This window comes from Flavobacterium sp. HBTb2-11-1, assembly GCF_009826975.1.
Taxonomy (GTDB): Bacteria; Bacteroidota; Bacteroidia; order Flavobacteriales; family Flavobacteriaceae; genus Flavobacterium.
This window is the reverse complement of sequence record NZ_WUMO01000001.1, coordinates 634,385-1,095,757: the sequence shown is the minus strand read 5'-3', so window position 1 is coordinate 1,095,757 and position 461,373 is coordinate 634,385. Positions and strand designations below refer to the sequence as shown.

Annotated in this window: 410 protein-coding genes, 14 tRNA genes and 1 riboswitch (2 of these 425 only partly in view); of the genes, 181 read left to right on the top strand and 243 right to left on the bottom strand. The window is 34.0% G+C overall.

Annotation, left to right across the window (positions count from 1 at the left end; translation table 11 throughout):
* Both GR162_RS04875 and GR162_RS04870 read right to left on the bottom strand, forming a co-directional pair.
* On the bottom strand, positions 1–900 hold the 5' portion of the coding sequence (locus GR162_RS04875) for a MoxR family ATPase (RefSeq protein ID WP_160781180.1). Its footprint begins 54 nt before the window's first position; only the first 900 of its 954 coding nucleotides appear in the window; the start codon lies at positions 898–900; the stop codon falls past the left edge of the window.
* A 78-nt stretch (positions 901–978) separates the two neighbouring features.
* Entirely contained in the window at positions 979–2,409 is a 1,431-nt protein-coding gene (locus tag GR162_RS04870) for a peptidylprolyl isomerase (protein WP_160781179.1), read from the bottom strand.
* A gap of 491 nt (positions 2,410–2,900) precedes the next feature.
* Between GR162_RS04870 and GR162_RS04865 the strand changes: the two genes are divergently transcribed.
* On the top strand, positions 2,901–4,343 hold the full coding sequence (locus tag GR162_RS04865) for an alpha-amylase (RefSeq protein ID WP_160781178.1): 1,443 nt from the start codon (positions 2,901–2,903) through the stop codon (positions 4,341–4,343).
* 146 nt (positions 4,344–4,489) lie between these two features.
* Positions 4,490–6,082, top strand: coding sequence for a peptide chain release factor 3 (locus GR162_RS04860; RefSeq protein WP_160781177.1), 1,593 nt, complete (start codon positions 4,490–4,492; stop codon positions 6,080–6,082).
* 88 nt (positions 6,083–6,170) lie between these two features.
* Here the strand turns inward: GR162_RS04860 and GR162_RS04855 are convergent, their stop codons facing one another.
* The 20 genes from GR162_RS04855 to GR162_RS04760 all read right to left on the bottom strand — a co-directional run bounded on the left by GR162_RS04855 (position 6,171) and on the right by GR162_RS04760 (position 24,827).
* Positions 6,171–6,908, bottom strand: a complete 738-nt coding sequence (locus GR162_RS04855) for a hypothetical protein (RefSeq protein ID WP_160781176.1) — start codon at positions 6,906–6,908, stop codon at positions 6,171–6,173.
* Positions 6,909–7,230: 322 nt separating this feature from the next.
* Entirely contained in the window at positions 7,231–7,542 is a 312-nt protein-coding gene (locus GR162_RS04850; protein WP_008466913.1) for a DUF3467 domain-containing protein, read from the bottom strand.
* 10 nt (positions 7,543–7,552) lie between these two features.
* Complete coding sequence (gene rpoC, locus GR162_RS04845; RefSeq protein WP_160781175.1) at positions 7,553–11,860, bottom strand: DNA-directed RNA polymerase subunit beta'; 4,308 nt, start codon at positions 11,858–11,860, stop codon at positions 7,553–7,555.
* A gap of 287 nt (positions 11,861–12,147) precedes the next feature.
* Complete coding sequence (gene rpoB, locus GR162_RS04840) at positions 12,148–15,960, bottom strand: DNA-directed RNA polymerase subunit beta (protein WP_008466915.1); 3,813 nt, start codon at positions 15,958–15,960, stop codon at positions 12,148–12,150.
* Between the two features lie 268 nt (positions 15,961–16,228).
* Positions 16,229–16,600, bottom strand: a complete 372-nt coding sequence (gene rplL / locus GR162_RS04835) for a 50S ribosomal protein L7/L12 (RefSeq protein ID WP_008466917.1) — start codon at positions 16,598–16,600, stop codon at positions 16,229–16,231.
* 91 nt (positions 16,601–16,691) lie between these two features.
* Positions 16,692–17,192: a 50S ribosomal protein L10 gene (gene rplJ, locus GR162_RS04830; protein WP_008466919.1), complete on the bottom strand. Its 501-nt coding sequence runs from the start codon at positions 17,190–17,192 to the stop codon at positions 16,692–16,694.
* A 22-nt stretch (positions 17,193–17,214) separates the two neighbouring features.
* The gene (rplA, locus tag GR162_RS04825) at positions 17,215–17,904 is read right to left on the bottom strand and encodes a 50S ribosomal protein L1 (RefSeq protein WP_008466920.1); all 690 of its coding nucleotides are present in this window, start codon (positions 17,902–17,904) and stop codon (positions 17,215–17,217) included.
* Positions 17,905–17,917: 13 nt separating this feature from the next.
* The gene (gene rplK / locus GR162_RS04820; RefSeq protein WP_008466923.1) at positions 17,918–18,355 is read right to left on the bottom strand and encodes a 50S ribosomal protein L11; all 438 of its coding nucleotides are present in this window, start codon (positions 18,353–18,355) and stop codon (positions 17,918–17,920) included.
* 67 nt (positions 18,356–18,422) lie between these two features.
* Positions 18,423–18,974: a transcription termination/antitermination protein NusG gene (gene nusG / locus GR162_RS04815; protein ID WP_008466925.1), complete on the bottom strand. Its 552-nt coding sequence runs from the start codon at positions 18,972–18,974 to the stop codon at positions 18,423–18,425.
* Between the two features lie 10 nt (positions 18,975–18,984).
* A complete protein-coding gene (gene secE / locus GR162_RS04810; protein ID WP_008466927.1) occupies positions 18,985–19,182 on the bottom strand; it encodes a preprotein translocase subunit SecE in 198 nt (65 codons plus the stop codon).
* Between the two features lie 18 nt (positions 19,183–19,200).
* A tRNA-Trp gene (locus GR162_RS04805) sits at positions 19,201–19,271 on the bottom strand.
* Between the two features lie 55 nt (positions 19,272–19,326).
* Positions 19,327–20,514: an elongation factor Tu gene (gene tuf / locus GR162_RS04800; RefSeq protein WP_008466928.1), complete on the bottom strand. Its 1,188-nt coding sequence runs from the start codon at positions 20,512–20,514 to the stop codon at positions 19,327–19,329.
* A gap of 55 nt (positions 20,515–20,569) precedes the next feature.
* Positions 20,570–20,641 (bottom strand) — tRNA-Thr (locus tag GR162_RS04795).
* A gap of 83 nt (positions 20,642–20,724) precedes the next feature.
* A tRNA-Tyr gene (locus GR162_RS04790) sits at positions 20,725–20,805 on the bottom strand.
* A 58-nt stretch (positions 20,806–20,863) separates the two neighbouring features.
* Positions 20,864–20,937 (bottom strand) — tRNA-Thr (locus tag GR162_RS04785).
* A 90-nt stretch (positions 20,938–21,027) separates the two neighbouring features.
* Positions 21,028–21,330 (bottom strand): ribosome hibernation-promoting factor, HPF/YfiA family, encoded by a 303-nt coding sequence (gene hpf, locus GR162_RS04780; protein WP_008466930.1) that lies wholly within the window; start codon positions 21,328–21,330, stop codon positions 21,028–21,030.
* Between the two features lie 32 nt (positions 21,331–21,362).
* Positions 21,363–22,256 carry a tyrosine-type recombinase/integrase gene (locus GR162_RS04775; protein ID WP_160781174.1) on the bottom strand — a complete coding sequence of 298 codons (894 nt, stop codon included), beginning with the start codon at positions 22,254–22,256 and terminating at the stop codon, positions 21,363–21,365.
* 89 nt (positions 22,257–22,345) lie between these two features.
* A complete protein-coding gene (gene rpsU, locus GR162_RS04770; protein WP_008466933.1) occupies positions 22,346–22,540 on the bottom strand; it encodes a 30S ribosomal protein S21 in 195 nt (64 codons plus the stop codon).
* 246 nt (positions 22,541–22,786) lie between these two features.
* Positions 22,787–23,926 (bottom strand): acyl-CoA dehydrogenase family protein, encoded by a 1,140-nt coding sequence (locus GR162_RS04765; protein ID WP_119789461.1) that lies wholly within the window; start codon positions 23,924–23,926, stop codon positions 22,787–22,789.
* 13 nt (positions 23,927–23,939) lie between these two features.
* On the bottom strand, positions 23,940–24,827 hold the full coding sequence (locus GR162_RS04760) for a helix-hairpin-helix domain-containing protein (RefSeq protein ID WP_160781173.1): 888 nt from the start codon (positions 24,825–24,827) through the stop codon (positions 23,940–23,942).
* A gap of 263 nt (positions 24,828–25,090) precedes the next feature.
* On the opposite strand from GR162_RS04760, the gene GR162_RS04755 reads away from it, so the two are divergent.
* The gene (locus GR162_RS04755) at positions 25,091–26,557 is read left to right on the top strand and encodes an APC family permease (RefSeq protein ID WP_066032589.1); all 1,467 of its coding nucleotides are present in this window, start codon (positions 25,091–25,093) and stop codon (positions 26,555–26,557) included.
* 48 nt (positions 26,558–26,605) lie between these two features.
* Here GR162_RS04755 and GR162_RS04750 read toward each other — a convergent pair whose 3' ends face one another.
* The 7 genes from GR162_RS04750 to GR162_RS04720 all read right to left on the bottom strand — a co-directional run bounded on the left by GR162_RS04750 (position 26,606) and on the right by GR162_RS04720 (position 37,260).
* The gene (locus tag GR162_RS04750; RefSeq protein WP_008466940.1) at positions 26,606–26,833 is read right to left on the bottom strand and encodes a PspC family transcriptional regulator; all 228 of its coding nucleotides are present in this window, start codon (positions 26,831–26,833) and stop codon (positions 26,606–26,608) included.
* Between the two features lie 66 nt (positions 26,834–26,899).
* A complete protein-coding gene (locus GR162_RS04745) occupies positions 26,900–28,171 on the bottom strand; it encodes a DUF2851 family protein (RefSeq protein ID WP_160781172.1) in 1,272 nt (423 codons plus the stop codon).
* A 77-nt stretch (positions 28,172–28,248) separates the two neighbouring features.
* A complete protein-coding gene (locus GR162_RS04740) occupies positions 28,249–28,731 on the bottom strand; it encodes a 3'-5' exonuclease (RefSeq protein ID WP_160781171.1) in 483 nt (160 codons plus the stop codon).
* Between the two features lie 78 nt (positions 28,732–28,809).
* Positions 28,810–30,171, bottom strand: a complete 1,362-nt coding sequence (locus GR162_RS04735; protein ID WP_160781170.1) for a pyridoxal-phosphate dependent enzyme — start codon at positions 30,169–30,171, stop codon at positions 28,810–28,812.
* Positions 30,172–30,218: 47 nt separating this feature from the next.
* A complete protein-coding gene (locus GR162_RS04730) occupies positions 30,219–32,204 on the bottom strand; it encodes a putative porin (protein ID WP_160781169.1) in 1,986 nt (661 codons plus the stop codon).
* 253 nt (positions 32,205–32,457) lie between these two features.
* A complete protein-coding gene (locus tag GR162_RS04725; protein ID WP_202393894.1) occupies positions 32,458–33,972 on the bottom strand; it encodes a SusD/RagB family nutrient-binding outer membrane lipoprotein in 1,515 nt (504 codons plus the stop codon).
* A gap of 3 nt (positions 33,973–33,975) precedes the next feature.
* Positions 33,976–37,260 carry a SusC/RagA family TonB-linked outer membrane protein gene (locus GR162_RS04720; RefSeq protein WP_160781168.1) on the bottom strand — a complete coding sequence of 1,095 codons (3,285 nt, stop codon included), beginning with the start codon at positions 37,258–37,260 and terminating at the stop codon, positions 33,976–33,978.
* Between the two features lie 655 nt (positions 37,261–37,915).
* On the opposite strand from GR162_RS04720, the gene GR162_RS04715 reads away from it, so the two are divergent.
* Positions 37,916–38,581 carry a ribonuclease HII gene (locus GR162_RS04715; protein WP_091136116.1) on the top strand — a complete coding sequence of 222 codons (666 nt, stop codon included), beginning with the start codon at positions 37,916–37,918 and terminating at the stop codon, positions 38,579–38,581.
* Positions 38,582–38,610: 29 nt separating this feature from the next.
* Here GR162_RS04715 and GR162_RS04710 read toward each other — a convergent pair whose 3' ends face one another.
* From GR162_RS04710 to GR162_RS04685, 6 genes are all read right to left on the bottom strand, one after another.
* Complete coding sequence (locus GR162_RS04710) at positions 38,611–39,462, bottom strand: nuclear transport factor 2 family protein (protein WP_160781167.1); 852 nt, start codon at positions 39,460–39,462, stop codon at positions 38,611–38,613.
* Positions 39,463–39,728: 266 nt separating this feature from the next.
* A complete protein-coding gene (locus GR162_RS04705) occupies positions 39,729–40,466 on the bottom strand; it encodes an SDR family oxidoreductase (RefSeq protein ID WP_160781166.1) in 738 nt (245 codons plus the stop codon).
* Between the two features lie 64 nt (positions 40,467–40,530).
* Positions 40,531–41,106: a Crp/Fnr family transcriptional regulator gene (locus GR162_RS04700; protein ID WP_160781165.1), complete on the bottom strand. Its 576-nt coding sequence runs from the start codon at positions 41,104–41,106 to the stop codon at positions 40,531–40,533.
* Between the two features lie 21 nt (positions 41,107–41,127).
* On the bottom strand, positions 41,128–41,826 hold the full coding sequence (gene lipB, locus GR162_RS04695; protein ID WP_091136102.1) for a lipoyl(octanoyl) transferase LipB: 699 nt from the start codon (positions 41,824–41,826) through the stop codon (positions 41,128–41,130).
* A gap of 5 nt (positions 41,827–41,831) precedes the next feature.
* Positions 41,832–42,584 carry a hypothetical protein gene (locus GR162_RS04690; RefSeq protein WP_008466956.1) on the bottom strand — a complete coding sequence of 251 codons (753 nt, stop codon included), beginning with the start codon at positions 42,582–42,584 and terminating at the stop codon, positions 41,832–41,834.
* A gap of 69 nt (positions 42,585–42,653) precedes the next feature.
* Entirely contained in the window at positions 42,654–43,454 is an 801-nt protein-coding gene (locus GR162_RS04685) for a hypothetical protein (protein ID WP_160781164.1), read from the bottom strand.
* A 295-nt stretch (positions 43,455–43,749) separates the two neighbouring features.
* Between GR162_RS04685 and lysS the strand changes: the two genes are divergently transcribed.
* A complete protein-coding gene (gene lysS / locus GR162_RS04680) occupies positions 43,750–45,453 on the top strand; it encodes a lysine--tRNA ligase (RefSeq protein WP_160781163.1) in 1,704 nt (567 codons plus the stop codon).
* A 92-nt stretch (positions 45,454–45,545) separates the two neighbouring features.
* Here the strand turns inward: lysS and GR162_RS04675 are convergent, their stop codons facing one another.
* Together GR162_RS04675 and GR162_RS04670 are read right to left on the bottom strand one after the other, a co-directional pair.
* On the bottom strand, positions 45,546–46,139 hold the full coding sequence (locus tag GR162_RS04675; RefSeq protein WP_119793651.1) for a hypothetical protein: 594 nt from the start codon (positions 46,137–46,139) through the stop codon (positions 45,546–45,548).
* Positions 46,140–46,166: 27 nt separating this feature from the next.
* Entirely contained in the window at positions 46,167–47,168 is a 1,002-nt protein-coding gene (locus tag GR162_RS04670) for a 2-hydroxyacid dehydrogenase (RefSeq protein WP_160781162.1), read from the bottom strand.
* A 190-nt stretch (positions 47,169–47,358) separates the two neighbouring features.
* Here GR162_RS04670 and GR162_RS04665 point away from each other — a divergent pair, with 190 nt between their 5' ends.
* Positions 47,359–47,799 carry a hypothetical protein gene (locus tag GR162_RS04665; RefSeq protein ID WP_160781161.1) on the top strand — a complete coding sequence of 147 codons (441 nt, stop codon included), beginning with the start codon at positions 47,359–47,361 and terminating at the stop codon, positions 47,797–47,799.
* Positions 47,800–47,843: 44 nt separating this feature from the next.
* Here GR162_RS04665 and hemL read toward each other — a convergent pair whose 3' ends face one another.
* From hemL to GR162_RS04645, 4 genes are all read right to left on the bottom strand, one after another.
* Positions 47,844–49,130 (bottom strand): glutamate-1-semialdehyde 2,1-aminomutase, encoded by a 1,287-nt coding sequence (gene hemL, locus GR162_RS04660; RefSeq protein WP_066032604.1) that lies wholly within the window; start codon positions 49,128–49,130, stop codon positions 47,844–47,846.
* A gap of 71 nt (positions 49,131–49,201) precedes the next feature.
* Complete coding sequence (locus tag GR162_RS04655; protein ID WP_160781160.1) at positions 49,202–50,104, bottom strand: glucosaminidase domain-containing protein; 903 nt, start codon at positions 50,102–50,104, stop codon at positions 49,202–49,204.
* A complete protein-coding gene (locus GR162_RS04650) occupies positions 50,097–51,005 on the bottom strand; it encodes a 1-aminocyclopropane-1-carboxylate deaminase/D-cysteine desulfhydrase (protein WP_160781159.1) in 909 nt (302 codons plus the stop codon). Before GR162_RS04650 ends, GR162_RS04655 begins: the two co-directional genes overlap by 8 nt.
* On the bottom strand, positions 51,002–51,337 hold the full coding sequence (locus GR162_RS04645) for a hypothetical protein (protein ID WP_160781158.1): 336 nt from the start codon (positions 51,335–51,337) through the stop codon (positions 51,002–51,004). The genes GR162_RS04650 and GR162_RS04645 overlap by 4 nt, the downstream gene beginning before the upstream one ends.
* A gap of 114 nt (positions 51,338–51,451) precedes the next feature.
* On the opposite strand from GR162_RS04645, the gene GR162_RS04640 reads away from it, so the two are divergent.
* The 4 genes from GR162_RS04640 (at position 51,452) to ilvA (ending at position 56,221) form a co-directional block, all read left to right on the top strand.
* A complete protein-coding gene (locus GR162_RS04640) occupies positions 51,452–51,631 on the top strand; it encodes a DUF5522 domain-containing protein (protein ID WP_066032608.1) in 180 nt (59 codons plus the stop codon).
* Between the two features lie 530 nt (positions 51,632–52,161).
* Entirely contained in the window at positions 52,162–54,138 is a 1,977-nt protein-coding gene (locus GR162_RS04635) for a urocanate hydratase (protein WP_160781157.1), read from the top strand.
* 29 nt (positions 54,139–54,167) lie between these two features.
* On the top strand, positions 54,168–54,704 hold the full coding sequence (locus GR162_RS04630; RefSeq protein ID WP_160781156.1) for a DUF4136 domain-containing protein: 537 nt from the start codon (positions 54,168–54,170) through the stop codon (positions 54,702–54,704).
* A gap of 272 nt (positions 54,705–54,976) precedes the next feature.
* Entirely contained in the window at positions 54,977–56,221 is a 1,245-nt protein-coding gene (gene ilvA / locus GR162_RS04625) for a threonine ammonia-lyase IlvA (RefSeq protein ID WP_160781155.1), read from the top strand.
* A 79-nt stretch (positions 56,222–56,300) separates the two neighbouring features.
* Here the strand turns inward: ilvA and GR162_RS04620 are convergent, their stop codons facing one another.
* Positions 56,301–58,466: an RICIN domain-containing protein gene (locus GR162_RS04620; RefSeq protein ID WP_160781154.1), complete on the bottom strand. Its 2,166-nt coding sequence runs from the start codon at positions 58,464–58,466 to the stop codon at positions 56,301–56,303.
* 375 nt (positions 58,467–58,841) lie between these two features.
* Here GR162_RS04620 and GR162_RS04615 point away from each other — a divergent pair, with 375 nt between their 5' ends.
* The 3 genes from GR162_RS04615 (at position 58,842) to GR162_RS04605 (ending at position 61,666) form a co-directional block, all read left to right on the top strand.
* Positions 58,842–59,252, top strand: a complete 411-nt coding sequence (locus GR162_RS04615) for a group III truncated hemoglobin (RefSeq protein WP_008466991.1) — start codon at positions 58,842–58,844, stop codon at positions 59,250–59,252.
* A gap of 66 nt (positions 59,253–59,318) precedes the next feature.
* Positions 59,319–59,765 carry a hypothetical protein gene (locus GR162_RS04610; protein ID WP_008466993.1) on the top strand — a complete coding sequence of 149 codons (447 nt, stop codon included), beginning with the start codon at positions 59,319–59,321 and terminating at the stop codon, positions 59,763–59,765.
* A 137-nt stretch (positions 59,766–59,902) separates the two neighbouring features.
* Positions 59,903–61,666: an aromatic amino acid hydroxylase gene (locus GR162_RS04605; protein WP_160781153.1), complete on the top strand. Its 1,764-nt coding sequence runs from the start codon at positions 59,903–59,905 to the stop codon at positions 61,664–61,666.
* A gap of 262 nt (positions 61,667–61,928) precedes the next feature.
* On the opposite strand, the gene GR162_RS04600 is transcribed toward GR162_RS04605, so the two are convergent.
* The 6 genes from GR162_RS04600 to GR162_RS04575 form a co-directional block, all read right to left on the bottom strand.
* Positions 61,929–62,564 carry a DUF4230 domain-containing protein gene (locus tag GR162_RS04600; RefSeq protein WP_160781152.1) on the bottom strand — a complete coding sequence of 212 codons (636 nt, stop codon included), beginning with the start codon at positions 62,562–62,564 and terminating at the stop codon, positions 61,929–61,931.
* A gap of 180 nt (positions 62,565–62,744) precedes the next feature.
* Positions 62,745–65,057, bottom strand: coding sequence for a BamA/TamA family outer membrane protein (locus tag GR162_RS04595; protein WP_160781151.1), 2,313 nt, complete (start codon positions 65,055–65,057; stop codon positions 62,745–62,747).
* Positions 65,041–70,152: a translocation/assembly module TamB gene (locus GR162_RS04590; protein WP_160781150.1), complete on the bottom strand. Its 5,112-nt coding sequence runs from the start codon at positions 70,150–70,152 to the stop codon at positions 65,041–65,043. Before GR162_RS04590 ends, GR162_RS04595 begins: the two co-directional genes overlap by 17 nt.
* A 205-nt stretch (positions 70,153–70,357) precedes the next feature.
* Entirely contained in the window at positions 70,358–71,317 is a 960-nt protein-coding gene (locus GR162_RS04585; RefSeq protein ID WP_160781149.1) for a GSCFA domain-containing protein, read from the bottom strand.
* 98 nt (positions 71,318–71,415) lie between these two features.
* Positions 71,416–72,210 (bottom strand): hypothetical protein, encoded by a 795-nt coding sequence (locus GR162_RS04580; protein ID WP_160781148.1) that lies wholly within the window; start codon positions 72,208–72,210, stop codon positions 71,416–71,418.
* Positions 72,211–72,299: 89 nt separating this feature from the next.
* A complete protein-coding gene (locus GR162_RS04575) occupies positions 72,300–73,049 on the bottom strand; it encodes a hypothetical protein (protein ID WP_119789434.1) in 750 nt (249 codons plus the stop codon).
* 354 nt (positions 73,050–73,403) lie between these two features.
* On the opposite strand from GR162_RS04575, the gene GR162_RS04570 reads away from it, so the two are divergent.
* Positions 73,404–75,149: an ABC transporter ATP-binding protein gene (locus tag GR162_RS04570; RefSeq protein ID WP_160781147.1), complete on the top strand. Its 1,746-nt coding sequence runs from the start codon at positions 73,404–73,406 to the stop codon at positions 75,147–75,149.
* 283 nt (positions 75,150–75,432) lie between these two features.
* On the opposite strand, the gene alaS is transcribed toward GR162_RS04570, so the two are convergent.
* Entirely contained in the window at positions 75,433–78,072 is a 2,640-nt protein-coding gene (alaS, locus tag GR162_RS04565; RefSeq protein ID WP_160781146.1) for an alanine--tRNA ligase, read from the bottom strand.
* Between the two features lie 277 nt (positions 78,073–78,349).
* Here alaS and GR162_RS04560 point away from each other — a divergent pair, with 277 nt between their 5' ends.
* From GR162_RS04560 to GR162_RS04525, 8 genes are all read left to right on the top strand, one after another.
* Complete coding sequence (locus GR162_RS04560) at positions 78,350–79,327, top strand: M23 family metallopeptidase (RefSeq protein ID WP_066032623.1); 978 nt, start codon at positions 78,350–78,352, stop codon at positions 79,325–79,327.
* A gap of 46 nt (positions 79,328–79,373) precedes the next feature.
* Positions 79,374–79,706, top strand: coding sequence for a MerR family transcriptional regulator (locus tag GR162_RS04555; RefSeq protein WP_008467004.1), 333 nt, complete (start codon positions 79,374–79,376; stop codon positions 79,704–79,706).
* A 34-nt stretch (positions 79,707–79,740) separates the two neighbouring features.
* Positions 79,741–80,325, top strand: a complete 585-nt coding sequence (locus GR162_RS04550) for a LemA family protein (protein ID WP_008467005.1) — start codon at positions 79,741–79,743, stop codon at positions 80,323–80,325.
* A 78-nt stretch (positions 80,326–80,403) separates the two neighbouring features.
* Entirely contained in the window at positions 80,404–80,841 is a 438-nt protein-coding gene (locus GR162_RS04545; protein WP_008467007.1) for a TPM domain-containing protein, read from the top strand.
* Positions 80,842–80,844: 3 nt separating this feature from the next.
* Entirely contained in the window at positions 80,845–81,672 is an 828-nt protein-coding gene (locus tag GR162_RS04540; RefSeq protein ID WP_160781145.1) for a YgcG family protein, read from the top strand.
* 92 nt (positions 81,673–81,764) lie between these two features.
* Positions 81,765–82,178, top strand: coding sequence for an Rrf2 family transcriptional regulator (locus GR162_RS04535; RefSeq protein WP_008467009.1), 414 nt, complete (start codon positions 81,765–81,767; stop codon positions 82,176–82,178).
* Positions 82,179–82,426: 248 nt separating this feature from the next.
* Positions 82,427–84,988, top strand: a complete 2,562-nt coding sequence (locus GR162_RS04530) for a TonB-dependent receptor (protein WP_160781144.1) — start codon at positions 82,427–82,429, stop codon at positions 84,986–84,988.
* A 145-nt stretch (positions 84,989–85,133) separates the two neighbouring features.
* The gene (locus tag GR162_RS04525) at positions 85,134–85,877 is read left to right on the top strand and encodes a DUF2490 domain-containing protein (RefSeq protein WP_202393893.1); all 744 of its coding nucleotides are present in this window, start codon (positions 85,134–85,136) and stop codon (positions 85,875–85,877) included.
* A gap of 140 nt (positions 85,878–86,017) precedes the next feature.
* Here the strand turns inward: GR162_RS04525 and GR162_RS04520 are convergent, their stop codons facing one another.
* The 3 genes from GR162_RS04520 to era form a co-directional block, all read right to left on the bottom strand.
* The gene (locus GR162_RS04520) at positions 86,018–88,771 is read right to left on the bottom strand and encodes an outer membrane beta-barrel protein (RefSeq protein ID WP_160781143.1); all 2,754 of its coding nucleotides are present in this window, start codon (positions 88,769–88,771) and stop codon (positions 86,018–86,020) included.
* Between the two features lie 156 nt (positions 88,772–88,927).
* On the bottom strand, positions 88,928–90,241 hold the full coding sequence (der, locus tag GR162_RS04515; RefSeq protein WP_160781142.1) for a ribosome biogenesis GTPase Der: 1,314 nt from the start codon (positions 90,239–90,241) through the stop codon (positions 88,928–88,930).
* A 219-nt stretch (positions 90,242–90,460) separates the two neighbouring features.
* Positions 90,461–91,342: a GTPase Era gene (era, locus tag GR162_RS04510; protein ID WP_008467016.1), complete on the bottom strand. Its 882-nt coding sequence runs from the start codon at positions 91,340–91,342 to the stop codon at positions 90,461–90,463.
* 117 nt (positions 91,343–91,459) lie between these two features.
* On the opposite strand from era, the gene GR162_RS04505 reads away from it, so the two are divergent.
* Both GR162_RS04505 and GR162_RS04500 read left to right on the top strand, forming a co-directional pair.
* Positions 91,460–91,532, top strand: a tRNA-Met gene (locus GR162_RS04505).
* A 210-nt stretch (positions 91,533–91,742) separates the two neighbouring features.
* Positions 91,743–96,593, top strand: a complete 4,851-nt coding sequence (locus tag GR162_RS04500; protein WP_160781141.1) for a RecQ family ATP-dependent DNA helicase — start codon at positions 91,743–91,745, stop codon at positions 96,591–96,593.
* Positions 96,594–96,695: 102 nt separating this feature from the next.
* Here the strand turns inward: GR162_RS04500 and GR162_RS04495 are convergent, their stop codons facing one another.
* From GR162_RS04495 to GR162_RS04485, 3 genes are all read right to left on the bottom strand, one after another.
* Entirely contained in the window at positions 96,696–97,208 is a 513-nt protein-coding gene (locus GR162_RS04495; protein WP_160781140.1) for a DUF1772 domain-containing protein, read from the bottom strand.
* 1 nt (position 97,209) lies between these two features.
* Positions 97,210–97,836, bottom strand: coding sequence for an NAD(P)-dependent oxidoreductase (locus GR162_RS04490; protein ID WP_160781139.1), 627 nt, complete (start codon positions 97,834–97,836; stop codon positions 97,210–97,212).
* Between the two features lie 80 nt (positions 97,837–97,916).
* Complete coding sequence (locus GR162_RS04485; protein ID WP_160781138.1) at positions 97,917–98,687, bottom strand: helix-turn-helix domain-containing protein; 771 nt, start codon at positions 98,685–98,687, stop codon at positions 97,917–97,919.
* A 236-nt stretch (positions 98,688–98,923) separates the two neighbouring features.
* Between GR162_RS04485 and GR162_RS04480 the strand changes: the two genes are divergently transcribed.
* Complete coding sequence (locus GR162_RS04480; RefSeq protein WP_160781137.1) at positions 98,924–99,685, top strand: ThuA domain-containing protein; 762 nt, start codon at positions 98,924–98,926, stop codon at positions 99,683–99,685.
* An 87-nt stretch (positions 99,686–99,772) separates the two neighbouring features.
* On the opposite strand, the gene GR162_RS22385 is transcribed toward GR162_RS04480, so the two are convergent.
* From GR162_RS22385 to GR162_RS04460, 4 genes are all read right to left on the bottom strand, one after another.
* Positions 99,773–100,072 carry a CPBP family intramembrane glutamic endopeptidase gene (locus GR162_RS22385; protein WP_160781231.1) on the bottom strand — a complete coding sequence of 100 codons (300 nt, stop codon included), beginning with the start codon at positions 100,070–100,072 and terminating at the stop codon, positions 99,773–99,775.
* 202 nt (positions 100,073–100,274) lie between these two features.
* Positions 100,275–100,427 carry a hypothetical protein gene (locus GR162_RS04470; RefSeq protein ID WP_160781136.1) on the bottom strand — a complete coding sequence of 51 codons (153 nt, stop codon included), beginning with the start codon at positions 100,425–100,427 and terminating at the stop codon, positions 100,275–100,277.
* 446 nt (positions 100,428–100,873) lie between these two features.
* Complete coding sequence (locus tag GR162_RS04465) at positions 100,874–101,029, bottom strand: hypothetical protein (protein ID WP_160781135.1); 156 nt, start codon at positions 101,027–101,029, stop codon at positions 100,874–100,876.
* Positions 101,030–101,438: 409 nt separating this feature from the next.
* Positions 101,439–102,770, bottom strand: a complete 1,332-nt coding sequence (locus GR162_RS04460) for a DUF6734 family protein (RefSeq protein WP_160781134.1) — start codon at positions 102,768–102,770, stop codon at positions 101,439–101,441.
* A gap of 353 nt (positions 102,771–103,123) precedes the next feature.
* On the opposite strand from GR162_RS04460, the gene GR162_RS04455 reads away from it, so the two are divergent.
* The 6 genes from GR162_RS04455 (at position 103,124) to GR162_RS04430 (ending at position 108,504) form a co-directional block, all read left to right on the top strand.
* A complete protein-coding gene (locus GR162_RS04455) occupies positions 103,124–104,221 on the top strand; it encodes an exopolyphosphatase (RefSeq protein ID WP_160781133.1) in 1,098 nt (365 codons plus the stop codon).
* Positions 104,222–104,419: 198 nt separating this feature from the next.
* Complete coding sequence (locus tag GR162_RS04450) at positions 104,420–105,820, top strand: DUF1254 domain-containing protein (protein WP_160781132.1); 1,401 nt, start codon at positions 104,420–104,422, stop codon at positions 105,818–105,820.
* Between the two features lie 57 nt (positions 105,821–105,877).
* The gene (locus GR162_RS04445; protein ID WP_160781131.1) at positions 105,878–106,972 is read left to right on the top strand and encodes a DUF1254 domain-containing protein; all 1,095 of its coding nucleotides are present in this window, start codon (positions 105,878–105,880) and stop codon (positions 106,970–106,972) included.
* A gap of 125 nt (positions 106,973–107,097) precedes the next feature.
* Complete coding sequence (locus GR162_RS04440) at positions 107,098–107,424, top strand: helix-turn-helix transcriptional regulator (RefSeq protein WP_111362835.1); 327 nt, start codon at positions 107,098–107,100, stop codon at positions 107,422–107,424.
* A gap of 57 nt (positions 107,425–107,481) precedes the next feature.
* Entirely contained in the window at positions 107,482–107,955 is a 474-nt protein-coding gene (locus tag GR162_RS04435; protein ID WP_160781130.1) for a DUF6428 family protein, read from the top strand.
* A gap of 129 nt (positions 107,956–108,084) precedes the next feature.
* Positions 108,085–108,504, top strand: a complete 420-nt coding sequence (locus GR162_RS04430; RefSeq protein WP_160781129.1) for an arsenate reductase ArsC — start codon at positions 108,085–108,087, stop codon at positions 108,502–108,504.
* 224 nt (positions 108,505–108,728) lie between these two features.
* Here the strand turns inward: GR162_RS04430 and GR162_RS04425 are convergent, their stop codons facing one another.
* From GR162_RS04425 to GR162_RS04385, 9 genes are all read right to left on the bottom strand, one after another.
* Positions 108,729–109,043, bottom strand: coding sequence for a hypothetical protein (locus tag GR162_RS04425; RefSeq protein WP_160781128.1), 315 nt, complete (start codon positions 109,041–109,043; stop codon positions 108,729–108,731).
* Positions 109,044–109,227: 184 nt separating this feature from the next.
* The gene (locus tag GR162_RS04420) at positions 109,228–109,818 is read right to left on the bottom strand and encodes an outer membrane beta-barrel protein (protein ID WP_160781127.1); all 591 of its coding nucleotides are present in this window, start codon (positions 109,816–109,818) and stop codon (positions 109,228–109,230) included.
* Between the two features lie 2 nt (positions 109,819–109,820).
* Complete coding sequence (locus GR162_RS04415; protein WP_237421283.1) at positions 109,821–110,441, bottom strand: DUF4136 domain-containing protein; 621 nt, start codon at positions 110,439–110,441, stop codon at positions 109,821–109,823.
* A gap of 102 nt (positions 110,442–110,543) precedes the next feature.
* The gene (locus GR162_RS04410; protein ID WP_237421282.1) at positions 110,544–111,599 is read right to left on the bottom strand and encodes a hypothetical protein; all 1,056 of its coding nucleotides are present in this window, start codon (positions 111,597–111,599) and stop codon (positions 110,544–110,546) included.
* A 76-nt stretch (positions 111,600–111,675) separates the two neighbouring features.
* Positions 111,676–112,155 (bottom strand): hypothetical protein, encoded by a 480-nt coding sequence (locus tag GR162_RS04405; protein WP_160781125.1) that lies wholly within the window; start codon positions 112,153–112,155, stop codon positions 111,676–111,678.
* 55 nt (positions 112,156–112,210) lie between these two features.
* Positions 112,211–112,690 (bottom strand): DUF4440 domain-containing protein, encoded by a 480-nt coding sequence (locus tag GR162_RS04400; protein ID WP_160781124.1) that lies wholly within the window; start codon positions 112,688–112,690, stop codon positions 112,211–112,213.
* Positions 112,691–112,830: 140 nt separating this feature from the next.
* A complete protein-coding gene (locus tag GR162_RS04395) occupies positions 112,831–113,898 on the bottom strand; it encodes a type II asparaginase (protein WP_202393892.1) in 1,068 nt (355 codons plus the stop codon).
* Positions 113,899–113,921: 23 nt separating this feature from the next.
* Positions 113,922–115,370, bottom strand: coding sequence for an aspartate ammonia-lyase (locus GR162_RS04390; RefSeq protein WP_160781123.1), 1,449 nt, complete (start codon positions 115,368–115,370; stop codon positions 113,922–113,924).
* A 36-nt stretch (positions 115,371–115,406) separates the two neighbouring features.
* Positions 115,407–116,633, bottom strand: coding sequence for a DcaP family trimeric outer membrane transporter (locus tag GR162_RS04385; RefSeq protein WP_237421281.1), 1,227 nt, complete (start codon positions 116,631–116,633; stop codon positions 115,407–115,409).
* A 431-nt stretch (positions 116,634–117,064) separates the two neighbouring features.
* Here GR162_RS04385 and GR162_RS04380 point away from each other — a divergent pair, with 431 nt between their 5' ends.
* Complete coding sequence (locus tag GR162_RS04380) at positions 117,065–118,648, top strand: hypothetical protein (protein WP_160781122.1); 1,584 nt, start codon at positions 117,065–117,067, stop codon at positions 118,646–118,648.
* 26 nt (positions 118,649–118,674) lie between these two features.
* On the opposite strand, the gene GR162_RS04375 is transcribed toward GR162_RS04380, so the two are convergent.
* A complete protein-coding gene (locus GR162_RS04375; RefSeq protein WP_066032643.1) occupies positions 118,675–118,920 on the bottom strand; it encodes a hypothetical protein in 246 nt (81 codons plus the stop codon).
* 296 nt (positions 118,921–119,216) lie between these two features.
* Between GR162_RS04375 and GR162_RS04370 the strand changes: the two genes are divergently transcribed.
* Entirely contained in the window at positions 119,217–120,473 is a 1,257-nt protein-coding gene (locus GR162_RS04370; protein ID WP_160781121.1) for a putative DNA modification/repair radical SAM protein, read from the top strand.
* Positions 120,474–120,478: 5 nt separating this feature from the next.
* Complete coding sequence (locus tag GR162_RS04365; RefSeq protein ID WP_160781120.1) at positions 120,479–121,255, top strand: TIGR03915 family putative DNA repair protein; 777 nt, start codon at positions 120,479–120,481, stop codon at positions 121,253–121,255.
* Positions 121,256–121,454: 199 nt separating this feature from the next.
* Here GR162_RS04365 and GR162_RS04360 read toward each other — a convergent pair whose 3' ends face one another.
* Positions 121,455–122,921, bottom strand: a complete 1,467-nt coding sequence (locus GR162_RS04360) for a glycoside hydrolase family 130 protein (protein ID WP_160781119.1) — start codon at positions 122,919–122,921, stop codon at positions 121,455–121,457.
* 191 nt (positions 122,922–123,112) lie between these two features.
* Between GR162_RS04360 and GR162_RS04355 the strand changes: the two genes are divergently transcribed.
* Both GR162_RS04355 and GR162_RS04350 read left to right on the top strand, forming a co-directional pair.
* Complete coding sequence (locus GR162_RS04355) at positions 123,113–123,652, top strand: helix-turn-helix domain-containing protein (RefSeq protein ID WP_066032647.1); 540 nt, start codon at positions 123,113–123,115, stop codon at positions 123,650–123,652.
* An 89-nt stretch (positions 123,653–123,741) separates the two neighbouring features.
* The gene (locus GR162_RS04350; RefSeq protein ID WP_160781118.1) at positions 123,742–124,680 is read left to right on the top strand and encodes a hypothetical protein; all 939 of its coding nucleotides are present in this window, start codon (positions 123,742–123,744) and stop codon (positions 124,678–124,680) included.
* Between the two features lie 28 nt (positions 124,681–124,708).
* Here the strand turns inward: GR162_RS04350 and GR162_RS04345 are convergent, their stop codons facing one another.
* Entirely contained in the window at positions 124,709–125,053 is a 345-nt protein-coding gene (locus tag GR162_RS04345) for a hypothetical protein (protein ID WP_066032649.1), read from the bottom strand.
* Between the two features lie 270 nt (positions 125,054–125,323).
* On the opposite strand from GR162_RS04345, the gene GR162_RS04340 reads away from it, so the two are divergent.
* The gene (locus tag GR162_RS04340) at positions 125,324–125,869 is read left to right on the top strand and encodes a DUF4494 domain-containing protein (RefSeq protein ID WP_066032650.1); all 546 of its coding nucleotides are present in this window, start codon (positions 125,324–125,326) and stop codon (positions 125,867–125,869) included.
* Between the two features lie 68 nt (positions 125,870–125,937).
* On the opposite strand, the gene GR162_RS04335 is transcribed toward GR162_RS04340, so the two are convergent.
* Positions 125,938–126,357, bottom strand: a complete 420-nt coding sequence (locus tag GR162_RS04335) for a hypothetical protein (protein WP_091135946.1) — start codon at positions 126,355–126,357, stop codon at positions 125,938–125,940.
* A 228-nt stretch (positions 126,358–126,585) separates the two neighbouring features.
* Here GR162_RS04335 and GR162_RS04330 point away from each other — a divergent pair, with 228 nt between their 5' ends.
* The 3 genes from GR162_RS04330 to GR162_RS04320 all read left to right on the top strand — a co-directional run bounded on the left by GR162_RS04330 (position 126,586) and on the right by GR162_RS04320 (position 128,799).
* Positions 126,586–128,118 carry a glycosyltransferase family 39 protein gene (locus GR162_RS04330; RefSeq protein ID WP_160781117.1) on the top strand — a complete coding sequence of 511 codons (1,533 nt, stop codon included), beginning with the start codon at positions 126,586–126,588 and terminating at the stop codon, positions 128,116–128,118.
* Positions 128,111–128,635, top strand: a complete 525-nt coding sequence (locus GR162_RS04325) for a DUF4269 domain-containing protein (RefSeq protein ID WP_160781116.1) — start codon at positions 128,111–128,113, stop codon at positions 128,633–128,635. Before GR162_RS04330 ends, GR162_RS04325 begins: the two co-directional genes overlap by 8 nt.
* Before the next feature lie 91 nt (positions 128,636–128,726).
* Positions 128,727–128,799, top strand: a tRNA-Met gene (locus GR162_RS04320).
* Here GR162_RS04320 and GR162_RS04315 read toward each other — a convergent pair.
* The 5 genes from GR162_RS04315 to GR162_RS04295 all read right to left on the bottom strand — a co-directional run bounded on the left by GR162_RS04315 (position 128,759) and on the right by GR162_RS04295 (position 132,318).
* Entirely contained in the window at positions 128,759–130,315 is a 1,557-nt protein-coding gene (locus GR162_RS04315; RefSeq protein WP_160781227.1) for a recombinase family protein, read from the bottom strand. The two genes, GR162_RS04320 and GR162_RS04315, sit on opposite strands and share 41 nt — an antisense overlap.
* Complete coding sequence (locus GR162_RS04310) at positions 130,272–130,544, bottom strand: hypothetical protein (protein ID WP_160781115.1); 273 nt, start codon at positions 130,542–130,544, stop codon at positions 130,272–130,274. Before GR162_RS04310 ends, GR162_RS04315 begins: the two co-directional genes overlap by 44 nt.
* 219 nt (positions 130,545–130,763) lie before the next feature.
* Entirely contained in the window at positions 130,764–131,081 is a 318-nt protein-coding gene (locus GR162_RS04305) for a hypothetical protein (protein WP_160781114.1), read from the bottom strand.
* 20 nt (positions 131,082–131,101) lie between these two features.
* The gene (locus tag GR162_RS04300; protein ID WP_160781113.1) at positions 131,102–131,449 is read right to left on the bottom strand and encodes a hypothetical protein; all 348 of its coding nucleotides are present in this window, start codon (positions 131,447–131,449) and stop codon (positions 131,102–131,104) included.
* 11 nt (positions 131,450–131,460) lie between these two features.
* Positions 131,461–132,318 (bottom strand): hypothetical protein, encoded by an 858-nt coding sequence (locus GR162_RS04295; RefSeq protein ID WP_237421280.1) that lies wholly within the window; start codon positions 132,316–132,318, stop codon positions 131,461–131,463.
* A 173-nt stretch (positions 132,319–132,491) separates the two neighbouring features.
* Here GR162_RS04295 and GR162_RS04290 point away from each other — a divergent pair, with 173 nt between their 5' ends.
* Positions 132,492–132,899: a helix-turn-helix domain-containing protein gene (locus tag GR162_RS04290; protein WP_160781111.1), complete on the top strand. Its 408-nt coding sequence runs from the start codon at positions 132,492–132,494 to the stop codon at positions 132,897–132,899.
* A 100-nt stretch (positions 132,900–132,999) separates the two neighbouring features.
* Here the strand turns inward: GR162_RS04290 and GR162_RS04285 are convergent, their stop codons facing one another.
* Both GR162_RS04285 and GR162_RS04280 read right to left on the bottom strand, forming a co-directional pair.
* Entirely contained in the window at positions 133,000–133,446 is a 447-nt protein-coding gene (locus tag GR162_RS04285; protein ID WP_160781110.1) for an ASCH domain-containing protein, read from the bottom strand.
* A gap of 3 nt (positions 133,447–133,449) precedes the next feature.
* Positions 133,450–135,522, bottom strand: coding sequence for a GNAT family N-acetyltransferase (locus tag GR162_RS04280; RefSeq protein ID WP_160781109.1), 2,073 nt, complete (start codon positions 135,520–135,522; stop codon positions 133,450–133,452).
* Between the two features lie 575 nt (positions 135,523–136,097).
* On the opposite strand from GR162_RS04280, the gene mobC reads away from it, so the two are divergent.
* Together mobC and GR162_RS04270 are read left to right on the top strand one after the other, a co-directional pair.
* On the top strand, positions 136,098–136,490 hold the full coding sequence (gene mobC / locus GR162_RS04275) for a plasmid mobilization relaxosome protein MobC (protein ID WP_370516225.1): 393 nt from the start codon (positions 136,098–136,100) through the stop codon (positions 136,488–136,490).
* The gene (locus tag GR162_RS04270) at positions 136,478–137,722 is read left to right on the top strand and encodes a relaxase/mobilization nuclease domain-containing protein (protein ID WP_160781108.1); all 1,245 of its coding nucleotides are present in this window, start codon (positions 136,478–136,480) and stop codon (positions 137,720–137,722) included. The genes mobC and GR162_RS04270 overlap by 13 nt, the downstream gene beginning before the upstream one ends.
* A 396-nt stretch (positions 137,723–138,118) precedes the next feature.
* On the opposite strand, the gene GR162_RS04265 is transcribed toward GR162_RS04270, so the two are convergent.
* The 9 genes from GR162_RS04265 to GR162_RS04225 all read right to left on the bottom strand — a co-directional run bounded on the left by GR162_RS04265 (position 138,119) and on the right by GR162_RS04225 (position 148,509).
* Positions 138,119–139,111 carry a phospholipase D-like domain-containing protein gene (locus GR162_RS04265; RefSeq protein ID WP_160781107.1) on the bottom strand — a complete coding sequence of 331 codons (993 nt, stop codon included), beginning with the start codon at positions 139,109–139,111 and terminating at the stop codon, positions 138,119–138,121.
* 150 nt (positions 139,112–139,261) lie between these two features.
* On the bottom strand, positions 139,262–141,394 hold the full coding sequence (locus GR162_RS04260; RefSeq protein WP_160781106.1) for a winged helix-turn-helix domain-containing protein: 2,133 nt from the start codon (positions 141,392–141,394) through the stop codon (positions 139,262–139,264).
* Positions 141,395–141,570: 176 nt separating this feature from the next.
* Complete coding sequence (locus tag GR162_RS04255) at positions 141,571–142,251, bottom strand: hypothetical protein (protein WP_160781105.1); 681 nt, start codon at positions 142,249–142,251, stop codon at positions 141,571–141,573.
* Between the two features lie 79 nt (positions 142,252–142,330).
* Positions 142,331–143,035 carry a hypothetical protein gene (locus GR162_RS04250; RefSeq protein ID WP_160781104.1) on the bottom strand — a complete coding sequence of 235 codons (705 nt, stop codon included), beginning with the start codon at positions 143,033–143,035 and terminating at the stop codon, positions 142,331–142,333.
* Between the two features lie 204 nt (positions 143,036–143,239).
* A complete protein-coding gene (locus GR162_RS04245) occupies positions 143,240–144,055 on the bottom strand; it encodes a zinc ribbon domain-containing protein (protein ID WP_160781103.1) in 816 nt (271 codons plus the stop codon).
* Between the two features lie 665 nt (positions 144,056–144,720).
* Positions 144,721–145,710 carry a hypothetical protein gene (locus tag GR162_RS04240; RefSeq protein WP_160781102.1) on the bottom strand — a complete coding sequence of 330 codons (990 nt, stop codon included), beginning with the start codon at positions 145,708–145,710 and terminating at the stop codon, positions 144,721–144,723.
* 149 nt (positions 145,711–145,859) lie between these two features.
* Positions 145,860–146,711: a hypothetical protein gene (locus GR162_RS04235; RefSeq protein WP_160781101.1), complete on the bottom strand. Its 852-nt coding sequence runs from the start codon at positions 146,709–146,711 to the stop codon at positions 145,860–145,862.
* A gap of 522 nt (positions 146,712–147,233) precedes the next feature.
* Complete coding sequence (locus GR162_RS04230) at positions 147,234–147,530, bottom strand: nuclear transport factor 2 family protein (protein WP_237421279.1); 297 nt, start codon at positions 147,528–147,530, stop codon at positions 147,234–147,236.
* A gap of 178 nt (positions 147,531–147,708) precedes the next feature.
* Positions 147,709–148,509 carry an SDR family oxidoreductase gene (locus tag GR162_RS04225; protein WP_160781100.1) on the bottom strand — a complete coding sequence of 267 codons (801 nt, stop codon included), beginning with the start codon at positions 148,507–148,509 and terminating at the stop codon, positions 147,709–147,711.
* A 133-nt stretch (positions 148,510–148,642) separates the two neighbouring features.
* Between GR162_RS04225 and GR162_RS04220 the strand changes: the two genes are divergently transcribed.
* On the top strand, positions 148,643–149,158 hold the full coding sequence (locus GR162_RS04220; protein ID WP_237421278.1) for a GNAT family N-acetyltransferase: 516 nt from the start codon (positions 148,643–148,645) through the stop codon (positions 149,156–149,158).
* A gap of 47 nt (positions 149,159–149,205) precedes the next feature.
* Here GR162_RS04220 and GR162_RS04215 read toward each other — a convergent pair whose 3' ends face one another.
* Entirely contained in the window at positions 149,206–149,370 is a 165-nt protein-coding gene (locus GR162_RS04215; RefSeq protein WP_160781099.1) for a hypothetical protein, read from the bottom strand.
* A gap of 414 nt (positions 149,371–149,784) precedes the next feature.
* Here GR162_RS04215 and GR162_RS04210 point away from each other — a divergent pair.
* Both GR162_RS04210 and GR162_RS04205 read left to right on the top strand, forming a co-directional pair.
* A tRNA-Glu gene (locus GR162_RS04210) sits at positions 149,785–149,856 on the top strand.
* Between the two features lie 107 nt (positions 149,857–149,963).
* Positions 149,964–151,163: a PQQ-binding-like beta-propeller repeat protein gene (locus tag GR162_RS04205; RefSeq protein ID WP_160781098.1), complete on the top strand. Its 1,200-nt coding sequence runs from the start codon at positions 149,964–149,966 to the stop codon at positions 151,161–151,163.
* Between the two features lie 70 nt (positions 151,164–151,233).
* Here the strand turns inward: GR162_RS04205 and GR162_RS04200 are convergent, their stop codons facing one another.
* Together GR162_RS04200 and GR162_RS04195 are read right to left on the bottom strand one after the other, a co-directional pair.
* A complete protein-coding gene (locus GR162_RS04200) occupies positions 151,234–151,539 on the bottom strand; it encodes a hypothetical protein (protein WP_008467067.1) in 306 nt (101 codons plus the stop codon).
* A 261-nt stretch (positions 151,540–151,800) separates the two neighbouring features.
* A complete protein-coding gene (locus GR162_RS04195) occupies positions 151,801–152,643 on the bottom strand; it encodes a Two component regulator three Y domain protein (protein ID WP_160781097.1) in 843 nt (280 codons plus the stop codon).
* 180 nt (positions 152,644–152,823) lie between these two features.
* On the opposite strand from GR162_RS04195, the gene GR162_RS04190 reads away from it, so the two are divergent.
* Together GR162_RS04190 and GR162_RS04185 are read left to right on the top strand one after the other, a co-directional pair.
* Entirely contained in the window at positions 152,824–153,312 is a 489-nt protein-coding gene (locus GR162_RS04190) for a DUF1761 domain-containing protein (RefSeq protein ID WP_008467071.1), read from the top strand.
* A 115-nt stretch (positions 153,313–153,427) separates the two neighbouring features.
* Positions 153,428–154,573 carry a GNAT family N-acetyltransferase gene (locus GR162_RS04185; protein WP_160781096.1) on the top strand — a complete coding sequence of 382 codons (1,146 nt, stop codon included), beginning with the start codon at positions 153,428–153,430 and terminating at the stop codon, positions 154,571–154,573.
* Positions 154,574–154,576: 3 nt separating this feature from the next.
* On the opposite strand, the gene GR162_RS04180 is transcribed toward GR162_RS04185, so the two are convergent.
* Positions 154,577–155,446 carry a diacylglycerol kinase family protein gene (locus GR162_RS04180; protein ID WP_160781095.1) on the bottom strand — a complete coding sequence of 290 codons (870 nt, stop codon included), beginning with the start codon at positions 155,444–155,446 and terminating at the stop codon, positions 154,577–154,579.
* A gap of 61 nt (positions 155,447–155,507) precedes the next feature.
* On the opposite strand from GR162_RS04180, the gene GR162_RS04175 reads away from it, so the two are divergent.
* Positions 155,508–156,470 carry an App1 family protein gene (locus tag GR162_RS04175; protein WP_160781094.1) on the top strand — a complete coding sequence of 321 codons (963 nt, stop codon included), beginning with the start codon at positions 155,508–155,510 and terminating at the stop codon, positions 156,468–156,470.
* Between the two features lie 257 nt (positions 156,471–156,727).
* Here GR162_RS04175 and GR162_RS04170 read toward each other — a convergent pair whose 3' ends face one another.
* Positions 156,728–158,650: an ABC-F family ATP-binding cassette domain-containing protein gene (locus GR162_RS04170; protein ID WP_160781093.1), complete on the bottom strand. Its 1,923-nt coding sequence runs from the start codon at positions 158,648–158,650 to the stop codon at positions 156,728–156,730.
* Between the two features lie 437 nt (positions 158,651–159,087).
* Here GR162_RS04170 and GR162_RS04165 point away from each other — a divergent pair, with 437 nt between their 5' ends.
* Positions 159,088–159,471, top strand: a complete 384-nt coding sequence (locus GR162_RS04165) for a DUF983 domain-containing protein (RefSeq protein WP_160781092.1) — start codon at positions 159,088–159,090, stop codon at positions 159,469–159,471.
* Here GR162_RS04165 and GR162_RS04160 read toward each other — a convergent pair.
* The 8 genes from GR162_RS04160 to topA form a co-directional block, all read right to left on the bottom strand.
* Positions 159,452–160,525 carry an FAD-binding oxidoreductase gene (locus GR162_RS04160; protein ID WP_160781091.1) on the bottom strand — a complete coding sequence of 358 codons (1,074 nt, stop codon included), beginning with the start codon at positions 160,523–160,525 and terminating at the stop codon, positions 159,452–159,454. The genes GR162_RS04165 and GR162_RS04160 overlap by 20 nt on opposite strands.
* Positions 160,526–160,600: 75 nt before the next feature.
* Positions 160,601–161,590, bottom strand: a complete 990-nt coding sequence (gldN, locus tag GR162_RS04155; RefSeq protein WP_160781224.1) for a gliding motility protein GldN — start codon at positions 161,588–161,590, stop codon at positions 160,601–160,603.
* Positions 161,591–161,768: 178 nt separating this feature from the next.
* A complete protein-coding gene (gldN, locus tag GR162_RS04150; RefSeq protein ID WP_160781090.1) occupies positions 161,769–162,758 on the bottom strand; it encodes a gliding motility protein GldN in 990 nt (329 codons plus the stop codon).
* A 44-nt stretch (positions 162,759–162,802) separates the two neighbouring features.
* Entirely contained in the window at positions 162,803–164,344 is a 1,542-nt protein-coding gene (gldM, locus tag GR162_RS04145; RefSeq protein ID WP_160781089.1) for a gliding motility protein GldM, read from the bottom strand.
* A 51-nt stretch (positions 164,345–164,395) separates the two neighbouring features.
* Entirely contained in the window at positions 164,396–165,043 is a 648-nt protein-coding gene (gene gldL / locus GR162_RS04140; protein WP_008467092.1) for a gliding motility protein GldL, read from the bottom strand.
* Positions 165,044–165,098: 55 nt separating this feature from the next.
* Positions 165,099–166,493 (bottom strand): gliding motility lipoprotein GldK, encoded by a 1,395-nt coding sequence (gldK, locus tag GR162_RS04135; protein ID WP_160781088.1) that lies wholly within the window; start codon positions 166,491–166,493, stop codon positions 165,099–165,101.
* 262 nt (positions 166,494–166,755) lie between these two features.
* On the bottom strand, positions 166,756–167,907 hold the full coding sequence (locus GR162_RS04130; protein WP_160781087.1) for a formimidoylglutamase: 1,152 nt from the start codon (positions 167,905–167,907) through the stop codon (positions 166,756–166,758).
* A gap of 8 nt (positions 167,908–167,915) precedes the next feature.
* Positions 167,916–170,444, bottom strand: a complete 2,529-nt coding sequence (topA, locus tag GR162_RS04125; protein ID WP_160781086.1) for a type I DNA topoisomerase — start codon at positions 170,442–170,444, stop codon at positions 167,916–167,918.
* A gap of 350 nt (positions 170,445–170,794) precedes the next feature.
* Between topA and miaB the strand changes: the two genes are divergently transcribed.
* From miaB to GR162_RS04075, 10 genes are all read left to right on the top strand, one after another.
* The gene (gene miaB / locus GR162_RS04120; protein ID WP_160781085.1) at positions 170,795–172,240 is read left to right on the top strand and encodes a tRNA (N6-isopentenyl adenosine(37)-C2)-methylthiotransferase MiaB; all 1,446 of its coding nucleotides are present in this window, start codon (positions 170,795–170,797) and stop codon (positions 172,238–172,240) included.
* Between the two features lie 87 nt (positions 172,241–172,327).
* A complete protein-coding gene (locus tag GR162_RS04115) occupies positions 172,328–172,699 on the top strand; it encodes a GxxExxY protein (RefSeq protein WP_160781084.1) in 372 nt (123 codons plus the stop codon).
* A gap of 112 nt (positions 172,700–172,811) precedes the next feature.
* On the top strand, positions 172,812–174,071 hold the full coding sequence (locus GR162_RS04110; RefSeq protein WP_008467100.1) for a sigma-54-dependent Fis family transcriptional regulator: 1,260 nt from the start codon (positions 172,812–172,814) through the stop codon (positions 174,069–174,071).
* A 99-nt stretch (positions 174,072–174,170) separates the two neighbouring features.
* Complete coding sequence (locus GR162_RS04105) at positions 174,171–174,689, top strand: LptE family protein (RefSeq protein WP_160781083.1); 519 nt, start codon at positions 174,171–174,173, stop codon at positions 174,687–174,689.
* Between the two features lie 106 nt (positions 174,690–174,795).
* Positions 174,796–176,517 carry a tetratricopeptide repeat protein gene (locus GR162_RS22105; RefSeq protein ID WP_202393891.1) on the top strand — a complete coding sequence of 574 codons (1,722 nt, stop codon included), beginning with the start codon at positions 174,796–174,798 and terminating at the stop codon, positions 176,515–176,517.
* A 3-nt stretch (positions 176,518–176,520) separates the two neighbouring features.
* Entirely contained in the window at positions 176,521–176,868 is a 348-nt protein-coding gene (secG, locus tag GR162_RS04095; protein WP_066032672.1) for a preprotein translocase subunit SecG, read from the top strand.
* 147 nt (positions 176,869–177,015) lie between these two features.
* Positions 177,016–177,291, top strand: coding sequence for a co-chaperone GroES (gene groES, locus GR162_RS04090; RefSeq protein ID WP_008467105.1), 276 nt, complete (start codon positions 177,016–177,018; stop codon positions 177,289–177,291).
* An 83-nt stretch (positions 177,292–177,374) separates the two neighbouring features.
* A complete protein-coding gene (locus GR162_RS04085; protein ID WP_160781082.1) occupies positions 177,375–177,725 on the top strand; it encodes a four helix bundle protein in 351 nt (116 codons plus the stop codon).
* Positions 177,726–177,812: 87 nt separating this feature from the next.
* Complete coding sequence (groL, locus tag GR162_RS04080) at positions 177,813–179,444, top strand: chaperonin GroEL (RefSeq protein WP_008467106.1); 1,632 nt, start codon at positions 177,813–177,815, stop codon at positions 179,442–179,444.
* Positions 179,445–179,840: 396 nt separating this feature from the next.
* Positions 179,841–181,040: an ectonucleotide pyrophosphatase/phosphodiesterase gene (locus GR162_RS04075; protein ID WP_160781081.1), complete on the top strand. Its 1,200-nt coding sequence runs from the start codon at positions 179,841–179,843 to the stop codon at positions 181,038–181,040.
* Between the two features lie 315 nt (positions 181,041–181,355).
* Here the strand turns inward: GR162_RS04075 and GR162_RS04070 are convergent, their stop codons facing one another.
* From GR162_RS04070 to GR162_RS04055, 4 genes are all read right to left on the bottom strand, one after another.
* A complete protein-coding gene (locus GR162_RS04070; RefSeq protein ID WP_160781080.1) occupies positions 181,356–182,195 on the bottom strand; it encodes an oxidoreductase in 840 nt (279 codons plus the stop codon).
* Between the two features lie 91 nt (positions 182,196–182,286).
* Positions 182,287–183,195 carry an AraC family transcriptional regulator gene (locus tag GR162_RS04065; RefSeq protein ID WP_160781079.1) on the bottom strand — a complete coding sequence of 303 codons (909 nt, stop codon included), beginning with the start codon at positions 183,193–183,195 and terminating at the stop codon, positions 182,287–182,289.
* Between the two features lie 217 nt (positions 183,196–183,412).
* A complete protein-coding gene (locus GR162_RS04060) occupies positions 183,413–184,942 on the bottom strand; it encodes a SulP family inorganic anion transporter (RefSeq protein ID WP_160781078.1) in 1,530 nt (509 codons plus the stop codon).
* Between the two features lie 238 nt (positions 184,943–185,180).
* Positions 185,181–185,426, bottom strand: coding sequence for a hypothetical protein (locus GR162_RS04055; protein ID WP_160781077.1), 246 nt, complete (start codon positions 185,424–185,426; stop codon positions 185,181–185,183).
* Between the two features lie 82 nt (positions 185,427–185,508).
* On the opposite strand from GR162_RS04055, the gene GR162_RS04050 reads away from it, so the two are divergent.
* The 4 genes from GR162_RS04050 (at position 185,509) to GR162_RS04035 (ending at position 188,727) form a co-directional block, all read left to right on the top strand.
* A complete protein-coding gene (locus GR162_RS04050) occupies positions 185,509–186,591 on the top strand; it encodes a sensor histidine kinase (RefSeq protein ID WP_008467116.1) in 1,083 nt (360 codons plus the stop codon).
* Positions 186,567–187,280 carry a LytTR family DNA-binding domain-containing protein gene (locus tag GR162_RS04045; protein ID WP_160781076.1) on the top strand — a complete coding sequence of 238 codons (714 nt, stop codon included), beginning with the start codon at positions 186,567–186,569 and terminating at the stop codon, positions 187,278–187,280. The genes GR162_RS04050 and GR162_RS04045 overlap by 25 nt, the downstream gene beginning before the upstream one ends.
* Positions 187,281–187,541: 261 nt before the next feature.
* Positions 187,542–188,153: a HEPN domain-containing protein gene (locus GR162_RS04040; RefSeq protein WP_160781075.1), complete on the top strand. Its 612-nt coding sequence runs from the start codon at positions 187,542–187,544 to the stop codon at positions 188,151–188,153.
* Positions 188,154–188,229: 76 nt separating this feature from the next.
* Entirely contained in the window at positions 188,230–188,727 is a 498-nt protein-coding gene (locus GR162_RS04035; RefSeq protein WP_160781074.1) for a hypothetical protein, read from the top strand.
* Positions 188,728–188,857: 130 nt separating this feature from the next.
* Here GR162_RS04035 and GR162_RS04030 read toward each other — a convergent pair whose 3' ends face one another.
* Entirely contained in the window at positions 188,858–189,280 is a 423-nt protein-coding gene (locus GR162_RS04030) for a helix-turn-helix domain-containing protein (protein ID WP_160781073.1), read from the bottom strand.
* 334 nt (positions 189,281–189,614) lie between these two features.
* On the opposite strand from GR162_RS04030, the gene GR162_RS04025 reads away from it, so the two are divergent.
* The 9 genes from GR162_RS04025 to GR162_RS03985 all read left to right on the top strand — a co-directional run bounded on the left by GR162_RS04025 (position 189,615) and on the right by GR162_RS03985 (position 195,666).
* Positions 189,615–190,079, top strand: coding sequence for a hypothetical protein (locus GR162_RS04025; RefSeq protein ID WP_160781072.1), 465 nt, complete (start codon positions 189,615–189,617; stop codon positions 190,077–190,079).
* Positions 190,080–190,155: 76 nt separating this feature from the next.
* Positions 190,156–190,671 (top strand): hypothetical protein, encoded by a 516-nt coding sequence (locus GR162_RS04020; protein WP_160781071.1) that lies wholly within the window; start codon positions 190,156–190,158, stop codon positions 190,669–190,671.
* Positions 190,672–191,146: 475 nt separating this feature from the next.
* A complete protein-coding gene (locus GR162_RS04015) occupies positions 191,147–192,394 on the top strand; it encodes a TMEM143 family protein (protein WP_160781070.1) in 1,248 nt (415 codons plus the stop codon).
* Between the two features lie 3 nt (positions 192,395–192,397).
* Positions 192,398–192,913, top strand: coding sequence for a DUF2199 domain-containing protein (locus GR162_RS04010; RefSeq protein WP_160781069.1), 516 nt, complete (start codon positions 192,398–192,400; stop codon positions 192,911–192,913).
* A gap of 46 nt (positions 192,914–192,959) precedes the next feature.
* Positions 192,960–193,424 carry a DUF962 domain-containing protein gene (locus GR162_RS04005; protein WP_160781068.1) on the top strand — a complete coding sequence of 155 codons (465 nt, stop codon included), beginning with the start codon at positions 192,960–192,962 and terminating at the stop codon, positions 193,422–193,424.
* A 106-nt stretch (positions 193,425–193,530) separates the two neighbouring features.
* Positions 193,531–194,046 carry a hypothetical protein gene (locus tag GR162_RS04000; RefSeq protein WP_160781067.1) on the top strand — a complete coding sequence of 172 codons (516 nt, stop codon included), beginning with the start codon at positions 193,531–193,533 and terminating at the stop codon, positions 194,044–194,046.
* A gap of 105 nt (positions 194,047–194,151) precedes the next feature.
* Entirely contained in the window at positions 194,152–195,012 is an 861-nt protein-coding gene (locus GR162_RS03995; protein ID WP_160781066.1) for a hypothetical protein, read from the top strand.
* A 10-nt stretch (positions 195,013–195,022) separates the two neighbouring features.
* A complete protein-coding gene (locus GR162_RS03990) occupies positions 195,023–195,457 on the top strand; it encodes a hypothetical protein (RefSeq protein ID WP_160781065.1) in 435 nt (144 codons plus the stop codon).
* Positions 195,458–195,474: 17 nt separating this feature from the next.
* Positions 195,475–195,666 (top strand): hypothetical protein, encoded by a 192-nt coding sequence (locus tag GR162_RS03985; protein ID WP_119789362.1) that lies wholly within the window; start codon positions 195,475–195,477, stop codon positions 195,664–195,666.
* An 83-nt stretch (positions 195,667–195,749) separates the two neighbouring features.
* Here GR162_RS03985 and GR162_RS03980 read toward each other — a convergent pair.
* From GR162_RS03980 to GR162_RS03910, 15 genes are all read right to left on the bottom strand, one after another.
* Positions 195,750–195,823, bottom strand: a tRNA-Arg gene (locus tag GR162_RS03980).
* 83 nt (positions 195,824–195,906) lie between these two features.
* A complete protein-coding gene (locus GR162_RS03975) occupies positions 195,907–196,356 on the bottom strand; it encodes a GatB/YqeY domain-containing protein (RefSeq protein WP_160781064.1) in 450 nt (149 codons plus the stop codon).
* A 200-nt stretch (positions 196,357–196,556) separates the two neighbouring features.
* A complete protein-coding gene (gene ftsZ / locus GR162_RS03970; protein WP_160781063.1) occupies positions 196,557–198,530 on the bottom strand; it encodes a cell division protein FtsZ in 1,974 nt (657 codons plus the stop codon).
* Positions 198,531–198,609: 79 nt separating this feature from the next.
* Positions 198,610–200,016 carry a cell division protein FtsA gene (gene ftsA, locus GR162_RS03965; protein WP_008467141.1) on the bottom strand — a complete coding sequence of 469 codons (1,407 nt, stop codon included), beginning with the start codon at positions 200,014–200,016 and terminating at the stop codon, positions 198,610–198,612.
* A gap of 6 nt (positions 200,017–200,022) precedes the next feature.
* Positions 200,023–200,745, bottom strand: a complete 723-nt coding sequence (locus GR162_RS03960; RefSeq protein ID WP_008467144.1) for a cell division protein FtsQ/DivIB — start codon at positions 200,743–200,745, stop codon at positions 200,023–200,025.
* Entirely contained in the window at positions 200,732–202,081 is a 1,350-nt protein-coding gene (gene murC, locus GR162_RS03955) for a UDP-N-acetylmuramate--L-alanine ligase (protein WP_160781062.1), read from the bottom strand. The genes GR162_RS03960 and murC overlap by 14 nt, the downstream gene beginning before the upstream one ends.
* A 51-nt stretch (positions 202,082–202,132) precedes the next feature.
* The gene (gene murG / locus GR162_RS03950) at positions 202,133–203,224 is read right to left on the bottom strand and encodes an undecaprenyldiphospho-muramoylpentapeptide beta-N-acetylglucosaminyltransferase (protein ID WP_160781061.1); all 1,092 of its coding nucleotides are present in this window, start codon (positions 203,222–203,224) and stop codon (positions 202,133–202,135) included.
* A gap of 45 nt (positions 203,225–203,269) precedes the next feature.
* Positions 203,270–204,589: an FtsW/RodA/SpoVE family cell cycle protein gene (locus GR162_RS03945; RefSeq protein ID WP_160781060.1), complete on the bottom strand. Its 1,320-nt coding sequence runs from the start codon at positions 204,587–204,589 to the stop codon at positions 203,270–203,272.
* Positions 204,590–204,679: 90 nt separating this feature from the next.
* Positions 204,680–206,011: a UDP-N-acetylmuramoyl-L-alanine--D-glutamate ligase gene (murD, locus tag GR162_RS03940; RefSeq protein WP_008467152.1), complete on the bottom strand. Its 1,332-nt coding sequence runs from the start codon at positions 206,009–206,011 to the stop codon at positions 204,680–204,682.
* Positions 206,012–207,244 (bottom strand): phospho-N-acetylmuramoyl-pentapeptide-transferase, encoded by a 1,233-nt coding sequence (gene mraY / locus GR162_RS03935; protein WP_008467153.1) that lies wholly within the window; start codon positions 207,242–207,244, stop codon positions 206,012–206,014.
* Between the two features lie 95 nt (positions 207,245–207,339).
* A complete protein-coding gene (locus GR162_RS03930; protein ID WP_160781059.1) occupies positions 207,340–208,803 on the bottom strand; it encodes a UDP-N-acetylmuramoyl-L-alanyl-D-glutamate--2,6-diaminopimelate ligase in 1,464 nt (487 codons plus the stop codon).
* A complete protein-coding gene (locus tag GR162_RS03925; RefSeq protein WP_119789359.1) occupies positions 208,800–210,806 on the bottom strand; it encodes a penicillin-binding protein in 2,007 nt (668 codons plus the stop codon). The genes GR162_RS03930 and GR162_RS03925 overlap by 4 nt, the downstream gene beginning before the upstream one ends.
* The gene (locus GR162_RS03920) at positions 210,797–211,144 is read right to left on the bottom strand and encodes an FtsL-like putative cell division protein (RefSeq protein WP_066032697.1); all 348 of its coding nucleotides are present in this window, start codon (positions 211,142–211,144) and stop codon (positions 210,797–210,799) included. The genes GR162_RS03925 and GR162_RS03920 overlap by 10 nt, the downstream gene beginning before the upstream one ends.
* A gap of 21 nt (positions 211,145–211,165) precedes the next feature.
* The gene (gene rsmH, locus GR162_RS03915; RefSeq protein ID WP_202393890.1) at positions 211,166–212,074 is read right to left on the bottom strand and encodes a 16S rRNA (cytosine(1402)-N(4))-methyltransferase RsmH; all 909 of its coding nucleotides are present in this window, start codon (positions 212,072–212,074) and stop codon (positions 211,166–211,168) included.
* Positions 212,049–212,522, bottom strand: a complete 474-nt coding sequence (locus GR162_RS03910; RefSeq protein WP_035691746.1) for a division/cell wall cluster transcriptional repressor MraZ — start codon at positions 212,520–212,522, stop codon at positions 212,049–212,051. Before GR162_RS03910 ends, rsmH begins: the two co-directional genes overlap by 26 nt.
* Before the next feature lie 377 nt (positions 212,523–212,899).
* Here GR162_RS03910 and GR162_RS03905 point away from each other — a divergent pair, with 377 nt between their 5' ends.
* Together GR162_RS03905 and yihA are read left to right on the top strand one after the other, a co-directional pair.
* Positions 212,900–213,664 (top strand): alpha/beta fold hydrolase, encoded by a 765-nt coding sequence (locus tag GR162_RS03905; protein WP_008467162.1) that lies wholly within the window; start codon positions 212,900–212,902, stop codon positions 213,662–213,664.
* 42 nt (positions 213,665–213,706) lie between these two features.
* A complete protein-coding gene (gene yihA, locus GR162_RS03900; protein ID WP_160781057.1) occupies positions 213,707–214,339 on the top strand; it encodes a ribosome biogenesis GTP-binding protein YihA/YsxC in 633 nt (210 codons plus the stop codon).
* Positions 214,340–214,425: 86 nt separating this feature from the next.
* Here yihA and gldC read toward each other — a convergent pair whose 3' ends face one another.
* Positions 214,426–214,758 (bottom strand): gliding motility protein GldC, encoded by a 333-nt coding sequence (gldC, locus tag GR162_RS03895; RefSeq protein ID WP_008467164.1) that lies wholly within the window; start codon positions 214,756–214,758, stop codon positions 214,426–214,428.
* Entirely contained in the window at positions 214,758–215,714 is a 957-nt protein-coding gene (gene gldB / locus GR162_RS03890) for a gliding motility lipoprotein GldB (protein WP_160781056.1), read from the bottom strand. The genes gldC and gldB overlap by 1 nt, the downstream gene beginning before the upstream one ends.
* A gap of 99 nt (positions 215,715–215,813) precedes the next feature.
* Between gldB and nadE the strand changes: the two genes are divergently transcribed.
* Positions 215,814–216,620 carry an NAD(+) synthase gene (gene nadE / locus GR162_RS03885; RefSeq protein ID WP_008467168.1) on the top strand — a complete coding sequence of 269 codons (807 nt, stop codon included), beginning with the start codon at positions 215,814–215,816 and terminating at the stop codon, positions 216,618–216,620.
* Between the two features lie 92 nt (positions 216,621–216,712).
* Positions 216,713–217,342 (top strand): response regulator transcription factor, encoded by a 630-nt coding sequence (locus GR162_RS03880; protein WP_008467169.1) that lies wholly within the window; start codon positions 216,713–216,715, stop codon positions 217,340–217,342.
* A 95-nt stretch (positions 217,343–217,437) separates the two neighbouring features.
* Here the strand turns inward: GR162_RS03880 and dnaG are convergent, their stop codons facing one another.
* The 5 genes from dnaG to GR162_RS03855 form a co-directional block, all read right to left on the bottom strand.
* A complete protein-coding gene (gene dnaG / locus GR162_RS03875) occupies positions 217,438–219,510 on the bottom strand; it encodes a DNA primase (RefSeq protein WP_160781055.1) in 2,073 nt (690 codons plus the stop codon).
* Between the two features lie 128 nt (positions 219,511–219,638).
* Positions 219,639–220,667: a hypothetical protein gene (locus tag GR162_RS03870; protein WP_160781054.1), complete on the bottom strand. Its 1,029-nt coding sequence runs from the start codon at positions 220,665–220,667 to the stop codon at positions 219,639–219,641.
* Between the two features lie 81 nt (positions 220,668–220,748).
* Complete coding sequence (locus GR162_RS03865) at positions 220,749–221,492, bottom strand: hypothetical protein (RefSeq protein WP_160781053.1); 744 nt, start codon at positions 221,490–221,492, stop codon at positions 220,749–220,751.
* Positions 221,479–222,039, bottom strand: a complete 561-nt coding sequence (locus GR162_RS03860) for an RNA polymerase sigma factor (protein ID WP_160781052.1) — start codon at positions 222,037–222,039, stop codon at positions 221,479–221,481. The genes GR162_RS03865 and GR162_RS03860 overlap by 14 nt, the downstream gene beginning before the upstream one ends.
* Positions 222,040–222,237: 198 nt before the next feature.
* Entirely contained in the window at positions 222,238–223,215 is a 978-nt protein-coding gene (locus GR162_RS03855) for a polyprenyl synthetase family protein (RefSeq protein WP_160781051.1), read from the bottom strand.
* Between the two features lie 159 nt (positions 223,216–223,374).
* Here GR162_RS03855 and GR162_RS03850 point away from each other — a divergent pair, with 159 nt between their 5' ends.
* Positions 223,375–224,238, top strand: coding sequence for a hypothetical protein (locus GR162_RS03850; RefSeq protein ID WP_160781050.1), 864 nt, complete (start codon positions 223,375–223,377; stop codon positions 224,236–224,238).
* Positions 224,239–224,405: 167 nt separating this feature from the next.
* On the opposite strand, the gene rlmN is transcribed toward GR162_RS03850, so the two are convergent.
* Positions 224,406–225,449: a 23S rRNA (adenine(2503)-C(2))-methyltransferase RlmN gene (rlmN, locus tag GR162_RS03845; RefSeq protein WP_160781049.1), complete on the bottom strand. Its 1,044-nt coding sequence runs from the start codon at positions 225,447–225,449 to the stop codon at positions 224,406–224,408.
* 360 nt (positions 225,450–225,809) lie between these two features.
* On the opposite strand from rlmN, the gene GR162_RS03840 reads away from it, so the two are divergent.
* The 7 genes from GR162_RS03840 to GR162_RS03810 all read left to right on the top strand — a co-directional run bounded on the left by GR162_RS03840 (position 225,810) and on the right by GR162_RS03810 (position 231,313).
* Complete coding sequence (locus GR162_RS03840) at positions 225,810–226,370, top strand: YceI family protein (protein ID WP_160781048.1); 561 nt, start codon at positions 225,810–225,812, stop codon at positions 226,368–226,370.
* Between the two features lie 292 nt (positions 226,371–226,662).
* Positions 226,663–227,232 (top strand): YceI family protein, encoded by a 570-nt coding sequence (locus GR162_RS03835; RefSeq protein ID WP_237421277.1) that lies wholly within the window; start codon positions 226,663–226,665, stop codon positions 227,230–227,232.
* A 5-nt stretch (positions 227,233–227,237) separates the two neighbouring features.
* Positions 227,238–228,689 (top strand): hypothetical protein, encoded by a 1,452-nt coding sequence (locus GR162_RS03830; protein ID WP_066032706.1) that lies wholly within the window; start codon positions 227,238–227,240, stop codon positions 228,687–228,689.
* An 11-nt stretch (positions 228,690–228,700) separates the two neighbouring features.
* Entirely contained in the window at positions 228,701–229,252 is a 552-nt protein-coding gene (locus GR162_RS03825) for a hypothetical protein (protein ID WP_066032707.1), read from the top strand.
* A gap of 178 nt (positions 229,253–229,430) precedes the next feature.
* Positions 229,431–229,796: a hypothetical protein gene (locus tag GR162_RS03820; RefSeq protein WP_008467188.1), complete on the top strand. Its 366-nt coding sequence runs from the start codon at positions 229,431–229,433 to the stop codon at positions 229,794–229,796.
* A 111-nt stretch (positions 229,797–229,907) separates the two neighbouring features.
* Positions 229,908–230,549, top strand: a complete 642-nt coding sequence (locus GR162_RS03815) for an O-methyltransferase (RefSeq protein ID WP_160781046.1) — start codon at positions 229,908–229,910, stop codon at positions 230,547–230,549.
* Positions 230,550–230,593: 44 nt separating this feature from the next.
* On the top strand, positions 230,594–231,313 hold the full coding sequence (locus GR162_RS03810) for a phytanoyl-CoA dioxygenase family protein (RefSeq protein WP_160781045.1): 720 nt from the start codon (positions 230,594–230,596) through the stop codon (positions 231,311–231,313).
* 186 nt (positions 231,314–231,499) lie between these two features.
* Here GR162_RS03810 and GR162_RS03805 read toward each other — a convergent pair whose 3' ends face one another.
* The 7 genes from GR162_RS03805 to GR162_RS03775 all read right to left on the bottom strand — a co-directional run bounded on the left by GR162_RS03805 (position 231,500) and on the right by GR162_RS03775 (position 237,601).
* Positions 231,500–232,063, bottom strand: coding sequence for a phosphatase PAP2 family protein (locus GR162_RS03805; protein WP_160781044.1), 564 nt, complete (start codon positions 232,061–232,063; stop codon positions 231,500–231,502).
* Positions 232,063–232,410, bottom strand: coding sequence for a twin-arginine translocase TatA/TatE family subunit (locus GR162_RS03800; protein ID WP_160781043.1), 348 nt, complete (start codon positions 232,408–232,410; stop codon positions 232,063–232,065). Before GR162_RS03800 ends, GR162_RS03805 begins: the two co-directional genes overlap by 1 nt.
* A 153-nt stretch (positions 232,411–232,563) precedes the next feature.
* Complete coding sequence (locus tag GR162_RS03795; protein ID WP_160781042.1) at positions 232,564–234,807, bottom strand: M1 family metallopeptidase; 2,244 nt, start codon at positions 234,805–234,807, stop codon at positions 232,564–232,566.
* Between the two features lie 66 nt (positions 234,808–234,873).
* Complete coding sequence (locus tag GR162_RS03790) at positions 234,874–235,380, bottom strand: DUF6702 family protein (RefSeq protein WP_160781041.1); 507 nt, start codon at positions 235,378–235,380, stop codon at positions 234,874–234,876.
* Complete coding sequence (locus GR162_RS03785; RefSeq protein WP_160781040.1) at positions 235,377–236,132, bottom strand: hypothetical protein; 756 nt, start codon at positions 236,130–236,132, stop codon at positions 235,377–235,379. Before GR162_RS03785 ends, GR162_RS03790 begins: the two co-directional genes overlap by 4 nt.
* Positions 236,122–236,763 (bottom strand): carboxypeptidase-like regulatory domain-containing protein, encoded by a 642-nt coding sequence (locus GR162_RS03780; RefSeq protein WP_236940417.1) that lies wholly within the window; start codon positions 236,761–236,763, stop codon positions 236,122–236,124. Before GR162_RS03780 ends, GR162_RS03785 begins: the two co-directional genes overlap by 11 nt.
* A 70-nt stretch (positions 236,764–236,833) precedes the next feature.
* Positions 236,834–237,601, bottom strand: coding sequence for a carboxypeptidase-like regulatory domain-containing protein (locus GR162_RS03775; RefSeq protein WP_160781039.1), 768 nt, complete (start codon positions 237,599–237,601; stop codon positions 236,834–236,836).
* 164 nt (positions 237,602–237,765) lie between these two features.
* Here GR162_RS03775 and pepE point away from each other — a divergent pair, with 164 nt between their 5' ends.
* Positions 237,766–238,473, top strand: coding sequence for a dipeptidase PepE (gene pepE, locus GR162_RS03770; RefSeq protein ID WP_160781038.1), 708 nt, complete (start codon positions 237,766–237,768; stop codon positions 238,471–238,473).
* 142 nt (positions 238,474–238,615) lie between these two features.
* Here the strand turns inward: pepE and GR162_RS03765 are convergent.
* Together GR162_RS03765 and GR162_RS03760 are read right to left on the bottom strand one after the other, a co-directional pair.
* A tRNA-Gly gene (locus tag GR162_RS03765) sits at positions 238,616–238,688 on the bottom strand.
* A 94-nt stretch (positions 238,689–238,782) separates the two neighbouring features.
* Positions 238,783–238,855: transfer RNA gene (locus GR162_RS03760), tRNA-Gly, on the bottom strand.
* Between the two features lie 135 nt (positions 238,856–238,990).
* Between GR162_RS03760 and GR162_RS03755 the strand changes: the two genes are divergently transcribed.
* Both GR162_RS03755 and GR162_RS03750 read left to right on the top strand, forming a co-directional pair.
* Positions 238,991–239,242: a hypothetical protein gene (locus GR162_RS03755; protein WP_160781037.1), complete on the top strand. Its 252-nt coding sequence runs from the start codon at positions 238,991–238,993 to the stop codon at positions 239,240–239,242.
* A 72-nt stretch (positions 239,243–239,314) separates the two neighbouring features.
* The gene (locus GR162_RS03750) at positions 239,315–240,898 is read left to right on the top strand and encodes a murein L,D-transpeptidase (protein ID WP_160781036.1); all 1,584 of its coding nucleotides are present in this window, start codon (positions 239,315–239,317) and stop codon (positions 240,896–240,898) included.
* Here the strand turns inward: GR162_RS03750 and GR162_RS03745 are convergent.
* Positions 240,887–241,612 carry a murein L,D-transpeptidase catalytic domain family protein gene (locus GR162_RS03745; RefSeq protein ID WP_160781035.1) on the bottom strand — a complete coding sequence of 242 codons (726 nt, stop codon included), beginning with the start codon at positions 241,610–241,612 and terminating at the stop codon, positions 240,887–240,889. The two genes, GR162_RS03750 and GR162_RS03745, sit on opposite strands and share 12 nt — an antisense overlap.
* Positions 241,613–241,913: 301 nt before the next feature.
* Here GR162_RS03745 and GR162_RS03740 point away from each other — a divergent pair, with 301 nt between their 5' ends.
* A complete protein-coding gene (locus GR162_RS03740) occupies positions 241,914–244,343 on the top strand; it encodes a DUF5916 domain-containing protein (RefSeq protein WP_160781034.1) in 2,430 nt (809 codons plus the stop codon).
* A 141-nt stretch (positions 244,344–244,484) separates the two neighbouring features.
* On the top strand, positions 244,485–246,002 hold the full coding sequence (gene gpmI / locus GR162_RS03735; RefSeq protein WP_160781033.1) for a 2,3-bisphosphoglycerate-independent phosphoglycerate mutase: 1,518 nt from the start codon (positions 244,485–244,487) through the stop codon (positions 246,000–246,002).
* A gap of 117 nt (positions 246,003–246,119) precedes the next feature.
* Here the strand turns inward: gpmI and GR162_RS03730 are convergent, their stop codons facing one another.
* The gene (locus GR162_RS03730; protein WP_160781032.1) at positions 246,120–247,373 is read right to left on the bottom strand and encodes a DUF445 domain-containing protein; all 1,254 of its coding nucleotides are present in this window, start codon (positions 247,371–247,373) and stop codon (positions 246,120–246,122) included.
* Positions 247,374–247,618: 245 nt separating this feature from the next.
* On the opposite strand from GR162_RS03730, the gene map reads away from it, so the two are divergent.
* The 7 genes from map (at position 247,619) to GR162_RS03695 (ending at position 256,940) form a co-directional block, all read left to right on the top strand.
* Complete coding sequence (map, locus tag GR162_RS03725; protein WP_008467219.1) at positions 247,619–248,437, top strand: type I methionyl aminopeptidase; 819 nt, start codon at positions 247,619–247,621, stop codon at positions 248,435–248,437.
* Positions 248,438–248,458: 21 nt separating this feature from the next.
* Positions 248,459–249,232 (top strand): class I SAM-dependent methyltransferase, encoded by a 774-nt coding sequence (locus tag GR162_RS03720; RefSeq protein WP_008467221.1) that lies wholly within the window; start codon positions 248,459–248,461, stop codon positions 249,230–249,232.
* Positions 249,233–249,357: 125 nt separating this feature from the next.
* Complete coding sequence (locus GR162_RS03715; protein ID WP_160781031.1) at positions 249,358–252,264, top strand: DEAD/DEAH box helicase; 2,907 nt, start codon at positions 249,358–249,360, stop codon at positions 252,262–252,264.
* Between the two features lie 74 nt (positions 252,265–252,338).
* A complete protein-coding gene (locus tag GR162_RS03710; protein WP_160781030.1) occupies positions 252,339–253,592 on the top strand; it encodes a DUF5103 domain-containing protein in 1,254 nt (417 codons plus the stop codon).
* A 79-nt stretch (positions 253,593–253,671) separates the two neighbouring features.
* Complete coding sequence (gene apaG / locus GR162_RS03705) at positions 253,672–254,058, top strand: Co2+/Mg2+ efflux protein ApaG (RefSeq protein ID WP_008467225.1); 387 nt, start codon at positions 253,672–253,674, stop codon at positions 254,056–254,058.
* Positions 254,059–254,210: 152 nt separating this feature from the next.
* On the top strand, positions 254,211–255,836 hold the full coding sequence (gene pruA / locus GR162_RS03700) for an L-glutamate gamma-semialdehyde dehydrogenase (protein WP_160781029.1): 1,626 nt from the start codon (positions 254,211–254,213) through the stop codon (positions 255,834–255,836).
* Between the two features lie 372 nt (positions 255,837–256,208).
* Positions 256,209–256,940: a hypothetical protein gene (locus tag GR162_RS03695; protein WP_160781028.1), complete on the top strand. Its 732-nt coding sequence runs from the start codon at positions 256,209–256,211 to the stop codon at positions 256,938–256,940.
* 64 nt (positions 256,941–257,004) lie between these two features.
* Here GR162_RS03695 and rsmG read toward each other — a convergent pair whose 3' ends face one another.
* Positions 257,005–257,634, bottom strand: a complete 630-nt coding sequence (gene rsmG, locus GR162_RS03690; RefSeq protein WP_160781027.1) for a 16S rRNA (guanine(527)-N(7))-methyltransferase RsmG — start codon at positions 257,632–257,634, stop codon at positions 257,005–257,007.
* Positions 257,635–257,741: 107 nt separating this feature from the next.
* Between rsmG and GR162_RS03685 the strand changes: the two genes are divergently transcribed.
* Positions 257,742–258,839, top strand: a complete 1,098-nt coding sequence (locus GR162_RS03685; protein WP_160781026.1) for an acyl-CoA desaturase — start codon at positions 257,742–257,744, stop codon at positions 258,837–258,839.
* A 74-nt stretch (positions 258,840–258,913) separates the two neighbouring features.
* Positions 258,914–260,104 carry a pyridoxal phosphate-dependent aminotransferase gene (locus tag GR162_RS03680; protein ID WP_160781025.1) on the top strand — a complete coding sequence of 397 codons (1,191 nt, stop codon included), beginning with the start codon at positions 258,914–258,916 and terminating at the stop codon, positions 260,102–260,104.
* Between the two features lie 117 nt (positions 260,105–260,221).
* Here the strand turns inward: GR162_RS03680 and GR162_RS03675 are convergent, their stop codons facing one another.
* The gene (locus GR162_RS03675; protein ID WP_160781024.1) at positions 260,222–261,274 is read right to left on the bottom strand and encodes a serine hydrolase; all 1,053 of its coding nucleotides are present in this window, start codon (positions 261,272–261,274) and stop codon (positions 260,222–260,224) included.
* A gap of 370 nt (positions 261,275–261,644) precedes the next feature.
* Here GR162_RS03675 and GR162_RS03670 point away from each other — a divergent pair, with 370 nt between their 5' ends.
* From GR162_RS03670 to GR162_RS03645, 6 genes are all read left to right on the top strand, one after another.
* A complete protein-coding gene (locus GR162_RS03670) occupies positions 261,645–262,100 on the top strand; it encodes a PA2169 family four-helix-bundle protein (protein WP_066032728.1) in 456 nt (151 codons plus the stop codon).
* A gap of 115 nt (positions 262,101–262,215) precedes the next feature.
* Positions 262,216–262,992, top strand: a complete 777-nt coding sequence (locus GR162_RS03665) for a hypothetical protein (RefSeq protein ID WP_160781023.1) — start codon at positions 262,216–262,218, stop codon at positions 262,990–262,992.
* Positions 262,993–263,134: 142 nt separating this feature from the next.
* A complete protein-coding gene (locus tag GR162_RS03660; protein WP_160781022.1) occupies positions 263,135–265,003 on the top strand; it encodes a U32 family peptidase in 1,869 nt (622 codons plus the stop codon).
* A 462-nt stretch (positions 265,004–265,465) separates the two neighbouring features.
* Complete coding sequence (purT, locus tag GR162_RS03655; RefSeq protein ID WP_370516228.1) at positions 265,466–266,698, top strand: formate-dependent phosphoribosylglycinamide formyltransferase; 1,233 nt, start codon at positions 265,466–265,468, stop codon at positions 266,696–266,698.
* A gap of 2 nt (positions 266,699–266,700) precedes the next feature.
* Positions 266,701–267,021, top strand: coding sequence for a DUF6370 family protein (locus GR162_RS03650; RefSeq protein ID WP_008467236.1), 321 nt, complete (start codon positions 266,701–266,703; stop codon positions 267,019–267,021).
* Positions 267,021–267,596, top strand: coding sequence for a Crp/Fnr family transcriptional regulator (locus GR162_RS03645; RefSeq protein ID WP_066032734.1), 576 nt, complete (start codon positions 267,021–267,023; stop codon positions 267,594–267,596). The genes GR162_RS03650 and GR162_RS03645 overlap by 1 nt, the downstream gene beginning before the upstream one ends.
* A gap of 202 nt (positions 267,597–267,798) precedes the next feature.
* Here GR162_RS03645 and aceA read toward each other — a convergent pair whose 3' ends face one another.
* Positions 267,799–269,079, bottom strand: a complete 1,281-nt coding sequence (gene aceA / locus GR162_RS03640) for an isocitrate lyase (protein ID WP_160781020.1) — start codon at positions 269,077–269,079, stop codon at positions 267,799–267,801.
* Positions 269,080–269,214: 135 nt separating this feature from the next.
* The gene (aceB, locus tag GR162_RS03635; protein WP_160781019.1) at positions 269,215–270,816 is read right to left on the bottom strand and encodes a malate synthase A; all 1,602 of its coding nucleotides are present in this window, start codon (positions 270,814–270,816) and stop codon (positions 269,215–269,217) included.
* Between the two features lie 210 nt (positions 270,817–271,026).
* Here aceB and GR162_RS03630 point away from each other — a divergent pair, with 210 nt between their 5' ends.
* The 5 genes from GR162_RS03630 (at position 271,027) to GR162_RS03610 (ending at position 275,095) form a co-directional block, all read left to right on the top strand.
* The gene (locus tag GR162_RS03630; RefSeq protein WP_160781018.1) at positions 271,027–272,508 is read left to right on the top strand and encodes a helix-turn-helix domain-containing protein; all 1,482 of its coding nucleotides are present in this window, start codon (positions 271,027–271,029) and stop codon (positions 272,506–272,508) included.
* 6 nt (positions 272,509–272,514) lie between these two features.
* Positions 272,515–272,874 carry a hypothetical protein gene (locus GR162_RS03625; protein WP_160781017.1) on the top strand — a complete coding sequence of 120 codons (360 nt, stop codon included), beginning with the start codon at positions 272,515–272,517 and terminating at the stop codon, positions 272,872–272,874.
* A gap of 300 nt (positions 272,875–273,174) precedes the next feature.
* A complete protein-coding gene (locus GR162_RS03620; RefSeq protein WP_160781016.1) occupies positions 273,175–273,891 on the top strand; it encodes a pirin family protein in 717 nt (238 codons plus the stop codon).
* Positions 273,892–274,055: 164 nt separating this feature from the next.
* On the top strand, positions 274,056–274,286 hold the full coding sequence (locus GR162_RS03615; RefSeq protein ID WP_160781015.1) for a (4Fe-4S)-binding protein: 231 nt from the start codon (positions 274,056–274,058) through the stop codon (positions 274,284–274,286).
* A gap of 275 nt (positions 274,287–274,561) precedes the next feature.
* Positions 274,562–275,095: a YceI family protein gene (locus GR162_RS03610; protein WP_160781014.1), complete on the top strand. Its 534-nt coding sequence runs from the start codon at positions 274,562–274,564 to the stop codon at positions 275,093–275,095.
* A 244-nt stretch (positions 275,096–275,339) separates the two neighbouring features.
* Here the strand turns inward: GR162_RS03610 and GR162_RS03605 are convergent, their stop codons facing one another.
* Positions 275,340–276,203 carry a helix-turn-helix domain-containing protein gene (locus GR162_RS03605; RefSeq protein WP_160781013.1) on the bottom strand — a complete coding sequence of 288 codons (864 nt, stop codon included), beginning with the start codon at positions 276,201–276,203 and terminating at the stop codon, positions 275,340–275,342.
* A 132-nt stretch (positions 276,204–276,335) separates the two neighbouring features.
* Between GR162_RS03605 and GR162_RS03600 the strand changes: the two genes are divergently transcribed.
* The gene (locus tag GR162_RS03600; RefSeq protein ID WP_008467253.1) at positions 276,336–276,698 is read left to right on the top strand and encodes a DUF983 domain-containing protein; all 363 of its coding nucleotides are present in this window, start codon (positions 276,336–276,338) and stop codon (positions 276,696–276,698) included.
* Positions 276,699–276,770: 72 nt separating this feature from the next.
* On the top strand, positions 276,771–277,643 hold the full coding sequence (gene fabD, locus GR162_RS03595; RefSeq protein ID WP_129746473.1) for an ACP S-malonyltransferase: 873 nt from the start codon (positions 276,771–276,773) through the stop codon (positions 277,641–277,643).
* 95 nt (positions 277,644–277,738) lie between these two features.
* Here the strand turns inward: fabD and GR162_RS03590 are convergent, their stop codons facing one another.
* From GR162_RS03590 to GR162_RS03565, 6 genes are all read right to left on the bottom strand, one after another.
* Positions 277,739–278,056: a hypothetical protein gene (locus GR162_RS03590; protein WP_160781012.1), complete on the bottom strand. Its 318-nt coding sequence runs from the start codon at positions 278,054–278,056 to the stop codon at positions 277,739–277,741.
* Complete coding sequence (locus GR162_RS03585) at positions 278,044–278,241, bottom strand: hypothetical protein (protein WP_160781011.1); 198 nt, start codon at positions 278,239–278,241, stop codon at positions 278,044–278,046. Before GR162_RS03585 ends, GR162_RS03590 begins: the two co-directional genes overlap by 13 nt.
* Positions 278,242–278,291: 50 nt before the next feature.
* Positions 278,292–279,197, bottom strand: a complete 906-nt coding sequence (locus GR162_RS03580) for a DMT family transporter (RefSeq protein ID WP_160781010.1) — start codon at positions 279,195–279,197, stop codon at positions 278,292–278,294.
* Positions 279,198–279,275: 78 nt separating this feature from the next.
* Positions 279,276–280,292 (bottom strand): UDP-glucose 4-epimerase GalE, encoded by a 1,017-nt coding sequence (gene galE / locus GR162_RS03575; protein ID WP_160781009.1) that lies wholly within the window; start codon positions 280,290–280,292, stop codon positions 279,276–279,278.
* 14 nt (positions 280,293–280,306) lie between these two features.
* Positions 280,307–280,747 carry a nuclear transport factor 2 family protein gene (locus tag GR162_RS03570; RefSeq protein WP_091136508.1) on the bottom strand — a complete coding sequence of 147 codons (441 nt, stop codon included), beginning with the start codon at positions 280,745–280,747 and terminating at the stop codon, positions 280,307–280,309.
* A 2-nt stretch (positions 280,748–280,749) separates the two neighbouring features.
* A complete protein-coding gene (locus GR162_RS03565; protein WP_008467258.1) occupies positions 280,750–281,883 on the bottom strand; it encodes a DegT/DnrJ/EryC1/StrS aminotransferase family protein in 1,134 nt (377 codons plus the stop codon).
* Positions 281,884–282,019: 136 nt separating this feature from the next.
* Between GR162_RS03565 and GR162_RS03560 the strand changes: the two genes are divergently transcribed.
* Complete coding sequence (locus tag GR162_RS03560) at positions 282,020–283,249, top strand: 3-deoxy-D-manno-octulosonic acid transferase (protein ID WP_160781008.1); 1,230 nt, start codon at positions 282,020–282,022, stop codon at positions 283,247–283,249.
* A 338-nt stretch (positions 283,250–283,587) separates the two neighbouring features.
* The gene (locus tag GR162_RS03555; RefSeq protein WP_008467260.1) at positions 283,588–283,803 is read left to right on the top strand and encodes a hypothetical protein; all 216 of its coding nucleotides are present in this window, start codon (positions 283,588–283,590) and stop codon (positions 283,801–283,803) included.
* A gap of 138 nt (positions 283,804–283,941) precedes the next feature.
* Here GR162_RS03555 and GR162_RS03550 read toward each other — a convergent pair whose 3' ends face one another.
* The 4 genes from GR162_RS03550 to mutS form a co-directional block, all read right to left on the bottom strand.
* On the bottom strand, positions 283,942–284,325 hold the full coding sequence (locus tag GR162_RS03550; protein ID WP_066032745.1) for a DUF1508 domain-containing protein: 384 nt from the start codon (positions 284,323–284,325) through the stop codon (positions 283,942–283,944).
* Positions 284,326–284,514: 189 nt separating this feature from the next.
* Positions 284,515–284,600, bottom strand: a tRNA-Leu gene (locus GR162_RS03545).
* A gap of 15 nt (positions 284,601–284,615) precedes the next feature.
* Positions 284,616–284,688 (bottom strand) — tRNA-Gly (locus GR162_RS03540).
* 162 nt (positions 284,689–284,850) lie between these two features.
* Positions 284,851–287,457 (bottom strand): DNA mismatch repair protein MutS, encoded by a 2,607-nt coding sequence (mutS, locus tag GR162_RS03535; RefSeq protein ID WP_160781007.1) that lies wholly within the window; start codon positions 287,455–287,457, stop codon positions 284,851–284,853.
* 156 nt (positions 287,458–287,613) lie between these two features.
* On the opposite strand from mutS, the gene GR162_RS03530 reads away from it, so the two are divergent.
* From GR162_RS03530 to GR162_RS03515, 4 genes are all read left to right on the top strand, one after another.
* Positions 287,614–288,045, top strand: a complete 432-nt coding sequence (locus GR162_RS03530; protein ID WP_008467274.1) for a DUF1573 domain-containing protein — start codon at positions 287,614–287,616, stop codon at positions 288,043–288,045.
* A 75-nt stretch (positions 288,046–288,120) separates the two neighbouring features.
* Positions 288,121–288,657, top strand: a complete 537-nt coding sequence (locus GR162_RS03525) for an RNA methyltransferase (RefSeq protein ID WP_160781006.1) — start codon at positions 288,121–288,123, stop codon at positions 288,655–288,657.
* A gap of 42 nt (positions 288,658–288,699) precedes the next feature.
* Positions 288,700–290,883 (top strand): T9SS type B sorting domain-containing protein, encoded by a 2,184-nt coding sequence (locus GR162_RS03520; RefSeq protein ID WP_160781005.1) that lies wholly within the window; start codon positions 288,700–288,702, stop codon positions 290,881–290,883.
* Positions 290,884–290,885: 2 nt separating this feature from the next.
* Positions 290,886–291,236, top strand: coding sequence for an MmcQ/YjbR family DNA-binding protein (locus GR162_RS03515; protein WP_008467279.1), 351 nt, complete (start codon positions 290,886–290,888; stop codon positions 291,234–291,236).
* A 2-nt stretch (positions 291,237–291,238) separates the two neighbouring features.
* Here the strand turns inward: GR162_RS03515 and folK are convergent, their stop codons facing one another.
* Positions 291,239–292,375: a 2-amino-4-hydroxy-6-hydroxymethyldihydropteridine diphosphokinase gene (gene folK, locus GR162_RS03510; RefSeq protein WP_160781004.1), complete on the bottom strand. Its 1,137-nt coding sequence runs from the start codon at positions 292,373–292,375 to the stop codon at positions 291,239–291,241.
* 138 nt (positions 292,376–292,513) lie between these two features.
* Between folK and sppA the strand changes: the two genes are divergently transcribed.
* The 3 genes from sppA to GR162_RS03495 all read left to right on the top strand — a co-directional run bounded on the left by sppA (position 292,514) and on the right by GR162_RS03495 (position 298,013).
* Positions 292,514–294,271 carry a signal peptide peptidase SppA gene (gene sppA / locus GR162_RS03505; RefSeq protein ID WP_160781003.1) on the top strand — a complete coding sequence of 586 codons (1,758 nt, stop codon included), beginning with the start codon at positions 292,514–292,516 and terminating at the stop codon, positions 294,269–294,271.
* Positions 294,272–294,283: 12 nt separating this feature from the next.
* Entirely contained in the window at positions 294,284–295,231 is a 948-nt protein-coding gene (locus GR162_RS03500) for a S9 family peptidase (protein ID WP_160781002.1), read from the top strand.
* Positions 295,232–295,406: 175 nt separating this feature from the next.
* A complete protein-coding gene (locus tag GR162_RS03495; RefSeq protein ID WP_160781001.1) occupies positions 295,407–298,013 on the top strand; it encodes an AsmA-like C-terminal region-containing protein in 2,607 nt (868 codons plus the stop codon).
* 137 nt (positions 298,014–298,150) lie between these two features.
* Here the strand turns inward: GR162_RS03495 and GR162_RS03490 are convergent, their stop codons facing one another.
* Both GR162_RS03490 and GR162_RS03485 read right to left on the bottom strand, forming a co-directional pair.
* On the bottom strand, positions 298,151–299,233 hold the full coding sequence (locus GR162_RS03490) for a glycosyltransferase family 9 protein (protein WP_160781000.1): 1,083 nt from the start codon (positions 299,231–299,233) through the stop codon (positions 298,151–298,153).
* A gap of 248 nt (positions 299,234–299,481) precedes the next feature.
* Positions 299,482–300,276 (bottom strand): DUF2797 domain-containing protein, encoded by a 795-nt coding sequence (locus tag GR162_RS03485; RefSeq protein WP_160780999.1) that lies wholly within the window; start codon positions 300,274–300,276, stop codon positions 299,482–299,484.
* Between the two features lie 239 nt (positions 300,277–300,515).
* On the opposite strand from GR162_RS03485, the gene GR162_RS03480 reads away from it, so the two are divergent.
* The 3 genes from GR162_RS03480 to GR162_RS03470 are packed head-to-tail and all read left to right on the top strand — an operon-like array spanning position 300,516 to position 302,696.
* Entirely contained in the window at positions 300,516–302,027 is a 1,512-nt protein-coding gene (locus GR162_RS03480) for a GH3 auxin-responsive promoter family protein (protein WP_160780998.1), read from the top strand.
* 13 nt (positions 302,028–302,040) lie between these two features.
* On the top strand, positions 302,041–302,283 hold the full coding sequence (locus tag GR162_RS03475; RefSeq protein ID WP_160780997.1) for a redox-active disulfide protein 2: 243 nt from the start codon (positions 302,041–302,043) through the stop codon (positions 302,281–302,283).
* 11 nt (positions 302,284–302,294) lie between these two features.
* Positions 302,295–302,696: a hypothetical protein gene (locus tag GR162_RS03470; RefSeq protein ID WP_160780996.1), complete on the top strand. Its 402-nt coding sequence runs from the start codon at positions 302,295–302,297 to the stop codon at positions 302,694–302,696.
* Between the two features lie 298 nt (positions 302,697–302,994).
* Here GR162_RS03470 and serB read toward each other — a convergent pair whose 3' ends face one another.
* From serB to GR162_RS03440, 6 genes are all read right to left on the bottom strand, one after another.
* On the bottom strand, positions 302,995–304,224 hold the full coding sequence (gene serB / locus GR162_RS03465) for a phosphoserine phosphatase SerB (RefSeq protein WP_035691791.1): 1,230 nt from the start codon (positions 304,222–304,224) through the stop codon (positions 302,995–302,997).
* Positions 304,225–304,380: 156 nt separating this feature from the next.
* Positions 304,381–304,818: a VOC family protein gene (locus tag GR162_RS03460; RefSeq protein WP_160780995.1), complete on the bottom strand. Its 438-nt coding sequence runs from the start codon at positions 304,816–304,818 to the stop codon at positions 304,381–304,383.
* Positions 304,819–304,850: 32 nt separating this feature from the next.
* Entirely contained in the window at positions 304,851–305,315 is a 465-nt protein-coding gene (locus tag GR162_RS03455) for an SRPBCC domain-containing protein (protein ID WP_160780994.1), read from the bottom strand.
* Position 305,316: 1 nt separating this feature from the next.
* On the bottom strand, positions 305,317–305,727 hold the full coding sequence (locus GR162_RS03450) for a VOC family protein (RefSeq protein ID WP_160780993.1): 411 nt from the start codon (positions 305,725–305,727) through the stop codon (positions 305,317–305,319).
* Between the two features lie 118 nt (positions 305,728–305,845).
* Positions 305,846–306,250: an SRPBCC family protein gene (locus GR162_RS03445; protein ID WP_160780992.1), complete on the bottom strand. Its 405-nt coding sequence runs from the start codon at positions 306,248–306,250 to the stop codon at positions 305,846–305,848.
* A gap of 39 nt (positions 306,251–306,289) precedes the next feature.
* The gene (locus GR162_RS03440) at positions 306,290–306,700 is read right to left on the bottom strand and encodes a VOC family protein (protein WP_129748751.1); all 411 of its coding nucleotides are present in this window, start codon (positions 306,698–306,700) and stop codon (positions 306,290–306,292) included.
* Between the two features lie 140 nt (positions 306,701–306,840).
* Between GR162_RS03440 and GR162_RS03435 the strand changes: the two genes are divergently transcribed.
* Positions 306,841–307,806: a GlxA family transcriptional regulator gene (locus GR162_RS03435; RefSeq protein WP_160780991.1), complete on the top strand. Its 966-nt coding sequence runs from the start codon at positions 306,841–306,843 to the stop codon at positions 307,804–307,806.
* 91 nt (positions 307,807–307,897) lie between these two features.
* Here GR162_RS03435 and clpX read toward each other — a convergent pair whose 3' ends face one another.
* The 5 genes from clpX to GR162_RS03410 all read right to left on the bottom strand — a co-directional run bounded on the left by clpX (position 307,898) and on the right by GR162_RS03410 (position 312,922).
* Positions 307,898–309,130: an ATP-dependent Clp protease ATP-binding subunit ClpX gene (clpX, locus tag GR162_RS03430; protein WP_008467306.1), complete on the bottom strand. Its 1,233-nt coding sequence runs from the start codon at positions 309,128–309,130 to the stop codon at positions 307,898–307,900.
* A gap of 189 nt (positions 309,131–309,319) precedes the next feature.
* Positions 309,320–309,994: an ATP-dependent Clp endopeptidase proteolytic subunit ClpP gene (gene clpP / locus GR162_RS03425; protein WP_008467307.1), complete on the bottom strand. Its 675-nt coding sequence runs from the start codon at positions 309,992–309,994 to the stop codon at positions 309,320–309,322.
* Positions 309,995–310,321: 327 nt separating this feature from the next.
* A complete protein-coding gene (locus GR162_RS03420) occupies positions 310,322–311,644 on the bottom strand; it encodes a trigger factor (protein ID WP_160780990.1) in 1,323 nt (440 codons plus the stop codon).
* 114 nt (positions 311,645–311,758) lie between these two features.
* Complete coding sequence (locus tag GR162_RS03415; protein WP_160780989.1) at positions 311,759–312,103, bottom strand: phage holin family protein; 345 nt, start codon at positions 312,101–312,103, stop codon at positions 311,759–311,761.
* A gap of 54 nt (positions 312,104–312,157) precedes the next feature.
* The gene (locus tag GR162_RS03410) at positions 312,158–312,922 is read right to left on the bottom strand and encodes an alpha/beta fold hydrolase (RefSeq protein ID WP_160780988.1); all 765 of its coding nucleotides are present in this window, start codon (positions 312,920–312,922) and stop codon (positions 312,158–312,160) included.
* A 209-nt stretch (positions 312,923–313,131) separates the two neighbouring features.
* On the opposite strand from GR162_RS03410, the gene GR162_RS03405 reads away from it, so the two are divergent.
* Positions 313,132–314,490, top strand: a complete 1,359-nt coding sequence (locus tag GR162_RS03405; protein ID WP_160780987.1) for a hypothetical protein — start codon at positions 313,132–313,134, stop codon at positions 314,488–314,490.
* Between the two features lie 36 nt (positions 314,491–314,526).
* On the opposite strand, the gene GR162_RS03400 is transcribed toward GR162_RS03405, so the two are convergent.
* From GR162_RS03400 to GR162_RS03390, 3 genes are all read right to left on the bottom strand, one after another.
* Positions 314,527–315,393 (bottom strand): DUF4249 domain-containing protein, encoded by an 867-nt coding sequence (locus GR162_RS03400; protein WP_160780986.1) that lies wholly within the window; start codon positions 315,391–315,393, stop codon positions 314,527–314,529.
* A gap of 4 nt (positions 315,394–315,397) precedes the next feature.
* Positions 315,398–317,677: a TonB-dependent siderophore receptor gene (locus tag GR162_RS03395; RefSeq protein WP_237421276.1), complete on the bottom strand. Its 2,280-nt coding sequence runs from the start codon at positions 317,675–317,677 to the stop codon at positions 315,398–315,400.
* An 82-nt stretch (positions 317,678–317,759) separates the two neighbouring features.
* Entirely contained in the window at positions 317,760–318,473 is a 714-nt protein-coding gene (locus tag GR162_RS03390) for a pyridoxine 5'-phosphate synthase (protein WP_160780985.1), read from the bottom strand.
* Between the two features lie 115 nt (positions 318,474–318,588).
* On the opposite strand from GR162_RS03390, the gene GR162_RS03385 reads away from it, so the two are divergent.
* From GR162_RS03385 to murI, 8 genes are all read left to right on the top strand, one after another.
* Positions 318,589–319,248 (top strand): CBS domain-containing protein, encoded by a 660-nt coding sequence (locus tag GR162_RS03385; RefSeq protein ID WP_008467315.1) that lies wholly within the window; start codon positions 318,589–318,591, stop codon positions 319,246–319,248.
* A gap of 99 nt (positions 319,249–319,347) precedes the next feature.
* The gene (locus GR162_RS03380) at positions 319,348–320,232 is read left to right on the top strand and encodes an NAD kinase (RefSeq protein WP_160780984.1); all 885 of its coding nucleotides are present in this window, start codon (positions 319,348–319,350) and stop codon (positions 320,230–320,232) included.
* A gap of 173 nt (positions 320,233–320,405) precedes the next feature.
* Entirely contained in the window at positions 320,406–321,098 is a 693-nt protein-coding gene (locus GR162_RS03375) for a DUF6089 family protein (RefSeq protein ID WP_160780983.1), read from the top strand.
* A 2-nt stretch (positions 321,099–321,100) separates the two neighbouring features.
* Positions 321,101–321,841 (top strand): isoprenyl transferase, encoded by a 741-nt coding sequence (locus GR162_RS03370; protein WP_160780982.1) that lies wholly within the window; start codon positions 321,101–321,103, stop codon positions 321,839–321,841.
* Positions 321,774–324,521 carry an outer membrane protein assembly factor gene (locus GR162_RS03365; protein ID WP_160780981.1) on the top strand — a complete coding sequence of 916 codons (2,748 nt, stop codon included), beginning with the start codon at positions 321,774–321,776 and terminating at the stop codon, positions 324,519–324,521. Before GR162_RS03370 ends, GR162_RS03365 begins: the two co-directional genes overlap by 68 nt.
* A gap of 42 nt (positions 324,522–324,563) precedes the next feature.
* Positions 324,564–325,595 carry an OmpH family outer membrane protein gene (locus tag GR162_RS03360; RefSeq protein WP_091136571.1) on the top strand — a complete coding sequence of 344 codons (1,032 nt, stop codon included), beginning with the start codon at positions 324,564–324,566 and terminating at the stop codon, positions 325,593–325,595.
* A 14-nt stretch (positions 325,596–325,609) separates the two neighbouring features.
* Positions 325,610–326,113 carry an OmpH family outer membrane protein gene (locus GR162_RS03355; protein ID WP_170830271.1) on the top strand — a complete coding sequence of 168 codons (504 nt, stop codon included), beginning with the start codon at positions 325,610–325,612 and terminating at the stop codon, positions 326,111–326,113.
* A 148-nt stretch (positions 326,114–326,261) separates the two neighbouring features.
* Positions 326,262–327,038 (top strand): glutamate racemase, encoded by a 777-nt coding sequence (gene murI / locus GR162_RS03350; RefSeq protein WP_008467324.1) that lies wholly within the window; start codon positions 326,262–326,264, stop codon positions 327,036–327,038.
* Positions 327,039–327,042: 4 nt separating this feature from the next.
* Here murI and GR162_RS03345 read toward each other — a convergent pair whose 3' ends face one another.
* Together GR162_RS03345 and GR162_RS03340 are read right to left on the bottom strand one after the other, a co-directional pair.
* Positions 327,043–328,278, bottom strand: a complete 1,236-nt coding sequence (locus tag GR162_RS03345; protein ID WP_160780980.1) for an aromatic hydrocarbon degradation protein — start codon at positions 328,276–328,278, stop codon at positions 327,043–327,045.
* A complete protein-coding gene (locus GR162_RS03340) occupies positions 328,279–329,607 on the bottom strand; it encodes a DUF4270 family protein (protein WP_160780979.1) in 1,329 nt (442 codons plus the stop codon).
* Between the two features lie 231 nt (positions 329,608–329,838).
* Here GR162_RS03340 and GR162_RS03335 point away from each other — a divergent pair, with 231 nt between their 5' ends.
* From GR162_RS03335 to GR162_RS03315, 5 genes are all read left to right on the top strand, one after another.
* Positions 329,839–330,681, top strand: coding sequence for a DUF6268 family outer membrane beta-barrel protein (locus GR162_RS03335; RefSeq protein WP_160780978.1), 843 nt, complete (start codon positions 329,839–329,841; stop codon positions 330,679–330,681).
* Positions 330,682–330,693: 12 nt separating this feature from the next.
* Positions 330,694–331,701 (top strand): kelch repeat-containing protein, encoded by a 1,008-nt coding sequence (locus GR162_RS03330; protein ID WP_160780977.1) that lies wholly within the window; start codon positions 330,694–330,696, stop codon positions 331,699–331,701.
* Complete coding sequence (locus tag GR162_RS03325; RefSeq protein ID WP_008467334.1) at positions 331,688–332,020, top strand: DUF4907 domain-containing protein; 333 nt, start codon at positions 331,688–331,690, stop codon at positions 332,018–332,020. Before GR162_RS03330 ends, GR162_RS03325 begins: the two co-directional genes overlap by 14 nt.
* Positions 332,021–333,136, top strand: coding sequence for a sensor histidine kinase (locus GR162_RS03320; protein ID WP_008467335.1), 1,116 nt, complete (start codon positions 332,021–332,023; stop codon positions 333,134–333,136). It begins immediately after the preceding gene.
* A 139-nt stretch (positions 333,137–333,275) separates the two neighbouring features.
* Complete coding sequence (locus tag GR162_RS03315) at positions 333,276–334,025, top strand: LytTR family DNA-binding domain-containing protein (protein WP_008467337.1); 750 nt, start codon at positions 333,276–333,278, stop codon at positions 334,023–334,025.
* A gap of 94 nt (positions 334,026–334,119) precedes the next feature.
* Here the strand turns inward: GR162_RS03315 and GR162_RS03310 are convergent, their stop codons facing one another.
* Both GR162_RS03310 and GR162_RS03305 read right to left on the bottom strand, forming a co-directional pair.
* Positions 334,120–334,638, bottom strand: a complete 519-nt coding sequence (locus GR162_RS03310) for a gamma carbonic anhydrase family protein (protein ID WP_066032770.1) — start codon at positions 334,636–334,638, stop codon at positions 334,120–334,122.
* Positions 334,639–334,649: 11 nt separating this feature from the next.
* On the bottom strand, positions 334,650–335,639 hold the full coding sequence (locus GR162_RS03305; RefSeq protein ID WP_160780976.1) for a type IX secretion system membrane protein PorP/SprF: 990 nt from the start codon (positions 335,637–335,639) through the stop codon (positions 334,650–334,652).
* Between the two features lie 143 nt (positions 335,640–335,782).
* Between GR162_RS03305 and GR162_RS03300 the strand changes: the two genes are divergently transcribed.
* From GR162_RS03300 to GR162_RS03290, 3 genes are all read left to right on the top strand, one after another.
* Positions 335,783–336,682, top strand: a complete 900-nt coding sequence (locus GR162_RS03300) for a NifU family protein (protein WP_008467344.1) — start codon at positions 335,783–335,785, stop codon at positions 336,680–336,682.
* Between the two features lie 144 nt (positions 336,683–336,826).
* Positions 336,827–337,234, top strand: coding sequence for a YtxH domain-containing protein (locus GR162_RS03295; RefSeq protein WP_160780975.1), 408 nt, complete (start codon positions 336,827–336,829; stop codon positions 337,232–337,234).
* Positions 337,235–337,319: 85 nt separating this feature from the next.
* On the top strand, positions 337,320–338,132 hold the full coding sequence (locus GR162_RS03290) for a mechanosensitive ion channel family protein (protein WP_160780974.1): 813 nt from the start codon (positions 337,320–337,322) through the stop codon (positions 338,130–338,132).
* A 188-nt stretch (positions 338,133–338,320) separates the two neighbouring features.
* Here the strand turns inward: GR162_RS03290 and tsaB are convergent, their stop codons facing one another.
* The 7 genes from tsaB to GR162_RS03255 form a co-directional block, all read right to left on the bottom strand.
* Complete coding sequence (gene tsaB / locus GR162_RS03285) at positions 338,321–338,995, bottom strand: tRNA (adenosine(37)-N6)-threonylcarbamoyltransferase complex dimerization subunit type 1 TsaB (protein ID WP_160780973.1); 675 nt, start codon at positions 338,993–338,995, stop codon at positions 338,321–338,323.
* Positions 338,996–339,027: 32 nt separating this feature from the next.
* Complete coding sequence (locus tag GR162_RS03280) at positions 339,028–340,320, bottom strand: efflux RND transporter periplasmic adaptor subunit (RefSeq protein WP_160780972.1); 1,293 nt, start codon at positions 340,318–340,320, stop codon at positions 339,028–339,030.
* 6 nt (positions 340,321–340,326) lie between these two features.
* Complete coding sequence (locus GR162_RS03275; RefSeq protein ID WP_160780971.1) at positions 340,327–341,709, bottom strand: TolC family protein; 1,383 nt, start codon at positions 341,707–341,709, stop codon at positions 340,327–340,329.
* 84 nt (positions 341,710–341,793) lie between these two features.
* Positions 341,794–342,915 carry an efflux RND transporter periplasmic adaptor subunit gene (locus GR162_RS03270; protein ID WP_066032780.1) on the bottom strand — a complete coding sequence of 374 codons (1,122 nt, stop codon included), beginning with the start codon at positions 342,913–342,915 and terminating at the stop codon, positions 341,794–341,796.
* A 37-nt stretch (positions 342,916–342,952) separates the two neighbouring features.
* Positions 342,953–344,218, bottom strand: coding sequence for an ABC transporter permease (locus GR162_RS03265; protein WP_008467355.1), 1,266 nt, complete (start codon positions 344,216–344,218; stop codon positions 342,953–342,955).
* 2 nt (positions 344,219–344,220) lie between these two features.
* Positions 344,221–345,465, bottom strand: coding sequence for an ABC transporter permease (locus tag GR162_RS03260; RefSeq protein WP_160780970.1), 1,245 nt, complete (start codon positions 345,463–345,465; stop codon positions 344,221–344,223).
* The gene (locus GR162_RS03255) at positions 345,458–346,159 is read right to left on the bottom strand and encodes an ABC transporter ATP-binding protein (RefSeq protein WP_160780969.1); all 702 of its coding nucleotides are present in this window, start codon (positions 346,157–346,159) and stop codon (positions 345,458–345,460) included. The genes GR162_RS03260 and GR162_RS03255 overlap by 8 nt, the downstream gene beginning before the upstream one ends.
* Positions 346,160–346,337: 178 nt before the next feature.
* On the opposite strand from GR162_RS03255, the gene GR162_RS03250 reads away from it, so the two are divergent.
* Positions 346,338–347,744 carry a DUF4403 family protein gene (locus GR162_RS03250; protein ID WP_160780968.1) on the top strand — a complete coding sequence of 469 codons (1,407 nt, stop codon included), beginning with the start codon at positions 346,338–346,340 and terminating at the stop codon, positions 347,742–347,744.
* 18 nt (positions 347,745–347,762) lie between these two features.
* On the opposite strand, the gene GR162_RS03245 is transcribed toward GR162_RS03250, so the two are convergent.
* From GR162_RS03245 to GR162_RS03100, 30 genes are all read right to left on the bottom strand, one after another.
* Positions 347,763–348,023, bottom strand: coding sequence for a hypothetical protein (locus GR162_RS03245; protein WP_160780967.1), 261 nt, complete (start codon positions 348,021–348,023; stop codon positions 347,763–347,765).
* Positions 348,013–348,555, bottom strand: a complete 543-nt coding sequence (locus GR162_RS03240; protein WP_160780966.1) for a DUF420 domain-containing protein — start codon at positions 348,553–348,555, stop codon at positions 348,013–348,015. Before GR162_RS03240 ends, GR162_RS03245 begins: the two co-directional genes overlap by 11 nt.
* 2 nt (positions 348,556–348,557) lie before the next feature.
* A complete protein-coding gene (locus GR162_RS03235; protein ID WP_160780965.1) occupies positions 348,558–349,244 on the bottom strand; it encodes an SCO family protein in 687 nt (228 codons plus the stop codon).
* Positions 349,245–349,255: 11 nt separating this feature from the next.
* Positions 349,256–349,897: a hypothetical protein gene (locus GR162_RS03230; RefSeq protein ID WP_160780964.1), complete on the bottom strand. Its 642-nt coding sequence runs from the start codon at positions 349,895–349,897 to the stop codon at positions 349,256–349,258.
* Positions 349,898–349,976: 79 nt separating this feature from the next.
* Positions 349,977–350,327: a cytochrome C oxidase subunit IV family protein gene (locus tag GR162_RS03225; protein ID WP_160780963.1), complete on the bottom strand. Its 351-nt coding sequence runs from the start codon at positions 350,325–350,327 to the stop codon at positions 349,977–349,979.
* 18 nt (positions 350,328–350,345) lie between these two features.
* Positions 350,346–351,329, bottom strand: a complete 984-nt coding sequence (locus GR162_RS03220; protein ID WP_066032786.1) for a cytochrome c oxidase subunit 3 — start codon at positions 351,327–351,329, stop codon at positions 350,346–350,348.
* A 42-nt stretch (positions 351,330–351,371) separates the two neighbouring features.
* Entirely contained in the window at positions 351,372–351,959 is a 588-nt protein-coding gene (locus GR162_RS03215) for a cytochrome c oxidase subunit 3 (protein ID WP_008467366.1), read from the bottom strand.
* A 2-nt stretch (positions 351,960–351,961) separates the two neighbouring features.
* Complete coding sequence (gene cyoE, locus GR162_RS03210) at positions 351,962–352,864, bottom strand: heme o synthase (RefSeq protein WP_160780962.1); 903 nt, start codon at positions 352,862–352,864, stop codon at positions 351,962–351,964.
* Between the two features lie 159 nt (positions 352,865–353,023).
* Positions 353,024–355,147 (bottom strand): energy transducer TonB, encoded by a 2,124-nt coding sequence (locus GR162_RS03205; protein WP_160780961.1) that lies wholly within the window; start codon positions 355,145–355,147, stop codon positions 353,024–353,026.
* A gap of 19 nt (positions 355,148–355,166) precedes the next feature.
* Positions 355,167–355,910: a deoxyribose-phosphate aldolase gene (gene deoC, locus GR162_RS03200; protein ID WP_160780960.1), complete on the bottom strand. Its 744-nt coding sequence runs from the start codon at positions 355,908–355,910 to the stop codon at positions 355,167–355,169.
* 114 nt (positions 355,911–356,024) lie between these two features.
* Positions 356,025–356,408: a VanZ family protein gene (locus GR162_RS03195; RefSeq protein WP_160780959.1), complete on the bottom strand. Its 384-nt coding sequence runs from the start codon at positions 356,406–356,408 to the stop codon at positions 356,025–356,027.
* The gene (gene gcvH / locus GR162_RS03190; RefSeq protein ID WP_160780958.1) at positions 356,401–356,781 is read right to left on the bottom strand and encodes a glycine cleavage system protein GcvH; all 381 of its coding nucleotides are present in this window, start codon (positions 356,779–356,781) and stop codon (positions 356,401–356,403) included. Before gcvH ends, GR162_RS03195 begins: the two co-directional genes overlap by 8 nt.
* An 86-nt stretch (positions 356,782–356,867) precedes the next feature.
* A complete protein-coding gene (sprA, locus tag GR162_RS03185; protein ID WP_160780957.1) occupies positions 356,868–364,070 on the bottom strand; it encodes a cell surface protein SprA in 7,203 nt (2,400 codons plus the stop codon).
* Positions 364,071–364,095: 25 nt separating this feature from the next.
* Positions 364,096–364,677: a Holliday junction branch migration protein RuvA gene (gene ruvA, locus GR162_RS03180; protein ID WP_160780956.1), complete on the bottom strand. Its 582-nt coding sequence runs from the start codon at positions 364,675–364,677 to the stop codon at positions 364,096–364,098.
* 79 nt (positions 364,678–364,756) lie between these two features.
* The gene (locus GR162_RS03175; RefSeq protein WP_160780955.1) at positions 364,757–367,048 is read right to left on the bottom strand and encodes an NADP-dependent malic enzyme; all 2,292 of its coding nucleotides are present in this window, start codon (positions 367,046–367,048) and stop codon (positions 364,757–364,759) included.
* Positions 367,049–367,202: 154 nt separating this feature from the next.
* Positions 367,203–367,628 carry a CBS domain-containing protein gene (locus GR162_RS03170; RefSeq protein ID WP_008467377.1) on the bottom strand — a complete coding sequence of 142 codons (426 nt, stop codon included), beginning with the start codon at positions 367,626–367,628 and terminating at the stop codon, positions 367,203–367,205.
* Between the two features lie 481 nt (positions 367,629–368,109).
* The gene (locus GR162_RS03165; RefSeq protein WP_160780954.1) at positions 368,110–370,122 is read right to left on the bottom strand and encodes an OmpA family protein; all 2,013 of its coding nucleotides are present in this window, start codon (positions 370,120–370,122) and stop codon (positions 368,110–368,112) included.
* A gap of 8 nt (positions 370,123–370,130) precedes the next feature.
* Positions 370,131–371,042 carry a type IX secretion system membrane protein PorP/SprF gene (locus tag GR162_RS03160; RefSeq protein WP_160780953.1) on the bottom strand — a complete coding sequence of 304 codons (912 nt, stop codon included), beginning with the start codon at positions 371,040–371,042 and terminating at the stop codon, positions 370,131–370,133.
* A gap of 47 nt (positions 371,043–371,089) precedes the next feature.
* Complete coding sequence (locus GR162_RS03155) at positions 371,090–382,102, bottom strand: gliding motility-associated C-terminal domain-containing protein (protein ID WP_160780952.1); 11,013 nt, start codon at positions 382,100–382,102, stop codon at positions 371,090–371,092.
* Positions 382,103–382,615: 513 nt separating this feature from the next.
* Complete coding sequence (queG, locus tag GR162_RS03150; RefSeq protein WP_111379232.1) at positions 382,616–383,539, bottom strand: tRNA epoxyqueuosine(34) reductase QueG; 924 nt, start codon at positions 383,537–383,539, stop codon at positions 382,616–382,618.
* On the bottom strand, positions 383,536–384,885 hold the full coding sequence (locus GR162_RS03145; protein WP_160780951.1) for a cytochrome P450: 1,350 nt from the start codon (positions 384,883–384,885) through the stop codon (positions 383,536–383,538). Before GR162_RS03145 ends, queG begins: the two co-directional genes overlap by 4 nt.
* Positions 384,886–384,896: 11 nt before the next feature.
* Positions 384,897–385,919, bottom strand: coding sequence for a Holliday junction branch migration DNA helicase RuvB (ruvB, locus tag GR162_RS03140; RefSeq protein WP_111379234.1), 1,023 nt, complete (start codon positions 385,917–385,919; stop codon positions 384,897–384,899).
* A 106-nt stretch (positions 385,920–386,025) separates the two neighbouring features.
* A complete protein-coding gene (locus tag GR162_RS03135) occupies positions 386,026–387,828 on the bottom strand; it encodes a cbb3-type cytochrome c oxidase subunit I (RefSeq protein WP_008466848.1) in 1,803 nt (600 codons plus the stop codon).
* A gap of 30 nt (positions 387,829–387,858) precedes the next feature.
* Positions 387,859–389,049, bottom strand: coding sequence for a cytochrome c oxidase subunit II (locus GR162_RS03130; RefSeq protein ID WP_111368032.1), 1,191 nt, complete (start codon positions 389,047–389,049; stop codon positions 387,859–387,861).
* Between the two features lie 19 nt (positions 389,050–389,068).
* Positions 389,069–390,463: a quinol:cytochrome C oxidoreductase gene (locus tag GR162_RS03125; protein WP_160780950.1), complete on the bottom strand. Its 1,395-nt coding sequence runs from the start codon at positions 390,461–390,463 to the stop codon at positions 389,069–389,071.
* A 27-nt stretch (positions 390,464–390,490) separates the two neighbouring features.
* Entirely contained in the window at positions 390,491–391,036 is a 546-nt protein-coding gene (locus GR162_RS03120) for a cytochrome c (RefSeq protein ID WP_035691680.1), read from the bottom strand.
* Positions 391,037–391,044: 8 nt separating this feature from the next.
* Complete coding sequence (locus GR162_RS03115) at positions 391,045–391,569, bottom strand: DUF3341 domain-containing protein (protein WP_160780949.1); 525 nt, start codon at positions 391,567–391,569, stop codon at positions 391,045–391,047.
* On the bottom strand, positions 391,562–392,965 hold the full coding sequence (nrfD, locus tag GR162_RS03110; RefSeq protein WP_008466839.1) for an NrfD/PsrC family molybdoenzyme membrane anchor subunit: 1,404 nt from the start codon (positions 392,963–392,965) through the stop codon (positions 391,562–391,564). Before nrfD ends, GR162_RS03115 begins: the two co-directional genes overlap by 8 nt.
* A 34-nt stretch (positions 392,966–392,999) precedes the next feature.
* On the bottom strand, positions 393,000–396,050 hold the full coding sequence (locus GR162_RS03105) for a TAT-variant-translocated molybdopterin oxidoreductase (protein ID WP_160780948.1): 3,051 nt from the start codon (positions 396,048–396,050) through the stop codon (positions 393,000–393,002).
* Between the two features lie 32 nt (positions 396,051–396,082).
* A complete protein-coding gene (locus tag GR162_RS03100) occupies positions 396,083–397,417 on the bottom strand; it encodes a c-type cytochrome (protein ID WP_160781222.1) in 1,335 nt (444 codons plus the stop codon).
* 220 nt (positions 397,418–397,637) lie between these two features.
* Here GR162_RS03100 and GR162_RS03095 point away from each other — a divergent pair, with 220 nt between their 5' ends.
* Positions 397,638–398,027, top strand: coding sequence for an SPOR domain-containing protein (locus GR162_RS03095; protein WP_111368026.1), 390 nt, complete (start codon positions 397,638–397,640; stop codon positions 398,025–398,027).
* A gap of 76 nt (positions 398,028–398,103) precedes the next feature.
* Here GR162_RS03095 and GR162_RS03090 read toward each other — a convergent pair whose 3' ends face one another.
* The 5 genes from GR162_RS03090 to rimP form a co-directional block, all read right to left on the bottom strand.
* Complete coding sequence (locus tag GR162_RS03090) at positions 398,104–398,616, bottom strand: DUF4920 domain-containing protein (RefSeq protein ID WP_160780947.1); 513 nt, start codon at positions 398,614–398,616, stop codon at positions 398,104–398,106.
* A 98-nt stretch (positions 398,617–398,714) separates the two neighbouring features.
* Positions 398,715–399,491 (bottom strand): phosphatase PAP2 family protein, encoded by a 777-nt coding sequence (locus GR162_RS03085; RefSeq protein WP_160780946.1) that lies wholly within the window; start codon positions 399,489–399,491, stop codon positions 398,715–398,717.
* Positions 399,492–399,736: 245 nt separating this feature from the next.
* Positions 399,737–402,607, bottom strand: a complete 2,871-nt coding sequence (infB, locus tag GR162_RS03080) for a translation initiation factor IF-2 (protein ID WP_160780945.1) — start codon at positions 402,605–402,607, stop codon at positions 399,737–399,739.
* A 59-nt stretch (positions 402,608–402,666) separates the two neighbouring features.
* Positions 402,667–403,920 carry a transcription termination factor NusA gene (nusA, locus tag GR162_RS03075; RefSeq protein ID WP_008466828.1) on the bottom strand — a complete coding sequence of 418 codons (1,254 nt, stop codon included), beginning with the start codon at positions 403,918–403,920 and terminating at the stop codon, positions 402,667–402,669.
* Positions 403,921–403,939: 19 nt separating this feature from the next.
* A complete protein-coding gene (gene rimP / locus GR162_RS03070) occupies positions 403,940–404,404 on the bottom strand; it encodes a ribosome assembly cofactor RimP (protein ID WP_008466827.1) in 465 nt (154 codons plus the stop codon).
* A 174-nt stretch (positions 404,405–404,578) separates the two neighbouring features.
* Here rimP and GR162_RS03065 point away from each other — a divergent pair, with 174 nt between their 5' ends.
* The 3 genes from GR162_RS03065 (at position 404,579) to GR162_RS03055 (ending at position 407,851) form a co-directional block, all read left to right on the top strand.
* Positions 404,579–405,403 (top strand): universal stress protein, encoded by an 825-nt coding sequence (locus GR162_RS03065; protein ID WP_008466826.1) that lies wholly within the window; start codon positions 404,579–404,581, stop codon positions 405,401–405,403.
* A gap of 157 nt (positions 405,404–405,560) precedes the next feature.
* A complete protein-coding gene (locus GR162_RS03060) occupies positions 405,561–406,982 on the top strand; it encodes an aldehyde dehydrogenase family protein (protein WP_160780944.1) in 1,422 nt (473 codons plus the stop codon).
* Positions 406,983–407,044: 62 nt separating this feature from the next.
* Positions 407,045–407,851 carry an AraC family transcriptional regulator gene (locus GR162_RS03055; RefSeq protein ID WP_160780943.1) on the top strand — a complete coding sequence of 269 codons (807 nt, stop codon included), beginning with the start codon at positions 407,045–407,047 and terminating at the stop codon, positions 407,849–407,851.
* A 230-nt stretch (positions 407,852–408,081) separates the two neighbouring features.
* Here the strand turns inward: GR162_RS03055 and GR162_RS03050 are convergent.
* A tRNA-Gln gene (locus tag GR162_RS03050) sits at positions 408,082–408,152 on the bottom strand.
* A 108-nt stretch (positions 408,153–408,260) separates the two neighbouring features.
* Positions 408,261–408,331 (bottom strand) — tRNA-Gln (locus GR162_RS03045).
* Between the two features lie 246 nt (positions 408,332–408,577).
* Here GR162_RS03045 and GR162_RS03040 point away from each other — a divergent pair.
* Entirely contained in the window at positions 408,578–411,856 is a 3,279-nt protein-coding gene (locus tag GR162_RS03040) for a DUF2723 domain-containing protein (protein WP_160780942.1), read from the top strand.
* Between the two features lie 101 nt (positions 411,857–411,957).
* On the top strand, positions 411,958–412,599 hold the full coding sequence (locus GR162_RS03035; protein ID WP_008466810.1) for a polysaccharide deacetylase family protein: 642 nt from the start codon (positions 411,958–411,960) through the stop codon (positions 412,597–412,599).
* A gap of 25 nt (positions 412,600–412,624) precedes the next feature.
* Here GR162_RS03035 and GR162_RS03030 read toward each other — a convergent pair whose 3' ends face one another.
* The 7 genes from GR162_RS03030 to GR162_RS03000 all read right to left on the bottom strand — a co-directional run bounded on the left by GR162_RS03030 (position 412,625) and on the right by GR162_RS03000 (position 417,324).
* On the bottom strand, positions 412,625–412,927 hold the full coding sequence (locus tag GR162_RS03030) for a co-chaperone YbbN (protein WP_008466807.1): 303 nt from the start codon (positions 412,925–412,927) through the stop codon (positions 412,625–412,627).
* Positions 412,928–412,999: 72 nt separating this feature from the next.
* The gene (locus GR162_RS03025) at positions 413,000–414,235 is read right to left on the bottom strand and encodes a metallophosphoesterase (RefSeq protein WP_160780941.1); all 1,236 of its coding nucleotides are present in this window, start codon (positions 414,233–414,235) and stop codon (positions 413,000–413,002) included.
* A 162-nt stretch (positions 414,236–414,397) separates the two neighbouring features.
* Positions 414,398–414,577 carry a hypothetical protein gene (locus GR162_RS03020; RefSeq protein ID WP_160780940.1) on the bottom strand — a complete coding sequence of 60 codons (180 nt, stop codon included), beginning with the start codon at positions 414,575–414,577 and terminating at the stop codon, positions 414,398–414,400.
* Positions 414,578–414,681: 104 nt separating this feature from the next.
* The gene (locus tag GR162_RS03015; protein WP_370516224.1) at positions 414,682–416,010 is read right to left on the bottom strand and encodes a sensor histidine kinase; all 1,329 of its coding nucleotides are present in this window, start codon (positions 416,008–416,010) and stop codon (positions 414,682–414,684) included.
* 10 nt (positions 416,011–416,020) lie between these two features.
* Positions 416,021–416,695 carry a response regulator transcription factor gene (locus GR162_RS03010; RefSeq protein ID WP_160780939.1) on the bottom strand — a complete coding sequence of 225 codons (675 nt, stop codon included), beginning with the start codon at positions 416,693–416,695 and terminating at the stop codon, positions 416,021–416,023.
* A gap of 184 nt (positions 416,696–416,879) precedes the next feature.
* Positions 416,880–417,062, bottom strand: a complete 183-nt coding sequence (locus tag GR162_RS03005) for a hypothetical protein (protein WP_160780938.1) — start codon at positions 417,060–417,062, stop codon at positions 416,880–416,882.
* 40 nt (positions 417,063–417,102) lie between these two features.
* Positions 417,103–417,324, bottom strand: coding sequence for a hypothetical protein (locus tag GR162_RS03000; protein ID WP_160780937.1), 222 nt, complete (start codon positions 417,322–417,324; stop codon positions 417,103–417,105).
* 325 nt (positions 417,325–417,649) lie between these two features.
* Between GR162_RS03000 and polA the strand changes: the two genes are divergently transcribed.
* On the top strand, positions 417,650–420,484 hold the full coding sequence (polA, locus tag GR162_RS02995) for a DNA polymerase I (protein ID WP_160780936.1): 2,835 nt from the start codon (positions 417,650–417,652) through the stop codon (positions 420,482–420,484).
* Between the two features lie 136 nt (positions 420,485–420,620).
* Here polA and GR162_RS02990 read toward each other — a convergent pair whose 3' ends face one another.
* Positions 420,621–421,646: a LacI family DNA-binding transcriptional regulator gene (locus GR162_RS02990; RefSeq protein ID WP_008466794.1), complete on the bottom strand. Its 1,026-nt coding sequence runs from the start codon at positions 421,644–421,646 to the stop codon at positions 420,621–420,623.
* A gap of 369 nt (positions 421,647–422,015) precedes the next feature.
* Here GR162_RS02990 and rplM point away from each other — a divergent pair, with 369 nt between their 5' ends.
* From rplM to tsf, 4 genes are all read left to right on the top strand, one after another.
* Positions 422,016–422,471, top strand: a complete 456-nt coding sequence (gene rplM / locus GR162_RS02985) for a 50S ribosomal protein L13 (protein WP_008466793.1) — start codon at positions 422,016–422,018, stop codon at positions 422,469–422,471.
* Positions 422,471–422,857 carry a 30S ribosomal protein S9 gene (gene rpsI / locus GR162_RS02980; protein ID WP_008466792.1) on the top strand — a complete coding sequence of 129 codons (387 nt, stop codon included), beginning with the start codon at positions 422,471–422,473 and terminating at the stop codon, positions 422,855–422,857. Before rplM ends, rpsI begins: the two co-directional genes overlap by 1 nt.
* Before the next feature lie 176 nt (positions 422,858–423,033).
* Entirely contained in the window at positions 423,034–423,804 is a 771-nt protein-coding gene (gene rpsB / locus GR162_RS02975) for a 30S ribosomal protein S2 (protein ID WP_008466790.1), read from the top strand.
* Positions 423,805–423,945: 141 nt separating this feature from the next.
* The gene (tsf, locus tag GR162_RS02970) at positions 423,946–424,908 is read left to right on the top strand and encodes a translation elongation factor Ts (protein WP_008466788.1); all 963 of its coding nucleotides are present in this window, start codon (positions 423,946–423,948) and stop codon (positions 424,906–424,908) included.
* A gap of 67 nt (positions 424,909–424,975) precedes the next feature.
* On the opposite strand, the gene GR162_RS02965 is transcribed toward tsf, so the two are convergent.
* A complete protein-coding gene (locus GR162_RS02965; protein WP_160780935.1) occupies positions 424,976–427,039 on the bottom strand; it encodes a M3 family metallopeptidase in 2,064 nt (687 codons plus the stop codon).
* A gap of 271 nt (positions 427,040–427,310) precedes the next feature.
* Between GR162_RS02965 and GR162_RS02960 the strand changes: the two genes are divergently transcribed.
* From GR162_RS02960 to GR162_RS02910, 11 genes are all read left to right on the top strand, one after another.
* Positions 427,311–427,973 (top strand): queuosine precursor transporter, encoded by a 663-nt coding sequence (locus tag GR162_RS02960; RefSeq protein WP_160780934.1) that lies wholly within the window; start codon positions 427,311–427,313, stop codon positions 427,971–427,973.
* A gap of 15 nt (positions 427,974–427,988) precedes the next feature.
* On the top strand, positions 427,989–428,669 hold the full coding sequence (locus tag GR162_RS02955) for a hypothetical protein (protein WP_160780933.1): 681 nt from the start codon (positions 427,989–427,991) through the stop codon (positions 428,667–428,669).
* Between the two features lie 14 nt (positions 428,670–428,683).
* Positions 428,684–429,244 carry a DNA-3-methyladenine glycosylase I gene (locus GR162_RS02950; protein WP_066032813.1) on the top strand — a complete coding sequence of 187 codons (561 nt, stop codon included), beginning with the start codon at positions 428,684–428,686 and terminating at the stop codon, positions 429,242–429,244.
* A 122-nt stretch (positions 429,245–429,366) separates the two neighbouring features.
* Positions 429,367–429,463, top strand: a riboswitch (TPP riboswitch).
* 66 nt (positions 429,464–429,529) lie between these two features.
* Entirely contained in the window at positions 429,530–429,736 is a 207-nt protein-coding gene (gene thiS / locus GR162_RS02945; RefSeq protein WP_160780932.1) for a sulfur carrier protein ThiS, read from the top strand.
* 134 nt (positions 429,737–429,870) lie between these two features.
* Positions 429,871–431,694 carry a phosphomethylpyrimidine synthase ThiC gene (gene thiC, locus GR162_RS02940; protein WP_160780931.1) on the top strand — a complete coding sequence of 608 codons (1,824 nt, stop codon included), beginning with the start codon at positions 429,871–429,873 and terminating at the stop codon, positions 431,692–431,694.
* A gap of 89 nt (positions 431,695–431,783) precedes the next feature.
* A complete protein-coding gene (locus tag GR162_RS02935) occupies positions 431,784–432,395 on the top strand; it encodes a thiamine phosphate synthase (protein ID WP_160780930.1) in 612 nt (203 codons plus the stop codon).
* Positions 432,353–433,105 carry a hydroxymethylpyrimidine/phosphomethylpyrimidine kinase gene (locus tag GR162_RS02930; RefSeq protein WP_160780929.1) on the top strand — a complete coding sequence of 251 codons (753 nt, stop codon included), beginning with the start codon at positions 432,353–432,355 and terminating at the stop codon, positions 433,103–433,105. Before GR162_RS02935 ends, GR162_RS02930 begins: the two co-directional genes overlap by 43 nt.
* Entirely contained in the window at positions 433,098–433,736 is a 639-nt protein-coding gene (locus GR162_RS02925; RefSeq protein WP_160780928.1) for a thiamine phosphate synthase, read from the top strand. Before GR162_RS02930 ends, GR162_RS02925 begins: the two co-directional genes overlap by 8 nt.
* Entirely contained in the window at positions 433,717–434,493 is a 777-nt protein-coding gene (locus GR162_RS02920) for a thiazole synthase (RefSeq protein ID WP_160780927.1), read from the top strand. The genes GR162_RS02925 and GR162_RS02920 overlap by 20 nt, the downstream gene beginning before the upstream one ends.
* 152 nt (positions 434,494–434,645) lie before the next feature.
* The gene (thiH, locus tag GR162_RS02915) at positions 434,646–435,758 is read left to right on the top strand and encodes a 2-iminoacetate synthase ThiH (protein WP_160780926.1); all 1,113 of its coding nucleotides are present in this window, start codon (positions 434,646–434,648) and stop codon (positions 435,756–435,758) included.
* A 98-nt stretch (positions 435,759–435,856) separates the two neighbouring features.
* The gene (locus GR162_RS02910) at positions 435,857–436,567 is read left to right on the top strand and encodes a HesA/MoeB/ThiF family protein (RefSeq protein ID WP_160780925.1); all 711 of its coding nucleotides are present in this window, start codon (positions 435,857–435,859) and stop codon (positions 436,565–436,567) included.
* On the opposite strand, the gene GR162_RS02905 is transcribed toward GR162_RS02910, so the two are convergent.
* The 4 genes from GR162_RS02905 to GR162_RS02890 all read right to left on the bottom strand — a co-directional run bounded on the left by GR162_RS02905 (position 436,564) and on the right by GR162_RS02890 (position 439,449).
* Entirely contained in the window at positions 436,564–437,358 is a 795-nt protein-coding gene (locus GR162_RS02905; RefSeq protein WP_160780924.1) for an MOSC domain-containing protein, read from the bottom strand. The two genes, GR162_RS02910 and GR162_RS02905, sit on opposite strands and share 4 nt — an antisense overlap.
* Positions 437,359–437,361: 3 nt before the next feature.
* Entirely contained in the window at positions 437,362–438,006 is a 645-nt protein-coding gene (aat, locus tag GR162_RS02900) for a leucyl/phenylalanyl-tRNA--protein transferase (RefSeq protein WP_160780923.1), read from the bottom strand.
* A 162-nt stretch (positions 438,007–438,168) separates the two neighbouring features.
* Complete coding sequence (locus GR162_RS02895; RefSeq protein WP_008466752.1) at positions 438,169–438,540, bottom strand: DUF3127 domain-containing protein; 372 nt, start codon at positions 438,538–438,540, stop codon at positions 438,169–438,171.
* 33 nt (positions 438,541–438,573) lie between these two features.
* Positions 438,574–439,449 (bottom strand): flavin reductase family protein, encoded by an 876-nt coding sequence (locus tag GR162_RS02890; RefSeq protein WP_160780922.1) that lies wholly within the window; start codon positions 439,447–439,449, stop codon positions 438,574–438,576.
* Positions 439,450–439,609: 160 nt separating this feature from the next.
* Between GR162_RS02890 and GR162_RS02885 the strand changes: the two genes are divergently transcribed.
* Positions 439,610–440,761 (top strand): PAS domain-containing sensor histidine kinase, encoded by a 1,152-nt coding sequence (locus tag GR162_RS02885; RefSeq protein WP_160780921.1) that lies wholly within the window; start codon positions 439,610–439,612, stop codon positions 440,759–440,761.
* A gap of 56 nt (positions 440,762–440,817) precedes the next feature.
* Here GR162_RS02885 and GR162_RS02880 read toward each other — a convergent pair whose 3' ends face one another.
* Positions 440,818–441,207, bottom strand: a complete 390-nt coding sequence (locus GR162_RS02880) for an HIT family protein (RefSeq protein WP_160780920.1) — start codon at positions 441,205–441,207, stop codon at positions 440,818–440,820.
* Between the two features lie 61 nt (positions 441,208–441,268).
* Positions 441,269–441,745 (bottom strand): transcription elongation factor GreA, encoded by a 477-nt coding sequence (gene greA, locus GR162_RS02875; RefSeq protein ID WP_008466743.1) that lies wholly within the window; start codon positions 441,743–441,745, stop codon positions 441,269–441,271.
* Between the two features lie 157 nt (positions 441,746–441,902).
* On the opposite strand from greA, the gene GR162_RS02870 reads away from it, so the two are divergent.
* Complete coding sequence (locus GR162_RS02870; RefSeq protein WP_160780919.1) at positions 441,903–442,319, top strand: hypothetical protein; 417 nt, start codon at positions 441,903–441,905, stop codon at positions 442,317–442,319.
* A 53-nt stretch (positions 442,320–442,372) separates the two neighbouring features.
* Here the strand turns inward: GR162_RS02870 and GR162_RS02865 are convergent, their stop codons facing one another.
* The 5 genes from GR162_RS02865 to GR162_RS02845 all read right to left on the bottom strand — a co-directional run bounded on the left by GR162_RS02865 (position 442,373) and on the right by GR162_RS02845 (position 448,706).
* Positions 442,373–444,535, bottom strand: a complete 2,163-nt coding sequence (locus GR162_RS02865; RefSeq protein ID WP_160780918.1) for a TonB-dependent receptor — start codon at positions 444,533–444,535, stop codon at positions 442,373–442,375.
* Positions 444,536–444,852: 317 nt separating this feature from the next.
* A complete protein-coding gene (gene arfB, locus GR162_RS02860; protein ID WP_160780917.1) occupies positions 444,853–445,257 on the bottom strand; it encodes an alternative ribosome rescue aminoacyl-tRNA hydrolase ArfB in 405 nt (134 codons plus the stop codon).
* A 1-nt stretch (position 445,258) separates the two neighbouring features.
* Entirely contained in the window at positions 445,259–447,373 is a 2,115-nt protein-coding gene (locus GR162_RS02855; protein WP_160780916.1) for a DUF4301 family protein, read from the bottom strand.
* Positions 447,334–447,957 carry a nicotinamide riboside transporter PnuC gene (pnuC, locus tag GR162_RS02850; protein ID WP_160780915.1) on the bottom strand — a complete coding sequence of 208 codons (624 nt, stop codon included), beginning with the start codon at positions 447,955–447,957 and terminating at the stop codon, positions 447,334–447,336. Before pnuC ends, GR162_RS02855 begins: the two co-directional genes overlap by 40 nt.
* 20 nt (positions 447,958–447,977) lie before the next feature.
* Positions 447,978–448,706, bottom strand: a complete 729-nt coding sequence (locus tag GR162_RS02845) for a geranylgeranylglyceryl/heptaprenylglyceryl phosphate synthase (RefSeq protein WP_160780914.1) — start codon at positions 448,704–448,706, stop codon at positions 447,978–447,980.
* A 94-nt stretch (positions 448,707–448,800) separates the two neighbouring features.
* Between GR162_RS02845 and GR162_RS02840 the strand changes: the two genes are divergently transcribed.
* The 3 genes from GR162_RS02840 (at position 448,801) to GR162_RS02830 (ending at position 450,162) form a co-directional block, all read left to right on the top strand.
* Positions 448,801–449,397: a Crp/Fnr family transcriptional regulator gene (locus GR162_RS02840; protein ID WP_160780913.1), complete on the top strand. Its 597-nt coding sequence runs from the start codon at positions 448,801–448,803 to the stop codon at positions 449,395–449,397.
* An 82-nt stretch (positions 449,398–449,479) separates the two neighbouring features.
* Complete coding sequence (locus GR162_RS02835) at positions 449,480–449,767, top strand: hypothetical protein (protein WP_008466731.1); 288 nt, start codon at positions 449,480–449,482, stop codon at positions 449,765–449,767.
* A complete protein-coding gene (locus GR162_RS02830; protein ID WP_160780912.1) occupies positions 449,764–450,162 on the top strand; it encodes a group III truncated hemoglobin in 399 nt (132 codons plus the stop codon). The genes GR162_RS02835 and GR162_RS02830 overlap by 4 nt, the downstream gene beginning before the upstream one ends.
* 27 nt (positions 450,163–450,189) lie before the next feature.
* Here GR162_RS02830 and GR162_RS02825 read toward each other — a convergent pair whose 3' ends face one another.
* Positions 450,190–450,840: a 4'-phosphopantetheinyl transferase superfamily protein gene (locus tag GR162_RS02825; RefSeq protein WP_160780911.1), complete on the bottom strand. Its 651-nt coding sequence runs from the start codon at positions 450,838–450,840 to the stop codon at positions 450,190–450,192.
* Between the two features lie 295 nt (positions 450,841–451,135).
* Here GR162_RS02825 and ahcY point away from each other — a divergent pair, with 295 nt between their 5' ends.
* The 10 genes from ahcY to GR162_RS02775 all read left to right on the top strand — a co-directional run bounded on the left by ahcY (position 451,136) and on the right by GR162_RS02775 (position 459,959).
* Positions 451,136–452,452, top strand: a complete 1,317-nt coding sequence (gene ahcY, locus GR162_RS02820; RefSeq protein WP_008466725.1) for an adenosylhomocysteinase — start codon at positions 451,136–451,138, stop codon at positions 452,450–452,452.
* 198 nt (positions 452,453–452,650) lie between these two features.
* Positions 452,651–454,969 (top strand): patatin-like phospholipase family protein, encoded by a 2,319-nt coding sequence (locus tag GR162_RS02815; protein WP_160780910.1) that lies wholly within the window; start codon positions 452,651–452,653, stop codon positions 454,967–454,969.
* Between the two features lie 69 nt (positions 454,970–455,038).
* Positions 455,039–455,323: a hypothetical protein gene (locus GR162_RS02810; protein WP_160780909.1), complete on the top strand. Its 285-nt coding sequence runs from the start codon at positions 455,039–455,041 to the stop codon at positions 455,321–455,323.
* Between the two features lie 52 nt (positions 455,324–455,375).
* Positions 455,376–455,708 (top strand): multidrug efflux SMR transporter, encoded by a 333-nt coding sequence (locus GR162_RS02805; RefSeq protein WP_160780908.1) that lies wholly within the window; start codon positions 455,376–455,378, stop codon positions 455,706–455,708.
* A gap of 4 nt (positions 455,709–455,712) precedes the next feature.
* Positions 455,713–456,174 (top strand): GNAT family N-acetyltransferase, encoded by a 462-nt coding sequence (locus GR162_RS02800; RefSeq protein WP_160780907.1) that lies wholly within the window; start codon positions 455,713–455,715, stop codon positions 456,172–456,174.
* A 269-nt stretch (positions 456,175–456,443) separates the two neighbouring features.
* Positions 456,444–457,286 carry a methylated-DNA--[protein]-cysteine S-methyltransferase gene (locus tag GR162_RS02795; protein ID WP_160780906.1) on the top strand — a complete coding sequence of 281 codons (843 nt, stop codon included), beginning with the start codon at positions 456,444–456,446 and terminating at the stop codon, positions 457,284–457,286.
* Positions 457,287–457,485: 199 nt separating this feature from the next.
* Complete coding sequence (locus GR162_RS02790) at positions 457,486–458,241, top strand: SDR family oxidoreductase (protein WP_160780905.1); 756 nt, start codon at positions 457,486–457,488, stop codon at positions 458,239–458,241.
* Positions 458,238–458,942 carry a 2OG-Fe(II) oxygenase gene (locus GR162_RS02785; RefSeq protein WP_160780904.1) on the top strand — a complete coding sequence of 235 codons (705 nt, stop codon included), beginning with the start codon at positions 458,238–458,240 and terminating at the stop codon, positions 458,940–458,942. Before GR162_RS02790 ends, GR162_RS02785 begins: the two co-directional genes overlap by 4 nt.
* Before the next feature lie 176 nt (positions 458,943–459,118).
* Positions 459,119–459,364, top strand: coding sequence for an Ada metal-binding domain-containing protein (locus GR162_RS02780; protein WP_160780903.1), 246 nt, complete (start codon positions 459,119–459,121; stop codon positions 459,362–459,364).
* Positions 459,351–459,959 (top strand): alpha-ketoglutarate-dependent dioxygenase AlkB, encoded by a 609-nt coding sequence (locus GR162_RS02775; RefSeq protein ID WP_160780902.1) that lies wholly within the window; start codon positions 459,351–459,353, stop codon positions 459,957–459,959. Before GR162_RS02780 ends, GR162_RS02775 begins: the two co-directional genes overlap by 14 nt.
* Before the next feature lie 4 nt (positions 459,960–459,963).
* Here the strand turns inward: GR162_RS02775 and GR162_RS02770 are convergent, their stop codons facing one another.
* Positions 459,964–460,284, bottom strand: coding sequence for an MmcQ/YjbR family DNA-binding protein (locus tag GR162_RS02770; protein ID WP_160780901.1), 321 nt, complete (start codon positions 460,282–460,284; stop codon positions 459,964–459,966).
* Between the two features lie 61 nt (positions 460,285–460,345).
* Entirely contained in the window at positions 460,346–461,101 is a 756-nt protein-coding gene (locus GR162_RS02765) for an NUDIX hydrolase (protein WP_160780900.1), read from the bottom strand.
* 261 nt (positions 461,102–461,362) lie between these two features.
* Between GR162_RS02765 and GR162_RS02760 the strand changes: the two genes are divergently transcribed.
* On the top strand, positions 461,363–461,373 hold the 5' end (the start) of the coding sequence (locus GR162_RS02760) for a hypothetical protein (protein ID WP_008466716.1). 247 nt of this gene lie beyond the right edge of the window; only the first 11 of its 258 coding nucleotides appear in the window; the start codon lies at positions 461,363–461,365; its stop codon lies beyond the right edge, outside the window.

The window sequence follows — 461,373 nt, the reverse complement described above, 5'->3', positions numbered from 1 at the left end:
ATAGTTTTTAATAATTCTGTGTCTTAGTATCCCTGTTGCCACCGCCTGAACATCTTCAATATCTGGTGAAAATTTTCCGTTGAAAGCCGCATGTGCTTTTGCTGCTAAAATTAAATTCTGCGAAGCTCTTGGCCCTGCTCCCCAATCTAAATAATTCTTCACAAAATCATTTGTCAAAGAATTGTCTGGACGAGTTTTGCTTACCAGAGTTACTGCATATTCTATAACGTTGTCTGCGACTGGAATTCTGCGTATTAAATGTTGGAAATCAATAATTTCCTGCGCATTAAACAACGGATTAATTTCTGTTTTAACATCAGAAGTTGTTCGCTTCACAACTTGAACTTCTTCTTCAAAAGTTGGGTATTCTAATTTAATAGCAAACATGAAACGGTCTAACTGAGCTTCCGGCAAAGGATAAGTTCCTTCTTGCTCAATTGGGTTTTGAGTTGCCAAAACAAAATAAGGCAAATCTAATTTATGATGCTGCCCAGCAATAGTTACCGATCTCTCTTGCATCGCTTCTAACAACGCTGCCTGAGTTTTTGGCGGCGTTCTATTGATCTCATCTGCCAAAATAATATTAGAGAAAATTGGCCCTTTAATGAATTTGAAGTTTCTATTTTCATCCAAAATTTCACTTCCTAAAATATCAGAAGGCATCAAATCTGGCGTAAACTGAATTCTTTTAAAATCTAGCCCTAAAGCCTGAGACAAAGTATTTATCATTAAGGTTTTTGCTAAACCAGGAACTCCAATTAAAAGCGCATGCCCCCCAGAAAATATACAAAGTAAAATTTGATCTACAACGGCGTCCTGCCCTACAATGATTTTCGCTATTTCTTTTTTTAATTCGTTTCTTTTTTGAACTAAATTGTGAATTGCTGTTACGTCAGACATTTATGAATGTATTTAAAATTAAAAAGAGTTAATTCTATGAAATCATAAAACTAACTCTTTTTATTTATTTATTAAAACTTATTTTTTTAACCAATTGTTTGCAAAAGTACAATCTTTGTATTCTCCGATAATTTTGATATAGGTATCTTTAATTTTAGTATCAAACCATTTTGCAATGGCATTAATCTGCTTTTCTTTAAGTGCTAATTCTTTAATCTTAGTATAATCTTTAGCATAATCAGCAGTGTGCTCATCAATTCTATTGGTAACAGTAATAATTTTATAAGTCTTTTTTTCTTTCTCATCAGTATTTAAAAGTGGTTGAGAAATCTCATCCCCTTTTAGATTTGAAACCTGGCTGTACAATTGTGGATCCATTTTAGTTAGCTCAAATCGAGTATCTTGTGTTGTTGGATTTACTAATGTCCCTCCGTTTGCTCTAGTTTCTTTTTCATCCGATTCTGTTCTTGCCGCTTCAGCGAAAGTTATCTCTTTATTGATAATTTTATTCCTAATATTGGTAATTCGCTCTTTAGCTTCTTTCATAGCAGCTTCTGAAACTGTTGGAGACAATAAAATATGACGAAGTTCGACCTCTTGCCCTTTTATTTTTTCTACCATAATAATATGAAATCCAAAAGTAGTTTCAAACGGCTGAGAAATCTCGCCCGCCTGCAAACTAAACGCAACATCTTTAAATTCTTTCACAAAAGGAGTTTTACGTGTTATCTTATAAAATCCTCCAGATGGAACAGACGCTTTGTCTTGAGAATACAAAACGGCTTTTGTAGCAAAACTGGAACCTTCAAGAACATCTTTTCTTATAGCGTTTAATCTATCAATTACTTTTTGTTTGTCTTCTTTAGAAATTTTAGGCTCCACAACAATTTGTGCTACTTCCATTTCAGCTCCAAAAGTTGGCAATTCGTCTTTTGGGATTTTCTTAAAGAAATTACGAACTTCCTCTGGAGTAATCTCAACATCTTTAATGATTTTATCTCTCATTTCAGAAGCCAATTTCTGCTCCTTTAAGATATCAGCAAAATAGGTTTTAAATTCTTCTACAGAGCTCTTTTTATAGTATTCAACTACTTTATTAATGTCACCTACTTGCTGTGTCATATAGTTAAGACGCTCTTCCATCATACTTCTAACTTCGGCATCACTCACAATAATACTATCTTGAATGGCTTGGTGAGCGTATAATTTGTCTTCTAAAAGTTTACCAAGCATCTGGCATCTTGTAATATCTTTTATAGATCCGCCTTGAGCAGTAATTTCTAAAAATCCTTTATCAATATCAGAATCTAAAACAATATAATCTCCTACTGTCGCAATAATTCCATCGATTTTCAATTTTCCGCCAGAAGGAGTTTCCACTGGTTTCTGAGCAACAACATCCGGAATAACTTCTTGCGCTGTAATTATTGGAGTTAAAAAAAGAAAAAAACAAATTGTTAGTGCAAACCTGAAATCAATTGTTTTTAGCTGTAATTTTTTTAATAACATTATTTTAATTTTTATTTGAATGTAAAGCCTGTTTTTAGATAATCCTTCTAAAATTAAATATGTTCAACTTAAACATAAATAATTAAAGTATAGTTCTTTCGTAACTTATAACGAACAAAAATAACAATTCAATTACATAATCCAACTATCCGATATACTATTAACAAAAAATTATAGGATAGTTCTATAACAGTATTCCAAATTGGTTATTTCAATTTTCTTAATGCAACAACAGGCACCATTATAAATCGTTCCATAATTTGAATTTTAAGAGCAAACAAATGCTTAATTATAAGAGCTCTAAAAAAAGTTCTCAACACTACAACGTTTTCGTGAAGAGCTATTTTCTTATAAATTAAAATTAAATCAAAAAAAAATTACTTTAGATGCGTATTTGTCATTTTAAAGCTTTAAAAAATGAAAATATCTGCTTTTTTAAAGCTTGATTTTGACAATTACAAAACTCACTATTTAACTTAACCACATCTATTATGAAAAAACCTATTTTAAAATTATGCGTTATTACGGCATTTACCGGACTGCTATTTTCGTGTTCGCAGAACGAAATGAGTGAAGCTGATTCAAAAGCTGAAAGCCAAAATTTCAAAATTATTGATGTTACGCATCATGACGGAAAACCTTTTAGCACAGGAATTTCCGGTTCTTCTTCAACAGGAAAATATGTTGACAATCCAGGTGGAGGTGTTATGATGCAAGCTTTCTACTGGGACGTTCCTTCTGGGGGAACTTGGTGGAATACCGTAAGCAGCAAAGTAACCGCATGGGGTAACGCTGGAATTGGCTCTATTTGGCTTCCGCCTGCTTCAAAAGCACAAAACGGAGCTTTTTCTATGGGATATGATCCAACAGATTACTTTGATTTTGGAGATTACAATCAGAACGGAAGCATTGAAACCAGATTTGGATCAAAAACTGAATTAGTAAATTTAATTACGGCTGCTCACAACGAAAATATCAAAGTTTACGCAGATATCGTAATCAACCATAACAGTGGCGGGCAATCTGAGGCAAATCCATTTACAGGAACAAATACGTGGACCAATTTTACAGGTGTTGCTTCGGGTAAATTTCCTCGTAACTATAATGATTTTTATAAAAACAGCTACGGAAATAATGACGAAGGATCTTTTGGTGGGTTCCCAGATTTATGCCATGCTGCACCAAATGTTCAGAACTGGTTGTGGCTACGCACTGACGGAGTTGGTAAATATTATAAAAATACAATGAAATTTGATGGTTGGAGATTCGACTACGTAAAAGGTTTTGGTGCATGGGTTGTAAATTCATGGAATGCCAATGTTGGCGGATTTTCTGTTGGAGAATTGTGGGATTCAAATGTAAATGTCTTGAATGATTGGGCAAACGCCGCCAATAGTTCTGTATTTGATTTTGCTTGCTATTACAAAATGAATGATGCTTTTGATGGAAACAATCTTGCTCTTTTGAATGATGATATGATGTGGAAACGCAATCCGTACAAAGCGGTGACTTTTGTAACCAATCATGATACTGACGAAATCTGGAGCAAAATGTTAGCTTACTCCTACATATTAACTCACGAAGGTTATCCAACCATTTTCTATAGAGATTATGAAGAATGGCTAGACAAAAACAAACTGAACAATCTAATCTGGATTCACAATAATAAAGCAACTGGAACAACTTCTATCTTATATTCTGATAATGACGAATATGTGGCAAGAAGAAACGGTTACAACGGAAATCCTGGATTGGTAGTTTATATCAATAACTCAGACGTATGGCAAGAAAGATGGATTCAAACGAATTGGGCTAATACTCAAATTAAAGATTTCACAGGAAATTCATCTTGGTATCCGACAACTCAAGCAGACAAATGGGTAAAAATACAATGTCCTCCAAAAGGATATTCAATTTGGTCAATTAATCAGTAATTTAAAATGACTATTTAAGGCTGTTGCAAAACAGCCTTATTTTTTTCTAAAAAAACCTTCTAATAATAAAGACTTCCAAATTTACGAACTGAATATTTTCATAAAGCCGTATTTAATAGTACTTTTGCAACCTATTTATACAAAATATGAGCTTTTTAAAAGAAATACAACGCAGAAGAACATTTGGAATTATCTCGCACCCTGATGCCGGTAAAACAACTTTAACTGAAAAATTACTGTTGTTTGGAGGTGCTATTCAGGAAGCTGGAGCGGTAAAAAACAATAAAATTAAAAAAGGAGCAACGAGTGACTTTATGGAAATCGAGCGTCAGAGAGGTATCTCGGTTTCGACTTCTGTGCTTGCTTTTAATTATAAAGATAAAAAAATCAATATCCTTGATACTCCTGGACACAAGGATTTTGCCGAAGACACCTTTAGAACTTTAACCGCTGTTGATAGTGTAATTGTTGTAATTGACGTTGCAAAAGGGGTTGAGGAGCAAACAGAAAAATTGGTTGCTGTTTGTAGAATGCGTAACATTCCAATGATTGTTTTCATCAATAAATTAGACCGTGAAGGTAAAGATGCTTTCGATCTAATGGATGAGGTTGAACAAAAATTAGGATTGAAAGTAACACCTTTAAGTTTCCCAATCGGAATGGGTTATGATTTCCAAGGAATTTATAATTTATGGGAAGAAAACATTAACCTTTTCAGCGGAGATAGCCGTAAAAATATCGAAGAAACAATTGCTTTTTCTGATGTACAGAACAATCCTGAATTGGATAAAATTGTGGGAGAAAAAGCTGCTAATAAGCTTCGAGAAGAATTAGAACTAATTGATGAGGTTTACCCAAAATTTGAACGCCAAGATTATTTAGATGGAAAAATCCAACCAGTATTCTTTGGTTCTGCTTTGAATAACTTTGGAGTTCGCGAACTATTAGACTGTTTCATTACAATTGCTCCTTCTCCAAGAGCAAAAGATTCTGAAACTCGTACAGTTGAACCTACAGAAGAGAAGATGACTGGATTTGTTTTCAAAATCCACGCTAACATGGATCCAAAACACCGTGACCGTTTAGCATTTATCAAAATCGTTTCTGGAACTTTCGAAAGAAATAAACCTTACTACCACGTTCGCCAAAAGAAAAATCTAAAATTTTCTAGTCCGAATGCATTTTTTGCTGAGAAAAAAGAAATTGTAGATATTTCTTATCCTGGTGATATTGTGGGTTTACACGATACTGGAAACTTTAAAATTGGTGATACTTTAACTGAAGGCGAAATCATGAGTTTTAAAGGTATTCCAAGTTTCTCTCCTGAGCATTTTAGATACATCAATAATGCTGATCCAATGAAAGCGAAACAATTGGAAAAAGGAGTTGACCAATTAATGGATGAAGGAGTTGCTCAGTTGTTTACTTTAGAAATGAACAATCGTAAAGTTATCGGAACGGTTGGAGCGCTTCAATATGAGGTTATTCAATATCGTCTAGAACACGAATACGGAGCTAAATGTACTTACGAAAACTTCCCAGTGCATAAAGCTTGCTGGGTTAAACCTGATGACGCTAAAAATGAGGAATTTAAAGAGTTTAAACGTATTAAACAAAAATTCTTGGCTCATGATAAATACGGACAATTAGTATTCTTAGCTGATTCTGATTTTACTATTCAAATGACGCAAAGTAAATATCCATCCGTGAAATTATACTTTACCTCTGAGTTTGATTAATTTACTTTAGATTAAAAATATAAGAAAGGCTGTCAATTTATTTAGACAGCCCTTTTCATTTACATTCCCCAATATGTAATTTTGATGATTATTTTGTGTAGTTAATTCCTAATCCGCCCGCGATATAAATTTTGTTAAGCTCATTAGAAGCAATAATTATATTTTTTATCAAAACGTTATTTTTAGCAGACTGTACATCAAAGGCTATTTCTTTTGACAAATAATAATCATTTGCTGTAATTGTTACCATTAGTGTTTTACTATTCTTCAAAACCTTGGCCGTTATAGAAAATTCACCTGTTTTAGGATTTACTTTCACCGGATTTTGTGCACCGTCAACCGCAAGCATCAAATTAGGATAGATTTCTCTATTAAAAGGTTTGTTTGTTTTTGATTCCAACAATTTTCCTTTTATAATTATAGAAATTTCAGCATTTGAAGCGTGATTATAATCTACTTTGCCTACTTTATAAGTATTGTTGGGCTTCAGACAGTTTATTTCTGTTTTAACAGTTTCTTTTTCTTGCGCTGAAACATTTGATGCCAATAATACAGATGCAGCAACTGCAGCATATTTCAAAGTATTGATTTTAGAAGTTTCATTGTATTCAAACTGTTCTTCCAACTGTGTTGTTTTCAGCCTTGCACAAATAGATTTATCTTTATTTTCAGTAATGAATTTAGCAACTTCTGAATTCGTTTTCTTGCTCAAATCAATTACATTCTTCATACATGAATTACAAAATGAGCCCTCTGAATTTGGAATCATTTTATCAAAATTTTCAGAACAAGGATTTGCTATTTCTAAGGTGAATTTCTTTTTCATCATGTCTCTTTTTAAGTTAAAATCTTTCACAGACTATTTACTTATATAGAGTACATTTTGCATCGAAAGGTTGGGAAGAATAGAAAAAAAAATCAGAATAAAAAAAGCGCTAATATTAAATTAGCGCTTTTTTATAATTTGAATTAAACTAACCTTTACTAAGTCATTATATTTCAAAATTCAATCTTTTTAGGTTATAGAAAGTTAAAACAATATTCATTAGAGATGAAACTTAGTCGACTAAAATAAATTAAATCCGATGAACTGCACTTTTTATCCATTAACCATAAAAAAAGCCCCTTAAAAAAGGGGCTTTTAAAATTTATGCTTGTCCAGCTGGACCAAAATTAAGCGGAATTGGTGCTTGTTCCGTTTCTTTGATTTCGCCATGAGCGGCCTCAAATCTGTGGATGTTTTCACCTATAGCTCTCAATAATCTTTTAGCATGTTGTGGTGTCAAGACAATTCTTGACTTTACCTTGGCCTTAGGAATACCTGGCATAATGCTCACAAAATCTAAAACAAACTCAGATGATGAGTGATTAATAATCGCAAGATTAGAATAAATTCCTTCTGCGACAGTTTCGTCTAGCTCAATATTAATTTGCTCTTGTTGTTGTTTCGGATTACTCATAGTTTCCTAATTAATAAATGTATTCTTCTTTATTAGCCATCATTTCATTGTAATCATCTTTAGATCCTACGATTGTGTTATCGTATTCTCTCATACCAGTTCCGGCAGGGATTCTGTGTCCAACAATTACGTTTTCTTTTAATCCTTCTAGATCATCTACTTTACCAGCTACTGCAGCTTCGTTAAGTACTTTCGTTGTCTCCTGGAATGAAGCCGCAGAAATGAATGATTTAGTTTGTAACGAAGCTCTTGTAATACCTTGTAGAACTGGCGTTGCAGTTGCAGTAATTACATCTCTTGCTACAACAAGATTTTTATCTGTACGTTTCAATAATGAATTTTCATCACGTAACTCACGAGGCGTAATGATCTGACCTGGTTTTAATACTGAAGAATCTCCAGCATCTTCAACCACTTTCATACCATATAATTTATCATTTTGAAGGATAAAGTCTTTAGTGTGGATCAATTGATCTTCTAAGAATAGAGTATCTCCTGGATCTTCAACTTTAACTTTACGCATCATTTGACGAATTACAACCTCGAAGTGTTTGTCATTGATTTTTACCCCTTGTAAACGGTAAACCTCTTGAATTTCATTTACCAAGTACTGTTGAACAGCAGCCGGACCTTGAATTCTTAAGATATCATCTGGCGTAATTGCACCATCAGACAATGGAACTCCCGCTCTTACGAAGTCATTTTCTTGTACTAAGATTTGGCTTGAAAGTTTCACTAGATACTTTTTAACCTCACCGAATTTAGACTCGATAACGATCTCACGGTTACCTCTCTTAATTTTACCGAATGATACAACACCGTCAATTTCAGATACAACTGCTGGGTTTGAAGGGTTACGAGCCTCAAGAAGCTCAGTAATTCTTGGTAAACCTCCCGTAATATCGCCCGCTTTAGAAGAACGACGTGGGATTTTTACTAATACTTTACCTGCTTTAATTTTCTCACCATTCTCAACCATTAAGTGTGCACCTACTGGTAAGTTGTATGAACGTATCAATTCACCTTCTTTACCATAAACTAATAAAGTTGGGATTAATTTTTTGTTTCTAGCCTCAGAAATTACTTTTTCTTGGAAACCAGTCTGCTCATCGATTTCAACCATGTATGATTGTCCTTGTTCTAAGTCTTCGTAAGCAATCTTACCTGTAAACTCAGAAACAATTACACCATTATATGGATCCCACTTACAGATTACAGTTCCTTTAGTAACTACATCTCCATCATTTACAAAAATACTAGATCCGTAAGGAATGTTATGTGTATTTAAAACAATTCCGGTTCCTTCGTCAATTAATTTCAACTCTGTAGAACGTGATACAACGATATCAACTTCGTTACCTTCACTATCTTCACCTTTAACTGTTTTTAAATCTTCGATTTCAAGTCTACCGTTGAATCTTGTAACAATACTAGACTCTTCAGAGATACCTCCAGCAACCCCTCCAACGTGGAACGTACGAAGTGTCAACTGTGTACCTGGCTCTCCAATAGACTGAGCTGCAATAACTCCGACAGCTTCACCTCTTTGTGTCATCTTACCAGTAGCTAAGTTTCTACCGTAACATTTAGCACAAATACCTTTTAAAGCTTCACAAGTTAATGGAGATCTAACTTCAACTTTCTCAATTGGAGACGCTTCGATAGTCTTAACAATTGATTCTGTAATTTGTTCTCCAGATCTAACCATAATCTCGTTAGTAAGAGGATTGATAACGTCTTGTAAAGCAACACGTCCTAAAATTCTCTCACCTAAAGATTCAACGATTTCCTCATTTTTCTTCAAGGCAGCAACTTCAACACCTCTTAAAGTTCCACAATCCTCGATGTTAACAATAACATCTTGAGAAACGTCATGAAGCCTTCTTGTTAAGTAACCAGCATCGGCTGTTTTAAGAGCCGTATCCGCAAGACCTTTACGAGCACCGTGAGTAGAAATGAAGTATTCAAGGATCGAAAGACCTTCCTTAAAGTTAGAAAGAATCGGGTTTTCAATAATCTCACCACCACCAGCAGTAGATTTTTTAGGCTTAGCCATCAAACCACGCATACCAGTTAACTGACGAATCTGCTCCTTAGACCCCCTCGCCCCAGAGTCAAGCATCATATATACAGAGTTGAAACCTTGTTGGTCTTCTCTAATATTTTTCATTGCTAACTCTGTCAACTGAGCATTTGCTGAAGTCCATACGTCAATAACTTGGTTGTAACGCTCGTTATTTGTGATAAGACCCATGTTATAGTTAGTTGAGATACCTTCAACTTGCTCTCTGGCATCTGCAATTAACTTTGTTTTTTGTTCTGGAATTCTAATATCACCTAAAGAGAATGATAAACCTCCTCTAAATGCGAATTTATACCCCATATCTTTCATATTATCCAAGAAAGCTGCCGTTGTAGGTACATCAGTCACACTTAAAATGTGTCCGATAATATCTCTAAGGTTTTTCTTAGTCAATACGTCATTGATATATCCAGCTGCTTCTGGTACTACTTCGTTAAATAATACACGTCCTGCAGTTGTCTGGATGATTTTGTACACTAACTCTCCGTTCTCATTAAAATCTTTTGCTCTAATTTTCACACGAGCATTCAATTCTAATCTTCCTTCGTTTAATGCAATGTTTACTTCTTCAGCAGAATAGAAAGTTAAATCTTGTCCGATAATTTTGTGATCTTCTGTAGAAATACGTTCTTTGGTCATATAGTATAGACCCAAGACCATGTCCTGAGAAGGTACAGTAATTGGAGCACCATTTGCAGGGTTCAAGATATTGTGAGAAGCCAACATTAATAATTGTGCCTCTAAAATAGCCTCTGGCCCTAATGGTAAGTGTACCGCCATCTGGTCACCATCGAAATCGGCGTTGAATGCCGTACATACTAATGGGTGTAACTGGATTGCTTTTCCTTCAATTAATTTTGGCTGGAAAGCCTGAATACCAAGTCTGTGCAAAGTAGGAGCACGGTTCAGTAATACTGGGTGTCCTTTAATTACGTTTTCAAGGATATCCCAAACTACAGGCTCTTTCTTATCAATGATTTTCTTAGCAGATTTTACTGTTTTTACAATACCTCTTTCGATCAATTTACGGATAACGAATGGTTTGTACAACTCAGAAGCCATATCTTTTGGCAATCCGCACTCATATAATTTTAACTCTGGACCAACGACGATTACCGAACGAGCAGAATAATCCACACGTTTTCCTAAAAGGTTTTGACGGAAACGTCCTTGTTTACCTTTTAAAGAGTCAGATAATGATTTTAATGGTCTGTTTGATTCTGTTTTAACAGCAGAAGCTTTACGTGTGTTATCGAATAATGAATCTACAGATTCTTGCAACATACGCTTCTCGTTTCTTAAGATCACTTCTGGAGCTTTAATCTCCATTAATCTTTTCAAACGGTTGTTACGGATGATTACACGACGATATAAATCGTTCAAATCTGAAGTTGCAAAACGACCTCCATCAAGTGGAACAAGCGGACGTAATTCTGGTGGGATAACTGGAACCACTTTCATGATCATCCATTCTGGACGGTTTTCGCGGTTTTCGTTAGACTCACGGAAAGACTCAACAACTTGCAATCTTTTTAAAGCTTCAGTTTTTCTTTGTTTAGAAGTCTCGTTGTTAGCACTGTGTCTTAATTCATAAGATAAAGCATCTAGGTCAATACGAGCTAATAAATCCATAATACACTCTGCTCCCATTTTGGCAACAAATTTATTAGGATCTAAATCGTCTAAATATTGGTTTTCTTGCGGAAGAGTATCTAAAATATTTAAGTATTCTTCTTCAGTTAAGAAATCTAATCTTTGTAATGATTCTCCATCTGCATTTTTAGCAATACCTGGCTGAATTACTACGTATCTTTCGTAGTAAATGATCATATCTAATTTCTTAGATGGAAGACCAAGGATATAACCAATTTTGTTTGGAAGAGATCTGAAGTACCAGATGTGAGCAATTGGCACAACAAGGTTGATGTGTCCTACTCTATCACGACGTACTTTTTTCTCAGTAACTTCAACACCACAACGGTCACAGATGATACCTTTGTAACGAATTCTTTTATACTTACCACAAGCACATTCAAAATCTTTTACTGGTCCGAAGATTCTTTCGCAGAAAAGTCCGTCACGCTCTGGTTTGTGAGTTCTATAGTTGATTGTTTCTGGCTTTAAAACCTCTCCTCTTGATTCTTTCAAGATAGATTCTGGTGAAGCCAATCCAATAGAGATTTTGTTAAATCTTTTTACTGGATTCTTATCTTTATTGTTTCTATTATTCATCATAGTTTTTACTATTGATTTACTGCTGTTAAAAATTGATTTTAGATTTCATAATCTCCATCTTTCAAAAATTGCTTTCAAAAGAGTTAAATCATCGCGCTTACCTCGGTTTACTTCTCTAAACCTCAAACTCTTATTTGAAGTGCTAGTTATAAAATGCCCTGCATTATTATAAAAAATCGGAACGGGTTACGGGTATAAATCTTAAAAACTTTAATATTATTAGTAATAGTCAGCAGTCTCAGTTTTCAGTGTTAACTGAATACTGAAACTGTGACTCAAAACTTTTATTATTCTTCCAAACGAAGATCTAATCCTAGACCTTTCAATTCGTGCATTAATACATTGAATGATTCTGGTAAACCTGGTTCTGGCATAGTTTCACCCTTAACGATAGCCTCGTAAGTTTTAGCTCTACCAATAACGTCATCAGACTTAACAGTTAAGATCTCACGTAGTGTACTAGAAGCTCCATAAGCCTCAAGTGCCCAAACCTCCATCTCTCCAAAACGCTGACCTCCAAATTGAGCTTTACCTCCAAGTGGCTGTTGCGTAATCAATGAGTATGGTCCAATAGAACGTGCGTGCATCTTATCATCAACCATGTGTCCTAATTTAAGCATGTAAATTACACCCACAGTCGCTTTTTGTGCAAAACGCTCTCCAGTACCACCATCATATAGGTAAGTATGTCCGAAACGCGGTACTCCAGCTTCATCAGTCAAAGCATTGATTTCGTCAAGAGAAGCTCCGTCGAAGATTGGAGTAGCAAATTTTCTACCCAAGTTCATACCAGCCCATCCTAATACTGTTTCATAAATTTGACCAATGTTCATACGTGAAGGTACCCCAAGTGGATTCAATACGATATCTACTGGTGTTCCATCTTCTAAGAAAGGCATATCTTCATGACGAACGATTCTAGCAACAATACCTTTGTTACCGTGACGACCCGCCATTTTATCACCCACTTTTAACTTACGTTTTTTAGCAATGTAAATCTTAGCTAATTTCAAAATTCCAGATGGTAATTCATCTCCAACTGTAATAGTGAATTTCTCTCTTCTTAAAGCTCCTTGTAAGTCGTTCAGCTTAATTTTATAGTTATGAATCAAATCATTAACCATTTTATTTGTAGCGTCATCAGCAACCCACTGACCTTTGCTTAAGTGAGCAAAATCCTCTACTGCGTAAAGCATTTTTTGAGTATATTTTTTACCTTTTGGTAAAACTTCTTCACCCAAATCATTCATTACACCTTGAGATGTTTTTCCGTTAACGATCAAGAATAATTTCTCTACTAATCTGTCTTTTAATTCAACAAATTTAGTTTCGAATTCCATTTCTAAAGCGCCTAAAGCATCTTTATCTTGAGTACGTTTACGTTTATCTTTTACGGCTCTTGCAAATAATTTTTTGTCAAGAACTACACCATGTAAAGATGGAGAAGCTTTTAATGAAGCATCTTTCACATCACCAGCTTTATCCCCGAAGATTGCACGAAGCAATTTCTCCTCTGGAGTTGGATCTGATTCTCCTTTTGGTGTAATTTTTCCGATCAAAATGTCGCCAGGCTTAACCTCTGCTCCAATTCTGATCATACCGTTTTCATCTAAATCTTTAGTAGCTTCTTCAGAAACGTTAGGAATATCGTTTGTCAACTCTTCATTTCCTAACTTAGTATCTCTAACCTCTAATGAATAATCATCAACGTGGATAGAAGTAAAAATATCATCACGAACTACTTTTTCAGAAATTACAATCGCATCCTCGAAGTTGTACCCTTTCCATGGCATGAACGCAACTTTTAAGTTTCTACCTAAAGCTAATTCTCCATTTTGAGTAGCATATCCTTCAGACAATACCTGACCAGGAACAACTCTATCACCTCTTCTTACGATTGGTTTCAAGTTGATACTTGTACCTTGATTGGTTTTTCTAAATTTAATTAAGTTGTACGTTTTCTCATCAGCATCAAAACTTACCATTCTCTCGTCTTCTGTACGATCGTATTTAATAGTAATGATATTAGCATCTACGTATTCAACAGTACCATGCCCTTCAGCATTGATCAAAACTCTTGAATCCGAAGCTACCTGACGCTCTAAACCTGTACCAACAATCGGTGCTTCAGGACGGATCAAAGGAACTGCCTGACGCATCATGTTTGATCCCATCAACGCACGGTTCGCATCATCATGCTCCAAGAATGGAATCAAAGATGCAGAAATCGAAGCGATCTGGTTAGGAGCAACGTCTGTATAATGTACTGAACTTGGTTCAACAACCGGGAAGTCACCCTCTTCACGAGCAATAACATTACTAGCTGTAATTTTACCTGAAGCATCCATCTCAATGTTTGCCTGAGCAATCATTTTTCCTTCTTCTTCTTCAGCACTTAAATAGATAGGTGCGCTTTCTAAATCAACAACACCATCTGTAACTTTACGGTATGGAGTTTCAATGAATCCCATTCCGTTAACTTTCGCATATACACCAAGAGATGAAATCAAACCAATGTTTGGCCCCTCAGGAGTTTCAATCGGACATAAACGACCATAGTGAGTATAGTGAACGTCACGAACCTCGAAACCAGCTCTTTCTCTCGAAAGTCCACCTGGCCCAAGTGCAGAAAGTCTTCTTTTGTGTGTAATCTCAGCTAATGGATTGGTTTGATCCATAAATTGAGATAACTGGTTAGTACCAAAGAAAGAGTTGATAACTGATGATAATGTTTTAGCATTAATCAAATCAATTGGTGTAAACACCTCGTTATCTCTAACGTTCATTCTCTCACGAATAGTTCTAGCCATACGTGCTAAACCAACACCGAATTGTTGAGACAATTGTTCACCAACTGTTCTAACACGACGGTTTGATAAGTGATCAATATCATCAATCTCTGCTTTAGAGTTGATCAACTCGATCAAATATTTAACGATTGTAATGATATCCTCTTTAGTAAGCACTTGCTTATCCATAGGGATATCTAAATCTAATTTTTTGTTCATTCTGTAACGACCAACTTCACCTAAGTTATAACGTTGGTCAGAGAAGAACAATTTATCTATAATACCACGAGCAGTTTCTTCATCAGGCGGTTCAGCGTTACGCAACTGACGGTAGATGTGCTCTACAGCTTCTTTTTCAGAGTTAGTTGGATCTTTTTGTAACGTGTTGTGGATAATAGCATAATCTGCTTGATTGTTATCCTCTTTATGTAACAAAATAGATTTTACATTAGAATCGATGATCTCTTCAACATTATCTTTGTCGATAATAGTATCACGATCAAGGATGATTTCGTTACGCTCGATAGAAACTACCTCTCCAGTATCCTCATCTACGAAATCCTCGTGCCATGTGTTCAAAACACGCGCAGCAAGTCTTCTTCCAATATATTTCTTAATTCCTGTTTTAGAAACTTTAATTTCTTCTGCTAAGTCGAAAATCTCTAAGATATCCTTATCTCTCTCGAAACCGATAGCACGGAATAAAGTTGTTACAGGTAATTTTTTCTTTCTATCGATATACGCGTACATTACGCTGTTAATATCAGTAGAGAATTCTATCCAAGATCCTTTAAAAGGAATTACTCTCGCAGAATAAAGTTTAGTTCCATTTGCGTGGAATGACTGTCCAAAGAAAACCCCTGGAGAACGGTGTAATTGAGATACTACAACACGCTCGGCACCATTAATAACAAAAGTACCACTAGGAGTCATGTAAGGAATTGTTCCAAGATAAACGTCTTGTACAATTGTTTCAAAATCTTCGTGTTCTGGATCTGTACAATATAGTTTTAACCTAGCTTTCAAAGGCACACTATAAGTAAGACCTCTCTCTATACATTCTTGAATTGTATAACGTGGCGGATCAACAAAATAATCTAGGAATTCCAATACAAAGTTATTTCTTGTATCTGTAATTGGGAAGTTTTCCATGAAGGTATTGTATAACCCTTCGTTGCCTCTTTCGTCAGATTTCGTTTCTAATTGAAAGAAATCTTTAAAAGATTTAACCTGAACATCCAAGAAGTCCGGATAGTCAGGGATATTTTTTGTAGAGGCAAAATTCAATCTTTCAGTCTGATTTGTTATCATCAATGGACAAAATTTTGATTAAAAAAAAGTAATTTATTTTTGTGTAAATACACATTGTTTAATCTATACTTTCTTATTATAATCAATACATCTTTAAAAATAGGACCGCAAAAATGGGCTCAATTTTCTTTCTTCGTATTGATCAAAAACTTTTTCGTATTTTAAACTATGGGATAATAAAATTTGATAATATTTTATTATACGAAAAATGGTTTAGGCCTTTGAGTGTTAACTCAAGACCTAAACCTAGTTCTTAAACTGAGTTTAATTATTTAAGCTCAACAGTAGCTCCAGCCTCTTCTAAAGATTTTTTAAGACCTTCAGCCTCTTCTTTAGAAACACCTTCTTTAACGTTGCTTGGTGCACCGTCTACTACATCTTTAGCTTCTTTAAGACCTAAACCAGTTAATTCTTTAACTAATTTTACAACAGCTAATTTAGAAGCTCCTGCATCTTTCAATACAACTGTAAATTCAGTTTGTGCTTCTTCAGCAGCACCGTCTCCTCCACCAGCAGCAACTACTACAGCAGCAGCAGCAGGCTCGATTCCGTACTCATCTTTTAATATTGTTGCTAATTCGTTAACTTCTTTAACTGTTAAGTTAACTAATTGTTCTGCGAATTGTTTCAAATCTGCCATTTTTTCTATCGTTTAAAATGATTTGTGTAAAAATATAATTTAATTATTGTGCGCTAATTAAGCAGCAAGGAAGCAAGCCTCCCTACATTTATTACTCTGCTCCTTCTTCGCTTCCAGCGAATTTGTTTTGTAAAGCAGAAATAATTCTTTGAGCTGGAGATTGTAATAATCCAATGATTTCTCCAATAAGCTCTTCCTTAGATTTAATTGTAGCTAATGTATCTAATTGGTTATCCCCAATATATACTTCAGAATTGATGTAAGCTCCTTTTAAAACTGGTTTATCAGATTTCTTACGGAAATCTTTGATAATTTTTCCAGGTGCATTAGCAACATCAGAAATGAAGATAGCACTATTACCTGATAAAACTGTAGGTAAATCACCATAATCATTAGAAGAAGCTTCCATTGCTTTTGCAAGCAAAGTGTTTTTTACAACCTCTAATTTGATACCTGCTTTGAAACAAGCTCTACGTAAGCTTGAAGTTGTCTCTGCGTTTAAACCAGAAATATCAGAAATGTAAATGATATTTGTACCAGCTAACTGCGCAGTTAAATTTTCAATCGCGATTGATTTTTCTTCTCTAGTCATACTAAAAATTTTTAACTACCAATTATACTGCTTTTGGGTCTAATGCGATAGCAGGACTCATTGTGCTTGTAAGGTGAATACCTTTAATGTATGTACCTTTAGCAGCAGTTGGTTTAAGTTTTATTAATGTTTGAATAATTTCGTGTGCGTTCTCAACGATTTGCTCAGCTCCGAAAGAAACTTTACCAATACCAGCGTGAACGATACCAGTTTTATCAACTTTAAAGTCAATTTTACCAGCTTTAACTTCTTGAACAGCTTTAGCAACATCCATAGTTACAGTACCTGTTTTAGGGTTTGGCATTAAACCTCTAGGTCCTAAAATACGACCTAATGGACCTAATTTACCCATAACAGCAGGCATAGTAATGATCACATCAACATCTGTCCAACCGTCTTTAATTTTTTGTAAGTAATCGTCAAGACCAACGTGATCTGCTCCAGCTTCTCTTGCTTCAGCTTCTTTATCTGGAGTAACCAATGCTAATACTTTAACGTCTTTTCCTGTTCCGTGAGGTAAAGTAACTACACCTCTAACCATTTGATTCGCTTTTCTTGGATCAACACCCAAACGAACTGCGATATCAACAGACTCATCAAATTTTGCAGAAGCAACAACTTTAATTAATGCAGCAGCATCTTTTAAAGAGTATAATTTGTTCTTTTCAATTTTTGAAGCAGCCTCTTTTTGCTTTTTTGTTAATTTTGCCATTTCTTTTTCTTAATTAAAAAGGAGCATCTCCTGATACAGTTATACCCATAGATCTAGCTGTCCCAGCAACCATACTCATAGCTTTCTCGATTGTGAAAGCGTTTAAGTCTGGCATTTTGTCTTCAGCAATAGTTCTAATTTGTTCCCAAGTAACGCTAGCTACTTTTTTACGATTAGGCTCACCAGAACCAGATTTTAGCTTCGCAGCTTCCATTAACTGAACTGCTGCTGGAGGAGTCTTAACAACAAAATCAAATGATTTGTCTTTGTACACAGTGATTTGCACTGGACAAATTTTGCCAGGTTTATCTTGAGTTCTAGCATTAAATTGCTTACAAAACTCCATGATGTTAACCCCAGCAGCTCCTAAAGCAGGTCCAACCGGTGGCGACGGGTTCGCAGCACCTCCCTTAACTTGTAGTTTAACTACCTTACTAATTTCTTTAGCCATTTTTAAAAAATTTAACACTGTAATCTATGGAAGCGATTACAATGGTTTATTATAGTGTAACAAAAAATTATACTTTTTCTACTTGCATAAAGCTTAATTCTAATGGAGTTTTTCTTCCGAAAATCTTAACCATTACTTCAAGCTTACGCTTCTCTTCATTGATTTTTTCAACAGATCCATTAAATCCATTGAAAGGTCCATCAATAACCTTAACCGTTTCACCAACACTAAATGGAATAGAACGGGTATCTGTATTAACAGCCAATTCATCCACTTTCCCTAACATACGGTTTACTTCAGAAAGCCTCAAAGGAACTGGTTCCCCGCCTTTAGTCTCTCCCAAAAATCCAATAACACTAGTAATTGACTTAATAATATGAGGAATCTCACCAACCAAGTTAGCTTCGATCATAACATATCCAGGAAAATATACTTTATCCTTAGATGATTTTTTCCCATCTTTTACAGTAACTACTTTTTCAGTAGGAACTAAAACTTGAGAAACATAATCCTCCATACCTAATCTCGCAATCTCAGTCTCGATATAAGCTTTCACTTTATTTTCTTGACCACTAACCGCTCTAACTACGTACCATTTTTTCACATTATTATCTGCCATCACAAAAAAATTATCCTTTTAACCAGTTAAAAAATCCAGCCAAAGCTTTTGCAAAAAATTCGTCTACTCCCCAAGTTGCCAAAGCGAATAAAATCGAAAATACAGCCACAACAATTGTCAATTTTTGTACTTCAGCCCAAGCTGGCCAAGTAACATTTGACTTTAACTCTTCGAAAGCCTCTGATAAATAATTAGTAACTTTTGTCATTTGATATATTTTTTATTGCACGGGCGGAGGGATTCGAACCCCCATCAACGGTTTTGGAGACCGCTATTCTACCCTTGAACTACGCCCGTAATTAAAGCCAGTGATTAAAAAATAATCACTGGCTTTTTATTTATTTTAATAGAATTACTCTACGATTTCAGTAACTTGACCAGCACCAACTGTTCTACCACCTTCACGGATAGCGAAACGTAAACCTACGTTCATAGCGATTGGGCTTAATAAAGCAACTTCAATAGTTAAGTTATCACCTGGCATTACCATCTCTACACCTGCTGGTAAAGTAATAACTCCTGTTACGTCAGTTGTACGTACGTAGAACTGTGGACGGTAGTTATTGTGGAATGGAGTGTGACGTCCACCTTCTTCTTTTTTCAAGATATAAACCTCAGCTTTGAATTTAGAGTGTGGTTTTACTGAACCTGGCTTAATGATAACCATACCTCTTTTGATGTCTGATTTATCAATACCTCTTAACAATAAACCTACGTTATCTCCAGCCTCACCTCTATCAAGGATTTTACGGAACATCTCAACTCCTGTAATAGTAGAAGTTAATTTTTCAGCTCCCATACCAATGATTTCAACAGGATCTCCAGTGTTAGCAACTCCAGTTTCGATACGACCTGTAGCAACAGTTCCACGACCTGTAATTGTAAATACATCCTCAACTGGCATCAAGAATGGTTTAGCTACGTCACGTACTGGCTCTTCGATCCAGTTGTCAACAGCCTCCATTAATTCGATAATTTTAGGTACCCAGTTTGGATCATTGTTTAATCCTCCTAAAGCAGAACCTTGAACTACAGGACCATTATCTCCATCATATTCGTAGAAAGATAATAAATCTCTAATTTCCATTTCAACAAGCTCTAACAACTCAGCATCATCAACCATATCCACTTTGTTCATGAAAACAACGATTCTTGGAATACCAACCTGACGTCCTAAAAGGATGTGCTCACGAGTTTGTGGCATTGGACCATCTGTAGCAGCAACTACTAAGATAGCTCCGTCCATTTGAGCAGCTCCAGTAACCATGTTCTTTACGTAATCCGCGTGACCTGGACAGTCAACGTGAGCGTAGTGACGGTTAGCTGTTTCATACTCTACGTGAGATGTATTGATAGTAATACCTCTTTCTTTCTCCTCTGGAGCGTTATCGATTTGATCAAACGATTTTGCTTGACAGTAACCAGCATCTGACAATACTTTTGTAATTGCAGCAGTTAATGTAGTTTTTCCGTGATCTACGTGTCCAATTGTACCTATGTTTAAGTGCGGTTTGGAACGATTAAAATTCTCCTTTGCCATTTTACTTAATTTTTAATCTTAGTTATATATTAATTTTCAATTTCCTACTTACTTGAGCCAATGTCGGGATTTGAACCCGAGACCTCTTCCTTACCAAGGAAGCACTCTACCCCTGAGCTACACCGGCAGAGAGTTCTGATTTTAGATTTTTGAATTTAGATTTTAGATTTTTAAAAATCTAAAACCCAAAACCTTAACCTCTTTTTTTTGTGGGGAGAGCAGGATTCGAACCTGCGAAGTTTTCACAGCAGATTTACAGTCTGCCCTCGTTGGCCGCTTGAGTATCTCCCCTAGTTTTTAAAATTCCAATATTTTAAAGAACCAATCCAAATCGCATTTGAATTTATTGAGCCGATAGAGGGACTCGAACCCACGACCTGCTGATTACAAATCAGCTGCTCTAGCCAGCTGAGCTACATCGGCGAATACATTAAAAAAGTCCGCTATTTCTAACGGACTGCAAATGTAGCTATTTTATCTTTTAATCAAAACATTTTTCGAAAAAAATTTCAATTAAATGTGCGCTCTTATTTTTTCCTTCCTTTTTACAAGCAAACGTTCTAATGACTCTGCAGAAAGCTCAACCGCTTCTTCAAATGTTTTACACTGTTTTTTCACCAAAAAATCATCACCAGGAACATTAATCTTTATCTCCACCACCTTATTCTCTTTATCACTTGTTCTTTCTACTTTTAAAAAAACATCTGATGAAACCACTCGATCGTAGTATTTCTCTAGCTTACCCATTCTTTCTTGGATAAAATCGACCAATTTTCTGTCGACAGTAAAATTAACTGCATGAACATCTACCTTCATAATAAAAATTTTAGGATTAACATTTAGAACTGCTATTTACTTCTTGGATGTGCACCTTTATATACTTTTTTAAGTTCCGCAAGACTATTATGAGTATAAACTTGTGTAGATGCCAAACTAGAATGCCCCAGCAATTCCTTAACTGAATTCAAATCTGCCCCATTATTTAAAAGGTGTGTTGCAAAAGTATGGCGAAGCACATGCGGACTTTTTTTTACCTTTTCTGAGACCCTACTAAAGTATGAATTTATTAAACGATAAACAAAAGATTCGCTCAATTTTAACCCTTTTTTCGAAACAAAAAAATAGTCCGAATCAACCAAACTTCCTAAACCATCCCTTTCCTTTATATATAAATCAATTTGACCGCCAATAATCGGCAAGATAGGAATAATGCGTTCTTTATTTCTTTTCCCTAAAACTTTAATTGTATTACTTGAACGATCAACATTTCTAACCATTAAATGAATCAATTCAGCCCGACGCATTCCTGTAACATAAAACATCTCTACAATAAGCCTATCCCGAATCTCTTCAAAACCGACAGGAGCTTCCATTACATCCAGCAAATCCTTTAATTCTTTTTCCGAAAAAGGAATCTGAACTACTTTTGGAGTTTTCAAAGACTTATGCTTCAGCATCGGATTAACCTCAATCTGCTTTGACTTTAAAAGAAACTTATAAAAAGCCTTCAAGGAAGCCATTTTTCTATTTATAGAAACGTTTGAAATATTTTGATCCACTAAAAAAACGATCCAGCTTCTCACCTGACTATAATTTACCAAATCAATACTTTCCTGCTCAAAAGATTCTTTTACAAAAGACTCAAAAGAAACTATATCATTCAAATAAGCACCAACAGTATGCGGAGAATATTTTTTTTCCAACAAAAGATAATCCGAAAAAGCCTCTTTATTTGTTTTCATAAAATCTTAAATTTAAGCATAAAAAAACCGTTAGCATCAAAATTAAAACATTTTGACCACTAACGGTGATTATTTTCGAAAAGCTGATATTAACTTTCTAAACTGTCTTTCAAGCTTTGAATGTAAGCCGCTTTTTGGATTTGAGCTCTTTTGATAACAGAAGGCTTAATAAAAGCAGTACGTGCTCTTAATTGACGAACAGTTCCTGTTTTATCAAATTTTCTTTTATAGCGCTTTAATGCTCTATCGATATTTTCTCCGTCTTTAATTGGTATAATTAACATAATATAGACACCTCCTTTCGTTAAGGCTGCAAATGTATGTATTAATTATTAATTATGAATTATAAATTTTGAATTATTTTCAAAAATTTCTTATTTTGTGTATGCGTGAGGGATTGCAATGGAAATCCTTTTTGTTTTTTCTTTAAAAACAAAAAGATTGGAATGAAAAGCCCGACCCTAAAAACAAAAGCCTCTCTGCGCTTGCTAAATGGCTTTTGTTTTTAGGGGCACGCCCAAAATAAGCTACTATTTTAATAAGTTTCTAGAAATAACGAGCTTTTGGATTTCTGTTGTTCCCTCTCCTATAGTACATAATTTAGAATCTCTATAGAATTTTTCTACTGGAAAATCTTTAGTGTAGCCATAACCGCCATGAATCTGAACGGCATCATTTGCAATTTTAACACATGCTTCTGATGCATACATTTTTGCCATTGCACCTAATGTTGTTACAGGTTTATGTTGTTGCTTTAAATAGGCGGCTTTATGCAAAAGCAATTCTGACGCTTCAATTTCTGTTGCCATATCTGCTAACTTAAAGGAGATTCCTTGAAAATTACTGATTGGCTGTCCAAATTGATGTCTTTCTTTTGAATATTTCAATGCCGCTTCATACGCCCCTTTTGCAATTCCTAAAGACAGTGCTCCAATAGAAATTCTTCCTCCGTCAAGAATTTTCATAGCCTGCACGAAACCTTGTCCGACTTCCCCCAATCTATTTGCATCAGGAACACGACAGCTATCAAAAACCAATTCAGCTGTTTCACTAGCTCTCATTCCTAATTTATTTTCTTTTTTACCAGACGAGAACCCTTTCATGCCTTTCTCAAAGACAAAAGCCGTCATTCCTTTAGAATCGCCTTTTTCTCCGGTACGAACAATCACAACGGCAATGTCTCCAGATATACCATGAGTAATAAAGTTTTTCGCACCATTGACAATCCAATGATCGCCATCTTTTACAGCGGTTGTATTCATTCCTCCAGCATCAGAACCTGTATTATGCTCTGTCAATCCCCATGCTCCTATATATTCTGCTGTAGCCAATTTTGGCAACCATTTTTTCTTTTGCTCTTCGTTTCCGAAAGTTAAGATATGATTCGTACATAAAGAATTATGCGCCGCAACAGATAATCCAATTGAAGGGTCTACTTTTGAAATTTCTTCAATTACTGTGACATATTCATGATAACCCAAACCTGATCCTCCGTATTCTTCAGGAACCAAAACTCCCATGAAGCCCATTTCTCCAAGTTTTTTAAATAAAGGAATCGGGAAAATTTGTTCTTCGTCCCATTCCATTATATAAGGTCTAATATTTTTTTCTGCAAAGTCTTTTATAGACTGTGCAATCATTATCTGCGTTTCGTTGTAATCAAAGTTCATGAGTTAGTTTCTTTTAGAACTCCAAATATAAACTAATTATTTTTGCTTTTTCAACAGGAAAATCTTTAATTTTTGCTAAATCCTCAATATTATTAAAATTTCCATTCATGCTTCTATACGTTACGATTTGCTTTGCGAGTCCATATTTAAAATATGAAAATTGAGCTAATTCTTTTAATGACGCCTCGTTTACGTTTATTTTCTTCATAGTTGGCGGAATCACAACCTTAAAATGGTTATTCAACTCATTTATAACTTCAGGCGAAAGTCCCCAAATATCTTTCATCTGATCCATAGAAACAAAGGAGCCTAGAATTTCTTTTTGCTTAAGTATTCTGGACGACAACCCTTCTCCTATTCCATAAATTTTCATTAAATCTTCCTGAGTAGCCTGATTAATATCTAAAATTGTAATCTTTTCTTTTTTTGGAAAACTTTTTATGCTGAAATCTTTTTTCTCACTACTATAAATAGGTTTATTCTGTTTCCAATCTGGAAATTTAAACAAAGGAGAAATTTTATTTAGTAGAGAATCTGAAATCCCAGTAACTTTTTGAAACTCTTCTGCAGAATTTACATATTTATTCTCCTTTCTAAATGCCACTAAACGATCAATTTCTTCAACCGACATCCCTAGTTTATATCCTTTATAATCAGAAATAAAATTAGGATTAAAAAGATAATTAGATGGTTTTGCATTTTTATCTATCAATTTCTTCTGATCAATTTCTGATTGAAGTGCAAGCCACTGTTCTTTTTCTGTATTCTTAATTTCTAAAATATTAAAATCAGATAATAAATAAAACATCTGTAATCCTATCATAATAATAAAGAGAATAAAAATACCAATGCGTTGCTGTTTTGTAAAATAAAAATACTTGTTTAGAGGCTTAAAATTCATGTTTAAAAATACTTTTTAAGAATAAGTTAAGAAAAATCTCTCAAATTTATTAAGAAAATTAGTAAGAAAAGTAGTTTTCAAAAAATTATCGAATCTTTTGTAAAAGGCCAATTAATTTAATGAATGTCAATACTTAAAGAATCTTTCTTACGACAACTGTAAAAAAAACAAAGATTTTATAACTTAAAACATGATAATTGTTTTTATTTTTTACAAAAAACAATACATTTGGCACTTAATAACAAATAAACCAATAAAATAATATGTCAATTTGGAGAGTTAAACCTATATCAGCCTTTGAGGCCGATATGAAAAAAAGTGATTTAAAAAGAGTCCTAGGAAAATGGAGTCTTACTGCGATTGGTGTTGGTGCCATTATCGGCGGTGGAATTTTTGTACTTACAGGTACTGGGGCTTATTATCATGCCGGTCCAGCATTAGCAATTTCGTTTATCATCGCAGGTATTGCGTGTGTTTTTGCGGCTCTTTGCTATTCTGAATTTGCTTCTATTTTACCTGTTGAAGGATCTGCTTATGCGTATGCTTATGGTACTATAGGAGAAATTTTTGCCTGGATAATTGGGTGGGGATTAATTCTCGAATATGCAATGGGGTCTATGACGGTAGCAGTTTCCTGGTCTGGATACTTTAATAAATTACTGAAATTATTTCATATAAAACTCCCTGAATGGCTTACAACAGATCCTGCAAGTTATACTGGCGAAGGTTTCTCAATGAATCTTCCTGCTTTCTTAATCGTTATCTTAGTTATCTCATTACTTATTAAAGGAACAAAAAGTGCCGCAAAAGCAAACAATGCTATTGTTATCCTTAAAGTTTCTGCAGTAATCTTTGTAATTGTTGCTGGTCTTTTCTTCATCAATACTGCAAACTGGAGCCCATTTATTCCTGAAGCAACTCAGATCGTTGAAAAAGAAACTACGCACAATGCTTACGGAATTGGAGGTATCATTTCTGGAGCCGCTGCAATTTTCTTTGCTTATGTTGGTTTTGATGCCGTTTCTACACAAGCTGGAGAGGCTATTAATCCTAAAAAAGACGTTCCGTTTGCAATTATTGCTTCATTATTGATTTGTACAACTTTATATATTCTTGTTTCTTTAGTATTAACAGGAATGATGAACTACCAAGATTTTAACCCGCTAGGAAAATATCCTGAAGCTATTAAAGCTCCTGTTGCTTATGCTTTTGATATCGCTGGACAGGGTTGGGCTGGCTTTATTATTACTGTTGCAGCTACTATTGGTTTAGTTTCGGTATTAATGGTAATGATTATGGGACAATCTAGAATTTTCTTAGGAATGTCTAAAGACGGTTTAATTCCACAAGTTTTCTCTAAAGTAAACCCTATTTCTGGAACTCCAAAAACAAACTTAATGATTCTTGGAGCTATTATTGCAACGGTTGCTGCTTTTACTCCAATCAATAAATTAGCTGATATGACAAGTTTTGGTACTTTATTCGCCTTTACAATGGTTTGTATCGCTGTTTGGATTTTAAGAGTAAAACAACCTGGATTAAACAGGACTTTTAAAGTTCCTGCTTTACCAATTATTGCGGTATTAGGAATTGCAATTAATAGCTACTTAATTTTCAATTTGAGTAAAGATGCTCAATTATTATCTCTTGGATGGCTTGTTCTTGGAATAGTTGTATATTTTGGATACAGCAAAAAGAGATCAAGACTTAATGATGGTACTGAAGAATAATAAAATATCACTTCATAAAAAAGCTCCAAATTTAATTTGGAGTTTTTTTTATAAATCAAATACTGATGTTCTTTTTGAACGGATTAAATCTTTCAGTCTAATCCAAAAAGCAAGTGTTAAATAGACTCCAAAGCCTAAACCTGCTGTAACAAAAGAAATGTAGATAAAAAACAGTCTTACACTTGTTACGCGCATTCCGAGTTTATCTGCTAATCTTGAAGAAACATGAAAACCATATTTTTCAAAAAAGAATTTAAGTTTTAAAATTGCTGACATCTCTTTTAGATTTATGACTTTAGATTTTAGATTCTGATTGTTCGCGATTACAAAAGTACAAATTATCTAATTATTTTTGAGTAGTTCTAATCCGATAGCACATTTTAAGCATGCTTTACGCTCACAGTATTCATTTTTAAGTTCGAGCAAGGCTTGACTTTCAAATGCGGATTGAGACTTTATTCCAAACGAATTAAACTTGTCAATAATCGCGTTTTTCTCTGAGTCAACTTCATTTATAAAGTCAATCAAATCTTCGGCAATTGATTCGCCCCTTATATTAGAATAAGCAAATTGAAGCGGGATTATAGTATTAATTACCACTAAATCTATAAATGGCTTAGAAAGCATTTTAGATTTATTTGGACTTTCTTTATCAAATTGATAATGGTTTTGCCAATATGAACTTGCAGAAATATTCAGCAAACGATACACTTCGCCAATAGATTTCAAATCAATTATTTTTGAAAATAAGTTTTGATGCCTATGATATAAAGATGCTAACTGAGAAAGTCTAATAGTAGGGAAATTATCTGGACGAAGCTTAAAAAATTGAAGAGGATCTGCATAAATCTTTTCTATTTGATATTTATGCAATAAATAGAAGTAGCGAAACTTTAAATCTTTATAATAAACATCTTCTTTCTCTGTTTCCAATAATCCTGAAGTTCCAAAAAGGAGCGCTTCAAGATTTTCGACTTCAAAACTTTCTTTTCTAATTACTGAAAAAGGAATTGCTTTTGATATCTGCAAAAAGGAATTTCCGTTGGTATTTAAACCAAAATTTTTCGCTAGAAGACAAAACAAGACAGCTTCCCAATCTTGATTCGTTTCTTCTAATAATTGATCTATAAACTTTGATTTTCGCTCTAAACGTTCAAAAAATAATCTTTCCTGCCAATTCTTAAACACAAACCTGTCAATTTCTTTTAATTGCCTTTCACAAGAAATCCATGTTTTTGGAGAAACCAAAGCATTATAATTATCAATAATTTCTTTTGAAACATAATCTTTAAGCACTAGAACGGGTATCTCTGTATTGTCTTCTCTAAAAATGGCCGTATCATTTTCCCACACAACATGAAGAATCACATTTTTATAAGCGGCATCTTTTTCATGATTATGCAAATACCAGTCTGAAGATTTTAAATGAATCTCTACATTACCAGCCCACTTCTGATTTCCGATTTCTATATGAGCATTAAAAAAATCAGGCCCAGCAAGCTCCAAATAATCGCCTGTTTTAATGATGGTTATTTCTTCTCCTTGAACAGATTTTAAATTCAAGCCATCAAACTTCTTGAATTTCCAGAGATAATGAAGGAAGTCTTCTTTCATTTTAGATTTTTATAGTGTAATTACAAAATCTAAAAGTAATTAAATTTTAATACTATTCTTACAAATATTTGAATTATTTAGCGAAGCATATATAATTTAGCACAGGCTCTTGCATCTGACAATGCCTCATGGTGATTGAGATGAATATTCATTTCGCGGCAGCAATCACTCAATTTGGTTGGCTTTATTCCTTTTGCTTTGTAGATTTTAACCGTGCATTCCCATTTTGCAGCAATGTTTAAATCATCATAATTTAGGCCATGAAGCAACATGGTTTTCATCAAAACATTCCGGTCAAAACTTTCATTATGCGCTACTACAACTCTGTTTTTTAACCTCTTTTCAATTTCAGGATAGATTTGGAAGAAAGATTTTGCATTAATGGTATCTTTCGGGTAAATTCCGTGAACACGAATTGTAAAAGGATTGTATTCGTTGTTTGGCGGTTTAATTAATGATACATACTCGTCTACAATAACTCCATTTTCGACCGTAACAATTCCTACCGAACACGGATGATAGCCAGTTGCCGTTTCAAAATCAATAGCAGTAAAATTCATATTCTATTTTTAAAAGACAAATCCATAAACCTTATCGTAAAACAATTAGGCTTATGGATTGTCATTATTTATAAAGGCTTATTTTATTGAACCAATAATATCATATTTAGTAATAATGTGATGATGTCCGTTTCCTAAATCAACTAAAACAGCATCATTTTCTTTTGTAAAAAGTTTTGAAACCTCTTCGATCGGAGTTCCTAATTTTACAATCGGAAAAGGTTTACCCATTACTTCTTTAATTGGTTTTTCGGCAACATTTTTATCAGCAACATAACTTCTAAATAAATCTGTTTCATCTACAGAACCAACAAAGCCGTTAATGTCAACAACCGGAATCTGCGAAATTTTATATTTACGCATACGCTCAATGGCGTGTGAAACTAATTCCTCAGTACGCACTACAATCAGTTCCTTATCAATATGATCTTTGATAACGTCTTCTGCTTTTGTTACATTTTCTTCTAAGAATCCTCGCTCACGCATCCAATCATCGTTGAACATTTTACCAACATAACGGCTTCCAGAATCGTGAAATAATACCACAACAACATCATCTGGTTTGAAATGCTCTTTCAATTGCAATAAACCTTTTATACAAGCTCCTGCAGAGTTTCCAACAAAGATACCTTCCTCAAGTGCAATCTTTCTAGTATAAACAGCAGCATCTTTGTCGGTTACTTTTGTAAAACCATCAATTAGAGAGAAGTCAACATTTTTAGGAAGAATATCTTCTCCAATACCTTCTGTAATGTAAGAGTAGATTTCGTTTTCATCGAAGATTCCAGTTTCGTGGTACTTTTTGAAAACCGAACCATATGTATCGATTCCCCAAATTTTAATATTTGGATTTTGCTCTTTCAAGTATTTTCCAACTCCAGAGATAGTTCCTCCCGTTCCAACTCCCACAACAAAATGCGTGATTTTCCCATCTGTCTGTTTCCATATTTCAGGTCCGGTCTGTTCATAATGTGCCAACGAATTTGACATATTATCGTATTGATTTACATACCAAGAATTCGGGGTTTCTTCTGCTAAACGCTTTGAAACCGAATAGTAAGAACGCGGATCTGTAGGCTCAACATCAGTAGGACAAACGACAACTTTTGCTCCAACAGCGCGAAGAATATCCATTTTTTCTTTAGACTGTTTATCTGAGATTACACAAATTAATTTGTATCCCTTTACAATTGCAACAAGTGCAAGTCCCATTCCTGTATTTCCTGAAGTCCCTTCAATGATAGTTCCTCCAGGTTTTAGTCTGCCATCTGCCTCTGCATCTTCAATCATTTTTACGGCCATTCTATCTTTTACAGAATTACCAGGATTAAAGGTTTCGACTTTTGCCAATACTAACGCATCAATTTCAGCAACAATTTTGTTGAGTTTTACCAATGGTGTATTACCAATTGTTTCTAAAATATTATTTGAAAAGTCCATTTTTATTTAAGTTTATTAGTGGTTCTAAATAAAAAGTAAGCCAGTTTTTATTGGAAGAAATTCCAAACCAGACCAAAACGCAGCACAAAATCACGATACGGATTATGAGGCGCTGCATAATAGTTGCTTTGTGTAAATAAAGCATTAAAATGTTCCGCTTTTAAATAAAAACGAGTCTGGCGTATTCTGGCATTCACAAAGAAATCGAATGTTGCAAAACCTCCGATTTTTTTATCCTGCTGCACAAAAAATTCTGCAATTACAGGGTTATAATCATCTCCATAGTATTTAGTCATATAATTAAATACAAGCCCTGTTTGCATAAACAATGCTTTTTTAAAGAAATGATTTGAATAATAGAATGTATTTCTAGTTACAAAATCAGGCACATTCAAAACTAAATCTGACTGATCTACTTTCTGATATAAAAGTGTATTATCTAGCGCAAAAGGACCAAATTTAAACTCTCGGCTTGCTTTTATTTCTAAATAATTAATCACATTTCCGTATTGCATTGGTTTCACAATCTGCTGACTTGCCGCTTTTTCTGCATCTGTAGCCATATCAGTAAAATACAAATGATCTTTTAGTACTGTATACTGAACTTGCCCTGTCAACCAAGGAGTCGTAATCTCTGCACTTAACGAATTAATTTTTTCGTTTTTAAAATTATTCGACCAATTGTACGAAATCCAACTGCTTTGGTACAAATTATAATTATTGTTCGGCAATTTATTAATGTTGCGATATCTGAAATCAAATTTGATTTTTTCGCTCATATCATATCGAAGTTTAGCATCCAAATCTGAAAGAGATTCGTTGGTTATTGATCTTGAATATAAGAATCTACCATTCCATTTATTCTTTTGATATTCATACTGAGCACCGAAATTATTAAACTGCAAATACAGATTATCTGGAACTGCATTTCCGTCAGCATCAACAATAATTCGGTTATATTTATAATTGGATCTATAGTCGTCGATAAAAAATATAAATTTTCCTAAAAGCGAATTCTCGTAAGCTGCTCCTACTTTATTATACAACCTTTCATATTTTGTCTGATCGTTAATGTTACTTGCCGCATACGAATCTCCAAATCGCTGTATACGCGTAGTTGATCCATCATTGGCAGTTAAAGTCGACATTACAGTTGGCTGCTTATATTCATAGCCCTTATATTCATAATTAAACTGATGCGTTATGTATAAATTATTACTTCCATCAGTTGGATTTACCCTAAAAGCATGATCAAAAAACAATCTTCTTCCTTTCAAAAAGGATTCTGCGTCGGTTAAATAAACCTGTAATCTTTGTCGGTTTTTATAATCTTGATTATCACTTTCAAAATCTGCATCGTTTGTAATACCGCCATTTTCCTCATTCAATATATCCTGATTTGTAAAATGTGCATTTATTGCATAACGCTTATTGGTTGTAGCATAACTAGTTGTAATTCTTAAATTTCCAGCACTAACCAATTGATTATTATAATCTCCCTCAGATCTCAGTCCTTTATAAGCAATAGAGAAATTAAGATTTTTAGAAGCATTTAATGTGATAAAAGAATCCACATTCTGACCTTTTTTTATTGTTGTATTAAAAAACAATTCTGTAAAAGGTGTTGCGACAGAATAATATCTAATTTGATCTGCTTGCATATAAAGAGAATGTTTTCCGCTAAAACCAATCTCTGGATAAGGAGAAAAACTCGTCAAACTATATTGCAGCATATTTATTGGCTGTCCAATATTAGACAACTCCTGTAGTCCGAAAAGATCTTTTCTAAGATGATTCTGTCTATAAGCACTTTTAATAGTTAGCGAAGTATCTGCGTAAATCGTATCGTGTTCTAAAGTCACAATTTTATACTGATCTATCGTCGCTATTTTTTGTTTTTTCTTTTTTACGGAATCCGTTATACTTGAATATTCCGTATTCATATCTAAATTATTTTTAGGAGCAGTTTTTTTTTCTTGCGAAAACAATAAAGTTGGTACAAGTAATAGATATAGAAAAATGAATATTCTCATTTGATGGCTTTATATAAATTTATTTTGTCAAAATTTTGCTAAGCAAAGGTAAGATAAAAAGGTATAAACGAAAAAACATAATATATAATATGAAACCGGGATGGTTTCACTCTTTTTTGGAAACGAAAACCCCGTATACAAAAGTATACGGGGCTCTCAAAAAAAATCAAAATATTTATTTTTCTTATTCCCAAACTGGGTATAATTTACTTTGAATCATCAACTTAATTGATATAGATATATATTCTAAAGACTAGAATTTATCCCAGAACAATTTAGTATTTAATAAATCTCCACCAATATCAGCAGAAGCTTTAGTTACATTTGCCGTATTGATATTTACTTCTGCAGCTGGATAGGTATATCTAACTGGCACCGTAAAAATAAGCTTGTTTATAGCTGCTTGTGGCGCTTTTAATACAGGGAAATCCAATCTTCTGTAAGATGTCCATGCTTCGTATCCTCTGTTGTAAAGGGCAAACCATGCTTGAGTACCAATTTTTTCTTTATACGTTGCTCCACTTAACGGATTGTTGTAATCTACTTTTGGACTAGCAATATAAGCATCAATAGCAGCAGTATTAGTTACTCCCCAGTCTGCCATAGAAGCTCTAATACCAGCATCATAGTATACTTTTGCTTGAGCAGAACCACCTGGAATTAAATTTTTCTCAGCAGCTTCTGCTAATAAGAAATTCAACTCAGCGAAATCAAAGATAGTTCCAGGGAAAACTGGATTGTTTAATGTCGATGTTATTTGTGAATAAGATGTATAAACGTTTCCTGCACCATACGTTCCTCCTACAAATGTTCTTCCTGCAGGAATAACTGGTGCTGGAGAAGTTAGGTTAGTAAAATATTTAGGCATCCTTGGGTCACCACCAGGAACAATAGCGTCCATAGCAGAAACAAAAGGCTCAGCTGGAATAAAATCAAATCTCTGACTTGTTACTAAATCAGCGTACAATGGATTTTGATTTCCTGATGTAGTTAAATAAGTCAATTTTGTATTATCATTATTATTAGCCAAAGCACCAGAAGCAAGAGCCGCCTGAACTTGAGTAGTTGCATACGCTGGATCAATATCAGACATATTAACTGCCATTCTAATTATTAATGAGTTAGCAAATTTTGCCCATTTTGCATTACTTGCAGCAGTACCTTGATAGATAATATCTGCAGCACCAAAGTTAGCTACTGTACTATTCGCTTTCAAAACAGCAACATCAGCAGTTAATCTTTTAATAAGATCTTGATAGATAGTTTTTGCATCATCATAAGCTGGTAAAGGATATTTATTAATATCAATTGCTTGTGTATAAGGAACGTTTCCAAAAGTATCTACCAATACACTATAAGCATACGCTTCCAAAACATCTATAAGCGCTAATTTATTTTGCTTAATGGCCTCGTCTGCAGGAGTTGCAGGAGTTGTTGCTTCAATCATAACTCTTGAATCATGAAAATCGGCTAGAACATCTCTGTACAAAACTAAAAAGTGAGTATCAGGAATTTTTCTGTTTGTAATGTTATACTGGCTTTCATCAGGATAAGTTGTTTCTGTCCATTGCTGTGCAAATAATCTAAAAACATTATTATTCACACTAGTACTAACCATTTGATCGACTAATTTTTTCTCAGCATTTGTAAACAAATATTCCGCTTTGGTGGTTGTTGGCCTTTTCGGATCAACATTCATATCTGTAATGTCCTGGCTGCACGAAACCATCATACCAACCACAGACATTAATAAAAGTACTTTTTTCATGATTTAAAATTTTAATGTTAGGTTACAACCAATATTTCTTGTTGTCGGAAGTGAACCTCCTGAATAACCTGATGATAAGTTACCTGAACTTATACCACTTTCTGGATCTGCATCTGGAAGATTTTTACTAATGATCCATAAATTAGAACCTACTAAAGAAAGACGTAAATCATTCAAACCTGCTTTAGCTATAAGTTGTCTAGGGAAACTATAAGTAATGCTTACCTCTCTTAATTTCACATAACTTGCGTCGTAAACAAATGCTTTTTGTGGATTATTATTGTAACCATAGATACTTCCTGCAACTTCAGGGTTTGGTGTTCTTGTAGTATTAGGAGTTCCATCTTCGTTTACTCCAGGTAAAATAACACCTCCGCCATTAGCTAATGTATTTCTCACAGGATTTCCAAGTTCGTTGTTTCCTGCTGTTGAAGTATATAAACCAGAGCTTTGTCCATAATATTGATCAAGAGAGAAAATATCTCCTCCTTTTTGAACATCAATTAAGAAACCTAGAGACACTTGTTTGTAAGTAAATTTGTTACGGAAGCCACCAATCCAATCTGGAGTAACATTACCAATTACATTATTAGTAGTTGCAGTTTGTAAATACACACCATTTTTAGTTACCCTTTGCCCGTCTTTATAAATATAATCTTTCCCAAGAATATCTCCATAAGCATGTCCTTTTGTTCCTACGATACTAACTCCTCCTTGGAATGTACCAATTGTTAAAACAGGAACGCCTGGCGCTAACTCTACAACTGTATTCTCATTTTTAGACCAGTTTACGCCTAAATCCCATTGAAAATCTTTTGTTTTAACCGGAACCGCATTGAATATCAACTCAACACCTTTATTTTCAACTGATCCCGCGTTTACGTATCTTGAAGAGTTACCAGTTGCTGTAGAATAATCTACCGCAAAAATTTGATCTTCACTTAAACTTTTATAAACACTTACCTCAAAACCTACCCTTCTGTCAAGGAATTGCATCTCTAAACCAAGCTCTTGAGATTTAGTTTTTACAGGATGCAAATCTGGATTATTAGCCGTGTTTGGTCTTGAATAAAGTTGGTTTGACCCAAATGGATTAAATTTAGTAAATACATCTTGCAATGCATAAGGATCAATACTTCCTTGTGGATTTTCAGCATAACTCGCTCTTAATTTACCAAAAGTTAACCATGGCGCATTAATATGTTTTGTGAAAACATAACTTGCAGAAGCAGAGTATGTATTAACATCATTGTCGTCTTGTGGCAACATCGAGAATGCATCATTACGTACTGTTCCTTCTACATAAAGGAAATCTCTGAATCCTAATGAAGCAGATGCATAAACACTGTTTACCGCTGAATTATCTTCAACCTCAACCGGGAATGGAGAAGGATTTACTGAATTTGATAATGCATAGATTCCCGGAATAATAAGTCCTCCATCTGTAGAAGCCAATGTAGATGTACGTCTAGTTCTTAAAGCATTGTATCCAACTAAACCTGTCAATGAAAAATCATCAGTAAGTTTTTTATTGAAGTTTAAGGTAACCTGATAGTTTTGTTCAGAAAACATACCTGTATATTTTTGGTATCCTGAACCAACAGCTAAACGGTTAATTCCAAATGTTGAAGCCAAAGACCCTACCGCTTTTCTTTCTTCACGTAATTCTGAATAAGAATCTGTACTTATTTTACCTGTAGCATTTAACCAATCTGTAATTTTATAATCTAACTGGCCATAACCGATGAAACGATTTCTTTCGTCTGTTTGGTAGTTTTTGTATCTTGTAAAATATGGGTTATCCCAATATTTAGGATTTGTATTTCCATTAGCAGGATCTGCCATGTTCCATGAAATATTTTGCCCTCCTGAATTATTAAAAGCTTCTTTCTGAGATTGAATATCTACGTTAGTTCCCCACCATTGACGGAATAAACCTGCGACGTTATCACCTCCGTAACCAGTAGTATTTCTACCCATTGTAGTTTGTGCTAAATAATTTGCAAAAACACTAACAGTTAATTTATCAGTTAATTTGTGGTTGAATTTAATACTTGCATTATTTTTCTTCAATTCACTATTTGGTAAAATACCATTCTCTTTATAGTTGTTGTAATTGATAACAAAGTTGCTTTTGTCTGTACCACCTTCAAAAGAGATCGAGTTATTGAATGTTTGAGCAGTTTGAAAAAATGTAATTGGACCATTTTTAGCCGCTACCCATGGAGATTTTTGTCCAAATTTTGAAGAATATGGAGAATAAGATTCCCAAGTATAAACAGAAAGATTTGGATCAAAAGCAACACCGTAAGAAGCATCATCTGTAGTACTTACCACTTGGTTACCATTTTTATCTATAACAAAGAATGCACCTGTTGGCCCAACTGGAGTCCCTTTTGGATTTCCTGCTGCATCATAAGTTGGTCCATAACCTTGTCCGTATTTATTTTGGTAAACAGGGAAAGTCTTTTTATCAACTGAACCAACTCCAAACTCACTTGATATAGTTACTCCCATACCTTTTTGAGCCTTACCTTTTTTTGTAGTAATCATAATTACACCATTACCAGCTTGAAACCCATATAAAGCAGATGCAGCAGCACCTTTCAATATATTTAGCGATTCAATATCATCAGAATTAATATCCATTCCAGCATTACCGTAGTCGTAAGTATTACGAGCTCCGGTTGTTTGTGCACCATTGCTAGAATTCACATTCGAGTTATTAATAGGCATACCATCGATAACAATAAGCATTTGGTTATTTCCCGTAAGGTTTTTAACACCTCTTGAAACCACACTTGTAGATCCTCCAAAGTTTGTATTTTTTCTAATATATACCCCAGCAGATTTACCAGAAAGATCGTTAAGGAAGTTTGCACTTGCAGTTCCACCAACCAAATCTTCTCCTTTTATTTCCTGAGTAGCATATCCAAGAGCTTTTTTCTCTCTCTTGATACCTAAGGCCGTTACAACAACACTTTCTAATTCTGTAGTATTACTAGTTAATTTTACATTTAATGCTGTAGAACTAGCTGCAACTTCTTGCGTTTTCATTCCAATGTAAGTAAAAATCAAGACTTCGCTTGACGTTGCTTTGATAGAAAATTTTCCATCAAAATCTGTTTGCGTTCCGCTTTTAGTTCCTTTAACTAATACGCTCACACCTGGAAGAGGCATTCCTGCATTATCGGAAACTACACCCGAAACAGTTCTTTCTTGCGCAAAGGTTAGTTGCGTAATCAGCGCCACCAGAAGCACTAAGAATCCATTTAACTTTAGTTTCATTTTTAAAAATTTTGAATTAGTAAGTCGCAAACATCTTAATATTTTCTTAAAACAACAATGCAATTCACTAACACTTCTTAACTTTTTTTTAATATTTCTTTAACAAAAATTTACCATGCAACACGTAATCAGCACAAAATCAAAGAAATACAAAAATTACACATATAAAAAATCGTCACTTTATAAACAAAAAAATTAACATTTAATTAACATTTAAAGCAAGAATAAACTCAAAAAAACAGCATTGACCACCCAAAAAAACAAAGATATTATCCTACAAGAATAACATAGGAATAAAACATTTTCAACTGAGAATGTTTCATTCCTGCATTTTTCTCACTAATGTTTTTTTATTTTAACATAATAAATTGTAAATCAATTCTTCAAAAGTTTGCTTTGAGCTTGTAAATTTCAATTTTTAAAACATTCACAATTAAATATTCTACAAAAAAAATCATAAAACTCAAGCATTTTCTTCTGTTTTAACTAAAATCATAAACTTATAGTCAATTTGAAAATTTACACAGTTTTCAATAGTTTTTGCGGTTTGATATTGGTGCTGTAAAAAAGCAATCCGTGATTGCATTTCTCTTTGAATTAGTAATGCGTTTTAGAAAAAAAAGTACAATCTTTGCTTTTTAAAAACCCTAAAAAAATGCTCGAAAAAAATTTCTCAGGATTTGTTTTAGAAACTGGAACTGATGAAGCTGGCCGAGGATGTCTAGCTGGGCCAGTTACTGCTGCAGCTATAATTTTACCCGAACATTTTGAGAATACAATTCTGAATGACAGTAAGCAATTGTCTGAAAAAACGAGAGCCTTATTAAGGCCAATTCTCGAAAAAGAAGCTGTATGTTTTTCTGTAACACATTTGTTTCCAGATGAAATTGACGAAATAAACATTCTAAATGCTTCGATGAAAGGAATGCAGGAATGCATTTTGAAACTAAAACATGTTCCTGAATATATTATAGTTGACGGAAATCGTTCCTTGAATGCTAAACTCGGACTTAAAAACACTTTTGGAAGGCAGTTTTCTAAAGATGAAATTGCTCTTTTAAAATCGATTCCGAACCAAAGCATTATAAAGGGCGACGGCAAATATCTTAGCATTGCAGCGGCATCTGTTTTAGCAAAAACCTATCGCGACGAATATATGGACAAAATTCACGAAGAATTTCCGATGTACAATTGGAAACAAAACAAAGGATATCCAACTAAAGAACATCGCGAAGCTATTAAGGAATTTGGAACTACAAAATATCATAGAATGAGTTTTAGACTTTTGCCAGAGCAGTTAGAACTTGATTTTTTTGAATAAAAAAAAACGACCTAAAAAGGTCGTTTTTTTTATTTTTTGCTTTTTAAGAATTCTGCAAACTGTTTTGTGTCATAATAAAAAGGTCTTACTGTTGTAATTTTTCCATCCTTCAAATCGAAATGTTCTGAAATTGGAACTGACATGGTTTTGCCTGATTTTTTAGATTTACAGCTCATTGTAAAATAAATGATCACTTCATTTTTAGAAGCATCACTAAAATAGGTTGGTTCTTTTTCAATCTGAAGATCAAAAAACTCTGTTGATTTTGTAAACATCTTTATCCATTCACTAAGACCTGTATAAGTTCCTCCATACGGCAAACCAGCAGCCTGATTGTAAACTGCACCGTCTGCAACCACAGTGGCTAAAGCATCAAAATCTCTCGTTTTAAAAAGGCTTTCGTAATATTTAGCTACTACTTTCAAATTATCAGCTTCCAGATTTTTCAAAATATCAGCTTCAGACAAAGTCGCTCCTTTATCCCAGAAACCAATAATTTTGCTCACTTGCCCTTTACCATTTAAACGTGCAAAATCACGTCCTGCCATTATTAGGTTATTTTTGGAATCCAGAACTTTCCATTCCCAGGTTACATAATTATCTTTTACAATTTTGGATCCTGATGTCAATATCGCATCTGGATTTTTCTTGTAAAATTCGTTGATTACATTATTAAATGCCGTAATTCCTTTTATAGAAGCCGAAGGATCTTCAAAAGTACTGTCTTCTAACCAAATAGATTTAATCATCTTTAATCTGATATCGCTATTTTTTTCCTGCCACACTTTTTCATAAACTGCAACTGGATATAATTTATCTTTCTTTTGGGCAAAAAGACCATTAAGCGCAAAAAGGAAATAGAATAAGTAGATTTTTCTCATAAGCAATCGGGAATAAAATGAAATTTTAATTTAATAGTATAAAATCAAATTTAGCATAAATAGCTAAGAGAATTACAAGGAGTTTAGAATTTGCCATCCCTTCAAAATCTTAACTTTTGAGAAATGGTTTTTCTGTTTTTTGAATATAAATTTAAGAAAAAAACGCTTTCTATTTAAAAATAAGGTTGCTGTTTTGGATTTTAAAAACAATGTAACTATGCATTTATTCCAAGAAAAATTGAATTTGCATTTAACAACACTCATATTTAAAGGCTATTTATTTTACGAAATGAAAATCGAGGAGCTATTCTAAAAAGAAAATAAAGCAGTTTTACTTTTGCAATTCTTATTTCTGTCCGATTTTGAGATATACTTTCAAGCATTTCTGAGACTGCATCTTGAGGTGAAATTGCAATTTTAGGAACATTTCCTTTGTGCCAAGGAGTATCTACTACTGGAAATAACACTTCTATAACCTTGATTTTTTCTTTTTTCAACTGTTCTCTTAAAACTTGAGTAAAAGAATGTAGACCCGATTTTGTGGCATTATAAAACGGGTAAATTGTTCTTGGAACATAAACCAATCCTGTGGTAATATTTATGATTTTAGGATTTTGATTTTGGATTAAAATCGGATACAAAAGCTTGATTAAACGAATTGGTGCATTTAGATTAACCGAGAATTCTTCATTCATTTTTTCTAACGAAAATCGGTCTTCTACAAAATGAGTTTTATTTACAATCGCAGCATTGTTAATTAAAACATTGACCTTAGGATAATTAATTCGAAGCCATTCTGCAAAATCTTCGCATTCTAATTCCCGAGCAATGTCACACTTGTAAATGACTAAATTGGGCAATCGCTTTTTGGCCTCTTCAAGCTTTTCCAAAGAACGTGAACAGGTTATCACGTTATTGCCCTTTTCTAGAAACTGTTGGCACATTTCAAATCCTAAACCAGAGCTTCCTCCTGTAATAACAATAGTATTATTTGAGATTTCCATAATTTCATTTTTTAAATTAGAAATCAAAAATAGTTCTCCTGCTATGGAGTTACATTGACCTATGTTAAGTCTTAATTTTTCTTTTGAGTCTGCTGAAAGATTCTGGCTGAATACCTAAATAAGAAGCTATAATTTGCTGCGAAATACGATTTTCGATATTAGGAAATTCAATAGTAAAAATTTCATATCGCTTTTCAGCATCTAAAAGAAGCAGTTCTCTTTCTCGTTTTTCTTTTATAGAAAATGCTTTTTCAAGAATTTGAAGAAGAAAGACATTCCAAAATGGATTTTTTTCTTTTATTTCGATCCAGCTTGAATAATCAATTTCCAAGATCTCGGAATCTTCTAAAGCTTCTATCGAAAAATAGGAAGGAGTATTATAAATCATAGCCGAATAAGAACTTATAAAATTCCCTTCGGCTATAATATTTTTAGTGAATTCGTTTCCGTTTTCATGAGTGTAAACATATCGAAACAAACCTTTTACCACAAAAGCCATTTTACGAGGCACTTGACCTTCACGAATAAAATAGCCTGCCTTAGCTATTTTACCATATTGTGCAATACTCAACAACTCCTGTAATTCTTTTTCTGGAAGATCTAAATGCTTCAAAAATGATTTTTTGTCTTCATTTTCCATACTCGAATTATTTTGAATCTTTTAAACAAATTCAGCTTCGAATAGTTCGGTAAAATGTTTGATGATTTTAGATTTTACTTCTTCTTCATCTACTTTCTCCACACCAAGTTCTACATTTAAAGATGTGACACCTTTTCCGCGAATACCGCATGGAATAATATTATCAAAATAACCCAAATCTACATTTACGTTTAAGGCAAATCCGTGCATGGTAACCCAACGTGAAGCGCGAACCCCCATTGCACAAATCTTACGAGCAAACGGAGTTCCTACACCTAGCCAAACTCCCGTTTCTCCTTCACTTCTACCCGATTCTAAACCATATTCGGCCAAAGTCAGAATAATAGATTCTTCTAGCAAACGAAGGTATTTATGAATATCGGTAAAGAAATTTTCTAAATCTAAAATCGGATAACCTACAATTTGCCCTGGTCCATGATAGGTAATATCACCGCCACGATTAATTTTATAAAATGTCGCTCCTTTGGCTTCTAGCTGTTTTTCGTTTAATAATAAATTTTCAAGATCACCGCTTTTCCCTAAAGTATAAACATGCGGATGCTCAACAAACAATAAATAATTTGGCGTTGGCAGATCAAGTTCTTCTCTTCTGTTCTTAATTTTTAAATCGACAATATCCTTAAAAATTTCTTCTTGATATTCCCACGTCGATTTATAATCTCTTTTGCCCAGATCCTGAAGTTGGATTTTTTTATTCATTTTAATTATTTTTCAAACTCAACATCGAAGTTCAGTTTGTCAGGATTCTCCATATAATCCGTAAAAGAGTATTGAATTGTGATTGATTTTCGATCGTCGCTAAACAATGCATTTGGATTAGAAACTTTCTTAATTTTTTTTGGAAAATGATAGTTTACAATATAGCTAGATGATGCGAACATCATTTTGGTCATATCTGCAGCCGTATCTTTAGCCTTAGATGCCTGTAGTTTCTCCTGATCGATTACTGCTTTTCTTGTAAATTTCTTTCCGTCATAAGTATAGCTTAATTTACTTTTATTATCTCCAAAACCATTTCCAAGTGGAGATGCATTTGCTCCTCCTTCTAATTTCTGAAAGGTGCTTAAAGTTTGTAAAATATCCTGAAGCTCATTGACATTTTTAAAATCTGTTCCTAAGTTCATTAAAAACTGTTTTTTTTCAGAACTCATTTTTGTTGAAACCACAAAATTCTCAAGCTTTTTAAGCTCTTTCTGAGTTTCTGGTGATAACTTAGCAATACTGTCTTTTTTTTCTTCAAATAGTTGCTTGAAAGTAAAAGTCGTATCGATATCTTTTTTAGCATCTCCCATTTGACCTGCAATCTGATCTCCAGCCATTTCCATTAAAGCAGAACCATCCATGTCTACCGAAAATTTTCCCGTTCCATTATCATTAATGTAAATGTTTTCAGTAAAAGTACAGCTAGTTAAAGTTGCTATTAAAAAAGAAAAACTAAGTAATTTATATAATTTCATCGCAGTATATTTTTATCAAAGATACAAAGACTATTTTTAAAAATACACTTTATTAAAAACCTCCAATTATTATTCAAATTCTACTTTGAAACCAAAATCCACGCTGCTTTCTTGCATATTGCCTAATGGCATTTCGGCAATAAAGCTTTTTCTATCTGCTGCTACTACTGCATTTTTGATAGAAACAGTTTTAATCCTTTTAGGAAAATGATATTCGACTGTATATTTACATTCCTTCATCATTTCTTCTATTTGTTTTGAAAATGGATCATCACTCTTTTCTTTCTTAGCTTCTTTTTTCTTTTTAGCTTTTTTATCTTCTTTAGAAGGTGTTACCGATTTAATAAAAACTTTGCCATCGTAAAAAATAGTAGTACTTGACTTTTCTTCAGATTTTGGCGCAGCGCTTAAAGCTCCTAATCTTTTTTTGTCAGTAGCCGCCAGCGCTTCTAAACTTTCAGTGGGTGTGGCAATAGTTTTAAAATCTGTTCCGGCAGGAAAATCAAATGCCATAGCATATTCGAATTGCTTTTTTTCGTCATTTACCTTTATGCTTACTTTAAAATCTTCTAGAATTTCAAGTTTCTCTTTTTCTTTCTCGAGCTGCTCAATTTTTTCCTTATCAGCATCTGACAATTTAGAAATACTGTCTTTTATTTTGGCTAGCACATCTTTGAAGGTAAAAGTAGTGTCTAAGACTTTATTAACTTTAGTCGAATCTGTTTTTTTTATACCCATTTTATACATCGGTGACATGTCAAAGCCGTAAGAAAAAGTTCCCGATCCATCTTCATTCATAACCATTTTTTCCTTAAGCGTACAGCTTGTAATACAAAGTACAATAAAAAAGCAAAATAAAATTCTTTTCATAATTGAGGTTTAAGTTGTTCAAGCGAAGATACTTTCTTTTAAGAATTATTTGAATCGTGTTTTAAAACAACTTCAAATTCGCTATTTATAATCACGTGCAAATAGTTAAAAATCAACAAATTAACACTAAGCCATGTTTTATATTTGTTAAAAACGAATTTATTCTTATAGCGATCAACGTTTGCTAAAGATGGTTGAAAGCCAATAAATTGATGTCACAAAAAATCTAAAAAGTCCATTCTAAAATCTGCATTCTTTTCTTTATCTTTGCACACTTAAAAAAATAGCACAAAAAATGGCATTATCAGAACAAGAAATCATCAGAAGAGAAAAACTTCAAAACTTACGCAATCTGGGAATCAATCCTTATCCAGCTAATCTTTTTCCTGTAGATCATACATCAAAGCAGATAAAGGAAACTTTTGAGGAAGGTAAGAAGGTTATCGTTGCAGGACGTTTGATGAGTGTTCGTGATCAAGGTAAAGCTTCTTTTGCTGAATTGCAAGACAGCGAAGGACGTATTCAATTGTACGTGAATCGTGATGTTTTGTGCGAAGGTGACGATAAAACTTTATACAACCAAGTATTCAAAAAATTAACCGATTTAGGAGATTTTATTGGTATTGAAGGTGAATTGTTTACTACACAAGTGGGGGCAAAATGTATTCGTGTAACTGGTTTTACTTTCTTGAGTAAAACATTACGTCCGTTACCATTACCAAAAGTTGATGAAGACGGAAAAGTGCACGATGCTTTCAATGACGCTGAATTACGTTATAGAATGCGTTATGTAGATTTAACTGTAAATCCGCAAGTAAAAGAAACTTTCCTTAAGAGAACTAAATTGTTCACTGCTATGAGAGAGTACTTTAACAATGCAGGATATCTTGAAGTAGATACTCCGGTTTTACAGTCAATTCCTGGTGGGGCTTCGGCAAGACCATTTATTACGCACCACAACTCGCTTGATATTCCGCTTTACATGCGTATTGCCAATGAGTTATACTTAAAAAGATTAATTGTTGGTGGATTTGAAGGTGTTTATGAGTTCTCTAGAAACTTCCGTAACGAAGGTATGGACAGAACGCATAATCCTGAATTTACTGCAATGGAAATATATGTAGCCTACAAAGACTACAATTGGATGATGGACTTTGCCGAAGGTTTATTGGAGCACTGTGCAATTGCTGTAAATGGTACGAGCGAAGTAACTTTTGGCGAGCACAAAATCAACTTCAAAGCACCTTATGCACGTGTTACCATGACAGATTCTATCAAACATTTTACAGGTTTTGATATTTCTGGAAAAACAGAACAGGAATTGTTTGAAGCAGCACGCGGAATGGGAATCGAGGTTGACGAAACAATGGGTAAAGGAAAATTAATCGATGAGATTTTCGGAGCAAAATGTGAAGGAAATTATATTCAGCCAACTTTCATTACAGATTATCCAAAAGAAATGTCTCCGCTTTGTAAAGAGCACCGCGATAATCCAGATTTGACTGAGCGTTTTGAATTAATGGTTTGCGGAAAAGAAATCGCAAATGCGTATTCTGAATTAAATGACCCAATTGACCAAAGAGAGCGTTTTGAAGATCAAATGCGTCTTTCTGAAAAAGGTGATGATGAAGCAAACGGAATTATCGACGAAGATTTCTTAAGAGCTCTTGAGTACGGTATGCCTCCAACTTCTGGAATGGGAATTGGAATGGATCGTTTGATTATGTATTTGACGAATAACGCTTCTATTCAGGAAGTTTTATTATTCCCTCAAATGCGTCCTGAGAAAAAACAAGCTCAGATCGAATTGACAGAAGAAGAAAAAGTAATCGTGACTTTATTAAAAGGAAACGAGAATAAAATGGATTTATCTCAGCTAAAAGTTTCAGCTAATCTTAGCGGTAAAAAATGGGATGCTTCTATGAAAAACTTATCTAAACACGGTTTAACTAAAGTTGTTGTGGATGGTGAGTTTAAATTTGTAGAACTAGTTGGTTAAATTCCAAAATTGAAATTCCAAATTCCAAGTTGGATTTTATAATATTTCAAACCCGACAGGTTTTAAAAACCTGTCGGGTTTATTTTTTAATTTTAAAAAGAATACTTCTCCAATTTCTCTCCTTGAATATCCAAAACTTTTGTACTCTCTTTTGGAATATCACTTATGATTTCTTGAACAGATGGATTGGAAGGATATTTTCCGTTTTTCATTTTTAGAAGATGAAATTTTCCTCCGCTTTCAAATATAAGCTCATAAAATTTTTCTGTTGATGAAGTGGTTACATAAATTGGGAAATCGGTTACCGTGAAGCGATTTATTACAGTACCGTTATTATTTAAAATATAACCCGAACAGCCTCCACTTCCGCAGAAATAAGAATTTGAAAAACCAACCAAATATTCGTTTTTCTTATCATTATTTAAGTCGAAAGCATCATAATAAAAATAGCGATCGTCTTTAGTCATTGCGGGAATATCATTCTTCAATAAAATCAATAATTGTTTGCGTATTAAGTCTACTGCTTTATCTTCTTTTGGAGTAGCTTCACTCAAATTTGCCGTTCCACCAAGTGTTTTAGACAATGTATCTTGAACAACCGTTTTTACAATATTTTTCGAATTTTCTTTATTCTGGCAAGAACTCAGTGCCAAAATTGCGATTAGAATTAAAATCTTATTTTTCATTATTTGAAATTTTAAATTCGTCATAATTTACACCAGCAATGCAGCTTTATTTTCAATATCATTTTGCGACAGCAACGATTTTATATTATTGAAAGTCACCAAAGCAATCTGCGTCAAAGCTTCATTGGTAAAAAACGCCTGATGTGCGGTTACCAAAACATTCGGAAAACTCATCAAACGCTGAATCGCATCATCTTGAATAATGTCTGCAGAAAGATCTCTAAAAAACAATTTTTCCTCCTGTTCGTAAACATCAATTCCTAAATAACCAATTTTTCCTTCTTTTAAACCTTCAATTACTGAAGACGTTTCTATCAAGCCACCACGACTTGTATTGATAATCATAACACTATCTTTCATAAAAGAAATAGAAGTGGTATTGATAACATGTTTAGTCTGTTCATTTAGTGGACAATGAAGCGAAATAATATCACTCGCTTTAAAGATTTCTTCTAAACCCACAAAAGAAACGCCATCCTTTTTCATTTCTTCATTTTCGACAATATCATAAGCCAAAACATTACAGCCAAAACCTAATACAATTTTAGAAAATGCTTTTCCTATATTTCCAGTTCCAATAATTCCAATTGTTTTTCCGAATAAATCAAAACCCAATAATCCGTTTAAAGAAAAGTTCTGCTCGCGCACTCTGTTGTAAGCTTTATGCGTTTTTCTGTTTAAAGTCAAAATCATTGCCATAGCATGCTCTGCAACTGCTTGTGGAGAATAAGCCGGAACTCGACAAACTTTTATTCCATGTCTTTTAGCCACTTCCAAATCAACATTATTAAATCCAGCACAGCGTAAAGCAATTATTTTCACCTTTTTTTCTGCTAATTGATTGATAACCGTTTCGTTTACGATGTCATTTACAAAAACACAAACAATCTCACACTCTTCAATTAAAGCTACAGTTTGCGGATTCAATTGTGTCTCAAAAAAGTCCAACTGAAAACTAAAATCTTCATTGTATTTATTAAAAAACGTTTTATCGTAGGGTTGAGTAGAGAAAAAGGCAATTTTATTCATGGTTTTTGAATTAATTCATTTCAAATTCTTTATTCCTTAAAAATAAGAAAATATTTTCAATTCACACTTAACTAAATTGCTAATCAACTACTTTTCAATTTGTTAAAAAAAATATAATTTTTCAAAGTTCATTAAACCTGTTTTATTTAAAAAAGTCTAACTCTGTATAAACAATTAAAAAACTTAACACATGAAAAAATTATTAATTGCGGCTATGTTATTTGTTGGAATAGCAAGTTTCGCACAAGACATGGATCAAAAACCAGCGCGTGAGCAAAGAGAAAGAATGACCGCAGAACAACGTAATGAGAAACAGCTTCAAAAACTGACTACAGAATTAAATTTAGATGCTAGCCAGCAAGCGCAGGTAAAACAGCTTTTAGCAGATAGAAGCGCAAAAGCCGAAAAATTTAGAGAAGCTAGACAAGAAAAAAAAGACAGCAACACAAAACCAACTGCTGAAGAAAAGGCAGCTTTCAAAAAACAAATGGAAGACGAAGTCGCAGCAAATGATGCTAAAATGAAATCAATCTTAAAAGCTGACCAATACACAAAATGGAAAGCTCTTCAAGAGGAGAAGAAAGACAAAATGAGGGAAAAAATGAAAGAGCGCAAACAAGATAAAATATAATTTGGCGCATAAAAAAAGAGGCTTTTAAAAGCCTCTTTTTTTATTTAAAATGTTTTTGATACTTTATCTATCGCATTGATGGTAAAGTCTAAATCTTCGTAAGTCAATGCATCTGTAATAAACCAAGTTTCATATGCCGATGGCGCAATGTAGACACCTTCTTGCAATAATCCGTGGAAGAATTTCTTAAACGTTTCGTTATCTCCTTTTGCAGCCGTTTGGAAATCGGTAACGGGATCTGCATCAAAGTGAACAGAAATCATAGAACCTACTCTATTGATTGTAAACACAACATTATTAGCTTTTAACACTCTATCGATTCCTGCTTCTAAATAAGCCGTTTTTTCTTCTAAACGTGTAAAAATTTCTCTATCAGAATCAAGTGCTTTTAACATTGCTAATCCAGCAGCCATTGCCAACGGATTTCCAGACAATGTTCCTGCTTGATAAACTGGTCCAAGAGGCGCTAAATAATTCATTATTTCTTCACGAGCTGCGAAAGCTCCAACTGGAAGTCCGCCACCTATAACTTTTCCGAAAGTCACGATATCTGCATCAATTCCGTATAATTCCTGGACTCCACCACGCGCTAAACGGAAACCTGTCATTACCTCATCAAAAATCAATAAGATTCCGTTTGCTGTACACAATTCTCTTAAACCTTCTAGGAAACCTTTTGCAGGCGGAATACAACCCATATTTCCTGCAACTGCTTCGATAATAATAGCTGCAATTTCTCCTTTATTAGCTTCAATTAGAGTTTTTACATTCTCTAAATCATTATATTTTGCCAACAAAGTATCTTTTGCTGTTCCTTGTGTAACTCCTGGACTATTTGGCGAACCAAAAGTTACAGCTCCACTTCCCGCCTGAATCAAAAATGAATCTGAATGTCCGTGGTAACAGCCTGCAAATTTGATGATTTTATCTCTTTTTGTAAATCCGCGAGCCAAACGAATCGCACTCATGCAAGCTTCTGTTCCAGAATTTACAAAACGAATTTTATCAATATTCGGAACCATAGAAACAGCCAAAGCTGCAATTTCAGTTTCCAATTCTGTTGGCATCCCAAATGAAGTTCCTAGTTTAGCTTTTTCAATAACAGCATCAACAACTGGCTGATACGCATGACCTAAAACCATTGGTCCCCAAGAGTTGATGTAATCGATTAATTTGTTTCCGTCTTCATCATATAAATAAGCGCCTTTAGCACTTTTTACAAAAATCGGAGTTCCGCCAACCGCTTTAAACGCTCTTACTGGTGAATTTACTCCTCCCGGAATTACTTTTTCTGCTTCAGCAAAAAGCTGACTACTTCTTTTATATAACATTATAATATTAGATTTCTGATATTAGATTTTAGATTGTTTGAAAACTGCAACTGAACACTAAAACTGAAAACTTATTTCACTTTCAACCTCTGCCCAATCGAAATCGCATTATCAGTTAGATTATTTTTCTTTTTTAAATCTTCAACCAATAAATTGAATTTCTTTGAAATTGAATATAGCGTATCTCCTTTTTGAACCTCATACGTATTCGGATCATATTGGCTCATATTGATCTTTGGATCAGAAGCGACATCATAAGATGATTTTTTTGGTGGAGCCGTCGAAGTATTTATTGGCACATAATTTCTTCCTGTAACCTGACAATCGTACTGATGCAGATTGTAGCGTTCAATATAACTGATCAATTTGTCTGGATATTTTGGATCTGTTGCGTATCCGCAAGCTCTAAGCCCTTTTGCCCAAGCTTTATAATCGTCTTTTTCGTAAGTGAATAAGGAAGCGTATCGTTTTTTTCCAACCAAAAATAAAGCGTGATCTCTATACGATTCTGATGCTTGAGGATATTTTCTAAAACATTCCTGAGCCGAATCATCATCATGGCGAACACTTTCTCCCAACCAATCATTATGGCATTTTATTCCAAAATGATTATTAGCATCTACAGCTAAATCTCCTCTTCCCGCACCAGATTCTAAGATTCCCTGCGCCAAAATAATACTCGCTGGAATCCCGTAAGTTTTCATGTTTCCCATTGCAATCTCTTTGTACTGCAACACATAATTATTAATCAAATCGCTGGTAACAACTGTTTTGGATGTAGATTGAATAACCTCAGTTGTATTATTTGTAGAAGGGTAATTTTTACCGATGGGTTTAGCAGGAGTGCTTCTTTTTGTTGAAGCCGTTCGGGTTTGAACAGCTGCCGCTTTTTTAGTCGTCGCGATGGCAGGCTTACTAGAAGAGCAACTTGCTAAAGCTAATATTACGAGAAGTAATACATTTTTTTTAATCATTGGTTTTGAGTATTGGTAATTTCTTCTGCTTCAACTTTATATTCATTCCGTCAATTCCCTGCAATCCGCCTGTGTGAATGAGTAAAATTTTTGAATGGGCAGGAAAATAATTTTTGCTGATTAAATCTATAACGCCAAAAACCATCTTTCCTGTATAAATTGGATCTAAGGGCACTTTTGTTTTCTCAAAAAAAGCATTAATAAATTCAATTAATTCTAAATTTATCTTGCCATAACCTCCAAAATGATAGTCAGAAATTAAATTCCAGTTATCTTTTTTTGCAAAAATACGAATTTCATCGTTTAAAAAGTCACCTTTTAACGCTGGAAACCCCAAAATTTTCTGATTTGGCAACGCACTATTAATTAATCCCGAAATCGTACCTCCAGTTCCAACCGCACAGCAAACGTAATCAAAAACCGAATCTTCTTCTGTCAAAATCTCTTCACAACCTTTTACAGCGAGTTCATTTGTGCCGCCTTCTGGAACTAAATAAAAATCACCAAACTTGTCTTTCATTTTCTCAATAAAAGACGCTTCACTTTTTAATCGATACTCTTCTCTGGAAACAAACTCAAACTCCATTCCGTTTTCTTGAGCAAATTTAAGCGTTGGATTTTCTTCTATTTTATCGAAAAGTTCGTCTCCGCGAATGATTCCAATAGTTTTAAAACCTTGCTCTTTTCCCGCATAAGCGACAGCAGCAATATGGTTGGAAAATGCTCCTCCAAAAGTCAATAAAGTGTCTCTATTATTGGCTTTCGCCTGAAGCAAATTGTATTTCAGCTTTCTGAATTTATTTCCCGAAACAAACGGATGAATTAAATCTTCGCGCTTTATTATCAGCGAAATATTATTCGGAAATTGAATATTTATAGATTGGTTAAAAACTGGATTCATTTTAATTTAATATAATTCAGAAACTGAAAAAATGATCGCTTTTTGAGATAGTTCAAATTAGTTTCGTTTGTATACGCTTCTCTTTCAAAGCTAATGTTTCGGTACGCTAAATCTTTGTTTTTGTATTGAATTAACCGAATTAAAAACTCAAAAACATACCAAATAAAGAATGGAAGAATTAACATTTCTAATTGCTGACGTAAATGTATTTTTTCATGATTAACAAAAACTCCATTTGCTTTATCAAAATCATATTTTATCAAAACAAACGGAAATACAGCCATTCCTCGATACCCTTTCGGAATTAAATATTTGGCAACAATCAGAAACATTGGCTGTAAAATTTATAAATTTGTAGCTATAAAATTGTTCGATTTCAATAAAATCATAATCAAATATTTTTATTTTTGATTTTAATTATTCGAAAAAGAACGCGAAGCAGATTTATGAAAGAGCAAAGTAATGAAAATAAATTAATCGAAGGAGAAGATTTTTACTATACGCCCGAAGGTTATAAATGCTTTACCGAAAAACATCATTTAAAACGTGGTTATTGCTGTAAAAGCGGCTGTCGTCATTGCCCGTACGGATTCGATAAAAGGACAGGAGAAATAAGAAAGAAATGAATTAGATAGTTTAAATAAATTCCAATTTTTAAATTCCAAATTCTAATCTAAAATCTAAAATCAACAATCTAAAATATTAATATGGATATCCATTCACGAAAATTCAGGATTAAAATCCACAAGTCCTATCATAGGTCGGATATCCGCTATCCTTAGTTTTTTTTTAATTAGAAAATGTGACAATTTGCCAATGAGTCAATTTGAAAACGAGACAATTAAATAAATTCCAAATTGCTACGCCTGTTCGCTAACGCTCTGGCCCAATTACGTTGGCTAATATTTCGCTCCGCTGGAGCTTCTATATTGGATGATTATTATTTTCTATAAATATTACGCCTTTCCAAGGCTTTATTTTATCAGCTCCGAAAGGAGCGACATATTTTTATAAAAATCATTTAAACATTTGTCACATTTAAGCTCCCGAGGAGCGACATAATTTTATAAAAAAACAAAAAATTAATCTGTTGTTAATCTAGCTAAAATATCTTAGCATCTTAGAACCTTAGCAACTTAGCATCTCCAAAAAAAAAATGACTTTCAAAGAACAAATACAACAAGGAATACCATCTATATTACCACCAAAAAAGGAATACGATCCAGCGATTAATCATGCTCCAAAACGAAAAGAAATTCTTTCGGCAGAAGAAAAAAAATTGGCTCTTAAAAATGCTTTGCGCTATTTCGATCCAAAACATCACGCTGAATTAATTCCTGAATTTTCAGAAGAATTAGAAACATACGGACGTATTTATATGTATCGTCTTCGTCCAGATTATAGAATGTACGCAAGACCAATTGACGAATATCCAGGGAAATCTTTGCAGGCAAAAGCGATCATGCACATGATTCAGAACAATTTGGATTATGCTGTGGCGCAACATCCGCATGAATTGATCACGTATGGAGGAAACGGTGCTGTTTTCCAAAACTGGGCGCAATATTTATTGACGATGCAGTATTTGTCTGAAATGACAGATGAGCAAACTTTAACGATGTATTCTGGCCACCCAATGGGATTATTTCCTTCGCACAAAGAAGCGCCAAGAGTTGTGGTTACAAACGGAATGGTGATCCCGAATTACTCCAAACCTGACGATTGGGAAAAAATGAACGCTTTAGGTGTTTCGCAATACGGACAAATGACTGCAGGAAGTTATATGTATATTGGTCCTCAAGGAATTGTACACGGAACAACTATTACAGTTTTAAACGGTTTCAGAAAAATAAAGCAAAATCCAGAAGGAAGTTTATTTGTAACTTCTGGTCTTGGTGGAATGTCGGGCGCTCAGCCAAAAGCAGGAAATATTGCAGGTTGTATTACAGTTTGTGCTGAGGTAAATCCGAAAATTACTAAAATTCGTCACGATCAGGGATGGATTAACGAAGTCGTAACTTCTACTGATGAATTGGTTGCCAGAGTAGCTTTGGCGAAAGCAAACAAAGAAACGGTTTCAATCGCTTATTTAGGAAATGTGGTTGATGTTTGGGAACGTTTTGATCAAGAAAACATTAAAATTGATTTAGGTTCAGACCAAACTTCACTTCATAATCCTTGGGCTGGAGGTTACTATCCAGTTGGAATTTCTTTTGAAGATGCTAACAAAATGATGGCAGAAAATCCAGATTTATTTAAAGAAAAAGTTCAAGAAAGCTTACGCCGTCATGCAGATGCCATTAACAAACACACTGCAAAAGGAACTTACTTTTTTGACTACGGAAATGCCTTTTTATTGGAAGCTTCTCGTGCAGGAGCTGATGTTATGGCTAAAAATAATATTGATTTTAGATATCCGAGTTATGTTCAGGATATCATGGGGCCAATGTGTTTCGATTACGGATTTGGACCTTTCCGCTGGGTTTGCACTTCTGGAAAGCCTGAAGATTTATTAAAAACAGATGCTATTGCTTGTCAAGTTTTAGAAAAAATGGCAAAAACTGCTCCAAATGAAATTCAACAGCAAATGCAAGATAACATTAAATGGATTAAAGGTGCACAAGAAAATAAATTGGTTGTTGGTTCACAAGCTCGAATTCTATATGCCGATGCCGAAGGAAGAATCAAAATTGCAGAAGCCTTTAATCAAGCCATTGCAAAAGGAGAAATTGGCGCTGTGGTTTTAGGACGCGATCACCACGACGTTTCTGGAACGGATTCTCCTTACAGAGAAACTTCAAATATTTATGATGGTTCTCGTTTTACAGCCGATATGGCAATTCATAACGTGATTGGAGACAGCTTTAGAGGAGCAACTTGGGTATCAATACACAATGGCGGCGGAGTTGGCTGGGGAGAGGTTATAAATGGCGGATTTGGTATGGTTCTTGATGGTTCTACAGAGGCTTCAAAGCGTTTAGCTTCAATGCTTTTCTGGGATGTTAACAACGGAATTTCAAGACGAAGCTGGGCAAGAAATGAAGGTGCTGTTTTTGCCATAAAAAGAGCCATGGAAGTTGAGCCATTATTGAAAGTAACTTTGCCTAATCTAGTTGACGAAAGTTTGCTTTAATTAAATTGAGAACATTAATTCTTAGAAATATGAAAACACTTAAGTTAATTCCGTTTTTGCTACTGCTAATACTTACTTCTTGCAGTACCGTGACCGTTTATTCTGATTATGACAAAACTGTCGATTTTACGCCTTATAAAACGTACGCCTATTTTAAGCCCGGAATTGACAAGGTCGAAATATCAGATTTAGACAAAAGAAGAATTCTTCGTGCAATTGATGATCAAATGCAAGCTAAAGGTTTTACCAAAAGCGAAAATCCTGACTTGCTGGTAAACATTTTTACAAAATCGAGAGAACAAGTAGATGTAAACCAATTTACTGCTGGCTGGGGTTATGGCTGGGGCTGGGGTTGGAATCCTTACATGATGTATGGAGGACAAACTACAGTTTCTACTTCTACTGAAGGCACTTTGTATATTGATTTAATCGATGCTAAAAAGAAAGAAATGATTTGGCAAGGTGAAGGAATTGGAACTTTGACAAGAAACATCGATAAAAAAGATGAAAAAATTGCTGAGTTTGTAGGCAAAATTTTAGCTCAATATCCGCCAGTAAAAAAATAATTATTTACATTTGCCTTTCAATCAATAAAGAAAATGACAAACTTTAACAACATTATTATCGCTATTATTAGCATTATTGCAATTCAGCAATAATGGCGAGGTGCTATATAAGTTTGTAAAATATAATTTATAGAAACCTCCCAATTGGGAGGTTTTTTATTTTAAAAAAGTTTAAGACGAATATTTTTTGCCACAGATTTCACAGATTCACACAGATTAAAAATCATTATAATCCCTTTTAATCTGTGGCAAAAAAATAAAAACAAAACATCATGAGTTTATTTGAAGAAGTACTTAATGCCCAAAAGCATCTTGAAAATGTAGTTGCCGCAACGCCTTTAACGCAAAATTTGAATCTTTCAGACGAATTTGAATCGACTATTTTACTAAAAAGAGAAGATTTGCAAATTGTTCGTTCGTACAAGATTAGAGGCGCTTATAATAAGATTTCTTCGTTAAACGAAAAAGAAAAAGCAAACGGAATTGTATGCGCCAGCGCAGGAAATCATGCTCAAGGCGTGGCCTATTCTTGCAATCTTTTAAAGATCCATGGCAAAATTTACATGCCAAAAACCACTCCAAAACAAAAAGTAAAACAAGTTCAACTATTCGGGAAATCGTTTGTTGAAATTGTTTTAACTGGAGATACTTTTGATGATGCTTACGCTTCTGCAACTGCAGATGCCATCAAAAATCATAAAACATTCATTCATCCTTTTGATGATGAAAAAGTAATCGCTGGACAAGGAACTGTTGGATTAGAAATCCTAGAAAGTTTTAAAGCACCAATAGATTATGTTTTTGTTCCAATTGGAGGTGGCGGGCTGGCATCTGGTTTGTCTGAAGTTTTTAAACATTTAAGTCCACATACCAAAATAATCGGTGTTGAACCAAAAGGTGCTCCTTCGATGAAAACATCAATCGAAGAAAACAAAAATACGCCATTAAAAACAATCGATAAATTTGTTGATGGTGCAGCAGTTAAACAAGTTGGAGACAAGACTTTTGAAATCTGCCGATACAACTTAGAAGATATTATTCTGGTTCCAGAAGGAAAAGTCTGCACCACAATTTTAAGATTGTATAATGAAGAAGCCATGGTGGTTGAGCCTGCTGGGGCTTTAACAATTGCTGCATTAGATTTTTATAAAGATAAAATTAAAGACAAAAATGTGGTCTGCATTGTAAGTGGAAGCAATAATGATATTGAAAGAACTGCCGAAATAAAAGAACGCTCCTTACTTTACGAAGGTTTAATGCACTATTTTATGATTCAGTTTCCACAACGTCCAGGAGCTTTAAAAGAATTTGTCAATAATATTTTAGGTCCAGATGACGACATCACGTATTTCCAGTTTGCTAAGAAAAATAGTCGCGAAGTAGGTTCTGTTGTGGTTGGTTTAGAATTGAAAAACAAAAACGACATTATGCCAATCAAATTGAAAATGACCGAAAATGGTTTTGAGTTTCAATATCTGAACGACAATCAGGATTTGTTTACGCAATTAATTGGATAAAATAAAAAACAAAGGCTGTCAGATGGGATGACAGCCTTTTCAAATTCAATACAAATTACTAATTGAATTGTGGATGTAATTATTGCTTCAAGATTTTTTTCGAATACGAACCTTTACTATCGTTAACTTTCACAATGTAAACGCCTTTTGGCAATCGAGAAATCTCTACTTCTGCTTGATTTCCTTTTATAAATTTTACATTCTTCTTTAAAACTGGCTGTCCAGTAATATTGAAAACCTGCACTTCAGCATCTCCCTCATGATTCGTATCAATTTTTAGAGAATCATCAGTTTCATTTACAAAAATAGTCATATCATTTGAGCTTGTATTTTCAACTACAGTCGTTTGTGCAGCTAAAGCACTTTTTGCTGTAGAAGATTCAACCTGCACCAACTGCCACTGCTGATTTAACCCTCCTGTATAAGACCAAACCTGAATATTAGCACCATTTGCTGTAGAAACATTTTCAACATCAAGCGATTTGCCACTGTTTACGTTTATAATTTTGTAATATCCTGATCCAAGACTCGTTACCGTCCACTTAAATTCATTAGAAGATGAGAAAGTTTTTTGCTGTACTTTTAATCCATCAGCTGTTCCGTTGTTTTCAACAGCCAAATACATTCCAGTCGATTTTACGATAATGTAATAGTTACCGCTTCCGTCAGAAACAAATTTCCAACGCTGATTACTTCCTCCACCATTCGTTACATCATACTGTTGAATTCTACTTCCGCTCGTAGTAGCATTGTCAGCCACATCTAAACCTTTGTTACTGTTTCTTGAAATAATGTTATAATATCCAGGAAATTCGGTAATAGGTGGCGCTCCAGAGCTCCAAGTAAAAGTAACTGCTGATGAAGCTGGAACAGCATAATTAAATGCCGAAGCTCCTGAAACCACTTTTATTGTATTTGATGAGCCGCCAGAATTGTATACTACAAGTGCAGTTGACCCGTCTGGGTTTTTGAAAGCAGCAGACTGAATACTGCTGTTTGTGCTTGAAGCCCCAATTCGCACAGCACCCGGTTTCACAAATTTTGAAATCTGACCAATAATATAATACGCTACATTTTTAGTATAACTTGTGCTGCTATTTACTGTAATAGCACCTAAACAAGTGCTGCATCCTCCTGGAGTGCGTGGTCCTAAACTTGAATTGTTGGCAGCATTCCACTCTAAAACTGTTTTAGACCAGTTATTGGTGCTTCCAATAACAACGTTTTGCATATGCCAGCCAAAATCGCCGCTAAAACTTCCACCAGAACCCGTGTATTGTTCCGTAAAATAAACGTTTTTATTAGTAGCATTTTTTACTGTTGACATTGCTGAGATGTTTCCTAAATACAAGTGAAATGCCGCTCCATCTACATAAGAACTATTGTTTAAAACATCAATAGGATATGCCGTATTATCGCAATTGTGGTCAAAGGCAATGATTTTAATGTTTCCGTAACCAGCGGCAGCCATTTGCGGACCAAGCTGCTGGTTGATGAAATTCTTTTGTTCTGTAGAATTCATCAGCATACTTGGCTCATTATGCGGATTTTCTGGTTCATTTTGCGGTGTGATTGCCCAAATATTAATACCTTGTGCTTTCATTGCATCAAAATATTTTACGAAATATTTCGCATACGCTGCATAATATTGCGTTTGTAGAGATCCTCCAACCCAAGAACCATTGGTTTTCATCCACCTCGGTGCAGACCAAGGTGTTGCCAAGATTTTGATGTTTGGGTTAATTAGCAGGATTTTTTTAAGAATTGGAACTAAATAGGTTAAATCAGGTCCATTCAAACTGAAATTGTTCATGTTCGTATCTCCCGAAGTTTCGTTATAACTGTAGGAATAACTGCTTAAATCTGAAGCTCCAATACTGATACGAACAACGCTTGCATTTAATCCTGTTGTCGGATTGTATAAATCATTCAACAATTGGTTTTGCTGAGTCGTTGCCATTCCAGAAATAACTTCACAGCTTCCCTCGGTAAGTGTATAACCGAATCCGTCCATGGTTTGGTAGGTCGTTCCTGCATTTACTGTTACGGTTGAAGCATTTGTTCCTGAATTGGTTCCGAAGCTTACAGTTCCCTGCTGCTGTAATAATTTACTTTGATCTCCTGTAGTCATCCACGGAGTTACCGTCTGAGCATTTAAGCTGTTCATGAATAAAAGCGTACTGCAACATAATAGTTTTAACGCTTTACGTACCCGAATTGTAGGTGTTTGAGTAGTTTTGTGCATTCTTTTGTGGTTTTGGTTTGATAATTAGTTTTTTCTTATTTATTCAGTTTTATTTTACTAAAACAGCACAATATTATGGGTATTTTTACAAAATTATCAATTTTTTAACTTTACAAATACACATCAAATTAAAAAAACAGATATAACAAAAACTCATCTTATTGTTTTTGAATACATTGAAAAACAATAATTTAGAAAATTAAAAATCATAAAAAACTTACTTGTCAAAATCGAAATAACTCATCATAAAATGTAAAATCTATACAATTCCTTACAAAACATGATTTTGCCTAGCAAATAAAGGCCATATGACAATTATCAGGAAAGCAAAAGAAAGATATATTGTATTTTTGCATTTATTTAAAATACAATAAAATGACAGCTTTAAAAGATATTTCGACAATAGAAGACATTCAGCAAATGGTTAATAGCTTTTATGCAAATGTTAGAAAGGATGATCTAATCGGGCCAATATTTAATGATAAATTACAAGATCGCTGGGAGCCGCATCTGCAAAAAATGTACAATTTCTGGCAAACCATTTTATTTGATGTTCGCGCTTATTCTGGAACACCTTTTCCGCCGCATAAACAATTACCTGTAGACAAAACCCACTTTGACCGATGGATTGCTATTTTTAATTCAACAATTGATTCGCAATTTGCGGGACCAATAACTGAAGAAGCTAAAATGCGTGCTACGAATATGGCCTTTATGTTCAGCCATAAAATTGAATATTTTAGAAATGCAGAAAATGAAATGAGAAATACAGTAAAAAAATCTTAAAGAATTTCTTTCAAATACAAAGCAGAATTTTATATTTGATTAAATGAATCAACCCAAAATCTATTTATGAAAAAAGTAATTTTCTTTATTGCAATCTGCTTCTCATTTTTAAATCAATTATCAGCACAATCTCAAACTTCAGTTTCTAATTTATATAAAGGGACTGTTGACGGAAAAACTCCTATAACAGTTTACATTAAAACAGAAGAAAATCCCTGTACTGCAGATTTAATGTTTACTTCAATGTACCGCTATAATAAATCTAACAATTGGATTCAGCTGAATATTACTCAGGGCAAAAAGAAAGAAAACGAATTTGTTATGGTAGAACATGGCTTTAGCGGTGTTTTAATTTTGCAGAAAAATGGAAATACATTTACTGGTTTATGGATTAGTCCAGACACTAAGAAACAATTAAAAGTTGATCTCAAAGAAGCTGCAATGACTAAAAAAGAAATTGAAAATTTCGAAAAGACTATGGAAAAGGTGAATTATGAAAATAATGACTGCTAAAATGCATTTCTTTCCATCTTTATAAAATCTACAAAAATGCAATAAAACTCACTTTCGAATAAAAATTTTGTGATGAATGGTAAAAAATCGAGGCATAAATTCGTAATTTTACATTTTAAATCTACAACGTTTTCGAAATGAATCCAAATATTGAAACTAATCCGTTATTAGAGCGATTGCCTAAACATTTACAGCAATTTATTAAACCTCAAGATTATAGCGATTACACTCCTATCAATCAGGCGGTTTGGCGATATGTGATGCGCAAAAATGTAGATTATCTTTCTAAAGTTGCGCACGATTCTTACCTGGAAGGTTTGCGTAAAACTGGTATCGAAATTGATTCTATTCCGAGCATGTACGGAATGAACCGAATTCTTAGCGAAATTGGCTGGGCAGCGGTTGCCGTTGACGGATTTATTCCTCCAAATGCGTTTATGGAATTCCAAGCGTACAATGTTTTGGTTATTGCTTCTGATATCAGACAATTAGAACATATTGAATATACCCCTGCTCCAGATATTATCCACGAAGGTGCCGGCCACGCTCCGATTATTGCCAATCCTGAATATGCTGAATATTTGAGACGTTTTGGCGAAATTGGCTGTAAAGCGATTTCTTCTCACAAAGATTATCAAATGTATGAAGCGATTCGTTTGCTTTCGATATTAAAAGAAGCTGAAGATACTCCACAAGAAAAAATTGATGAAGCCGAAAAAGCAGTAGCCGATTTGCAAAATGATATGGGCGAATTGTCTGAAATGGCTCAAATTAGAAATCTGCATTGGTGGACAGTTGAATATGGCTTGATTGGAACAGTTGAAAATCCGAAAATATATGGTGCGGGATTGCTTTCTTCAATTGGCGAAAGTGCCCATTGCATGACTGATAATGTGAAGAAAATCCCTTATGATATTTCGGCAGCCAATCAGAATTTTGATATCACGCAATTACAGCCACAGCTTTATGTAACGCCAACTTTTTCTCATTTGAGTTTGATTTTAGAAGAATTTGCTAATAAAATGGCTCTGCGAACTGGAGGTCTTTCCGGAATTAAAAAACTAATTCAATCAAATGCTTTGGGAACTATTGAATTGAGCACTGGCCTGCAAATTTCAGGAGTTTTTACCAATGTCATTGAAGAAGAAGGAAAGCCTGTTTACATTCAAACTACAGGAAAAACAGCTTTGGCTTATCGTGAAAAAGAATTAGTTGGCCACGGAACTTTAACGCATCCACACGGATTTGGAAGTCCGATTGGAAAATTGAAAGGTTTTAATCTTGCGATTGAAGATATGAGTCCGAAAGATTTACAGGCTTATAATATCATTGAAGGCGAAAAAATAAAATTAGAATTCGAAGGCAATATTATTGTTGAAGGAGAAATTATTACAGGTTCTAGAAATCTTCACGGCGAAATTATTTTAATCAGTTTTAAAAATTGCACGGTTACTCATGGCGAGACGGTTTTATTCCAACCTGAATGGGGCAATTATGATATGGCAATTGGCAAAAAAGTAATTTCTGCATTCTCTGGTCCAGCTGATGTCAATAGTTTTGATTTAATTAATATTGTTCCGTCAACCAAAACCATCAAAGCTAAACATACTGATGAGCGTGACGAATTAGAACATTTATACGCAACCGTTAGAGATATTAGAACGAATAAAGGTGCTAAAACGGAACTGAAAAATGTTTTTGAAAAGCTAAAAAATAATCATCAAAACGATTGGTTACTGTCTGTTGAAATTGCTGAGCTTTTAAAAGATTCTGAAGAGAAACAGCTTTTACAGGAAGTATTGGTTCATTTAGATCAATTGAAAGTAAAACGTCCTGAAATTGCACATTTAATTTCTGGCGGTTTGGATTTGATTTTTGATAATTTGCCACAATCCCGATAGCTATCGGGACTAAAACGCGAAGTTTTTTATTAAGTAAATAACATAATATTTGTCATTTCGACGAAGGAGAAATCTACGCAAGTAACTCCGCAACGAGAATCCAATCTTTGTCGAGCCTCTCGTGGAGATTTCTCCTTCGTCGAAATGACAAAATTGTGGAAAATCTGTTTATGAAAACTAGCCAAGAATTTGGTATTAAATCATTTAATCCTTTAATCTGTGGCAAAAATTCTTTGCGACTCTGCGTCTTTGCGAGATTCTTTTATAGCTTTGACCCCAAATCCTGACTTAATTCAGTTTCAGATTCAATAGTTTTTCCGTTGTATTGCAGTTTCCAGCCCATTGAATTGGTCATGATTAAAATCTTAGACAATTCGCTAATAAGTCTATTTTGGGCATTGGTTTTAAGAGTAGATTTTTCGATTTTTTTAGCCAGATTCGCTTTTACCGATTTATTGATTTTATTGTAATCGTCTCCCGTAAACGGATTCAGTTTGCTTTGTTCAACATCGTAAAACTGAATATCTGGATTTATGGTAATTTCTTCTTTCGGAATATTTAAAATCGTGATGGTTTTATTTTTTTCATCAATATCATATTTCATTTGATGGAGATCGTAAGCCACCGTCACATTGGCATTGACCACAATGAGTGCTTTTTTCTCAAAAGAAATCATATCCATCAAATATTTCTGCTGATTTTTATAGGTAATGACTTCTGAAAAATGTCCTTCGGTAACAACCAGCTTTCCAACATTAAGAATCTGCTGTTGAATTAAATTGGTATTGTATTGAATATCTGAATCGTCGTCTTTTTTGAACTGGCAATATTTAAACCCCAGAACAATTACTAAAACGATAACTCCAACACCAATAATTCTTTTAATCAAGTTTTGCATTCCTCTAAAATATTTTAGACCAATTTACTTCTTTTTATTCTTTTTTCCTGCCACGAATTCACGAATTTTCTCTAATTTTTTGTCTATTATTTTTTCCAATTTCACAAATTAAAAAATCCGTTTAATTCAATTATAAGCAACACATAGATTATAATAATTCGTGAATTCGTGGCTAAAAAATTAGAACGGATAACCGATAGCGATATTCAGAATTAGATTGTCTTTTCTCCAGGAACTGCTTCCGAAATTAATATCGTCAATCACCCAACGTTGTCCGTCTGGCAATGCAGGATTACGTAGCGGAATAGCTAAATCGGTTCTTAAAATCAAAAACGACAAATCGAAACGTAAACCAGCTCCGGCTCCAACGGCGATTTCTTTCATAAAATCTTTTGAAATTTCCGCTCCAGGTTTATTTGGATCGGCATGTAAAAGCCAGATATTACCAGCATCTAAAAATATTGCACCTCTTACAATGCTGAAAAGCTTTGCACGGTATTCGGTATTGAACTCCAGTTTCAAATCAGCTGATTGATCGGGAGTGTAATTATTGTTTGTTGGTGGCGGAATAACATAACTTCCTGGCCCTAAAGTTCGTGCTCTAAACGCGCGAATACTATTGGTTCCTCCCACTACAAATTGTTTCGATGCCGGAAGCGTGTTTGAATTTCCGTAAGCAAATCCCGCACCGACAATTAATCTGCTGGCTAATTCGCTTTCTTTTCCGAGTTTTAAATAATGTCTGAAATCGGATCTAATTTTTACGTATTGGCTAAACGGAACATCAAATATGGTCTTAACGTTATTCGGATAATCTGCTCCAGTAAATAACCCTGTTAAATTTCCAGCTAAATCTAACTCACCATTAAAATAAATGGTATGCTTCTTACGCTTCTGCATCGTATTGGTATACGTATAATTATAGGTTGGGCCAAAAATCAGCTGTTTTTCAATTACTTTTCCCAAAGCTGGATCTTCGTCAATGTCTGCGAGATATTCTGGTGTAACGTGATTCGGGCTCACATAAGTCACATCAACAACATTTAATTGATGTTCCTTACGAATATTTTCTTTCCACATATACCCAAAAGAAGTATTAAAAGAATTCAAAGCATATAACTGCGTTCGTTTTTGATATTCATAACGGAGCGTTGCTTTGGTTCTTGGCACATATTCGCTGTTCCCTTCAATATGAAAAGGCGTTATAAATCGTGGCCAAGTCAAACTAACTTCTGCTCCCAGTTTGTAAATGTTTTTCCCTTTATTAACTCCTCCCAACTGAAAATCGGCGCCACCAAAAACAGAAGCGGTAAACAATTCTGCACCTCGCAAAAAGTTTCTGTTGTTCCAGTTTAGATTTAATTCTGTACCGGTATAGCTCGCAGAATTGGTTTTTCCGATAACTTCTACACGAATAAACTTCTTAGGCAAAAGAGTCAAATAGTAGTACGAATCTAGAGCGTTAGGAATTGAATCTGAGGGTTTGAATTCATTCTTCACAAAACTGAAAGTTCCAAGATTTACAAATCGGTTTAAGGTTAAATTGTGGTCTTTTCGATTGTAAACATCTCCTCTTTTAAAATAAATTGTTCGATCGTAAATTCTTGGTTTAAAAGTATCTGCTGTATCAATTATGGTAAAATCTTTGTATTGCGTGATATTTCTTTTTCTATAAACTGCACTATCATTGGTAAGCGAATAATTTGGGTACACAAAAATCTTATCAATTTTATAAGCGGTCAAAGCTTTTACAGGTGTATCATCCTTTATTACCAATCTAATTCGTACTTCGTGATCCCCTTTACTGCTGTCTACTTTTGCCAAAATATAATCTGGATTAAAATAGAAATAGCCTTTTTCTTTTAATCTTGCATCAATTCTTTCTCTTTCTGCCTTTATGACATCTAAATCGTAAGGATTTCCAACTTTAAGAAGACTTCTTTTATGGCTTCTCGCAATAATTTTTGACATTTTAAGAGAATCATCTGGAAAAGTTACGCTTTTTATAATGTATTGTTTTCTTGGTGTCACAATATATTCTGCGGTTACTCTTTTATTTCGAACAGTCGAATCGGCGCTGACACGGGTTTTGAAATATCCTCGGTTTTCTGTAAAATTTCGCAAAACCGAAGCATTATAATCCAAATCAACCTGGCTGAAAAGTACGGGCGGTTCTCCCACTTTGTTACGCAGCCAATATCTCGTTCCCTTATCTTTTTTAGGTTCCCCAGCAAGATTGTATATCAATAATTTAGGTCGAAGACCCAAAAACTGTTTGTTCGGTTTTGGGCGTAGCAGGCCTTCTAGTTCATTTTCCAACGCTTTTCGATCTTTCTTTTTCATAATCGAATCTTTTATGGTAACAGAACCGCCTGTATAAAGCAACTCGCCTTCAGGAAGATACTTTGTATTGCTGCATCCTAAAACAAAAAATAAGGAAAGCAGCGCGATATACTTTAAATATATATTTCTATGATTATGTTTTTTGCTCATTTCCTTCAATAGTTTTTTCGTCTTCGTTCTCTTGCAGTTTTTCTTTTTCTTTGTCCTCTTTCTTTTTTTGCTTTTCTTTTTCCTTGCGAATTTTTTCTTCTTTTATCAACTCTTTTTCTTCTTCTGTGCGATGAAAAAGCTCTCTAAATTTATTGTAGCTCATTGTAATTACAAATGCAACTCCTGTTTCGATTACCTGACCTTCAACCGCAACCTGATATTGATTTTTACGATAAGCGCGAATCATGTAACGGCCATCTTTTGTTAATTGATAATCTAAAGCGACATCACCCGCAATATTGGTAGATTCTTCATTGGCACGTTCCTGGCCTTCTACTCCAAAACTGCTTCCAACAGTAATTTTCAATCGATCATCGAGTAATTTTTTAGAAACTTCGACATTTAAATCGGTTCGGTTTTGCATGGTTCCTGTTGTATAATCTTCTGTCGATTCTAAATCAAAATTGACTTCAAATCCTTCAATAAGATCTCCAGCCAGATTATTCAATTGTTGCGAAAGTATTTTGCTCACACTCTGTCTGGCAAAAGATTCTGCACTTACACCGCCACTTTCGCTTGCAAAAGGATTTTCGCCCACAAATCTGTTCAATAATAAAAGGGCAAAAACTTGTTTGTTCAGTTCAGCAGGATCTTGTTCCAGCTGTTTCAGTTTTGTCTGAGTCATTTCTACGACATCTGTAGAAACATTATAATTTCCTTCCGGAAGCACTATTCCAAATGAGATTTCTGGTTTCAGCAATTCTCCATTCATTTTTAATAAGGTCTGAAAAGGAAGCTTTTGCTTGTAGGTATTTTGTACCGCTTGAGGTTCACCTTTTATCTGATTTCCTAATAAATCAATTGGCGCTGTGTTTACTTTATAAATCGCTGTAATATTTAAAGTTGCCATTGTCGGTTCGCCATTCCAAGTGATAAAACTTCCTTTTTGAATATCAAATTTTCGTTTAATTCCGTTGAAATTCATTTGATAAGAACCGTCTGAAAATTCATATTTCCCAGTCAAAGTTGTCTTTCCTGATTGATCGATTCCTCCAACTAATTCTGCTTCTCCTTTCAAATTCAAATAATCGCCATTTCCTTTATCAATCAGCAAAGTCAATTCTGCTTCTTTATTGATCGAAATAGCTACATTTACATCCATGCCTTTCAATTCCGACTGATTCAGTTTGTTCTGCATATCAACCGTTTGCTTCAAGTACAGATTATCTTCGTCAACAAATTCTACAATCCCTTCTCGGTCTGCTATTGACGGATCTGACTGCGGCATTACGACTGTAAACTTGGTTTCTTTATTAATTTTAATCGTTCCGTCAACCACTGGACTGTCTAGATTTCCTTTGATATTTAGTTTTGTATCTAAAAACAAATCGCCATAAAATAAATCATTGTCTTTTGCTTGCGAGTGAATCGCTCTAAAATCGTTTGCCTCAACCAGCAGATTGAAATTATACTTCACAAAATCTGGCGACTGAATGGTTCCGTTTACAAACAGTTCATTGTCATTTTCATCAAAAAGAGAGAATTTATCAAATGAAATTGTTTCGTTATTGAAAGTGATTTTTTCGTTTTTGGTTTTAAAGTACGAATTGAGCTGTGTGACTCTAAAACCAGCGTCATTAAAATTCAATTCTCCATTAATTTGTGGAGCAGAAGTATTTCCTGTCAACTTGAAATTTCCTGAAAGAAAACCTTGTCCTTCAGTAATATTTCCCATACTGAAACCTTGAACGCTTTTGATATACAATTTATTAATAGCTACATCAAAATCAAAATTTCCTGAATCTAACTGATAATCTCCCGTAAGTTTTAAGTCATTTCCTTCATCACTCAAGGCTACATTTGCGGCAAGTGTATTGGCAGTTTTATTGTCAACTTTTATTTCTAAATCTCCTACTTTTGAACCTTTAAAAGTAAAATCATCAATTTTCAAATCGGATGTAAAAGTTGGATTTGTCATCACATTTTCAACCAACGCATTTCCGTTAATCAAGCCTTGCATCAATAATTCATCTTTTTTAACCATGTTCATAATGGTTTCGATTTTGAAGTTGACAAAATCAACTTGTAAAGGCGCATTATCCTGATTTCCTTTCGATTGAACTTTCAATTCGTTTCCATTATTACTCAAATTGAATTTATTGACATAAAGTCTTTTTTCTCCAAACTCGATTGCATTTTCAGGATCAACATTCCACTTATCATAATTTAAAATAAAGCTGTCTGCATCTAGTTTTACAATATTTTTAGAATCTTCAGCTTTAAATTCGCCCCCAATAAAATATTGCTGTTTTTGTTTTGCATCTTGAACTTCAAGCGCATAGGTCAAAGTATTGTTTTGAACTTCTCCGCTCAAACTTGTAAACGGAATTTTCAAAGAACCGCTTTCAATTGTCGCTACAGAAACTAAATATTCCAGCGCATTTTCTTTGGCTTCGATATTGATTTTCCCATCTGAAATGGTGTTTCCTCCATAAACAATTCTTGGAATCGTTCCTTTTACAGTTAAAGAATCTGTTTTATTATTATAATTTCCATTTATAGTAAAAGGCTCTAATCCAGTTAATTTTGGCAACAATTTAAAAAGAACAGGATCATTGTCTACTTTGAGCATAAAAGCCAATCGTTGCTCATCTGATTCTGCATTGACTTTTGGATTTTTGAGATCAATATATTTTGATAATGATTTTTGGATTGAATTTGCCAAAGTTGTCAATTTATATTTTCCGATCATTTCGGCTTTTAAAAATTGAGACGAAATTTTGATCGAATTGCTGTCTTTATCTGCAAAAGCCAAAACTCGAACAGAATCTAAAACAATTGGTTCTGCTTCTTGCAAAATTTGAATGTTTGAAAGAAACACTTTTCCGTTTAAGAAATCAGGATTACTGTTGGCAATATCTGCATCGACATTTCCGCGAAGCTTCATTGGTCCAGCGTGCAGATTTAGTTTTTCTAAATCGGCAATATCAAGATTCAGCTTTAATTGTATGGTTGGATATTTATCTTTGGTGTCGCCAGAAGCCGTTAAATTAAAATTCAAATTTGGATCTTGCATTCCAGATTTTACTGCAAATGAACCGTTTTCGATATTTCCTTTTAATGCTAAATCTCTATAAGTGTATCGATTAAAGACTGCTTTCTGTACCAAACCATCAATCGCTGCATTTGCGGTTTTAGGATCTAAGCCGTTTCCTTTAACTTTCGCTTTAAGGGTAATTTTTCCGATTGAATCGTTTTTAATTAAACGTCCTAAATCAAAATCCAACAAGTAAACTTGCGCATCGTATTTTTCTCTCTTTTTAACACGCTGATCAAATAAAGCATCGACTTTTGCACTTCCAAAACTGCTCGTTAAAGCCATATTGGTTTTAAAATTCTGAACCGAACCTTTAAATTTTCCTTTCAAACTTAATTGAGATGGCAACTGAATATTCTTCGGAATTGTTCCTGGTGGCACAAACATATTAATGTCTTTTGAAGTCGTCGAAGCTTTTTTGATATCCAAATCGTAATACGCTTTTTGTGCATCTGGCAATCCAGCAATTTTCCCCGAAAGGGAAACTTTTGTAGCGCCAATTCCGCTCATTTCAAACTTCGAAATATTCAAATCTTTTACTTTTCCGCTCACACGGCTGTCCACATACAAAATCGCATTCGGGTTACTTTTAAACGGATTTGTATTTTGAAGATCGGGAACAAACAATAAAATGTCTTTAAAACCAATTTTAGATTGTTTCAAATTGGCATCAAGGGCAAGATTTCCAAAATCTTTCTGAAGTGATTCAAGTGATGTATATTGCGCTTTAACTTTATCCTGAACGAGAGTCTGCGGTGTTTTTAAATACAGATTTTCCAGCGAAGCATTTTTCGGTCCGTAAAAGAAATCGGTTTTGAAAGACTGAATCTGCAAACCGCTTTTTTCGTTTACGGTTAGCGTTTTAATATTTCCTGAAATCGTATCATTTCCATAATATAACTTCTCTGCTTTAAAATTGAATTTATCCAAATCCAAGTGTGCATAATCAATTCCTTTTGTTTTAGGTTTTGACTGTTCATCATCAAACTTGAAAGCAATGTTTTCTAGATTGGTTTCTTTGAGTTTTACTTTCCAGCCTGCTTGTTTTATGGCTGTTGAATCTAAGTCAGGGGCTTGAATTTGCTTATCTTTTGCACCAAGACGTAAATTTCCTTTAAGATTTTTAACTTCAAAAGTATTAAAATCCAAAAACTGTTCATTAAGATTGATCTCATTTACTACTAAATTTAAATTTCCTAAACTAATACCCGAATTTAATTTCGAGTCTTTATTATCATATAAAATATCTATTTTAGATAAAGTGATTTTATCCAATGCCAATTTAAAATCTGGACGTTTCGAAACTGTATCCACTGTTTTGACTGAAACTTCAGCAATTTTCTCTACAACATCTTGATCTAAAACTATCTTCAATCCATTTAAATTAATTGTGGGAATATTAAAGTCCATTTTATCAAGATCAAACCTTTTGAATTTAGTATCAAAATGCGTCAAATTGACTTTGATATCATTCTTCGAAAAATTATCTTTAAAATTGAATTTAACCTGATCGAGATTTACTTTTACTACAGAAATTTTAAACGGTTTTGCATCAGGATCTTCTACTTTTGGTTCTTTAGATTCGAATGCTTTTATAATATAATCAAAATTGAAAACGCCGTCTTTGTTTCTGGAAATATTGGCTTTTACATTTTCTAATGAAACCGAATTGATTTCGAGTTCGCTGCTTACGAGTTTAAAAAGATCAACATCAACCTCTAATCGTTTACCAGCCAGCAACGTATCTTTTTTTTGATCTTCAAAATAAAAACCTTCCAGAACTACATCTTTGGGAAATTTAATTAGAATTTTATCGAGAGAAACTTTGGTTCTAATCTTACCCTCAAGATAGGTAATGGCTTTGTCCTTAACGAAATTTTGAACCGACGGAACTTGGATTAAGATTATGAGAAGTAATAAAAGCGCAACTACAGAAACCACGCACCACATTAAGATACGAAGTGTTTTTTTAAGAAAATAAACTGGTTTCTTATTCATACGTCAATAAAATCGCTTAGATTAAAATTGCTTCTGAAAAAAGCAGGGTTACACATTTTACAAAAATGTAAAATTTAAACCTTAACAATTTACAAAATTATGAGCAATTATTCTAAAATTTTATTGTTGCATTTGCCATGAAGGCACTAAGGCGCGAAGTTTTTTATATTAACTGATAACCTTTTTATGAGGGTTATTCTAATAGTTAGAATTTAATATGCGGCAGTTTTTCTCCTATGATGTTTATTTTCTGCTGCAATTTTGCTAAGAATTTTTGGTGCTGTTCTGATTCTGGATTAAAACTGCGATGACGAAGACTTTTTTGGATTTCGTCTACTTCTTTCATTACTTGAACACTTTCTTCTGAAACATAATTTTCGCTAAAAAGCTTCCAGATATAATCTATCGCAATCTGATTGGGATGCAACATATCTTCGTTATAAAAACGATAATCGCGAAGTTCGTCCATCATGATTTCGTAAGAAGGGAAATAGTTATGAGTTATGGGTTTTGAATTATGTGTTTTTAAAACTTGATGTAAAGCTGTAAATAAATGTGATTTGCTTAATTGATTTTCTACAAATCCGTCTTTAATATGTCGAACTGGGGAAATAGTAAAAATGAAATTTATATTGGAGTTTACAGTCTGAATGGTTTCAATTGTATTTTGAATACTTTTTTGAATGGCTTCTGCCGACAATAATTCTTTTGAAAATTGTTTTTGAGGCACTTTATGACAGTTGGCTACAATTTCATCTTTTTCAAGATTTCTATAAATCCAAGAAGTTCCGAAAGTGATGATAATATGGGTCGCTTCTTTAAGTTGTTTATGGGTTTCTGTTACAGCTTTATTCAGAGTTTCTAATAATTCTTGACGGTCAGAATTGCTTAAATCTGAATGTACTTCAAAGCTATGCCAACGCTCGTTATAGAAGAAAACATCTTTTTCTTCAAACCAATCTTGTTTAGAAATTCTGCTAAATAATTTTTCAATTGAAACCGGATTAAAAATGATCCCAAACGGATTGGTTTCATTCTGAAATTTAAAATAATCGAATTTCTCCGCCATATTTTCTGCAAAACAAGACCCTATAGAAAGTATTTTCGAATTATAATCGATTGGCAAACTACTTTTGGAAATGGGTATTTGGGTTCTGAATTGCATGATTTTGAAATTAACTACGAATTTCACCAATTTTAATCAATAAAAAAACCAAATACAGAAGTATTTGGCTTTTTTATTGATTAAAATATTACCTAATGTTAATACGTATATTCAATTTCATACTCAATATTTTTTCCTCCTCCATCAAATGAAGTATGTTTTGTTGGGTACGAAGCATCATTATAAATATAAGTCGTTAAATAAACCGATGGATTCGGAAATTCAGTTGTTGTTCTTGTAGTTTTTACAATATTATTAGTTCCAAATCCTTCAATTTCGTTTAATAACAAATTGAAACCTAGTATATTTTTCAGGGGATTTTTTTTGGAATCGTATTCAAAAACTAATGTTGTAGTTGAAGAACCAGACTTTTCTTCCACTCTTATTAAGTTTCCATCTTTATACGTTAAAGTTCCTTCTCCACTTTTAGTTTCGGTTTTCTTTATATTATCAACGGTGTAATCAATGTAAGAAATTGTTCCATTAGAATTATGAGTATAAACCACTTTCTCAATATAATAACCGTCGGGATATTCGACACTTATGTCTTCTCTAAAAACTTTAGTTTTTAGTTTTCCATTTTCATAACTATATGAAACTTCTTCATTTTTAATTTCTTTCCCATTTTCTATATCAAACTCTTCTTGTTTAATTATCACATCTCCATTGTATGTAAATATTGTTTTTGAATCTTCTTTAACGATATTTAGAATTTTATTACCATCGTAAGTTAAAGTTCCTTTACTATTTGTTCCTAAGTAAATAGAAGGGTAAACATAAGAAATCGTCTTTGGCAATGTAGAATCAATTTCTTGCAAAGGAGAATTTTCATCACTTGAACATGATGATAGGATTAAAGCTATAGCGCCAAAAAGCCATAATTGTTTTTTCATAATTGAGAGATTTTGTTATACTTTTCAAAATTAAGAAAGCCAGAAGCATTTGCAACTGGCTTAATATTATTAATAAGAATCTTCAATTATTAATAAAAATATTCCGTAGTACCTAGACTGTCAGACCCGTTATCAACTTCTTTAGTTGGATATCCTTGCTCATTATATGTAAAAGTACTGTTTGTCCACAAATTACCATCTGATGTATCTGTAAGGATATTGAATTTAACGCCATTTGCTTCTCCATCAACAAATGCAATTTTATCCATTCCCAAAATATTTTTTGTTGGATTATTTTTATTATCATAAGTATATTTATGATTTGGTGAGTTAGAACTTATAATTTCGCTTACTTCACCATTTACAAATTTAATTGTAGCTGTTCCCGAAGCAACCGTTTGAGAAACATCACTTCCTGAATACCCTTTTACTGAAATTGTACCATCTGCATTATAAGTATAAACTTCCTTGTAACCTCTTAATACCGCTACACCTTCCTCTTCTTCATATTCAACTCTTAAAAAAGTTGATAGCTTTCCATCATTAGTGTATGTAAAAGTATCTACTTGTTCTGACTTTCCATTAGGAAGCTTGTAATCAATTTTTGTAATTAAATCTCCAGTGTAAGTATAATACAGATTGAAAAATCCAGTATCATCTGTTACACTTACTATTTTGTTACCATCGTACTTAAAATTAACGGTAGCTTTATCACCTTCTGGACTTGTAATAACAGTTTTTTTAAGCAAAACAAGATCTGAAGAACTTGACGAATCATCGCTTGAACAAGATGTTAAAACTAGTGCTAAAGCACCAAAAAGGCATAATAATTTTTTCATATTGATTTGGTTAAAATTTGTTAATGGTGCAAACGTAATATAACCGAAATTCAAAACCTTACGTGATTCCACATCGAAACACATTTTTCAATTAAATCAATTATTAAAACACTAATAGCAAACAACATAAAAGTTTACTAAATAATAAAATTTTCAAAAAAAACTTAAATATGGAAAAATAATCAGCCTTTATGACTTCTTATATTCAAATTAAAAAAGTGAAACACATAAAAACTTTAAAAACTCTATCAGCAATTTCACCTGTAAAAAATTTAGATTTTTAATAACAAAAACCAACTCTAGAAACTAAAACAATTCCTTATTTTTGCATCTTCCATTTTTTTAAAATCTTATATGAAATTACTATATACCTACATTATCAGACACAAAATGCTCTTGTTTTTTGCGTTGATAATGGCTACTATCAACATTTGTTTCAGTTTGTCAGACTCAGTAATCACAGGAAAATTAATGCAGGACTGTGGTGTTGGAATCTCAAAATACAAAGGAAACGAAATCGGATTTATAAAATCTTTAGCTTTCTGGCTTGGCCTTTCTCTTGGCGCTGCTATGATTTCGAGAATTACCAAAAACTTTCAGGATTATTTTACCAATGTCGTTATTCAGCGTACCGGCGCTCAAATGTATACTGACGGAATCAAGAAATCTCTGGATCTTCCTTATGCAGAATTTGAAGATCAGCGAAGCGGTGAAACTTTAAGCAAACTGACAAAAGTTAGAATCGATTCAGAAAAACTGATTACACTTTCCATTTCGCTAATCTTCCAGACTATTATCGGTTTTATATTCGTAATTGTTTATGTTGCTCGAATCGATTTCAGGATTTCGATTATCTTCTTAATTACAGCGCCAATTATTGCTTTGGTTAGTTTGTATTTGGGAAAAAAGATTAAAATCGTTTCTCGAAAAATTGTGAATCAGACTAATGCATTGGCTGGTTCTACTACCGAAAGTTTACGAAATATCGAGTTAGTAAAAAGTCTTGGTTTAACATATCAAGAAGAAAAACGTTTAAACTTAAATACGTTTAAAATTCTTCAATTAGAATTACAGAAAATCCGTTTTATAAGAAGTTTAAGTTTTATTCAGGGAACAACGGTTCATTTCTTGAGAACTTGCGTTGTTTTTGCCTTATATTACTTCTTGTTTGGAGGAAAAATTATCGTTGGTGATTTATTGACAATGGTATTTTTTACGTTCTTTATTTTTGGTCCATTACAAGAATTAGGAAACTTTATTATTGCTTTGAACGAAACAAAAGTTTCTATGGAGAATTTCAAAAACTTATTGAATGCTCCTAAAGAATTCCGTCCTAAAACTCCAAAACATGTTGGAGCAATCCAGAAATTGCTATTTTCTAATGTGAGTTTTCAACATAAAACAGCTAAATTCAAAGCAGTCGAAAATATCAATTTCGAAATCAAACAAGGACAAACCGTCGCTTTTGTTGGTCCGTCTGGATCTGGAAAAACAACTTTAGTAAAATTATTAGTTGGATTGTATACTCCAGAAGAAGGAGAAATTCTTTACAATGATATCGATTCAACCGAAATTGATTTGCTAGATTTAAGAAAACAGCTCGGTTTTGTGACTCAAGATGCACAATTATTCTCAGGAACAATTCGCGAAAACTTATTATTTGTCAAACCAAATGCAACCGACGAAGAACTTTATGATGCTTTAAAACGCGCAAGCTGCGACAAACTCCTTAAACGTGCTGAAGACGGTTTAAACACCACAATCGGCGAAGGGGGAATCAAAGTTTCTGGCGGAGAAAAACAGCGTTTATCTATCGCAAGAGCTATTCTTAGAAATCCGAATTTATTGATTTTTGATGAAGCGACTTCTGCTTTGGATTCTATTACAGAAGAAGAAATTAATGACACTATTCGAAATATCTCAGACAAAAATAGAATTACAGTTTTAATTGCCCACCGTTTATCAACCGTAATGCATGCTGATAGAATTTTTGTCCTAGAACAAGGTAAAATCATTGAACAAGGCAGACATGAGGATTTGATCGTAGAAAAAGGATTGTATTACGCTATGTGGCGCCAGCAGATTGGGGAGCGAAAATAGTTCTTTTTAGCCACTAAGGCTCTAAGACACTAAGATTTTAAGTTTTTTAAACAATTTATACACGTACTATTTGTCATTTCGACGAAGGAGAAATCTCCGTAAGTAACTCCGCAACGAAAATCCAATCTTTGTCGAGCTTCTCGTGGAGATTTCTCCTTCGTCGAAATGACATAAAAAGAGAAATACCATAAAATACAAAAGCCGAGAGATTTTACAATCTCTCGGCTTTTTTGAATATTATAAAAAAAACTTAGAACCTTAGTTCCTTAGTATCTTAGAACCTTTATTTTACAAAATCCACTGCCTTATCCAAAGCCTCAGCAATTCCATCAACATTTTTACCTCCTGCGGTTGCGAAGAAAGGCTGTCCACCACCACCACCTTGGATGTATTTTCCTAATTCACGAACCACTTGTCCTGCGTTTAGGTTTTTCTCAGCTACAATTTCTTTAGAAATGTAACAAGTCAACATTGGTTTTCCTTCATGAGCGGTTGCGAAAACTACAAATAAGTTATTGTAAGAACCACCTAATTCGTAAGCTAAATCTTTTGCGCCTTCTGGGTTTAAATCTACTTGTTTTGCCAAGAATTGAACTCCATTGATTTCTTGCAATTCTTTAGCCAAATCAGCTTTCATGTTTTTAGCTTTATCTTTTAATAAAGCTTCTAATTGTTTTTTCAATTGGGCATTTTCATCCTGTAGTGCCAAGATTGATTTAACCGGATCTTGAGCATTTTTAAGAGCTTCTTTAATTTCAGCTAAAGAAACAGCTTGAGATTCAAAATATTCTTTTGCTGCTTCACTTGTAATGGCTTCAATTCTTCTAATTCCAGCCGCTACAGCTCCTTCAGAAATAATTTTAAAATGCCAGATATCTGATGTATTGGCAACGTGAGTTCCTCCGCATAATTCGACAGAATCACCAAATTTAATGGTACGAACTAAATCACCATATTTCTCCCCAAATAAAGCAATTGCTCCTTCTTCTAAAGCCTGTTCTTTCGGAATAGCTCTTTTTTCGATTAATGGCAAACTTTCGCGAATCCTAGCATTTACGAAGTTTTCTACTTCTACTAATTCTTCATCACTTACTTTAGCGAAATGAGAAAAGTCAAAACGCAATGAAGCATTTCTTACCATCGAACCTTTTTGCTCAATATGCGTCCCTAAAATCTTACGTAAAGCCTGGTGCAACAAGTGCGTAGCCGAGTGGTTAGACGAAGTTTTAGCTCTTTGGTTTGCATCAACAACCGCGTTAAAAGTTCCCGTAAGGTTTTCTGGTAACGATTTTGCTAAATGTATCGTTTGGTTATTTTCTTTCTTTGTGTCTATGATGTAAACAATATCACCATTTTGAGCTTCCAAATATCCTTTATCTCCCGTTTGTCCTCCGCTTTCTCCATAAAAAGGAGTAGCATTGAAAACCAATTGGAAAATCTCCCCGTCTTTAGCACTTTCTACTCTACGGTATTTAGTGATTTTAACCTGTTGAGATAATCTGTCGTAACCAACAAATTCCTGAATATCATCCTCTACAATTACATTCCAGTCTCCTGCCGTAACTTTCGATGCCGCACGGGATCTCTCTTTTTGTAATTGCAATTGTTCTTGAAATCCTTCTTCGTCTAATTTCAATCCTCTTTCAGAAAGAATCAAAGCTGTTAAATCGATTGGGAATCCGTAAGTATCATACAATTCAAATGCCTTTTTACCATCAACAGTATCTGTATTGTTATTTGAAATTACAGCATCTAAAAGAACTAATCCCTGATCTAACGTTTTTAAGAATGAATTTTCTTCTTCACGAATTACATTCGAACAAAGCGCTTTCTGTGTTCTGATTTCTGGGAAAGAATCTCCCATTTGCTCGCTTAAAGTCTCAACCAATTTAAAAATAAACGGCTCTTTTGTTCCTAGGAAAGTAAATCCGTAACGAATTGCACGACGCAAAATTCTACGAATAACATATCCTGCTCCCGTATTAGAAGGCAACTGACCATCAGCAATAGCAAAAGCTACCGCACGAACGTGATCTGCCACTACACGAATAGCAATATTCATTTTATTTTGTTCTTCACTAATGCCAGTTACATCATTAGTTGTATATTTTGCTCCAGTAATGGTTTCAATTTCTCTAATTAAAGGCATGAAAACATCAGTATCATAGTTTGATGTTTTTCCTTGTAAAGCCATACACAAACGCTCAAATCCCATTCCGGTATCTACGTGTTGTGCTGGAAGTTTTTCTAATGAACCATCAGCTTTACGGTTGAATTCCATGAATACGTTATTCCAGATTTCAACTACTTGCGGGTGATCATTGTTTACTAAACTTTTTCCAGAAACTTGTGCTTTTTCTTCTTCAGAGCGTAAATCAACGTGAATTTCAGAACAAGGTCCGCATGGTCCTTGGTCACCCATTTCCCAGAAATTATCTTTTTTGTTTCCAAGAATGATTCTGTCTTCGTCGATTAAAGTTTTCCAGATGTCCCAAGCTTCTTGATCAAACGGAACGTTATCTTCTTTACTTCCTTCAAAAACAGAAACATAAAGATTTTCTTTTGGAATTTTGTACACTTCTGTCAATAGTTCCCAAGCCCAATTGATCGCTTCTTTTTTGAAGTAATCGCCAAAAGACCAGTTTCCAAGCATTTCAAACATCGTGTGGTGGTACGTATCGATACCTACTTCTTCAAGGTCGTTATGTTTTCCTGAAACACGAAGACATTTTTGCGTATCGGCTATTCTTGGACTTTTTGGAGTTCCGTTTCCTAAGAAAAATTCTTTAAACTGGGCCATCCCCGAGTTATTGAACATTAGGGTTGGGTCGTCTTTAAGAACAATAGGAGCTGAAGGAACAATAGTATGTCCTTTACTCTCAAAAAAATCTAAAAATTGTTTACGTACGTCTTGTGATTTCATATTTAAATTAGAAAAATGTGTCTGTTTAATGTGTCAATTTGATAATTAGACGATTAGATAATCCATTCATTTGATGATACGTTAAGTTTTTTATAATGTGATTAAAAAACTTATAATTTAAACAATAAATTGCCTATTTTGCGCATTATCTAATGATAAAATAGCCCCAATATCTAATCATTAATCCTCGTAAAAAAAGTGTCGAAGAGCTGAAACATTTATCAGTTTTATTCGACTAACTTATTTTACAGGGAGCAAAAATAGCGTATTTTAAAATATGGCGAAAGTAAAATATTATTACGACCCGGAAAATCTGGCCTATACGAAAATAAAAACCAGAAAAAGAATTAAAATTGGTTACGCCTTACTGTTTTTATTAGCCTCGGCATTGTTTGGCTTTTTAGTTTTTGTCCTTTTAATTAATACGCCTTATTTTGAAACTCCAAAAGATCGTTTGCAGGCACGCGAAATTGAAAATTTAAAGCTTCAATATGCCATTTTGAATAAAAAACTGGATGAAATTGATGAAGCGGCAGATGCTTTAGAAGAACGTGACAATAATATTTATCGTGTTTATTTCAACAAAGCTGAAATTCCAGATTCAATTCGAAAAGCTGGTTTTAGAAGTTCTGACAGATACAAAGCTCTAGAAGGGTACAATAATTCTCAATTGGTTTTGAATGCCACAAAAAGAATTGACAAACTTTCGAAGCAATTGGCGATTCAGTCTAAATCTCTAGACGAAATTTTAAAATTAGCTGGAGCTAAAGAAAATTTATTGTTAGCGATTCCTGCCATTCAGCCAGTGCGAAATGAAAATTTAAAGCGCGTCGCGTCAGGTTTTGGATACCGCATTGACCCTTTCACGAAAGTGAGAAAAATGCATAACGGAATGGATTTCACCGCCAATACAGGAGCTCCAATTTACGCAACTGGAGATGGCGTGGTGCAAAGAGCTGACAACACGGCCTCTGGGTACGGAAATCATGTCGTAATCAGGCATGGTTTTGGATATGAAAGTTTGTACGCGCATTTAAGCAAATACAACTGCCGACCAGGACAAAAGGTTAAACGTGGAGATGTTATTGGATACGTGGGAAGCACAGGAAGATCTGAAGGTCCTCATTGTCATTATGAAGTGCATAAAGACGGAAAAGTGGTTAACCCGCTGAACTTCTATTATGGAAATATTTCGGCTGTAGAATATGTGGCAATTTCTCAAATGGCAAACCAAGAAAATCAATCATTAGATTAATAGTACAAAAAATAGTATTTTTGAAATAAAATAGAAAAAACGAACCATGCATATTGAACTTTCTAAAGACAAAAGATATTACAGTATTGGCGAAGTAGCCAAAGCTTTTAATGTCAATGCCTCTTTGATACGATTTTGGGACAGCGAATTTGACATTCTAAAACCTAAAAAAAATGCAAAGGGAAACAGGATGTTCACACCAGAAGACATTACCAACCTTCAGCTAATCTATCATTTAGTAAAAGAAAGAGGATTTACGCTTGAAGGCGCCAAAATACACTTAAAAGAGGGTCAGAAGAAAACGTTAGATAAATTCGAAATAATACGTAAATTAGAGTCGATAAAAACGCAGCTGAACGAGATAAAAAACGAATTGTAATTAAAAATAGAAATAAACTTAAATCAAAACAAATATGAAAAAGTGGTTAATCCCTGTAGGAATTATTGTAGCACTTATTGCTATTATCGCATTTTGGTCGATTGGTATTAAAAATACTGCTTTGCAACACAGCCAAGCTGTAAATAAAGAATGGGGAAATGTTCAAACGGCTTATCAAAGACGTAATGATCTTATCGGGAATTTAGTAAACACTGTAAAAGGTGCTGCTGACTTTGAAAAAGGAACTTTAACAGCTGTTATTGAAGCGCGTGCAAAAGCTACATCTGTAACAATTGATCCAAGCAATGTAACTCCTGAACAATTAGCGGCATTTAATCAAGCTCAAAGTGGCGTTAGCTCTTCTTTATCAAGATTATTAGTTTCTGTTGAACAGTATCCAACTTTAAAAACTAATGAGAACTTCTTGAAACTACAAGATGAATTAGCAAGCACTGAAAACCAAATTTTAACGGCTAGAACTCGTTTCAATGAATCAGTACAAACGTATAACGGTTATGTTTTGAAAATTCCAAACAACTGGTTCTTGAGCGAATACAAAGAAAAACCATATTTTGAAGCTTCTACTGGAGCGGACAAACCTGTTGAAGTAAAATTCTAAAGATTAATATTTTTGATTAACGATTTCAGATTTAATCTGTAATCTAAAATCTACAATCTAAACTCTAAAATAATTTCCATGTCAAAAGTAGAAGATTTTTTAACCAAAGAAGAAGAGCAAGAAATTGTTGAAGCTATTCGTATGGCTGAAAGTAATACTTCTGGCGAAATTAGAGTACATATAGAAAAAACAACTTCTAAAGTCCATTTTGATAGGGCTTTAGAAGTTTTTCATGAATTGCGAATGGATGAAACTAAATTAAAAAATGGAGTATTGCTCTATTTTGCAGTTGAAGACAAAAACTTTGTGATTTGTGGAGACAAAGGAATTAATGATTTAGTTTCTAATGATTTTTGGGATTGTACCAAAGATATTATGGTGAATCATTTTAAAGCCGGCAATTTTAAACAAGGAATTGTTGACGGTATTTTGAATGCCGGAGAACAACTCAAAAAATACTTTCCATCTCAGGAAGGCGATATCAACGAATTATCTAACGAAATATCAAAAGGATAAATAATGAAAAATTCCCAAATTAAAATCTCAAATTCTAATAGAATTTTTCAGATTACTCTTTTGTTTATCGCATTTTTTATCAGCAATACCATTTTTGCGCAATTTGAGATTCCGCCAAAACCAAGTTTTCAGACTTCTGTTTACGATTATGCTAATATTTTAAGTTCTACTGAAAAAGCACAATTAGAAGAAAAACTAATTCGCTATTCCGACTCGACTACAACTCAAATCGTAATTATTACCATTGAAAGTTTAAAAGGAGAAGATGTAAGCCAATTGGCCACAAAATGGGGACAAACTTGGGGAATTGGAGGAACAAAAGAAGATGACAATGGAGTTGTTATTCTTTTGGCAAAAAACGAAAAAAAGATTGCAATTAATCCTGGTTACGGACTTGAAGATCGTTTAACAGCAGGAATTGGAGGAACAATCATCAGAAATATTATTATACCAGAGTTTAAGGCAGGAAGCTTCTATAATGGTCTTGATAAAGGAACTGATGCTATTATTGATGTTTTTAAAGGGAAATTTAAAGGCGAACGCAAGCAAACAAAAAAAGGACAAGACTTCCCTATTTTGCCTTTTATCGTAATTGTGGTAATTGTTTTAATTTTACTCTCTCGAAATAAAAGAGGCGGAGGAGGAAATTCTGGCAACAATGGCGGTGGAGGTCCTAGCCTACTCGACGTTATTATTCTAAGTAATCTTGGAAGAAGCGGCGGAGGCGGATTTGGAGGCTTCGGTGGCGGCTCATCTGGCGGAGGCGGAGGCTTCGGCGGCGGATTTGGCGGTGGAGGTTTCTCTGGCGGTGGATCAAGCGGAGGCTGGTAATTTATTCTGGTTCTAATTTTCTTTGTTTCAAGTTCAAGTTTAGGTTTCAATATTAAAAAATCATACATTTACATTTTACAATTTATTAATAGATGTTATCACATAAAGCAAAATACGCCCTTAAGGCCTTACTTTATTTAGCAGAACAAGACGAAAATCACATTTCCAGAACTGTGGAAATAGCTGAAGGGGCTAATATTCCCAAAAAGTTTTTAGAACAGATTTTATTAGATCTAAAACGCGGTCGTTTTGTAAGCAGTAAGCAGGGAAAATTTGGCGGATATTATCTGATAAAATCCAAAAATGACATCACTTTGGCAGAAATTCACCGATTATTTGACGGTGCAATTGCACTTTTGCCATGCGCTTCTTTAAATTTTTATGAGCCTTGCTCTGATTGCAAAACCGAGTCTGAATGCAGTCTGCGTCACGGTTTGATGCTTATTAGAGATAAAACTTTGAAGGCTATGGAAGGCATTACAATCGCTTCATTGGTGAAAAAATAAAAAAATATTTTCTAAAGTCTAGTAAATCGATAGAATTAATTATATATTTGCCAAAAATAATTAACTAATCATTTACAAAATTTTAACTCATGAAAGTACATTCTAGTAAATCAGGTGGACAAAATCTTTCGCAAAAAAAATCTAATTATAATTTCACAACTGTGAATACTGTTTCATCTATGATGTGTATGTGTTGGTAAAAAAAATTTAATATTAAATTCTACTAATCACATATACTTAATATAAAAATGAAAACATCTTTACAAAACATATTTACAATACTTGCAGTTTTAACGTTCTCAATTTCTTTTGCTCAAAAAATTGAAGGAGTTGTGACTACTGATCAAAATATCCCTTTAGAAGCAGCCAATGTGGTAATTAAAGGAACAACTTTTAGCACGATTACAGATTCTGAAGGACGATTTTCAATCGAATCTCAAGGAAAATTACCTCTTACCCTTTTAGTTCAATATATAGGCTACAATACTGCTGAACTTGAAATTACGGCTATACCAGCTTCTCCATTATTAATCACTTTACGTGAAGAAAACAAACTTGTTGAGGTTGTAGTATCTTCAAGAAGAAGAATAGAAAAAGTACAAGATGTGCCAATTGCGGTTTCTGTTGTTACAGGAAAACAAGCCGAAGCAGCTGGAGCCTTTAACGTTAACCGTATTAAAGAATTGGTTCCTTCTGTACAATTGTATTCTTCTAACCCTAGAAATACTGGAATTAACATTAGAAGTTTAGGTTCACCATTCGGACTTACAAATGATGGTATCGATCCTGGAGTTGGTTTCTACGTAGACGGTGTTTATTACGCTCGTCCTGCAGCAACTACTTTAGATTTTATCGATGTAGAACAAATCGAAGTATTACGTGGTCCGCAAGGTTCTTTATTTGGAAAAAATACTACTTCAGGAGCTTTTAATATTACTTCTCGCAAGCCAAGTTTTACTCCAGGTGCTGATTTCGAAATAAGTTATGGAAACTATGCTTTTTTACAAGCTAAAGCTTCTATAACAGGAGCATTAGGAAAAAAAGTGGCTGGTCGTTTATCTTTCTCAGGAACTCAGCGTGATGGTTTAATTGACAACGTTGTTACAGGAAGACCAACAAACACTTTAAACAATCAAGGTTTTAGAGGACAATTATTATGGACTCCGACAGAAAATACAAACGTTACTTTTGCAGGAGATCTTACAACACAGCGTCCTGACGGATATGCTCAGGTTGTTGCTGGTGTTGCTCCTACTCAGAGAGCTGCATACCGTCAGTTTGATGCTATTATTAAAGATTTAAATTACCAATTGCCGACTTTAAATGCTTTTGATCGCAAAATAGATCATGATACACCTTGGCGTTCTGGACAAGATTTAGGAGGTATTTCATTAAACATTGATACTAAAATTGGAGGCGGTACGCTTACTTCTACAACTGCTTGGCGTTTTTGGAACTGGGATCCATCAAACGACAGGGATTTTACAGGATTACAAGTTTTGGCAAAATCTCAGAACCCAACAAGACAAACTCAGGTTACGCAAGAAGTTCGTTATGCTGGACAATTAACTTCAAAAATTAGTGGTGTTGCAGGTGTATTCTTCATTGACCAGACATCTCAAACAAATGGTACAGAAGAATCTGGAAATGCTCAATGGAGATTCTCTCAAAGTTCAACTAGTCCACTATGGAAAACTCCAGGTCTTTTTGAAGGATACGGAATTCATACTGATGCAAGAATTAGAGCTTCTAGTGCTGCCGTATTTGGTCAGATTGATTGGGCACTTACAGAACGTTTCCATGTTTTACCAGGTTTAAGATATAACTTTGATAAAAAAGACGCTCATTATTCTCGTAAAACTTATGGAGGTCTTCAAACTACAGATCCAGCCTTATTGGCTTTGAAAAAATCAGTTTACTCTGATCAAGCATTTGATTCAGATACAGATAATACAGACTTTTCTGGAAACATCACGCTTACTTATAAAGCATCAGACAAAATCAATATTTACGCAACAGCTGCTAAAAGCTACAAACCTGTTGGAGTTAACGTAGCTGGTCTTCCATCAAACTCAGCTGGACAGCCAATGACTGAACTTGCGGTGATTAAACCGGAGAAAGTGTATCATTATGAATTTGGTGTAAAAACTTCTCCATTCAAAAATTCAATCTTCAACTTAACGTTCTTTAATACAGATATTAAAGATTTCCAAACCAACGTTCAAGCAGCTGAGTTAGGAGTAAATCGCGGTTATCTTGCTAACGCAGATAAAGTACGAGTAAGAGGTGCAGAATTGGACGCAAGTTTTGTTATCAGCTCGCACTTAACCATCAACGGTGCGGCAACGTATACAGATGGAAAATATGTTAAATTTACAAATGCGCCACTTCCGTTAGAAGAAACAGGACTTGTTGTTAATGGAGTTCAAGTAGCTTACAAAGATGTTTCTGGAACTGAATTGCCGGGAGCTTCAAGATGGGCAGGTTCACTTGGAGGTGAGCTTTCTGACAATGCTAGATTCTTTGGTAATGCTGGAAAAATTTTCTTCGCTGCCGACGGATACGCTCGTTCTGAATTTTCTTCAAGCCCTTCGGCTTCAAAATATTTAGTTGTAAAAGGTTACGCAATCTTTAATGCTCGTTTAGGCTTCCGTGCTTCGCAAGGTTTATCTATTCAGATTTGGGGAAGAAACCTTTTCAACAAAGATTACTATGAGCAATTATTGCCTGCAAGTGGTAACACAGGGCAATATGCTGGAGTTCTTGGTGATCAAAGAACTTACGGAGTGACATTTAAGTATTCGCTGTAAGGTGGTTAGTTAGTTTTAGTATTAAAAAGGGATGCATTTTAAAATGTGTCCCTTTTTTTATTTCACAAAAAAACCTTCAAAACAAATTTTAAAATAGAAAGAATTAAGATCATTTGTATAAATTCGCAGCCTGAATTTATCTTTCTTGAGCAGATCTTTTAAATTACTTTTCACCATACTCTTTGTTTGCCAGACGGTTACAGGGCAAAACCAAAGAAATATCGACCATCAGACTTTGACTTGGATTCGATACTACAATATTTTTCCATTATCTGAAAAGTGGGCTATTCATTCCGAATTTGACAATCGAAGCTTTGTAAACCCTGTTCATGAAAATCTTTTTGTTATACGATCTCAAGCTCGTTACAGGGTAACTAAAATGATAGATTTGGGTGCTGGATTTGCTTTTTTTAGTGTGAATACTCAAAATCCAAACATCGATCCAGATTATTCTGTTCCTGAATATCGTGCACAGCAAGATGTAACATTGATTAATGATATTGCTAAAATTACCTTTCATAACCGCTTTCAATTGGAAGAACGCTTCATTCAAAGAGCAGACAAAAACGGACTTTTGGATGAATTTTCATTTGCATATAGATTCAGATACCGTTTGCAATCTATGTTTACAATCTGGGAAAAAGAAGAGAGAAGCATAAAAGGCACTATTTCTGACGAAGTTTTATTCAATTTCGGAAAAGACAACCGCAGGAATACATTCGATCAAAATCGTTTTTATGTTGCGTTGCGTTATCATTTCAATCCTAATCTTGGTTTAGAATTGGGTTACTTAAAAAACTTTCAAAGACGCGCCAGCGGTGTAGATTTTTACGATCGCGATATTATTCGATTTACGGTCTATCATAGGATTAATCGGAAAAAGTTATGAGTTATGAGTTATGAGTTATACAAAAAATGCCTGTCAAATTAAATTTGGCAGGCATTTTTTAGAACCTTTGTGTCTCTGAAACTTTGAGCCTTTGCTCCTTAGAAACTTAGCATCTTAGCACCTCAGAACCTAAAAAAGAATCATGATCCTCTCTGTATCCTTCCTCCTTTTTTACTTTCAGCAAAATTTCCAATTTTATAAGCTAAAGAAAACATCACATATCGTTTTAAAACTGTATTTTCTTCATCTCGAATAGAAGTTGGTGAAATGGTTCTTGTTGCACTTTGGTTTTGATTTAAAACATCATACACTTTCACTTTTGCATATAGTTTTTTATCTAAAAATCCGTAAGACAAACTAGTATTCCAAAGGAAAAAATCCTTTTTAAAATCGTCTGAGATATTCGAATTATAAGTATATCCAAAGTCATTTCCGAAAATTAAATTTGCTGGCCAATACGATGTTGTCTGCATATTAATTCTGTGAATTACGTTTGAAGTCGCGTCTCTTGAAAAATTTTCATATCGCGTTTCGTTGTATGATAAACTGTAAGATGGCGCAATAGAAAGCACTTCACCATAATCATAAGAAGCATAAACACTTGGCGTAACTACAACGGATTTTGCGTAATATAAAACAGCATTAGTGAATACTTTATCAAAATTATAGTTACCGCTTAAACGCAACCCGTATCTTAAAGTATTCGCATCTTTTTTAATCTGCTGATTCCAGTTTCCTCCAACCGAAGCCGAGTAAGTTCCTGAAATATTTACGTAAGTTGTATTTCTTTTTCCGCTATCATCATAAATCGAAGTAGAAACAATATCATTGTTATAATAATCTCCTTTAAGAAACAAACTATAGCCTGAGCGCGTTCTAAAATCAAAATTCTTAAAATCGATACCCGCAGTACTTTTTTCAATCGGATTAAGATTTGGATTTCCGATTACGCTGTTTAACGGATTATTTAAATCTGCAACTGGCATTAATTGTGTTGCTGACGGAAGCGCATTAGAATAATCGTATTTGAAAGTTAAGTTTTTAGAGCGGTTGAATTTGTATCGAAGCTGGGCTGTTCCGTACGGAAGCATATATCTCTTATTCAGATCTGTAGCCTGATTTAAATAAAAGGAATGATTATCAAACTCCACAATTGATGTTCTCGAATTTACATTCAGCGTAAATTTACTTTTTTGCCAAGTAATCCCCACTTTTGGCGTAATCGAATTTTGTTTTGATGTGGTATAATTGGTCAGTGATAAATTTAAATCTGAATATTCTTGCGAAGCATCATCAAAATTAAATGTCTTTTGATCGTTCATAGAACTCTGCCAATCAAAATCGGTTCCGAAACGCAATCTCAGCGAATCTGTCACAGGCTCTGTGTATTCTAAGTCAAGCGAATACGCATCGCTTTTTGAGGTATTTTTTGCATTCTGATTTCTTTCATCATTTGGTTTATTATCTTGATAAAAAATAGTCTCAGAAATATTGATTCCGTTCGAATCATTTTTAGTGTTATTGTTGTTAAAAACCACACTTAAATTTCGCGATTGCTTCTTAAAAGTTTTGTTGAAATTAATACTGTTGGCAAAACTCGTATTCGAACTTTCTGAATGAGATGTCGCTGTACTTTCGTTTAAAGCATCGCCATTTTCATTTTCAGAAAAAGTCGAAGAAGAGGAATTACTGTTTGATTCAGATAAATTCAATTTAGGAGCAAAAACAATCTGCATAGTTGGATTGATTTTGTACTCTAACTCGAAATTGACTTTGTTTCCTGTATTTTCATTTCTGGTTTTAGAATCTGCTTCGGTTAAAATATTCCCTGTTGGCAATAGACTAAGCTGATTCGATTTGCTATCATTTTTAGTCACAGCATTAGTAAAATTATAACTGCTCATAAACTCCAAATCTTTGGTCCAATCATCAGAATAATTAATTCCAGCCAAAGTAGATTGCGTAATTCCTTTTCCTCCACTGCTAGCGCCTTGACTTCCGCCTTTAGCATTTCGTCCGCCACCCATATTATCAAAAACCTCATCCATAGAAAATCCGGTTGAGTTAATATTGTTTGACGAAGCCAATACGCTTATTTTTTGTTTATTTTTGAAAAAATTCATCATTAAACTGCTTTCGTAGCGTTCGTCTGAACCATATCCTCCCAGCACTTTACCGAAATATCCTTTATTTTTCTTTTCGTCAATGGTAATGTTTATACTCGAATAATCTGAAGTTGATTCTTGTTTGGCTAATTCTTCTTTTTTGGTTTTAAAATCAGAAACCTGAACTTTTTTAATAATATCAGCCGGAAGATTTTTAATGGCAATAGCCCCGTCTTTATCAAAAAATGCTTTTCCGTTGACTAAAACCTGATTGACTTCTCGCCCATTTACCGTAATTTTCCCTGTATTATCGACATCAAATCCTGGCAACTGTTTCAGTAATGTTTCCACATTTGCATCGGGACGTACTTTATAAGAGCCTGCGTTAAATTCTAAAGTGTCTTTTTTAATGGTAATTGGTGGTGCTTCGCTTTTAATTACCACCTCATTTAAAACATTGGCATTTTCAAGCAGGTACAATTTACCAAAGTCTTTACTTTCTGTAAGCGCTTTTTGTTCTTCAAAATACGCTTGATATCCCGTGTAATTTACTTTTAAGAAAACTGGCTTATCATACTTTTTAGTATTGATAATAAAATTTCCGTTTTTATCAGTTGTAGCATATTCAATAATGGTTGAATCTTTTACTGCTGTAAAATAAACGGTGGCTAGTTCAAGCGGAAGCTGCGAGTTTATATCGACTACAGTCCCTTTAATAACGATATTGTTTTGGGCGTTTGCCGAATAAACAAAAGCTAAAAACAATAGAAATGAATAAATTCTGGTCATAAAATTAGGTTAGTTAGATCGGTAAGACTAAAAAAAACACAAAAGGTTTAATTGTATTTTTTACATTTAACCAAATATAATGCCATACAAAAAACCGATCTTTTAATAATCAAGACACCAAACATAAAAAAATCCCCTATCTAAGGGGATTTTTTTTTATTTTTCTCTGATGTAAATATCGATTGGAACTCCTGCAAAATCCCATTTTTCACGAATTTTATTCTCTAGGTATCGCTTATAAGGTTCTTTAACATATTGCGGTAAATTAGCAAAAAACACAAATTGCGGTGTTTGAGTTGGCAATTGCATGCAATATTTAATCTTTACATATTTTCCTTTTGTTGCTGGTGGCGGATACGCTTCAATCACCTTCAACATATATTCGTTGAATTTTGAAGTTGCAATTCTTTGTTTTCTGTTTTCGTAAACTTGAACTGTTGCTTCAAGCGCTTTCAATAAACGTTGTTTTGTTAAAGCAGAAACGAATAAAATTGGCACATCTGTAAATGGCATCAATTCTTTTTTGATTTTCTCTTCGTAATCGCGTGTAGACATAGTATCTTTTTCTACCAAATCCCATTTGTTTACCAAGATTACAACACCTTTACGGTTTTTCTCTGCCAACCAAAAAATACTTTGATCTTGACCTTCAAATCCGCGTGTTGCGTCTATTACCAAAATACAAATATCAGCATGCTCAATTGCACGTACGGAACGCATTACAGAGTAAAACTCTAAATCTTCTTTTACTTTTGCTTTACGGCGAATTCCTGCAGTATCCACCAAATTAAATTCAAAACCAAAACGGTCAAATTTAGTATCAATTGCATCACGAGTTGTTCCAGCAATATCAGTAACAATATAACGGTCTTTACCAATCAATGCATTGATAAAACTAGATTTTCCAGCATTTGGACGACCCACAACTGCAAAACGAGGCAATTCTACTTCTGGTGTTTCTGGTTCTGGTTTTTCTGGGAAAGCTTCAATCAAAGCATCCAATAAATCTCCAGTTCCACTTCCAGAAATACTGGCAAAAGTGTAATAATCGCCTAAACCAAGATTGTAAAACTCTACAGCGTCTTTTTCGCGCATAGCGTTATCTACCTTATTTACAGCCAATAAAACTGGTTTCGTTACTTTACGAAGTAATTTTGCAACCGTTTCATCCATTGGCGTAATCCCTTCTTCAACATCAACTACAAAAATGATAACATCGGCTTCGTCGATAGCAAGTTCTACCTGTTTACGGATTTCACCTTCGAAAATGTCATCCGACCCTCGAACATATCCACCTGTATCAATGACAGAAAACTCTTTTCCGTTCCACTCGCTTTTACCATAGTTTCTATCACGGGTAACCCCAGATACTGAATCTACAATAGCTTCTCTTCTTTGTATCAGCCTATTAAACAGGGTCGATTTCCCTACGTTAGGTCTTCCTACTATCGCAACAATGTTATTACTCATTTTTGTAAATTTTAGATTTTAGATTTCAGATCTTAGATTTTTAATTCCTTTAAAAACCTAATCACTTGCAAACCAAAATGCTTTGTTTAAATTTTTTGCAAAGGTAGTTAAAAAAAGATGCTAAGCTACTAAGTTTCTAAGTTCCTGAGTTTTTTTATTTTTTAGTCACAGTCACAGTTTTCAGACTGAGACTGTAAACTGCGACTGTAAACTTCTTTTTTACTGATTATATCCGAAACGTTTCAGCATATTTGCGTTGCTTCTCCAGTTTTTGTTGACTTTTACATAAAGTTCGATGTGAATTTGTTTTCCGAAGAACTTCTCTAAATCAGCACGGGCATCGGTTCCGACTTTTTTCAAAGCTGCACCTTTATGGCCAATAATGATTCCTTTTTGCGTGTCGCGCTCCACCATAATTACCGAACGGATTCTGATAATATTGTCGGTTTCATGAAATTCTTCTGTTACAATTTCTACTGCATACGGAATTTCTTTAGCATAATTCAATAAGATTTTCTCACGAATTGTTTCGTTTACAAAGAAACGTTCTGGTTTGTCTGTTAATTGGTCTTTTGGATAATAAGGTGGTGATTCTGGCAATAATTCGATAATTCTTCCAAAGACTTCTGGAACGTTGAAATTCTGCAAAGCCGAAATTGGGAAAATTTCAGCGTTTGGCACTTTTTCTTTCCAAAAAGCCACTTGCTGTTCTAGTTGTTCTTGGTTTGAATTATCAATTTTATTTAAAAGCAATAAAACCGGAATCTTGGCATGAATGATTTTCTTGAAGAAGTCTTCATCCTTCAAGTCCTGCTCGCCTATCTCGACCATGTAGATTAAAATGTCAGCATCTTCAAAAGCCGATTTTACAAAATTCATCATCGATTCCTGCATTTCGTATGCTGGTTTGATGATTCCTGGAGTATCAGATAGAACCAATTGAAAGTCTTCTCCGTTTACGATTCCAAGAATTCTATGACGTGTAGTTTGTGCTTTTGATGTAATGATCGACAATCGTTCTCCAACGAAAGCGTTCATCAATGTTGATTTTCCAACATTTGGATTTCCGATAATATTTACGAAACCTGCTTTATGTGACATTTGCATGATATTTTAAGATGCAAAGGTAGTCATATCAACTCAATACAGAAAATAAAACATTTTTTAAAGTTTTCGTTGGATTTTTAAAAAATCGACGTATCTTTGCACCCGAAACATCGCGGGATAGAGCAGTAGGCAGCTCGTCGGGCTCATAACCCGAAGGTCACAGGTTCGAGTCCTGTTCCCGCTACTAAGTAAAGCTTCAGAGAAATCTGGAGCTTTTTTGTTTTCTACCAAAAACGCATCCATGGTTCCCTCCGATTTAACAAAAAAAAGCTTATTTGCAAAAGTGTTTTGATTTTAGAAATTAAATGCTAAATTAGCTCTATATCATCCTCTTATTTAAATATTTGCCTATTTATTTTCATTAGAAAAATCAAATATAATCTCGTTGTGTTTAATGGCAATAGATAAACAAAATAACACCTTGTTAATTACCTTTATAGATACCGAAATCGAATCGGCTAAAGGTAAAATCCTGGATATAGGTGCAATTAAAGAAGACGGAAATCGTTTTCATAGCGCTTCTTTAGGAGATTTTGCCAAGTTCCTCAAAGGAAGCGAGTATATCTGCGGTCATAACATCTTAAATCATGATATTAAATATATTGACCAAACTATCAATGAAGCTGGCATTCCTCCTTTAAACGTCATTGATACTTTACATTTATCTCCCCTACTATTTCCAACAAAACCTTACCATGCCTTATTAAAAGATGATAAACTTCAGACAGAAGAACTTAATAATCCATTAAACGATTCGATTAAGGCGCGTGATTTATTCAATGGCGAAGTTGCCGCTTTTTCACAAATTGATGAAGTACTTAAAGAAATTTTTTATTCTCTTTTACATCCCACAAAAGAATTTGGTGCTTTTTTTCGTTTTATAAATTATAAGAGTACTAGATCCGATTTGGAATCGCAGATTAGATTAAAATTCCAAGGTGAAATTTGCGAACACTCAAATATTAGCAAAATAAAGGCTGAACATCCCATTGAATTGGCTTACTGCCTATCGCTTATTAATTCATTTATAGTTCACAGAAACGTTTACTCCATTACGCCTCCCTGGGTTCTAAAGAACTATCCTGAGGTAGAAAGCATAATGTTAATATTACGAAGCAAACCTTGCATAACTGGATGCAATTATTGCAATAATGCTCTGAACATTCACAAAGGATTAAAAAAATTCTTTGGTTTTGATTCCTATCGTACTTATGGAGGCGAACCTCTTCAGGAAAAAGCTGTTAATGCAGCTGTCAACAATAAATCTGTTCTGGCCGTTTTTCCAACTGGTGGAGGAAAATCAATTACTTTTCAAGTTCCAGCACTTATGAGTGCAGAAAACTCAAAAGGACTAACTATTATAATTTCTCCGCTCCAGTCTTTAATGAAAGATCAAGTTGACAACCTTGAAAAAAATGGAATAACGCAAGCGGTAACTATTAATGGACTATTAGACCCAATTGAAAGAGCAAAATCATTTGAAAGAATTGAAGATGGTTCTGCTTCTATTCTATACATTTCACCTGAATCCCTTCGCTCAAAGAGTATCGAGAAGCTAATTTTAGGAAGAAAAATAGCTCGTTTTGTAATTGATGAAGCGCATTGTTTTTCATCATGGGGACAAGATTTTAGGGTTGATTATTTATATATTGGCGATTTTATAAAATTAATTCAAGAAAAGAAAAATCTAGACGAAGGTATACCAGTATCCTGCTTTACCGCAACAGCCAAACAAAAGGTAATTGAAGACATAAGAGACTATTTTAGAGAAAAATTATCAATCGAACTTGAATTATTTACATCAAAAGCATCAAGAACTAATCTTCAGTATAGAGTTTTTGAAAAGCAAAATGAAGAAGAAAAATATTTGGCTACGAGAGACTTAATTGAAGAGAAAAACTGTCCAACAATTATTTATGTATCCAGAACACTTAAAGCCAATAAGTTAGCTGACCAGCTATTAAAAGATGGCTTTAATGCTAAACCATACCATGGGAAAATGGACAAAAAGGAGAAGAATGAAAACCAGAATTCCTTTTTAAATGGCGAAACTCAAATTATGGTAGCCACTTCTGCATTTGGTATGGGAGTAGACAAAAAAGATATAGGGTTAGTCATTCATTATGAAATCTCCGATTCGCTCGAAAATTATGTTCAGGAAGCTGGACGTGCAGGCAGGGATGAAAATATATCAGGCGATTGTTTTGTATTGTTTAATGAGGAGGACCTCAGCAAACATTTTATTCTTCTTAACCAAACCAAACTTTCTATAAAAGAAATCCAGCAGGTTTGGAAAGCAATAAAGGATATTACTAGATTTCGATCTAAGGTATCTAATTCTGCATTAGAAATTGCCCGAAAAGCAGGTTGGGATGATAATGTTGCAGAAATTGAAACACGTGTAACTACAGCAATAGCAGCCTTGGAGGATGCAGGTTATTTAAAGCGTGGGCAGAACATGCCAAGGGTGTTTGCCAGCAGCATTTTATCTAAAAATGCACAGGAAGCTATTAACAAAATAGAAGCTTCGAAAAAATTTGAAGAAAAGCAAAAGGAACAAGGTGTACGCATCATGAAAAAACTCTTTTCTAGTAAAAGCAGAAAAGAAACTAACAGCGAAACTCCAGAATCGAGAGTAGACTATATTAGTGATCATTTAGGCATTGTCCGAGAAGAAGTCATCAATATTATAAGCTTATTGCGAGAAGAAAATATTCTGGCCGATGCCAAAGATTTGACTGCATTTATAAAAAATACAGACCATAAAAATCGGTCTTTAGCCATTGTAGAGTCATACAGCAAAATTGAAAAGTTTTTATTGTCGTTATTAAAAGAAGATGAGAGTATTTTTCATTTGAAAGAATTAAATGAGTTTGCTGAAAAAGAGGGCTGTGAAGGCGTAAACACCAATAAAATAAAAACGATAATTAACTTTTGGTCTATTAAAAACTGGATTAAAAGAAAAAACTTAGATCATTTTAAGAACCATATTGCTATACTCTGCCTTCAAAGCAAGAAGCAATTAACTGATAAACTTGAAATACGATACGAACTTGCAAAATTTATTGTTGACTTCTTTTTTAACAAAACCAGTTCCGAAACTGCAAAAAACCAGACAGATAAAGATGAAATTTTGGTCGAGTTTTCAGTACACGAACTAAAAGTTGCTTATGATAACAGCTCCAATCTTTTCAAAAAAGAAATAACTATTTATGACATTGAAGATACATTATTCTATCTTTCGCGCATCGAAGCAATAAAGATCGAAGGCGGTTTTCTTGTGGTTTATAATGCTTTAACAATCGAGCGAACTGAACAGGATAATAAAAAACGATATACTAAAGACGATTATCAAAAACTCAATCAATTTTATGAAAGCAAAGTCCAGCAAATTCACATAGTGGGCGAATATGCTCAAAGAATGATTAATGATTACAAAAATGCACTTCAGTTTGTAGAAGATTATTTTCAGCTCAACTACAGTTCCTTTTTAAATAAATATTTTAAAGGAAGCGAAAGACAGAACGAGATTAAAAGAAATATTACTCCAGCAAAATTTAGACAGCTATTTGGAGAACTTTCTCCCGCACAATTAAAAATTATAAAAGACAATGAAACACAACATATCGTTGTTGCTGCGGGTCCAGGCAGTGGCAAAACGAAGGTATTGGTCCATAAATTGGCTTCGCTATTGTTAATGGAAGATGTAAAACATGAACAATTGCTCATGTTGACGTTCTCAAGAGCTGCCGTTATCGAATTTAAAAAGCGTTTATTAAAGCTTATAGGTAATGCAGCCAATTTTATCGACATTAAGACATTTCATTCTTATTGTTTTGATCTTTTAGGCAAGGTTGGCACTTTAGAAAAATCTAGCGATATTTTAAACACTACAGTCGAAAAAATTAAAAACGGTGATGTTGAAACTAATAAAATAACTAAAACTGTTTTGGTCATCGACGAAGCCCAAGATATGAATTCTGATGAGTTTGCACTAATAAACGCTTTGCTTGAGCAGAATGAGGATATGAGAGTTATTGCAGTTGGAGATGATGATCAAAATATTTATGAATTTAGGGGAGCGAGTTCTAAATATCTTGAACAGTTCATCTATCAAAATAAAGCAATAAAACATGAATTGGTCGAAAATTATCGCAGCAAAAACAATTTGGTTATGTTTACAAATCAATTTGTTCAACAAATCCAGCACCGTCTAAAAGAAACACCAATTATTGCAAATCAAACTGATAATGGAAAAATCAAGATTGTTACGCACCAAAATGGCAATTTGATAACACCTTTGGTACACGACGTATGCAACGCAGATCTTTCTGGAACTACTTGTGTAATTACGAAAACTAACGAAGAAGCTATAAAAATCGCAGGATTGCTTTTAAAAAACGGCATACCGGCAAAATTAATACAATCTAATGATGGTTTTAATTTGTCCAATCTTGTTGAAGTTAGATTTTTATTGAATAAAATAGATTCTGAATCGGGTGTTTACACCATTAGTGATGAAATTTGGGATAACGCAAAAATTGAGCTAAATAACACTTTCCGCAAAAGCAACAAACTGGAGATTTGTCAGAATATCATAAAAGATTTTGAAACTACTAATCCTAATAGAAAATACAAATCTGATTTGGAAGTTTTAATTAGGGAATCTAAATTGGAGGATTTTTATAGTGAAAATGGCGAAACAATTTTTGTATCAACCATCCATAAAGCTAAAGGAAAAGAGTTTGATAATGTATATCTCTTACTTGAAAACTTTAATGCAATTACAAATGAAGCTAAACGTCAATTGTACGTAGCCATGACTCGAGCCAAACGCAATTTAAACATCCATTTAAATGGAGATTATCTCAATTTTTTAACTGCTGAAAATCTTGAACATAAAAATGATCTTGAAATTTATATGCCTCCTGATAAAATTGCTGTTCATGCGACCTTAAAAGATATTTGGCTAGACTTCTTTATAGAAAGACAAACTTTAGTTTCTCAACTCACGTGTGGAGAAATGCTTTTTGTTGAAAGTAACGAATGCCTAAACTCAAGTGGTCAATCTGTGTTGAAATTCTCAAAACATTTCATTGAGAAAATCGAAATAATGAAATCAAAACAGTACGAATTAAAAAGCGCCAAGGTAAATTTCATATTGCATTGGTTTAAAGAAGAAACTGCACAGGATATCAAAGTTATATTACCTGAGCTTTATTTTGAAATTAATAGGCATCATTAAAAATTGAGATATTCTTTATTACAAGTCAACTAAAATAAAAAACAGCTTCAGTTTTTTCTAGAGCTGTTTTATTGCACATTACTAAATCTATTTGTTAACATTTCATCTATCAAAACCAATATTTCTAGTTTTAGGCGAATTATAAACACAAGCTAGAATAATTAAAAAAACGCTGCATAAAGAAGACAGCGTTCTTATATTATTCCAAAAATTCCAACGGTCTTCGAAGATATTTCTCATTTGTCTCGCACTTGCACTTGAAACATTTGAAAGTTCAAACAACTCCAGCTTATTATTCAGAGGAACGTTTACAAACATCGTTACAGCAAACACACCAATTGAATAAAACAGGGAAGCTATAAAGAGCAACAGAAACGTTTTCTTTTTGTAATGCAGAAAACTAGTAATTGGAAGCAAAAGTAAAGTGCCAAAAAAACAAATGAAAAATGGAATATTTTGAATCTCTCGATTAATGTTCTGCATGGCATTTAGAAATTCTTTATCGTTTAGTTTCCCCAATCCTAAGCTCACCGAAATCGAGTACGAAAAGAAAAGCCCAGCCATTAATGCTGCTATCGTTCCCGTAATAATTAGTAGGATATTTGATGCTCTCATTTTAATTGGAAATGCTAACTGTTCTTTTTAAATATTCATTGGTATTTAGCTGGCGTATCATAAAATCGGCAACTTCTTTGCGGGCAATTTTTAGATTGAGTTTTTTATAATTTCCATCAAAACCGATGCGATACGTATTGGTAATTTGGTCATCCGTAAAAGCACTAGGTCGAACAATTGTATAATCCAAATTACTGTCCAAAATATATTTTTCTTGCAATTTATGGTCTTGAAATGCTTTTTTTAGCAACATCCCGAACATAATATGTTTCCAGATAAAATTAAGATTTCCATAGCTTTCGCCCAAGCCGAGAGTCGTTTGGCAAATCAGCCTATTTAATCCTTTATTTCTCATCGCCACAATAATATTTTTTGTTCCTTCAGCACGTATTTTACCTTTTCTGCCATCGCCTAAAGCACAAAAAACTGCTTCTTGATTCTGCAACGCGTTTTCAACATCATTCAAACTCAAAACATCACCTACATAAATATGAAGATTAGGATGAGAAATGTTTTGCATTTTTTGGGGATCACGAACAAAGGCTGTTACTTCATCACCATTTTTTAATGCTTGTTTTACGATTTCAATGCCAACTGTACCAGTGGCTCCAAAGATTATTAGTTTCATTTTATATCAATAATTAAAATTAGTGATACAAAATTGCAATAGATAAATGATCAAAAATAGAATAAAAGCGACAGCGACTACTAACTCTCAAATGATTTTGGAGTTTTACCAGTAAAAGCTTTAAAAACTTTTATAAAATGAGATTGATCTGAAAATCCATTTTCATACACAATATCGGTATGTTTGGTATAATCTCTCACAGTCAATTGATCCAATGAAGCTTGAAATTGGATAATCTTGGCAAATTGCTTAGGAGTAAGCCCTGTTTCTCTCAGAAACCTTCGCTCAAAGGTGCGAATATTAAACTTTAATTTATTGGCAATCGAGCGTATACTTTCCTGACCTTTTGTTTGAAAGATGCATTCTATGCCTTGTCGTATTTCAAGATCAAGGTTTTCCTTTTTCTTTTCAAAGTACCGTAAAAGCAATTCTGATATAATTTCAATTTTATCTTTTACGCTTTCACTCAATTCCAATTGGTTTTTAAGCCACTTTATATCTTCTTCAGTATTATCAAAGTAATAGCAATTATCGTTTATGCTCTGGGGTGGAATATCAAAAAATGCCTTTAAGGCATACGGATACAGCTGAAAAACAATAATAAGAAATGCACCAGAAATCTCAAGCTCAATTGGCAGAATGGTTTGGCCGTAAAGAAAAACTTCTGGCATCTTTTTATCATGAGGTTTTACGACTAATCCGTTATCAGTCTTCTGAAACATCAAGCCTGGACAGCCGTCTGCAAAAAAAGGCAATGTTGTGTCTGTATTTTTATCGTCATTTTCAAACACCCATATGTTTTTCACAAAAAGCGAAATAGAGTCTTCGGGAACAATATTTTGATAGTTCATATTATTGTGATTACCTTTTTAAAAAATAATTGCGAATGAGACTTTTAGCATCAAATATCTGATTTTTTTTTAAAACGCAAATTTTGAAACGCTTGTGAAGCTTTTCAATTGTCTACAGAAGAAACACCAATAGCAATCTCTACCGATTATTCAGAAAGTGCCATTTTGTAATAGCCTAGAAAACACGCTCAACAGAAATATTTTTTTTCTATCTTCCCAAAATAAAATTTTCCAAAATGAACCATCTATTTTCGATAAAAAAATCATTTTTATTCAGCTTTATTGTACTAACAAGCTGCTTTCTAGTTTCTTTCCATATAAACAAAGAACATACAGTTTCTTATAAAATCAAAAAAGTGCTTATTTTTTCCAAAACCAACGGTTTTAGACATGAAAGCATTCCTGCTGGAATTGCAGCGATAAAAAAACTGGGGCAGGAAAATCATTTTATAGTAGATGCTACTGAAGATTCTCTGGCAATTAATTCGAAAAATTTAAAACAATACCAAGCCATTATATTTTTAAGTCCCACAGGCCATGTTTTGGACGAAAGCCAAAAACTGGCATTACAAAAATTTATACAAAATGGAAATGGTTTTGTTGGCATTCATTCGGCCACAAACTGCGAACCAGATTGGTCTTGGTACACAGAAATGATCGGCGGAATTTTTGACGGGCATCCTGAACCACAGAATGCTAAGCTTATAGTTGTAGATCACGAACATCCATCTACAAAACATCTTCCAGCAATTTGGGAAAGAAAAGATGAATGGTACAATTTTAAATATTCAAATTCAAACGTAAATGTGCTTATAAAAATTGATGAGTCTTCATATAAAGGCGGTAAACATGGCGATAATCATCCTTTGGCATGGTATCACGAATATGATGGCGGCAGGGTATTTTACACTGCTTTAGGACATACCGCTGAAAGTTACAATGATCCTCTTTTTGTACAGCATTTACTTGGTGGAATAACTTATGCTATTGGTAAATAAAATCCTCCTGTTGACGAGCAGCTTCAAAGAAATCTGGAGCTTTTTGTACTATATCTTATCAGTCACAAATGAATTGCACTTCACATATTAAGCAAAATAATATTTGCTAATAAAAACTAATCCATTATAGATTATGTGCGTCACCAGTGGCAATAATATTGCATTTTTTTGATTCTTGCCCCTTACATATAAAAAAGCAAACAAAAGTCCTCCTACAAAGGCATATAAAAAATAAAAAATATTATATAGATGGAATGATGCAAAAATAAAAGCTGATAAAAAGCAACAATACTTTAATTTCACTTTTATACTTTTAAAAATTTCAATAACAGCATACTGAAAAAGTAAAGTCTCAATGAGAGGAGCAGCTATAACAAATAAAACTATTTTTTTTCTTTAATTGTATAATGATCATTAAAACCTTTATTTAAAGAAATATCGAAAAGATTTGAAATAACCGAAAACAGGTAATTATTTAAAAAATTTAGAAGAATTATAAGTAATATTAGCTCCCATTGCTTAAGTCCGAATACAATATTTTTTATTTTTGATATCATTTAGTAAAGTGCTTCCTTAATAATTATTTATTCTAATGAGTTGCAAAATACAGTGCAGCACCAAAAATTTTCCCAGCAAAATAAAACATTAAGGTAAACAGGATACTAATATAAATTATAGCCAATAGTTTTTTATGCTTCTTTCCTAAAAGAAGATTTTCAATAAAAGATTCTTTCATTTTCATTTTTTAACCAAACAAGTAAAACACGAGTTCCATTATAAATAATTGATTATCCCGAGTACAAAATATTAATTTGCTAATACTCTACCAAAAATCTCCCCTTTATTAAAAACATAAAGTAAAAACAACAGAGTGACAAAAGTTGCAAACAAAATATAAAACAAGTTACTTTTTAAAAACCTCATATAATGTTCTTTTTGTTATATGTCTGTAGCGATTTCTTGACTAGACCACAAACTAAAATAAATTACTTTTTATAAACAGAACCAATAATATAACCTAACGAATATATAAACAAGGACAATAATATTACAATCCTTATCACTTCTAACAATTTTGACGATTTCATACTTTTGCTATGCCTTTTGTGAAACACTTTCCAATTATAAAAACTGCTGGCAATACTGTCAGCAGTTTAATCAATTATTATTGTATTACAATCTACTTAATTAGCATTTGTAATATTTACCAGACTCATAATCAAAGCATAGATTAGGGTATTGATAACCTCCCATAGTTTGTTTTAACTCTTTTTCAGTTAATCTTTGAACATCACTTGGAGTAAATTTTTTAATTTCTGTGTTTTTTGCGGTTTTTTTAAACATAACTAAGTAATTTAAATTAATTAATATTTTCCAATAATTTAAAGACATTTGGAATCTCTGTCAATTCCTGCGCAGGACTTTTTTTTATTTATTTTAAAATGAAACCTAATCACTTTGCTCAAATATTATCTCCTCATAAATGAGTATGATATTTCCGAACTTAAATATTTTAAAAAATTATGGAATTAAATCTACAACACACTTCCTATTTGGATTTGCATTCATAAAATCACAATTCTACTCACAAATATTATTTTTTATAATGACATTTTCTTACGGAAAACCACATTTGCATAAAAATTTAACATTTACAATGACCTTATAACATATTAAAACCCAAAAAATCTCAATAAAAACAATAGATAATAAAAATCTTTAAACAATACTTTTTTATTCTTTTCTTTTAAAATCATTTATAAATAGCAATTATTTTCAAAACAATATAACTGATCAGTTTAGTGTTTAATAAAACCAGAATATCTTTTTTCGACTCTTCTGAATCATAATCGAAATGAAGCAACATTTCAGAAATAAAATCTGAATATCGAATTCCTGGCTCAATTTCAGATAAAGCAATTTCATCTAAATCATCCAATTCATATTTTTTAGATACCTCATTAAGTTCTTTTATTTCCAAAAAAGATGCTTCTTCCTCATTCTGTCCAGTAGCAACTTCAAAACCTTTAAGAAACACGATATTAAAATCTTCTTTATCTACTAAACTTTTAAAATAATTTGGTAAAGCTTCGGTATATAGATCTCTTTTCAGGAGATAATTGTCATCAACAAGCTTTTTATTTTTCAGCTCATAATCAAAATCTGAAATCAATTCTGCAACCTTCTCTTTATTCAGAAATTCAATTTCATTTTGATTTCCTTCCGCTTCATTAATTAAGGTTGCCATTTTTGAGTAACATTCGGGATAGTTTCTCATAACGTAAACTTCCATAGCTTTGCATACGGCAGGGTTTCTTTTATATTCTCCCAGTAAGTGTAAGTACTTCTTTTCTGGCACATCCTGAAACTCTGCAAAACCATCATAGTAGCCATCATTATATACTTCATCAAACAAAAAATCAAGCTTTACTCCTATATTTTGAGCGTATTGATAAAACAAAATCTGTTCGAAAAATAAATTAAAATTAAGACAGTTAATTTTTGATGATACAGTTATATTTTTATCTAAAAAATCAATGCTAATTTTGGAATACTGCTTAAAAAAATCAATGTCATTTCCTCCTACAACACCCATATTGCAAGCAAAATTGTTTGGTGCCTTATGATAATTCTCCATTTCAACTGGCATATATAGGAGTTCTGGTGAAATGTTGTTCCACATTTTAGTATAATTATCAGCGGTAATTTCTAAATTTTGGGTAAGCACAGCGGCATTTCTAAATTTAGTTTCCAAAGATTCCCATACAAAAACATCTCCATCAACATGCAAAAAAGGTTCGTTCTGCATCTGATATACTTTAATTTTAGAAACAGCCCATAAATCTTTAGGATAATTATTTAAATCATCTAAAACTACGTGAACTTTAGCGTAAGGCAAATTCAGCTTTTCAATTAAAATTTGATATCCAAAACGATCTGTATAAAGTTCAACATCTTCATGAAATTTCACTAACTGATGACTGCTTAAAATCCAACTCAGCCAATTATATTTATAAGAAATCCAGCCATAATTGCGGGTTAATTCAGTTAAATTTCCAGACCAAAAGCTTTGTATTATTTTCATTTAAAAATGATGCTAAAAAGTTATTGTCTGCAATATAACCTAATTGCATATAAGTTTTTTACGGCATTCCGTAGACCAATACAGAATTCATGTTTCAAAAGAAATTGTCAGATTTGTTTAAAGTTTTTTATAAATATACTTTATCAGAATAAAACCCGTTATTTCTTTACAATAATTTAATATCACGTTTTCTTAATAACTGATTTTATATTACTAAATGTTTTATTAAATTCGCAATTCCGTAATGAAACCATTTGTTTTCATTCTAAAATTGTGATTTTCACATCAATACCACAAAAAAGAAACTTTATAATCTCTTAAAAACAAATATATTATAACTACAATTCAACGCAATGCTTAAAAAACACAACCCCAAATTTTTATTTTTTCCCCTTTTAACATTAATTTTTTCTGTCACTGCATTTTCTCAAAAAAGTGTTTACGCTGGAATCGAAATTGGTCGTAGAGCCATAAAAGTTTCCGTAATTGATGTAAACAACATCAGAAAAGCCGATTATAAAATTCTTTCTTTCTGGACTGAGAGAATTCCATTTGCAGATCATATTACTGCCAATGGCGAACTTACTCAAGAAGACATCACTAAAACAAGTGTGACGGTTACCAACCAATTACAGAAAATTAGAGCTGAGAATAAACTCCTTGAAGAAAACATTTTTATCGTAGCGGCTCCTGTTTTTGCGTCTGCTCGTAATTTAGATGTTCTAAAAAACAAAATTGCTCTTTTAACTGGAAAACAATTAGAGGTCTTAGATGTTAATGAAGAAGCAAAAACGCTAGTGAAAGGTGCTATCCCGCCTGTTGATTTTGCCAACGCTTTCCTTCTTGATATTGGTGCTCAAACTACCAAAGGTGGTTACATTGACGAACTTAAAGACGGTAAATTAGAGTTTATTCCTTTAGAGTTAAGTTTCGGAACCATGACGCTTACTGATGCTGTCGAAAAAACAGTGGTAAACAAAAGTCAAGTAAACGATATGTCTACGTATCAGGAAAAATCATTTGATTATAATGTAATTCTACGAAAAAAGACTAAAGAATTGTTTGATGCCAATCCACCTTTAGCGAAAAAAGATAAATTGTATTTATCTGGTGGTGCCGTTTGGGCATTTTCAACTCTTTTTTACGACGAAACTGTTAATAAAGAGCATTATGTTACTTTAACACTTCAAGATGTTATTGATTATGATGCAATTCTTAAAAACAACTTCAGTAAGTTTACTAACCTTGCCAAAACAAATAAGGAAGCGGCAAGAGTTTTAAGCACTTATGACCAAAAATACCTGATTTCGGCAAACAACATTCTTGTAACATGTCTTGAAAGTATTCCAGACTACGCAACAAAGAAAATTTACTTTGTAAAAGAAGGGCAAGTAATCTGGTTGATCTCGTACATTGCAGATCGTTCAAAAAAAATAAATACTAACTTCTAGAAGTATTTTTTAAAATCTTATAAGCCTCAGAGAAATCTGAGGCTTTTTTGTTTCCCTTCCATTTTAGTACAATTTATTTCAAAATGGTTGCAATTTATAATTTGCAACCATTTTTGCCATCCAAAAAAGTGGAGTTTTTCTTTTAAAATCTAATTTTAAAATCAAAGAAAATCTTACATGAAATTAAACCGTCTGATTATGAAAAATTTAACCGCTTTTTTTATCGTCGCACTTCTAGCAGTAACAGGCTGCAAAAAAGAACAAACAAAAGATAAACAAGATACTGCAAATGCTACATCTGCCGACTCCATAACTGCAATTGCTAAAGAAGCTTGGATATACGGATATCCGATTTTTTATAATTATAAAACCATTTATTCTAGCGCAATCAACAAGGAAGCTAAAGAATATTCAGGATTCAACAAATTCAAAAGCGTAGCAATGAGTGCTACACCTGCCGATACTTTAGTAATAACGATCAATAATGATACGCCTTACTCAATGGCATCGCTTAATGTTTCAGATGAACCTGTTATTCTTGAAGTGCCAAAGATTGAAGAAAGCAGATATTATGTAATGCAGTTTATAGACCTCTATACCTTCAATTTTGAATATATTGGATCTCGAGCAACTGGCAATAATGCTGGAAAATATCTCATTGCAGGGCCAGATTGGAAAGGAGAAACTCCAAAAGGCATTGATAAGGTTTTACATTCTGAAACCAATTTGATCTTTCTTGTAGGCCGTACACAACTACACGATCCTGCCGATGTGCCAAATCTTAAAAAAATTCAGGCACAGTACAAATTAATTCCGCTTCATGAATATACAAAACAGCCTGCTCCGCCAGTAAAAAAATACAATCTTCCTCTGCCTGTCTGGAAAGAAAGCGATTACAGTTCGCTTCAATTTATTAGTGCTCTAAATGCTTTATTACAATATACGAGCGAAGACAGCAGCGAAAAAGAACTTAGAAAACGCTTTGCTAAAATCGGAATTGTGCCTGGCGAACCTTTTGACAGTTCGAAATATCCGCCAGAAACGATAAAAGCGATAGAAAAAGGAATTGCCGAAGCCAAACAAGAATTGGAATCTAAAATAGATAATGTTAAAGATGCAGGAAGCCTTTTTGGCACGCGTGCAGAACTTAAAAATAACTACCTCAACCGTGCAATTGCTGCAGCTGCAGGAATTTACGGAAATACCAAAGAAGAAGCCGTTTATACTGGAAGCAACGTCGATAAAAACAATCAGGTGCTTTTAGGAAATAATAAGTATGTACTGAAATTTACTAAAGATCAATTGCCTGAAGCCAAATACTTTTGGAGCATCACAATGTATAATCTTCCTAAACGTTTTCTTGTGCGAAATCCAATTAACAGATATTCTATTGGCAATAAAACAAAAGGATTAAAATATGAACCTAATGGAGATTTGAACATTTATCTACAAAAAGACTCTCCTGGAAAAGACAAAGAAAGCAACTGGCTTCCGACACCTAAAGATGAAAAATTCATATTTGTGATGAGAATTTATGGCCCACAACCAGATGTTATCAATAATGTTTGGAAAATGCCTCTTCCAGAAATTGTAAAATAAGAACCCTAATTCAGAAATAAAATCATAACCATTTTTCTAATTTTAATTTCAAATAGTATGAAAAATTACAAATTGCTATCAGGAATATTTTTAGTTACCATATCGTTGCTCATTTCTTCCTGTAAAAAAGAAAAATCAAGCGGCGATTCTGAAGCACTAAAAGATTCGACTGCTGCAAAAACAGATTCTTTGGCTCAAGAAAATAGTGTTACCGTAACCGCAGCAAATTTCAACCGTGCAGAAACCGATGTTTATTTTTCAACTTCTGTAAAAGAATCGGGCGGTGTTGGAAACATGCATCATTACAGAACGCTTATGCCAATTGACAAACAGACTGTTATTCGTGCCAATCGTGATGTTTTGTATTCTTCTGGCGTTTTTGATCTCGATGCAGGACCTGTAACCATAACGCTTCCCAACCCAGGGAAACGTTTTATGTCTATGCAGACAATCGACGAAGATCAATATTCTGAAACATATTATGCGCCTGGAATTTTTACTTTTACTAAAGAGAAAGTCGGCACACGCTATTTGATGTTGGCTATACGAACATTTATTGATCCAAATAATCCTAAAGATCTTCCTGTTGTAACGGGTCTTCAAGACGCCATTAAAATTGACCAGAAAGAAAAAGGAACATTTGATATTCCAAATTGGGATCAGGCAAGTCAGAAGAAAGTTCGCGATTCTTTAATTGAAGTTTCCAAAAAATTGTCTGACACCAAAGGAATGTTTGGCCCAAGAGGAAAAGTCGATGAAACCCGCCATTTGCTTGGAAGCGCTACCGGTTGGGGCGGAAATCCTGAAAAAGATGCGCTGTATCTTTCTGTAAATCCGAAAAAAAATGACGGAAAAACAGTTTATAAACTTAAAATAAAAAATGTTCCTGTCGACGGTTTTTGGTCTGTGAGTGTGTACAATAAAACGGGTTATTTTGAGAAAAACGATCTCAATATGTATACTTTAAACAATATCACGGCAAAAAAAGATGCTGATGGTTCAATTACCATACAGTTTGGAGGCTGTGACGGAAAAACGCCAAATTGTATTCCGGTTACTGATGGATGGAATTATTGGGTTAGACTTTATCGTCCGCACAAAGAAATACTTAATGGCACTTGGAAATTTCCTGAGGCTGTTGAGGTTAAATAAAATATAATTTTATAAAAGGCGAAAGCTCTAGAGAAATCTGGAGCTTTTTTTGCTTTAAAATAATCTATTAAAAATTTCGTCATTTAAAAACAATATCGTAATATTGCAATATTAATATACTAAATATGGGAGCAACTAAAACTGAACATTTTACAGACGCACAAAATCAAATTGCTACAATTGCCAAAGCGTTAGGACATCCTGCAAGAATTGCCATAATCGAATATTTATTAAAAGTGAATGAATGCATTTGCGGCGATATTGTAAACGAGCTGCCTCTTGCGCAGCCTACCGTTTCTCAGCATCTAAAGGAGCTAAAAAATGCGGGAATCATTAAAGGAAATATTTCTGGAAATGCTATTTGCTATTGTATCGATGAAAAGACAATTGACATTTTAAACTCCTATTTTTTAAACATCACACAAACTATTTCAAAATCAAAATGTTGCTAAAACATTTTTTTGAGAAATTATATCGCAATATTGCAATTAACAAATAAATAAAACAAAATGAAATTATCAGAAGTAAAACAGATTTTACCAACATTAGAGAATGTTGAATTTCAATTGGAAAACGGAACTTTTGTGCCAGAACATTTTCATGTTACGGAAGTTGGAGTAGTAACCAAAAAATTTATTGATTGCGGCGGAGTAATCAGAAATGAGAAAGTAGTAAACTTTCAGCTTTGGGATGCCAATGATTTTGAGCATCGTCTAAAGCCGAATAAATTATTGCACATCATTCAATTGTCTGAAGATAAGCTAAATATTGAAGATTTAGAAATTGAAGTCGAATATCAAAACAGCACAATTGGAAAATATGATTTGGAGTTTAACGGAAAGACTTTTGTTCTAAAAAATAAAACCACAGCATGTTTAGCACAAGATGCTTGCGGCATTCCTGCAGAAAAACAAAAAATCAATCTTACTCAATTGACCAATGACAATGCTTCTTGCTGCACACCAAATTCAGGATGCTGCTAAAATGAAAGAACAAATCTTCAAATACAAGAAACCAATTATAATAACTGCTTCTGTTATTTTGCTGCAGCTCATTTTCGGTTTTGAGCCAAAATTCTGCATTATAAATATCATTTGGCTACTCGTTTAATTATGAAAAAGAAAATACTAATACTTTGTACAGGAAATAGCTGCAGAAGCCAAATTGCTGAAGGATATATGAGACTTTTTGCAGGAAATAAAGCTGAGGTTTACAGCGCGGGCGTAGAAACTCATGGTGTTAATCCGAAAGCTATTTTGATAATGAAAGAAGACGGAATCGACATTTCGAATCATACATCAAATAATATTGATGAATATACTCATATTGATTTTGACTTTGTCATTACGGTTTGTGATAATGCAAAAGAACGATGCCCATTTTTTCCAACCAAAGCAGTCAAATTTCACTATAATTTCCCTGATCCCGCAAAAGCAACAGGAACTGATTCTGAAATAATGGAGCAATTTAGAAGCGTTCGAGATCTGATAAAAGACTATTGCAAAAACTTTGCTGCAGAAAATTTAGCATAAATTTTCTATTGGTTTGTATCAGCAACAATTTTTATATTCCGCTAGAAATATCTCGTCGGTAGAAAAAAAATATTGCATTACATTGTGTCCTGTAGGGACACCTGATTTGCGAAACATTTACCAATCAAACGTTCCTACGGAACGTGTATTCGGGATTCAAATTTCATTTCTAACGATGAGACATTCCTACGGAATGATTGCTCCAAATTTCTTTTGGAGCTTTTTTATTTAACCTCAACGCTAGATTCTTTAATGTGCATTTCATTAATAATATCTAAGAGCTCCATTTCATCAGTTGGAAATAATTGGAGCGCTTGTTCTAAAACTAATCCAACATCTATAGATAGCTTTTTTCCATTATCTTGTTCTAATGCCAAAATACACAGCTTTAGCATATTTGTTATTACACAACCTAGTTCCGAATAATTTAAAACACTGATTTCTGCATTGTAACCTTTATCAGCCGTTTTTAAAATATTTAAATATTGAGTTGATTGTTTTTTTAGATAATTTACTTTCTCTATTTCTACCGTTTCCATTCTTTCAATTTTTATATCATTTTAAATAATCAAATGTCATAATATATTTTCACCAATCGGTTATCTTATATGATAACCAATAAAATGAATACTTTAAAAAAAACATCATATATAAAAACCAAAAATGCGTAAACCCCAAAGGACTTACGCATTTTTTCTGATGAAACATTATAAAAAACGCCGTTTACCAACCTAAGAATGAAACTCCAATATTGAGTGCAAAATAGGATGTTGGATAGGGAATCTCTCCCGATTCAAAACAGTAATAATATTTACCAGCAGCGGTTAAAGCTACTTTGGAATCTATTTTATATTCTAAACCAATTTCGGGTTGCAAGGCAAAATTCCAAGATTCCTCTTCTAAGGTATAAATATACATATCTGTATTTCTTCGGTTGTAAACCATACCAATTCCCATTCCTGCGTACGAATTTATTTTATCGCTTTTTTTGAAATAATAATTTGCATTGGCCAAAATCGGAATCGCATTATTGGTTCTCCACTGTTTGCCCGAAAGAGAAGAAGTTCCTTCTGTATAAGTATCATAAGCAAGACTGCTATGAAAAACATTCCAGCCCGTGCTGAAACCAACTGTTAGCTCTGGTTTTACAAATCTTGCATAACTTAAAGAAAATCCGCGTGCGCTTACATCACTTATATAATCTGAAAGATCGCCTGTGGGAAATCCTAATGACCATGCCACATTGACTACAGAATTCTGCGCGCTCAAACTAATTGTTCCTAATAACATTAGGCTTGCTATAATCTTTTTCATGGTTAATTAGTTTTAAGATAAGGTGATTGTGTAAAAGCCTGATCGATTCCTTTGGTTACTCTTGAAACATCATAATCCCAAGTTACCAGACCCGCAGCCGAAGCTACCCAAACCGCTGGACTCACTCCGCCAGGCCCAACACTTGAAGGATCTGATATTGTCATCAATAAATTTCCTGTTGTATAAGAACTTACCGAAACATAGGGCGGATAGTACCAGCCCCAATATGGCGGATAATATCCACCATACCACCAGTCATACCAATATGAGTAGAATACTGTTGTAGATTTCATAAAAGCTGGTGTAAACAATACATCTGGATTGCCGCTAATGTCTACTTTAGTCCAGCCTAATGCAGTCATATTTTTATCAATTTGATTAAATATCGGTGTCGCATATTGATCTTCCATATAAACAAAAGTGGTATCGCCTTGAGATATTTTAACATCGACAACAATTTTGTTGGGTCTTGCATAAGTGGCTTGGGCAGCAAAATCATATTCGGAGATGTAATCAGTGTAGACCACATCTAAATCCGAATAACTGTCAGGTCCTTCAATCTGGCAGCTAACGAGCGAAATGAATGCTCCAAGACATAAAAATAGATTCTTTTTACTTTTCATTTTCATTAATAATTTAAGTTAGTTTAACCTGTTTGCAAAATCTTTCATTTAACGAGTAAACAATATACTTTTGACATATTCAAAATTGCTTTTAATAAGTGTCTATCTTCTTCTTCCGCCACCTCCGCCGAAGCCTCCTCCTCCTCCGCCGAAACTGCCGCGAGAACCGCCTCCCATTTGCCCTGCACTTGGTCTTGATGAAGAACCTCCTCCTCTATTAAAATTAGATCCTGAAGAGCTTCCTCTATTAAGATTTGAAGTTCCTGCGCTTGGCGACGAACTCTGGCGAGTTCTTCCAGATGCACTAGTATTTCCTGCTGATGGGCGTGTGCTTGCTGAAGGACGAGAATTGCCTCGATTGGTATTGTATCTATTATTGGCAGAATTGTCGCGTACGGTATTAGAACGCATTTTATTATTGTTGTAATTATTAAAACTGTTTCTGTTATTAATATATACATTGTTCCCGCCATGATAATGTCCACCGTGATAACCATGATGATGGTAATAATGGTTGTGACGATAAATCCCTACTGCCATTACAGTAAAAGCGGCGAAATAAGGCGGATAAAATCCGTAGTAATAAGGTGGATAATACGGCACATATGCCGGAGAATAGACATATTGTACAATAGGCACCGTTTCTACCACAACTGCCGTTACGGCTGGCGAGCTTTGTACAGGTTCATCTCCTGTATAGGCAGGATTTGCTGTTTTTGCTGGTGAAGACTTGCTTACTGGTTCAATAACATAATCTTTACCATACAGCAATTCATCGCCTACAATCTGCATTTTTACTTTGCCGTTTTTATCTTTATCAACCAAAATAACAGCAACATCCTGATTCTCATTTTTGTTGACAGCGACTTGAAGAATAAAAGTAAATGAATTGCCATTTTTCTTTGTAATTACTTTTATAAAGTCAACTTTCTTATCCAGATTCAAATCCAGATTATTGATTCCTGTTTTCTCAAGATTTAAGTTTTTCTCAAATTCCTCAATGGTTTTTGATTTCTGAAACAGGGTCATCACGGCATACAGATCAAGATTATCGCCAGGCAGCCCAAGTTCTGGACCATCATTATCCGATTGGCAAAAGATCAACTGGGCAGACATGATTAATGCGACTGTCAAATATTTTGTAAATATCTTTATCATAGTAAGAGTATAAAATATTAATAAGAGGGAGTAGAAAATGATCTTTTATACTTTCTACTCTGTACGCAGAAATCGTCTAGTGTTTTTTGGTTTTATCCAATTCTCCAATAAAAGGAATAACATCTTGAATTTCTGCTCGTATGGTCACTTGTAGATACTGCTCAAGCTGTACAAATTTTGCTGCATTAATTCCGCCAATAGCTTTTACCAATTTAGAATGTGTTTTGGCAAGGAGTTTTTCAGAGTCTTGATTGTATTTCAAATTTTTTGAAGTTAATTCTGTCGCTTTAGCATCGCTTAAGGTTGCATAATTCTTTCCGTAATCTTCTAAAATCAGAATCTTTTGCTGGCTCAAAGCTTTACGTTCCGTTTCGTATTTATCATAAATAGGCTGAAATGCTGTAGCTTGCGCATCAGATAAGCTCAAATATTCTTTGACCACATCGGCTTTCGATTTTCCATAAAGATCCTGTATTAAATTAATCTCATCAACAGAAGTCTGCGCTGTGGCATTCAATGCAAAAGTTAACGTCAGTATAAATAGTATTTTTTTCATAATATAAATTTTATAGGTTTTTAATGTACAGAATACTTTTGGGCAAAGGGCTATTTTACTCTACCAATCCATCAGAAGCGCTCATATCTCTTACACAGACATATTTGCCATCTCTTTTTTCAAAAAAACTCATGTAGTTTCCTGTATTAATTGGCGTTTTGGTAGAATCTGTTACTTTATAATATCCTACTTCTACAACCATATTCCCGTCACGAGAAACAAAAACTTCTTTGGTTTCAAATGATATGATATTGGTATTATTGGCCAAATCTGATTTTAAAAATTCATATCTGGCTTCCTTGCCAATAATAGGCGGTCTGTTCTGATAAAAAGTTATCGCATCATCTGCGTAATACCCTATTTCTTTGAGCTGACCTGCATTGTATGTCGCAGCATATTCATTCTCTTTTGCCTGAATCTGTTTCTTGACTTCCTTTAGGTCAACTACGTCATTTTCGTCTTTTTTTGTATTGCAGGAAATCAACAAAACACAAAACCCTGCGAGAACTGCTCTTATAACTATTTTATTTTTCATACACATTAAATTTTCAAGTTGATATTACATTATTCCCTTTTATTAGTAGTCCCAAAAAAAGCTGTTTCCTTTAGCAATGATTTTATCAGCATCAATAATAGTATTAGAATCATAAGTTTAGATTTGCTTAAAAAATAAGATTAATATTCTTCGAATATTCTTTGTAGTTCTTTTAAACTTCTCTGTTTCAGCAATGCTACTGACAATAAGATTCTAGATTTCTGCGGATTCAAAGCATATGAAGCAATTAGCCCAAGCTCATCATCATTGCATTCCACATTTCGGCTTACAAGTCCAGTTGCAACACGAGTGCTTCTAACTACGATAATTCCTTTTTTGCTGGCTCTTGCGCAAGCATCTAAAGAAGCTTTGTTCATGTTTCCGTTTCCTACTCCAGCAATTACAATTCCTTTGGCACCGCGCTCTATCGAGGCATCAATCAAATCTGGTTTCATATCAGCATCGGCATAAATAATATCTACACGAGGAAAAGTGCTTACGCCTTTCACATCAAACTCTGAATTTTTCCCAAATTTTTGACTAGGGTAATTAAAGAAATCGTTGGTTCCGTAAGAAGTAATGCCTATAAGTCCACGAAGCGGGGACATAAAAGTCTGGACAGCCGTCGTACTCACTTTTGTTAGAGATTGAGCTGAATGAATCCAGTCGTTCATTACCAAAAGCACTCCCCGTCCTTTTGCTTTAGGATCACCGGCAACGGCAATCGCATTATAAAGATTTAAAGGTCCGTCTGCACTAATTGCTGTTGATGGACGCATTGAACCCACAAGCACTACCGGCTTATCTGTTTTGGTGGCTAGATTTAAAAAATAAGCCGTCTCCTCCATAGTATCAGTTCCGTGTGTAATTACAAAACCGTCTACATCATTGCTGTTGGCTAATTCATTAATTCGGTTGGCTACTTTCAGCATAATTTCAAATGACATATCCTGAGATCCGACATTAGCAATTTGCTCTCCTTTTATATCGGCTACTTTCAAAGCATCTGGAATCGCATTTACCATTGCATCAATGGTAACTTGCCCCGAAGTATATCCTGGCTGTACTCCAGTTTTAGCAGAACCGGCAATCGTTCCGCCTGTTGCCAATATTAGGACTTTAGGTTTTGTTTGTCCGAACATGGTAATGCTTAGTGACAACATCACAAGCAAAAGGATTTTATTGCAAAAGTTGATATTTATTTTCATGTTGTGTTTATTTAAGGTTGAGGTTATTTTTGGCCTGTTAAGGTTGCTGGATCAAGCAGTTTCTTAATTTGATCTTCTGTCAGCAATTTCTTTTCGCGTATAAGTTCTAGAATACCTTTATTGGTTGCCAGTGCTTCTTTGGCTAGTTCAGTTGTTTTTTCGTAACCCAAAACAGGATTCAAAGCCGTTACAACACCAACACTTCTGTCCATATAATGGGCTAAAATGTCTTTGTTTACGGTAATGCCATCAATACAGTTTTTTCTAAACAATGGCATGGCTTTAAAAAATAATCCTTGCGATTCCATCATGGCAATGGCTTGAACAGGTTCAAAAGCATTTAACTGCAATAATCCAGATTGTGCGGCAATTGTTACGGTCAAATCATTTCCCATAACTTTAAAACACAATTGATTCATAAGTTCTGGCATAACTGGATTTACTTTACCTGGCATAATGGAAGATCCAGGCTGAAGTGCCGGCAGATTGATTTCGAAGAAACCAGTACGAGGACCAGAAGCCAAAATGATCAAATCGCTGCTTATTTTTGCGAGTGCAACCGCCATGCTTTTAAGAGTAGAAGAGTACATTACAAAGCCTTGCTGGCTGGTTGTGGCCGCAATAAGGTCTTTGCTCATTACGATTGGTTTTCCTGTAATTTTTGCAAGATGCGTGGCTACTTTTTCTGCATAGCCCGGAGACGCAGTAATTCCTGTACCGATAGCTGTCGCTCCCATATTTTGTTCGCATAGATAAACTTCAGATTTTTTTAAAGCGTTAATTTCCGCATCAAGCTGATTTCCGAAAGCATGAAACTCCTGTCCAACGGTCATTGGCACAGCATCCTGTCCTTCGGTTCGTCCCATTTTAATGATGTCTTTAAATTCATCTCCTTTTTTATGGAATGCTTTAGCCAAAAGATCGGCCTCTTTCAGCAGTTTATCATTATGAAGCAATAATGCCACTTTTATTGCTGTTGGGTAGACATCGTTTGTTGATTGCCCCATGTTCAGATCATCGTGAGGTTCAATGTATTGATATTCTCCTTTTTTATGTCCGCTCAGTTCCAATGCAATATTGGCCAGAACTTCGTTCACATTCATATTGGCAGAAGTACCAGCACCACCTTGATACAAATCAACTAGAAATTGATCATGGTACTTACCGTCAATTACAGCCTGACAAGCTTTTTCAATAGCAGCAAGCCTGTCTTTTTTGAGTCGGCCCACATCAGCATTGGCACGTGCCGCAGCTAGCTTTACCATTGCAAAAGCCTTAACATAGTCGGGATAAAATTGCGTAGTCATCCCGCTTATCTGAAAGTTTTCTAACGCACGGGCTGTCTGCACGCCATAGTAAGCATTTGCAGGAATTTGTTTTTCTCCTAGAAGATCTTTTTCGGTTCGAGTCTGAGCAGTAAGAGTGCCTAAAGACAATCCGAACAATAGCAGATATTGTACAGTTTTATACATATTTTTCTTTTTTATTGATTAAAAAACAAAAGGCTTTTACTGATTTCTTTTATAAAATGATTGTGAGAAATTATATCTAAAAGAAAACTGTATTTTATTAATAGAGGTACTCCATCCGTCGTTGAAGTTTTCGCGGTTACCCCACTGAAATTCAACTCCGACCATACAATTTTTGACAGGAGTGTACAAAAGGTTTCCCAGAACGTACTGTCCCTTTTTAAAAGCATCATCCGTCTGTCCATCTGAGTTATCGATATCAATCATAGAATATCCTATGGCAGTGCTAAACTTATCGCTCCAATTATGATCTAAAAAGGCTACGACCCCAACTAGCGGAAGTGCAACTCCTTTTACTGGAGTTACCGGATTGCTAAAATTGTTTTCGATACCTACATCGACAGGAGCATCGTTCATGTAGTTTTGTATTCCTTCTCCATATACAACCTGTCCTCTAAAAACATCATTTTTACTAAAATTAATGTTGGTGCTTAAATTAAGCCCCCAGCCTACAGCATCTCCAGACAAATTATATTGGTCATTATTTTGGTCTTTCCATTCAATTTTTCGAACTATACCGGCTAACTCGATATACCCCCATTTTGTAGCGTGATGGTATTCTGCTGAAAGATCGGGCAGCGGAAACCTTGCTTTTACCCCTTGCAGTTCCACACGGTTGGCATAATCACCCTGATCGGCACTTGCTCCAGGTCTTTCTAATGCAATGGTTAAACGGGTATCACCTTGAATGGGCATGTAGCGAATTTGAATATTTCTAAAAAATACCATTCCGGTTGGTCCCCAGTATTCTAATGAATTTGGGAATACGCCAATATCCATAAAAGGGCTCCAAGTTTGTCCTGCTCCAAATTTTCCTAATTCAGCGTAAGCGTGACGTAGACGAAAAGTAGTCTGTCCTGCGTCTACACCCGTACCGAACAATTCAAACTCAAAATGTGTCTTTAATTCTCCGATTCCGGTATCAAAATAATTTTTAAAGCCTAATCTAGTCTGACGAACAGAAGCATAGTAACTGCCGTCTGGTCCATACTGATCTTTAAACGCGGGCAGTTTAGTTGGTCTTACCACGTCGTACCAATCTGATTGAATCTGATTAAAATTATAACCAATATCGGTCATAATAAAACCATAGATTTCCATACTTTTATTCGCTTCATCTTGAGCCTGAGCAAAAGCTGAAATGAGAAAACAAATTATAATGGTCCGATGCCTCATCGTTACCATTTGTAAAAACCTTTTCTTCATAATGATTATAGTTTGTTTGTTGTGGGATACTATTTTTCATCTGCTTTTTTCAATTCTAGCTCGAAAAAAAACTCTTTTATTTAAAAATCTAAGAGTTCTGGATCTGGGTTTTATAGCTAAAAACCATTCTTTTTTAGAAATCCGCTTTTTTGGAAAAAGAACTCAAAACATTTTTAGATTAAAATATTAAATCAATTCTTATTAAAAAAAGTGTAGTGCAACTGGCATTTACATTGATTATCAAACAAATATAAGTAATACTAGGGCTCCATTAGAGTTAATAACCGTTACATTTAACGGTTAAAAATATCAGATTAATAATACTAACATGTTAAAAATTTTCATAAATTTATATCTTCATAAATATTTGGTTTTTAACATTTTATACGCCGTGTGACTTTTTTTATATTAATAATTTTAAATAATTTATTATGGAAATAAAAAAAATCCCCTCGGATAAAATCTATGATGAACTGGAAAATGTTTTAAAGTTTTATTCTTTTAAGAACTCAACGCTATTAAGTAATTTCCTTCGTTATATTGTTACAGAAACTATAGACGAAAGACAGAAGTTCATCAAAGAATATTCTATAGCAGTAAATGCTTTAAGCAGACCTTCTCATTTTAACCCTCATGATGACGCAATGGTTCGCATTCATGCAGGACGATTAAGAAAATTGCTTCATGAGTATTATTCAACAGACGGCAAAGATAATTCTGTAATTATTCACGTCCCAAAAGGCGGTTATGTCCCAGAATTTATTCATAATAATAAAATTAGGCATGCTGATGCCCTCGCCAGCATCCAAAAAACAAATCTGGTGATTACAGTTTTTCCTTTTAAATCAATGGTTCTTCGTCCAGATTTGGAAGCTTTTTCGCAGATTCTTTCTGAAGAAATCAGTGCCGAACTCTCCCGTTTTCAGGATATATCTGTCATTGGCCATTTTCCTTCTGAAATTATTTCAAAAATTAATGAAAATATCCTTGAGGCTGCTCAACTGGTCGGAGCAGATTTTATCATTACTGGTCATATCCAAATTATCGATAACAAGCTGCAGATCAGGATAAATCTGATAAATTCTTCTTCGGGCAAATTTGTATTGACAAAGTTATTTACACCCGCTACAATAGATGATGGCATAAGAATCCAGAATGAAATCGTAAAGGATATTGTGGCTTCTATGGGCGGATACTATGGCATTATTTTTAAAGAAATAATAAAAACTGCACCTTCTAAAATAGCAGACAACTCCAGTGTATTAAAGGCAATTTGCAGTTACAATGAATATCAGTCTTATTATTCGATCCAAAATTATGCTAATGCTCTGTCCCATTTAAACGAAGCTGTAGAATTAGCCCCAAACCATGCCATTGTTTGGGCAATGCTTGGCGAAATGCATTTGGCTTCTCTTGCCTTGGGATTAGACAATTGCAAAAAAACAATAGAAAAAAGCAGTCATTGCGTCTCAAAAGCCTTAACAATCGATCCCAATTGCCAGCAGGCATGGCATGCGCTGACACTTTTAAACTGCTTTAAAAAAGATCAGGATAATTGTCTTGCCGCTGCAGAACAATGCATAAAAATAAATCCTAATTCATCTGGAATTGCTTCAGGAGTAGGCTGCATGCTTATTTTTGCCGCGTATTTTGAGAAAGGTTTCAATTTGTTAGAAAATGCAATCCGCATAAATCCTTCGCACCCTTGGTGGATTACCATTGGCTATTGCTGTTATTACATTCATAAAAAGGATTATCAGAAGTCTCTGTATTGGGCTGATAAAATGGATTTTAGCGAAACTATCTGGGATTCTTTGCTAAAAGCAATTTCTCTATCGCTATTGAATGAGGATGCAAAAGCGAAAACACAATTAAATAACCTTCTAGAACTACAACCTCAAACTGCAACAGAAATTAAAGAAATACTTTCTAGCTTTATTTTTTCTGATGAAGTTGTTTTTAGAATGGTAAACAGCTTGAAAAGAATTGGACTAAAAGATGATCTTTTAAATTAGAAACAAAAAACTGGAAAGATTAGCTTTTAGGCCACTTTCTTTGCTGTTCGTTTTTTCTTTTCTAATAATTTCAGCTGATTTTCGGCACATAAGATTTTCTCGGTCATGCCGTTTTTTTGTATTTCAATGAGATAATGAAAATCTCTTTCTTTTGAAGTCGATTTTATGATTAACCCCTTTTTAAAATCCATTTTTCTTTCAATTATGGTTCCCTTATAAGATATCCCACTCCATGCCGTGTAGGAAACATCTTGTCCTTTTACAAATTTCATTGTTTTAGCCGTTTGTTCCTAATATTTGCTAATACTTCTAAATCTGAAAAACTAATGTTAAGGGGGGAAATCAGTTTTTCTATTTCGGCGAATGTATAAAGTTTTTACAATCTACAAACCCGTATTTATACCTGTTTTTTTGAATCTTAAATATAGTAATTTTTTCAATGTAAAAATAACCTTGCAAAAAAAATTGATACAATTTAGAACAGCTTCTTTTACTTCTTTTTTAGCATGAATTCCTAGTTTTGAGAGAATGAATTTTCATTTTCAAAAACAACTAAAAAAAGAGCAAAATGGTACAGGAAAGAGTGATGGAAAAGCTGGCAATTTTAGCAGATGCGGCAAAATATGATGTTTCTTGCTCATCGGGACAAAGCACACGCAAAAATAAAAACAAAGGATTGGGTGACACGGGAGGCGGAATCTGCCATGCCTTTACAGAAGACGGCCGATGTGTGTCTCTACTAAAAATTCTGCTTACCAATCACTGTATTTTTGACTGTGCCTATTGTGTCAGCCGAAAAAGCAATGATATCAAACGTGCCGCATTTACGGTACAAGAAGTGGTTGACTTGACGATTGGTTTTTACCGAAGAAATTACATCGAAGGATTATTTCTGAGTTCTGGAATTTTTGACAATGCCGATTATACAATGGAACGTTTGGTTCGAATTGTAAAGAAATTACGGTTAGAAGAAAATTTTAATGGTTACATTCATCTCAAAGCGATTCCTGGCGCTAGCGAAGAATTACTGAAAGAAGCTGGATTATATGCCGACCGTCTGAGCGTAAATGTCGAAATGCCGACAGAACAAAGCCTTAAACTGTTGGCTCCCGATAAAAATCACAAAGATGTCATAAAACCAATGCAATATCTTAAAAACGAAATCATTGGTTATCAAGAAGAGAAAAAATCCAATTACAAAACACCGCTTTTTGCTCCAGCAGGACAAAGCACGCAAATGGTAATTGGCGCAACAAAAGAAAATGATCTGGAAATTCTCGGAATGGCCAATTATTTTTACGAACAAATGAAAATGCGTCGGGTGTATTATTCTGGTTATGTGCCTATAAGTTATGACAACAGACTTCCCGCCATTGGAACTCCAGTTCCTATGATTCGCGAAAACCGTTTGTATCAGGCCGATTGGCTAATTCGTTATTACGGATTTAATGTAAATGAAATTGTAGGATTTGACCAGCCAAATCTTGACTTAGATATTGATCCAAAATTAGGTTGGGCCTTGCGAAATCTGCATCAGTTTCCAGTTGATATTAATTCAGCTGATATAGAATTGATTCAGCGCATTCCTGGAATCGGATTTTTGAGCGCAAAAAAAATTATCGCTGCCAGAAGGTTTAAAAAATTACAGCCCGAAGATTTAAAGAAATTAGGAATTGCCTACAGCCGTTCAAAATTCTTTTTGGCTTTTTCGTCGCCTTTCTATATGCAGAAAGACCTGACGCCTATTCAAATAAAAAGTCAGATTTTGAATTTACAGAACAGTAAATACAAAAACAATTTTTCGAACCAGCTAGCATTATTTTAATTCTGATGACACAATTGCTTTATGATGGAAGTTATGAAGGCTGGCTTACAGCCGTTTTTGAAATCTACGAATACAAACTCAAAGATGTTGTTTTTGCCAAAGAGGAGATTTCAAATACTTTGCTTTTCTCAGAAACTCAGCTTGTAATAACTGATAATGCTAAAGCAAACCGAGTTTTAAATGGTTTGGAGAAACGCCTCTCTCATCATGGTTTTAATAACCTATATTTTGCTTTTTTATCTGAAATGGATCAGATTGAAGAAATCTTGTTTCGCTTTGTCGAATATGTTTTTTCGAGTCCAATGAATATCGAAGGAGATTTAAGCCGAAACGAAGTATTGAACGTAAAAAAAGCAGCACATTTAACGGGGAAGGAAAGCCATAGAATGAAAGCTTTTGTTCGTTTTAAACTAACAAAAGACGGATTATATTATGCCATCATAGAACCCGATTGTGATGTTTTACCGCTTATCGAACAGCATTTTAAAAACCGATATGCAGACCAGCGCTGGCTCATTTACGACGCTAAACGCAAATACGGAATTTATTATGATCTTGAAAATGTCTCTACGGTGGAAATGCAGTTTGAGTCCAATCCTTCTTCGCGTTTTTTAGCTGAAATAAATGATGAAAACGAAGAGTTTTTCGAGAATTTATGGCGCAATTATTTTAAAAGTGTCAATATCGAATCGAGAAAAAACACCAAACTTCATATCAAACACATGCCAAAACGATATTGGAAAAACCTAACAGAGAAAATTCCAAACCTCAACAAAAGATGATATTACCAAATCCGATAGGTCCAAATCAAGAATATGCTTTTAACACATAGAAACATAGATTTTTTTACACTAAAAAAAGAAGACAAAAAAACAAGTTTCAACACATAGATAAGCTATGTGCGTTAAAATTAGTGAAACGCCTTTTTTAAAGACTTCAAAAACTATATCTCTACGTGTTAAAATATTTTAGACAAAGATATTACTTGCTTTTCTTAAGCGCATCTAGCAATTCAACCATGTCAACTACAGCATAAGTTGAGCAATAATCAGATACAGCATAAGGCAGAATTAAACTGTTGTTATGAATAATCGCCCCGCAAGAATACACCACATTTGGCACATATCCTTCCCTTTCATCTTCCAATGGAGAAAGCAAAGGTTCTGTCAATCTTCCTATTTCTTTAGAAGGATCGTCGAGATCAAACAATGAGGCACCAATGCAATAGCGTCTCATAGCTCCAACTCCATGCGTAATTACAAGCCATCCTTCTTCTGTCCAAAGCGGAGATCCGCAGTTTCCAATCTGTGTCAGCTCCCATGTATAGCGCGGTTCTTGCAGCAAAACAGGCGTATTCCATTGCGTTACTCGATCAGAATACATAATATAATTGTTTACGCCGTCAATTCTGGCTAGCATAGCATATTTGCCTTTTATTTTTCGAGGAAATAAAGCCAGATTTTTATTCTGCGCTCCTTCTCCATGAAGCGGCATAACTCTAAAACTATAAAAATCTTCGGTAGAAATTAATTTCGGCAAAATTGTATGTCCGTTATAAGCCGTATACGTTGCCATAACACGCGAAGAACCGTTATCATCTGTAAAACGTACAAAACGAGCATCTTCTATTCCACGGCTCTCCGAATCAGAAATTGGAAAAATGACACGTTCTGTAATATCCGAATCATGTTTGAACTGCAAATCGTAAAAAGAATTAGCCAACCACAGTATTTCTTCCAGTGCTACTTTTCTTTCTTCGCGAATTAAAGGATCTTTTAAAGACTCAATCAGCAAATTTTTAAGAACCGCAAATTCAAACTCATCTGGAAGATCCTGCATAATCTGAGCAATATATTTGTCTGCTGTGTGCATTTCGTACAGCTTACTAAGGAATCGCTCTTTATTAAATAAGGTTTTATGTTCGATTTCTGCCTTATCAATATGATTTCCTATTTTCATGATATGCAGATTGTTATCACGGTCCAAAATGGCTCTTCTAAAAACAATTGACGAAATATGACCTTCGCCAGTGGCTCGAAAAGAAATTATAACGCGTTTTTCTCCTGCCTCCAATCCGGTCTGATCAAAATCTTCTACAATTGACGGATTAAAAATCGCCGCCGATTCTATGGCGTACTCCATCGTACAATAAGATCCAATAAGCATTTTACGGTCTAGAGACATGGCTTCGTAATCAATCTGCATGCCTTCTATTATAGGACGAATTCTTTCACAGTGTCTAAAAAAAACTGCCGAAATATTTCGGTGTCTTCTCGCAAATTCACGAAGCGTCTGCTCTAAAGTCTGCAATACCTGTTTCTCGTCCAGCATCATTATCCGAAGTACCATTTGCTGGGTTCTTTCTTGCCCATTCATAAAATATCGGGCAACAACTCTTTTTGAATCTGGTAATAGTTTTATATTTTTTCGGACAACGGATACTCGCATAACTGGAAAATTTTATAACAATAACATTTAAGGAATCTTTTATTACACAACAAGTTAATAATTTTTGTTAAAGAAAAAAACTTAATTTTTTATTAAAACTTTGAATTGGTCTAATAATCCAAGTCTTTTTTATGCCAGTTCCATCAAAAGTTTTTTCTTAATTTCGTCTCTACATCAGCAGCTTAAAACCAATGAAAAATAAAGTTAAATTTTTGAGAGAAGAACAGAATATGACTCAAAATGAACTTGCCGAAAAATCGGGTCTTTCATTGCGAACCATTCAACGAATCGAAGCGGGAAGTATTCTCAAAGGCTTTACCTTAAAAACCATTGCCGAAGCTCTGGAAACTAATCCCGAAAACCTCATTTTAAAAAATGAAAATATTCAGATAGAAAGAGCCAAACTCATTAATCTTTCTGTTTTATCAGGACTTATTATTCCGTTTGGGAGCATTATTTTTCCTTTAGTGTTAACTTACAAAACGCAAGATCCAAAAAATAAAGAATTAGGAAAACAAATTGTAAGCATTCAAATTATTTTAAGTCTTATCCTTTCGGTTTTAATGATTGCATGTCCGTTCATCCAAAATTCATTTCCGCTAAAGTTTCCGCTTTTCATTATTCCTTTAATTGCAATTTTAAGCTTAAAACTCATTATCGTTATTCTAAACGGAATCAGTTTAAATAAAAAACAAGATCTTGCTATAAAACTGAAAAACAACTTCTTATAACACAAGTCATGAAAATGACGTAAAACTGTCGTATTGTTTTTGCACAAAAATCGGAAACGAAATCCGAATCTTGCAGAAAAAAACAGACCATGAAATTGTTTAAGAAAATTGCAACCGTATTTTTAGTTATTATCGTTTTATTCTTGGTGGGAGGATATTTTTATTTTCAAAAGAAATTCACTCCACCAGAAAACTATTTGAAGATTTCAGGAATTGCCGAAAATATCCCGATAAAATGGATTTCTAGCGACGAAAACTCTCATTCAGCTTTGCTTTTGCCTGTAGAAATAAAAGGAATCAATCGAACATTCCATATGCAGTTTGACTCAGGTTCTCCTGTTACTGTTTTCTACAAAAAATCATTAGAATCAATTGCGGAAAAATTTCAAAATCAGTTAAAAATCGATAATGAAAACTCCTCGATTTCTAGTGCTTTTAGAATCGGAAAAATGCATGTGGCTTCAAATGATTTTGAAGTTTTAGATTACGGCGAAAAAATCAGTTTCGATAATCCGAATGCCGAAAATATAATTGGTACAATCGGAACCGATTTATTAGAAAAGCGAATTACCATTTTAGATTTCAAAAACAACCAATGTTCGTTTATTGAAAAAATTAAAGAAGATGCTTTTACCGCTTTTGAGTTCAAAAAACGTAAAATTCTTATTCCTTCAGTTATCGAAAATGAGAACCTAAAACTACTGTACGATACCGGAACGAGCGGTTACGAACTCATTACAACAAAAGAAATCTGGCAACAATACCGCAGTAAAAACAGTGCGATAAAAACCGAAAAAGGAAATTCATGGGGAAACACTCTGAGCGTTTATTCCGCTTCCGCGAAAAAGAAAATACAATTTAAAAATACAACATTGAATTTATCTGAAGTGACTTACATTGAAGGCACATCAAGCCTTCAAAAATTCTTAATGAAACGCTCCGGGATGCAGGGAATGATTGGCAACAAACTTTTTCTGAATCACAAATTGATTTTGGATTGCAGAAACGAAAAATTCAAGTTGGAGTAAAAAGTAAATTCTATAATACTAAACTGTTTTATGAATTGATTTTGATGATATTTTTGACGTTTTCGATAAAAGTTTCGGTGTCTTTGATTTCCTGTTTAATCAACTGATGATGATCAGCTAAAGCGTGCTGTTCCATCATATCTTTTTTTAAATATTTAATCATCGATTCCAGGCTTCTAGTATCATTTTGATTTTGTCTTTTTAATTCTCGCTGTTTACTTTCCAGATATTTTAAAGTCTCTTTTAACTTTTGTACGTCTAATTTTCCCAATCCTTCTTTTTTAACATTTATAAAAACAATAGCTGGAAATGTAATACTATTCAATATGCTCCAAAAACCAATACCATTTGAATTTGCCCCATTCCCAGCCATTGTTATTGATACTTACGTACAAATTGATTTTTTGGATTTAAGAAAATTCATATTTTTTCTAACGCCTCTCTCTTTAAAAACAACTAATTGTTTTACAGCATTTTACACAAAAGACATACTAAGTGAAGCTAAGCTATCTGTAAAACATACAACTTTCAGACTCTCAAAACATTAGCTAAAATCATCTAAAATTGTGAATATCTATTTAAAGATTTAACTATTATTTCTGCTGTAAAATTTATCTTTGGCATCCTTAAAATTTAAATAGAGATGAGCGCAGTTTGGTACGAATGCAAAGTAAAATATAGAAAAACAGATGAAACTGGAGGACAAAAAGTTTTAACCGAACCTTACTTGGTGGATGCTTTGTCTTATACAGAAGCTGAAAAAAGAATGACTGAGGAAATGGCCGCTTATACCAGTGAAGAATTTAAAATCACGGCTATCAAAGTGGCAAATTATGCCGAAATTCATCCTTTTGAAAATGCAGACAGATGGTTTAAATCTAAAATCACTTTAATCGCTTATGATGAAGAAAGCGGTAAAGAAAGAAAAACTAGTATGTATATGCTGGTTCAGGCCAATGATGTTCGCGAAGCTTATGACAATACACTTCACATAATGAAAAATACAATGGGCGAATATTCTATTCCAGCTATTTCGGAAACTGCAATTATGGATGTTTTCCCTTATTTCAGCGGTGAAGAAGGCGAAACAGAAATGTTGGAAAGATTTAATGCCCTAAAAGCTTCTAAACCAGAAAAGCCAGAAGCAGAAATAATTGACCACATGGAATTTGAAACTGTCGAGGAATAAATCCATGAAAAATTGGAATAAAAAAAGCAAAATAGAATTCTATTTTGCTTTTTTTATTTTAAACTATTTTAATACAACATTTTTGCCAGTGGTGTTACTGCAGAAGCAGATTTTGGCAATAAAGCGGTAAGTGCATCAAATTGTGTTGGACTGATATTTTTTTTCATTTTAGATATAAAAGACTCTCTAGTAGTCGTCATTTTAGAAGTATAACCTGCCTTGTCGGTGGCCATTGTGGGCAAAATGTTCTTCTTTTTATTTAAAGTTTCATTTACCAAGGAATTTACAATCGGCTTTTGAGCATCGGTTAATTTTAATTTTGGAGATAAAACTCCCATAACCTGATTTGCAATACTAGCAACATCAAAAGCGGGCACAGCCGTTGTTGACGCCTTACTGGCCGCCTTTGTTACGTCTCCTATACTTTGTGCATTTGCAAATGAAATTGTCCCCAAAAAGACAACTAAAATAAATAATTTCTTTTTCATGGTATTTTCTTTTAAAGTTATTTGCTTGATACTAAAGGTAATAAAAATGTAAATTCAATTGATATTCCAAAACCATAAATATCTAATATTCTGCATTTTACACAGTCCCAACAAGAAACATTCCTACTATTCAAAAATCAAAATAAGTTTTATCTTAGCTACAGAATTATGTGTTGACTTGAAACCAATTACAACACAAAAGCCAAAACCAACATAACCAAAATCTGCATGAACAAAAAAACATTTATTTTAATTGGGTTTATTATTTTAAAATTCATTCTACAATATGTTTTAATTAGTCCAGAATACGATTTGCAGCGTGATGAATATTTGCATCTCGATCAGGCAAATCATTTGGCTTGGGGCTATTTATCGGTTCCACCTGTCACTTCTTGGTTTTCGTATCTTATTCTGCTGCTTGGAAATTCGGTTTTCTGGGTAAAGTTCTTCCCTGCCCTATTTGGCGCCTTGACGCTTTTGATTGTCTGGAAAACAATAGAACTTTTAAAAGGTAATCTTTATGCTCTAATTCTTGGTGCTTTATGTGTATTGTTTTCGTGTTTGCTTCGTTTAAATACACTGTATCAGCCAAACTCTTTTGACGTTTTATGCTGGACTGCATTTTATTATGTTTTAATACAGTACATTACTGCCGAAAATACAAAATGGCTCTTTATAGGAGGCGTCGTTTTCGCCTTTGGCTTCTTGAACAAGTACAATATTGTGTTTTTATTCCTCGGATTAGTTCCAGCCATTTTACTTTCACAACAGCGAAAAATACTCGCAAAAAAAGAGTTTTATTTTGCCTTGATTTTAGGTTTAATATTAATTCTGCCAAATCTTTATTGGCAGTACAGCAATCATTTTCCGATTGTGCACCACATGAAAGAATTGGCAGAAACCCAATTGGTGAATGTCGATAGAGCCAATTTCCTAAAAGAACAGATTCTCTTTTTTATTGGTGGCTTATTGGTGATTTTAGCTGGGCTTTATGCGGTTTTGTTGTATCAGCCTTTCAAAAAGTACCAATTATTTTTTGCATCGTTTGTTTTCACGCTTTTGATTTTTATTTATTTCAAAGCAAAAGCGTATTACGCAATCGGATTATATCCAATTTACATTGCTTTTGGAGCTGTATTTTTATCTCAAATCTTAAACAATGGATGGAAACGTTTTCTGAAACCTGTTTTTATCTTGATTCCGATATTTTTTTTTATTCCGATGTATGATATTGCCTTTCCAAATAAAAGTCCTGAATATATTGTAGCGCATTCAGAGAAGTACAAAAAAATGGGAATGCTTCGTTGGGAAGATGGTAAAGACCATAATTTGCCTCAAGATTTTGCCGATATGCTGGGTTGGAAAGAATTAGCCAGAAAAACAGATTCGCTCTACGCCTTACTGCCCAACCAAAAAGAAACTATTGTCATCTGCGATAATTACGGACAAGCAGGAGCAATTAATTATTATACTAAAAAAGGAATAAAAGCTGTTTCTTTCAACGCTGATTATCTCAATTGGTTTGACCTCAGCATTAGATACAAAAACTTGATTCGCGTTAAGGATTTTGAAGAAAACGATAAAGAAATGAAAGAAACAAGTCCGTATTTTGAATCTTCAGTTATTGGTGGTGAAGTTACAAATCAATATGCTAGAGGATATCGCGCTACAATTTTTGTTTTTACGAATGCTAAAATTGACATCAATAAAAGATTAGAGCAGGAAATCAACGAAGAAAAAAATAAGATCATAAATGATTAATTTCAGAAACATATCGTATTTAAAAACGGGAAATTCAAAACAGCAAGCGGCATTTCATATTTTGACCAAACATCATATTTTGGAAAATCTTGCCGAATTTGATCCAATCTTGGTTGGCACGATTCCGATTAATATTGATATTGAAAACAGCGACTTGGACATTGTCTGCTATTGGAAAAATAAATCTGGTTTTATTGCGAGAATTAAATATCTATTTGAAAAGGAAAAACGCTTTTCGATTCGAGAAATCGTAATTGATAATCAAGAATCAATAGTAGCAAACTTCTTTATTGAGACTTTCGAAATAGAAATCTTCGGGCAAAATATCCCTACAGAACTTCAAAATGGCTACAGACATATGGTCATTGAAGACCAAATTCTACGTTCTAGAGACGAAAACTTTAGATTAGAGATTATAAAACTGAAAGAAAGCGGCATAAAAACCGAACCTGCATTTGGCTTGCTACTAGGCTTAAACGGAAACGTTTACCAAGAATTATTGGATTATAAAGTCTAAGAAAAGCCATCTCTTTTTGAAATTATAGAAAATAAAGTACAAAAATTATTTGCATAACCGTATTTAGTGTGTATCTTTGCACCCGAAACATCGCGGGATAGAGCAGTAGGCAGCTCGTCGGGCTCATAACCCGAAGGTCACAGGTTCGAGTCCTGTTCCCGCTACTAATTGGGACAAAGAAGAGAATTTCTTCTTTGTCCCTTTTTTATTTAGACCTATCAGCCTGTTAATACTGTAGATGAGATGCACTACTTCATTTACTCTAGCGGTTCGAAACCCGTTTTCTGAGATCGTAAAATTCTCAGGAAAAATCGAACCTAATAAATCTCTCGATTCAATCCAGTTGCCATTTTCATAATATTCGTTAAGCTTCATTAGGTTCTCTACTCCCGCTTTTAAAAGCTCTTCTATATCTTTATTCTCATCATCGATACCAGATAATTTTAATTCAAGCCTCCTTACCATCTCTCCGTAATCTGACTTCATCTCTCTGTAGTCCGAAGCTTCAATCTGTTTTGTTGCAAGAAGATCCCTTGCATTTGAGATTCTGGTTTCATAATCCTTGATCTGGCTTATGATTTTAGTCTTTTCTTCCAAAACGTCCTTAATCTGTTCTTTATAACAGTCGCCTATGACATTGGCATAGATATTTTTGATTTCAGGAATTGGTACATATTTTTTCAGATTCTGTATAAATATCTCATTGGCTGTTTCCGAGTTTATCCTGTATCTGCAACCTGCACTGCAATGGTAATAAGGATAATATTTATGTCGCCCTTTAGATATGCTTCCAGTCAATATTTTCCCGCAGTCGGGACAGATGAAAAAACCTCTCAGCGGAAAAGGCTTGGCAGAAAGTGCCTTTGGAAGATATTTGCGGGATCTTCCGTCAAGAACATCCTGAACTTTATAGAAAAGCATTTCCGAGATCAATGCTTCATGCTGTCCTCTCACTAAAGTGCGTTCCTCATCCTTATATTTAGGAACTTCGATCTTACCGCAGTAAAGAGGATTGCGGATCGCTCTCCAGAAATGGTTTTTGCCTGCTTTAAGCCCTTTTTCTTTTGCCATGTGAAGCACCTGTTCCGTATTGAAAATTCCTTTGGAAAGTTCTTCAAAAGCCCATTTTAAAATAGAGGCTTCTGGCTGGTCGAATGCAATATATTTTGTGCCGTCTTCTTTTACTCGGTTAATATAACCGATAGGAGCAATTCCCATATATCTTCCCTCTTTTCTAGCTCTTCTCATGCCATGAAAGGTATTCAGGGCTCTTCTATCATTTTCGACCTCAGGAGCAGCCAGATAAAAAGCCAGCATCATTTTGTTCTCGGGTATTGAAAGATCTAAAGGCTGTTCTATAGCCTGAGGCTCAACTCCCAGTTTTCTCAGGGTACTGATCATCTGGTAAGCATCTCCCGCATTTCTGCTGAACCTGTCCCATTTGGTAAACAGGAGAAGATCTGTTTTATTCTTATGCCTCTTTAGATCCGCAAGCAGTTTCTTCCACTGCGGGCGGTTGAATGTCTTTGCCGAATGGTCTTCATAAATAACGTGTCTTAATTCAACCGCATTTATTTCGCAGTACTTGCGAAGCATTTCTTCCTGATTTCTCTGCGAGTAGCCCCTGTCTGCCTGCTCATCTGTACTCACTCTCACGTATAGGTCTGCTATTTTTCTCATCTTTTTTCTTTAAATAGTTTGAAACTGCCATGTTTGCCAGTTTTCTTAAAAATTCTAAAATCATTACCGCCTGTTCCAGCGTCACTTCCACTCCTTCATCTTTCAGCATTTTTCTGGTCTTTTCTGCCGTCATTTTTCCTCTTTCTTCTCTTCCATCCTTCTCCATTTGAAATTCCTCTTCATTAAAAAAAGACCGAGCCTCGGTCTTTTTTGTTCCACAATCATTCATCGCTATAAAGTTATGACACTTTTCTCATTTTACCCTGCGCAAAATTTGGGTAGGATAACACAAATATAAAACCTAATCCACTGGAGATCATAAGTAAAATTTACCTATCATCACTCAATCCAATTTTTGATTCTAACAAAGATAAAATGCTTTTTTCTCAATGTCATGAACATAATATGCTCATGAAAACGGCATTGAAACCATTGATATGCCCAGTATTCATTTATCTTCCTTATTTTCATTGAGCATTCTGTATATTTCATCCAGAACCTCTATTTCTGCGCTTGGAATCAGTTGAAGTGCAAGCTCCAGAACCGAGCCTATATAAATCTCCCTGTTATCCAGTTCATCCGAATAAACAATACTCAGGCACATTCTAATCAGATTCACTCCAAGGCAAGTCATATCTGCATAACCATAAAATCTTATCTCACGTATTGATTCCCCGTGTTTGTCCTGAGCAGGTTTGAGCAGTTTAAAATGATAGGATGCAAAATCTTTAAATTCTTCCAGTGTTTTTATTTTGTCAGTTTCCATAATTTTTCAAATTTTAAATCTTAATCTTGACATTCTGTTTCTTCTTTATTTTTTGAAAACAGATTAGCAATCTCATTTAAAAATTCAAGTTCGTCAACTGGAAATAACTGCAAAGCAATTCCCAGTATAAGCCCAACATCAATGTATTGGTTTTGAATCGTAGGCGGAACTTCTGCGCTGTCCTGATCTAAAGCGATAATGCACAGCTTCATTAGGTTTCTAACGACAGAACCGAGTTCGCAATAGCCATAAACCCTGATTTCTGCATTATACATCCCTCTTTTATCCTCTGCTTTTTTCAGGGCATTAGGCAGTTTTCCGCTTAACACCCTGATGTCTTCCTGTTTTTTGATTTCATCGGTTTTCATGATTTCGGCTTTTATGCTGATAATGTCACATTCTGATGAATTCCCTCAAGCCTCTCCAGTTCTTTCTGAATAATGGCTTCTGCTTCTTTCATAAAATCACGGCATCTGTCTTCCATCAGCCCATAGTACAGATAATCAAAACTGTTCCTTCTACTGAATCGAAGCGTGTTTGGGTTCTTTTTCAAAAGCTTGAACATATTTTTTTCATCCCTGCTGTTTCGGGGAAAGTATTCAGAAGTCAAGCTCGTGAAATATTCGCAAAGCTCAAATAAGTAGCCCAGAGAAAAATGATTAGGCGTATATCCCAGAAATACCCTTATAAGGGAAAGGCAGGTCTGTTCCACTATCTGATGGAGTGAACACATTCTGACTTCATATGAAAAATACTGGTCGTTATTATAGATAAGATCCCAGATCGATTCAGTAACATTTCTTCTGTCTCCTGCGTATGCTGAAGTGCTTTTCACATATCTCTTTTCTGGATTCTTAGCCCAGATTATCGGCGATCTGTATGCATCTATATGGATTCTCTGCGCATTCTTAAAAATGTTCCAGAAGAAATACTGCTGGTCTCCATATAGTTTTATAATATTTCTCACTCTGTGAAGCAGAATTGTGACGGTTATCTGTCCTCTTGACCTGCTCTTTATTTTATCGGTAAGCTCATTGCCGATATTATCCTCGAACTCTTCGGCTATGACGAGCAGATAAAGATGGACATGCTTTTCCTTCTGGATGGGCTTCTGAAAAGGTTCATTAAAAGTATAAATGCTTTTCTTCTCTGCAAAACAGTAGATGCCTATCGGATCGATGTTCTGGGAAATAACTCGATAAATCAAGTCGGATGCGGTGTTTTGAATTGCTTTCATAATTTCACTCATTTTAGTTAATACTTGTCTGAAAAATTGTATTTTTGCTAAACACACTGGCAAGTAAGCGATTACCTGTATGGTACGCTATCAAAATGTCCCGTACCGTACATGAGAAAATATGTATCATACATAAATCTGGCTTTTTTATCCTTAATTATTATCTTTGGACTATGAGTACATTAACAAAACCAAACCACATGGGGCGCAAGATCAGCCGTATCCGTGAACTGAAAGACATGAAGCAGGAAGCACTCGCACAGGCTATGGGGACAAACCAGCAGGCTGTTTCTATTCTGGAAAACAGCGAAACCATTGATGATGAAAAATTAAAAGAAGTTGCAAAAGCTTTAGAGGTAAGTGTCGAGGCAATTAAAAACTTTTCTGATGAAGGCGTAATTAATTATTTTAATAGCTTTAATAATTTTAACGATAATTCATCATTAAATACTCAATGTACTTTTAACCCATTGGATAAATTAATGGAATCGCACGAACAGCAGATCAAACTATATGAGCGTTTAGTTCAAGCCGAAAAAGACAAAGTTGAATATTTGGAAAAATTACTAAAAGCCAAATAAGCTTTTATAAAAGATATATTAATTCAAACAAAAAAGGAGACCTTAAGGTCTCCTTTTTTTATATCTATATTATTGATTAAAAAAAAACTACAAGCACAAATTAAGTTAAAAGCTTTTTTAAATTATCATTATTTATTAGCTCCTCATCTATATATCTATAAGTTTGCGGTGCTGTAAAGTCAGGTATCATTACCCGTAATTCTTCTAAACTTATTGTATTTATGAGAGCTTTCACTTCTTTTAATTCAATTCCATATCCATTAGTAGTTTCTTTATAATAATCGTCAAAGTCTTCTTTGGAAATGCCAGCTACATTACCATATTTATTCCAGATAATCTCAGGCTCATTCTTTACTATACTTTGAATTTTACAAACTCCCCATAATTCCTTTACTGGCGATGTGACATAAATCAACATATAATCATCAATATCAACTCTTTGTGGCGCTGATTTCCTTAGCTCTATAGTTTTCTCACCTTCAAAGATTTTTTTTGCGTACTGAGGTTTAATTGAAATGAGCAGTAAATTATTCTTTTTATTATTCATTCTTTATAATTCCATTCCTAATTTATAGAGTGCAAGATACGTTTCAGTTTTAATTTCTACAGGGGATAATGCCATAAAATTTTTATTCTCTAATTTTTTAATTAATTCTTTTATTTGATTTAACGGAATTGAATTTTTAAAAATTTCAGTATCCGAAAAAACAAAAGCCATCACCTCATTACTTTTTTTTGCAGTTTCTGCCACATGCTTCCATTCGTAAATACCAAGCTGTTTGAATTGCTTAAACAATTTTTTAGGATCATCTATAAAAATCTCATCTATATAAGATGATGCAGTTATGCGTCCCTTACATTTAGTAGTTTTATTCTCGCTTATATACCACAATATCCTGGCTGGCGATTTTAGAATTTTTGGATTTGCTGAGCGATAGTAAACATTTTCTCTATTTAATAATAATTCATATTGTGGCTCAAATAAAGCTAATTTCTCTTCCGACCTGTCATCAAATAATTGTTCCGCCCATTGTGGCTGAATTGCAACGATGTAAGTTGGTATTTCTAATTCCTCAATCTTGACCGGAGATAGATATCTTTCAAAAGAATAACCTTCTATAAAGTTATAGCTTCCTTCTTTATTTTCAACTTCCTTTATTACTTCTTTTAAAGTATTTTCAATATTTGAGAGTTCATTATTTTTATTTGAAATGTCTTGAACAAGTCTTTTCTCTTCAACTACTCCCTTAAGATTTATTTTTTGCCACGAATTCATCACTTTTACAAATCTTGCCTCCTTAATGCAATCAATAAGATCATCATCAAGATTCTGCTCATTTATTTCAATTAAAACTCTATCTTCTTTTGTTGATGTCAAAATGGTTTTAAAAAGTAAATGTTTTGCTAGTGTGATTTTTAATTCATTTTTTAGAAACCTAAAAACAGGTATGTTGAGTTTGTCTTCTGAAGACCTATCAAAAACTATAAACGCTAATAAATCATCTTCTTTAGAAATCGTTACCAGCTCAAAATCATTTGGCGAAGAAAGACAATTTCTTACTATTTTATCAAACTGATGCTTTTTTTCTGCGGGCTTCAAAAAGACCTCTGTAAAATGACTAATATTTGAAGCCGTGATACTTTTTGAATTTATATTTGTTCCTATCAATCTTTGAGGCTGATATTTTGTAACTTGTATATTTTCATCCAGATGAGTGATAAAGTCACTTGGCCGACAAATTATTATATTGTAATTATCATTAAAGTATTCTGCTTTATTCAAAATTTCCTGATCTCTTGTAATAAAAAAATGCGCTCCTCCAGTTATTGAATACGCAATATGATTTAAATCTGATTTATCGTTTTGACTTTTAAGAGGAAATATAATTTTTAATTCTTCTAATACTTTTTTATAGCTTTCTTCATCTTTAAAAGGAAGTTCATTGTAATGCGAAAGAAGTTGACGACTGGTTTCTTTCTGTTTCTGTGTCTTTGATCTATTTATTTCTATATTTATCTCTCTAGTAACAAAAAGTATTGCTTCTGCTAATAACCAATCACTATTTAGTGCTAAACTCTCATCCTCTCTTTTATCTTTAATATCTAAAAAAACATTCATATCAATTACTGCTACAATCTTATTACTGATTTCGTAATCTGATATTTGAGACAATAAATTATTCTGATATTGAGGATACCACCAAACTGTTAAGGGGAGACCCAATTTACTTCTCCCTCTTTTTTCTTTAATAGGAACAAAATTAAAACCTTCCCAAACTTTATCAATTCCGTAATCATTCCTACAGCTTAATTTTATTCCTTCAAATTGCCTAGTATTATTCTTTAAGTATTCAACAAGTGTAAAGGCAATATTTTTTTTACGATGATTTTCATCTACGCAACAATGAACAATTGTTACTCTGTTAAAAGAAATTCTATAAAGAAGGTATCCCATTAGATCTCTTGAATCATCCTCAAAAACCCCAATTAATTGATTATTAGAAGCATACTTTTCAAAAGCCTGATAAGGAAGAAAACCTAATGTTGCAGAATTTCGATCTCCTAATTCTACAGCTCTTTTGAATTCTTCAGATTTAACATTATTAATTTTTTCTATTATCAACTTAGTCTATTATTGATTTATATTTTTTTCTAATTATAATTAATTCAATGTTTACGAATGTAAATAAAAGAAATTAATATCAATAATTTCGCGCAAAAGCACAATAAAATTATCAAACATCTTCATCATTTAAATTCTTTATTTTGCTGTAGAAATAGGACTGAGAAAATTGTAATTCCAAAAAGCAAAAAAAGCAAAGCAATGTATTGGACACAGCCAGAGAAGTGCGCATAACATTTTTCTTCGTTCCTCAAAAAATGCCCTGCGGGACTTATAGCACTTCAACTGTCTGCCTGTCCAATTGAAGACTGCTTTCTTTTTTCCCTTTTTCTTTTTTTAAATATTTATACATTGTCACATTCTACAGCCATCATGCACATATTTTGCGCATGATACATATAAATATTTTCCCTAAATTAGAAGCCTACTTTTAAAAATTTCCAGAGATCACCTCGTTCCTGTGATCAGCAAGATGTACGGTTGTCTGACAACCGCCTATCTTGCCACCTTCTGCCTCGGAACTCGGCGGTGGAGAATCTTAAAAGAAGAATGTTTGAAAACAATGAAAAGGAAAAATGATGGAAAGAGAAAATTCAAACAGATCACGCAGAATAACCCTGCGCCTGACAGAGAAAGAGTATGCAAAAATTGAAAGCCAGTTCAAAGCAAGCACCTGCAGAAAATTAAGCGATTATATTCGAAAACACTTATTCAGCAGACCGATCACAAGCACTTACCGCAACCAGTCACTAGATGATTTAATGGAAGAAACCATTGTTCTTTCTACAGAACTCCGTGCAATTGGAAATAACATCAACCAGATTTCCAGAAAAGTAAATACGCTGAAAATGATTCCTGAGTTTAAGACACAGCTGTTTTTATTTGATTTGGAAAGAGAGGCGCTCTCCAATAAATTAGAAGCAATAAGAAGTCATACACAGAAAATATCGGAACAATGGTTGCAGTGATAAAAACAAGCCGTTCGATAAACAGCATTCTGAACTATAACGAAAATAAAGTTAAGGAAGGAATTGCCGAGTGCATTAGTGCCGTGAACTACCCTCTTGAATTAGAAAAATTAAGCTTTACCCAGAAGCTGAACCGTTTTTTAAAACTGTCTTCATTGAATGAAAATGCAAAGCGAAATAGCGTCCACATATCGCTCAACTTTGATCCATCGGAAAATCATTCTAAAGAAAAGCTAACTGAAATTGCAGACACTTATATGGAGAAGATCGGTTTTGGAAAACAGCCTTATTTAGTGTATCAGCACCATGATGCGGGACACCCGCATCTGCACGTGGTCACAAATAATATTCAAAGAGATGGAAAAAGAATTGATCTGCATCTGATAGGCGTTAAAAAATCAGAGCCTGCAAGAAAAGAGATAGAAGAAATTTTCGGGCTGGTAAAAGCTGAAGGAAGAAAACAGAAGGAAGTTTTCACTTTAAAACCGATAAGCGTTGGTAGAGTCGAATACGGAAAAGCAGAGTCCAGAAAGGCGATCAATTCTGTTTTAAACAAGGTTCTGTTTGACTATAAATATTCGAGCCTGCCTGAACTTAATGCCGTTTTAAATCTTTATAATGTCCATGCTGACAGAGGAACCGAGGAATCGAGAGTTTTTAAAAATAATGGACTGCTTTACAAGATCCTTGACCAGAGTTCAAAACCGATAGGAGTACCCATAAAAGCCAGCGAATTTTACAGCAGACCTACCTTAAAATTTCTCGAAGGAAAGTTTAAGTCTAATGACGCAGAGAAAGAATCTTGTAAAAAATATGTAAAAAATGCCATAAAACTAGCTTTCTTCCGTGAAGACATATTTTCTGCCGAAAAATTATCTAGAGTATTAGAAAGAGAAAGCATTTACACGATATTAAGAAAAAGCAATGAAGGACAGCTATACGGAATAACTTACGTTGACCACAAAACCAAATCCGTTTTTAACGGAAGTACTTTAGGAAAAGAATTCAGTGCAAAAGGAATTCAGGAAAGCTGTGCCATGAACATTGTTGCATTTGAAAAAAAATATCAAAATAATGTTTCAGCAAATACAGGGAACTTTCAAAATCTGGAATCAAAAGATCATGTAAAAGAAAATCTGGCGGATATTCTGCTTCGCGGGGAAAAAATAAATGACTATGTTTCGAAACAGTTTAAACAAAAAAAGAAAAAGAAACTTTATAATGGAATTTAAAAAATAAAGAGGCAAAAATGTATCCTTTGTCTCGAACTTTCGTTATCATATCCATCTTCTTTCTTAATAGTCATTTGTCTATATTATTCCTGAAAATGATTAAAGATAAATTGATTCAAGTAAAAAGAATACTATTCCAATTTTTGATTTTTTTTTAAAATATTTAAAGAGCTCAGTAAAAAAGAATTAAAAAAATATGGAGAAGTAATACAATTGATATTCCTAAAATCCATCATTTATTCACATTTTTAAGTCCGCCGTATCGCCATCGGTTTGTATCTGTAATTTCAGGAGGTTTTGAAGCAAAAATTTCAATTCATAACTAATGCTCAAAAATGCACAAAACTCCATGTTTGCTCTTCAGCCCGTCTGACACAGAACCTGTATCATAATAAGTTATTCTTCTACTTTTTCCAGTAGTCCTGTTATTTTTTTTATCATATTTTGTCTTACTCCATTGTCTAAGGAATATTTTTCCATTCTAAGATTCCCATAAATATCTATTGTAAAGTGATATTTCATTTTTGCCAAGCCAGCTCCTTTTCGGGGTAATCCTGAAATTTTCATTTTGGCAAATTGTTTATTTTGACTTGCTATTGGATTTTCTCCGTAATGTATTGTCGCTTCAGATGTAGTTTGATTGTCTGATACTGTGACAACAATTGCTGCTTCTGAAACTGGAATAAAACTACCTTTTGGTACAATAATTTTGTATCCATCGTCTTTTAAACTTGAGCCTATAGAGTGCTTAAGTCTAAATTTATCAGTTAGTTTGAGATCGAAAGCAGTTTTTTGAACAGCTATATTTTCTGGAGCTAATTCGAATGCACTATTAACCAAAGATTTGTCTCCAGTTGCTTTTGCTTGAAATACAATATCATTAGCTAAGTAGTCTCTTGTTCTTAATAAATTGAATTCATCAATTTCAAATTTTGTAAGAGGTTGAATTTCCTCAACTTTTTCAGTCAATGATTTTAATCTTTCAAATTCAGTAATGAATGCATTAATAGTTTCTTGTTCCTCCTTAATAAGTAAGATATTTTCTCTATTCCTATCTTCTGCATAATAAGTCCAATTATAAGAACCATTTATGAGGACTTTATCATCGATAACGCAAAACTTATTATGCATTGGGTTGAACGTGTCTGAAAAATAAAATTCTCCTCCGCTGTCAATGAATTTTTGAAAATTCAATCCTGTTGCTCTATTGTTTATGTAGTCATTATGAACAATTAATTCCACTCTTATTCCCTCAACAACTTTTGCTATTAATTTTTGAAACAAAGTGTGATTCGTAAACCAATAAACAGCAACAACAATTTTTTCATTTGCTTTGTCTAGCTCTTCTAAAATGTACTGCCTAATGTTGTCAAAATGCGCTTTTACCATTATTGTTTATAATTAATGCTAACTACCATACACTTAAGAAGGTTGAGAAGTAAAGATTTTTTTTCCTGTTAAAGATAAAATTACTTTTCAAAAACAAGCTTGATATAATGCAAACTCGCAATCTCCCCAAAAGTCTGTTAGAAGTTAGAATTATTCTCCTGTGAAATAGTTTTCACCTTTATCTGTTAATTGATACTTATAAGGCTGACCTGCTATTTTATTCCTTTTTACAAGTTCATGTTTTTCTTCAAGTTTTTTAGCTCTTGCAGCTACTAAATATTTAGATAAATCGACCTCTTCTGCTATTTCTCTTGCGAATGCATCAGTTACATTATTTTTAAGTTCTTGGAGAATTTTAACTTCAGGTAATGGAAGCATTTTTGATTTATCAATTTTTTCAATTATTTCACGAACATTTTTATCTAGAGTTTCAATAACAACTTCTTGATGACATTCATTACATTTGTTATTATTAAACTTAATAAATTCTAATTGTTCTATATCAAATTGTTTACCACAAGAAGGATTACTACAAACAATTCTTTTTGAATTTGACAAAAATTCGGAAATTACTTTATTATAATTAAATGGTCTTTCAATAAAATACTTTCTGTATTTTGTCCCATTTGGCTTACCCCAAAATAAATTTTCTTTTTTGCATAAACCATAATTTAAACAATATATAGAAACAGGAGATCCATCTTTATCACTCATATCGTTATACTTGCTTATAAAAAAGTTTAATTCCAATGTTTTTAAAAAATCTTCAAATCTTGGGTCGAAATGGAAATGACTCGAATAAGGTTCGGTTTTAATATAAATCAATCCTTTTAGGTCTTCTGTTACAATTCGCTTTCTTATTTCATTTGACTTTTCTACAAATTTCTTCAAAAGATTTTTTAGTTGTAATATTGAAACTTTTTCTTGGAATGAAATGAGAGAATGTGTAGATGTTTCAAAAAACGGCAAAATCTTTTCAGTGAAATACTTTTCACTTGCAGACTCAATGTCACTTTTATTAATTTTATGGTTAAAATTAATTCTACTTTGATAGCAATATGATAAAATATAACCCAAGATTCGAGGTACATTCATTGATGTTTGGAACAATAGTAAATAATAATCTTCCATTGAATTTTTAGAAGTATCGAAAAAAGTTTCTATAGGTGTCTGCAAAAATTTGTCAAATCTTTTAGATAATATTCTTTTAGTAAAATCAACAGCATTTGATTCCATTTTATCCCTATCAAATTCGGAATATAAATTATAAAAATCCAAATTAATTAAATCTACTTTTCCTGGATCAATTTTACCATAATAAATTCTATTTGGATACGCTGCTATCTTGAATTTTATAAACTCTTCTGACCAATTGTTTAGTGGTGCTAAAATTACATCAACGAAAGCCCTAATAGAGTCGTCTTCTATTTCTGAAAAATCATCTAAAAGAATGTATATGTGTTTAATTTTTAACATGGATAAAGTATCCTTAATAACAGATATAACATCTTTAATTTGAAACACCTGTAGAAAAACACTTGAGAAACTTACATCACTTTCATTTATATTTTTAGATGTTATTTTAGAATCTATACCAGTATCTGCTTTTAAGCCTATTTTAATACCCTCTTTATCAATGCCACCATCAATGCCGAAACCTTTCATTGATTTAGTATCTTCAGAGCCACACTCTTCTGATTTTTTGTTAATCGTTTCAATTTTCTTCAAAATTGGCACTTCAATTTTCTGTAAATATCTATTGTCTTCTATATTATTAATAATTTCTAACAATTTCTCTTTTACTTCTTCAACTTTACTTAATCCTAAAGTTTCAAGAAAAACTTGATATAGAGAATCAAATTTATTTGATACTTCCTTTAAAATTTGACTTAAAGTACTTTGCAAAAAGGCTCTTTCGATTAAATATTTTTCAATTAAATCAGAAGATAAATAGTTATCTATTCCATCAATAGCTGCTAATTTAGTTTGAGAAGATTCATAGATAGTTTTTACATCTAAATAACAAGGTAAATATCCTTTCTTATCACGAAGTTCTTGTTCTAATCTTAAAAAGATAGTTGACTTCCCTGTTCCTTTTCTGCCAATTAAAAAAGTAGTATTTTCTTTCAATGATTTTTTTAAAATGTAATCATTTGGCAATAAATCAGTATACAATTCTTTTAAGATATTGCGTCCCCTCTCATCTTCTAAATCGGCTCTTCTATATTTTTTTAAAGATTCAACGGCATCAAAAAATCCATTAAGTTGCTTCTCTGTATACATATTTATTTATTAAGGTTAATTTTTAAATGCTACCAACTGACGTTCCTACCATTGGCGAGATTGTAAAGTATGTAACATACTATTTTCTGTTAAAGATAAAATTTCTTACGAAACCTTAAAGTGGTTTTACTGAAAATTCTCAATCTCGCTAAACAAATTTTACCAGATGTATTTTTTCAATATTGATAGTAAAAATTTGTATCTAGATCTTCTCGAGAAATATATTCTGAAAATTTATATTTATCAAAAAAATCAATTAAATCTTCACTAAAGAGAGTTCGTTTTTCTAATAATAATTCTGAAAGATCATGATGCAATAACCGAACGATACTGTGTTCTTGGAATAAATTAATTAAATCAAATATTTTAAACTTAATAAATTTATACTCATTAGTATTATATGCTTCACTTAAGAATGGTAAATATTTTTTAACAATATCAAAATCTCCGCCACATCCAGATATATCAAACATATCAAAGATGTTCTCAAAGTTTGAAGATTTTCCGATTAAAAGGGGCTCTTGGTAGACCAAATCTAGGTTTTGTCCAATCATTCCAGATAATGCAATTGCAAAAATTTCATTTGTTCTCTCAATACTCGTTTCTGCTTTTGGGTCAAAATTTGCGGTTATGTGTAAAGCACCATTCATATTTTCATATGGTAAATTTTCCTTTTCAATTGTAAGTTGATTAACAATCCAATTTTGTCTGAATAAATACCAAACTATACCATGTGCTGCTTCATGCTTTGCAATTTTTTCATAATTAGCATTATTTGTAGGCAACTTTTCTTTTTGTTTTACCTCTTCTTTTTTTTTCTTTTTAAAAACTGAAATAATTTTACTTAAAACACTCATTTTATTTGTATTATAAATTTTAAATATAAGCTTGCTAGTAATTTGTATACTGATAAAGGTCAGTGCTTTTATTGTATTGTTATACTTTACTGTAATTTTTAATAAGCCATCTTTTTAAATCAATTTTAAATTCTTCAAAAGATTCAATTAAGTCCAGATTCTCACTTTCTTCCCAATTGGAATCAAATTTATCAGCAAGGTCGTATAGCTCATGATTAATTTTTCTTAACTTTTTCAAAAATATGAGACACTTCGGCTTATCTTCAGGAACAACATTATTTTTTAATGCAAAAAAATTACCTAAAAATTGATCAATGCCGAACATATTTAATCTTCGTATTTTCATTAAAATGTAAATTTTATAATGCCTTTTCAAACTGTAGTCAATTCTTTGCTGTACAAAGTCATATTCTGAAAATCCTAAATTTTTATAATAAGGAAACATTTTTTTGTGACAAGCCAAATTATGGATCCAACCAAATAAATTAATAAATAAAAAACTTCCAAAAAGAGAATCATCTTTATAAGTATTATAAAAAGACTGATAAGTTGTCATTCCTAAATCTTCAATAAAGATATGTAAAAGCTCATGGGTAAAAGATGAATAGTTTATTTCAAGATTAGGGCAAATTATTTCAATATATGCTTCTTTATTTCTTACTAACCAAGAATTTTCCTTTTGATCATAGAAAAGCTTAATAACGTACTTGTTATTTAAATTTTCCCACAAATTTCGATTTTTATCGATGATATAATTTCCAATATTATGTGTAATGTCTATCATTCTTAGCTCTCTATACTTTGTTAATTATGACGTTTATTTTAAACTACGTGTTTTTTGTTTTCTTGATAAGGTATTGAATATTGCTGTTATTAGTTGCTGTTTAAATGATCCTAAAAATTGGTTAATTCACCATAAAATTTCTGCGAAATGCAAACATTATTTACGGTAAATTCCCAAATCTTAGTAAACGTCTTTTTTGTATATTCAATACTCGCTTTCTTTCCAGCGTTCAAGTTTATTAAGTCGATTTTTTAGATTTTTTTTATTTATCCAACCTTTTTGTTTCTTGATTTCCGATTGTTTATACGCTTCAAATTCTTCGCGTGTCATTTTTTTAACAAACTTACCGTTATCATAGCAGGATTCGCAAAAGGCATTATTGATAGACTTGTCTTTATTTTTTCCATTTTGACGAATTGACGAGAAGTTTTTTCCGCAACTTTGACAATGAGGATATATTTTTCCTTTATCTAAAATTTCTCTTAAAAGAAGTTCATCATTGATGTTTTGCTGCTTTTGCCATTTCCAAAGACCACTAAAAAGAAGAAACATTCCCATAAATAAAAAGATATTGTTAATAAACTCTTTTTGGTCATATTCATCTTGAAAGTTAGACATTTGTTTATTTAAAATTAACAATTGGTCCTCTGCAATTTCAATTTCAAATTTTGCGTCATTATATTTCTCCCAGAGCTTAGAAATTGAATCACCTACAGCTAATTCTTGCATTGAACCTTTTAAGGTTTGAGTAAATATCGCTAAAGAATCCTTTATTTCAATTGGATTTTCAATTCCATATTTTGAAGATAATTTATCCGCCTTTTTTTTGATTTTTTCAAATTGATATTCGTTCCTTTTTATTCGTATATTTAAACTATCCTTAGTTAAGTTAAAAGCATCAACATTTTTATTAATGTTATCTGTTAATTTATTGCCTTCAAGTTGAGCATAAATCAATAATAATACACCTCCTAAAAGAAGAAATTTGTGAAGGTTGTCTGGTAAATTTGGTATATTCATTTTAAATATGCTTAATGTTCTGGGAATAAATCGGATAGGACTAAATTAGGACCATTTTTCGAATTTGCAAAATCATCTCGAATACAAAATCATCTTTACATAAAACCAATTTATCCCAAATCTGATGTAATTACTGCAGCAGCTCTTTTAGCTCAAGGTTTGTCAATTTTGATCATACCCTCTCAATAAAACTTTTCGAATATATATTTTGAGATGTAAATGTAATAATCTTCCATAAAATGGTTAGCTATTTGAATACCTTCCGCTATTTAAAAAGTTTTTTTGTGGTTTTAAAAATAAGCTATTAGATATTCAATAGTTACTATACTGAGCAGGAAGCATTCAAATACCTAACCCATCATTGCAGATTATTATTCGATTTTTGCATTCGCATCATACGTGATATATTAAAACTAATATAGATGAAGTGCTTTAAATTCGATTAAGGTAACTTGAGAATAAGTAAGCCTGAGAATATAAATTCTCAGGTGGTTCAGAAATTTTTGTCCTGCTTTAGTTTTGAAATAACGTTCTGGCACTAATGCAGTTTTGGATTATATTAAGTCTATTCTTTGGATTTGCCAAATCATTCAAATCCAAAACCAACTTTCCATTAAGCCTATTGCCCAAACGCGGTGTAGTAGCTGTTGTCTGGAGTTTTTTAATTAAATGCCAATTAAATCGTAAATTTCCTGAGCTTTATGTCGAGTCAACTCTGGATAATTATCATTTGTTTTTTCAATTTCATCCATATATTTAATTATGTTTTCTTCGTTCTCCTTTAATAATGATAAATAATCAAACTCAGTATCTTTATGTTTACGCATCTCGTTTAACAGTAATAGATAGCGATTCTCAATCATATTAAAATATTCTTCGTGAATTGTTATATTTTCCTGTACAAGATTCAAAATCTGCTCAATGCAGAAACGGGTTCTTATAATTGGGTGAGGATAGGCACTTTCTTTGAAATATATTCTCTCAAACTTATTTGCAAACTCAATAAATATATTTGAAATTATCAAAGCATAAAGCGTTACCAAATTAAACAGAATTGATAAATTTAGTTTAATCCTATTTTCTTCCAGATATTGAAGAATTAAGATGCTTCCTACAGATACACCAAATAAATCTGCATCAATTTCGTACACATGATTTTTTTCTAAATAAGGTGATTCATACTGACTTGATTCGTTAAATTCGGAACTACTTTCTTCTTTAGGGATCGAATTAAATTGTATTATATGCCCTAATTCATGGAAAAAAAGATAACTAATTGTCAAATAGATAAATAATTCAAGAAGCACATCTTCTTCAATTGGAAAGCCTGAAGCTTTTGTGAAGTTTTCTTTTAAAAAAATTGATATAGATTCTTTAATTATTGGTTCTAAATCATTAATGATTGAGTGATTTAGCATTATTATGTTGACATCCTTAAATTTCCAAGCTTTGGCGTTAAAATTTATGTTAAATCGAAAACTAAAATGAGTTTGAAATTCAAACTTTGAATTTATATTATCTATTGCTCTGCTGATATACTCAAAAGCTTTCAAAGCGAAATCTTCATTATCAAATAGTGAAAATTCCTCTACTGAAATTAAATCAGTTTCTGGGAAATACTTTTGAATTAAAGCTAAATGTTGTTTGTGGTTCATTGAAATTTCTGATAACGTTCTGGAACTACATCGGGTTTGGGACTAAATTAAGCCCATTCTTCGGATTTGCCAAATCTTCCAAATATAAAACCATATTTCCATTAAACCTATTGCCAAAATCCGTTGTAGTAGCTGTTATCTGTAGTATTTTAACACCTATCTTCATCGTCACCATACCATTCTGAGGTATCAACACCAAAATCATCAACTTCGTAATCGTCTGACGGAAATTCCTCGGATATAAAATATCTAACTTTTGTAGAGAAAGGAAAACTTTCATTTAAATCTAATCCATCGCCTTCACTTCGTTCTTTTCTTGAGCCATATTCAAGTATTACATATACGTCACCTTCAACATCAACTACAATCTCAATATCATTTATCTCAGAAATGCTATAATTTGAAATTTCGCTATAATCCAAAGAATAATGTGGAGCAAGAACATCAATACTTTCGAATGAATTTGAGAGAACAGCTGTAATCATATGATCTTCAATAGTACCGTCTAAAAACGATTTCATATCTTCTTTGTAATTGTCTATTGTTTCAACAAATTTCTTGAATGTATCCAAAACCTGTTCACTTTTAGTCTCTATTTCTTTGCTATTTAGATTAAAAGTTTCTGGATTAATATGCGTATACTTACTAAGTGAATCGATAGTTTTTTTAATCGACGATATTGTGTCATTAAGTTCTTCAACTTCAAATCCCCACTTAGTTAAAATTTCATCGCTAATTCCTCCTTGAATAGAATATTTTATTCTCTGGAATCTGGTCGGTCTATCATCAGGAGTTTCGGTTTTGTACCAACTACAATTTTTCACATTCTTTTCGGGTGCTAAAGAATATAAAAAATGTCTTGATAATTCTCTAATGCTATATGCGAAATTGTGATATCTTAATTTATTTGAAGTGTCAGCTAAATTAACTAATGAAGATTCAAAAAGTTCTATTTCAAACGGTGATAATAAAATCGTTTTTATTTTATCGAGATTTTCCATAATATTATAGCTAACTAGTATATACTACTGATAAAATCAGGCTTATCACCCCAAAATTCGGTAGATATGTCTGACAGAGATCAAGGTGGTTTATCAAATATATAACAATAAACTTACAATCCAAATAACTTTTAATTCGTTAAATTCTTTTCCTACTGAAATGAGATAAAATTTACTGGACTACACAAAAATGATTAATTAATAGTAATATAAAAATTAAACATAATTTAAAATTTTCAAATCTTCAATTAAATGGTACGAATTCTGCACCGTCAAGGTCACTAGAAATTGAAAAATCTACAAATTTAATACCGGGTAGAATTTTGTTATTAAATGTGTCAGTCACGAGATTTGAACCAAAAATTTAATATTATTTGAAATTTATTTTTTTCAAATCATCTTGAAAATGATTCGAAAATTGTCCCGTTGGGGCTACTAAAAACAAAAAAGCTTCATATTCTCTGAAGCTTTTTTGTTTTTAGTATACTTTTATCTATCGATAGAGGATATATTCAGATACCATTATTTCTCCAATTCCGTTTCCGTATGCATCGCACATGCCCATTTGTTGTTTTCTTTAACCCAAGTAGAAGTGCAGACACACTTTATAGGTTCTTTTTGAGTGTCATCTGCTATATCAAAATCGAGACGATATCCTAGTACGGCGGTATTTTCGGCAATTAGCTTTTCTTTTACATCATAGATGTTCAGCACTTTTATTTTATTGGTTTGTCCAGAGTCGAACATATTTTTGAACTCAGTCTCGCTGATGCTCTGAATACCATTTTTTCCAGCAACTATGCAAGGAAAAAATGTCAAATTTCTTACCGTTTCATAATCATTATTTTCAACTCCGTGCCAGTATTTTTTTCTAGCTCTATAATCTGTACTTCCATAATATCTCGTTGTTAGTTAGACATTTCACAAATTTCAAATTAATATTGATTTAAAACTTCTCTTTTAACATAGATTTAATTCTGAAAAAGAAGCTTCAGAATTACGAATCTGGTTTTGCGCCTTTTGAAATTATAGATCGCATCACTGCAGGAAACCATCTTTGCAGCCACACAGCTAGTCTGCCATGACCTGTGAAAACGTAATTTCGTTTTCGCTTCAAAATAGCTTTTATCATTACTTTAGCCGCTTTATCTGTAGGCCACATTAAATGTGACGGTCGCGAATCTGTCGCTTCAGGATGCCAAATTCCGTCATTGTCAATTCGTGCAATTTCAGAAACCACAAATCCAGGATGCATCGTAGTGCAACTCACCTCATTTCCCATTAATTCAACCTGAAGAGTCTGACCAATAGAGTTTACAGCCGCTTTTGAAGCACCGTATGCACCTACATTAGGATTAGGAAGATAAGCTCCTACGCTTCCAACCAAACCAATTCGTCCTTTGCTTTTCTTTAAATGCGGCAATGCATATTTTACCGTTAGCGCTAAACCCGTAACATTGCCTTGCAATTGCCTATTCCAATCTTTGGCTGTAAGGTTTTCAATACTGCCAAAAACGCCAAAACCAGCATTGGCAATAACTATATCCAAGCGCCCCCAATCTTTAATAATTTGTTGAACAGCGTTTTCGATAGAGGTCTCGTCCATTATATCACACGGAATTACCAACGCTTCTCCACCTGAATCTCTTATTATGTCAGCAAGTTTACCCAATAGCTCTTTGCGTCTGGAAGAAAGCACTACTTTATATCCTAATCTTGCCCACTCAATTGCCATCGCTTTTCCAATGCCAGATGAAGCGCCAGTTATCCAAACTATCTCTTCTTTTGTTTTCGTCATTTTTAAAACATTCATTTCAAACACCTAATTTATTCATTATAAACTAGATAAACAAAATAAAGACTTTTTATAATTGCATATTCACGAGCAGTAAGTTTACCTTATTTATTTCTCTAAATTCGATATATTTACAATGAAAAATCCTAAATCAATGCGCACCATCTATCAAAGTCCAAAAATAATTATTCGCGAATTTTTACCTCAAGAGAAGCAGACATTCTTAGACCTTTTTAAAGACGAACAGGTTACCCAATATCTTCCTGAAACTTCGCCTGAACGATATGTCGAAATGTTTAACGAATTGCTTGAGAATTACAAAAAGAAAAATCTTAGCAGATGGGCCATATTTAACGCTGTAGATAATGATTTTATAGGAATGTGTGTTGCCCGTATTTTTTTTCACGACTCCAACCAAATAGAAATCGGATATGTACTTGGCAGAAACTATTGGGAAAAAGGCATTGCTACAGAAGTGTGCAAGGCTCTTACGGAGTATAGTTTTGCAAATACAGATACCAAAGAAGTTGTAGCTATAACCGATCTTGACAATACAGGATCTAAAAATGTGCTGCAAAAAGTGGGATTTAAACGTTTGAGCAATTTAATGAGAAACCAAGAAGAACTGGCTTATTTTAAGATAGAAAGATAATTTATGATAAAGCTTCAGAGAAATCTGAAGCTTTATTTTTTATAATTTCACTCCTCATTTGAAGTTTTTCTTATTTCAGAAATAGTACCAAAAATTTGATCTAGCAATTCCATTTCGTCAATAGGAAGCAACTGCAAAGCTATTTCCAGCAAAAGGATTATCTCCATTTCATTTTTTTCAAAATCATCTTTCATGATATTGATACTTCTCATAATCCTTCTTTTAATTATTTGCATTTACATTATTGACTCTTAATCCTATTTTAGAATCAAACAAATTTATAAAGATGCAAAGAGAAAATGAGGAACGTATTTGTCCAGTCAAATATGACTGGAGCTTTTTCATTTACATTTCTTCTTTAAAAAACCTAAGAATATTCCTTTAAAACTGGATTTTTTTAAATATTTTTTAAAATTATTTTCACATCAAAAAGAAACAATAACTCACCTCCTATTACCAAAACAACAAATTACTAATCAAACCAATACACAAACATTAACTTCATTTATCCGCTACTAAAAATCGACAAAAGAGGGTCATTTAATAAAATCATTCAAAAAGTTTTTTCAAAAAAGCTTTGCACAATCCAAAAATAGTTGCACTTTTGCACCCGCAATAGCAAAGCAGGTCCGTTCGTCTATCGGTTAGGACGCCAGGTTTTCATCCTGGTAAGGGGGGTTCGATTCCCCCACGGACTACTTACTAAGACAAAAAGCTCTAGAGAAATCTGGAGCTTTTTTTGTTTATATTTACTCCGTTAAATGTTTTAAAAGAAGACAATCAAAAATTCAACCCCAAATCTTAAATGAAACACAAATTAATCGTCCTTTTATTTGTATTCGCCTCTGCAAATATGTTTGGACAAGCGCCCGACAGCAAAACTAATTATACTAACAGTAAGTTACCCGCAGAAGAAGCTGTCACAAATAAGTCTTTAAAACCGCTTAAAAAAATCTCTCTAGACGACACTTCGCTTTTAATTTACGACTACGACGGCTCTCTTTTTTCTTGGGATCTAGAGGTAGAAAGTATTGTTTGGACTGTAAAAGCTTCGGATGCTCCTTCAGAAATGTGCGCCAACAAAATAACGCTTCAGGACGGTGTTGTATACATTCCGTTTGTTAATGGTGAAATTTATGCCGTAGATAACGGAACTGGAACTATTTTTTGGAAATCTAGATTAGGAAACATCACTGACCAGATTGTTTTGAAAGATCAGACTCCAATTATAGCCAACGGAAAACTATTTATTACAGCTCAAAACCAAAATCAGAGCAGTAATTTGTATGCTTTGGATCTAAAGGACGGAAGCCTGGCTTGGAACTACAAATTAGACACGCCAAACAACGATATTGAGCCATTATTTTTTGATAATAAGATTTATACTCAAAGCGCAAACAATGTGTATTGCTTCGAAGCTAATACAGGAAAATTGCTTTACCAAAAAAGCTTTGATGAAAACATGACTGGAAAACCGGTTACAGATGGCGAAAGTGTTTTTATTGCTGGCGATAAAAATTGGTTATACGCATTAAAACCAAACAGTTTAGATGTTTTATGGCAATTTAAAATAGACGAAAACCAAAACAATGTGAAGGAGCGTATAGTTTGCCACGACAAAAAACTATATTTTGCGGCACAAGGTTCAGAAGTTTCATCTATTTATGCTGTTGATTCTAAAACAGGAACGCAGCTTTGGAAAACAGATTTTAAAGGAGATAATGTCCAATACATCGTTAAAGAGGTTGATAATCTTTGGGGGTATACCCGTAACAAGAAACTTTTTGAATTAGATTTATCAAACGGCGAAATAGCTTTTGAAGAAAAACTAACCACTTTGCCTATTTCAAACATTGAGTTTCCTGCCGATGACAACTTGCTTTACTATTACTGCGATGCTGGCTTAATTCAATTCGATTTAAAAGAAAAAGATGAAAACGTATATTATATGCGCACTTCTCTTACAGACAACCCATACAGTGCTTTTATCAAGATAATTAGATAATAGCTTCTCGCTTTTCAAAAAAAAAAGACCATTTTTTCAAATGGTCTTTTTATGCTCTTTTGAGAAAAATTTATGCTCTAAACAAAGCATATTTATTGTAGTTATACAAAACTTTATCATAAGGAACATAAAGCGAAACTATTTTCTCTGATGATTCATTGAACGTGATTCCGTTATGTTTTCTAAACAAATAAATTTCTTTCAGACAATTAGAAAGACTCTGGTGAATTTCACTTGTAAAAGTTGGCAGTTTTTTGTCGCCTACCAAAAGATCAATCTGGTAGTTTGAACTACTTTTTGATAAGTTGTTACCAATAATTCTAAGTGTAAAAGTTGTTGGTTTTCCGTATTGTTCTCCCTGATATTGCAATGTCATGATTTCTTCTTATTAAGTGATTAGTAATACCGCTGATTAATCGGTTTTTGGTTCTCTAGATACTTTTATTAAAATTATAAAATTTTAGACAAACTTAAAAAATTCAATTCTAAATTAAATGTTATATTTTTCGATAATGAAACCTCTAGAAACCATAAAACCGTAACAAGTTACGGTTTTGGCAATTAACTAAATATATTTAATCAACTTGTTTAACGAGTGTAAAATTCATTCATAAGCATCGATTAATTTTTGGGTAAACTATTGTAATTTATTTTCTTGGTTTATTTCTAATAAAAACGGATTTCCATTTTCGTCCATCATGGTCATATTTAAAGCATCTAATAATGCTGTCTTCTTTGAAACTTCGCCTGTAAATTTATTGTACGAAAGATTCAATTCTTGCAACTTGCTAAGCTTTTCAATTTCTTGCGGAATTGTGCCTGTAAAATCATTGTCAAATAAACTAAAATTTTGCAATACATTCCAATTAATAATTTCATTTGTCAAATTTCCTGACAATTTATTATTATTCAGCAGCAATACTTTTAGTCCTGAAATTTTATAAATCGAAACAGGCAGTTTTCCATTAATTTCGTTATTAAAAACAGCTAAAATTTCCAACTGATTTAACTTTCCAATTTCTGACGGAAGCTCTCCTGAAATATTATTCATATAAAGCTCTAAATCTTTCAATTTTACCAATTGGCAAATGGAAGACGGAATTACGCCAGATAATCTATTCTCACCAATATTGAGCAATTCTAATTCCTTCAAATTAAAAATTGACGAAGACAAACTTCCTTCAATTTTATTCTTTTCCAGATTCAGCGATTCTAAATTTGTAAGATCGTAAATAGCTTCAGGCAATTCTCCCTGCAGATTATTATCTGCCAGATTCAGCGCCACAACTTTTCCGTTTTCTGCTTTAACACCGTACCAGGTACAAACAGACAGACTTAAGTCCCATTTGTTTTTCCATTGCAAACCATTTGTTGCATGATACAATTTTATAAGCGCCTCCTTTTCTTTATCCGAAACGGTATCTGCCAAAACGTTTAGCGAAAAAGCAAATAATAAAGAAAGGGTTACTAAAATTTTCATAACAGATTTGGGGATTTGTTATTACCGTAAAATTATGCAATTCAAAGCTATAATACACTAAATATCGACAAACTGTTGAAAAAAATTTTATTCGTAAGACTTATATTACTTTTAATTATTTTCTAAAACCTGCATTTTTTTTGATTACATTTGACTAACTAATTCTAAAAACCTCATATCATGCAAATTAACTTCGTTGCTTTGTTTATAGCAGCCATCGTCACACTCGTAACCGGTTTTATCTGGTACAGCCCAAAAGTATTCGGAACTATCTGGATGAAGGAAAATAATTTTACTCAAGAAGAGCTAAGAAAAGGAAATATGCTTAAAATCTTCGGACTTACGTATATTTTCTCATTAATGATTACCATGACTTTAATGTCGCTGACCATCCATCAGTCTGGCGCAGTCGGAATGGTTGGTGGACCACCGTTGATTGATAGCGCAAAACCTTCATTTGCCGCATTTATGGCAGATTATGGAATGGCATACAGAACTTTTAAACATGGTGCGCTTCACGGTTTTATGTCAGGATTATTTTTTGCGTTTCCGTTAATCGGAATCAATGGCTTGTTTGAAAGAAAATCTTGGAAATATATTTTTATCCACAGCGGATATTGGATTCTTACCTTAACCCTTATGGGCGGAATCATCTGCGGATTTGCCTAACATCAATTATAAAAAACCCGTTTGAAAAATTCTCAAACGGGTTTTCTTAATAATAACTTAAAGCAGTTTAGTTATTACAAATATTATCTAATTTTGAAGAAATTAGCTCACTCTTTTGAATACAACATATTCTTTCCAGATTTACAAAAGCGCATCGTTACTGCCTTTAGAATGGAACTCGCTCGCAGCAAATAATATTTTTTTGACACGAGAATATCTCGAAGTGCTGGAAAATTCTTGTCCAGTAAATATGACTTGTCATTTTATTGGTCTTTTTGAAGAGAAAAAACTAATCGGAATTGCATTAACACAGTTCTTATTTGCAGAAAAACTTGAATCTTTTGGAGAACGCGATAAATGCTTAAAGACTTCGGTACGCAATTTTGCCTTAAAAAATTTTGCTTCTCACGTTTTATTCGTTGGCAATAATATGCTTACGGGACAAAATGCCTTTGTTTTTGACAAAAGCGTCAAAGAATCAAAAGCCATTAAAACACTTCATAAAGCGATTAATCAGCTTAAAAAAGATTTAAAAGAAAGCGGAAAAAAAGTACACATCACCAGCATAAAAGATTTTACGGCAAAAGAAATTGAACCGCTTCAGACTGAATTCAAAAACAATTATACGTTTTCCACGCAACCGAATATGATTTTTGAAATCAATGAAAACTGGAAGACTGAACAAGATTATATTGACGCTTTATCCAAAAAATATCGCGATCAATACAAACGCGCACGAAAAAAATCGGAAGGAATTGTAAAACAGCAAATGTCACTTTCTGATATTAAACAATATGAAGATGTTATTTACGATTTGTATTTTCATGTTGCCAAAAATGCTCCTTTCAACACTTTTTTTCTAGCTCGCAATCATTTTAGCTTTTTTAAAGAAATCATGGGAGAAAACTTCCTTCTATATGGATATTTCTTGGATGAAAAATTGATTGGCTTTAATACTTTAATCAAAAACGGTGACATCATGGATACATATTTTCTCGGTTATGACGAAAGTTTGCAACGCGAAAAAATGCTGTACTTAAACATGCTTTACGATATGATTGGGTATTCTATCAAAAAAGGTTTTCGTAAAATTGTTTTCGCCAGAACTGCACTTGAAATCAAAAGTTCTGTTGGAGCAAAACCTGTAAAAATGTATGGCTTAATTACGCATAGCAACGCCTTAATCAATCATAACATTTCAAGGTTTTTCAGTTATCTGGAACCCAAAACAGAATGGCAGGAACGTAATCCGTTTAAATAAAACCTACGGAACCGCAATTTTCATCTGCTTATGCAGAATATCAATTTGCAATGAGGTTTGTGCTCCGCAATATTCTCCATCAATCTGAAAATTAACGGGATAATCGGTTTTTATTTCGGCTTTATCCGTCGAAATAATCACAATATCATCAGAGTCTATTGGCATATTTCCTGTAATTATTTTTCCAATTAAAAGCAAATCGAGACTTTTTAGAATGACAAGCTCAAACTTGCCATCATTCATAGCCCCATTTGGATTAATAATTACGCCTGTTCCATATTTCTGAGAATTGGCAATTACAATCATTCTTGCAACATGCTTCACCGTTTTGTTATTTGCTGAAATTGTTGCCACAAATGGCTCTTCTGACTCTTTTAGGGTTGTGAAAGCTTGAAGTGCATATCCCCAAAATCCACGAACATCGCTTTGTTCATAGTTTTTCACCAGATTGGCATTTAAACCGAGATCACTCAGATGAATGCTTTTTTTGCCGTTGATGCAAATCATATCCATTTCGATATAATGGTGTAAAAACGCTATTTTAAGGTTCTCCTCTATTCCATCCGGAAGATTCAAGTCTACAGAAAGTCCGTTTGCAGAACCTGCTGGCAAAATTCCGATGATAACATCTTGCTCTTCCATTGCTTCGGCCACCATTTTTATGGTACCATCTCCTCCAGCAACAATAATTCGTTCTGGTTGAAATTCATCATATAAAGATTGTATTGCTTTTAAATCATTTTTTCCAGTCGTTTCATACACCTTTAAATTAAAATGATTCGTTGCCGCAAACTCTTCTACAGCATCAATCAAATCAGATTTATCTAAGTCTCCAGAAATCGGATTTACAACAAACAGAATATTCTTTTTCAAAATTTTATTTTTAAAACCAATTAAATTAAGTAAATTACAGTTACATAAATATACATAATTAATGAAACCAATTCTACAATTATATCGAGGTTATGCAAATGAACAAGAGTTAATTGTAATGGGGCACGTTTTAAAAAGAGAACAGAATTACAACTTTGAGAAGAGGAAATTAAAAAATGCCACTTCTATCCTTAAATTGTTCAGAATAAAAACCATTAAAAATTTTGATGTTTACCTTCACTACAATAACGAAGTCATTCACACCAAGACATTAGATGATGGCTACTTCAAGTTCTGCATTCCATTGGAAAAAGAAACTCATTTTGGATGGATGACTTATGAGGTCAGCTTAAAATATCGAAATGAAACCAAAACTTGCAAAGGCAGTTTTATACGACCTCATAAAGGAAAACTCGGAATCATATCAGACATAGATGACACTTTTCTGATTTCGCATACGAATAATATCTTTCGAAAAATTTACATATTATTATTCAAAAACGTTAATGACCGTAAAGTCTTCAATGATGTTGTAGCGCATTATCAGGCTTTGAGCCAAGCAGGAAGAAACAATCCGGAAGAAGGCAATGCATTTTTCTACGTCTCCAGCAGCGAATGGAATTTATACAGATTTATTGCCAAATTTACCAGAATTAATAAACTGCCAAAAGCCGTTTTTTTGCTAAAAGATATTAAGCGAGGCATTACCGATTTCTTCATGAGCGGAAGAGGAAATCACGATCATAAATTTGAAAAAATCAAGCATGTTGTCGAGTTCTACCCAACGCTTAAATATGTTTTAATGGGTGATGACTCTCAGCATGACCCAAAACTCTACGAAAGAATCTGCAAAATATTTCCAGTTACAGTTATAGCCGTTTATATAAGGCAGACTGGAAAATCTCAAAAAAAAGAAGTAAAAAAAATCCTGAAGAATTTAGAAAGCTTAAATGTTTCTGTATGCTATTTTAAAGAAAGCAGCAAAGCGATTGAGCATTCTCGATCGATTGGGATTATTAAGTAGTTTGTTTCAGGTTTCAGGTTTCAGGTTTCAGGTTTCATGTTTTAAGCTGAACTGAATAAATATTTAACCGCAAAGCACGCTAAGTTCTTTTGATCTTTGAGGTTTTTAAAAACGCAAAGTTCGCAAAGCTATTTATTGATAAAGCTTTGCGAACTTTGTACATTATAAAGTGGAATCTATAAAAAACTTAGCGTGCTTTGCGGTAAAAATTACTCGTCAAGATAACAACTTGAAACCTTAAACTTGAAACAAAAAAACTAAGCATTAAAACTATCAATCTCTTCTGAAACCACTTCCCAGTCGATTAACAATTGCTCTAAATCTTGTTTCTTTTTATTGTAAGCCGTAAAAAATGAAGCATCTTCGATGTGTTTGTCATAATTGGTTTCTAACATCTTATCGTCGTGCTGAATTTGTTTTTCCAACTGCTGAATCTGACTTTCAATTTTACTTAATTTGTTCTGAAGTGATTTTCCTTTCTTCTGATCTTCATAAGACAATTTGCTAGCTTCTTTTTCTTTTGGAGCTGGAACATTTTTCACAACATCTTTTTTCTCCACTTCGCGCATGTTTTCGAGATTACGCTGTTCTAAGAAAAAGTTGATGTCTCCTAAATATTCTTTAATCTTTTGATCTTTAAATTCGTAAACGATGTTCGACATTCCTTGAAGGAAATCCCTGTCGTGCGAAACTAATAATAAAGTTCCGCCGAATTTCTGAAGTGCCGCTTTTAAAACGTTTTTAGATTTGATATCTAAGTGGTTTGTAGGCTCATCCATCAGCAGCACGTTGATCGGTTGCAACAACAATTTACAAAGTGCCAAACGGTTACGTTCTCCTCCAGAAAGCACTTTCACTTTCTTCTCAACATCATCTCCACGGAATAAAAATGAACCTAACATATCACGGACTTTCATTCGGTTTGTGTCGGTCGCAGCGTCTTCCATTGTTTGCAGCAAAGTAATCTCACCATCTAGGTATTCAGCCTGATTTTGAGCAAAATATCCCAACTGAACATTATGTCCTAATTTGATATTTCCTTCGTATTCAAATTCGTTTACCAAGGCTTTAATGAAAGTAGATTTTCCTTGTCCGTTTTGTCCAACGAAAGCAATTTTACTTCCTCTTTCAACCAGCAGACTAATATCTTTAAGAATTGTTTTGTCTCCGTAAGCTTTTGTAACGTGCTCCGCTTCAATAACTACTTTCCCTGGCTCTTTAGAAACTGGAAACGAAATATTCATAACAGAATTATCGTCTTCGTCAACTTCGATTCTTTCGACTTTATCTAATTTTTTAATCAGCGATTGTGCCATAGAAGCTTTTGAAGCTTTTGCACGGAATTTTTCGATTAATTTTTCTGTTTCTTCAATTTTTTTCTGCTGATTCTTTTGAGTCGCCAATTGCTTCTCACGAATCTCATGACGCAACTCTAAATATTGAGAATATGGTTTATTGAAATCGTATGCTTTTCCTAGTGAAATTTCGATAGTTCTATTGGTTACATTATCCAAAAACATTTTATCGTGAGAAACGATTACCACAACTCCAGGATAATTGCGAAGGAAATTCTCTAACCAAATGATACTTTCTATATCTAAGTGGTTCGTTGGCTCATCCAGAAGCAAGACATCATTCGACTGCAATAAAAGTTTTGCCAACTCAATACGCATTCTCCATCCGCCAGAAAAAGTTTCGGTTTGGTTATTAAAAACTTCTCTTTTAAAACCTAAGCCTAGAAGAATTTTTTCTGTATCACCCACATAATTATATCCTCCAAGAAGATCAAAACGATGCGTATAGTCAGATAGATCTTCTATAATCTTAGCATACTCTTCGCTTTCATAATCGGTTCTAGTCACCAACTGGTGATTGATTTCTTCTAGTTTTTTCTCAACAACTTTAATTTCTGTAAAAGCTTCATACGCTTCTTCCAAAACAGTTCTTCCCTGTTCAAAATCAATATCCTGACGCAAGAATCCCATTTTGATATCTTTCTCTTGAGAGATTACTCCTGAGTCAGGTTTAAAATCGCCTGCTAGCATTTTCAGCATGGTAGATTTACCTGCTCCGTTTTTACCAACAAGACCTACGCGGTCGCCGGCACCCAAACGAAAAGTAACTTCTTCAAATAAATAGGTTCCTCCAAAAGAAACGGAAAGATTGTGTATATTAAGCATAATATATTGCTGTAAATGTAAAGGCTAAAAAGCCTTTATTATTCATTAAATAAATAAATTGCAAACAAGCTAATTATCCTGCTACAATTTTGAAAGTGCAAAAGTATAACTTTTAATTGAAGTTTTTATACTGAAAAACAATAGCTTTTATAAAATTCAAAAACTAAAAACCTCACTTAATTCTGAACTTTTCTTTTTAATTAGGTCGAAAATTATTGTATTGAAAATATACTTTTAAATGCCTTTAAAAAAAAAAAGAAACAGTGTAGCGGTAAACATTATACTCGAATCAAAAATCAAAATAAGCTGTAAGTTTTTATCCTAATTAAATAGCTTAAAGCCTGAAAATACCGTATATTTGCTTGAAATAATTACTTCCATTCACACAGTATCCAAATACAAACGAAGTGAATTAAAGACTATAAAATTTACTTAAAATGTTCAAAAGAGGTTCCAAACTAAACAGCATAATAACGGGAAGTTGTCCAAAATGCCAAAAAGAAAGCATGTATGAAGACAAAAACCCACTTCATTTGGGTAAGGTTCTCAAAATGAACGATCATTGCAGCCACTGCGGGTTCAAATACCAGATTGAGCCTTCGTTTTTTTATGGCGCCATGTATGTGAGTTATGCTCTTAACGTAGCTATAGGTGTTGCGGCCTTTATTGTTTCATTTGTGTTTTTTAACACCACAATCGAACAGTCATTTTTGGCAATTATTATAACGTTGGTTATTTTATTCCCATTCGTTTTACGTCTTTCAAGAAACTTGTATATCAATATGTTTGTTTCTTACGACCCTAAGGCTGGCCAAAAGTAAGGCCTTTCAAATATCTTTTATGGAATCGTTTAATGTCAGCTTCTTTATCTAACGGGACATTATTTTCGATATGATCGTATAACGCTTTTGCCATTGCAGGACCAAGCATTACACCACGTGTTCCTAATCCGTTAAGAATATGGAGAGACTTATGCTCTTCATGCGTGCCAAGCAAAGGTCTTCGGTCTGCAACTGTTGGACGGACTCCCGCAAAGTGTTTTATTATTTCGAAGTCGCAAGTAATGATTTCTCTTATGCGCTCCAAAAGCTCTTGTTTGCCTTCTTCTGTTGGATCGGAAGTTTTATCATGCCAATTGTAAGTTGCTCCAACTTTGAACAAATTATCTCCAAGAGGCAAAATAAAAACACTCGTATTTACAATTATATCAAGATTTAAATCTGGCGCTTTTATAATAAACAATTCTCCTTTTGTTCCATCTAGCGGAAGATAATTAAAAAATGGATTTTTATGCATTCCGAAACCTTCAGCAAAAATAATATGGCGAGCCTGAATGTTATTATATTGAATTCCTGAGTCTAGAAATTCTATAGCACTAAAATCAAAAGATTCTTCTCTTAATAAATCATTCTGAAGTAAATATTTTTGGTAATTATCCAACAACAAAGCTGTATCAACATAACCTGTATGCAAAACTTCTCCATAATCGTATGGAGAATCAATGCTGTTATATTTTTTTGAAATTAATTTAGTCGACAAAAAAGGAGCTAAATTAATTTTATCTGAAGCTGCAAACCAGTTATTCTGTTCTTCAATAGAAAAGAACTTTCTTAAAACAGGCATTTTAAAGTTGAATTTCTCTTTTAGTTTTTCTTCAACTTTATCATAAAACTCGTTCATCAATACGAGCTGCTCTTTTGCATTCCACACCTCACTGAAACGTTTTAAAATTACAGGATTGTACAAACCGCCGGCAACTCTCGAAGAATTCTGAGATTTGTCATCTAAAAGTAAAATTGATTTGTTATTCTTAAGGGCGACTTCGGCAAAAGAAATTCCAGCCAATCCAGATCCGACAATTAAATAATCAAGCATTGTGAAGTATAGATAAAATAAAAAAACTCTTACTACAAAGGTAGCAAGAGTTTTTCTTATAATGAGTTTATAAACTTAGTAATTCCACATATCTTCTTCAAAATTACGTATCTTCTCTTTTACCCTTTCCGATTCTAACAATTGAGCTTGGGCGTTGTCTTTAATATAATCTTTTATTTCACGATCGCCATAAACGTTCTCTTCTTTATATATTACAGAATTAAATCGTCTTGAATTTAAAATCTGATCAAATGAAATAGGCAGGGCTGAATTTTTATCATTAAAAGCTTTTCCTTCATGCAGGACTTCACGTGCATTAGGGAAGAAAACCCAAAACAACTCTATATAATCCTTTTCATCACTATTCATCGTATAAACATCAGGAGTTACTGGGCAAATTCCAAGAAGACGATATTTTAAATCGCTTTGTCTTTTATCAAAATACCAAAATCCCTTAATCTTATACTGACTCACATCGGCTGCCGTAAGATCTTGTTTCAAAATATATTCAGCAGGAACTGTTCTTGTAGGCCCAACTGTTTGGTCAACATAAGTAACTTTCTTATTCTTACCTGTACCTGTAACCACTTTTTTCTTAACAACACGTGTTCTATAATCATCAGGGTATTGATTGATAAGCTCACGCCCAGCATCTGTGGTATCAACACGAGATAAAGCCCCTTGAATATCTTTTAAAGTCTTCTTTGTATTAAAATAACTATCTGTATAAACCTCTGTTATTCTACCGCTTCTGATTCCTTTAGTTAAAACATCATAAAGGGATCTCCTATCTGGACCTATATTAGCTGTATCAACTGGAAAATATAATGGGAAATTTATTTTTTCATTTAAATCAATTATTTCCCAAACCATTTTTCCCATCAAAACATCCCTATCATCAACATAACCATAAGCTAGAGGTTTATCGTTATCAGATATCATTTGAGCTGGCGTCTTAATTCCGATCTGATCGGCGGTTTTGGCATTAAGCAAATTAGATTGAGCATAAGAAGGCAAACTTCCGAAAACAGCAACAATAGCAACTAATAAATTTCTTACTTTCATCATGATAATTTTTACAGAACATTAAACGAAATTTTATTACAAATATTGTTATTTTTCTTACATAATCAAAAAGAAATCATTATTAATCTACATCATAATGTTGTCAACTTTTTGACATAAAAAAAACTCTTACTACAAAGGTAGTAAGAGTTTTTTAATTATAATACTATATATCAACTTAGTAGTTCCACATATCTTGTTCGAAATTACGAATTTTCTCTTTCACTCTTTCAGATTCTAACAACTGATTTTGCGCGTTGTCTTTCATGTAATCACTAATTGCTCTGTCTCCGTAAAGGTTTTCCTCTTTGTACACAACAGCATTAAAGCGTCTTGAATTTAAAATCTGATCAAATGAGATTGGAAGAGCTGAATTGTTGTCATTGAAAGCTTTTGCTTCATGCAGCGCTTCTCTGGCATTTGGGAAGAAAACCCAAAACAATTCAATATAATCCTTTTCATCACTATTCATTGTATAAACGTCTGGAGTTACCGGGCAAATTCCTAGTAAACGATATTTCAATTCACTTTGACGTTTATCAAAATACCAGTATCCTTTAATTTTATACTGACTAACATCAGCGGCAGTAAGATCTTGTTTCAAGATGTATTCAGCAGGAACTGTTCTTGTAGGCCCAACTGTTTCTTCTACATAAGAAACCGATTTGTTTTTACCTTTACCAGATACTACTTTTTTCTTCACAACACGTGATTTGTAGTCATCAGGGTATTGGTTAATTAACTCTCTACCTGCATCAGTTGTATCAATACGTGATAAAGATCCTTCGATGTCTTTCATAGATTTTTTAGTGTTGAAATAACTATCAGTATACACTTCAGTTATTTTTCCACTTTTAATAGCTTTAGTTAAAACGTCATAAAGAGAACGTCTGTTAGGACCAATATTAGCTGTATCTACCGGAAAGTACATTGGAAAGTTGATTTTTTCATTTAAATCAATGATTTCCCATGTTGTTTTTCCCATCAAGATATCCCTATCATCTACATAACCATAAGCCAATGGCTTATCATTGTCAGATATTAATTGAGCAGGAGTTTTAAGTCCAATCTGATCAGGAGTTTTAGCGTTTAGCAAATTTGATTGCGCATTAGAAGCAAAACCTCCAGCGATAGAAACAATAGCTATTAAAAAATTTCTTACTTTCATCGTGGTATCGTTATAAGATATTGAATGTAGCTTACACTACTTTATTATTGTATTTCGTAAATTACAGGAGCAGTTCTAGGCAATAAATAACTACCAGCTCCAACAAGTTTAGTTTTAATTTCAGAAATAGTAACTTGGTCTCCTTTACCTGCTCTTGAAAGTACTTGTTTACATTGTGCATTCATTTTGTTTCCTGTAACAACAACTGTAGGCTGTCCAGCAATTTTCATATTGAATCCAACAACATCTAAACCAACTTCAAAATCAAAATCAAGAAGTTTAGCTCCAATAGTAGCAATCTCTAAGTTAGATTTAGGACCTTTAACAACTCCCATCTCACCTCTAATTGTTCCTGTTGGACCAGGAATACCTTTAATTCTGAATGTTTTCTTATCAGTTACTTTATCACCGTTTGGTAAAGTACCAGTTACAGAAATCGTAGTTTCAGTACCTTGACCTGGGCTCATGTTATATTTTCCTGGTTTTCCAGCAGAAGTTAAACCTGGAGCACTTGCAACAATTTTGTTAGCATCAACACCAGCAAAAGATACAGAGATTGGGTTAACAACTCCTCTATACACTACGTTCATTTTGTCTGCAGAAATTGTAGCAGCGTTTGGTCTTGGAACAACAACATATTTACCAGAGAATTTTAAAGGAATATTTTTTCCATCCTCTAAGAAAGTAAATTGTCCGTTGATGTCTTGTTCTCCAACTCCACCAGCAGTTAAAGAGATAACAGCTTGTCCGTTCACAATTTGTCCAGGGCCTTGGAAAGAAGTTGGTGTAGTGTTTTCGTCATAACGACCTAAAACAACTTTACCAGTAACTTTTTCTCCTTGGAAATAAGCATTTTTATCTAAAACAACGATTGCTTGGTAGTTGCTATAAGAAGCAGCAGCAACTGCAGCTTTACCTAAAGCGCTGTTGTAAACGTCAGCTTCAACTTTTTTAACGTCATTTTGCCAAGCTGAAAGTTTTGCAGCTGTAGCAATTGCAGGGAATCCTTTAAAGTGATACGCTAAATATTTTTCTTTAATTCCCTCTTTGTTTTTAACATCAGAAACATCAAATTTCTTGTCAACTTCAGCAATAATTGCTGCGTATTTTTTATCTGTTCCTAAAGCAGCTTTAATATCAGCTTTATATTTTTCGATTTTAGAAATAATTTCGTTACCTTTTTTAGTGTAACCGTCTCCTGTAAACCAGTCGTCGATATTATCTCCTCTATCCATAGACTCATAAGGCATTTTTCCAGTCGCTTTATCAACTTCGAAACCTTTAACTGCCTGAGCTTTTAGAGTAGCTATATAATCATAAAAATCTTTTGTAATTGTTTCAACTTTGTGAGCTGTTACTGCAGCAATAGCAAATTCTCCTTTTGCTTCAGATGCTTTTTGATCTAATGCTGTTAATAAACCAGCATTAGCCGTATTTGAAGTAGTATTAGCTCCTTCGAATTTTTCATTCATCAAACCAAAAGCAGAAATTACTTCTTTTGATACGTTCATTGCTAACATTGCGATGAAAACCAGATACATCAGGTTAATCATCTTCTGTCTAGGGGTTAATTTTCCTCCTGCCATTTTTCTTTAATTAGTTCTTATTAATAAATTTAATATTTAGTTAAAAACTAATTATCCTTTGTTACTCATTGCAGAAAGCATACCACCGTAAACGCTGTTTAAAGAAGCGATGTTTGCAGTCATAGATGCCATTTGCTCTTTTAATTTAGAAGCATTTTCAGCGATTTCTTTGTTAGCTTCAGCGTTTCTAGAAGCACTTTCTAATTGTACTTTATATAAACTGTTTAATGATTCCATTTGAGCGGCAGCAACAGATAATTCTTCTGAATATTTCTTTTGTCCTGCGATTGAATCTACAGTTGGAGCAATTCCTTTTGCAGCAGATTCGAAGTTTTTGATGCTGTTTCCTAAACTTGACATTAATTCACCGTCAATTTTCGCTTCTTTTAATAATGTGTCTAATTTTTGAGATAATAATCCTTGAGCGTCAGTTGGAGTTTCAGCTTTAGCTTTTTTCTCTCTAGCTTGTCCGTTAGCTAATTCTGGGTAAACTAGAGTCCAATCTAGTTCTTCTTCAACTGGTTCGAAAGCAGAAAGCGCAAAAATTAACGCCTCAGTCACCAATCCTACTGAAAGCATAACTGTACCTGTTAATGGTCCAATTTCAAAGTGAGTAATTTTGAATAAAGCTCCAACGATTACCACTGCCGCTCCCATACCATAAGCGAAATTCATTGCTTTTTTACTTAATAATGCCATAATACTTTTTTTTTAGGTTTAAAATAGATTTGTTGGATATTGAATTAATTTAAATTTACTTTTTTCTGTTTCCTGTAACTTGAGTACCCATGTAATCTTGTACAGTTCTGAATCCGATGTAACTTCTTGCTGAGTCAGCGTATTCGTGGTCACGAGTGCTTACCTGTAGGAAATAAGCAACGTCTTTCCAAGAACCTCCACGAACCACTTTTCTTTGGTTTTTACCATCGATAACGTTTGGATTCATTGTTGATACATATTCATAAGCGTTTGGATTGTAAGCTGAATCTGTCCACTCAGAAACGTTTCCTGCCATGTTGTATAATCCGTAACCGTTTACATCGTATGATTTAGCTTCAACTGTATAAAGTGCTTCGTCAGCAGCATAATCTCCTCTGCTTGGTTTGAAGTTTGCTAAGAAACAACCTCTATCGCTCTTAGTATAAGGACCTCCCCATGGGTAAGTTGCAGACTCCAGACCTCCTCTAGCTGCATACTCCCATTCTGCCTCAGTAGGTAATCTGAAAGCATTTACTAAGTCACGTCCTTTTTTCTTAGATTTAATGTAGCTGTTTTTGTTTAAAGTTCTCCAAGCGCAGAATGCTTTAGCTTGTTTCCAAGTTACACCCACTACTGGATAATCTCCATAAGCCTTGTGCCAGAAGTAATCATTATGCATTGGCTCATTATATGAATAAGCGAAATCTTTAATCCAAACTGCAGTATCAGGGTAAACATTTACCTGCTCAGTTTTTACGAAGTCACTTCTTTTTCCAACTTTTGCTTTTGCAGCAGCTTGAATATCCATCCAAGAATAACGGAATTTCAATTTATTTACATCAATTGTTCTTAAACCATTGTATGATTCTTCAATTGGCAAATACATAGAATCCATTACTTCAGCGTAATACTCATCTGGATATGCTTTTGTATCTTTAATTAACTTAACTTTTCTGTTTAATTTTCTTCCAGCATATGGATCATCTTTTGTACCAACGCTATAATAGTTGTCGTACATGTATTTGTCATAAGCTGTCATCTTTTCTGGATCAGAATCATTAAAGGCGTAGTCAGCAATACTTCCTGCTTTTTTACCTTTTCCATCAGTAGCTTTTTGCCCTGTTTCGTCAGCTAAAATTGCTAAACGAACTCTCATTGTAGAATCTTTTACCCACTCTACAAATTGACGATACTCACTATTCGTAATCTCAGTTTCATCCATGTAAAATGAACGAACGGTTACAGTTTTAGTTGGAGCATCTTCTACGTTAGCTAAATCAGAATCTGATTTACCCATAATAAAAGACCCACCAGGAACTAATGTCATTCCATAAGGCTTCTCAGGATGCCATTTCCCTCCTGTAACACCAACTAATTCACCTTTGTCACCAGACTTACCACAGCCGATTACTAGTGTTAACATTGCTGCAAATGCAATAAACTTCTTCATATAAATTTGGGATTATCTATTCATTATTAAAAGTCCGTAAACGTATTTATTATTTATCTAAAAAACAATACTACTTGCGAATTTATTTTACCGTTCAAAAATAATGTTAAATAAAATAAAAAAAAAATATTTTATCGATAAACTGCTACAAAAAATCGATGTAAAACGTTAATTTTTATGTTATATAATTATTTTCCTACTAATTAATTTTAACCTTTTTAAACAGGTTTTAAAAACCTAAGAATTCACTTAAGTTTTTTATCTATAAAGCATTTTTTCTTTGCGCTTTCCACCATCTTTCTGGCAATTCTTGATTGCAAGCCGACAAATATTCCTCGTAAGAACAAGGTAATAACGTATTTCTTTTCAATTTATTGCTGCCATTTGATTCATACGGAATTTCGATCCACCAACGGTCCGTTTTATCACTTTTGTAAAATATCAATTCTTCATCGTCCAACGGAACAATATACTTCAAGTAATTTGCTCTGCTTCCAAATGGATATTCTTTTGATCGATAGTGATAACCTTCAATAAAATACCAGACAATCTGCGCTATAATAACCGATTCAGCCAATGTGCTATTGTGATTAAATATCCCAAAAGCAGAAACTTTATCACTAATGCCAGCATATCTAGCCAAAGCACAAATTTCTTTTCCGTTGAATCCATTTGGCTCAAAAGTCACCATATTTCCTGAGGCAGAAGACTTTACAGAATTTAAATCTATACTTACCAAGTCCGCGTCCCTAAAAACTGGCTCTGCTAATGTAATTTTATTTGAAATCTCGCCTAAACGATAAGCATCAAAAAACAGCTTTTCGATTAGATCGATTTCTTCTTGCGAATTATAATAGGTTTGATATCCGATATTACAGTAATTGAAAAGATTATTTGGCTCATCAATAATAATTTTTGTAAGATACGAATTAGCCGAAACTGACTCATTTTCTTTACCAAAATCAAATTTATTATCAACTGCAACCAAATTTACCATCTGCTCTAAGTCATCGTAAGCGCGATATAAAGCATAGGTCAAATCCTGAGAACCTCCTAGAACTATAGGAATGACTTTATTCTTGATTAATGCAGAAGTAACTTTCTTTAATGCAAAATAAGTATCCTCTACAGAATCGCCTGCCAGTATATCTCCCAAGTCTGCAATTGACGCATCCCAATTTCCTGGAAACATACTATAAAGCTTTTTACGTACAGCAGAAAGATTAACTTCATTAATCATATTGATGTTTGTACGGTCTTCCAACACACCAATTATAGCAATACTAATCTGCGTAATATCAGGAAACTGATCTTGGGTATGAAAAACAACTTTACTTCCAAGCTCTTGTGAAGACAGTCCTCCGACGAATCTTATAATTCCATCATTAACTGGTTCTAGAAAATCAAATTCCATTTATATACTTATTTCTTTTTAGCAGCTGTTTTTTTAGCTGGAGCTTTTTTAGCCGTTGTTGTTTTAGCTGCAGTTTTCTTTGCAGGCGCTTTTTTAGCAGGTGCTTTAGCCGCAATCATTTCTTGAACTTGGGCCAATGTTAATTTTGTCGCATCAACATCTTTTCCTAATTCAATTTTGATTTTTCCTTTTAGAATTACAGAGCGTCCCCAACGGGCTTTTTCTACCACAATTCCTTCTTCTTCCCAGTTATGAATAACTTTATCGATGTTTTTCTGAAGTTTTTCTTCAATCAACTCCTCAACATCAGCTTGAGAAAGATTATCAAAATTGTATTTTTTGTTTACGTTTACAAAAAGGCCGTTCCATTTAATGAATGGTCCAAAACGCCCCACTCCTTTTTGAACAGCTTCTCCTTTATAAACCGCAATTGGCGCATCAGCAAGTGCTTTTTCGTCAATTAATTCTTTAGCTCTTTCTTTAGAAACATTAAGCGGATCTTCGCCTTTAGGCAACGAAATAAAAACGCTTCCGTGACGAACATAAGGTCCGTAACGGCCATTGTTCACTTCTACTTCTTCTCCTTTATATTCTCCTAAACTTTTTGGAAGCAAAAATAAATTCAAAGCTTCTTCCAATGTAATGTTTCCTATATTTTGGTCTGCCATTAAGCTGGCAAACTTTTTATCTTCATCGTCAGCTTCTCCAATTTGAGCCATTGGCCCAAATTTCCCTAAACGAACAGAAACTTGTCTTCCGTCTGCATCTTTTCCTAAGATTCTTTCACCGCTTTCACGTTCCGCATTTGCCTCAACTTCTTTTACATTTGGATGAAACTGATTGTAAAAGTCCTGCATCATTTTTGCCCAGTCAATATTTCCTTCGGCAATTTCGTCGAAATCCTGTTCTACTTTTGCAGTGAAATTATAATCTAAAATGTTTCCGAAATTCTTCACCAAGAAATCAGTCACAATAGTTCCGATATCTGTTGGAACCAATTTCCCTTTATCAGAACCTGTATTTTCTTTTAGAACTTTCTCTCCTACTTTATTATTCTGTAAAGTAATCTGTGTATAATTACGCTCAACACCTTCAAGAGTTCCTTTTTCAACATAATTTCTATTGATAATTGTTGAAATGGTTGGCGCATAAGTAGAAGGACGGCCAATTCCAAGTTCTTCTAATTTTTTAACCAAAGACGCTTCCGTATAACGTGCAGGCGGTCTTGAATATCGTTCTGTAGCTGTAATATAGTTATTAGCCAGTTTTTCATTTACTTTTAAAGCTGGAAGCATTCCTTCTTGCTCTTCCTCATCATCATCATGACCTTCTAAGTACACTTTTAAGAAACCTTCAAAAAGCAATACTTCTCCAGAAGCTGTAAAAACTTCATCATGATTATCAGCTTCAATCTTCACATTTGTTCTTTCAAGCTGTGCATCGCTCATTTGCGAAGCCAAAGTTCTTTTCCAGATCAAATCGTATAAACGAGCTTGGTCACGGTCGATATTTACTGTATGACGAGACATATCTGTTGGACGAATTGCTTCGTGCGCTTCTTGAGCTCCTTTGTTTTTATTGGCAAAAACTCTCGGTTTAGAAAATTCTTTTCCGTAAGATTTGATGATTTCTGCCTGTGCTGCATCCATTGCTTCTTTAGAAAGATTCACAGAATCGGTTCTCATATAAGTAATAAGCCCCGCTTCGTAAAGACGCTGTGCCAACTGCATGGTAATTCCAACCGGCAAATACAATTTTCTCGCAGCTTCCTGTTGAAGTGTCGAAGTTGTAAAAGGTGCTGTTGGAGATTTTTTGGTAGGTTTAGTTTCTAAATCGGCTACCTTATATTTAGAACCGATGTTTTGATTTAAGAAATCTTCGGCTTCTTTTTTAGTATTAAAGTTTTTTGGCAATTTTGCTTTGAAAGCTTTTCCGGCTTCGTTTACAAATTCTGCAACAATTGAATAGGTTGCAACTGCATTAAAACTTTGTATTTCGCGTTCTCTTTCAACAATCAAACGTACAGAAACTGATTGTACACGACCTGCAGAAAGTCCGCCTTTGATTTTTCTCCATAAAACAGGAGATAATTCGTAACCTACTAAACGATCCAAAACACGGCGTGCTTGCTGTGCATTTACTAAGTTATAATCAATTTCTCTAGGATTATCGATTGCTTTAAGAATCGCAGATTTTGTTATCTCATGAAAAACAATACGTTTGGTTTTTTTTGTATCCAGTTTCAATTCTTCCGCCAAGTGCCATGAAATAGCCTCTCCCTCGCGGTCCTCATCGGATGCTAACCAAACCGTTTCGGCATTCTTAGAAAGTGATTTTAGTTTCGTTACCAAGGCTTTTTTATCCGGAGAAACTTCATATTTAGGTTTAAAACCATTTTCTACATCTACTCCTATTTCCTTTGATGGTAAGTCGGCTATGTGACCATAACTTGACTCCACCTGAAAATCACTCCCAAGAAATTTCTCGATCGTTTTCGCCTTTGCAGGTGACTCCACTATTACTAAATTCTTTGCCATTGCTCTATTTTTCTGCAACAAAAGTATTTATTTTTTTTAAATATTAACCTTACGATTGAATTTTTGAAGTATTTTGATATTATGAAACTTAAAATTGCAGATTTATCTGTAATAATCTCGATTATATATATAGGTATAACTTTTAGTGATTTCTGACCGAGAAATTCCTTTATTTAATATTAAAGATTTTAGATTTCAGATTTTTTCCCATAGAAATTAAATTAACAAAACACCCCACAATCTAAATCTAAAATCTGTAATCTAAATTTTTTAAAACATTGTTAATTCTTTATCTGACATCTTGTCACATTCGTTTCAATTACCCTATCTTTGCACTTTGAATTTTTACAATGGAAAAGATTATTGAAGAAAGCAAACAGGGCGAAAGTCTTGTTCTGGAAAATAAACCTGAGAATACTAAAAAACTTTTTATAGAAAGTTACGGCTGTGCGATGAATTTTTCGGACAGCGAAGTCGTAGCTTCCATTTTGTCTGACGGAGGATATAACACAACTTCAGTTCTTGAAGAAGCCGATTTGGTTTTGGTGAACACATGCTCTATTCGTGACAAAGCAGAGCAGACTATTCGTAAGCGTCTTGAAAAATATAATGCCGTAAAACGAACCAATCCTAAAATGAAAGTGGGCGTTTTGGGCTGTATGGCCGAGCGTTTGAAAAGTCAGTTTTTGGAAGAAGAGAAAATAGTTGATCTTGTTGTTGGTCCTGATGCTTACAAAGATCTTCCAAATTTATTGGCAGAAGTTGAAGAAGGACGTGACGCCATAAATGTAATCTTATCAAAAGAAGAAACTTACGGAGACATATCCCCTGTTCGTTTAATGAGTAATGGAATTACAGCTTTGGTTTCAATCACTCGTGGTTGCGATAATATGTGTACTTTCTGCGTTGTGCCTTTTACACGCGGTCGTGAACGTAGCCGTGAACCGCAAAGTATTATGAACGAAATTCAAGATTTGTGGAATAATGGCTATAAAGAAGTTACACTTTTAGGTCAAAACGTTGACAGTTATCTTTGGTACGGCGGCGGTTTGAAAAAAGATTTTGTAAACGCTTCTGAAATGCAAAAAGCAACTGCAGTAGATTTTGAGCAATTGCTTGAAATGGTGGCGGCTGGTTTTCCTAAAATGCGTATTCGATTTTCGACTTCAAATCCGCAGGATATGCATGAGAGCATTTTGCATGTTATTGCGAAATATCCGAATATCTGCAAACATATTCACTTGCCAGTTCAGTCTGGAAGTAACAGAATTTTGAAGGAGATGAATCGTCTTCACAGCCGTGAAGAATATATGGCTCTGATTGACAAAATTAGAGCGATTGTTCCCGATGCTTCTATTTCGCAAGATATGATTGCCGGTTTCCCAACAGAAACAGAACAAGATCACCAAGATACTTTGAGTTTAATGGAATATGTAAAATATAATTTTGGTTATATGTATTCGTATTCTGAACGTCCTGGAACTTTGGCTGGAAGAAAAATGAAAGATGATGTTGAAGAGGAAACAAAAGCCAGAAGATTACAAGAAATTGTCGATTTACAGCAAAAACATGCTTGGTTTAGAAGCGAGGAATTTGTTGGAAAAACGGTTGAAGTTTTAGTAGAGAAAGTTTCAAAAAAATCTAAAGACGAATTCTCAGGAAGAAACTCTCAGAGCATTACGGTTGTTTTCCCAAAAGAAAATTACAAAATTGGAGATTTCGTAAACGTAAAAATTACAAGCTGTACTAGCGGAACTTTAAAAGGCGAAGCTGTTGGTTTGAGTAGCATGAATTAATTTTTTTCAGCCACAGATTAAAAGGATTAGAAGGATTTTTTTTTAATATTTTTCTTACTTTTAAATCGTGATGAAAAATTAAAATTTATGCAACATAATAGAGAAGAAGAAACTTATAAGATTATCGGAATATGCATGGAAGTGCATCGAAATCTTGGCCCAGGTTTATTAGAAGTGGTTTACAAAGATGCTCTTGAAGTAGAATTTAAAGAAAATAGCATTCCTTTTGAAAGAGAAAAAGAATATTCAATTGAATATAAAGGAAAAGTATTGCCTCATAAATTTTATGCTGATTTTGTAATTAATGAAGATATTATTTTAGAGGTAAAAGCAATAAAAGAATTTTCAAGTGAGCACATTGCACAAATTTTAAATTATATAAAATTATCAAGTTCAGAAGTTGGATTGTTAGTTAATTTTCAAACAAAATCTCTTCAACATAAAAGATATATTATTTAAATTTAGAAAAAATCTGTGTTAATCATTTTAATCTGTGGCAAAACAAACAAAAAATACAAGCCAAAGTTTTAGGCGAAACCTAAAACAATAAAAACTTGAAACAAAATCTAATATGGAAACAGTTCAAGCAATAAAACAACGATTTGAGATTATTGGTAACGATCCAAAGTTAAATCGTGCTATCGAAAAAGCCATTCAGGTTGCTCCAACTGATATTTCGGTTATGGTAACTGGGGAAAGTGGTGTTGGTAAAGAAAATATTCCAAGAATTATACATTCGCTTTCACATAGAAAGCATGGTAAATATATTGCCGTAAACTGCGGTGCAATTCCGGAAGGAACTATTGATAGTGAACTTTTCGGACACGAAAAAGGTGCTTTTACGGGCGCAACAAGCACACGTGAAGGTTATTTTGAAGTGGCAGACGGCGGAACAATCTTCTTAGATGAAGTTGGTGAATTGCCACTGACTACTCAGGTAAGATTACTTCGTGTTTTAGAAAATGGTGAATTTATAAAAGTAGGTTCATCTCAGGTTCAAAAAACCAATGTCCGCATTGTTGCTGCAACCAATGTGAATTTATTTAATGCCATCGAAAAAGGTAAATTCCGTGAAGACTTGTACTATCGTTTGAGCACAGTCGAAATTACTTTGCCACCTTTACGCGAAAGAAACGATGACATTCATTTGTTATTCAGGAAATTTGTGGCAGATTTTGCTCATAAATATAAAATGCCGCCTTTAAGACTGGACGACGATGCTGTTCAGCTTTTGCAAAAATTCAGATGGAGCGGAAATATTCGTCAGCTTCGAAATGTGGCTGAACAGATTTCTGTTTTAGAAACCAATCGCGATATCAATCTTGCGACTTTGCAATCGTACTTGCCAGCTGAAGGAAGCAATCTGCCTTCTGTTATCAGCGACAGCAAAAAAGAAAGCGATTTTAGTACAGAAAGAGACATATTATATAAGGTGCTTTTTGATATGAGAAGCGATCTGAACGATTTGAAAAAGCTGACTTTAGAATTGATGAAAAACGGATCTTCTAAAGTGCAAGATATTAATCCAAATCTAATTCAGAAAATATACGGAAATCAGCAGAACGACAGCGAAATTGATTTTGAAGAAGAACCGAGAACCGCTGTTATGACAACACCTACTGTTCGCGAAGATAACTATCAGATACAGGATGATAATTATTTATTTGCTGAAACTATCGAGGAAGAAGAGGTTTTACGTTTGGAACAAAAAGAAATCGAAATGATCAAAAAATCATTAGAGAAAAACAAAGGAAAACGCAAAGCAGCAGCAGATGAATTGGGTATTTCCGAAAGAACTCTATACCGTAAAATCAAGCAATTCGACTTATAAAAATAATTAAATTACAATTTCGAATTCCAAATTCCAATTACCTATATTTGGCTCAATTGGAATTTGGAATTTAAAAATTGGGATTCCCTCTTAAATATTATGAAAAAAATATATTCTCTTTTCGCATTATTAAGCCTTTTTATGTTAAGTGGCTGTTCTGTTTACAACTTTACAGGAACTGGAAAAATCGATGCCAAAACATTTCAAGTCAACTTTTTTCAGAATAATGCCGATTTAATTGAACCTGGAATCGATAGGACTTTCACCTTGGCTTTACAGGATTTGATTATGAACCAAACGAACTTAAACTTGGTTAGCAATGGCGGCGATTTGGTCTATGAAGGAGAAATTATCGATTACAGAATAACGCCCATGACGGCAACTGCTGTAGATGCAAATGGCCAAGCAGGAGCAGCCCAAAACCGTTTATCGATTCGTGTCAATGTAAGATTTATGAATAAAAAGAAGGAAACAGATGATTTTGAAAAGGCTTTTGAATTCTATTATGATTTCCCTGGACGAGACTTGCCGACAGGATCTGTTTTAAACACCGCGATTACAACTATTTTTGAAAGAATCACACAGGACATCTTTAATGAGTCATTGGCCAAATGGTAGTTTGCTTCTTTGTTTAATCGTTAAATTGTAAAACCGTTTAATCGATTAAACAGTTAAAAACCAAACAATAAACGATTAAACGAAATAAACGATTAAACAAAAGATAATGAACGTTAGCGATTATACCTACTTAATGAACAAACCCGATGCTATTACAGAAAAGCAAGCGGATGCATTAGGCAGTGTTTTGAATGAATTTCCGTATTTTCAAAGTGCGCGCGCATTGCGATTAAAAGGACTTTACAATCAAAATAGTTTTAAGTATAATTATGCTTTAAAGGTAACTGCTGCATATACTGCAGATCGTTCTGTTTTATTTGATTTTATTACTTCTGAAGCTTTTACTTCTATTCAGAATGATTTCTACGAACAAAAATTGAGAGATCTTCTCGAAATTACCGTTTTTGATAGTGAAATTATTTCGCCTGAGCAAATCCAGAAAGCTATTGAAATAAAGACAGAACTTGAGGAACAGCCTGTTCAAGATACAGTTAAAGAAACTGCAATTTCTTCAATTGAAACTCCTTCGGTTATAAAAATCGAAGAACCAATAAAAGCTCAGGAGACAATAAAAGCTGAAGAACCCGTAATTACTGAAGAACCTAAAAAAGTTCCTGAAATTGACCCTTCTATTTTCCTTGCCATAAAAGAAGCACATTCGGTTACCTTTGAGAAACCAGTAATAGCAGAAGAGCCTAAAAAACTTCCAGAAATAGATCCGTCTATTTTTCTTGCTATCAAAGAAGCCCATTCGATTACTTTTGAAAAACCGGTAATCGAAACCGAAAATAAGATTGATTCTGCAGATTCAATTTCAAATATTGAAAAAGAGGAAGAAGAAACTAAAACTTTCGTCGAAGAAATAGAAGAAGAAACAATAATAAAGGAAGAACCTAAAATTGACCGTGTTGAAAATTCTATTTTAAGCTCGATAAAAGTTTCTGAAACTCCTTCTGTGACCGAGCCTGAATCTATAATTGCAGTTGAAGAACATAAATTTGATCGTATTGAAAATTCTATTTTAAGTTCGATTAAGGAATCAGAAGCTGCAACTGCTGAACAACAGTCTGCAAAAACCGAGGAAATAAAAGTTGATCGTGTTATAGAAGAACCTGTTTTAAATTCGGTCGAAGAAGATGAAGATGACAGCGTTATCGAAGAAATGATCATTCCGGAATTTAAAATGAATACCATTGAACGATCTATTCTTTCTTCTATTAAAGAAGCTGAAACAAAAACACCTGAAGAACCAAAAGAAGAAATTCTAGAAGTTCTGCAATCTGAGGATAAAGACAAAGAGGAAATTCAGGAAGAAAATGAGGAACCAATTGAAGAAATAATCGAAGAAGAAGAACCTAATGAACCTGCAAAAACCGCAGCAGAGCATTTAGAAATCGGAAAACCTTTAGATTTTTCTCTTAACGAAAAACATTCATTCCAAGAATGGCTTCAATTATCTCGTACAGAACCAATTGACCGCTCAAACGAAGTTTCTCCAGAAGAAAAAGCTAAAATTGAAGCGGCAAAAGAAGAAGAAAGACAGAAAAAGGCTGAAATTATCGATAAATTTATCGAAAACAATCCAAAAATTTCTCCAATAAAACCTGGCAACAGTGCTCCAGCAGTTCAAATTGAGACCAATATAGAGGACAATTCATATTTAATGACAGAGACTTTGGCTAGAGTTTATCTGGAACAAAAGAAATATACAAAGGCAATTCAGGCATATGAAATATTAATTTTGAAATATCCAGAAAAAATTACTTTCTTTGCAGACCGCATATCGGATATTAAGATTTTACAACAAAATAACAATAACAATAATTAAGTAATGAGCACATTTTCAATTTTTTTAGTTTTAATCACAATAGTTTGTTTTCTATTGATCGTAGTTATCATGGTACAAAACCCTAAAGGAGGCGGATTGTCTTCTACTATCAGCGGAACGCAAATGTTAGGTGGAGTACAAAAAACAACTGACTTTTTAGATAAAAGTACTTGGACTTTGGCTACTGTTTTAATTGTGCTAATTTTACTTTCAAGCTTAAGCTTCTCTGGATCTTTAAGCGATACTGAATCTAAAATCATTGACAAAACTGAAGCTCCTGTAAATGCACCTGCAGCTCCAGCACAAGGAACTACTCCTGCTCCTGCAACACCAGCACCTGCAGCGAAATAATTGTAGCTCGATATAAAAATCTAATGCCAGCCTGTCAAAGCTGGCATTTTTTTTAAGAAAAAATGTCAGTTTTTCTAGCGTGGCACAATTTCTGAAAGTTTATAGAACAGAAAAAAAACGTATAACTTTATTAATAAATATTAAATCATGGCTTTAAACATTAAACCGCTTTCAGACCGCGTACTTATTGAGCCTGTTGCAGCTGAAACCAAAACTGCCTCAGGTATTTTTATTCCAGATACTGCCAAAGAAAAACCTCAAAAAGGTACTGTTGTAGCAGTAGGAAACGGGACTAAAGATCATACTATGACTGTAAAAGTTGGAGACACTGTTCTTTATGGTAAATATGCAGGAACAGAGTTAAAACTGGAAGGCACTGATTACCTAATCATGCGTGAGGATGATATTTTAGCAATTATTTAATTTGCTTTAAGCTATAAGCCGTAAGCTTTAAGCTTTCCAAAAGAAGCGTAAAGCTACTGCCCAAAGCGTAAAGCCAACAAAAAATGAGAGATTTTAAAAAATATGACATTTGGCAACTAAGTCATTCTTTAACTTTAGAAATCTATAAAATTACTTCTTTGTTCCCAAAAGAAGAGCTATATGGATTAACAAGTCAGATTAGAAGGGCATCTTCTTCAATCCCTACTAACATTAGTGAAGGCTGCGGAAGAAATAGTGACAAAGAATTTAATCAATTTCTCAACATTGCTTTAGGCTCTGCAAATGAAACAGAATACTTATTGATTTTAGCTAAAGATTTGCAATATTTAAATAGCGAAATTGCCGAAGATCAAATAGAAAAAATCAATAGTATAAAAAGTAAAATTTACAAACTAAAGCAAGTACTAAAATAAGCTATAAGCTTAAAGCAATAAAAGAATTATTAACAGCAGTAGAAAAAGCTTAAAGCTTAAAGCCTACTGCCTAAAGCAAAAATTAAAATGGCAAAAGATATAAAATTTGATATTGAAGCACGTGACGGTTTAAAACGTGGTGTTGATGCATTAGCAAATGCTGTAAAAGTAACTCTTGGACCAAAAGGTCGTAACGTAATCATCGGAAAATCATTTGGCGGACCGACTGTTACTAAAGATGGTGTTTCTGTTGCAAAAGAAATCGAATTAAAAGACGCGCTAGAAAATATGGGTGCGCAAATGGTGAAAGAAGTGGCTTCTAAAACCAATGATTTAGCTGGAGATGGAACTACAACTGCTACAGTTTTAGCTCAAGCGATCGTAAAAGAAGGTCTTAAAAACGTTGCTGCAGGTGCAAATCCAATGGATTTGAAACGCGGTATCGACAAAGCTGTTGAAACCATCGTGGCTGACTTAGCAAAACAAGCTAAAGTGGTCGGAAGCGATTCTGACAAAATTCAGCAAATTGCTTCTATCTCTGCTAACAATGACGAAGTTATTGGTGAATTAATCGCTACAGCTTTCGCTAAAGTTGGAAAAGAAGGGGTTATCACTGTAGAAGAAGCTAAAGGAACTGATACTTTCGTTGACGTTGTTGAAGGAATGCAGTTTGACAGAGGATATCTTTCTCCTTACTTCGTAACAAATCCGGAGAAAATGGAAGTTGAATTAGACTCTCCATACATCTTATTATACGACAAAAAAGTATCTTCTTTAAAAGAATTGCTTCCAGTTTTAGAGCCAGTTGCGCAATCAGGAAAACCATTATTGATTATCGCTGAAGATGTTGACGGAGAAGCTCTTTCTACTTTAGTAGTAAACAAATTAAGAGGTGCTCTTAAAATTGCTGCTGTAAAAGCTCCAGGTTTTGGAGACAGAAGAAAAGCAATGTTAGAAGATATCGCAATCTTAACTGGAGGTACCGTTATCTCTGAAGAAAGAGGATATACTCTTGAAAATACAACTATCGAGATGTTAGGAAACGCAAAAAGAGTTTCTATCGATAAAGACAATACAACTATCGTAAGCGGTGCTGGTGAAGCTGACATCATCAAAAACCGTGTAAACCAAATTAAAGGTCAGATGGAAACTACTACATCTGATTATGATAAAGAAAAATTGCAAGAGCGTCTAGCTAAATTAGCTGGAGGTGTTGCTGTTCTTTATGTTGGTGCTGCTTCTGAAGTTGAAATGAAAGAGAAAAAAGACAGAGTTGATGACGCTTTACACGCTACTCGCGCTGCTGTAGAAGAAGGAATCGTTGCTGGTGGTGGTGTAGCTTTATTAAGAGCAAAAATTGCTTTGGCTGACTTAAAAGCTGACAACGCTGACGAAGCTACAGGAATTCAAATCGTTTCTCGCGCTGTTGAAGCTCCATTAAGAACTATCGTTGAAAACGCTGGTCTTGAAGGTTCTGTTGTTGTAGCTAAAGTTTCTGAAGGAAAAGGTGATTTCGGATACAACGCAAAAACTGACGAATATGTAGATATGCTTACTGCTGGTATTATCGATCCTAAAAAAGTAACTCGTGTGGCTCTTGAAAACGCTGCATCAGTTTCTGGAATGATCTTAACTACAGAATGTGCATTAATTGATATTAAAGAAGAAAATGCCGGAGGCGGAATGCCAATGGGAGGCGGAATGCCAGGAATGATGTAATTCATTCTCTTCTTAAAATTTAAAAGCGCTGGATTTTTATCTGGCGCTTTTTTTGTTTGCCACTAATTGCACGAATTTCCACTAATGCTTTGTGTAAAAGAAGTTGCCACAGATTACACAGATTAGAAGGATTTCTTTATTGGATACACTAAAAAATTTTCACGCAGATTTTACAGATTCAAGCAGATTAATTTAATTTTTATAATCTATGATCTGCATAAAATAAAAATTCTTTTAATCTGTGCAATCTGTGGCTAATTAAAATATGCGCAAAAGATTGAAAAAAATTAATTCGTGGAAATTAGTGTAATTCGTGGCAAACCTTTTATTTAACATTCTCTTTTTCTTTAAAAAATCTGTTATCAATACCTTTGCAATTCTATTTAAAATTGCACAATGAGAAAATTCACAACTCACTTTTTATCTTTTACGTTTTTACTTCTCTCTACTTTTTTACAAGCCCAAAATAGCAAAGACAATTACGTTGTTTTAGTTTCTATGGATGGATTTCGCTGGGATTATGGAAAAATGTATAATCTTCCAAATCTAAAGCAAATTGAAAAAGAAGGCGTTCATGCTAAATCAATGAAACCGTCTTATCCTAGTAAGACTTTCCCAAATCATTATTCTATCGTTACCGGGCTTTATCCAGATCATCACGGAATCATTAATAATGTTTTCTACGATTCTTCTTTAAATCAATCTTTTTCATTATCAAGCAACGCAAAAAGCGATTCTCGTTTCTATGGCGGAAATCCGATTTGGAATTTAGCAGAGCAGCAAGGCGTAAAAACAGCCTCTTTCTTTTGGCCAGGTTCTGATATTGATAGCAGAAATCCGAGTTATTTCAAAAATTACGATGGTAAAATTCCGTATGGCGCCAGAATCGATACCGTTATGAAATGGCTGCAGCTTCCAGAAAAACAGCGTCCGCATTTGGTTACTTTATATTTTGACGAACCAGATCATACAGGTCATAATTTTGGTCCGCTTTCTCCAAAAACTGAAAAAACAGTGATCAAAATGGACTCCATTATGGGAGAAATATCTAGACGATTAGATCAATTGCCTATTGGAAAACAAATCAATCTAATTATCGTTTCAGATCATGGAATGGCCACTATCAGCAATGATAAAAAAGTAGCTGTTTTAGATTATTTAAAACCAGAATGGCTAGGTTATAAAGACGTAATTAATCCGATTATGAGTATACAGGCAAAAGCTGGTTATCAGGATTCAATTGCCAATGCTTTGAAGAAAGTTCCTCATATTAAATTCTGGAAATCAACCGAAGTCCCAAAAAGATTGCATTACGGAACAAATCCTCGTGTGCATGATTTTGTGATTGAAGCCGATAAAGGCTGGAGTTTAGTAAGCAAAGAAAGCACGCACATAAATGGTGGAACGCATGGTTATGACAATAATGAAAAAGATATGCATGCCATTTTCTACGCAAAAGGTCCTGCGTTTAAAGTCAATAAAAAAATAAAAACGTTTCAGAATGTTTCGGTTTATCCTTTAATTGCTCATATTCTAGGATTGCAAATTGGCGAAATTGATGGAAAATTGATTGATGTTGAGAGTGCGCTGCGCTAAAATTAGATAATGTGTCAATTTGATAATTAGATAATTTTTGAATTGGAATAATTTAACAAACTGAATTGCCTCCAGCTTAAGCTGGAGGCAATTCAGTTTATCTATTCCATAATCGAATGTAATCCTGAGCAGAGTCGAAAATCGCTCCAATTAGTATGTAGGCTTCGACTTCGCTCAGCCTGACAAATCTGAATTAATTACAGAAAACCAAACCCGACAGGCTTTTAAAACCTGTCGGGTTTATCATTGCATTTGGAATTTGGACCCGAACGATAGCGAACAGGCGAAGCAATTTCAGCTATTGGAATTTCTAATTTAAAGCGCTGTTGAAACAGAAACCGATTTCCAGCTTTCCAATTCTGCTTGAACACTTGCAATTTTCTGGTTCGCCATATTATAAGCGTCTTCACCTAAAAATAAATGTAATGGCGGGTTCTGATCGTTACTCACTTTGATTAAAGCTTCCGCTAATTTTACAGGATCGCCTGGCTGATTTTGATTGATATCTTCTTTGTGAGCACTTTCAGATTGTCTCACTTCTTTGTACTCTGCAATTGGATTTTGAGGCAATAATAATGAACTATCTTTTAAGAAATCTGTTCTAAAATAACCTGGATAAACAATTGTTGCGTGAACTCCAAATGGTTTTATTTCTGCCGCTAAAGATTCTGTCAAGCCTGCAACTGCAAATTTTGTAGAACAGTAAATTCCCCAGCCCGGAAATTCTCCATAATAACCGCCAACAGAAGAAATATTAAAGATATGCCCCTTTTCATTTGCACGGAAAATCGGCATTGCATTTCTGATTACATTTAATAATCCGAAAACATTTACTTCGTAGTTTTTTCTTGATTCTGCATCGCTTAATTCTTCTAATGCGCCTAATAAGCCATAACCAGCATTATTGACCAAAACGTCAATTGTTTTAAAATGGTTTACGGTTTTGTCAATTGCATTTTTAACGCTTTTTTCATCAACCAAATCCATTTCTAACGGAAGAAAGCTTTCTGACAAACCACCCAATTCTTTAATTAAAGAAGCTTCACTTCTTGATGTTGCCGCTACTTTATAACCTTCTGCTAATAATTTTTTAGCCAATTCTAATCCAAGTCCTTTTGAGGCACCTGTGATAAACCAAACTTTTTTATTGTCCATGATTTTAATTTTTTACGTTATAATTACAGGACAAAGGTATAAGCGAAGTGCTTCTCAAATATTGAAGCAATCAAACAAGAAGTTGCAAAAATCAAACAATTTCTGCTAAACGATAATTTTTTGGAGAAACCTGAACGTTCTTTTTGAAAAAATTGATAAAATGAGACAATTCTTCAAATCCTAAACACCATGCAATTTCATTAATATTCCAATTGGTTTGTTTTAGCAAAATCATCGCTTCTTGAACAATTCTTTCTGAAATAATCTGTGAAGTTGTTTTTCCAGTTGTTTCCTTTAATGCCTTATTCAAATGATTCACATGCACATTTAATTGATTTGAAAATTCTGAAGGCGAACGGAAATTAATCTGCTGAGAAATCGATTCAACAGGAAATTGCCGTTCTAACAATTCCAAGAACAAAGAAGAAACACGAATTGTAGCATTTGATTTACTGTATAATGAAGCAGTTACAGTTTGTGTTTTGAGCGCTAAATGAATAATTTCAAAAACAAGATTTCGAAGCACATCATATTTAAAAGCATAATCAGAATTGATTTCGTCCAGCATTCTTAAATACACAGCTTTTAAAGATTCTGCCAATTCAACAGAAACTGGAACAACAGGATTACCGCCCGGCTGGAACAACGGATATTCTTTTAAATTCCCAAACTGACTAAAAAATGCGTCCGTAAAAATGCAGAAAAACCCAGTCTGATTTTCGTCAATATGCTCCCAACTATATGGAATTTGTGGATTGGCAAAGAATAAAGCCTGATCTTCAATCGAAACAACCTTATCAGCGTAATGCACTTTATTTTTTCCAATAATTAAACTGATCTTATAAAAGTCTTTTCGCGTATAAGGCAATGGATTACATGTGCTTCCAATGTAATCATCCAGCTTAAAAACATTAAAATGTCCGATCTCTTTTTTTAGATTTTCGGGCATCCCTTTTATTTTTACTGTATAAAAATCTTCTAAAGTTTCTGTTAGTTTCATTTCACAAAGTTACAAAAATCAAATTATTATTTTAATTAGAAAATGTGCCAATGAGAAAATTAGATAATGATTACCACAAGATTGATTGTAGAGACGTACTGCAGTGCGTCTACGTTTCGTATATCAGATATTGGGTTTACGTTGCGTAAGACGCACTGCGGTGCGCCTCTACAGAAAAAACGATGCGAACTAATTCACCATTAATAATTTACAATTATTAAGAAACTACTTTATAAGTAGGATCGTCAATAACATTAACTTTTATAACGGCATCAGCATTTTTTAGCAATTGTCTGCAGTCTGCGCTTAAATGCTCCAACTCTACGGTTTTGTTGAGCTGATTGTATTTCTTAGTAATATTGTTCAAAGCTTCAATCGCCGACATATCTGAAACACGGCTTTCTTTAAAATCGATTATAATATGATTCGGATCATTCTGAATATCAAATTTCTCTAAAAAAGCAGTAGTAGAACCAAAGAATAACGGCCCAAAAATTTCATAATGCTTTATTCCGTTTTCGTCAATATACTGTCTTGCGCGAATTCTTTTAGCACTTTCCCAAGCAAAAACCAAAGCCGAAATAATCACACCAATTAAAACCGCCAAAGCCAAATTATGCAATACAATTGTAATTAAAGCCACTAAAATTCCAACAAAAATATCATGTTTGGGCATTTTATTAATAATCCTGAAACTTGCCCATTCAAAAGTAGTAATCGCCACCATCATCATAACCCCTACTAAGGCCGCCATTGGCAATTTTCCAATTACAGGCGCTCCAAAAAGTATAATCATTAAAATAGTCAAAGCGCCAATAATTCCTGCAAGTCTGGCTCTAGAACCAGCACCAAGATTTACTAAAGTCTGTGCAATCATTGGACAGCCTCCCATTCCGTAGAAAAAACCATTTAAGATATTTGAACTTCCTTGTGCAATACATTCTCTGTTGCTGTTTCCTCTTGTTCCCGTAATTTCGTCGACTAAATTTAGCGTAAGCAAACCTTCTGTCAAACCCACTGCCGCAACGATTACAGAGTATGGAAAGATAATTTTTAAAGTTTCAAAAGAAAATGGGATATTCGGAATATGAAATGGAGGAAATCCGCCTTGAACCGAAGCAATATCTTCTACAGTTTTAGTTTCAATATTAAAGATAATTACGATTGCAAAAACAACCATGATAGCCACTAAAGAAGCTGGAACTGCTTTTGTAATCTTCGGAAAAACCAAAACAATCGCAATTGTCAAAGCAACCAGACCTAACATAATATATAAAGGAGTTCCCTGAAGCCAAGCAACCTGACCATTGACAACGGTTTTAAACTGGGCCAACTGCGACATAAAAATCACCACCGCCAAACCATTTACAAAACCAAACATTACGGGCTGCGGAACTAACCGAATAAATTTTCCTAGTTTAAAAAGTCCGATGCAGATCTGTACGACACCGCCGAGGGCAACGGCGGCAAAAACATATTCTATTCCGTGCGACTTCATCAAGGCAATCAAAACAATTACTGTTGCTCCTGCTCCGCCCGAAATCATTCCTGGTCTTCCTCCAAAAATCGCCGTCACCAATCCGGCAATAAAAGCTGCGTATAAGCCAACCAATGGCGGAAATCCAGCCAAAATAGCAAATGACAACGATTCTGGAATCATGGTCATGGCAACAGTCAAACCTGCTAAAATTTCGTTTTTATAATTGACTTTCTGGCTAAAATCGAAGAGTTGGAACTTTTTTTTCATGGCGTAAAATTAGAAAAATAATACGCAAAAGAGTAAACCTTTTATATGATAAAAAGCTATTGGAAAAACACTTGAATGAGAACAATGAAATCAGACTAACTGTTCTAGAAGAAAAAGAAAAATAGAAAGTATAAAACTTAGCATTTCAGATTTGTTTTGAAATTAGAATATTACACAAAATACTCACAAAAAACACAAATGTATTAGCGTATTTACACCTGTTTTTAGAAATCTAAAACTATTCCAATCGCACGCAAGTATAACCCAAACGGCTTACATAATCTACAACACTATCACACTGCAGATCAACACCTTCAACTCTTAAAATTTTATCGCAGTCTTCCAAATCAAAATTGATTTTATAATCTGGAAACTGATTTTGTATCACTGCTACGACATAATCCCGATCAGATTCTTCCTGGACATTTGTTTTAAAAATTTCCACAACCCTATCGGCATCTTTTAATTCTTTAAACTGGTACATTTTATTTTTTATTAAAAAGATTTATAGAAACTCAGATCAAAAATAATGGAGAAGCCCTTATTTTAACAGCAATTTTATACCAATGGCGTATGATTTATACGAATGGCGTTGGTATAAATTATTCCTGATAAATGCTTACAAACTATACGATTATATTATTTTTGCCGCTATGACAATTGCAAAAATCTACCAGAATTTTTTTCTACGAAACTTAATCGTAAATACACTTGTTTATTTGGTCATTCTGGCCTGCATTTATGACGAAATAAGACTCAACGGACATAGCTGGTCTTATATTCTCAGCAAAATTGCCATGGGATATTTCCCTTGCATTGTCTGGATTACGGTTTTTAACATCTGCATCATCAACCCTTTTTTATTTCACAAAAGATTTAAAATCTTTTTTACGCTTCTTGCGGTCTATTGGACAGGTTTTTACTTTTTTATGAATTGGTTTTTTCCGCTTGTTGGGTTAGGAAATTTAAAAGCGCTTCAGATTGTATCATTGATCATAAACGGCTGTTTTTTCTATTTTCTGCACATTGTGATTACTAAAAAAATGAGTCAGGCCGATAAAGATATTATGAATTTCAAATCGGAACTTTCGTTTTTAAAACAGCAATTGAATCCGCATTTTTTATTGAATGCCATGAATAATCTTTACGGAGAAGCATTAGCAGAACCAGAAAAAGTTCCAGACCGAATACTGAATCTTTCAGATTTGCTGCGCTATCAAATCGAAGCTTCTAAGAAAGATTTTGTCTTAATGCAGGAAGAAATTGCGTTTATTAAAAAGTATATTGAATATTATACCTTTAGAAACGAAAGACTGGCTGTAACGCAAAACATTGAAGGCGTGCATGATCAAATCGAGATTCCGCCTTTGTTCTTTCTGCCTTTGGTAGAAAATGCGGTGAAGTTTTCGGCCGAAACTGCAGAGCCCTTTATCAATCTGGATTTGAAAGTAGATTGCCGAAATGTATCTTTCACTTTAAAAAACAACTGTCTGGATACTGAATCAAGGCTTTCGAGCACGGGAATCGGAATTGAAAACCTAAAAAGACGTTTGGAAGTATATGGTTTAAAACATACTTTAAGCTGCAAAAAAGACAAAAATATGTTTATCGTAAAATTAAATATATGGCACTTACCTACCGCTGTCTAATAGTTGATGACGAATCGCCGGCGCACAAAGCCTTGATTTCGCACATCTCCAAATTTGACGAACTGGAACATTCCGGAAGCGCTTTTAATGGTATGGAAGCCATAAAACTGCTCAACGAAAACCAATACGATATTATTTTTCTTGACATAAACATGCCTGTAATTTCTGGTGTAGAATTGATGGAACTACAGCCCAAACGACCAATTACGATTGTAACAACGGCTTATTCAGACTTTGCGCTTTCGGCCTATCAAAACGATGCGATTGATTATTTAATGAAACCCATTTCGTTTGACAAATTCTCAAAAGCAATAGAAAAAGCCAAAACCTATCATTCGGGAAATAATCTTAAAAAAGAAAACAACGACGACGAAAAAGTACTTTCTTACCGCTCTAACGGACAAGTAATTGAAACACCGCTTTCTGATATTTTATACATTGAAAGTCTGGGCAATTACATGAAATTGTACAATTGCAAATTAAAATCTCCAATTGTCATTTACGGTTCGCTCGCAAGCATAAGTGCCGAAATTGATTGTGCACACTTTCTTCAAGTGCATCGATCTTATATTGTAAATACAACTAAAATTTCTGCTGTTACGACCAAAAATCTTACGATGTCTAATGGCGATATTATTCCTGTGGGAAGAAAGTATCAGATTTTATTGAACAATCTTCCAATTAGATAATTTGGCAATTTAGATATAGATAATTTTTGAAAAGCTCAACTTTTTTTTAGTTGGGCTTTTTTGTTTTTAATTGATTTTGCAAAATGCGTAGAAGTACTTGGTGGGGAATTTTTATTTATTGGTATAATTGTTTGGGAATAAATCTCGTTAATGTTAGTTGCACACGAGAAAGAAAACATACAAATTAATCTTTTTGAATTGCATATAAATAACTCGATTTATGTGCTATTTTTCACATAGCAAAATCTGAATAAAAATAATATGGATAAAGATGATATAATGCTGATTTTCGACAAAAATTATGGAAGAATAACCAATCTTCTAAAAATTTATAAAGATCTGAATGAAAATAAAGGTAGAGGAAGAAGACCTACACATAATTTAGACATACTAAGAACTTCTGTTGTATTTACCCACTCAACTTTAGAAGATTATTTAAGGAATATTTTATTATTAAAACTACCAAATTCAAATGCACAAATCCTAAATAGCATTCCTCTTTCTGGAACTTCTGAAAATGGCAGAAAAACTAAATTTGAACTTGGAGACTTAGTTACTCTTAAAGAATTAAAAGTTGAAAAGGTAATAGAAAAATCAGTAAAAGATTATCTAAATTATGTTAGTTTTAATGATACTAGTGAAATTTCATCACATCTACAGAAAATCTCTGTAGATATTACTTCAGAAATCAAAGAATTGTTGCCTACATTAAATGATTGCATTAAACGCAGACACAATATCGTCCACAATGCAGATAGAGAATTTGAATTAACAAAAGGTCATTACAAAATAAAATCAATAAATTATAATACGGTTCAAAAATGGCAAAAGGCTTTAGATCAATTTATATATAAAGTTAATATTCAAGTTTGAAACCATTTTTTATATTTTAAAACATATTTCAACAAAACTTATATACTTGCTTTAATTTACTTTTACAACAAAAAAAATGGCTACACCAATCAATTTATCAGAAGATGATATTCAAAATCTAAGAACAGAACTAAACAAGATGTTTGATCAACTTAGAACAGACGAATCTAATTTTACTGAGTTTTATAGAAATCCTATTAAATTTTTACAGAATTTTAAAATAAAAGCTTTAGATTATTTAAATGGATTCAACTCGCTTAAAGATAGACTTAATACAGCTCTCAAACACATCATTGATCAATCTGGACGAATTGTAAACTCCTGTTTAATTTGTAAAACAACAGTCTTAATAATAATATTTGGGACACTAGGGAAATCAGCACTTCTTTGGAATGGCATTTCATCAGGCCTGAATGCAATAAAGGATGGGCTAAAAGATTATTTCGACAAAACAAGTACAGAAATAGAAAGAAGTTTTAATTTTATTGATGAGAAATTAGAAGTAATAACACCTAGTCATTTAGCATTGCAAATTTGCAAAAATTTAGGTTATTGTCCTGATTACTCATATTAAAAATTTATACCTCAAAATTTATATTTTTGATCAAAAATAGTTTTCAGCTAAAAAACTCGCTCCAACAAAAACTCAAAAAAAAAGAGACTTTCTCACAAAAGTCTCTTTTCCATTAATATGCTATAAAATCCTATTTCTCTTTAAGCAACTTTTCCAAATAAGAAATCTTCTCTTTTTCCGATTCTAATAAACGCTCATAAAGTTTCCTATTTTCATCATAAGATTCAATCAACTTATCGATTGGATTGAATGAACAATTATTATTTTGACCAAAAGCGCCATTACTATTTGCAAAATTAGGTTCATTAAAAGTATTAAAGTAATTGAATACTCCTTCATCACTAAAATTCTTAATAGTCTCTGCAGAAACGCCTAAAACTTCGGCAATTTTATTTAGTTTTTCGTCATCTATAGTTTCACTTCCCTCAATATTAGAAACAGATTGCTGGCTTACTCCAATAGAAATAGCAAGCGCTTCTTGTTTCATACCTCTAAGCTCTCTAATTCGGCTAATATTTCTGCCAATATGTTTTGGTTTTGTTGCTGTGCTCATAATTCAAAGATATTTAAAATTCTTCAAAGTTTTTTATTTCAATACAATACCTTTCTATTCAACAAAAGTATCATTTTTCGCACAACTAAAAAAGCTTCACCTCTTCGTTTTTGCACTAAATCTAAATACAATACAAAAAACTCACATCCTAAGTATTTACAGGGACTTCAAATTTCTGAAATCATTATTTTTATTTGTTTTAAATCTATAACAATTGCTGTAATTTATGATTTTGTTAATTCTTTTCTTAAAAAAAATGGCAAACCAAGAAACTTTTCTTACTTAATTCTTTAAATTCGCCGCACAACCAAACCACTAAGCTGCTTACGAACCAATGAACATTTTTAATTTTTTTAGAAGATCTGATATAAAATGTCCGAGATGTCTTGGAAAAAGATTTGTTGATTGGGATGATATCCGCCGTTTAAACCGACAATTGAAATGGGTTCCTGCGCCATGCGCCTATTGTGATGCAACAGGAAGAGTCCCCAAAGAAATGCTTTCTAAAGTTGCCGTAGATTGCATGTACCTCACCATAGATTTACCCGAATCTGTAATTGAAAAAATAAAAGAGGGCGATCTAGAAACAATCGAAAAAGGAAAACAACGCGAACTTTTTGTAGATCATCTTATACAATACGCAGAGCATCATTATCATACTCAAAATCTCGATGCAGAAAGCATTGCCAATTTGTACTTAGAATTCGAGGCAGAAAAAGCTCCTTATGCCGTAACCAAAGAAGAATTAATAAAATATATTCAAGGTGTAATCGACTTAAAGAAATTGGCACTAAACTAAAATTTCCGCATTTTTACACGTTCTAAAATATTATAATTTCACTCATTTCGTGAACAACTTTTCAAATCAATAAAACATGACTAAAACTTTAAAACTGATTTTTATTGCAATCACTTTTCTAATCTTTTTTGGCTGTTCTTCTGGAGATTGTACCAAAATGATTACTATTCCTGCACAGACTATTCAAACACCATCAGGATCATCTTATATGCCTGCGTATGAAAGAGAGGTTGCTTGCGATTTCGAAATTGAACCTGTGGAAGAAAACACTAAAGAACTTGAAAATTTCTCGTATGAAATTTTGAATTTCGTTTATACTCCAGACACTGGTAAAAATACTAGCCGAATTCAAATGGAGATAAAACTAAATAATCTTAACGACTTTAATGTCACGGGAGTTCCAATAATCACTGTGAATGTTGATGGTACAGAATCTGTTGGAAATTTTGCATCAAAAGCCACCTCACCATGTTATGGAATTGATGCTAAATCTAGCTGTATTTTTACATTTGATCAAGAAACTTCTTTAAGTTTAGGGCTGATAAAATCAGTAAAAATTGTTTCAGTAAAATATATTGTACCAAAAAAGTAGCCTTTCATCTTTTAAAAGCTTAAAGAGAAATTCTTCTTAAAACAGGTAAAAACACCTATAGCCACCCTATTATTTTATCCTAATATTGTAGTGAATAATTTTTAGTTAGACAGTTTTTCTACTAGAGAGCTTTTTAATTTTTTGTCACTTTTTTTTGGAACAGAAAGTGGGATTTCAAATCGCTGGTACCGATTGGAAATTTCACTTTTTTTTGTTTCTTGTTTAACCGCAAAGACACAAAGAACGCGCAAAGTTCGCTAAGTTTTTCTGTCGCAGATTTAGCAGATCTATGTTATCTGCTTAATCTGCGGGAAAACTATCTTGCCGCAAAGCTTTGCGAACTTTGCGGTTTTATTAAGTCTTGCATTAAAAATCTTAGCGCTCTTTGCGTTAAAAAAAACATCACGCATAAAGCCTAAAATCAAATTTCAGGCAGTATTTTTGCGTTCTGTAAAAGCCACGAAATTAAGTCCGCATGACTAGAGAACATTATATTCCGTTTAACAAAGAATTTTTACTGGAACAGCAAATTGCTGTCTTTGCTGAAGATTCGCAAAAGGTTGATGATTTTAAGAAACTGTTCGAAATTATCGAACACTATTATCATTACGAATCTTTTAATCTTAACCGAAATCTAAAACAGCATTACGCGCTCTACGATCCGGATTTAAGCGAAAAAGAACGGGAACAGTTTATCAATAAAAGCAGTTTTCCCGTTTTTAAAGAAACGCTGCTAAAAGTTCTCGAACGAGGCAATTACTATAGAATTAATCAGGAGGCTTTAAACGACGCCTTTTATGAATCTGATTTGATTGGACTGAATCTTTCTATCGATTTTAATGCTTTTAAAGATTTCGAACTCTACGCGCGCGGGCATCACAAGGCGAAAGAAAAAGTCAAAAAATACTTTTTCTGGACCAAAGAAGTCGAAATTGAATATTATGACAGAGTGCTTATTTATCTTAATTACAGCGAAGCAGATTATTTTAAGAAAAAGAAAGTCAAATTAGGCAAAATGCCAATCGATCCGGGTTCTATTGCATTAAAAATCTTTAAACGTGTTCCTAAAAACGATCTTGAAACCATTTTCCCTAATGCCATTCCGAAAATGTCTCTTAAGGATAAATTGCTGCTTTGGGTTCCAGGTGTTTTTGGTGGGCTTTCGTTATTAAGCGCCAAAGTAATTCCGGCCTTGATAAACATGTATGAAGCTTACCAAACAGGAGAAACCATAGATTTACTAAACAGCAAAACCTCTTTAAATCAAGGTTTAATTGCGTTGGGAATTTTAGGAGCATACTGTTTCCGCCAATACAATAACTTCATAAATAAGAAAATCAGATATTCTAAAACGCTTTCTGACAGTTTATATTTTAAAAATGTCGGGAATAACAGCGGTGCTTTTTATTCTTTATTGAATTCTTCTGAAGAAGAAGCTTTAAAAGAAACGATTCTCGCGTATACTTTTTTACACGAAAGTGAAAGTTCCTTAACAGCCGAAGAACTAGACCATCAAATTGAATCTTGGTTTAAAACAAAACTAAATACCGATTTGGATTTTGACATAAACGACGCTTTATTAAAATTAAAAAGCATCGGTTTAGGAATAGAAAATAATGGAAAATGGAATGTGATTCCGCTTCATGCAGCACTTATTACGATTGATGAACTTTGGGATAATGTTTTTCAGTACAATCAGAAAGCTGAGGCTCTAAATAATTAAAAAATGTATACTTACAAATGTTCCTGTTGCGGAGAAGTCTTTGAAGAAATGCCTTTGTGTTTTGGAAACGAATTTCCTGCTTATTATTTTGCAATTCCGCCCGAAGAAAGAGAACAAAGAATTGAATATGGAGGAAGCTGGTGTTATGTCGATGAGGAACATTTTTTTCATCGCGGAAGATTAACCATTCCAATTATTGATTATCATGAAGATTTGGTTTTTAATGTATGGACTACGATAAGCGAAGATAATTTCTGCCTAAGAATGGATTTATGGGAAGATCCAAATCGAGTAAATCAAGAGCCTTATTTTGGCTGGATGCAGACTGACGTTCCTACTTACGGCAAAACTATATCTCTAAAATCTATCGCCATTGAACAAGGCTTAGGATTAATTCCAGAAATAAAAATGATCGAAGAGAATCATCCTTTAACTCTAGATCAGGAAAACGGAATTACTTTAGAAAAAGCCATTTCGATTGTAGATGAAATAATGAAAATACAGCACGGTAAAAGCTAAAAGAAATTTCATTAGATTTACGCATCTAACCTTAAAACCACAAAAAATGAGAACATTAGATCAATGGTTTGCAGAATATGCCGTAAGTCACCAAAACCCAACAAACAAGGCGATACATTACATTTGCGTTCCCGCAATTTACTTTTCTATCGTCGGGTTGTTAATGAGTATTCCGAGCGGAATTATTGCCAATACTTTAAACTTAAATTTGCCTATTATTGAAAACTGGGCTTTTGTAGTTCTGCTTTTTGTTTTTGTTTTTTATATCAGATTATCGGTTGCAATGGCGCTAAAAATTGCTGTATTCTCTGGAATCTGTTTAGTTATCAATTATTATATCGGGCAAATTGTTCCGTTGTGGGCATTTTCCATCGGCGTTTTCGTCATTGCTTGGATTGGACAATTTTACGGACATAATATTGAAGGTAAAAAACCTTCTTTCTTAAAAGATCTTCAGTTTTTATTAATTGGCCCTGCTTGGGTTGTTGAGAATTTGTTTTCTAGGAAATAAACTGTTAGTTTCCACAATAATACTGCATTATTGACGAACAATTAAATATAAGTATTCTCTTGTTTTTAAAATAAAAATGTACTTTTGATATACCAAAAATAAAATCATGATAGAGTTAATCTGGGGAATACTAAACGTTGTACTGTTTTTAGGACTTCTTGTTTTTTGCGCAAAAAAAGCAGCTGAGATTCGTGCAAAAGTGGGTTTGTCGGTTGCCATTCTCTTTTCTTTTTTTGCTTTATCTTTTATCACAAGGCCAAGTAATGAAGAAAAAGATAAAAAATTTGAATTTGAAAATAGGGAAACCGAAAAACAATCTTCAAATCGCAATACCTATCTTTCAAAAATTACTCTTGAAGACGACTTATGCACAAAATTTCAATTGAATATAATTTGTGATGGTGAAAATCCTCGTTCAGCATTAATTCAGAGAACTGGATTTATAGGTGGTACAGAATGGTCTACACTCTATATTAATATCAATAAAACGGAAAGGGAAAAAACTTTTGAATATCAGATTGGAGGAACTAGAAAATGGAAAATTCTTGGTGTTGAAATATATTCAGAGTATAAAGAATTTAGCGGAATGAACGAATTTAAGCCGGTTTCTAGTGTTCTTTAAATCCTAAATCAATTCTAAAAAAATAAAGGACAAGGAAGAATTTTTATCTTTTTTGTCCTTTTCATTTAAAAAGCATTTCTAAAGTTTAAAAATTCAACATATAAAATGAGAAAATTCTTCACAGTAATTACTTGCGTAATTTTACTTTCTTCATGTAAACAAACAGATAATAAAAGCGTTCAAAATAAAGAGACAACAAAGAAAGACAGCACCAAAGTTGAAAGTTCTACACAAACTGCACAATCAAATTCTGATTTATTAGAGCAATTTTCTAAAAACAAAAATGAAATTGTTCTAAAATTAAAAACATTACCCAATAAAGAAGCTGGAAACGCACTATACGAAAAGTATATTGAAGAAAACAATACTTTGTTGGGACAGATAGCCGAAAAAGAATCTGGAATATTGGATAAATTTTACAATGAAGATGAAGCTGATAAAAAAGCTGTAAAGCTTTTAGGTGAAAAACTTAATAAGCATCAATTAGAGTTTTGGGAAATTGGAGAAGGATATGTCGAAATAGAGCCTGTACCTGATTTTTATTATAGAATTTTCAAAGATTACGTAACGAGCGATTACAAAGAGTATCTGTACTTGAAAAGTGAAGAAAACAAAACGCTTTATTCTGCAGATGCGGGACTTGTTATTTCATTTAAAGATCTAGGCGACAGAGTAATTTCTTGGGAAAATTTCATGACCAAATATCCTGATTCAAAATTAATTTCATCTGTAAAAGACGAATACAAAAATTACCAAATGGATTATTTAGTTGGTCAAGACAATACTCCAACTGCCGAAAGAGCGACAGATGAAAAATATATTTATCCAGAAAACATTCAAGAATTTAACCGATTCATGAAAAAATATCCCAAAAGCCCAACTGTACCTCTAATTAATTTATTTATGGAGAACTTTAAGAGCGAGAGTATTTTCGATTTATTAAGAGCTGAACAGGATAAATTCTAAATTGCAACTAATGCTTAGAATATTAATTTTATTTAGCATCATTTCATTTCAAACGGCAAACGCTAATAAATTACCCAATGAAGATGAAAGTGTAACTTTCAAAACACATAAATGTTCTCTTAAAAACGCAACACTTAAATCAGAAAGAACAGAGAAAGATCGGAAATTTATTTTTTGGAAGTTGCCTCATAAAAAAATCATTATCATTGATCAAGTAATTGATGAAAATGGCAATAAAATTTTTAAGAAAAAATCCGTAAACATTTGTTCAATGGATGCCTGCGACACTAAAAAGTTTTGTAGAATTAAAATTATTGAAAACGAAATATGGATTTTTCAATATAATAGAAATCCCAAAAAGGCAGTAATAAAGCTTTACGATTCCTGCGGAAAATATTTAAGCCAAAAGAAATGGGATGATGACAAATCATTTGAAGATTATTAACTATAAAACTTAAAACCATGGAAAATAAAAACCAACCTATAACATTTGTTTTTTGGATAGTAGCCATCATTTTAGGCGTAACTTTATATAAGCAATTTGATTTTAAGAGTTTAAAATTTGAGAATCCAGCAATGGCAGTTATTTACGGTATTGTCTTTCTGTTTTCGGTTTATTATATCATTAGAAATTCTAAAAAACAGGCTAAGTAAATTGTGAGTTTGTAGAAAACTGCAGGAATATAATAATTTAAAAAGCGCATTCTTTTAATAATCAAAAGAATGCGCTTTTATAGTGACCCCGGAGGGGTTCGAACCCCCAACCCTCAGAGCCGAAATCTGATATTCTATCCAGTTGAACTACGAGGTCATTTTATTTCTGATTTCAGATTATAGATTTTAGATTGCTGATTGGAATCTAAAAAATCTACAGTCTAAAATCTAAAATTATATTTACGAAAGTAATTTTTTCACAATTGTAGAAATGGTTTTTCCTTCAGCAGTTCCGCCTAATTGAGCAGATGCTAATCCCATTACTTTTCCCATTGAAGCAATTCCAGAAGCTCCTGTTTCAGCAATGATTTTTGCCACTACAGCTTCTACTTCTTCTTCACTTAATTGCGCTGGTAAAAACTTCTCGATTACAGCAACTTGAGCCAATTCTGGTTCTGCCAAATCTGGACGGTTTTGCTCTGTAAAGATTCTTGCGCTTTCTTTACGGGTTTTAACCAATCTTTGAAGCAATTTAATCTCATCTTCTTCAGACAAATCTTCTTTAGATCCTGAAGCCGTTGAAGCCAACAATAATTCAGATTTAACAGCTCTTAAAGCTTCTAAAGCGACTGTATCTTTTGCTTTCATGGCGTCTTTGATTTCGTCCATGATTAGTGTTTGTAAACTCATGTTTATATTTTTATTAGAATAAGCTAACGCTTATTAATTGATGTATTAATTTGACCCTTCGACTTCGCTCAGGGTGATAATCAGATTCACTTTAAAAACCTATTTAGGAAGTCAAATTTTGAAATTCTGTGCGAAGATAAAAAAAATAACCCGAAAATTAAATCCAATTTTCGGGTTACCCAATATTATGATTCTAAAAATTAATCTACGTTATCGTGCAAAAATGAATTGTTTGAACGTAATTGTAAATCATTATTACTGTCTGTTCCAACAGAGATTCTAGAATTTGTATTATTAGACTGAGAATTAGACAAATCTATTCCTAATCTTTTGTAAGCTGGCTCTTTTTCCAACTCATCGATTCTAGAAACATTGTTATGGAATTTGTAGTTAAATTCTTTTAGTTTCTTTCTTCTTTCTTCTGCTCTTAAACGCAATGTTTCTTCAATAGTCAATTCTAAAGGAGAAACTTCAGAAGTTGTCGTAATATCTGGCTGACTTGCAAAATCTACTCTTGGTTTCAAAGTAATGTTTAATTCCTCAGGAATTGTATCTTCAACTACTTTTTCAACTGGTTTAGAAGCCAATAAATCATTTTCAACTTCCATGTACTCTTCTAGAGAGTATTTAATGATTCCGTTATCTGAAACTTCAGTTACAGGAACAAATTGGACTGGATCGTTTACTTTAATATCACGAGTTTCATTTGTCAATTCAAACAGCACTCTGTTATCTTCAACAACTGGCTCTCTTCTTACTGGCTCTTGTTTAAACAACGGAAGATCAAAAGAGAAAGTTGTTTGTTCTTCTCTTTCAAAAACTCTTTGCTGCTGCACTGGCTGTTGCACTGGCTGAACAGCTGGTGTTTCAGGAGATGAAATTGTAAAATCGATATCTGTAATTGGCGAAACGATTTCGAAAGTAACATCTAGATTTTTGATAAACTCAGACATCACCACCAACTCTTCCTGATTGATTGCTGGAGCAACAGCTTGTGCAGTTGGAGTAAAAGTTTCGTCATCATCCATCAAATCAAAAACAACTTTATCTTCCACTTTCGCTGTCGGTGTATCAACAGTTAAGTCGAAAGAAGCAAGTGGTTTATTCGTTAAATTATGAACGCTTCTCTGCTCATCTTCTAACGTATGAATGATTTTCTTTGGTTCTGTATTTACAATTTCATTTTGTTGTTCTACATCAAATCCTGTAGCGATAATAGTTACAGCAATGGCTTCACCAAGAGTTTCGTCTTCACCAACTCCCATGATAATATTGGCATTGTAACCCGCTTCAGCTTGAATATGATCGTTGATTTCTCCAATTTCATCCAAAGTAATCTCATTGGTTCCAGAAACGATAAGCAACAATACGTTTTTGGCACCCGTAATTTTATTGTCATTTAACAATGGAGAATCTAATGCTGAAACAATAGCATCTTTAGCTCTGTTTTCGCCTTCTGCTACAGAAGATCCCATAATCGCAGTTCCGCTGTTTGCTAAAACAGTTTTTGCGTCACGTAAATCGATATTTTGAGTATAGTGGTGCGTAATTACTTCGGCAATACCTCTAGAGGCAGTTGCCAAAACTTCATCCGCTTTAGAGAATCCTGCTTTAAAACCAAGATTTCCGTATACTTCTCTTAATTTATTATTGTTGATTACAATTAAAGAATCTACCTGCTTACGCAATTTCTCGATTCCAATAACTGCTTGCTCTTGACGCACTTTTCCTTCAAACTGAAAGGGAATTGTCACGATACCAACTGTTAATATTTCTCTTTCTTTTGCTAATTGAGCAATCACGGGAGCTGCACCAGTTCCAGTTCCTCCACCCATACCAGCAGTGATAAACACCATCTTAGTATTTTTATCCAACATTTTTTCAATATCCGAAATACTTTCGATAGCCGACTGCTGTCCAACGTCTGGGTTTGCTCCTGCTCCTAATCCTTCAGTTAAATTAACTCCTAACTGAATCTTATTGGGTACTGAACTATTTTGAAGCGCTTGCGAATCGGTATTACAAACGATGAAATCTACGCCTTTAATACCTTGTTTGAACATGTGGTTTATTGCGTTACTTCCGCCCCCACCTACACCTATTACTTTGATTACATTTGATTGATTTTTTGGTAAATCAAATGAAATACTTCCAAATTCTGAGTTGCTCATCATCTTTTTGGTTTTTTGAAATTCTTATTAAGTACATTTTTTACTTCTTGACTTGGGGCAAGAAATAATCCTTCTCTTTTTATTATTCTGCGTTGTCTAAAAATTCTTTGATTTTGTCGACATATCGATCAAAAAATGATCTTCTTATTTTGGTTTCAGTAGATTCATTTTTAGGCACCTTTTGACTTACGGTTTCTCTAGGCTCTTCAATGGTTTCTACTTTCTCAACGTAGTTTTCTTCAACTTCGTATCGCTGTACCGGAGGAGCTGTTCTGTAAACAACTTTTGGCTGTTCTTTAACCAGTTCCATTCTAACAGCACTTTGCGAACTATTTTCGATACTGTTCATTACTAATCCTACTGCAGTTGCAAATAGCGGGCTCGAGATTTCCTCACTAGAATTTCCTGCCAAATGCTCGTTCGGATAACCAATTCTAGTATCCATTCCTGTAATGTATTCTACCAGCTGTTTGATGTGCTTTAATTGTGCGCCCCCACCTGTTAATACAATTCCAGCGATTAATTTTTTACGAGGATCTTCATGTCCATACGCTTTAATTTCTGCGAAAACCTGCTCTACAATTTCCACAACTCTTGCATGGATAATTTTAGATAAGTTTTTAAGCGAAATTTCTTTTGGTTCTCTTCCTCTTAAACCTGGAATAGAAACGATCTCGTTGTCTTTATTTTCTCCTGGCCAAGCAGATCCGAATTTTATTTTTAAAAGCTCGGCTTGCTTTTCAATAATTGAACAGCCTTCTTTGATGTCGTCTGTAATTACATTTCCACCAAAAGGAATTACTGCTGTATGACGAATGATGCCATCTTTGAAAATCGCTAAATCTGTTGTTCCACCACCTATATCGATAAGTGCAACACCAGCTTCTTTTTCTTCCTGACTTAAAACAGCATCAGCTGAAGCCAATGGTTCTAATGTCAATCCAGATAATTCAATTCCTGAACTCTGGATACATCTTCCAACATTTCTGATTGAAGACGCTTGTCCAACCACAACGTGAAAACTAGATTCTAATCTTCCGCCGTACATTCCGATTGGTTCTTTTATTTCAGATTGCCCATCGATTTTGAATTCTTGCGGTAAAACGTGAATGATTTCTTCTCCTGGTAACATCGCCAGTTTGTTTACCTGATCGATTAGGAGCTGAATATCTTTTTCGCCAATTACTTCTTCAGGATTATTTCTGCTGATGTAATCGGTATGTTGGATACTTCTGATGTGCTGTCCGGCAATACCCACAACCACATCTTTTATTTTATATCCTGAATTATTTTCTGCTTCGAGTATCGCTTGCTGTATCGATTGTATCGTCTGCGTAATGTTGTTTACTACTCCTCTGGCAACACCCAAGCTTTTGGATTTGCCAATGCCCAAAATCTCCAACTTACCATATTCATTTTTTTTGCCAATCATGGCAACGATTTTGGTTGTTCCAATATCTAGACCTACTGCAATGTTATCTTTTTCCATTTTCTATTATTTAGTGCAAACTACTTGTTCCGTAAACCTAAGGTCAATTTTTTTGTATTTGTATAACGAACTATCTAAAACTGCTTTTTGAAAGAAGGCTTTATAGTTTCTAAATTTCTTATCAACATTCATCGTTCTTCCAAAATCTATGAAGTAATCATAGTTACGATTAAACATTTTTAAGCTTCCATTCGGCATAATCTCTATAGCAATGATGTTTTTTTTCAAAAACGCATCGTCATAAATTGTGCGAAATAAAGCGGCTAAATCTTCGTTATTTTTTTCATTTATTGCCCCTGAAACAAGAGGAACTCGTGCAGTGAAATTGTCCGATAAGGGCATTTTATTTCCCTCATAGTCAATATAAAAAGAAGCGCCGCCATCATAAACTCTTGCTATGGGCGTCTTCTGTTTTACTACTGCTTTTAGAACTCCATCAATACTTACAAAAACATTTGACTTCTCAATCATGTCTTGCGTATCGAGGGTTTTCTCTATCTTATTCAAATCTAGTTCATCTTTTCTAATACTGGAAGCGTCTCTTTTATTTTCTATCAACAATTTATTAACCGTTTCTGGTTTCACAAAAAGCGTATTTTCCCCTACAAAAACAACCATCGATTTTTTCAATTTTCGATCGCCATTTCGATGCTGCGCGAAGGAATATAAAAACAAAACCAGTCCGAAAATAAGTACTAATCTTATATTTGTCCAATTAAATATTTTCATTTAAAATCATTTTAATTGAAGGAACCATTTCTCCCAGATCACCAGCTCCAATTGTTACAATAATAGGTGCATCACTGGCTTTGATTTCACCTAATAAATCTTCTTTTGCAACAATTTTTTTGTTCGAATTTGTCATTTTACCCAAAAGCCACTCAGAAGTCACTCCTTCCATCGGAAGCTCTCTAGCAGGGTAAATATCCATCAGAAACACTTCATCAAACTGCGATAAGCTTTCTGCAAATCCGTCAACAAAATCTCTCGTTCTGCTGAATAAATGCGGTTGGAAAATTGCCAAAACTTTGCGTCCTGGATACAATTCTCTAACTGCCTGATGAACAGCATTTATTTCTGTCGGATGATGCGCATAATCATCAATATATACTAAATTTTCGCTCTTAATCTGATACGAAAAACGTCTTCTAATTCCGCTGAATGAAGCAATGGCTTTTGCAATAGAATCGGTCGGGGTGCCGTAAGTTTTAGCCATCGCAATAGCCATCAATCCATTCATTAAATTGTGTTTTCCAGGCAGTCCAAAACGTAAATCCTTCATGATTTCTGACGGCGTTTGCACGTCAAAAACATAAGCCCCATCTTCAATACGAACATTATAAGCCTTATATACAGCATCTTCATTTATAGCACATTGAACACCGTCTAAAGGCAATTCTTTGGTTATAAAAAGATTATTTTTATCTTCAACTTTGGCAGCAAATTCTCTAAACGAAGCCTGAATAGCATCGCTAGTTCCATAGATATCCAAATGATCAGCATCCATAGAAGTAACACAAGCAATATTGGGATGCAAATGCAGGAATGATCTATCAAATTCATCTGCTTCTACAACTGTCACAGTTTTTCCGCTTCCTATTAGATTTGAATTATAGTTTTCTACAATTCCTCCAATAAAAGCTGTTACATCTGCACCGCTTTGAAATAAAATATGCCCAAGAATACTTGATGTTGTTGTTTTTCCGTGTGTTCCCGCAACTGCAAAGCAGAAAGTATCTTTAGTAATGATTCCTAAAACTTCAGCACGTTTTTTAACCTCGTAATTTCTTTCAATAAAATAATTCCACTCAGAATGTGTTTTTGGAACCGCTGGCGTATAAATCACCAATGTGTTCTCTACATAATAATCTTTTGGAATTAAGTTTATATCATCTTCAAAATGAATATCAATACCACTTTCAATCAATTCATTAGTCAGCATAGAAGGTGTTTTATCGTAGCCTGAAACTTTCTTTCCAATAAACTTGAAATAACGAGCCAGGGCACTCATTCCGATACCGCCGATACCAATAAAATAAACGTTTTGTATTTGATTTAAATTCATTTTTATTTGCTTTAAGCATTAAGCTATAGGCTTTAAGCCCTCGCCTATATTTTACTTTTTAATTAACTTCACAATCTCCGCTACAATATCTTGTGTAGCTTTTGGTTTGGCCAGTTTTTTAATATTATCACTTAGCTGTTTTTGTTTTCCGTGATCTTTCAGCAGCGCTTCAAAAACAATGCTAAACTGGCTGTCAAGCTCAGATTCTTTCAACAAAATCGCACCTTTTGCATCTACAATCGCCTGCGCATTTTTAGTTTGGTGATCCTCAGCTACATTAGGTGACGGAATAAAAATCACTGGTTTCCCAACAATGCATAATTCTGACACCGACGAAGCACCTGCACGTGAAATTATGACATCTGATGCTGCGTAAACGAAATCCATTCTTTCAATAAAATCAACCACTTTTACATTTGGCTGATTGTATTTTTTATATTCTTCAAAATATAATTTCCCGCATTGCCAGATTACCTGTACACCTTGAGAAAGAAAATTTTGCAATTCTTTTTCGATTAACTGATTAATTCTTCTTGCCCCTAAACTTCCACCTAAAACCAGCAATGTTTTCTTATTCGGATCTAAACCATTGAAAGCAACTGCTTCGTCACGTTTGCTTTCGATATCAATTAAATCCTGACGAACTGGATTTCCAGTTAAAACAATTTTCTCTTTTGGGAAAAAACGCTCCAAATTTTGATACGCTACACAAATTGCATTTGCTTTTTTGCTCAACAATTTGTTTGTAATTCCCGGATAAGAATTTTGCTCTTGAACAACCGTTGGTATTCCTGCCGAACCTGCCGCTTGCAATAAAGGTCCGCTAGCGAAACCTCCCGTACCAATTACTACATCTGGCTTGAACTTTTTAATTATTCTTTTTGACTCCAATAAACTGCTTGCCAATTTTAGCGGAAACATTAAGTTTTGTAAAGTCAATTTTCGTTGTAATCCTGCGATCCACAGACCTTTTATTTCGTAACCTGCCTGAGGCACTTTTTGCATTTCCATTTTATCTTTGGCACCTACAAAAAGAAATTCTGCATCAGGAAATTGTAATTTTAATTCATTTGCAATCGCAATTGCAGGATAGATATGCCCTCCTGTTCCTCCTCCGCTAAGTATGAATTTATACTTTGTCATCTTTCTAAAAATTACAACTTTTTAAAAACTTTTTATATTCTAATCTTATTTGTTTAAAACCGCATTCATCGGATTTCTTGAATTATCTTCAATGGAATACAAAGCTTCTTCTTCGTAAATCTCTTCTTTTTCATCAACTGGCAAATCATCTTCTGCCAATTCTTTATCTATTAATCTTTGAAGCGCTTCTTTTCTTCTTGCTTTTTCTTCTTGTTCTTCAGCAATTTCTTCTTCTTTTTTGGTTACGCTGATGATAATTCCAAGAGAGAAACAAGTCATCCAGATCGAACTACCTCCAGAACTTATTAGAGGAAGCGTCTGCCCTGTCACCGGCAATAATTCTACTGCAACCGCCATATTAATCATCGCCTGAAATATCATCGGGAATCCGAGACCGACGACGACTAGTTTTCCAAATAACGTATTGGCTTTATGCGAAGCGATCACAAATCGGAACAATAACAATAAGTACAGAACCAAAATGGCAACACCGCCAATTAAACCATATTCTTCTACTACAATTGCATAAATAAAATCTGAAGATGATTGCGGCAAGAAATTCTTCTGAACACTTTTTCCTGGCCCTAATCCGCCCAATCTTCCCGATGCAATTGCAATTTTTGCTTTTTCAATCTGATAGTCATCTTCATCTGGCTTATCTGTGGTAAAGTTCATAATACGGCTTTCCCACGTTGAAACCCTGCTAAAGAATCTTGAATCTGGAAATGCTTTTGCCACCAAAAGGAAAAAAGCCAACATTGCAATTCCTGATCCGATGATAAAAGCAATATATTTTAAGGGGTATTTACCAATGAACGTAAGCATCATTACCATTGAAAATATCAACGCTGTAGTTGAGAAGTTGGCTGGTAATATTAATGCCAAAGTGATAAATACGGGAATCCAAAGCTGAATAAACGAGGTCTGAAATGGCTCGTTTTCTTCTTTGGTTTTCGATAAATAACGTGCAACGTAAATAAACAATACGCTTGCCGCTAAAGTCGAAGTCTGAAACGTAATTCCTATGAACGGCACCTGAATCCAACGACTTGCATTTGCTCCCGCAATTACAGTCCCTTTCAACAAAGTGTACAGTAATAATAACCAAACCACTGGAAGCGCAATTTTTGAAATTGCTCTGAAATAATGGTACGGCACTTTATGAACCCAATAAATAATCAAGAAACCGATACAAACGTGAGCCAGATGTTTTATCAAATACCCCAATGTATTCCCAGTCCCATGACCTATATAGGCTAAATTACTACTCGCACTAAAAACAGGCATAAACGAAAACAACGCCAATAGGGCCACGAATGACCATATTACTCTATCTCCCTTTAGTTTGTTAACTAGCTCCTTCATTTGTTGTTTTGTTTCAAGTTTCCTTTGTTTCAGGTTTCATGTTTTAGGTACTCAACTTGAAACCTGAAACATGAAACTTTAAACTATTTTCTACAAGTTATGCACTGCTTGTTTAAATTGCTTTCCTCTGTCTTCGTAGTTTTCGAATAAATCGAAACTTGCGCAGGCTGGAGACAATAAAACAACATCGCCTTTTTCTGTTAATCTTTGAGCCGTTTTTACGGCATCGTTCATATTATTTACTTCAACCATAATATCAACAACGTTTCCAAAAGCATCGATAATTTTGCGGTTATCGATTCCAAGACAAATAATAGCTTTTACTTTTTCACGCACTAATGACATTAATTCGTTGTAGTCATTTCCTTTATCAACACCTCCAACAATCCATACTGTTGGCGCATTCATACTATCCAAAGCAAAGAAAGTAGCATTTACGTTTGTTGCTTTTGAATCGTTGATATATTGAACGTTCTGTATTTTTAATACTTTTTCTAAACGGTGCTCAACACCTTGGAAATTAGATAGACTTTCACGAATCGTTGCATTTCTAATTTGCATCAATTTAGCTACAGAGCTTGCTGCCATGGCGTTTTTCATATTATGTTTTCCTTCTAACGCAATGTGTTCTGTATCCATTGTAAACTCTTCTTGGTTGATCTTTATTTCCATTTTGTTGTTATTTATAGAAGCCCCTTCATCAAATTTTTTCGTCAATGAAAAAGGAATTAATTTTGCTTTTGTTTTGTTCTTTTTTAACCATTCTGTACTTGCTTCATCATCTGCATCGTAAATGAGATAATCGTTTTCAGTCTGGTTCATCGTTATTCGGAATTTCGAATTGATATAATTTTCATATTTATACTCATATCGATCTAAATGGTCTGGACTAATATTGGTTATTATCGCAATATCGGGTCTGTAATTTATTATTCCGTCTAACTGAAAACTGCTTAATTCAAGAACGTATGCGTCATATTTGTTTTCTGCAACCTGCCACGCGAAACTTTTTCCAATATTTCCGCCCAATCCTACATTCAATCCTGCATATTTAAGCAAGTGATGCGTAAGCATTGTGGTGGTCGTTTTACCATTACTTCCCGTAATCCCGATGGTCATTGCTTCTGTGTAAGGTATTGCAAATTCGATTTCCGAAATCACCTTTACTCCCGCTGCAACCAGCTTTTTTACTATCGGAGATTTATCTGGAATTCCTGGGCTTTTCATCACCACATCTGCATTTAGAATTAAATCTTCTGTATGCTGTTCCTCTTCCCAGGCTATTTTATTAATGATAAGAACTTCTTTATAACTCTCTTTTATTTTTCCAAAATCGGACACAAAAACATCATATCCTTGTTTCTTACCGAGGATCGCGGTTCCTACTCCGCTTTCTCCTCCTCCAAGTACTACTAGCCTCATCTATCTTAATTTTAAAGTAATGATTGACAATATGGCTAACATTACGGCAACAATCCAGAAACGGGTCACGATTTTACTTTCGTGATATCCCTTTTTCTGATAATGATGATGAAGCGGAGACATCAGGAAAATTCTTCGTCCTTCGCCAAAACGCTTCTTCGTATATTTAAAATAAGTTACCTGAATAATTACTGAAGCACTTTCTGCCAAGAAAATTCCACAGAATAAAACAATCAATATTTCTTTACGAACTGCAATTGCCAAGACTGCGATGATTCCCCCAATAGTTAAACTTCCTGTATCTCCCATAAAAACCGATGCTGGGAATGAGTTGTACCAAAGAAATCCAATCAATGCTCCTACAAAGGCCGATATAAAGACTGTCATTTCTCCCGAATTGGGGATATACATAATATTCAGATAATTTGAGAATATGATATTACCAGAAACGAATGTGAATATCCCGAGCGCGAGGACGGAAATTGCCGAGGTCCCTGCGGCGAGTCCATCGATTCCATCTGTTAAATTGGCTCCGTTTGAAACTGCGGTGATAATAAAAATTACAACTGGAATAAATACCAACCAAGCCCATTTCTCATATCCATCTCCCATGAAAGACAATACTTCGGCATAATCAAATTCGTTATTTTTTACGAAAGGAATTGTAGTTGCTGTAGACTTTTCTTCAACTCCTGCAGGTACAATAACTGTCGAATTTGCTGCAGTTTTAAATACATCTGTACGGCCTGTATCTGTTCTTACTGTAACGGCAGGATTAAAATAAAGAACTGCACCAACAATAATCCCAAGACCAACTTGACCAATAACTTTAAAAATTCCTTTTAAACCTTGCTTATCTTTTTTGAATATTTTGATATAATCATCAACAAAACCAATTGTTCCCATCCACAATGTTGTTACAATCAGCAAAACAATGTAGATGTTGTGCAGTCTTGCAAATAACAAAACAGGAACTAGTGTCGCGAAAATGATAATCAGTCCACCCATTGTTGGAGTACCTGCTTTCTCATTCTGACCTGCAAGACCTAGCTCTCGAACTGTTTCACCTACTTGCTGGCGACGCAAAAAGTTAATTACTCTTTTACCGTAAATGGTAGACAGAAGCAACGAAAGCATAAATGCCAAAGCTGACCTAAATGTGATATACTGGAAAACTCCTGTTCCAGGAAGATCCAATGTTTTATCAAAATATTCAAATAAATAGTACAGCATATTTTCTTATTTTTTTAAATTCCAATCTCGAATTAAATTCCAATTTTTTAAAACCCAAAATCCAAAGTTTATTGGGATTTGGAATTTCCTTTTTCTTATTTATTTAGTTGTTCTAAAATTTCTTTTACCGTTTCCATATCATCAAAATGATGACGAACACCGCTTATTTCCTGATAAGTTTCGTGTCCTTTTCCTGCAATTAGAATGATATCTTTTGCTTGAGCCAATTGACAAGCTGTTTTAATTGCCTGTTTTCTATCTGTAATTCTCAGCATTTTTTTATAGTTGTGTGGCTCAACTCCCTGTTCCATTTCATCCAGAATAACTTCTGGATCTTCATTTCTTGGATTATCCGAAGTCAAAACCGCTTTATCACTCAAATCTGAAGCAATTTTTGCCATAATCGGACGTTTTGTTTTGTCGCGATTTCCTCCGCAGCCTACTACAGTAATTAACTGTTCGTTTTTAGTGCGAATATCATTTATCGTTTTCAAAACATTTTCCAATGCATCTGGCGTATGTGCATAATCTACAACAGCCGTAATCCCACCATCTGAAACAATGTATTGAAAACGACCCGAAACACTCTCTAAATCAGACAGTAATCGTAACGCTTCTAAACTATCAATCCCTAACTCTACCGCAGTTCCGTAAATAGCTAAAACATTATATGCGTTGAAAGTACCAATCAGTTTTACCCAAACTTCATTGTCATTAATCTTCAACAATAATCCAGACAATTGGCTTTCTAAAATCTGAGCTCTATAATCTGCATATGATTTTAAAGCATAAGTCAATTTTTTAGCGACGGTATTCTGAAGCATTACCGAACCATTTTTATCATCAATGTTTGACAATACAAATGCTGATTTTGGAAGTGAGTCAAAAAATGATTTTTTAACATCTCTATATTCAGCAAACGTTGGGTGGTAATCTAAATGATCATGCGAAAGATTCGTGAAAATTCCACCTACAAAATGCAAAGCTTCTGTACGTTTCTGGTGAATTCCGTGCGAACTTACCTCCATAAAACAATGTGTAACTCCAGCTTCAACCATTTCATTTAAATAATGGTTAATAGTCAGAGAATCTGGCGTTGTATGCGTTGCAGGATATTCAGTTTTATCAACTACAATTTTTACAGTAGACAACAAGCCAACTTTAAAACCCGCTTTCTCAAACAATTGAAATAACAATGACGCAATTGTCGTTTTTCCGTTTGTACCTGTTACGCCAACTAATTTTAGTTTTGCGGAAGGATCTCCAAAATAATTAGCCGCCATAAAAGCCAAAGCCGCATTGGTATCTTTTACCTGAATATACGTTACATCATTAGCCGTATTTGCAGGAAGCGTGTCACAAATAATTGCTTTTGCTCCAAGCTCAATTGCTTTCTCTATATAATTATGTCCATCAGAAAGCGAACCTCTGATTGCCACAAAAACATCATTTGTTTCAACTTTACGTGAATCAAATTCAATTTTCTGAATAGCCACATCTGTTGACCCTTTTACAGATTCAATAGCTACTTTATATAATATGTCTTTTAATACTTTCACGATAATTCTAATACAATTGTTGTGTTTTTGCTTATACTAGTTCCAGCTTGAATCGATTGATTTTTTACTTTCCCTATTCCATTTACTTTTACTTTCAAACCTAAATTTTCCAGCAAAGCAATCGCGTCCATTCCTGGCATTCCTTTTAAATTCGGAATCTGATTCAATTTTTTATTAGCCTCAGCCGTATATTTATCATAACTAGCATCCTGTTTTGGAATTCTAGTATCTAATTTTTTAATTTTATTTGTTGAAGGCGCATCCGTAAAAATCTTTTGTGCGATTCTTTTAAAAACTGGTCCTGCAACGTCTGCTCCGTAATAATTATTCTTAGCTGTATTCGGCTTATGAACTACCACAATACAAGAGTATTTCGGATGATCTGCTGGAAAATACCCTGCAAAAGAAGATGCATAATACATTCCTTCTCTTCCCGCTTTACCATAATTAACCATTGCCGTTCCCGTTTTCCCTGCCATAGAAAAATCCTTTGAATACAGTTTAGATGCTGTTCCTTTTTTCACAACATTCTCTAAAACCGCTTTTACTTTTTTAAGCGTTTCAGGCGAACAAACTCGTGGATTTATAACCTCTGTATCAAACTTCTTGATGGTTTTATTCCATTCTTTAATTTCTGAAACAAATTGCGGTCTTACCATTACACCATTATTTGCTATCGAATTATAAAAAGCTAAAGTCTGCATAGGCGTTACGGAAACCGAATATCCAAAAGCCATCCACGGGAGCGAAACTCCTGACCAGATTTTATCTCCCGGATGCGGAACAATCGGTCTGCCTTCTCCTTTAAAATGTAATCCTAATGGCTTATCCAAACCAATTCTTCTAATATGGTTTACAAACTTTGACGGATTACTTTTGTAATTGTCATAAACCGCCTGAACCATTACCGTATTGGATGAAAGCTCAAATCCGCGAGCAAGCGAAACTTTTCCATAACCACCATGATGCGAATCGCGTACCGATCTTCCGTAATATTTAACAACACCATTGTGGCTATCATAGACTGTACTTGTATCAGCTACTTTATCTTCCAAAATAGCTACTAAATCAACCAATTTAAAAGTCGACCCTGGTTCGTGAGATTCTGCAATCGCATAATTTGTCGTTTCATAATACGATCCGTCTTCTGCTCTTCCTAAATTTGAAATTGCTTTTACATGACCTGTTTGTGTCTCCATTACTACCACACAACCATGATCTGCTTCGTAATCTTCTAATTGTTTCAACAAAGCATGATGTGCAATATCCTGAATGAAAACATCTATAGTTGAGATCACATCGTAACCATCAATTGGATCTACTTCATTAACATCACGAATTGGTTTCCACTGCCCTTTTGCAATCTTCTGCTTTAGAATTTTGCCGTCTTTTCCGTTCAGATAACTTTTGAAAGCCCACTCAATTCCTTTTCCTACTTCTACTCCAGTCGCAGGATCAATTCGATCATAACCAATCGTTCTTTCAGCAATTTTCCCTATCGGATGCTTTCTAACTGTTTCTTGCTCAACAATAATCCCTCCTTTAAAAGCTCCTAGATTGAATAATGGAAAACTTTTTATTTTTACATATTCGGTATAGCTCAGCTTACGAGCGATCAAATAATAACGGTTTTTATTTTCGCGTGCTTTTCGCAATTCTTTCTGAAAATAACTGCTTGGCTTATCCAAAACTGTTGCCAATGAATCTGACAATGGTTTTACATACTTTTCGAAAGTTTCTGTTTTTGGCGCTTTTGCATCAAAACGAATTTCATAATTCGGGATCGACGTTGCCAGCAAACTTCCGTCAGCAGAATAAATATTTCCTTTGTTGGCTGGAATTACAAAGTTTCTCACAGTACGCTGTTTTGCCAGTTTTCTGTAATAATCTCCCTCAACCCATTGAATATTGGTTAATTTAACAACAATAGCAATTGCCATCAAAAAGATGAAAACTGCTACGAGGTAAATTCTGTAGGATATATGTTTATCGTCTACTGCCATATTCTTTTAAAGAAACTTTTTTCTTCTTCTTTTGTAACTTCTATTTTCACTGGAGGAACTGTCGACGGAAAAATTTGTTTTTCTAACATTTTATCCGAAATGGTTGACTCCATTTTTAACTTCATCAATTCTGAGCGTCGATCTACAAATTCAGATCTTAGCTCTTTTACTTCATTATTTAATTTTGCGATTTCAAAAACCTTTTGTTCGTAACGCTGTGTATTGGCAATCATCAAAATGGCCAGCAAAATTATAAAGACAATAAATCGCCAATTTTTTACTGCATCTTCATGGATCAGGAATCTTGCTTTCAATATGCTAAATACGCCACTTTTCATTATTTCCTACCTTAATATATATTATAGCTTTTCTGCGACTCTTAATTTGGCACTTCTTGCTCTATTATTCATCTTGATTTCCTCGTGATCTGGAACAATCAGTTTTCCGATAGTTTTGAATGGAACTGAAAAGTTTCCGAAAAAATCTCTTTCTGGCTCCCCTTCAAACATTCCGTTTTTAATAAATCTTTTTACCAGACGATCTTCTAACGAGTGATACGAGATTACCGAAAATCTTCCTCCTGGCTTTAAAATCTCCAATGACTGCTCTATAAATTCTTTTAGAACATCCATTTCTTGGTTAACTTCGATTCTGATTGCCTGATAAATCTGAGCCAATACTTTATTTCGAACTTTTTCTGGCAAGAATCTTTTCAAAACTTCTTTCAACTCTTCGGTTGTTTTGATTGGGTAATCTTTTCTCGCCTCAACGATTGTTCTTGCTAAAACCGGTGCATTTTTCAACTCCCCATAATCAAAAAAAACACGACGTAAATCCTGTTCTTCATATTCGTTAACCACTCGATAAGCATTTAAATCATTTCTTTGACTCATCCGCATATCTAACTCGGCATCAAATCTTGTTGAAAAGCCTCTTTCAGGAACATCAAACTGATGTGATGAAACTCCCAAATCTGCCAAGATTCCGTCTACCGCTTTTACTCCGTGAAAACGTAAAAATCTTTTTATGAATCTAAAATTCTCATTTATCAAAGTAAACCTTTCGTCTGGCAATGCATTTGCAAGTGCGTCTTCGTCTTGATCAAATGCAAACAGCCTTCCGTTTGGTCCCAATCTTCTTAAAATCTCTTTTGAATGACCACCGCCTCCAAACGTAACATCTACATACACACCATCAGGTTTAATATTTAAACCATCTACTGTTGGATGAAGCAAAACCGGATTATGATATTCCATCTTCGTCGTCATTAATATTTCCCATTACTTCTTCGGCTAAATCTGCAAAATCCATATCTTCGCCACTTATTGATTTTTCGTATAAATCTTTATCCCAAATCTCAACTATATTAACTGCAGATGAAAAAACCACATCTTTAGAAATGCTTGCAAAAGTCACTAAGTCTTTTGGCACAAGTAATCTTCCCAATGCATCAACCTCAACCACTTTAACACCAGCAGTAAACCTTCTAATGAAATCGTTGTTCTTTTTTACAAAGCGATTAAGCTTGTTGATTTTTTTCATCATCGCATCCCATTCTACCATAGGATACAACTCTAAACACGGCTGAAAAACAGAACGCTTCAAAACAAATCCGTCTTGAAGAGAAGCAGTCAATTGCTTTTTTAAAGGAGCAGGCATCATTAGCCTTCCTTTAGCATCGACTTTACACTCATATGTTCCAACAATTGTGTTCAAAAAAACTAGTTAACATGTTATACAGCAAAAATATAAAAAATATTACCACATTTTACCACTTTATACCACTTTGTTAATAAGTTTAACCACTTTACTACCACTTTTCATAATCAACAATCAATCAATACCTTAACTATTAATTAACGGATTCTCAAATACGCTAATCATTCAAAAAAATAATGCGCTAATTTTCTTAAAAAATTGATTATAATGCATGTTTCTTAACATTTGAATATTTTGCGAAATATGCATTTAATTACTGATTTTTAACCATTTACAAATTCTACTCAAATTATCTAGTTAAAAAATGGCATCAAAAATTCATTTTTGTTGAATTAACCCTATATTTGTCGAAATTGAAATTGGCATTAGATTAGATGGACAAACACTATAAAAAAGAAGGCAAATACAGCTATTTTGAAGCTGGAGAAGGAACTCCGATCGTTATTCTGCATGGTTTAATGGGAGGTCTTAGTAACTTTGATGGTGTAGCACAATATTTCCCAACGAAAGGATATAAAGTTGTTATCCCAGATTTGCCAATATATACTCAAAGCATTTTAAAAACGAACGTAAAAAGTTTTGCGAAATACGTAAAAGACTTTATCACTTTTAAAGGTTTTGACAAAGTTATTCTTCTAGGAAATTCGCTAGGCGGACACATTGCTTTGTATCACACAAAACTTTATCCAGAAAAAGTTGCCGGACTTGTAATCACAGGAAGTTCTGGACTTTACGAAAGCGCAATGGGAGACAGTTACCCACGAAGAGGCGATTACGAATACATCAAAACAAAAGCTGAAGCGGTATTCTATGACCCAAAAATTGCAACTCCTGAATTGATTGATGAAGTTTACGCTACGGCTAACGATCGCATCAAATTAATTAAAACTTTAACCATTGCAAAAAGTGCAATCCGCCATAATATGGCTAAAGATTTGCCAAAAATGGACGTTGAAACTTGCATTATTTGGGGAAGAAACGACTCTGTAACACCTCCAAATGTAGCAGAAGAATTTGACAAATTACTACCCAATTCAACTTTATACTGGATTGACAAATGCGGTCACGCAGCAATGATGGAGCATCCTCAGGAATTTAATGAAATTCTTGAAAAATGGCTTATTGAAAAGAAATTATAGCCGTTAAAATTTATTTTTTAGGAGGTTTTAAAACGAAGGAATATGAAAATTAATACCGCCGAATTTATTGTCAGCAATTCTGACGCATCAAAATGTCCGAAGGATTTTTTGCCCGAATATGCTTTTATAGGAAGATCAAACGTAGGTAAGTCATCTTTAATCAATATGCTTACCAACAATAAAAACTTAGCAAAAACATCTGCAAGACCAGGAAAAACACAATTAATCAATCATTTCAAAATCAACAACAATTGGTTTTTAGTCGATTTACCAGGTTACGGATACGCTAAGGTTTCAAAAAAAACAAAATCAATTTTCCAGAAGTTCATTACAGATTATTTTGAAAACAGAGAACAATTAGTTTGTGCTTTTGTTTTAATTGACATTCGTCACGAAGCGCAGAATATTGACATTGAATTCATGTCTTATATGGGAGAGAGCGAAATTCCGTTTTGTATTATTTTTACTAAAGCAGACAAAATCGGTAAGACAAAAATAGATTCCCATATTGCAGCATACAAAAAACAGATGTTTGCCAACAATTGGGCCGAAATGCCACAATATTTTATAACCTCATCTACAGAATCTATCGGAAAAGAGGAGCTTTTGTCTTATATCGACGAAGTAAACCAAGAGGTTTTTAAAAACAACAGCGGATTTTTAAATTCGATTTAAGAAGCTAAATTCCAATAAAAAAATCCCAAATTCCAAAGCAGTAAAATTGGAATTTGGGATTTTTTATTTATTAGAACTTTAAAATTTTATTTTGTCAATTCTAGTTTTTCTGCAAAGTAATCGCAGAAATCTTTCATGGTATCAGACATTTTTTCATCATCTGTTGCACGCTTGAAAGTGTCAGACATAGCCACTAAAGTCTGGTGGAAGAAAATTTTCATTTCGTCTACCGGCATATCTTTTGTCCACAAATCGATACGCATGGTTTCTTTTGCTTTGCTATCCCAAATTGATAGCATTATTGCTTTTGCTTCTTCAGCTTGAACTCCACCGTCCTGCGCACTCCATGTTAGTTTTTCCGGAACGCGGTTTTCGTCCAATTCTATATTAAATTTAATCTCTGAGTTTATATTTGCCATTATTTCTTAGGTTTATATTTTGATTTTTCGAAGATTTCTTTTGGCTCAAGCTTAAATAACTCAGCCAAAGAAACATCACTATTATTTTTCATGTAAGAACGTATCATCTGCCAGCCAATCCAAGCTCCCACTCGCCCTGGAGAATCGTTATCAATTTCCAAAAAGAATTTAGAAAAAGGTGCTGGAGCTATAAATCGTGCCTTCAATTTCGGATCTTCATTGTAAAGCATTTCATTTTCTATAAAATAGCGCCACATATAGGCTTCATTTTCTTCACACCATTTTATTTGCTCTGGTGTATAACCTATTTTTTCAGCGTCTGTATATTCAGGAATCAGTAAATCTTTTGCGTAAAGCTGCTTCCCTTCAAAAATCATTTGAGCCACAAAACTCTTATCTATAGAATTTGGAATATTTCGATACGAAAAACTAGAAACCACATCTGGCATAATCTGTCTTTCTTCAAAGTTCTCTTTTAAGTAATTTGGGAACTCATAAAATTTATGATTTTTCCCTAAATATAATTCCAAAGCTACAACTACGAGACTGTCTGCATAAATTGATTTCGCATTATAATCCATTTCTCCAATAACAGTAATTACCTTCGGAATTCTCGTTTTAGGAAAATAATATTTTACATGCTGAAAAAGCTCATTAAACTCTTGGCGAACAGGTTCAAAATTGCTGTATTTTTTCTGAACTTCTTCGTAAACTTCTCTCCAGATCGGATCATTCATTTTTTGAATCCAAACATTATCGTCATTACCAGGAAAGAAATACGGATATTCTTTTTTTATTTTTGGAAGATCTTGCGGTTTAGTTTCAAAAAACACCTTATCAAATCGTTCTACTTTAATATCAACAGGAATTTCTTCTACTTCTTTTTCAACCTTACTTTTTTGGTTGCAAGACAAAAAAAACAGGCACAGAACCACTGCAAAGCGATAAATTTTCATTTTATTTTAATTAGATTTGTGTTATCAGAATTTTAAGCAGTTGCATACTCAAAATAATTCTGCAAATATACATCCCTGCATCTTAAAACTTAAACTATTATGGCTAAAAAAAGCACAATTCAGACAGAAAAGGTAAATACGCACATTGTAGAGTGGTTAAAAAATTACGCTACTAATGCAAAAGTAAACGGTTTTGTAATTGGAATCTCGGGAGGTGTAGATTCTGCAGTAACTTCAACTTTATGCGCACAGACAGGACTGAAAGTTTTATGCGTCGAAATGCCAATTCATCAGGCAGAAAGTCAAGTTAATAGAGCGAAAGAACATATTGAACAGCTTAAGAGACGTTTCCCAAATGTTTCTGAGGTTCAAACTGATTTGACAGGAGTTTTTGAATCTTTCAAAAGCGCTGTTCCATCAACAGAAGATACTGCAAAAGTAAATTTAGCTTTAGCCAATACTCGTGCTCGTCTTAGAATGACATCTTTATATTATTTAGCGGGACTTCATGGTTTATTGGTTGCTGGAACCGGAAACAAAGTAGAAGATTTTGGCGTTGGTTTTTACACAAAATATGGAGATGGCGGCGTAGATTTGAGTCCGATTGCTGATTTAATGAAATCTGATGTATACGCTTTAGGAGAATTTTTGCAAATTCCGCAATCAATTTTAACAGCTGCACCTACTGATGGATTATTTGGCGATAATCGTACCGATGAAGACCAATTGGGAGCAAGTTATGATGAACTAGAATGGGCAATGTTGGCCGCGGAGTCAGGAAAGACGGCATCTGACTTTGAAGGGAGAGAAAAATCTGTCTTTGAAATTTATAAACGATTAAACACCAGCAACAAGCATAAAATGGATCCAATTCCAGTTTGTTTGATACCAAAAACGTTAAAATAACACATTTTAACATTCTCTGCGAGTTATTACAGAATTTATTTATTAATTTTACCGTTCCAAAAACATGAACAATTCTAAAAAAGGTAAAAATTATGATTAAAGTATGTCTAGCAGACAATCATCCTGTGACGCACTTTGGCGTTAAGTCTTATTTCAAAGACCACGATCAAATTTCAATTGTTGCCAACGTAGGCAATTTTTCAATGGTTAGAGATATTCTTCAAACGAAGGAAATCGATATTCTAATCTTAGATTTAGAATTAGAAGGTCTTTCAAGTATCTTCGAAATTAAATCAATCCTGAAAAATTTCCCAAAAACAAAAATTGTTATTTTCAGTGATCTTGCTGAGCAAATGTATGCTCCAAATGCAATTAAAGCAGGAGTTTCTGGGTATGTACACAAAACAGAAAAACTTGAAACATTAGGTCATTCTATTATTAAAGTACACGAAGGAAAAATTATCATCAACGAAACAGTACGCAAAAACATGGCACTTATCGCTAAACAAAGTAAAAGCGAGCGTCTGTACAGAAAACTTTCTAACCGAGAGATCGAAGTTTTACGTTACTTAAGTGATGGTAAGAAAAACAATGAAATCTCTAAAATCTTAAATCTGAACGAAAAAACGATCAGTACTTACAAACTAAGATTATTAACAAAATTAAATGTTACTAATTTAGTTGACTTAGTAAACAAAGCTAAGACTTTAGAAATTATTTAATTACAAAATCGATTAGCTTAAAATTTAAACTAATCAAAACTTTATAAAAACTCTATCTTTTTTGATTAATCAGATTAGATAGAGTTTTTCTCTTTTTAGTGATAAGGCACCACTACTCGGCCTAATTTTTTCGAAAAATTATTCAGCAGTTTAGAATAATCGATCACCATACTTAAAATTTCTGAATTATCTTCTTGCGGATTGGTCAAAAGAGAATTCTTTAATTCTGCGATAATTCCAGACACCAAATACCATCTCATAGAAAATATCGTATCAGAAACATTCTGTTCTATGGTTTCGCTTTTATGTTTTGGAAAAATATTCTGCCCTTCCCAATTATGAATGGTCAGTCTTTCATCTTCCATTAAAATATTGGTCACCTCTTGCGCAAATTCAGGCTCAAGATGCATCAAATATTTATCTAAACTAAAAGTCTCATTCTGATTGTAAAAAGCAATAATGTTATTGTAAATATTCTGAAACAAGGTATTCGACAGTTCTACCTCATCTTCTTGAAGACTCAAATATATTTTTTCAAAAACTTTATATTGTCTCTTCTCCGAAACTTCTTTTACATTCCCTTCTTCATCTGCCTTTAAGTACACATCCTCAAAACTCTCTACAACACTGCCATATAATAGTAAAATCTCAATGATTTTCCTTTCAAAACCATATAAAATATCTACTTTTTGAGTTTGCCCTTGCGGATAATATCCTGGATCTCCTGGATAATCATAACCTTCTGGCGGACCTGTTCTCAGATCTTCTGGATCTCCCCCTGAAAATGTCCCCGCTTGCGGAGGCTGATTTCTAACCACCTCAAAAGGTCTTTGTTCCTGCTTCTGCTTTTTATTGGCGTCAGCTATATCTTTCTGAATCAGCTGTGCTAAAGTGCTCGTCAAGACCTGCTCCGAAATATCCATAATTCGGGCACATTCCTGAATATAAACTTCACGCTGAATACGGTCTGGTATTTTTGAAATACTTCCAACCATATCACGAATCAGCTCAGCCTTTTTTATTGGGTCGTTTTTAGCTTCGCCCATCAGAATCGAAGCCTTAAATTGTATAAAATCTTTACTATTGCTTTCTAAGTAGGCAACTAAATCGTCATGCGAATTTTTACGGGCAAAACTGTCTGGATCTTCTCCGTCAGGAAAAGAACAAACTCGCACATTCATTCCTTCTTCCAGAATCAAATCGATTCCTCTGATAGAAGCTCTTAAACCAGCTGCATCTCCATCAAAAAGAACAGTGATATTTCGCGTCAGACGGTTGATCAAACGAATCTGATCTGGAGTTAATGCTGTTCCAGATGAAGCCACAACGTTTTCGATTCCAGCCTGATTAAACTGAATCACATCGGTATAACCTTCAACCAAATAACAATTGTTTTGTTTGGCTATAGATTGTTTTGCGTGATAAATTCCGTAAAGCACTTTACTTTTATGGTAAATGTCACTTTCTGGCGAATTGAGATATTTTGCTGCTTTTTTATCGTTGGTTAAAATACGCCCTCCAAAACCTAGAACACGTCCCGACATACTTTGAATCGGGAACATTACACGCCCTTTAAATCGGTCAAAAGGACGATCTTCTCGTGGAATTGTTAGACCAGTACTTTCTAAAAATTCTAATTTATAGCCCTTTCCTAATGCCTCTTTGGTAAAAGCATCCCAAGTTTCTGGCGAATATCCCAGATTAAACTTTTTAATAGTCTCGTTGGTAAATCCTCTTTCTTTAAAATATGACAAACCAATTGCTTTCCCTTCTTCGGAATTCAACAAAACATCCTGAAAATACTTTGAAGCAAATTCAGAAACCAAATACATACTTTCGCGAATATCTGTATTGGCTTTTTCTGCTTCTGTCTGTTCAGTTTCTTCAATTTCGATATTGTACTTTTTAGCTAAATATCGAATGGCTTCTGGATAGGTAAAATGAGAATGCTCCATCAGGAAGGCCACAGAATTTCCTCCTTTTCCAGAACTAAAATCTTTCCAGATTCCTTTTGCAGGCGAAACCATGAACGAAGGAGAACGCTCATCAGAGAATGGACTCAAACCTTTAAAATTACTCCCTGCTCGTTTTAAATTGACAAAATCGCCAATAACCTCCTCTACTCGAGCAGTTTCAAAAACAGCGTCAATGGTGCTTTGTGAAATCAAAGTGTATTAAAATTTTAAAAGTTGAGAGCTAGCAAAAATACGCAAATCTTGTTGGAATTTTAGTCATTTTAAATCAAAAAAGCATCTTAAATAAGATGCTTTTTTCACTAACTAAACGACCAGTAATTTTAGTTCAAATCTACACGAAGTCCTAACGAAATGCTATTCTCTTTTACTAGATTATTCTGAAATAATGGGTTTAAATCGTATTTAAAGTATAAACTCAATTCTCTATAACCGATATACGAACTCAGACCGTAAATAAAATTATTTACATTGTAATCGCCTTTTATAGTAGTTTTGTATTTTAAATCTTCTTCTTCAAATTTTAAAATCTGTTTTGATTTTACGTTAATTCCCGCATAACCCCCAATTCCGAAACGGAAACTTTTATGGGTTTTAAAATACGTTTTCCCGTCGCGTTCTATTGGTCTTGTAAAATCAAATTCTAAGTGCACAGGCGCAACCAGATACACATTTCTAAAACGAGACTCAGTTAAATGAACTGGATTTTCAACCAGATTTGTCTGTTCGCCATCTACCACAAAACTTTTGTTATTTGTTGGACGTATATTGTTGTACATTAACGAAAGTCCGTATTTGGCATGAAGCAGATTATCATTTTTCATCAGTCTTGAATTATATGTAAATCCCCATTCGTAAAAATGCGATCCCATAAATTTATAATTTGAGTCCTGAAGTTTTCCGTCGACCATCATATTATTTAATCCCATTGCAAATACGAATTGAGATGTTGTTCTCTTTTCACTGCGAATAGAATCTTTATGATGGCTATATGACTTCCAGCGAATCATGTACACCTTTGCGGAATCTTCTTTTATTTTTCCGTCTACTTTTTTCTGAACCAAATCATTTAACTCATTTTGGGCCAGAGTCACTTTTTCTTCAATAATCACAGCTCTTGCTTCCGCCAGTTCTTTTTTGCGCTTGTCGGCTTGTTCTTGGGTAATTTTCCCTTCAGATAACTGAACATTTACAGCTTCAACCTCTTCTTTTAAAGCTTCTTTTTCCTCTTTGGTAATTTTTTCTATTTTATTAGCAATTCTTTTTGCTTCAGATTCAAATGTCTCTTGCCCTACTACTTTACTTACTACTAAAAAAAAGAAAAGTATAAGATAAATGGTAAAATTTCTCATGATTGATTGTTTTAAATTGATTGAATATTTGATTGATGATGATTTTTTAATTATTAATTATAAATGGTGAATTGTGAATTCTCACTCTTGTTGATTTCTATTAGACAAAGCGACTTTAACTTCTTGAAGATTTTTATTCACTTTCGTGATTACTTTTTCTCTAAAAGAAAGTTCCAATTCGCCATCTACCTGATTAAGCAAATCGTTGGCATTGATTTTTACTTTTGCTTTTTTGGTCTGATTTTGAGCTACAACTTTATTTTCGGCTGTTTCTAATAACTGATCGACATTTTCCTTTTTTGAAGTTTCAGCAATTTGAGTTTGATTGTTTACTGATTGTTTTGCTTGATTGTTTTTGATGATGATTGAAGACTCCGCTACTTGATTTGATACATTTTTAATGGTTTTATTTGAGATTTGTCCCGAAGCTTCGGAATTAGTTCTTTCTTCTTTATTTACTATTTTTTCTGAAGTTTTTTCAGCAATTACAGTTTCTGTTTTGACTGAATCAGTATTTTTTACAATAGGCTCTACATTACTTTCTTTTTTGTATTCTGTTTCTTTTTCTACAATTACTGTTTCTGGCGCTGCAACTGATTTTTTATTTTGATTGAAAAACAGTGTTCCAATCAATAAAAACCCAACTAGACTAGCCGCAATAAACAGCCATTTTCTTTTTGATTTTTTCGATTCGAGTTTAATAGGCTCTTTCTCTTCTGCTATACTCAACATCGCATCCAATCGATCCCAGGCGTTGTTGCTTGGTTCAATTTCGCGTTGATTTAGTTTTTCACGGAAATCCTTTTCAAATTTATTCGGTTCCATTATCTTGTCTTTTTAAAATAGTAATTTGTGCTTGCAGCATTTTTCTAGCGTGCGATAATTGCGATTTTGATGTCCCTTCATTAATGCCTAACATCTTAGCAATTTCATTGTGTTTGTAACCTTCAATCGCATATAAATTAAAAACCATTTTGTAGCCATCCGGCAAAGCGTCAATTAAATACTGAATCTGTTCTACGGTAAACTGGCTGTCAATTTCATTAAAGCTTTCTTCGACAAAAAATTCATCTTCAGCAAATTTTACTTTTTTCTGAACTCTTAAATACGAAATACATTCGTTGACCATAATCCTTCGAATCCAGCCTTCAAAACTTCCTTTATGCTCAAAGTTTTTCAAATTTGTAAACACTTTCATGAAAGCCGTTATCATTACATCTTCTGCCAATTGAATGTCCTTTATATATTGACGACATACACTTAACATTTTCGAAGAATACTTACCATAAATCTGCTGTTGTGCCTGACGATTGTTCTCGACAGCCAACTTTATGATTTTGGTTTCTTCTTGATGTAATGGTATAATTTTCATTAATACGCTTTCGGTTTTGGTTTTAGAAACAGACTTCTATTAGCATAGACGATTGTCGATTTGAAATGGTTGCATGGGATTGAAAAAAATTCCAAAAAATAAATTCCAAATTCCAACCACAAGCAATACAAGACTGATTTACAAAGAAGTAAAACAATTATCTAATTGGCAAATTTTCTAATTATCTAATTAAAAAAATTATTTTTTTCTTTCAATAACATAATTTACCATTAAGGTAAGTGCCGCTTTGAACTCAGAATCTGGATAATTTTCTAGAAGAGAAAGTGCTTCCTGCTGGAATTGCACCATTTTGTTTTCGGCGTAAGCCAAACCATTATTATTTTTTACAAAGGCAATCACTTCTTTTACGCGTTTTTTGTCTTTGTTGTGGTTTTTGATGGAGTTTATCAGCCACTTTTTTTCTTGCGGAGTGCAAGTATTTAAAACATGAATTAATGGCAATGTCATTTTTTGCTCCTTAATATCTATTCCGGTTGGTTTTCCGATTGCTTCTTCGCTGTAATCAAATAAATCGTCTTTGATTTGAAATGCCATTCCGATCAGCTCACCGAACTTTCGCATGTTTTCGACTTGAATATCATCTTCTATTACGGCTTTCGCGCCAAGCGCACAACAAGCTGCAATAAGGGTCGCCGTTTTCTTTCTGATGATTTCGTAGTAAACATCTTCGGTAATATCAAGTCTTCTTGCTTTTTCTATTTGAAGCAATTCTCCTTCGCTCATCTCGCGAACAGCTACGGAAATAATTCTCAACAAATCGAAATCACCATTGTCAATAGAAAGCAATAAACCTTTAGACAATAAATAATCTCCAACCAAAACAGCGATTTTGTTTTTCCAAAGTGCATTGATTGAGAAAAATCCACGACGGCGATTACTATCGTCAACCACGTCATCGTGTACTAAAGTTGCGGTGTGGATAAGCTCAATTACTGAAGCTCCACGGTACGTTCTTTCGTTTACACTACCGCCAGAAACCATTTTTGCAGTAAGAAAAACAAACATCGGACGCATTTGTTTTCCCTTGCGGTTTACGATATAATAAGTAATTCGGTTTAATAACGCAACCTTAGAAGTCATCGATTCATGGAACTTTTTCTCGAAAAGTTCCATCTCGTTAAAAATAGGCTGCTTTATTTGAGACGTAATATTCATTTAGGCTCCAAATATACTATTTTAAATAAAAATACGTTGTGTATTTTAGGTTAGGATTTTAATATTTTACATCATAATCTAAAAACACCCTCCAAAAATAGCTCTAACTAATACTGATTTGAATTCATTAACTAAAAAAGAACCCAAAACTATTTATTTATGAAAACAAAATTTTTATTAATTGGAACATGTATAATTACATTGTCTTTTTTCATTAGCTGTAATTCTGATGAAAAAACAAATGACGGATCAACAGCTGCGATTACAAACGACGAAATTATAGCTAATGCTAAAATTGATGCTTCTGTCGAAGACGTTACTAATATTGCTGAAGATCAATTTAGTGCTCAGCTTAACATAAATTCAAAACCTAGTGGACCAATAAAAAGTTTCCTTCCAAGCTGTGCCACAATCACTACCGTTTTAACCAATAATACTTGGACAAAAACCGTAGATTTTGGTGTTGAAGGCTGTACACTTAATAATGGAAATACCGTAAAAGGAAAAATGGTTGTTTCTTTTTCAAACGATTTTAGCTCTTCTACCCAAACCATCAGCTATACGTTTGAAGGTTTTTATCATAATGGCAGAAAACTTCAAGGAAGCAAAAGCATTGTAAGAACGATTAAAGAAACCAATATATTAGTAACCCCACACCCAGTTTCAACGGCTTCGATAGATTTAACGATTACTTTTGATGATAGAAAAATATATACCAGAAAAGGTAGTTTGGTAAAAGAAATGACTTCTGGTTATGATACTTGGTTTGATTGGGATGATAATGTTTTTGTTGTTACAGGAAGCGGTTCGACCACTTTCCCTAACGGAGATACTTTTTCGGCAGAAATCACAACACCATTAGAATTTAATGCTTCATGCAGAAAATCTTTTGCGGTAAAAGGAATCGTTTCTATTACTAAAAATGGCGCTTCGGCAACTATTGATTATGGAGACGGAGAATGTGATACTTTAGCAAAAGTAACCAAAGACGGAGTTACAGAAGAAATAGACTTGAAAAAATAACCATCCTTTTTGTCCAAAAAAAAGCATTAAGAACATGATAAATCTTGTTGTTAATGCTTTTTTGTTTAAAAACCTACGAAATGTCCCTATGGGACATATGTACGATTGTCAATATTTTTTTTCTACCGATCAGATATTCCTAGCGGAGTATATTTTGGTGAATATTTTTATGCTTCTTTGTTGGCTAGCTGCCCGCAAGCTGCGTCAATGTCTTTTCCTCGGCTTCTTCTTACTTTTACCACCACGCCAATATTTTCTAGAGCTTTTATATATGCCATAATAGATTCTTCTGAAGCTTGCTGAAATTCGCCATCATCAATCGGATTATATTCAATCAAATTGACTTTACAAGGCACATATTTACAGAATTTAACCAAAGCATCAACCGAAGCTTTATCGTCGTTGATTCCTTTCCAAACTACGTATTCGTACGAAACCTTGCTTTTTGTTTTTTTATACCAATATTCCAAAGCTTCTCTCAAATCTTTTAAAGGGAAGTTTTTGCTGAAAGGCATAATTCGGGCACGCGTTTCGTCTATAGCTGAATGCAGTGAAACTGCCAGTTTAAACTTCACATCGTCATCTGCCATTTTTTTGATCATTTTCGGAATTCCTGAAGTCGAAACCATAATTCTTTTCGGAGACATTCCTAAACCTTCTTCTGAAGTAATCATATCAATTGCCTTAATGACATTATTATAATTCATTAGAGGTTCTCCCATTCCCATAAAAACGATGTTTGAAAGCGGGTGATTGTAATATAAACGGCTTTCTTTATCTATAGCCAGAACCTGATCATATATTTCGCCTGGTTCTAGATTTCTCATTCTTTTTAATCTTGCTGTAGCACAGAAATTGCAATCTAAACTGCAACCAACTTGACTAGAAACACAGGCAGTAGTTCTTGTTTCTGTCGGAATTAAAACCGATTCAACTACAAGTCCATCATGAAGCCGAACGGCATTTTTTACTGTCCCGTCGCTACTTTTCTGCATGGTATCAACTTTAATATGGTTGATTACAAAATTGTTTTCAAGCATTGATCTTGTAGCTTTTGCTACGTTTGTCATGTCTTCAAAACTGTGAGCGCCTTTGCTCCATAACCACTCATAAACCTGATTTCCGCGGAAAGCTTTATCTCCATTTTCAACAAAAAAATCGCGAAGCTGTTCTTTTGATAAGGCTCGTATGTCTTTTTTCTCCATTTGCATGCTGCAAAGTTAATCACTTTTGTCATTTTTTGTTTGGTTTTTACATTCATTCTTAATTAAACCTCAAAAAAAGCTGGTCAAAAAATAATATCGATACTTTTTACAAAGAAACGCAAGAAACTAACAAGCAAATAGTTAGCCCTGACTTTCATTTTATAAAAATTAAATCCTTAGCAATAACAAGACTTTGCACTCTTTACTATAGCAATTTAATAAAGCTTTAGCCATGATTTTTATCATTTCTTTTCCTTCATGCGCGCGATAATTTTGGTCTAAGAAATAAGGATAGTTTTCATTCTCTAACCACTAATTGAATTTTAAAGCTTCCTTATTTAAATGATTAACCTATACTTTATCAACATGAAAACAATTCAATCCTTTTTACTTACAGTAATTTTTACAACAATTTCATTACAAACAAATGCTCAAAAAAATTATATAGTAGCTGCAAATTCAACTTTTGAAGTAGCAGGAACTTCTACTGTACACGACTGGGTAATGAAATCTACAGAAGGAACAGGAACTGCCAATCTAATGGTCAAGGATGCTAAACTAGCTGGAATAAATAGTTTGACTGTATCCTTATTGGCAGAAAGTCTAAAAAGCTACAAGGAAAGCATGGACAAAGTGGCTTATGAAGCCATGGATACCGAAACGCACAAATACATTGAGTATGTTTTAAAATCTGCAGAAAAGGTTGATGAAACAACTTGGAACCTAACTGGCATTTACACGATTGCAGGCGTAAGCAAAGAATACAAAACACAGGTGAAAGTAACTACTAACAAAGGAAGCTTCATTTTGCAAGGTTCAAATCAAATCACTTTTGGCGATTTTGAAATGACACCTCCGAAAGCTGCTTTGGGTGTTGTAAAAGCAGGAAAAGATCTAACTGTAATCTTCAATATCATCTTAAGCTAAATTTTGATGTTAAAAACATCCTTTTTTAACATTTTAAGTCTTGGAATTAAATGTTAAAAAAAATCAATTCAACAAAATTAAACCTCTCATTTTGCTTAAATGATCAATTCTATAGAAAATGAAAACGTTGTAGTTATTAAATATCTATTTAATAAAATTTTAACAATGATTTTTATCATGTATAAAGCTGATTTATAGAAGGATCTTTGATTCAAGTTAAAACAACATTCTTAGTACTAAATAGAAACTGGCCGATTATTAACTTATTTTTTATAATATAAACATGACAAAAATGAAAACAAATACATTAAAATTATTCGCCTTTATAGCAGCATTTTTAGGAATTAGCTCTTTTGCAACAGCACAAAAATCATATGCTTTAGATAACAAATCAACTTTTTCTGTTGCCGGTACTTCTACGCTTCATGACTGGGAAATGAAATCAACTTCTGGAGCTGGAACAGCAACTTTAAATATTGCTAACGGAAAACTAATAGACATCGACGCTTTGACAGTAACTCTTTTAGCAGAAAGTGTAAAAAGCGAGAAAAAAAGCATGGATAAAGTGGCTTACGAAACTTTGAAAACGGACAAAAACAAAAACATTAAGTATGTTTTAAAATCTGCTGAAAAAGTAAATGAAACAACTTGGGAACTTACAGGAACTTACACCATTGCTGGAGTTAGCAAAGTTTACAAAACTTCTGTAAAAACAACGGTTACAAAAGAGGGTTTAAACCTTCAGGGAACCAACAAAATCACTTTTACAGATTTCGGAATGAAATCTCCAACAGCAATGCTTGGAACAATAAGAACAGGTCAAGACCTAACTATAAAATTCAATTTAAACTTTAATTTATAAACGCCATGAAGAAAATTTATATTCTATTCGTCACATTAATCAGCACATTTGCTGTTCAGGCACAGGTCAGTTTTGGAAACATGCAAAATCAAATCTCTAGAGGAAAAGACGGTATCAACGTTTTCGATGTACAAAAAGATACTAGAGAATTTAAAGGTCTTAGTATTGACCTTGGTGGTGCATTCAACATGGATTTTCAAGCAACAAATTCATTCAACGACCAGCCTAATAACATTACGACCACAACTACTACAGCTACGGGTACTACCACTAGATCAATTACAGGATATCGTTTAATGAATACTGAAAACAATTTTACTCTTCCTGCTGCTGATATGTATATTGGAGCTCAATTGTTTGATGGAGTAAGAGTAAACTTAGATGTTTATTTAGCTTCTAGACATCACAATGATTCTTATGTAAAAGGTGGATACTTACAAATTGACAAGCTAGACTTCATCAAAAAAGACTTCTTGGCTGATTTTATGAAATATGCTACCATTAAAATTGGACAAATGGAGAACAATTTTGGTGACGCTCACTTTAGAGGTTCTGATAATGGTAATACAATCAGAAATGCATTTGTTGGAAACAACATCATGTATTCTTTCACTACAGAGATGGGTATGGAGGTTTACTACAACAGAAATGGATTGGTTAGCATGTTAGGTGTTACAAACGGTAATTTAAATCAAAGTAATGAACAAGTTTTTTATACTACTGGACCTAACACAAACACCACACATAGTCCTTCAATCTTAGCTAAATTGGGTTATGATAAACAGCTTAATGAAGATTTAAGAGTAAGATTGACTGGTTCTTATTACCATAATGCAAATCTTGGTAACGCAAACATATATGCAGCTAACAGATCAGGATTTGGTTATTGGGGTATATTGAATAATAACGCTTATAAAAATACTATTACGAAGACCGATGCTAATGGTACTGTTATTTCTACAACTACTACTGATGTTCCTACTAGTTTCAGTAAAACATCTACTCCAGAGGCAACGTTCAACCCTAACTTCAAAAATTGGGCTACTACATATATGATTAACCCTTTTGTAAAATACAAAGGACTTGAATTCTTCGGAACAATCGAATTGGCTTCAGGGGGAGATAAAGCTGGAAGTGATGATAAACGTACTGCTAATCAATATGCTTCAGAGCTTATTTACAGATTTGGAAACACTGAACAATTCTATATCGGAGGAAAATACAATACCGTATCTGGAAAATTATCGAATGCTGACGCTAAAAAGGTTACCGTAGATAAATTTGAAGCAAGCGCTGGCTGGTTTATGACTAAAAACATTTTAGCGAAATTAAACTACGTTAATCAAAAATATAAAGATTATTCACAATTTACTGGAGATCCAGCTACTGGAAATCTAAACAACTTTTATGGAGGTAAATTTGAAGGTTTAGTATTCGAAGCAACAATTGCATTCTAATATAAAAACAAATGAAAACAAGATTTTCAATCTTAATTATGGGTTTAGTAGTTTTCTTTTTCTTAGGAAGTGCTAAACCCACTTTTTTTCCAGAAGATACAGCTGTGGCAATCAATAAAATAAAAATAGAAATCACAGGTCTATCAACTGTGGGTAAATACAATTGCTCAAACACTTTTACTGTAAAGGATACTGTTTACGTAAATTCAATTAAAAAAAATACTTTTAATACCGACATCAAAATGTCAAACTTTGATTGTGGCAATAAAATAATGACGAAAGATTTACAAGGAACAGTAAAAGTGAAAAAATTCCCCAACAGCACAGTTTGCATAAGTGACATTAAGCCAATTGGAAAAAATTACAAATGCAGGTTAAATTTCTTCATAACTGATAAAACACTAAAATACAAAGACTTCATATTATACAACACTGACGACAAAATTCAAGGAACTCTTAGTTTGAAATTCTCTGATATCGATTTGGAACCACCAGTAAAAATGGCTGGATTAATTAAAGTAAAAGACGATATTGTTATTAATTTCAGCTTATACAAAAACTAATATTTTTCTTCTAAAAAAATTAATGCTCAACATCATAATTTCAAAATTTTGGCACAAGAATTGTCTAGCTCTTAAAAGAAAAATAATCTTACAAAGAGCTCAATCATTTTAAAATTTGTAACTTTATTTTTCAGCCATTTAACCTTTAAGTTTTATCAACCTAAAAAAAATTGAAATTATGAAAAAACAAATTTTGAGTTTAGCTGTAATTGCTTTATTAGCATTCGCTGTTCAATCATGCGAGAAAAAAGAAAACAAACCTGCAGAAGATGAATTAACGCTTGGAAACAAAGTTGATTCTTTAACAACAGATATTAAAGAAGTAAAAGACAGCGCAGTAAGTAAAGCAGAAAGCGCTGCTACTAAAGCAAAAGACGCTACAGAAAATGCAGCAAACGATGTAAAAGATGCTACTAAAAAAGCGGCTAATGATGTAGAAGCAGCAGCTAAAAAAGGAGCTGAGAAAGTAGAAAATGCCGCAAAAGCTGCAAAAGACGGAACCGTAAAAACAGCTAAAGAAGTAAATGAAGCTTTGAAAAAATAAAATTTCATAGTAATCCAAACAGAAACCATTCGCAAAACGGATGGTTTTTTTATGCCAATTCGCAAGCAGATATTTTTGTATTTTTGTCTTCAAATTACAAGATACTACAACATGCATTTTATATCTCAAGAATTAGAAGACTACATCGAACAGCATTCTGAAAATGAACCGGAATTGCTGGCGAAACTGAATAAAGAAACTTACCAGAAAATACTTTTGCCAAGAATGTTGAGCGGCCATTTTCAAGGCCGTGTTTTAAGTATGCTTTCAAAACTAATTCACCCGGTCAATATTCTTGAAATCGGAACTTACACAGGTTACGCTGCTTTATGTTTATGCGAAGGAATGCAGGAAAACGGGCAATTGCATACCATTGATATCAAAGAAGAATTAGTCGATTTTCAGCGAAAGTATTTTGACGCATCGCCTTGGGGAAAACAAATTTTTCAGCATTTAGGGGAAGCCGTAAACATTATTCCAGATTTAGACCTGAAATTTGATTTGGTTTTTATTGATGCCGACAAAGAAAACTACCTGAACTATTGGGAAATGATTGTTCCAAAAATGAATAAAGGCGGTATTATCTTATCGGATAATGTTTTATGGAGCGGAAAAATTCTGGAACCAGTACATCCAAATGATGTCAGTACAAAAGTGCTTTTAGAGTACAATCAGCTTTTAAAAGATGATCCTAGAGTAGAGACTGTTTTATTGCCAATTCGTGATGGATTGACGGTTAGTCGTGTTCTATAATTTTTTAGATTCTAAAGTTCTATTCAGATTTTAAACATTTTATAATGATTCACTCAAAACAAATTGATAGCGAAGGATTTTCAATAATTAATAATGTTTTTACAGAAAATGAAATTGAAAATCTAATTTCATTGATTGACAATAAAACCAAAAATGATTCTGATAATTCGACTTTTAGAAAATCTGAAGATTTGTTTGCCCTTAGACAATTCCATAAAGAAGTTCCAGAAACTCTTCCTTTTATTTTTAATGAAAAGCTACAGAACATTATAGAGTCTATTTTCGGTAAAGGCTTTTTTATAACAAAATCAATTTATTTTGACAAACCAGAAAAATCAAATTGGTTTGTAGCCTATCATCAAGATTTAACGATTTCTGTTGATCAAAAAATTGAAATAGAAAATTTTGAAAACTGGACGGTAAAACAAAATCAATTTGCAGTTCAGCCACCTACAGAAATATTAGAAAACAATTTTACAATTAGAATTCATATTGACAAAACTACTAAAAACAATGGCGCTTTAAAAGTGATCAATAATTCACATTCAAAAGGAATTTTGCGAATTGAAAATCTGGATTTTGAAAAAGAAAAAGAAACAATTTGTGAAGTCGAAAAAGGTGGCATTATGATTATGAAACCGTTATTATTTCACGCATCAAATAAAACCACAAACAACGAACGCAGAAGAGTAATTCATATTGAATTTAGCAAACAACAGCTTCCAAATGGCTTGGAATGGAGTGAAAAAACAATTCTAAATTAGTTTTCATAGTTGCTAAGTTTTTAATCTAAAAAAGGCTTTAACCAAATACCTTCTTGTATTTTGGCTAAAGCCTTTTCAATTTTTAGAACCATCAGCTAAAGCTGGATGCAACTCAAAAATATATTTTAATTCAGTTCAAAAAACTTTGATTCTATAAACTTAGCAACTTAGCATCTTAAAAAAAAACTATCCCGGAAAATACTGCGGTTTCAGTTTTCTATAAACTAAATAAAGTAAAAATCCGAAAAGAGCGCCAAAGAAATACCCCGTAAGGATATCACCTGGATAATGCAATCCTAAATAAATTCGGCTATAAGCAAAGATTAAAGGCCACAAAAATAGCAAACCAAAATATTTGAAATAGCGTTTTAAAATCAAAAACAAGAATGTTGCAACCGCCATAGTATTCGCTGCATGCCCAGAAAAAAAGCTATATGATTTTCTAACTTGAACCACTCGAATGATGGAGTTTACTTCAGGATCATTACATGGTCGTAACCGCTGAAAAGTATGTTTGAACAAATTACAGGTTTGATCTGTAAAAGCAATTAAAACAGCTACAAAAAGTAATAAATACAGGGTTTGTTTCCCTCCTATTTTTTTATAAATAAGATAGAATAGCAATAAGAAAAATGGCGTCCAATAAAACTGATTGGTAATAATAAGCCATAATTTATCGTATGTCTCAGAGCCTAATCCGTTAAGAAAGATTAAAAGATCTTTATCTAATTCCTGTATTTTTTCAAGCATTACATTTGGCGTTTTATAGGTCCAGAAAGAGTGTCAATATCTTCTTTTACTTTTTCGATTTCAGTTGTGGTATCTCCTAAAAGATTTCCTGTATCTCCAAGTAAATTTGATTTTGCGTTATTAATTTCTGCATTGATATTTCCAGTAATATCATTCAGAGATTTAGAATCAAGACCATTTGCCTCTGCTCCTTTCTGAATTTCACTTTTAATATCATTGGTTGCATTTTTTAATTGAGCCATAGCTTTACCCATTGTACGCGCGATTTCAGGCACCTTATCAGAACCAAAAAGCATTAGCACTATAAACAGTATAAAAACTAATTCTCCTCCTCCTATACCAAACATAACTTTTAATTTTGTAGTGGCAAAGATATTAAATTTTGCAGCTTAGAGTTTTAAAATTAACTTAAAAAGTCCTTGAAAATGCATTTAATTAAAATAAAAAAGCTCATCAAGCATTTATAAACCTGATGAGCTTTTTATAAGTTTTTAATTTATTTAGTCAAATTTTGACTTTGTTTCTGCTTTTGGCCAAGAGTTATTGGTTACATCAATATCAGCCGTTAGCAATTGCGGGTCAATTTGAATACTCTTAATTGCTTTTGTTGTAGCATATACTTTTCTAGCCGTATCATTACTTTTTCTCCAGATTTGCGCTGGATATTTGTAATTATCTTTAGAACCATCTTCGTAAGTAATCTCAACTAAAATCGGCATAATCATTCCGCCTGGTTTGTTAAATTCAACTTCGTAGAAATACTTAGGAGATTTGATACTTGCTTTTTCTTCAGCTGTAAAAGTCTGATCTACATAATCTGCTAAAGTTTTAAAATCGTCTACTTTTAAAGCTTTTTTCTTAGAATCGCTTACTTCTGCATTATCTCCAGAAACCAAATAAACAAAAGGTCCTTTTTCGAATCCAAAACGTCCTTTTCTAACTTTTACATCTTTAATATCTGTCGTCGGAGTATCTGAAACATAATATTGTTTTACATCTTTAATTCCGATATCTACGAAATCTGTTGAGTAGAACCAACCTCTCCAGAACCAATCTAAATCTACTGCCGAAGCATCTTCCATTGTTCTAAAGAAATCTTCTGGAGTTGGGTGCTTAAACTTCCATCTGTTTGCATACGTTTTAAATGCATGGTCGAATAATTCTCTTCCCATAACTACTTCTCTTAAAATATTAAGACCTGTAGCTGGTTTTCCGTAAGCGTTATTTCCAAATTGGTGAATCGTTTCAGAGTTTGACATAATTGGCTCTAAAAACTTTTGATCACCGCTCATGTAAGGAACAATATTTTTTGCCGGTCCTCTCCTTGAAGGAAAATTAGAATCTAATTCTTGCTCTGCCAAATATTCTAAAAATGAATTTAAACCTTCATCCATCCAAGTCCATTGGCGCTCGTCAGAGTTCACAATCATTGGGAAGAAAGTGTGTCCAACTTCGTGGATAATAACACCAATCATTCCGTTTTTAACTTCTCTGCTCGTTACGCCATTTTCGTCAGGACGTCCATAGTTCCAGCAAATCATTGGATATTCCATACCTTGATCTTCTGCAGAAACTGAAACTGCTTTTGGATAAGGATAATCAAAAGTATGAGAAGAATAGCTTTTTAGAGTATGAGCCACAACCATTGTAGAAGTCTCTCCCCAAAGCGGGTTTGCTTCTTTTGGATAAACAGACTCTGCCATAACAGTTCTGTTTCCAATTTTCACAGCCATTGCATCGTAAATGAATTTTCTTGAAGAAGCAATTCCGAAATCACGAACATTTTTAGCACTGAATTTCCAAGTTTTCTTCTTTTCAGAAAAACCTTTTTCAGCTGCTTCTGCTTCTGCCTGCGTTACAATAACTACAGGTTTATCAAATGATTTTTGTGCTTGCTCGTATCTTTTTACCTGTTCAGCAGTAAATACTTCGCTTCTGTTCATTAATTCTCCCGTTGCGTCGATCACGTGATCTGCAGGAACAGTAATATTTACATCAAAATTTCCGAAAGGAAGAGCAAACTCTCCGCTTCCCCAAAACTGCATGTTCTGCCATCCTTCAACATCATTGTAAACTGCCATTCTTGGGTAGAATTGAGCAATCACGTATAATTTATTGCCGTCTTTCTCGAATAATTCATATCCTGAACGACCGCCCTCTTTTCTGTAATTATTGATATTGTACCACCATTTGATAGAGAATGAAATTTTTTCTCCTGGTTTTAAAGGCGAAGTCAAATTAATACGCATCATAGTTTCGTTGATCGTATAAGACATTGGACTTCCTTTAGCATCTTTAACTTGCTCAATATTAAAACCACGCTCTAAATCTTTTTTCAAATATTTAGAAGAAAAACCATCAAGCGGTAAAACTTGACTAATTTTATCACTTTCTGCTAATGAAGTCTGCGTATTTGCTTTCGCTTGATTTTGATCTAATTGCACCCATAAATATTCCAGACTATCTGGTGAATTATTAGTATAGGTAATGGTTTCGGATCCGCTTAATTTTGAATTTTTATCATCCAGTTCAACATCGATTTTGTAATCTGCTTGCTGTTGGTAATAAGCAGGTCCTGGAGCTCCAGAAGCTGTACGAAACATATTTGGCGTCGCCAGTAAATCATACATTTGGCTAAACTTGTTTGTGTCGTACTTTCCTTGTTGTTTGGCAGGGGCTGTTACTGGTTTATCCTGCGCCACTAACATTGCAGGAAAAAGCAATAATAATGAAAGTTTTTTCATAAAAATTTAATGGTAATTTCTTTTGGCTGTGAAAATAGTAATTAAAACATTAATTTTATCAATATTTTAATATTTTAACAATTCTTTCCTTGAAGATTCTGTAAAAAGAACACTTCTTTTGGTATCAAATGCTGAAATATGTGTAATGTTTTGCTGTTCTGAGTTCCAATCAACCAAAATAGTATTCGAAATCTCAAGGGTTTTAAATTTATCAATGTCCTTAATTCTGGAATAACAAACCAAAACATCATCAGCTTCAACTTCTTTAGATAAAAAAGTTATGTTTTTTTGCTGGCCATTTACTTTAATTGAAAAATGTTCAGATAGATATTTTTTTAATAATTCAATATCCGCAGGAGTTTCTTTGCTCGTACCAACAAATGTCTTTTTGTGATACTTCTTCTCCATTGCATTATTTAAATCATCAATAAAAATTCGGGAAGTAATCTGCAGCATCTTTTTTTCAGCAGCATAATTTACTTGAAAAACCCCTACATAAAATTTATGAAAAGCAAATGCCGAAGTCAATACAAACAAAACTCCTAGCAAAGGATAAATTATTCTTTTTTTCATTTTTGGGCTGCCTCAGCTTTCTTAAATTCTTTATTCTTATTAATCATGAAATCCATCAACTGGAATTTCTGATCTGGATCTACCAAATCTTTCGAATGCGGATCATTTGAGCAATACATCAAAAACAATTCTACTTCATCATCTTTAAGATTGAGTGTTTTAGAATAAAAATCTTTTGTAAAGTTATCTTTAGCATATTCTACGAAAGCAATATCCGTGATTTCCTCCTCTTTTACTTCCTCTTTTTTGCTCAAAAGTTTTTTGACATCTTTGAAGATGCGAACAAAATCAGTTCCGTATTTTATAGTTTGATCAGAAAGCATAGCATTGTTTTTTGCGGCAGATTGTTTATCGTCTTCAAACTGCATATCGACGTATTTCTGAGAACCGCCTTGCAATGCTTTTACTTTTAATTCTTTATGAACCACAACTTCTTTAAGCTGATTGTTAACCAAATCAAGCTTTATTTTCAAAAGAACCTCAGCACAATCTTTTTCAGTCAAAACCACTTTTTTTGATTGAAATGTCAAGCCAGAAAACAACAAAGTGTCTTTAGGCTGCGCCATGATATCAAACAAACCGCCAGAACCAATAAATGTTCTGACATTCGCATTAATATTCATTACATAACCACTTTCAATGGCTAAAAAATCGTTTACAACCTGACCGTGTAATGGTTTCCTGAAACCGTTTTGTCCTAATACAAATTGACAAAATAAGCAGACAACGAGTACTCCTAATTTATTTTTCATTTTCGAGAATTGTTAGATATTTTCTTGCTAGATCTGTGATTAAAAACATACTCATTGTTTTGTTTTTACTATTCAAAGATACAGCAAAATCAGCATCATCCACACAAAATAATTGAAATCCTTTAATATCATCGACAGGAATTTTCAATCTATCGGTATAATAATTCTCCTCGAAAAGATATTCTAGTTTTCTAAAAAGAGCTTCTTTTTTCTCTACATTCACTTCTTTTTTCAACATTGCAGTTCGTCCCGAAATTTTATTTAATAGTTTATCAATAGATGTTGAAGTCGCAGTATAAACTTTTCGTTCTGCTGGCGTGTATTTTTTTTGTCCGTACGGAATAATCCCAAGATTTTCGGCTGTTATATTAGCATTTTCATTAACAACCACCTCTTTCAGCTCCACTTCTTTTGCAGTCATTTTTACAACTAAAGAAGTATTAGCCAAATGTTCTTGAGCAATTCTAATCCTTACAGGATCTAAGTTTACAGCAGAAAAAACCAAAACATCTCCTTCCCGTACGGCAATAGAAAAATTACCATCAGAATCAGAAACAGCAGTTGCTTGAGTGGCATTATTTATAATATTTACTCCTTCAACAGGACTAGATTGCTCTTGCACTTTTCCCACTAAAAGTTTAACATCATTTTTTTGCCCAAAACTTATCTGAACAAAAAAAAGAACAATAATCGATATAATACTATTTATTCTCACCAGCAATCATTTCTTTATACTTTACAGCCAATTCTCCTAAAAGAAATTCTGTAGAAGTTTTATTTTTTGAATTCAAAATGGCAGTAAATTTGTCATTTTCCACAGCATAATATTCAAAGCCTTTTACATAATCTGCCGGAATTTTTAATCGATCGATAAAATGCTCCAGACTAAACATGTTTTCAAGAAGTTTCATAAAAAATTCTTTCTTCTCAACAGCAACCTCTTTCTTAAGCATCGCAGTTCTTCCCGAGAAAAAATTCAGCAGCGGATCTGCAGAAACAGAACCTCCAGCCATCATACCGGCATCTGCTGTAGCATTTAGTGCTGTCGCCGTCTGTAATTTTCGCTCTGCCGCAGTGTATTTCTTTTGCCCCAAAGGTATTATCCCTAAACTTTCAGCATTAATATTATCGTATCGCTTTACTACAACCTCTTGCAATTGATACATGACCATAGTAAGATTGACAGAAAAGTTAAGATTTGAAAAATCTTCTTGTTTCAGCAAAACCCTTTTTTCTTTAAAGCTTATTGAAGAGAAAACCAGAACATCATCTGCTTTTGCCAAAATCGTAAAAGATCCAGAAGCATCTGTTGTGACAGTTTCTTCTGTTTGCGCATTGATTACATAAATACCTTCCAAATCAGAAGTGTTCGAAACCACTTTACCATTAAAAACAGAGCGATCCTGGCTTTGTGACCAGCAAACCTGACCTGCCACAACAATTAAAAAACAACTAATTTTCTGAAACAAAATAAAATAATTTAAAAATATTCTTAAAACGGTAAAAATATCTTAAGTCGTTCCAAATTTAATATTAATGACATGGTAAAAATATGTTAATTAAAATATTAAAAAATCCCAACAAAAACAGAGTTTTTAATATCTTTAACAAACAAAATTTGAGTTTAAAAATCATGAAAAGCATTATCATTGCAAGCACTTCTACTTTACACGGAGGCAACTACTTAGAATATCTCCTACCCACTTTAGCAACACATTTTAAAAATTGCAAAACCATCTTATTCATTCCGTATGCTCGTCCTAGCGGTATTTCGCATGAGGAGTACACTCAAAAAGCTTCGGAAGCTTTTAGCACAATCAATATAAATGTTAAAGGCATTCATGAATTTGAAAATCTGCAGGACGCTGTAAAAAATGCTGAGGGAATTTTTACTGGAGGAGGCAATACTTTTTTATTGGTAACCCAACTTTATAAAAACAACATTATGCAACTGCTTTCTGAAACCGTAAAAAACGGCACACCTTATCTTGGCTCAAGCGCTGGAAGCAACATTTGCGGTTTATCAATGCAGACCACAAACGACATGCCTATTATTTATCCACCGAGTTTTCAAACTTTAGGATTAATCCCTTTTAACTTAAATCCGCATTATCTGGATGCCGATTTACAATCTAAGCACATGGGAGAAACTCGCGAAACAAGAATCAAAGAATTCCATGCTTTCAATTCAATTCCTGTTTTAGGTTTAAGAGAAGGAAGTTGGCTGGAAGTTAAAGGCGAAAAAATTACTTTGAAAGGAAATTTGTCTGCTCGTTTGTTCCAACAAAATCAAGAAGCTCAGGAATTAGAAACAGAAAGCGATTTGAGCAATTTGAAATAAAATCCCAATTTTTAAATTCCAAATTCCAAAATTAAGTCAACATAACGAATACAGAATTGGAATTTGGAATTTTAAAAATATTGGAATTTACGTCTAGTCTAAAAACAAAAAAGCCTCAAACAAATGTTTGAGGCTTTTGAAGAGCGAAAGACGAGGCTCGAACTCGCGACAACCAGCTTGGAAGGCTGGAGCTCTACCAACTGAGCTACTTTCGCATTAATCGGGTGCAAAACTAAAAAATTTAATCTTTAAAACAAAATAAAAATCAAAAATTTTATTCTCACATAAGTAAAACGTGTTTACTTTTAGAGCGAAAGACGAGGCTCGAACTCGCGACAACCAGCTTGGAAGGCTGGAGCTCTACCAACTGAGCTACTTTCGCATTGGTTGTGCAAATATAGAAAGAAAGTTCAGTTCAAAACAAGCTTTTGGGCAAAAAAAATCAATAAAATTCAACATTTTTTCATAACTTATTTAAAATTAAAAAGTTATAAAAGCATTATTTTTTCAAAAAATCATGATTACAATCAGAGAAATTCCATCAAAAGAAACTTATACTGTTCGTCAACCTGTTTTAAGAAAAGAAAAACCTATAGAAAGCTGTGTCTTTGAAGGAGACGACCTAGAATCTACGCATCATTTCGGTTTATTTGAAAACGAAAATTTAACAGGAATTATTTCGTTATTCGAAAAAATCAATCCTATATTTGCCGCTCAAAATCAAGCTCAGATTCGAGGGATGGCTGTTTTGGAACCCATCAAAAGATGAATAACCAAATACTTGGTGAAGCATTTGCGATTAGATGTTGACGAACACATTTGATGTTTAAAAAATTATAAAATGAAAAAACTTTACTCATTAGTAGTAATATGCCTTTTTCTGGGCTGTAAAAAAGAAGACCCGAAACCCGCACCTATTGTCAAAAAAAAGGTGCCAGCAATTATACTTACCGACGAGAGAACAGTTGAAATAGACACAGCATTAATAGGAACTTATAAAAATGAAACCATAAAACAGTTTTACGCCGCATCTGAGAATCAAACCGTATGGGGAAATCTTAAAAAGAGGACTTTTGTTTTATCGCAATTAGAAAAATCTGAAGAGCTAGGCTTAGAACCAGAAGATTATAAAATATCTCAACTAAAAAAATTCGAAAGTAAAGTCGCTTCGTTAAACGATAAAGATTTAGCTAAGTATGATATTTTGCTGACTTTTAATTTTGAAAAATTTCTAAACCATATCTATAAAGGAAAACTAGATCCTAAGAAATTGTATACCAATTGGGATTTGGACGAAAAAGAATTTGATGTGAATTCTGTTTTAATTAAAGGATTCAACAAAAATAAATTAGACAGCATTGTCGAAAACATTCAGCCTAAAACACAAACCTATAAAGAGCTCCTAAAAGCGCTGGAAATCATCAATACTTTTCCTGATGACAAAATAAACACCATTGAAGCAACTAATAAAATTGTTTTAAACGATACCAATCCCGCTTTAACAAACATTAAAAAAAGGCTTTTGTATTGGAATGATATGACTGGAAAAGACAGTCTTAGCAATATTTACAACCACAAGACTTTTGAGGCAATAAAAAGATTCCAAGAAAGGCACGGTCTAGCTTCTGACGGGGTTATCGGAGCTGGAACTATTCGGGCTTTGAACTATTCTAAAGAAGAAAGAAAAAAACAGATTATTGCCAATTTGGAGCGCTGGAGGTGGTATCCATCAGAATTGGCTGAAAATTATTTTATCATCAACATTCCCGATTACAGTTTAAATGTTGTTGAAAATAAGGACACCACTCTGGTTAGAAATGTTGTCGTTGGAACAAGCAAAAGAAGAACACCTATAATTACTTCTTTTTTAAAAACAGTTGTTTTTAATCCGACTTGGACCGTTCCTCCAACAATCTTAAAAGAAGACGTGGTTCCGGCAATGAAAAGGAATCGAAATTATCTGGCTAATAAAAACATTACTATTTATGATACTGCAGGAAAGGTAGTTTCTCCGATGGCTTGGAATGAAAATAAACCTAACAATTACCGTTATGTGCAAAGTCCAGGTTACGATAATTCATTAGGATTAATGAAAATTTTGTTTCCAAATCATCACAGCGTATATCTTCACGATACCAACCACCGCAATATTTTTGGACGCAACAACCGTTCTATGAGTTCTGGCTGTGTGCGTGTTGAAAATCCGTTAGAACTTGCCCAACATATATTAGATGTTGATGGGAATTGGCCACAAGATAGAATTGATACTATTATTGCGAGTAAAACAACAATGAGTTTCAAGATTACCAAAAAATATGCTTTGTATCAATGGTATTGGACAGCATGGAGCAAAAAAAATCAGCTCATTTTTAGAGCTGATATTTATGATTTAGATTCGGATTTATATAAGCAATTAAGAAATTAGCCTCTCCTCCATCGCAAAACTTCTTGAAGGATGATAGATATATAAACACGATTTGTCTTTTATTAATTGAATAATTTCGTTTGTCAATTCAACGGGAACTGCTGGACAGCCTTGACTTCTGCCTAATCTTTTATGATTTCTGATGAAAGATTCAGACACATAATCTGCACCATGCATTACAACGCCTCTTTCACGAGCATTGTCATTTACGCCATTCTCTAAACCATCTAAACGCAATGAAGCACCATGTTTTCCTTGATAAATTTCACCAGTTGCATAAAAACCTAAACTGCTTTTAAATGATGAATTGAGATTTGAAAATGCCGAAGCAAATTCGTCACCAGTATTTCTACCGTGAGCCACAAGAGAATTAAACAAAATGGTATTACTTGTTAGATCAATCACCCACAAACGCTTAGTGTTTGATGACAAACTAAAATCAATTAGTGTCAGGATGTTTTTTTTGATTACTCCTCTTTCTTTCAACAAATAAAATCCTTTTAAAGCTTCTGAGAAAGTTTTAAGCTCAGGCATTTTAAAGTTGTTTGAATTTAATGAGTTATAAACGCTCTCGATTTTAGAATCTACTGTAACTTTTTCGACTTTAGCAATCGTCTTTACAATGGCATTTTTTTTAAGATCGGCTGTGTTTTTTGAATCTTTTCCAAAAGACAATAGCAAAAACACAAATAACGGATAAATTTTGTAAATCATTGAATTTCTTTAGGTTAAACAAAAAATTTGGGTATCGCAAAAATATAAAAAATTCATGCTTTGCAAAATACAAGTCTGATTTTCAAGGCTTTTTTGCTTAAACTTTAACATTATTAACACAAATTTGCTTTTTATGTAAGATTTTATCTTACTTTAAAAATCACAACATTTTAAACGGTTTCTTAAAAAAACCAAAACTAAATGAAGAATCTAGAAACCGAAACTGTAACAAGTACAACAAAATTGAGTCTATTGCTACTATAAAAAATACATTTGCACTTTATTTCGCATCAAAAAACCAATGAAAAAAATCATATTATTCTATTTTCTATTATTCTCTATATGGAGTTATGGCCAAAAAAAGTCAATTCAGGCGCAAGTAACTTCGCATACCATATCTATTGATGGAAAACTAGATGAGCCTGCATGGGAAGGCGTACCGGTTGCTACAGACTTTATCATGCTAGAACCAGACAACGGAAAAGCTATTCCGTATGAAAAACGTACTGAAGTCAGAGTCATATATAACAACGATGCGGTTTATATTGGAGCAATGATGTATGATGACGAACCTTCAAAAATTTTAAAGGAAATCTCTCAGCGCGATAATTTTGGAACCGCAGATCTTTTTGGTGTTTTTATAAATGGTTTTAATGACGGCCAGCAAGATTTTATGTTTTATGTCTCTGCAGCCGATGTTCAAGGCGATTGCATTATGACCGATGCAAATGGCGAAGACTATTCTTGGGATGCGGTCTGGATCAGTAAAGCAGCTATAGCAGAAAACGGATGGATTGTCGAGATGAAAATTCCATACTCGGCATTGCGTTTTTCTGGAGAAAACAAACAAATCTGGGGAATTAATTTTTTCAGAGAAATTAAACGTGACCGTTTTAAGTATACTTGGAATTTTGTTGACAGAAAGATTGGAACTTTTACACAGCAGGCAGGAACTCTGGAAGGAATTCAAAACATTAAACCTCCTACCCGACTGTTTTTTATGCCTTATGCATCATATTACCTAAACGCTGCAGACGGACAAAAAACATACGGAACAATTAAAGGAGGAATGGATATTAAATATGGCATAACTGATGCTTTTACTATTGATGCCATTTTAATTCCAGATTTTGGACAGACCAAATATGACGATCAGATTTTAAATCTTGGGCCTTTTGAACAGAAATTTAACGAAAATAGAGCGTTTTTTACAGAAGGAACAGACTTGTTCAGCAAAGGAAATACATTTTATTCTCGAAGAATTGGAGGCGCTCCATCCATAGATCCTTCATTAAATGAAAACGAAGAAATTACAGAATTGCCCGCAGCTGTAAATTTGGTTAATGCCTTAAAATTATCAGGAAGAACAAAAAACGGGCTTGGAATTGGTGTTTTAAACGCCGTTACAGAAAAAACTTTTGCTACCATAAAAAATACTGAAAGCGGAGAAACAAGACGTGCAATTGTAGAGACACTCACCAATTATAATGTTTTGGTTTTAGACCAGCGTTTCAGAAAAAATTCGTCGGTTACTTTTATTAATACAAATGTTAGCCGCAACGGACATTCTAGAGATGCCAACGTAACAGGTCTGGCTTGGGACTTAAATACAAAAGCCAATACTTATAGTCTATTCGGAAATGTAAAATACAGTTTAATAAATGACATCAAAGATAAAAGCGGTGTTTTTTCGACAATAACTTTGGCCGAAACGAGCGGAAATTATAGATATAGCATAGGTTCTGATTTTGTAACTAAAGATTACGACCCTAATGATCTAGGCATTAATTTCTACACGAATTATTACAACATTTACGGAAATGCCAATTATAGAATTTTAAATCCGACAAAAAAATTCAACACGTTTAGAATTAACTATAATATGTATACCGAATTCAATAAAGAATCTGGAAAATTACAAGACAATAATATTAATGCGAATTTAAATTTAACAACAGTAAAAAATAATTATTACGGAACAGACATTACGTTTTACCCATTAGAAATCAATGATTATTATGAACCGCGCGCGGAAAACAGATATGTAACAATTCCGAGAAAAATAGAAACTTGGGGAAGCATTTCAACCAATTATAACCACAAATTTGCAATTGATCTCAATGGAACTTTTAATGTGTTTGATGAATCTGATCGTATTACATACGGATTTGATATTGGTCCAAGATATCGTTTCAGCGACAAATTATTGCTAACTTATTTCTTTAGCTATATTCGAAAAAACAATAATAAAGGCTACATCGATCAGGTTGATGGCGATGATAACAAAGCCACTCCAAATGATATTGTTTTTGCCAACCGAAATGTTATTACGTATTCTAATACATTAGGAGGCAAATATGCTATAAACAGCGCTATGACTATAAATCTGGCTGTCCGCCAATATTGGTCTTATGCTGATAATAAAGACATTCTGGCTTTAGAACCAAATGGAGAACTTAGTCCGTATCCACAATATACTACCAATAAAAATTCAAGCTTTTATTCTTGGAATGCCGATTTGTCTTATTCTTGGTGGTTCGCGCCAGGGAGTCAGATTTCTGCTTTATATAGAAACAATGCCTCTAATTTTGAACGAGTTATTGATAAAGATTTCAGACACAATGTAGCAGGACTATTAAACAATGATGCCTTAAAGCACATCTTTTCCGTTAGCGTAAAATACTTTATCGACTACAATGCTGTCAAAAATAAGATCAGAAAAAGAGCTTAGCGTGAATTAATTTTAAAAAATAAAGGCTTCTTCAATTAAATCAATATTTTTTTTTATAGTTCATTTTATTAAATATAAATGTAACATTCCTCAGGTTTCAAACTTTAGAAATGCCTTATATTTGTAGAAAACAAAAATGCAATGAACAAAAAAGTTATCCTTATGATTTTGGATGGTTGGGGAAAATCTCCTGACCCTAAAGTATCTGCAATAGACAATGCAAATGTTCCTTTTATAAACAGTCTTTATAAAAATTACCCAAGCGCACAGCTTAGAACTGACGGATTAAATGTTGGTCTTCCTGAAGGGCAAATGGGAAATAGCGAGGTTGGACACATGAATCTAGGCGCAGGAAGAATTGTATACCAAGATTTAGCCAAAATAAATTTAGCTGTAGAACACAAAACTTTGGCAAAAGAGCAAGTTTTAATTGATGCTTTTACGTATGCCAAAAACAACAATAAAAAAGTACACTTTTTAGGATTAGTTTCAGATGGTGGTGTCCACTCACATACTTCACACCTTCGCGGACTAATCGATGCTTCGCAAGAATACGGTTTAGATCAGGTTTATGTTCACGCTTTTACAGACGGACGTGATGTTGACCCAAAATCTGGAGCAAAATATATTCACGATTTAGAAGACTATATTAAAGATACTCCTGTAAAAATTGCTTCTATCGTTGGACGTTATTATGCGATGGATCGTGACAAACGTTGGGAACGAGTAAAATTAGCCTACGACTTAGTTGTAAACGGTGTTGGAACTCCATCAACAAATGCTGTTGCAAGTGTTTTGTCAAGCTACGAAAAAGATGTTACTGACGAATTTATCGAGCCTGTTGTTATCGTTGACGAAAATGCAAAACCTCTTGCTACTATTGTCGAAGGCGATGTTGTAATTTTCTTTAACTTTAGAACAGACAGAGGTCGTGAACTTACTGAAGCGCTTTCTCAGCAAGATTTCCACGAGCAGAACATGCACAAACTAAACCTATATTATGTAACATTGACAAACTACGATGAAACATACCAAAACGTAAAAGTAGTTTACAACAAAGATAATATCACCGAAACTCTTGGTGAGGTTTTAGAAAAAGCAGGCAAAAAACAAATCAGAATTGCCGAAACTGAAAAATATCCGCACGTAACATTCTTCTTCTCTGGAGGTAGAGAAACTCCTTTTGAAGGCGAAGAAAGAATCTTAAGAAACTCTCCAAAAGTAGCCACCTATGATTTGAAACCAGAAATGAGCGCTTACGAATTGGCTGATGCTCTTGTACCAGAATTGAACAAAGGCGAAGTTGATTTCGTTTGTCTGAACTTCGCAAACGGAGACATGGTTGGACATACCGGAATTATGGAAGCAGCAATTAAAGCTTGTGAAGCTGTTGACGCTTGCGCGAAAAAAGTAATCGACGCTGCTCTTGCAAATGATTATACAACAATCGTAATCGCTGACCACGGAAACTGCGAAACCATGATTAACCCTGATGGTTCTCCAAATACGGCTCACACAACAAACCCAGTGCCGATTATTTTGGTTGATAAACAACTGAAAAGCATTCAAGATGGCGTTTTAGGTGACATTGCTCCTACTATTTTAGAGTTAATGGGCATTCAGCAGCCAAATGCAATGACTTGTCATTCACTTTTGTAATTTTTTAAAACCATATAAGTGATATAAGTTCATTTTAAAAAAAAATAGAACTCAAAAAAGAGGCAAATTTTAAAATTTGCCTCTTTTTGTTTTTACTCATTTTTGTCATTGCGGATATTACATAATAATCAAATGATACAATTGCTCCACTCCATAAATTACAAGACCAATAAACCCACCTACCAAGGTTCCATTGATTCTAATGTATTGAAGATCCTTTCCTATTTCTAGTTCCAATTTTTCAGACACTTCCTTTCCATCCCAGCTTTTTACGGTTGACGAAATCAAATCTCCAATTACTTTTTTGTTATTTAAAAGCATCGAAAGCAAATCATTTTTAATAAAGCTGTTTATTTTATCAATCATTATAGGATCTTCTTTAATTCCGTTTCCAAAAGTCTGAATCAATGCTGCAATATTATTTTTAATCGAAGAATCATCACCTTTATTTAAATCATTCGTAATTGATAATTTAATTTCATCCCAAATGCTATTGATATAATCCTGCACTTCTTTTTTGCCAACAAAACTCAAAATCATATCGTTAATTTTAACTCTCATCTCTTCTGAGTTTTTTACCTTTTCCAAGAAATTAAAAATGTATTCGTCAATTTTTAGATGTACAGCGCTTTCTGGCTTTTTAGCTTCATTCAAAAAATCCTGTAAACCATTAAAAACGCCTTCTGTAATACTTTTATCAGCCAATCCGAAGCTTAAAAACGGAGTAGATGCTTTTACTTTGTGCCTAATCAGATCTTTATTAGCAGTCAATTCGGTGCTCATAACTTCCAAAAGATTCGTTAGCATCTGATTTTTCAAATTACCTTTTTGCAAAGGTTCTAATGCCAGCGCCACCCAATCTCCAAAATTTATTCCTTCAATTTTTGCCGCAAACTGAACCTGAATAAACCTTCTGACATCTTCATCTTTTATCGTTCGTAAAATTCCCGGAATTACATTTACAGCAACTGCATTGGCAATTTTATTTGCATTTTCTTCTTTCGAAAGCCAATCTGAAGCTTTAGTTGCAAAATTGAATTCGTCTAATTTTATTTCTAATTTTTCTCTATCTAAAAACTCTTCAGATACAAAATTTCCTAAGTTCTCTCCAATTTCATTTTTCTTAGTCGGAATAATTGCCGTATGCCAAATCGGTATTCCCATTGGATGGCGAAATAATGCCACGACAGCAAACCAATCGGCGATTCCGCCCACCATCGCGGCTTCACTAAAAGCCTGAAGCATCGGAATTTTAAAGTAAATAGCAATTATAAATAACAACACTGCGACGCCCAAAAGCCCCAAAGCATTTCGCTTCATTTTCTTCAGCGCTTTTACTTTGGCAATATCTCGATTTATAATAGTTTCCATAATTATAAGCGTTTGTATTACTAATTTATGGCTTTTTTCTGAAACACGTTAACTCTATTGATTGTTTTGATAGCCACGACTCGAACGAAGTGACTGCCGAAGCAATTCACGAATTTTCTTCAAAAATTAATTAATTGATTTGTGAAACACTTTTTTTAAAAATTTTGTTTTGAGATAATTCGTGAATTCGTGGCGAAAAATTTTAATTAAAAATTGTACTTTTGCCAACTGAAAATGGGAAAAATATGATTATCCAGAAAACTAGAGAGGAAATCGAATTAATGCGCGAAAGTGCTTTAATCGTATCAAAAACATTAGGAATGATTGCTTCTGAAATTAAAGAAGGAGTTACCACATTATATCTTGACAAATTAGCCGAAGAATTTATTCGTGATCACGGTGCAGTTCCAAGTTTCCTTGGATTGTACGATTTCCCGAATTCGCTTTGTATGAGTCCAAACGCTCAGGTTGTTCACGGTATTCCTAATAATATTCCTCTTAAAAACGGTGATGTTATTTCGGTTGACTGTGGCGCTTTTAAAAATGGTTTCCACGGAGACCATGCTTACAGTTTCGAAATTGGAGAAGTTGCTCCTGAAGTAAAAAAACTTTTGCAGGTAACTAAAGAATCTCTTTACGTTGGAATTAGAGAATTTAAAGCAGGAAATCGCGTAGAAGATGTTGGAAATGCGATTCAAAAATATACTGAAGCTCATGGTTACGGAGTAGTTCGTGAATTGGTTGGACATGGTGTTGGGCAAAAAATGCACGAAGAGCCAGAAATGCCAAATTACGGAAAACGCGGACGCGGAAAGCTTTTTGTTGAAGGAATGGTTGTAGCAATTGAACCTATGATCAACATGGGAACTAGAAATATCAAACAACTAAAAGACGGCTGGACAATTTTGACTGCTGACGGAAAACCAAGTGCGCATTTTGAGCATGACGTTGCCTTAGTTGATGGAAAGCCTGAGTTATTATCGACTTTTAAATACATCTATAAAGCTCTTGGAATTGAGAGCAATGAAGAAGACGAATTCAGACAAATTCCCTTAATCGTATAAATACAACCCCGAATCAAACCTGTGAAAAAACTTTTTAAATTAGTCCTTAACACTATCCCGCGTCCATTATTAATTCGTTTGAGTTACGTGGCGCGACCAATTTTAGCTTTCTCTTTAAAAGGAGATAAATTTACAGATCCAATTGATGGAAAAAGCTTTAAATCGTTTTTACCTTACGGATACGGAAAACAACGTAATAACGTGCTTTCGCCAAGCACCCTTTCTTTAGAGAGACATCGTTTACTTTGGCTGTATTTAAACGATCAAACTGATTTTTTTACAGCGCCTAAAAAAGTATTGCATTTTGCTCCAGAACAAGCTTTTTATAAAAGATTCCGCAAACAGAAAAACTTAGATTACACCACAACTGATTTACTTTCTCCATTGGCCGATGTAAAAGCAGATATCTGTAATTTGCCTTTCAAAGACAATGAATATGACGTTATTTTATGTAATCACGTTTTAGAACACATTCCAGACGACACAAAAGCAATGCAGGAATTATACAGAGTTTTAAAACCAGGCGGAATGGCGATTCTTCAAATTCCTCAAGATTTATCTCGCGAAGTTACTTTTGCAGATGATTCGATTACAGACCAGAAAGAACGCGCTAAAATCTTCGGACAATACGATCACGTTCGTGTTTACGGACGCGATTATTTCGATAAATTAAGAAGTATTGGTTTTATTGTAATTGAAGAAGATTACACTAACAAAATTGCACCAGAATTAGTTGAAAAATACTGTTTAGCAAAAGGCGAGATTATTCCGCTTTGCTTTAAACAGGAAAACTAATTTTTTTCACCATATAAGTGATATAAGTTCATTTAAAAGGAGTTTTCAAAATAGTAATAATTTGAAAACTCCTTTTATTTTTTTTGCCCAAATCTAAATTACAAGCCTAACCAAATCCCTAAATCTTGGAACCTACAAAATCATTTCAGTTCTGTTTTGACATCAGTTTGGAAAAAAATCTGAATGTCTATATTCCAACCGCCTACATCGTTGAGAATACTAGTGAAATCAAATATTTAGACAAAAAAGCAAGTCCTGATGTACTTGAAAGTTTCGGAATCACTTTTGATAATTTAGATTCCAATTCAAAAAGAATATTAACAGCTTGCGATTCTCTTAAACCTGAATTTATTTTTAAAAAATTTGGCGCTAAAATTAAGTCCGCTAAAACAATTGCTGACTTACAAAAAGATTCAAAAATTGAATTTGCCATTCGTCAACATCTTAAATTCAATTTAAGTTCATTTTACGATTTAATTGTAAAAGAACAATTTCCTCTGTCTTTGAATCTTGGACCCGAAAAAGATTTTTATCGTTCAAGAGTCAGCGTTGATCCGCTTGATTTTGAGCCTCAGATTCAGTTTGACAAACATTCAGAAGGCATTACCTATACTTTATCTTTAAAGGAAAAGGAAACGGTTTTCTCTCCAATAGACAGCAAAGTTGACATCCTTTTAGACGAACCAGGTTGGCTTATTATCAATAAAAAATTGGGGCAGTTAAAAGAGTTAAACTCCAAAAAACTGATGCCTTTTTTAAAGAAAAAATCTATTGAAATACCATCAAAATTAGTTGATGATTACTTCAAAAGCTTTATTCCTCAAATCGCAAAGAAAATTGATATTGAAGCCACAGGTTTTGAGATTGAACTTCGTGACAAAATTATTTCCTGCACGATTCAGCCTATTCATGATTTCTTTAAAAACTGCTATTACCTTAATCTTTATTTTGATTATAACGGCTATTCATTTGATGCGAGCAAAACAAAAAAAACACATTCTTTTGTAGATTTTAGTGTTCCCAATGAACCTAAAATAATTCAGTTTAAAAGAAATCTTGAAGAAAGTTTATATATCAAAAAATTAAATGAGATTGGTTTAACCAAAATCAAAAACGAGTTATTTGGATTAAATTCAGAGGCAGAAAACACAGATCCTTTTATCAATATTCAGCTGATTATTGACCATAAAGAAGAACTGAAAAATTTAGGTTTTACTATTGACAACCTAAAACTGGAAAGCAAAGAAATTGTCACGGAAAACTATACCATTTCTGCTTCAAAAGAAACAGCTGGAGATTGGTTCGACATTAGAATAATAATTACCGTTGGAAATTATAAAATCAATTTCAGCGAAATTATTCCCAACATAAAAAGCAAACAAAGACTTTTTGCATTGCCAGACGGAAACTACTTTTTGATTCCGCTAGAATGGTTCAGCAAATACGGTTCGCTGGCAAAATTAGCCAAAACAGAAAATGGCATTCTTTTGTTGCGCAAAAGTAATTTTACCGCTTTAGATGGAATTTCAGAAATTGACAATGATTTAGACCAAATTCATCAAGCCGAATTTACTGGTTCTGACTTAATAAAAGCAACTTTAAGGCCGTACCAAATTGAAGGTGTAAAATGGCTTTTAGGACATTTCAATTCCAATATGGGTGCATGTTTGGCCGATGATATGGGACTTGGAAAGACATTGCAAACTTTGTCTGTTTTGGTTTCGGTACAAGAACAATTAGGCTTTACCACTAAAACTACCAATTTTGATTTGTTTGCCAACGAAACTACGATTGAAAGAGAACCGCTTAAGGCTTTAATCGTTCTACCGTCTTCGTTGGTTTTTAACTGGTTTAATGAAGCTGGCAAATTCACGCCGCACTTTTCGAAAATGCAATATGTGGGTAATGACAGAAAAATGCTAGCGAGCAGAATCAATTCGACCGATTTGATTTTTACAAGCTACAGCATCATTCATCGAGATATTTCTATTTTAGAAAAATACGATTTCCGCTATCTGATTTTGGACGAAAGTCAATACATCAAAAACAAAAACTCTAAGATTTTTAAAGCCATAAATAAAATCAGCACAGGCCATAAAATTGCTTTGAGTGGTACGCCGATTGAAAATTCGCTTGACGATTTATGGTCGCAAATGCAGTTTATCAATCCCGATATTTTAGGAAGTTATGCTTTCTTTATGGAAAATTTCAAAAATCCGATTGAGAAAAAGCAAAATGAAGAAGTTTTAGCAGAATTAAAAAACCTCATCGCGCCATATATTTTAAGACGAACTAAAGAACAGGTTCTAAAAGATTTGCCAGAATTGACAGAGCAGATTTATTACTGCGACATGGATCCTGAACAGGAGAAATTATATGAGAAAGAGAAATCTAAAGCTCGTAATTTCTTGCTTAAAACTGACGGTTCTGGTCCAGACAAAATCAACATCATTAACACTTTGATGAAGCTGAGACAATTGAGTAACCATCCAAAAATGGTCGATCAGGAATCTGAAGTTGATTCTGGAAAATATATTGCGGTTACCAATTATCTTGAAAACTTAGTAAAAGCAAAACAGAAAGTCATCATTTTCAGTTCGTTTGTTACCAATTTAAATTTTTACACCGATTGGTGCAAGGAAAACAAAATAGATTTCTGTGAAATTACGGGTGAAACGCCTGCAGATAAAAGGGAACAACAGGTTAAAATGTTTCAAGAAAAAGAAAATCCGCTATTATTCTTTATTTCGCTTAAAGCGGGAGGTGTTGGTTTGAATATTACAAAAGCTTCTTATGTTTTATTCTTGGACCCTTGGTGGAATCCTTTTGCCGAAAAACAAGGTGTGGCACGTGCGCATAGAATCGGGCAAATGAACAAGGTAAATGTGATTCGTTTTATTTCTAAAAATACAGTTGAAGAAAAAATCATCAAACTGCAGGAAAACAAAAAATTATTGTCTAACTCGCTTTTAGAAGAAAGTTATATCAATGATGAAATTGAAGGCAACTTAGAGTATATTTTAGGAAATTAATCGTTAAATCCAATAGAACGGCATCTTTTTCGTTATATAAAATTGTTATATTTACAATCTTACAACGTTTAAAGATGCCGAAATTTTTATATACAAGCTTTATTTTTCTTTTTATTTTCACTTTAGCGAAAGCTCAGGAAAAAGAAATCGACCCTCCATATAATATTAAAACTGCTTCTTTCATTCAAAATGGCAGTAATGTCCCGCCAATTTTTGAATTAGGCTCTGCATTTACCTTTCAATTTGATGATTTGTTTGGCAATGAAGCCAATTATTATTTTGAAGTTCTTCATTGCGATTATAATTGGATTCCAACGCAAATTCCAAAAACCGACTATATTTTTGGTATGGACAATCAGCGAATTACCGATTTTTCGAATTCGTTCAATACACTGCAGGTTTATACACATTACAGACTTTCTTTTCCTAACCAGTTTACGCAATTATTGAAGCTTTCGGGGAATTATATGCTGCGAATTCTGAATGAAGACCGAGAAGTTGTTTTTTCGAGAAAATTCATTTTATATGAAAACCATTGTACAGTTGGAGTACAAGTAAAAAGAAGCCGCAACCTAAGCAACATCGATTATAAGCAGAATCTTGAATTTGCTATTTTATCTAATGATATTGTATTTCAAACCCCGTTGCAAAATGTAAAGGTGCTTTTATTGCAAAACGGAAATTTTCATACTGAGATAAAAAACATTATTCCGCAATATACCATTGGCAATCAGCTGGTTTATAAATACGACAAAGAAACCCAGTTTTGGGGCGGAAACGAGTTTTTGTATTTTGAAAACAAAGACATTAGAGCTGCTAGTAATAATGTAGCCAAAGTAGGCTCGAACAACGATATCTACAATTCGTTTTTGTATACCAATGCCGCAAGAGGTAATCAGATTTATACTAATTATGAAGATGTGAATGGAAATTTTGTGGTAAAAAATATTAACGGTTCCAACAATGATATTGAAGCCGATTATGCTTGGGTTTATTTCAGCCTCTCTGCTCCTGCTTTTAGAATGAACAAAGACATTTATATTTCTGGAATGTTTAATAACTACAGTCTTTCGCCAGAATATAAAATGGACTACAATAACGACAAAGGAGTTTTTGAAAAAGCCATTATGATTAAGCAAGGTTTTACTAATTTTCAGTATACCGTTGCCGATAAAAAAGGCGTTGTTGATTTTGAAAATGCCATTGATGGAAACTTTTATCAGACTGAAAACGAGTACACCATCTTGGTTTATTACAAAGAAGCTACTGACCGTTATCAGCGTGTAATCGGAAAAGGAAATGCAAACTCTATCAATATAGTCAATTAAAACAATGTTAAGGTTTTAGGTTAAACGATTTTTTTTTGTAGCTTTGCCTCTATAACACTCACATATATACGGCGTTAGTATGGTTTCTCAAATTACACGAGGCATAAAAATATCTGTTTTGACTAGTTTTGAAGGTACATACTTCAAAAACTACAAGATTCATTTTGCTTTTAGCTACGTAGTTACCATCGAAAATCATAGTAAAGATTCTGTACAATTAACTTCTCGCCATTGGGAAATTTTTGATTCTTTAAATGATTTAGAAGTTGTAGATGGTGAAGGTGTAATTGGTAAAAAACCAGTTTTAAAACCTGGTGAAAACCATACTTACAGTTCTGGCTGTTTATTATCGTCTCCTTACGGCGCAATGAAAGGTCATTTTAATATGATCAATTTTACTACAACAAAAACATTCAAAGTAATTGTTCCTACTTTTAGAATGTGTGCTCCTTTTGCATTAAATTAAGATATAGTTTACATCTATAGCTTTTATCGTTATCTTAATCATAAAATTGTCAATTTATTAATTTATCCTTTGTACTTTTGTGCAGCGTTAGATTATTCGTAACAAAACAAATAGTCTAACTTTAAATTGTCTAATTCACAAATTTAAATAACATGCTTAAAGGATTTTTTCATGTACCAAAAGCGGTAAACGAGCCTGTAAAGAGCTACGCACCAAACTCACCAGAAAAAGCTGCTGTACAGGCTGCTTATACCACAATGTGGAATTCTCAAATTGACGTTCCTTTATATATTGGAAGCGAAGAAATTAGAACTGGAAATACAAGAAACATTACAGCTCCTCATGATCACCAGCACGTAGTTGGAAAATATCATTTAGCTGAAAAACAACATATTGAAAGCGCCATTGCCAATGCTCTTGAAGCAAGAAAAAAATGGGCAAACATGGCATGGGAACAGCGTGCTGCTATTTTCTTAAAAGCTGCTGAACTTATCGCTGGGCCATACAGAGCTCGTATCAACGCTGCTACAATGATTGGACAGTCTAAAAATATCCATCAAGCAGAAATTGATTCTTCTTGTGAATTAATTGACTTCTTAAGATACAATGTTGAGTTCATGACTCAAATCTACAACGATCAGCCAAAATCAGATTCTTCTGTTTGGAACCGTGTAGAATACAGACCATTAGAAGGTTTTGTTTACGCTATTACTCCATTCAACTTTACTGCGATCGCCGCAAACCTTCCTGCAAGTGCTGCTATGATGGGTAACGTTGTAGTTTGGAAACCAAGTGATAGCCAAGTATTCTCTGCAAAAGTTATCATCGATGTTTTCAAAGAAGCTGGAGTTCCAGACGGTGTTATCAACGTAGTATTCGGAGACGCTTTAATGATTACTGATACTGTTTTGGCTAGCCGTGATTTTGCTGGTGTCCACTTTACAGGATCAACCCATGTATTTAAAGATATTTGGGCTAAAATTGGTGCAAACATCCACAACTATAAAACATATCCAAGAATCGTTGGGGAAACTGGAGGTAAAGATTTTATCATTGCTCACCCAAGCGCAAACGTAAAACAAGTAGTTACAGGAATTACTCGTGGAGCTTTTGAATTCCAAGGGCAAAAATGTTCTGCAGCTTCTAGGGCTTATATTCCGCAAAGTTTATGGCCAGCTGTAAAAGAGCAATTAATTGCTGATGTAAAATCTATGAAAATGGGTTCTCCAGAAGATTTCGGAAACTTCATTACAGCAGTTATCCATGAAGGTTCTTTTGACAAATTAGCAAGTTATATCGACCAAGCTAAAAAAGATGCTGATGCAGAAATCATCGTTGGAGGAAATTACGATAAATCTGTAGGATACTTTATTGAGCCAACAGTTATTGTAACTACAAATCCTAAATATACTACAATGGAAACTGAGTTGTTTGGACCGGTTATTACGATTTATGTTTACGAAGATGCTAAATGGGAGGAAACTCTTGAATTAGTGGATACCACTTCTGAGTACGCTTTAACAGGAGCAGTTTTCAGCCAAGATCGTTACGCTATTGAAGTTGCTACAACTAAATTGCAAAACTCTGCTGGTAACTTCTATATCAATGACAAACCAACTGGAGCTGTTGTAGGAATGCAGCCATTTGGTGGAGCAAGAGCTTCTGGAACTAACGATAAAGCAGGTTCTGCATTAAACTTATTGCGTTGGGCTTCTCCAAGAACTATCAAAGAAACATTTGTAACTCCAGAAGATTACAGATACCCTTTCTTAGGTTAATCTAATTTTCGATTTTAGAGTTCAGATTCAGAATATAAAAACGCGTGTAATTTCTTTGAAAATTACACGCGTTTGTTTTTTATAAAAATTACTTCTCGTAAATGCAGATCATAATAAACAGTTATTATTTTGATTGCACTTTATCTGCCATTTCTTCAACAATAGGCCGCCTTCTCGATTTTTAGATCTATTCAAACTGTCTATTTTGTAATACTTTTCTTATTTATTTAAATATCAACACTTTAAAAATTTTAAATACCCTATTCTGATACTTTAAAAGCTTATTGTTCCTACCAAAAAGAACCCATCCGCCTACATTTGTCTCAATATTAAAAAACATTAAAAAGATTTAGTAAAATTAACAACATAAGTATGAGAAATTTAAACAATGTTCCTAAAGTTATTATGGAGTCTAAATGCATTGGGCATGCTATTGATTTTAAATGGACAAAAAAGAAAATAAACAAACTTTTAGATCCTGTTGAAGGAAATGAAGGCCTTGAAGAAACTTTAATGCAAATAAATCACAAAGGATCAGTAGGTTTAACAGCAGCATTATTAGAATGGATTTACTGGCGTTTTACAGGCTACACCCAAGCAGCTAATGATACACAAAAACGTATTGAAGCCATTTGGTGTTCTGTAAAAAATCGCGAACAAACCAAACCATTATTGTTTGACACCGATTTCGAAATCCCTGCAACTGGTTCGGTTAATGGTGCATTATGGATTGCTCTAATGAATGTTAGTATGATAGATGCAAGATACCGCAAAGGCTCATACTTTTTGCAAAATGATTTAGTAGGATTAGTGTTGCTCGCACGCCATATTACACCAAAAAAGAAAAAGTTCGACAATTGGTTTGCTAAAACTATCGTCAACTTAATGCACTCCCATTCTAATCCATACAAAAATGATGTTTTGGACGAAAGTGACGAAGCTGTATACGATTCATTAAATGAACCTGTAATCTGCAGAGAGTTTTTCTTTGATGAAACATTCGAATATTCAGTTGAAGCGTCAGAAAATGCGATACATGCTTTCATTGACAATTTAGACCTTAAGGCAAATAGCTTTATAAATCTTCCAAAAAAGGCTTCATAATTTTAAGCTTTAGTTTTGTTCAAAAAACAACCCGTTTAGAAAGTTCTACTCGGGTTATTTTACTTTAAGGTTTAAATTTTAAAGGAAGATGAACTACCTTTTTGGTTTCAAAAAATTCATCTTCAAAAAAATCAGCCAAATCATATAAAGTCGCGATTGGAAAATCCTTTAACTCTTCGGTTAAATCACCGCCTTTCAAATATAGAATTCCATTTTTTAACATGTGCTTGTTCTGTTTCTTGATTTTATCTTTAATCCATGAAACAAAGTCAGGCATATTAGTAACGGCACGGCTTACAATAAAATCGAAATCACCTTTTACCAGTTCGGCACGTTTTTGTTCTGCTTTTACGTTCTTTAGTTCTAATGCATCAACAACACCTTGAACCACTCTTATTTTTTTGGCAATAACGTCAATTAAATAAAAACGGGTTTCAGGAAAAAGAATCGCCAATGGAATTCCAGGAAAACCTCCACCTGTTCCAACATCTAAAACTGTTGCTCCAGGTTCGAACTTCATAACCTTGGCAATTCCTAATGAATGCAAAATATGTTTTGTATATAATGAATCAATGTCTTTACGCGAAATCACATTGATTTTTTCATTCCAATCGTGGTATAAAAAGTCTAATTTTTGAAATTGTTCGATTTGAAGATCAGTCAAATTGGGAAAATATTTCAATATCTCATCCATTGCTATAATTTTTTAACAAAAGTACTACTTTACGATTGAAATATTTAACTCAATTTTGCAAATTGAAAATTTATAATAATTACCTTTGAAATCTATTTAAATTAATTATGAATAACACTGCTCCAACTTTTGCACGGCAAGACAATTTAAAGTTTTTCAGAACGCTTAACTCTCGCGTTAACAATTACTTTAAAGAAAATAATATCAAAAAAACCGGAAACTGGCAATTACATTTAAAAGCGGTTATTCTATTTGCTGTTTTTTTAACTCCGTATTTTTTAATCCTAACGCTTGACATGCCATTTTGGGTAATGCTACTATTATCGATCGTAATCGGAATTGGAATGGCAGGTGTTGGAATGAACGTAATGCATGACGGAAACCACGGTTCTTATTCGACTAAAAATTGGATCAATAAATTTATGGGCGGAACCATTTACGTTCTGGCTGGGAATGTTTACAACTGGCAGGTACAGCATAATGTGCTTCACCATACTTATACTAATATTCCAGGCCATGATGAAGACTTGGATGCAGGACGAATTATTCGTTTTACTGAACATGCAAAATGGTATCGTTTTCACCGTTTTCAGCATTATTATTCTGTTTTCTTATACGGGTTATTGACTTTCAATTGGGCACTTACAACCGATTTTAAGCAGATGCGCAATTACCTTAAAAGAAAATTATCTTACGGAGAACCAAAAAGCCCAAAAATTCTTTGGACCACTTTAATCATTACTAAAATCATTTATCTTTCTATCTGGATTGTTCTTCCAATTCTTATTGGAATCACTTGGTGGAAAGTGCTTTTAGGATTTTTTGTAATGCACTACACCGCAGGTTTAATCTTAAGTATAGTATTTCAATTAGCTCACGTTGTAGATCATACTACAAATCCAACTCCAAATGAATTGGGAGAGATGGACAACACCTGGGCGGTTCACCAATTGTACACCACAACTAATTTTGCTCCTAAAAACCCAATCGTAAATTGGTATACAGGAGGATTAAATCATCAGATCGAACATCATATTTTCCCAAATATCAGTCATATTCATTATGGTAAAATTGCCAAAATTGTAAAAGAAACGGCAAAAGAATGCAATTTGCCTTATTATGAATATAAAACGATGCGAAGTGCTGTCATTGCTCACTTTAAGCATCTACGTGAATTGGGAATGAAACCAGAATTAGCAGTTTAAGAACTAAAAGAAATCTATTAATATTAACCTTCCTTAATCGACACAGCAAATTAAGGACATTCAAAAATTTTATAATGAATCATATTCTTTCGGACAGAATCAACAACTTAGCGACTTCGCAAACATTAGCAATGGCTGCTTTAGCTCGCGAATTAAAAGCACAAGGAAAAGACATTATCAGCTTAAGTTTAGGCGAGCCTGATTTCAATACACCTGATTTTATCAAAGAAGCAGTAATTAAAGCAGTTAACGAAAATTATAGCACTTATTCTCCAGTAGAAGGGTATCTTGAATTGAGAGAGGCAATTTGCAGAAAATTCAAAAGAGACAATAATTTAGATTACAAACCATCTCAAATTGTAGTTTCTACAGGAGCAAAACAATCATTATACAATATTGCGCAAGTAATGTTAAACGATGGTGACGAGGTTATTTTACCAGCACCTTACTGGGTTTCTTATTTCGAAATCGTAAAACTTTCTGGCGGAGTTCCTGTTGAAGTTCCAACTTCTGTTGATACTGATTTTAAAATTACTCCAGAGCAATTAGAAGCAGCAATCACTCCGAAAACAAAAATGATGTGGTTCTCTTCTCCATGTAACCCATCTGGATCTGTTTACAGTAGAGAAGAATTGACAGCGCTTGCAAAAGTTTTAGAAAAGCATCCAAATATTTACGTAGTCGCAGACGAAATCTATGAGCATATTAATTTCTCAGGAACTTTTTGCAGTATAGGTTCAATCCCAGGAATGTTAGATAGAACAATCACTGTAAACGGAGTTGCAAAAGCATTCGCAATGACAGGATACAGAATTGGTTATATCGGAGCTCCTGAATTTATCGCAAAAGCGTGTACAAAAATCCAAGGACAAGTAACATCTGGAGCAAATTCTGTAGCACAAAGAGCTACAATTACTGCTGTTGATGCTGATCCAAGCGTATTAAACGAAATGGTTCAAGCTTTCCACGGTCGTAGAGATTTAGTGGTTGGATTATTACAAGAAATCCCAGGCATCAAAATTAACGTTCCAGAAGGAGCATTCTACGTATTCCCAGACGTTTCTTCTTTCTTCGGAAAAACTTTAAAAGGACACGAAATCAAAGATGCAAACGACGTATCTATGTATCTTTTAGCTGAGGCAAACGTGGCAACCGTAACTGGTGACGCTTTCGGAAATCCAAACTGTATTCGTTTCTCTTACGCAACAAGCAACGATATTTTAAAAGAAGCATTACGCAGAATCAAAGAAGCTTTAACGGCATAAAAATATTCTAAAGTTTACAAAAACGGCTTAAGGTTCAAAAGTTTCATCACTTTTATACTTTAAGCTGTTTTTTATTGAATTTATTCGGGAGATTCAAAACATCCTAAAAGTTTTTCTTTAGTCAATTAAAAGAGAAGCAATCTCTTTTGTAATAACAGTTGGAGAATTACATTCGCAATTACTCAAACCAACCACACAAATTTGATCTGTTGGCTCATAAACTCCCATAGATTTAAAACCAAAAATACTTCCTCCGTGTTCACGAATTGTTTTACTTTTTACTTTTTCCAAATGCCAACCATATCCATAATCTATATTTGTCCCGTTATTTAGTTTATAATTTGTAAAAGCTTTTTCTCTATAATTTGGGCTTAATAATAAATTTCCGTTTAGTACATTTTGCCATTTTAGTAAATCATCTACGGTAGACATTATTGAACCAGAAGCATAAGGTATAGAAAAACTGATATAGTTTGCATTTACATAACCACTTTTGTCGCGATAGCCAGAAACTCTATTTTTAATGATCCTATCATGACTTGCATAATAACTATTTTCCATTCCAGCTTTCTTAAAAATGTTTTGAACCACAAAATCTTCATAAGCCTGTCCAGTAACAATTTCAATAATATACCCTAAAAGTGCATATCCAGAATTACAATATTTATATTCTTCGCCAGGTTTAAAATCCATCGGTTGATCCTTAAAAAAGTCAACAAGCTCTTTTGGCGACAAATCTTCTCTTGCAATATCCTTAATAGACTTCATGCTTGTAAAATCTTTGATTCCAGAAGTATGTGTCAGTAAATGATGTATTGTAATCACATTTCCATGTGTTGGATAATCTGGAATAAATCTCGTGATTTCATCATCGAGCTTAAGTTTTCCTCTTTCAGCCAGCATTAAAATAGAAACTGCCGTAAACTGTTTGGTCATAGATCCAATTTCGAAAACAAATTCAGGTTTCATTTTTACATTCATTTCTAAATCTGCCATCCCAAAAGCTTTTCTATAAATAACCTTTCCCTTTTTAACAGCCAAAAAAACAGCTCCTGGATTCTCAGATTTAAACTTAGAAGAAATTAAACTGTCAATTCTAGCTTCTAAATTTTGAGAAAATCCATTCTGGAAAATCAAAAGAAGAATTAAAAATTTTAAAATTGTTTTCATATAGTGATTGATTAATGATTGATTTTAACTTTGACGACACAATCAAGCATTGGGTTACAATTTAATATTAGATGGGCGTGTTGGTCGAGGTGAATCGGGCTATCCACATAAGTCTTCGCAATTCCTTCGTCAGGCTTTGGACTTTCCACTTCTATCCCTCACGCGGAACGATAAGTAGAAATATCATTTTAAAAGGTAACTTTGGAGCTTTGAAAGTTGTTGAAATTCAAGATATTCATGACAAACCAAAAAAATACAAGTTTCAAAATTTCCATTCTACAATATTATAAACCTAGCTTGTAATCCTGTAAAACAAAACACTTTATAATTGCAAACTTTGTAACATATTAATTTTTAAAAATTATATGTCATGACACATGCAGAAGAAACCACCACAGAAACCATTAAAACTTTAGAAGGATTAATTTCAATTCTTGAAGATGGAAAATTAGGGTATACAAATGCAGCGGAGCATGTAGAAAATCCAGCAATGAAAACCGATTTCCTTGAATATGCCCGTGAAAGAGCTTTATTTATTGTAGAGCTACAAAACCAAATCAACAAACTAGGAAAATCGACAGATACTTCTGGTGGAGGTCCGCTTGGAGCTTTGCACCGTACTTGGATTGATATAAAATCTGCTTTTACGGGTGGCGACACAGAAGCTATCATAAATGCCTGCATCACTGGTGAAGAAGCTGCCATCGAAAAATACAAAATGGCGCTCGAAGAAAATCATTTGGAACATGATCAGGTATATATTGTTTCAAAACAACTAAACAGTATTCAAAACACTTTATCACAAATTAAAATGAGAGCAAATTAATCTATCGATTCATGCTTTTTTTGAGGAACCACTTAACCTTCGGGTTGGGTGGTTTTTTGTTTTGTTGAAATTGAAAAATAAATCTTACTTTCGTTACAACCAATTTCTAATCAAAATGAAAAATTTAATCTTCATATTAATACTTTTTTCAAATATCAATATTTATTCTCAAAGTACTTTAACTTCTTTAAATTTTGGCAAAAACAATGACTTTCATTCAACAAGGCCAGTTTTACAAACTATAACAAACACAACTTTTTATAATTCAAATAATACAACTGAACAAACTAAAGAAATTAAATCTTACAATGCTCAAAATAATATTGTCACAGAATTTAGATATGACGGAGAGGGTAATTTAAAACAACGTTTAACAAGGTCATATGACTCAACTGGAGTTCGCTGTATAGGCAGAAAATTTGAAAATTGGCACAGATATCTCGGGCACACGATTGAAATTGCCTACTATAATTACGACTCTAAAGGCTATTTAGTTAATGTAACAGACAAAGACCAAAATGGAAACATTTTTAGACATACTGATTTTGTAAATGATGAAAAAGGAAATCCAATTGAGATCATAAACTTTAAGGGAAATCAAATTATTGGGACAGAAAAAAATGAATATGACTATGATAAAAATGAGGTGATCATTAAATATTTTGACATAAATAATCAACTTATGAATTCTCAAACCAGTAAAATAAACTTTTCAAAAAGCGATCCTGCTGACCTTGTAAATGAATATGGAGATATTATAAAATCGTCAAAATATGAGATGGAATTAAAATACGATAAATTCGGAAACTGGATTAAGAAAAAATATTCAACAATAATGGAAGGCAAAATTGTAAAAAAATCAGAAACCACAAGGACAATTAAATATTTCTAAATAATTACATTTCTTAACCATCATCATCCCATATAAGTTAACAATTTCAAAAAAATCGCTTCAGGACTAGCAAACTCAAATAATTTATTAGACCTTTGCACACTTTTTTTCGTGAATACCACAAAAGGCTAAAGTTTTAGAAATGAAGAAAAAAATAGAAATATTAGCTCCAGCAAGAGATTTAATCGGCGGAATGGCAGCTATTAACAGCGGTGCCGATGCAGTATATATTGGTGCGCCACAATTTGGAGCACGTTCTAATGCCAACAATTCTATTGAAGATGTTGCTGCATTAGTAAAATACGCGCACCTATTTAACGCACAGGTTTTTGTTGTTATCAATACCATTTTATACGACAACGAATTAGAAACCTGTCGTGCCATGATCTGGGAATTGTACGATATTGGTGTTGATGCATTAATTATTCAGGACATGGCGATTATGGAAATGGACTTGCCTCCTATCGTTCTTCATGCCAGTACACAAGCTAATAATCGTGACAAAGAAAAAATAAAATTCCTTAAAGATGCCGGAATCAAACGTGTGGTTTTAGCGCGTGAATTGAACCTGCATCAAATTAAAGAAATCTACGATTACGCTGATGTTGAATTAGAATTCTTCGTAACGGGAGCTTTATGTGTATCATTTAGCGGAAACTGTTATATGAGCGTGGCAAACGGAGAACGAAGTGCCAACCGTGGCTCCTGCGCACAAAACTGCCGTTTACCTTATAACTTAATTGACGGAAACGGAGACACTTTAATCAGAAACAGTCACTTACTTTCGATTAAGGATTTAGACGTTTCAGACCAAATCCCGAATTTGATTGAAGCTGGAATCGTTTCTTTTAAAATTGAAGGACGTTTAAAAGACGTGGCTTACGTGAAAAACAATGTGTCTTATCTTCGTCAGAAATTAGACAGTTATTTAGAGGGAAGCGACAAATATATTAAAGCTTCTTCTGGAAAATGTACTTATACTTTCGATTCTGCTTTAAACAGAACTTTCAACCGTGGCTATACTGATTATTTTGTAAACGAAAGACACGCTAGCATTGGTTCTTGGGAAAGTCCAAAATCAAAAGGACAATATATTGGTAAATTAATCCGAACTGTTGGCGGTGCTTACGAAATCGAAAACGGCGAATTGTTAAATAATGGCGACGGACTTTGCTTTATCAACGAAAATAATGAAGCAGATGGAATCTACGTAAACAAAGCCGAAAACGGAAAAGTTTATCCAAACGTTTTAAAAGAAATCAAAGACGGAACTTTCATTTACCGAAACAACGACGCTGCCTTCATCAAAATTGTAGAAAGAGAAGACAGTGCGATCCGTAAAATCGGAACTACTTTACTGCTGACAGAAAACGAAAACGGTTTTGAATTAATCGCAACCGATGAAGACGGAAACGTAAGCACAGTAAAATTAGAACACCCGAAAGAAAAAACGAAAACAGGCGAATCGATTGAAGAAAACATCAAAGTTCAATTGGCCAAAACAGGTTTTACACCTTACAGTGCTGATGAAATCAATGTAATGTTCTCTGAAAACTGGTTTCTTCCTATTTCAAAAATCAACGAAATGAGAAGAAATGTTTTCGAACAGTTATCAGAAATTCGTTTGGCAAATTACGTTCGTGAAGAGCATCAATTGGTAAAAACGTCACATCCGTATCCAGAAACGAAATTGGATTTCATGTACAACGTTTCAAACAAAACTGCTCGTAAATTCTACGAACGCCACGGCGTTACCGAAATCGAAAAAGCATTCGAACTACAATGGGATCCAGGAAAATCTCGTGTAATGACAACTAAATATTGCATCAAATACGAATTGAAAAAATGTCCGATTCACCAAAAAGACATAGTTGGTGTGAAGGTAAAAGAACCATTAGTATTGAAACAGGGAGAATTAGAATACAAATTAAAATTCAACTGCAAACCCTGCGAAATGGAAATCTGGGAAAAAGATGCTGAATTTGAAATTGAAGAAGATCATTTTCATTAATTCTTAACCGAAGAGTTTTTTTTAACCGCAAAGACGCAAAGGTATACGCAAGGTTCGCAAAGATTTTAAACCAATCTTTGCGAACTTTTTTATTTTGGGCGTGTCCCTCCGGGTCGGGCTATCCACTACAAGTCCTCGCCTGTTCGTTCCTCACGGCTGTGGGCTTTCCACTTCTATCCCTCACGCAAACGGTTTCATGAGAACTTTTACGTTTATAATTCCCAGAATCTTGTCATTTCGAGAAACGAGAAATCGCACTAGAAACTCCGCAATCAAAATCGCCAATCTTCGTCGAATCCCGAGTGTGATTTCTCGTTCCTCGAAATGACAAACTGTGTAGTTACTTTTTCTAAAACGTAAGTTGGTTATTAAATTAAATCTGCTGAATCTGCAAAATCTGCGTGAGAAATTCTTTGAGTTCTTTTTTATCTTAAAAACAAAAATTTAGCGCTCTTTGCGTAAATCTTTGCGAACTTTGCGGTTAAAAAAAGCTTTTTCCCTACTTTTACTACTCAAACATTACAACACTCCAAAATGAAAATACTACTCCTAGGTTCAGGCGAATTAGGCAAAGAATTTGTCATTGCCGCACAACGAATCGGACAAACTATAATCGCAGTTGACAGTTACGAAAACGCACCAGCCATGCAGGTTGCACACGATTTCGAAGTTATTAATATGCTTGACGGGGAAGCGCTTGACCGAATCGTAGCCAAACACAAACCAGATTTTATTGTTCCCGAAATAGAAGCCATTCGCACCGAACGTTTTTACGATTACGAAAAACAAGGCATTACTGTTGTCCCTTCTGCGAAAGCGGCCAACTTTACCATGAATCGCAAAGCCATTCGAGATTTAGCAGCCAAAGAACTCGGATTACGAACAGCAAAATACCAATATGCAACATCGGCAGAGGAACTTCAAAAAGCCGTTCAGGAAGTCGGAATTCCGTGTGTGGTAAAACCTTTAATGTCTTCTTCTGGAAAAGGACAATCAACAATCAAAACAGAAAGCGATATTGAGAAGGCTTGGCAATATGCTGTTGCAGGTTCTCGTGGAGACGTAATCGAAGTGATTGTAGAAGCTTTTGTTGATTTTCATTCAGAAATTACGCTTTTGACGATTACCCAGAATAGCAATCCAACGTTATTTTGCGCACCAATTGGCCATAGACAAGAAAGAGGCGATTATCAGGAAAGCTGGCAGCCGGCTTTGGTTTCGGAAAAAGACTTATACGAAGCTCAGGATATGGCCGAAAAAATTACCGAGGCACTTGGCGGAGCAGGGCTTTTTGGCGTTGAGTTTTTCCTAACTAACGAAGGGGTTTATTTCTCTGAACTTTCTCCGCGTCCTCACGACACCGGAATGGTAACTTTGGCAGGAACACAAAATTTCAACGAATTTGAATTGCATTTACGCGCCATTTTAGGTCTTTCAATTTTCGAAATTACTTTAGAAAAAGCTGGAGCAAGTGCTGTAATTTTAGCATCAGAAGATTCGACAAATCCAACTTTTACTGGAATCGAAAAAGTAGCGGCTTTACCAAAAACCGATTTCAGGATTTTTGGAAAACCAACTTCAAGACCTTACCGAAGAATGGGAGTTGTTTTAAGTTATGATACGCTTTCAACTCCAATAAACGAAATAACTGAACATGCCAAAGAAACGGCAAAATTAATAACTGTAAATTCTTAGCTATGAAAAATATACTTTTAGCAACTTTCCTTTTTATTGGGATCGCAGTACAGGCACAAGACAAAAAGAAATTTGATAAACCAACTGTTGTCGAAGCTTCTTGCGGAGAATGCCAATTCGGAATGAAAGGCAAAAGCTGCGATTTAGCCGTTCGTATTGACGGAAAAAGCTATTTTGTTGACGGAACTACGATTCACGATCATGGAGATGCCCACGCTGAAAAAGGTTTTTGCAATGCAATCAGCAAAGCTTTAGTTACGGGAGAAATAAAAGGAGACAGATTCAAAGCAACTTCATTTACTTTAATAGACGATAAAAAATAATGGCATTAATTCTCGAAAACATTGCCAAACACGTTTCTCTGACACCAGAAGAACAGGCGCTTTTTTTATCTAAACTGGAAACCAACACGTATAAAGCTAAAACGCTTTTATTAAACGCTGGTGAAGTCTGCAAACATTCCTATTTTGTAAACTCCGGAATTTTAAGAAGTTTCAATATCAACGATAATATTGTCGAACATGTACTTTCTTTTGCCTGTGAAGGCTGGTGGATGAGCGATATGTACAGCTATTTTTCGCAAAAGCCAGGACAGCTTTTTATCGAAGTTTTAGAAGAAGCAGAAGTGGTTTCTTTATCCAAAGAAAATCAAGAACAATTGTATCTTGAAATCCCAAAACTGGAACGTTTCTTCAGGATTTTAATTGAGAATTCATTAGTTGCGAATCAGCAGCGATTAATGGACAATTTAAGTTTGCCTGCAGAAGAACGTTTTGAAAAATTCACTAAAAAATATGGAACATTAGTTCACAAAGTTCCTCAAAAACAAATCGCTTCTTTCATTGGCGTAACACCAGAATTTTTCAGCAAAATGAAAGCTCGCCTTTTGAAGAAATAATATTTAGCCACAGATTTCACAGATTAAAAAGATTTTTTCTAGCCACAAATTACACAAATTTTCACAAATTTTATTTCAATATTATTCCGATTTAATTCGTGGAAATTTGTGTAATTCGTGGCAACATTTTTAATCATTCTAATCTGTGAAATCTGTGGCAAAAAAAACACACACGGCTCAAAACGAACCGTGTTGTTGTGAATTAAAATTGCTCAACTTCTGTTGAATGCTCCATTGCTGTTATGGCTGATTTTCCTAACATCACCGTATTTTGAACAGCATCAAAATAAGAAGTTCCCACGAAAGCTTGATGTTTTACCGCTCTGAATCCGTTTTGTTGTAATGCGAATTCTCGCTCTTGCAATTCAGAATATCCTGCCATTCCGCGTTCTTTGTACGCTTTAGACAATTCGAACATACTAGTATTCAAAGCATGGAATCCTGCCAAAGTGATGAATTGGAAAGCATATCCCATTTCGGCTAAATCTTCTCGAAACGTTTCCATTTCCGCAACTGATAATTTTGCTGCCCAGTTGAAAGACGGAGAACAATTATACGCCAGCATTTTATCTGGGAATTCTTTTTTCATGGCTTTTGCAAACTTTCTAGCGTAATCCAAATCAGGATTACTGGTTTCCATCCAAATCAAATCAGCATAAGGCGCATAACTCAAACCTCTTGCGATTCCCTGCTCGATTCCATTTTTTACATAAAAGAAACCTTCAGCTGTTTTTTCTCCTGTCAAGAATTTTCTATCTCTAGGATCAGCATCACTTGTTAATAAATTTGCTGCATCAGCATCTGTTCTAGCAACAATTAAAGTTGGAACTCCCATAACATCCGAGGCTAATCTAGCTGCAATTAGTTTATTAATTGCTTCTTGTGTTGGTACCAAAACCTTTCCGCCCAAGTGTCCGCATTTTTTAGCAGAACTTAACTGATCTTCAAAATGAACTCCAGAAGCTCCAGCTTCAATCATAGATTTCATCAATTCGAAAGCATTTAAGTTTCCACCAAAACCAGCCTCGGCGTCCGCAACAATCGGAACTAAATAATCTTTTTTATCTTCAATTTTATTTACAGTCTGAATCTGATCGGCACGCAGTAAAGCGTTATTGATCTTTTTCACTACCATCGGCACACTATTAACAGGGTAAAGCGACTGGTCAGGGTACATTTCTCCCGCCAGATTTGCATCGGCAGCCACCTGCCATCCGCTTAAATAAATCGCTTCTAAACCCGCATCGACTTCCTGAATCGCTTGATTTCCAGTCAACGCTCCCAAACCCGCAACATAATCCTGAGTTTTTAACTTTCTCCATAATTTTTCAGCACCCATTTTGGCAATAGAATGCTCAATTTTATAAGACCCTTGAAGCGTCACAACTTCACTCGCAGTGTAAGGACGTTCAACGCCTTTCCATCTTGGGTTCGTAATCCAATCGTTAATCAATTCCTGAATTCTGTCTTCTGTTGTTTTCATAAATGATATAGTTAAGTTGGTTAGTAAGTGTTTGTGATTTCCTGCAAGGTCTTTTTTTGACCTTGTAGGTATTTATAATCACGATCATGATACCTACAAGGTTTTTGAAACCTTGCAGGAAATCAAATCAATTCTTTATAGATATTTATAACATGGAATCGTCAAGAAATCAACAAAATGCAGATTTACAACCAATCTTTCCAGCAATTTTTCGGCTAATGGAAACTGCTGTTTTTCGTGATTTTCTTCTCCTAGCTCTTCCTTGAGTTTTCTAAATTCATCTAAAGCCAATTCATGATAATATGCCAAATCTAATTTTCGCCCATTATCCAAAATCACTTTATTCTGAAGCCATTGCCACAATTGCGATCTTGAAATTTCAGCCGTTGCAGCATCTTCCATTAAATTATGCAAAGCTGCTGCGCCTTGTCCGTTTAGCCATGAAGCCAGATATAACACTGCTACATTTATGTTTTTTCGAACCCCATTTTCTGTGATTAATCCAATGGGCGGTTCAATCAAATCGGCTTCTGTAATTCTTCGATGCTCTCTTTTTACATGAATCTGATTTGGAGACGGCATTCCTTTATCAAAAACTTCCTTTGCTATTGAAACTAAATCTGGATGCGCCACCCAAGTTCCGTCATGACCATTTCGAACTTCGCGTTCTTTATCGGTTTTTACTTTTGCGAAAGCAATGGCATTGGCTTCTTCATTATTTTTAATCGGAATTTGTGCTGCCATTCCGCCAATCGCATGAATTCCACGTTTATGACATCTCTGAATTACCAGATTTGAATACGCATTCATAAAAGGCGAAGTCATATTTACCTGATCGCGATCGGGAACAATGAATTTTGGATTTTTTCTAAACTTTTTAATGTAAGAGAAAATATAATCCCAACGCCCGCAGTTTAAGCCCACAATATGCTCTTTTAGTTCATAAATGATTTCATCCAACTGAAAACTTGCTGTTATGGTTTCTATTAGAACCGTCACTTTTATGGTTCCTCGTTTCAGATTTAGATAATCTTCTGTAAAATCAATTACAGTATTCCACCATCTCGCTTCTAGATAATGTTCTAATTTCGGAATGTAGAAATAAGGTCCCGAATTGTTTTCTAAAAGTCGTTTATGATTATGAAAAACATACAAACCAAAATCTACCAAAGAACCCGAAACTTCATTTCCTTCAATCAAAACATGCTTTTCAGGAAGATGCAAACCTCTTGGACGAACAATCAGCGTTGCGATTCTCTCGTTTAAATGATAGGATTTCTGTTTCACCAAATCGGTAAACGTGATGGTTTTATTAACGGCATCAATCAAATTCATTTGTCCGTCCATCAAGTTTTCCCAAGTTGGTGAAGTGCTGTCTTCAAAATCGACCATAAAAGTTTTCGCACCAGAGTTCAAAGCATTAATAATCATTTTTCGGTCAACTGGTCCAGTAATTTCCACTCTTCGGTCCAGTAAATCTTTCGGAATTTCTCCAGCTGTCCAATTACTTTCTCTGATGCTTTTGGTTTCTGGAATAAAAACCGGCATAATTCCCTGATCAAAAGTGACTTGTTTCTGTTCTCTCTGTAAAAGCAGTAATTTTCTTTGCGATTCGAATTTTTTATGCAATTCGATAATAAACGCAGTCGCTTCTTCTGTCCAGATTTTTGGATAAGCAAGCTTTTTGTCGGCTAGGAATTCTATAGCCATTTCAGTGATCTCTAATTGGTTTTTCATAGCTGCAGATTTTATTTTTTTATTTAATAAACCAGATTTTCTGTTTTTCATTTCATTTCGTCAAAAACACACCAATCATAACTAATTCATAATTAACAAGTTTCAACGACACAATGTTATAAAAAAGTTTTTTACAAAACAAGCGAACGTTCGCTAAATTTTAAAAATATTTTTTTTGGCGATTATTTTTAGATTACTTACATTTGGATTATGGATATCGAAAAAGACTATATAAAGCTGATTTTTGGGCTAAAAATGAAACAGGTTCGCATGCAAAAAAACCTGTCACTTTTTGGCTTGGCTAAACTGACCAATCTTTCAAAATCGTATTTAAACGAGATTGAAAAGGGAAAAAAATATCCGAAAACAGATAAAATTTTGCTTTTGTGCGAACATTTGGACGTGACTTACGACCAAATGGTGTCTTTAAAACTCGATAATAATCTCGCTCCGATTGGCGAAATCTTGAAATCAGGAATTTTAAAAGAGATTCCGCTAGAGCTTTTCGGAATTCAGGAGGCAGATTTAATTGATATTATTGCGAATGCTCCAGCAAAAGTCAATGCGTTTATTAGTACAATAATCGAAATTGCACAGCATTATAATTTGAGCCGTGAAAGTTTCTTTTTAGCCGCTTTGCGTTCGTATCAGGAAGCGCACAGCAATTATTTTGAAGATTTAGAAGAGAAAGTAATTGCGTTTTCGAAATCCTTTCAGATTAATCTTGATTCGAAAATAAGCATTGAAGAACTCGAAGCGATTTTAAAAGAAGAATACGAATACAACATCAAAGAAATCGCCTTTACAGATCAGGAAGCATTGGGCGATTTACGTTCGATTTATGTTCCTAAAAGCAAAACTTTATTGCTTTCAACCGAAATTGATGCTCCACAGAAAGCCTTTATTTTAGCAAAAGAAATAGCCTATAATTATTTGAAAATTTCTGATCGTCTGCTGACTTTCAGCTGGATTAAGTTTGAAAATTTCGATCAGGTTCTGCATAACTTTTATGCTTCTTATTTTGCCGGTGCTTTATTATTGCCGAGAAAATTAGTAGTTGATAAAATCAATTCTTTTCTAGAAAATGAAAATCCAAAACCGGAAGAATTTGTTCAATTAATTGAAAGCTTCGAAGTTTCGCCTGAATCCTTTTACCAGCGATTGACTAATTTATTACCGAAGGATTTTCAATTAAAAAACCTTTTCTTCTTAAGATTATCGCACAAAATAGGTTCTGATTTTTATCAGATAAACAAAGAATTGCACATTACACATCAGCAGGAACCGCACGCCAACGAAACCAATGAACATTATTGCAGAAGATGGGTTTCGGTAAAAACAATTGACGAAGCCATCAAACAAAATAAACCTCATTTTTTTGATGCTCAAATATCGAGTTATGCGAACAGCGGAAACGAATATTTAGTTTTTTCATCGGCTACAAAAGATCCTTTTTTGCATGATACTATTCGAAGTATTTCCGTTGGAATTTTAATTAATCCGACAATGAAAAAGAAATTTAAGCTCATTGATGGGAAACCTTTGGTAAAACGAATTGTTGGTGTAACTTGCGAAACTTGTGCCGTAAAAGACTGTTTAGAAAGAGCTGCTCCGCCAATTGTCTTAGAAAGAAAGAAACGCCATGAGAATACTGATGCAGTTGTACAGCAGTTTATGAATCAATATAGTTAGAATGCCATGAAATATTTTGCCTTACTAATAACCTTGTTATTTATCAATTTCAACCAAAAAACGGATAAGCTTACTGGCCGTTATAATTATTTGATTGAAGACGATAATGCTTATATCTTAAAAGATAAAATTACTTTTAAGGACAGCATTTTTGTTTTTGATAACAAGTTCATGCCGAAAGGGAAAATTTCATATGGCAACGTAATATTACTGGATAATTTCATTAATACTGATTTAATTATCAGCATTTCAAAAGATCAAATCGAAAAAGATACGATTCCTTTTTTTATGCATCATAAGAAAAGTTCTTCTGCAAATTATCTTGATGAAGTGGCTGGGAAAGGAAAATTGATTCGGATTAAATAATTTAAGCTTTTTAATAATCTCGCAAAGACGCGAAGTCGCAAAGTTTATTTCTTTGAATGCAATCTTGTCATCCTGAACGAAGGATCGTACTCGAAACTCGACAAAGATTGGCGATTATGCAGATGGAATTTCTTGTGTGATCCTTCGTTCCTCAGTATGACAAACTGCATGAAAAAACCTTTGAACCTTTGCAACTCTAAACCTTTGCTCCTCACAAAAATCTTTCTTAATCTAGATTAAGTGCTTTTCTTCTACATCGGCCGTATCTTTGTACTATAAAAATAAAGAAAGGACAAAATCATGGAAAATATAGTATTGCACAAAGCAGAATCGAGAGGAAATGCAAATCACGGATGGTTAAACGCTTATCACAGCTTTAGTTTTGCGAGCTGGTACAATCCGGATAGAATTCAGTTTGGAGCGCTTCGTGTTTTGAATGATGATACAATTGCTGCAGGAATGGGATTTGGAACTCACCCTCACGATAATATGGAAATTATCACGATTCCGTTAGAAGGAGATTTGGCTCACAAAGACAGTATGGGAAATACTGAAGTAATTAAAAACGGGGACATTCAGGTAATGAGCGCGGGAACTGGAATTCAGCATAGTGAGTTTAACCCAAATGCAGATCAGCAGACTAAATTGTTGCAGATTTGGCTGTTTCCAAACAAAAGAAACGTAACGCCACGCTATCAGCAAATTACTTTGGATGTTGCCGACAGACATAATAAATTGTCTCAGGTTTTATCTCCAAATGCAGATGATGAAGGAGTTTGGATTCACCAAGATGCTTGGTTCAACATGGGGAATTTCGATTCTGGAGTTACTGCTGAATATAAACTCAAAAAAGAAGGAAACGGAGTTTATGCTTTCGTTTTAAAAGGAAATGTAACCATCAACGGTCAGGAATTAAATTCTCGTGATGCGGTTGGAATCTCAGGAACTGATACTTTAAACATTAAAGCGAATACAGACGCTGAATTCTTATTAATGGACATTCCGATGAATTATTAATTCAAACAAAAAACAATTAATACCTGTACTTTGAAACGATAATAAACCTGAAAATCAGATTATTATCGTTTCTTTTTTTGTTCCATTTCAAAAGAAAGACTAACTTTATAAGTAAAAAAATTGGTTTGACTTTAAAATTAAATTCATCCTTAAAATTTTAAACCATGAATCCAAATAACCTCACTAAAGAATACACAAACGGCGAAGTAACGATTGTATGGCAATCTGGAAAATGCATTCACTCGGCTAATTGTGTCAAAAACAATCCAGATGTTTTTCGCCCAAAAGAAAAACCGTGGATTACCCCGGAGCAATCTACAACTGAGAAAATTATTTCTACTGTTAATAAATGCCCGTCGGGAGCGTTGACATATTACATAAATAACAAAAGCTAAGTATATGTTATAGCTTTTGCCACAGATTAAAATGATTTTTTATTCGCCACGAATCACACGAATGTCCACGAATTTTGATTTAATTGAATTTGTGAAAATTAGTGGAATTTGTGGCAATATTTTTTTAATCCTTCCAATCTGTGTATCCCGATAGCTATCGGGAGTGGCAAAAAATTACATTTTTCATTTCTTAATCTAGGTTAAGTGCTCCAGGGCAACTGTCACCGTAACTTTGTCCTATCAAAATGAAATTAATTATTTAAAAAAATAAAATTATGGCAACTACAAAATGGTCAATTGACCCAACTCACTCAGAAATTGGTTTTAAAGTTAAACACATGATGTTTACTAATGTTTCAGGAAAATTTGGAACTTACGAGGCTTCTGCAATCACAGAAGGGGAAAGTTTTGATAATGCAGATTTCAGTTTTTCTGCTGATATCGCTTCAATCGACACTGCAAACGCAGATCGTGACGGACACTTGAGAAGCGGTGATTTCTTTGACGCTGAGAATCATCCAAAATTAACTTTCAAATCTTCTGCTTTCAAAAAGATTAACGATGGTGAGTTTGAATTAACTGGAGATTTAGACATTAAAGGTGTTTCTAAAACTGTAAAATTCCCAGTTGAATTCAGCGGAATCATGACTGATCCTTGGGGAAACACTAAAGTTGGTTTAAGCATAGAAGGAAAAATCAATCGTAAAGATTGGGGATTAAACTGGAACTCAGCTCTTGAAACTGGTGGTGTTTTAGTTGGCGAAGAAGTAAAATTAAACATTGAATTACAGTTTGTAAAACAAGCTTAATCTTTTGGTTTTAGATTAGATTTAATTGGTTGACAAAGCCCTGCGTTTACTCGCAGGGCTTTTTTATTTGCCACGAATTGCACTAATTTTCACTAATTTCTCTTCAAAACGGAAATATGTTTTCGCCACAGATTAAAAAGATTTTCACAGATTTTTTAATCCAAATAATCCTTTAATCTGTGGCTATAAAAAAATAATTCGTGGTAATTCGTGTAATTCGTGTAATTCGTGGCAAACAAAAAACTCAACGCACTGTGTTTCTAAATTCTGTTGGTGACATTCCGGTTTGTTTTTTGAAGAATCGGGAGAAGTATGAGTAATCTTCGTAGCCGACTTTGAATGCGACTTCGTTTACAGCTAATTGCTTGTCGATCAGCATTCGCTTTATTTCCAGAATCACTCTGTCTATAATTACTTCTGTGGCTGTTTTTTGAAGGATTTCGTTGCAGATTCTATTTAAATGCTTCAGCGTGATATTTAATTTTTCTGCATAAAACGAAGGCAGTTTCTGAGTTCTGAAATGTTCTTCTAAAAGCGATTCAAACTTGTTGATTTTGATATTATATGAATGGGTTTGATGCGAATAGGTTTCTCCATATTTTCTCGCCACTTCGATATGAATGCAATCCAATAAATTCAATAATTTGTCCAATTGGTATTTGTTGTCTTGGTTATTTTCCTGAATCAGCAAATCGAAGTATGGAAGGATTTTAGGAATTTCTTTTTCTTCAAAAACCATTTCTGGTCGGTTTTGAATGGAATGATAAAAATTATAATCGTTGATTTTCTTCTGTCCGAAATACAAATTGTACAATTCCTGCGAAAAGATAATTACAAAGCCTTCGATATTTTCAGATAAATTCCAATGATGCATTTGTCCTGGCTGTAGCACAAAAAGACTTCCTCTTTTGATTTCGAACTGGTCAAAATCGACTTCATGCATACCTGAACCTTTGGTGAAAAACACCATCAAATAAGAGTCATGTCGGTGCGGTTCTTCAACGAAACTATGGTTTTTTAAATGTTCTGTAAAAGTATTTATATAAAAATCGCGGTGAATATCATTACAGCTAAAATTCTGAACGCTATAAATGGGGTACTTTTTCATTTTGTAATTTGGAATTTTATTCTTTAAAATTTAAAGACAAAATGTCTTTATTGTGCTACAATAAGCGAAGATACTAAAAAGACTTTTATAACGCCCTGAATTACCTTTGTATAAACAAAAATTAACAATATCATGTCAAGCGCATTAACTCATATTTTAAAAAACGAATGTCCTGTTTGTCATAAAGGAAAAGTTTTTACAGACAAGAATATCTTTCTTAATTTCAGTTTCCCAAAAATGAATGAATACTGCAGTCACTGCCATTACAAATTCCAAAAAGAACCTGGCTATTTTTTTGGTGCCATGTACGTAAACTACGGATTAACAGTAGCGCAGGGTATCGCAACATACTGTATTGCACAGTTTTTCTTCGAAAAGAATTTTGATTTAAGAATCCTTCCAATTATTGCTGTTTCTATCACTCTACTTACTCCTTTTAACCTGAGATTTTCCAGATTAGCATGGATTTATATGTTTAAGGATTATACGAAATAAAAAAATAGTACTTTTGCCTTCCAATTGAAACTAATTTTCAATTTTAAAAAAAGTAAAAATTAAATTAGACAAATGAAAGCATACGTATTTCCGGGTCAGGGTGCACAGTTCACAGGAATGGGTAAAGACCTTTATGAAAATTCGGCTTTAGCCAAAGAATTATTCGAAAAAGCCAATGAAATTTTAGGCTTCAGAATTACAGATATCATGTTTGAAGGCACTGCCGAAGAACTAAAAGAAACTAAAGTTACACAGCCAGCAGTATTTTTACACTCTGTTATTTTAGCTAAAACTTTAGAAGATTTCAAACCGGAAATGGTTGCAGGACATTCATTAGGAGAATTTTCAGCTTTGGTGGCTAACGGAACTTTATCTTTTGAAGATGGTTTAAAATTAGTTTCTCAACGTGCTTTAGCAATGCAAAAAGCTTGCGAAATCACTCCCTCTACAATGGCCGCTGTTTTAGGATTAGCTGATAATGTTGTTGAAGAAGTTTGTGCCTCTATCGACGGCGTTGTGGTTGCTGCCAACTATAACTGCCCTGGTCAATTAGTAATTTCTGGTGAAACTACTGCTGTTGAAAAAGCTTGTGAAGCTATGAAAGCTGCAGGAGCAAAACGTGCTTTAATTTTACCTGTTGGAGGTGCTTTCCACTCTCCAATGATGGAACCTGCAAGAGAAGAATTGGCTGCTGCAATCGAAGCAACTACTTTCTCTACTCCAATTTGCCCTGTGTATCAAAATGTAACTGCAAACGCAGTTTCTGATGCTAACGAAATTAAAAAGAACTTAATCATTCAATTGACTGCTCCTGTAAAATGGACACAGTCTGTACAGCAAATGATCGCTGACGGTGCTACTTTGTTTACTGAAGTTGGTCCTGGAAAAGTTTTAACTGGATTGATAAATAAAATTGATAAAGAAGCTGCTGTTGCTAACGCTTAGTTTTTAAGCGTTCAGTCGCAGTGACAGTTTTCAGTTGTTAACTGTATAAAACAATAAATCCTCATATGCTTTGATAAGTTTATGAGGATTTTATTTTATAACTCTTTTGCTTCTTCGTTATGATTATTTAAAATTCCTGTAATTAGATAATTTTGATTTCTTTTTTCAAAAAAGATATACCAAGTTGTTCTTGAATTGGTTTTATAAAAAATATAATCTGCCCCTAAAGACTGAAGAGATTTTGGAGTTTTCTTATGAGGAAAGCTTGAAATACTTAAAAGAACAAACTCAACGATTTTATCTACATAATCTCGAGCCGATTCTGGAAAACCAAAATATTCATCTTCAAAAAGTCTATAAACTAAATTATCAAAATACCTAAGAACTTCTTCTTTAAAAATTATTTTTTCCAAGGATAAGCTTTTATTCTTTTATACATTTCAGCTTTAAACTCTTCTGGAGTCAATCCTTTCGCAAACTCAGCATCAAAATCAAAAGTTTCGAAATCTATACCTTGTCGACTTGGTTTTTGGATTTCGTATTCTACCCTCGATTCTTCAACCTTATCCTTCTTTTTATTTTCTTTATTCGAACCCATAATTCCTACATTTTAATCTTACAAATTTACAAAATAAATTGAATCAAAATTTAGACAGTTTGCTTTTCCTTCTTTTTGTAATTAATAATAAAAACTCCTAAAATAATAAGCGCCGTAGCAATTATAAAATCAACGGTAATTTTTTCATCCAAAATCAGCCAGCCAAAAAATACCGCGATTATGGTGTTGATATAGGCTAAAATTGAAACCTGAACTGGAGTAACGTGTTTTAAAGCATAATTATAACTGAAAAAAGCAATTACTGATCCAAAAATTGACAAATACAATGCAGCTAAAATACTTTTCGTGCTCCATAAATTCACATCAATAGTAGGCGAGAAAATAAATGCCAAAACAATCTGAATACAAGAAGCCATTGTAAACTGGTAAAATAAATTAAGAACTATATTTTTAGACTTATTTCCATGCAGTTTGGTATAAATTGTTCCAGCTGCCCATGCAGTAATTGCAAATGCCATAAACATCATTCCGATTATGTAATCGGCATCTAGAAAAGATCCCAAACCGTCTTTAAATATAAAAACGACTCCCGAAAATCCTATAATGACACCAATAAATCCTTTTAAACTTGGTTTTTGCAATCCAAACATATTACTGCCCAAAAAAATAAGAATTGGAGTCAAGGCATTTATAACTGATGCTAATCCGCTAGGGATATTCTGCTCTGCAATTGTCGTAAAGCCATTTGCAATTACAAGCATTAAAACCGAAGCAATAAGCTGTTGTTTAAAATTCTCCCAGCCAATCCATTTTAATTCTTTTTTGAATAATAAAATGGTCATCATAATAAATCCCGCAAGACCTTGACGAATTGAAGTTACAAACCAAGGCGGAATCGTTTCAACGGCGACTCTAATTCCTAAAAAAGTAGTTCCCCAAATAATTCCAACAGCCGCTAAGGCAAATATTAATTTATAATCTAAACTTTGTTTCATGATAGTTAATAGCTAAAAAAAATCCCAAACTATATTGCTATAATCTGGGATTTCAAAAATTTATAATTTTATTAAAAATTACTTATTCCTCACTTTTTGTTCCCATTTCCAAGCACTTGCCATCGCTTCGTCCAAACTTAGTTCAGCCTTCCATCCTAAGACATTATTTGCCTTGTCTGTATTTGCATAAGCCTCAGTAATATCACCTTCACGACGAGGCATCATCTTATAAGGCAATTGTTTACCGCTGACTTTTTCAAAACTATGAATGACTTCAAGAACAGAACTTCCTTTTCCTGTTCCTAAGTTGAAAGTCTCCACTTTTGCCAAATTCTTTTTATTCAACAAACGCTGTAACGCAATTACGTGTGCTTTCGCTAAATCTACTACGTGAATATAATCGCGAATTGCAGTTCCGTCTGGCGTTGGGTAATCATTTCCGAAAACAGATAATTCCTGACGTAGACCCACTCCCGTTTGTGTAATAAATGGAACTAAGTTTTGAGGAACCCCCAATGGCAATTCTCCAATTTCTACAGATTCGTGCGCTCCAACTGGATTAAAATAACGCAATAAAATAGCGCTGATATTGGTAACTTTAGCTGTATCTATAATAATTTCTTCTCCAATCTGTTTTGTATTTCCGTAAGGAGACATGGCAGTTTGAACCGGAGCATCTTCTGTAATTGGCATTTTTTCAGCTTGACCGTAAACTGTACAAGAAGAACTGAAAATAAAACTTGCTTCAGGTTTTTGCTGTAATTCCTGTAAAAGATAAACTAAACTGCTAATGTTGTTTTCGTAGTACAACAATGGTTGTTCAACACTTTCGCCAACAGCTTTTGAAGCTGCAAAATGAATAACCCCAGTAACATCATTATGTTTTTTAAAGAAATCCCAAACATCGCTTTTTTCTCTTAAATCAATTTTTTCGAATAACGGCGTTTTTCCCGTAATCGCTGTAATTCCTTTTAAAACATCTTCTGAAGAGTTTGAAAGATTATCAATAATCACTACCTCGAAGCCTTCATTTTGCAATTCGACTACGGTGTGGGAACCGATAAACCCTAATCCTCCTGTTACTAATACTTTCATTTTGTGGTTGTTTGTTATGTAGTTAATTTATATGCTTGTCTGGCAATAAGAATCCATTTATTTTTTTGTTTCTGCCAAACCAGCATTATTCCTATTTTAATATCTCGATCTATACCATCATCTTTGGTATGAGCCGATAAAACATGCCGAACAATAGCAACATCATTCTGAATTGTTATAGTTTGGTTTTGAAAATCGATAGATACAAAATCAGATTTTCCGCTAACTATTCCCTCTATAAATTCAGCTTGATTTTGAAAATTCCCATTAGAATGAACATAATTTAATTGATCAGAAGTCAGTGCTTTTAACTTCGCTCCGTCAGCATCAATCATTGCCTGACGCAATATTTCAACCTGACTTTTTACAGCATTCTCTTCTTTAGCGTTCGTTTTTTGAGCAAAAACCGAATACTGAAAAAATACCATTAAAAGTAAAAGACCAAATCTTTTCATTTTTATTTATTCAAAAATTCTAAAACAGAATCGGTAATAAATTTAATTTGTTCGTCGTCAAGTTCAGTATGCATTGGCAAAGCAATTACTTCTTGCACTAATTGGTTTGTAACTGGAAATTGCTCCTCTTTATAGCGCGGATCTAAATATGCTTTTTGTGAATGCAACGGAATTGGATAGTAAATCGCACATGGAATTCCTTTATCCAATAAATGTTGCATTAAAGCATTTCTATCTGCATTTAAAATTCTCAGCACATATTGATGGAACACGTGGTCATTTTCGTTTGCATCAAAATCTGGTGTAATGATTTTTGCATTTCCCGCGAAAGCTGCATTATATTTTGTTGCCGCCAAACGACGCGCTTTATTATATTCATCCAAAAGAGGCAGTTTTGCATTTAAAACTCCAGCCTGAATACTATCTAAACGAGAATTCACTCCAACAACATCGTGGTGGTAACGCTCATACATTCCGTGATTTACGATTCCGCGAATGATGTGAGCCAATTTATCGTCATTTGTAAAAATTGCCCCTCCGTCTCCATAACATCCTAAATTTTTAGATGGGAAGAAAGAAGTTGCCGCAACGTGACCGATTGTTCCAACTTTGCTTTTTGCTCCAGATTTAGAAACATAATCAGCTCCAATTGCCTGAGCATTATCTTCAATTACATATAGATTATGCTCTTTAGCAATTTCCATGATCGCATCCATATTAGCTGCACGCCCAAATAAATGAACCGGAACAATCGCTTTTGTTTTTGGCGTAATCGCTTTTTTCACTGCATCAATATCGATGTTCATATTGTTCAAATCAACATCAACTAAAACTGGAGTTAATTGCAATAAAGCGATCACCTCAACCGTTGCTGCAAAAGTAAAATCGGCCGTAATAACCTCGTCACCTGGCTTTAAATCCAACCCCATCATGGCAATCTGCAATGCATCTGTACCATTTGCACACGGAATAACGTGTTTTACCCCTAAATAATCCTCAAGATTTTTTTGAAACTGATGAACTAAAGGTCCGTTGATGTAAGTATTTGTATCTAAAACTTCTTGAATTGAAGCATCTACAGTAGATTTTATTTTTTCATATTGACTTTTTAAGTCAACCATTTGAATTTTTTTCATTTTGAATGTATTTAAAAAATTAAAGACCCTGTTTTTATACAGAAATCTCTAAAAGGAGGAACAAAAATAGTTATTAATAGCTTCAAACCAATGAAAATAGTCGAAAGAAATGTAATTTAGCTGCAAAAAAAATTACATGCTTTTTTTATACAATCTAGCCATACACCTTGCAGGTTTTTTCTTAAGAATCATAGCGTTATTTAGTCCGAAAATTAAGCTTTTTGTTGAAGGCCGAAAAAATGTGTTTTCAATTTTAGAAGAAAAAATCAAAGCAGAGGACAAAACGATTTGGTTTCATTCAGCCTCTCTCGGAGAATACGAACAAGGACTTCCTGTTATAGAAAAAGTCAAAGAAAAATATCCTCAACATAAGATAATTGTAACTTTTTTTTCTCCTTCGGGATATGAAGTGCGCAAAAATAACACTGCCGCAGATGTTACCGTTTATTTACCGCTTGATTCCAAAAGTAACGCTAAAAGATTTTTAAAATTAGTTCATCCCGAACTTGCATTTTTCATTAAATATGAATTTTGGCTGAACTACTTAAAGGAACTAGAAAAAAGCAAAACGCCTACTTACTTGATTTCTGGAATTTTCAGAGACAATCAGGTGTTTTTTAAATGGTATGGCGGTTTCTACAGAAAAGCTCTAAATGCCTTTACTTATTTCTTTGTTCAAAATGAAAAATCAAAACAAAAAGTTGAAAGTCTAGGTTTTAAGAATGTAATTATTTCTGGCGATACTCGTTTTGATCGTGTAAACGCTATATTAGAAAGAGACAACCGACTGGATTATGTTGAAAATTTTAAAAACGGCCAGCTTACAATAGTTATTGGAAGTTCATGGCCAAAAGATGAAATTTTAATTGCAGAATACATTAATCAAGCACCCGATAATGTAAAATTTATAATTGCACCACACAATATCAAACCAGATCAAATATCAGATCTTCTATCAAAAATCACAAAACCGACAGTTTTATTCTCAGAAAAAGAAAACAAAGATCTTTCAACCTATAATGTCTTTATAATTGATACAATTGGAATCCTTACTAAGATTTATAGTTATGGAACCATAGCTTATGTCGGCGGCGGATTCGGAAATCCTGGAATACATAATACATTAGAACCTGCTACTTTTGGCATCCCGATCGTGATTGGACCAAATTATTCCAATTTCGCAGAAGCAGTTGACTTAGTGGGCATTGGCGGCTGCATGCCTATTTCAACAAATACTGAACTTAAAGCAATTTTTGACCGATTACTAAACGACAAAAACTTTTTGGCCGAAAAAAGCGAAATCTGCAGGTCATTTATTCAAAACAACAAAGGAGCTACTGAGACAATCATGAAACGCATTTCATAATCTTTTACAGTTGAAAAAAGTGCTAAATTCTAAAAAACAACAACAAGATCTCCTTTTTTGCTTTTAAAAGATTCTAGCAAATAGTCTTAAAAAACAAAATAAACTATTAGTTAGAGAAATAAAACAGCCTAATTTTATAAAGATTCTTCAACGAAAAATTATTTCGCTAAGAAATTAGATAATTTAAGAAAAATTTATAATTTTGGCATATTCTTTGATAAATAAGATAAACGTGAGCAAGGAAAATATTTTAAAAAAAAAGTGAAAAAATATTTTACATATTAAAAAATTTATATCTTTGCCACGAATTAATAATTAACCTTTTATAATAAAGTAAGATGAAAAAAGTATTTTTAAGTTTAGCTGTTGTTGCTGTATTAACTGTTGTATCTTGTAAAAAAGCTGACGCTGCTGCTGAAGCTCCTGCTGTAGATTCTACTGCTGTTGCTGTTGATTCAGCTGCTGCTGTTGTTGATTCTGCTGCTGCAACTGTTGATTCTGCTGCTGCTAAAGTTGATTCTGCTGCTGCTAAAGTAGAAGAAGTAAAAAAATAATTAGAACCTAAGTTCTAACGATTTTAAAACCATCTTTTTAGATGGTTTTTTTTTTGTGATTAATACTTCTATTAATCCAACAATAAAAAAAAGCGTCTGTATTTACAAACGCTTTTTTTTATTACCCATATCTTTTTTTTACTCCGCAGCTTCTTCCATTTCCTCTTCAAGCTCTTCATCACCAAAAATCGATTCACTCGAAGAAAAATCCAAAATCTCCGACTTGGAAGAGTATGTTACAATTTCTTTTATCCCTTTTTGCAAAAGCAATTCCGTACTGTATTTTCGACTTGTAGCAAAGTGAACATCACCAAGCATCAATTTAAAAAAATACTTCCCTCCAGAACCTTTAAATTTTAAAAATTTCGCAAGATCAATATTCGCTTTAAACCTCTCAATATCCTCTTCACATTCAAACCTCAATTCATAGCTTAAACTTGTAAAAATCACCTTCCCTTTTCGAGAAGTAAACGTAAACTTATATTCATCATTAAATCGCTTGCTAATTACAAAAGCCCCCATTTATAAATTTTAGATTTTAAAGATTATTGATTTTAGATTTTTTCCTGAGATTCTGAGATTCTGAGATTCTGAGATTCTGAGATTCTGAGATTCTGAGATTCTGAGATTCCCTAAAATAAATTTACTGCGCAAATTTATTTTCTGCAAGTCTGCAAATAAAAAAAGCCTCTTCAAAAGAAGAGGCTTTAGTACTCAGAGCGGGACTTGAACCCGCACGAACATTGCTGTTCACTGGATTTTAAGTCCAGCGTGTCTACCAATTTCACCATCCGAGCATTGTATGGTTTTAGAGCGAAAAACGGGGCTCGAACCCGCGACCTCGACCTTGGCAAGGTCGCGCTCTACCAACTGAGCTATTTTCGCATTTTCAAATTTTACTAAGAACCGCAACACTTGATTTGTTTCGTATTGCGAGTGCAAATTTAGGACATTTATTCAATTACACAAGCGTTTTTTCAAAAAAAAATCGACTTATTTTATAACATTCTGATAACCTAAAGTTTAAAATTGAAAAATTTTTGAATTTTATTTTTTAACCAGCATTCTTTTGATCTCATTCAGTTTCATCAATGCTTCTACTGGTGTAATGGCATTAATATCGAGATTCAAAATCTCTTCTTTTATCTCTTCTAGCAAAGGATCATCAAGATTAAAAAAACTCATCTGCATTTCTTCATTTGCCGATTTTATTCCGTTCAAAGCATCACTAGAATGATTCTTTTCTAATTTCTTTAAAAGTTTCTGAGCTTTCGAAATAACCAGCTGAGGCATTCCAGCCATTTTTGCCACGTGAATTCCAAAACTATGCGCACTTCCTCCTTTCACCAGCTTTCTAACAAAAAGAACAGTGTCTTTTAATTCTTTTACAGCGACATTAAAATTCTGAATTCTCGGCATCGATTCTGTCATTTCGTTCAGCTCATGGTAATGCGTCGCAAAAAGTGTTTTTGCCCTTCCTGGATGTTCGTGCAAGAATTCTGCAATTGCCCAAGCAATTGAGATTCCATCATAAGTACTGGTTCCTCTTCCTATCTCATCCAGCAACACCAAACTTCTATCTGATAGGTTATTCAAAATAGAAGCCGTTTCATTCATTTCGACCATAAAAGTAGATTCTCCCATCGAAATATTATCTGAAGCTCCTACTCTGGTGAAAATCTTATCTACAATTCCCATTCTAACGCTATCAGCAGGAACAAAACTTCCCATCTGAGCCAAAAGCACAATTAATGCCGTTTGTCTTAAAATAGCCGACTTACCCGACATGTTAGGCCCGGTAATCATGATGATCTGCTGCGTTTCTCTATCTAAGAAAACATCATTTGCAATATATGGCGTACCGACAGGCAATTGTTTTTCGATTACAGGATGCCTTCCGTTTTTGATATCCAACTCAAATGTATCATCAATTTCAGGCTGCACATATTGATTTTCGACAGCCATTTGCGTAAACGAACACAAACAATCCAGCTGCGCAACCAAATATGCGTTCATTTGAACAGGTTTGATGTAAGTGGAAATCCAAGCCACTAATTGCTCAAAAAGCTCACTTTCTATTTTATAGATCTTTTCTTCTGCTCCTAAAATTTTGGTTTCGTATTCTTTTAATTCTTCAGTAATATAACGCTCTGCATTTACCAAAGTCTGTTTACGAATCCATTCTTCTGGAACTTTATCTTTATGGGTATTTCTAACTTCAATATAATATCCGAAAACATTATTAAAAGAGATTTTCAACGAAGAAATTCCTGTTCTTTCCGATTCTCTTTTTTCAATTCCTTCTAAAAATTCTTTTCCAGAAGTTGAAATAGAACGCAATTCATCCAATTCTTCATTTATTCCTGCGGCTATCGCATTTCCTTTTGAAATGGCGACTGGCGCATCTTGATTTAAAGTGGTTTTGATTTTTTCGCGAAGCAAATCACAAGCATGCAAACTGTCTCCAATCACTTTTACCGCTTCCTGCGGACTTTCAAGCGCAAGAGTTTTAATTGGAATAATGGCGTCTAAAGATTCTTTTAAATACACTATTTCACGAGGCGAAACTTTTCCTGCAGCAATTTTAGAAATCAAACGTTCTAAATCTGAAATCTGTTTAATCTGATATTGAATATTATGTAGAATTTCAGGATTTGACTTTAGATAAGCCACAACTTCATGACGGCTTTTTACTTTGTTTGCATCTTTTAAAGGCAAAGCCAGCCATCTTTTTAGCAAACGTCCTCCCATTGGAGAAAGCGTTTTATCGACAACATCTAAAAGCGTCACTGCATTTGGATTATAGCTGTGATATAGTTCTAAGTTTCTAATTGTAAAACGATCCATCCAAACATAAGCATCTTCTGCAATACGCTGAATTGCCGTGATATGCTGCACGCGATTATGCTGTGTCTCTGACAGATAATACAGAATCGCCCCAGAAGCAATAATTCCTTCTTTTAATTCTTCAACACCAAATCCTTTTAGAGAATTCGTTTGAAAATGTTTGGTCAATGTTTCTAAAGCATAATCTTCTTTATAAATCCAGTCTTCGAGATAGAAACTGTGAAAATCTTCTCCAAAAGCGGTTTTGAAATCATTTTTATTATTCTTTGGAACTAAAACCTCGCTTGGATTGAAGTTCTGCAATAACTTATCAATATATTCTGCATTTCCTTGAGCCGTTAAAAACTCTCCTGTAGAAACATCTAAAAATGAAATTCCGATATTTTTATTAGCAAAATAAACAGACGCTAAGAAGTTGTTTGATTTTGACTGCAAAACTTCATCATTTAAAGAAACTCCCGGAGTAACCAACTCCGTCACACCTCTTTTTACGATTGTTTTGGTCATTTTCGGATCTTCCAGCTGATCGCAGATCGCCACACGAAGTCCGGCTTTTACCAGTTTTGGCAAATAAGTATTTACAGAATGATGCGGAAACCCAGCCAGCGCTGTTTCGGTATCAGACCCTGCTCCTCTTTTAGTTAATGTTATCCCTAAAATCTTAGAAGCTCTAATGGCGTCTTCTCCAAAGGTTTCATAAAAATCTCCTACTCTGAAAAGCAGACATGCATCAGGATATTTAGCCTTGATTTCGTTGTACTGTTTCATTAAAGGTGTTTCCTTCACCACTTTCTCTTTAGCTGCCAAATTATTATATTTTAAATGAAAATTAAGACAGCGAATTTATGATTTTTTGAAAGAATATCGAAAGCTTCAAAAATTAAAATATTTTAAGATTTTTTTAGTTACTGATTTAAGAATTTTATATAGCTTTGTTTATCATTTAAAAAAAGACCCTTAAAGATGAAAAAAATAATTTTATTCGCTATGTTGGCTGTTGCTGGTATCACGGCTACAAATGCACAAACAACAAAAAAAGCTAAAGCAGCTAAAGTTGCTAAAGTTGAAGGAGCAGGAATGCTTTTCGAAACTGAAACTATTGACTACGGAACTATCGCGCACAATGCTGATGGAAAACGTGAGTTTGTTTTTGTTAACAACGGAACTAAACCATTAATCATTACAAACACTCAAGGATCTTGCGGATGTACTGTTCCAACTACTCCAAAAGAGCCAATCGCTCCAGGAGCTAAAGGTGTTATTGGTGTAAAATATGCGACTGACAGAGTTGGTGCTTTTACAAAAACTGTAACTGTTACTTCTAATGCTGAAGGACAACCAACAAAAATCCTTACTATTAAAGGTACTGTTTTACCAGATCCAGTAAAAAGCTAATCTGAAAAACATTTAAAATAATGAAAAAGCTTCCTTATCTTTGGAAGCTTTTTTTATGACTACAATTCAAAAACAATGAGAAAACTCGAAAACAGCGAACTTGACCGTAAATCAATTGAAGATTTTAAAAAATCGGAGAAAACTCCTTTAATCTTGGTTTTAGATGATATTCGAAGTCTGCATAATATTGGTTCTGTATTTAGAACAGCTGATGCGTTTTTGATTGAAAAGATAATTCTATGCGGTATTACTGCCACTCCTCCAAACAAAGAAATTCATAAAACAGCTCTTGGCGCAACTGAAACTGTTGCATGGGAACATCACGAGAATGTTTTGGAAGTAATTGAAAATTTGAAGAAAGAAAATGTTTTAACAATGGCTATCGAGCAAGTTGAAAGCTCGGTATTTCTTCAGGATTTCAAAATTGAAAAAAATCAGAAATATGCTTTAGTTTTTGGAAATGAAGTTTATGGCGTATCTCAGGAGGCCGTTGCCATCTGTGATGGGTGCATTGAAATTCCTCAACTGGGAACAAAGCATTCTCTTAATATTTCTGTAAGTGCCGGAATTGTTGTCTGGGATTTATTTCAAAAAATAAACTGGTCTGAATAAAAATTTATTTTTTTATTCTCAATTTATTGATATTTTTAGCGAATGAAGAATATCAAATTAACAGCATTTGCCGTTTTACTTTCCGTTTTAAGTTTTAATTTTTCTAATGCAAATGAAAAATCAAAAACTTTTAACAAAAAGAATATATACTTTTCAAAACCTATCGTAAATTCAAAAATAAAAAAACAAAAGAAAAGCAATTTTGCCATTGACCCTCCAAAACTAATTGCGCAAGGAGATCAATTTTACTGCCCACAAACATCTATAAAGATTGTAACCGACTTTACAATTAATCATGATATAGCCGAAAATGGGACACAAGTACTTTATATTCAGATTTCGTCTGGATATTCAAATGGCTTTGACCGATTAGAACTAACAAATCCGACCTTGCATCCTAATATTGTAACCAGTTGGGACGCTACTTCCGGAAAGCTAAGGTTGTCGGGAACAACTACTGCTGACATTCCTTATGATGATTTTGTTTCAGCAGTAAAGGATGTTGTATTTACTAACTCTTCCGCAACAGCTAATGGAACAAGAACATTTTCGATTACTATTGGACAAGCTAATTATTTGCCATCTACTGGACATTACTATCTCTTTATCCCAAATGTGGGTGTAACTTGGACAAGTGCACGAGATTTAGCCACATCAAGCACCTATTATGGTCTTCAAGGATACTTAGCCACCATTTTATCTGCGGATGAAGCAAAACTAATCGGTGAGCAAGCTTCTGGAACTGGATGGATTGGAGGAAGCGATGCTGAAACTGAAGGTATCTGGAAATGGGTTACCGGCCCTGAATCTGGAACTGTTTTTTGGAATGGCAACGCAAATGGTTCGACTCCTAATTTTGCTTTTTGGAACACAGGCGAACCTAACCAACAAGGTGATGAAGATTATGCCCATATCACTCAGCCTGGTGTTGGAATAAGAGGCTCTTGGAATGATTTATCAAATACAGGAGATGCCACGGGTAATTATCAGCCAAAAGGTTATGTGGTGGAATATGGCGGAATGCCAGGAGAAGCTCCGTTAGAAATTGCCACAAGCACTAAAATTACCATCCCTACAGCAACTCCAGCTATTGATCCAACTCCAGTTTGTGATTCGGGAAGCTTTACCTTCAATGCAACAGCAACTGCTGGAACGACAATTAGATGGTTTGATGCCGCTGTTGGAGGAAATTTATTAGCTACTGGCCCAACATACACTACACCACCAATAAACGCAACTACGACTTATTATGTTGATGCTGGTTGCGAATCTAACCGTAAATCAGTAAAAGCAACTGTATATCCCACCTCTACAGCTCCAATAGCTGAAAAAAATACTTATACAAATTGCGGTCCAGGAACTCTAACAATTAAAGCAACTTCAAATATTGGAACTATAAACTGGTATACTTCGGCAACTGGTGGAACAAGCGTTTTGCAAGGAACAACTTTTACAACTCCAACAATTTCATCCAATACAACTTATTATGCTGAGTCTTCAAATAATGGATGCACAAATCCAACTAGAACCCCTATAGACATTGTAATCTATACGCCTCCAACTGTTACAGATGAGACTTTGACTCTTTGTCAATTTCAATCCATAACATTAGATGCGGGAATTCCTGGAATGAGTTATTTATGGTCAAATGCTAATGAAACTACTCAACAAATTACGGTTACCAAAGAAGGAACCTATACTGTTGTTGTTACAAGTCCTGAAAACTGTTCGAGCACAAAAACAATTGTAGTAGAAGAACACAAGATTCCGCAAATTGCACGTGTTGATGTTGAAGGAACAAGAGCTATTATTTATCCTGTAAAAGAAGAAGATTATTTTGAATATTCTGTTGATGGTGTCAATTATCAAAACTCTACTGTTTTTTACGATGTTCCTGGCGGATTGCAAACTGCTTATGCACGAGAAAAAAATGGATGCGGAGGAACTATCAAACAATTTGTAGTACTTGCTTTTCCTGCATTTTTTACGCCAAACAATGATTCATATAACGATGTTTGGGAGGTTACCGGAATGGAAAATTATCCTCAAGCTGTCGTTACAATTTTTGATCGCTACGGAAAACTAATAGCTCAATTAAGCCGTTTCAAAATGAGTTGGGATGGCACTCTAAACCAAGTTCCGCTTCCCGCATCTGATTATTGGTACGCTTTAAAAGTAGACGATTCAATGCCGGTTTTAAGAGGACATTTTACATTAAAAAGATAATTATGAATATAGAAACCATTCGAGAAATCTGTCAAAAACTAACTGGCACAACTGAAGATATTAAATGGGAACACGACCTAGTATTCTCTGTGGGCTCAAAAATGTATTGTGTTGTTGGGCTTGACCAAAATCCCACTTCTGCTTCATTTAAAGTTTTGGACGAAGAATTTGAGGAAATGAGCAATAGACCTGGATTTAAACCTGCGCCTTATGTTGCCAAATACAAATGGGTTTTAATTGATGATATCACTCGAATGAAAAAATCAGAATGGGAAAAATACATTCAACAATCTTATCGTCTTGTTCAGGAAAAATTATCTGCAAAACTTAGAAAACAGCTCGGAATAATATAAATTTAAGAAGCCGTTTTATTCTTAATTTCATTTAAAATATAAAGATAATCTTCGTGATTTTTTACAAAATCACGGTCAGAAACATCGATGATTAAAACATTCAAATCGGTTTGAGATTTTATGTATTCCAAGTAACCGTTATTGATTTTTTCTAAATATGCCGCTTCAATATTCTGTTCATAAACGCGTCCGCGTTTTTTGATATTTTGAAGAAGACGATCCGTATTTTGATATAAATAAATATACAAATCTGGTTTTGGCATTTCTCTGTAAATAATATCGAATAAATTTCTGTACAAACGATATTCGTCTTCAGCAAGCGTTATTTTTGCGAAAATCAGCGATTTAAAAATATGATAATCGGCAACAATAAAATCTTTAAACAAATCAAATTGCGCCAAATCATCGGCTAACTGCTGATAGCGATCGGCTAAAAAAGACATTTCTAAAGGAAACGCATATCGGCTTTGATCTTTGTAAAACTTTGGAAGAAACGGATTATCAGCAAATCTTTCTAAAACTGTTTTCCCATTAAAATCCTCTGCAATTTTATGCACCAAAGTAGTTTTTCCTGCTCCAATATTGCCTTCAAAAGCAACATAATTAAATTGGTTTAACGGAATTTCCCCAATCGGACTTTTCAAATCCTGAACAACTGTACATACACTGTCGTCTGTAGTAATGGCAATCAATTCTGAAACTGTTTTCTGCAAAATAGGATGTTTCCAATTTAACTTTAAATCTTGCATTGGCAGTAAAACAAAATTTCTATTCTGCATTAATGGATGCGGAACCTGAAGTTTTTCTGTATCAATTATTTCAGCATCAAAAGCAATTAAATCAACATCAATAATTCTAGACTGATACCCTTCTTGATTCAAGCGGATTCTTCCCAGTTCCTTTTCGACTTTTAAAATTTGATTGAGTATTTTTTGTGCAGATGAATAGGTATGCAAAAGAAGTGCGCAATTATAAAAAGCATCACTCTCAAAACCCCATGCAGGAGTCTCGTAAAGTTTTGAAACCTGAATGACAGTTCCCACATTTTGGTGTATTAAATCAATACATTTCTGAATGTTTTCTAGTCTGCTGCCTTGGTTGCTGCCTATCGATAAAACGACTTGATGCTGTAATTTCATAATTAATGCAAATTAACTAAAACTATTTTAGAATTAACCAATATATTTGTGAAACGACGTCTCAAATCAAATCATAAATTTAGATGTCTAATTTGTAACAATTTGCCCTTTTTCGCTACTTATTAAAAAAATATACATATGAAGTTTTTAGGAAATGTAATTGCCACAGTAATTGGTATTTTTGTTTTTATTATGCTCTTCTTTTTCGGAGTAATCTTTATCGGAGCCATTTTTGGCGGAGACGATACGGTTTCTGTTAAATCTGATTCGGTTATCGAATTGAACTTAAAAGAAATCAAAAACGATTACGCAGGAAAATACAAAGATCCGTGGGTAACTGTTTTTTCAGACAAAAAAGGCATTGGTCTGACCGATGTTATTGATGCTATCGAAGCGGCAAAAACAGATGATAACATCAAAGGAATTTCGATTTTAAATGACGAATCTTCTCTTGGTCTTGCACAATATAAAGATTTACGAAATGCTCTTGAAAGCTTTAAAAAATCTGGAAAATTTGTCTGGGCTTATGCCAATACTTATTCTCAAAAAGAATATTATTTAACTTCTGTTTCTAATACGATTTATATAAATCCAGCAGGAGATTTAGATTTTAAAGGTCTTTCTTCTGAAGTTATGTTTTTCAAAGATTTTCAGGATAAATCAGGCATCCACATGGAAGTGATTCGCCACGGAAAATATAAAAGTGCCGTTGAGCCTTTCTTAGAAAATAAAATGAGTGATGCCAATAGAGAACAAATCACTGCACTTTTGAACTCTATTTGGGCTACCGTTTCGGCTGATATTTCAAAAAGCAGAAATATTCCGTTGCCTAAACTAAACGAAATTGCAAATGGTCTTCTGGCAAGAACTCCAGAAATGGCCAAACAACAGCATTTGGTTGATATTGTTGCCTATGAAGACGTTTACCATGATGCGATTAGAAAAGCCTTAAAGGTAGACAAAGACGAAGATTACAATAAAATCTCGATCACAGATTATACTCAAAATCACGTAACAACAGCTTTAGCTAATACTGCAACAGATCAGATCGCTATTATTTACGCTCAAGGCGAAATTGGAAGCGGCGAAGGAGATGTAAATACGATTGGAGAAGGTTCGATGAGACGTTCTCTACAGGAAGCAAGAAAAAATGACGATGTAAAAGCGATTGTTCTTAGAATTGACAGCCCAGGCGGAAGCGCTCTAACATCTGATTTAATTTGGAGAGAAATAGAAATCACGAAAAAAGTAAAACCAGTTGTGGTTTCTATGGGGAATTATGCTGCATCTGGCGGTTATTACATCGCTTGTAATGCCAATAAAATCTTTGCTGAAAACAACACTATCACAGGATCTATTGGAGTTTTCGGGATGCTTCCAAACTTTAGCCCATTGGCTAACAAATTAGGAATCAATTCTGAGCAAGTTAAAACGCATGAAAATGCTGCAAACTATAGTCCATTTTTACCTGTCGATGAAAAATTCAAAGCGTTTACTTTAGAAGGAGTAGAAAAAATTTATAACACATTTGTAAGCCATGTTGCTGAAGGCCGCAAAATGTCTTTTGCACAAGTTGATTCTATTGCTCAAGGTAGAGTTTGGTCTGGAACTGAAGCTTTAAAAATTGGTTTGGTTGATAAAATCGGCGGCTTGAATGATGCGATTGCTGAAGCTGCAAAAATCGCTAAAGTGAAAAAATACAGCACTCAGAATTATCCTGAATATGAAAAAACCTTAAACGATCTGTTGGGTAATCTCCCTTTTGCAAAATCGAAAGAAGCGTTTATAAAAGAAGAAATTGGAGAAGAAAATTATCTTCTTATTGAACAGGTGAAAAAATTCCAAAAACAAAAAGGAATACAAGCCATATTGCCTTACGGAATCAATATTTATTAATTGGATTAAAAGATGAATAAAGTAATTCTTTTTCTAACGGTTTTGTTTTGGAGTTTCTTAAATGCCCAAACCAAAAAAGAAATCACGTTTAAGGAAACGCCAGCAATCTTAAAAATAAATAATGACCAGATTTTTGGTACGCTGACAACGCCAGATTTGACCAAAAAGTTCCCAGTTGCTTTAATCATTGCGGGCTCTGGCCCAACAGACAGAAACGGAAATAATCCGATGATGAAAAACAATTCGTTGAAAATGCTGGCAGAAGCGTTGGCCAAAAACGGAATTGCATCATTGCGTTACGATAAAAGAGCTATTGGGGAAAGTAAAGCAGCAGGCGGATCTGAAAGCAGTCTAGTTTTTGAAAACTACATCCAAGATGCCAAAAGCTGGATTAATTATTTAAAACAAGATAAACGTTTTTCTAAAATAATTATAATTGGACACAGCGAAGGTTCTTTAATTGGAATGGTTGCCAGTGCAAAAGCCGATAAGTTTATTTCGATTGCAGGAGCAGGCGAACCAGCAGATCAAATTCTAAAAACACAGATTGGAGCAAAGTCAATGAAACAGTTAAATGACATGACTTTTCCGATTATCGATAGCTTAAAAAACGGATTTGAGGTAAAAAAAGTAGATCCAATGCTGAATTCGCTTTTCAGACCAAGCGTTCAGCCTTATCTAATTTCTTGGTTCAAATACAATCCGCAGACCGAAATCCAAAAGCTTACTATTCCTGTTTTAATCGTACAAGGAAACAATGATATTCAGATTGCGGTAAAAGATGCCGAGAATTTAAAGCAAGCCAACAAAAATGCAGATTTGCAAATTATTGACAAGATGAACCATATTATGAAAATTGTTGATGGCAATCAGGAAGATAATATGGCTAGTTATAATAATGAAACGCTTCCAATTTCTGAAGCCTTAGTTGAGAAGATTGTCTCTTTTATTGAGAAATGATAAAATAAATACCCTAAAAAATCCGTTTTGATAATAGTTCTCAACGGATTTTTTTATTTCACAAATTTTAATAAAATTCCTACACAATTAAGAAAACTTTATCTTCAAACTCTAGTAAAAAAAACTATTTTTGCAGGAGTCGATTTTAAAAATGTAAACCCTCAAATCTATTTATATGCTAAAAAAAGTTCTAAAAATAAGTGCCATAGTCCTTGTGGTATTTGTTGCTGCATTATTTGCCATTCCGTTTTTGTTTAAAGACCAGATTAAGGCTAAAATTGTCGAAGCCATCAACGAAAGTGTTGATGCTAAAGTAAGTTTTACAGATGCTGATTTAAGTTTGTTTAAGAATTTTCCAAACGCAACAGTTGGAATCGAGAAATTAGTCATCATCAACAAAGCTCCTTTTGAAGGCGACACTTTGGTTTCATTAGGAGAATTGAATTTAAAAATGAGCATTAAAGAACTTTTCAAAGGAAAAGATGAACCTTTAAGCATTCAGGGAATTAGTTCTACAAACGGATTAGTAAATATTATCTTCAATAAAGATGGTATCGGAAACTTTGATATTGCTCTAAAAGACAAAAAAGAAGAAAATGCCAAAGACGAAGCAAGCAAACCTCTTGCCTTGAAAATTCAAAACTATAAAATTGAGAATTTTACTTTTAGATACATCGATCAAGGTTCTAAAATTAAAATGGTAATTGACAGTTTAAACCACGAAGGAACTGGAGATTTTACCAATTCAAAATTAGATCTGGCTACAAAATCTACTGCAAAAGTTTCATTGGACATGGATAAAATAAATTACATGAAAAATGTGAAACTAACTTTAGACGCTGTCCTTGGAATCGATTTAGAGAAAAGCAAATATACTTTCAAAGAAAATAAAGCTTTAATCAATCAATTGCCTTTAGAATTCGATGGATTCATTCAAATGGCAGAGAAAGCTCAGATTTACGACTTAAAGTTTAAAACTCCTACTTCATCTTTTACCAATTTCTTAGGCTTAATTCCTTCGGCTTACGCTGCTGGTTTAGATGGCGTAAAAACAACTGGAGATTTTACCGTAAATGGTTTTGCAAAAGGAGAACTTACAGATACAACTGTACCTAAATTTAATATTGAAATCGCATCAAACAATGCTTCTTTCCAATATCCAAACCTTCCAAAATCGGTTCAAAATATTGTAATTGATACGAAAATCATTAACGAAACTGGAATTTTAAATGATACTTATGTGAACCTAGACAAGCTATCATTTAGAATTGACCAAGATGTTTTTAACGCTAAAGCGAATATCAAAAACATTACTGTAAATCCTATTATCGATGCGGCTTTAAAAGGAACAATCAACTTAGCTAATCTTTCAAAAGCATATCCAATTAAAATGGATAAACCTTTGGCAGGTATTTTAAAAGCAGATGTTACTACCAATTTTGATATGGCTTCTGTAGAAAAGAGCCAGTACCAAAATATCAAAAATGCTGGTACAATGAGTTTGTCAGGATTTAAATATACTGATGAAAACAACAAATCAATGAACATCAGCACAGCGTTGGTTGAATTCAATCCGAGCAAAATTAACTTAAAGCAGTTTGATGCTACGACTGGAAAAAGCGATATCAGCATTAACGGAGTTTTAGAGAATTTCTATGGTTTTATGTTTAAAAAACAAGAACTGAAAGGAAACTTCAATATGAGCTCAAACCAATTAGCTGTTGATGATTTCATGACTGCTAGCGAACCTGCAAAAGAGGAAACCAAAACTCCTGCAAAACCAGCTGATGCAATGAAGATTCCTGCTTTCTTAAACTGTACGTTAAATGCAAAAGCAACAACAGTTTTATATGATAATTTGAAATTAAAGGATGTTTCTGGAAGATTGCTTATTAAGGATGAAAAAGCAACGCTTGAAAACTTTAAAACAAACATTTTCGGAGGGTCTATCGGTCTTAACGGAGCGGTTTCTACAAAAGAAAAAGTGCCGACTTTTGATATGAATTTAGGTTTCAATCAAGTTGATATTGCGCAGACTTTTACGCAGTTGGATATGATGAAAAAAATTGCGCCAATTGCTGGAATCATCAACGGAAAATTAAATTCGACTATTAAACTGAATGGTAATTTGGATGCAAAAGAATTGACTCCAGATTTAAAATCGATTTCAGGAGATTTATTAGGCCAACTGTTATCTACTACTGTAAATGCTAAAAACTCAACAGTTTTAAATTCGCTTACTTCGAATGTGAAGTTTCTTGACCTAAACAAATTGAATCTGAATGATTTAAAAATGGCATTGACTTTTGATAACGGAAAAGTAAATATTAAACCGTTTGACATTAAATATCAAGACATTAAAGTAACCGTTGGCGGAACTCATGGCTTTGATCAAACCATGAATTACAATCTAAAATTTGATGTTCCTGCCAAATATTTAGGAACGGAAGCCAACAACTTAATTGCGAAAATGTCTCCTGCAGATGCTGCAAAACTAGATAACATTCCGATTAATGCTTCTTTGACAGGGAATTTTTCAAATCCTAAAGTCAGTACAGATATGAAAGCTGCTGTGAGCAATCTGACTACACAATTGGTAAATCAGCAAAAAGAAAAACTGACTCAGAAAGGAACTTCAGCACTTACCGATTTAATCAATAAAAACACAAAAGCAAAAGATACTACCCAAGCTGCTAAAACTGAAAAAGAGCAGAAAACTCAGGAAGTAACCAAAAAAGCAAGTGATTTATTGAATGGATTGTTTAAGAAGAAGAATCCGTGATAAAAAGCTACTAAGTTGCTAAGATACTAAGTTTCTGATTTTCTCGAAGCTAAAAAAAACTTAGCAGCTCAGCGCCTTAGAAACTTAGCATCTTAAAAACAAAAAAAACCTGTTCTTTCAAACAGGTTTTTTTTGTTTTATATTGCTTTTGATAAACTATTTAATCGTCCGTTATTCAAAATTGAGTTTATTGTTTTTATGTACTGTTTTTTCGTGTACAGATTAACATCGATTCCGATACTGCAATTATCATAGGGTTCATATTTTTTCAGATTTGATACTGAAAACAGCCCGATAGTTGGTGTATGTACCGCACTCGATAAATGCATAATTCCACTATCGGCACCAATAAATAGTTCAGTATTTGCAATAACAGATCCTATCTCGCGAATGTCTTTACTGTAAAATGATGGTGCTTTAAACCCGATTTGCGATACGTTTTCGACCGGCAGAATCTCAATGATATTATAATCTTTATATTCTGCAGTAAGCTGAGAATAAAATTTTTCCCACCACTCTTCTGAAAGACACTTTGCTCCCGTTGCATAAGTAAAAATGCAAATCGTTTTTTTATCGTTGTCTGTAATTTCTTTTAGTTTTTTTCTGCCTTCTGTAATTTCAGAAGCGGATAATTTGAGGTCTATAGGTGCAATTATTTTATTGCTGTTCGTTGGCAATCTAAGTTTCGACAAAAAATTTCGGAAATTATAGACCGGATATTTTGCAATGTGTTCAAAATCATTTTTTTGCCCTACAGACTCATCGATTGAATCTCCGAAAAACTTGTATTTTGCATTTGAAAATTGAACCGCCAATCGGCCCGAAGAAGAGTTCTGATCTACATTGATAGCTAAATCGTAGTGTGCTTTTTTTAATGAAATCCAAACCTTTGAATATTCCACTAAACTTTTAAATGGCTTTTTAGGCAGATGAATTATTTTGTCAACGCTATCATATTTTTCAAAAATAATGGGAGCTAATGTACCTTTTACAAATAAATCAATTTTGCAATTTGGAAACATTTCAGACACTTCCTGAACAAGTGGCGTGATTAATAAAAGGTTTCCTAACCTTCCGTTTGGTCTGCAAATAAGAACTTTCTTGATTTCGCTCTTGTCGACCAAAATAAAATCGTCCTGTATATTTGCTTTCCCAACATTCTTTGTCAGGTTCCGCATTATGTTTCTTCTATGTACATTAATTTTGCTTAAAACACTCATTTATGGAATAATTTAGGGGGATTACAAATCTCAATTAAAATTTAAAATAGTGGCAAACTCAAATCTACCTCCTTTTATTTTTTAAAAATAAATTCTTCCAATAAGCATTTGTTACAAAATTGTAACGAAATGTATCAACATTTACATCTTTTTGTTTTTGGAATTGAGTTAAAATTACAATAAATTATAATATATTTAACACTTTAATAGACGCTTGCATAAAAATTATAGACAAACACCTAATAAACCTAGACATCTATTGTGACAACATAACCTTCAGAACCTCGGATATTAAACACTGTTCCGTTCTCAAATAATAAATACTGGCCTTTAATTCCGGTTAGTTTTCCACTGAAAGAAGGAGTTTTGTCTAAGTTTAAACTATTCACTTTTCCAGGATAACTTAAAACTGGGTATTGAAGTTCATAAACATCATTTTTTTGGGCATAAAAATAATCTTTGACTTCTGCCGGAATCAAACTTTCGATTTTGGCTTTTTCTGCAATCAGGTCAAAAGTCTCAACAGAATTCTGCAGCATTTTTCTCCAATTCGTCTTATCTGTATAATGATCTTTTAATGCCACCTCTGTTATTCCAGCCAAATATCGGTTTGGAACCTCGACTACTGCAATTGCTTGCGAAGCACCTTGATCGATCCAACGGGTTGGAACCTGAGATTTACGGGTTACACCTACTTTTATCTCACAAGCCGAAGCCAAATAAACAATGTGAGGCTGTAACTGCGCTTTTGATTCATACTCTAAATCTCTATCTGCAATTCCTAAATGTGCTGTACTCAATTCTGGCCTCATAATCCAATCTCCCACTGCTGGGCTCGAATAAAAGCATTCGTAACAAAAGCCTTGTCTGTATATTTTTTTCTTCTTACCGCAATTCAAACATTGGCAGCCTACAAAATTGATTTCAATTTCTTTATCCAATAATTGATTCACATTTAAGAAACTATCCTCGAACACCAAATAATATTGAATTGGACTTCCAAGTTCAGTTTGCATTTTTGTCAGTACGCCTTGATATTGCATTCGTATTTTATTTATAATTGCTGATTTAGATTTATCAAAGATTTAAAATTTTTTGTGTTAAAATTCGTTTATATAGTTAGAATCTTTACTTCAAATAGAATTGTTTTTTACAAAAAAATATTATTTTTGATATGAAGACAAAGTTACTATTTGTCTCCCGATATTCAAATTTTAAGTTTTTTGTTTTACAAAGTTTGTGAGATTTAAAGACTAAAATTAGTTAACTTAAAAACAGATTCATGCCTTTATCTATTATCAATTCGTTTGCATCTTGGGTCCTAAAACAAAGGATTCATCAAATAGAACTTTTTTTAAAATACCCTAATGAAGTTCAGGAAGAATTATTGCATAACTTATTGACGGCATCTGAGAATACAGTTATTGGAAAAAAATATGAATTTTCGAGCATTAATTCTTATCAGACATTTGCAGAAAGAGTTCCTATTGCAACTTATGAAGAATTACAGCCGCTTATTGAACGCACACGCTTAGGCGAACAAAACGTTTTTTGGGAAAGCCCAATTAAATGGTTTGCCAAATCGAGCGGAACGACAAATGCAAAAAGTAAATTTATTCCGGTAAGTAATGAAGCTCTGGAAGATTGCCATTATAAAGGCAGTAAAGATCTTCTATGTCTTTATTTGAATAACAATGAAGATTCTGAATTATTTTTGGGAAAAAGCCTTCGCCTAGGAGGAAGCTCTCAGATTTACGAAAACAACAATACTTTTTTTGGCGATTTATCGGCAATTTTGATTGAGAATATGCCAATTTGGGCAGAATTCAGCAGTACGCCAAGCAGTAAAACTTCGCTGATGAGCGAATGGGAAACCAAAATCGCCGCCATTATTAATGAAACCAAAAATGAAAATGTAACCAGTTTTGCAGGAGTTCCGTCTTGGATGTTGGTTTTAATGAATAAAGTTTTAGAAAATACCGGAAGGCAAAACTTACTGGAGCTTTGGCCAAATTTGGAAGTGTATTTTCACGGAGGAGTAAGCTTTTCTCCTTATAGAGAACAATACAAAAAATTATTGCCAAGCAAAGATTTTAGATATTACGAAATATACAATGCTTCTGAAGGCTTTTTTGCGATTCAGGATTTGAATAATTCGAGCGATTTATTACTAATGCTGGATTATGGCATTTTCTACGAATTTATTCCGATGGATACTTTTGGAACTCCAAACCAAAAAGTGGTTCGTTTAGCAGATGTTGAATTAAATAAAAATTACGCCATTGTTATTACTACAAATTCTGGTTTATGGAGATATCTAATTGGCGATACAGTTCGTTTTACTTCTTTAAATCCGTACAGAATTAGAGTGACGGGAAGAACGAAACATCACATTAATGTTTTTGGAGAAGAATTAATGGTCGAAAATACCGATCAAGCTATTGCAAAAGCTTGCCAAGTGACTCAAACTGAAGTTATAGATTATACAGTTGCTCCTATTTTTATGCAGGACAAAGAAAAAGGCGCACATGAATGGATGATTGAATTCAAGAAAAATCCTGCCGATGTAGGCCTGTTCCAAAAAGTACTGGACGAAACTTTGCAAACGCTGAATTCTGATTACGAAGCGAAACGCTACAATAATATGACTTTAAATCCTTTGGTTGTGAATGTTGCCCGTGAAAATTTATTTTATGACTGGTTAAAAGAAAGAGACAAATTAGGCGGTCAGCATAAGATTCCGAGACTTTCGAATCAGAGAGATTATTTGGAACAATTGAAAGAAATGTGCTAAAAAAACTTATAAAATGAAAGAAACAAAATTCAGCAAAATGACCACTGAAGAACTGATTAAAAATCAGAAGACATTAAAAACCGTAAATACCGTTTTTTGCGTTGTGCTTCTTATGCTGTTCATTCTTAATATATTTATCATTTTTATGAAAGGTTTTAGCGCCATGAGTATTGTTCCGATTGCTTTATTACCTATTCTTTTCTTGAATCTCAAGAATTTAAAGGAAATTAAAAAGGAGTTGGAATCTAGAAAATAAAAAAACTCTTTATGACCAAAAAACTATTGCTCTTTTTCTTTTTTGTCTTTTTAACACAAAAATCCAATTCGCAAGAGGCTAAACCATTAAGTGCCATACAGAAAAATATTTATGATTTTGAAACAATTCAAGTAAAACCCGAATTCATTGGTGGCAAAGATAAATTTGTTGCATATATTTTGGAAAACTTCAAAAAGACAAAAACGGGAAAAAATTTCAAAGGATCTATTTCTTTAAATTTTGTTGTTGAAATGGATGGCTCGATAAATGATGTTGTTTTTAATAGCAATATTGCAAACAAAGCAAAACAAGATTTTAAAAATGTGATGCTTAAATCTCCTAAATGGCTTTGTGGAGAACATGAAGGATATCACGTTAGAACTAAAGTTGATTTTACTTTTGACATAATTTAAAAACGTTAATTCCACTAAACGCGCATGAGGGATAGAAGTGGAAATCCTTTTTATTTTTTCTTTAAAAATAAAAAGATTGAAACGGATAGCCCGACCCGGAGGGGCATGCCCATAAAAAACAAACCTCAGCCTTTATTGCAAAGACTGAGGTTTGTTTTTTATTTTGATTATGGAATTCTGAATGCTATCTCTTCTTTGCCGAATAACATAGATGCATTTACTTTGTCAGGCTGAGCGGAGTCGAAGCCTTTTTCGACATGAAAGCCTTTCGACTTCGCTCAGGGCGACAGATTGCAAATTACATCATATCAATATATCTATCGTGATATCCTAATAAGTATAAAACACCATCAAGACCTAAACTTGAGATGGATGTTGAGGCGCTTTCTTTTACTTTTGGTTTCGCATGGAAAGCGATTCCAAGACCTGCTAAGTTTAGCATTGGCAAGTCGTTGGCTCCATCTCCAACTGCGATTGTCTGATTGATGTGAATTCCTTCTTTTTCTGCAATTGCTTTTAGATATTCGGCTTTTTTCTGGCCATCTACGATGTCTCCTAAATATTTTCCCGTCAGTTTCCCATCTTTTATTTCTAATTGATTGGCGTGAACGTAGTCTATTCCTAATTCTTTTTGAAGATATTCTCCGAAATAGGTAAATCCTCCTGAAAGAATTGCAGTTTTATAGCCATAATATTTTAAAGCTTTCATCAAACGGTGTGCTCCTTGTGTTATTGGCAGATTAACAGCAACATTTTGCAAAACTTCTTCGCTCAAACCTTCTAGAAGTGCCATACGCTTTTTGAAACTTTCGTTGAAATCAATTTCACCGTTCATAGCCGATTCTGTAATAGCACGAACTTGATCTCCTACTCCATTCAATTCCGCAAGTTCGTCGATTACTTCGGTTTGAATTAAAGTTGAATCCATATCGAAGCAAACCAAACGGCGGTTTCTTCTGTAAATATTGTCTTCTTGGAAAGAAATATCAACGTTTAGCGTTCTGGAAATTTCCATAAAACTCGCTGTCATGATGATCTTGTTTACAATTTCACCCGTTACAGACAATTGAATACAAGAACGCGGATATTCTTCTTTTTCTACAACAGAAGTTCTTCCTGTTAATCGAATAATCGAATCGATATTTAAATTTTGGTCTGACAATATCTGAGTCACTGCAGACAATTGTGATGCCGCCAGTTTTTCTCCCAAAATATTGATGATATAACGTTGTTTTGATTGTGATTTTACCCACGTTTCATAATCTTCAATAGAAATCGGAATAAATTTTACTTTGATTTCCAATTCGTATGCTTTAAACAAAAGATCTTTTAAAACGGGTGCAGATGATGATCCTGCAGCAATTTCGAACAAAATACCTAAAGAAAGCGTATCGTGAATATCAGCTTGCCCGATATCTAAAATATTAGCATCGTATGCTGCCAATACAGCTGTTAATCCTGCTGTAACTCCAATTTTATCGTGTCCAGAAACTTTTAGTAAGATTATTTCTTTGTCTTCTGCTGCCATTTTATCTTCTTGATTTTAAAGCGACAAAAATCGGCAATCTCTTGTTGATAAAAAAGAATATTCTTTGTTTTTTTGAAACGAAAAAGCACATTTTCATGTGCTTTTTAGAGTAATTTAACAATTATGTTCTACTATTAAAATAACATAACTTTTATATTATTTCATTCCTTCATTTTTATCAAAACTCACCATCCAGTTGATGCCGAATTTATCTTTAAACATTCCGAAGTAAGATCCCCAGAAAGTGTCATTCATAGGCATCTCTACTTTTCCTCCTGCCGAAAGTCCGTTGAAGATTTTATCTGCTTCTTCTCTGCTTTCTGCGTGAATAGAAACAGAAAAGTTGTCGCCAAAACCGACATCTCCGTATCTTGGATGCGTGTCACTTCCCATTAAAGTAGTATTCCCAATTGGAAGCGATACGTGCATGATTCGATTTAAAGCTTCTTCAGAAAGTACTTCTCCTTCTTCTGCTGGAGCATCTTTAAATTTTCCGATATATGGAAAATCTCCACCAAAAACTGATTTATAAAACAGAAATGCTTCTTCGCAAGTTCCGTTAAACATTAAATATGGATTTACTGCTGTTGCCATGATATTTCTCTTTAATTGTTAATTATAAATTTTTAAGTTGTCAATTCTCTTTCTTTATTCTCTTTTTCAGACAGTTCTTTAATCAATTCTACCGCTTTTGGAAAAGCTTCTTTAAAATAATCAATATGCTTTTCAATCACATCTACCTCAACATGAAGATCTACCACATCTCCTTTTTGAGTCAGTCTGTAGGTTTCCATTGAACCGCTCCATTTTTCCGTTTCCTCATTTGGCGGCACTTCTTTAAAATCTTTGATTTCGCCCAGATGCTTAAAAGCCATATATTCGTTCGGAATTTTAATCTCAATAAGACTATTCATCCCTGTTCCCCCTGGTCCAAGAAAATAAATCTTGTCCCCTTCGTTCCAATTCGATTCAGCGTAGCTTCCTTCACAAAAAGCGCTTGTCCACTTTCGGTAAGTTTCATCATCCCATAAGACTTTCCAAATTTTTTCTTTAGAAGCCTTTATCTCAGTATTAAACACTAATTTTTCCATCTTAACCTGGTAATTTACTAAAATCCATAAATAAAACATTCCAACGATGACCATCCAAATCGGCAAAACCACAGCCATACATCCAGCCTTGGCTTTCTGCAGGAGGAGCAAAAATGGTTCCGCCGGCTTCTTTGACTTTTTCAGCTAATTCATCAACTTCTTCCCTGCTTTCTGCATCAATTGAAATCAAGACTTCCGAACTTGAATTCGTATCTGCAATGTTGTTCTTGGAAAAACTTGAAAAAAGCATTTCTTCGAAAAGCATTATCACAAAATGTCCTTCACCTACAACCATGCACGTCGAACTTGGCGTATCATGTTGTTCATTAAACGAAAAACCAATTTTCCAAAAAAAATCTTTCGCTTTTGCTACATCCTTTACAGGAAGATTCAACCATATTTGTTTTGTCATTTTTTGTTTTTTTTGTTGGGTTAGATATTTATTTCTTTTAAACCATATGAGTAATGTAAGCTAATTTAAGTTTGTAATCTTTGAACCTTTGTCACTTTGAGACTTTAGAGTCTAAAAACTAATTTGCTTCAATGTAACTTTTAAAATTATCCAAAATTGCCTGCCAACCAGCGCGCTGCATTTCTTCTGGATTTTGTGTTTCTGGATCGAAACTTTCAATTATTTCAACACCATTTGCAGTTTCAGTAAAAGTAATTTCAACCTTTCTTCCGTCTCCCATAACATACGAAAGCGCTTGGTTTGGCTTTACTAAAGTAAATTCTCCTTCAAAGTCAAAACTCATACTTCCGTCTTTTGCAGCCATAGTCAATTTGAATCTTCCTCCTTCTCTCACATCGGCTTCTGCATAAGGCGTGTGCCAATCAGGAGAAGCAAAGCTCCATTTTGTAATATGTTCTGGAGTGTTCCAAAAATTCCAAACTTTATCAAGAGATGCATTCACGGTGTTTTTAATTGTTATCATTTTTAAATAATTTTTGTTTGATTTGTTTCGTATTAATTATTACATGTTTTCCGGAATCTGACTTTCATCCATAAAGAAAACTTCCCAGTGATGTCCGTCTACATCTAGAAAAGTTCTTTGGTACATCCAGCCATAATCCTGAGATTGCTGGTAATCTGTTCCTCCAGCCTTAACTGCCTTTTCAATCATTTCATCTACTTGTTCTCGCGTTTCTACAGAAAGCGCCATAAGAGCTTCGCTGGTTGTTGTAGAATCACAAATTTGTTTCTTTGTAAATGTTTGATAAAACTCTTTTACCAAAAGCATCACAAAGATGCTTTCGCTTATAACAATGCAAGCTCCCTTATCATTAGTAAATTTCGGATTGGTTGGAAAGCCGAGTTCGTTAAAAAAAGATATTGCGCGATTTAAATCTTTTACAGCAAGATTTAAGAAGATTTTTGTTTTCATCTTGATAAAATTACGAATTAATTAAAACAAATTTAATTTTTTAAGATTACTTAAAAATGCCAATAAAAGTCATTTTTAGGGGCATTTGAGACAATTTGATTATTTTTGTAAGATACTGAAATTCCAAAAGACCAAAAATCATGAGCAAGAAACTAGGATTAATCGTACCTCACGACTATAAATTACTGAGCATTGCTGCAATATTAGAAGTATTTGAAACCACGAATAAACTTACTGCTGGAGAGGAGAAACCATTCGAAATTATGATTTTTCAATCTCAAGAGCAGTCCGATCAAGGAAATTTATTTGGATATAAAAGCAATGCCATTGAAACTTCGGATAGTATTCTAGACTTAATTTTAATTCCCGCTTTTACGACAGATAATATGAGCGAGATGATTAAAAAGAATAAATGTTTTATTCCGTGGCTGCAAAAACAGCATAAGGCTGGAGCTGAATTAGCTAGTTTTTGTACTGGAGCTTTTTTGTTTGCTGCTTCTGGTTTACTAAATGAAAAATTAGCTACAACGCATGTTGACGCGTGCAGTGCTTTTACAAAAGCTTTTCCGATGGTAAAATTAAAACCAGAGGAAACCTTAACAGCCGACGGAAGTTTATACACCAGCGGTGGGTCAACCTCAACATTTCACTTATTGATTCTTTTGGTTCAGAAATTCTGCGGTAACGAAATGGCAGTTAAAATTGCCAAAACATTCTCTATCGATTTAAATAGATACAAACAAAGCTATTTCAGCACCTTCAGACCCAACCATTTACACAATGATTCTTTAGTGGCCATGTTGCAGCAAAAAATTGAAAGCCAATATCATTCCATCGAAAAACTAGAAGAAATCACAAAAGATATTCCAACAAGTGCCAGAAACATGACACGCCGTTTCAAACAAGTGACAGGAATTCCGCCAATTGAATATTTGCAGAATATTAGAGTCGAAAGTTCGAAGAAATATTTAGAACAAACGCAACTTTCGATTTCGGAAATTATTGAAAAAACTGGCTATAACGACCCAAAAGCTTTTAGAAAGGTATTTTATAAAATGGTTGGTATGAAGCCTATTGAATATCGAGAGAAGTTTAGGGTGCAATAATACAAAAAAACCTGTTCAAATAAATGAACAGGTTTATAAAAGAACTTTAGCAAAGTTTTAAAACTTTGACAAAGTGAATTATTCTAAATCCTTAAGAAGCAATTTCCATACGCTTCAATAAGTTTTTGCTAAGCGTATGTTCTGCATATTCTTTGTCGATTGTCAAACTTATATCGTCAGAAGTTGGCAGTTCGTACATGGCATCTGTCAAGATAGCTTCACATAATGAACGCAATCCACGAGCTCCTAGTTTATACTCTAAAGCTTTATCTACAATAAAATCTAAAGCCTCGTCTGTAATCGTAAATTCAACATCATCCATTAAGAATAATTTCTGATATTGTTTGATCAATGCATTTTTAGGCTGTGTTAAAATCGCACGAAGCGTTGCTTTATCCAAAGGATCCATGTGCGTTAAAACTGGCAAACGTCCAATAATCTCAGGAATCAAACCAAAGTCTTTGATATCTTTTGGTATGATGTATTGCAATAAATTATCTTTATCAATATTGTCAGTGTTTTTAGAAGTAGAGTAACCAACTGCCTGACGGTTTAAACGTTTTGAAATAATACGTTCTACTCCATCAAAAGCACCACCAGCAATAAATAAGATGTTTTGAGTATTTACCTCAACGAATTTTTGGTCTGGATGTTTACGTCCTCCTTTTGGCGGTACGTTTACCACTGTTCCTTCCAATAACTTCAATAATGCCTGTTGAACACCTTCTCCAGAAACGTCACGAGTTATAGATGGATTATCACTTTTACGAGCGATTTTATCGATTTCATCAATAAACACGATTCCTCTTTCTGCTTTTGCTACGTCATAATCTGCGGCTTGAAGCAAACGAGTCAAAATACTTTCAACGTCTTCCCCAACATAACCCGCTTCTGTCAATACTGTTGCATCAACAATTGCCAAAGGAACGTCTAACATTTTAGCAATAGTTTTTGCCACCAATGTTTTTCCTGTTCCAGTTTGACCAACCATGATGATGTTACTTTTTTCGATCTCAACTTCATCGTCCAATTGCTGTTGCATTAAACGCTTGTAATGATTGTAAACCGCAACCGACATTACTTTTTTAGTCTGATCTTGACCAATAACATATTGATCTAGGAAAGCTCTAATTTCTTTTGGTTTCTTTAAAATCAAGTCCCCAACTAGTTTTGCGCTTCCGCTAGATTTTAATTCTTCTAAAACAATTCCGTGCGCCTGTTCAATACACTTATCACAAATATGCGCATTGATACCAGCTATTAATAAATTAGTTTCTGGCTTCTTTCTTCCACAAAACGAACATTCTAATACTACTTTTGCCATTCTATTTAAGTTACTAAGCTGCAAAGATACTAAGTTTCTAAGCTTTTTGATTTAATTAAAACTTAAAAACTTAATTCCTTGCAGCTTAATATTATTTTTTGTTTCAAGTTTCAGGTTCCAAGTTTCAAGCTGGTGTGTTATGTGCCAAACTTGAAACCTGAAACCTGAAACAATTTAAACCTTAAAAATTTATCCTCTTCTTAATACTTCGTCGATCATTCCGTATTCTTTTGCTTCGTCTGCTTTCATCCAGTAATCACGTTCACTGTCTTTATGAACTCTTTCGAAAGTCTGACCAGAATGATGAGAAATAATGTTGTAAAGCTCATCTTTTAATTTTAACATCTCACGCAAGTTGATTTCCATATCTGTCGCAACACCTTGCGCTCCTCCAGACGGCTGGTGAATCATAACTCTTGAGTGAGGCAATGCAGAACGTTTTCCTGCAGCTCCAGCACATAATAAAACTGCTCCCATAGAAGCTGCCATTCCTGTACAAATTGTCGCTACATCAGGCTTGATGTACTGCATAGTATCGTAAATTCCTAAACCTGCGTAAACACTTCCCCCTGGAGAGTTTAAATAAATTTGAATATCTTTTGAAGCATCAGCGCTTTCTAAAAATAACAACTGAGCCTGAACGATATTAGCGATCTGATCGTCAATACCAGTTCCTAAAAAGATAATTCTGTCCATCATTAATCTTGAGAAAACGTCTAATTGAGAAATATTCAGCTGACGCTCTTCTATAATATATGGAGTCATGTTGGTTGGAGTCATTGCCGCTACGATTTTATCGTAATACATTGCGTTTACTCCTTGGTGCTTTGTAGCAAATTTTTTGAATTCTTTACCGTAGTTCATATTTTTAGTTTAAAGTTGAAAAGTCTAAAGTCAGAAAATGACTAAAACGAATTAAACAAAGTTCATACCTTTTTATAAGAGATGCCAATTTGTCTTCTTTCTAAAGATGCTAAGATTCTAAGGCGCTAAGATTCTAAGTTTTTTTTAACCAAGAAACGTTTAGCAACTTGAAACCTGAAACAAAAAAAGAACGTCAACAGAATAAAAAATTCCATTGACGTTCAAATATAATTATTTTTATCTTTCAGTTTCTGTAATAAAATCTTAATTTTTAAAAAGTATACTTCTTAACTTCGACTTTATAACTTTTGACTTTCAGACTAAAATTTATTCTCCGTAAGAAGCTGCAATAAATTCTTCGTAAGTAACCTCTTTAGTAGTTGGGTTAGCTTTTTCTTTGAAAATATCTAACATTTTAGATGCTACAACTTGCTCAGAAAGTCTTTTCACTTCATCTTGGTTAGATAAAACTCTAGCTACGATTCCTTGAACTTCTTCGTCAGTTGGGTTTGTTTGACCAAATTGAGCCATTTGCTGTCTAATTGCGTTTGATGTAAACTCTTTCAAATCTTCAAATGTAATTTGGATATTGCTTTGAGCTAATGCTTTTCCTTCGATTAACTGGAAACGTAAACCTTTTTCAGATCTTGCGTATTCTACTTCAGCTTCTTCTGGAGTTAATTTTTTCTCTCCAACAGTTTGCAACCATTTTTTTAAGAATTCAGCTGGCAAATCAAATTTTGTGTTTTCGATTAAGAAATCCTGAACATCTAATAATAATTTTTGCTCTGCTTGCTGCGCGAATTGTGCTTCAGCATCTTCTTTAATTTTAGCTTTTAAATCTTCTAAAGAAGCTACTTTTCCTTCACCAAAAAGTTTATCAAATAATTCTTGGTTTAATTCAGCTGGCTCAGAACCGTTGATAGCGCTGATAGTAAAGTTTACTTCAACATCTAAACCGTGAACACCTTCGTGACCTACTTTTAAGTAATCCATTAATTGGTGATCGTCATCAAACAAACCTTTTGTGCTTACTGTAACAACATCTCCAACTTTTTTACCTATGAATTGTTTTTGAGCTTTTTTACTGAATGTATCAACAGAGATTGTAGTCGTATTGTTGATTCCGTTTGCTTCGCTTGAGAAAGTTCCAGTTAAGTCAGATTTTGCATCAGATATTTCTTGTGGAACTGCTTTTCCAAATTGTTTTTGGATACGCTCCACTTGTCCGTCGATCAATTTGTCGTCAGCAGTAACAACGTATTTTACGATATTATTTTTAGCTTCAAGATCAATTTCGAAGTTTGGCACTAAACCAATTTCATATTCGAAAGTTAACTCTTCAGCATCCCAGTTAAAATCTTCGTTTACTTTTGGAAGCGGAGTTCCTAAAAGATTTAATCTTTCAGATTGAATATAACGCTCTAAAGCCAAATCAACTACTTTTTTGATCTCTTCTTGCTTAATAGCTTTTCCGTATTGTTTTTCAACAAGATCTTTAGGAACTTGTCCTTTTCTGAATCCTTTTACTTGCGCTAAAGGCATTTTTTCGTTGATTCTTTTTGCTACTTGACCTTTATAATCCATATGAACAACGTTCATAACAATCGTCTCGTTTACAGCGTCTATTGCTACTCTTTTAATATCCATCTTCTTCTTTAATTTACGTAATAAAATTGGGTTGCAAAATTATAAAATTTTTGCAACCCAACCAAGTTTTTAATTTATTGTATTTGAAGCAGTTTTAATCCGCCTGATTTGTTTTTATTTATCGTCTCCCAATATTTTATAAGTAAGAGATTGAAGTATAGACAAAATAATACTGAATAGTAATGCTGTCCAAAATGAATTTACCGCAAAACCTCCTACAATATTAGTGCACAGCAAAATAATTACCGCGTTTATCACCAGTAAAAACAAACCTAATGTGACCAACGTAACTGGCAAAGTTAAAATCACTAAAATTGGTTTTATAAAAACGTTCAGCAATCCTAAAACTACTGCTACAATTACAGCTGTACCAAAACTAGCCACGTGCACTCCTGTCAAAATATTAGATAATAACAAAACCAAAGCCGCAGTAACAAGGAGTCTAAGTAATAATTTCATAGTTATTCAGGTTTAAAATTTATTTAAAAGTAATAAAATTTTTATCAAAAATGACTACTCTTTTAAAAACGTAGTGGTCAATTCGAAAAACAGCTGCGGATTTTCAGCATGAAGCCAATGCCCAGCATTTGGAATCGTTTCTAATTTTAAATTCGGAAAATGCTTTCGGATTCCGTCAATATCCTGATCTTGAATATAGCCCGAATTTCCTCCTCTAATAAATAATGTCGGATTATTAAAAACCAAATGATCTGCCAAAGGCTTTCCAATTGTATCGAGATTGTTGTTGAAAGCTTCTAAATTGAATCTAAAAGCCAATTGTCCAGATTCCTTCCAATATAAGTTCTTTAGCAAAAACTGACGTGTTCCGAAATCTGAAACATATTGTGCCAAAATTGCCTCCACATCATTTCGGCTTGGTTTTACCGAAAAATCAACAGCATTTAATCCTGCCAAAATATCTTGGTGATGCTGTTTGTAGAATCTCGGACCAATATCTGCTACAATCAATTTGTCTACAATTTCTGGGTGTGTTGTAGCAAAAAGCATTGCCACTTTTCCACCCATCGAATGTCCCAAAATATCAATTCGTGTTAGATTATTTGCTTGGCAATATTCATATACATCCTGAACCATCGCTTCGTAACTCCATTCGTCTGAGTGAAAACTGCGTCCGTGGTTTCGTAAATCTAAAATATGAACTTGAAATCCGGCTTCTACATATTGTCCTGCAAGAGTTTTCCAGTTATCAGACATTCCTAGAAATCCGTGCATGATGATAAATGGTTCTCCCTCGCCTTCTATTTTTGAGTATAACATTTGCATTTGTATTAATATCTTTTACAAAGGTAGAAAAGTTGAGCAAAAAAGATTCAAAAACACCGTTATAAAACATTGTAAGAAATTTAATACAAAAATATTTTATGTTTTACGGTTTTCCGTAAGGAAATTCGGTTTAAAGTATCTATCTTCGCGCCAAAATCAAGATTTAAAAATCTTGATTTAATAACTAATTTAAACACCTAATCATGATTAAAAAATTCATTTTGTTATCATTAGTTGCTTCTCAACTTATGGTTTCTTGTTCAAATGACGACAGCCCAACAACAGATCCAACTAAAGAACTAACTCTTGAAGAGCAAATTGCTAACTTAGTAAAACAGCCTTACTCAAAACTAACTCCAACTGAGCAAAAAACAAAACTAGAGATTGAAGCTAATGACATGTTGGTTCAATTAGACAAATCTAAATCTTCTAGCGCTATTGAAGCAATGGAAAATTTAAGCCGTCTACTTGATGTAAGCAGCATCGATATTTTTAATGGAAAAAATGGCAATGAAGTTGAAGATATTTTAAATGTATCTGGTGTTTACGGTGTATACACTTGGGACAATGCTGGAAAAAAATGGGTTAAAACTGCTTCAACAACTGAATTAAAATTTGTTTTCCCTGCAAAAGAATCTCAAACAGCAAATAATGCGGTTTTTTCTTCAAAAAGCACTTCTTCTGACATTAAAGTAAAATACAATGATACCTACAGTTGGACAGAAAACGGCGGATCTGTAGAAGTTAACGATTACTTCTTCCTTCCTAATACTGCAGATGCTACTTTAACAATTGACAATAAAGAAGCTGCTGTATTTACTCAAACAGCTAAGTATGCTAACGGAAAAGAAGTTCCTACTGAATTCTCATACAAAATGAGCTTAAACGATGGTTATGTTTGGGAAATGAGCGGTACAAAAGCAACTGCAAGTACTTCAAAAGCTACACTTACTTATAATGGAAAGAATTTAATTTCATTTAATGCTGGAAGTTCTGCTGAAATTGACAAATTAATTGATAACGACGAACTTGTTCAATACAGAGGGAAAGCTAATGGTTTATTCCAATTAATGGACAATTTTGTAATTGTTGCTGATATGGATTTAGCTACCGAAGCTGCCGATAAAGAAGCGTTGTACAAAAACAATACCCGTCCAGCTTATCTAGACTATAAAGATCCTAAAAGTGACTACAAAGCTTATTACACTGCCTTGAACACATATGAGAAAAAAATCTCTGAAGGAAATGCAGCTAATTTCAACAAAAACATGAAACTGATTTTAGTTTCTAAAAAAGATGGAACAAAAATTGCTGATATTGTTCAGCATTCAGAGAAAGATGGTGAATACACTTTTAACCTGCCAATTTGGGATGCTGAGTTTGGGTATTGGGATAATTGGAATAGTACTGGAGAATCTTTTGCTCGACCATATCTTTACGAAGCTTATTACTTGAAATTCAGCGACAACACTGAGGTTGAAATGAGTGCTTATTTCTCTAGTGGATTTGAAAAATTACAAACCAAATTTGATGACTTTCTTGCCGCTTTCAACAAGCAATAATTTTTAAATACAATTGAGAAAAGCCGATTTGAGTTTTCAAATCGGCTTTTCTTTCTTAGGAGGAGTCCTAACAAGTATAGTACTCTGCCCATATCCTGACCAAATTCCTATTCCTCCCTTGATATTTGATTTTAAACTAATATTGGCTGGATAGATTGGATTCTGACTATTGACAATTTCATTTTGCCAGCTGTTCCAAAAATCTAAGGATTCTTTTGTTTGAGTTCTTAGTTTTACGTGAATTAAATCTCCATCAGCAAAATAAGGTGTAAATTTAGTTTTAGGAAACAATATAACTCCTCGATTTATTTGCACTGAAACAGCTGGATTTTCGAAATTTTTATCATCTAAGTTTCCATAAAATGAGGGAACAAAAATAGGTTCCTCTCCTTCAATTTTAGTTGCAATCTGATAATAATTTTTCTGATCACTAGGATCATCGAATTTCACAAAGACATATCCCGTCGTATCAGCAGGATTTCTCTTTATATAATCTGCACTTTTTAAAGCAACACTCTTAGGAATAATTGTGACAGCTTCTATTATCCTATTTAAATATTCAATTTTTAATGAATATTCTTTTCCCGCTTCCCCTTTTAATGATGAACCAAAATAAACAAACGGTGGCACTCTATTTTTATCATTTTTTACCCTCAAAACTTCAGACGTTACACCATCTGAAATTGTAATTTTTGCAGATCTTATGACATGATTTAAAACATTTGTCGAATCAATAACATCCGTCACAGGTATACTGGTAGACAACAAAACATTGGCAAAATCGCCTTCTTCAATCCAGCCTTCCACTACTATTTTAGATTCTAGACTTTTCTCCGTTTTAACATCATCATTAGAACAGCTTACGAAAATTAAAGCTAAAAGAAAGAACAGATACTTTTTCATATGCTTAAAATTTAAATCTCCAGCTAATAGAAGGCAGTATTCTATACAACACTTTCTCTTTCTGGGTTACTACTACTTTATCTTTATTCTCGTTTACTTCAACATCCAAAACCACATAAATTGGATTAGCAATATTAAAAGTGTTATAAATTGAAAAATTCAAGGTGCTTTCTTTTTTTGCTGTCTTTATAAAATAATAATTGGCCGCAATATCTGTTCGAATATAATTTGGCATCTGTGCATTATTATATCCCGAATATTCTTTTACAGGATTGTTATTAATAAAATACCACGAAGTTGGCATTGTAAATCTATTTCCAGAGCTAAATAGTTGCGTAATGCCAAAATTCCATTTAGAATTCAAATCGTACATTCCGACAAGGGAAAGATTATGGCGTCTGTCGTATTTGGCAAAATATGTTCTGCCGTTGTTAAGCTCATCAAAATTTCGGTCGGACCAACTTAAAGTATAGCTCAGCCAACCGCTAAACTTTCCATTGCTTTTTTTGAGCATCATTTCAAGTCCGTAAGCTTTTCCTCTACCCACATACAAATCATTTTTGAATGTTGTAATTTCATTAAACTGAGTAATTCCGTAAGGATACTCTAATAGATTTTTCATAGAACGATAAAAACCGCCTAAAGAAGAACTCCAGTTTCTCGTTATATTTTGATTGGAACCAATAGCAAATTCATTAGAATTCTGAGGTTTGATGCCATCTGAACTTGCAATCCAAAAGTCTGTAGGAATTCCAACACTTGAAGTTGTTATTAAACTTAAATATTGATACTGTTTATTATAAGAAGCATAAAATGAATATTTTTCGCTTGGAACATAATTCAAAACTACACGAGGCTGAAAATGCAAATACGAATCTGATCCTGATGCATAATAATTAATGCGAAGCCCTAAATCTGCTGTAAGATTTTCGATTATTTTAGGCCTTGCAGTAGTAAAAACAGCAGCTTCATTAGCATTTATGATATCGTGCGAATTGTTATTTATGGTTGTGAAATTTTCGACATTTATTTTCTGTGGTTGCAAATTATGATAAGCGTATTGAAATCCAGATTCAAAAGGTATATTTTTAATATAATATCGAACAGAATTCGTAAATCCAAAATCCTTCACAAACGACGAAACGTTAAACTGAATTGTCGCCTGCTCCATACTTAAATCATTAGAATATTGACTAAAATAAACAGCATTTGACATACTTACTTTGGGAGAAAGTGTTGTAATAAGAGACGGAGATACGGTAAAATTACTCCACTTTAAACTAGTTCGGAGCGCAAGATTTTCATCTTTAACTTTCAATTCATCTCCACTAGCAAAAGCATCCACAACAAATAAATTATTCTTAGAAATTTGAGATAAAAAGGTGAAGTTCCCGTCTGAAAAACCATATTTCATATCCTGAACATCATTGTTTTTTGATCCTGATTTTAATATTGGCCCAACTATTTCATCGATATAAGTTTTTCTTCCAGAAATATAAAACGCATTTTTATTATTTAAGGGAACATTAAAACTCAATTGTGAAGCTAAAATGCCCACATTTCCCTGAACACCAAATTCAGAAGGCATTTTTCTATTAGAATTTAGCAAAGTTGTAGAACTTAATCGTCCGCCATATTTTGAATTCGAACTTGATTTGTCAAATTCAACATCTTTTATATGATCTGCGTTGTAAAAAGGAAAAATTCCCAGTAAATGAGAGATTCCATAAATTGGAGTTCCGTTGTACAATATTGCGTTGTGTCCAGGATCTCCTCCTCTTACATAAAAATAACCATTTGCATCACCCGAATTTTGGACACCTGGAGTTAACTGCAGAATTTTCAGAATATCTGTTGTTCCCATAACACTTGGAACTGCCGACAATTCTTTTACATTAAAAGAAAGTTTTCCATTAGAAAGATGGGTTATTGCATTTTTTTTATTGTTAGAAATTACAACCTCTTTTAAATGAGCTATGTCTTTTTCTAAAACAATTGAAACAAAAGTATCTTTCTTTGCTTCAAATTGAATGTTTTTTGGAATATACCCTGATTGATCGATTTTAATTTCAACTTGCCCTAAAGGAATAGTTATCGAAAAATTGCCGAAAGCATCGGCTGTAGAAAAAGTTTGAAAGTCTTTTGCTGTAAAAGAAATATATCCACCAACCAAACTTTCATTTTCAGAAGATTTTATATTACCAGAAATAGTTGCCTTTGATTGCGCAAATACACCAGAAAAACAGAACAAACAGAACAAACAGAAGAAAGTAATTATTTTCAACACTTAATTTTAATAAGAAAAGTGCGAAAATAAACAATTATAACCCAATTACATCAGGTTATAATTGTTTTAATGTTAATTATTATTTCAATTTATTCAGATACATATTTACCGTATTATCCAGACCTAGATAAAGCGCCTCTGAAATTAAGGCATGGCCAATAGAAACTTCTAATAAACCAGGAATGTTTTGTTTGAAAAACTTGATATTATCCAAACTCAAATCGTGTCCAGCATTGATCCCCAAATTTAATTCGTTTGCCAATTCCGCAGCTTTAGTGTACGGCTCAATTCCTTTTTCGTTTCCTAAACTATATTGGTGCGCAAAAGATTCCGTATACAATTCAATTCTATCTGTCCCCGTTTTCTTTGCACCTTCGATCATTTCCAAAATAGGATCAACAAAAATCGATGTTCTGATTCCGTTTCTTTGAAATTCTTGAATAACTTCAGTTAAATAATCTTGATTTTTAATTGTATCCCAACCTGCAGACGAAGTTATCGCTCCAATTGCATCTGGAACCAATGTTACTTGATCGGGCTTGCACTCTAAAACCAAATCAATAAAATTATGCTGAGGGTTTCCTTCAATATTATATTCTGTTGTAACAATTGCTTTTAAATCGCGTGCATCCTGATAACGGATATGGCGCTCGTCTGGACGAGGATGGATGGTAATTCCCTGCCCTCCAAAACGCTGAATATCTGCCGCCACTTTTAATAAATCTGGAACATTTCCGCCGCGGGCATTTCGAAGCGTTGCTATTTTATTGATATTTACACTTAATTTTGTCATATAAATAGATATTAATTCTAGTAACATTATATTTGTTACGACAAAAATACAAAGTAAAACAGAGCGGTTTTCGGTATTTTTTGATTATTTTGCATCAAATATCCTCAATTGATTTATGACAGAAATTACAAATTATATCACAAACGATTTCAGGGCAATTGACAGTCAGGAAACAATAGCGTCGATTCAGGACTTTTTTGTCGATGTAAATTTTTCTCATTTTCCGATTTTAGAAGATGGTGTCTTTATTGGAAGCATCTCTTCTGACGATGTTGAAACATTTGACATTGAAAAAAAAGCAATTGATTACAAATATACTTTAGAACGTTTTTTTGCCAGAAAATCGATGATTTGGCTCGATGTTCTAGAAGTTTTTGCCAAAAACCACACCAACCTTCTCCCAATTCTTGACGAGAATAATAATTACATTGGGTATTACGAAATGGAAGATATCATGAAATTTTTTCAGGAAACTCCATTTTTAAAAGAGCCGGGCGCGATTATTATTGTTCAAAAAGGCCTTTTGGATTATTCTATGAGCGAGGTGACTCAAATTGTAGAAAGCAACAATGGTAAAATTTTAGGATGTTTTGTTTCGGAGGCTGATACAGAAAATGTTCAGATTACTGTAAAAATTGGTTTAGGGGCAATTAATGAAATCATCCAAACCTATAGAAGGTATGGTTACGAAATCATTTCAGAACATCAAGAAGACACTTACATCAACAGCTTAAAAGAACGATCAGATTACTTAGACAAGTATCTCAATATATAAGTTATGAATGCGCCAATGAGAAAATTAGTTAATCATATGATTTTCGCATTTCCCAATTATCTAATTGACACATTGACTAATTCTCTAATTTAACAACGAATGAAAATAGCCATTTACGGACAATATTATCAGAACAGTACCGAACCTATTATAAAAGACATTTTCAATTTCTTTAACACCAACAACGTCGAAATGGTAATTGAAGAAAATTTCTTGAATATGCTTTATGAAAAACAGCTTGTAAAAAAAGAATACAAAACTTTTTCTCCAAGTACTGCTTTAGACAATAGTTTTGAGATGCTGATTAGTATTGGAGGTGACGGTACGATTTTAAGAGCCGCAGCTTTTGTTCGTAATTCTGGAGTTCCTTTATTAGGAATCAATGCTGGAAGATTAGGCTTCTTGGCTAAAGTTCAGAAAGAAAACATTGATATTTTACTTCAATACGTTATTAGCCAAAACTATACGACTTCTGAAAGAACCTTATTAGGCTTAACTTGCGAGCCATACAATAAAGCTTTTGAAGAGCTAAATTTTGCGATGAATGAGGTGACAGTGAGCAGAAAAGACACTACTTCTATGATTACTGTAGAAACGTATTTGAATAACGAGTATCTAAATTCTTATTGGGCTGACGGATTGATCATTTCTACACCAACTGGTTCAACAGGATATTCATTAAGCTGTGGCGGACCAATTTTAACGCCAGATGTCAAAAGTTTAGTTATTACGCCAATTGCTCCACATAATTTAACTGCCAGACCCCTTGTAATTCCAGACGACACTGAAATCACATTGCGTGTATCAGGAAGAGAAGACCAATATTTGGTTTCTTTAGACTCGAGGATTTCTTCTGTAAAAAACGAGTCTATTTTAAAAATAAAAAAAACAGATTACAAAATTAAAATGGTTGAAATACCAGGCGAAACTTTCTTGAAAACCTTAAGAAATAAACTGCTCTGGGGAGAAGATAAAAGAAATTAAACTCTTTTCTGATTCTTCACTATACGATAATACCGCATTTTCTCGTTCTGCATGTAGTGAATCATCATTAAATGGCTCAAAATCATATCATAAAATGAAAAAAAAGCACATTTAACTAAAGGAACTTTGATTCGTATTGATAATTATTATATTTGCACGCAATTTTGAATTAAATGAAGAAAATTTTTAATTTATTGTTATGTTTTTTCCCTCTTATTACACTAAATGCTCAAATAAACGAGATTGGTGTTTTTTTTGGTGGAAGTAACTTTATAGGCGATGTTGGAAAAACAACCTACATCTCACCTGAAAAACCAGCTTTTGGTATTCTTTACAAATGGAATAGAAGTCCGAGGCACTCTTGGAGATTTTCTTACACACAATCAAATATTACCGGAAATGATTTTAAATCTGATGAAACAGGAAGAAATCAGAGGGGCTATCGTTTTGACAATGACATTAAAGAGCTATCTGCAGGATTAGAGTTCAATTTTTTCGATTTTAATCTCCACGATTATCATACAAAAATAACGCCTTATGTTTTTACAGGGTTAAATTACTTTTTCTTTAGCAACTTATACCGATACACTACAAGCCCAAATACAGTATACGAACTAAAAAATCAAAGCTCTATAGCCATACCTATTATATTAGGTATAAAATCAAATATATCGCCACGTTTTGTTTTGGCCGCCGAAGTCGGAGCGCGTTATACTTTTACTGATAATATTGACGGAAGCAATCCTAATACAAGTAATCCAAATATTATGAAATTTGGAAATTTAAATAATAATGACTGGTATGTTTTTTCAGGTGTCACTTTAACGTATACCTTTGGAAAAAAACCATGCTATTGCGCATACTAAAAATGAATTTAACAGAATCAATAGATCACACAAACTTACCTAAACACCTTGCCATTATCATGGACGGCAACGGACGCTGGGCAAAACAACAAGGCTATTTACGCGCGTTTGGCCATGAAAATGGAACAAAATCTGTAAAAGAAATCATCAAAACCTCAGCCAAACTTGGAATTGAATATTTAACCCTATATGCTTTTTCAACAGAAAATTGGAATCGTCCTAAATTGGAGGTTCAGGCATTAATGAAAATATTGATCAATTCATTAAAGAAAGAGCTTGTTACCCTTCAGGAAAACAATATCAGACTTAATGCAATTGGAAATCTTGACAAATTACCAAAAACAGCCCAAAAAGAACTTTTGGATGTTATGGAAAAAACTAAAAATAATACTCGTTTAACCCTTACCCTCGCTTTAAGTTATGGCTCCAGAGAGGAACTGGTAAATGCTGTAAAAGCAATTAGTGATAAAGTTAAAAATAATATAATTTCAATAGACACTATTGACGATTCAATTATAAATGAGCATCTTTACACGCAAAATTTACCTGACGTAGATTTATTAATACGAACAAGTGGAGAACATAGAATAAGTAATTTTTTGTTATGGCAGATTGCCTATGCAGAATTGTATTTTACTAATGTCTTGTGGCCAGACTTTAAAGACCAAGATTTATATGAGGCTATTATTAGTTATCAAAAAAGAGAACGTAGATTTGGAAAAACCAGTGAACAAATTAAATAATTTTTTAGTGTTGCAAAAAAAAATACAAATAGTCTTTACCCTTTTACTTTTGGGTAGTTTTTCACAAATTAAAGCACAAGAAAGAGTTCCTTTTGATCAAGGGAAAAAATATATTCTAGCTAAAGTTTCTGTTGTTGGTAAAATAAGTTTCAATGAACAGACTGTTGTTACTTTTTCGGGGCTTCAAAAAGGTCAGCAAATCACTGTTCCTGGAGAAGAAATCAGCAGTGCAATTAAAAAATTAGGCAAACTGGGCCTTTTTGATGAAATTGCTTTTTACGTTAATAAAGTAGAAAACGACAGTATCTATTTAGATTTAGATATCGTTGAGCTTCCTAAATTAAACGAGGTTAAAATTGTTGGTGTTAAGAAAAGTAAAGTCGAAGGCTTAATTAAAGATAACAACCTGACAAAGAACAAAATTGTCAATGAAAATTTAATTACAACCACTAAAAATTACATCGAAAACAAATACAAAAAAGAAGGATTTTATAACACAAAAGTTACTATCACCAATACTCCAGATACTATTAACGGGCATCAAGTAAACATGCTTGTCAGGATAGATAAAGGAGACAAAGTAAAAATCAGCAGTATTGATTTCACAGGAAACAAACAGCTTACCGACAATCAGTTAAGAGCTGCAATGAAAGACACAAAGCAGAAAAATTTCATTCGTGTATTTAAAGCATCTAAATTTATTCCTGAGAAATACAAAACCGATTTAGAAAAAGTAATCGCAGCCTATAAAGAAAAAGGATATCGTGACGCTCGTATCATTTACGATTCGGTACAATATAATAAGAAAAAAAATACGCTTGCCATTAAGATTAATGTAGAGGAAGGAAACAAATATTATTTCGGAAACATTAAATTCTTAGGAAATACAGTGTATTCAGATCAGCTCTTAAGCCGCTATTTAGGAATCAAAAAAGGAGAAACTTATAATGGAGTTTTACTTGAAAAAAGAATTGCCGATAAGACAAAACCAGACGCAGAAGACATTACCAACTTATACCAAAACAATGGTTATTTGTTCTCGAACATTAATGCTGTAGAGGTAAAAACAGTTAATGACACTATCGATTTTGAGATTAGAGTAACAGAAGGTCCAATCGCTTATTTCAACAAAATTACAGTTGTGGGTAATGACAAAACAAATGACCATGTTATTTACCGTGAGTTAAGAACAAAACCAGGTGAGAAATACAGTAAAGAACAATTAGTTAGAACGATTCGTGAGATTGGTCAATTAGGATTTTTTGATCCTGAGGCAATCGATCCTAAATTCAAAAACGTTGATGCTGGTGCTGGAACTGTTGATATTGAATACAACGTAGTAGAAAAAGGATCTAGCCAAGTCGAACTTCAAGGAGGTTATGGCGGTGGAGGTTTCATCGGGACTTTAGGGCTTTCGTTCAACAACTTCTCGGCACGTAAAATATTCGACAAAGAAGCTTATAAGCCTTTACCAATGGGAGATGGACAAAAAGTAGCGCTTCGTTTACAAGGAAGCACCTACTTCCAAACCTATAGTTTATCTTTCTCAGAACCTTGGTTTGGAGGAAAAAAACCGGTACAGTTTAGTTCATCGATTTCATACAGTAAGCAATTTCTTAACAATTACATCACTAGAACTGTTGATAAAAGCAAAAGTTTTAATATTTTTACAGTACAAGTTGGTTTAGCAAAAAGATTAACAGTGCCAGATGACTACTTTGTATTATCACAATCCGTAAGTTATCAGCACTATGATTTGAACAATTATAACACTGGTTTATTTACTTTTGGTAATGGTGCATCAAGAAACTTAGCGTATACTATCGGACTTTCAAGAAGCAATAAAGGGGTAAACCCAATATTCCCGACATATGGTTCTGAATTCAGTATTACAGCAAAAGTTACGCCTCCATATTCATTATTTAATGGAGTTGATTATGGTGATTTACAAAACCAAAAAGAATATAAAACACAATATACAGGAACATCTGGAAGTGGTATAGACGGAAAACCGCTTAACAATGGCGACTATGTTAAAACAGAAACCATAAACGGAACAACTGGATATGTAAGCGTTGGATCTGATTATGCAAGCGCTGACACAGATGTAGCAAAAGTCGATCAGAAAAAATACAATTGGTTAGAGTACTATAAAGTTAAATTTAGAGGAGACTGGTATACTAAAGTATATGGAAAATTAGTATTGAGAACCCTTACTGAGTTTGGTTTCTTAGGAGCATATAACCAAGAAAGAGGTGTAATTCCGTTTGAGCGTTTTTACTTAGGTGGAGATGGTATGGCAAACTACTCAATGGATGGTAGAGAGACCATTCAGTTAAGAGGTTATCCGAACAACTCATTGACTCCTGTAAACGCAAATGGTGATGCAATTGGAGCAACGATTTACAACAAATTCTCTATGGAATTACGTTATCCAATTACATTAAAAGCTTCGGCATCTATTTTTGCCTTAACGTTCTTAGAAGCAGGGTCATCATATCCGACATTTAAAGATTACAACCCATTTGACTTAAGCCGTTCTGCTGGTGCTGGTTTACGTGTATTCATGCCTGCATTTGGTTTATTGGGTATTGACTTTGGTTATGGATTTGACGCTCTTCCAGGACAGACAAAAGCGAATGGATGGGAAACACACTTTATCATTGGACAACAATTTTAGTGAAATAACGTTTGGTTAAAAATCATCAAATAAAGTTATGTTATGAGAAAACAATTTTTATTTATATTTTTAGCCTTGATTGTAGCAAATACAAGTCAGGCACAAGGAAAGACTACTCGAATTGGCTACATCGACATGGAATATATTTTAGAAAATGTTTCCGATTATAAAGAAGCTAAATCACAATTAGAGCAAAAAGCTCAAAAGTGGAAACAAGAAGTTGAAGCCAAAAAATTAAACATAAATAATTTGAAAGAAAGCTTAAAAACAGAAAAAGCTTTACTAACAAAGGAATTAATAGAAGAAAGAGAAACAGAAATTAAGTTTCTTGAGCAGGAAATGATGGATTATCAGCAGAAGCAATTTGGTTCTGATGGAAATCTAATGAGACAAAAAGCGGCTTTGGCAAAGCCAATACAAGATCAGGTTTTTACTGCCGTACAAGATATAGCCGAAGCAAAAAATTATGATTTTGTTTTTGATAAATCATCCGATCTAACTATGCTTTTCAGCAATAAAAGATTTGACATCAGCGATCAGGTTTTAAGAATCTTAAACCGTACTGAAAAACGTGAGCAGCTGACCAAAAAGCAATTGAAGGAGCAAGAGGCTAAAGAAAATATGGAAAATGCTATTGACGAAAATCCAGCAATGGCCGATCGCCAAAAAGCACTTGACGAGAAAAGAGCTGCCAGAGAAAAACTAATTCAGGATAGAAAATTAGAGCAGGAAGCTAAGAGAAAAGAATACGACGACAGAAGAAAAGCGTTGCAAGAAGAAAGAGAAGCTAAAAAAAATGGCACGGTTTCTGGAACAGCTCCAGTAGCAGTCCCTGCCTCAGCGGCAGATGCTGCCAAAACAAACTCAACTGCTAAAACTGCAACGCCAACAGCAACTGGAGAAACACCTGCTGCTCAACAGCCAGCAATGACAAAAGCAGAGGAAAGACAATTACTGTACGAACAGCGTAAAAAGGAATTGGAAGAAAGAAGAAAGAAAATTTTAGAAGAAAGAGAAGCGGCTAAAAAAGCAAAAGAAGCCGAATCGCAAAAAACAAATACGACCAATAATTAATTAATATTTTAAAAATGATGAAACAAATCAAAACTTTACTAATTGCTGCAATTCTTATTTTAGGAGCAAGTAACACAATGAACGCACAAGCGAAGGTAGCTCATGTTGATGTAAGCGAGATCATGTCGAAAATGCCTGCTATGCTAGATGCTCAAAATCAACTGCAAAAATTAAGTGGTACATATGATGCTGAATACAAAAAAATGGTTGACGAATATCAAGTGAAAATTAAAAAGTACGAAGCTGAAGCTGCAACTGTAACAGATGCTGTAAACGGTGAGCGTTCTAAAGAAGTTCAAGATATGCAAAAGAGAATTGTTGATTACAGAGACAATGCTCAAAAAGAATTACAACAAAAAGAAACAGATATCGTAAAACCTTTAATGGAAAAAGTAAGAGCTTCTATCCAAAAAGTTGGAAAAGCTAAAGGTTTCCAATATGTTTTAGACGGTTCTACTTTATTATTAGCTGATGGTCCAAACATCACTGCTGATGTTAAAAAAGATTTAGGATTCTAAGAAATTAAATTCCGATAATTAAGCTGCTCAATTTATATAATTTGAGCAGTTTTTTTTTACAAAAAATTAAACCTAATCTTTGGTATTATTTCAAGATTTCGCTTAATTTAGAATAACGAATTTTATTAAAAAATATTAAATTTGCTTTATGATAAACAATAATCCTATAGGCGTTTTTGATTCTGGCATTGGTGGAACTTCCATTTGGAGCGCCATTCATGACCTTCTTCCAAATGAGAAAACCATTTATCTGGCTGACAGTAAAAATGCTCCTTATGGGCAAAGAAGCAAAGATGAAATTGTTGCATTAAGCAAAAAAAATGTAGAATTTTTACTAGAGAATAATTGCAAGCTAATTGTTGTTGCTTGCAATACCGCAACCACAAATGCTATAGTAGAACTTCGCGCAGAATATGATGTTCCGTTTGTCGGAATTGAACCTGCTATCAAACCAGCGGCCAACAATTCTCAAACTCAGGTTATCGGAATTTTAGCTACAAAAGGAACTCTTAATAGTGAGCTGTTTAATAAAACTGCTGAGATGTTTCATAACACAAAAATCATTGAGCAGGTTGGGCATGGACTTGTACAACTTATTGAAGATGGCAATTTGTATTCGCCAGAAATGACTCAATTGTTAGAATCATATCTTCAGCCCATGATTGAAGCTAATATTGATTACTTGGTTTTAGGATGCAGCCACTACCCTTATCTGATTCCTCAGATAAAAAAAATTCTCCCAGATCATATTAAAATAATAGATTCAGGAGAAGCTGTTGCGCGCCAGACTAAAAATCTGCTTAAAGATAAAGTTGGATTTTCTGAAAGTACAGATATTGATCCAGTATTTTATGTAAATTCTGACCCTAAAGTTTTAGAATCAATTTTAGAATATAAATATCCAGTAATCAAAAAAGACTTTTAGATTATTATTCGAATTTTCGCTTGACGAACCAAATTCCGTCTAACGATAGATTGAGTGATATTTTATGGTAGTTTTCTTTTATTAAATCATTTGCGATTCTCCCTTTCTGTCCATAAGAATAAGAAATATTGAGTGATGAAAACGTATTTTCAATTGGCAGATTTAATCCAATAGAAATAGAAGCACTGTTAACACGCTGTTTGTCAACTTCGAGATAACCATTGTCAAAGTTTATACCTGCTGCATATCCTACTCTATCCCAATATCTTCTAACATTCTTTTTGGTACTGTAAGTTAACCCCAGAGCAAAACGATCCTGATTTACAAACTTTCCATAAAGCTCAGACTGGTTGGTATCTTTCCATAAACTCCTTTCGTAATCTAAAGTTACATTCAGATTATTTTTAAATCGCTTACTAGCTCCAAAACCTATTTCTAAAGGCATATAGTAATCATCTACGTCTGTAGCTTTGTCCGTTTCTATAGAAGTCTCTACTTCATCTGCAATACTTGTTACCGTTTGCACTTTGGAAGCATTTATCCTTGTTGGAACTTTAACTGTAGTTCCAATTGTAAATGTAGAATCTATTTTATATTGAGCACCCAAAGTTGCGCGAACTCCTCTATAATCTGTTTTTTTGTGTATCGTAGTAATTGTATTTGAAATTAAAAAAGCGCGATCATCAACCGTATTTCCAAAAAGCACTGTTCCGGTTGCCCCTACCGTCAATTTTTTTCCAAATCGATATCCGTATGAAAAATCCAGATTGTTTAAACCTCCTGATCCTTGTGCTGTTACATAGTAATATTCCTGACTGTCAGCAATTGGAAGTTTTAAATTAGAAATTTTAAATACAGAACTAGAATATGGACGAAGCGCTAAACTAAAACCAGAATTTTTAGAAACCGGAAAAGCAAAAGCCAAATGAGAAAATTGAAAATTATTTCGCTTTTCTGTACGATTACTACTCTGATATGTGGTTGCGATAGCTTTTCCGCCAATATCAAAAAGAAAGTGATTCTGATACATAAATCCTAAAGAAGCTGGATTTAGATTATTGATAAAAGTATCTGAAGGCAAAGCAATTCCAGAACCGCCTATGGAAGGCAGATAACCAAAATCTGAATCATATAAACTTCCAACACCGTAAAGCGAATATGGAGAACTTGAAATACTTTGAGAAAATGAAGTCAGCGACATTAGAAAGAAGCAGCTCCATAAAACAATTCTATTTTTCATTTAGTAAGAGATGTAATAAATTTTCAGCTGAATTTTGTTGTTTGCATGTTTTTGGTTACCCAAAACAATGCGGTCAACAGATTTAGAAATTCCAGGTAATGTCAAGATGAGAGATGATCTTGAATCGGATTGTTTGAGCATTTCTTTCTGAAGGAAATTCCCAATTGGAATGGTATAACCAACATTTTCATTAAACTCATCACTTTTTTTATTCAATATTCCGTAAACAGTGCTTCCAGCAGAATTTACCAATGTTCCGCTTATTCGATTTAAATTATCACCCACATACACAGCCAGCGAATCTGCCAATGGATATTTCTCAGAATAAGAATTATTTACTGGTTTCAAAATCAGTTCAGCATTTACAATAGCTCCATTAGTTGAAATATTTTTAAACTGCTTAATATTAGGAAATTCAACTCTGCAGGCTACTCCAGTTCCAGATTGAATAAACCCTTGGTTATTTGTGAGGTTACTTGATAAATTACTGCTCGAGACGGGAAGATTTTGCAGCAGTGTCCCCGTTTTATTCAAAGAAATAGAATTAAACTGCTTTGCATGATCTATAATCGTAAAATCGAGAAAAAAAGAATCCTGATCTGAATCTCCCATATATTTTGAATAATACAATCTTACTTTGCTATTTCCCGCACTAAATCCAATTACGCTTGAAGAATTGGAGGTTTCTGGAACTAAAACCAGCCCTTTCAAATATTCGGTAAAGCTGTCAAAATCTGTAATTTCTCTTTTTTTTATTTTCTGAAAAAGAGCATCTCCAAATTCATTGCTCATTTTAATATTTATAGAGTCCTTTTCGGTTGGCCTTGGTACAAAAGATATTTTTCCCAAGCTTTCGGGACTATAACTTAATGTAGAATTATTGTAAAAACTGCTGTCGTCAGTATTAGGCTTCACCTTCTGAATTAAGCGATGAATATCAAACGTTTGCACTTTGGTTGTATCTCCATAATAATATTTATCATATTTAAGAATCATAGAAATCGAATCGAAAACATAATTTATCGATTCAGTATCGGAACCCGAACTATTTAAAGCATAATTAGTACCTGAAAGCTGAAAATAACTGTCTGATTTTACTTTTCCGAAAATAGGATCATTGTAATTTCCTATCAAGATTCTACTCATGTTTGAAGTTACAAGCGAATCAAAATTGATGGTTGACATTTCTACCGTAACGGTATCTATCATGATCACTTTATTGCTTAAAGCCAAATAATCTGACCCAACAGTAAATTCTCCAGTATCTGTATCCGTACCGCACGAAAATAAGCTAAGTACCAAAAGCAGTATCAAAATAAACTTGTGCATAATTTAATTTTTGAGCAAATATAAATTGCACGCTTTGGCGACACACTATAACATATACTACTGCGCTTTTTACGGCTACAAACTGTACAAAACAATCTATAATCTGAATTCTATTCTCAAAATTTAATTCGACCCTAAAAACGGCGATTTTGTCTATCAAAACACGTCATATATATATCTTCTTTTTTTTAAGGACTTCATCCGTCTAATTTTGAGCCAATAAAATAAGTAATGAAAGTAAGGTTTTTAGTTTGTTCTCTTTTTTTGATTTCATTTTTAGGTTTAAAAGCTCAGGAAAATTTTGGCGCCGCTTTTAATTTTAGAACCGAGCCAACAGAAAAGATAAATTTTAGCGAAACAGGCCTTGCTATTTTTTATCAGAAAAAATTAGGAGCAAAAAGCAAAATAGCGAACACTTTAGAATATTCTAATTTGAAGGTGAATTACGAATTGAATCCTTATAATTTTTATGCGGATCAGGACAAATTCAACCAAGTTCAAAACAAATTTGAATATTCATCTGAAATAGCAGAAAGAACAAATTGGAAACTTTCTGTTATTCCGACGGCAAATTTTCAAAGCAAATTGGATTTTTCAGACGTTACTGTTTTAGGAAGTTTAGAAATCATTCAGCAAATTAGTTCAAAACTGAGTGTAATTGCGGGAGCTGGCAGAACATCAATTTTTGGAGCGCCCAAGATTACACCAATTGTTGCTTTTGATTATAAAGTGAATGAGAAAACCGATTTTAAAATCGGATTCCCCGACTCAAAGATTTCTTATTCTAATAATGATCGAAACAAATTTAGTCTTGCGAATAGTTTTAATGGAAATTTTTATCATTTGGATAAAACATCTAGTACAGGAAACAATTCTGAAAAAGCTGTTTTATCGCAAATGACTTCGGCTTTAGAATACGAAAGAAATGTTGCCGGCAATTGGTTTTTAAATTTTAAAGCTGGTTATGATTTCAACAAAAAATACAATTTACTAGATAGTAATGACCATAAGGTTTACGACTATAATACCGGAAACGGTTATGTTTTAGGAATAGGGATCAAATACAAACAATAAATTAAATACACTATGATTAATCTAAAAAAAGGAATTTTATTCACAGCGCTTTTTTCAAGCCTCTTTTTTATAAGCTGCAGCAATGATGATGACGATGATGATTTGGTAGGAAACTGGATTAAAAAATCAGCCTTTGATGGCCCTGCAAGATCTAGTGCTACAAGTTTTGTTATCGGAGATTATGCTTACGTAGTAGGTGGTTATACTGGCGACGTTTATTTAAAAGATCTTTGGGTTTACAATTCAAATGGAGATTATTGGGAACAGAAAGCTGATTTTGGTGGCATCGGAAGAAGTTCTGCTTCTAGTTTTGCATTAAACGAAAAAGGTTATGTAGGTCTTGGTTATGACGGAACAAACAAGCTGAAAGACTTTTATCAATACGACCCTACTGCAAACAGCTGGACGCAAAAAACAGACTTTGCAGGAACGGCACGTTATGCTGCTGTAGGTTTTCAGGTTGGTGGTAAAGCGTATTTTGGAACAGGCTATGACGGGAATTATCTGAAAGATTTTTATCAATACGATGATCAGGCCAATACTTGGATTCTAGTAAATGGTTTTAGCGGTAACAAAAGACGTAATGCAACTGTATTTACAATTGCAGACAAAGCATATTTAGTAACTGGTGTAAATAATGGTGTTTATCAAGAAGATTTCTGGGAGTTTGATCCATCAACAGATGTTTGGACAAGAAAACGTGATATTGATAAAGATACTGATGACGATTACAGCTACAACGACGATTATGCGATTGTACGTTCTAATGCTTCAAGTTTTTCTATGAATGGTCTAGGATATGTTGTAGGAGGTGAAAACATCAAAACAGTTTGGGAATACAATCCGTCAACAGATTTATGGACAGAAAGAACTCCAATGGAAGGTGCTACACGAACAGATGCTGTTGGTTTCTCAATAAATAATCGCGGATTCTATATGCTAGGAAGAGTTGGTTCTACGTACTTTGATGATGCTTGGGAATTTAAGCCATTAGACGAACAAAGCGATGACGATAATTAATATTAAACAATTCTTCTGGAGTAATATCCAGAAGAATTTAATGGTTTTTACAGTTCTTTTGCTTTTTGCTGCGTGTGCAAAAAAAGAAGCTTTAACTGCCACATCTTTTAAAACAAATTCTGGATGGGGATATTCAATTGCCTATAAAGAAAAAGTTTTAATTAAACAATCCATTATTCCCGTAATAAGTGACACTAAAAGTTTTGAAACAGAAAGTGATGCTCTAAAAGTTGCCGAGCTTGTAAAGCAAAAACTCAAACAGAACTTATCTCCAACGGTAACCAAAAATGAACTAATTTTATTAAAAATAAAATTATAAATGCAGATCGATACCATTAAAAATACAGGCTATAACAAAATATTATTCCATTTCATGATTTGGATTTTCTTTATTCTGACTTCATTAATTCAGTTTTATGAAAGTCCGTTTAAGCTCGACAATGATTTTTATGCCCAATGGCTTTCAGGGATTTTCTTGTTTTATCTGAACTATTTTTATTTGGTTCCAAATTATTTGCTGCAAAAAAAATATTGGCTGTACGGCGCATTTGCCATTGGTCTGATTGCGCTATTTATGGTAATACGATTAAATTATTTTATTCCTGAATTTAGACATTTAAGGCCGGAAAACATGATGCATGCTGACACCATTATTCGTGATCCGCATTTTTTTCCAAGAGGAGGCAGAATGCGTCACAGAATAGAAATGAGACAGCCGTTCTTTTTTAAGATTGCCCCTTCTTTTTTCTACATTCTAATTATTACAATTTCTGCAATTATTAGAACATTAACTGAATTTTATAACAATCAGCAAAATAAACTGATTGCTGAAACTCATAGAACAAATACCGAATTAATTTATTTGCGCAAACAAACCAATCCGCATTTTTTATTTAATTCGCTAAACAGTATTTATTCATTGGCACACAAAAAATCTGATTTGGTCCCTGATGCCATCGTAACCTTGTCTGAACTAATGCGCTATATGCTGTATGAAACAGACAATAAAACGGTGGCTTTAGAAAAAGAGGTCAATTATATTCAGAACTATATCGAATTGCAAAAACTGCGATTAAATAATATTGAAGACATTGTGATCAATGTGCATGGCGATACTAAAAACAAATTTATTGAGCCTTTACTATTGATCTCATTTGTTGAAAATGCTTTTAAATACGGAACCGATTATAAAGGCGCGGCTCACGTAAAAATCAAAATTCTGATTACAGACTACAATCTTGATTTTTGGATCGAAAACACAATCGAAAATTATGTGAAAGATCCTGAAAATTCAGGAATTGGATTAGTAAACATTCAAAGCCGTCTTGATCTTCTTTATCCAAACGCACACGAACTGACCATTACGCAAGATGATAACTATTACCGAGTCCATTTGAATTTAAAATTAGATGAAATTAAAACCGCAATAGATTAAAAAATGATTTCAGTGAGCAAAAAATCAAAATATTTTTTACTCACAAAATGATAACCGTTAATACATAATTTTGATTTGTAAAAACCAGTATTTTATGAAAATTTTAAAACTTAATTTACTGGTTTCAAACTACTTTTGAATGCGAAATGAAATTTTAAAAACTAATCCAGAAAAGATGAAATGTGTAATTATTGATGACGAACCTTTAGCGGTAGAACTATTAGAGGATTTTGTCAAAAAAGTAGATACTCTTGAACTGATCAGCACTTTCAATAATGCTATCGATGCCGTTTCATTTATCAATCAAAATAATGTTGATTTGATTTTTCTGGATATTCAGATGCCCCATTTTTCTGGAATTGACTTTTTAAATACTATAGAGAAAAAACCTCTAGTTATTTTCACGACCGCCTATTCAGATTATGCTGTGGAGGGATTTAATCTTGGCGCGGTCGATTATTTAGTAAAACCGATTCCGTTTCATCGTTTTTTAAAAGCGGTAGTTCGTGCTCAGCAAGTTTTACAGCCTGTGGCAACTCCAGCACTTACAGAAAGCACTAATACGCCAGAAATTGAACAGGATTTTATGTTTGTTAGAGCTGAATATGAAAACGTAAAATTGAATTTTGCCGATATTCTTTTTATTGAAGGCCTTAAAGATTATGTCAAAATTTACACTACAGACAATAAATTTACACTGACATTAATCAGTTTAATAAAACTAGAAAATTTGCTTTCAAACAAAGGTTTTGCGAGAATTCACAGGTCGTATATTATTAATATCAAACATGTAAAATCAATTCAGAAAAACAAAGTGTTAATAAGCGATAAAAGAATTCCAATAAGCGAAAGTTATAAGAATACTTTCTTCGAAAAAATCAACCTTTAAATTTTTTAAATTGCAAATAAAAAAAATCCAAATTCCAAAAAGCTAAAACTCTTGGAATTTGGATTTTCTATTTTGAGATTTCCATTTGGAATTTCTATTCTTCGTTTTTGAACCAACTCGAATACATCACGTAATTATTCGAAATGCGTTCAATTTCGCCAGCAAAATCAGACTGATCGATGTCTTTAACTTTTTTGGCAGGAACACCGGCATAAATACTTCCAGAAGTTACCACCGTATTTTGTGTTACTACAGCTCCAGCAGCAATTATGGCATTGCTTTCTACCACGCAATTATCCATTACAATTGCTCCCATTCCGATTAAAACATTATCATGAATCGTACAACCGTGAACAATTGCATTGTGACCAATTGAAACGTTATTTCCTATAATCGTTGGGTGCTTTTGATACGTACAGTGAATTACAGCTCCATCTTGAATATTTACTTTGTTTCCAATTTTAATAAAATGAACATCTCCTCTCACAACAGCATTAAACCAAACGCTGCAAGATGTTCCAAAAGATACATCTCCAACAATAGTAGCATTTTCGGCCACATAACAATCCTCTGGAATAAGAGGCGATTTTCCGTTTACAGATTTAATCAGCATAAAAAATAAATTTAGTTAATGGCAGGACAGTTACAGTCATAGCGTTCTTTTTTACAGAATAAATTAATTCCTAAAGTAATTTGATGATATCCGCCAGTGTCAAACTTAACATCTCCCATTACTTGAGAATACGTGTAAGCAAACATAAAATTCTTGAAGTTTACCCCAATAATTGGTGTAAAGTACTGTAATTTCTGAGACGCTACACCGCTTCCTGAAATATATTGTGCTCCATCAAAACCTCTTCTATACGATAAAGCGGCCCACAGACTTCCAAAATCCATGTTTTTATAGGCTTTCATATTTATGTCGAGTGTTTTTTCTTTCGTCTGGTCAAACAGCTGAAAAAGGATCGAAGGCTCCCAAGTCCAATTTTCATTTTTACCAAACACATAACCAGCGCTTAATAAAAACTTCCTCAAGTTATCACTTTCATAATCTGAATATAACTCTCTCCTCGTTTCCAATAGACCTTGAACTGTTGCATGAGCATAGAAATTCAAATAATTATAAGAAGCTCCAACATCAATATTGAAATAAGAATCTTTTTGAATGGAACCAAAAACTATTGGATCAAATGTGTTGCCGAATTTTGTTTCGTCTAATTGATTTTGAATCAAACCACCACTAATTCCAAAAGACAACTGATTCAAATCCAGTTCATCTCTCGAAAACATAATATGATGCGCATAAGTCAATTTTACCCCTTTTTCAGAATGGTATCCGTTTTTGTCATTAAAAACAATAATCCCAGCTCCAGAACGCTCCCCTATTCTTCCATTAAAACTCAAAGTTTGAAGCGATGGAGAATCTTCTTCTCCAAACCATTGTTTTCTGGCTGTTAACCGCACTTTGGCACAATTGGCTGCACCAGCCATAGAAGGATGAATAAGGTAATAATTATCAGACAAATAATCAGAATAAACAGGGATTCCCTCTTGGGAATAAGAGTGAAAAACAGTAATGAGAAAAATTAATAAAACCCTGATTTTTAATTTCATAAAGACAAAATTCTTTCTATATAATTTTTACTCTTGCAATTTAACACGATTTATTTGAAAAGAGTCTTAATTATTTCATTAAAAAATCAAATATAGCCATTAGTAGAAAATAACTTTAGTAAATTTGCAAAAAATATATTATCATGACTAAAATCACTATAAAAGAGACTCAAAATCCAACAATTTTAAAGTTTGAATTTGAGGATTTCATCACTCAAAATCAAAATTTTGAGTTCAAAAATATTGATGAAGCGCAAGCTTCTCCGCTAGCTCAGCAATTATTTTATCTGCCGTTTGTTAAAACAGTTTATATTTCTGGAAATTTTATCGCTATCGAAAGATACAGCATTGTAGATTGGGATGATGTAAAAGATGCTGTAGCAGAACAAATCAGCGCTTTTGTTGATAAAGGTGGCGTTATCATTAAAATTGATGAAACAAAACCAAAAAAACAGCCTATTACGGTATACGGAGAAACCACTCCAAATCCATCCGCATTGAAATTTGTTGTGAGCCGAATGCTTACTCGCAATGCCGTAGAATATAAAAATATTGATCAGACTGCTTCTTCTCCTTTAGCTCAGGAATTATTCAAATTTCCTTATGTGAAAGAAATTTTTATTGATGAAAATTACATTTCGGTTACAAAATATGAAATCAATAACTGGGACGAAATTACTTTAGAATTGAGAACTTTCATTAAACAATTTATTGAAAACGGAGGAACTGTTTTAGATGAAAGCTTAATCGAAACTAAAGCGAAAACTGAAGCAAAAAAAGATGAAGCTTTTGATAAGTTGGATGTTACATCACAACAAATCATTAACATCTTAGAAGAATATGTAAAACCAGCGGTTGCTGCTGATGGAGGAAACATTGCTTTTGAATCTTATAATGAAGATGACAAAACGGTAAAAGTATTATTGCAAGGTGCTTGCAGCGGATGTCCTTCATCTACATTTACTTTAAAAAGCGGAATTGAGAATATGCTGAAAAGCATGCTGAATGATGAAGCTATTAAAGTGGAAGCTGTAAATGCTTAATCTCATAAAAACACAATTCAAAGCGTCTCCTTGAGGCGCTTTTTTATTGTTATTAAACACTAGATATCAATTATTTATCATTAAAAAAACAGTAATTCTATAAAATTAATTAATATTGTATTCTTAACCAATTAATTAAAAACCATGGGATTATCTTCATTTTTTAAAAATTTATTTGGCTCAACCAAAGAGTCTGTAACTGAATTGGCAAATAATGCCGAAGAGACTTTTGAACAAGCAAAAGAAGCTGCTGCACCGTATATTGAAAAAGCTGAAGCTTTTGCGGAAGAAACAATAGAAAAAGTAAAAGAAGTTTCGGATCCGATTATTGACCGCGCTTCAGAATATGCTGAAAAAGCAAAAGAAACTGTAAGCGAGTATGCAGATAAAGCATCTGAAGCCATAAATAACGTTGTAGATACTGTTAAGGAGAAAACGGCTTCTCTGGCTTCTGAAACCCCAGAAACTATTTCTGAAACCGTTGTTGATGTAAGCGAAAAAGCTGTTGCAGAAGCAGAAGAAATAGCCGACGAAGCTGCTGAGAAAGCATAAACACAGTTTTCTGATAATGTAAATATTTTTATATTTGCACCGCTAATATACCTTCTCTTTTGAGAAGGTTTTTTATTTTAAAATCATGAATCTTAGTCCAGAACAAGTCAGTAAATACATCAGTCGATTTATTGACATTTTAGTTGATTATTCGCCAAAACTTATTTCTGCATTTTTAATTCTATTTGTTGGTTTATATGCCATCAGATTAATCAACAGAATCATTCGAAAAGTAATGATTCAGCGAAATCTAGATCCTACATTAACAAAATTCTTAGCCGATATTTTATTGTGGGCGTTACGAATTTTATTATTTGTAACCTTTATTTCTAAATTAGGAATTGAAACCTCTTCGTTCGTAGCTATTTTAGGAGCAATGGGTCTTGCTGTTGGTTTATCATTGCAAGGATCGCTTTCAAATTTTGCCGGCGGAATGCTTATTATCGTTTTCAAACCGTTTAAAGTTGGAGACACTATAGAAGCTCAAGGAGTTATTGCAACTGTTCTTGAAATTCAGATTTTTGTAACTAAGATGCTAACTGGAAATAACCAGACGGTATTTGTTCCGAATGGATCTTTATCTAATGGAAACATTATTAATTACTCTATGCAAGGAGAAAGAAGAGCCGATTTGACTTTCTCTATTTCGTATGATTCTGACATCAAAAAGGCTAAAGAAGTACTTTTAGCGGTGTTGAACAATAATCCAAAAGTATTAAAAACGCCTGCACCAGAAGTTTTTGTAAAAAATCTTTCTGCAAGTTCAATAGATTTTGCTGTTCGTCCTTGGGCAAAAAATGCCAATTATGGAGCGGTTTTTTCTGAAACATTAGAAAATTGCAAAACAGCTTTGGATGAAGCTGGAATTGCTATTCAGCCTTACACAATACAGAAATAAATTACCTATTGAGTAAAATTGGAAATTCAATTTTAAACACATAGAAATATAGATTTTATTAGCTCTGTTTAAGATTACAGAAAAAGTACGCTTTCACACATAGCTCTATGTGGATATTCTAAGTGAAAATACCTTAGTAAACTCCCAAAAGCTATATTTCTATGTGTTAAAAATAATTGCAAAAAGTATTATTCCTTTTTTGAAGGAGCGGTAATAATAAAATCTTTTAAATAATAAGGTTCAAAATAAGCGACATCTACAGTGTCGCTTTTTTGATACTTATCAAAACTGATTTTACTCATAGCTTGTGCTGAAGGATATTTTATGTTTTCTAAAAATACAAAATTGTCTTTGGTCAAAACCGTTTTACATTTATCGGCACAATCGCCAACAAAGTAAAGTTTGCCTATATATTCCTGAAATGAACTTTCGTCAATAATTTCGGCTTTAATAGCTCTTTCGACAGTCAAATCAGAATTAAAAATGGCACTGTAAACTTCCATACGGCGCGCATCTAACATTGGTACAATTTTTCCGTCTGTAACTCCTGCTTGCGATGCTAAAGTCTGCATTGTATCAACCGCAATCAACGGAATATTTAAAGCATAACACAAACCTTTTGCTGCCGAAACACCAATTCGCAAACCTGTATACGATCCTGGCCCTTGGCTAACAGCAACGGCTTTTAAATCCTGCGCCGATATTCCCGCTTTTGCGATTACTTCTTCAATAAAGACATGAAGCTTTTCGGCATGCGAATATCCTTCATCTGCCAATTCACTGCAAACAATGGTCTGGCCATCTTTTGCAATAGATACAGAACAATTTTTAGTAGCCGTTTCGATATTGAGAATAAAAGACAAAGTATTAAATTTTAAATTATTGCGGTATTATATTATTTCTTTGGAGATTCAGCTTTCTTAAACTTTACCTTGTCTCCAGAATTTAGTTCTTTAGAAACTGTTGTATACGGGCCTGTAATAACAACATCGCCAGGTTTTAATCCAGACATTACTTCAATATTAGTATCGTCTTGAATTCCGGTTTTAATTATCCTAATTTTAGCCTTATCTCCAACTTTCACAAAAACACATTCGAATTTTTTATCGCTTTTTGGAGCTGCTTTTTTATCTTCATTTGGATCTTCTACTTTAAAATCCTTTACAGCTGTAGTATCCGATTTTACTACAACAGAACTAATTGGCACTGCCAAAACATTTGTTTTTGTAGTTGTAACAATATCAACTGTAGCTGTCATTCCAGGTCTGAAAGGAGAATATGTGCTTGGCTTTCCTTCTAACAAATCTTGGTAAGAATCTTTAAGTATACGAACTTTAACTTTAAAATTAGTTACCTGATCTGAAGTCAATGTAGTGCTTGCAGAATTAGAAATGCTGGTTACAACACCTTTAAATTTCTTTTTTAAATAAGCATCCACTTCAACATTTGCTTCATCCCCTATTTTAATTTTTACGATGTCATTTTCATTCACATCAACTTCAACCTCCATATTATTTAGGTTGGCAACACGCAAAAGTTCAGTTCCTGCCATTTGCTGTGTTCCTAAAACTCTTTCTCCCAATTCTACATTCAATACAGAAATCGTTCCGTCAGCAGGAGAATAAATTGTGGTACGTCCTAAGTTATCTCGAGCCTCGGTAACAGATGCCGAAGCACTTTGAACGTTGTAATAGGCACTTTGTTTGGTTGCTTTTGCAACTTCAAAAGTAGAAACGGCTTTATCCCAATCTGATTTTGAAATTACGCCTTTGTCATACAATATCTTATTACGCTCATAATTTGCTTTTGCTTCTTTAAAACTGGCGTCAGATTGAGTAAGGCTTGCTTTTGTTCCTGCCAAATTTGCAACAGATCTTTCTAATCCTGAGGTATATAAATCTGGATTTATTTTTACCAATAAATCGCCTTTTTTAACCACCTGCCCCTCTTTTACATTAAGTGAAATAATCTCGCCCGAAACCATCGAGGCAATTTTAACTTCAATTTCGGGTTGGATTTTTCCTGTTGCAGAAACTGTTTCAACAATTGTTGATGCCATCACTTTTGCAGTTTCCACTTCTTTTCCTTCGTCCTTATTCCCTATTACTCCAGCCTTAGAAAGACCAACCAAAGCCACAATAAGCACTACTGCAGCACCTAATAAAGAATAAACTGTTTTTTTCTGCATAATAAATTATTTTGTAATAATTGGAACAATTGGAATTCCGAAATAAAACTCTAATATTTTAATTTTGAACATGTAATCGTATTTTGTTCTGATAACATCAGACTGTGCATTGGTCAATAAGGTTTGAGCTTGTGTGAAATCAAAAGAGTTCATTAAACCTACATCATATTTCTCTTTTGCGTAATTGTAAGCCTGTTGTCTTGCTTCTAAAGTTACGGTAGCCGATTCGTACGTATTTAAAGCTCCTCTTGCATCTGTAAATGCCGTATAAACGTTACGTTGCAAATCTAAACTTTTTTGCTCTAAATCTATTTTAGATTTTTCTAAACTTACTTTATTACGTTCTACATTGTTTTTAACGGAGAAACCATTAAAAATAGGAACATTTAATTGTAAACCAAAATTATGTCCCTTATTATCACTAAACTGTTGGAATATAGGATCTGGTCCAACAGTATACGGATTACCATTTGCATCTAATTTAACTTGATCACTGTAACTAGCTCTTGTATTAAATCCATAAAAACCAGAAAGTGTTGGCTGATAAGCCCCTTTAGCTATGGCAACATTTTTTTCAGCAATCTCAAGATTAGTTTGAGCTAATTTTAATTCAGTTCTCGTTTCTTTGGCTTTGTTATAGATTTCAGTAGGAGTTTGCGCCAAAATATTATTTTCATCCGATACATTAGTATCATCAACTACATCAAAATCTGCAAATTCTTTTAATTGCAACAGCTGCGCTAAACTCAATTTAGAAATCAGTAAATTATTTTCAGAAACAGCTATGTTTTGTTTATCTGTCGCAACAGTTGCTTTTAAATCGAACAAATCTCCACGCGGGATTGTTCCTGCATTTACCATTTCTTCAGAACGGGCAAATCTTTTCTCATCGATTGCCAACTGCTCTTTCTTAACTTTTAGATCTTCTTTGTTAGATAAAATTTGCAAAAATGCACTAGCCACATTTAAAGAAATATCTTCTTGCATTTTTAATAGCTGATAATGAGAGGCAATGATACTTAATTTTGCCTTCCTCATTGTGTTTTGATTCTGCAGACCTTTGTAGATGTCAACTCCTGCATTTATCCCAACTGAAGAGTATTGTGTAGTTTGATTACGTAAAATACCTGTTGTAACATCTTGGTTCAAACCTATGTTCCAAGAGTGAGAAGCATTCCCGTTTACAGATGGAAGATAGTTCCCTAAAGCTCCTCTTTTATCAATCTCAGCATTTTTTACATCTAATTCAGATAGTTTTACTGTGATATTATTTTCAAGTGCATATCTCACACACTCTTCTAGTGTCCATTTCTTTGATTGCGCCTGCCCAGTTAATCCGAAACCGAATAACAATGCTATAACCAGACTATTATATTTATTTATTTTCATATACTTTTAATGAAGGCGCAGTAAACCGAACTACGCAAATTTAACATTTTTAAAACCAAAAAGATCCTTAACCTTCAAATTAGCTTATTTTTTTTCTTTGTCTCCTTCGTTAATTAAGCCTTGATTCCAGATTTTAATTTTATCTGTATCATTTACACCGCTTTTAACTTGAACGTAGATTCCGTCGCTTACCCCAAGAACCAAATCTCTTCTTTGAAATTTCTGTGGAGCAGTTTCAACTTCTACATAAGGCTTTTGTGTTTTTTTGTCAAATTGAACTAAAGACTCTTTAATTGCCAAAACTTTCTCTGCTTTTTCTAAAATAATTGAAGCATTGGCACTTAAACCAGCTCTAATAAAAGTATCATCTCTGTTAACCATTTGTGCTTTGATTTCAAACTGGATTGCTCCATTTTCAGTAACTCCTTTTGGGGCAATATAGTTTAAAACTGCATCAAATTTTTTATTTTCGATTGCACCAATTGTAATCTCAATTGGCATTTTTTCTTTAATTTTTCCAACCTCAGATTCATCGATTTTTCCAATAAAAATCATTCTTCCAACATCAGCAACACTTGCAATTGTGGTTCCTTCGTTGAAGTTATTACTTTCGATAACTTGGTTACCGACTTTTACCGGAACATCCAATACCATTCCGTTAACTGTAGAACGAATTAATGTATTAGCATAACTTCCCAAAGAAGAAGTTGTTCCTGTTTTAACGATATCTAAACCTTGTTTTGCAGCCAAATAATTTTGTTTTGCCTGATTGTAAGCCAACAAAGCCGCATCATAATCATTTGCAGAAATCACATCTTTCTCAAATAATGTTTTCTGTCTTTTATAGATTTTTTCCTGATTGTCTAATGCAATTTTAGCGGTCTGAACCTGGTTTTGAGAATTGCTTACATTCGAAACGTTTGCTACAACTCTAATTTTAGCAATCATATCGCCGGCTTTAATTTTTTCACCCGCTTTGATGTACACTTCCTCAATAATCCCTGAGATATTTGGTTTGATTAGAACCTCTTCATCAGGCTGAATATTACCTGTCGCAATAGTATTTTTTACGATGGTCTTAATTTCTGCTTTTTCCGTTTTAAACACAATCGGCGATTCTTGGTTTTTAGCATACAAATAGTAAAGCGCGCCAAAAAAAACAATTGCAATAAATATTAAAATGGTTACGGTTACTCCTTTTTTCATTTGTTCTGGGTTTAATCGATTTATTTTGATTGATAATTTATTCTGTTCTTAGTGCATCTACAGGTTTTACATTGATCGCAGTCTGTGCTGGGATAAATCCGGCAAGCAAACCAGATCCGACCAAGATGATTAATGCAACAAATACAACTCCTAAATCTACAGTTGGATTCGCAAACATAGTATTTTGATCTGGAGGCATCGAGTCTAATACCATATTTAAAACCGCTATAATTCCTGTGGCAACAGCAATTCCGAGCATACCCGAAATAATAGTTAAAAATATAGACTCTGTTAATATTTGACTTCTAATTGCTCCAGGTGTTGCGCCTAAAGCTCTTCTGATTCCGATTTCTTTTGTACGTTCCTTAACCACAATCAACATGATATTCGAAATTCCGATTACGCCTGAAATTAAAACCAATGTCCCTACGAAATAGGCAATTACTTTTAAAATATTGAACAAGCTTTGCACTTTATTAAACTGCTCGTACAAATCAAAATTTCCAACTGCTCTATCATCTGTTGGATTTATAGAATGCAATGATTTTATAATCTCTAAAATTTTAGGCTTTAAATCGGTTATTGAAGTTTCATCTTTCGCGGTAAGCGCCATCCACCCTACTTTATCGCCATAATTAAAGGCTTGCTGAAAAGTTGTAAAAGGAATAAAAATATTCTTCTGTTCCTGCTCTGCATTTCCTCCTTGTTGTTTGGATTTATAAACCCCGACCACCATAAAATTGATGCTGTTAATCTTGATATATGTTCCAACAGCTTCCTCTTCTTTGCCATAAAGTTCACTGATAACCCCTTTTCCAATTACGCAGACTTTTCTTCTTTGCTCAATATCCTGCTGATTTACAAATCTTCCTTTAATGATATCCATCGGCTGCTGTTTAATCAGCTCGGGATAATCTCCATAAATGGTAAAAGCTGAAGTTTTAGTGCCTCTTACTACGTTATTTGTACCGTTAAAATCGCCTAATTGATTCCTCGGCGAAACATATAATAAATCTGGCAATGCTGCTTTTAAAGCCGTTACATCACTATTTCTAAAATCATAACGTCTTGTTTTTGGCAAACCTTTATAAGCCTTAGAGGTAGTCTGACTCCACATGAACATAGTATTCGTCGCAATTCCATCAAACCCCTTTTTGATACCATTTTCCAAACCATTACCTGCAGCAAGTAAAATTACCAAGATAAAAATACCCCAGAAAACGCCAAAAGCCGTCAGGATAGTCCTGAAAGGATTGGCGGTTAAGGCCTGTAAAATCTCGTCCCAATTATCTTTTTTAAACATAATTATTCGTCTCTAAGTGCTACAATAGGTTTAATTTTGGCTGCTCTATAGGCTGGAAAAAATCCTGCCATTGCTCCTGCAAAAACAAGTAATACCAAAGTAGTTAAAGCAACACTAAAATCTACTTCAGGATTTCTGAAATATTCACTCTGAACCATAGGTCCAACAAATTCTAATAATGCAAGACTGGCTAATAGTCCAACAAAACCTGCAATGGTTGTGATAAAGATCGATTCGTGAAGAATCATGGTAATAATTGAAAAAGGCGAAGCTCCCAATGCTTTTCTAATTCCGATTTCTTTTGTTCGTTCTTTTACAATAATAAGCATGATATTACTTACTCCAACTACACCAGCGATAATGGTACAAATACCTACCCACCAGAAAAAGAGTCTGATATATAAGTTTAAATCGTAAAACTGTTTGGCATCTTTAACCGAATTATAAACTCCCACACCTCCATCGTCTTCAGGCGCCACTACATTTTTACTCTTTAATAAATCTTTTAAATCTTGGGTAAACTTTTCCGATTGAGCCAGCGCTTCATCATAATCTTTTGTCTTTTTTAAAGTAAAAAACAAATTGCTGATCTTGTCGCCTCCGCCAAATGTTTTCTGAACTGTAGTCAATGGCAGATAAGCACGAGTTTCTTCTCTTTCACCTCCTGGATCTGTAAAAACCCCAACTACTTTAAAGTTGATATTGTTAATTAGGATTTCTTCCCCTATTGCCTCCTTATCTTTAAGCAAATCGTTTTTTAGTTTCATCCCAATGACAGCCACTTTGGCGTTACTTTCCAAATCCTTAGCATTAATATAACGGCCTTGGACTATTGTTAAATTTTCGATTCCGCCATAATCTGGATTTACCCCTCTAAACTGATAACTGCCCGATTCTTTTCCGTAAGCAAAAGGCTGTCCCCAATAATTATTGGTTGAAGCTCTCAGATCTAATTTATCTTCAAATTTCTGTACCGATTGATTGTAATCGCTATTGCGAAATTGAATCTGCCTTCCTGGATTTAATCCTTTGTACTCTTTTGTAGTTGTACCAGACCAAACCTCAATGATTCCTGCGGCATCGCGTTCAAATTGTTTTTCAATTCCGTTTTGCAAACCTTTACCTGCACCAAGCAGAATTACCAAAATAAAAATCCCCGAAGCCACAGAAACTCCTGTTAAGAATGTTCTTAAACGGTTTTTAGAAATGGCTTCAAATATTTCCTGCCAGCGTTCAATATTAAACATAAGACGAAGCTCTAACTTGTTCTACTTTTTTATCATCGATAATTAATCCATCTTTTAGGACTACATTTCTTTTGCACATTGCGGCAATATCAGGTTCGTGTGTAACAATCAAAATTGTTTTTCCCTCATCATTAATTCCTTGAATAAGTTCCATAACTTCATACGAAGTCTTAGTGTCCAAGGCTCCAGTAGGCTCATCGGCAAGCAAAACTTTCGGATTTGACGCCAATGCTCTTGCTATAGCCACACGCTGTTTCTGCCCTCCAGAAAGTTCGTTTGGCAAATGATGAACGTGAGATCCTAAACCTACTTTCTCTAAATATTTCATTGCTATTTCGTAACGTTCCTTTCTTTTAATACCTTGATAATATAACGGCATTGCAACATTGTCTAATGCCGATTTGTAATTAATTAAGTTAAAAGACTGGAAAACAAAACCTAAAAATTTGTTACGGTATTTTGAAGCAAGAGTTTCGTTTAATTTTTTTATTGGAGTTTTATCTAAAATATAACTTCCAGAATCGGCTTCATCCAAAATTCCTAAGATGTTAAGAAGTGTTGATTTACCAGAACCAGACGATCCCATAATCGCAACCAATTCTCCTTCTTCTATATTAAAATTAATACCTTTTAATACATGTAGTTCTGAACTTCCCATCTTATAGGATTTGTGTAAATCTTTAATTTCGATCATGGTATTGTTAAATTTTTTAGACAATAATAACATTTTTATTAAGTAATTTATGATAATAAAAAGTTAATACTTTTGTTACCTATTTAGTATTAGACTTCAATTTTTAGTTATTGTTACACTTTTTGAATTAAAATATGATTGTTTTCGTAATTTTACTTCGTAATAAAAATCATCTTAAATGAAGCTTAGTTCTATTATTTCAATGTTTTCGGTGTTTGCCGTACTGACAAGCTGTTCTTCAACTCAAAAATTAGAAACATTAAAACCTGAACCAGACGATGCCAGTCCATTAATTTATGACAGTAGCCCTTCTTTTATCAACCTCCCTATTACGATCAAATTAAGCGATATTGAAAATCAGACCAACGCTTTGCTTAACGGATTGATTTATGAAGACAATAACATCGAAGATGATGATATTGAGATGAAAATCTGGAAACAGGCTCCAATTAAAATTCAAAATGATCCTTCAAATCTTGATAAAAGAATCAGGACAATTTTACCGCTTAAAGCGAATATCAAATATCGAATTGGCACAAAAAAACTAGGAGTAGAATTGTATGATGTTAGAGAATTCAACTTAAACGGAGTTATAACTCTTTCTAGCGAAACGGCTTTAACCAATTGGAAACTGACCACCAAAACAGAATTCAAATCTCTAGATTGGAGTGAAAGTCCAACTATGACAATATTTGGCAAAAACATGCCAATTACGTATTTGATCAATCCGGCGATTTCTATTTTTAAAAGCAAATTGGAAAAGAAAATAGACGAAGCAATCGAAAAATCAATGGATTTTAAACCGAACGTTCTTCAAGCAGTTGAAAAAATCTGCACTCCTTTTCAAATGAGTGATACCTACGAAAGTTGGTTACGAATTGTTCCTATAGAAATCTATTCGACAAACGCTAAACTGAAAAACGATTCGTTCCTGCTTGATATGGGAATGAAATGTAACATGGAAACTATTGTTGGCAAACAGCCAGAATCAAAATATAGTGCTAGTAAAATCGTTTTAAAGCCTGTTGCTAAAATTCCAAACCAGATTTCTGCCAATATCGCAGCTATTTCAAGTTATGTAGATGCATCTAAAATTATGACTAAAAATTTTGCTGGCCAGGAATTTGGTTCTGGCGGTAAAAAAGTAACTGTAAAAAATGTTTCTATTTGGCACAAAGATGGCAAAATGGTTATTGCACTGGACGTTCTAGGTTCTATTAACGGAACACTTTATCTGAATGGCTTCCCTTCATATAATGCCCAGACAAAGGAAATTTACTTTGAAAAATTAGATTATGTATTGGACACGAAAAGTAAATTGATGCGTACAGCAAACTGGCTCGCGCAAGGATACATTCTTAGAAAAATGGAAGAAAGCTGTCGCTATTCTATTCAGCCTAATTTGGATGAAGGCAAAAAAAGTATGGCAGGTTATTTAAAGAATTATTCTCCAATGCCAGGCGTATTTGTCAATGGCAAAATGGAAGACATTCAGTTTGATAAAATACAGCTAACGAATCAGGCAATTATAGCTTTCATTAAAATAAACGGAACGGTAAATGTCTCAGTAAACGGACTTAAATAAGCATAAAAAAAGCAGCGATTACGCTGCTTTTTTCTTTTTAGAATACATTCGATAAATCAAATATCCGATTATTAATACTAGCAAATACGGAATTACCATTAAGTAAACAATTCCATCATTTACCGCTTCTGCTTTTTTAATATTAGAATCACCAGATAATGCTGCTCGGCACATAGCACATTGGGCATTGGCAGAAATCCCAATTAAAAAAACACAAATTCCAAGAATAAAACTTTGGAAGTTTGAATTTGAATTTTTGATTTTATTTTTAGTGTGCATAATATGGCGAAATCATTAAATAAACCACTACTCCCGTAACAGCGACATACAACCAAAGCGGAAAAGTGATTTTAGCTATTTTTCTATGTCTGTCAAAACGTTGTGCAAGCGCTCTAACGTAAGTTATTAGAACAAGAGGAATAATGGCAATTGACAATAAAATATGCGTTATAAGGATAAAGAAATACACATAACGCAACGCTCCTTCTCCTCCATACTTTGTAGAATCCGAAGTCATATGATACGCTACGTACATAACCAAAAAAGCAACCGATAATGCAATAGCAAAAGTCATTAATCTTTCGTGCAATTTTTGGTTTCCTTTTTTAATAGCCAAAACAGCCCAAACCAACACTACAGCTGTGATACCATTTGTAGTTGCATAAATTGGAGGCAAAAATGACAACGGTTCTACTTCAACACCAAAATCTTTTAATTTAACTCCAAACAAAATTGCCACAACAACAGGGATTATTATTGAAACCGCAATAATAAATTTGCTAAATTTTTTCTCTAAAGTATTATCTTCCATTTTTATTCTTCTAATAAAATTTTAATGTCTTCTTGAATATCTCTTACTCCTTTTTTATCTAACCCATCATAGTAAATATTCGGATTTCCGTATTCATCTTTTCTGCAACGGATGTTCCCGTCTTTATCAATTAAAGCAAACAAACCGGAATGTTCGAATCCGCCGCTTACTTTATCATTTTCTCCTGCATACAGATTAAATCCTTTATTTGACAAATCCATAATTACGTTTCTGTCTCCAGTCAAGAAATTCCAATTAGAAGACTTTACTCCAAGTAATTTCGCGTGATCTTTTAAAACCTGTGGCGTATCATGTTTTGGATCGATTGTAATCGAAACAATTCCGAAGTTCGGATTTCCGAAAAAGGTCTTTTCTATCTCCAGCATACTCATATTCATCTTTGGACAAATTGATGGGCAAGTTGTGAAGAAGAATTCCAAAACATATACTTTTCCTTTATAGGTTTCATTTGAAACTTTAACATTATCTTGGTTTGTCAATTCGAATTTTGGCGCTGGGCCAATTGTCAAAAGTTTAGCTTCTTTGGAAGATTTTGCTCCAACATTATCCAAACGGTTTCCTTTTACTACGTCCCCGTTTTTTATTCTATCAACAATTTTAGGTACGGCATAAATCCCAAAAATCAGAATGACAAAAGAGATCCCAATATATGATTTGTTTTTAAACATTATAAATGATATTAAAGTTGCTTTGTAGCGTTATGATTCTTCTTTAAAGCGGCGCGGTATTCATAAAGGATAATCTTAAAGTCATCCAGCATTTCATTACTTAACTCTGATGGATGAAAAGTATCGTAGCCTTCTTTATACTCTTTCGGGTCTTTTCTTCCTCTTAGATTACGTTCTTTATCGATAATATAAACATTGGAAGTTCCAAGATTCTCATTCAGTTTCTCTTTTAAATGCAATCCGTCGTAAAATTTCTGAATATCTTCTTTTGGAGCAAAAACAAAATTCCAGTTTTTAACGTCTGTAAAAGGAGATAAAGCATCCACAATTTTTTGAGCTTCGGCTTCAGTTCCAGTAGGACACAACACTACAAACTGAAGATCTTCAAAACCATTATAACGCTTGTAGATTTTTTCGTTTAGATTGAAATAATTACCTCTATTTTCTAGAATGTTTGTACCTGAAAAACCTAGCACAGTAATTTTTTTATCAAGGGAGACTTTTTTTCCGTTTAATGAATTCCAATTTCCAAAATCGGCTACTTTAGGTGTTATTACAGGAAGTGTCGTAAAACTATTTACACCAGAAGCAAAAAATAAATACGCTACAATTGGCAATACAAAAAGTACAAAGAGAACTATATTTTTTTTCATTGTATTAACGGAGAATTATTGAGGTACAAAAATAAAAAAATCCCGATGTTATCGGGACTCTTTTCGAATTAATATCATGTTAAAAATTCCATTTAATAGTAGAATCTTTAAAAACCCCATAAATATAATGTCCTTCTGTTAACAGAATAAACAATAAATATAAAACTAGGAAGATAACAGGAGAAACTACAGACCATCTAAGGCTGCTTTTTTCACCTTCCATGTGCATAAATGCCCATACAATATAATATGCTTTGAAAATTGTAAGGATATAGAAAATCCAGTTTAACAAATTCAAGCCAATAAAATGAGTAAACTCTAACGCTCCAGGTTTGTAGATACCTAAGATAACCTCTACTGTAGTTACTACTGAAAGTAATCCAAAAACAAACCAGATTCTTTTTGTATTTGATACGTGCTCGTGTGACATAATAATTAAATTCTAAAATTAAACTAGGTAGAAAACTGTAAATACAAATACCCAAACTAAATCTACGAAGTGCCAGTATAATCCAACTTTTTCTACCATTTCGTAGCTTCTTCTCTTCTCGTAAGTACCTAATAATACATTAAAGAAAATAATGATATTGATGATAACTCCAGAGAATACGTGGAATCCGTGGAAACCTGTAATAAAGAAGAAGAAATCAGCAAATAGTTTATTACCGTACTCGTTTCTGATCAAGTTAGCTCCTTCTACAACATATTTAGCGCTAGCTAAATGTTTTTCAGATTCTTCTCTTGATAAGATTGTCTTTTTCTTTTTATCTGTAAGTTTTTCTGTTCTAATTAAAATTTCAGGATGAGCTTTAAAACCAGCCTGAACTTCAGCAACTGTGTAAGTAGGAAGAGTCTGAGCATCTTCCATAAACCAAGTTGATTTGCTTCTTGTTAAAGCTTCTCTTTGTTCTGGCAATTTAACAGCAAAATCAGCTAAAGCTACTCTTTTACCATCTTTGTCCACAAATTGAAGTAAACTTCCTCCAACAGTTTCAACTGCCCCATATTCTCCTTTAATGAAGTTTTTCCATTCCCAAGCTTGAGAACCAACGAAAATTAAACCTCCAATAATTGTCAAGAACATATAGATTGCAACTTTTGTCTTTTTCAATTGGTGCCCTGCATCAACAGCTAATACCATTGTTACAGAAGAAAAGATCAAAATAAAAGTCATTAAAGCTACATAATACATTGGAGCCGCAACACCATGCATAAATGGGAAGTGAGTGAACACTTCATCAGCCAAAGGCCAAGTTTCGATAAATTTAAATCTAGAAAAACCATAAGCTCCTAGAAATCCAGAGAATGTTAAGGCATCTGATACGATAAAAAACCACATCATCATTTTACCATAACTTGCTCCTAAAGGCTCATTGTGACCGCCTCCCCAAGTTTTTTCGTCGTTGTTTGCAGTAGTAACTGTCGCTCCCATAAAAGATATTCGTTAAAAAGTTCCCAAATTTACGTTTTTTTCTTATTTAAAGAAATATAAAAATAAAAATAAATATACCCATAATAAATCCAAAAAGTGCCAATACATCGCACCTAGCTCTATGCCAAGAGTTTGAGTCGAATTGTATTTTTGTTTAAAATGATTATAAATTATAATTAAAAGTGAAATTAATCCGCCAGCTAAGTGCAACAAGTGTGTAACTGTCACAACATAAAGGAAAGTTGTAGTAATTGAACTACCTTCTCCTGTAAAATAATACCCTTCAGCAACGATTTGTCCAAATCCTTTGAATTGCAATACCACAAACAAAACCCCTAAAGCTAAAGTTCCAAGAAGTAATCCTGTAACTGCGCTTCTATTGTCTTTCTGAATGGCTTTTTTTGCCAAGTGAAAAGTAACGCTACAAGCAATAATCACTGCTGTACTCCAATAGAAAGCAGAAGGAAGTTCAAAATTCTTCAACCAGTCTGCCCTTGATTTACTTACTACAAATGCGCTTGTCAAACCAGCAAACATCATGGTCATACTAACCATTGCGAAAAGCAGAATCAGCTTTGCTGATTTTGATTTTCTTACTTGTTCTTCATTTGTTTTTAATGTCATTTCCATAACTATCTTAAAAATTTATCTACTATAAATACAACCTGCAAAAGTGAGATATAAGAAACACTCACCAGCATTAATGTTCTCGCAGCTTTTGGAGTTCTTAACTTATACAAACGAACTGCATAAAAAAGCATCCAAATCCCCAACAGAAACACTAAAACCGCTGCAATTGGAGAAATAAACAATTGCCCCGTAAAACCTAATACTGGTAATAACGATGCTATGATAAGCCAAATTGTATACAATATGATTTGCAAAGCTGTTCCTTTATCTTTTTTACCTGTCGGAAGCATAAAGATTCCTGCTTTTTCATAGTCTTCATACAAAAACCATCCGATAGACCAAAAGTGTGGAAACTGCCAAAAGAATTGAATCAAAAATAAAGTTCCTGCCTCGATACCAAATTCGCCTGTCGCTGCTACCCAACCTAACATAAACGGAATCGCACCAGGAAAAGCTCCAACAAAAACAGACAACGAAGTTACTGTTTTTAATGGCGTATAAACACTTGTGTATAAGAATATAGAAATTGCAGCAAACATTGCAGACTTCGCATTTATTGTATAAAGAAGCGCAATTCCAATAATAGTAAGCAGACTTGCCACTAATAAAGCTACTTTAGGAGACATACGGCCAGAAGGAACTGGACGATTTTTAGTACGATCCATTAAAGAATCGATATCTTTTTCGATTACTTGATTGAAAGCATTTGAAGCACCAACCATACAATAACCGCCAACTGCCAAAACAGCTAAAACACTCCATTTAAAAGGATGATCAGCATCTACTCCCAATAAATATCCAGCAATAGAAGAGAACAATACACTAATAGCCAAACCCGCTTTAGTAATCTCCTTAAAATCTAGAAATATTGATTTGATTGATAATGTATTTTTTGCAGCGTTCAATACCGTTGTATTTTGTGTATTTTTTTTGAGTGGTGCAAATGTACAAATTAGATTGTAGAATATTAACCTATAAAAATAGATTTTTTTCAATAAAACCTTTACAAATTAAGATCTCAGCATTCTTTAACACTATTATTTCGAAAAATCTTATTAAAAAGACTAGTAATCAAAATACCAATTAAAAATATCTGAACGTAAACCAATGCTAAACCAAGTGGTACTTTGCTTAAAAGTTGCTGCTGTTTCTTGAGTTGGGTCAAAATTTCTATAGATTAAACTTCCAAACAATTTCAAATTTGTCATTGGGTTAATTAAATATCCTCCCTGAACATCAGCAATAAAAACATTAGTTTTATTTCCCTGTCCAATTTTCACACCTGTATCATAAGGACGTTTGACATCATAGCTTTTATAAATATTTCCTCCGTAGTTATATGAGTCTGCAGCGGTATCAAAATCTAAACCTCTGGTTCCAACTGTCAGCTTAGCGTCTGCAAGCCAGCGCCCTTTATGATATCTCGCAATCGCAATAAGTTCTTTAAAATTTCCTCCCCATTGATGCCCAACGCTTTGATTATTGTGCCCATAATTTGTAACAACAGCACTATGCGAGTACACATAAGGGCGCACGCGATTATATTCAATCTGCACCAATAAATCTTTTACATTAAATGCATTAAAGTATTTTGCTCCAAACTGAAATCCAAATTTGTTTTTCCAGCTTTGATTTCCTGCTCCAACATCAGAAACAGAAAACTCGTCAATCAAAAACTGCGAATACAGATTTATACTATTATTCCATTTGTATTTACCTGTAATTCCTAAAAGCGCATTTCCACTTTTAGATGAAGAACCAAATTCTACCGCTCTGTAGAAGATAATCGGATTCACAAAATTAGCATCAAAACCTCTGTTATTAGTATTTGTCCAAACTACAGATTCAAAAAACCCTAAGTTTACTCTATTCGAAACATTCCAGCTCAAATAGTGATTGGCCATGAATTTTGTTGCGTAAGTCTTTTCGGCCGTTACTTCTGGACGAACATCTTTCATCCACATATAGGTATTGGTGTATTTAATTTTCCAAAATTTGGTATTTAGTTTAAAATATGGATACGGACTTGCTCCATCGCTTTCTAACAAAGAACGATAACCGTCACCAATGAAATTTCGTCCATAACCTAACTGAAAATCAAAAATTTTACCCGGGGCAAAAGTAATATTCGCTTCCGCTAAAGGAAAATCGTAAGCATCTGTCTTGAATCTTTTTGCAATTCCAATTCCGGGAATAATAGCAGGATTTCCTCCTGATGGCTTAATAGATTCTGCATAATCATTAAAATACCCTGCAAATCGTCCTTGGCTTTCAAAAAATGTAGTCGTAAAGTTGATTTGTTTTCCTAGACCTCCTCTAAAATTAAGTGCTCTGGTATTCACGTAAGTGTAAGAAGCATCCAAATCTGAAGCTTTACCCATTTGTAAATCTACAATCGGATTTAAGGCAAACCAATAATCTTCTCCTTGAATCTGAACTAAATTTTCATTCCACCATTTTCTTCCCAACCAAGTCGATGTCTTTTTCTGCAACGATTCATTCACAGCTCTCAGATTATAATACTTTGAAACCTCAGCATACGTATATGGCTTAGAAGCCGTATGGTTATTACTTCCAACTTGATTCATCTCTGCATCAAACTGAGCATAATAACTATGCGAAAAAGGAATATTTAAATGACTATCGAACTCTGGATTTCGGTATTTTTTATACACGATACTATCTAATTCTGTCATTGGTTTTACCGTCTGCTTTTCTATTTCTGCTGCTGCCTGAGCTTCTGCCGCAAGTTGTGCAGAACTTTTTAGCGGTATATCAATAGAAATCGTATATTTAGAATACGTTGGTTTTCCGTTGTAAGTTGAAGGTTTTATTTTTGGAAATATCCCAAAAACTCTTTTTGCTTCTTCAGACAATTCTTCTGTTTCTGCAGAGACATAAATTACTTTAAATTCTCCTTCTGCATTTACTTCAAAAAGTAATTTTACCGCCCCTTTATAATTGCTCTGTTTTAATTTTTCTGGCACTTGAAAATTGTTAAAAACAAAATCTTGGACTTCTTTATAAAAACAGGTTTCTAATTTTTTACTATCTAAATTCTCGCAGTTAGGAAAAACTGGAAACATTTCTGCCGTAAAACCAGGTTGAACCGAAGAATTACCATTTTGCTGGGAAAAAACAATAGAGAATGAAAAAATTAAGACAAGGGACAAAAAAAACTTATTCACTTAAAATTTGGGTATTTATTTAATATTGATTTGGGGATATTTCTCCGTTTGCAATTGCTTTTGCTGCTGAAGTTCCAATACGTTTTACTCCTAAACGAATCATCTCAGCTGCTTCTTCAAATGAACGGACTCCGCCGGCTGCTTTTATGTAAAGCGGCGAAGCATTTTCGAGCATCATAATTATTGATGGAACCGTTGCTCCATTTGGGAGATCATTTTCTGTTTTGTAAAAACCAGTAGAAGATTTTACAAAAACCGATTCAAAATCATCTTCTTTAAAATTAGATACTACAACATGTTTTATTAAGGCAGATAACTGTATAATTTCTTTATCTGTTAAAGCCGCAACTTCAATAATCCATTTTACTGTTTTATCGTTTGCCAGTCCAATTTGTGTTCCGATCAGGATTTCTTTTTTTACCAAATCAAGATCACCATTTTTGAATGCTTCGTAGTTACAGACAAAATCTAAATCGTCGGCACCGTTAGCAATAGCTTCATTTGCTTCTTTAATCTTCTCTTCAAGACTTGACTTTCCCTCTGGAAAATCGATTACAGTTCCAACTAACAAAAGAGAATTGGCTTCTACAATCATTTCTTTTGCCATTGCCACGTATTCCGGGCGAATCATAATCAGCTTGAAACCTTCTTGAATTGCTTCGGCAATTGCATTTTTGACCACAATAGTATTTTCTGCTTCCGAAAGACCAGCTTGCGAGGCAGTTTTTAAATACGTAGAGTCCAAATATTGCTTTACATTCATTTTAATAGAAGTTGCAGAAAACCAGCACAAAAGTACATTTTATATTGAAAAAACATAGCTTTTTAAACACTTGATTTTCTTGTAATAAAAAACCCACCGAAGTGGGTTTTTAAATTATATTTTATCGATTTGCTTTTTAAATCCTATTGCAGAGAAAACTGCCACAACTGCACCAAGCGCATTTGCTAAAACATCTGTAACATCTGAGGCTCTTGTAACTGTAAGAGCACTTTGGAGAATTTCGATTGTGATTCCAAAAAAGACAGAAAATATAAAAGAAATCAAATACGCTTTATAGTCGTCTGCATCTTTTCCTTTTAGTTCTTTTTTGAAAAATAAAATCCACGAAATTGTAAATCCAAAATGAAAACAGAAGTGGATAATTTTATCAATACTTGGAAAATTAATCGCCGGTATATTACTAGAATCTGTCAGACAAAAATAAGTAATGATTCCAGAGCAGATAATTGCCCAAATTAATAAGAGTTGTTTAGGCACCGATTAAATTTTTATAAGCTTCATCAGACAATAAAGAATCGATTTCTGATACATCAGCAATTTTTATTTTAATCATCCATCCAGCTCCGTAAGGATCTGAGTTTACTGTTTCAGGAGCACTTTCTAAATCGTCATTAAAAGCAATGATTTCACCTGTTAAAGGCAAGAATAAATCAGAAACTGTTTTTACAGCCTCAACAGTTCCAAAAACCTCATCTTTTGAAAGTGTCTGATCTAAAGTTTCTACTTCAACATACACGATATCTCCTAACTCTTTTTGTGCAAAATGAGTGATTCCCACTGTTGCAACATCACCTTCGATGCTAACCCATTCGTGATCCTTTGTGTACTTTAAATTTGCTGGTATGCTCATAATAGTTGTGTTTGAAAATTGATTGTTTAAAATTTAAGCCACAAATGTAATAATCTTCTAATAAAATCTAGTTTAGAAACTCAAATTTAATTTCCGAAATTATAACGAAGTGTGAAACCTGATCTGATATTCGTTAAAGGGAAAGAAGTCGAAATAACTGCTTTCGAGAACGAATGGTCATAATAGAATATTGCTGTTAAGTTTTTACTGAATGCATAATCTGCCGTCAATTTCAACGTCCAGATATTCTGTCCTGCTGCCAGCTGATTATTATCGTAATCTAAATAGCGAACCAAAGTTTCGTTATTTCTATATGAAAAATCAGCTTTAATATTGATATCGCTCTTAATAATTCCAGTTGGATTATCTGCCAATCTTGATGAAATGATTACATCTTTAAAACGGTATCCTACTCCTACAACGTACTCTACTCCTCTTACTTCAGTCAATAAATTATTGTCAAAACTCATAGACAAAGCACGATCTTTTTTAACTTCTGTCAATAAACGGAATGAATTCTTCAACTCAAAATCAACTCTAAGTAGTGGACTAAACTGTTCTACTAAGTTGACATTAGACATAATCGTTTTATTGAAGAAGTTCGTATTTACATCTTGGCCGGTTGGATTTTCATAATAATCAAAATTAGATCTAAACTGGCTAATCGTATATGATGCTCTATAATTATGCTGTAAAGAAAAACGTCTAAAATGATCTTTAAAATATTTATAGCGCATCAATCCATTATACTTCACATTCCAGTTCGGAATAGGGAAACTTCTAAAAATACCTGTTGAGCTCTTAGAAGCATCTGCTCCTGTATAAGCTGCCATAAACGAAGGCAGTAAGACAGCCTGATTACTTTTTGAGAAACCAATAGGGTATCCTTCGTTGGCAACGTATATTTTATAATTAGGATCTGTTTCAGCCGGAATTGGATTATTTGCATCTCCATATCTAGGAATTTCTCCGCCTCCATAATGTTGCTCTGCCAAACGATTTGCAATAACCAAACGGTTGCTTCTAAAATCATCAAATGCAGACGATTCCGTTTCTGTACTTGTTGAAAAAGCTGTTTTAATTAATACAGTCGAAATAGAAAACATTCCGTATGTATATGGAGACAACGGCACATATTGATTTGTTGCAGGATCCACACTATATTGCTCTGAAGAATTTTCAGAATAAGCACGATCCATAGCCAAATCAATTTTTAAATCTGGAAGCAAATCTACATTTGCCGTTACTTTCAACAGTTTGTTGCTTACCTGCGTAAAGTTTTGGTTAAAATTCTGATAGCTGGTCAGCCATCCGTTTTTAGCCGCTTCAAAACGCACATCATCTTGGCTTCCAAATACGAAGCCTAAGGAAGGTTTAGATGTACCAAAGAAACCTACACCTGGAATGTAACCCGGTAAAACTGTTCCGCTGTTTTTAGTATAGTTAATCTGAACGTTTTTAATACTCGTCAAAACTCCAATCAAACCATCATAAAATGGGTTACTGCTTGTAACTGGTTTAGCCGTGTTTACAATTTTCTCACCTGGCTTTGGCGGAGCAGCAGGTTTTGCTTTTGCTGGTTTTGAACCCGGCGTCAGACCTAAATATTTATACAGCGTATTCATATTTAATGTCGTAGATAAAGTATTCGAATTGGCATTTTGAACCGTATTTCCTAAATCCCAAGACACTCCATTTTCATCAACATATTGCGAAAGTGCCGTTGATGATCTCTGCCAATTATAATCTGCTGTATAAGAATAGGTCGCTTTTACAAAACTAAATATTGGAATTTTATTAATTGGAATATCATAATTCAGAACCAACTGCTGTAAATGCTGATTTGGTATACCAATGTCAAAATAATCATCCCAAATATTAAAATCTTCTTTTGGCGTATTATCATCGTTCAAGAAGTTTCTAACAATATTATTTGATGCTGCTGTGTAGTTCAGTTTTAATGATTTTGTCAAATTAAATCCAAATCCATATTGGTAATTAAATGCAAAATTTCTTCTATAAAGCGGATCAAGTCCGATGCCCTGAACGTCTTCAACTTGTCTATATTGCTGACGATTGCTTTGTCTTAAAATATTAGTATTAAACGAAACATTTGAAGGAAGATAATTAAAGTTGAAATCACTCAGCATTTTCCAATAATCACTTTTTTTCATGAATTGGGTTTGCTTAAACGGCACTACCTCTTTTGGCTGGAAAGTATACGCATAATTTACAGCTGTATTAGATTGTTCGTCATTGTAATTTTCAACTTCATAATCATGTCTTTCCACCTGATTGTACGATTGCGAAAAAGTAAAGTTTTCCACATCATAAACATGCGGTTTTTTCTCTGGCGCTCTGTCTTTTCTTACTCCAATAAAATTGATGCTTTTACGTTTCGTGTAATCAACTGCGCGTGTTCTAATATTTTCTTTTTCTGCCGGATCTGTAGTTTCTTTAATCAATTGATCTAACTTGATGTCCTGATTAAATGGATCATATTCTGGCGTAATAACTTCTTCTCCAATCGCATAATTGAACGGAAGGTTTATACCCCATTTTGGAGGCAGCAACTTTCCTAAGTTTATATTAGTCACAATGTTATATTGCTGAATATCTTCACGGTCTCTTTCGTTTGCTCCTTGCTCAAGAGAACCAAAACCAATCGTGCTCTTTTTACCAGATGCAGACAATGTCATTAAATCGGCCATATTAGTATCTACATTCAATAATGCAGCCATACCGCCTTTGTTTTCTAAGTCTGACATACGAAGCTCGTTAAACCAAACTTCTCCCATAATATCTTTATGGTTTGCCGCACTTTTTACTCCGACCATCAAATTTCGGACTAAACCAAAATTTGGATTTCCTTTAATACCTAATGTTAATTTACCATCTTGGTCACCACCATCAACATCTGGATCTCGGTCTGGATAATAAATACCGTTTATATCTCTTTTTGGTGAGTTAATATCGATATTCATTCCCAAGATTTTCATTCTGGTCAGCAATGAAAGCGCTACATCAATATTATTCTCTTCCAACCAAACTTGGTCTGCACTTATGGTACAACTTCCTCCTGTTCTTGTTACTTTTAATGGAATCTCGATTTGATAAAAGTTTTGTGTAAAGTCATTACCAAAACGGATAAATCCGATCATCTCATCATCCAAAAGCGGCGTTTCATTTGGAAGCGATTCCGCATGAAGGAACATTTTCAGTTTTTTGTACTGACGCATATCTACGCTTACATTTTTGAAAACGGCTCTAGAATCTTGATATTCTAATCCACCCCCTCCTATTCGAAGTGCCAGAGACTGCTCATTCTGATTAATGATTGTATTGTTGTTGTATAACTGCTCTCTTTGAACTCCTGGCGGAATTACATAGTTTACAGGACATTTTGTACCATTTTCTTGAATGTTTACTGCTGCAACATCAAATTGAGTTCCGTCATCATCAGGATTCGTATCATTTGCATCTAATGTTCCTGTATATTTTCTCCATTCCCCTCTTACTAAATCTAAAGCTCCAAAACGAACTGTCATCTGATCGTTAAATCCAGTCATAAACATACGCATGAAACGAATCGATCTAAAATCGGTAATGTTTCCAATAGTGTTTTGAGGTTTAGATACAGGTATTTTAAACTGAATCCATCTTGCGTTGGTTGAACCTCCATTTGGAAGTTCTACGTTTTGCACTTCTCTAATATCGGTAATGTAGTTTTCTCCAACCTGCATACCTGGTCTTAAATCAATACTATATTCATAATATGCATTGATTGTACTCATAGTATTATCACGATTGATATCTTCAACGTCTGGTAGCGTTGTAGAACCACGGTTTGGATCATCAACACTTACGGCTGAGTTTCCTTCTGTTCCGTTGTATCTTTTATAACGCTGTAAAACGCCACCTTCTGTATTTAAGAAATACTTATAATTGTCTGCTGCAGGATCTTCTTCTCCTGCGTAGTTAGTATAAATTGATCCTTCTTTTGCATCTGGCAAACCGTCTAAACCAACATCTTGATTTTTACGATTGTCTGGATTGGTATCAAATGCATAAATTAAAGATTGAGATGCTGGCACGTCTCCCCAAATTGGCTGAGGATTTACCATAATCTGATCTGGCCCTAAACCATTTTCATATTGCTTTCTTCCGTCTTTTAAAACGTCTTCTGAAACTTCCCCTAAATTGAAATAGATTTTTCCGTTGTTAGTCGGTTGCGCTTCTCCCGTACCAACATAAGGATCAAGTACCCAAAACTGAATGTATTCAACATTCCCCTGCTCAAAGTTAGTTGAGTTTAATGCACGCATAATTCCACCAAAATTAGCTGCTGGATTGCTCGAAGCAAAATTAGGGTTGTTATTATATGGTCCTCTATCTGACGGATAATATGTTAAATCTAGTGTATTAATCACCTGAATCTGTCCTTGTGCAATATCTGTATTTGGGTAAAGCTCTTTACTATAAATTCTTCTGGTTGAGTTTAAAGATAAATCGTCATTTGAAATTCCAGATGGTTTTGAGGTGTAAAAAATTGGGTCGATACTGTACCAAGACAGCTTAGCACGCTTGTAGCCATACTCTAGAGTATTAGAACTAGCATTGAAAGTATTGTCTGTAGCAGAATTGATAAATGGTGTTGAAGCCAAACTCCATGCATAAGCAGACCTCATATCGATTGTAGTCTGAGTACCTTCAAAATCGTCAATATAAATAGTCGCCTCACCTTCAAAATCACTTGCTTTTGGAGCATCTGGTTTCAAAAATGCTATTTCCCCACGAATCGAAAGATTAGAAGGAACATCTGTGTCTATATTTGGCAGTTTATTAGCTAATCTTGTTAAAAACGGAACTTCTGTAGAGTAATTTCCATTGAAACCGAAAATCGTATTATTTACAGATTCTTGACCATAGCTTGATTTTTGAGTAAAAGGGCGCTCTGTCATTTTTAAGAAAGTACCACCTACAACAAATTTTTCAGAGATTTTATGTTCAATATTGAATCCCATGAACCTTCTTGTCTGCTGACCAAAGATTGAGTTATTTTCTAATGAAACTTCAATTGGTGTATTAGAAGCTTGAAGTGAAGGATCTAATATCTGTACTCTTCCTAATTGATAGTCTACGCTATAATCTATACCTTCTACCAAAACTCGCCCTGCAGCTGTTACAACCACAGATCCTTGAGGTACGTTGAAAGCACCAATAGGAATACCATTACTTCCCGAAGATTTGTATTTTCCTCTTAATAAGAATTTGTTTTTATCACTATCCTGCAAAGCACCAGCCTGAGTATTCTTATACATGTTTCTAAATACATATTTCCTCTGATTTGGGTTATATGTAGTTGGATCATTATAGTTTTCTCCAGTACCTGTGTTTAATTTTCTAAACAAAAGCTCTCCAAAAGGCTCTTTTGTGGTGAAAATAATTCGAGCATTCTGCACATCAACCGTTACTCCCGGAACATAATCGAAGAATCCGTCTCCTCCAGTTTGCGGATCATTATTATAGTTTAATCGATCAAGATTAAAGACATTCAATAATGGCGTTTGATCCAGCTTATCATCTGGCGCAGGATTTGGAGGAAAAGTGCTTCCCTGAACTGGCGTAATATAATTGATTGGCGAAGGGTCTGTATAAAGAATGTTAAGTCTGAAATCTTCTTGCTTAATTTGATAAGCTTGTGGAATTTGATAAACGTTTTTCATCATCAAGTTCCAAACAGGATTCTGAACGTTTGTCAAACTGCTTTTCAGCATTTTCAACACTAAACTTTGCGTTACAATTGCCTGATTCGCGTTGTTGTTTCCTGTAACTACTGTTGCATCTACACCATCGCTTCCGAATTCCCCGACTTGGTAAACTTTTCCTCCAACGGTATATTCAAATGCAACTGCCAAAATTTCGTCATTGGCCAAACGCTGCTGTAACGAGATATATCCTAATTGTGCATTAAAAGTATATTCTTGTGTGGTTAATTTTCTAGCATTTTCTAGAACAGAATAATCTGTACCTTCATTTACATTGGTATTATTAAATCCAGATTTTGCTGTAACGATTTCTCGAATATTTGAATTTAAATAACTTCCCGGTTTTCCTATTGCAGCAGGATCATATTTATTATTCGTATTATCTGTTGGAGAATCTATAGGATTGTTAAAAAAGCCCGCTGGATTTGTAATTACAACCACTTCATTATCTGGCACACCAGAAACCTGTCCTTCTCCTAAATCCTGAAGTGCTATAACATTTCGTAAGTTATTATTTCCTGTTGTTATTCTATTTTGTTTGTTGGTTACCCAAACTTCTATTCTGGTAACCTGAACACGGCTATCAATTAATGGATAATTTTTTAATGAAGCATCGTATTTATTTCTAAAGTATTGTGATAAGAAGAAATGTCGGTCATTATCATAATCTAATGCAAATAAATCAAAGTTTTGCACGGTTCCGCCACCTTCTGCGACTATACTTTTGGTTTGAGACTTCTGTTCTGAGAAAACTCCCGTAACGGTTGTCTTACCAAATTGCAGTTGTGCTTTGACCCCAAATAAACTTTGCGCGCCTCGAATAAGCGTACTATTTAATGGCATACTAACGTTACCTACCTCAACTTTCTGAACAATATCATCTTCTGAAGGCGTATAAGCCAGTTTAAATAAGTTTTGAAAAGCAAACGTTGATTGTGTATCGTAATTGGCATTTACCTCCAAACGAGTTCCAATTTTCCCCATTAAACTCATACTGATTCTTTGGTCAAAATCAAAAGTTAGAGAAGATCTGTTTCTTGGCGAAAATGAAGGATTGTCTTGTTTGGTGTAACGCATCCCCAAGTCCATTTCAACTGACCCTGTGGGTTTTACATCTATAGTGTTACTTCCAAAAATACTTTCGAACAAACTCGAATTAATATAATATCTTGGCAATAAATCTTTTTTGGCTGCTTCGGCTCCAGCTTTCTTGCCATCAATGGCATCCGATTTTTTTCTAAAATAATTTCGTCTCGATTCTTTTAGAACTAAATCTTCGTATTCTTTTGGAGTTAAAATTAAAGGGTAATTGATAGAGAAACCATCTACTGAAGTGGTGTAAATATAGCGATCTGTAATAGGGTCGTATTTATATGCCGAAAGTACACTTGGAGGATCTTCGAGATCTATCTTACCGACTGAAAACTGAGTTTTAGTTGTATCTTGAGTTACCGGCGTAACCTGTGCACGCAAAACATTACCGCAGAGCAATACCAGCAACAAAATACAAATTTTACGCATAGAATTCTTTTATATAAAATGAAAATTATAAGCTTTTTAAAGCCTTTTTGATAATTGTTTCAGCAGTAGCTTCAGGATCTTCTTTTACGATTCTTTCTACCACTTTTTCAGAAGCTTTTCGCACAAAACCTAGAACTTCTAGAGCAGATAACGCTTCATCTCGGTTTCTATTGTTTTGAACAGCAAAAACTTCATCTATATCATACAATTTAACAATTTTTTCCTTTAAATCAAGTATAACCCTTTGTGCTGTTTTGTTTCCAATCCCTTTGATAGACTGAATTATACCAACATCTCCAGATGCAATGGCATTTATAATTTGCTTTGGCTCTATAGACGAAAGCATTGTTCTTGCGATTCCAGCTCCGATTCCTGAAACAGAAATCAGCATCCTGAAAATTTCACGCTCGGTTTTTTCTGCAAAACCATATAAAGTATGCGCATCTTCTTTAATTTGAAGATGCGTATACAATTTTATATTTTCAGAATTTGAAATTAAAGAGAAGGTATGCAGCGATATATTCACCTGATAACCAACTCCTCCACAATCAATTACAACTTCTGTAGGATTCTTTTCTACTAATCTCCCCTGCAACTGTGCTATCATAAATATAGTTTATTAGTATCAAATATAACAAAAATGCCATAAAACTACGACAAATTTGTTCAATCCTTGTAAGAACGTTTTATTGCGTTATTTTATTCTTTTTAATTTCTTTTTCCTGTGCATCAATAACAGCGATTGCTGCCATATTCACCATTTCTTCAACGCTGGCACCTAATTGGAAAATGTGAACTGGTTTGCCCATACCCATCATGATAGGTCCAATTGAGTTCACTTTGTACAATTCTTTTAATAATTTATAAGTGATATTCGCTGATTCTAAATTAGGGAAAACCAATGTATTTACTTTTTTTCCTGCCAATTTAGAGAATGGGAATTTTTCTTGAAGCATTTCTGGATTTAAAGCAAAATCCGCTTGAATTTCTCCATCAACAATTAGATCTGGATGATTTTTATGCAAGTAAGCTACAGCTTCTCTCACTTTTGATGCGCTTTCGCTAGTTGAAGATCCGAAGTTTGAGAACGAAACCATTGCAATAACCGGCTCTATTCCGAACATTCTTGCTGTTTTTGCCGTCATAATTGCAATATTAATCAAATCTTGTGCAGATGGATTAATGTTGATTGCAGTATCTGACAAGAACATTGGCCCGCGAGATGTAAGCATCATGTTTGCTGTTGCAATAAGTGAAGCGTTCTGCGCTTTTGGAATTAACTGCATCATAGGTTTTACAACAGAAGGATAACTTCTTGAGTGCCCTGTTACCAATGCATCTGCTTCTCCTTCATTAACCATCATGGCAGCAAAATAGTTTCTTTCGCGCATGAATTTTTCTGCATCCAGTTTAGAAACTCCTCTTCTTCCTCTTGTTTCCCAGAATGATTTCGCAAATCGGTTACGTCTTTCCGCTTCTTCATCTGTTTTAGGATCAATGATCTCAAGATCAGCATCGAAACCTAATTCTTGTTTCAATTCTAAAATCACTTCTTTGTTTCCTAATAAAATTGGGAATCCGATTCCATCTTCGTAAACAATTTGAGCTGCTTTTAAAACATTTAATTGATCTGCTTCTGCAAAAACAATTCTTTTAGGATCTAATTTTGCACGGTTAGTAATCAAACGCACCATTTTGTTATCGTTACCCATACGTTCGCGCAACACATCTTCATAAGCTGCCCAGTCTGTAATAGGATTTTTTGCCACTCCAGATTCCATTGCTGCTCTTGCTACTGCAGGCGCTACAACTGTAATCAATCTAGGATCGAATGGTTTAGGAATGATATATTCTTGGCCAAAACCTAGTTTTGTTGCACCGTAAGCTACGTTTACCTGCTCTGGAACTGGTTCTTTTGCCAAAATAGCTAAAGCTTTTACAGCCGCCATTTTCATTTCTTCGTTAATTTTTGTCGCTCTTACGTCTAGTGCCCCTCTAAAGATATAAGGGAAACCTAAAACGTTATTTACCTGATTAGGAAAATCTGAACGTCCCGTAGCCATAATAACGTCTTTACGAGTTTCTACAGCCAAATTATAATCAATTTCCGGATTTGGATTTGCCATTGCAAAAACGATCGGATTATTTGACATTGTCAATAACATTTCTGGCGATAAAATGCCTCCTGAAGATAATCCGATGAAAACATCAGCACCTTTTACAGCTTCTTCTAAAGGAATTTTAGCTCCATCAATAGCATATTTTAATTGTAACTCTGATAACGACGGATTGTCTTTTGTTAAAAGCCCTTTACTGTTGTACATTAAAATATTCTCTACTTTTACTCCAAGCGAAACATATAAATCTGTACAAGCAATTGCAGCAGATCCTGCACCAGAAACTACCATTTTTACATCTTCAGCTTTTTTGCCTGCCAATTCAAGTGCATTGATTAAAGCTGCAGAAGATATAATTGCTGTTCCGTGCTGGTCGTCGTGCATAACTGGAATGTCCAATTCTTCGATCAATCTTCTTTCGATTTCAAAAGATTCTGGAGCTTTGATATCTTCAAGATTAATTCCTCCAAAAGTCGGAGCGATATTTTTTACAGTCTGAATGAATTCTTCAACATTTTCTGTATCAATTTCGATATCAAAAACATCAATATCAGAGAAAATTTTAAACAATAAACCTTTTCCTTCCATTACAGGTTTTCCTGCTTCTGGACCAATATTTCCAAGACCTAAAACAGCTGTACCGTTTGAAATTACGGCTACTAAATTTCCTTTTGCTGTATATTTATAAACGTCTTCTTTGTTTGCTGCGATTTCTAAGCATGGTTCTGCAACTCCTGGCGAATAGGCCAAAGATAAGTCTCTTTGTGTTGCATATTTTTTTGTTGGAACTACCTGAATTTTTCCTGGAGTTGGTTCTGCGTGATACAGTAACGCTTCTCTTCTTTTACTCTCTTTGTTCATTGTTTTTAGCTTTTATTCTAGCTTACAAAGATATAAGTCTTGTTTTAAAATGGCGTCTTTTTAGCGTTTTCTTTTCCTAAAATCTATTCGAATAAATAAAAAAAGTCCAATAGAAATTGGACTCGTTTGAATTTTTATCGTTTTTAGGTGTGCTTTATTGAGAAATATAAGAATTCAAATGGTTGATTGTGTCTTTCTGAATTTCTATAATTGCCTTCACTACATCGCTAATTGAAATGACTCCAACCACATTTCCGTCTTCTAAAACAGGCAGGTGTCTTATTCTTTTTTCGCTCATAAGTTCCATACAATCTTCAAGATTATCTGAAAGTTTTACTGTAAAAACATGACTTTCCATAATCTCATGAACAAAAGTTTCTTTTGAAGATTTATCTTTCAGTACAATTTTTCGGGCGTAATCTCTCTCCGATAATATTCCTTTTAAAACATTATCATCCATCACTAAAATTGCCCCAATGTTTTTTTCTCCCATAACTTTTAACGCATCATAAACCGTTAAATTGGAGAAAATAGAATAAACATTTCTTCCTTTTGCTTTAAGTATTTGATCTACAGTCATAATGAAAAATTTTTAGATTTATAAAGTTAAAACAAAAACCAACACAATCTGCAACGAAATCGATTTTTTAAAATCATAACCAATTCATTTTAAACATAATACATCAAAATTTAAATTTTCAAAATTATAGTGTAAAGAATGAATTTGTTTAGAATTGTTTTTTGAGGAAAATTAGATTTTTTAACTTTTACCAACCAGAAACTCCTAGCGGAGTTTTTTTCATTTTTATTGACCAATCAAATGTCCCTACGGGACATTATAAATACGGATAAACATTTGCGTTCTACCAATCAGTCACTCCTAGCGGAGTGTTTTTTTCACACATTATATATAATTCGAAACCCACTCCGCTAGGAGTGACTGATTGGTAGAAAAAAAATAATCCACCACCCATCCATTATCCCGTAGGGATTATACATAACACAAAACCCCTTTTCTACAATGTAGAAAAAGGGGTTTTGTAATTTATAAAAAAATGATTTTACATCGCAACAATAATAAACTCGCTTCGTCTATTTTGCATGTGCTGTTTTTCTGTACATTTTACTCCGTCTGCACATTTGTTTACTAATTGTGTTTCTCCATAGCCTTTTGCGGTTAGTCTGTCTTCGCTGATTCCTTTTTGAATTAACCAATTTTTGGTTGACTGTGCTCTTTTTTCTGAAAGAATCTGATTGCTTTCTGAAGAAGAACGGCTGTCGGTATGCGAACGAATATCAAGTTTCATAGCTGGATATTCATTTAAAAGATTGACCACTTTCATTAATTGCGGTTCAGATGTTTTCTTGATGGTTGCTTTACCCAAATCAAAGAAATTCATAGGAAGGTTTAGTAATTTTGCAATATCTACTCCTACTCTTATAGAACCTACTTTAACAGGGCTGATTGTCGTTTTTTTGATCGCTACAGTTTTTGCCACAAGTGGTTTAAATACTTTATTTAATGCAATCATTTGAGTAGTTTCTCCTTTTTCTTTAAGGATTGATACCACAACTTCTTTGGCATTATAATCGTTTTTAGCCGTTCTAATGGTGTATTTCTTACCACATCTTAAATCAGGAAAAATGTAATTTCCTTTTTCGTCTGTAGTGATTGTTCCAACTGGATCAAATTTTTCATTAAACAAAGTCAGAGAAGTATTGGGCAATATCTCATTTGTTTCTGCATCAGTAACCGTTCCAGATAAATTTTGTTCGCAAATTAATCTTCTGGTTTCTGTAAATCTATAAATATCGTCTAAACCTAGTCCGTTTTCTCTGTTTGAAGAAAAATAACCGCTTCTGCTTTTACTGTCAATGCTAAAAGCAAAATCGTCTTGCTTGCTGTTTACAGGTTCTCCAACATTTAAAACGTCATCAAAAGTTCCGTTTGCTTTTATTCTTGAAGCAAAAATATCCAATCCACCTAGACCTGGACGTCCATCAGAAGCAAAATACAATTCGTTATCTCCAGAAATGAAAGGAAAAGTTTCTCTTCCTTCAGTATTAATTGCTGGCCCTAAATTTTCTGGCGTGCCAAAAGTTCCGTCTTGATTGATTTCAACTTTATAAATATCCGACTGACCTAACGTTCCTGGCATATCTGATGCGAAATACAACGTTTTTTCGTCGACACTTAAAGCTGGATGCGCCGTGCTATATTGGTCACTGTTGAACGGAAGTTCTTTTACATTTTGCCATGTGTTATCGATAAGTTCTGCTTTGTATAATTTAAGAAGCGTTACGTTTTTATCGTTGCTTCTTCTTTTACCGTCTGTAAAATTATTTCGGGTAAAATACATCGTGCGCCCGTCTTTTGTAAAAATCGGACTTGACTCATTAAAGTTGTCTTTTTTTCTTTTTACTAAAAGCTCTGGTTTTCCAACACTTCCGTCTGGCAGTAAATCGGCTGTATATAATCTAGAGAATGATCTGTTTGTCCATTGAAAATTAGCTTTCACAACTCCGCCCGTATCGCGCGCAGAAGTAAAAACAATTTTGTTATTGTAAACAACGCTCCCGTAATCTGAATATCTAGAATTGACTCCAGCATCGGCTATTTGAAATCGGCCTGAGTTTTCTTTTATATCTTCTAAATAGTTTTTATCGCTTCTGATTAAATCTGCTCTTTTTTCTGCACTTGCTTTATGATTGAATTTCTGTAAAATCTCATCAGACTTACGATAGTCTCCAGCTGATTTTAATGATTGTGCATATCGATATAAATATTCAGCATCTTGGTTTTCGTTTATTATAAATAATTGTTCGTACCATTTTAATGCGCTTTTTAGTTCTCCATTAAAATAATATGAATTTGCCAAACGCTGAATTATCCCTTGGTCGGTAGTCTGCTCAGTTACCAAACTCTCGTAAACTTTTATGGCATCCGCGTAAGCGTACTCTTCGTATTTTTTATCTGCATATTTTATGTTCATGTTTGTGAATGGGTTTTGTGCATTCACATTTGAAATAAAACTAGACAGTAAAAAGATCAAAATTAATTTTATAGCTTTCATAGGTTGTATTAAAAGAATCTTGGAGATATCATTTTATTGTAATTATTGAAGAATTCGAATCTTAAGAAAATCTCATGAGATCCAGAATTGTATTTTCTCAATTGCGTAGTTTCATGATCGTAACCATAACCGATATACATTCCTTTTGTCACTTGAAATCCTGCCATAGCACTAACAGATGCGCTCCAACGATAAGCAAGTCCTAAAACGAATTTGTCATTGAACATGAAATTTCCTGAAACATCTACTTGCAAAGGCGCTCCTTCTACCATTTTGGTCATTAAAGCTGGTTTGAATTTTATGTATTCTAAACGATCTAAATTAAATACATAACCTGCTATTAAATAATAATTGATTTTATCTTTAAAAATAGCCACGTCGTTTGAATCATAACGATTTGTTTCTATAAAATTAGGAACCGATAATCCGATGTAAGCTCTATCTGAATGATAATAAATTCCGGCTCCAACATTTGGCGAAAATTTATTTTTTAGATTCTGAAACTGCGGATCATCTTGATCTTCATAGCTCAATTTATTAATATCGATATTGAAAAGATTGGCTGTTCCTTTGATACCAAAAGATAAATTCCATGATTCTGAAGTAGGAATGGTATAAGACAAATCTGCCGATAGCGTATTTTCTACCGTTGGCCCGATTTTATCATTTACCAAAGAAACTCCAAGCCCTAAATCGCTATTTTTTAGAGGTGTATTAACCGAAAAAGTACTCGTTTCTGGCGCTCCATCTAACCCAATCCATTGCGTACGATACAAACCAAAAACGCTTAAAGCTCCACGTGAACCTGCATACGCTGGATTTACTTCGATTGTGTTGTACATGTATTGCGTGTACTGCGCGTCTTGCTGCGCATTGGACACAATCGAAAAAAACATAAAAACTAAAATTAATTTTTTCATTTATTAAGCTTTAAAACGGCTTAGCCTAAACTAAGCCGTATTCCATTTTATTTATTAAGGTATAAGTAACCAGATTCTTGGTGAGACTTCTGAGCGCTGTCTTTGTATTTTAAGACATAGAAATACGTTCCAACCGGAAGACCATCTGTTTGTTTGATCGTAGAACGTCCGTTAGAATAGCCAACAAACACTCGATCGTTATTATTATACTGATCTATATTGAAAACCAAAACTCCCCAACGGTTATAGATTTCAACCGTATTGTCTGGATAACATTCAATTCCTCTAATGTAAAATCTTGCATTCTTACTGTCTCCGTTTGGAGAGAAAGCATTCATTACTTTAATAGAACATCCGTTTAAGTCTAAGACTGTTGGACTATCTCCACTATTGCTTGCATCGTCTGACTGATCTTCAACAACAACTCCTCTTACACTGCTTCCTTTTACAGTTGCTTGATTACTTACACTGCCTCGATTAATATCTTCTTGAGTGATTTTGTAGACTGCCGTGAAATTCGTTTCGTTAGATTCGTTCACTCCCAAATTAATTGCTTGTCCAGAAACAACCACTCCTGGCAATGGATCGTTTATTGTAATTCCAACTAAAGGCACATTTCCTGTATTGGTTACTGTAAACTTATATGTAATGGTTTCTCCTGCATTTGCAAAACCGCTCTTATTTTCGTCATTGAAAACCGCTGTTTTGATTACTGAAATTGCTGGAACTTCAACAAAAACATTTAATACAGCTGTTGAGCAATTTGTACCATTAGCTTTTTCGCAAACCTGATAAGTCAACGGATAATTTCCTCCTGGCGTGTTTGGCTTAACATTTACCGTTCCGTCAGCATTCCATTCAAAATATGGGCTTTCTGTTACAGGTTTAATTATAACATCTGCAGGATTTATTGGCTGTCCGTTTATCAAATCATTTTCTAAAACATTTACAAATTCTAATGAACCATTGATACCGTCTGCACTAACATCATTATCATTATTCAACGTAATTTTATTTTCTGTTGGCGGAACTGGATCTACAACATTGTCAACGGTAATCTTAATTACTGCTTGACTGCAATTTGATGCATTGGCAACTTCACAAATCTGGTAAGTCAGTTCATAAACTCCGTCTGCTGTATTTGCAGCAATGTTAATTGAACCGTCTGCATTTAATGTAATATTTGGATGTACTACCGGTACCGATAAAACAACTTCTGAAGCTTTAATTTTTGCTCCGTTTAGTAAGTCATTTTCAAAAATATTAATGTTAGCATCTGCTCCTTTCTTTACATTTACAGGTCCCGCTTCATCATTATTCGCTTTAATGCTAAATGTTGGACGTGCATTACAATCTGGCGTTGCTGGCGGATAAGCAACAGAAACCGTAACAGTTGGATTTAATGAAAACTCAATTTTCACTCCATTTCTAGTAGCTTCAAATCCGTCTGCTCCTTCTGACCATATTCCGTTATTTAAAATCCATCCTGGCCAATCTGTTCCGTTTTTATTACTGTCAATCTCTGCACCTGGCCATAAAATATTTCCGCTTAATGGCAGATTGGTCTGTGTTGCCACTACATTATTATTGCTATCAATCCATTTAACCGTTAATAGATTGTTAGTCGTGAAATTATCTGGCGTAACTGTATAGTTAACGTAAGGAACGTTGTTTGAACAATAGCTATTTGCAACTACTGTCATTTTTGGTTCTGCAACTGTAACTTTTACAGTATTTGAATCACAGTTATTCGGATTCAGTTTTTCGCAAATTGTATACGTCAGTTCATATTCTCCTGCTGGTGCATTAGGTGCTAATACAACATTTCCGTCTGCATCAACAGTTAAGTATCCTTTTGGATCAGCTTGAGTTACTTTAAGATCTACGTCTGATGGCGTTAATTTATTTCCATCTTTAGTATCATTCTCAAAAACGTTGATTACTTTCTGTGGAACGTTTACTCCGACTGCCGATGGCACTAAATCTTCATTTGCTACAAGATTTCCACCTGTAACTTTCACCACTGTAATTACAGAATCACAATTTGTTGGATTTGCATTTTCACAGATTTTATATTCTACATTATAATCTGCTGCAGGTGTATTTGGCGCAATTGTAATCGTATAATCTGAATTTAATGTCAATCCTGTCGGAAGCGTTCCGATAATTTCAAACTTAACTTCTCCAGCTCCTGTTCCAACTACAATTGCATTTCCGTTTAATTTATCATTTGCAGTCAATGAAATTGTTGTTCCTCCAATATTTCCATTTATTGAAGCTATAACATCTTCAACTGCATCGATTACCGGCAAACCAACTGTCACTTTCACAGTGTTTGAACTGCAGTTGTCTGGGTTTAATTTCTCACAGATTTCATAAGTCAGCTCATAAGTTCCTGCTGGAGGATTTGCTCCTAAAACAATGTTTCCGTTTGTGTCTAAAGTCAGATATCCTTTCGAATCTGCCGCTGTAGTTTTCAGCGTAACATCTGACGGATTTAATGGCTGACCATTTTTAGTGTCATTATCAAAAACGTTTTTGCCTAATGTCTGAGGAGCATTCGATCCTAAAACTGATGGAATTTCATCTGCATTTGCCACAAGGTTTCCTGCCGTTACCAGTACGGTAATAGTTACTGAATCGCAGTTTGTTGGATTAGTATTTTCGCAGATTTTATATTCTACATTGTAATTTCCTTTTGGCGTATTAGGCGCAACTGTAATCGTGTAATCTGAATTTAATGTCAATCCTGTCGGAAGCGTTCCCACGATTTCAAATTTAACTTCTCCTGCTTCTGTTCCAACTACAATTGCATTTCCGTTTAATTTATCATTTGCAGTCAATGAAATTGTTGTTCCTCCAATATTTCCATTTATTGAAGCTATCACATCTTCAACTGCATCGATTACCGGCAAACCAACTGTCACTTTCACAGTGTTTGAACTGCAGTTGTCTGGGTTTAATTTCTCACAGATTTCATACGTCAGCTCATAATCTCCTGCTGGAGGATTAGCTCCTAAAACAATATTTCCATTTGCATCTACAGTAAGATATCCTTTTGGATCTGCCGATGTAGTTTTCAGTGTAACATCTGATGGATTTAACGGCTGGGCATTTTTTGTGTCATTATCAAAAACATTCTTCCCTAATGTCTGAGGAATATTCGATCCTAAAACTGATGGAATTTCATCTGCATTTGCCACAAGGTTTCCTGCTGTTACAGGTACTGTGATAGTTACTGAATCGCAGTTTGTTGGATTTGTGTTTTCGCAGATTTTATATTCTACATTGTAATTTCCTTTTGGCGTATTAGGCGCAACTGTAATCGTGTAATCTGAATTTAGCGTAAGTCCCGTCGGAAGCGTTCCGATAATTTCAAATTTAACTTCTCCTGCTCCTGTTCCAACTACAATTGCATTTCCGTTTAATTTATCATTTGCAGCCAATGAAATCGTTGTTCCTCCGATATTTCCATTTATTGAAGCTATAACATCTTCAACCGCATCGATTACCGGCAAACCAACTGTCACTTTCACAGTGTTTGAACTGCAGTTGTCCGGATTCAGTTTCTCGCAGATTTCATACGTCAGCTCATAATCTCCCGCTGGAGGATTAGCTCCTAAAACAATATTTCCGTCTGCATCTACAGTCAGATATCCTTTCGAATCTGCCGATGTAGTTTTCAGCGTAACATCTGACGGATTTAACGGCTGGGCATTTTTTGTGTCATTGTCAAAAACATTCTTCCCTAATGCCTGAGGAACATTCGATCCTAAAACTGAAGGAATTTCATCTGCATTTGCTACAAGATTTCCTGCTGTTACAGGCACAGTAATAGTTACTGAATCGCAGTTTGTTGGATTTGTGTTTTCGCAGATTTTATATTCTACATTGTAATTTCCTTTTGGCGTATTTGGCGCAACAGTAATAGTTCCATTTGCATTTAATGTCAATCCTGTCGGAAGCGTTCCAATAATTTCAAACTTAACTTCTCCTGCAGCTGTTCCAACCACAATTGGATTTCCATTTAATTTATCATTTGCAGTCAATGAAATTGTTGTTCCTCCGATATTACCGTTTATTGAAGCTATAACATCTTCAACTGCATCAATTACCGGCAAACCAACTGTCACTTTCACAGTATTTGAACTGCAGTCGTCTGGATTCAGTTTCTCGCAGATTTCATAAGTCAGCTCATAATCTCCCGCTGGCGGATTTGCTCCTAAAACAATGCTTCCGTCTGCATCTACAGTCAGATATCCTTTTGGATCTGCCGATGTAGTTTTCAGCGTAACATCTGACGGATTTAATGGCTGACCATTTTTAGTGTCATTGTCAAAAACATTCTTCCCTAATGTCTGAGGAGTATTTGATCCTAAAACTGAGGGAATTTCATCTGCATTTGCCACAAGATTCCCTGCCGTAACCGGTACGGTAATAGTTACTGAATCGCAGTTTGCTGGAACTGCGTCTACTTCACAGATTATATACTCTACGCTATAATTTCCTTTTGGAGTTCCTGGAGCTACTGTGATAGTTCCATTTGTATTTAATGTCAATCCTGATGGCAAAGTGCCTACAATATTTATTGTAACTTCTCCTGAATTAGTTCCAATTACTGCTTGGTTTCCATTTAGTGTATCGTTTCCTATTAGAGATACCGTTGTCCCGCCAATGTTGCCATTAATTGGAGTAATAGTATCTATTACTGCATCTATTATATTTACAACTTTAACTTCCGCAACTGCTGTTTTACAATTTGTAGGATTCGCGTTTTTCTCACAGATTTCGTATGTGATGCTGTAAGTTCCGCTTGGCGTATTTGCTGCTAAAGTTACATCTCCGTTTGCATCAACACTCAATGGTCCTGATGAATCTATTGTAACAACTGTATTTCCAGACGTAACAAATGCTCCATCTAAAGTGTCGTTTGATTTTACATTTCCGATAATTGCCACTGACGTTCCTGAAGTTTTTGTTCCGAAATTATCATTAACAGCAACTAAATCATTTACTATTTTAATTGTTACAGTAGCCGAATTACAATTTCCGCTGTTCGCAATTTCACAAATTGAATAGTCAAAAGTATAAGTGCCTGTTGGCGTATTTGGTTTAACTGAGACTGAACCATCTGTATCATTGAAATTTAATACTGGAGGTAAAGAACTAGTTAATGTTACATCAATATCACTTCTGCTTACTTTATTGCAATTTAAAATATCATTATCAAAAATATTAGCAATAACAGTCCCTCCAATAACCCCATTTGATGAAGAAATTGTATCATCATTTGCTTCAATAGCTCCAATTACTTTAACCGTTTGCGTACAGGTCTGTGTATTTCCTGCTGCATCTTTTGCTGTCCAAGTTACAGTCGTGTTTCCGATTGGAAAACTTGATGGCGCATCATTTGTTACCGTTACAGTTCCGGTGCAGTTGTCTGATACCGTTGGCGTTCCTAAAACAACTCCTGATGCTGTGCATAAATTGGCATCTGCCGAAACCACTACCACTGCTGGGCATGTGATTGATGGTTTCTGAATATCACTAATAATTACCTTTTGAGTCGCTGTTTCTGTGTTTCCGTTCCCATCATTAAAAGTCCAATTAATGGTGTAAGTTCCCTGAGCTGAATAAGTCAAAGGATCTGTCGTTGTTCCAATCACCGCTCCTGCACAATTATCTGTAGTCGTAGGAGCTGTTGCTGTTGCAGAACATTCTCCTGTAATATCAGCCAATATTGGTTTTGCAGGTTTCTGGGTGTCTTTAACGATTACCTTTTGAGCAGCAGTTTCTGTATTTCCGTTACCGTCGTTAAAAGTCCAGTTAATCGTATAAGTTCCTTGAGCTGAATAAGTCAAAGGATCTGACGTTGTTCCGGTTACTGTTCCTGCACAAATGTCTGTGGTTGTTGGAGCTGTTGCTGTTGCAGAACATTCTCCTGTAACATCAGCCAATATTGGTTTTGCAGGTTTTTGGGTGTCTTTAACGATTACTTTTTGAGTAGCTGTTTCTGTGTTTCCGTTACCGTCATTAAAAGTCCAGTTAATCGTATAAGTTCCTTGAGCTGAATAAGTCAAAGGATCTGACGTTGTTCCGGTTACTGTTCCTGCACAAATGTCTGTGGTTGTTGGAGCTGTTGCTGTTGCAGAACATTCTCCTGTAACATCAGCTAATGTTGGTTTTGCAGGTTTTTGGGTGTCTTTAACGATTACTTTTTGAGTAGCTGTTTCTGTGTTTCCGTTACCGTCATTAAAAGTCCAGTTAATGGTGTAAGTTCCCTGAGCTGAATAAGTCAAAGGATCTGACGTTGTTCCGGTTACTGTTCCTGCACAAATGTCTGTGGTTGTTGGAGCTGTTGCTGTTGCAGAACATTCTCCTGTAACATCAGCTAATGTTGGCTTTGCAGGTTTTTGGGTGTCTTTAACGATTACTTTTTGAGTAGCTGTTTCTGTGTTTCCGTTACCGTCATTAAAAGTCCAGTTAATGGTGTAAGTTCCCTGAGCATTATAAGTCAAAGGATCTGTCGTTGTTCCAGTCACCGTTCCTGCACAATTATCTGTGGTTGTTGGAGCTGTTGCTGTTGCAGAACATTCTCCTGTAATATCGGCTAATGTTGGTTTTGCAGGTTTTTCTGTATCACTAACTTTAACTGTTGAAACAGCCGATGTTTGCTCGCAGCTTGTTACTGTATTTTTAACTTTTACTTTATAATCTCCGTCAGAGTTTACAACTAATGAAGAAGAAGTTTGCCCAGAAATTACAGCATTGTTTCTGTACCAAACATAAGTCGCTGAACTTGCATTTGTAGCCGCTGTCAATGTTGTGGTTAAACAGGCCGTTAAATTTCCAGTTATAGTCGCGGTCGGCAATGCATTTACGGTTACAATATGTGTAGTAGTCGCAGGTCCGTTACATCCCGCAGCACTTGCTGTGATTGTAGTTGTTCCTGACCAATTTGCAGCGTACGTCACCACTCCCGTTGTAGCATTAATTGTATTACCCCCTGCGATACTTGCAGGATCCAGATTATAACTAATACTTGTTGAATTACTTGCAGTTGTGGTTCTTGTATCTGTTCCTGCTCCTTGGCAACGAGAAGATGTTGTAGGAGAGAATGGTGAAATTGTCACATTTGGCGTTAAAGTTACAGTTCCTTGAATTGTTGCTTCTGTACAAGGTGCAGTATGTCCAACAGTTGTAATGGTGTAAGTGCCTCCTGCTGTTGGGGTTCCAGAAATTGTAATTGTTTTTGCATTAGTATCGACCGCAGCAGATAATCCTGCAGGCAAGTTAGATACTGTAGCATTTGTAGCACTTCCTCCAAAAGTATAAACAGCACTAGGGACTGATGCTCCAGAACAAACCGTTGGATTTCGAGTGCCACTTGTAAATACAATGCTAGAAGGGGTATTTATAACCGCTGCAACAGCAATTCTTGATGTTGAAGTACAACCTGCAGCTGTTACTGCACCCACATAGTAAGTTGTAGTAGCTGATAAAGTTGGAGTGTTAAAAGTTGCTCCAGTTCCTAATACTGTCAAAGTCGTAGGATCTGCATACCAATTAATAGTTGCACCTGTTGAGGCGGTTGCTTTTAATTGTAATGATCCTGCACCACAATTTGAAGCCTCTGTTGTCGAATTTATTGTTGGTATTATATTTATTGTTGCTTTAACTTCAGTTCTTGCTGGCGTTGTACAGCCATTATCTGTTGCTTCAACATAATAAGAAGTTGTTGCAGATAAACTTGGCGTAGTAAAACTCTCTCCTGTCCCTAATGATACTCCTCCTGTTGATGCAGCATACCAATTGATAATTCCTGCTGATGCTTCAGCGCCCAAAGTTACTTCTCCAGTTCCACATCTTGATGCAGGAGAAACTCCTGTTATTGTTGGTTTTGCATTAATAACGAAATTTACCGCTGCTCTACAATTTGAATTACCTGAACAAGCCGCATAATATGTTTTTGTTCCTTCAGTAGCAGTGTTTGTCAATCCTGATCCTGCAACTCCTACTGGGTTAAATGAAGAGCCAGTATAAATCGATGAACCTCCAGTTGATGTAGTATACCATTCAATTCCACCTATAGTATAATTTACAGTAATCTGCATATAATCTACATAGGCAGTAATGTCATTACTTGATGTTCTAGTGATACTTGCAGATAAAGCAATTCCAAAATTTGAATTATTAATATCTGCAGGAGTCCAAGTGGTATTCCATAAATCTGATGATCCACCATAATTTGCTGCAGAAGTAGAACTTGTTGACCAATTAGATCCTGTGATACCTTTATTTTCACCAATAACATTTCCTGCTTTAATTAAACTAACAACATTATCTTTAACATTCACAGTAGAGCTGGCAGTACTACTATAACGACCAATTGTAACTTGAATTCCAGTAATTGCAGCATTCGTAGGAATATTAAAATCAAAATCTGTTCCTTGAAGAGACCTTGTCGCAACAGTGGTATTCCCTCCACTATTAACAGTTGCAGATGCATAGCTTGAATCATTAGAAGTCACTCTCGAAGGATTAGACCAAGAAAGTGTTCCAGTAGTATTTACACTACTACCTGCTCTTGCAATTTTTGCTCCACTGCTATTAGGCGTTCCACATGGAGAAGAAGCTGTCAATAATCCAGTTCCATTTTGACAAATAGTTATACCTGTAGCCGTTGGCGCTCCTGCAACAGCATTAACAACAATTCCGGCATTAGGAGCAGAAGTACATCCTTGTGCATTTGTTGTAGTAATAGAATAAGTTCCTGGAACCAATCCAGAAAAAATACCATTTGTATTACTCATTGGAGAAGATACAGGATCAGTCCCTGTTAATGTATAGCTTATTCCTGAACCATTTGCTGGTGTATTAACAGTTATAGTTCCTGTTGGAGATGCACAAGTAGTTTGGGTTACACTTACTGTAGGAGCTGCAGGCAAACCTAAAATTGCAATATCGTCAACAGCAGTGCTATTTCCATTAAAATTCACACCAGGAACATTTGATTGCCCAGTTCCTTCGTAAGTTTTATTTGCAGCACCATAAGCATTGGTAAATGCAGTTATTTTTCTAGTAGAATTGGCAGTTGTACGTGTTGGATCTAGATATAAAGCTTGTGCACTTGAACTATAAGTACCCGCTGCCATAGAAGATGCCACTTTTCCAACTAAAGTTATCGTAACAACTCCGTTTTGCGCAATATTAAATCCTCCAAAAACAGGATTATCGGCGGTAGCAGTTGCAGAATTAGCTAAAGTTCCTGCTGGTCCAGAAGCTCCTGTAGAATAAGCTGCAGTAGCTGAATCAAATTCGATGCCCGTTGGAAAACTAAAATCCAACATCACTCCAGCTGCATTTCCTGCTCCCGTATTTTTTATTTCGATTTCATATGAAACTTCTTCATCAATAGAATTACAAATCGCAGTAGTCAATAATGTTTTCACTTTAGTCTCAAGAACTGGAAAGCAGTTTGCATTAACCTGTAAATTTGGCGGTACGTCTGCTACTGTAAAAGTTGACACATAACCAACTGTTCCTGCTACAGCGCCGTGATTGATTCCTTTTCCAGCATTAGATTTACCTGCCGCACCACCAAGGACGCTTGTTGCAATAGTTACTGTGCTTGAAACATTATGACAGATGATTCCACCACCACCACCACCACCTGGTCCGTGTTCGTTATTATCATCATTTTCTGTATTTCCACCATCACCTCCATTTGCCTCTATTTTAATATCTGCGGTACTATTATTAGAAACGTTTAAAAGAACTGTTCCTCCAGCTCCACCACCACCTGCGCCATCTGGCGAACCAGAATAAGTTCCAGGAGCTCCTTTTCCTCCATTTGCATAAATTGTACCTTTGCCTAAAACATTACCAGCATTAATAAGAATAATTGCTCCGCCAACACCACCTTTTACACCTGATGATGCATTATTTGCGTCGCCGGCGCCACCACCGCCTCCCATAGTAAGTCTTGGGAATTTTAGTTCTGTAATAAAAGATTTTGATCCAGGTCTTCCACCTCCAGTAAGTTTATTAGAAAGAGCATCTCCGCCTGCACCTTGCCATCCAGCACCACCAAGACCCCCAAATCCGCCATTACCACCGCCACCGCCACCGGTATTATGGTCATTACCTCCCCCTCCAGCATTAGCAGGAGCACCTCTTCCGGCAGAGCCGCCTGGCATTCCTTCAATCGTGTTAGCAACCTGATTAAAGCCATCCCACATGTATTTAGGCGTACCGGCTATTCCCTCTCCTTTTCCAGAAATAGTACTTTTCGATGAATCACCAACATAAGTTTTAGAATCGTTAGCATTCGAATCTGCTTTTGGACTATATCCTCCCCTAAAACCTCTCGCACTACCATCAATACTAAAACCATTAAAATTAAAAGTTCCAGAGACATTAAAAGCGATAATACCACCAGCAACTCCATTAAAAGGTGGTGTAGTGATATTGGCTGTAAGCGTTAAATTAGAGTATTGTGGCACTCTAACCACTTGAAAAGTTCTCTTACCTCTTGAGGCAGTTGGATCTGCATTATAAAAACTATTTAAGACACCTCCATTAGTGCCAGTCCCTTTGAATGTCAAATTTCCGCCCGTTAGCGGCACATTGTTTGTCGCAATAACATACTCAAAAACTCCAGTGTTGCCGAGAGATGTAAATCCTGTACCTCCGAGATTATCTGGACCGCTATTGGAAGTTCCTGAACCATAACTATCTGTATTTATATAATTTATAGTTGCATCCTGCATTTGAATAATTAAAATCAAATCTCCAACTGAAATCGGAGTTGACCCAAAATTGTTTGAATACTGGTCTGTTGCCGGTACAGCTGATAAAAACACAGACTGCGCTCCTGCATTCATCGTAATATTGCCTGAAATTGGATAGTACGTATTTACAGAACTTGACACTGCAACAGGTCCATCAACTCCAGGAGTTCCGCATACTTGGGAAAATGAAGTTATTGGTAATGTGGCGAATAAGATAAAAAGAATTAGCCTGGAAAATCCAGACTTACAAAAAGTAGAGTTACGCATAGACGATTTGTGTTTGTGGAACAGAAATTTCGGATACTAAAAAACGGATGATCGTTTCTAGCATATGGGTGAGATACGTGAAAAAAAATAAATTAGATTTTGAAAAACTTGAAAAAGTTTTTCTGAGACTTACACAAAAAAAGGACATTATGTAGACCATGACATTGTATTGAAAAAGACTAAAAAAGTCTTTCTGGTTTTAAATTAAGTAGATTTGGAAAGCGCGAAAGTATATCGAGGAATGAAACCTTACCTCATTATTCCGACAAAGTGCACATAAAGTCGTCAAACAACAGTTTTTAACAATTGTTCATCACTTGAAAATCAATTTTTTATAAACATTTGATAATGAAACAGCTGTATTTTCTTAAATAATTACGATAATTTAAAATTCTTACAGAATTTATTGACAAATAAGTAATTAAACGTAAGAAACAGAAAGAATAAAAAAGAAACCTATTCTTAAAAATGGTTGACAATCAATAACATAACACCAAAAGACATATCAAAATACTATTGTAAAAATTTAATGTTACGCTTTAAACCATCAAATTTGGTTCTTTTGATAGGGGAATTTTTAAAGACTGTTCGAAAAGTCTCCTCTGTAATTTCTAACCAGTCTTTTTTAGTAAAAGAAAGCAGGTCTGGATTCGGATTAAACAAAGGTTCTGAGTGTGGTTTTGAAAATCGATTCCATGGACAAACATCTTGGCAAGTATCACAGCCAAACATCCATTCATCAAATTTTCCTTTCATTTCTTCTGGAAGATTTTCTTTTAATTCGATGGTGTAATACGAAATGCATTTACTTCCATCTACAATGTAGGGAGCTACAATTGCCTGTGTAGGACAAGCGTCAATACATGCGGTACAAGAACCGCAATGATCTGTAACGGCATGATCATATTCTAATTCTAAATCAATAATGAGTTCGGCTATGAAGTAAAAAGATCCTACTTTCTGGGTAATCAAATTACTATTTTTTCCAATCCAGCCTAAACCACTTTTGGCTGCCCAAGCTTTATCCAAAACTGGAGCGGAATCGACAAAAGCACGTCCTGAAACTTCACCAATATTTTCTTGAATAGAATGAAGAAGTTCTTTTAACTTATCTTTAATTACAAAATGATAATCTTGTCCGTAGGCATATTTAGAAATCTTAAAACTTTCATCATTTTGAAATGAATCTGGATAATAATTCAGTAAAAGCGAGACAACACTTTTACCATCATCAACCAATAAAGTCGGATCTAAGCGCTTGTCAAAATGGTTTTCCATATAAGCCATTTGACCATTTCGATTATTTTTTAGCCAATTTTCAAGTCGAGGCGCTTCTTCTTCTAAAAAACCTGCTTTCGAAATACCACAAGAAAGAAAGCCAAGTCTTTTGGCTTCTTCTTTTATAAATTTCGAATATTTTTCTTTAGAATTAATCATGATCTTTCATAAAAAACAACTTCAACACCAACAGGCTTTAAGGTAATCAAAGGATTAAAATTGACTGTATTTTGTACTGAAACAACTTTATATTTTTTGATAATATGACAAATCGCTAAACACATTTCATAAATAGCAAAACCAGCACCAATGCACATTCTTGGTCCTGCTCCAAAGGGATAAAAATATTGCATAGACTGTTTTTTTTGTTCTCCTAAAAAGCGGTCTGGATTAAACTGATCTGGATTATCCCAATATTTTGGATTTCGATGTAATTCATAAAAAGAAACACCTATAAGCGTATCTTTTTTGATAGTAAACTTTCCTAAAACATCATCTTCAACATTTTGTCGGTCAGTAATCCAAGCAGGCGGATACAAACGCATTGATTCATTCAAAACTGCATTTATATAAGTCATTTTTTGGAGCCGCTCTACAACATCCTCACTTTCCGATTCAACTTTAAGGATTTCTTCAAATACTTTTTGCTGTACATCTAAATGACTTCCTAGCAATTGCAATGTAAAAGTCAAAGCATTAGCAGTTGTTTCATGTCCAGCTATAAAAAGAATTTTAATCTCATCTATTAGCTGCTCAACAGACATACCTTCGCCAGTATCTTCATAACGAGTTTCCAAAAGCATGTTCAACAAATCATTCACTTTATTTCGAGAAACAACTCTTTCTTCTATGATACTTCTTATGATCTCATCGTTTTCTTCTGCTAACTGAAGGTGTTTTTTTACTTGGCCACTAATCGAAAACCACCATGCCTTATGGGGTAATCTAATTTCTTTGATTAGAAAATTCTGAACAGCTTCAATAATGTATTTTATACGATTAAGCTTTTCTTCTTCAATAGAAAATTGAAATAATGATTTAGCAACAACATTAAATGCTACTTCACTCATCATAGGAAAAAGATTAACTTTTTTATCTGTAACAATTTCTTTTAGCTCAGACACGATAGTTAGCTTCATGTTATCAACTAACTGATTCATTTTTTGCTTATGAAAAGCAGGTTGAATAAGTCTTCTTTGTTTCAGCCAAAATTCCCCATCAACCGTTAAAAGACCTTTGCCTAAATATTTAGAAAGATAAACAGATTGAAATTTGGATTTATAATAATTCCTCTGATTTTTCTGTAGTATATATTGAGCAATATCATTATCTCTTGATAAGATAATGTGTCTTGATTTTCCTATTCGTATAGAAAAAGAATCTCCAAAACGCTCAAAATATTTTTCATGATAAGGTATCGGATTTCTACGAACTCCTTCTGCATCCACAAAAAATCTTAGAATAGAAAGTTTTGGCGGATAATTATATTTTTTACTTATAGACATTTCTATATGTGTTAAAATAATTCCCCCTGATTATTTGTATTTACTTTTCCAAGATGTTTATAAGCCTTATCCGTAACTTCTCTTCCTCGAGGCGTTCTCATGATAAATCCTTCTTGAATTAAAAAAGGTTCGTACACTTCTTCAATAGTTTCACTGCTTTCGCTAACCGCCGTCGCTAAAGTTGAAAGTCCAACCGGCCCTCCTTTAAACTTATTGATAATCGTAAGCAGTATTTTATTATCCATTTCATCCAGACCATGAGCATCTACATTAAGTGCTTTTAAGGCATATCTAGAAATTTCTATATCAATTCTTCCGTTCCCTTTTATCTGCGCAAAATCACGAACTCTCCTTAATAAAGCATTTGCGATACGTGGAGTTCCACGGCTTCTTCCAGCAATTTCAATAGCCGCCTCTAGATCAATAGGCATTTTTAATATAGAAGCACTTCTTTCAACAATAGTGGTTAAAAGTTCAGTAGTATAATATTGTAATCTCGAAGATATTCCAAAACGTGCACGCATTGGAGCAGTCAATAATCCTGATCGTGTTGTTGCTCCAATCAAAGTAAAAGGATTTAAATTGATTTGAACCGTTCTTGCATTTGGCCCCGATTCAATCATAATATCAATCTTGAAGTCTTCCATCGCAGAATACAAGTATTCTTCAACAACAGGACTAAGTCTATGAATCTCATCAATGAACAAAACATCTCTTTCGTCTAAGTTTGTCAGCAGACCAGCCAAATCACCTGGTTTATCCAATACTGGACCAGAAGTAATTTTAATACCAACTTGTAACTCATTGGCTAAGATATTTGCCAAAGTAGTTTTTCCTAGACCTGGAGGACCATGAAAAAGGGCATGGTCAAGCGCTTCTCCACGCTGGTTGGCCGCGGCAACAAAGACTTTCAAATTTTCCAAAACTTGATCTTGTCCGGCAAAATCATCAAATGACAGCGGACGCAATCTTTTTTCAAGATCTAACTCTTCTGAGTTATATCCTTTAGTAGTAGGATCTAGATTTTCATTCATCCCACAAAGATATATAAACTAATCAGTTTCTAAAATAGTTAAACTGAACGATTAAAACTTTAACTAAACAAAAAAAGCTGTCATTTCTGACAGCCTTTGATTATTTCTAGTGGTGTAAAACTTCTTCACCTTCTTTCATTGGTACATTTTGAGGAACAAAATCTACATCGTGATTAGGGTTACTGTAGTCATACGGCCAACGATATACGTGAGGAATTTCTCCTGGCCAGTTTCCGTGAATATGCTCAACTGGTGTAGTCCACTCTAAAGTAGTAGATTTCCATGGGTTTTGAGTTGCTTTTTTACCGTAGAAAATACTGCTAAAGAAGTTGTATAAGAATACTAATTGGAACGCACCTCCTACAAGAGCAAATGTTGTAATTAAAACATTCACATTTTGTAAATCATCAAATAATGGGAAGTTTGTATTAGTATAATAACGTCTTGGTAAACCAGCTAATCCGATAAAGTGCATTGGAAAGAAAACTCCATAAGCACAAACTGCAGTTACCCAGAAGTGGATGTAACCTAAGTTTTTGTTTAACATTCTTCCGTACATTTTAGGGAACCAGTGGTAAATACCAGCAAACATTCCGTAAAGTGCAGAGATACCCATTACTAAGTGAAAGTGAGCAATTACGAAGTAAGTATCGTGAACGTTAATATCTAATGTACTATCTCCTAAAATGATACCTGTTAAACCTCCAGTGATGAAAGTAGAAACCATTCCGATAGAGAATAACATCGCTGGGTTGAATTGTAAGTTACCTTTCCATAAAGTTGTAATCCAGTTAAATGCTTTTACAGCAGAAGGGATTGCAATCAATAAAGTTGTGAAAGTAAATACAGACCCTAAAAAAGGATTCATACCTGAAATAAACATGTGGTGACCCCAAACGATAGTTGACAAGAATGCAATTGCAAGAACTGACATAATCATCGCTCTATAACCGAAAATTGGTTTACGAGCATTTGTAGCCATAATTTCTGAAACAAGACCCATCGCTGGTAAGATTACGATGTAAACTTCAGGGTGACCTAAGAACCAGAATAAGTGCTCAAACAATACAGGAGAACCTCCTTGGTAGTGTAAAACCTCTCCAGCAATATAGATATCAGATAAGAAGAATGAAGTACCAAAACTTCTATCGAAAATCAATAATAAAGCTGCAGATAATAAAACTGGGAATGAAATAACACCAATAATAGCTGTTACGAAAAATGTCCAGATTGTAAGAGGAAGTCTAGTCATAGACATTCCTTTAGTTCTTAAGTTAAGTACAGTAACAATGTAATTTAAAGATCCCATCAATGAAGATGCGATGAAAATAGCCATAGATACTAACCATAATGTCATACCTGTTCCAGATCCAGGAATTGCTTGAGGCAATGCACTTAATGGAGGGTAGATTGTCCATCCTGCAGAAGCTGGTCCAGCTTCAACAAATAATGAACATAACATTACAACTGCTGACAAGAAAAACAACCAGTATGAAATCATATTCATAAATCCAGATGCCATATCTCTTGCTCCAATTTGAAGTGGAATCAATAAGTTACTGAATGTTCCACTCAAACCTGCCGTCAGTACAAAGAATACCATGATGGTACCGTGAATTGTAACCAAAGCCAGATAAATATCATTTGCCATTACACCATCAGGTGCAAATTTATCTCCTAATAAAACATTAAATATTTTGAAAGATTCTTCTGGCCACGCTAACTGCATTCTAAAAAGCAAGGACATTGCAATCCCAATTACTCCCATAACAATACCAGTAATCAAGTATTGTTTAGCAATCATTTTGTGATCAATACTAAAAATATATTTAGTAATGAACGTGTCCTTATGATGATGTTCGTGCTCGTGATCGTGTCCGTGATCGTGACCGTGCGCTTCTGCTGACATATATTTGTACTTTAAATTTTCTTAATAATATTATTTCATCGCAACTTTAGCTACAGCAGCTTTAACAGTATCAACAACTGTTTTAACAGTATCAATTACTTTTGCAGCAGTATCTGTAGTTGGTGCAGCTCCTTCAGCTGGTTTCTCAGCAGCGGCTGCCGCTTTAATATCTTGAGCTAAAGTAGTTTTCTCACTTAACCATTTTTTGTAATCCTCTGGAGAATCAACTACCACTTTCATTTGCATGTTGTAGTGAGAAGCTCCACAAATTTTATTACATAATAATAAATAATCAAATGTGTAAGGATCTAAAGCTGTACCACCTTTTGCAACTAATTCAGCGCTTTTTTCAGCTCTAAGTTTGTTGATGTGTGCTACTTTTTCAACCATAAATGGTAACTCTCTATATTCCGCAGTAGTATAAGTTGGAACGAAAGCAAATTCAGTAACCATACCTGGAACGCAGTTCATTTGTGCTCTAAAGTGAGGGAAGTAAGCAGAGTGCAATACATCCTGAGAACGCATTTTAAAGTGGACTTTTTTACCTTTAGGAATGTGTAATTCTGAAACTACAATATCATCTTGTGCATTAGGATCAGACATGTCAACTCCTAATGTATTAACTCCTTCGATTAAACGTACGTTAGCTTTACCTAAAACATTGTCTTGTCCAGCATATCTAGCTGTCCATTTAAATTGTTGAGCATATAATTCGATTTCGATTACATCTTCATCTTTATCAACAAACATAATGTTATTCCAAGCATATAATCCATAAAGAATCAAACAAGCTAAAACAACAGATGGAATGATACTCCAAATTGCTTCTAGCTTATTACTATCAGCAAAGAACAATGCCTTTCTATCTTTGTTTCCTCTATTTTTAAAAGAAAACCAGTAAAGCAAACCTTGCGTGATAACTTGAACTGTAAAGATTAAAACCCAAGTAATATTCATTAAATTATCTACTAAACCACCATGCTCAGAAGCAGGAGTATGAAGTACCAAATTACCCCATTTTAGCAAACCATAAATCGTAAATATATAAATGAAAGCTAAAAAGCCAAACATAATATATCCCTGAACGTTATTGTCATTATCTGATGCAACCTGAGAATCATCAGAAGACGATCCCACCTGAGTAAGATCAAATATCTTCGTCAATTGCCATAATGCAACCGCTAATAAAACTAAAACTATAATTACCAACAAACTTGTCATCTGTTTACTTCTTTAAATATTAATAATGAAAATGTTTACTTTCTTCGATGAAAGGATTTCTTTTTGCAAGCAAAGGAGATTTAGTTAATGCAGTAAAGACAACAAATATAAATAAACCTAAGAAGAAAAGAATCGATGCAATTTCAGGAACTCCAATAAACCATTTGTCTCCTACTGTACCAGGCATAATCATATTAAAGAAATCAACATAATGACCTAATAATATTATAATACCTGCCATTACAACAACCCAGTTAAGACGTTTGAAGTCAGTATTGATTAATATTAATAATGGGAAAACAAAGTTCATAACAACCGCCCCGAAGAAAGGAAGGTTATATAATTGAATTCTTGTTACAAAATAAGTTACCTCTTCTGGAATGTTAGCATACCAAATCAACATGAATTGAGAGAACCATAAATAAGTCCAGAATACACTAATACCAAACATGAACTTAGCTAAATCATGGATATGACTTGTATTTACATACTCTAAATATCCTTTAGATTTTAAATAAATCGTTACTAATGCAATAGTTGTAATACCACTTACAAAGAAAGAAGCAAATACATACCAAGCAAACAATGTACTAAACCAGTGTGGATCAAAAGACATAATCCAATCCCAAGCCATGATAGACTCAGAAACGATAAAGAATACTAAGAATCCTGCAGAAGCTTTGAAGTTCTTTTTGTAGTAAAGATCGTCATTTGCCTCATCTTGTGCTAAACAGTTTTTTCTTGAGTAGTAACGGTATAAGTTCCATCCTAATAAAAAGATAGCCGCTCTTACAATCCAGAAAGGAAAGTTTAAATAACCAGATTTTCCAGCAATAATTGCATCATAATTAGCGTTTTTAGGATCTGTTACACCTTCACCTAACCATACAAAGATATGATTGAAGTGTAATCCGCATAAAACTAATATGATAAAGAAGATAACAGAACCAGCTGGTAAATAAGCTGTGATACCTTGCATAACTCTAAACAAAACTGGAGACCAACCCGCTTGAGCAACTTGTTGGATAGCATAGAAGGCTAAAACTCCCATTGAAAGCAGTAAAAAGAAAATACAAGCCACATAAACAGCAGACCAAGGCTTATTTTGCAATTGGTGTAATACGTGCTCTAAATGTTTTTCGTGCTCATTTGCACCAGAAACTTCAGCATGTGCAGCTCCCTTGCGAGCGTCATGTGCAGCTTCAGCAGCTTCATGATGACCTGCTTCTTTGTGAGATGCCTCCGCTTTTTCTTCATGTGCAGCACCATGCGAACCATGTTCATCTGCAGCTAGTATTTTTTCAACTTCTTGAATATCTTTTGGTGCACTTAAAAAACCATACCCAATTCCTAATAAACCAACGGCCATTAAGATGATAGAAAAAGTTTTTAATTTACTTGAAAATGTATACATATCTATTACGATCAGTTTGTTCAACAATTATAATTGGCTTTTTAGTTTCAGAACATAGTCAGCAACTAACCAACGTTCGTGAGCACTTAATTGATTTGCATGTGAACCCATTGCATTTAAACCATAAGTCTCAACATGAAAAATACTTCCTTCAGTGATCTCTCTGTCTTTATAGCTAGGTACTCCAAGAAATTTTTCTCTTTCAACCAATTTACCTTTACCGTTACCAGTAGCTCCATGGCAGCTGATACAGTAAATTTCGAAAAGTTCTTTCCCTTTTCCAGAGTTTTTCTCTTCTTCTGTCAATGGTGATTTTAAATTAGCTTTCGCTAATTCATAACCAGCAGTTGAGTTTTCATATTCATAAGGTTCAAAACCTCTATTGATAGTTCCTGCAACAGGAAGCTGTCCTTCTTTTCCTCCCTTAAATACTTTTGCTTCTGAATATGGCTCGTAAGCAACAGACTCATACATATTTGGGAAATACTGATAGTTCGGTGCCGAATTATTGTGGCAAGATGAAACTAAAATAGTTATACCAACTAAAAGTGTTATTTTATATATCCTTTTCATAGCTACAATTAATTCTTTTCTATTACTTTAACTTCAACAGCTCCAGTTTCTTCGAAGAAAGAAACTAATTCAGCTTCGTTATCATTTACAGCAACCTCCATTAAAAAGTGGTCATCAGTTGTTCTTACATCTGGGTTTTCAGCTTGTTTAAATGGCCATAATCTACTTCTCATATAAAAAGTAATTACCATTAAGTGGGCTGCAAAGAATACAGTCATCTCAAACATAATTGGCACAAAAGATGGCATATTTTGGATGAAGCTAAAACTTGGCTTACCTCCAATATCCTGTGGCCAGTCATGAATCATGATGTATCCCATCATTGTTGTTGCAACAGAAATACCAACACATCCATATAAAAAAGCACATATTGCTAATCTTGTTGGTGCTAATCCCATGGCTTTATCCAATCCGTGAACTGGGAATGGAGTAAAAACCTCTTCAATATGATGATGAGCAGCTCTAGTTTTCTTTACTGCATTCATCAAAACGTCATCGTCATTATAAATGGCGTATATAACTTTATTACTCATGATGTGAATCTTTACTGTTTGCTCTTTCTCTAATGTAATTATCTCCTGTTCCTTTCAAAATTGTTTTAACCTCTGCCTGAGCAATTACAGGGAATGTTCTAGAGTATAATAAAAACAATACAAAGAAGAAACCAATTGTTCCGATGAAAATTCCAATATCAACAAATGTTGGTGAGAACATTGTCCAAGAAGATGGAAGGTAATCTCTATGTAAAGAAGTAACAATAATTACGAATCTTTCAAACCACATACCGATGTTTACAACAATCGAAATGATGAATGAGAACATGATACTTGTTCTTAATTTTTTGAACCACATGAACTGAGGAGAGAACACGTTACATGTCATCATTGACCAATATGCCCACCAGTAAGGTCCAGTAGCTCTATTTAAAAATGCATATTGCTCATATTCTACACCTGAATACCAAGCTACGAATAACTCAGTGATGTAAGCCACACCTACGATAGATCCAGTAATCATGATAATGATGTTCATTAACTCGATATGCTGTAATGTAATGTATGCTTCAAGGTTAGATACTTTTCTCATAACGATAAGCAATGTGTTTACCATCGCGAATCCAGAGAAAACCGCTCCAGCAACGAAGTATGGAGGGAAAATTGTTGTATGCCATCCAGGAATTACAGAAGTAGCAAAGTCCATAGATACAATTGTGTGTACAGAAAGTACAAGTGGAGTAGCCAAACCAGCTAACACCAAAGATACTTCTTCAAAACGCTGCCAATCTTTTGCTCTACCGCTCCATCCAAAACTTAAGATAGAATATACTCTTTTATTAAATGGAGTAATAGCTCTATCACGAAGCATTGCGAAGTCAGGCAATAAACCAGTCCACCAGAAAACTAATGATACTGAAAGATACGTTGAAATCGCGAATACGTCCCAAAGTAAAGGTGAGTTAAAGTTTACCCATAAAGATCCAAATTGGTTTGGAATAGGTAATACCCAGTATGCTAACCATGGACGTCCCATGTGAATGATTGGGAAAAGACCTGCTTGTACTACAGAGAAAATAGTCATCGCTTCAGCAGAACGGTTGATGGCCATTCTCCAACGTTGACGGAAAAGTAATAATACCGCAGAAATTAATGTTCCGGCGTGACCAATACCAACCCACCAAACGAAGTTAGTAATATCCCAAGCCCAGCCAACTGTTTTATTTAATCCCCATGTTCCGATACCGGTAGATACGGTGTAAATTATACAACCTAACCCCCAAAGGAAGGCTATTAATGCGATTGAAAATACAATCCACCATTGCTTGTTTGCAGGCCCCTCAACAGGTGCTGCTACATCTACAGTTACATCGTGATAAGATTTATCACCTATAACTAAAGGTTTTCTAATGGGTGCTTCGTAGTGAGACGACATAATCCTTTATATTGTTTCTTAATTAATAATTTTACTAAGTATTTCTAACTTTAACATGGTAAACCACATTAGGTTTTGTACCTACATGCTCTAATAAGTGGTATGATCTTTCATCAGCAGCCAATTTAGCAACTTTACTTTCTTTATCATTTACATCACCAAATATCATCGCTCCTGAAGAACAAGCACTAGAACAAGCTGTTTGGAATTCGCCATCTCTAACTGGACGACCTTCGTTTTTAGCTTTTAATTTAGTTGCTTGTGTCATTTGGATACACATAGAACATTTCTCCATAACACCACGAGAACGTACGTTAACGTCTGGATTAAGAACCATACGGCCTAAATCATCGTTCATATGATAATCGAACTCGCTGTTTTTGTTGTATAAGAACCAGTTAAAACGACGTACTTTATATGGACAGTTGTTTGCACAGTAACGAGTACCCACACATCTGTTGTAAGCCATATGGTTTTGTCCCTCACGACCGTGAGAAGTTGCAGCAACAGGACAAACTGTTTCACAAGGTGCGTGGTTACAGTGTTGACACATCACAGGTTGGAATGCAACTTGAGGATTATCTCCAGCTTTCTCCATTTCATTAAATGTAGATAATGAACTAGATAAACCTGCAATTCCTTCTTTTCTTTCATTATCCCCTTCGAAAGTACTTTCAGAAGAGTAGTATCTATCGATACGTAACCAGTGCATATCACGGCTTCTTCTTACCTCTGCTTTACCTACAACTGGAACGTTGTTTTCAGCATGACAAGCGATAACACAAGCTCCACATCCAGTACAAGCATTTAAGTCGATTGAAAGGTTGAAGTGGTGACCAGTTGTACGATCAAATGACTCCCAAAGATCTACAGTAGTAGCCTCAACTTCTTGGTGGTCTAAAGATACCATTGGTTTTTCATTCCAATGCTCAGCATCTTTAGTATTGAATATTTCTAAAGTAGTTTCTTTAATAATATCTCCTCTACCCATTAAAGTTTTCTGACCTTGAACACAAGCAAACTCATGAACTCCTCCAGCTTTAGCGATAGAAACAGATTGAACATTATTGAAACCTTTATATAAAGCGTAAGCATTTAAACCTACTTGCATTTCTTCTTTTAGAGCTGCTTTACGTCCGTATCCAAGAGCTAGTCCTATAGTTCCAACTGCTTGTCCTGGCTGAACGATTACTGGAACATTTTCTAATTTAGTTCCATCAACAGTTAAAGTAGCATAACTACCATTTAAACCTCCGTTTGCAACAATTTCGTTAGATAAACCAAGTTTTTTAGCATCAGCATTAGACACTGTAACATAGTTATCCCAAGAAACTCTAGTAATTGGATCTGGAAACTCTTGCAACCAAGGGTTGTTAGCATGTTGTCCATCTCCTAATCCTGTTTTAGTATATAATACTAATTCAAAATCACCAGCAGATTTAGATTTTGCAACAGCGTTTGCCGCCGCCGCAGCATCAATAGCTCCTCCAGATAACGCAACAGTTCCTAAAACAGCTACACCATCGTGTAATACTTTATTCCAAGAAGCGCCTGCAGTATAAGCTCCAGAGTTTGCTTTTAAGTAGTCATAATAAGTACCTGCTATACTATTTACTGACAATAAAACATCTTGGAATTGTTTTGTATTGAAAATAGGACGAATTGTAGGTTGAGTCAAGCTATATGTTCCGCTTGTAAGCTCAAGATCTCCCCAAGACTCTAAATAGTGAGGAGCTGGCGCAGCAATTGAAACAATTGATGCAGTCTCATCTTCTTTTAATGAAAATGCAACTGATGTTTTAACTTTTTTCAATCCAGAAACAAAAGAAGCTGAATCAGCTAAAGTATAAACTGGGTTAACTCCGCTCATAATTAAAGTATGAACACTTCCTGCATTCAAATCTTTAATTAATTGTGCAACTGCAGCATTAGAACCTTTTCTAATTTGTCTTGCTCCAGCAGTACTAAAAGCTTCACTAGCCAATACTTGATTGATAGCTAAAACTAATAATTGAGCATTTTTATCTTCAATTCCAGATACTAAAACTCCTTTTGAACCAGCAGCTTTAAGCTGTTGTGCAGCTTTTACTACTTCAGCTTTAAAGTTTCCTTCTAAAGCTACAGGAACAGAAGCACCTACTACAATATTATAAATTTGAACTAAAGCTTGCTTTTGAGCAGCTACAGTCATAGGAACACGCTTATCAGCAGCTGCTCCAGATAATGTCATGTTTGATTCAAACTGAAAGTGACGAGACATTTTTCCGTTTTGAGGAATACGTCCTTGCGCATATCCAGCATCATATCCTCCACCTTGCCAGTCTCCTAAGAAATCAGCTCCAACAGATACGATTAAAGAAGCTTTTGAAAAATCGTAATCAACTAAAGCTCTTTGACCATAAACAGATTCAAAAGCATCTAAAGCTTCAGATGAAGAAACTGCATCATATACAACGTGCTTAGCGTTTGGATTTTTTGCAATAAACTCACCAATTAATTTTTCTGTAGATGGACTTGCTAAAGTATTAGTTAATAATACAACTTGACCGCCTTTAGCTTTTGCGTCTGCTAAACTAGATTTGATTTTCAAATCAACAGCTGACCAAGAAGAATTTTTACCGTCTACTTTTGGCTCTTTTAAACGAGTGCTATCATACAAACCTAAGATAGATGCATGAATTCTAGCATTCGCTGAAAATTTAGCTCCAGCAATTGTATTGTTTTCAATTTTAATTGGACGACCCTCACGAGTTTTCACCAAAAGATTAGCAAAATCAAATCCATCAAAAACTGTAGTTGCATAGTAATCTGCAACACCAGGAATGATTTGCTCTGGTTGTAATACATAAGGGATAGACTTGTGAACCGGACCTTCGCAAGCAGCTAATGTTACAGCCGCCGTACTAAACCCTACGTACTTTAAAAAATCACGACGTGAAGTTCCTGAAGTAGATAAAGCCTCAGCATTACCTAAAAACTCATCAGTAGGAATTTCTTCAACAAATTCGTTATTTCTAAGCGCCTCAACAATAGAGCTATTTTCTAGCTCCTCAACACTTTTCCAGTATTTTTTGTTTGATGACATTGTATATATATATTAAAATCTTAATAAATCGATTAATAGTGGCATTTACCACACTCTAAACCTCCCATTTGCGCTGCAGTTAATTTCTCTACACCGTATTTTTTAGAAAGCTCAGCATGAATTTTGTCATAGTAAGCATTACCTTCCATCTTAACATCAGTTTTTCTATGGCAATCAACACACCATCCCATTGTTAATTTAGAGTATTGCTTCATGATTTCAAATTCCTGTACTGGTCCGTGACAAGTTTGACATTCAATACCTGCAACAGAAACGTGTTGTGAGTGGTTGAAGTAAACAAAGTCAGGTAAGTTGTGAATACGAACCCATTTTACAGGCATTGTTTTTCCAGTATAAGCTTGTTTAGTCTTATCCCATCCAACAGCATCATATAATTTTTGGATTTGAGCATCGTAGAATGCTTTGCTGTACTCAGGAGTAGCTGTAGTTTCGGCAACTTCAGAAATGTTTTTATGACAGTTCATACAAACATTTAAAGAAGGAATACCAGCTGTTTTACTTACACGAGCAGCAGAGTGGCAATATTTACAATTGATTTCATTATCACCAGCGTGAATTTTGTGAGAGTAGTGAATTGGCTGAATTGGCTCATAATTTTGATCTACCCCTACTTGCATTAAGTATCCGTAAACAAAATAACCACTAGCCAAAAGCAAGAAGATTGCAGTTACCAAAACCAAGAATTGATTTTTAGCGAAAGCTTTCCAGATTGGAAGTCTTGCTTCTTTTGGAGCAATCTCAATACCGTTTTTATTTGCAACTTTAGTCAAAACTTTGTTTACCATAAACAACATCACAACTAAAATAGCCATTACAAGAGCAAGAGCTCCTAATATAATGTTATTTGAAATAGCACCACTTTCTACATTAGTCCCAGGAGGTGTAGCAGCATTTCCTGGTGCCGCAGCAGGCTCAGCCTTAGGCTCAGAAGTATACGCTATAATATTATCAATATCTCCTTCAGACAATTGAGGAAACGAAGTCATAACAGCTTTGTTATTTTCCTCAAAAAGTTTAACAGCAACAGGATCACCTGACTTAATCATGTCAGAACTGTTATGCACCCACTTGTAAATCCAAGCCATATCATGCTTACCAGCAACTCCCCTTAAAGCAGGACCGGTTGATTTAGCATCTAATTTGTGACATGCAGCGCAATTTGCATTAAAAAGTTCTTTCCCTTTTACTGGATCACCGCCTCCTGCAGCTGGAGCAGCCGCAGCAGCCTCAGGCGCCGCCGGAGCAGCAGCTTCTTGAGCAAATGAAGTTAGGGAGAAAATTAACGTTAGCGATAAGCCAAGCAGCAATTTTCTTGAGATCGAATTATGGTTACCCACCTTTTTCATATAGTATAAATAATTGTCTACTAATTTTTGGTATGATTTTTTCTGTACTAAATCCAGCAAAAACCTATACCCTCTTTTAAAACTTGCACAAAAATACGACTTATGAGCTATTCTCAAAACCTTAAAATAGTCTTAATTATCAATTTATATCAATTCTAAATAATATTAAAATTTTACACTCAAACTTTAAATAGTATTTTTGCATAAAAACCATCACATTATGAGAATTTTAAGTCCTTCAAAAAGCCTTTTATTAACAATTACAACGATTGCTTTCGCACACAATATTAATGCTCAAGACCAAAATTTAACACTAAATCAAGATCCTAAATTTGAGCAATTACTAAACGAGAAGCGCAAAATTAACACGTCGATAAATACAAACGACACCTATAGAATTCAAATCTTTAGCGGCAAAAGCGATGAAGCAAAAAAAACGTTATCTGATTTCAAAAGAGAAAATTCTGATATTGACGGAACCATTATTTTCAGCACTCCAAATTATAAAGTAATTGTTGGAAATTTTAAAACCAGAATAGAAGCTGAAAGAAATTTAGCAGAAATCAAAAAAAGATACAAAAGCGTTTTCTTACTTAAACCCGGAAAATGATTCATGCAGAAACAAAAAAAGCGAGATATAAAAATCTCGCTTTTTTGTTTCTATTTCTGAATTACAGCTTTTAAATCTAATTTACCACTTTGATGCCGCTCGCCAAAAATCGTATTTCTTCTTTTGGCATTTTAATGGCATCTATTTCTGCCTTTGTTTTCTTCGCATCTTTTGCATAATGTTTAAGTTCTTCAACCGATGTTACTTTCTTTTCAGCATTTCCTTCCAAAACTACATTTTTACCTTTTAATGCAGTAGGCACAAAAAAAGCGTAATCTTTCATTTTTACAAAGAAGGATTCACCATTCTCTGTTTTAAGAGTTATCCAGCATCCTTTTTTTGGACAGACATCCGTTACTTCACCTTTTACTGCAATTCCTTCTATTGTTTTTGCAGTTTTTAATTCACCTTCTAGTTTTTCAACAGAAATAGCTTTATTTATTACAGCTCCAGTAACATCTGTACCATAATAATCACCAACCAACGCATTTCCTACTGGTGGAGCAGGTTTTTCAACATTTTCTTGCGAAAAAGATAATGTCGTAAAACTTATAAAAAATAAGGTTGTGTATATTAAAATTCTTTTCATTTTTATATTATTTATACCCAAAAATAATATTAAATTTTGAGATATCATTCTAAATTTAAAATCACTATCTTTTATTCTAAATTTAAAATCACTATCTTTTATTCTGAATTAGAATCTAAAATCCCCTGCAATTCTTTTTTAACATCATTCCAGTCAGCTAGAAAACCCGAATTACCCCAAAGACATTCAACAGCTGCCTGCCCCATAGCCCTTCCCATTTTAACATCACTATACCAATGTACATTGCAAACAATACGACTCTCACCAAAGTCATGTCCGCGCTTTAAAATCTCTTTTTCTTTTCCAGGGAAAAGCTTAATTAAAACCAATGACCACGCCCAGCCAACAGCAGCATGGCCAGAAGGAAACGAACCAACTTTATACAATATATTTTCTTGATCGGGAGTACAAGTTTTTTGATTATTCATCATAAATGGCCTTTCCCTTTTGTAATGATTTTTAGCCGCATAAGTAGACAATCCTGCATCTGTCATCACCCTTCGCATTAATACATAAAGTTTAGGGGTTTTTGACTCACTAATCTGCAAACCTATAATTGATTCAAATGATTTAACCGCAAAAGGAAAAGACAAGTCTGCATCTCTAGCCGCTTGCAAAAAACGTTCTTCATCTTTAGATTCCAAAGCTTTTCTCGCATATTCTAAATCTAATTCAAAAAGACTTGAGTTGTGTTTCGGAGGGGGCGACAGCAAAAGAAGGCTGTTCGGCATTTCCGCTTCAGACAAATATCCTTCTAGTAAGGCGGGCATTATTTCTCTTAACTGTTGAACATTTGTAAAATTACCACCTGAATTCCTTGATTTAAAACAACTGCCAAAAATTGCATTCACAATATGATTTATACTTACCCTCATATAAACACAAATATTTCATCCAACAAACTATTCTATTCCCTGCAATTACACTCCAGAAAAATAAAAGAAAATTACTACACAAAGAAACGAACAATCTCCCAACCAAAACCAATGTCAATCCTCCATTTAGGTTTCATATTATAAAATGAAACACATTTCTAAAAGATCAATTTCTAACATCATCAAAACTCTAAAACAAAAAAAGTCCCAATTTGCATTGGGACTTTTAAATATATAATCGAATATTATTTCAATTTCTTTTTAATTGCTACTTCGTGGTAAGCTTCGATAACATCATTAATTTCGATATCATTAAATCCTTTTATCTGGATACCACAATCATAACCTTTAGTCACTTCTTTAACATCGTCTTTGAAACGTTTCAAGGCAACTAATTCACCTGTATGAACAACAACTCCATCTCTAATAACTCTAATTTTAGAAGTTCTCAAGATTTTACCGTCAGTTACCATACATCCAGCAATTGAACCTACTTTAGAAATTTTGAAAATTTCACGAATTTCAGCATTACCTAAAACTTCTTCTTTCATTTCTGGAGCTAACATTCCTTCCATAGCGTCTTTCAAGTCATCGATAGCTGCATAGATAATAGAATAGTAACGGATATCGATTTCTTCTTTATCAGCAAGCTGTCTAGCATTTCCAGCTGGACGAACGTTAAATCCAATAATGATTGCATCTGATGCAGAAGCCAAGTTAACATCGGTTTCTGTAATTGCACCAACTCCTTTGTGGATAATATTGATTTGAACCTCTTCTGTAGAAAGTTTTGAGAACGAATCTGATAATGCTTCAACAGATCCATCCACGTCCCCTTTAAGGATTACGTTTAGCTCTTTAAACTGACCAAGAGCAATACGACGTCCGATCTCGTCAAGAGTAATATGTCTTTGTGTACGAACTGATTGTTCACGCATTAATTGAGAACGTTTAGACGCAATTTGTTTTGCCTCTTTTTCGTCTTCAAATACATTAAACTTATCACCCGCTGTTGGAGCTCCATCTAAACCTAAAACAGATACTGGAGTCGAAGGACCAGCTGATAAAATCGTATGCCCTCTTTCATCATGCATCGCTTTAACTTTTCCATGATTTTTACCAGCCAACATATAATCCCCAATTTTCAAAGTACCTTGCTGTACTAGAATTGTTGACACGTATCCTTTTCCTTTATCTAAGTAAGCTTCAACAACAGTTCCTTGAGCCGCTTTATTTGGATTTGCTTTTAGATCTAAAATCTCTGCCTCTAATAAAACTTTCTCTAATAATTCTTTAACTCCTGTTCCGACTTTTGCAGAAATATCATGTGACTGAATTTTTCCACCCCAATCTTCAACAAGTAAATTCATACCAGCCAAACGCTCTTTAATTTTATCAACATTAGCATTTGGTTTATCAATTTTATTGATTGCAAATATAATTGGTACTCCCGCAGCCTGTGCGTGAGAAATAGCCTCTTTTGTTTGTGGCATGATATCATCATCCGCCGCTACTACGATAATAGCAATATCTGTAACTTGAGCTCCACGTGCACGCATCGCGGTAAACGCCTCGTGACCAGGAGTATCTAAGAACGCAATTTTTTGTCCGTTATCTAATGTAACTCCATATGCTCCAATATGCTGAGTAATACCTCCAGACTCACCAGCAATAACATTTTCTTTACGAATATAATCCAGTAAAGATGTTTTACCGTGGTCAACGTGCCCCATTACTGTCACAATTGGCGCTCTAGTTACTAAATCTTCTTCTTTGTCTTCTACAACTTCAATCGCTTCTTCGATATCTACTGTAATAAACTCAACATCATAACCAAATTCATCAGCAACGATAGTTAAAGTTTCAGCATCTAGACGCTGGTTCATGGTAACCATGATACCAAGAGACATACAAGTTCCAATTACTTTAGTAATCGGCACATCCATCATGATTGCAATTTCACCTACAGTAACAAACTCAGTAACTTTAATTGTTTTACTTCCTTCGTCAAGTGCTCTTTGCTCATCATCAGATTTCTGACGGTGTGTTTCTCTTTTATCTCTTCTATATTTTGCCGCTTTAGATTTTCCTCCTTTACCTTGAAGTTTTTCAAGAGTTTCTCTAATTTGGTTTTTTACTTCTTCTTCTGTTGGCTCAACTTTAGCCACAATTGCAGGACGGTTTCCTTTTACAAAACCTGGTCTTTGGCTTCTGTTAGCATTAAAACCTCCTCCATTGTTATTTTGAGCTGGCTTGTTCGGATTTGGTGTTCCAGGCGTATTGCCTGTAACAGGTTTTGGCGCACCAGGCATACCCGGTTTTGGACCAATTCTTTTACGCTTGTTCTTATTGGCGTTATTATTATTCCCAACTCCAGGAGCTCCAGGTTTATTCTGAGCCGCTTTAGGATCTTCTTTCTTTTTCTTAGGCTTATTAAATTGAGATAAATCAATTGTCTGACCTGTAAGAGTTGTTCCAGTAAGCTTTTGATATTGCGTAGTAATAGTTTCCTCTGAAGTTGTTGGATCAGTAGACACAATAGGCTCCTGCGCAACTTTAGATTCTGCTTTAACTTCTTTTTTCTCAGTAATAATAGGTTCTTCTTTTTTAGTTTCAGAAACAGGAGTTGAAACAACTGGTTCAGATTTTACTGTTTCATTTTGAACAGGTTTTTCTGGCTGCACAGCAGCAGCAACTTTTGGTTCTTCAACCTTAGCTGCTTCCTCAGAAGGAGTAACCGCAGGTTTTTTTGGATTCAAGTCAATTTTACCAACTTGTACAGGTCCCGAAACAACAGCTCTTGCTTTAATTATTTCTTGCTGTTTTAGACGCTCTTCTTCTTGTCTGCGTTTGTCTTCAATTTCTTTCTCACGTTCTACACGTAATGCCTCTTTTTCCTTTCTTTTTTCTTCTCCAACCTCTTTAGAAGCCTCCTTATTCCCCTTATCGCCCGCAAATTGGCTTTGAAGGATATTAAATTCCGTGTCAGAAATTTTCGCATTAGGATTTGCATCAATAGCAATTCCTTTATCTTTTAGATAATCCACAGCTCTTTCTAACGAAATATTTAATTCCCTTAAAACCTTGTTTATTCTTATTACTCTCTCTTCAGACATATAACCTTTTTATTATTACCTTTTTCGTTGTGTTGTTAGAGCAGATGCAAGCTTATTGCTTAACTATCAAACTCTTCTTTTAGTATCTTCATAACATCTAGAATTGTTTCCTCTTCTAAATCTGTTCTTCTTACTAAATCTTCTACGTCGTGTTTTAAAATACTTTTTGCAGTATCTAAACCTATTTTTGCAAACTCTTCAATTACCCACTCTTCAATTTCATCTGAAAACTCTGTTAATTCAACATCATCTTCATCTGCAACGGTTCCAGCGATATCTCCTTCACGTATAACATCTAATTCATAACCAGTCAACTGACCTGCTAATTTAATGTTGTGACCACCTCTACCAATTGCTTTTGAAACTTCTTCTAATTTCAAGAACACTTCAGCTCTTTTGTTTTCTTCATCAATTTTTATAGAAGAAACTTTTGCTGGGCTTAATGCTCTTGTAATAAATAATTGAATATTGTTTGTATAATTGATTACATCAATATTTTCATTTCCAAGCTCACGAACAATTCCGTGAATACGAGAACCTTTCATTCCAACGCAAGCTCCAACTGGATCAATTCTATCATCATAAGAATCAACAGCTACTTTTGCTTTTTCGCCCGGAATACGAACTACATTTTTCACTGTAATTAGTCCGTCGAAAACTTCTGGAATTTCTTGCTCAAATAATTTTTCCAAGAACTTCTCAGAAGTTCTTGACATAATAATCTGAGGCTTGTTCCCTTTTAATTCAACGCTTTCAATAATTCCACGAACATTATCTCCTTTACGGAAGAAATCTGATGGAATTTGTTTTTCCTTTGGAAGCACAATTTCATTTCCTTCATCATCCACTAAGATAACTACTCTTGGACGTACGTGGTGTACTTCAGCTGTATAAATATCACCGATAATATCTTTAAACTGCTTGTATAAGTTTGTATTATCGTGTTCGTGAATTTTAGATATAAGATTCTGACGAAGCGCTAAGATAGCTCTTCTTCCTAAATCAATCAATTTTACTTCTTCAGAAACTTCTTCACCAATTTCAAAATCCGCCTCAATTTTTCTTGCTTCAGTCAATGTAATTTCCTCATTTTCAAAATCAAGATCCTCATCGGCAACAATTACTCTTCTTCTCCAGATTTCCATATCACCTTTATCAGGGTTTATAATGATATCGAAATTTTCATCTGAACCGTATTTTTTCTTTAATGCATTTCTAAATACGTCCTCTAAAATTGCCATAAGCGTTACACGATCAATAAGTTTATTATCTTTAAACTCTGAGAATGAATCGATTAATGCTAAATTTTCCATGCGAATTTTTTAATTAAAATTAAAATGTTACCGTAACAACTGCCTCTTTAATTTCTGTATAAGGTATTTGTTGCTCTTTTTGAACTGTTTCTTTTCCTTTTCCTACTTTTTTCGGTTCTCTTGCTTTCCAAGACAAAATTATAAAAACATCATTAGCTTCTACCAATTCCGCTTCGATTTTTTCTGTATTTGTGGTAACAATCAGCGTTCTACCAACATTTTTCTTGTATTGTCTTATCATTTTAAGAGGAGTTCCGACTCCAACCGATGCTACTTCAAGCGAGAAATCCTGTTCTTCACGATCAAGATTATTCTCGATTGCGCGACTGATATCTATACAGTCTTGCAGCGCCACTCCATTATCTCCGTCTAAACCAACACTAATCTTAAAAGAATCCGAAACAGCCAGATCAACCAAAAAGATTGATGGTTTTTCCAGAAGAGCTTCCGTAATTAATCCGTTTACTTTTTCTTTAAATGTCATAATTTTATAAAAAGAGGGGACACTTAGTCCCCTCATTATTTAGATTTTAATAAATAACAGTGCAAATATAGTGATTTTTTTATAAATCAAATAAATTGATTGCTCTAAAATAATTTCTTATCTTTATTATAGCATTAAAACGCGAATTATTCATAATTTTTAACCCTCAAAATCATGAAACGAATTTTAGTACCTACCGACTTCTCAGAACATGCAGAAGACGCTTTAAGAGTTGCGGCTCAAATCGCAAAAAAGAACAATTCTGAACTCATTCTTCTTCATATGCTAGAATTGCCACAGCAATCAAACGACGCTATATTGGGAGGAACCAGCATTCCTGAAACCATGCTTTTTATGAAGAAAGCAAACGAAACGCTAGACGAAGTTGCCTCTAGAGATTATCTAGAAGGAATTCCGGTAACTGAAATTGTAAAAATGGACAAACCCATACACGGTATTACCCAAATAAGCAAAGATTACGACATTGATCTAATTATTATGGGCTCTCATGGATCTTCTGGCGTCGAAGAACTCCTAATAGGCTCAAATACAGAAAAAGTAGTTAGAAACTCAGAAATCCCTGTTTTAGTCATCAAGAAAAATATTCCAAATTTTAATGCATCCAACATTGTTTTTGCTTCTGATTTTTCAGATGAGGCAAAAAAACCATTTGAAAAACTTTTAAATTTCACCAAACTATTTGATTCAAAACTACACTTAGTCACCATTTGCACACCCAACAGCTTCAAACCAACTCATGTTAGCGAAAAAGCAATGAACGATTTTGTAGAGGAATTTAATATCACCAATTACACAACTCAAATTTACAACGACACCAATATCGAAAAAGGAATCATCAATTTCTCAAACAAAATAGACGCTGATGTTATCGGAATGTGCACACATGGCAGAACTGGTTTTGCACACTTCTTTAATGGAAGCATCAGCGAAGGCTTGGTCAATCACGCCGTTAAACCCGTTATAACTTTAAAAATCTAACATGATTATTTTTTCTCCTTAAAGCTTCTCCAGTGAGAAGCTTTTTTTATGCAAAAAAAATGAGCTTCTCAACAAAGTTTAACTGAGCTTTTCAACAAAACGGTCAATCCATTTAATGCGGAAATTTGTCAAATAAAAATTCATTAAAAACAACAAAATGAAAACAATAGACAAAATTTACATCAATGGAGAATTTGTTACTCCAAAAGGAACTGAATATTTCGACCTTATTAGCCCAGTAACAAATGAAAAATTAGGAAAAGTTCTTTTGGGCAATACCGAAGACACTCAAAACGCAATCGAAGCAGCGAAAAATGCCTTTAAAACTTTTTCTAAAACAACACCTTCAGAAAGAATCCAATATCTTGAAAAAATCAAATCTTCTGTTGAAAAAAGGAAAGATGACTTTATTAATATAATGACAGAAGAATACGGAGGCACATTTCAGTTTGCCAGTGTAAGCTACGATTACATGCTGAAGAGCTTTGACTCCGCAATCAATCTCCTCAACTCTTACAGCTTTATCAAAACAATGGGCGAATCTGAAGTTCAAATGACACCCATAGGCGTTGTTGGAATTATTATTCCGTGGAATTCGAGCAATGCCTTCATTTGCAGCAAGCTATCTACAGCAATTGCAGCAGGATGTACAACCGTAATTAAACCTAGCGAAATGAGCGCTCAACAGACTCAATTAATGATCGAATGTTTACACGATGCACAACTTCCAAAGGGAATTGTAAATATTGTAAATGGATTAGGAGAAATAGTTGGTGCCGAAATAAGCAGAAATCCAGATATTTCTAAAATTTCTTTTACAGGATCAACAAACGTTGGAAAAATTATTGCAAAAGAAGCCATCAACACCATGAAAAGAGTTACCCTTGAACTTGGCGGAAAATCTCCAAATATTATTCTAGATGATGCAGATTTCTCAAAAGCTATTCCGCTTGCCATTGGCGCAGCATTTATGAATAGCGGACAAGCATGTATTGCCGGAACTAGATTATTAATCCCAGAAAACAAATTAGACGAAGTAAAATCTCTTATTAAAGAAACGATTCCAAACTTCATTGTGGGAGACCCAAAAAATCCAAACACTGCAGTTGGCCCAATGGTTAGCGAAAAACAATTTAACCGTGTTCAAGACTATATTCAGACCGGAATTAACGAAGGCGCAGAAATATTAATTGGCGGACTGGGAAAACCAGAAGGACTTGAAAGCGGGAATTTCGTAAAACCAACTGTTTTTATCAACGTAAACAATCAGATGCGTATAGCAAGAGAAGAAATATTCGGCCCTGTTCTGTCTGTCATTACTTACAAAACAGAAGAAGAAGCCATTGAAACTGCCAATGACACCACTTATGGTTTGCAAGCCTATGTAAGTTCGTCAGATTCAAAAAGAGCACATAATATCGCTTCGCAAATTAATGCTGGCCGTGTTCAGATTAACGGAATTGGCCATGATCCAATGGCTCCTTTTGGCGGATTTAAACAATCCGGAATCGGGCGCGAATTTGGAACACTTGGCTTAGAAGCCTATTTAGAACCAAGAGCTCTGATTCAGCCAAAATAATCTTCACCAATCTGGGAATCTTTCCGTTTAAAGATTTCCAGATCTTTTAGTATTTTTACAATATGAGCATAAAACCACATACAAAACCCAAAATTCTCTACTCGTGCTACTATTCACGAAGTCGCGAAGGCGAGCATTTTATTCCCGAACATGTTTTCAGCTATCAGATTTCTGGCGAAATGATCGCTTCAGACAGCAAAAATACTTTTCACTCAAAAGCAGGAGATTTTCGCTTTAGCAGAAGAAATCATTTGGCAAAGTTCACTAAGATTCCGCCAGAAGGAGGAGAATTTAAAACCATTTCTCTTTTTTTGGATCAGGAAATTTTAAAAGAAATAAGCAAGGAGTACAATTTGAAAGCTGACAAAAAAGCCGACACAGAAGCCATGTTTTCACTAGCACCTAACCCGCTTTATAAATCCTTCATGGAATCGCTGATTTCTTATCTTGAAGTCGAAGAAGAGAACAATGAAACTTTGTTCAATTTAAAAATCAAGGAAGCCATTCATCTTTTATTGAAAGCAAATCCAGAATTAAAGGACATCTTGTTTGATTTTAACGAACCTGGAAAAATCGATCTTGAAGCTTTTATGAACAAGAATTTTCATTTCAATGTTCAAATGCAACGATTTGCTTATCTGACCGGAAGAAGCTTGGCCACATTCAAAAGAGATTTTCAAAAAGTATTTCAGGAAACACCTGGAAAATGGCTCTTAAACAAAAGGCTCCAAGAAGCCTATTATTTAATCAGTCAAGGAAATCCGCCATCTGAAGTATATATTGGCGTTGGCTTTGAAGATCTTTCGCACTTTTCATTTTCATTTAAAAAGAAATTTGGAATAGTTCCTTCTTCTTTAAATCATAAATAGACATCCTACAATATACCTCCCAGAATACGCCTTTCACAATAAGCTCCCCGTGGTTAAAACCACGGGCTATGTTAAAATAAAACTCGGAAAACCTCACCGACAAAGCTTTGCGAACTCAGCATTCTTAAAAAAGACTTAGCGCACTTTGCGAATACCTTAGCGTACTTTGCGTTAAAAAACCTATAATTGAAGCATAAAAAAAAGCCCCCCATTTCTGAGAGGCTTTTCTGTTGGTCTACTAGGACTCGAACCTAGAAAGACGGCACCAAAAACCGTAGTGTTACCATTACACCATAGACCAGCAGTGCGGTTAAGCGGGTGCAAAATTAAAACTTTATTTAATTTATGCAAATTTTAAAGAAAACTTTTTCAAATAAAAAAGCCTCTCATTTCTGAGAGGCTTTTTCTGTTGGTCTACTAGGACTCGAACCTAGAAAGACGGCACCAAAAACCGTAGTGTTACCATTACACCATAGACCAGCAGTGCTGTAAAGCGAGTGCAAATTTAAGTCTTTATTTAGTTTGTGCAAACTTTTTGGCCAAAAAAAATCATTTTTTTTGATTTTTTTCACATTCAAATCCGCTTCAATATTAAAAACTCCTCATAGACAACGCATTACTTATTGCGTATTGTTTTATAGAATTTTTTGTTAATGCTCGTTTCTTTACATAAAAAAACATTTTCTTTGTAGGATAGAAAAACATTCAAATTTTTAACACCTAAATATGGCACAATTCAATTTCAATAAATGGAATACAATTATTGGTTGGTTTGCATTTGCAATCGCTTTAATAACTTACACCTTAACAGTAGAACCTACAATGAGCTTTTGGGATTGCGGAGAATATATTGCTACCGCAGCCAAACTTGAAGTAGGACACCCACCAGGAGCTCCACTCTTCCAGATGATGGGCGCATTTTTTGCTATGTTTGCAATAGATGCTCAGCATGTGGCTCTAATGGTTAACATGATGTCTGTTTTCTCTAGCGCATTCACCATATTATTTATGTTCTGGTCATCATCTATGATTTTAAAAAAGATCGTAGGCCGTTTTACTGAAATTGACCAAAACAACTCAATTGTTATTTTAGGAAGTTCTTTTGTAGGGGCTTTGGCTTATACATTTTCTGATAGTTTTTGGTTTAATGCTGTCGAAGCCGAAGTTTATGCAATGGCTTCTTTATTAATCGCATTGCTTTTCTGGCTTGGTCTACGTTGGGAGCAAGATATGGACAAACCAAAAGGAAATAAATGGCTTTTAATCATTTCATTGGTTGTTGGTCTTTCATTTGGAGTTCACTTTATGGCTCTTTTGACCATCCCTTCTATTGGATTCTTATACTATTTCAAACATTACGAAAAAGTTACCATCAAAAACTTCCTTATTGCCAATGTAGTTGTTATTGGGATTTTATTATTCATTTTCAAATTATTACTTCCTCTTACTATGGCATTTTTCGGAAAAACCGAGATTTTCATGGTAAACAGCATGGGACTTCCATTCAATTCAGGAACCATATTTGTAGCATTATTATTTGTTGCCTTTTTCTATTTTGGTTTAAAATACACTAGACAAAAAGGTTTAATATTCTACAACACTATTATATTGTGTATTTTATTCATTTTGATTGGTTTCTCAACTTGGTTAATGCTTCCTGTTCGTGCAAATGCCAATACGGTTATTAACGAAAACAAACCATCAGACGCTACAGAAGTTTTAGCTTATTATAATCGTGAGCAGTATGGTGTAAATCCTTTATTTTATGGACCTCAATACACGGAACTTTTTGCTGGTCTTGATGCTAAAACGCCTTATTTAGATAAAAAACCAAACTACGAAAGAGATTATAAAACAGGTAAATATATTATTACCAATAATTATAAAAATGCAGAACAAAATTCTGATGACAACCAGAAAGCCATTCTGCCAAGAATGTGGAGTACAGAAACGGGACACATTCAAAACTATATCAACTTTACAAATCCTCCAAAGTTCCGAATCAATCCTAATTATAATTATGATGAAGATTTGGCAAAATACGGAATCGACGCTAGTCAATTGAGCGAAGACGAATACAACAAAGCTACAGCTCAATTGCGTAATGAAGTTGAAAAAACAGTTTCTGAGTTTAGAAGAGCTTATGCTCAAAAACAAATTGACAACGAAGGTTATGTAAAATTCTTAAGAAGCTACGGAGAATATTTAATTATCGAAAAACCATCTACAGCGGACAACTTCAGCTTTATGTTTGAATACCAGTTTGGATACATGTACTGGAGATATTTGATGTGGAATTTTGTTGGACGCCAAAATGATGTTCAAGGTAAATATGATAATTTGGACGGAAACTGGATCAGCGGTATCAAAGCTTTAGATTCTGTTCATTTAGGCTCACAAGACAACCTTCCAACAGATGTTTTAAACAACAAAGGTCGTAACGCTTATTATTTCCTACCTTTTATTTTAGGATTAATTGGTATTATGTATCATGCAAACAAAGATTTGAAGAGCTTCTATGTACTTTTAGCTTTATTTTTATTTACAGGAATTGCACTAAAAATATATTTGAACGAGAGACCTTTTGAACCTCGTGAAAGAGATTATGCTCTTGTAGGTTCATTCTATGTCTTTGCCATCTGGATCGGATTTGGTGTTTATTCGCTCTATGAAAGTTTGTATAAATACTTGGCTCCAAAAATTGCTGGACCGGTAATTATTGCGGGAAGTTTATTGGCCGCGCCTATTTTAATGGCTTCTCAAAACTGGGATGATCACGATAGATCTGGAAGATATACAGCAGTTGCAATGGCAAAAGCTTATTTAAGTTCTTGCGACAAAGACGCAATCTTATTTACCATTGGAGACAATGACACCTTCCCTCTTTGGTATGCGCAGGAAATTGAGCATTTTAGAACCGATGTGAAGATTGTAAATACGAGTTTATTTATGACAGACTGGTATATTGACCAGATGAAGGCGAAATCTTATGAATCAAATCCGTTGCCTATTTCTTTTGTTCATAGCCAATATGTGGGAGATAACTTGGATTACACAGCTTATATTCAAAAAATTGATACTCGTTGGAACATTAAAGATTTTATCGATTTCATCAAAAATCCTAAATCGACTGTTGGATTGCAAAACGGACAAACTATCCATTTCTATCCAACAAACAAGATTAGAGTAAATGTGGACAAAAACACTATTATTCAAAATAAAGTAGTGAATCCAAAGTATTACGATTCTATTGTTCCTTACTTAGACATTGATATCAAAGGAAGCGCACTATACAAAAACCGTTTAATGATGCTTGATATTTTAGCTAATAACAATTGGAAGAGACCAATTTATTTTAGCGGCGGAGCTTTTGATGATGAAGATTATTTATGGCTAAAAGATTATCTGCAATTGGACGGAATGGTATATAAATTGGTTCCAATTAAAAATACTCCTTCTAAAGATGGCGGACCATTAGATATGGGACAAATTGATGCAGATAAAATGTACGATATTGTAATGAAATGGGATTGGGGCAATAGCAATGGAAACATCTATCACGATCCTGAAACTAGAAGAAATAGCATTACTTACCGTACTAATCTTTCGAGATTAATGAATCAGCTTATTGCAGAAGGTAAAATTGACAAAGCTAAAAACGTAATCAATTTAGCGATGACCAAAATGCCTTTAGACAAATATGGATATTATTCATTAGTTGAAGCTTTTGCAGATGGTTATTACAAAGTTGGAGAAAAAGCCAAAGCACAAGATCTATTAAACAAATTGGTTCAGAAATATAAAGAGAATCTAAACTATTACAGTACATTGACTCCTTCTGATCAAACTGATTTGGCTGTAGACATTATTACAGATATTGAGCGTTACAGAAGCTTATTGCATGTAATGGATGATAATAAAGACACTGCTTTTTACAACCAGCACAAAACAACATTTAATACTTACGTGAATGTTTTTGAGCGTTTTGGACGTGAAAAAGAATAAATAATATACGAAAATCTTACTTATTAAAAAAATGCAGCGCTGTTTGATAAATAGCGCTGCATTTTTTAATTTTATGCATACTAATACAATTTTAATTCAAAATGAGCTTTTATTGGGTAAAAACTAACGCATTTATAAAAAAGGTATTTTCTAAATATTGCTGGGACATCCCTAACAACGAAAAGAAAATATACCTGACTTTTGATGATGGCCCTACTCCAGAAATCACAGACTGGGTCTTATCTGAATTAAAAAAATTTGATGCAAAAGCTACTTTTTTCTGCATCGGTAAAAACATTAAAGCGAATCTGGCTTTATTTGAAAAGCTAATTACAGATGGGCATTCCATTGGCAACCATACGATGAATCATGTAAATGGATGGAAAATCCATACCAAAGAATATATCGAAAATGTAAAAAATTGTGCCGCTATTTTGGATGAGCAAGAAAAAGCTCCTCGCCGTTTATTATTCCGTCCCCCTTATGGAAAAATTAAAAAAGCGCAATCTAAAATCCTTAGAAGTTTGGGCTATAAAATTGTGATGTGGGATGTTTTAAGCGCTGATTTCGATCAAAGCATTACTCCAGAAAAATGCCTTGAAAATGTAACCAAAAATGTAAAATCTGGCAGCGTAATTGTTTTTCATGACAGCATTAAAGCTTCTCCAAATTTAAGATTTGCTTTACCTAGAACACTGCATTTTTTAAAAGAAAACGGGTATAAGTTTGACATTATCCACTAAATAACATCAACAAAAGAGAAGTTATTTAGACGTTAAATTGTTCCTGAACAATTCCGATTATAGTATTGGCATCAAGCTCTCCAGATTGTCTCCAGATCATTTGGCCTTCTTTGTAAATCATTAAAGTTGGAAGCCCTTTAATACGAAGTGCTTCTGCTAGTTCCTGATTTTTATCTACATCAATTTTGATTACTTTGGCTTTATCGCCAAGCGCAGCAGCTACGTCCTTAATGACAGGATGCATAGAAACTGAAGATTCATTCCAATCTGTGTAAAAATCAATTAACACTGGAACTTGGGCATTTATTAGTTCTCCAAATTTTGACATAAAACCAAAAAATTAAGTTTTTTAAATCTCTAAAAGAAATAAATATTATACAAATGTAGCATTTTTAACGAATTAACCGACATTCTGGCCTTTTTTTAGTTCAATTACTGTTATTTCGGGCATAATTCCAACTCGCCCTGGATAAGCATGAAAACCAAAGCCGCGGTTAACATAAACGTATCTTCCAACATTTTCGTACAATCCTGCCCATTGTTTGTAAATGTATTGTGCCAAACTCCATTTAAAATAGCCTGGAATTTCAATTCCGAACTGCATACCGTGCGTGTGGCCAGCAAACGTGAGGTGGAAATTCTTTGGGTGATCTTTAATTTCAGCATCCCAATGGCTTGGATCATGGCTCATTAACACTTTAAAATCGTCTTTGTGAACATTTTCAGAAGCTTTATTTAAATCACCTGCTTTCTTAAAATTCACTCCCCAGTTTTCAACACCAATTAGAGCAATTTTATCATCACCTTTTTGAATATAAGTATGCTCATTCAACATAAGCTTAAAACCAATTTGGCCATACAAATTTTTAATTGCCTTAAAATTTTCGTCTTTTTCTTTTTCAGATGGCCAAGTCACATACTCGCCATAATCGTGATTTCCTAAAACCGCAAACTTTCCATATTTATAATCTTTAATACGGCTAAAGGTTTCCAACCATGGATGCATTTCTTTAGCATGCGTGTTTACAATATCTCCAGTAAACAAAATCAAGTCAGATTCTTGTTCATTGATTAAATCAATAGCGTAATTTATTTTCTCAGGATTATCAAAACTTCCGCTATGAACGTCTGAAATCTGAGTGATTTTAAATCCATCAAAAGCATCTGGAAGATCTGGAAAAAACACAGTTTGTTTGATTACTTTGAAATTATATTTGCCTTCAAAAATTCCGTAGATAATAGAAAGAAATGGAATCGCTGCCAAACCTAACGCCAGTTGGCTAACAAATTTCCTTCTGTCAGGCATCATTTCTTTGCGTGGAGTATTGTAAATAAAATAATTTACGATACTGGCTCCTATTCTAAAAATATCTTCACTAAACATTATTAGCGTAAGCAAAATTTTAGGCACGTAAACCGTTAGCATTAAACCAGTGGTAAACATAAATTGCCTAGTTTGGCCTACAGATCGATCTACCTGCGAAAAAGAATAAATAATAAAGATTAAAACCAGTAAGCTTGTAATTTGATAACCAATCAGAACCCAGCGCGTTTTGACTAAAGTTCGAAAAGCCTGATAGGAATAGAACTCAATAAATAATAAAAGAGCACATAGAATTATAAAACGAAAAATCATTTAATATATAGTTTTAAACAAAGTAACAAAGAATGAAAATTCTATTTCTTTTTATTATAAAAAATTTAACGCTGTAAAATATAAAAAAGCTGGAAGATGGCTCTTCCAGCTTTAACCTACCAACCTTTAAAACTATTTAATCTTAAGACTTAAAATCTTATATTATTTTGCTTTTGGAGTTTCTGTTTTTGCAGTTTCTGCTTTTTTCTCTCCTTTAGCTTTTTTGCTTGCTTTTTTTTCAGTTTTCACCTCTTTTGATTTTGCTGGTGCTGGAGTTGTTTGTGCGCTTGCCATTGCAACTGTTCCTAAAACTGCTACTGTTAAAATTGCTAATTTTTTCATGACTTTAAATTTTTATGATTGTTATTTTCATTATTTATAAGTCAAAGGTATATCCATAAAATGAAGACCAAATGAAGAAGAAGCCTTACAAAAAAGTTTAACTTTTAATTGTGAATTTGAAACCATAATTTAAAAGAAGTTCCTACTCCTAGTTCAGATTCTACAGTAATTTCTATATGATGGAAAGAAGCAATACTCTTAGCAATTGCAAGACCTAAACCCTGCCCTTCCTGATCATAACTTATTCTGGTAAAACGGCTGAATATTTTTTCCAACTGTGATTCATCCATTCCAATTCCGGAATCCTTTACTGAGATAAAATAGTGATTATCTGCAAAACCATCTTCAACCATAATCTTTCCTTGCGGTTTATTATATTTAATGGCATTGATCACCAAATTATAAATCAGAATATGAATTAAAGTTTTGTTTCCAGTAAAAACAAAACTGTTTCCCATTTTATTTTCGAAGTGAATTTCTTTATCGTCAATGCGATCCTGAAGATCCTCTTGAAGATCAAAAATAATTTCGCGAAGATTAATGGCTTCATTCAATTCGTACTGATTATTATCTATTCTAGAAATCAGCAATAAATTATTGATAATCTTTTTGAGCATATCTAGTGTCTTCAGAGAGCCCGCAATTTTATCAACCGCATTGTCATCTAAAGATTCGTTCTGCAGCAAGTTTTCTAGTTTATTTTTTAACAATGCTATCGGTGTTAAAAGTTCGTGCGAAACATTCGAAATAAACTGTTTTTCTTTTTTAAAAACCTCTGCAATTCGGTCCATCATTTGATTCAAAACAAAATCCAATTCTCTGAAATCTCTTGAAGCCGCTTTTATTGGAGTATGATCGAATGTTTCCGGCTCGTTTACACGCCTAATTTTGGTATCAATGATTTTATAAAATGGTTTTAAAAGGTATTCGATATAAAAAGTATCTGCCAGAAAAGTAATGAATAGAATCACCACAAATACAATTATAATGAACAGTCTGATTACAAAAGTCAAATCGTTAACCTCGCTCAAACTGCTACCAATTTCAAGCTGATAATCTTCGCCTTCATAAGTAAAATGATGTTGCAGAATTCGGTATTCGCTCTCCTCATTTTCAATCTTACGATATTCATTTGTAAAAGTCGTTTTTTTCTGATGTGGTTTTATCGGCACTCGAGACAGCACCAAAAATTCACTATGAAGTGTAGAAAACTCTGAAAAAGTCTGAGTAGAATCATCTGGATTTTCTATAAAATCATTTATTTCTTCTTGATTAAGATGTTCAATAAATTTTTTCTTTTTCTCCAACAATGTGTTATTAATATGGTGATACACCACATTTTCTACCAAAATAGGAAGCATTAGCCATAAAATTAAAATGACCAGCAGTCTGGTCAATGCATTAAAAATGGCTAATTGATGTTTTATTTTCACAAGAATAGTTTTATTCGTTTATACGATAACCAACATTTCGAACCGTCTCAAACCAATCTATTGAAGTATGTTTGTCTAATTTTTTTCGAAGATTTCGAACATGCACATCGATAAAATTAGAATCTGAATTGACTTCTAAAATATCGCCCCAAATATGTTCGGTCAATTGCAATCTTGTAATTACACGGTTTTTGTTGAGAACTAAATACTGAAAAATATCAAACTCCTTTTTGGTAAGACTTAACGGAATTTCATTAAAACTTACTTTATAATCTTGAAGCTGCAGTAAAAAGCCATGAATACTTAAACTGTTTACGGTAAAACCATGAATCCTACGAATCACTGCAAACAATCTTGCCGCCAATTCTGTCAAGGCAAAAGGCTTTGTTAAATAATCATCGGCTCCAAGATGTAGTCCATTAATTCTGTCATCCAATTCTCCTCGGGCAGTGAGCACAATTACTGCAATTTTTGATTTGGTTTTTCGAATAGTCTGCAAAACCTCAAAACCATCTCCATCAGGCAAACCCAAATCCAACAGCATGGCATCATAATCATTGCTTCCAAATTCCTCCAAAGCATCTGCACAACTATTGGCAATTTTACAGATATAACCTGCATTACATAAAAAATCGTAAACTTCTACAGCAAGTTCTTTATTATCTTCAACAATTAAAACATTCATAAACAAGGCTTTTTAGCGCAACTAAAATTAATCAATTATCAAAAGTCTAGCGCACATTATTAAAAAATTAACTAATGAAAAAAGCTGACAAATTTCTTCATCAGCTTCTTCAATCGCATTCTCATAATCATTATTCCTGTTTTGCCTTCGTTACAATGCTTCGAAAACAAAACGAGAGCAATTCTTATTTTTTCATGGTTGCAGCATCTTCTTTTGGCGCTTCAGCTTTTGCTTTTTTGTTTCCTTTGTGATGATGTTTGGTTGCTTTAACTTCTTTTGTAGGCGCTGCTTGAGCTGGAGTTGTTTGAGCGTTTACCATTACACTTGTTCCTAGAACTGCTACTGCTAATAAAACTAATTTTTTCATGATCTTTAAATTTTTAAATTAACCAACTTTATATATTAAATTATTTTTTTGCTTCTTTTTTTGTTTCTTTATTTACTTTTGCTGTTTCTGTTTTTGAAGCTTCACTTTTTCCTGATTTTACTTTTTTATCAGATTTGTTTTTTGGGTGTTTTGTTGCTTTTACCTCTTTTGCAGGAGCATCTTTACGATCTTTTGCAGGAAATGCGTGAACCATTGCACTTGTTCCTAAAACTGCCACTAATACCATTAATAAATTTCTCATGATTTCTAAGATTTAAGAATTAATACCTTTTATTTTACAGATCAAAATTACCTTCGCAACATGAAGAGAAAATGAAGAAATCCCTGAATAAAATATTTTTAACTTGATATTAACTTTTGCTTTTTTCTACCATATAAGTTATATAAGTTCATTTAAAAACTCTTCACAAATATGTAGACGCACTGCAGTGCGTCTCTACAAGCACGTCTCTACGGGTGCGTCTCTACTAAAATGAACTTATATAACTTATATGGTGGAAAAAAAATCTTGTTAGTCTAATTTTTGAGAACCCAATTGTTTATTTTTACAGACTAATATTTTTAATATGTCAACTCAAAAACGCCTTTTTCTTCTAGATGCTTATGCACTAATTTTTCGTGGTTATTATGCATTTATAAAAAACCCGAGAATCAACTCAAAAGGAATGGATACATCTGCAATTATGGGTTTTATGAACTCGCTTTTGGATGTTATTAAAAGAGAAAAACCAGATCATTTGGCCGTTGCTTTCGATAAAGGGGGAAGCCATGTGAGAACCGAAATGTTTGTAGAATACAAAGCAAACCGAGACGAAACTCCAGAGGCAATTAAGATTGCTGTTCCGTATATTCAAGAATTATTAAGAGCCATGCATATTCCGATTATTGAGCTTGAAGGTTGCGAAGCCGATGATTTGATTGGAACAATTGCCAAACAAGCCGAAAAACAAAACTATCAGGTATTTATGGTAACGCCCGATAAAGATTTTGCGCAATTGGTTTCTGAAAATATCTTTATGTATAAACCTGCCCGAATGGGTAACGGAATTGAAATTTGGGGAGTTCCTGAGGTTTTGGCAAAATTTGAAGTTGAAAGACCTGAGCAAGTAATTGATTTTCTTGGAATGATGGGTGATGCTGTCGATAATATCCCTGGGCTTCCTGGTGTTGGTGAAGTAACTGCCAAAAAATTCCTGAAAGAATTTGGAACAATGGAGAATCTTTTGGCTAATACAGACAAGCTAAAAGGCAAAATGAAAGAAAACATTGAAGCCAATAAAGAAAAAGGAATTCTTTCTAAAAAGCTGGCAGCCATTATTACTGATTGTGATGTTACTTTTAATGAAGAAGATTACGAACTTTCTCGCCCTGATATCGAAAAAACAGATGCTATTTTTCAGGAATTAGAATTCAGAAGAATGGCTGAGCAGTTTGATAATTTATTTAGAACAGATGGCGGTCAGACAGCTGCTGTAAATCCAGATGCAAAACCAGCTAAAAAAGTTGCTACTAAAAATGAAGACCAATTTGATCTTTTTGGAGGTACAGAGGACGAAGATACAGATACTCCAAGAACTTCTTTCTATAACACTTTAGAAAATACAGAGCATTTTTACCAAACCATTCAAGGCGATTTAGGTATTAAAATGCTTTTACAGAATTTACAAAAACAGACTTCAGTTTGTTTTGATACAGAAACTACAGGAATCGATGCTTTGCATGCAGAACTTGTTGGAATGTCTTTCTCTTATGAAAAAGGAAAAGCATTTTATGTTCCGTTTCCAGAAAATCAGGAAGAAGCAAAAGCTTTACTTGAAAAATTTGTTCCGTTTTTTGAAAATGAAAACATTGAGAAAATCGGACAGAATTTAAAATACGATTTAAAAATCCTTTCTAATTATGGTGTTACTGTAAAAGGAAAGCTTTTTGATACTATGATTGCGCATTATCTGATTAATCCAGATATGCGTCATAATATGGATATTTTAGCAGAAACTTATTTAAAATATTCTCCAAAATCTATTGAAACTCTGATTGGTAAAAAAGGGAAAAATCAGCTTAATATGCGCGATGTTCCTTTGGAAGACATTAAAGAGTATGCTGCCGAAGATGCCGATATTACGTTACAATTAAAAGAAATCTTCACAACCCAATTAGACAAAACCGAAACTAAAAAGTTATTTGATGAAATCGAAATTCCGTTAGTCAGTGTTTTGGCTGATATGGAAATGGAAGGCATCCGTTTAGATGTTGATTTTCTAAAAGAAATGTCTAAAGAAATGGATGTCGAAATCAAATCTTTGGAGCAAAAAATATACGAAACGGCTGGCGAGAAATTCAACCTAGCTTCACCAAAACAATTAGGCGATATTTTATTTGATAAACTTAAAATTGGCGGAGCTAAGCAAAAGAAAACCAAAACGGGACAATATGCAACTGGCGAGGAAGTTTTGACTTATTTGGCAAATGACAACCCAATTGTAAAAGATATTTTAGATTGGCGCCAAATGGTAAAACTGCAAAGCACCTATATATTAGCTTTGCCAGAACAGGTTGACAAAAAGACCTTACGCGTTCATACCGATTATATGCAGGCAGTTGCGGCAACTGGCCGATTGAGCTCTAACAATCCAAACTTACAGAATATTCCAATTCGTACCGAAAGAGGACGCCAGATCCGTAAAGCTTTTGTGGCACGCGATGAAAACTATACTTTAATCTCTGCCGATTACTCGCAAATTGAATTGCGAATCATTGCAGCTCTAAGTGGCGAAGAAAATATGATTAAAGCTTTTCAAGACGGAGAAGACATTCACAGAGCTACTGCAGCAAAGGTTTTTAATGTTGCCTTAGAAGATGTTTCGCGTGAGCAAAGAAGCAATGCCAAAACAGTAAACTTCGGAATTATCTATGGCGTTTCTGCTTTTGGATTAAGCAATCAGACTTCTCTTTCAAGAAGCGAAAGCGCTGCTTTGATCGATGCTTATTACAAAACTTATCCGCGTCTTAAATCTTATATTTCAGATCAAGTAGATTTTGCAAGAGAAAAAGGCTATGTGCAAACTATTTTAGGGCGCCGCCGTTATTTAAAAGATATTAATTCTGCTAATGCTGTTGTAAGAAGCGCCGCTGAACGAAATGCTGTCAACGCGCCAATTCAAGGAAGTGCTGCCGATGTGATTAAAATTGCGATGATCAACATTCATAAAAGACTTCGTGATGAAAATTGGAAATCTAAAATGCTGCTGCAAGTACATGATGAGCTTGTGTTCGATGTTCATAATTCTGAACTCGAAAAAATCCAGCCGATGATTAAACACGAAATGGAAAACGCTTTTAAAATGTCGGTTCCTTTAGAAGTTGAAATTGGATTAGGAAAAGATTGGCTAGAAGCGCATTAATATATTTTAGATTTCAGATTGTTGATTTTAGATTTATAAATAAAAAGTCATCCGATCTTGCATTTCAACGAAGAAGAAATAACGTATAAAAAAAGGACTGTTCACACAGTCCTTTTTTTGTCAAAATATATTTATTTTATTTTTTTCGAGTAGATTCTCTTTCTTTCAATTTTGTTTTGATGACGATTGTTTCGTAATCTGAGACTGTTCCTTCTGGCTCTTCTAATCTTTCGATTAATCTTTTGGCAGCCACTTCTCCAATTTCAACTCCATGCTGACTTACTGTAGTCAAACTTGGCGATAAACGTCTTGAAGCTAAAATTCCGTCAGCAAAACCAATGATCGAAATATCTTCTGGAACTCTGTAGCCTTTTTTCAAACTTACTCTTAAAGCCGCAACCGAATCATTTTCGTCTAAAGCAAAAATTCCATCAATTTTATTCTCAAAAAGCGCATCTATTTTGGCTTTCATGTCTTCTTCAGAATCGGTACGAAGAATAATTTTTTCGTTAACTGGAATATTATTGTCTTTTAAAGCTTTTAAATAACCATCAGCTCTTAGTTTTCCAACACTTAAATTATCTACAGAAGATATTAAAGCAATATTTTTACATCCAAGATTAATTAAATGCTGTGTCGAGTTTAATGCCGAATCGAAATCGTCTACCACAACCTTATCACAATCAACTTCATCAGCAATACGATCAAACATCACAATTGGCGTTCCATCGTTAATAATTTCCGAAAAGTGATTGTAATCTTGAAGTTTTTGAGCTTCTTCAGAAACCGAAAGAATAAATCCGTCTATTGTTCCATTGCTTAACATTTCAAGCGTGTGGATTTCTTTCTCTAAAGATTCGTTAGAGATACACGTAATTACATTATATCCTTTTTTATCGGCAACTTTCTCAATACCGCTAAAAACTTTCGCAAAGAAAGAATTTAAAATATTAGGAATAATTACCCCAATCGTTTTTGTTTTACGATTTTTTAGATTCAAACCAATAACATTCGGCTTATAATTTTTGAGTTTGGCATACTCTTTAATCTTCACCTTTGTTTGTTCACTAATTTCTGGACTGTCATTCAACGCTTTAGATACAGTCGAAACAGAAACACCAAGTTCCTTCGCAATTTGTTTTAGAGTTGCTTTAGCTTTCATCCAATTGAATTTTATGTAATTAATACAAATATAGTAGAATTACCTAAAATAAAACAAAAAACACCTATCAGTATTTAAAATAATCAAGCCTTTTCCAAAGAAAACCAACAAACGATATGATTTTTCTGAAATCTATATTATAAATTGTTCTATATACCTTATAAACAATATTTTTGCACAAAAAACATACAATTTCAAAAGCTTTCTCCGTCAAATAATTCAAATACTTTTTTGAATGTTTTAATTAAAAAACTGAAGTCCTGATTTTCAGCAGATAAAATATTCTTTTCAGGTATTTGGTTTTAAAATAATTAATTGTACTTTTGCATCCCCTTTATTGGGGATGGAATGTTTAATTAAAATAATATTATGGACGCATTAAGCTACAAAACAGTTTCAGCAAGCAAAGCCACTGTAACTAAAGAGTGGATTGTTGTTGACGCTGAAGGTCATAACTTAGGACGTCTTGCTTCTAAGGTTGCTATGATCTTAAGAGGGAAGTACAAGCCAAGTTATACACCTCACGTTGACTGTGGAGATAACGTAATTGTTATCAACTCAGAAAAAATTAACCTTACAGGTACAAAAATGAATGACAAAATTTACATGCGTCATACAGGTTACCCAGGAGGACAAAGAACTTTAACTGCTAAAGTATTGCAAGCTAAAAATCCAGCTGCATTAGTAGAAAAAGCTGTAAAAGGTATGTTACCTAAAAACAAATTAGGTGCTGAACTTTTTAGAAATCTAAATGTTGTTGTAGGATCTGAGCACAAACATGGAGCTCAAAAACCTAGAACTGTTAACCTAAATGATCTTAAGTAATGGGAGTTATTCACAAAATCGGTAGAAGAAAAACCGCTGTTGCACGTGTATACGTTTCTGAAGGAACTGGAAACATCACTGTAAACAAAAAAGAATTCGCAACTTACTTTCCAACTGCAACTTTACAATACAAAGTTTTACAACCGCTTTCTATGACTGAAAACGCTAGTAACTTTGACGTAAAAGTAAACGTTTACGGAGGTGGTACAACTGGTCAGGCAGAAGCTGTAAGAATGGCATTAGCACGTGTAATGTGTGAAGTTAACGCTGAAAACAGAGCTATCCTTAAACCAGAAGGTTTATTAACAAGAGACCCAAGAATGGTTGAACGTAAGAAATTCGGTCAGAAGAAAGCTCGTAAGAGATTCCAATTCTCTAAACGTTAATATTACCTGTCTTGTTCAGATGGGACAAGACATTATCAATTATTTATTGAAATTAAAAAACACAGTTATTGTTGCTCTCCTATCGAGGTAGGATATAGTTTAGCATCTAAATGTATGAAGCCAGAGAAATCGCCATTCACACATTGCTAATCAACAGAACGTAAACTAGTACAAAAATGGCAAACAAAATAGAAGTAAAAGAATTACTAGAAGCAGGTGTTCACTTCGGACACATGACTAGAAAATGGGATCCAAACATGGCTCCTTACATTTATATGGAGCGTAATGGTATTCACATTATCAATCTATATAAAACTGCAGCTAAAATCGAAGAAGCTAATGAAGCTTTGAAAAAAATCGCTGCATCAGGTAGAAAAATCTTATTCGTAGCTACCAAAAAACAAGCAAAAGACATCGTTGCTGATAAAGCAAAAGCTGCAAACATGCCTTACATCACTGAAAGATGGCCAGGTGGTATGTTGACTAACTTCGTAACTATCAGAAAGGCAGTTAAAAAAATGTCTTCTATCGATAAAATGAAGAAAGATGGTACTTTCAACACTTTATCTAAAAAAGAGCGTTTACAAGTTGATCGTCTACGTGCTAAATTAGAGAAAAACTTAGGTTCAATTGCTGATATGTCTAGACTACCTGCAGCATTGTTCGTAGTAGATATCAAAGCTGAACACATCGCAATAAAAGAAGCTCAAAAATTAAACATTCCAGTTTTCGCAATGGTTGATACGAATTCTGACCCAAGAGAGGTTGATTACGTGATTCCTGCAAATGATGACGCTTCTAAATCAATTGACAAAATTTTATCTTTAGTAACTACTGCAGTAATCGAAGGTCTTTCTGACAGAGGTGCTGAAAAAGAAGTTGAAGCTGCTGAAGAAGCTCCTGCTGTTGAGGCTGAAGCTGCTCCTGCAACTGAAACTGAAGAATAAATCAAATTTTAAATTCCAAATTTTAAATTCCAAATTCCAAATACAGAAATTAAAAACGTTATGTTGATAATTTAATAAAATTGGAGTTTGGGATTTAAAAGCTGGAATTTTTTACTTTTAACATTAAAAATTCAAAATATTATGTCAACAATTACTGCTGCAGACGTAAATAAATTAAGACAATCTACAGGTGCCGGAATGATGGACTGTAAAAAAGCTTTAGTTGAAGCTGAAGGAGATTTCGACAAAGCGATACAAATCCTTAGAGAAAAAGGACAAAAAGTTGCTGCTAACCGTTCTGACCGTGAGTCTGCTGAAGGAGCTGCTGTTTCTTTTATCAATGCTGACAACACTAAAGGAGCTATCATCACTTTAAACTGTGAAACTGACTTCGTAGGTAAAAATGAGGCTTTCGTTGCTTTAGCTAAAGATTTAGTAGAAAGAGCTATCAACTTCTCTACAAAAGAAGAATTATTAGCTTCTGATTTCAACGGAATTACAGTTGCTGAGAAATTAATCGAGCAAACTGGAGTTATTGGTGAGAAAATCGAAATCGGCGGTTTTGAAATTTTAGAAGGTGCTTACGTTGGATCTTATGTTCACGTTAACAAAATTGCTGCTTTAACTGCAATTTCTGCTCCAGTTGCAAACGCTGAAACTTTAACAAAAGATATCTCTATGCAAGTTGCTTCTATGGGAGCTGATACTTTATCTTACAAAGATTTTGATCCTGCTTTTGTTGAATCTGAACTAGCTGCTCGTATTGCTGTAATCGAAAAAGACAATGAAGAAGCAAAACGTTTAGGAAAAACTTTGAAAAATGTTCCTAAATACATTTCTTTTTCTCAGTTAACTCCTGAAGTTATTAAACAAGCTGAAGAAGATGCTAAAGCTGAATTAAAAGCTGAAGGAAAACCAGAGCAAATCTGGGACAAAATTCTTCCAGGAAAAGTTCAACGTTTCATTTCTGACAACACTACTTTAGATCAAGAGAAAGCTCTTTTAGATCAAAACTTCATCAAAGATGATAGTAAAAAAGTTGGTGATTATGTTAAAGGATTCAATGTTGAAATTACAGGTTTCAAAAGAGTTACTTTAGGTTAATATATTATTTTCAATATAAAAAGCCCGAATATTTTATTTATTCGGGCTTTTTTATTTTCATATAAAGCTAATTCTCAACTGGAAAATTTCTTGCTCGCATTAATGCATCAGATTTTGGGGCATGTCCCCTGAAATTCTCATACATTTCTTCGTTATCAATAGTATTTCCGACACTTAAAACTGTTTTATAAAGACGTTCAGAAACACTTTTATCAAACGGCCCATCTGCTTCCAGAAAAGCCTCATAAGCATCTGCATTAATGACATCTGCCCATAAATAGCTATAGTAGCCAGCCGCATATCCGTCGCTTGAGAATATGTGAGCAAACTGCGGAATTCTATGTCTCATTACAATTTCTGACGGCATATTAATCTCGCCTAAAACTTTTTTTTCAAATGCATGCGGATCAATCGTTTCTGTCGTTAAATGCAATTCCATATCGACAAACGAACTTGAAATCGTTTCTACCGTGGCAAATCCTTCATTAAAATTAGTTGCCTTCCCTATTCTTTCCACCAATGACTGAGACAATGGTTCATTTGTTTTGTAATGAAGCGCAAACTTATTTAAAACCTCAGGCGTTGCCAGCCAATGCTCTAACAGCTGAGATGGAAATTCCACATAATCTCTGGCAACAGAAGTCCCTGAAAGACTTGGATAAGTAACATTTGAGCACAAACCATGAAGCGCATGGCCAAATTCATGAAATAATGTCGTTGCATCATCCCACGAAATCAAAACAGGCTCTTTGCTATTTCCTTTTATAAAATTGCAATTATTCGACACAATAGGAAGTACATTCCCTTTTATCTTCTGCTGATCCCTATGCGAATTCATCCATGCTCCTGAACGCTTTCCTGTACGCGCATAAGGGTCAAAATACCAAAGTCCTATCGCTTCTCCTGTATTTTTATTCTTCACTTCCCAAACACGAACATCAGGATGATAAACAGAAACATCAAATAATTGCTTAAAACCTAAGTTAAACAATTCACCGGCTGTCCAGAACATTCCTTCGCGCAAGTTTTCAAGCTGTAAATACTGTTTAATTTCATTTTGATCTAAATCGTATTTTGCTTTACGCACTTTTTCTGCATAAAAACGATAGTCCCAAGGCTGAATTTTAAAATTTCCGCCTTCTTCATCAACCATTTTTTGCATGGCTGAAACATCATTTTTTACTTTTTCTACCGCTGGTTTCCATACAGAACGCATCAAATCGAGCGTTTTCTGTGGATCTTTAGCCATTTTATTTGATAAACTCCATTCTGCAAAGTTTTTAAAACCTAAAATCTTTGCTTTTTCAGCCCTTAATTTTAGAATCGACACAAGTGTTGAATTTGTATCATTTTCATTCTTATTATCGCCTCGTTTAACGAAAATATCAAAAGCTTTTTCTCTTAAATTTCTTCTGTTTGAGAAAGTCAGAAAAGGTTCAATTGAAGATCTAGTGTTTCCAATACAACCTAAAGCAGTCAGATTTCGCTCTTTTGCCTCTGCAATAGCAGCATTTTTAAATTCTTCAGGTAAACCCTCAAAATCATCTTCTGTTTTTAATTCTATATACTGATTGTTTTCTTCTGCCAACAACTTCTGACTGAAAGCTGTAAAAAGTGTTGCCAATTCCTGATTGATCTTAGCCACTTTCTCTTTATTCTCTTCATTTAGCTCTGCTCCTTCCCTAACAAAATCAGTATAATACAACCAAAGCACACGCTGCTGTTCCTTCGTTAAATTCTTTTTTTCTTCCGATTTGTACAAAGCTTCAATTCTAGAAAACAATTTCTCATTTTGATAGAGCTTATCGCTAATTTCTGCCAATTTTGGCGACATTTCGGTATCAACCGCATTAAATTCTGGAGTACTTAAATTGGATCTATAAATACCATAAACTGCATGAATTCGATCTAATTTTTCGCCAGAAAGTTCCAAAGCTTTGATTGTATTTTCAAATGTTGGCTTTTCTGTGTTATTTGAAATTGCTTCTATTTCGTCTAATTTTTCCTGAATAGCAAATTCTATCGCAGGTTTAAAATCTGCAACTTTATATGCTGTAAAGTCTGGCACGCCTCCATAAGGTCCCGACCACTCTTTTAACAACGGATTATCTAATTCTATTGATGTTTTCATAACAAATACATTGATTAATTCTGCACAAAATCTGAATAACAAAAAATGCAACAGAATCTCAAAATTAACCAATCGAGAGCAAACTTCATATTCTAAAGGATTATAAAAATTAATCGAATATGAAATTAGTTTCATGACATTTTATTCAATGGATTAAACAAAATAATATTCCACGCTGCTATTTTAATAAAGCATTTCATTCCGTAGGGATGTCCAATTGGCAGAATTAAAAGAAATAGTTTATTTTTGAAATACCAATACCAAAAATCAAATGTTTAGAACCAGAAGAGAAATTGTTTTTGTAATTTTATCAGGAATATTTATCACCAATGCCGTTGTGGCTGAGCTAATTGGAGGAAAGTTAATTCAAATTGGGCCTTTTGTAATGAGTATAGGTATTTTGCCTTGGCCCATTGTGTTTCTGACGACTGATTTGATTAATGATCATTTTGGTGAAAAAGGAGTAAAAAAGCTTTCTTTCATAACAGCATGCTTGATTGCTTATGCTTTTTTAATTCTCTTTATGGCCATTACAATTCCTGCCGCAAAAGGAATTAGTCCAGTAAATGATGATCAGTTTCAGGCGGTATTTGGACAAAGTATGTGGATTATAGTCGGAAGTTTAATAGCCTTTATGGCTTCTCAGCTCATTGATGTTTGGATATTTTGGTTTTTTAAAAACAGAACTGGCGAGAAGAAAATATGGTTGAGAGCAACTGGTTCTACTGTCATTTCGCAATTATTTGATTCATTTATTGTTTTAGGAATTGCTTTTTGGCTGCCAGGGAAAATTGATTTTGACACCTTCATATCTTCAGGATTAATAGGATATACTTTTAAATTAGCAATAGCTATTTTATTGACTCCAGCAATTTATTTAGGCCATTATCTAATTAAAAAATATTTAGACGAAGATCCTGCACATAAAGGATAAAAAAATATTTAGGCCATGAAAAAAAATTACTTTTATATTTTATTCTCTCTTACCTATCTCTTTTTCAGCTGTGGCAATGACGAAAAAAAACAGCCTAAAAAAGTCATTCAATCTGTCAATAAGCTGACACCTGCTTCTGTAAAAGTAAATCCTAAAATTTCTTCAAAAAGCATTACGGCGCCAAAAGAGTTTGACTCAAAAAAGACTGTTGTCCAAAAAGATCCTTTTGCAATCAAAAACCCAATAGAATTTAAACCATTAAGTTCGCAAACCACAAATAACATAGCCACTCCACCAACTCCTATAAAAAAAGAAGTTAACGAGAAGCTATTAAATTTTGTCAATATTCGCAAAATATTAGATAAATGTAAAATGGGCCAGACCATGACCCAAAAGCAGTTAACTGAGAACTTTGAAATTCCGGAAGAAGCTCTCAAATTAGTAAAAAGCGTAACCAAAACAGCAGAAAATGAATTGGCTGTAAAATGGCAGTCTACTTGGTTTGTCGAAAGAGTCTCTGATGCAGAACTGGAAGACGGCAAAATGAAAGTAGTCTTTAAAGCCAATAAAATGTATACTTCTGGAAATGCGATTGGCATTAAATACAACAAAAAAGTTTACAATAATTTAGTTATAGTTGGACGTTCAGCTTATATTCCTAGTGTAAAAGGATATAGCTGGCAGATTGGAAGATAATTTAGAATAAAAAAATGGAACCAATAAGATGTGGCTGGTGTTCTGCTAGCGATTTATATAAAAAATATCATGACGAAGAATGGGGAACTCCTGTTTATGACGACCCAACTATTTTTGAATTTTTAATTCTGGAAACTTTTCAAGCAGGTTTAAGCTGGATTACTATTTTAAATAAAAGAGAAAACTTCAAAACTGCTTTTGACAATTTTGATTATAAAAAAATCGCCAATTATTCTGAAGATAAAGTCGAAGAATTAATGCAGAATACAGGAATTATTCGCAATAAACTTAAAATAAACTCTGCCGTTTCAAACGCTCAGGCTTTTATGAAAATTCAAGAAGAATTTGGGACCTTCTCTGAGTACATTTGGAAATTTACTAATGGAAAACCAATCGATAATAAACCAAAAACTCTAAAAGATGTTCCAGCCACAACTCCAATTTCTGATGCCATAAGCAAAGATTTAAAAAAACGCGGCTTTAAATTTGTAGGTTCAACAGTCATTTACGCTCATATGCAAGCCACTGGAATGGTCAATGATCATGTAGAAGATTGTTGGACGAGAAATAAATAGTTATCAGTCGCAGCCACAGTTTTCAGTGCTAATTTTGAGTATTTCAAAACTTGAAACTACATTTTAAGAACTGCAAACTGAGACCGAGACTGAAAACTTAAAAAAAAATTACATATATTTGCTTCACACTTTAGGGGTGTCTGCATCACGCAGGCTGAGATTTTACCCTCTGAACCTGATCTAGTTCATACTAGCGTAGGGAAAAGTAAGATGACTTCTTGAACGCATTTCTGTGCGTTATTGCAGCCATTCCTAACGTGTATCTATACACTAAACTTAAAAGGAATGGAACTAAAAATCAATCAACAAACCAAAAAATTCAATGCTGAATCGCTAAGCATTCAATCATTGCTCGATCTCGAAATTCCGAATAAACAAAACGGAATCGCCGTTGCTGTGAACAATACCGTTATTCCAAAACTCAAATGGAACGAATTCTTCGTACAAGAAACTGACGAAATTTTGATTATTTCTGCCACCCAAGGAGGTTAGGATTTAAATTCCAAAAATTAAAATCCAAATTCCAATTACATATTGGATTTAGACGCACTACTATGCGTCTACAATTCACATTTTACATTTTACATCTAACATTTTACATCTCACATTTTACAATATACAAGACTATGACAAACGAAGAACAAATATCCAGAACCCCATTTCCGAATTCCAAAAAAGTTTATATCGATGGTGAAATCCATCCTGTAAAAGTAGCCATGCGCGAAATTGCTTTGAGCGACACCAAACTGTCAAATGGCGGAGTAGAAAAAAATCCTCCTGTAACGGTTTATGATACTTCTGGACCTTACACAGATCCAAACGTTGAAATTGATGTTAGAAAAGGGCTTCCTCGTATAAGAGAACAATGGATTTTAGATCGAAATGATGTTGAGATTTTAGACGAAATCACTTCAGATTATGGCCAAAGCCGACTGAAAGATGAAAGCCTGAATCATCTTCGTTTTGAGTATCTGCATCAGCCAAAACGTGCTAAAAAAGGTGCGAACGTAACACAATTATACTACGCCAAACAAGGCATTATTACTCCTGAAATGGAATATATTGCGATTCGTGAAAACCAACGAATAGAACTTTTAAACGAACAAACTAAAGCAATGCAATGCCAGCATGGCGGAAACAGCTTTGGCGCAAACACTCCAAAAAACAAAATCACTCCTGAATTTGTTCGCTCTGAAGTAGCTTGCGGAAGAGCTATTATTCCAAACAACATAAATCACCCAGAAAGCGAACCAATGATTGTGGGACGTAATTTCTTAGTGAAAATTAATGCTAATATTGGAAACAGTGCCGTGACTTCGAGTATTGAAGAAGAAGTTGAAAAAGCAGTTTGGGCTTGCCGCTGGGGAGCTGATACGATTATGGATTTATCTACAGGAAAAAACATTCACGAGACCAGAGAATGGATTATCCGTAATTCTCCTGTTCCAATTGGGACTGTTCCGATTTACCAGGCTTTAGAAAAAGTAAAAGGAATTGCAGAAGATTTAACTTGGGAAATTTTCCGCGATACGTTAATTGAACAAGCAGAACAAGGTGTTTCCTATTTTACAATTCATGCTGGGGTTTTGCTTCGTTACATTCATTTAACTGCAAACCGTGTTACAGGAATCGTTTCACGAGGCGGATCGATTATGGCAAAATGGTGTTTGTTTCATCATAAAGAAAACTTCTTGTACACACATTTCGAAGAAATCTGCGAAATCATGAAACAATACGATGTTGCTTTTTCTCTTGGAGATGGTTTGCGCCCAGGTTCGATTGCAGATGCGAATGATGCTGCGCAGTTTGCCGAATTGGAAACTTTAGGCGAATTGACAAAAATTGCATGGAAACACGATGTTCAGGTTTTCATTGAAGGCCCAGGACACGTTCCGATGCACATGATTAAAGAAAACATGGACAAACAATTAGAACATTGCCATGAAGCGCCTTTTTATACTTTAGGCCCTTTAACAACTGACATTGCGCCGGGCTACGACCACATTACTTCTGCCATTGGTGCCGCGATGATTGGCTGGTATGGCTGTGCGATGTTGTGCTATGTAACGCCAAAAGAACATTTGGGTTTACCCAATAAAAAAGATGTTAAAGATGGCGTAATCACTTATAAAATTGCAGCTCATGCTGCCGATTTGGCAAAAGGTCATCCGGGAGCGCAATATCGTGATAATGCTTTGAGTAAAGCGCGTTTTGAATTCCGTTGGGAAGATCAGTTTAATCTGGCTTTAGATCCAGATACAGCAAGAGAATTTCATGATGAAACACTTCCTGCCGATGGTGCAAAAGTGGCGCATTTCTGCTCGATGTGCGGACCGAAATTCTGCTCTATGAAAATATCTCAGGAAATCAGAGATGTTGCCGCTGCTGAAAAAGGAATGCAGGAGAAGTCAGAGGAATTTATTGAGCAAGGGAAAGAAATTTATATATAGTAATGTATTAAGATGGTTGAATTAAGTATTAAGATTGAACGTCCGTAAACTCTTAATACTTCCATCTTAATACTTAATACTTTTTAGAAATGATTGTGATCACGAATCCTTTTTTTGTTGAAGATGAAATTGAAATGCTGAATTCTTTATTAGAAGAAGGGTTGTCTTTGCTTCATATTCGGAAACCTGATTTTTCAGAAGTAGAAATGGCTCAATTTATTCATCAGATAAAACTAGAATTTCGAAATAAAATGGTTTTGCACAATCATCATCATTTAGCAGAAGATTTTGGCATTAACCGATTTCATTTTTCTGAAAAAGAGAGAAAAAGTACTTCTAATGATCCTGCAAGGTTTTCAAAACCTTGTAGGTCTAAATCAACGTCAACACATTCGATTGAAGATTTTAACTCATTAGAAAATGATTTTCAATATGCATTCTTAAGTCCAGTTTTTAAAAGTATTTCTAAAGAAAATTATTATCCAGAAATTGATCTCTTCGAAGCTTTAAAATCAAAAACCAACAGCAAAACAAAAGTGATTGCTTTGGGCGGAATTAATGCTGAAAATATTCGCAAAACTCTTGAAAATGGTTTTGACGATATCGCTCTTTTGGGAAGTCTTTGGAACAATGAAAATCCTGTAAAACAATTTAAATTATGTCAGAAAATCGCCCTTTCGTACTCACAATCGCAGGTTTAGATCCGTCTGGCGGTGCTGGGATTTTGGCTGATATCAAAACATTTGAACAGCATAAAGTTACTGGTTTTGCCATTGCGACAGCTAACACAATTCAGACTGAAAATGAATTTCACAAGATTGAATGGGTCAATATCAATTTTGTGATACGATCTATTGAAGTTTTATTTAAAAGCTATAAAATCAGCGCCGTAAAAATCGGAATTGTACCTTCTTTGTCTTATTTAAATCGGATTCTTTCCTGTATAAAACTAGTTTCACCAAGCACAAAAATTGTTTGGGATCCAGTTTTAAAATCAACCACAGCATTTAATTTTCTTGCTATTGAGGATCATTCAAACTTAAATCAAGTACTATCCAAAATCGATTTGATTACCCCCAATTACATCGAAATTGAACAATTGCTTCCTGGTTTTATAAAAGATAATCTTTGGATTGAAAATGAAATTTCGACCGCCATTCTGCTCAAAGGCGGACATAATTTAAATGAAGTAGGAAAAGATCAATTGTTTTTGAAAAATAAGATTCTTGACTTATTTCCGACGGAAAAAGACTGCTACGAAAAACATGGTTCAGGCTGTGTCCTTTCATCAGCAATCGCTTCGAATTTAGCCCTCAATCAAACTATGGAAGCCGCTTGTCGAAATGCCAAAATTTATATAGAAAAATACCTGAGCTCAACATCAACATTAATCGGATATCATTATGTATAGCAAACTGCAATATATTTCTCAAGGCGAAACAATTGACGACCAATTACGCAACATACATCAGGCACTTGACGCTGGATGCAATTGGGTGCAAATGCGTTTTAAAAACCAAACGCAAAAAGACGTTTTTACTTTAGCAGAAGCGGTAAAACCTTTATGCGAAAAATACACCGCCAGTTTTATTGTAAACGACGATTTACATCTAACTAAAGAAATTGACGCAGATGGCATTCATTTAGGTTTAACCGATACAAAAATTGACGAAGCAAGAGATTTTTTAGGCGCTTCAAAAGTGATTGGAGGAACAGCAAATACTTTTGAAGACATCGAAAATCATGTTAAAAATGGCTGTGATTATATCGGATTAGGTCCATTTCGCTTTACTGCTACAAAAGAAAAATTAAGTCCGATTTTAGGATTATCAGGTTACTATGATATTTTACAAAAACTGAAAAAAAATAAAATCAGCATTCCTGTTTATGCCATTGGTGGCATCACATTACGTGATGTAAGTCCTTTAATGGAAACTGGGATTCATGGAATTGCCGTTTCTGGAATCATTACTGAATGTGATGAAAAGGAAAAATTAATTCAACAACTAAAAGAAAAATTATATGCAAACATCATTGTTTAATATAGGAGACAAAAGCTTCAAATCTCGTTTGTTTCTCGGCACGGGAAAATTTGGTTCAAATGAAGAAATGGAAAGCGCCATTTTAGCTTCAGAAAGCGAATTGGTTACCGTTGCACTAAAACGCATTGATCTCGCAACAGATACTGATGCTATCTTATCGCATTTGAAACATCCAAACATTAATTTACTGCCTAATACTTCGGGCGCAAGAAATGCCAAGGAAGCTGTTTTTGCGGCACAATTGGCTCGAGAAGCTCTAGAAACAAACTGGGTAAAACTAGAAATTCATCCTGATCCGAAATATTTAATGCCTGATCCAGTTGAGACTTTAAAAGCAACTGAAGAATTGGCAAAATTGGGTTTTATTGTACTTCCGTACATTCATGCAGACCCTGTTTTGTGCAAACATCTAGAAAGTGCTGGAACTTCTGCCGTAATGCCTTTGGGTTCGCCAATTGGAAGCAATAAAGGTTTAAAAACAATTGATTTTCTTGAAATAATAATAGAACAAAGCAATGTTCCTGTTATTGTAGATGCTGGAATCGGAGCACCATCTGACGCTGCCAAAGCAATGGAAATTGGTGCCGATGCTGTTTTGGTGAATACTGCGATTGCCATTGCGGGAAATCCAAAGTTAATGGCTGAAGCTTTTAAGGAAGCTGTTATTGCTGGGAGAAAGGCTTTTGAAGCCAAAGTTGCCCATCAGCAAAATTATGCTTCAGCTTCTAGTCCGTTGACTTCTTTTCTTTATGAGTAATTTTTTTCTAACGCAAAGTTCGCAGAGTTTTCCCGCAAAGTTCACTAAGCTTTGCGAACTTTTGTCAAAGACAAGAACTCAAAGCTTAGCGATCTTTGCGTATTCTTAGCGCGCTTTGCGTTAAAAAACTTTTGCAGTAAAACTAAACTAACATGAATACTTTCAAATCTATTTTTGAGCAATATAATTGGGATGAAACCCAGTCCAGAATATACAAAACCACATCAAAAGATGTCGAAGTAACTTTGGCTAAAATCAAATACAATCTGGATGATTTTCTGGTTTTAATCTCTCCTATTGCTCAGAATTATTTAGAACAAATGGCCCAAAAATGCCATGAAATCACTAAAAAACGTTTTGGAAAAACGATTCAAATGTATGCTCCATTATATTTGAGCAACGAATGCCAAAATATCTGCACTTATTGCGGATTTAGCTTAGACAATAAAATCAAAAGAAAAACCCTTTCTGATACTGAAATAAAACTTGAAGTTGAAGCCTTAAAAAATACAGGTTTTGATCATGTTTTATTGGTTACTGGAGAAGCAAATTATACCGTAAATATCAATTATTTCCTAAATGCAATTAACTTAATCAAAAAAGATTTTTCAATTATTTCTGTCGAAGTGCAACCGCTTTCTACAGAAGATTATCAGCGTTTGCATGAAGCCGGAGTCTATTCGGTTTTGGTTTATCAGGAAACGTATCATCAGGAGGTTTACAAAAAGTATCATACAAAAGGCAAGAAATCAAATTTTGATTATCGATTGGAAACTCCTGACCGAATTGGAACTGCTGGAATTCATAAAATTGGCTTGGGTGTTTTATTAGGTTTGGAAGACTGGCGAACTGACAGTTTTTTCAATGCTTTGCATTTAGATTATCTACAGAAGAAATATTGGCAGACAAAATATTCGGTTTCCTTTCCACGCCTGCGTCCGGCTGAAGGAATTATTGAACCGAATTTTATTATGGATGATAAAGATTTGACGCAATTAATCTGCGCTTACAGATTGTGGAATGAAGATTTGGAAATTTCGATTTCAACTCGTGAAAATGAAAAATTCAGAAACAATATCATTCCGATTGGCGTTACAAGCATGAGTGCTGGCTCAAAAACCAATCCTGGCGGTTATGTTGTTGATCAGCAATCTTTGGAGCAATTTGAAATCAGCGATGAACGCTCAGCAGAAGAAATTTCAAAAATCATAAAAAATGCAGGCTACGAACCTGTTTGGAAAGATTGGGACAAAGCTTATAGTTAAAATATTTCAAGTTTCAAGTTTCAAGTTTCAGGTTTCAAGTTTCAGGTTTCAAGTTTGAATACTTAACATTTTACAATTCACAATTCACAATTAAAAAAATGAGCATCATAAAAGAATTCCTTCGTTACAACAGACAAACCATCCTTCCTGAAATTGGAGACGAAGGCCAAGAAAAATTAAAAAAAGCTCGAGTTTTAGTAATTGGCGCCGGTGGTTTAGGCTGCCCGATTTTACAATATATTGCAACCGCTGGAGTTGGTTTTATCGGAATAATGGATTTTGATACGATTGAAATTCACAATCTTCATAGACAGATTTTGTATACTGAAAATGAAATTGGCCAACATAAATCGATTGTTGCCAAAGAAGTCGTTTCAAAACTAAATCCGTTGATTGAAGCTGTTGCAATCAATGAAAAATTAACTGCTGAGAATGCCTCAGAAATCATTCAACAGTATGATATTGTTGTGGATGGTTCTGATAATTTTTCGACCCGTTATTTAGTAAATGATACTTGCGTTCAGCTAAAAAAGCCTTTGGTTTACGGAAGCATTTTAAAATTTGAAGGCCAGATTGCTGTTTTCAATCATAACGGAAATAAAAATCTTCGTGATTTATTTCCAGAAATGCCAGATCCAAGAGATGTTCCGAATTGTAATTTAAATGGTGTTTTAGGAACATTACCAGGAATTATTGGCAATATGATGGCGCATGAAACATTAAAACTGATTCTTGAATTGCCAACTTTACAAAATGAATTGGTAATTTTCAATACTCTAAATTGGAACTTTACAAAGTTGAATTTCTAAAAAACAACCTCATCACCAACAGAAATAATTCCTGAATTCAAACTCACAATATTAGTTCCGAATAAAACCGAATTATCAACATTTCTATACTTGCTTAAAGTTTTCAGAGGTTCTTTTTTTAAACGCCCATTTTCCGGATCATTATTCACCATAACACATCTTCCGCAGGGTTTTATATTTTTAAATTGAACTTCTCCTATCGCAAAAGTCTTAAAATCATCTTCTTCATGAGGATTTCTAGTACTTACTACAAGGTTTGGGCGAAATCTTTTTATGGTAATTTTTTCGTCTAATTTATCATTCAAAAAATCCAAACTTTTAGATCCAATTAATAAATATGGATAACCGTCTGCTAGACTTACATTGAATATTTCTTTTAATCTAGAGCTTTCATGTTTGCGATCTCCATTTTTTATTATTTTAACCAATTTGCATTCAAAACCTAAATGCTGGCTAAACCATTTTGAAGTTTCAAGATTCACTTCAACCACTTCGCTTTTATCATCCCAAACATTTACTTCTATAGCTTTTTCTAAATGTTCGTTAATAGAAAATTCATGTTTTTGATCTTGAAAAGCAATACTGATTTTCCCATCTGAAATCTGTGGATAAAACTGACTCATGACACGATGTTCTCTTTGCGTCAGCATTTGATTTTCTGCATCAACAAGCATCCAACGGCGATCGTTTTCAAATCCCATTTCTTCAGCTTTTGCAGACTCCAAACTGATTCCTGCCAAACTTTTTATCGGATAAATATAAATTTCTTTTACGATGTAAATTGCACTCATTTTTTATTTACTTTTTAAAATGGACATAAACTCTTCACGATCAATTTCGCGGCAGCCTAAACTTTCCAAATGCGGATTATATACTTGACAATCCAATAACTTATAATTTTCTTTCTTCAAATATAAAGCTAAAGCAATAAAGGCTGTCTTTGAAGCATTTGAAACTTTTGAAAACATACTTTCTCCGCAAAAAACATTTCCTTTTCCTAAATCTATTCCGTAGAGCCCACCAACCAAAACATCATCCTGCCATACTTCAACCGATTTTGCCACTCCTTCTTCATTCAATTTGCAGTAGGCTTCAATCATTTCATCCGAAATCCAAGTTCCATCCTGACCTTCTCTTTTTATCTGCTGACAGTTTAAAATTACTTCTTTGAAATTTTTATTATAAGTAACCTTAAATATTTTCTTATTGAGAATTTTTCGCATGCTTTTAGAAATCGCCAATTCATCAAAAAATAATACCATTCGCGGATCTGGCGCCCACCAAAGAATCGGTTCTCCTTCATTGAACCACGGAAAAATACCGCTTTTGTAAGCCAATAGCAAACGTTCTGGACTTAGGTCTCCTCCTATTGCTAAAATTCCTTCTTCATCAGCTTCTGTAACTGGCGGAAAATATAAATCGTTGAATAAATAGTACATTTTTAAAAATAATCAATTTTTAAATTCCAATACTGAAATTCCAAATTCCAAACTATATGCAAGTTTTAGTTTTAAACAAAAGAAATCAAAAACAAAATTCCAAATTCCAAATTCACGAGAATGAATTGGAATTTGGAATTTAGTAAATTGAATTTTAAACTCTTAGAATGGCAAATCGTCTGGTTCGTCTTCGTTTAAGTTTGTTGCTGGAGCAAAAGTTTCTGCTGTTGGCATTGGCGGTGCTTGTGTAGGAGCATCAGCGCCCATTCTTTCGATTCTCCAACCTTGAATACTATTGAAATATCTAGTTTCTCCTTGCGGATTAACCCATTCTCTTCCTCTTAAATTGATAGAAACTTTTACCGCATCTCCTTGTTTATAGCTACTCAATAAATCGCATTTATCTTGTGTAAATTCGATTAAAATATGCTGTGGATATTGCTCCTCAGTAGTAACAACTAACTCTCTTTTTTTGAATGAGGCACTAACTTGCTGCTCTGGGTTAACCACTTTTACTTTTCCTGTAACTTCCATCTTCGTCTATATTAATTATTGTTTCTATTTCTTTTATTTTTTAGCTAAAAGCACTTTCCAAGCCGATTCTACATCGCCATTATCCAAGTATTTTTTGGCTTCCAAATGTACTTTTTTCTGATCATCTGAGCTTAAAACTCCTTTGACTGCGAAATTTTCTTTCACAAATATACTAACTTCTTCTATTGTAGGCAAGGCTTCAATATTACCAAGTTTTCCTAAATCATTCCCATCAAAAACAGGGCTTTCTTTTACAAAATTTGGTATCGCATCTACTCCTACTCCTAGTGTTGTTAAGGGTTTTGCTACTTCAAAAAGTCCTTGGTTTGACCTTGAATACCAGTTATTTCCCAACCTCGAAACCAAATCAATTTTGTGTTGGTCAATCGCTCCATTTTCATCTAAAATAGATTCGTCAATATGAATTTTCACCACTTCGCACAAAATCAAATTTCCTGCTCCTCCTTCTGTTCCTAACGGAATAATCTGTGTAATCTTGCATTCAAATTGAACTGGAGATTCTTTTACACGAAAAGGTTTTACTAAATCTGAAGGAATTTGAGTTAATCCAGCTTTAATAAATTCGTTTACGTCGTCTGCATATTCTGTACTTGCCAAAGATGTCTGCTGCACAATATCATAGTTCACAACATTTATCACTACTTCTCGAGTCGCTTCGGCATTAATCAAAGTGTGTTTGATTGTATTATCGCGAACACGCCTTGAAGGCGAAAAAACCAAAATCGGCGGATTGGCACTAAACACATTAAAGAAACTGAATGGAGATAGATTTGGAATCCCTTTTTTGCTAATTGTGCTTGCAAAAGCAATAGGTCTTGGTCCGATTGAACTCTGCAGATAGCCTTGCAATTTGGCCGTTGGAATCTCTTTTGGGTTAACGCTGATCATACTTTAAAATTTGGACAGAATCTCATTTTAGCAGCTACAAAAGTATTGAAATGGTTTAATTCGAAGAAATAGTTTTACAGATAAAAACGAAAAAACTTTCCGTATCGGCAAAATATAAAATGTGTATATTTCGTTATATTTATACCTCAAAAAAACTGATATGTCTTTTTCTGAAAGAACAAATACAACCCGCTGGATTATTATTTCGGTATGTTTTATAATCATTTCTTTAATTCTTTGGAACACTTATACTTTCTTCCAAATTTTTAAAAATGAGGAGCGTTTGAAAATGAACCTTTTCGTGAAGGCGCAAATTACGATAGTGAACGCTGATGAAAATACCGATGTAGAACTTCCTCTTCAGATTTTCAACAATAATACTTCGATTCCAGGTATAATAATGCTGTATGATAAAGTAGTAAGTGCAGTAAATGTTCCTGACGAAATCCTTAATGACAAGAAAAAAAGAACTGCTTTGTTAAATAAGCTGAAAAACGAAAATGAACCTATCACTTTTGAATATGCTCCAGGAAAATATCAGACATTGTACTATGGCAACTCTTCATTACTGAACAAACTCAAATATTATCCGATTGCCCTGCTTCTTATTATATTCTTGTGTATTGCTTTAATTTATAATTTTTACAAAAGCACTAAAATGGCGACCCAAAACAAACTTTGGGCAGGAATGGCGAAAGAGACAGCACATCAGATTGGAACTCCTCTTTCTTCATTAATTGGCTGGGTAGAAATATTAAAAACCGAAAATATAGATTCGTCGATTAGCACTGAAATCGAAAAAGATATCGAACGTCTGCAGACCATTACAGATCGTTTTTCTAAAATTGGCTCTATTCCTGTTTTAGAACTTCATGATATTGTAGAAGAAACCAGAACGGCTTATGAGTATTTGCAATCTCGTTTTTCTAAACAAGTTGCTTTTTCATTTCATGCTCCAGATTCTCCTATTTTAGGAATGATAAACCCAACTTTACATAGCTGGACGATCGAAAACTTGGTTAAAAATGCTATTGATGCCATGAAAGGAAAAGGAACTCTTGACCTTCAAATTGAGCAAGATGCACAGCAGGTAAAAATTAACATTAAAGATTCTGGAACTGGAATTCCTAAAAAGCAGTTTAAAACTATTTTTGAAACCGGCTTTACCACCAAAAAACGTGGCTGGGGTCTTGGACTTTCTTTAACTAAAAGGATTGTAGAAGAATACCACAACGGAAAAATTAAAGTGCTTCATTCTGAAATCGGAAAAGGAACTACTTTTCAGATTGCTTTAAATAAAAAAGTGCAGTAATAAATTTACTGCACTTTTTATTATTTGTTTTGTCAGACTGATCGAAATCGAAGTCTTTACAAATTCGATTGAATATCTTTTGCTAAAGCTTCAAACTCTTCCTTTGAAAGTGAAACTTTATCAATAAAACGCATTTCATCCATATGATTTAGCGGAATCAAATGTACGTGTGCGTGAGGCACTTCAAGTCCAACGACGGCAATTCCGATTCTTTTGCATGGAACTGTTTTCTCTAACGCTGCAGCCACTTTTTTAGAGAACTTCATTAATCCTAAATACAGTTCTTCATCCATATCAAAAATCTTATCGATTTCTTGTTTCGGAATACAAAGCGTGTGTCCTTTAGCGTTTGGATTCACATCTAAAAATGCTAAATAGTTTTCGTCTTCAGCGATTTTGTATGCAGGGATTTCTCCGTTTACTATTTTAGTGAATATTGAGCTCATGTTTATTTGTTTAATCGCTTATTCGTTTAACCGATTTAACGATTAAACGGTTAAACTAGAATTAGTCTCTCGTGATTTCAAGAATTTCAAATTTTAAAACTCCATTTGGAACTGTAATTTCTGCTACTTCTCCAACAGATTTCCCCAGCAAACCTTTTCCGATAGGAGAAGTTACCGAGATTTTTCCTGTTTTTAAATCTGCTTCACTTTCTGCAACAAGCGTATATTTCATCTCCATTCCATTGCTTTGATTTTTGATTTTCACATTAGATAAAACCAAAACTTTAGAAACATCCAATTGAGATTCGTCAATTAATCTTGCATTTGCATATACTTCTTCAAGTTTAGCAATTCTCATTTCTAATAAACCTTGCGCTTCTTTTGCTGCATCATATTCTGCATTTTCAGACAAATCTCCTTTATCTCTTGCGTCTGCAATATCTTGAGATGCCTTTGGACGCATTACACTCTTTAAATGCTCCAATTCATCTTTTAATTTTTTTAATCCTTCTGCTGTATAATAAGATACTTTACTCATAACTTCATCGTTTATATAAATACAAAAAATCCCATCGCGACGGGATTTTCTTACCACAAATATACTATAATTTTTAATAGTACATAATTATATGTTAATCATATAGATTTCAAATCTAAATAAATTATTTTTGTTTTAACTAATTCTTATTCAAATAATGAAAAAAATCTGGTTTTTTATAGCATTTACAGCTATTTTATTCTCTTGCAGCGACAACAACAGAAGCAGTAACAATCCGTATATTCCGAACTATTCGATAAACGCGTATCTGGACACTAATCTTCCAACTTATAACAAATTGCTATATCCGAGCAATCCTGTTTATGTGGCCAATTTTGGAGCAAAAGGAATTATTGTAATGAAAACCGGCGAAGGAACTTATACTGCTTTTGATGCAGCTTGTCCAAACCAAGCTTTAAATTCTTGCGATGCAATGACAATTGACGGAATTTATGCTGTTTGTTCTTGCGATAAGACTCAATATAACTTATTCACGGGACTTGGCGGAAAAGAATATCCGATGAAACAATATCGCGTCGAATCTTCTGGAACTGTTATTCACGTATACAACTAAATACAAAAAAAGCCTGAAAATAATTTCAGGCTTTTTTGTGTGTCTTAGTTTCATTAGAATTTCAAACTCAAACCAATTAAGAAATTTGTTCCTGCTTGTGGATAATAGTACGGATAAACATCCCACATCGCTCCGTTTGAAACATATTTTTTATCGAAAATATTATTTACTAAAGCTGTAATTGTGATTGATTGAAAAATCGTTTTGGGTTTTATTTCATAAGATGCATTAAAGTCGTTTACAAAATAATCGGCCAATTTAGCTGCCGGAAGTTCAATATTGTTCATGTATTGTTCTCCAACATATTTTTGCAATAAGGATAGATACAATCTCTCCATAGGTTTATACACAATCACATTTCCTGCAATCACTTCTGGAGAATAGGCGATTTTGGTTGTTCCGTAATATTCTCCATCAACAGCTAAATCTACATTTTTGTTGCTGCTTAAAGTAAAGTTTGGTCTTAATGTGAATTTTTCAGAAAGTGCAATTGTTGCATCAAATTCAAAACCCAAACGGTAACTTTTCTCTGTATTCGCACGAATCGGATTTCCGACATCGTCTAATCTTCCAGTTAAAATCAACTGGTCTTTGTATCCCATGTAATACACATTAGAATTCAATTGAAATTTCTCTGAATTGAATCTCCATCCTAATTCAAAATCATTTAGCTTTTCTGGTTTTACATTTCCGCCTTCGTAATCGGTTCTGTTGGGTTCACGATTTGCTCTTGCGTAAGAGAAATATAAAGTGTTTTTTTCGTTGAAAGCATAATTCAAACCAGCTTTTGGATTGAAGAAATTGAAAGTATCATCTACCAAACCTGTTTCTGCGCTATTGGCTTTGTAACGAACTCTCCTATATTGCAAATCTCCATAAAAACTTAATTTTTCTGTAAATTGATAATTTGCTTTCGCGAAAATATTACCATCAGTTTTTGCTGAATAATCATCATAATAATGATCTCCTAATTCTGATTGTGAAGCGTATCTCGCCCAGATTACTTTTCCGAAATGATCTCCTTCATATTTATTCCAGCCTCCTCCTAAAATAACATTTAGTTTTTCGGTTACATATTTAGCAGAAAAAGTAGTTCCGTAGAAATCATTATCTAACCATTTTTGACGCACTAGATCTGTAGTTGTAACTGTTCCAACAGGATTTAAATTATAATCAGCCATATCTGCATCTTCTTTATAATTTTCGTAATATCCTTTTCCTTTCGTATAATGAAATGCTAGGTTTGTACTCCATTTATCAGAAATAGATTCACTCCAGTGCAATTGATAATGATCTTGATTGTAATTATCAGTTTCATTATCGTAAAAACGCACATTTCCTGCTTCGTCAGTATACATTCCTGCCGAATTGAAAGTGCGATCTTTATTTAAAGTTTCGCCATCAATTCCATTCCAAGATTGATACGTTTTTTCAGTTCCTCCAAAAACCAATGCTTTGATTAAAGTTGTTTTTCCAACATAAGTCCCTTGCAAGAAATATGATTTTAAATCTGAACTTGCTCGATCAATAAATCCATGAGATTTTATGGTAGACAAACGTCCCGCAATTTCAAAATGATCATTCAATAAACCTGTACTAAACTTTACTGTGTTTTTAAAAGTATTAAAAGATCCCGCAGAACTTGAAATTTCGCCAGTTGCTTTATTGGCATAACTATCTGTTAATAAATTTAAACTAGCACCAAATGCTCCTGCTCCATTTGTTGATGTTCCAACTCCTCGCTGCAATTGAAGACTTTCTACAGAAGAAGCAAAATCGGGCATATTTACCCAAAAAGTTCCCTGACTTTCTGCATCGTTGTACGGAATTCCGTTTATGGTTACGTTTACACGTGTAGCGTCGCTTCCACGTACTCTGATTCCAGTATAACCAACACCGTTACCAGCGTCTGAAGTAGTTACAACTGAAGGGAGATAGTTCATCAGAACCGGAATATCCTGACCTAAATTTCTATACTTAATTTCCTTTTTATCCATATTACTAAAACTCACAGGAGTTTTTGAAGTAACCCGAACAGCAGAGACTAAAACCTCATCAAGCTGATTCACTTTTGTAGAATCTTGCTGTTGTGCAAAAGAGAAAAGAGAATAGAAGAAAGAAAATAGAAGAAAGAAAATAGGTTTACAGTTCAACTTTGAACCTTTAAACCTTTGCAACTTTGTGCCTTTAGAAGCACCTTGAAAAATAGTTTTCATTCGTAAAGAATTACGAATAAAAGGGGGAATTATTCTTTTGTTAAATTAATAAATGTGTTTCCCGACAAAATAAAGTGTGCACGCTCGATAGTGTCGTTTTTCCCTTAGCAACATTACTCGCTCAGGTTCTTTGGGTATGATCTCAGCTCGTTATTTAGAGCACCCCTTTGAGACAGTGCAAAGGTAATGTTAAAAATTCCAAAAATCAAATTCCAGATTCCAAGAAAATACGCTGTCTTTAAAATCTAAAAACAAAAAATTCCAAAAACAATCTTTCAGTATTGCTATTGGAATTTGGAATTTTAAAAAATTGGGTTTTACTCCAAGTTAGGTTTTCTTCGGGATTGCTTCAAGTCAGAAAGATTCTTTTTGTCTTTAATTCTTTTCTTGATCACAGCCTTTGGAACTTTTGTAGCCTTTCTTACTTTTGGCACATACAGTCCTTTTCTGATAATTTCTAAGAATCGCTTTATTACAATTTCTTTATTTTTAAGTTGGCTTCGGTCTTCGTCGCAGTTTAAAATTAAAATGTTTTCAGAAGTCAATCTTGCCGAAATATTTTCTTGCAACAGTAATTTTTCTTCATCAGACAAGGCTTGAGAAGCATTCAGATCAAAATTCAGAACAACTTTAGACGAAACTTTATTCACGTTTTGTCCGCCAGAACCGCTGCTTCGAACGGCCTTAAAGTTTAATTCTGATATGATTTTGTCTACATCCATATTATTGTGGTTGATGCGCCGCTTTCAACAAATCATTTACCGTTTTCACCGGATTAAAAGTAATTAATGGAACCGCAACAAAAACGGTCAGCCAATTAGCCATTGATCCATTCCATAAACCAGGTAATTCGTAGCTTCTCACTGTTTTCCCATCAACACTCTTTTCTACAATAAAACCCGCTTTTTGATCTACAAATTGTAGTAAATCGAATTTTTCATTTCTGTAATTTTTTATACCGCAAACCAAATCTACGGGATTAAAATGTGTTGCTCCTGCTAAAATTGCCTGTTGCTTCTTACTTGTCAAATCTACTTGAGAAGTTTCAACAATTTGAAGAGAATTCACCCCTTTATCATTCATTACCCAAAATGGTCCTCCTCCCGGTTCTCCTTCATTTTTAACCATTCCACAAACACGTATTGGTCTATCTAAAAGCTCCTTAATTTTACTTATTTTATTTTCAAAAGTAAATTTGCTGAAGTCATTATTCATTTCAACATTTAGCTCTTCTTTTAAAAATAAAACAATATCTGCCAAATGATTTTCTTTAATCTCATTTTGGTCAATTGCCTTTAAGTACGAAAAAACTTTTTGCTGTATTTCGATTAAAACGCCTGCCAGTGCTTTTTTATATAATGTAATTTTATCAATATGATTCTGAATGACATTATCTATATTTTTAATGAAGATAACGTCAGCGTCAAGATCATTTAGATTTTCAATCAAAGCCCCATGTCCGCCTGGTCTAAAAACTAAATTATCATTTTTATCTTTTACCAATTTGTTTTCCTCATCAATAGTGATTGAGTCTGTACTTTTATTTTGGTACGAATACCCAATATTAATTTTAACTCCAGCTGGTTCTTCAATTTTTTCTATAACTTCATCAACACCTTCATAAAACAAATTCTGGTGAATTTCTGAAACGGTAAAATGTAAATTAGACACCTTATTTGAAGTAGCATAATGTATACACTCATTTAAATGCTCTTCAATTGGGGTTGCAATGTGTGTTTCGTACCGATGAAAAGGCAATACCGCTTTTGGTTTATTAGCAAAGTTGAAATAATCAGGAGATAATAATAATTTTATAAAATAATAATTCTTGTAATCCCTTTCAAATGTTTCAAAATCAGGATAAATTTCTCGTAATTTTTGATCTATAGCTTTGAAGAAAGGAAACTTATCCATTCCGATGATGAAAATGGCAAGTTCTTTATCTTTTCTTCTATTGATATAAGCATTGATAGTTTCTTTTTGAATATCAAAATCATTCAAAAATGCATTCAAAAATTTAAACATCCTAGTTGCAGCACCTGATGCTGGAACAAACTTTTTAATTTTTAAGTTTTCTTTCTGTTCATCAAAAAAAACCGCTTTTTCTTCGAACTCATTTTCCGACAAACTTAAAATTCCATTAGCAGTTGTGGCCGGACTAACTAAATTGCTTTTTGCAATTCCGTTGTCAAGAATTTCCATCTGTTTTAGAATTTTTTCAAAAGGAATTCCTCTATCGTAAATTTGAACGAAATCTGATGATGTAAATCCTTTTTCTTTAGCAAGAGTTAGTTCACCAATAATAGCTATTGCTTTTGCTAAACGTGTTTCTTTGTCGCCAGATAAGGTTATAAAAGGCTTTTTTGTATCGATTAAAGTTTGTTTAAAAACAGAAAATACCGTTTCCCGTCCTTCTGGAGTGTCACGAATATCGTCTTTCTCCCAAGGAACATCAATATCAGTCAGGAAAAACAAATCGTACTCGTGTTTTAATGCCGCTTCATTTAAAAGCGGATCACAAAAACCATAATACATTTCAGAAAACACTTTGGTTACCATTAAATTGGTATCACAAAACAAGTATTTATTTGCGTTTGCCAGTTTTTCGTTTTCCAATGCAGTCTGACCATAAGCAATTGGCATTATATCTTCGGCTACACAAATATGCTTGTTCTCCTCCCATTTTTCCTGCAAGTAGTCGCGTGCAAACTCGGGAACCCATTCGGTTTCGTAGTAATCTGCAAGCTGTTTTGCCAAGGTTGTTTTTCCTGTACTTTCAGGACCAAACAAAGCAATTTTTATGATAGTTGTTTTTTGCTGTCTAAGATCTTTCTCCATTCTAAATAAGCTGAAATAGCCAAAATTGTAAAAATTATATACTGAAGTGACAGCATCCCTAAACCACGATAAGCGTAGAGAGGCACAACAATAATGTCACCAATAATCCAAAGTGTCCAGTTTTCTATTTTTTTTCTGGCCATATACCACATTCCCGCAAAAAATATTCCAGACGAAATCATATCAACATAATTGTCGGGATGTATTTCGTAATCAAAATATTTATAAATCCCGAAAACTACAAAAACAGTCACAATAAACAGTAAGATTCCAATTATTTTTTCATTAAAATTTGTACGGGTAATTGGCAGATTATCATCAACTGGTCCGCCTTTTGCCCAAACGTACCAACCGTAAATACTCATTATTGAAAAATAAGCATTAATAATCATGTCTCCGATATAACCTGCAACGTAAAGAAGATAAACCGATATTACAGTGGCTATTAATCCTGTTGGATACACCCAGATATTTTCTTTTTTTGCAAACCAAACACTTAAAATTCCACATACAAAAACCAAAAACTCTAAGGCAATATGCCATAAAGGTGCATTTTTGTAACTATTTAGAAAAAAATCTATCATTTAAATGTGGTATTTAACATTTATAACTCAAAAAAACGACTGTTATTTTCAAAAGCAGTTCCGATAACAACCAAATCCGCGCCAGCCTTATATGCTTTTTGAATTCCGTGCAAATCTACAATTCCTCCTCCAACAATAACAGGAATTTGAATGTTTTGAGCAACAAGCTCAATCATTTCTGTCGGAACAGACTGTTTTGCACCGCTTCCCGCTTCTAAATAAATCAGTTGATTTCCTAGCATTTCTCCCGCCTGAGCTGTCGCCAAAACCAAATCAAGATTTTCACGACTTAAAGGTTTTGTTTTACTTACACGGGCAACGGCAGTTTCGTTACCGCTTTCTATTAAAATATATCCTGTAGAAATAACTTCAAGATTAGTTTTTTTAAGAATTGGGGCGGCTTGAACTTGATATTCAATCAAATAATCTGGATTTCGGCCAGACAATAAAGACAGAAACAAAATACCATCGGCTTTTGGTGAAATCTGAGAAGGATCGCCAGGAAATAAAATAACTGGTAGATTTGTTTTTTGTTTTAATGCAGTAATTAATTCTTCTAAAATAGTATTCTGAACAATGCTACCTCCAACAAAAATATGAGTTGCAGGCGATTGGTTAATTTTCTCAATTAAATGATTGATATTTTCCAATACAATTTTATCAGGATCCAAAAGCACTGCCAGTAATTTTTGGCCATTGCTTTTAGCTTCTAAAATCTGTTGTCTAATAGTAAGAATTTGTTCTTGCATACGAGGTGTAAAAGTAAAAGATTTTTAATGCAGAAGAACTATTTTGAATGAATTATATTTGTTCAACGTCTTTTGACAATATAAATAACACATTATGATTACAGTTGAATTACTAGAAAAGTATGGAGTTATAAAAAAATCATTTGATAAAAATGATATTATTTTCGAAGAAGGAAATCTGCCCCTGCATTATTACCAAATTATTTCTGGCGAGGTAAAAATGAGCAATTATAATGATGATGGACGTGAATTTATACAAGGTATTTTTTATAACGGGCAATCTTTTGGCGAGCCACCATTATTTTTAAATCAAAAATATCCAGCAAATGCAATTGCTGTAGAAAATACCGAAATTTTTATTCTTCTGAAAGAAAACTTCATGAAGCTTTTAGAAGATAACCCAAAAGTGAGCATCAAAATAATCGAAAATCTAGCGCAGAGATTGTATTATAAATCGATTATGGCAGCAGAAATTTCTACACACGAACCCGAACATCGCGTATTAAAACTGATTGATCACGGAATCGCTTATTTCAATTTTCAAAAAGATAAAAATGGTTATCTCATAAATTTTACCAGACAACAAATCGGCGATTTAACTGGTTTACGTGTAGAAACGGTTATAAGAACGATAAAAGCATTGGAAAAAAAAGGTGAGTTGAAGATTATTAACCGAAAAGTATACAGATAAAAAAAATCTCGTTTTATGATTTTAATCATAAAATGGAGTACTATTGTAGCTGTAATTTTGTTGATATAAAAAACTGAATATCATGACACTATATCAAACAACATTCGACATTTTCAATAGAAATTATATGGGCTCTGCTGCAATGGCAGTAATCGGACAAAGCTGTTTAGGAGGCGCTGCAGCCATGTATGTTTTAGCCAACGGAACTTCTATTCCGCAAATGATTCAGCTAGGAATCATTGTTTTAGCTTGCGTTTTCGCAAATACATCTATCTTAGCACAAATGAAACACAAAGTAGTTTTCAATCTTATAATGCTAAGTGCATCTTTAAGTTTGTTCTTTATACTTTTGAATAGTTTTATTCTATGAAAAAACAAATAGAAAATAGAGCCGATGTTTCCTTTTTGGTTCATCAGTTTTATACTAAAATAAGAGCCGATCGAGAAATCGGCTTTTATTTTAATGAAATGATTTCTGATTGGGATGCGCATCTCGAAAAACTGACTGACTTTTGGGAAACTAATCTATTTGGCGTTCGCAAATACAAAGGAAATCCGCATGCTGTTCATAATGAAGTTGATGCTCATTTTGATGAAAAAATTACACCAAATGAATTCGGAATCTGGTTAAATCATTGGTTCCAGACTATTGACGAATATTTTGAAGGAGAAAACGCTGAAACACTAAAAAGACGCGCACGTAAAATGAGTACTTTTCTATACATGAGCATGTTTCAGCACAGACAAAAAGAAAGTGAAGTTTAAACTAAAAACTGAGACTGAGACTAAAATCTATTTCTCAAAAGCATAAACCAAAGTAAAAGTTCCATCAAAATTATCAGATTTGACTTCCTGATAATGTACATCAAAATCTTTAACTAAATCATCAAAATGAAGACTTGCCTGCGTTTGGGTTTCTCCTAAAGAGAAGTTATTTACATTGATATGGTCTTTAAAACTTATACCTTTTTCATTTCTTATTTTAAAGATTGCCTCTTTGGCTCCCCAGATTACGGTAAGTTTTTTTATGTATTCTTCTGTAGATTTCGGTTCTAAATACGTGCATTCATAATCGGTAAACTTGTCTGCAATTCTCTGGATTTTCTCTCGTTGTAATTCCATGTCAATTCCAACCTTTTCTTTGCTTATAATAATCGCCGCAAAATGGTACGAATGTGTAATTGAGATATGATTATCACAGTCAAAATACGGTTTTCCGAACTCATCATAATGCAGGTCTTTATCTGTAAAACCCATTTCCTGAATCAGCATTCTAACGCTCAAGAAAGCACGCTGATGCATCTGCGACTTCATTCCGTCCAATCTACGCTGTGTCTTTTCTTTCAAAGTTACTCTGTTATACAATTCCTCAAAAGATTCGGTTATTTCCCAAATTAAGATTTTAGTAGTTGCATTGAATTGTATGGTCTGAAATAAAGGCATTACTTTTTAATTATGAATTATTGGTGGTAAATTTTAAACCATATAAGCCATTTAAGAAAATATAGCTGGCGGCTTAAAGAATGCATTAGTAAATATAAGCAATTCGCAACAAAGGTAATAGTTTCCGAATCTTTTTTAAATGAACTTACATCACTTATACGGTTAAAAACGATTTTTAGATTAACATTCTAGAGATTAAGAAATTAAAGATTTCACAAATCTTACAGAAATTAGTAAAATTAAAAACCTATTACGTAAATTTGCAAAAATTTTACAATATACAAATATACTATAAATGAGTACTACAACTACGCCTTATGTGGCTTATAAAGTAAAAGACATTTCTCTAGCGGCTTGGGGAAGAAAAGAAATTGAACTAGCTGAAGCTGAAATGCCAGGTTTGATGGCACTTCGTGCTGAATACAAAGACGAACAACCATTAAAAGGTGCTCGTATTGCTGGATGTTTGCACATGACGATTCAAACTGCTGTTTTGATCGAAACTTTAATTGCTCTTGGTGCAGAAGTTACTTGGTCTTCTTGTAACATTTTCTCTACTCAGGATCAGGCTGCTGCTGCAATTGCTGCCGCTGGAATTTCTGTGTACGCTTGGAAAGGTTTAAATGAAGAAGAATTTGACTGGTGTATTGAGCAAACGTTATTCTTTGGCGAAGACAGAAAACCATTGAACATGATTCTTGATGATGGTGGAGATTTAACTAACATGGTTATTGACCGCTACCCAGAATTGGTTCCTGGAATTAAAGGTCTTTCTGAAGAAACTACAACTGGTGTTCACAGACTTTACGAAAGAGTAAAAGCTGGAACTTTACCAATGCCTGCTATCAACATTAACGACTCTGTTACTAAATCTAAATTTGATAACAAATACGGATGTAAAGAATCTGCAGTAGATGCTATTCGTCGTGCAACTGACTTAATGTTAGCTGGAAAAAGAGTAGTTGTTTGCGGATATGGTGACGTAGGAAAAGGAACTGCTGCTTCTTTTAGAGGTGCTGGTTCTATCGTAACAGTTACTGAGATCGATCCAATTTGTGCTTTACAAGCTGCAATGGACGGTTACGAAGTTAAAAAATTAGATACTGTGATTGCTAATGCTGATATCATCATTACAACTACAGGAAATAAAGATATCGTTGTTGGAAGTCATTTCGAAAAAATGAAAGACAAAACTGTTGTTTGTAACATCGGGCACTTTGACAACGAAATCGACATGGCTTGGTTAAACAAAAACCATGGTGCTTCTAAAATCGAAATCAAACCTCAGGTTGATAAATATACAATTGCTGGAAAAGATATCATCATCTTGGCTGAAGGTCGTTTAGTAAACCTTGGTTGTGCTACAGGTCACCCAAGTTTTGTAATGAGTAACTCATTTACAAATCAGACTTTAGCTCAAATCGAATTATGGAACAATAGCGCAGCTTACAAAAATGAAGTTTACATGTTACCAAAACATTTAGATGAAAAAGTTGCTGCTTTACACTTAGCTAAATTAGGCGTTGAATTAGAAACTTTACGAGAAGATCAAGCGGCTTACATTGGTGTAGAAGTTCAAGGTCCATTCAAACCAGAATACTACAGATATTAATTGATTTTAGATTGAAGATTTCTGATTTTAGATTTCTTTAATTACATATTTCAAACCCGACAGGTTTTAAAACTTGTCGGGTTTTGTTTTTAACGGTCAAAAAAGATTTCTATAAAAAATATACTTTGTAAAGAATAACTCCTTAATTTTAGTAATTAAAATAAGTTACTATTTCTCAACTACATAAACACTGTAATCTTGAAAAAAACATCTTATTTATTTGTCTTCTTATTTTTTCTAGCTCTTCCGCACTTTCTTTTCTCTCAGGAAAAAAAGCCTAAAGTCGTATTGGTCTTAAGCGGCGGCGGTGCAAAAGGAATTGCACATATTCCTCTTTTACAAAAACTAGATTCTTTACATATTGTTCCAGATCTTATTGTTGGAAACAGTATGGGAAGCATTATAGGTGGTTTATATGCAATGGGATATTCTGGTGACAGTATAGAAAAAATCACTAAAGATATTTATTGGGATAAACTCTTAGGCGGAGGCCAATCATTACGAGCCGTAAGTGCTGAAGAAAAAAGAGAATTTCAAAGGTATTTGGTTGGAATAGGTGTTAAAGACGGAAAACTTAACAGCATTGGTTCTTTGTTAAATGATCAAAACTTAAGAGAATATCTTTCCGAATTAACCTTTCCTGTTTACAATGTTAAAGACTTTGACAGTCTGCCGATTCCTTTCAGAGCTATGGCTACAGACTTAGTCGAAGGAAAAGAAGTTATTTTAAGCAAAGGAAGTTTATCTTACGCCATGCGTGCCAGCATGTCGTTACCAGCTATCTTCAAACCAATGCCTTATGGAAAAACAGTTTTGGTAGACGGTGGAGTATTAAATAATTTTCCTACTGATGTCGCCAAACAAATGGGTGCCGATATTATTATTGGAAGTGATGTCGGTGGCGGAATGGAACCTGTAGATAAGCTTAACAATCTTATGACCATATTGATGCAGACTAGTATGTTTCCGAGTAACATCAAAAATCCTGCGAATCGTGATTTATGTACAATATTGGTTGATCACTTACCTAATCTTCGTTTTTCTACTGCCGATTTTACCAATAGCAACGAAATCTATAAAGACGGTAAAATTGCCACAAATCAAAATCTTCCCGCTTTAATCGCATTATCAGAAAAGTTAAAAGGATTTCAGCAGAGAACTCATAAACTGCCCGATATGCCAAATGAGTTTGTTCTCGATACAATTGTTTACAAAAAAATAAGTCCTGAAAATATGCCTCTTGTTGTAGGAAGGGCAAACCTTAAAACACATGTAAAATATACTACCAAAGATTTAATAGCAGGCATTAACAGAGCCATGGGAACTAATCTTTTTGATGAGATTACGTATAGTTATTTCATTAAAGACGAAGACAAATTAGGCATCACCTTATTCGGTTTTGAACGTGCTAAAAACCAATTAAATACCTCAATCCACTATGACACTTACAGAGGTGTTGGAATAATTTTTAACTACACAGGAAGAAATGTCCTTGCAGATGCATCGCGTCTTCTCTTAACCGTAGATATCGCTGAACAGCCAAAAGCAAGAATTAATTATCAGAAAAATTTTGGACAGCATAGAGAATGGTGGTGGATGTCGGAAGCTTATGGGGCTTTATTACGCCAGGAAATATATATCAATGGCAAAGCATCAGACAATATACTTTACAACACTCTTGAAATCAATAATGAGATAAACAGAAATTTAAATTCTCTAAAAAGTTATGTCGGTTTTGGACTAAACTACAGTTACACAAATCTAAAACCAAAATATGACCGCGAATACAATCCCAATTCTTTAAGCATCAATAACTACAGCTTTAACAATATTGAATTCAACTTGCATTATTCTTATAATGACATGGATAAAGTTTTCTTTGCCACAGAAGGAACTTTTATAAAATCAAATTTGGCACGATCGTTTCTAACCGATCTTGATGTCTCACTTTACGACCCAGACCTTTCACGCGTTTCTGGCTCAACAAATGGCTACACCAAATTGGGCCTAACCTATGAAAAGAGATTACCCATAAAAAAGAAAATTACAGGAATTGTAGGATTCGATACTTATTTTATTTTTCAGGATAAAGTTAAAAATGAGGATCTTCCATTTTCAGGACTTGGCTATGCAGCAAAATATTTTATAGGTGGCATTATCCCAAATTCTGGCAACAACCGTTTCTCCTTTGCAGGGCTCCATGAGGACGAACTTAATGTTACACAATATATGGGACTCAAACTTGGGTCTCAAATAAACTTAACCGGAAAAATTTACCTCACCCCTCACTTCAATATCGCATCTGTCGGTTTTGACACTTTTAACGACTATATAAACCATTCCTTTAATCCAAAAGGAAATTGGGATGATAATTTAGAAACTAGTCTTGTAATATCAGGAGGAGCCGCAATTTCCTACCAGTCCATTTTAGGCCCAATTCATTTTGATACTTCTTGGATCAATAATATTGACAAAGTAAGATTATTTTTCAGCGTAGGATTATCACTTAATCCATAGTAGAATTAATCCTAAAAGTTTAAGTTTGAAATCCAAAACACCTGGAAAAATAAAAGAAGACAAAAAAATATGATTGAAAAAGTTTTATGTGAAACACATGGCACAAAAGAAATGACTTTTGGCTGTATCCACATTGCAATGGCAACTGACTCTAAAGAAAAAGTAGGTTTTTACTATTCAGAAGCCGAAGAAGATCTTCCTCAAATTGCTTGGTGTGGAGCATGCGAACAATGGCTTCTTGATAATGGCGAAGAATGGACTGATGTTTTTCAAGCCAAAGCCGATTTCCAAATGTTATGTATTGATTGTTTTGATGAGATAAAAAATAATGAAATAGAAATTCATATTCGATAATTAAATTCCTTTTCGTTTTAAACAAAGCTTAACTTTGTAAAAAACGACAATCATGAAGAATTTTTTATTTTTATTTATCGCTATACTATTCGAAATCATTGCTACCTCAGCATTAAAAAAGTCCGAAGAATTCACCAAACTTATCCCAAGTATCATTACCATTATTGGATATTGTGGCGCATTTTATTGTTTGAGTTTTGCCATCAGAACCATTTCTGTCGGTTTTGCCTATGCCATTTGGTCTGGAGTCGGAATCGTTTTAATCACTATAATTGGCGCTGTTTTCTTCAAAGAAATCCCTGATTTACCCGCAATCATTGGGTTAGCTTTAATTATAATTGGAGTTGTTGTGATTAATGTTTTTTCTAAAACTGTGGCGCATTAAGATTATGATTTTCAAACAAGCAACCATATTAGATTTAAACGAAATGCAGCAATTGTATGTCGAAACGATACAAACCGTTTGCAAAAATGATTATGATTCTGCTCAAATTAAAGCTTGGATTTCTGGCGTAAAAAACACAGAACGCTGGATTGAAGTAATCGAAAAACAATTCGTTTTATTAGCTATTATCGAAAACAAAATTGTAGGTTTCGGGACATTAAAAGATGGAAACTACATTGATTTCTTCTACATTCATAAAGATTTTCAGCGACAAGGAATTGCAGACAAAATTCTAAACGAATTAGAAAATGAAGCTAGAAAACATCATTCAGAAATAATAACTTCAGATATCAGCATAACAGCAAAACCATTTTTTGAAAAGAAAGGATTTGCTGTAAAAGCCAAACAAAAAAATATTCGTTTAGGCGTTGAATTAATTAACTTTAAGATGGAAAAAAAATTATAATATAATCTCGCAAAGACGCAGAGCCGCAGAGTTTTTTAAGTTTATAATCTTTGTAGACTTACTTTGAGATCCTTCGACTTCGCTCAGGAAGACAAAATTGAGAAAGACCTTTGCGACTTTGCGTCTTTGCGAGATTAAAAACATCGCGAACTTTGCGTATCCCGATAGTTATCGGGATTGCGCTCTTTGCGGTTAGAAAAAACTCCGCAAGTTTCGGATTTCATACCTGCCAAAACCAATTGATCTTTGTATTATAAAATGGAAAGAAAATGAACACACAAGAAACCATCAATTATAATCGCATTGCTGAAGCTATCGATTATATCAAAGCTAATTTTAAGGATCAGCCTAATCTAGATGAGGTTGCAGAGAAAGTGCATTTGAGTCCGTTTCACTTTCAAAGACTTTTTAGTGAATGGGCAGGAACAAGTCCGAAGAAATTTTTACAATATACAAGCATCGAACACGCTAAAAAATTACTCAAAGAAAATCATGCAACCGTTTCTGAAACGGCTTATGAAACTGGACTTTCTGGCACCAGCCGCCTTCATGATTTATTTGTAAATATCGAAGGAATGACTCCCGCAGAATATAAAAACGGCGGAAAAAATCTAGCTATCAATTATAGTTATGCAGAAAGTCCGTTTGGGAATATCATCGTCGCATCGACTTCAAAAGGCGTTTGTTATATGGCTTTTGCCGAAGATGAAATCGCTGGACTTATTGCCTTAAAAGATAAATTTCCGAATGCATCTTTTACCCAGAAACTAGATTTAGCACAGCAAAATGCCTTATTCATTTTCCAAAATGATTGGAGTAAATTATCAGAAATAAAACTGCATCTAAAAGGAACAGATTTTCAGCTGAAAGTATGGGAAGCTTTGCTTAAAATTCCAATGGGACAGCTTTCTACTTATGGTTCGATTGCACACCAAATTCAAAAACCAAATGCGTCGAGAGCGGTTGGAACAGCCATTGGAAGTAATCCTGTTGCGTTTTTAATCCCGTGCCATCGCGTGATCCAGTCTTCTGGAACCTTTGGAGGTTACATGTGGGGAAAGACTCGAAAAACTGCCATAATTGGCTGGGAAGGCGCGCAAATAAATCCTTAATTTTTTTTCGCCATGAATTCACGAATTTTCTTTTAAATCTTTGCGATTATTTATTCGAATTAATCCAAATAATATTGAATAAAGCATTTAAAAGAAAATTCGTGAATTCGTGACAAAAAATCCCAAATCTCAAAACCGCAAGTTTCGGATTTTTTACCCTTTCCGATTTTAGAAACTTTGCATTCTAAAATCATACGAAATGGAAAAGCTAAAAAACAAAACCGCTTTTATTACAGGTGGGACCAACGGAATGGGGTTTGCAACGGCTCAGGAATTTATTAAAAATGGAGCAAAAGTAATTATAACCGGACGCAGTGAAAAAACAGTACATAAAGCTGTTGAAGAATTAGGAAAAAATGCCTTTGGAATTGTATCAAACGCGGGAAGGCTATCTGACATTTTCGAACTTCAAAATCAGATAAAAAAGCATACCAATAAAATAGATGTTTTGTTTGTAAATGCAGGATATGGAAAATTCAATTCTATTGAAAATATAACAATCGAAGAATTTGATGAAGTTTTTGATATGCTCGTTAAAGGAACTTTTTTTACCGTACAGCAGATTTTGCCATTAATGCCAGAAGGAAGTTCAATTATTTTAAATACTACTTTTTTAACAGATATCGGCCAATCCAATATGTCAATTTATACAGCTGCAAAAGCTGCGGTTCAGTCTTTTATCAAAACTTTTGCTGCTGAATGCACTTCAAAAAAAATACGCGTAAACGGAATAAGTCCAGGTTACATTGCCACAAATATTTTCAATAATACGGGCATGAGCCAGGAAAATATCCAAAATACAATTGATGCCGTTACACCTTCTCTACCGTTTCAACGTTTTGGAGAACCATCTGAAATTGCCAAAACAGCACTTTTTCTAGCTTCGGATGACGCTTCTTACATTCACGGAATCGAGCTAAGAGTTGATGGCGGTTTATCAAAAACAAAACCATGAAAACAAATATAGAATCTTTAGATTGGGAAAATATAACGGAATTAATGCACCAAAATGGATTTGCTGTTCTTCAAAATATTCTAAGCGATGAAGAATGTGAATCTTTAAAAGCTAATTATCCGAATCCCGATTTATATAGAAAAACGGTTGTAATGGAACGTTATAGGTTTGGTTTAGGCGAATACAAATATTTTGATTATCCGCTTCCAGATTTAATTCAGAACATTCGAACTTTAATTTATCCCAAATTGGCACCAATCGCAAATGCATGGATGAAAGCTTTAAATATAGACACGACATTTCCAGCAAAACATGATGATTTGCTAAAACAATGTCATGCCAATAATCAGCTGAAAGCTACAGTTTTAATTCTGAAATATGGCAAAAGCGGTTTTAATACACTTCATCAGGATTTATATGGAGATGTTTATTTTCCTATTCAAATTGTGCTTTTTCTAAATGAACCTGATGAAGATTTTACCGGTGGTGAATTTGTTTTGACACAACAAACGCCAAGAGCACAATCTAAAGCGATTGTTTTAAAACCAAAAAAAGGAGATATTTTGGTTTTTACAACCAATTTCAGACCTGTAAAAGGCACGAAAGGTTATTATCGCGTGAATATGAAACATGGTGTAAGCGAAGTCCATTCGGGTGAAAGATATACATTGGGAATTATTTTTCATGATGCCCTTTCGTGAATTTTTTTTCTGCCACGAATTCACAAATTTTATTTTAAATACTTTATTTAATATTACCGAATTAATTCGAATAAACAATTGCAAAGATTTAAAAAGAAAATTCGTGAATTCGTGGCGGAAAACAACAAACGTTAGACGCACTGCGGTGCGTCTCTACAATACAAAACGTAAATTTTATGATTAATCATCAAAAAATAACCGACTCTGAATTGTTTCGTAAAATTAAAAATCGCGAAATTTGTTTCGGTGGCAACCAAAAATTAAAAATCTACGGAGCGCTGAAATGTTCTTCGGGAAAAAGAATGAAAAGGGAAAATCGTGTCTTCTTTTCTTCTGAAAAAGATGCCAAACAAAATGGTTTCAGGCCTTGTGGTCATTGTATGAAATCAGACTATCAAAAATGGAAAAATGGACTTATTTAATCCGCAAATAGACGAAACAACTAATCTGCTTCCAAAAGATGGAACGGTGAATTATTATGGAAAATCATTCTCTAGAACAGAAGCTGATTTCTACCGTGATATTTTATTAAATACAATTGAATGGAAAAATGATGAAGCCGTCATCTTTGGGAAATTAATTTTGACCAAAAGGAAAGTTGCGTGGTACGGCGATCAGGAATTTGAATATACGTATTCGAATACTACCAAAAAAGCTTTGCCTTGGACTCCAGAACTTTTAGAATTAAAAAAAATAATTGAAGAAAAAACAGGAGAAACTTTCAATTCCTGCCTTCTGAATTTATATCATTCTGGAGAAGAAGGAATGGCTTGGCACAGCGATGCCGAAAAAGATTTAAAGAAAAATGGCGCAATTGGATCGGTAAGTTTTGGTGCCGAACGCAAATTTGCTTTCAAACATAAAGAATCTAAAGAAACCGTTTCTCTGATTTTAGAACATGGAAGCTTGCTGGTTATGAAAGATGAAACACAAACACATTGGCTTCACAGGCTTCCTCCAACAAAAAGTACTCAGAAACCAAGAGTTAATTTGACTTTTAGAACAATTGTGAGATAGAAGTTTACTTCTTTTGCGAAGCCACAGTTTCGTAAGATCGGATCAAGGCATCTTCAAACATTTCGGGTCTTACTCTTGAAAGTTCGACAATTGTCCAGCCTTGTTTTCCCCATTTGTTTGGAATTGGATAAAAAATCTTTTCGCTCGACGCACAAAAAACCGATTGATCGATTTCGTTTAATTTTAAAACGGCATGATTATTTTTTCCGTCAAAAGTGGCAAAAATCTTCTTTTTAACCCGAAAGGAAGTTTTCTCAAAATGAGGTTCTTCAGTTGCATTAGGAAATGATAACGCTAATTTTCTAAAGTTTTCAATTGTAATCATATCGGCTTTTTTATCAGACCTAACAGGTTTAAAAACCTGTTAGGTCTACGTTATGTTAAACTTACCACCCCTGATTTAATCCATTCTTCAAGACTTCTTCATATTTATCTTTATCAAAAGAATACAAATTTGGGGCTTTGTGCGCTACATTGCTTTTTTTTTCGTCAAGTTTTGTCAGGATTCCGATATTAGTAATTTTGCGCAAAAAATTTCGGCGATCCAGTTTTTTGTCCAAAATCGTTTCATATAATTTCTGCAATTCTGGAATAGTAAATTTCTCTGGCAATAAGTTGTAACCAATTGGCATTAAATTCAATTCTATTCTTAAAGTATCCAGAGCTTTATCCAAAATTTCACGATGATCTAGAATAAGTTCTGGAACTTCTTTGTGATCTATCCATTCAACAACTTCAAATCTGCCTGCCGGATTTGGATGAATTTTAGAAAAATCTACCAAAGCATAATAGCCAATAGTCACAAAACGGCGGGTAAGCCACTTCGCTTTTTCTTCTTCAATTTGAAGGTATTCCAGCGTTTGCTTATCAAAATGCTGATTATTACGATTTACTTTTCCAAAAGTTGCAAATTGCCTTAAAAACACTCCGTCAACACCAGTTCTGCTATTCAGCACTGTAATTGCCGCAGCATCTATGTCCTGATCAACAGGAATAAATCCGCCAGGCAAAGACCATTTATTGGCTCGTTCTACTTTAATCAATAAAACTTTTAACTGATTATCGTGAAAACCAAAAATAACACAGTCTATAGAAAGTCCAGGCTGATAGTTTTCGTTGTTATCTAAAATGTCTTTTAACATCAAAATATTATAAATTTTCTTTTAATAACTCTGCAATTTACTTCAATTTTAGAAAACTAAAGTGATTTTCAATCAAATCAGAAGTGTCGAAATTACAATTTTAACGAAAATTTAAATTCAAATTTAAAAAAAATAAGTACATTGCGTCAGAATAACACATTAATGATTTCGATTGTTAAAATTGAAAACAAAAAACAACAAAAAATAATACCAACTACCATTTATCTTCAAAGTGAGTGTAGAAATTAAATGTAGAAAGTTATGAATGCCAA

Coding starts and splice junctions, on each gene's coding strand:
- GR162_RS04725 (WP_202393894.1), bottom strand. CDS start 33,972: ATGAAAAAAGTACTTTTATTAATGTCTGTGGTTGGTATGATGGTTTCG.
- gldN (WP_160781224.1), bottom strand. CDS start 161,590: ATGAAAGTAAGAAATTTATTAGTTGCTATTGTTGCTGTTTTCGGAAGT.
- GR162_RS03985 (WP_119789362.1), top strand. CDS start 195,475: ATGGAAAATAAAAACCAACCTATAACATTTGTTTTTTGGATAGTAGCC.
- GR162_RS04465 (WP_160781135.1), bottom strand. CDS start 101,029: ATGTTTAAAAAAACCGCAAAAAACACAGAAATTAAAAAATTTACTCCA.
- GR162_RS04550 (WP_008467005.1), top strand. CDS start 79,741: ATGAAAAAGTGGTTAATCCCTGTAGGAATTATTGTAGCACTTATTGCT.
- GR162_RS03475 (WP_160780997.1), top strand. CDS start 302,041: ATGAAAGAAACAAAATTCAGCAAAATGACCACTGAAGAACTGATTAAA.
- GR162_RS03515 (WP_008467279.1), top strand. CDS start 290,886: ATGAATATAGAAACCATTCGAGAAATCTGTCAAAAACTAACTGGCACA.
- GR162_RS03035 (WP_008466810.1), top strand. CDS start 411,958: ATGAGCTTTTATTGGGTAAAAACTAACGCATTTATAAAAAAGGTATTT.
- GR162_RS03660 (WP_160781022.1), top strand. CDS start 263,135: ATGAAGAAAAAAATAGAAATATTAGCTCCAGCAAGAGATTTAATCGGC.
- GR162_RS04330 (WP_160781117.1), top strand. CDS start 126,586: ATGAACAAAAAAACATTTATTTTAATTGGGTTTATTATTTTAAAATTC.
- GR162_RS03580 (WP_160781010.1), bottom strand. CDS start 279,197: ATGAAACAAAGTTTAGATTATAAATTAATATTTGCCTTAGCGGCTGTT.
- GR162_RS03605 (WP_160781013.1), bottom strand. CDS start 276,203: ATGAAAAAGTACCCCATTTATAGCGTTCAGAATTTTAGCTGTAATGAT.
- rsmH (WP_202393890.1), bottom strand. CDS start 212,074: ATGACGACGAAGATGGAATATCATAATCCGGTTTTGCTTCATCCAACA.
- GR162_RS04325 (WP_160781116.1), top strand. CDS start 128,111: ATGATTAATTTCAGAAACATATCGTATTTAAAAACGGGAAATTCAAAA.
- GR162_RS04595 (WP_160781151.1), bottom strand. CDS start 65,057: ATGAGCAAAAAACATAATCATAGAAATATATATTTAAAGTATATCGCG.
- GR162_RS03565 (WP_008467258.1), bottom strand. CDS start 281,883: ATGAAAAAAATTCAAATGGTTGACTTAAAAAGTCAATATGAAAAAATA.
- GR162_RS03925 (WP_119789359.1), bottom strand. CDS start 210,806: ATGGCAGTAGACGATAAACATATATCCTACAGAATTTACCTCGTAGCA.
- thiS (WP_160780932.1), top strand. CDS start 429,530: ATGGAACTAAAAATCAATCAACAAACCAAAAAATTCAATGCTGAATCG.
- GR162_RS03280 (WP_160780972.1), bottom strand. CDS start 340,320: ATGCAGAAAAAAACAGTTTATTCTTTATTAGGTGCTGCAGTAGTGCTT.
- map (WP_008467219.1), top strand. CDS start 247,619: ATGATTATCCAGAAAACTAGAGAGGAAATCGAATTAATGCGCGAAAGT.
- GR162_RS04405 (WP_160781125.1), bottom strand. CDS start 112,155: ATGAAAAAAATACTATTTATACTGACGTTAACTTTTGCATTGAATGCC.
- topA (WP_160781086.1), bottom strand. CDS start 170,444: ATGGCAAAGAATTTAGTAATAGTGGAGTCACCTGCAAAGGCGAAAACG.
- GR162_RS03125 (WP_160780950.1), bottom strand. CDS start 390,463: ATGTATACATTTTCAAGTAAATTAAAAACTTTTTCTATCATCTTAATG.
- GR162_RS04430 (WP_160781129.1), top strand. CDS start 108,085: ATGAAAAAGAAAATACTAATACTTTGTACAGGAAATAGCTGCAGAAGC.
- GR162_RS03320 (WP_008467335.1), top strand. CDS start 332,021: ATGCAGATCGATACCATTAAAAATACAGGCTATAACAAAATATTATTC.
- GR162_RS03120 (WP_035691680.1), bottom strand. CDS start 391,036: ATGAAAAGGATATATAAAATAACACTTTTAGTTGGTATAACTATTTTA.
- GR162_RS02845 (WP_160780914.1), bottom strand. CDS start 448,706: ATGCAAGAACAAATTCTTACTATTAGACAACAGATTTTAGAAGCTAAA.
- hemL (WP_066032604.1), bottom strand. CDS start 49,130: ATGTTATATAAAAGAAGTAGTCAGCTTTTTGCTGAAGCAGAAAAAGTA.
- galE (WP_160781009.1), bottom strand. CDS start 280,292: ATGAAAGTATTAGTAACAGGAGGATTAGGGTTTATCGGTTCCCACACC.
- GR162_RS03585 (WP_160781011.1), bottom strand. CDS start 278,241: ATGGGTTCGAATAAAGAAAATAAAAAGAAGGATAAGGTTGAAGAATCG.
- GR162_RS04535 (WP_008467009.1), top strand. CDS start 81,765: ATGTTATCACATAAAGCAAAATACGCCCTTAAGGCCTTACTTTATTTA.
- GR162_RS04105 (WP_160781083.1), top strand. CDS start 174,171: ATGAAAAAAATATATTCTCTTTTCGCATTATTAAGCCTTTTTATGTTA.
- GR162_RS04470 (WP_160781136.1), bottom strand. CDS start 100,427: ATGAAAATGAAAGAATCTTTTATTGAAAATCTTCTTTTAGGAAAGAAG.
- GR162_RS04035 (WP_160781074.1), top strand. CDS start 188,230: ATGGCTACACCAATCAATTTATCAGAAGATGATATTCAAAATCTAAGA.
- GR162_RS02775 (WP_160780902.1), top strand. CDS start 459,351: ATGGACTTATTTAATCCGCAAATAGACGAAACAACTAATCTGCTTCCA.
- GR162_RS03390 (WP_160780985.1), bottom strand. CDS start 318,473: ATGACAAAATTAAGTGTAAATATCAATAAAATAGCAACGCTTCGAAAT.
- GR162_RS04305 (WP_160781114.1), bottom strand. CDS start 131,081: ATGGAAACTGACAAAATAAAAACACTGGAAGAATTTAAAGATTTTGCA.
- GR162_RS03005 (WP_160780938.1), bottom strand. CDS start 417,062: ATGAAAAAATTAGTTTTATTAGCAGTAGCAGTTCTAGGAACAAGTGTA.
- GR162_RS03480 (WP_160780998.1), top strand. CDS start 300,516: ATGCCTTTATCTATTATCAATTCGTTTGCATCTTGGGTCCTAAAACAA.
- GR162_RS03220 (WP_066032786.1), bottom strand. CDS start 351,329: ATGGGAGCGACAGTTACTACTGCAAACAACGACGAAAAAACTTGGGGA.
- nrfD (WP_008466839.1), bottom strand. CDS start 392,965: ATGTCGTCTCACTACGAAGCACCCATTAGAAAACCTTTAGTTATAGGT.
- gldK (WP_160781088.1), bottom strand. CDS start 166,493: ATGAAGAAGTTTATTGCATTTGCAGCAATGTTAACACTAGTAATCGGC.
- GR162_RS03800 (WP_160781043.1), bottom strand. CDS start 232,410: ATGTTTGGTATAGGAGGAGGAGAATTAGTTTTTATACTGTTTATAGTG.
- GR162_RS04455 (WP_160781133.1), top strand. CDS start 103,124: ATGCTTAAAAAACACAACCCCAAATTTTTATTTTTTCCCCTTTTAACA.
- GR162_RS03435 (WP_160780991.1), top strand. CDS start 306,841: ATGAGCAAGAAACTAGGATTAATCGTACCTCACGACTATAAATTACTG.
- GR162_RS04655 (WP_160781160.1), bottom strand. CDS start 50,104: ATGATTAAAAAAAATGTATTACTTCTCGTAATATTAGCTTTAGCAAGT.
- GR162_RS03155 (WP_160780952.1), bottom strand. CDS start 382,102: ATGCGTAACTCTACTTTTTGTAAGTCTGGATTTTCCAGGCTAATTCTT.
- GR162_RS03610 (WP_160781014.1), top strand. CDS start 274,562: ATGGCAACTACAAAATGGTCAATTGACCCAACTCACTCAGAAATTGGT.
- GR162_RS03335 (WP_160780978.1), top strand. CDS start 329,839: ATGAAAGTAAGGTTTTTAGTTTGTTCTCTTTTTTTGATTTCATTTTTA.
- GR162_RS02825 (WP_160780911.1), bottom strand. CDS start 450,840: ATGCCTTTATTTCAGACCATACAATTCAATGCAACTACTAAAATCTTA.
- GR162_RS04445 (WP_160781131.1), top strand. CDS start 105,878: ATGAAAAATTACAAATTGCTATCAGGAATATTTTTAGTTACCATATCG.
- GR162_RS03235 (WP_160780965.1), bottom strand. CDS start 349,244: ATGTTTAAAAACAAATCATATATTGGGATCTCTTTTGTCATTCTGATT.
- GR162_RS03355 (WP_170830271.1), top strand. CDS start 325,610: ATGATGAAACAAATCAAAACTTTACTAATTGCTGCAATTCTTATTTTA.
- GR162_RS04480 (WP_160781137.1), top strand. CDS start 98,924: ATGAACCATCTATTTTCGATAAAAAAATCATTTTTATTCAGCTTTATT.
- GR162_RS04460 (WP_160781134.1), bottom strand. CDS start 102,770: ATGAAAATAATACAAAGCTTTTGGTCTGGAAATTTAACTGAATTAACC.
- rpsU (WP_008466933.1), bottom strand. CDS start 22,540: ATGTTAATTATACCAATTAAAGACGGAGAAAATATCGATAGAGCATTA.
- GR162_RS04755 (WP_066032589.1), top strand. CDS start 25,091: ATGTCAATTTGGAGAGTTAAACCTATATCAGCCTTTGAGGCCGATATG.
- GR162_RS04375 (WP_066032643.1), bottom strand. CDS start 118,920: ATGAAATTTGTAAAAGGACAAGATGTTTCCTACACGGCATGGAGTGGG.
- GR162_RS04000 (WP_160781067.1), top strand. CDS start 193,531: ATGATAGAGTTAATCTGGGGAATACTAAACGTTGTACTGTTTTTAGGA.
- serB (WP_035691791.1), bottom strand. CDS start 304,224: ATGGCAGCAGAAGACAAAGAAATAATCTTACTAAAAGTTTCTGGACAC.
- GR162_RS03960 (WP_008467144.1), bottom strand. CDS start 200,745: ATGAAAATATTTAATTGGACAAATATAAGATTAGTACTTATTTTCGGA.
- GR162_RS03175 (WP_160780955.1), bottom strand. CDS start 367,048: ATGAACAAAGAGAGTAAAAGAAGAGAAGCGTTACTGTATCACGCAGAA.
- GR162_RS03665 (WP_160781023.1), top strand. CDS start 262,216: ATGAAAAATTTAATCTTCATATTAATACTTTTTTCAAATATCAATATT.
- yihA (WP_160781057.1), top strand. CDS start 213,707: ATGAAAATTAATACCGCCGAATTTATTGTCAGCAATTCTGACGCATCA.
- GR162_RS04705 (WP_160781166.1), bottom strand. CDS start 40,466: ATGGAAATCTCAAATAATACTATTGTTATTACAGGAGGAAGCTCTGGT.
- aceA (WP_160781020.1), bottom strand. CDS start 269,079: ATGAAAACAACAGAAGACAGAATTCAGGAATTGATTAACGATTGGATT.
- GR162_RS03740 (WP_160781034.1), top strand. CDS start 241,914: ATGAAAAAAATCATATTATTCTATTTTCTATTATTCTCTATATGGAGT.
- rpsB (WP_008466790.1), top strand. CDS start 423,034: ATGGCAAACAAAATAGAAGTAAAAGAATTACTAGAAGCAGGTGTTCAC.
- GR162_RS03805 (WP_160781044.1), bottom strand. CDS start 232,063: ATGCTTGAAAAAATACAGGAATTAGATAAAGATCTTTTAATCTTTCTT.
- greA (WP_008466743.1), bottom strand. CDS start 441,745: ATGAGTAAAGTATCTTATTATACAGCAGAAGGATTAAAAAAATTAAAA.
- GR162_RS03400 (WP_160780986.1), bottom strand. CDS start 315,393: ATGAAAAAGTATCTGTTCTTTCTTTTAGCTTTAATTTTCGTAAGCTGT.
- GR162_RS04315 (WP_160781227.1), bottom strand. CDS start 130,315: ATGAGAAAAATAGCAGACCTATACGTGAGAGTGAGTACAGATGAGCAG.
- GR162_RS02955 (WP_160780933.1), top strand. CDS start 427,989: ATGAAAAAAAATTACTTTTATATTTTATTCTCTCTTACCTATCTCTTT.
- rpoB (WP_008466915.1), bottom strand. CDS start 15,960: ATGATAACAAATCAGACTGAAAGATTGAATTTTGCCTCTACAAAAAAT.
- tuf (WP_008466928.1), bottom strand. CDS start 20,514: ATGGCAAAGGAGAATTTTAATCGTTCCAAACCGCACTTAAACATAGGT.
- GR162_RS03615 (WP_160781015.1), top strand. CDS start 274,056: ATGAATCCAAATAACCTCACTAAAGAATACACAAACGGCGAAGTAACG.
- GR162_RS03410 (WP_160780988.1), bottom strand. CDS start 312,922: ATGTTATACTCAAAAATAGAAGGCGAGGGAGAACCATTTATCATCATG.
- gldN (WP_160781090.1), bottom strand. CDS start 162,758: ATGAAAGTAAGAAATTTTTTAATAGCTATTGTTTCTATCGCTGGAGGT.
- GR162_RS04675 (WP_119793651.1), bottom strand. CDS start 46,139: ATGAAAAATAAGATTTTAATTCTAATCGCAATTTTGGCACTGAGTTCT.
- GR162_RS04170 (WP_160781093.1), bottom strand. CDS start 158,650: ATGCTTAATATACACAATCTTTCCGTTTCTTTTGGAGGAACCTATTTA.
- GR162_RS04640 (WP_066032608.1), top strand. CDS start 51,452: ATGAAAGAGCAAAGTAATGAAAATAAATTAATCGAAGGAGAAGATTTT.
- GR162_RS04165 (WP_160781092.1), top strand. CDS start 159,088: ATGTTCAAAAGAGGTTCCAAACTAAACAGCATAATAACGGGAAGTTGT.
- rplA (WP_008466920.1), bottom strand. CDS start 17,904: ATGGCAAAATTAACAAAAAAGCAAAAAGAGGCTGCTTCAAAAATTGAA.
- GR162_RS04610 (WP_008466993.1), top strand. CDS start 59,319: ATGAAAAAAGTAATTTTCTTTATTGCAATCTGCTTCTCATTTTTAAAT.
- GR162_RS02990 (WP_008466794.1), bottom strand. CDS start 421,646: ATGAAAGCTAAAGCAACTCTAAAACAAATTGCGAAGGAACTTGGTGTT.
- GR162_RS02770 (WP_160780901.1), bottom strand. CDS start 460,284: ATGATTACAATTGAAAACTTTAGAAAATTAGCGTTATCATTTCCTAAT.
- sprA (WP_160780957.1), bottom strand. CDS start 364,070: ATGCGTAAAATTTGTATTTTGTTGCTGGTATTGCTCTGCGGTAATGTT.
- GR162_RS03060 (WP_160780944.1), top strand. CDS start 405,561: ATGAAAACAATAGACAAAATTTACATCAATGGAGAATTTGTTACTCCA.
- gldM (WP_160781089.1), bottom strand. CDS start 164,344: ATGGCAGGAGGAAAATTAACCCCTAGACAGAAGATGATTAACCTGATG.
- GR162_RS04720 (WP_160781168.1), bottom strand. CDS start 37,260: ATGAAACTAAAGTTAAATGGATTCTTAGTGCTTCTGGTGGCGCTGATT.
- GR162_RS04225 (WP_160781100.1), bottom strand. CDS start 148,509: ATGACGAAAACAAAAGAAGAGATAGTTTGGATAACTGGCGCTTCATCT.
- GR162_RS04075 (WP_160781081.1), top strand. CDS start 179,841: ATGAGAAAATTCACAACTCACTTTTTATCTTTTACGTTTTTACTTCTC.
- thiH (WP_160780926.1), top strand. CDS start 434,646: ATGAATACTTTCAAATCTATTTTTGAGCAATATAATTGGGATGAAACC.
- GR162_RS03750 (WP_160781036.1), top strand. CDS start 239,315: ATGAAAAAACTTTACTCATTAGTAGTAATATGCCTTTTTCTGGGCTGT.
- tsf (WP_008466788.1), top strand. CDS start 423,946: ATGTCAACAATTACTGCTGCAGACGTAAATAAATTAAGACAATCTACA.
- GR162_RS03010 (WP_160780939.1), bottom strand. CDS start 416,695: ATGAATGTTTTAATTGTTGAAGATAATAAAGAACTTGCTGTAGAAGTT.
- ftsA (WP_008467141.1), bottom strand. CDS start 200,016: ATGGAAAAAGATAACATTGCAGTAGGTCTAGATATTGGAACAACCAAA.
- GR162_RS04195 (WP_160781097.1), bottom strand. CDS start 152,643: ATGAAAATTTTAGTAACCCTTTCTTTATTATTTGCTTTTTCGCTAAAC.
- GR162_RS03815 (WP_160781046.1), top strand. CDS start 229,908: ATGCATTTTATATCTCAAGAATTAGAAGACTACATCGAACAGCATTCT.
- GR162_RS04615 (WP_008466991.1), top strand. CDS start 58,842: ATGACAGCTTTAAAAGATATTTCGACAATAGAAGACATTCAGCAAATG.
- GR162_RS04730 (WP_160781169.1), bottom strand. CDS start 32,204: ATGAGAATATTCATTTTTCTATATCTATTACTTGTACCAACTTTATTG.
- GR162_RS04015 (WP_160781070.1), top strand. CDS start 191,147: ATGACTAGAGAACATTATATTCCGTTTAACAAAGAATTTTTACTGGAA.
- GR162_RS04335 (WP_091135946.1), bottom strand. CDS start 126,357: ATGAAAAAGAAATTATTTATTTTAGTTGTCTTTTTGGGGACAATTTCA.
- GR162_RS03170 (WP_008467377.1), bottom strand. CDS start 367,628: ATGACTGTAGATCAAATACTTAAAGCAAAAGGAAGAAATGTTTATTCT.
- GR162_RS03560 (WP_160781008.1), top strand. CDS start 282,020: ATGCTTTTTTTATACAATCTAGCCATACACCTTGCAGGTTTTTTCTTA.
- gldL (WP_008467092.1), bottom strand. CDS start 165,043: ATGGCATTATTAAGTAAAAAAGCAATGAATTTCGCTTATGGTATGGGA.
- GR162_RS04630 (WP_160781156.1), top strand. CDS start 54,168: ATGAAAACACTTAAGTTAATTCCGTTTTTGCTACTGCTAATACTTACT.
- GR162_RS04390 (WP_160781123.1), bottom strand. CDS start 115,370: ATGTATAAAACTGTACAATATCTGCTATTGTTCGGATTGTCTTTAGGC.
- GR162_RS04450 (WP_160781132.1), top strand. CDS start 104,420: ATGAAAAATTTAACCGCTTTTTTTATCGTCGCACTTCTAGCAGTAACA.
- GR162_RS02905 (WP_160780924.1), bottom strand. CDS start 437,358: ATGAGTGCAATTTACATCGTAAAAGAAATTTATATTTATCCGATAAAA.
- GR162_RS02935 (WP_160780930.1), top strand. CDS start 431,784: ATGATTGTGATCACGAATCCTTTTTTTGTTGAAGATGAAATTGAAATG.
- GR162_RS04055 (WP_160781077.1), bottom strand. CDS start 185,426: ATGTACCAGTTTAAAGAATTAAAAGATGCCGATAGGGTTGTGGAAATT.
- GR162_RS02785 (WP_160780904.1), top strand. CDS start 458,238: ATGAAAACAAATATAGAATCTTTAGATTGGGAAAATATAACGGAATTA.
- GR162_RS04190 (WP_008467071.1), top strand. CDS start 152,824: ATGCAAATTAACTTCGTTGCTTTGTTTATAGCAGCCATCGTCACACTC.
- GR162_RS02930 (WP_160780929.1), top strand. CDS start 432,353: ATGTCAGAAAATCGCCCTTTCGTACTCACAATCGCAGGTTTAGATCCG.
- queG (WP_111379232.1), bottom strand. CDS start 383,539: ATGATTAATTCTAAAGAAAAATATTCGAAATTTATAAAAGAAGAAGCC.
- GR162_RS03500 (WP_160781002.1), top strand. CDS start 294,284: ATGAATAAAGTAATTCTTTTTCTAACGGTTTTGTTTTGGAGTTTCTTA.
- GR162_RS03995 (WP_160781066.1), top strand. CDS start 194,152: ATGAGAAAATTCTTCACAGTAATTACTTGCGTAATTTTACTTTCTTCA.
- GR162_RS03865 (WP_160781053.1), bottom strand. CDS start 221,492: ATGGAACCGAATAAATTTGAAAAGGATTTCCGTGAAAAACTAAATCAA.
- GR162_RS03025 (WP_160780941.1), bottom strand. CDS start 414,235: ATGATTTTTCGTTTTATAATTCTATGTGCTCTTTTATTATTTATTGAG.
- GR162_RS03495 (WP_160781001.1), top strand. CDS start 295,407: ATGCTAAAAAAAGTTCTAAAAATAAGTGCCATAGTCCTTGTGGTATTT.
- GR162_RS03000 (WP_160780937.1), bottom strand. CDS start 417,324: ATGAGAAATTTATTAATGGTATTAGTGGCAGTTTTAGGAACAAGTGCA.
- GR162_RS04570 (WP_160781147.1), top strand. CDS start 73,404: ATGAAATTACTATATACCTACATTATCAGACACAAAATGCTCTTGTTT.
- murG (WP_160781061.1), bottom strand. CDS start 203,224: ATGACAAAGTATAAATTCATACTTAGCGGAGGAGGAACAGGAGGGCAT.
- thiC (WP_160780931.1), top strand. CDS start 429,871: ATGACAAACGAAGAACAAATATCCAGAACCCCATTTCCGAATTCCAAA.
- folK (WP_160781004.1), bottom strand. CDS start 292,375: ATGAAATTACAGCATCAAGTCGTTTTATCGATAGGCAGCAACCAAGGC.
- GR162_RS02805 (WP_160780908.1), top strand. CDS start 455,376: ATGAAGAATTTTTTATTTTTATTTATCGCTATACTATTCGAAATCATT.
- GR162_RS03115 (WP_160780949.1), bottom strand. CDS start 391,569: ATGAGTAATAAAGTTATATACGCCATTTATAATGACGATGACGTTTTG.
- GR162_RS04665 (WP_160781161.1), top strand. CDS start 47,359: ATGAAAAAATTATTAATTGCGGCTATGTTATTTGTTGGAATAGCAAGT.
- GR162_RS04285 (WP_160781110.1), bottom strand. CDS start 133,446: ATGAATAATAAAAAGAATAATTTACTGCTCATTTCAATTAAACCTCAG.
- GR162_RS03245 (WP_160780967.1), bottom strand. CDS start 348,023: ATGCACACTAAAAATAAAATCAAAAATTCAAATTCAAACTTCCAAAGT.
- GR162_RS03135 (WP_008466848.1), bottom strand. CDS start 387,828: ATGTCAGCAGAAGCGCACGGTCACGATCACGGACACGATCACGAGCAC.
- GR162_RS03340 (WP_160780979.1), bottom strand. CDS start 329,607: ATGCACAAGTTTATTTTGATACTGCTTTTGGTACTTAGCTTATTTTCG.
- GR162_RS03795 (WP_160781042.1), bottom strand. CDS start 234,807: ATGAAAAAACTTTCATTATTATTGCTTTTTCCTGCAATGTTAGTGGCG.
- pruA (WP_160781029.1), top strand. CDS start 254,211: ATGCTTAAAGGATTTTTTCATGTACCAAAAGCGGTAAACGAGCCTGTA.
- GR162_RS03470 (WP_160780996.1), top strand. CDS start 302,295: ATGACCAAAAAACTATTGCTCTTTTTCTTTTTTGTCTTTTTAACACAA.
- deoC (WP_160780960.1), bottom strand. CDS start 355,910: ATGAATGTAAAGCAATATTTGGACTCTACGTATTTAAAAACTGCCTCG.
- GR162_RS04645 (WP_160781158.1), bottom strand. CDS start 51,337: ATGTTTCTGATTGTTGCCAAATATTTAATTCCGAAAGGGTATCGAGGA.
- hpf (WP_008466930.1), bottom strand. CDS start 21,330: ATGAAGGTAGATGTTCATGCAGTTAATTTTACTGTCGACAGAAAATTG.
- GR162_RS03085 (WP_160780946.1), bottom strand. CDS start 399,491: ATGAGGGTAAGTATAAATCATATTGTGAATGCAATTTTTGGCAGTTGT.
- GR162_RS04685 (WP_160781164.1), bottom strand. CDS start 43,454: ATGAAAAGAATTTTATTTTGCTTTTTTATTGTACTTTGTATTACAAGC.
- GR162_RS03625 (WP_160781017.1), top strand. CDS start 272,515: ATGAAATATTTTGCCTTACTAATAACCTTGTTATTTATCAATTTCAAC.
- GR162_RS03810 (WP_160781045.1), top strand. CDS start 230,594: ATGATTCACTCAAAACAAATTGATAGCGAAGGATTTTCAATAATTAAT.
- GR162_RS02925 (WP_160780928.1), top strand. CDS start 433,098: ATGTATAGCAAACTGCAATATATTTCTCAAGGCGAAACAATTGACGAC.
- GR162_RS02835 (WP_008466731.1), top strand. CDS start 449,480: ATGACACTATATCAAACAACATTCGACATTTTCAATAGAAATTATATG.
- ruvA (WP_160780956.1), bottom strand. CDS start 364,677: ATGATAGCACAGTTGCAGGGGAGATTAGTAGAAAAGAATCCTACAGAA.
- aceB (WP_160781019.1), bottom strand. CDS start 270,816: ATGAAAAACCAATTAGAGATCACTGAAATGGCTATAGAATTCCTAGCC.
- GR162_RS03130 (WP_111368032.1), bottom strand. CDS start 389,049: ATGACAAGTTTGTTGGTAATTATAGTTTTAGTTTTATTAGCGGTTGCA.
- GR162_RS04310 (WP_160781115.1), bottom strand. CDS start 130,544: ATGAATGATTGTGGAACAAAAAAGACCGAGGCTCGGTCTTTTTTTAAT.
- GR162_RS02765 (WP_160780900.1), bottom strand. CDS start 461,101: ATGTTAAAAGACATTTTAGATAACAACGAAAACTATCAGCCTGGACTT.
- GR162_RS02800 (WP_160780907.1), top strand. CDS start 455,713: ATGATTTTCAAACAAGCAACCATATTAGATTTAAACGAAATGCAGCAA.
- GR162_RS03490 (WP_160781000.1), bottom strand. CDS start 299,233: ATGAGTGTTTTAAGCAAAATTAATGTACATAGAAGAAACATAATGCGG.
- GR162_RS03485 (WP_160780999.1), bottom strand. CDS start 300,276: ATGCAATATCAAGGCGTACTGACAAAAATGCAAACTGAACTTGGAAGT.
- gcvH (WP_160780958.1), bottom strand. CDS start 356,781: ATGAGCATACCAGCAAATTTAAAGTACACAAAGGATCACGAATGGGTT.
- GR162_RS04530 (WP_160781144.1), top strand. CDS start 82,427: ATGAAAACATCTTTACAAAACATATTTACAATACTTGCAGTTTTAACG.
- GR162_RS03840 (WP_160781048.1), top strand. CDS start 225,810: ATGAAAACAATTCAATCCTTTTTACTTACAGTAATTTTTACAACAATT.
- GR162_RS03385 (WP_008467315.1), top strand. CDS start 318,589: ATGACAGAAATTACAAATTATATCACAAACGATTTCAGGGCAATTGAC.
- GR162_RS03105 (WP_160780948.1), bottom strand. CDS start 396,050: ATGTCATCAAACAAAAAATACTGGAAAAGTGTTGAGGAGCTAGAAAAT.
- era (WP_008467016.1), bottom strand. CDS start 91,342: ATGTCACATAAAGCAGGTTTCGTAAATATTATCGGAAATCCAAATGTT.
- GR162_RS03870 (WP_160781054.1), bottom strand. CDS start 220,667: ATGAGAAATTTTACCATTTATCTTATACTTTTCTTTTTTTTAGTAGTA.
- GR162_RS04745 (WP_160781172.1), bottom strand. CDS start 28,171: ATGAAAGAAGACTTCCTTCATTATCTCTGGAAATTCAAGAAGTTTGAT.
- gldB (WP_160781056.1), bottom strand. CDS start 215,714: ATGAAAATTTATCGCTTTGCAGTGGTTCTGTGCCTGTTTTTTTTGTCT.
- GR162_RS03370 (WP_160780982.1), top strand. CDS start 321,101: ATGAATTTAACAGAATCAATAGATCACACAAACTTACCTAAACACCTT.
- GR162_RS03650 (WP_008467236.1), top strand. CDS start 266,701: ATGAAAAATATACTTTTAGCAACTTTCCTTTTTATTGGGATCGCAGTA.
- GR162_RS02840 (WP_160780913.1), top strand. CDS start 448,801: ATGATTACAGTTGAATTACTAGAAAAGTATGGAGTTATAAAAAAATCA.
- GR162_RS03695 (WP_160781028.1), top strand. CDS start 256,209: ATGAGAAATTTAAACAATGTTCCTAAAGTTATTATGGAGTCTAAATGC.
- GR162_RS04010 (WP_160781069.1), top strand. CDS start 192,398: ATGTATACTTACAAATGTTCCTGTTGCGGAGAAGTCTTTGAAGAAATG.
- GR162_RS04760 (WP_160781173.1), bottom strand. CDS start 24,827: ATGAATTTTAAGCCTCTAAACAAGTATTTTTATTTTACAAAACAGCAA.
- GR162_RS02880 (WP_160780920.1), bottom strand. CDS start 441,207: ATGAGCTCAATATTCACTAAAATAGTAAACGGAGAAATCCCTGCATAC.
- GR162_RS02780 (WP_160780903.1), top strand. CDS start 459,119: ATGATTAATCATCAAAAAATAACCGACTCTGAATTGTTTCGTAAAATT.
- GR162_RS04340 (WP_066032650.1), top strand. CDS start 125,324: ATGAGCGCAGTTTGGTACGAATGCAAAGTAAAATATAGAAAAACAGAT.
- GR162_RS04635 (WP_160781157.1), top strand. CDS start 52,162: ATGACTTTCAAAGAACAAATACAACAAGGAATACCATCTATATTACCA.
- GR162_RS04110 (WP_008467100.1), top strand. CDS start 172,812: ATGGAAACAGTTCAAGCAATAAAACAACGATTTGAGATTATTGGTAAC.
- GR162_RS04580 (WP_160781148.1), bottom strand. CDS start 72,210: ATGAAAAAACAATTATGGCTTTTTGGCGCTATAGCTTTAATCCTATCA.
- GR162_RS04860 (WP_160781177.1), top strand. CDS start 4,490: ATGAGCTTTTTAAAAGAAATACAACGCAGAAGAACATTTGGAATTATC.
- GR162_RS04865 (WP_160781178.1), top strand. CDS start 2,901: ATGAAAAAACCTATTTTAAAATTATGCGTTATTACGGCATTTACCGGA.
- GR162_RS02910 (WP_160780925.1), top strand. CDS start 435,857: ATGAGCATCATAAAAGAATTCCTTCGTTACAACAGACAAACCATCCTT.
- GR162_RS04590 (WP_160781150.1), bottom strand. CDS start 70,152: ATGAATAAGAAACCAGTTTATTTTCTTAAAAAAACACTTCGTATCTTA.
- GR162_RS03745 (WP_160781035.1), bottom strand. CDS start 241,612: ATGATTTACAAAATTTATCCGTTATTTGTGTTTTTGCTATTGTCTTTT.
- GR162_RS03675 (WP_160781024.1), bottom strand. CDS start 261,274: ATGAAAACAATTTTAAAATTTTTAATTCTTCTTTTGATTTTCCAGAAT.
- rsmG (WP_160781027.1), bottom strand. CDS start 257,634: ATGGATGAGATATTGAAATATTTTCCCAATTTGACTGATCTTCAAATC.
- GR162_RS03270 (WP_066032780.1), bottom strand. CDS start 342,915: ATGAAAAAAGGAGTAACCGTAACCATTTTAATATTTATTGCAATTGTT.
- secE (WP_008466927.1), bottom strand. CDS start 19,182: ATGACAAAAGTTACTAATTATTTATCAGAGGCTTTCGAAGAGTTAAAG.
- GR162_RS03325 (WP_008467334.1), top strand. CDS start 331,688: ATGACGATAATTAATATTAAACAATTCTTCTGGAGTAATATCCAGAAG.
- GR162_RS03310 (WP_066032770.1), bottom strand. CDS start 334,638: ATGCTGATTAAATCTGTAAACGGAAAATCGCCTCTTATTCCAGAGGAT.
- GR162_RS03295 (WP_160780975.1), top strand. CDS start 336,827: ATGGGATTATCTTCATTTTTTAAAAATTTATTTGGCTCAACCAAAGAG.
- GR162_RS03375 (WP_160780983.1), top strand. CDS start 320,406: ATGAAGAAAATTTTTAATTTATTGTTATGTTTTTTCCCTCTTATTACA.
- GR162_RS03055 (WP_160780943.1), top strand. CDS start 407,045: ATGAGCATAAAACCACATACAAAACCCAAAATTCTCTACTCGTGCTAC.
- GR162_RS03225 (WP_160780963.1), bottom strand. CDS start 350,327: ATGTCACACGAGCACGTATCAAATACAAAAAGAATCTGGTTTGTTTTT.
- GR162_RS04440 (WP_111362835.1), top strand. CDS start 107,098: ATGGGAGCAACTAAAACTGAACATTTTACAGACGCACAAAATCAAATT.
- mobC (WP_370516225.1), top strand. CDS start 136,098: ATGATGGAAAGAGAAAATTCAAACAGATCACGCAGAATAACCCTGCGC.
- GR162_RS02790 (WP_160780905.1), top strand. CDS start 457,486: ATGGAAAAGCTAAAAAACAAAACCGCTTTTATTACAGGTGGGACCAAC.
- GR162_RS03380 (WP_160780984.1), top strand. CDS start 319,348: ATGAAAATAGCCATTTACGGACAATATTATCAGAACAGTACCGAACCT.
- GR162_RS04540 (WP_160781145.1), top strand. CDS start 80,845: ATGAAAAATTCCCAAATTAAAATCTCAAATTCTAATAGAATTTTTCAG.
- nusA (WP_008466828.1), bottom strand. CDS start 403,920: ATGGAAAATTTAGCATTAATCGATTCATTCTCAGAGTTTAAAGATAAT.
- GR162_RS04520 (WP_160781143.1), bottom strand. CDS start 88,771: ATGACCAGAATTTATTCATTTCTATTGTTTTTAGCTTTTGTTTATTCG.
- GR162_RS03275 (WP_160780971.1), bottom strand. CDS start 341,709: ATGAAAATAAATAAATATAATAGTCTGGTTATAGCATTGTTATTCGGT.
- gldC (WP_008467164.1), bottom strand. CDS start 214,758: ATGGCAAATATAAACTCAGAGATTAAATTTAATATAGAATTGGACGAA.
- GR162_RS03300 (WP_008467344.1), top strand. CDS start 335,783: ATGACTAAAATCACTATAAAAGAGACTCAAAATCCAACAATTTTAAAG.
- GR162_RS03240 (WP_160780966.1), bottom strand. CDS start 348,555: ATGGAAGATAATACTTTAGAGAAAAAATTTAGCAAATTTATTATTGCG.
- GR162_RS04200 (WP_008467067.1), bottom strand. CDS start 151,539: ATGACATTGCAATATCAGGGAGAACAATACGGAAAACCAACAACTTTT.
- clpP (WP_008467307.1), bottom strand. CDS start 309,994: ATGAACTACGGTAAAGAATTCAAAAAATTTGCTACAAAGCACCAAGGA.
- GR162_RS04025 (WP_160781072.1), top strand. CDS start 189,615: ATGAACATTTTTAATTTTTTTAGAAGATCTGATATAAAATGTCCGAGA.
- GR162_RS03860 (WP_160781052.1), bottom strand. CDS start 222,039: ATGAAAATTATACCATTACATCAAGAAGAAACCAAAATCATAAAGTTG.
- GR162_RS03710 (WP_160781030.1), top strand. CDS start 252,339: ATGCCGAAATTTTTATATACAAGCTTTATTTTTCTTTTTATTTTCACT.
- secG (WP_066032672.1), top strand. CDS start 176,521: ATGAGCACATTTTCAATTTTTTTAGTTTTAATCACAATAGTTTGTTTT.
- GR162_RS03330 (WP_160780977.1), top strand. CDS start 330,694: ATGATTAATCTAAAAAAAGGAATTTTATTCACAGCGCTTTTTTCAAGC.
- GR162_RS04370 (WP_160781121.1), top strand. CDS start 119,217: ATGGTACAGGAAAGAGTGATGGAAAAGCTGGCAATTTTAGCAGATGCG.
- infB (WP_160780945.1), bottom strand. CDS start 402,607: ATGTCTGAAGAGAGAGTAATAAGAATAAACAAGGTTTTAAGGGAATTA.
- lysS (WP_160781163.1), top strand. CDS start 43,750: ATGGCATTATCAGAACAAGAAATCATCAGAAGAGAAAAACTTCAAAAC.
- nusG (WP_008466925.1), bottom strand. CDS start 18,974: ATGGCAGATAATAATGTGAAAAAATGGTACGTAGTTAGAGCGGTTAGT.
- GR162_RS03365 (WP_160780981.1), top strand. CDS start 321,774: ATGAGGCTATTATTAGTTATCAAAAAAGAGAACGTAGATTTGGAAAAA.
- GR162_RS04380 (WP_160781122.1), top strand. CDS start 117,065: ATGGAAATAAAAAAAATCCCCTCGGATAAAATCTATGATGAACTGGAA.
- groL (WP_008467106.1), top strand. CDS start 177,813: ATGGCAAAAGATATAAAATTTGATATTGAAGCACGTGACGGTTTAAAA.
- GR162_RS04715 (WP_091136116.1), top strand. CDS start 37,916: ATGCTCGAAAAAAATTTCTCAGGATTTGTTTTAGAAACTGGAACTGAT.
- ftsZ (WP_160781063.1), bottom strand. CDS start 198,530: ATGATGAGCAACTCAGAATTTGGAAGTATTTCATTTGATTTACCAAAA.
- GR162_RS04365 (WP_160781120.1), top strand. CDS start 120,479: ATGACACAATTGCTTTATGATGGAAGTTATGAAGGCTGGCTTACAGCC.
- GR162_RS04250 (WP_160781104.1), bottom strand. CDS start 143,035: ATGATAGACATTACACATAATATTGGAAATTATATCATCGATAAAAAT.
- GR162_RS04735 (WP_160781170.1), bottom strand. CDS start 30,171: ATGGACTTTTCAAATAATATTTTAGAAACAATTGGTAATACACCATTG.
- pepE (WP_160781038.1), top strand. CDS start 237,766: ATGAAAAGCATTATCATTGCAAGCACTTCTACTTTACACGGAGGCAAC.
- GR162_RS04360 (WP_160781119.1), bottom strand. CDS start 122,921: ATGCGAGTATCCGTTGTCCGAAAAAATATAAAACTATTACCAGATTCA.
- GR162_RS04420 (WP_160781127.1), bottom strand. CDS start 109,818: ATGAAAAAGATTATAGCAAGCCTAATGTTATTAGGAACAATTAGTTTG.
- GR162_RS02865 (WP_160780918.1), bottom strand. CDS start 444,535: ATGAAAACTATTTTTCAAGGTGCTTCTAAAGGCACAAAGTTGCAAAGG.
- GR162_RS04850 (WP_008466913.1), bottom strand. CDS start 7,542: ATGAGTAATCCGAAACAACAACAAGAGCAAATTAATATTGAGCTAGAC.
- GR162_RS04870 (WP_160781179.1), bottom strand. CDS start 2,409: ATGTTATTAAAAAAATTACAGCTAAAAACAATTGATTTCAGGTTTGCA.
- rplJ (WP_008466919.1), bottom strand. CDS start 17,192: ATGACTAGAGAAGAAAAATCAATCGCGATTGAAAATTTAACTGCGCAG.
- GR162_RS04605 (WP_160781153.1), top strand. CDS start 59,903: ATGAATCCAAATATTGAAACTAATCCGTTATTAGAGCGATTGCCTAAA.
- GR162_RS04555 (WP_008467004.1), top strand. CDS start 79,374: ATGCATATTGAACTTTCTAAAGACAAAAGATATTACAGTATTGGCGAA.
- GR162_RS04350 (WP_160781118.1), top strand. CDS start 123,742: ATGAAATTGTTTAAGAAAATTGCAACCGTATTTTTAGTTATTATCGTT.
- GR162_RS04560 (WP_066032623.1), top strand. CDS start 78,350: ATGGCGAAAGTAAAATATTATTACGACCCGGAAAATCTGGCCTATACG.
- GR162_RS03030 (WP_008466807.1), bottom strand. CDS start 412,927: ATGTCAAAATTTGGAGAACTAATAAATGCCCAAGTTCCAGTGTTAATT.
- murC (WP_160781062.1), bottom strand. CDS start 202,081: ATGAATTTAAATCAAATACAAAACGTTTATTTTATTGGTATCGGCGGT.
- GR162_RS03820 (WP_008467188.1), top strand. CDS start 229,431: ATGAAAAAACAAATTTTGAGTTTAGCTGTAATTGCTTTATTAGCATTC.
- GR162_RS03020 (WP_160780940.1), bottom strand. CDS start 414,577: ATGAAAAAATTAGCAATTTTAACAGTAGCAGTTTTAGGAACAGTTGCA.
- GR162_RS02870 (WP_160780919.1), top strand. CDS start 441,903: ATGAAAAAAATCTGGTTTTTTATAGCATTTACAGCTATTTTATTCTCT.
- GR162_RS04045 (WP_160781076.1), top strand. CDS start 186,567: ATGGCACTTACCTACCGCTGTCTAATAGTTGATGACGAATCGCCGGCG.
- GR162_RS02885 (WP_160780921.1), top strand. CDS start 439,610: ATGTCTTTTTCTGAAAGAACAAATACAACCCGCTGGATTATTATTTCG.
- GR162_RS04740 (WP_160781171.1), bottom strand. CDS start 28,731: ATGAATTTTACTGCTATTGATTTTGAAACGGCAACTGGCTATCATCCG.
- GR162_RS03905 (WP_008467162.1), top strand. CDS start 212,900: ATGGACAAACACTATAAAAAAGAAGGCAAATACAGCTATTTTGAAGCT.
- GR162_RS03520 (WP_160781005.1), top strand. CDS start 288,700: ATGAAGAATATCAAATTAACAGCATTTGCCGTTTTACTTTCCGTTTTA.
- GR162_RS03880 (WP_008467169.1), top strand. CDS start 216,713: ATGATTAAAGTATGTCTAGCAGACAATCATCCTGTGACGCACTTTGGC.
- GR162_RS04060 (WP_160781078.1), bottom strand. CDS start 184,942: ATGAAAAAAAAGTTCCAACTCTTCGATTTTAGCCAGAAAGTCAATTAT.
- GR162_RS03455 (WP_160780994.1), bottom strand. CDS start 305,315: ATGGAAAAATTAGTGTTTAATACTGAGATAAAGGCTTCTAAAGAAAAA.
- clpX (WP_008467306.1), bottom strand. CDS start 309,130: ATGGCAAAAGTAGTATTAGAATGTTCGTTTTGTGGAAGAAAGAAGCCA.
- GR162_RS03305 (WP_160780976.1), bottom strand. CDS start 335,639: ATGAAATTAAAAATCAGGGTTTTATTAATTTTTCTCATTACTGTTTTT.
- GR162_RS03420 (WP_160780990.1), bottom strand. CDS start 311,644: ATGGATATTAAAAGAGTAGCAATAGACGCTGTAAACGAGACGATTGTT.
- nadE (WP_008467168.1), top strand. CDS start 215,814: ATGGCTAAAAAAAGCACAATTCAGACAGAAAAGGTAAATACGCACATT.
- GR162_RS04855 (WP_160781176.1), bottom strand. CDS start 6,908: ATGAAAAAGAAATTCACCTTAGAAATAGCAAATCCTTGTTCTGAAAAT.
- GR162_RS04775 (WP_160781174.1), bottom strand. CDS start 22,256: ATGAAAACAAATAAAGAGGCTTTTTCGGATTATCTTTTGTTGGAAAAA.
- GR162_RS04085 (WP_160781082.1), top strand. CDS start 177,375: ATGAGAGATTTTAAAAAATATGACATTTGGCAACTAAGTCATTCTTTA.
- rplL (WP_008466917.1), bottom strand. CDS start 16,600: ATGGCAGATTTGAAACAATTCGCAGAACAATTAGTTAACTTAACAGTT.
- GR162_RS04240 (WP_160781102.1), bottom strand. CDS start 145,710: ATGAACCACAAACAACATTTAGCTTTAATTCAAAAGTATTTCCCAGAA.
- GR162_RS04620 (WP_160781154.1), bottom strand. CDS start 58,466: ATGCACAAAACTACTCAAACACCTACAATTCGGGTACGTAAAGCGTTA.
- GR162_RS04485 (WP_160781138.1), bottom strand. CDS start 98,687: ATGAACTATCAAAATATTGTTCCCGAAGACTCTATTTCGCTTTTTGTG.
- GR162_RS04385 (WP_237421281.1), bottom strand. CDS start 116,633: ATGAAGAAAAGGTTTTTACAAATGGTAACGATGAGGCATCGGACCATT.
- ilvA (WP_160781155.1), top strand. CDS start 54,977: ATGAGTTTATTTGAAGAAGTACTTAATGCCCAAAAGCATCTTGAAAAT.
- GR162_RS03215 (WP_008467366.1), bottom strand. CDS start 351,959: ATGGAAATGACATTAAAAACAAATGAAGAACAAGTAAGAAAATCAAAA.
- arfB (WP_160780917.1), bottom strand. CDS start 445,257: ATGGATGTAGACAAAATCATATCAGAATTAAACTTTAAGGCCGTTCGA.
- GR162_RS04030 (WP_160781073.1), bottom strand. CDS start 189,280: ATGAGCACAGCAACAAAACCAAAACATATTGGCAGAAATATTAGCCGA.
- GR162_RS04130 (WP_160781087.1), bottom strand. CDS start 167,907: ATGGAATTTGATTTTCTAGAACCAGTTAATGATGGAATTATAAGATTC.
- GR162_RS04255 (WP_160781105.1), bottom strand. CDS start 142,251: ATGAGTGTTTTAAGTAAAATTATTTCAGTTTTTAAAAAGAAAAAAAAA.
- GR162_RS03855 (WP_160781051.1), bottom strand. CDS start 223,215: ATGAATATTACGTCTCAAATAAAGCAGCCTATTTTTAACGAGATGGAA.
- GR162_RS04435 (WP_160781130.1), top strand. CDS start 107,482: ATGAAATTATCAGAAGTAAAACAGATTTTACCAACATTAGAGAATGTT.
- GR162_RS03755 (WP_160781037.1), top strand. CDS start 238,991: ATGATTACAATCAGAGAAATTCCATCAAAAGAAACTTATACTGTTCGT.
- GR162_RS04160 (WP_160781091.1), bottom strand. CDS start 160,525: ATGCTTGATTATTTAATTGTCGGATCTGGATTGGCTGGAATTTCTTTT.
- GR162_RS03645 (WP_066032734.1), top strand. CDS start 267,021: ATGGCATTAATTCTCGAAAACATTGCCAAACACGTTTCTCTGACACCA.
- GR162_RS02810 (WP_160780909.1), top strand. CDS start 455,039: ATGATTGAAAAAGTTTTATGTGAAACACATGGCACAAAAGAAATGACT.
- GR162_RS03100 (WP_160781222.1), bottom strand. CDS start 397,417: ATGAAAAAGGTGGGTAACCATAATTCGATCTCAAGAAAATTGCTGCTT.
- GR162_RS03670 (WP_066032728.1), top strand. CDS start 261,645: ATGACACATGCAGAAGAAACCACCACAGAAACCATTAAAACTTTAGAA.
- groES (WP_008467105.1), top strand. CDS start 177,016: ATGGCTTTAAACATTAAACCGCTTTCAGACCGCGTACTTATTGAGCCT.
- GR162_RS03090 (WP_160780947.1), bottom strand. CDS start 398,616: ATGAAAAGAATTTTAATATACACAACCTTATTTTTTATAAGTTTTACG.
- GR162_RS02855 (WP_160780916.1), bottom strand. CDS start 447,373: ATGGAGAAAGATCTTAGACAGCAAAAAACAACTATCATAAAAATTGCT.
- GR162_RS03405 (WP_160780987.1), top strand. CDS start 313,132: ATGATTAAAAAATTCATTTTGTTATCATTAGTTGCTTCTCAACTTATG.
- GR162_RS04490 (WP_160781139.1), bottom strand. CDS start 97,836: ATGAAACTAATAATCTTTGGAGCCACTGGTACAGTTGGCATTGAAATC.
- GR162_RS02950 (WP_066032813.1), top strand. CDS start 428,684: ATGGAACCAATAAGATGTGGCTGGTGTTCTGCTAGCGATTTATATAAA.
- GR162_RS04425 (WP_160781128.1), bottom strand. CDS start 109,043: ATGGAAACGGTAGAAATAGAGAAAGTAAATTATCTAAAAAAACAATCA.
- GR162_RS04050 (WP_008467116.1), top strand. CDS start 185,509: ATGGCGTATGATTTATACGAATGGCGTTGGTATAAATTATTCCTGATA.
- GR162_RS03730 (WP_160781032.1), bottom strand. CDS start 247,373: ATGGAAACTATTATAAATCGAGATATTGCCAAAGTAAAAGCGCTGAAG.
- GR162_RS04395 (WP_202393892.1), bottom strand. CDS start 113,898: ATGAAAATAAATATCAACTTTTGCAATAAAATCCTTTTGCTTGTGATG.
- GR162_RS03975 (WP_160781064.1), bottom strand. CDS start 196,356: ATGAGTTTACAAACACTAATCATGGACGAAATCAAAGACGCCATGAAA.
- GR162_RS03685 (WP_160781026.1), top strand. CDS start 257,742: ATGAATAACACTGCTCCAACTTTTGCACGGCAAGACAATTTAAAGTTT.
- GR162_RS04700 (WP_160781165.1), bottom strand. CDS start 41,106: ATGGAAAATGAAGACAAAAAATCATTTTTGAAGCATTTAGATCTTCCA.
- GR162_RS04220 (WP_237421278.1), top strand. CDS start 148,643: ATGAAAAATCCTAAATCAATGCGCACCATCTATCAAAGTCCAAAAATA.
- GR162_RS02965 (WP_160780935.1), bottom strand. CDS start 427,039: ATGAAAACATCAATAGAATTAGATAATCCGTTGTTAAAAGAGTGGTCG.
- GR162_RS03255 (WP_160780969.1), bottom strand. CDS start 346,159: ATGATCGAAATTAAAGATTTACACAAATCCTATAAGATGGGAAGTTCA.
- rpoC (WP_160781175.1), bottom strand. CDS start 11,860: ATGATGAATAATAGAAACAATAAAGATAAGAATCCAGTAAAAAGATTT.
- GR162_RS04020 (WP_160781071.1), top strand. CDS start 190,156: ATGACTAAAACTTTAAAACTGATTTTTATTGCAATCACTTTTCTAATC.
- rpsI (WP_008466792.1), top strand. CDS start 422,471: ATGGGAGTTATTCACAAAATCGGTAGAAGAAAAACCGCTGTTGCACGT.
- miaB (WP_160781085.1), top strand. CDS start 170,795: ATGGAAAAGATTATTGAAGAAAGCAAACAGGGCGAAAGTCTTGTTCTG.
- GR162_RS03160 (WP_160780953.1), bottom strand. CDS start 371,042: ATGAAAAAATTAATTTTAGTTTTTATGTTTTTTTCGATTGTGTCCAAT.
- GR162_RS02895 (WP_008466752.1), bottom strand. CDS start 438,540: ATGGAAGTTACAGGAAAAGTAAAAGTGGTTAACCCAGAGCAGCAAGTT.
- fabD (WP_129746473.1), top strand. CDS start 276,771: ATGAAAGCATACGTATTTCCGGGTCAGGGTGCACAGTTCACAGGAATG.
- GR162_RS04115 (WP_160781084.1), top strand. CDS start 172,328: ATGCAACATAATAGAGAAGAAGAAACTTATAAGATTATCGGAATATGC.
- GR162_RS04215 (WP_160781099.1), bottom strand. CDS start 149,370: ATGAGAAGTATCAATATCATGAAAGATGATTTTGAAAAAAATGAAATG.
- GR162_RS04355 (WP_066032647.1), top strand. CDS start 123,113: ATGAAAAATAAAGTTAAATTTTTGAGAGAAGAACAGAATATGACTCAA.
- GR162_RS04765 (WP_119789461.1), bottom strand. CDS start 23,926: ATGAACTTTGATTACAACGAAACGCAGATAATGATTGCACAGTCTATA.
- GR162_RS04410 (WP_237421282.1), bottom strand. CDS start 111,599: ATGATAAAGATATTTACAAAATATTTGACAGTCGCATTAATCATGTCT.
- rimP (WP_008466827.1), bottom strand. CDS start 404,404: ATGACATTTAAAGAAAAAGTAAACGGATTAATTACGGAAGCTCTTCTG.
- GR162_RS03360 (WP_091136571.1), top strand. CDS start 324,564: ATGAGAAAACAATTTTTATTTATATTTTTAGCCTTGATTGTAGCAAAT.
- GR162_RS04175 (WP_160781094.1), top strand. CDS start 155,508: ATGAAACCAATTCTACAATTATATCGAGGTTATGCAAATGAACAAGAG.
- GR162_RS03145 (WP_160780951.1), bottom strand. CDS start 384,885: ATGTCTATAAGTAAAAAATATAATTATCCGCCAAAACTTTCTATTCTA.
- GR162_RS04260 (WP_160781106.1), bottom strand. CDS start 141,394: ATGTATACAGAGAAGCAACTTAATGGATTTTTTGATGCCGTTGAATCT.
- GR162_RS04270 (WP_160781108.1), top strand. CDS start 136,478: ATGGTTGCAGTGATAAAAACAAGCCGTTCGATAAACAGCATTCTGAAC.
- GR162_RS03555 (WP_008467260.1), top strand. CDS start 283,588: ATGAAAAAAGTATTTTTAAGTTTAGCTGTTGTTGCTGTATTAACTGTT.
- GR162_RS03230 (WP_160780964.1), bottom strand. CDS start 349,897: ATGAAAAAAAATATAGTTCTCTTTGTACTTTTTGTATTGCCAATTGTA.
- GR162_RS03165 (WP_160780954.1), bottom strand. CDS start 370,122: ATGAAAGCTATAAAATTAATTTTGATCTTTTTACTGTCTAGTTTTATT.
- GR162_RS04545 (WP_008467007.1), top strand. CDS start 80,404: ATGTCAAAAGTAGAAGATTTTTTAACCAAAGAAGAAGAGCAAGAAATT.
- GR162_RS04575 (WP_119789434.1), bottom strand. CDS start 73,049: ATGAAAAAATTATTATGCCTTTTTGGTGCTTTAGCACTAGTTTTAACA.
- GR162_RS04245 (WP_160781103.1), bottom strand. CDS start 144,055: ATGAATATACCAAATTTACCAGACAACCTTCACAAATTTCTTCTTTTA.
- aat (WP_160780923.1), bottom strand. CDS start 438,006: ATGTACTATTTATTCAACGATTTATATTTTCCGCCAGTTACAGAAGCT.
- polA (WP_160780936.1), top strand. CDS start 417,650: ATGTCAACTCAAAAACGCCTTTTTCTTCTAGATGCTTATGCACTAATT.
- GR162_RS04040 (WP_160781075.1), top strand. CDS start 187,542: ATGGATAAAGATGATATAATGCTGATTTTCGACAAAAATTATGGAAGA.
- GR162_RS04710 (WP_160781167.1), bottom strand. CDS start 39,462: ATGAGAAAAATCTACTTATTCTATTTCCTTTTTGCGCTTAATGGTCTT.
- GR162_RS03620 (WP_160781016.1), top strand. CDS start 273,175: ATGGAAAATATAGTATTGCACAAAGCAGAATCGAGAGGAAATGCAAAT.
- GR162_RS04205 (WP_160781098.1), top strand. CDS start 149,964: ATGAAACACAAATTAATCGTCCTTTTATTTGTATTCGCCTCTGCAAAT.
- GR162_RS04290 (WP_160781111.1), top strand. CDS start 132,492: ATGAGTACATTAACAAAACCAAACCACATGGGGCGCAAGATCAGCCGT.
- GR162_RS04070 (WP_160781080.1), bottom strand. CDS start 182,195: ATGGACAATAAAAAAGTTTGGTTTATCACAGGTGCCTCAAAAGGACTT.
- GR162_RS04400 (WP_160781124.1), bottom strand. CDS start 112,690: ATGAAAAATAAAATAGTTATAAGAGCAGTTCTCGCAGGGTTTTGTGTT.
- GR162_RS03065 (WP_008466826.1), top strand. CDS start 404,579: ATGAAACGAATTTTAGTACCTACCGACTTCTCAGAACATGCAGAAGAC.
- sppA (WP_160781003.1), top strand. CDS start 292,514: ATGAAGTTTTTAGGAAATGTAATTGCCACAGTAATTGGTATTTTTGTT.
- GR162_RS03850 (WP_160781050.1), top strand. CDS start 223,375: ATGAAAACAAAATTTTTATTAATTGGAACATGTATAATTACATTGTCT.
- GR162_RS04415 (WP_237421283.1), bottom strand. CDS start 110,441: ATGAAAAGTAAAAAGAATCTATTTTTATGTCTTGGAGCATTCATTTCG.
- ahcY (WP_008466725.1), top strand. CDS start 451,136: ATGAGTACTACAACTACGCCTTATGTGGCTTATAAAGTAAAAGACATT.
- GR162_RS03785 (WP_160781040.1), bottom strand. CDS start 236,132: ATGAAAAATAAATTAGGAGTACTCGTTGTCTGCTTATTTTGTCAATTT.
- GR162_RS04500 (WP_160781141.1), top strand. CDS start 91,743: ATGGCAATAGATAAACAAAATAACACCTTGTTAATTACCTTTATAGAT.
- GR162_RS02830 (WP_160780912.1), top strand. CDS start 449,764: ATGAAAAAACAAATAGAAAATAGAGCCGATGTTTCCTTTTTGGTTCAT.
- der (WP_160781142.1), bottom strand. CDS start 90,241: ATGAGTAATAACATTGTTGCGATAGTAGGAAGACCTAACGTAGGGAAA.
- GR162_RS03945 (WP_160781060.1), bottom strand. CDS start 204,589: ATGAAGGAGCTAGTTAACAAACTAAAGGGAGATAGAGTAATATGGTCA.
- pnuC (WP_160780915.1), bottom strand. CDS start 447,957: ATGATAGATTTTTTTCTAAATAGTTACAAAAATGCACCTTTATGGCAT.
- GR162_RS03450 (WP_160780993.1), bottom strand. CDS start 305,727: ATGACAAAACAAATATGGTTGAATCTTCCTGTAAAGGATGTAGCAAAA.
- GR162_RS04585 (WP_160781149.1), bottom strand. CDS start 71,317: ATGCAATTCAGAACCCAAATACCCATTTCCAAAAGTAGTTTGCCAATC.
- GR162_RS03290 (WP_160780974.1), top strand. CDS start 337,320: ATGAATCTTAGTCCAGAACAAGTCAGTAAATACATCAGTCGATTTATT.
- mraY (WP_008467153.1), bottom strand. CDS start 207,244: ATGCTGTACTATTTATTTGAATATTTTGATAAAACATTGGATCTTCCT.
- GR162_RS03920 (WP_066032697.1), bottom strand. CDS start 211,144: ATGAAAAGTGGCGTATTTAGCATATTGAAAGCAAGATTCCTGATCCAT.
- gpmI (WP_160781033.1), top strand. CDS start 244,485: ATGAACAAAAAAGTTATCCTTATGATTTTGGATGGTTGGGGAAAATCT.
- GR162_RS03790 (WP_160781041.1), bottom strand. CDS start 235,380: ATGAAAAAAAGAATAATTTATCCTTTGCTAGGAGTTTTGTTTGTATTG.
- GR162_RS03550 (WP_066032745.1), bottom strand. CDS start 284,325: ATGGGGGCTTTTGTAATTAGCAAGCGATTTAATGATGAATATAAGTTT.
- GR162_RS04495 (WP_160781140.1), bottom strand. CDS start 97,208: ATGAGAGCATCAAATATCCTACTAATTATTACGGGAACGATAGCAGCA.
- GR162_RS02960 (WP_160780934.1), top strand. CDS start 427,311: ATGTTTAGAACCAGAAGAGAAATTGTTTTTGTAATTTTATCAGGAATA.
- GR162_RS04600 (WP_160781152.1), bottom strand. CDS start 62,564: ATGCAAAACTTGATTAAAAGAATTATTGGTGTTGGAGTTATCGTTTTA.
- GR162_RS03440 (WP_129748751.1), bottom strand. CDS start 306,700: ATGAAAACAAAAATCTTCTTAAATCTTGCTGTAAAAGATTTAAATCGC.
- GR162_RS04650 (WP_160781159.1), bottom strand. CDS start 51,005: ATGAATCCAGTTTTTAACCAATCTATAAATATTCAATTTCCGAATAAT.
- GR162_RS03530 (WP_008467274.1), top strand. CDS start 287,614: ATGAAAAAAATAATTTTATTCGCTATGTTGGCTGTTGCTGGTATCACG.
- ruvB (WP_111379234.1), bottom strand. CDS start 385,919: ATGAATGAAAATCTAGATCCTACTACTAAAGGATATAACTCAGAAGAG.
- GR162_RS03460 (WP_160780995.1), bottom strand. CDS start 304,818: ATGGCAACAGCAGTAAATCCATATTTAATGTTTAACGGAACTTGCGAA.
- GR162_RS03835 (WP_237421277.1), top strand. CDS start 226,663: ATGAAAACAAATACATTAAAATTATTCGCCTTTATAGCAGCATTTTTA.
- GR162_RS04295 (WP_237421280.1), bottom strand. CDS start 132,318: ATGAAAGCAATTCAAAACACCGCATCCGACTTGATTTATCGAGTTATT.
- GR162_RS04345 (WP_066032649.1), bottom strand. CDS start 125,053: ATGGCTGGGAATGGGGCAAATTCAAATGGTATTGGTTTTTGGAGCATA.
- GR162_RS03525 (WP_160781006.1), top strand. CDS start 288,121: ATGAGAAAACTCGAAAACAGCGAACTTGACCGTAAATCAATTGAAGAT.
- GR162_RS22105 (WP_202393891.1), top strand. CDS start 174,796: ATGAACGTTAGCGATTATACCTACTTAATGAACAAACCCGATGCTATT.
- GR162_RS03265 (WP_008467355.1), bottom strand. CDS start 344,218: ATGTTTAAAAAAGATAATTGGGACGAGATTTTACAGGCCTTAACCGCC.
- GR162_RS04235 (WP_160781101.1), bottom strand. CDS start 146,711: ATGGAAAATCTCGATAAAATAAAAACGATTTTATTATCACCGTTTGAA.
- GR162_RS03990 (WP_160781065.1), top strand. CDS start 195,023: ATGCTTAGAATATTAATTTTATTTAGCATCATTTCATTTCAAACGGCA.
- GR162_RS02795 (WP_160780906.1), top strand. CDS start 456,444: ATGAACACACAAGAAACCATCAATTATAATCGCATTGCTGAAGCTATC.
- apaG (WP_008467225.1), top strand. CDS start 253,672: ATGGTTTCTCAAATTACACGAGGCATAAAAATATCTGTTTTGACTAGT.
- GR162_RS04065 (WP_160781079.1), bottom strand. CDS start 183,195: ATGAAACTAACAGAAACTTTAGAAGATTTTTATACAGTAAAAATAAAA.
- murD (WP_008467152.1), bottom strand. CDS start 206,011: ATGAGGCTAGTAGTACTTGGAGGAGGAGAAAGCGGAGTAGGAACCGCG.
- alaS (WP_160781146.1), bottom strand. CDS start 78,072: ATGAAATCACAAGACGTACGTAAACAATTTTTAGATTTTTTTGAGAGT.
- murI (WP_008467324.1), top strand. CDS start 326,262: ATGATAAACAATAATCCTATAGGCGTTTTTGATTCTGGCATTGGTGGA.
- rlmN (WP_160781049.1), bottom strand. CDS start 225,449: ATGCAAATGGAGAAAAAAGACATACGAGCCTTATCAAAAGAACAGCTT.
- GR162_RS04670 (WP_160781162.1), bottom strand. CDS start 47,168: ATGAATAAAATTGCCTTTTTCTCTACTCAACCCTACGATAAAACGTTT.
- GR162_RS03630 (WP_160781018.1), top strand. CDS start 271,027: ATGGATATCGAAAAAGACTATATAAAGCTGATTTTTGGGCTAAAAATG.
- GR162_RS04265 (WP_160781107.1), bottom strand. CDS start 139,111: ATGGTAAAAGCGCATTTTGACAACATTAGGCAGTACATTTTAGAAGAG.
- GR162_RS03445 (WP_160780992.1), bottom strand. CDS start 306,250: ATGATAACAATTAAAAACACCGTGAATGCATCTCTTGATAAAGTTTGG.
- GR162_RS03260 (WP_160780970.1), bottom strand. CDS start 345,465: ATGTTTAATATTGAACGCTGGCAGGAAATATTTGAAGCCATTTCTAAA.
- GR162_RS02920 (WP_160780927.1), top strand. CDS start 433,717: ATGCAAACATCATTGTTTAATATAGGAGACAAAAGCTTCAAATCTCGT.
- GR162_RS03040 (WP_160780942.1), top strand. CDS start 408,578: ATGGCACAATTCAATTTCAATAAATGGAATACAATTATTGGTTGGTTT.
- GR162_RS03570 (WP_091136508.1), bottom strand. CDS start 280,747: ATGAAAAGATTTGGTCTTTTACTTTTAATGGTATTTTTTCAGTATTCG.
- rplM (WP_008466793.1), top strand. CDS start 422,016: ATGGACGCATTAAGCTACAAAACAGTTTCAGCAAGCAAAGCCACTGTA.
- GR162_RS03680 (WP_160781025.1), top strand. CDS start 258,914: ATGAATCATATTCTTTCGGACAGAATCAACAACTTAGCGACTTCGCAA.
- GR162_RS03825 (WP_066032707.1), top strand. CDS start 228,701: ATGAAAACAAGATTTTCAATCTTAATTATGGGTTTAGTAGTTTTCTTT.
- GR162_RS03830 (WP_066032706.1), top strand. CDS start 227,238: ATGAAGAAAATTTATATTCTATTCGTCACATTAATCAGCACATTTGCT.
- GR162_RS02890 (WP_160780922.1), bottom strand. CDS start 439,449: ATGATCAGCGTTAACCCAAAAGAGATTCCAACGGCCAAATTGCAAGGC.
- GR162_RS03600 (WP_008467253.1), top strand. CDS start 276,336: ATGTCAAGCGCATTAACTCATATTTTAAAAAACGAATGTCCTGTTTGT.
- GR162_RS04690 (WP_008466956.1), bottom strand. CDS start 42,584: ATGAAATTATATAAATTACTTAGTTTTTCTTTTTTAATAGCAACTTTA.
- GR162_RS03315 (WP_008467337.1), top strand. CDS start 333,276: ATGCGAAATGAAATTTTAAAAACTAATCCAGAAAAGATGAAATGTGTA.
- GR162_RS03095 (WP_111368026.1), top strand. CDS start 397,638: ATGAGAATTTTAAGTCCTTCAAAAAGCCTTTTATTAACAATTACAACG.
- GR162_RS04300 (WP_160781113.1), bottom strand. CDS start 131,449: ATGAAAACCGATGAAATCAAAAAACAGGAAGACATCAGGGTGTTAAGC.
- GR162_RS03250 (WP_160780968.1), top strand. CDS start 346,338: ATGAAGCTTAGTTCTATTATTTCAATGTTTTCGGTGTTTGCCGTACTG.
- GR162_RS04750 (WP_008466940.1), bottom strand. CDS start 26,833: ATGTCAGCAATTTTAAAACTTAAATTCTTTTTTGAAAAATATGGTTTT.
- GR162_RS04005 (WP_160781068.1), top strand. CDS start 192,960: ATGAGAACATTAGATCAATGGTTTGCAGAATATGCCGTAAGTCACCAA.
- GR162_RS03345 (WP_160780980.1), bottom strand. CDS start 328,278: ATGAAAAATAGAATTGTTTTATGGAGCTGCTTCTTTCTAATGTCGCTG.
- rplK (WP_008466923.1), bottom strand. CDS start 18,355: ATGGCTAAAGAAATTAGTAAGGTAGTTAAACTACAAGTTAAGGGAGGT.
- GR162_RS03415 (WP_160780989.1), bottom strand. CDS start 312,103: ATGAAATTATTACTTAGACTCCTTGTTACTGCGGCTTTGGTTTTGTTA.
- lipB (WP_091136102.1), bottom strand. CDS start 41,826: ATGAATAAAAAAATCCAACTTCAGGATCTGGGCAAAAGAGATTATAAA.